The sequence below is a fragment of the Rahnella sp. BIGb0603 genome (assembly GCF_024808755.1).
Lineage (GTDB): Bacteria > Pseudomonadota > Gammaproteobacteria > Enterobacterales > Enterobacteriaceae > Rahnella > Rahnella contaminans.
On record NZ_JANUEX010000004.1, the window covers coordinates 228,113 to 625,440 of the forward strand.

Consider the following 397,328-nt stretch of genomic DNA (forward strand, 5'->3'; position numbering starts at 1 on the left):
TGGGATTGTTTGCTGACGACGGCGCGCTGATTGCCGTCTGCAACATGGCGGACACTTACAAGCCGACCCTGGCGGAAGGTTCAGGCCGCACGCAGACGCTGCGGATGGTGATTGCCGTCAGTAACACCGAGGCTATCAGCCTGCTGATCGACGACTCGGTGATTATGGCAACGGAGCAGTATGTGAATGACCTGCTGGCCGCGCATGAAAAATCCCGTAACCATCCCGACGGCACGCTGACGGCAAAAGGTTTTGTCCAGCTCAGCAGCTCGGTCAGCAGTACCAGCGAAGTTCTGGCCGCGACGCCGAAAGCGGTCAAGGCCGCCAACGACAACGCCAATACCCGCGTGCCTGCCACCCGCAAGGTAAACAATAAAGCCCTGAGCGCTGATATCACGCTGACGTCGGCTGACGTAGGCGCAATTGCCCCCGCCGAATTTGGCCTGGGGGGTAAAGCGCCGGTACTGCCTTCAACCATTACGTTGCTGGCTGACCCGTCGATTATTGGTTTTGAATCGACGTGGACAGTGACCAGCGGTTATACCGATGCCCCGGCGGGCAATACCAGCCCTACGGGTGTTTTGCATAATATCCGCCGTGCTTATGATGCCGGTTGTTCCTTAATTCAATATCTCTACATGACCGGCGGCGCAGTCTATGTCCGAACCGCAGCTGTCTCATCAGGCGTTATTACATGGCATGGCACAAGCTTATCCGGTGACGTTAACGGCTGGCGAACAGTCTATGATTCAGCCCAGAAGCCGACGGCCTCAGAAGTCGGTGCCTTGCCCGTCGCTTCTGCCGTTCTGGGCACCGTCAATATCAACACGTTTAACCTGGCAAAAATTGGCCTTTACGTGCAAAGCACAGGCGCGAATGCCACGGTAGCAAACGGCTATCCGCCAGGCTCGCAGGCGGCGGGCGTGCTGGAGATTATCCCTGCCTCCTGGACGGGTGGAGTACTCCAGCGTTACACGGTGCAAAACACCGGCATGGTGTGGACGCGTGCGCTGAATGCGTCCTGGAATGGCACCGATGGACCATGGCGCGACTGGGTACAGGCCAGCACCGCCGGTTCTGTTGCAGCAAACACCGCCCTCGGTTCAACTGACCTGAACACCGTGGGCTTTGGCCTGACGGCGGTGCAGGCCGCTGTCTATCACCAGACGGCTAACGCTTCAGCCACCGCTGACAGACATTATCCCGAAGCCAAAGCGGGAACTCTGTATGTCACGGGCAGCGCCTACGGCGGGCAACAGATGTATGTGACGTTTGAGGGGCGGATTTATATCCGTGGTCTTTCCAGCGTATGGAACGGGACAGATGGTCCGTGGAAAGACTGGATTTCGATTTACGGCACCAACAATAAGCCCACCGCCGCAGACGTGGGCGCATGGACGGCAGCGCAAAGCGCAGCCAGTGAAAAGGCGCTGTCTGATGAAATTGCGACAGCCTTTAAAATCCGCACGAACCTAACCGCAGCCGATACCCCGAACACCCTGCGCGGCAGCGGCATGTTTGGGCATTACGGCGTGCCAGGTGTCGCTGCGGCGACGACGGACAAAGGCTATCCGATGAACGGTTTCGTCGGGGCGATTTTTGTTACCTGGGGTCCGAATGCGACGCAGCAGATTGCATTCAATAGCAACGGTCGGCAATTTACCCGCGCCATGACGGGGGCGTGGAACGGCGTTGATGGTCCATGGTCTGCCTGGAATGAAATTTACTGCCAGGCCAACAAGCCCAGTCCCGCAGAAATTGGCGCGTTAGCCACCGGTGACGTGCTTGTCGGTATGCCGGTTCCCTGGCCTTCTGACACCGTGCCCGCCGGTTTTGCGCTGATGGTCGGGCAGACATTTAACAAGACAACGTACCCGTCTCTGGCTATCGCTTACCCTTCCGGCGTTATTCCTGATATGCGCGGGCAGACCCTCAAAGGCAAACCGGCCAGCGGGCGCGCCGTGCTTTCCCTGGAGCAGGACGGGGTCAAAAGTCACAACCATACCGCCACAGCCAGCAATACCGACCTCGGACGGAAAACGACGAGTGCGTTTGATTACGGACGAAAAGGAACATCCGGCTTTGACTACGGCACCAAAGGGTCAGACGGCCAGGGCGCACACCAGCATCAGATGGGGGTCGCCGGTGCCAATAACCGCTTTGGTGCGATTGGGGTAGCGAAAGATTACGGCTTTAGCGGTTCCAATAATGCCAATCAGACAGAAATGCCGGTGACCAGCGTGGACGGCAACCACGGACATAACACCTACATCGGCGCGCACGATCACTATGTCGATATTGGGGCACACGATCATTACATCGACATGGGCGCCCACGGGCACACCATCACCGTAAACGCCGCCGGTAACACGGAAAACACCGTGAAAAACGTGGCCTTTAATTACCTTGTGAGACTCGCATAATGTTCAGATATTCAGATAAGACACAGACAATTAAGGTGTATGACTTTTCCGCTATCACCGGCGAACTGATTGGCAAAAGCGACGCCATGATCCCGCCGGATACCGGCCTGCCTGCGCGTTGCACGGACATTGTGCCCCCGCAGACAGAAAAAGGTTTTGTGGCGGTTTTCACCGGCGAAGCCTGGGCAGTGGTGGCAGATTTTCGGGGTAAGGTGGTCTACAGCACACTGACGGGTCAGCAGACAACCATCACGGAGCTGGGCGCGTTGCCTGAGAATACGACGGATATCGCCCCTGCCACCCGCTTTGACCGCTGGGACGGCGCGGCCTGGGTGAAGGATGATGCGGCGGAGCGCATTCAGCAGATTCAGGAAGCGGAAGTGCAGAAGAAAACGCTGATGCAGCAGGCCGTTTTGCAAATTGATACGCTTCAGGACGCCATCGATCTGGATATGGCTTCAGAGGACGAAAAGGCGCAAATTGTCGGCTGGAAAAAATACCGCGTGCTGCTTAACCGGCTGGATGCGAACGCCGCGCCGGATATCACCTGGCCTGAAATCCCTGCCTGACCCTCGCCCCGAAAGGGGCTTTTTTGTTTCTGCTCCGCCACGTTGTGCCATTGTTCAAACATCCCTCCCGCCGTGCCTGCGCGTACACAACACGCGATGATTGACTGGCTTATTAATCACAGGAAAAACACCATGGCTGATTATCATCACGGTGTGCGCGTTGTTGAAATCAATGACGGCACCCGCGTTATCTCCACCGTTTCCACCGCCATCATCGGGATGGTCTGCACCGGCGAGGATGCCGACGCGGCGACCTTCCCGCTGGATACGCCCGTACTCATTACCAACGTGCTGACCGCCGCAGGCAAGGCCGGTAAAACCGGCACGCTCCGCGCCTCCCTGATGGCCATCGCCAACCAGGCTAAACCGGTTGTCGTCGTCGTGCGCGTTGCCGAAGGCAAAGACGACGCAGAAACCACTTCTAACATCATCGGCGGGTCGGATGAAACCGGCATGTATACCGGCATGAAAGCCCTGCTGTCTGCGCAAACGGAACTCGGCGTAAAGCCGCGCATTCTCGGCGTGCCAGGGCTGGACAATCAGGACGTCGCCACTGCGCTGGCCGCCGTCTGTCAGCAGCTCCGCGCCTTTGGCTACATCAGCGCTTACGGATGCAAAACCGTGTCTGATGCCATCAGGTACCGCGACAATTTCAGCCAGCGTGAGCTGATGGTGGTCTGGCCTGATTTCGTGTCCTGGAACACCACCACCAACGCCAGCGACATCGCCCCCGCGACGGCTTACGCGCTCGGCCTGCGTGCCAAAATCGACGCCGAAACCGGCTGGCATAAAACGCTATCTAACGTCGGCATCAACGGCGTGACCGGCCTGTCTGCCAGCGTGTACTGGGATTTGCAAACCACCGGCACCGATGCCGACCTGCTGAACCAGGCGTGCGTCACCACCCTTATCCGCAAGGATGGCTTTAAATTCTGGGGGCAGCGCACCTGCTCTGACGATCCATTGTTCCTGTTTGAAAACTACACCCGCACCGCGCAGGTGCTGGCGGACACCATCGCCGAAGGGCATATGTGGGCATCAGATAAGCCCGTTACCCCGACGCTTATCAAAGACATGATTGCGGGCATTAACGCCAAACTGCGCGAAATGAAAACCGCCGGTCTGTTGGTTGATGGCAACTGCTGGTATGACCCAGAAGCCAACACCGTCGAAACCCTGAAAGCGGGCAAATTATTCATTGATTACGACTATACGCCGGTGCCGCCGCTGGAAGATTTAACCCTGCGTCAGCGCATCACCGATCAGTACCTGGCGGATTTCGCCACGTCCGTTAACAGCTAAGAGGCGCTAAAACATGGCACTGCCTAAGAAACTGAAATACCTGAACCTGTTTAACGACGGGAACAGCTACCTGGGCATGGTCAGCGCGCTGACGCTGCCAAAACTGACCCGCAAGCTGGAGAACTATCGCGGCGGCGGCATGACCGGTTCGGCCTCGATTGATTTTGGCCTGGACGACGACGCGCTGAGCTTTGAGTGGACGGTGGGCGGGCTGGATGAGCTGGTATTGCAGCAGTGGGGCGCAGTCGATGCCGTGCCGCTGCGCTTTGCCGGTTCCTTCCAGCGCGACGACACCGGCGAAACCTCCGCCGTGGAAGTCACGATGCGCGGACGCCACAAGGAAATGGATTTCGGCGAGTACAAACAGGGCGAAGATACCGAAACCAAAATCACCACCCAGTGCACCTATTTCAAGCTCACGATTGACGGCAAAGACATGATTGAAGTCGATACCGTGAACATGGTGGAAATCGTCGGCGGCGTTGACCGCGTGGCGGAACACCGCAAAAACATCGGCCTGTAATCCGAACCCCGCGCCGGACTCCGGCGCGAAACCTCACTTTAAAATAAGAGACACCGCTATGTCAGAACACAATGAAAACATCGTAATCCTGGAAGAACCGATCAAACGCGGCGACACGCTGATTAACCAGGTTGAAGTCATCAAACCCAATGCCGGACACCTGCGAGGAATTGGCCTGGCGGCGCTGGCGAATGCTGACGTTGACGCGCTGACCGTGATCCTGCCGCGCATTACCGCCCCGAACCTGACCGCCCAGGACTGCAAAAGCCTGAACCTGCCCGACCTGATTGCCCTGGCGGGTAAGGTGATTGGTTTTTTATCGCCGAAATCGGAACAGTAAAACTTCCCCCGACCCTGACGGTCGATGACCTGATGGCGGACATTGCGGTGATCTTTCACTGGCCGCCGTCAGAAATGAACCTGATGACGCTGACCGAGCTTTGCGGCTGGCGTCATAAGGCCATGCAGCGCAGCGGAGCCGACAGTGAGTAATTTAAAAGTAGAGGTGCTGTTAAAGGCGGTTGACCAGGCGACCCGCCCGTTTAAATCGGTTGAGAACGCCAGTAAGGCGCTGTCCGGAGACATTAAAAACTCTCAGACCGTGCTCAAAGACCTGAACGCTCAGGCCGGAAAGATTGACGGATTCCGCAAGTCCAGCGCGCAGCTTGCCGTCACCAGCCAAAAGCTGAAAAATGCCAAAGCGGAAGCGGCGGCGCTGGCTATCCAGTTCAAAAACACCGCCAGCCCGACCCGCGCACAGGCGCAGGCGATGGAGTCCGCGAAGCGCACCGCCGCGCAGTTGCAGACCCAGTTCAACGGGCTGCGGCAGTCGGTGCAGCGTCAGCGCACGGAACTCAGCCAGGCGGGCATCAGCACGCGCACGCTGTCTGACTCTGAGCGCCGCCTGAAAACCTCCATTAGCGAAACCACCGCGCAGCTCAACCGCCAGCGTGAATCCCTGGCACGCGTCAGCGCGCAGCAGGCCAAACTCAACGCGGTCAAAGGCCGGTATCAGGCCGGTAAACAACTGGCCGGCAGCGTGACCGGCGCGGGTGCGGCGGGCGTCGCGATTGCGACAGCGGGCACGGTAGCCGGTGCCGGGATGCTCAAGCCCGGCTATGACTTTGGGCTGAAAAACTCAGAGTTACAGGCAACGTTAGGATTAGAAAAAGACTCTGCCGATATGACCGCGCTGCGCACCCAGGCGCGGCAGCTCGGCGATAACACCGCCGCATCTGCCGACGATGCCGCCGCCGCGCAAATCATCGTCGCCAAATCGGGCGCGGACAAGGACGGCATTCTGGCGGCGACGCCGACCATCCTGAATCTGTCCCTGGCAAACAAACGCACCATGGAAGAAAACGCCACGCTGCTGATGGGCGTGAAATCCGCGTTTGGCATGACGAACGACACCGTGTCACATATCGGCGACGTGCTTTCCACGGCCATGAATAAGTCCGCCGCCACCTTTGAAGGCCTGTCAGACACCATGACCTACGCCGCACCGGTAGCGAAACAGGCCGGTATCAGCGTCGAAGAAACCGCAGCGATGGCCGCTGCGCTGGCGGATGCCAAAATCACCGGCTCGATGGCGGGCACCGGTGCCCGTGCGGTCATTACCCGTTTGCAGGCACCGACGGGCACCGCAGCGGCGGCGCTGGGTGAGCTGAAGGTGAAAACGGCGGACGGCAAAGGCAACATGCGCCCGCTGTTTACCATCCTGAAAGAAATGCAAAAGAGCTTTGAGAAAAACAAGCTCGGCACGTCGCAGCGTGCGCAGTACATGAAGGCCATCTTTGGCGAGGAGGCCAGCTCGGCGGCGGCGGTGCTGATGGGGGATGCGTCATCCGGCAAACTCGACAAACTCAGCCAGGCGCTGAAAACCTCGGACGGCAAAACCGAGGCGCTGGTGGCGGTGATGCAGGACAACCTCGGCGGCGACTTTAAGGAATTTCAGTCCGCTTATGAGGCCGTCGGTACTGACCTGTTTGATCAGCAGGATTCGTCCCTGCGCAAACTGGTGCAGACCGCCACCGGCTACGTGCTGAAACTGGATAAGTGGATTGTGAACAATAAAGCCCTGGCGGCGACGCTCGGCAAGGTGGCAGGCGGTGCGTTGCTGATTACCGGCGCGCTCGGCGTGTTTGGCCTGGTGGCGGGTCCGGTAATCAGCGGCATCAATCTGATCGTCGCCGCCGCCGGTGTGCTCTGGAGCATCCTCGGCACGGTGGGCGGTGCGATTGCGACGGTGATCGGCGGGCTTACGCTGCCAATAGTGGCGATTGGCGTGGCGATTGTCGCCGGTGCCCTGCTTATCCGTAAGTACTGGGAGCCGATCAGCGCGTTCTTTGCGGGCGTCATTGAAGGGTTAGGGATTGCGTTCGAACCGGTAAAAGAGATGTTTTCGCCGCTTAAGCCGGTGTTTGACTGGCTGGGGGATAAGCTCAAAGTCCTGTGGCAGTGGTTCAAAGACCTGATTGAGCCTGTGAAATCCACGCGGGAAACGCTGAACAGTTGTAAAGATGCGGGCGTGTCGTTTGGTCACCTGGTCGCGAACGCACTGACCGCGCCGTTGCAGGTGGCAAATAAGCTGCGCAGCAGCGTGGTCTGGCTGCTGGAGAAGCTCGGCATCATCAAGGATGAATCCGCAGACATTGATAAGGCAGCCGACAAAGCTGACCGGCGCACGAAACAAAACGGCGATGCGGATCCGGCAGAACACCCGCTGGATAACCCCGCGCCGGTCACGCCACCGCCTGGCGGCCTGCCGGGCGGCGGTTATGCGCCGGTGTCCGTCGGCGGCGGGCGCAGCTATATCGACCGCAGCACGCACAATTACACCATTGCCGCCGGTGCCGGTTTGGGCGTTCAGGACACTAGTCGCCAGATCCGCGCCGAGCTGGAAGCCCGTGACCGCGCCCGCGCCGCACAGCAGCGTTCCCGCATGGATAACGATTAAGGAGAACCCCGCATGATGTTAACGCTTGGGCTGTTTGTCTTTCAGTTGCAGACCGTCCCTTACCAAAGTTTGCAGCGCGATGTCGATTACCGCTGGCCGGTAAACAACCGCGTCGGCCTGCGCCCGCTGCCGCAGTTCCTCGGGGTGAATGAGGAGAAAATTACCCTGTCCGGCGTGCTGATGCCGGAAATCACCGGCGGGAAGTTGTCACTGCTGGCACTGAACCTGATGGCTGACGAAGGCAAGGCGTGGCCGCTGCTGGAGGGCAGTGGCACCATTTACGGGATGTTCGTGGTGAACAGCGTCAGCGAAACCCACACGGAGCATTTTTCCAACGGTGCCGCCCGCCGGATTGAATTTACGCTGACGCTGACCCGCGTGGATGAATCCCTGGCGGCGATGTTTGGCGACATGAAAGCCCAGGCCGACGGGCTGCTGGATCAGGCCGGTGGTTTAACGGGACAGCTGGGAGGCCTGCTGTGATTACGGATATGACCATCGGTGCCGGTGCGCAGTTTGCGCCGGACTTCACGGTGACTGTCGGCGGCAAAGACATCACGCAGGACGTCGGCAACCGGCTGATATCGCTGACGCTCACGGATAACCGCGGCTTTGAGGCTGACCAGCTCGACATCGCGCTGAGCGACACCGACGGCCTGCTGGACATGCCGCCACGCGGTGCGTTGATTAATATTGCGCTCGGCTGGAAAGGCCAGGCACTGACGAACAAAGGTGACTTTACCGTGGATGAGGTGGAGCACCGCGGAACGCCGGACACGCTGACCATCCGCGCCCGCAGTGCGGACTATCGCGGCAGCCTGAATTCCCGCCGCGACAACTCCTATCACGACACGACGCTGGAAGCGGTGGTGTCGGCAGTGGCGGCGCGCAATAACCTCAAGTCCGCCGTTGCGGAGCCGTTCAAAGGCGTGAAGGTATCGCATATCGATCAGACCCAGGAAACCGACGCGAAATTTATCACCCGCCTGGCGGAGCTGAACGGCGCGGTTGTTGCCATCAAGGCCGGTAATTTGCTGTTTATCAAACCAGGGGCAGCAAAGACGGCAAGCGGGAAGCCGATCCCACAGATGACGATCATCCGCAGCGACGGCGACGGGCACACGTTCAATATTGCTGACCGTGGGGCTTATACCGGCGTGTCGGCAAGCTGGCTGCATACCAAAGACCCGAAGCCTAAAAAAGTGAAGGTACAAAGGAAACCGAAAGTGCAGTACCTGCGAGCCCTGCAACACCCGAAGGCAAAAAAGGTCAGCACGAAGGCACAGAAAACGCCGGAGGCGAAGGAAGGGGAATACCTGGCGGGGAGCGATGAAAACGTGTTTGCCCTGACCACCATCTACGCCACGCAGAAAGCGGCCATGCGGGCAGCGCAGGCAAAGTGGGACAAACTCCAGCGCGGTGTCGCAGAGTTCTCGATCTCCCTGGCTCGCGGGCGGGCTGATTTATTCCCTGAGACGCCGGTGGCGGTGTCCGGATTTAAATCCGTGATTGACGCGCAGCCCTGGATAATCAGTAAGGTGACGCACAGCCTGGGCGGCAGCGGGTTTGTGACAACGTTAAATCTCGAGGTGCTGCTGTCTGATGTGAGTTATGAGGCGACGGGAAGTGACGAGATAAGCCAGTGAAAAGGGAAATCATACTTTCTAATGCACTATGCTCATAAATGCGAAAAGTATAAGTAAGCCACCACCCGCGACATTCACATATTTCTTCAAAGTCATGGTGTTCATCTTATTGGCAGAGAAAATGAGAACTTTGCTAATCGCGATTAGCCAAAGAGTCATAACAGCAATATGCACCGTGGCAAGGATCATGTAATGCCCGATCTCCCCTTTGCTGCCAGCAAATTGTGAAACTACCGTGAGGTAAAACATGATGGCTTTGGGATTCAAAACATTAGCCAGCCATGCATCTTTCATTGTGACAGGAGCACCACCAGAGTCGAATACCATTTCACGTGCTTTGAGGCCACTGCGAATGAACTGTATCCCCAACCAAAGCAGATAGGCTGTTCCGGCAATTTTCAACATATGAAAAAGTGCAGGCGATGCCACAAGCAAAGAAGTGATCCCAAGTCCGATAAGGATTGCATGTGTATAAATACCGAGAGCTGTACCGGTAAGTGTTTTTAGTAACCCCCTTTGCCCGCCTGACAGCGCACTGTTCATCGCAAGCGTAAAGCTGGCTCCTGGGGAAAGTGCGATGGGAAGTAATGCAGGGAAGAAACCTGATAAATTTATGTCCATATTTCAGATAATAATGCACATGAATGGTTGTTACTAGCGCATCGACAGCGTGGGAGAGAAGGCTCTGTAAATCAATGTAATACAGCGTGTATGATTTTCGAAATAACATACAATGACTGCATCTGATTAAAAATGATTACATGGTGATTATTATGATGCACTGCCCCAAATGCCAGCACGCCGCACACGCACGTTCCAGTCGTTATCTGAGCATCAATACCAAAGAGCGTTATCACCAGTGTCAGAACATCAATTGCAGTTGCACGTTTAAAACTCATGAGTCGATTGCTGACATCATTGTTGAGCCAGGAACAGTTCACGCTGTGCAGTTGCATCCTGACAAAAATCAGCAGCAATCCTTCCAGATGCACTAAAGAAAAAGCCCCGAATAAACGGGGCTTCTCTTGTCGATGTGGTCAATGCGTGGACACTGAAATGAAAAAATCCATTTAATTCATGTATTTAACATCGTTTTCAAAGGCACAAAAATGTGCCTTTTTTAGTGAGATTTTTCGGGAAAGACTGTCAAGGGCGTAGCCGATGACGTCAGTTCTGACGGGGCAAGCGCGGGGCAACTGCAATAGACATAAAGTCCATGAGGAATGCGAGCACTTCCCGCGCCGGAAATGGCTAAACCGGGTAGCCAGGCACTATTCGTCCAGCATAACCACTTTGCCGACATACGGCAGATGGCGATAGCGCTGGGCGTAGTCGATGCCGAAACCAACGACGAATTCGTCCGGGATCGCAAAACCGACGTATTCCACTTTGACTTCAACTTCACGGCGTTCGGGTTTGTCGAGCAGGGTACAAATTGCCAGAGATTTCGGGCCGCGCAGTTGCAGGATTTCGCGCACTTTGCTCAGCGTGTTGCCGGAGTCAATGATGTCTTCGACGATCAGCACATCTTTGCCCCGAATGTCTTCGTCGAGATCTTTCAGGATTTTGACATCGCGAGTCGTAGACATGCCGTTGCCGTAGCTTGATGCGGTCATGAAATCGACTTCATGCGGCACATCAATGGCGCGGCACAAATCGGCCATGAACATAAAGGAACCGCGCAGCAGCCCGACCAGTACCATTTCGCTGCCGCTGTCACGGTAGTGGTCGGTAATTTTACGGCCCAGCTCTTCAATTCGGGTTTTGATTTCCTGTTCGGAAATCATGACATCAACGCGATGTTTCATATAAAGACTAACCACCTGATTTAAGAATATTTATCGCCGTTATTGGAAGAAACGGCGACCATATAGTGGATGGGATTATATCAAAGAACCCGCCGATGAGTAACGCCGGTGTCAGCCAATACCGGCCTGGTGCAGGTCATGCAGGTTGATGGCTCCCACCAAAATACCCTCGCTGTCGACCACCGGTGCGGCACTGATGTGCTGTTCGTGCAAGGCTTCCAACGCTTCACCCGCCCGCCATTGGGCAGGAAGCTGATATCCCGGACGGCTCATCGCGCTCACCAGCGGATCATCCAGGCTAAGTCCTTTCACCAGCCAGCGGCGCAAATCGCCGTCGGTAAAAACGCCCACGACATGCAGGCTGGCGTCACACACCGCAACCAGCCCCAGGCCGGTGCGACTCAGTTCCAGCATGGCATCCATGACATTTTTCTGGCTGTCGACAACAGGCAGACGATCGCCGGTGCGCATCAGATGATGGACGCGGTTGAGCAATCTGGCGCCCAGACTCCCCCCCGGATGTGACCGCGCGAAATCCTCGGCGCCGAAACCACGGTGGCGCATCAGTGCCATCGCCAGCGCGTCGCCCATCATCAACGTATTTACTGCGCTGGACGTCGGCGCGAGCCCCATCGGGCAGGCCTCGCGCTCAACGCTGATGTCGAGCACGCAATCGGCCGCCTGCGCCAGCGAGGAATTTTTGCCGCCGGTGATGGCGATCAGGCGCGTCTGGTTTTCTTTCAGTAACGGCAAAATCGTATCCAGCTCTTTTGCTCGGCCGGAATAAGAAATGAAAATCAGCACGTCATTGCTGCCAATCATCCCCAGATCGCCGTGCAGGGCTTCGGCGGGATGAACAAAGAACGCAGGCGTCCCGGTGCTGGCCAGCGATGCCGCGATTTTCTTGCCGATATGGCCGGATTTCCCCATACCGGAAACCACTGCTTTACCGGTGCAATTTAGTAATAAGCTGCACGCACAAAGGAAATTATCATCAAGCCGCGTCAGTAAACGTTTCGCTTCTTCAATCTCAATTTCCAGCGTTTCGCGTGCGTAGTTCAGTAATGAATCATTCATCGTCTTCCCCGACTAAAATAATGCGGATCCCCAGTTTTTCGATGGCCTCACGATAAGGAGCAGTTAACCCGCTGTCAGTGATCAACGTATCGACTTTGCCCAAATTACAGACCACGTTCGGGCTTTTGCGCCCGAATTTTGAGGAATCTACCAGCAGGAAAATACGTTCGGCGGCATTGCACATCGCCTGGCTGACGCCGTGAACTTCGTTAAACGTGGTGACCCCCCCGTTCAGATCAACACCATCGGCACCGATAAACAGTTTGTCGAAGTTGAATTGATCAAAAGCGCTTTCCGCCAGGCTGCCATGGAAAGAAGAGGATTTTTTACGGTAGGTGCCGCCCGGCATCAGAATGGTTTGATCATTATCCAGCTCGACCAGTGCATTGACGATATGCAGGCTGTTGGTCATAACCGTGATGTTATTGAACTGACTGAGGAAAGGCACCATCTGCATGACCGTACTGCCTGCGTCGAAAATGAGGGAATCGCCGTCCTGAATTTCGCTAATCGCGGCGCGGGCAATACGCAGCTTTTTACCGGTATTAATGTGTGTTTTACGGTCGATGGGCTGGTCGCCTTCTTCGCGGCTCAGAACCACGCCGCCGTAGGTACGAATCACAGCACCCTCTTCTTCCAGCAGAGTGAGATCTTTCCGGATGGTGGTGCCTGTAGTGGCGAAATGCGCTGCCAGATCTTCCACCGCCGTCTTACCAAATTGCTGCAAATGCTCCAGTATCGCCGCCTGCCGTTGCTTAGGTTTCATCACGATTTCCGCTCAAATTTTCAGATAAATTCACTCGCCATCATTCCTTTTGAAAGATAATAGCTTTTAAAGTGAAAATATCATGATTTCGGTTCAATCGCTAATGATAGTGCGGTTTGAATATCCGGATCTTTCGGGAAGATCACACCTGTCATTAATTGTTCGCGTTTCATTCCATTAAGAGCAGTAAAGGGCTGAGGACGGGCAAAGATGGTCAGTCCGCGCAGCAGAAAACCCGCGCAGACCTTTTCTTCTTTATCGAAAGCCAGCGCCAGCACAACGCGCGGTTTGAAGCGACCGCCCGAACGCCCGACGCCCACTGAACCGCATAAACACAGCTGGTCAAACGCGTGATTGAAACGCTGTAACTGCCACCAGCCCAACACAATCTGCGCTACCCATGCCAGCATCGCGCACGCAATCAGTGCTGAAGTCGAGGTCATCGGTTTCTCCTTAAAAAATCCGCCCCGGTCTCAGACAAGGGCGGATGGCATCAGAACATCACCTGGCCGCCGGTAATATTGATTGACTGGCCGGTACAGTAAGACGCTTTATCACTGGCGTAAAACAACAACATATCCAGCACATCCTGATAGTCACAACCGCGTTTGAGCGGCACTTTATCAATGTAATACTGTTCTACTTCGTCGGCCTGAATGCCGAGTTTCTTAGCGTATTGCGGTAATAATGACTGGAACATCGGCGATTTCAGCAGGTTCCCTAACATCAGCGAATGGACAGTAATACCGTATTCCGCCAGATCCAGCGCCAGAGATTGCGTCAGCCCCACGCCGCCGAATTTCGCCGCACTGTAACCCGCGTTGTGTTTGCTGCCCACTTTGCCGGATTTGGAGTTGATCTGGATGATGCGACCCGGAATTCGGTCGCGGATCATCAGACGGGAAAACTCCCGGGCGCAAAGGAAATACCCGACCAGGTTCACCTGAAGTGAGAGATCAAAATCATTGAGAGCAAAGTCGGTAATCGGCGAGGCCTTCGCCATTCCCGCGCTGTAGACCAGCAAACTGACGCCGCCAAAGGTCTGATCCACCGCCTTCGCCAGCTTTTCAACGCTACTTTCATTCGTGGCATCGACCACAAATCCAAATGCCCTTTCGTCTCCAAACTGCTGATTAATCTGTGCCGCAACTTCTGCGGCATTCTTTTCATTCAGATCTGCCACCGCAACCCGATATCCGGATTCAGCCAGCCCCTGACAGAGAAATGCGCCCAGCGTCTGCCCACCGCCGATCACGACTGCAACCTGTTCCATAACTGACTCCTGACTTTAGTGTTAATCGATAAATTTCAATATGCTGCCCAGCGGAATGTCTTCGGGCGTTACGCCTTTTACATGTACGCAGCCGGGATATTCCGCCTCCGCGCTGCCGTCAAAACGCAGTGTGATATGTCCGAGTTCGCGCAGGTTTTGCATCGCCACCTCGCCCACGGCGGTCACCGGATAAAGCACATCAGCCAGTTCCATGCAGGCTCCGCGATGCAGTTCGCCTTCGGTCTGGCCGTGCTGATGAATAAAGCAATAATCCTGAATATCAGCCGGTGCGCCTTCGCGGAATGTAATCAGCATCTGATCGGATAACGCCTCGCGGGCAAAGTCTCCGATATGCGTAATCCTGGTTTGATAAATAGTTTGCATGGTGACTCCTTACTGATAGATGAAGGCGGACGCGGCCCAGGCGATAAGCACCGTCGGGGCACCGGTGAGGAAACGGCTGACCAGCACGGACGGCACACCGACGCGAACGGTGTCCTGCTTGGCTTCTGCCAGTGAAAGCCCGACCGGAATGAAGTCGCAAGCCGCCTGCGCGTTAATCGCAAAGAGAGCCGGTAAAGCCAGATGCGGCGGAATATTGCCCAGCCCGATCTGAACGCCGACCAGCACGCCGATGACCTGCGCGATCACCGCACCGGGGCCGAGGAAAGGAGACAGCAGCGGGAAGGAGCAAATCAGCGCCAGCAACACCAGTCCGACAGGACTTTTGGCCAGAGGCGTCAGGCCGTGCGCCACCAGGTCGCCAAGACCAGACGCCATAATGATGCCAATCAGTGCCGCCACAAACGCCATAAACGGCAGGATAGTTTTGAGCACCGTATCAATGGTATCGCGCCCCGCCTGGAACAGCACCGCGACGCCCGATCCCATGCCCATTCCGACTTTTGCCAGCAGTCCGTCACTTTGCTCGGTGATTTTTTTGGTGGTGTCGTAGTCTCTCACAGCCGCTGTAGGTGCGGGTTTACTGTCCACAGGTGCCGGTTTTTCGCGTTCACTGGTATCGAAAACGATGTCGTGTTCACGCACACCGGAGACATAAATGTCTTCTGTAATAAACTGTGCCAGCGGGCCAGATTTGCCGGTCGAATGGATGTTCACGGTCGGGATCCGACGTTTTGGATAAATACCGCAGCGCAGCGTTCCGCCGCAGTCGATCACCGCCACACCGATTTCTTCTGCCGGGGGCTCACCTTCTTTAAAACCATCAACGGTTTCCCAACCCGTCAGTTCCGCCAGTTTGTCGACGATCGCCGGACGCGTGCCCGCCGTGATATACACAATTTTTTTGCCTGGTACGGCCTCAATCAGTAACGGACCGCCCCAGCCACCTTCACCCCGGTTAATTCGAATGGTAACGCTCATTTTCTGCTCCGCGTTTAAAGTTGAACCTGACGATCAAGCTGAATGCCCATCTTCCTTTCGAAGATGCGCGTCGTGAGATCGGTCACCCAACCCCGGAAGAAGTTGGTCACCATGCCGACGAGGAAATAGCTGACCGCCAGTGGCCCGAGCGGTAATCCCAACGTGGTCAGCCCGCTGGCCACACCGAGATAAACGAACAGTTCGCCAGGATTAATGTGCGGGAATAATCCGTTCATGGAATGGCAGCTGTAGGAACCCGCCGCATAGTAACTCGGCTTGTAAATCTCAGGCATGAAGCGCCCGAGACTCAGCGTCATCGGGTTACAAAAAACAAATGTGCCGATGACCGGCAACAACAGATAACGTGAAACCGGATTTCCGGCACAGCGCTGCGCCAGACGTTCGATCCTGCGCTGACCCACAAAAACGATCAGCGCATTCATGACCACCAGCAAACTGATTAAGAGCGGTAAAATGCCGGTTACCATACCGACAAAAACCTCTCCCCCTTTTTGAAACAGGCCGATAAACCATTCGGCACTGTGTGTAATCACTTCAATCATCTTGTTCTCCTGTAGGGATACGTGAGCTTTAAGCTTTCATGTTTCGTCACTCCACGCTGAAAATATAATCATATTGAACTTATAATAATTCCATATTGATCACATTTCGAAAGATTTACCTTTCGAAATGAAATTTTTATAATCAGGTACTGGCAGAGAATTAAAACGGGCGGGAATGGCGGGTAAAAAAAATGGCCCGGAGAATAGTCTCGGGCCATTTTTTCAGGGAATTACAGAAAGGAAATTAGAAAGAAGCTTATGCCGACACCGTAAACGCGAGCATCATGCCGGTATCTTCGTGTTCCAGCAGATGGCAATGCGCCATATAGGCATGCTGTTTATCCGCCAGGTGACTGAAGCGCACCAGCACTTCGCTGCGGGCGCCTTCGACGCGGACGATATCTTTCCAGCCCTGACGGTGCGGCGCGACCGGCTGGCCGTTTTCAGAAAGAATACGAAACTGTGTGCCGTGGATATGGAACGGATGCAGCATCATGTCGCCTTCGCCGGAAATCGTCCATTTCTCGTATTGCCCTTGTTTCACATCGAACGCAGGCACGTTCATGTCGTAGGCTTTGCCGTTGATTTTATTGCCCTGCATGAAATCGTAACTTCCGGCCACTTTGCCCATGTCCATTCCGGCCATACCGCCGTGGCCGTCAGGGCCCGAACCGGACATCCCCGGCATCGCCGCCATATCCATATCACCGCCGCCGTGATCCATGCTCATGCCGGCCATCGCGCTGTGACCGTAACGTTTCATCAGCGCCGCCATGCCCTGCTGATCCAGTTGCGGATCCATCATCAGTTGCAACCAGCGGGTCGGCAGATTATCAGTAGAAACCAGCGCCGGAACCGGCACCAGCGTGTCCGGCAGTGAACCGCCGCTTTGGGTCAATGTCGGCTGAATGCGTAGTACCGGCAACGGCTTGTCGAACGGTGCCAGCGTCATACCCATTTGTTTCACCGGCAATGTGACCAGATCAAACGCTTTACCGTCGCTGCAATCAATCAGCACTTCAAAACGTTCCCCCATCAGCAACGGCAAATCACTGACTTTTACCGGCTCGGAAAGAAAACCGCCGTCGCTGGCGATCACGTACATCGGCCGCTGGTCGCTGGTGGCGATGTGCAGCGAGCGCGCATTGCAGCCGTTAAGCAGACGAAAGCGCACCCAGCCGCGCGAAATGCCGTGCTGCGGATAAATCGCGCCGTTAGTCAGCATGTGCTCGCCGAACCAGCCGATGGCGGCAGTCATCACGTCCATCTGGTAATCAATCTGTCCGGCGTCACTGAGGCGTTTGTCCTGCAAAATGACCGGGATATCATCCACGCCCCAGCGTTTCGGGATCTGTAATGCGTCGCTGCCTTCATCTTCAATCAGGACTAATCCGGCCAGCCCCATTGCCACCTGATAGCCGCTGGTCTGATGCGGATGCGGGTGAAACCAGCAGGTCGCGGCGGGTTGTTCGAGCTGCAAACTCACGCTGCGGCTCTGGCCCGGCGCGATCAGCCCCTGAGGACCGCCGTCAATGTCACCAGGAATTTCCAGCCCGTGCCAGTGAACGGTGCTCGCGACGTCCAGATTGTTTTTGACCGTGACATTGAGCGGTTTGCCCCGCCGCACGCGCAGCGCAGGCCCTAGCAGATTGCCGTTCACGCCCCAGGTTTGTGTATTCACCCCGGGCAGAAACTGGCTCTGACCACGTTGCAGGGAAAGCGAAATCGCGCTGCGGGCATCCGGTTCAAGCAGTGTGGGAATGGGCAACGCCGGGCGGTCAGCGGCCAGCGCAAACCGGCTCCAGCCGGGTAACGTACTGGCGGCGCCCAGGAGCGTTGTCCACTTCACGAAATCGCGACGGTTCATGTTCAGTCCTTATGATGGAAAATTGCCAGACGAACGGCATAAAACTGCCATAATAGTACGACAGCCTAAACCCTCCACTAAGGGGAAGGTCAAGTGGCGGGCACGCAGAAAAGAAATTTGGTGCCACTCATCGCAAATATGGTAACGTCATTTCGATTCGCTTTGAGCCAGGTTTTTCTAATCTTTCAATCTAAAAGAACAAGAACACTTCCATGAAAAGAACAACATTGTGTTTGCTGTTACTGTCGCTGCTCGGCTTCTCCTCCGCCAGTCAGGCGTTGAGTGAGTCAGAAGCAGAAGATCTGGCGGATCTGACCGCAGTCTTCGTTTATTTGAAAAATAACTGCGGCTACGAACAGTTGCCTAATACCCAAATCAAACGGGCGATCGTCTTTTTCGCACAGCAGAATCGCTGGGATCTGAGCAACTACAACAGCTTCAATATGCAGGCAATGGGCGAAGACAGCTATCGCGACCTGAGCGGCATCGCAGTTCCGAAACCGGCCAAATGCAAATCTCTGGCACGCGATTCACTGAGTCTGCTGGCTTATACCAACTAAATTTCCCCCGCAGTGCTCCGTCAGTCTGATGCCGGAGCGTTTCATTTCCCCTCTCCGGATCCGCGTCACACCTCACTCAGCTACAATTAAGCTAAATTTATCTGTTTGAAATTCAACCGTGCATGCGCAGGCAGAGTTAGCTATCATGTGCGCCCATTTTTATGGCTGCGAATGCTCAGGAGAAACAAAGACATGTCCCGGAACTCGTCACCCAAAGAAATATGGTATGAGACGCTGCACGCCCATTTTGGCCAGTACTTCAGCGTCGAAAAAGAGTTGTACCGTGAGAAAACTGAACACCAGGATCTGGTGATTTTTGAGAATGCGGCGCTGGGCCGCGTGATGGCGCTCGACGGCGTGGTGCAAACCACCGAACGTGATGAATTTATCTATCACGAGATGCTGACACACGTTCCGTTACTGGCGCACGGCGATGCCAAAAAAGTGCTGATCATCGGCGGTGGCGACGGCGGAATGCTGCGTGAAGTCTGCCGTCATAAAGGCGTGGAATCGGTCACGATGGTGGAAATTGATGCCGGCGTGGTGGAGTTTTGCCGCCAGTATCTGCCCAATCATAATGCCGGTGCTTACGATGATGCCCGTTTCAATCTGGTGATTGAAGATGGCGTGAATTTCGTGAATCAGACCGCTGAAACGTTTGATGTGATTATCTCCGACTGCACCGATCCGATCGGTCCGGGAGAAAGCCTGTTCACCTCGGCCTTCTACGAAGGTTGCGCGCGTTGCCTGAAACCGGGCGGCATTTTCGTGGCGCAAAACGGTGTCTGCTTCCTTCAGCAGGATGAAGCGGTCAACAGCCACACCAAACTGAGCCACTATTTCAGTGATGTCAGTTTCTATCAGGCCGCGATCCCGACCTATTACGGCGGCATCATGACCTTCGCCTGGGCGACCAATAACCCGGCTTACCGCCAGATCGACAGCCAGACATTGCAGGCGCGCTTCGACGCCGCAGGCATTACCTGTCGCTATTACAATCCGGCGATTCATCACGGCAGCTTTGCGTTGCCGCAGTATTTACTGAATGCCCTGTCAGCTGCGCGCTGATACCGCATCCGTAAGGGGGTGAACTAAATTGCAAAAACTAAAACTGCATGGCTTCAATAACCTGACCAAAAGCCTGAGTTTTTGTATCTACGATATCTGCTACGCCAAAAGCGCAGCCGATCGTGACGGCTATATTGCCTACATTGACAAAGAATATAACGCCAACCGCTTAACCGAGATCCTCACCGAAACCTGTTCGATTATCGGTGCTAACATTCTTAACGTTGCGCGGCAGGATTACGAACCACAGGGCGCCAGCGTCACGATTCTGGTGAGCGAAGAGCCGATTGACCCCTGTGATGTCGATACCACCGAACATCCTGGCCCGCTGCCGAATTCCGTGGTTGCGCATCTCGATAAAAGCCACATCTGTGTGCATACCTATCCGGAAAGCCATCCTGAAGGCGGACTGTGTACGTTCCGCGCCGACATAGAAGTGTCCACCTGTGGCGTGATTTCACCGCTGAAAGCGCTGAACTATTTAATCCACCAGCTGGAATCTGACATCGTCACCATCGATTACCGCGTCCGCGGTTTTACCCGTGACGTGAACGGCGTGAAGCACTACATCGACCATTCCATCAATTCGATTCAGAACTTTATGTCGCAGGACATGAAAGGGTTGTACAAGATGATGGACGTCAACGTGTATCAGGAAAATATCTTCCATACCAAGATGTTACTGAAAGAATTCGATCTCAAGCATTATCTGTTTAATGCAAATCCGGAAGAACTGACTGGGCAGGAACGCAAGGAAATCACCGATTTGCTGTACAAAGAAATGCAGGAAATCTACTACGGCCGGAATCTCCCTGCCGTCTGATCGGCACATAAAAGAAAAGGCCGGGCATCGCGGGATGTCCGGCCTTTTTTTATCGTGAATTCTCAGCTGGTTTCAGGCCAGAGTCAGCGTAAATGGCTGTTCTACCAGCAATTGTCTGATTTCTGAGTTCAGACCTTTATCGGTGATAATGTCAGTCATCCCGGCCAGCGGCGTGACACAAAAAAGCGAGTACGCACCATATTTACTGCTGTCAGCCAGCAACACCCTGCGGCGCGCATTAATGGCAAGATCCTGCTTGAGCCCGGCTTTTTCTTCTGTCGGCGTGGTGATGCCTTTATCCAAACTCCACGAGTTACAACTGATAAACGCGATATCCGGATAGACGCTGCGCAGCAACCGGCGGCCATGCTCGCCGACGCATGACTGACTGCTGTCGTCGATACGTCCGCCAATAATGGTCACTTCGATTTGTTTAAATTCCGATAAAAACAGCGCGATACGCAAATCGGCTGTAATGACCCGCAGAGGCAAATGGGTCAGATTGCGCGCCAGTTCAAGCATCGTGGTGCCTGCATCGAGAACGACGGCATCGCCCGGTTTTACCATAGCAGCAGCGACTTCGGCGATGGCCTGTTTTTCCTGCAGGCTGCGTTGAAGCTTTTCATTGGTCGTCGGCTGGCTGGGAATGAAGCGGTTGAGCGTCACACCGCCGTGGCTGCGGCTGATGACACCCTGCTCGTCCAGTTTGATCAGATCCCGGCGAATGGTCGCCGGGGAGGCCGCAATAGCGGCAACCAGTTGTTCAACGGTGACCAGATTATGGCTTTTCAGATAATCCATAATCTGATCGAGGCGGCTTTGTCCGGTCAACGTGATTCCTTTTTTCCCTGCGCCGCTGGCGCAGAATTACGCCAGTTGTACGGCTAACTGAATGGAGATCGCCATGCTCTCAGACTTGGCTTTTCCTGTCCACGCAATATCAAATGCGGTGCCGTGGTCTGCCGACGTACGAATGAAAGGCAGGCCCGCCGTAATGTTCACGCCGTCATAGAATCCCATCAGTTTCAGCGGAATATGTCCCTGATCGTGATACATCGCCACCACCATGTCATACATCCCTTCGTAGGTTTGCAGGAACACGGTATCCGGCGGACAAGGCCCGGCAACATTAATGCCTTTAGCTTTCATTTTTTCCACAGACGGCCCGACAATCCTGATTTCTTCATCGCCGAACAATCCGTTCTCACCGGCATGCGGATTCACACCCGCCACCGCGATACGCGGGTTTTCGTAACCGACGCGACGCAGGAAGGTATCTGCCATCTGAATAACAGTTTCCACGCGCCCGGCGTTAAGCGTATCGAGGAACTTGCGCAGGGCAATGTGCGTGGTGACATGAATGACTTTCAGCTTGTCGGTGTAAAGCACCATCGCGTAATCGCGGCTGCCCGTTAGTTTCGCCAGCAATTCCGTATGACCCGGATAAATATGCCCGGCAGAATGCATCGCTTCTTTATTAAGAGGAGCGGTAGCGATGGCCTGAACGTGTCCGGCCATCGCCAGTTCGGTGGCGCGTTTCACACAGCGATAGGCCAGATCACCCGCTTCTTTCTGCACTTTTCCCGGTACCAGCGTCTGCGGATCCGCCAGTGGTTCGTCAATCACGTTGATGACGCCCGGCGCGAAATGTGCCTGCGAAACGTCATCGATAATGCGTAATTCAGCGGCTGGCGTGATCCCGAGAGCGAGGATCCGGCGGAAAGTCGCCGCGCATCCGACAACTACCGCAGGCGTACCGGACAACTCACCTTCAGCTAACGCTTTAATGATAATTTCAGGGCCAATACCGGCAGGATCACCCATGGTTACTGCAATAATTTTAGTCACTCAATTTCTCCTCAATAAAGCGTAAAACTTCAAATAGCGTATTTTCAGTGCCGAACCCACCCGCTTTGGTCATAACCGGCAAACGGTTTAGCGGGCTGTCGAGTAAAAATCCCCACGGAACACAGCCTGCAATCTGTCCTTTGATTTCAAATCCTTTCGCACCCAGCGCCCGGGCAACGGCCAGCGCAATATCTCCGCCGGACAGATATAGTCCGCCCGGTTTCGTCTCCGGTTGCTGTAAAACGTTCTGAATCAGTTGCCCGAGAAAGACGGCAATGAGCCCGCCCATTTGCGGGCGGCTGATGTGATTTTGCTGGCAAAACTGGGCAACGGAATGCCGCTGCTCTTCACTCTGGCGGGTACGGATAAAACAATGTTTGCCCTCTGCGATGGCGTGGCGAATTTCAGCAGAAAGCGTCGTCAGCAGCCGGTCTGAATCCGCAGAGAAGAGCCGGAGAACATCAATATCAATCAGTGAAACGGGGCGGTGTTGTTGTACAAAAGTAATCTGCTGCGCCGCGATTTCACTCATTGAGCCGACAACCGCCAGCAGCGGTGCGGCTGTGCGTTCAGTGATATTCTCAGGCGAGGTTTGCGGCGTCAGGCAATGTTGCGCCAGCGCATGGCTCAGGCCGGAAGCACCGACCAGCAGCGGTCTGAATGGCAAACTTTCTGCGGCATGAATAATCAGTTTCAGATCTTCTGCGGACTGGCTGTCGGCCACGACAATGCGAACACCCGAGGCCGTCAGCGCGAAAAGCTGTGCCTGAAAATCCCCCGAACGCAGCACCTCAAGGCTGATGTGATGCTGGCGCAGCGACGTCTGTTCAGCCAGACGTGCGCCGACGCTGGCCGTGCTGACCGGCGTTTTCGGGTCTGTGGCGAATTCAGTTTCCGTCAGTAAGCGGCCATTCACGTAGCAAAGCCCGTCTTTTATCACTCGCCCGAGTTCGGGTACGGCGGGCGCGATAATCGCCAGCGGGCAATCGAGTGCCATCAGCACAGCTTCGGTTTCTGCCCCCAGATTCCCGCGCAGCGTAGAGTCGATTTTCTTGAAGACCCATCCTTTCTCAGTGGAAAGCGGTGACCCGGCCAGCACAGCCTGCGTGACTTTTTCCGCGGCATCCTCTGCACTCATAGCCCGGCTGTCGGTGCTGTAAATCAGTGCATGACCGGTGCCCACTTTTACCACGCTGCCAGTGACATCAAACTGCACACATACCGACATTCCCTGCGCCACCAGCGCCACGCCAGTATCATTCGCGCCGGTAAAGTCGTCGGCAATCACCAGCAGCCCGGCGGATTTCTGAAGTGCTGTATGAGTTACGGTTTTGGCCATCGTGGCTCCGTGATGAATGAGGTCGGGTTAATCTTGCTGGTTATGATTATATTCAATCATGATTGATTATATGTGAGCAAGTTCAAATTATTCAACTTCAATTTCGCCTATAAATTGCCCTGACGATGTGAGGAGTATCGACCTTTGATGATTAAACTCACTCTTACTAAAGACTCAGACGGCAGGAAAAAGGCATGAAAATAGACAGCACGATCATCAGCGGTTATCAGTCATTACAGGACATCGGCTACTTGCTGGCCGGAAAACGTCAGGTTTTACTGGTCAGCGACAAAAACATTATTGGCCTGCCGCCGGTGCAATCGCTGATAGGCCAGCTGGATAACGCAGGCTGCGAGGTGAGCATTATTGATAGTGTGCCGCCCGAACCGAACCAGCATGACGTCGCCGCTATCCTGAAAACACTGCATCAGCCGCAGGTCGATCTGGTGATTGGCGTCGGCGGCGGAAGCGTACTGGACGTCGCAAAGCTGCTTTCGATTCTGTGCGCCGGAGATGAAACCGTCACGCTCGACAGTCTGCTGGCGGGCGAAAAACCGCAACACCGTACGACGTCGTTACTGATCCCAACCACTGCAGGCACCGGCTCAGAATCCACACCAAACGCGATTCTGGCGATCCCCGAAAAGGAAACCAAAATAGGCATTATCACGCCGGTCATGCTGCCCGATTATGTTGCGCTGGTGCCTGAACTGGCCACCAGCATGCCCGCGCGCATCGCGGCGTCTACCGGCATCGATGCGCTGTGCCATCTGTTCGAATGCTTCACGTCGGTCATTGCTAACCCGGTCAGTGATAACTTCGCGCTGGTCGGCATGAAGAAGCTGTTTGCCAGCCTCGAAACGGCCGTTGCCGAACCGGAAAATCTGCAGGCGCGGCTGAATATGCTGTGGGCGTCATATTACGGCGGCGCATCGATTGCCCATGCGGGCACCCATCTGGTTCACGCTATGTCCTATCCGCTCGGCGGCAAATATCACATTCCTCACGGGGTAGCGAATGCCATTCTGCTCGCACCTTGTATGGCTTTTGTCAGGCCTTCAGCCGTGAATAAATTTGCGCAGGCCTATGACTTAATTCCAGATGCCGACCGGACATTACGTGAAGAAGAAAAATCCCATGCGCTGGTGGAATATTTTGACGCGCTGGTTCATCGCCTGGATTTGCCGGTCAAATTAAGCCAGCTGAATATCACACCTGACGACATTCCTTATTTGTCGCAGGGGGCAATAGAGGTACAACGTTTAATTAAAAATGTACCGATGCCGGTCAGCAAAAATCAAATAGCGGAAATTTACCGCAGCATTCGTTAACCCCTTATTTCATATCCGATTACAACGACGTAAAGAGAATAAAATGAATAATATTACCGGAGTCTATACCGCCATTGTGACGCCGTTCTCCGCCAGGGGAGAACTCGACGGTGACGCATTGCGCCAGCAGGTAAAACGCCAAAAACAGGCAGGAAATAATATTTTCTGTAACGGCACTAACGGCGAATTCTTTATGCTCAGCGAGCAGGAAAAAATTCAAGTCACAGAGATTTGTCTCGAAGCCGCGGGCGATGACACGGGCGTGATGTCGCATGTCGGCGAGATTTCTACCCGCGACACCATTCGTCTGGGAAAACAGATTGAGAAACTCGGCGTGCGTGCCGTGTCGGTGATTACGCCGTGGTTTGCGGCGTTACGCCCACAGGAGTTGATTGCGCATTTCCGCGCCGTCGCCGATGCGCTGACGGTGCCGGTGTATCTCTACAACATTCCGGCAAGAACCGGTAATACGCTGACGCCAGATGTAGTCCGCGTACTAGCCGATCATCCTAATATCAAAGGGATTAAAGACAGTGCCGGTTCGTACGAGAGCCTGCACGGTTTCCACGAAGTCAGCCAGCAGTTTGCTGATTTTGACGTGCTGACCGGGCCGGATTCACTGATTTATCGCGGTTTCACCGAAGGCAGCGCCGGCTGCATTTCCGGTATCGCCAATATCATCCCCGCACAGGTAAACGCTGTTTACCACCATCTGCAGGAAAACCAGCCTGCCGCCGCCGAAGCGGTTCAGGCAGACATCAATAAGATCCGCACCGATTTATACAGCATTGCGTTTTCACCGGCCGTGGTTAAAAAAGCCGTGAATATGCTCGGGTTTAACGTGGGTGAAAGCCGGTATCCGGTGGAATTCACGCAGGACGATACACAGAAGATCCTGACCGTCATAAAAGAATTTAATTTGCGCGGCTAAACGCGCCTTACCTAACGAATCTACCGATCTCCTGCGCATGAAAGTGCGCAGGCAGGGTCCCCTACGCGCTGTGTGAGGAAAAAATGAAAGAATTTAGCTCATCAGATACGTTAATTATTATTGGCATTGTGCTCGCCTACATCCTGTTCACCACCTGGCTGACCTACCGGTTGCGCAGTAAAACCAGCGGCGATTTCATGGAAGGTTCGCGCGCAATGCCTGCGTTTATTGTCGGCGTGCTGCTGATGTCGGAATACATCGGTGCCAAATCCACCATCGGGACGGCGCAGGCGGCTTTCGAAGGCGGTTTTGCGGCGTCCTGGTCGATTTTGGGTGCCGCCATCGGCTTCCCGATTTTTGGTCTGTTGCTGGTCAAACGCATTTATAACACCGGAAAAATCACGATTTCGGGCGCAATTGCTGAGAAGTACGGCAACACGACCAAGAACATCATTTCAATCATCATGATTTACGCCCTGCTGCTGGTTAACGTCGGGAACTACGTGAGCGGTGCAGCGGCCATTTCTACCGTACTGAAAGTGAATCTGCCGGTGGCAGCCTTTATCACCGCCGTCGTAAGTACGTTCTACTTTGCGTTCGGCGGCATGAAAGGTATGGCGTGGGTGACGATGCTGCACAGCGCTATCAAGTACATCGGCGTGCTGGTGATTTCAGGCATCGCCTTGCACATGACCGGTGGCGTGATGCCGATGGTCAAAGAGATGCCAGATTTCTACTGGACGTGGGACGGCAGCATTGGCGCCAGCACCATCTTCGCCTGGCTGATTGGCACCATCGGTTCTATTTTCTGCACACAGTTCGTCATTCAGGCCATCTCTTCCACCAAAAGCGCGGAGTCAGCCAAGCGTGCTACCTGGGTCGCGTTCTTCTTCTGCGTACCGATTGCGCTGGCGATTGGCATGATAGGCGTGGCGGCTAAATTCCTGCACCCCGACATGAACAGCCTGTATGCACTGCCGGTCTTTATTCAGGACATGAATCCGTGGCTGGCAGGTCTGGTGACCACGTCGCTGGTGGCTTCGATATTCGTCAGCGTCAGTACCGTTGCGCTGGCCATCGCCTCGCTGATTGTGAAGGATTTCTACGTGCCTTACCGTAATCCAACGCCTGAGCGTGAATTCAAAATGACGCGCTGGTTGTCGCTGCTGATTGGTTTCCTGCCACTGATTTTCGTACTGCTGGTACCGGAAGTGCTGAAACTTTCCTTCTTCACCCGCGCAATCCGCCTCTCGATTTCCGTGGTTGCGGTCATGGCTTTCTACCTGCCGTTCTTCAAAAGCGCGCGCGGTGCGAATGCCGGCCTGATCGGTGCCTGCGTCGTGACGTCCGTATGGTATGTACTCGGCGATCCGTTTGGTATCAACAATATGTACATTGCGCTGGTCACGCCGGCCATCATTATGGTGATTGACCGTTTGATCCCGCAGCGAGCCGTTAAAAGTAAAAATGCACAAATTATTCAAAAGTCTGGAGCTTAAAGATGACCACTGAAACGTTAACCGTCGAACGCAGCGGAAAAGTCCACATCCCGGAAAACGACGCCGCACGTCGGGACGCCATGTTGCCGTCTGATTGCCCGCAAAATCATGCCGCCAATCTGCTGCCTTTGCCCGACGGCAGCCTGCTGTGTACGTGGTTTGCCGGAACTCAGGAAGGGATCGCGGACATCTCGATTTATCTTTCACGCCTGGAAAAAGGTGCGCAAGTCTGGAGCCAGCCAGTAAAACTCTCTGAAGATGCCAGCCGTTCCGAACAGAATCCGGTGCTGTTTCTCGCTCCTGATAATGTGCTTTGGCTGATGTACACCGCGCAGAAATCGGGGAATCAGGACACCGCCATTGTGCGTTTCCGTCAGTCGCAGGATCTGGGCAAAAGCTGGGGCGAAATTGGCACGCTGCTCGGTCAGCCCGGCACGTTTATTCGCCAGCCGGTAACGGTACTCGCGAACGGCGACTGGCTGCTGCCGGTGTTTTATTGCCGGACGCAACCCGGTGAAAAATGGGTCGGCAACAATGATGACAGCGCGGTCAAAATTTCCAGCGATAAAGGCAAAACCTGGCGCGATGTCGCTGTGCCGGAAAGCACCGGCTGCGTACACATGAATATTACGCCGCTGCACGACGGCAGCCTGCTGGCGTTGTACCGCAGCCGCTGGGCAGACTTCATCTATCAGAGCCGGTCTGTCGATGGCGGCAATACGTGGACTGCGCCGCAGCCGACGGGGCTGCCTAACAATAATTCGTCCATTCAGGTCACCACGCTCACCAACGGCCATCTGGCACTGGTGTTTAACAAGATGAGTGCGGCAGATGCCAGTGAACGTCGCGCGTCTTTGTATGATGAAATTGAAGATGAAGAAGACGATGCCCGCTCTGAAGCGCCGGTGGAAACCGGCGGTCGCAGCGCGTTCTGGGGCGCGCCGCGTGCGCCGATGACGCTGGCGATTTCTGAAGACGACGGCCGCACATGGCCTTACCAGCGCAATCTGGAAACCGGCGACGGCTACTGCATGACCAACAATTCGCAGCAAAAACTGAACCGTGAGTTCTCTTATCCGAGCATCAAACAGGGGCTGAACGGTGAACTTCACATCGCGTTTACCTGCTACCGTCAGGCGATCAAATACGTCTGCGTCGATGAATCCTGGGTAAAAGGCTGATCCCTCAGGCCCGCTGTCGCGGGCTTTTTTTATCAGGAGCTAAACATGATTACAGGTCATTTACAGGCGCTGGAACTGGCCACATTACCCGATGCACTTCGCCAGATCCTGACACTACCGGCGTGTTCACTGGACGCACTGCGCGCGCGGGAAGACGGGCGTTTTCAGCCGGAAGGCGCTGAGTGGTTTTGCACGATTGGCAACGCAAATACGTCACCGGCGGCGGAACGGCATACGGAATTTCATCGTGACTGGCTGGATATTCAGGTCGTGCTGGAAGGCGAGGAAATCATTGGTTTTGATACGCGAAACGTCACCGGGCAGCCCGCCACCGAACGGAAACCCGATCTGTTTATTCTTGAAACCCCTCAATTGTCGAAAGAGATTTTACTGCGCAGCGGGGATTTTGTGACGTTCGCCCCGGGCGAACCGCATCGCGCATTGTGTTGTACAGACCGCCCGGCCGTTGTGCGCAAAGCCGTTTTCAAAGTTCCGGCTTCGGCATTCAGGAGATAAGTCATGACCTCTGTTCCTGTCAGACATGCACTGGTGACCGGTTGCAGTTCAGGCATTGGCGAAACGGTGTGCCAGACACTGCTGGCACAGGGCTGGAAGGTGACCGGGCTGGCGCGCCGCGAGGTGAGTTTCCCGCACGCTAATTTCACCGGAATTGCACTCGATATCACCGATACGGCAAAACTGACCGCCCTGCTGGAAACGCTTTCCGGCGTTGACGCGCTGATCCACGCGGCGGGCATGATGAAAGCGGCGCCGCTGGGGCAACTGGATACGCAGGCCAGCACAGCACTGTGGCAGCTGCATGTTGGTGTTGCAGAAGTTCTGGCCAACCGGCTGGTGGACAAAATGCCGGACGGTGGCCGCATCGTATTGCTGGGCAGCCGCACTTCTTCCGGCGTTGCCGGTCGCAGTCAGTATGTCGCGACTAAATCGGCCATGTTCGGAATGGTGAGAAGCTGGGCGGCGGAGCTGGCACCGCGCGGGATTACCGTCAATATTGTTGCGCCCGGCGCGACGCAGACGCCTATGCTGGAAAATCCGCAACGCCAAAGTTCACCGCCGAAGCTGCCGCCAATTGGACGTTTTATCCAGCCGCAAGAAGTCGCCGACCTGGTTTGCTATTTACTCTCCCCTTCAGCATCGGCAATCACCGGCCAGCAATTAATTATTTGTGGCGGCGCATCGCTGTAACTCAATAAGCATTACTTAAGTAAAATAATGTAGCCGTCTTAAATACCGGCTACACTTCTTAAGGCAAATTAATATTTAAAACCCAATAAAATCCTTACTTAAACCAAATTATTCGATCAACGATCTGCGAATTAAGCTAAATTATAAAACTAATATACAGACTATAAATCAAATCAAACTTATATATCGCCATTAATTTAACTTACCGCAGATCAAAAGATCACTATTTTCTTAAAATTCGATAAATTCCTTTATCTATACCCCTCCGTTTATTAGCATCCCCCTATTGCTTACTAAGCAACCAGCTCCATCCACCAGAAAGCAGAAATAAAAAATGACAATGAGTAAATTAAAGACCGTATCCAGCCTGCTGGTCACGAGTTCTTTATTGGTTTCCGGGGTTTCCCGGGCCGGGGAAAGTTTGTTAAGCAATAATACTGAAGGGATGCGGCACTACGTCAGTTATGGTGCTGAATATTATAAGTGGGACGAATCCGTCGATAATATGGACGGTAAATATGTTGCTGAACACGGCCCGCGCCTGCGTGTTAATTTCGGATCCAATAATTATCTCGATACCCAAAGCGGCTTATTAAAAGCCTGGGATATGAGCGTGATGTTCGGGATCGTCCGCTATAAAGGCAGCACGCTGGACGATCAGGCCAATGTGCCGAACGGATCGCTGAAAGGCAAAACCTATTACACCGGCTACAGTGCGGATATGACGCGTGGCTATCGTTACCGGGCATCAGAGAGTGTGTCTTTTGATGTGAAAGGCGCACTCGGCGGCCAGGCATGGTTGCGAAATATCCGCTCTGACGATGTCTATATCGCCAGCGAAGATCGAACGCGACGCTATACCGCGGTTGAAGTGTCTTTGCAGCCTTATGCCAAAGCATCACTGGGCGCGAACTGGCAGATGACCGCCGATTCCCGTCTGAGTCTGGAAGGCGGGGCATTGTATCCGATTAAAACCTGGACACACAGTAATCAGGGTTCAGTCTGGCTGGAACCGAAATCTAAGCTCTCGCCATTCACCAGTCTGACCTGGAATATCAACGACGACGTCTTTGTGAAAGCCAGCTACGTGCATCAGAAATACGGTAAATCGGACGAAAAACAGGGTGACCTGAACGGAAGTACCGTGGGTTATTACCAGCCTGCGACCACCACGTCCACACTCGGCCTCGAAGTCGGTTTCTACTTTTAATGCATTCTCCTAAAGAGCCTGTTAAGTCGATTGTTGCGGTTTCCACCAACGCAACAATCGCTTATCTTTAAAGCCTTCTTCTTCTGAGGCTTACCTTTCCGATGGATCGTTTCGCAACGCTGTTTGGCGTTCTTGCCATTTTGCTGTGGAGCATGAGCGTGGCGCTCACCCGCAGTCTGTCTGAATCGCTGGGGCCTTTTGGCGCCGCCGCATCAATTTATACCGTCAGCGGGATTATGGTCTGGATGGCGGGCGGAAGACCGTCGCTGCGCGGAGAATCTGCGTCATATCTGATTGTCTGCGGCCTGCTGTTTATCTTTTATATGGTGGCGTTTTCACTGGCGATTGGTCTGGCACATACCCGCCAGCAGACGCTTGAACTCGGGCTGATTAATTATCTCTGGCCGAGCCTGACGCTGCTTTTTGCCGTTCCGTTATTAAAACTGCGGGTGCGCTGGTGGATCTGGCCGGGTGTCGTACTGGCTTTTACCGGCGTGCTGTGGGCGATCAGCGGCGGCCACGGGCTGGATATTCATCAGCTGATGCGTAACGTGCGCGGTAATCCGGTGGCCTACAGTCTGGCGCTGGGTGCCGCCGTTTCCTGGGCGCTGTATTCCAATCTGGTCCGCGTATTATGCAAGGGCAAAGGCGTGCTACCGCTGTTTCTGCTGGCGACCGGTGCGGTGCTGTGGGCGCTGTACTTCACGTATTCTTCGAATCGCATTAGCCTGACGCTACCGGCCATTCTGGAGTTGCTGGCGATGGGCGCGGTGACGGCAATATCTTATCAGTGCTGGGATCTGGCGATGAAAAAAGGCAATGCGACACTGGTCGCGGCGCTGTCGTACTTCACACCGCTCTCTTCGATTCTGATTGCCGGATTGTGGCTGCACACGTTGCCGGGCGCGAGTTTCTGGCCGGGCGTGCTGATGGTGGTCGGAGGTTCGCTGCTTTGCTGGACCGCCTCACGGGGAAAGTAAGTTTTACCGATAAGTCGTGACGAAAGCACGGTATTTGGCGAGGACTTGCAGAAAGTCCTCGACGCCGCAAAACGCCAGACTCTCTTCGTCGTAGTAGCTCATGCCCTCTTCAATCTCATCGCCGTCGAAATCCAGCTGGTTGGCGCGGATCATCACTTCGTCATCGGCCAGCAGCAACGTATATTCGTGGCCGACGCGCTGGGTCTGCCGTTCGCTGCCTTTGAGCGCGGCCAGCTCAGCTTCGACAGCATCCAGCACCGTCAGATCGCCCTTCACTTCTTCATTCAGCCAGTGACCAAGCACTTCGTGGCCCATAGAAAAGCGCACTTTGACCTCACCGGTAATATCGCGCAGAAAATCGTAATCCATCATGCCGTCCTTAAATATCATCAAAAGCCACTCATACCTGCTGCATGATACCAATAAAAAAGGCGGAATTTCTTCCGCCTTTCCAGTTTCTGAACCCCGGAGAAGATTAATCCACGGTCAGGCTGACGCTGACTTCATAGGAGAAGGATGGCTTCGTGCTTAACCAGTTTACCCCCGCAAAGCGGATGACACCCCGATAAACACCGGCAGGCAGGCCCGGATTGTCCGCTGATGAATAGTTCAATATAGCGTGAGTACCCGGCCCAGCGTCACAAGAGACAGCTGAGTTGAACGTACGAGTCGTACAATAAGACTGCCGCATGCCACCAAAGGTGACGACCACCTCGTTTCCGTGTTGGTCAGTCAGCGGCGTTGTCAGCGGCGAATTTGTATTTGCCGCGCCAGACCACACCAGAGACGATGGGCCGGTAGTCGGCGACACCGCGATAAAACCTAACTCATTGTAAGCCGTAAATAACGGGGTCGTATATTTAGCGGAGGCACCGCTGACTGCCCAGTCCACATTAAATGAACCGATGAATGTCGTCATGGCCGATTTAGAACTTGTGCCGTAAGTGGCTGTTACCGTCGCATCCCCTTCTTCGGTACCCGAAATCGTCATAGTGGCTACGCCGGACGCGTTGGCCACGCTGGTGCTTTGTCCCAGTGTATTGCGCGTAGTTGCCCAGTTAACTGTCACATTGGGGATCGGATTACCCGTTGCATCCTTCACCGTGGCAGTAAATGTCGTCACGTCGTTGCCGTTATTGGAAACAACCGGCCGGTCCAGCGTCAGTGTGGCAATTTCCGCCGTCCTGAGGTCGGCAATATAGCTCACCTCACCTGCACTTGCGGTTTGCTGCTGCTGGCTGAGCGTTGCTGTCATAATCGCCGTACCGGCTTTGAGCGAAGTGCCTGTCACTGTCGTCGTGCCCGCCTGCGTAGTTTGCGTATTACTGCCCGCCAGAATCACGTTCGGATTATTGCCACTCCAGTCTACGCTGACTGCATTCACCGGGTTGTTGTTGGCATCTTTAACCGTTGCCGTCCAGGAGATAACATCCGTGCCATTTGCCAGCGCCTGAGTTTTATCAGAGACAAGGGTCAGCTGCGCGGTATTGGCATCAGCCACTATATCTACCGGCAATGTTTTCTGACTGCTGCCGGTGCTGGCGGTCACAACGGTATTTTGCGCCAGTGTTGAGATCAGCGTAGCCGTCGCTACGCCGTTGACATCCGTCACTCCGGATACCGGCGTTAAAATACCTGCCGCATTGTCACTGCTCCAGGTGACCTGCGCCCCCTGAACCGGATGATTATTAGCATCCAGCACCGTTGCGGTCAGACTGACCGTGTCTTTACCCGCCACTACGGACGCAGTTTTGTCCGCGACCAGCGAACTTATCGTCGCGCTGGCTACGTCTGCCGTAAATGACAAGGTTGAGGACGTTATACTGGCGGCGTTAAACGACGCTTTCACGGTGTAATCCGTGACCTCTGAAGAGGTTAACCGGATAGTGCTTACACCTTGCGCATTGGTTTTAGTACTGCTGGCTGACGTCGTACCGCCGGTCGGGCTCGCCAGCCAGTCAATATCAGCATCCGCCAGCGGATTACCGTTAGCGTCCGTTAACGTTGAACTCAGGGTGATAACATCGGTGCCATTTGCCACTGCCTGAGTTTTATCAGCAGACATCGCGCTAAACTGCGCCGTACTCACATCCGCATTAAATGACGCTGCGGGCGCGATGCTGGCGGTGCCGCCCGGCAGTTGCGCCGAAATAACCACGTCGCCGGCATGAACAGTCGAGACACTCACCTGCGCCTGCCCCTGTGCATCGGTGTTGACGGTGCTGGCGGAAAGCTGCGCAGTGGGCTGATCGCTGCTCCAGCTGACCGGTGCATTCTGTACTTTGTTGCCGTTAGCATCAGTCACCGTCAGGGTGTAGGTGACGGCGTCGGTGCCGTTAGCCAGCGCCTGCGTTTTGTCCTGCTCAAGCCCGGTAATATTCATGCTGGCACTGTCGGCAGTAAATGAGATGAGGTCGGTCATTTTGGCTTCTGTTGTTCCGGCGCGGGCAGAGACTTTCACGTCACCCGCCACCTGTGAAGCCAGCGTGATTTGCGCGTTCCCCAGTTCGTCCGTCGAACCTTGCAGCGCACTCAGCGTTGCACTCCCCTGCTCCACTTTCCAGTCAACGGTTGCGCCTTGCAGCGGCTGATTTTGGGCATTCACCACACTCGCGATCAGCGTGACTTTATCGGCATTATTTGCCGTTGCCTGCATTTTGTCCGCGTTCAGGCTCATCACCTGCGCAGTGGAAGCATCGGCGCCAAAGCTGAGCGGTTCACTTTGCAGTACACTCCCTCCCTCGATCGTCGCGCTGACCCGTGTATCCACAACGTTCAGACTGCTGACCGTCACTGTGGCTATACCCTTTTCATCGGTCGTACTTTGTGGCGCTGACAGCCCGATGGCGGCATTATCCGCCTTCCAGGAGACAGTGACGCCCGGATCTGGCAAGCCTTCTGCCGTCAGCACTTCAGCCGTCAGGGTGACCGTATCGGTGCCATTTGCCAGCGCCAGGGTTTTCGATGCGTTCAGCGAACTTAACGAAGGCCAGACCTGCGCATTTTGCAGCACTATTTGCGCGGTTTGCAGGGCATTTTTACCGCTGACCATCGGGGTTATATCAGCAGTCCCCGCGACATTGCCGCTGGTAAAGGTCGCGAGATAAACGCCGGGCGCTGATTCGCTGAAGTTAGAAATAAGGGGATTTTTCACTGCAGTTTGGGACGCTGTGCCGGCACTGGTGGCCGGTGTTAACTTCACAGTAGCCGCCAGTTGCGGAGCAATGGCGGTCACCGGTAACTGATCGGCGCCGGTAATACGCAGTGTCACGGTGGATGTGCTGATGCCATCGGCCAGTAATGTATCGGGGCTGACCGTGGTGGAAGACAGCCATGTCGCCGCATCATAGCCTGTCACGTAGACTTCCATTTCGCTATTGTTCGAGCCGTTGCCTTTGGCGTCAAAGGCTTTACCTCTGACGATGTAATGATTGTTCACCCCGCCGTACTGATAATTTGGCAACGTGATGCTGTACTGGCCAGAGTGTTTATCTTCGGTAATTTTACCGCCGTGTTGCAGGAGTTCATCCGCCTGCCAGTCAATACGATCCAGTCCGTACTTGCTGTTAACCACAACAGAAATCGGGAAGCTGGCGCTTTCTGCGCCTTCGATTCTGGCCGGTAAACCCAGCGAAATCAGATCCTGTTTGCGATAATCCAGCACAATCGTGTTGTTACGGTTGACCAGATCCATACGACTACCGAGCAGCGAGCGCTTCACCGCCACCTGTGACGCATCCAGCTGCTTGTCGAGACTGACGCCCGGTGCATAACTGAAACTCAGGTTAAACTGAGTATCCTGCGTATCGCCTTTGCCCATTTTCTGGCTAACGCCTGCCGTCATGAGCGTAAACGGCGTGTAGTTCAGACCGACAGTGACCGCATAAGGGTCTTTCTGACGGTTATCTTCATCGTTAAACAGATCAACGTTATCGCCGTAGTACTTCTCAAATATCACGCTTGCGCCAAGCTGTGGCCACGCAGGTAAATAACCTTCAGTGCGGATATCAAATCCATTGGCCGCGCGCTCGTCATAATCCTGAAAGCGCTCTGATGCCATCCATTCAGTGAGACGCAGGTAACCATTGGCGGATATTTTTAAATAATCCCAACCTAATTCGCCGCCAACGCCCATACGCTGATGATGATTTTGCGATAACTGACGGTCATAGAATGTATTTGCGCCCCACATCCAGCGCTCATTGAAATGACGATACCCCACACCCGCATTGATAATATCTCGATCGTCCGCGCGGCGGCCGCCCAGCTGAGTAAATAACAGGTTAGTTTTGTCGTCGTATATCGGTAACAGAATATCTAATTCCACCTCTTCCAGAGAGAAATTATTATCTGCTGAAACTTTTACGCGTGCTGTGCCAAATTGATTCAGCCAGGACTCAACGCTTTGCGCCGCCTTGCCAGCAGCCCCCGAAGCCACCATACCTTTCAAGGCATCGCCTGACGACTCACCGGAAAGCAACGCACCAGACTGAGCGGCAAGCCCTGCCAGCGAGGCATCCTGTTCGCTGTCGGGAGTCACACCGGAGGCAGAAGGCGTGCCGGTATTATTGCCAGAGGGTAATTTTTCACCCGGCATTTGCCCGGCGACGACAGGGGGATTAGTTTCAGCAACGGCTTCAAAAGAAAAGGCATACACGCATAGAGAAGAATAAAAAAACTGAACACCGATTTGTAAAAAGCAAATTATTTTTGAGGCACGCATTGTTTATTTCACTTTATAGTTTTCGATGAAAGCGAAATAAATTGCAGACTGCAGCTATAGTTCGCGGGGAACTAAATTTAAACGATAAAATATTTTGTAACTACTTAATGAATACTTTAGGAAAACAGAACTATTATTAAAATCAATGGGTAAGTGGAATTATTAATATAATAACCCATTTAATATAACAAAATGGATTCATAAAAAAAGGGAGGCATAAGCCTCCCTTAAATTAGTGTAGTGAATGTTTACTAGTCAGACTGCGGTCTGGAAAATCACACCATCAGCTTTATCGGTATATTCACTCAGTTTGTCGAAGTTCAGATAACGGTAAGTATCCACCGCCGTCTTATCGACTTCAGCCATATAGCCGAGATATTCTTCCGGCGTTGGCAGGCGCCCCAGCAAAGACGCGATAGCCGCCAGTTCAGCGGAGGCGAGATAAACATTGGCGCCGTTGCCCAGACGGTTCGGGAAGTTACGCGTTGAAGTGGAAACCACGGTCGAACCGTCGGCTACTCGCGCCTGGTTACCCATACACAGTGAACAGCCCGGGATTTCAACACGCGCACCGCTCTTACCAAAGACGCTGTAATAGCCTTCTTCTGTCAGCTGCGCGGCGTCCATCTTGGTCGGAGGAGCAACCCACAGACGGGTTGGCAACGCGCCTTTATGGCTGTCGAGCAGTTTACCGGCGGCGCGGAAGTGACCGATGTTGGTCATGCACGAACCGATGAATACTTCATCGATTTTGCTGTTTTGTACGGAAGACAGCAGACGTGCGTCATCCGGATCGTTCGGCGCACAAAGAATTGGCTCTTTGATGTCCGCCAGATCGATTTCGATGATCGCTGCGTATTCCGCATCCGCATCGGCTTCGAGCAGGCTTGGATTCGCCAGCCACTCTTCCATGCCTTTAATGCGGCGCTCAATGGTACGACGATCGCCGTAACCTTCAGAGATCATCCACTTCAGCAGCACGATGTTAGAGCTCAGGTATTCTTTGATTGGCGCCTGATCCAGTTTGATCGTACAACCGGCCGCTGAACGTTCTGCGGACGCATCCGCCAGTTCAAATGCCTGTTCAACTTTCAGTTCCGGCAAGCCTTCGATTTCCAGAATACGGCCAGAGAAGAGGTTTTTCTTACCCTTCTTCTCAACGGTCAGATGACCTTCTTTGATGGCGTAGTAAGGGATGGCATGAACCAGATCACGCAGGGTGATACCCGGCTGCATTTCACCTTTGAAACGCACCAGAACGGATTCTGGCATATCCAGCGGCATTACGCCGGTCGCTGCGGCAAACGCCACCAGACCGGAGCCCGCAGGGAACGAAATCCCGATTGGGAAGCGGGTATGGGAGTCACCGCCGGTACCGACAGTGTCCGGCAGCAGCATTCGGTTCAGCCATGAGTGGATGATACCGTCACCTGGACGCAGGGAAACACCGCCGCGGTTCATAATGAAGTCCGGCAGCGTGTGGTGCGTGGTCACGTCAACCGGCTTAGGATACGCGGCGGTATGACAGAATGACTGCATCACTAAATCAGCCGAGAAACCCAGGCACGCCAGGTCTTTCAGCTCGTCACGGGTCATCGGGCCGGTGGTGTCCTGAGAACCCACAGACGTCATTTTTGGTTCACAATATTCGTTTGGACGAATACCGGCAACGCCACAGGCGCGCCCCACCATTTTCTGCGCCAGCGAGAAGCCTCTGTTGCTCTTAGCAACCGGCTTCGCGATGCGGAATACTTCGCTCTGAGGCAGTTTCAGCGATTCACGGGCTTTGGTGGTTAAACCACGTCCGATGATCAGCGGAATACGGCCCCCGGCGCGAACTTCGTCCAGCAGAACGTCAGTTTTCAGTTCGAAAGTGGCAATCACCTGACCGGTTTCGTGGTTACGGACTTCACCTTTGTACGGATAGATGTCGATCACATCGCCCATATTGAGGTTAGAAACGTCCACTTCAATCGGCAACGCACCGGCATCTTCCATGGTGTTAAAGAAGATTGGCGCAATTTTGCCGCCCAGCACTACGCCGCCGCCGCGTTTGTTCGGCACATGAGGGATATCGTCGCCCATGAACCACAGCACAGAGTTTGTCGCAGATTTACGGGAAGAACCGGTACCGACCACGTCACCGACATAGGCCAGCGGGAAGCCTTTTTTGTTCAGTTCTTCGATCTGTTTGATCGGGCCGACGCTGCCAGGTTGATCCGGGTGAATACCTTCGCGTTCGTTTTTCAGCATTGCCAGCGCGTGCAATGGAATATCTGGACGGGACCAGGCATCCGGAGCCGGTGACAAATCATCGGTGTTGGTTTCGCCGGTCACCTTGAAGACGGTGACGGTGATTTTTTCAGCCAGCTGCGGGCGTGAAAGATACCATTCGGCATCAGCCCATGACTGCAAAATCTTCTTAGCGTGTTCGTTGCCTGCATGCGCTTTTTCTTCCACATCGTAGAAGTTATCGAACATCAGCAGCGTATGGGACAACGCTTTGGCGGCAATTGGCGCCAGCGTTTCGTTTTCAAGTGCGTCGATCAGCGGATGAATGTTGTAGCCACCTTGCATGGTGCCTAACAGTTCAATGGCTTTTTCAGGAGTGACCAACGGGGAGGTAGTTTCGCCTTTGGCGACGGCAGCCAGGAATCCGGCTTTTACATAGGCGGCTTCGTCAACGCCCGGCGGAACACGATTAATCAGCAGGTCTAACAGAGTTTCTTCTTCGCCTTTTGGCGGATTTTTCAGGGACTCAACCAACGCTGCCATCTGTGAAGCATCAAGTGGCTTAGGGACGATGCCCTCTGCAGCACGCTCGGCTACGTGCTTACGGTATTCTTCTAGCACGACTTTCTCCTCGCTCTCATTGTCATTTATTATGCCTGGCTTCCATCATCAGCATCACGTCATGCCTGTAGGGACAGGGAGATTAAAGCTGTCTGATGAATCGGGGACACTGCGGGTAAGAGGGTTTCTTGATCGGAAACTTTACGTCCTGAACCTGAGCACAGTGCCCTTTAGCGCCGAAGCAGCATAGCAGGATTTTGCCCGCTTGTTAATTCGTTCACATAAAAGCAACATTAAATCTTTGCTGAATCGTTGAGCACAGACGGATCGGCTGTTCATCCCAATTCGCCTTCTAGATCATCACAACAACCTTATTGGCACAAGGGAATAAATGGTCGAAAAGGGAGAAAAAAGGCACAAAAAAACCGTCTCAAAAAACGGTCAATTCGTATTCCCAAAGTGTTAGCAGGCACCGGGGAATCGGGACAATTAAGCGCTACAAAGCGATTGCATAGTGCCCCAAAAAACGCGCAAAAAACACCCCCGGAAATAGTCTTTGCGAGATGCTTTCCAAAATATCGGGCGCCGTTTTTCAGACATAAAAAAACGGCACCTTTCGGTGCCGTTCTCAAACCGTTAAAGCTGAATTATTTCTTTTTCGCTTTAGGGTTTGGAAGGTCGGTAATGCTGCCTTCGTAGATTTCTGCTGCCAGACCCACGGACTCATGCAGAGTCGGGTGAGCATGGATGGTCAGCGCGATATCTTCTGCATCACAACCCATTTCGATTGCCAGACCAATTTCGCCCAGCAGCTCGCCGCCGTTAGTCCCGACAATCGCACCACCGATAACACGGTGAGATTCTTTGTCGAAGATCAGTTTGGTCATACCGTCTGCACAATCGGAAGCGATAGCACGGCCTGAAGCTGCCCACGGGAAGGTGGCGGTTTCGTAGCTGATGCCTTTTTCTTTCGCTTCTTTCTCAGTCAGGCCAACCCAGGCAACTTCTGGCTCAGTGTAGGCAATTGACGGAATGACTTTCGGATCGAAGTAGTGTTTTTTACCGGAGATAACTTCGGCTGCCACGTGACCTTCGTGAACACCTTTGTGTGCCAGCATTGGCTGACCGACGATGTCGCCGATAGCAAAGATGTGTGGCACGTTGGTACGCATTTGTTTGTCGACGTGGATGAAGCCACGGTCGTCAACTTCGATACCCGCAGCGCCGGCTTCCAGCAGCTTACCGTTAGGTACGCGACCGATTGCCACCAGCACAGCGTCATAACGCTGTGGTTCGGCTGGCGCTTTTTTGCCTTCCATGGTGACGTAAATGCCATCTTCTTTGGCTTCTACGGCAGTCACTTTGGTTTCCAGCATCAGATTGAATTGCTTGCTGATTTTCTTGGTGAAGACTTTCACCACATCTTTATCAGCCGCAGGGATAACCTGATCGAACATTTCTACCACGTCAATCTGAGAACCCAGCGCGTGGTAAACGGTGCCCATTTCCAGACCGATGATGCCGCCACCCATAACGAGCAGACGCTCAGGGACGGTTTTCAGTTCCAGTGCGTCGGTGGAATCCCATACGCGCGGGTCATCATGAGGAATGAATGGCAGTTTGATTGGACGGGAACCCGCCGCAATGATGGCATTGTCGAAAGTGATAGTCGTTGGACCATTTTCGCCTTCAACAACCAGAGTATTTGCACCAGTAAATTTGCCCAAGCCGTTAACGACTTTGACTTTACGGCCTTTCGCCATACCTGCCAGACCACCGGTCAGCTGGTTGATGACTTTCTCTTTCCAGAGACGCACTTTATCGATATCGGTTTTCGGCTCACCGAAAACAATACCGTGTTCTGCCAGAGCTTTTGCTTCAGAAATAACTTTAGCAACGTGCAGCAGAGCTTTAGAAGGGATACAGCCAACGTTCAGGCACACGCCACCCAGGGTGGAATAACGTTCAACCAGAACGGTCTCAAGACCTAAATCAGCGCAACGGAAAGCAGCAGAATAGCCTGCAGGGCCCGCCCCAAGTACCACGACCTGAGTTTTAATTTCAGTACTCATCATGACCTCTTAATTTATTTCCGGCGGGTCAGACGTCATTTTTATGCTGCAACGCCCATCATCCACCGGGTCGTTCTATCCGCCCGCAGTTTACAAAATTGTTAACAAATTTGAAACAACAAACGGCATACGATTTGTGCTTAGCCCCGGAAAATCTCAAACAGCATGAAGAGATTATCAGAAAAAAGCCGGCCGTTTGGCCGGCTTTTCGCTTACATCACCAGGCGGCGAATGTCAGACAACACGTTATTGATGATGGTGATGAAACGCGCACCATCGGCACCGTCAATCACACGGTGGTCGAAGGAGAGCGACATTGGCATCATCAGACGCGGTACGAACTCTTTACCGTTCCAGACCGGTTCCATCGCAGACTTGGAGACACCGAGGATGGCCACTTCAGGCGCGTTGACGATTGGCGCGAAGTGGGTCGTCCCGATACCACCGAGGCTGGAGATAGTGAAGCAACCGCCCTGCATTTCGCCAGCAGTCAGCTTACCGTCACGGGCTTTCTTGGAGATAGCCATCAGTTCACGGGACAACTCAGCGATGCCTTTCTTGTTCACGTCTTTGAAGACAGGAACAACCAGGCCGTTAGGCGTATCTACCGCCACACCGATGTTGATGTATTTTTTCAGCGTCAGTTTCTGACCATCTTCAGACAGTGAACTGTTGAAACGTGGCATCTGCTCAAGTGCTGCGGCAACGGCTTTCATGATGAAGACCACTGGCGTGAATTTCACGTCCAGTTTGCGTTTCGCGGCTTCATCGTTCTGCTGTTTACGGAACGCTTCCAGCTCAGTGATATCGGTTTTGTCAAAGTGTGTAACGTGCGGGATCATCACCCAGTTACGGCTCAGGTTTGCACCGGAGATTTTCTGGATACGGCCCAGTTCCACTTCTTCGATTTCGCCGAACTTGCTGAAGTCCACTTTCGGCCAAGGCAGCATGCCCGGAATACCGCCGCCAGTGGCAGCAGCCGGCGCGGCTTCAGCGCGTTTGACCGCGTCTTTCACGTAAGTCTGAACGTCTTCGCGCAGGATGCGACCTTTACGGCCTGTCCCTTTCACTTTCGCCAGATTAACGCCGAATTCACGGGCCAGGCGGCGGATAACCGGCGTGGCGTGAACGTAAGCGTCGTTCTCAGCAAATTCGCCTTTGCTTTCAGCTTTAGCTGCTGCCGGAGCCGCCGCTTTCTGTTCCTGTTTTGCAGGAGCAGCCGCTTCTTCTTTCTTAGCCGCCGGAGCAGCAGGCGCAGCGCCTTCAACTTCGAAGACCATGATCAGAGAGCCGGTGCTGACTTTGTCGCCCGCAGCGATTTTGATTTCTTTCACGGTACCCGCGAACGGAGCCGGGACTTCCATTGAAGCTTTGTCGCCTTCAACGGTGATCAGTGATTGTTCTGCACTGATTTTGTCGCCGACTTTTACCATGATTTCAGTGACTTCAACTTCGTCGCCACCGATATCAGGCACGTTCACTTCTTTGCTGCCGGACTGAGCCGGTGCAGCAGGTGCCGCGTCTGATTTGGCTTCTGCCGCTGCCGGTGCTGCTGCACCGGAGCCTGCAACTTCGAAGACCATGATCAGAGAACCGGTGCTGACTTTGTCGCCCGCAGCGATTTTGATTTCTTTGACTTTGCCCGCGAACGGAGCAGGGACTTCCATAGAAGCTTTGTCGCCTTCTACGGTGATCAGCGATTGTTCAGCTGACACGGTGTCGCCCACTTTGACCATGATCTCGGTGACTTCTACTTCGTCGCCACCGATATCTGGCACGTTCACTTCTTTGCTTTCGCTGGAAGCAGGTGCGGCGGCAGCAGGTTTGTCTTCTGCTTTCGCTTCCTGTTTCGCAGGTGCTGCATCAGCAGCACCGTCAGCGGCTTCGAAGATCATGATCAGTTTGCCGGTTTCGACGGTATCGCCGACCGCAACTTTAATTTCTTTGACCACGCCTGCTTGTGGAGAAGGCACTTCCATAGAAGCTTTATCGCCTTCAACGGTGATCAGCGATTGTTCAACTTCGACTTTATCGCCCACCTTCACCATGATTTCGGTGACTTCCACTGCATCTGCACCGATGTCCGGTACGTTAATTTCAATAGCCATCTGTCTTTACCTCTTATGCCAGACGCGGGTTAACTTTTTCTGGATTGATATCGAATTTCTTAATGGCTTCAGCCACTACAGAAGTTTCGATTTCGCCGCGTTTAGCCAATTCACCCAGCGCAGCAACCACAACGTAGGAAGCATCCACTTCGAAGTGGTGACGCAGGTTTTCGCGGCTGTCTGAACGACCGAAGCCATCCGTACCCAGAACGCGATAATCGCTGGCCGGAACGTAAGTACGAACCTGTTCAGCAAACAGTTTCATGTAGTCGGTAGACGCAACCGCTGGCGCGTCGGTCATCACCTGAGCGATGTACGGAACGCGTGGCGTTTCGGTCGGGTGCAGCATGTTCCAGCGCTCACAGTCCTGACCGTCACGGGCCAGTTCGGTGAAGGAAGTTACGCTGTAAACGTCAGAACCTACACCGTAGTCTTTGGACAAGATTTCAGCCGCTTCACGAACGTGACGCAGGATAGAACCGGAGCCCAGAAGCTGTACTTTACCTTTGCTGCCTTCCAGAGTGTCTAACTTGTAGATACCCTTACGGATGCCTTCTTCCGCGCCTTCCGGCATAGCTGGCATGTGGTAGTTTTCGTTCAGCGTGGTGATGTAGTAGTAGACGTTTTCCTGCGCGTCGCCGTACATACGAACCAGACCGTCATGCATGATGACAGCGACTTCGTAAGCGTAAGACGGGTCGTAAGAAATACAGTTAGGGATAGTCAGAGACTGAATGTGGCTGTGACCATCTTCGTGCTGCAGACCTTCGCCGTTCAGGGTAGTACGACCTGAAGTACCGCCGATCAGGAAGCCACGCGCCTGCTGGTCACCCGCTGCCCAGCACAGGTCGCCGATACGCTGGAAACCGAACATGGAGTAGTAGATGTAGAACGGGATCATTGGCAGATCGTTGGTGCTGTAAGAAGTCGCTGCGGCAAGCCATGAAGAAGCGGCGCCCAGTTCGTTGATACCTTCCTGCAGGATCTGACCTTTCTCGTCTTCTTTATAGTATGCAACCTGCTCACGGTCCTGCGGGGTGTATTGCTGGCCGTTCGGGCTGTAAATACCAATCTGACGGAACAGACCTTCCATACCGAATGTACGCGCTTCGTCGGCGATGATCGGAACCAGACGGTCTTTAATGGAGTCGTTTTTCAGCATCACGTTCAGGGCACGGACGAAAGCGATAGTGGTAGAGATTTCTTTCTTCTGCTCTTCCAGCAGCTGTGAGAAGTCTTCCAGTTTCGGCATTTCCAGCTTCTGAGTGAATTTTGGCAGACGAGTCGGCAGGTAGCCTTTCAGCGCAGCACGACGCTCATGCAGATATTTGTATTCTGCAGAGTCTTTTTCCAGAGTGATGTACGGCAGTTTTTCCAGATTTTCATCTGTTACTGGCACGCTGAAACGATCACGGATATAGCGAACGCCATCCATGTTCATTTTCTTCACCTGGTGAGCAATGTTTTTACCTTCGGCCGCATCACCCATGCCATAACCTTTGATGGTATGCGCAAGGATTACGGTAGGCTGGCCTTTGGTGTTCTGTGCTTTATTCAGTGCAGCGAAGACTTTCTTCGGATCATGACCACCACGGTTCAGCGCCCAGATTTCGTCGTCGGTCATGTCTTTGACCAGCGCAGCGGTTTCAGGGTATTTGCCGAAGAAGTGCTCGCGAACGTATTTGCCGTCACGGGACTTGAAGGTCTGGTAGTCGCCATCCACGGTTTCGTTCATCAGTTGGATCAGTTTGCCGCTGGTGTCTTTACGCAGCAGTTCATCCCAGCGGTTGCCCCAGATGACTTTGATCACGTTCCAGCCAGCGCCTGTAAAGATGCCGTCCAGTTCGTTGATGATTTTGCCGTTACCGGTGACAGGGCCGTCAAGGCGCTGCAGGTTACAGTTGATGATGAAGCACAGATTGTCCAGTTTCTCACGGGTCGCGATGGTGATCGCACCTTTGGATTCTGGCTCGTCCATTTCACCGTCGCCCAGGAACGCGTAAACGCGCTGTGCGGAGGTGTCTTTCAGACCGCGGTGTTCCAGGTACTTCAGGAATTTAGCCTGATAGATTGCACCGATCGGACCCAGACCCATGGATACGGTCGGGAACTGCCAGAATTCAGGCATCAGTTTAGGGTGCGGATAAGAAGACAGACCTTTTCCGTGAACTTCCTGACGGAAATTATTCATCTGGTCTTCGGTCAGGCGGCCTTCAAGGAAAGCACGCGCGTAAACGCCCGGAGAGATGTGGCCCTGGAAGTACACCAGATCGCCGCCGTCGTTCTCGTTGCGTGCGCGGAAGAAGTGGTTGAAACACACTTCGTACACGGTCGCAGAAGACTGGAAGGAAGCCATGTGGCCGCCCAGTTCCAGGTCTTTCTTGGAAGCGCGCAGAACGGTCATGATGGCGTTCCAGCGGATTGCGGTACGAATATTACGTTCCAGCTCCAGGTTACCCGGGTATTGCGGTTCGTCTTCAACAGCGATGGTATTGACGTAGTTACGGCTGGCTGCACCAGCAGCGACGCTAACGCCGCCCTTGCGCGCTTCACTCAGAACCTGATCGATCAGGAACTGCGCACGTTCAACACCTTCTTCACGGATGACCGATTCGATCGCTTGTAGCCAGTCGCGAGTTTCGATCGGATCCACGTCATTATTTACACGTTCTGACATGGTGCTTTTCCTTATCTGTATCTTATACGTTGGTTTATCTGGAGCCTGTCTTCCTGCGCTCTTGCTTAAAAAGCTCTTCATACGGAACAAAACGCACGAAGACAGGCCCGTCATGTAGTTGCCGTGAGCCCTCAAATGAAGGCTCTCAAAATTAACCCCGAAGGTTAACTTTCATCTTTTCGTTGCTGGAGTCGTCGTAAAGACCGATCCCGCCGGGTGTGTTCCCTGCTGAGATCCAGCAAAACTTCTTCAATGAACGCCAGGTGACGGTGAGATGCGGCACGTGCTATTTCTGGTTCCCGTGCAACAATCGCCTCGAAAATACTGGCGCGGTGGTTGCTTACCGTCGCCAGCATTTCCCGGCGTGAGTAAAGCAATTCAAAGTTCTGTCGAACGTTCTTCTCAAGCATCGGCCCCATACAACGAACCAGATGCAACAGCACAACATTATGCGCTGCTTCTGTTACAGCAACCTGATACTGCATCACCGCGTCGGCTTCTGCGTCCAGGTCTCCGCTGTCTTGTGCGGTCTGAATGACCACATGACAATCGCGAATGCGCTGCAAATCTTCTTCTGTGCCACGAAGCGCTGCGTAATACGCAGCAATCCCTTCAAGGGCATGGCGTGTTTCAAGGAGATCGAATTGTGATTCAGGATGGTCGGCCAGTAACTCAGCCAGCGGGTCACTCACGCTTTGCCACAGATTACTTTGGACGAAAGTACCACCACCCTGGCGGCGCAGGAGCAGTCCCTTCCCTTCCAGGCTTTGGATAGCCTCTCGCAGAGAAGGTCGCGAAACATCAAACTGTTTGGCCAGTTCGCGCTCTGGCGGAAGCTTTTCCCCGGGTCTCAAGGTGCCTTCGAGGATCAGGAACTCAAGTTGCTGCTCGATCACATCGGATAACTTAGGCTGTCTGATTTTGCTGTAAGCCATAATATGTGTTGTTCTCTGCGAGTAGCGACTCTGTAAGTTGCCGGAGTCAATTGGTAATACCAATTTAAAAAACGTGGCCGTAAAGTAACAAAGTATTCACCTTGTGTCCATATGGTGACCCAGTAAATGCGTCGCCCTCGCACAATTTAACAAATTCTTATCATTTCTCGATTTTTCTCTGCGTCAGATCACATTTTTTAGATCCTGAACAAATTTCCAGTCAATTTGGCTATTTGTTATGCAGACGGAGCATAAACCCCGTGCAAACTTTTGCGCATACCACTATTCTTGCCCGAACGGTAGATGATGCTGCTTTTTAGGCACAATCCAGCCGTAAATAATTAAATACAAAAAGTGTAATTATCGCCTTACATTCTTTCTAACACGCAGAATGTTATGGGTTTTGCCCCAATGACAGAGGACAGGTAAATGGTTGATCAACAACAAGGCGATGAGCTGAAGCGCGGCCTGAAAAACCGGCATATTCAGTTGATCGCGCTGGGTGGGGCTGTCGGGACAGGTCTGTTTCTGGGCAGCGCCTCCGTCATCCAGTCTGCGGGCCCTGGGATTATTCTCGGCTACGCAATCGCTGGTTTTATTGCGTTTTTAATTATGCGCCAGTTAGGCGAGATGGTCGTTGAAGAGCCGGTTGCCGGGTCATTCAGCCATTTTGCCTATAAATACTGGGGCGGATTTGCCGGGTTTGCATCCGGCTGGAACTACTGGGTGCTGTACGTGCTGGTGGCGATGGCAGAGCTGACAGCGGTCGGTAAATACATCCAATTCTGGTGGCCGGAAATCCCTACCTGGGTTTCTGCTGCGGCCTTCTTCGTACTGATCAACGCCATCAACCTCACCAATGTTAAAGTCTTCGGTGAGATGGAATTCTGGTTTGCAATCATCAAAGTGGTTGCGGTTGTGGCGATGATCCTGTTCGGCGGCTGGTTGCTGTTCAGCGACACTGCCGGTCCGCAGGCGACCGTACGTAACCTGTGGGAACAAGGCGGATTCCTGCCGCATGGTATGACCGGGCTGGTAATGATGATGGCGATCATCATGTTCTCCTTCGGCGGCCTTGAGCTGGTGGGGATTACTGCGGCAGAAGCCGATAATCCTGAAGTCAGCATTCCTAAAGCGACCAATCAGGTTATCTACCGCATCCTGATTTTCTATGTGGGCTCACTGGCAGTACTGCTTTCCCTGATGCCGTGGACCCGCGTCGGGCCGGACACCAGCCCGTTTGTCCTTATTTTCCATGAACTGGGTGATGCGCTGGTTGCGAATGCCCTGAACGTGGTGATCCTGACAGCCGCACTTTCGGTCTACAACAGCTGCGTTTACTGTAACAGCCGCATGTTGTTTGGTCTGGCACAGCAAGGCAATGCCCCTAAAGCCCTGATGAAAGTCGACAAACGTGGTGTGCCTGTGGCTTCCATCCTCGTTTCTGCGGTCACTACGGCACTGTGCGTTCTGATCAACTATCTGATGCCAGCCGAAGCCTTTGGTTTGCTGATGGCGCTGGTGGTTTCTGCACTCGTCATCAACTGGGCGATGATCAGCTTGGCGCACATCAAATTCCGTCAGGCGAAGCGTCGTGAAGGCGTGGAACCTAAGTTCAAAGCGCTGCTGTACCCGGCCGGTAACTACATCTGTCTGCTGTTCATGGCCGCGATTCTGGTCATTATGGCGATCACCCCTGGCATGGCTATCTCCGTATGGCTGATCCCTGTCTGGCTGGTGGTTCTGGGCGTGGGTTACTGGATCAAGAATCAGCAAAGCGGGAAATCCGTAAACGCTTAAGCAATCGTAATAATTTAAAATCCTCAGACGCCCCGGCTAAGTCACTTACCGGGGCGTCTTGTTATACAGGTCACACTTTTTCCCAGATGACCAAATCGTCCATCTTCACGACTCTTACCTCCTGACTCCTCTTCGCTTCTCCAGCCAATACTCAACGCTATCAAACAGTTTTTTAACAACTGACCTTTTTAACCAATAGCCGGAGAACATCCATGAAGGAAGGCGCGCTGTCGTTCAAAGAAAAAGTAGCGTACGGAATGGGAGATGCGGGCTGTAATATGATTGGCGGCGCCATCATGCTGTTTCTCAATTATTTTTATACCGATGTTTTCGGCCTTGCCCCGGCGCTGGTCGGCATATTGCTGTTGTCGGTGCGTATTATCGACGCCGTCACTGACCCGATAATGGGAGCGATTGCTGACCGCACCACCACCCGCTGGGGCCGGTTTCGTCCGTATTTATTATGGATATCGGTGCCCTACGTTCTGTTCAGTGTGCTGATGTTTACCACACCGGAATGGAGCTACAACAGCAAAGTTATCTATGCTTTCATCACCTATTTCCTGATGTCGCTGACTTATACCGCCATCAATATTCCGTACTGTTCATTGGGCGGCGTGATTACCGCCGACCCGCACGAACGCGTCGCCTGCCAGTCTTACCGCTTCTTTATGGTCGGTATCGCGACGCTAATTTTGTCTTCAACCCTTTTGCCCATGGCCGATTTCTTCGGGGGCGCGGACAAAGCTAAGGGCTACCAGATGTCGATGGGCGTGATGGCGATCATCGCGCTGTTTATGTTCCTGTTCTGCTTCAGTTCTGTGAAAGAACGCATCCAGCCTGCCGTACCGTCCAAACACGCCTTAAAATCTGACCTGAAAGACGTGTGGAAAAACGACCAGTGGGTTCGCATTCTGCTGCTGACTTTCTGTAACGTGTGTCCGGGCTTTATCCGCATGGCGGCCACCATGTATTACGTCACCTGGGTGATGGAAAAATCGACTTCATTCGCCAGTATGTTTATCAGTCTCGGCGTAGTCGGCATGATGATTGGCAGCGCGCTGGCGAAACCGCTGACGGACAAATACTGCAAACTGAAAGTCTTCTTCTGGGCCAACATCATCCTGACCATTTTCTCCTGCGGCTTCTATTTCCTTGACCCGCATGCAACAACACTGATTCTGGTGGCGTACTTCATCCTGAACATCATGCATCAGCTCCCTTCCCCGCTACACTGGTCACTGATGGCCGATGTGGATGATTACGGCGAATGGAAAACTGGTAAACGCGTCACCGGCATAAGCTTCTCCGGTAATCTGTTCTTCCTCAAATGCGGACTGGCAGTCGCCGGTGCGATGGTCGGCTTCCTCCTCTCCGCTTATGGCTACAATGCCGGAGCCACGCAGCAAAGTGATCACGCAATCAACGGGATTGTTCTGCTGTTTACCGTCATTCCCGGCGTCGGTTATCTCATTACGGCAGGGGTTGTACGCCTGCTGAAAGTGGATCGCGAAACAATGCGGACAATTCAGGCTGACCTGGAAATTCGCCGTCGCAACTATCGCGAACTCAATGAATATCATGATGAAAAGCAGGCGCAAGAACTTGCCTCTGTCCCCCTTCACAGCAAGGAGCTGAAACATGAGTAATTACCCGAATCCGCTGATTGAACAACGCGCGGATCCTCATATCTGGCAGCACCGCGATGGCCAGTATTACTTTATTGCCTCGGTTCCGGAATATGACCGGCTGGAGATCCGCCGCTCGTCAACACTGACCGGACTTGCCGATGCGCCAGCCACAGTTGTCTGGCATAAGCCTGAAACCGGCCCGATGAGCGCGCTTATATGGGCGCCGGAACTGCATTTCATCGACGGTAAATGGGTTATTTATTTCGCCGCTGCGCCATCACAGGAGATTGTGGACGGATTGTTCCAGCACAGGATGTATGCGCTGGTGTGTGAGGAGGCAGATCCTCTCACAGGAAAATGGCAGGAGAAAGGCCGCATTCAGACCCCGATCGACAGCTTCTCACTTGATGCCACGCACGTTGAGCATCTGGGAAAAAGCTATTATCTGTGGGCACAGAAAGACCCGGAAATTCGCGGAAATTCCAACTTATATCTGGCTGAAATGGAAAATCCGTGGACACTGAAATCACCTCCCGTCATGCTCAGCAAACCGGAGCTGGACTGGGAAATTATCGGTTTCTGGGTCAACGAAGGTCCCGCCGTAGTTACGCATGGCGATAAAATTTTCATTACTTATTCCGCCAGCGCCACAGATGAAAATTACTGCATTGGCCTGCTTTGGGCAGATCTCAACAGCAATCTGATGGACACGGCTAACTGGCATAAATCTCAGCATCCGGTATTCAGCACTCAGGCGCAGAACAAACAGTTCGGCCCCGGCCACAACAGCTTTACCCGCAACGAACAGGGCGAAGATGTGCTGGTGTATCACGCACGAAACTACACGGAAATTGAAGGCGATCCGCTGTATGACCCGAACCGGCATACGCGCATCAAAACCTTCCGCTGGGATGAAAACGGGATGCCAGATTTCGGCGAACCCGCCGCCGATAACCGCCCGCTGACCTTACAAAAGCAGCGCGGATAAAAAGCCAAAAGCCCGGACATGAAAATGTACCGGGCTTTTTAATTCGACCTGTAGAATAGAATTTTCGTTAAATCAGCGTGCCGTAAATCGTCAGCAGTGCAACGACCACCAGAATAATCATCGTCACTTTACGTGCCAGACTTACCGCAGCACGGGGAGTTTGTACAGGATCGGTATGCGGATCACGCGCCAGTGAGAACTGCGCCAGCCGTGTCAGCACCTGATACTGCGAGGAATGAATATCGCCGAGCGAGGCAAACCATGCCGGTAACGCTTTCTCACCATGCCCGAGCAGCGCATACGCCGCACCGGCAAGACGAACAGGGATCCAGTCAAGAACATGCAACAGGCTGTCGACGCCCGACTGCGAACGTTTAAGCGGCGTCATGTGCCGCGCCAGCCAGGTCTGATAACCCCGGAGAACGGCATATCCGCCTAATGCAACAGGCCCGAAAGGCCCGCAGACCACAAACCAGAACAACGGTCCGAGATAATAACGGTAGTTTATCCACAAGAGTGCGTTTTGCAGTTCTCGCAAACGGGCTTCTTCCGTGCAATCACTCGGCAAACCGTGGATCAGCGCCAGCTCCTCCGCCATCTCTTTACAGGCGTCCGCATCTCCCTGACGGGCAGATTTCAAATAGGCGCGGTAATGTTTGCGTTTGATGCCTGCGCCGATACACAGCAGACATAAAATCACCCAGATAACGAGGGAAGGCACGCCAAAGAATAACCCGTGCAGGGCACGCAAAATGGCCCAGATAATCGCCATCCAGACAATCGTAATCGCCAGCGTTTTGACTAAGGAAGTCTGCCGCCCGCGACGGAAAATGAACTCAAACCGATGATCCAGCTGCCAGTGTTCACCCAGTTTGAACAACCGCTCCCAAGCCAGCACCAGCAGCAAAGTAAATAACGTCATCGACTATCACTCTCTCTACATATTCTTAAAACAAAAAAAACCGGCGGCCTTTTCACTCACTGGTCAGAAGACTCATTTTGCCCTACCGGCGATGCCAACAGCTTGCGATATAATGCCCAGTCGAACTCAGGGCCGGGATCTGTTTTACGCCCCGGCGCAATATCGCTGTGCCCGGTAATGGCGTCCAGACTAATCGGATAGTGCTTAATTAACAAGCCGGTAACGTCAGCAAGGCTGCGATACTGCGCCTGCGTAAAGGGCACAAAATCGGTGCCTTCCAGCTCAATACCAATCGAAAAATCATTGCAGCGCTCACGCCCGCGCCAGCTGGAAACACCGGCATGCCACGCGCGTTTATCAAACGGAACATATTGAACAATCTCGCCATTTCGTCGGATCAGACAATGTGCCGCTACGCGCAGCTGGTGGATCCCTTCAAAGTAAGGATCATCCTGCGGATCCAGCGTACCGGTAAATAATTGATCAATGTAAGGGCCACCAAACTTTCCGGGTGGCAGGCTGATGTTATGGACGACCAGCAAAGAAGGGATCTCGTCGTCAGGACGGAGATCAAAATGAGGGGAAACGACCTGCCGGGCTCCGGCAATCCAGCCATGTTCTAAGTGCATCAAAGGCCTCAATGATGTGCTTGTGTGGTACTTATCACAGCAACAGGGTAGCATGTTTTTTTGTCCTTCTTATCCGCCATTTCGGAGTATTTGTATGTCTACACGCAGCTACAGCCCTGAAAGTCGCCGCGCACAGTTACTCGAACGTATTCAGCATGATATCCCCGCCATTGTGACTCAGGCGCTTGGCGAAGACCTCGGGGGCGAGGCCAACGCTAACAACGACTTAACCGCACAGCTTCTGCCGCAGGATAAAGATGCGAGCGCGACGATCATCACCCGCGAAGTCGGTATTTTTTGCGGACAACGATGGCTGGATGAAGTCTTCCACCAACTGGCCGGTGAAAAAGTTTCTGTAAAATGGCACGTCAAAGACGGCGATGTTGTTTCTGAAAATCAGAGATTATGTGAGCTGACCGGCTCTGCGCGTATGCTGCTAACCGGCGAACGCACCGCACTGAATTTCGTCCAGACACTCTCGGGCGTGGCTACCGAAGTAAATCACTACGTGAAAATCCTCGAAGGCACCAAAACCCGGTTGCTGGACACGCGCAAAACCTTGCCGGGGCTGCGTACAGCGCTGAAATATGCCGTCCTGTGCGGTGGCGGAAGCAACCATCGTCTCGGCCTGGCCGATGCATTTCTTATTAAAGAAAACCACATTATTGCCTGTGGCTCGATTAAAGCTGCCGTTGAACGCGCATTGTGGATCCACGCGGATGTTCCTGTCGAAGTGGAAGTGGAATCACTCGACGAACTTCAGCAGGCGCTGGATGCCGGCGCTGACATTATCATGCTCGATAACTTCACCGTTCCGATGATGCGTGAAGGTGTTGCCCTGACCGCTGGCCGTGCGCTGCTAGAAGTCTCCGGCAACGTCACAGAGAAAACGCTGCGTGAATTTGCCGAAACGGGTGTGGATTACATCTCCGTGGGTGCCCTGACCAAGCATGTCCGCGCAATGGATCTCTCAATGCGTTTTAGCTGAGCATTCTGCGCTGTTGCCCCTGAATTCCATTTCAGGGGCAACACGACTTCCCTTCGGTCTATTTCATCTTGCCGCACTACCCTCCCACTCAACACTTCTGACCGCCAGCCTCTTTTTCATTTGTCTTTCATTGCTGCGAGACGTGCCGCAAAAGTTTTGACGCGTTTGTCGTCTCCGGTAAAGACCGTGGAAGGCATCCTGGAAAACTCACCAAAGGCACTGGCAGAAATTTTCTCCCCCATTTAGTTTGCTGCCGAGCAACAACCCAGCAGCCTCACAAATGGAGAACGCCATGCAACGGCAACAAGGATTTACCCTCATTGAACTGATGGTCGTGATCGCAATAATTGCGATTCTGAGCGCCATTGGTATTCCCGCTTACCAAAGTTACATCCAGAAAGCCGCAATGACCGACATGCTGCAAACCATGGTGCCGTATAAAACCGGTGTCGAGCTGTGCGTCATTGATACCGGCTCATTAAGCAGCTGCAATGCAGGCAACGAAGGTATTCCGGCAGTCGCCACCAGCCGTTATGTCAGTAAAACGCAGGTCACTGCAGGCGTGATTTCACTGACCGGCCAGCAGGCACTCAATGGGCTAAGCGTCGTCATGACCCCCTCTGTAGATGCTCAGGCCGGCGGCATTATCTGGAACCGCACCTGCACCAGCGCCGGCAATGCCGCAATGGTAGAAGCCTGCGAAAGCGTTTTCCGTTTTGATACCACGGGAGCCGTAAAATGACCGATATCCCGCTCAATCCTGTTTCACCAACAGATAGCCAAAGGCAGCACAGCGATGCCTCGCTGGACGCCCTTTGTCAGCGTTACAAAGCCATCATTGTGCATCGCGATAAACAGACGATCCGCGTTGCCTGTCATGAAGCGGAAGCTGAGACAGAAACGCTGAGTAACGTGCTGCGCTTTGCCAGCGGATTGAAAGTTCAGGTGGAACGCTGGCCGCAGGCCAGAATGGAACAACACAAGGAAAAGAGCCCGGCGAATGTGAAGCAGGAATCCGCCACCGGGGAGCAATCCCCGTCATCAGGAACCCCTGAAGATAATGCGCTGAATGACCAAAGCGATGCACCGGTGGTGAACGTCCTCAACCAGATTCTGCGGCAGGCAATCAGCCGCAGGGCGTCGGATATCCATTTTGAACCCTACGAAAACAGTTTCCGCGTACGGGTGAGAATTGACGGCGTGTTGCAGGAAATCCCCGGTCCTGAATTTTCGATGGCAGCGGGTGTTTGCGCGCGGCTGAAAATCATGGGGCAACTTAACGTCGCCGAGCGTCGCTTGCCGCAGGACGGCCAGCTTTCCGTCATGCTGCAAAATCAGCGTTATTCCATGCGCGTCTCTTCCCTGCCTACCCTGCATGGTGAAAAAATCGTTCTGAGGATCCTGCACATGACCCAGCAGGATCTGGCGATGTCTCAGTTAGGCTTCACGCTGCGCGATTTGGAATACTTTAAAGCCGCGCTCAAGCATCCGCAGGGGCTGATCCTCGTGACAGGGCCGACAGGCAGCGGCAAAACGGTGACACTTTACAGCGGATTGCGCCATCTCAACGCCATCTCACGCAATATCAGCAGCGTTGAAGATCCGGTTGAAATCCCAGTCAGTGGCATCAATCAAACGCAGATCAACAGCAAGACGGATCTGAGTTTTGCCAGCGTTCTGCGTGCATTGTTGCGACAGGATCCGGATGTGATCATGGTCGGCGAAATTCGTGATAGAGAAACGGCTGAGATCGCCGTTAAAGCCGCACAGACTGGCCATCTGGTGCTTTCCACGCTGCATACCAACTCAACGTGTGAAACACTGACCCGTCTGCGGCAGATGGGCATTGAAGGTTTCCATATCGCAGCCAGTTTGCGTCTGGTCATTGCCCAAAGGTTGGTGCGAAAACTGTGCCCGCACTGCCGGAAGCCACATCTGTCCCTGGTCGTAAACGGGCCGGACGGCAACAGCGGGCCCGCGCCAATGTGGCGGGCAGCGGGCTGCAATCAATGCTTTTCCGGCTATTACGGCAGGATGGGGATTTACGAAATACTGAACATCACTCCCCGGCTCCAGCAGGCACTGGTGGCCGATGCCAGTGTCAGCGAGCTGAGTAAAATCGCCCGTGAACAGGGGCAAAAGACATTACAGGAAGCGGGAATGTTGCTGGTTGAACAAGGTATCACCTCACTTGAAGAGCTTTATCGGGTGACCGGAGAAGGTCATTGCGCATGAGTGAAACGCCAGTGATCGCTCCAAAATGGCGGCTTTTTCACTGGCAGGCTATTGATACTCAGGGAAACATCCAGCAAGGCGATGCCATTGAGATAACCAAAGACAGCATTTATCAGCAACTTTTTGTTGCGGGTTTACAACCACTGAAGATCACAATGATCCGGCGCCTGACATCCGGTTATTGGAAAAATCAGGAGCGTATTTCCGTTGTCAGGCAACTCGCTACACTGCTACAGGCCGGATTGCCGCTGGTCAGCAGCCTGACGCTGCTGGCAAACGAACATCCGAAACCCGCCTGGCACTGCGTTTTGCATAACGTGGCGAAAGGCGTCAGGGAAGGCAAACCGTTATCGGCTATGCTGAGTGCTTACCCTGACGTTTTCCCGCCGATTTACCGGCAACTCGTTTCTATCGGCGAGCTGACCGGTCAGTTAGACCAATGCTGTTTGCAACTGGCGGCGCAACAGGAACAACAGGCGGAACTGAAAGCGAAAGTGAAAAAGGCGCTGCGCTATCCGCTGATTGTCAGCGTCATCGCTACCTTCGTCACACTGTTAATGCTGACGCTGGTTCTGCCGGAGTTTGCGAAAATCTATGCCACCTTTGATGCGCAGTTACCCTGGTTTACCCGTATGCTGATCGGTGTTTCCGACGTGCTGGTCAGCTCAGGGCCATGGCTGACCGGTATTGTCTCGTGTTGTTGTTTTGGCTATCAGCAAAAGTTGCATCCGCACATTCGCTGGAAGTTGCGCGAACAAAAGCTGCTTTTGCGATTGCCACTGACTTCACGGCTGGTCACTGATAGTTGCCTCAGTCAGGTTTTTCAAACGCTGGCGATGACACAACGCGCCGGAATGACACTGATTTCCGGGCTGACTGCCGCGTCGGCATCTGTGTCAAACTTACATTTCCAGACAGCTCTCGACGTGATTCGCGAAAAAATTATGCAGGGGACGCCATTACATAAAGCGTTTCAGGGCTCACCGCTGTTTCCTGCGTTATGTCAGCAGTTGATAAAAATCGGTGAGGAATCAGGAACGCTCGATGAGCTGTTACTTAAGCTGGCGCAGTTGCATAACAACAAGGCAAATTCGCTGGCGGATACGTTATCTCAAACGATTGAGCCAGTACTGATGGCAGTGATGGGCGTGATTGTTGGAGGATTAGTGATTGCGATGTACTTGCCCATTTTTCAGCTGGGTTCGGTGATGGGATGACGATGGCACGGGGAAAATAATTGCGGCGAAAGCGTATTTCGCCGCGGATAATTTTACCAATTTATTTGCTGCCGAACAGGCGGTTTTCCTGCTCTGCGACACGAATAAAGGTAGTACGTTTGGTCAGTTCTTTGAGACGTTCTGCGCCGACATAGGTACAGGCAGAACGCAGGCCGCCAAGAACGTCACGAACGGTATTTTCGACCGGTCCGCGCAAAGGCAGTTTTACAGTTTTGCCTTCCGCAGCGCGATATTCGGCGACACCGCCAACGTGGCGTTTCATTGCCGATTCTGAGCTCATACCGTAGAAGAGCATGAATTTTTCACCATTTTCTTCAACGACAGTACCTTCACATTCTTCGTGTGCTGCCAGCATACCGCCAAGCATCACGAAGTCTGCGCCGCCGCCGAAAGCTTTCGCCACATCCCCGGGAACGGCACAACCGCCATCACTGACGATTTGTCCGCCCAGCCCGTGAGCAGCATCCGCACATTCGATAACGGCAGAAAGTTGCGGATAGCCAACACCGGTTTTCACACGCGTGGTACACACAGAACCCGGGCCGATACCGACTTTAACGATATCTGCGCCAGAAAGAATTAACTCTTCAACCATTTCGCCTGTGACCACGTTACCGGCGCAAATGACTTTGTCCGGGCAGGCCTGACGAACGCGTTGCAGAAAACCGACGAAGTGTTCGGAATAGCCGTTAGCCACGTCAAGGCAGACAAATTTCAGCAGCGGAGAAAGCGCGAGGATTTGCAGTGTTTTAACAAAATCAGCTTCCGACGTGCCAGTCGACACCATCACATTTTTTAATACTGACTCTTCAGCGGAGGTGATGAAAGCCTGCCATTGCTCAACGCTGTAATGCTTATGCACCGCCGTCAGCAAACCAAAAGACGCCAGTACCGTCGCCATGCGGAAAGTACCCACAGTGTCCATATTGGCAGCAATAATCGGCGTGCCTGACCAACTGATACCGGAGTGTTTGAATGTGAACGTGCGCTCAAGTTCAACTTCGGAGCGGCTTTTGAGGGTAGAACGTTTAGGGCGGATGAGTACGTCTTTAAAACCTAACTTCAAATCTTCTTCAATACGCATGACGGCTTTGTCCTGGTTTGGCGACGGATCGCTAGGGCGTACAACAAATTTTAGACACCCTTTCCAGTGGTTTTATCATACACAGGAAAATGACAACGGCAAGGATGCTTTTACAACAGACATCACAGACTTTTGATTGCGTTGGCGAATAATTTTTCGCATCAAAAACCAAGACGACCTTGGCTTGCACTTACTCATAATCTCTTTATCATTTACCTAACTAATTTTATCAGAGCGCCAGTATGAGCTATATCGTTGCATTGACCGGAGGTATCGGAAGCGGCAAAAGTACCGTTGCCGAAAGCTTCAGCCGTCATGGCGTAAGCATTGTCGATGCAGATATTATTGCCCGTCAGGTTGTAGTTCCGGGTGAACAGGCTCTGGAAGAGCTGGGCAAACGATTTGGCAAAAGTATCATTCTTGACGATGGCTCACTGAATCGCCCGGCGTTACGGGAACGTATTTTTAGTAATCCGCTTGAAAAAGAATGGGTTAATAAATTATTACACCCTATTATTCACGCCCGGACACAGCACCTTATTGCGCAAGCCGATACGCCTTACGTGCTTTGGGTAGTGCCGTTACTGATTGAAAACGGATTGCAAACGCAGGCTGATCGCGTTTTGGTGGTGGACGTCGAGCCACAAATTCAGCTTTCCCGCACCATGTTGCGCGACGGCATTGACCGCCATCAGGCTGAAAGTATTATTGCCGCGCAGGTGAGCCGTGAAAAACGCCTGGCCTGCGCGGATGACATTATTGATAACAGCGGAGATCCTCAAACGATCGAACCGCGTGTTGCCCAATTACATCGCTGCTATCTGAAACTGGCAGCGGGCGAAAACAGACAGGATATTGCCAAGCATGACTGATGTAGCTGCAACCGTTCTTTTTGAACATCCTCTGAATGAAAAAATGCGTACCTGGTTGCGTATCGAATTCCTGCTACAGCAGATGCACGCGAATGCACAAATTACTGCTGCGGCTTCAGCCCTTCTGTTCTTCCGCACCGCGTCTGATTTACTCGACGTGCTGGAGCGCGGAGAAGTCCGCACCGATTTGCTGAAAGAACTGGAACGCCAGCAACAGAAATTATCCCAATGGCAGGATGTTCCTGGGGTAGATGCGTCGCGAATTGACGGATTGCGTGCCGAACTGAAACAGTGCGCTTCCGTATTGATGAAAGCACCGCGAATCGGTCAGGCGCTGAAAGAAGATCGTCTGATTGCTTTGGTTCGTCAGCGTCAGAGTATTCCCGGTGGTTGCTGTAGTTTTGATTTGCCGACGCTTCATATCTGGCTTCATCTGGCTCAATCTCAGCGCGACAGCGAAGTCCAGAACTGGCTTGAAACACTGGCGCCACTCAACAACTCACTCACGATGGTGCTGGGTTTAATTCGCCAGTCCGGCGCTTTTCGTAATCAAATCAGCCTGAATGGTTTTTTCCAAGATAACGCAGAAGGTGCAGATCTGTTACGCTTGCGCCTCTCGTTGGAAAACCTGCTTTATCCGCAAGTTTCCGGGCACAAAACCCGTTATGCCATCCGCTTCTTACCGTTAGACAGCGAGCATGGCGTGGTTCCGGCACGACTGAATTTTGAACTTGCCTGCTGCTAGGAGTTGCAAATGGATCCTGAAATTATTGAAGTAAATTGCCCGACGTGTAACAAGACGGTGGTCTGGGGCGAAGAAAGTCCTTACCGTCCTTTTTGTTCCAAGCGCTGCCAGCTTATCGATCTCGGTGAGTGGGCCGACGAAGAGAAACGCATTCCGAGCAAAGGGGATGTGAATGATCTGGATGACTGGAGCGAAGAAGAGATTTCACACTGACATCTGTAAGATGTCGCATTTAGCAAATGTTAAAAAGGGGCGTGGCCCCTTTTTTGTGGGCGCCCTGATGCTCAGAAAATCAGAATTCGTTGTTTTTTAAGGCGCTTACGACAGCTTCGTTGGCGGGAGGAAATTCTTCCGCTTTCAGATCTGACTGCTTAACCCAGCGCTTCGGTTGCCCTTCTTTTCCATATGGCTCGCCCTGCCACTCTTCAACCAGAAAGAAGTAAAGCATGATAATGCGATCCGGAAATCTGTGTTCAAGCGTTTTCAGCAAAACAGGTGCTTTCGCCTCAATGCCCACTTCTTCCTGCAACTCGCGAATAACAGCCTGCTCAGGCGTTTCACCCGCTTCTATTTTACCGCCCGGAAATTCCCAGAACCCCGCCATGTGTGAAGACGCATCACGTTGAGTAATAAAGATTTCTTTACCAGAATTCCGGATAATACCGGCTGCGATATTCAGCTGTTTAAGCGTCACTTTTCCACCTATTGACTGACTATAATGACTGTCTTATATAAGGATTTTTACACAAAAATAAAGGCGGTGATTAGCCGCCTTTAAGATTAACACGATGACTTAGCCTGAGATCTTACTTTTGCAGGCGGCCATGGCATTGTTTGTATTTCTTACCGGAACCACATGGGCAGAGATCGTTACGGCCGACTTTACGCTCGCCAGATGCGGCAAGACGTGCAGCTTCAGCCACTTCAATTTCTTGCTGATCCTGATGGCTCAGCTGCTGCTGACGGGCCAGATGTTCGGCTTCTTCGCGGCGCTGAATTTCCATTGCTTCGATTTCTTCAGGCATACGAACCTGAACTTTGCTCAGCACGCTGACCACTTCGTATTTCAGTGATTCCAGCATGGCGGCAAACATAGCAAAGGATTCGCGTTTGTATTCCTGCTTAGGATCTTTCTGCGCATAACCCCGTAAATGGATGCCCTGACGCAAGTAGTCCATCGCGGCCAGATGCTCTTTCCATAGGGAATCAAGCGTTTGCAGCATCACGCCTTTCTCGAAGTTACGCATCATTTCTGCGCCAACCACTTCTTCTTTACGGGCGTAAGATTCTTTCGCGATTTCCATAATACGTTCGCGCAGGGTTTCTTCATGCAATTCAGGCTCTTTATCCAGCCATTCTGCAATCGGCATTTCCAGCTCGAAATCTTGTTTCAGGCGATCCTGAAGACCCTGAACATCCCACATTTCTTCCAGAGACTGCGGCGGAATGTAGCTGTCGATAGTTGCTTTGAACACGTCCTCACGGATGCTGGCGATAGTTTCACTGACATCAGACACGTCCAGTAATTCGTTACGCTGGCTGTAGATCGCACGACGCTGATCGCTGGCGACATCATCGTATTCCAGCAATTGCTTACGAATATCAAAGTTACGGCTTTCAACTTTACGCTGAGCATTGGCAATCGCTTTGGTCACCCAAGGATGCTCAATCGCTTCGCCCGGTTTCATACCCAATTTACGCATCATGCTCGACACACGGTCAGACGCAAAGATACGCATCAGGGCATCTTCCATAGACAGATAGAAGCGTGATGAACCGGCGTCACCCTGACGGCCTGCACGGCCGCGAAGCTGGTTATCAATACGGCGTGATTCATGACGCTCAGTACCGATAATGTGCAAACCGCCGGAAGCCAGAACCGCATCGTGGCGAATCTGCCAGGCTGCTTTGATTTCTGCGATTTTCTCGTCGGTTGCTTCTTCACCGAGGTTTTCAACTTCAACCTGCCAGCTGCCGCCCAGCACGATATCGGTACCACGACCGGCCATGTTGGTTGCGATGGTTACTGCGCCTGGCTGACCAGCCTGGGCGACGATATCTGCTTCTTTGGCGTGGAACTTGGCGTTCAGTACGCTGTGCGCAATACCCGCTTTAGTCAGTTCATTGGAAACGACTTCGGATTTCTCAATCGAAATGGTACCCACCAGAACCGGCTGGCCTTTGGCAGTACACTGACGGATATCTTCGATAATCGCGCCAATTTTTTCCATTTCGGTCATGTACACCAGGTCGGCCATGTCTTTACGCACCATAGGGCGGTTCGTTGGCACAACGATGGTATCCAGTTTGTAAATGGAGCTGAATTCGAACGCTTCAGTATCCGCAGTACCGGTCATACCGGCCAGTTTTTCATACAGACGGAAGTAGTTCTGGAAAGTGATAGAAGCCAGCGTCTGGTTTTCGTTTTGAATATCAACGCCTTCTTTCGCTTCCACTGCCTGGTGCAAACCATCAGACCAGCGACGACCCTGCATGGTACGACCTGTGTGTTCGTCAACGATGATAACTTCACCGTCTTTCACGATGTAATCGACATCTCGGGTGAACAGCACGTGCGCGCGCAGTGCAGCGGTGACGTGGTGCATCAGCATAATGTTGGTCGGGGAATACAGAGATTCCCCCTCTTCCATAATGCCTGCCTCAACCAGCATCTCTTCGATCAGAACCAGACCGCGTTCGGTCAGATGAACCTGACGTGCTTTCTCATCCACGGAGAAGTGGCCTTCACCCTGGAAGGTGTCGGAATCTTCTTTTTCCTGACGGATCAGTTTAGGGATCAGTTTGTCCACGCGGGTGTACATCTCTGAGCTGTCTTCTGCCGGACCGGAAATGATCAGCGGAGTACGTGCTTCATCGATCAGGATCGAGTCAACCTCATCCACCAGCGCGTAGTGCAGTTTGCGCTGAACGCGTTCTTCAGGGCTGAAAGCCATGTTGTCGCGCAGGTAGTCAAAGCCGTATTCGTTATTTGTACCGTAAGTGATGTCGGCAGCGTAAGCAGCGCGTTTAGCCGGAGAAGGCATGCCTGGCAGGTTAATACCGATGCTCAGACCGAGGAACTCAAACAATGGACGGTTATTTTCGGCGTCACGCTGGGCTAAGTAGTCGTTGACGGTCACAACGTGAACGCCTTTACCGCTCAGTGCGTTCAGGTAAGCCGGCAGCGTTGCGGTCAGCGTTTTACCTTCACCGGTACGCATTTCCGCGATGCAGCGCTCATTCAGCACCATACCGCCGAGTAACTGGACGTCAAAGTGACGCATACCGAAGACACGCTTACTGGATTCGCGAACCACCGCAAAGGCTTCCGGGATCAGAGTCTCCAGGACTTCGCCTTTCGCCAGACGCTCACGGAACTCATCGGTTTTAGCTCGCAGTTGTTCGTCGGTCAGCTTTTGAATTTCAGGTTCCATGCGGCCGATAAGGTCCACAACTTTACGCATACGGCGCAGTGTACGATCGTTACGGCTACCAAAAACTTTGGTCAATAATTTGATTAACATGATGCTTAATATCTCTTGGAGGCCATTAAATGCAGCCACTAATTTATTGATTTATAGATAGAGTTTAAATTTACAGTCTGTTAAATCAGGAAGGCCGGGCCGGCACGAATGCCTTGCACCTGTGCTAACCACAGTCCGGTTTGATGCGATGAAGAGAAATTCAGGAAAGGTTGTTGCGTGTGACGGATGATAACAGGCGGTTTGGACTCATGCGTCAGTAATGCATTCAGGGTCACCAGCAGCGCAAGTTGCTGTACGTGAAGAGGTTCTGCTTGCTGTGCGACAATTTCAGGTTGAGCCGCGGTGTAAACCACCTGCGGTGCCAGCGCAAAAGAAAGATGACGGATGACCGTGCGCAGTGCATGCTGCTGCCAGTAATCCACACCGAAAGACGGGCGGCGATTTGCCTGGAGCAACGCGAGGTTACTCAGCCCTGTACTGCCGATGTTAAGTCGGTTTAGACTTGAGGACGTATTGGGAACCGCAGGCAGTTCCGTTTGCGAGAGGTTCGTTGACACGCCAAGGCTCGCCGCTACCATCCCCAACAGGAGATGCGGCCAAAAATACCTTCTGCCAAATTGTCGCCAACGATTTAGAATACCAATCACAAGTTTACAATCCGCCGGAGCCCATCATGCGCGATAGCCGCCCACAATTATTAGATATCCTGTTCGATGATGCCTCTTCCACAGAGCAAAGCCCGCTGCGTATTGTTCAACAGCGTGCTGCGGCGTTATTAAAACTTAACCGCGCAGTGAAAGGTCTGTTACCGGCGCCCATGCAACCATGGTGTCGTGTCGGTAATTATCGACAGGGAGTTTTAGTACTTGAGATAGCTAATGCCAGCTGGATGATGCGCTTACGCTATGAACAACCCGCATTACTCTCTGCACTTCGAGCGCAAATTCTACCATCATTGTCGTCAATCGACATCAGGATTAATCCTTCGCTTATGGCGAAAATGGAAAATGCGTCGCAGATTGCGGTTAAAAATAAAGCGATCGCATCTGAATCGATGCCGGTCAGACATTTGAGTGCGCAGAGTGCGGAAGAATTACGGGGACTGGCGAGCCGTAGCCCGGAAAAACTCAGAAAGGCATTAGAACGACTGGCTGAATTGGCCGGAGAGGGTGCCAAAACAACCAGTCGTAATAAGTAATGATATCAGTACCGATTACGCCAATACTGTGGAAGGTGCTTTAAAAGCCAGAGGCATTTCAGCTTCATCCTGGAAGGTTACTAATTCCCAGGCTTCCTGCTTAGCCAATACCGCTTGCAATAACTTGTTGTTCAACGCATGGCCAGACTTGAATGCGGTAAACGCACCAATGATGTTATGCCCACACATGAACAGGTCACCGATAGCATCGAGCATTTTGTGACGAACGAACTCATCTTCAAAACGCAGGCCATCTTCGTTAAGCACACGGTAATCATCCACAACAATCGCGCAATCAAAGCTGCCACCCAGGCACAAACCACGTGACTGCAGGTACTCGATATCACGCATAAAACCAAAAGTACGTGCGCGGCTGATTTGGCGAACAAATGCTTCTGCGGAGAAGTTCATTTTGTAACGCTGTGAACTGGAATCAATCGCCGGGTGATTAAAGTCGATAGTGAAGTCCAGAGAGAAACCATTGAATGGTTTGAACTCCGCCCACTTATCACCGTCTTCAACACGCACAGTTTCTTTGATGCGCAGAAATTTCTTCGCGCTGTTCAGTTCTTCGATCCCAGCGTCCATCAACAGATAGACGAAAGGCGCGGCGCTACCGTCCATAATCGGCACTTCAGGCGCATCGACTTCGATAACAATGTTATCAATGCCCAGACCCGCTAATGCCGCATTAAGGTGTTCAACCGTAGAAATGCGTACGTCATGCTCATTGACCAGGCAAGTACAGAGCATGGTATCACGCACGGATTTTGCATCTGCCGGGAAATCAACCGGTGGATTCAAGTCAGTGCGACGATAGATGACCCCGGTATTTGCCGGTGCAGGACGCAGAGTCAGGGTGACTTTCTTGCCGGTATGCAAACCGACGCCCGTCGCCTGAACGATACGTTTTAATGTACGTTGTTTGATCATCGTATTTATCTCGCAATGTTATCCATCCAACCGACCTAAGCTTACCTTAAGATCGGTGAGACAGTTTAGCACAAAGAGCGGAGATCCTACAATTCGGACTAGTCTGCCTGCTTACGCAGGAAGGCCGGGATGTCCAAATAGTCGGGCTCTTTATTAGATTGCGCGCTTTGATCATTCACCACTTTAGCCGCTGGCTTGGTTTCCTGCGGCAACGGAGACATCCCGTGCTGCTGGTAACGGTGATCCATCACTGGCTGGCTGGCTGGCTTGTTGGTCACCAAAGTGATCTCAGGACGTTTGTCCATGCCGATGCCGGTCGCAACCACGGTAACACGCAGTTCGTCATTCATTTCCGGGTCAAGGGAAGTACCGATAACTACGGTGGCGTTGTCAGAAGCGAAAGCACGGATAGTGTTACCCACAGTTTCGAATTCATCCAGACGCAGGTCGAAGCCCGCTGTAATGTTGACCAGTACGCCGCGCGCGCCGGACAAGTCGATGTCTTCCAGCAACGGGCTGGAGATCGCCATTTCAGCCGCTTCTTCAGCACGGTCTTCACCACATGCCACGCCGGAACCCATCATGGCATAACCCATTTCGGACATTACGGTGCGCACATCAGCAAAGTCGACGTTCATCAGACCCGGACGGGTGATCAGCTCTGCGATACCCTGTACCGCACCTTTCAGCACGTCATTGGCCGCACCGAAAGCGTCCAGCAGAGAGATACCGCGACCCAGAACTTTCAACAGTTTGTCGTTCGGGATAGTGATCAGGGAGTCCACATGCTTGGACAGCTCAGCGATACCCTGCTCCGCGAATGCCATACGCTTCTTGCCTTCAAAGTTGAAAGGCTTAGTCACGACAGCAACGGTCAGAATACCCAAATCTTTTGCAACTTCAGCTACCACTGGCGCAGCACCGGTACCGGTACCGCCGCCCATGCCCGCTGCGATAAAGACCATGTCAGCACCTTCAAGCGCAGCGCGCAGGGCTTCACGGTCTTCTTCTGCAGAATTGCGACCCACTTCAGGGTTCGCGCCAGCACCCAGACCTTTGGTAATACCGCTACCGATCTGAATTGTCTGGCCTACAGCCGTTTTACGCAACGCCTGGGCGTCTGTGTTAACGGCAAAGAATTCAACACCTTCGATGCGCTCACGCACCATGTGTTCGACAGCGTTACCGCCGCCACCGCCGACGCCGATGACTTTAATCACCGCGTCGTTGGTCAGTTCCATAGGTTCAAACATAGTTTCTCTCCGTTTTGTGCCTGTCGCGTCGGGATCAAAAACCATAACAGCATGATCCCGTTGTTAAAACATTAAAACTCTTTTCTCAGCCAGCTGTTGATTCTTTTGAACCAGTTGCCCACTGAGGCGCGTTTTTCCACTTCGGCCTCACCGCTCAGGTGAGACTCTTTTCCATAGTGCAGCAGCCCTACAGCCGTTGAGTAGTAAGGTTCCTGCGCATAATCTGTCAGCCCTGTGATGTTCAGAGGTTGCCCGATACGCACCTGGGTATGAAATACCCGCTGCGCACAAGCTGCCAGACCATCAATTTGTGCTGCGCCGCCTGTCAAAACAATACCTGCGGCCAGATGATGTTTTACGCCTTGCTGACGTAACTGCTCCTGCAATTGCAAAATTTCGTCGTTCACTAGATTCAGCAATTCTGTATAACGAGGCTCGATGACTTCAGCCAATGTCTGACGTTGCAGACTGCGCGGAGGGCGTCCGCCTACGCTCGGCACTTCGACGTTTTCGTCTTTGCCGACAATCGAACCTAATGCACAACCGTGGCGAACCTTGATAGCTTCGGCATCGGTCGGTGGCGTTCCAAACGCATAAGCGATGTCGCTGGTGACCACGTTCCCTGCATAAGGGATAACCTTAGTATGACGTAGTGCGCCGCCGGTATAAACCGCGATATCCATGGTTCCACCACCAATATCAACGACACAGACTCCTAATTCGCGCTCATCTTCGGTCAGAACCGCATAACTGGCAGCCAGACCGGCAAAAATCAGCTGGTCAACTTTCAGGCCACAGCGTTCAACCGCTTTCACAATGTTCTTCGCCATATCGTTATGGCAGGTAATCAGGTGAACTTTTGCCTGCATACGCACGCCGGAAAGTCCGACAGGGTTTTTGATCCCTTCCTGATAATCAATGGCGTATTCCTGAGGGATCACATGCAGAACACGATGTTCGTCACGTACGCGTACCGACTTCGCGGTATGCACAACGTTCTCTACATCTTCCTGCGTGACTTCCTCTTCTGAAATAGGAACCATCCCTATTTCATTCTGGCAACTGATATGTTTACCAGACAAAGCAAGGTAAACAGAGGAAATCTGGCAATCCGCCATCAGTTCAGCCTGATCGATGGCGCGCTGTACGCACTTCACCACCGATTCCAGATCATTCACGCCACCCTTGTCCATGCCCCGGGACGGGCAACTGCCCACACCGATAATATTGACCATGCCATCGGGCAGAACTTCCCCCACCAATGCGGCGACTTTTGCCGTACCGATTTCCAGCCCAACTACCAGTTTTCTGTCCGTCGACTTGATCATTGTTGTTTAGCCTGTGCCTGATTCTGTTGCTGATTACTGTTTTGCTGGTCAATAAACTCCGGAGCCCAACCTACCGACGCACCGCTGTCATAACGTAAATCGACATACGTAATGCGTTTTTTATCGGCTTCAGCCTGTTGCTGGAATCGCGGGTAAAGCTCGATAAAACGTTGTAAACGCCCCATCCGGTCATCTCTCCCCAATTCCAGCCGGACGTCGCTATCCAGAGTTAACTGCCACGAGTGACGCGCACTCATTGCTACTGCCTTCAGCGTGAATTTCCCGGCGGCCAGCGCCTGGCTCATCGTTTGAAAGCCCTGCAAAACATCCTGTTCGCTGCCTTCCGGACCGTAAAGCAACGGCATTTTCTGTTTGACCACACGTTCAGCGGGTATGCTGAATGATTTACCATCGGCATCAACCATATGCAGATCATTCCAGTGTGCGACCGGCACATACTCCACCAGGTGAATCTTCAATTCATTCGGCCATTGCTTGCGGACGCTGACCTGTTTTATCCAGGGTAAACGTTCAATCTGCTGCTGAATGACGTTTACATCCTGCGTCATGAACGTTCCCGGTGCCCCTAAGGACAGAATCGCCTGACGAATATCATCGTTGGTCGTGTAATGACGTTCTCCCGTAACCACAAGCTGAGACAACGGCAACCGGTTCGCATCCTGCATCCAGCCAATAACGGCCCACGCACTCCATAAAATAGTTCCTACCACCAATAGCAAGAACACAATCCCTGCCAGCTGGCCACCGTTACTGCGACGGCCGCTGTTGCTCTCGGCCGTCTCACGCTCTCGGGTATTCAGGGCGGCTTGAGACATATCAGTCAGCCAAAGCCAGAATACGGAAAACGAGTTGCGGGAAGCTCAGCCCGGAATGTTTAGCCGCCATCGGCACTAAGCTGTGGCTGGTCATTCCTGGCGAAGTATTCACTTCCAGCAAATTAAAGCTGCCGTCACCATCCTGCATCACGTCAACACGCCCCCAGCCACTGCAATCGAGTGCCTGATAAGCCTGCAAGGCCAGCGCAGATAACTGTTTTTCCTGCTCCTCGCTTAAACCGCTCGGGCAAAAATACTGTGTTTCGTCAGAAAGATACTTCGCCTGATAGTCATAAAACGTTCCGGCTGGCTGGATGCGGATTGATGGCATAACCTGATCGCCCACGATAGCTACCGTGTATTCCGGGCCACTTAACCACTTTTCAATCAGTACGTTATCGTCATGACGGAAGCCTTCCTGCAGGGCTGGCAACAACTCTTTTTCCGTTGTCACTTTGCTCATGCCGACGCTCGAACCTTCGCGGCTCGGTTTGACGATAACCGGCAGGCCTAATTCGGCGATTCTTGCCGCCAGAGCGCCCTGCCCTGCTTCTTCAATTTGTGAACGATGCAACGTCACAAACGGGGCAACCGGCAAACCCAGCGCCTGCCACACCAGTTTGGTGCGGAATTTATCCATGGTCAGCGCGGAAGCCATCACGCCGCTGCCGGTATACGGCAGGCCGATTTGCTCGAGCAATCCTTGCAACGTACCGTCTTCACCGCCGCGGCCATGCAGCGCGATAAAGACTTTGCTGAACCCTTCTTCTTTAAGAAGCGCCACGTTGAATGTTTTGGTGTCGATGCCATGCACATCCACACCTGATTCGCGTAAACCTGCCAGCACGGCAGCGCCGGACTGCAATGACACATCGCGTTCTGCGGAAGTACCACCCAACAATACTGCTACTTTCTCAGACATGATGTTCTTCACCTTTTTTCACTGGCTGCAACTTTTGATCAGCCAATTTTCGGGCCACTTTGCCAACGTTACCGGCACCCTGCACCAGCACTAAATCGTCACCTTCGAGGATCTGCGCCAGACTTTCAGGTACTGCGTCAATATCAGAAACCAGGATAGGATCCAGCTTGCCTCGCGCACGAATGGTACGGCATAACGAGCGGCTGTCGGCACCCGGAATTGGCGCTTCACCGGCCGGGTAAACGTCGAGCATGATCAGCACATCGACCTGAGACAGCACATTCGCGAAGTCGTCGTACAAATCGCGGGTACGCGTGTAACGGTGAGGCTGGAAAATCATCACCAGACGCTTGTTCGCCCAGCCCGCGCGCGCAGCTTTGATTGTCGCATCCACTTCTGTCGGATGGTGACCGTAGTCATCAACCAGCATTGCGCTTCCGGTTTTTCCGTTTACATTTTCCAGCGCGTAATCGCCCAGGAAATCAAAACGACGTCCCGTTCCCTGGAAGCCTTCCAGCGCACGCAAAATTGCGTCATCGCTGATACCTTCATCTGTCGCAACAGCAACGGCCGCAGCGGCATTCAGGGCGTTATGTCGGCCCGGTGCGTTCAGGGTTACGCTGATCAGCGGCAGATCCTGACGACGTATCGTAAAGTGCCCCTGCGCGCCAACCTGACGGTAATTTTCGATAATGACATCCGCATCTTCGCTGAAACCGTAGGTCGTCATATGGCGGCCTACACGCGGGATCAGCTCACGGATCACCGGATCATCAATACACATCACCGCACGTCCGTAGAACGGCAGGTTGTGCAGGAAATTTACAAACGTCTGTTTCAGGTTTTCAAAATCGCCCTGATACGTATCCATGTGATCCGCTTCGATGTTGGTCACAATCGCCACCATCGGTTGCAGATGCAGGAACGACGCATCGCTTTCATCCGCTTCTGCAATCAGAAAACGGCTGGAACCCAGACGCGCATGTGTTCCGGCTGCTTTAACCAGTCCGCCGTTTACGAAAGTCGGGTCCAGCCCGGCTTCTGCGTAAATGCTGGTGACCATCGCCGTGGTCGTGGTTTTACCGTGTGTCCCTGCCACGGCGATACCGTGACGAAAACGCATCAGCTCGGCAAGCATTTCCGCGCGACGGATAACCGGGATGCGCGCTTCACGGGCAGCAACAATTTCCGGGTTATCGGAAGAGATTGCCGTCGAAACCACCACCACGCTGGCATCCAGCACATTCTCCGGGCGGTGATTGAAATAAATTGTCGCGCCCAGTGCAGTCAGTTGCTGAGTGACCGCGTTCGGCGCTAAGTCAGAACCGCTAATCTGATAGCCTTCATTGGCCAACACTTCGGCGATACCACCCATGCCGGCACCACCGATGCCAACAAAGTGAATGTGCCGGACACGATGCATCTCGGGCACGAAGGTACGCAGTTTCGCCAATTGTTGTGTATTCACGTTTTTATTCACTATTTCAGGTTACTGATTAATCCGTTTCTTACGGCTGGGACCACGCTTCGCATGGCCCGTTCAATTTCATTTTTTACTGGCGGCAACCACTTCTGCGGCTACACGTTCTGTCGCATCAGGAATGGCGGCGGCACGCGCAGCTCTTGCCATTTCTATCAGATGGGTTCTGTCCCATCCGGCCATCAGGTCAGCGACGGCGGCGGCACTAAAATCTTTCTGCTCAATAATCTTTGCAGCACCGGCTTTTTCAAGCGGCAATGCGTTCCAGTACTGCTGGCGGTCTTTATGCTGGAATGGCACAAAAATGGCTGGCAAACCTGCGGCAGCAATTTCACTGACCGTTAACGCGCCGGAGCGGCATACCACCACATCCGCCCAGGCATAAGCCGCTGCCATGTCATCAATGAATTCGGTCACTTTATGCTGAGTCTGACCGGCTTTTTCGTAAGCCTGATTCACGGACTCCAGCGCGCCTTTACCGACCTGATGCCACAACGTAATTTTTTCGCCCATCAGCGCTGCCACTTCCGGCATGGTCTGATTCAGTACACGCGCGCCCTGACTTCCGCCAATGACCAGCACACGGATTGGTCCCTCGCGCCCGGCCAGACGGGTTTGCGGTAATTCCAGCGCCAGCACATCGGTGCGCACCGGATTACCGACCACGGCCGCATTCGGGAATGCGCCGGGAAACGCCTGTAATACTTTTTTGGCAATGTGCGACAAACCGCGATTGGTCATGCCCGCAATACCATTTTGTTCATGCAGCACCACCGGAATACCCAGTGACCATGCCGCCAGACCGCCGGGGCCGGAAACGTAACCGCCCATACCTAAAACCACATCAGGCTGGAAGCGCTTCATGATGGCTTTCGCCTGGCGCCAGGCATGATATATGCGAACAGGGGCAGTGAGTTGCGCTTTCAGACCTTTCCCACGTAATCCTGAGATTTTAATGAAATCAATCTCGATGCCATTCTTTGGCACCAAATCCGCTTCCATTCGGTCTGCGGTGCCCAGCCAGCGAACTTCCCAGCCTTGCGCCATAAGATGATGTGCGACGGCCAGACCGGGGAAAACGTGCCCGCCGGTACCGCCTGCCATCACCATCAAACGCCGGGTATTGCCACTCATCGGGCGCTCCTTACAAACGCCTGGGCTTTTGCCAGACGCGTTTCAAAATCCACTCGCAGCAATAACACGATTGCCGTCGACATAATTAACAGACTCGAACCACCGTAACTGATGAGCGGTAAGGTCAGACCTTTCGTTGGTAGCATCCCCGCAGCGGCCCCGACGTTAACCAGCGCCTGGAAGCTGAACCACACGCCAATTGAGCAGGCCAAAAATCCGGAAAAACGCTGGTCAATCTCCAGTGCGCGACGCCCGATGGACATGGCGCGAAAAGCGACGAAGAATACCATCAACAAAGCCAAAACCACACCGAAATACCCCAATTCTTCACCCAAAATGGAGAAGATAAAGTCGGTATGCGCTTCCGGTAAATACTCCAGTTTCTGCACCGAATTCCCGAGCCCCTGGCCCCAGAATTCACCGCGACCAAACGCCATCAGTGACTGGGTTAACTGGTAGCCACTGCCAAACGGATCGGCCCACGGATTCCAGAACGACGTTACGCGGCGCATACGGTACGGTTCGGCCAGAACCAGCAACACAACGGCGAAAGCACCGGACCCGATGATGGCCAGGAACTGCCACATTTTTGCCCCCGCCAGGAACAACATCGCCAGCGTGGTAATAAACAGTACTACGACGGTACCGAGGTCAGGCTGGGCCAGCAGGAGAACCGCCAGAACCACCATTACACCCATCGGTTTACAAAAACCCCAGAAGTTGCTCCGGACTTCATCAACCTTTCGCACCAGATAGCTGGCGAGATAGCAAAACAGTGACAGCTTGGAAAACTCTGCGGGCTGAATACGCAATGGCCCCAGTGAAATCCAGCGTGATGCCCCGTTAACCGAGCTCCCCACCACCAGCACAACCAGCAACATCACCACGGAAAGCAGCAGCAGAACGTTACTGTATTTCTGCCAGATCGCCATTGGTACACGCAGCGTGACCAGCGAAAGCCCGAAGGCCAGGGCAAGGTAAATCGCATCACGTTTGGCAAACAAAAACGGGTCATCAGCCAGGCGCTGGCCGATCGGCATCGAAGCCGATGTCACCATCACGAAGCCGATAATTGCCAGACCAAATGTCAGCCACAGCAGCGTCCGGTCATACAGCACCAGCGTCAGCGAGTCGTTTTCTTTCGACCCCATCACCCAGTCGTTAAATTTTCCGACGAGGCTCAGCCCCGGGATACGGATCCGCATTAACCCAGCTCCTTCGCCAGCGCAGTGAAAACATCACCGCGTTGTTCAAAACTGCGGAACTGATCAAGACTTGCGCAGGCCGGAGACAGTAAAACCATATCGCCTGACGCCACACGCGTGCTGATATCACACATCGCCTGTTCCATCGTTTCAAACAGAGAAGAAACTTCAGGACGTAAATCTGCCAGCTCCGCGCCGTCACGGCCAAAGCAGTAGATGCGCAGATTATCGCCCTGCAAATATTTCGTCAGAGGCGAGAAATCCGCAGATTTCCCGTCACCGCCCAGCAGTAGATGCAATGTACCCTCAACGTGCAGGCCGTTGAGGGCTGCTTCGGTGCTACCGACGTTGGTCGCTTTGGAATCGTTGATCCAACGGACGCCATTGTGTTGCCACGCTACCTGAAAACGGTGCGCCAGTCCGGTAAAGGTCGTCAGGGCTTTCAGGCCTGAAGCATGAGGAATGCCCACGGCATCCGCGAGTGCCAGTGCAGCCAGCGCGTTGGTATAATTGTGGCGGCCTGTCAGCGGCATTTCTTTGGTATTCAGTACTTTCTCGCCACGCACACGCAGCCAGATATCATCCTGCTGGCGTGTCAGATGGTAATCACCGACATCCACACCAAAACTCACGCAACGTTTATCAGCGCCACGCACCGGCATTGTCAGCGCATCATCAGCATTGACGACGCACAGCGCAGCGTTTTCATAAACTTTCAGTTTTGCCGCGCGATACTGCTGCAAACCAAACGGATAGCGATCCATATGATCTTCGGTCACGTTGAGGATCGTCGCGGCCGCCGCGTGCAGACTGTGCGTAGTTTCAAGCTGGAAACTGGACAGTTCGAGCACAAACAAATCGTATTCATGATCAAGCATGGTCAGTACTGGCAGACCAATGTTACCGCCCACACCGACGCGCCATCCGGCAGCTTTCGCCATTTCGCCGACCAGCGTTGTTACAGTGCTTTTACCATTAGAACCAGTGATCGCCACAATCGGCGTTTGCGTTTCGCGGCAGAACAGCTCGATATCACCGATTATTTCCACACCCTCATCGGCGGCAGCGCTCAGTGCAGGAGTCGCCAGCGCCATACCGGGGCTGGCGATAATCAGGTCCGCATCGAGCAACCAGTCTTCATTGAGCGAACCCAGATGACGTTCAATGTTATCCGCGAGTTTATCCAGTCCGGGCGGGCTGACGCGGGTATCAATAACACGCGGCGTCACGCCCCGTGCCACAAAGAAATCAACACAGGACAGGCCGGTAAGGCCCAGCCCGATGATGACCACTTTTTTACCCTGATAGTCAGCCATAATTACCGCACCTTCAGCGTCGCCAGGCCAATCAGGACCAGCATCAGCGAAATAATCCAGAAGCGCACGATGACGCGCGGTTCCGGCCAGCCTTTAAGTTCGTAGTGATGATGGATCGGCGCCATACGGAAAATGCGCTGACCACGTAACTTAAAGGACCCGACTTGCAAGATGACCGACAGTGTTTCAACCACGAACACACCGCCCATAATCACCAGTAAGAATTCCTGACGCAGCAACACGGCGATAGTCCCCAGCGCACCGCCCAGAGCCAGTGAACCGACATCACCCATGAAAACTTGAGCCGGATAGGTGTTGAACCACAGGAAGCCAAGACCGGCGCCGACAATGGCGGTACACACGATCACCAGTTCACCCGCGTGGCGAAGGTAAGGAATGTGCAGGTAGCTGGCAAAATTCATGTTACCGGTCGCCCAGGCCACCAGCGCAAAACCAGCTGCGACGAACACGGTTGGCATAATCGCCAGGCCGTCTAAACCATCGGTCAGGTTAACGGCGTTACTGGTTCCGACAATCACGAAGTAGCTCAGCAAGATATACAGCAGCCCCAGCTGCGGCATGACGTCTTTAAAGAACGGCACTACCAGCTCAGTGGCTGGCGTGTCTTTCCCGATGGCATACATCGTGAAGGCGGCGGCAAGTGCGATAACTGACTGCCAGAAGTATTTCCAGCGGGCGATCAGACCCTTGGTGTCTTTACGGACGACTTTGCGGTAGTCATCGATAAAACCGACAACACCGTAGCCCAGCAGAACAAACAGCACGCACCAGACATACGGGTTAGACGGGTAAGCCCACATCAGGACGGAAATTGTGATGGATGCCAGGATCATCAGGCCGCCCATCGTTGGCGTCCCGCGTTTACTGAAATGCGATTCCGGGCCGTCGTTACGGACAACCTGACCAAAAGACATTTTTTGCAGACGGGCAATCATCCGTGGTCCGATCCACAAAGACAGGAACAAAGCAGTCAGCAGGCTGACAATGGCGCGAAACGTCAGGTAGGAAAAGACGTTGAAGCCGGAATAATATTTGACCAAGTGTTCGGCCAGCCAAACTAGCATGTTGCATTCTCCTGTAACGCGCGTACTACCTGCTCCATTGCGGCACTACGTGAACCTTTAATCAAAACGGTAATTACCGCGTGTTCAGACAGTAAGCTCGTTAAACGGGCCGTCAGGGCTGCCTTATCCTCTAAATGCTCACCACATCCGCTGGCATCACTGATGATGCGGCTGTCGTGACCAATACTGAATACTTTATCGATACCTGCTGCACGGATCGCTTCGCCGACCTGACGGTGACAGCTTTCGCTTTCAGCGCCTAGTTCAGCCATATCGCCGACGGCCATCACGCGGTAGCCCGGCATTTCTGACAACACTTGTGCCGCTGCGGTCATTGAACCGACGTTCGCGTTATAGCTGTCGTCGAGCAGGGTTTTGCCTTCGCTAAGCGCAATCGGGAACAAACGTCCTTTGACGGATTGCAGGGTTTTCAGGCCAGCACGCACGTTTTCAAGCGAAGCGCCGACAGACAGCGCCAGCGCAGCCGCAGCCAAAGCGTTGGCAATGTTGTGGCGTCCCGGCACCGGCAACGAAACATCAATGCTGCCTTTTGGTGAATGCAGAGTGAAAGCGGTGTTCAGCGGGCTGAGTCTGACGTCGGTCGCGTTGAAATCGATGCCCTCATTTTTTGCAGAAGAGAACTGCCAGACGGTTTTACCGGTCAGTTTGTGCTGCCAGTTTGCCCAGTCATTACTCTCAGCGTTGATCACCGCGATACCGTTTTCCGGCAAACCTTCAAAAATCTCGCCTTTTGCGCGGGCAACGCCGGCCAGCGAACCAAAACCTTCAAGATGAGCCGCAGAGAGATTGTTGATCAGCGTAGTCTCAGGACGTGCCAGCGCGGTGGTATAGGCGATTTCGCCCGGATGATTTGCGCCCATCTCAATAACGGCAAAATCATGCTCTGCGGTCAGGCGCAGTAACGTCAGTGGTACACCGATGTCGTTATTGAAATTGCCTGCGGTGTACAGGACGTTACCGCACTCACGCAAAATCGCCGCGGTCATTTCTTTCACAGAAGTCTTGCCGGAGGAGCCGGTCAGGCCGACCACGCGGGCAGGAACCTGCTGGCGAACCCAGCCGCCGAGTTGACCCAGCGCAATGCGGGTGTCAGCGACAACTAACTGAGGGCCTTCCACCGGTAAGCGCTTACTTACCAGCAAAGCACCTGCTCCGGCTTTTACGGCATCAGCCGCAAAATCGTGGGCATCGAATTTTTCGCCTTTCAGCGCGACAAATAAACAGCCTTCGGTGATCTGACGGGTATCCGTCGTCACGCTGTCAATTTGTGTATCCGCGCCGACAAGTTCAGCGTTAAGCGCGTCGGCCAGAGTTTGCAGAGAAACGCGGATCATGCGATCACCCCCAGCAAACGTGCGACAGTCACCCTGTCGGAGTAATCAAGACGCTGATTTCCCACCAGCTGATAATCTTCATGGCCTTTGCCGGCAATCAGAACGACGTCGTCTTCCTGCGCCTGCATGATGGCGCTGGTCACCGCTTCCGCACGACCATGGATTTCCTGCGCACGGCCAGCATCAAGCAATCCGGCAAGAATATCCGCCACGATGGCGCGAGGCTCTTCGCTGCGCGGGTTGTCATCGGTCACAATAACGCGATCGGCGAATTGTTCGGCAATCCCACCCATCAGAGGACGTTTGCCCTTATCGCGATCGCCACCGCAACCGAACACGCACCACAGTTGCCCTTTGCAGTGCAGACGGGCAGCCGCCAGCGCTTTTTCCAGCGCATCCGGCGTATGTGCGTAATCGACAACGGCGGTCGGTTTACCCGGCGCGTTGAAGACTTCCATACGCCCGCAAACAGGTTGTAACTGGGAACCCGTCGCCAGCAATTGTGCCAGCGGATAATCAAGGGAAAGCAGAGTCGCCAGTGCAACCAGCAGATTGCTGACATTGAACGCGCCCATCAGGCGGCTCTCCAGCTTGCCTTCGCCCCAGCTTGAATCGATATTTACCGTCGCGCCGTTGTCGTGATAGTTCACGCTACGGGCAACCAGCCAGCGGCCTTTCCAGCCCGCCGGGATTTTGTCTTCCATGCTGACCGCAACAGAATCCGGGGTTTTCGCCAGCCAGCGCGCCCCGACTTCATCGTCAGCATTGATAATTTTCTGACCGACCGGATGCGAGGAGAAGAGCAGCCATTTGGCTTCTTCGTAGCTCTGCATGTCACCGTGGTAATCCAGATGATCGCGGCTCAGGTTGGTAAACGCAGCGGCAGCAAACGGCAGCGCGGCCACACGATGCTGTACCAGCCCGTGGGAAGAGACTTCCATCGCGGCGAAGGTGGCACCCTGTTTCACTAAATCAGCCAGAATATGCTGGACCTGAACGGCAGAACCGGTGGTGTTTTCCGCCGGAACCACGTTATCGAGCAGGCCATTCCCCACGGTACCCATCACCGCACTGGTTTCGCCCAGCAGCTGGCTCCACTGCGCCAGCAGTTGTGTGGTGGTGGTTTTACCGTTGGTGCCTGTCACGCCAACCAGACGCAATGATTTGCCTGGCTGCTGATAAAAACGTCCTGCCAGTTCGGAAAGCAGGACGTTGAGATCCTCAAGATATATCACCGGTACACCATGCATCTGGCAGACCGTTCCGTGCTCTTGTTCATCTTTTGCTTCGGCCACGACGGCAGCGACGCCCTGAGCAATTGCCTGGGGAATAAAACGACGCCCATCACTGGTATGGCCTGAGACCGCGACAAACAGATCGCCAGCAGCCGCAATGCGGCTGTCTAAGATCATGTCTTTTAGCGCTACTGCCGGGGCTTCACTCACCCAGGGCGCTAAGATGTCGCGCAAATTACGATCTGCCACCTGTTGCCTCTTTTTGATTATTTACTATGTCTGCATTTTCATCGGCAGTCAGCGCGTCAGGTTCAACGTTCATGGTGCGTAATACTCCGCCCATGATGGCGCCAAACACCGGTGCGGAAACGGCCCCACCGTAATACTTCCCTGCCTGCGGATCGTTAATGACGACCACCAGAGCAAATTTTGGATTGCTGGCCGGCGCAACGCCTGCGGTGTAGGCAATGTATTTATTGACGTATTTGCCATCCGGACCGACTTTCTTCGCAGTACCGGTTTTAATCGCAATACGGTAACCCTTGATAGCGGCTTTCACGCCGCCGCCGCCTGGCAACGCAACGCTTTCCATCATATGAACGACGGTGCGCACCAGAGGTTCAGGGAACACGCGTTCGCCGGAAACCGGCGGATCAACACGTGTGATCGACAACGGACGATAAATGCCCATACTGCCGATCGTGGCATAGACTCGCGCTAGCTGGAGAGGTGTCACCATTAGCCCGTAGCCGAAAGAGAAGGTGGCCCTCTCTATGTCAGACCACCGTTGTTTTTTAGGGTATAAGCCACTGCTTTCTCCAACCAGCCCCAAATTGGTTGGTTTTCCCAATCCGAATCGCGAGTAAGTGTCTACCAGCTCTGCGGACGGCATCGATAACGCCAGTCGTGAAACACCGACGTTACTCGACTTCTGCAAGATACCCGTCACGGAAAGCTCCGCGTAACGGGCCACATCTTTAATCTCATGACCGTTGATCCGGTACGGCAGCGTATTGAGCACGCTGTTCTCACGAACCACGCCATTTTTCAACGCGGTCATGACGACCATCGGTTTAACGGTAGAACCCGGTTCGAAAATGTCAGTAATCGCGCGGTTACGCATCACGTCTTTCGGCGTATCCGGCATGTTGTTCGGGTTATAGGACGGACTATTAGCCATCGCCAGCACTTCACCCGTTTGCACATCGACCAATACCGCAGTGCCGGATTCCGCTTTGTTGAAAGCCACGGCGTTATTCAGCTCGCGATACACCAGCGCTTGCAGACGTTCATCAATGCTCAGCGCCAGATTATGTGCAGCCTGGCTGTCGACGGTGGAGATGTCTTCAATAACGCGGCCAAAACGGTCTTTACGGATGGTACGTTCACCTGGTTTACCCGTCAGCCAGCGGTCAAAACTCTTCTCAACGCCTTCAATGCCTTCGCCGTCAATGTTGGTGACGCCAATAACGTGCGACGTAACCTGCCCGGCCGGATAATAGCGACGGGATTCCTGACGCAGGGAAATACCCGGCAGCTTGAGTTTATGGACATATTCGCCAACGGCCGGATTAACCTGACGCGCCAGATACACAAAGCGGCCTTTAGGATTTGCATTGATACGTGCTGAAAGCTGATCGAGCGGCATGTTCAGCGCGTCGGCCAGTGCTTTCCATTTCGTATCAACCGTGATACCACCGCGATCGTTAATTTCTTTCGGGTCGGCCCAGATCGCATTGACCGGAACGCTCACTGCCAGGGGACGGCCTGAACGGTCGGTGATCATGCCGCGAGATGTTGGGATGGTCTGGACGCGCAGGGAACGCAAATCCCCTTCTTTGACCAGCCTGTCAGGGTTAATGACTTGCAGATAAGCCACACGCAACATCAGGCCAACCAGAGCCAGAAGGATACAGGCGCACAACAACGCAAAACGCCAGCTGATAAAGCTGGCTTGATCTTCGGGACGCTTTAACTTCGCGGTGCGTGTTGCTTTCATTAGCTGCCTGTATTCTCCGTGCGCATTTTAAGGCTGAACCACAATAATTTCTTGAGATGGATCAACGTGCTGCATCTGCAATTTCTCCGTTGCGATGCGTTCTACCCGGCTGTGATCGCCGAGAGCGTTCTCTTCGAGGATCAGGTTGCGCCATTCAATGTCCAGCGCATCCCTTTCCAGTACCAGTTGTTCACGTTGCGCCGTCAGTAAACGCGTACGGTGCGCCGTGGTCACAACGAATATTGCGCTGACCAGAACGGCGATCAGCAGAATCATTGGGATCTTGCCGTTGCGAAGAATATCGCTGGCAATGACTCCCACCAGTCCGTGGCGTTCGTTGCCAATCACGCGCTCGTTCTCTCAGCAAAACGCAGAACAGAACTGCGGGCCCGCGGGTTCTCCGAAACTTCCGCTTCGGACGGCATCATTTTTCCAACAGATTTCAGCGAACGCCCACCGAGTTCAGCGATCTGCGCTTCGGTCATCGGGATACCCGCCGGAACCTGAGCGCCACGGCTGTGCTGGCGGATAAAGCGCTTCACGATACGGTCTTCCAGCGAGTGGAAGCTGATCACGGACAAACGCCCTTTTGGTGCCAGAATTTCCAGCGCGCCGTCCAGCGCACGTTCAATTTCTTCCAGCTCGCTGTTGATGTAGATACGGATCGCCTGGAAACTGCGCGTAGCCGGATGCTTATGCTTTTCACGAAACGGTGAGGCATTCGCAATCAAATCCGCCAGTTCTTTGGTACGGGTCATTGGCAATTCACGGTTACGCTCAACAATTGCGCGCGCGATACGCTTCGCGAAACGCTCTTCGCCAAACGTTTTCAATACCCAGGTGATGTCCTCTTCTTCCGCTTTCATCAGCCATTCTGCGGCTGAATAACCCCGGGTTGGATCCATACGCATATCCAGAGGTCCGTCGCGCATGAAAGAGAAGCCGCGTTCGGCATCGTCCAGTTGCGGTGAAGAAACACCCAGATCCAGCAGCACGCCATCAATTTTGCCTTCAAGGCCACGATCCCGTACATACTCTGCAAGATCGGAAAACGGTCCGTGAACAATCGAGAACCGTGAGTCTTCAATAGTTTCTGCGGCTTTGATCGCCTGTGGATCGCGGTCAATCGCCAGCAAGCGTCCGTCCGGCCCAAGCTGGGACAGAATCAAACGTGAATGGCCACCACGGCCAAAAGTTCCGTCTATGTAAATGCCGTCCTGTCGAATGTTGAGGCCGTTGACGGCTTCATCCAGCAAAACGGAAGTGTGTTTGTAGTTTTCAACCATGCTTATAATGACAAGTCCTGTAATCTCTCAGAAAGCGGTTCCTGAGACGATTGTTCAGTGTCGATGTCTTCCTTAACTTGTTGATACCAGGTCTGTTCATCCCACAGCTCAAACTTGTTGAACTGTCCAACCAGCATCACTTCTTTTGCGAGCCCGGCGTGCTGACGCAGTGTGGTTGCAATCAGTAAACGCCCGGCATTATCCATCTGACATTCACTGGCATGCCCGAGTAAAAGGCGCTGAATACGGCGCTCGACGGGGTTCATGCTCGACAGACGGGACAATTTTTGTTCGATTACTTCCCATTCAGGGAGGGTGTAAAGGAGGAGACATGGGTGATGGAGGTCTATGGTGCACACCATTTGACCTTGCGATTCTTCGCTCAGCAAATCCCGATAACGGGTGGGTACGGCAAGTCGCCCTTTGCTGTCGAGGTTAACCATCGTCGCGCCACGAAACATGACCGATCTACCCCTCTGTGACCCTTTTCACCACTTTCCCCCACAAATTCCCACAGAAAAGAGTTTACGGATGGTTTTAAAACCTTGTCAAGCCAGAGCAGAGGCGGTTTGGCAATATTTACGCAGCTAAACGAAAGCACTGCGCAGTGTCGTGAGGTGTTTTAGAGGAGGGATAGAAAATAACGTCATGATTAGTTGAAGAAATTTCGCAGGGTTAATAATTTCGTTTAAAAAAAAACCAAACTGAACATTATTTAACTATTTATATTCTTCTGCTATCTAACTCTCATTTCTTGACCGGTTTGCCATAAAAAAAATCATTCTCAATTTTTTTTTGGCTATCACTGCTAAATCATCATCATTTTGTCTGCCAGCCCGCATGGCATAAGCCTTTGAGGCGTTTTAAAAACCATCAGCGTTCTTCAAAACCCATGCTGAGGGAAATTAAGCGGGGAATTCTACAGGACTTTTGCTGGCAGCATTAACGTATTTTAGAAATTGATTAGGAGGTTTATATCGGCAACGGAAGCGCGAAAACATTTCTTAATAATTCAGTTGTCTGGGAATGCTCCTAAATTACCCATTCATCTCCTATGGGAATTTTCATAATTGTATTATCCACAGAATAAGCCGAATTACTGAAAAAGAGATTGGAGCGTGCGGGGAGGATAGTGACGGGCACTCAGGAAGAATGCCCGTTGCGGTGTTTACTTGCGACTCAGACGGCCACGGCGGAACAGATTACGGCGGATTCGCGTCAGTCCGGCTTTCGGTTTCTTCGGCTCATCAAGACAAGCCAGCACCAGCTCCAGCACGCGTTCAGCCACGTCACGATGACGCTGAGCGACCGCCAGAACAGGACATTCGAGGAAATCTAGCAGCTCGTTATCGCCGAAAGTCGCAATCGCCAGATCCACCGGCAGACGCCCTTCGGTTTTCAGCGTCACGTCCATCACGCCCTGCAACAGCTGGAACGACGTGGTGAACAACGCCTGCGGCATCGGGTTGGTTTTCAGCCAGTCGGCGAAAACAACCGCCGCTGATTCGCGATCGTACGCATTGGCGTACAGATATTTTGGCTGGCGTGAATCTTCTGCCCACGCCTGGCGAAAGCCCTGCTCGCGCAGGAAACTCACGGAAAGCTCCGGCAGTGCGCCGAGATAGAGTACTGACTCAGCCGGGAATGTGCGCAGTTCCTGCGCCAGCATCAGGGCGTCGTCTTGATCAGCACCCACGACGCTGATGAAATGCTCAGGATCCAGCGCACGGTCGAGCGCAATGATCGGGAAATCATCGTTGGCCCAGCGTTGATAGAAAGGATGCTCCGGTGGTAATGACGTGGAGATAATTATCGCATCAACCTGCCGCTGAAGCAGATGTTCGATGCACCGCATCTCGTTATCCGGCTGATCTTCAGAACAGGCGATCAGCAGCTGATAGCCGCGCTGACGGGCCTGACGCTCGAGGAAATTGGCGATTTTGGTGTAGCTGGTATTTTCCAGATCGGGGATCACCAGACCAATTGAACGTGTACGGCCGGCACGCAAACCTGCTGCCACCGCATTTGGGTGATAGTTATGTTCCTTCACGACAGCCATGACTTTTTCGACTGTCTTATCGCTGACACGATACTGTTTCGCCTTGCCGTTAATGACATAACTGGCCGTCGTACGCGAAACGCCCGCTAACCTCGCGATCTCATCCAGCTTCACTGAGAAAACCCCTTAATAAAGATAATGCTTTATCTAACCGCAGAAGCCCCTGCCGGGCAAGGTGTTTTACCGAATCGCTTCACCTGACTCGCAAAAAAGAAAGCCCAACGTAAGGGTTGGGCTTTCAGTGAGCAGACAAATGTTACATCTTGCTGATTATTTACACTTTAACGCATGATCTTGTCGCCGCGTGAAACACCGACCACACCGGAGCGCGCCACTTCCACAATTTCTGCCACATCACGGATGCTGGCTAAAAACGCATCAAGTTTGTCACTGGTTCCTGCAAGCTGAACGGTGTAAAGCGTGGCGGTGACATCGACGATCTGGCCGCGAAAAATCTCGGTAGAACGCTTCACTTCTTCGCGGCCATAACCGGAAGCCTGTACCTTCACCAGCATGATTTCACGTTCAACGTGCGCGCCCTGGATCAGTTCAGTTACACGCAGTACGTCAACCAGCTTATGCAGCTGCTTTTCGATTTGCTCCAGCACCTTGGCATCACCGACGGTCTGAATCGTCATGCGGGACAACGTCGGATCATCGGTCGGGGCCACGGTCAGGCTTTCAATGTTATACCCACGCTGAGAGAACAGGCCGACTACGCGGGACAACGCGCCCGATTCGTTTTCCAGTAATACTGATAAAATCCGGCGCATGATCAGGTCCTCTCCGTTTTGCTTAACCACATTTCGTCCATCGCACCGCCACGGATGTGCATCGGGTAAACGTGTTCTGTTTCATCAATGCTGATATCGACAAATACCAGACGATTTTTCTGTTCGAGTGCCAGCGCCAGTTTGCTTTCCAGCTCTTCAGGCTTACGGATAGCAATACCCACATGTCCGTAAGCTTCCGCCAGTTTGACGAAATCAGGCAGTGACTGCATGTAAGACTGGGAATGGCGGCCGGAATAAATCATGTCCTGCCACTGTTTCACCATGCCGAGATAACCGTTGTTCAGGTTGACGACAATCACCGGCAAATCGTATTGCAGTGCGGTAGAAAGCTCCTGGATATTCATCTGGATACTGCCGTCACCAGTCACACAAATCACGGTTTCATCCGGCAGTCCAAGTTTGACACCCAGCGCAGCGGGCAGGCCAAAGCCCATCGTGCCAAGGCCACCGGAGTTGATCCAATGGCGCGGTTTGTCGAACTTGTAATACAGCGCAGCAAACATCTGGTGCTGGCCGACGTCAGACGTCACATACGCCTCGCCTTTGGTCAGACGATGCAGCGTTTCGATAACCGCCTGCGGTTTGATGGTGCCGGTATTTTTGTCATAGCTCAGACATTCGCGCCCGCGCCAGTTCTCAATATTCTGCCACCAGTCACGCAGCGCATCGAACTCCTGCTTCTCATCGCTTAGCGCCAGCAGTTCCAGCATCTGAATCAGCGTCTGCTTCGCATCGCCGACAATCGGGATGTCCGCATTAACTGTTTTGGAGATAGAGGTCGGGTCGATATCAATGTGCATGACCGTCGCATTCGGGCAGTACTTCGCAAGATTGTTGGTGGTCCGGTCATCGAAACGCACGCCCACACCGAAGATCAAATCCGCATTGTGCATCGCCATATTAGCTTCGTACGTACCGTGCATACCCAGCATGCCGAGGCTCTGACGATGCGTGCCCGGGAACGCCCCCAGCCCCATCAGGGAACTGGTCACCGGCAGATTCAGTTTCTCAGCCAGTTGCAGTAATTCAGCATCACATTCAGAGTTGATCGCGCCGCCGCCGACATACAGCACCGGTTTTTTCGCGTTCAGCAGAGTCTGAACCGCACGTTTGATTTGGCCGCGATGGCCCTGCACGGTCGGGTTATAGGAACGCATCGTGACCTGCTCAGGATAGGCGTAAGGCAGCTTGATTTGCGGGTTCACCACGTCTTTCGGTAAATCGACCACCACCGGACCAGGGCGGCCGGTTGATGCCAGATAAAACGCTTTTTTCAATACAGTCGGAATATCTTCCGCGCGTTTTACCAGAAAACTGTGTTTCACCACCGGACGGGAAATCCCCACCATGTCGCATTCCTGGAACGCGTCATACCCAATGAGTGAACTGTGTACCTGGCCGGATAGCACCACAAGTGGAATGGAATCCATATAAGCCGTGGCAATACCGGTGATAGCATTGGTTGCGCCAGGACCGGAAGTCACCAGCACCACGCCCACATCGCCCGTGGCGCGCGCATAACCGTCTGCCATATGAACAGCACCTTGTTCATGTCTCACCAGCACATGATCAATCCCACCGACCGTATGCAGGGCATCATAGATATCCAACACCGCTCCGCCGGGATAACCGAATACGTGCTTAACGCCCTGGTCGATTAACGACCGGACGACCATCTCGGCTCCTGACAACATCTCCATGGTTTTGCCTCCAGGCTTTTTGCTTCTTTTATAGGATGACTTTTCTTTCAGCTAGCTGTTCTATCAGGCAACGATTTAATGATAATTCGCTGAATTTTAGGACTTTCTTTCGGGCTTAAAAAACCCTGCTGTTCTTATTGGCGTTCACGAATCTAACTCAGTACCTTAGCGTCAGAACCTGAGTCAGGCAAACGCCAAAAATTGTCCGGAACTGTTGTTTTTTTGCCTCACGCTGCCTTCACTCGCCCGTTCGGGACAAAACACTGCCTGTGTGCGGGAACCAGTCAGAAATATCAGGAAGGTCGGAAAAATTACAGTATTAAATTATGTCCGGGGCTGACATAGAAATCAGGAGGAAACCGGCAAACGGGCGTCTGCCGGTCTTTTTAGCAGAAAAGCGGTAAACGGCAGGTTCGCAGTTACTCGTGATAAAGCTGATCAATTTCCTGCTGATAGCGGCTGAAAATGATCTTCCGTCGCAGTTTGAGCGTCGGCGTCAGCTCACCGGCTTCCATCGTGAAAGGTTTGGTCAGTAGCACAAACTTTTTCACCTGCTCAAAACCGGCCAGATCGTGCTGGATTTCACGCAACTGATGCGCAAAGAGCGACAGGATCTGTTCGTTTTTCACCAGCCCGTCGCGGTTGAAATAATCAATGTGATGCGCCTGTGCATACATGTTCAGCACATCAAAATCCGGCACGATCAGCGCGGAAACAAAATGCCGTTCATCGGCAATTACCGCCGCCTGTTCAATGTAACGATCCTGCACCAGCGTGCCTTCGATCCGTTGCGGCGCGATGTATTTCCCGCCCGACGTTTTCATCAGATCTTTGAGACGTTCAGTGATGAATACGTTGCCCTGCTCGTCCATTTTCCCCGCATCGCCGGTTTTGAACCAGCCATCAGCGGTAAAACTGGCGGCAGTTTCAGCTGGCTTATTGAAATAACCCCGCAGCAACGTCGGGCCGCGCACCTGGATTTCATTTTCATCCCCAATGCGCACTTCGATCTCAGGCAACGCCGTTCCTACAGATCCAAAACGAAAATCTTTTTCTTCCCAGCAGGTCACCGTTGCGCAGGTTTCCGTCAGGCCATAACCGTATTTAATGTGCAGCCCGAGAGATTCGAAAAACAGAATGACATTGTCATCAAGGCTCGCACCGGCAGCAGGCAGAAAACGCAAATTCCCGCCGAGTAATCCACGCAGCTTTTTCAGCACCAGCTTGTCCGCCAGAAAATGAGCCGGAGAAAGCCAGAACGAATAACGTTCGCCGCGACGTTCCGTCAGATACTTTTCTTTGCCCTGCGCCACCGCCCAGTGGAAAAGTCGTTTTTTCAGCGAGCCCGAACGCGCAACTTTATCGTGGATCGCGCTGAAGACTTTTTCATAGAAGCGCGGAACGGCGCACATGACCGTTGGTTTAACTGCCTGCAACGCATCGCGAACCAGATCGGTTTCCCGCAGGAAAACATTCTGCGCGCCGGAGTGGAGCACAAAAAAACTCCAGGCCCGTTCAAAGACGTGCGCCAGCGGCAGAAAACACAGCGAAACATCGCTGTCCGAAATGCTCAGGCGTTCTTCATGTTGCCGGAGTTGCGTCGCCATGCTGGTGTAATCGAGCATGACGCCTTTCGCCTCGCCGGTGGTGCCCGAGGTGTAAATCAGCGTGAATAAATCATCCAGATCGCTGGCATTGACGCGGACTTCACGTTCGGCAGAAATCAGCCGGTCTTGAGGAACAAGTTGGGAAACGTGCCGGGCCATCGCGATACCGCGCAGGTCAACGCTGCTGTCCAACACAAAAATATGTTTCAGCTGTGGACACAAATCGCGCAAGGCAACCGCCGCGTCATACTGTTTCTGGCCCACAACAAACAGAATGCGGATATCGGCATCATTGAGCACATAAGCCGACTGGGAAGGCGTATTCGTTGCATAAATGGGCACGGTCACGGCACGTAACTGGAGGATCGCCAGATCGGCGATGGCCCACGCCATGGAGTTATTTCCGCAAATCGCGATGCGTTCCTGAACACTCACCTGTTCCTGCAATAACACGTCGGACAGGGCATCCACTTTTTCGCCAAGCTCGCGCCAGGTCAGGGAGGTTTCTGTCGCAGGGGACCATTCACGGAAAGCAATCTGCTCAGCACGGGCACTGATTTGCTGGCGAAAACGGGTAATCAGATGATAGTTATTTAAGGTTGGATTCATTGAGTGTTTGTACCGGCATCCAGCGTAATCAGGAAAGGAGGAGGATCTGACTGCATAACGTCATTACAAAAATTTAACGCAGTCTACCGGCAAACCGTGCACGGTGAAATTAAATTGTGGGTGCGCAACGCGCTTTTGGAAAGGGAAACGGACGTTTTTTATTGCAAAAAAAACCTGCCTGTTTTTAACGAGGTTAAAAAAACAGGCAGGATAAAAAACTCCAAAGAACTTCATAACCAGCCACTTTTACTTCAGCCTAAGCCTCAGTAAAAGTGTGATTCGTTGGCTTACTACAAGGACAGAACGCATTGGCTTAATAAAGATTTCATCCACATATTCCCTTTATCTTTGCTGGAAGATTCATGCCAGGAAAGGTAGCAGGTCAGATGATTCTTCATCCACGGCAGAGGGATCACGGATAAATTGAGCATTCCGGCATTTGATTGTGCCAGCCAGCGCGGAACCAGGGCGACCATATCAGTCTTAGACACAATTTCCATTACGCTGAAAAGATCGGTTCCCTGATAAGTAATTAGAGATTGCAACTCAGGATCGTCGTAATAAGCCGAACTGAAGGAATAGAAACGATCCAGAACCATCACGGCGTGTTTTTCTTTCAGATATTTTTCATCTGACATATGCGGGCTAATACGCGGATGATTTTTCGCGGCGACCAGAACGAGTTCGTCATTAAATAATGCCTGATTACAAAAATCGGCACGCTCAAATTTACGATAACTGATCATAAACTCAATATTCTGGTAACGCAGCTGATGCTCGATATTATCATTGACGATGGTCTGCAATTTGATGCTGACGCCGGTTGATAATGTATCAATGGCATTTAAAACCTGAGACGTCAGGCGTTTATCCAGCGGGCTGCAAATCGCCACATTAAACTGGCGCATACTGATATTGGGGTCAAAACCGGCACCGGGCAACTCATTCATGACCAGTTGCAAAGCCTGGCGGACAGGTCCGAAAAGTTGGCGGGCGCGCATGGTGGGCTGAATGCCACGGCCATAACGCACAAATAAATCATCATTGAACATCACTTTCAGCCGGGCTACTGCATTACTGACTGCGGGCTGGGACATTCCCAGCATATTGGCAGCACGGGTAATATTCTGTAATTGCATTACAGCATCGAATACCGTGAGTAAATTCAAATCCACATTACGAAGATGTGTTTCGGCTTCCGGCTGCTTAGTTTTAATTTCTGTAGTGATATCTGACATGAAGTTCTCCATCAAAATGACTCCAATAAAAGGAGTCATGACGTTAATAACTTGCTTTATAAAAACAGGACTTGGAGGAATATCAGACCTGCAGAAACAATGACCGGTAATTCCGTGAAATTTCATCATGTTAATTAGGAAAAGATATAGAAACGTCTTTCCTAATAATCATAAAGGGAAATATGAATCTCACTTCCCCCTTAAAAACTGATGATATAAGACAATAAAATAGTTGGGTAAACAACATGCGAAAAATGAATAATAAGTTAAGCAAAACTACATCATCCCTAATCTCCTGTATTAGAAAGGTAATTTAGCTCGCTGTTTAAAACTGGTGTCTCTTTTTGGCCTTTTTATATACGCAGAGCGAGGGAAAAAACCGCAAAAAGCTTTGCGCCGGACAGGCTCCGGCAACCAGTCTTTTATGCTAAATGAGACAAAATATCATTTGCAAGGTTTTTCGCGATTTCCACACAGTGAAGGTTGACATACAAAGGACATTCCCGTATCACTTTAGGCACTGTTTGGACGATATCCGTTCTTACCACCCGATTATGAGAAGCTGAAAACATGTTCATGATTACCCGTCTCCTAGGCCTACTACTCAACGCAGAAAATTTGCGCGGTAAGCCAGTGGGCGAAAATCACAACTGATTTTAACTTCCACAGACAATAAACCCGCGCCGATGCGCGGGTTTTTTTTTATCTCCCCGCAGGGCGCGAAAATAAAACAGACAAGGAATAACCCATGAGCGAGCAAGTCATTATTTTCGATACCACACTGCGTGATGGTGAACAGGCGTTACAGGCCAGCCTGAGTGTGAAAGAGAAGATTCAAATTGCAATGGCGCTGGAAAGAATGGGCGTGGATGTCATGGAAGTCGGCTTCCCGGTCTCTTCTCCTGGCGATTTCGAGTCTGTACAAACCATCGCGCGCCAGATTAAAAACAGCCGTGTTTGCGGTCTGGCCCGTTGCGTAGACGGTGACATTGATGCCGCAGCCGAAGCGTTGCGTGTGGCCGAAGCGTTCCGTATCCACGTCTTTTTGGCAACCTCTACCCTGCACATTGAATCCAAACTGAAGCGCTCGTTTGATCAGGTACTGGATATGGCGATTCACTCCGTGAAACGCGCCCGTAACTACACCGATGACGTTGAATTCTCATGCGAAGATGCAGGCCGTACGCCGCTGGATAATCTGTGCCGCGTCGTAGAAGCTGCGATTAAAGCCGGTGCGACCACCATTAACATTCCTGATACGGTCGGTTACACCACGCCGGTTCAGTTCGGCGGCATCATTACTAACCTGTACGAGCGCGTGCCTAACATCGATAAAGCGATTATCTCCGTTCACTGCCATGATGATTTGGGCATGGCGGTCGGTAACTCCATCGCCGCCATTCAGGCCGGTGCGCGTCAGGTTGAAGGCACGCTGAACGGTATCGGCGAACGCGCCGGGAATACCGCGCTGGAAGAAGTGATCATGGCAATCCGCACACGCAGCGACTACATGAACGTTCATACCAACATCAATCACAAAGAAATCTACCGCACCAGCCAGATTGTCAGCCAGATTACCAATATGCCTATCCCTGGCAACAAAGCGATTGTCGGGTCTAATGCGTTCGCACATTCCTCCGGTATTCATCAGGACGGTGTGCTGAAAAACCGCGAAAACTACGAAATCATGACGCCGGAATCTATCGGTCTGAACCAGATTCAGCTGAACCTGACTTCCCGCTCCGGCCGCGCGGCCGTGAAGCATCGTATGGAAGAAATGGGCTATAAAGAATCCGATTACAACATGGATCATCTGTATACCGCATTCCTGAAGCTGGCCGACAAAAAAGGTCAGGTTTTCGACTACGATTTAGAAGCACTGGTCTTCATTAATAAGCAGCAGGAAGAGCCGGAATTCTATCGTCTGGATAACTTCAGCGTGCAGTCAGGTTCCAAAATTACCGCAACGGCTTCTGTGAATCTGGCCTGTGGCGAAGAAATCATGACCGAAGCCGCCACTGGCAACGGCCCGGTCGATGCTGTCTATCAGGCCATCAACCGCATCACCGGCTATCAGATTGAGCTGGTCAAATACCAGCTGAGTGCAAAAGGTCAGGGTCGCGACGCACTGGGCCAGGTCGACGTTGTCGTCTCCTTTAATGGCCGCCGCTTCCACGGCGTGGGTCTGGCGACAGACATCGTCGAATCCTCCGCACAAGCGATGGTGCACGTACTGAACAACATCTGGCGCAGCAAACAAGTTGAGATCGAAAAACAACGTTTGCAGCAGCAAAGTCAGCAACACAACAACATTCAAAATAATCAGGAAACGGTGTGAACATGAGCAAGACCCATCATATTGCCGTCTTACCCGGAGACGGAATTGGCCCTGAAGTTATGGCCCAGGCCTATAAAGTTCTGGACGCAGTGCGTCAGCGCTTTGGCCTGAAAATTACCACCAGCGAATATGACGTCGGTGGCGCAGCCATCGATAAACACGGCAGCCCGTTGCCGGAAGCCACCGTTGCGGGTTGCGAACAAGCTGATGCCATTCTGTTTGGCTCCGTCGGCGGCCCAAAATGGGAACATTTGCCACCAAACGATCAGCCTGAGCGTGGCGCATTATTGCCACTGCGTAAGCACTTCAAATTGTTCAGCAACCTGCGCCCTGCCCGTCTGTATCAGGGACTGGAAGAGTTTTGCCCGCTGCGTGCCGACATTGCCGCAAAAGGCTTCGACATTCTGTGTGTCCGCGAACTGACCGGCGGTATTTACTTCGGTCAGCCGAAAGGCCGCGAAGGTCAGGGTCAGCACGAAAAAGCGTTTGATACCGAAGTCTATTACCGCTTCGAAATTGAACGTATTGCACGTATCGCGTTTGAATCTGCGCGCAAACGCCGCAGCAAAGTGACCTCCATTGATAAAGCCAACGTGTTGCAGACCTCTATTATGTGGCGCGAAGTGGTCAACGAAATTGCGAAGGATTATCCGGACGTCAGCCTGAGCCACATGTATATCGACAACGCGACCATGCAGCTGATTAAAGATCCGTCCCAGTTTGACGTGCTGCTGTGTTCCAACCTGTTCGGCGACATCCTGTCCGACGAATGCGCGATGATCACCGGTTCTATGGGTATGTTGCCTTCTGCCAGCATGAACGAGCAGGCGTTTGGTCTGTTTGAACCGGCAGGCGGTTCTGCACCGGATATCGCCGGTAAAAACATCGCTAACCCGATTGCACAAATCCTGTCTGCAGCGCTGTTACTGCGTTACAGCCTGGGCGCGGATGACGCGGCAAATGCAGTCGAACAGGCCGTCAATAAAGCACTGGAAGCAGGCCACCGTACCGGTGATCTGGCGAACGGCCAGCAGGCGTTGGGCACCAGTGAAATGGGCGACATTATTGCCCGCTTTGTGAAAGAAGGGGCGTAACATGGCCAAGACTTTGTACCAAAAATTGTTTGATGCTCACGTCGTTTACGAAGCGCAAAACGAAACGCCATTGTTATACATCGACCGCCATCTGGTTCACGAAGTGACCTCTCCGCAGGCATTCGACGGCTTGCGCGCGATGGGGCGTCCTGTGCGTCAGCCGGGCAAAACCTTTGCGACGATGGATCACAACGTATCCACCCAAACCAAAGACATCAATGCGAGTGGCGAAATGGCGCGCATTCAGATGCAGGAATTAATCAAAAACTGTGCGGAATTTGGCGTGCAGTTGTATGACCTGAATCACCCGTTCCAGGGCATCGTTCACGTCATCGGCCCTGAGCAGGGTATGACGTTGCCAGGCATGACCATCGTGTGCGGCGACTCCCATACCGCTACGCACGGTGCATTTGGTTCACTGGCCTTCGGTATCGGGACGTCTGAAGTTGAACACGTTCTGGCGACGCAAACCCTGAAACAAGGTCGCGCGAAAACCATGAAGATTGAAGTCACCGGCGAAGCGCCTGCGGGCATCACGGCGAAAGACATCGTACTGGCAATTATCGGTAAAACCGGCAGTGCGGGTGGTACCGGCCACGTGGTGGAATTTTGCGGTAAAGCCATTGAAGCGCTGAGCATGGAAGGTCGTATGACCCTGTGCAATATGGCGATTGAAATGGGTGCGAAAGCCGGTCTGGTTGCGCCGGATGAAACCACGTTTGCTTATCTGAAAGGCCGCCAGTTTGCGCCGAAAGAGCAGAACTGGGACGCCGCTGTAGAATACTGGAAAACCCTGAAAACCGAAGACGGCGCGAAGTTTGACACCATCGTGACGCTGGACGCCTCTGAAATCGCGCCACAGGTTACCTGGGGCACCAACCCGGGTCAGGTGATGGCCGTTAATCAGGTGATCCCAAATCCTGCTTCCTTTGCCGATCCGGTAGAACGCGCTTCCGCTGAGAAAGCGCTGGCGTACATGGATTTACAGCCGGGTATTAAACTGACCGACGTCGCAATCGACAAAGTCTTCATCGGTTCCTGCACCAACTCCCGTATCGAAGATTTACGTGCTGCGGCAGCGATTGCCAAAGGCCGTAAAGTCGCGACGGGTGTGCAGGCGATTGTGGTTCCGGGTTCCGGTCCGGTAAAAGCGCAGGCGGAAGAAGAAGGTCTGGATAAGATCTTCATCGAAGCCGGTTTTGAATGGCGTCTGCCGGGATGCTCCATGTGTCTGGCGATGAACAACGACCGCCTGGAACCGGGCGAGCGTTGCGCGTCTACCAGCAACCGTAACTTCGAAGGCCGTCAGGGCCGTGGCGGACGCACGCATCTGGTCAGCCCGGCAATGGCTGCCGCAGCAGCGGTCACCGGCCACTTTGCTGATATCCGTGAACTGAACTGAGGAAAACACCATGGCTAAATTTACCCAACACATCGGTCTGGTGGTTCCGCTGGATGCAGCTAACGTCGATACCGATGCGATTATCCCGAAACAGTTTTTGCAGAAAGTGACCCGCACCGGTTTCGGCCAGCATCTGTTCAATGACTGGCGTTTTCTGGATGACGCCGGTCAGGTGCCTAACCCGGATTTCGTGTTGAACAAACCGCGCTACAAAGGCGCGAGCATTTTGCTGGCGCGCGAAAACTTTGGTTGCGGCTCATCCCGTGAGCATGCGCCATGGGCACTGACTGATTACGGTTTCCATGCGGTGATCGCCCCGAGTTTTGCTGATATCTTCTACGGCAACTCGTTCAACAACCAGTTGCTGCCCATCACGCTGAGCGAAACGGAAGTCGACGAGCTTTTCCAACTGGTGAAAGACAACGAAGGCATTCAGTTCGAAGTGGATCTGGAAGCGCAAACCGTGAAAGCCGGTAACAAAAGCTATCCGTTTGTCATCGACAGCTTCCGCCGTCACTGCATGATTAACGGTCTGGACAGCATCGGCCTGACCTTGCAGCACGAAGAGAACATCTCCGGCTACGAGAAAAATCAGCCTGCATTTATGCACTGATTACCGTACGTCAGACATATAAAAACCCGCGAACTTCGCGGGTTTCTTCTTTTAGTGCGGTCAGACGTCTTTGACTTTAAACATCAGGCCAAGCGCCAGAACCGCCAGAACGGTCGCAGCCCAATACACCGGATAATGGCCAAAGTTCTCCACGATCACGCCCTGCAGCAAACCTGCGCAAATCACGCCGGTCGAGATGCTATTGGTGAATAACGTGGTCGCCGAACCGGCGCGTCCCGGCATCAGATCCTGAAAATACAGCATGCCAATACCGGCCACGATGCCAATGAAAATCGCGTTAAACAGTTGCAGGATCATCAGTGCGGCTTTGAACGGGAATGCCACCAGACCGGCATAGAAAATAACCCCGCTTGCCACCGCGTACAACATCAGTTTTCGCTTACCAAAATGCTTAACCAGATAGCCTGCTACCAGCATAGCCGGAATTTCCAGCCCTGCCGCCGTTCCCATCAATAAGCCCGCCAGCCCTTCCGGCAAACCTAACTCGCTGGTGATATATAGCGGCATATCAATGATGTACATGATATTGCACGTCCACATCAACAATGACGCGAAAAACAGCAGACGTACATCTTTGTTCCGCCACGCGCTGACCGGCACGACTTTTTCATCCACCGGTTGTTCAAGGCGTGGCACGGACGGCAGAAAAAACGCAATCATCAGTATGCTGCCGACAAACACCGCGGCCGCACTCAGATACATCGGCGTGAAACCGTAATTCAGCGCCAGCATGAACGACAACGGCGGGCCCAGTACCCACGCCAGTGAGAGCATCGCACGCATCATAGAGCTGAACATGACGACTTCGCTGGATGAACGGTCGGCGTGTTCACGCGCCAGCGCAAACAGCTGCGGCATCGCCGCATTCCCGATGGCCGCCAGCAAAACACCAACGGTGATCAGCACCAGATAATCACGGCTGAAAGCAAATACCAGGCTGTTGCCGATGGCCATCAGGCAGCAAAACATCAGCAATTTGCGGCGGTCGCCTTTATTATCCGAGCGGTTAGCCAGCAGAAAGCTGATCGCAATCCCGGCAATCGCGTTGACGGTATAAAAGAAACCGACCCACATTGGCCGGACTTTCACTTCATTGGTCAGAAACAGGCTAAGCGTCGGCGCCTGCAACGCGCCCGCGACACCACACAGCAAGGACACCACCAGAAAGGTGACATAAATTGCATTAATACGAGGTTTAGACATAACGCCATCCCTGAGAAATGAAAGTCTTACAACGAAACATACAGTGTATACCCAAAACAATTCGAGTTGCAGGAAGGCGGCAATCGCGCGAATCCCGATGAGCTGAAATGAGTCAGTGATTCGGGTGAGCAAGAGCGGCCAACGCATTTGCAGCTCGAAGGGTGAAGGGGACAATCAATAGAAAAAAACCAGTGAGTTACCCCACTGGCTGGTGACATTACACCATTACTCAGAAAATCGAATCCGGCCGCGCCTGCGGGTTATAAATGACGGCGGTATTGCTCATCGTCCTGCGAGGCGATGTCCCACTGCGTCAGGCGGGAGAGAATGTCTAAACGGTATTCCACCGGAACCCATGACAGCCAGTCAGCATGATTTCTGCCCGCATTTCTGCTGACGGCAGCGAAGTAACGCTGATAGAAACGGACGGTTAGCGTGTTTTTCATGATGACCTCCTGACCTTGATGACTGGCTTTCGTTGGAGATCAGTATCGGGGTAATATGAGGAAAGATAAATTGATGAGATTTCCTCCGGAGTTCCTCTTTTATGACCTCGTCCCGTTTGCAACAGCAGTTCATCAGATTGTGGCAAAGCTGCCACGGCGAAGAAACCGAAACCACTTTGCTGGCGTTATCGGAAATCCTGAACTGCTCGCGGCGGCATATGCGATCATTGCTCAGCACCATGCAGGAACAGGGCTGGCTCAACTGGGATGCAGAAGCCGGGCGCGGTAAGCGGTCAAAGCTGACCTTTTTGTACACCGGTCTGGCGCTTCAGCAGCAACGCGCCGAAGAACTGCTTGAACAGGATCGTATTGATCAGCTGGTACAACTGGTTGGCGATAAAAACATGGTGCGCCAGATGCTGTTATCCCAGCTTGGACGCAGCTTCCGTCAGGGCAAACATATTCTTCGCGTGCTGTACTATCGCCCGCTGTTTAATCTGCTGCCCGGCACCATGTTGCGCCGCTCAGAAACACACATCGCGCGACAGATTTTCAGCGGGCTGACGCGCATAAATGAGGAAAACGGGGAAGTAGAAGGCGATCTGGCCCATCACTGGCAGGAAATCTCTGCGCTGCACTGGCGGTTCTATCTGCGTCCGGCTATTCATTTTCATCATGGTCGTGAGCTGGAAATGGCCGATATTATTACCACCTTCGCTCGTCTCAAATCACACCGCTTATTCGGCAATATCGTCTCGGTGATCTCATTAACGCCAAACGTCATCGACATTCATCTGAACGCGCCCGACCACTGGCTGCCGTGGCTGTTCGGGAATATCCACGCGACAATCCTGCCACAGGAGTGGGAGTCGTTGCCCGATTTTGCCCGCCATCCGGTGGGAACCGGCCCGTATGCCGTGGTACGAAATCAGAAAACGCAGCTGCGGATCCGCGCGTTTGACGAATATTTTGGATTCCGGGCGCTGATCGATGAGGTCAATATCTGGGTTCTACCTGAACTCAGTGAGGAACTGGTGCATTCCGGCGTCCAGCTTCAGGCCGATGAATCCGGCAAAAGCGAGCTTGAAAGCCGCCTTGAGGAAGGTTGTTATTTCCTGCTTTTCGACCAGCGTTCGCCGGTCGGCCAAAACGCACAAACGCGCCAGTGGCTGTGCGATTTGTTCAATCCGATTGCGCTGCTCAACGCTGCCGAGCCGGTTTATCAGCGTTACTGGTCGCCGGCGTACGGTCTGTTGCCGCGCTGGCATCATAAAGCGCTGCTTCCCCGCCCGCCAAAACCTGACGGTCTGACGCAGGTCACGCTGACGTTTTATAACGAGCACTCAGAACATCACGCTATCTGCAACGCACTGCGTCCGCTGCTGGCGGCAGAAGGCATTGAGCTGGTGATCCAGATTGTCGATTATGCGGTGTGGTACCGCGGCGGCGTGAAAACCGATCTATGGCTGGGTAGCGCCAACTTCACGTTGCCGCTGGAGTTTTCGCTGTTTGCCTCATTCTACGAACTGCCGCTGCTGGCGTATTGTTTCCCGCAAACGATGAATGAGGACGCCGCGTTATGGCACGCCGGAAAGCTTTCAATTGCCGACTGGAGCCAGAAGCAGATCGCCAGCCATCACATTCATCCGCTGTTTCATCACTGGCTGGTTTTACAAGGCCAGCGCAGCATGCGCGGCGTGCGGATGAACACCCTCGGCTGGTTCGACTTCAAATCTGCCTGGTTCGCGCCACCCGACAGCTAATCGGACTATCGCATTGCGCCGTTAATCTCTAGAATGACATCCGTTCTCAACGGGGTGCCCGAGTGACTTCTTTTGTATTGAAGAATGACCTCGATTTTTAAACGCCGCGAGCGCGTGTTCAGCGGGTGAAGTACAGCGCACAGAAAGCGGAGCGTACACAAAGTACGTGAGCTTTTCGAGCACTGCACGACGCCCGATCAACACACGCGCAGCACGTTTAAATATGGCTGAGACCTGATACCCGTCGAACCTGATCCGGTTAACCCCGGCGGAGGGATTTGAGACTGTGCGATGCTCACTCAAAATCCTTTGCCCCTTTTCTTTTTTGGAGCGCAAAGTTGAAAAAGATATTGTCCTGTCTGCTGTTACTTTCTGCACCTGCCTTTGCTGCAAAACCCGTTCTTACGGTATATACCTACGATTCCTTCTCTGCCGACTGGGGCCCCGGCCCGGCGATCAAAAAAGCCTTTGAGGCACAGTGCGGCTGCGAACTGAAATATGTCGCGCTGGAAGATGGCGTATCTCTGCTGAACCGTCTGCGGATGGAAGGCAAAAACACTAAAGCGGACGTAGTGCTCGGTCTGGATAACAACCTGTTGCAGGCCGCTGAGCAAACCGGCCTGTTTGCCAAAGCACCGAAAACTGATGCTCAACTGACGGTGCCGGGTGGCTGGAATAACACGACGTTTGTGCCTTACGACTACGGCTATTTCGCGTTCGTGTATGACAAAAACAAACTGAAAAACCCGCCAAAAAGCCTCGATGAGCTGATCAACAGCGACCAGAAATGGAAAGTGATTTACGAAGATCCGCGCACCAGCACGCCGGGTCTTGGCCTGATGCTGTGGATGCAAAAAGTCTATGGCGACAAAGCGCCTGAAGCGTGGCAAAAACTGGCGGCGAAAACCGTGACCGTCACCAAAGGCTGGAGCGAGGCTTACGGCCTGTTCCTCAAAGGCGAAAGCGATCTGGTGCTGAGCTACACCACTTCTCCGGCCTATCATATTGTTGAAGAGAAGAAAGATAATTATGCCGCCGCTGACTTCGCTGAAGGTCATTACATGCAGGTAGAAGTCGCGGGTCAGCTGGCCAACAGCAAACAGCCGAAACTGGCTGAACAGTTCATGAAATTCGTCACTACTGAAGATTTCCAGAAAGTCATTCCGACCGGCAACTGGATGTATCCGGTGATCAGCACGCCACTGCCTGATGCCTTCAAACAGCTGACCGTACCGGCAAAATCCCTGCAATACAGCGCACAGGATGTAGCTTCTCACCGCGGCGAATGGATTCAGGCATGGCAGAACGCCGTCAGCCGTTGATCCCCCGCTGGCTGTGGCCGGGCGCGGTGGCGTCACTGGCGATGCTGCTGGTCGCCGCGCTGGCATTAGGCTCGTTGTGGCGTCATGCGCCACAAATAAGCGGCGTGTCTGCGTGGCAGGATCAGTATCTCTGGCACGTCATCCGTTTCACCTTCTGGCAGGCGCTGCTTTCGGCGCTCTGCTCGGTGCTGCCCGCTATTTTGCTGGCGCGCACCCTCTTCCGCCGCCGTTTCCCAGGTCGTCAGCTGTTATTACGATTGTGCGCGATGACGCTGGTATTGCCGGTTTTAGTCGCGGTGTTCGGCATTCTCAGCGTATACGGAAGACAGGGCTGGCTGGCGCAGATTTGCAACTGGCTGGGCGTGGATTACCGTTTTTCGCCGTACGGTTTACAGGGCATTTTGCTGGCGCACGTATTTTTTAATCTGCCGCTGGCAACCCGTCTTTTATTACAGGCGCTGGAAAATATCGCCGTCGAACAGCGGCAGCTGGCTGCGCAGCTCGGGATGAATGCCTGGCAGCAATTCCGCTTTGTGGAATGGCCTGCGATCCGACGTCAGATTTTCCCCGCCGCTGCCCTGATATTCATGCTGTGTTTCGCGAGTTTCGCCACCGTGCTTTCACTGGGCGGCGGTCCGCAGGCGACCACCATTGAACTCGCCATTTATCAGGCACTGAGTTACGACTACGATTTAAGTCGCGCGGCCACGCTGGCGCTCATCCAGCTGTTTTGTTGTCTGACGCTGGTTCTGCTCAGCCAGAAACTCAGCCAGGCGCTGCCGGTCGGTCAGACCCATGCTCAGCGCTGGCGCAATCCGGACGATTCCCCGCTGCGCCGCATTACCGACGGCCTGCTGATTGGTCTGGCTTTACTGCTGATCCTGCCGCCGCTGCTGGCCGTGGTTTTCGATGGTATAAATCGCGCCGCCGTCAGCGTGCTGCAACAGCCCGCGCTGTGGCAGGCTTTATGGACGTCAGTCCGTATCGCGCTGGGCAGCGGATTATTGTGTGTGCTGCTGACGATGATGTTGCTGTGGAGCAGCCGCGAGCTGCGTTTACGCCAGAAAAACGGCTGGGCGCAGGCGATGGATCTCAGCGGAATGCTGATCCTCGCGATGCCGGGCATCGTGCTGGCGACCGGTTTTTTCCTGCTGCTCGGTGATACCACCGGATTGCCGCAATCCCCGTGGCCTTTGGTTATCATGACCAATGCGCTGATGGCGGTACCTTACGCATTAAAAGTACTGGATAACCCGATGCGTGATGTGGCGGAGCGCTATAACCCGCTGTGTATTTCGCTCGATATGCGCGGCTGGCAGCGTCTGCGTTGGGTGGAAATGAGCGCGCTGAAACGCCCGATCGCACAGGCACTGGCATTTGCCTGTGTGCTGTCGCTGGGGGATTTCGGCGTGATTGCCTTATTCGGCAACGAGAATTTCCGCACCCTGCCGTTTTATCTGTATCAGCAGATGGGTTCCTATCGCAGCCAGGACGGTGCGGTCACGGCGCTTTTACTCCTGCTGCTATGCTTCCTGTTATTTACCCTGATTGAGAAATTGCCGGGCCGCCATGCTGACGCTGAATAAACTGACCTACCTGTACGAACATTTACCGATGCGCTTTGATCTGCACATCGCGGCCGGTGAACGTGTGGCGATCCTTGGCCCGAGCGGTGCGGGGAAAAGTACCCTGCTCAGCCTGGTGGCGGGTTTTCTGACGCCGGTCAGCGGACAGATTTTGCTGAACTGTGCCGATCACAGCGCAACGCCCCCGGCCAAACGTCCGGTTTCAATGCTGTTTCAGGAAAACAATCTGTTCTCGCATCTGACCGTACGCCAGAACATGGGACTGGGGCTGCACCCGGGGCTGAAACTCAGCGCGCAGCAAAAGCAGGCATTAGAGGAAATCGCCCGGCAGGTCGGGCTGGAAGATTGTCTGGAACGCCTGCCGTCGCAGCTTTCCGGCGGGCAGCGTCAGCGCGTGGCCCTGGCGCGTTGTCTGCTACGCAGTCAGCCGGTTTTGCTGCTCGACGAGCCGTTTTCGGCACTCGACCCTGCGCTGCGCAGCGAAATGCTGAGTTTGCTGGATAAAGTGTGTGAGCAGCGTAATCTCACACTGCTGATGGTGTCGCACAATCTGGACGATGCGGCGCGGATTGCGCCGCGCACCTTGCTGATTGTGGATGGCAGGATTTTCTACGATGGCCCGACGCAGGCGCTGGCTGACGGTACCGCGCCGGAAGCTAAAGTGCTGGGCATCCGGCGGCCGGATATTAGTGGCTGAGAACCGGTTTGGTGAATTCTCTCGGGTTATGTTTGTACTTAAACGTGAAGGCAAAAACGATCACCAGAACCACGGTATAAGCGGCAAAGGAAAGCCAGATACTTTGCCAGTCTTTCACGCCATCTACCGTAAAGTGATCGACTACATGCCCGCTGGCTATGGCACCGACATACGCCCCGACGCCGTTCACCATCGTCATAAATAAGCCCTGAGCACTGGCGCGGATATTATGCGCCACTTCTTTTTCAACGAAAATCGCCCCTGAAATGTTGAAGAAATCGAACGCGCACCCGTACACCAGCATCGACAACAACAGGAAAATCATCCCACCAAACGACGGATCGCCGAAAGCGAACAGTGCGAAGCGCAGCGTCCAGGCCGCCATGCTGATCATCATGACCCGCTTGATCCCAAACCGGGACAGGAAGAACGGGATGGTCAGAATAAAGAAGACTTCGGCAATCTGGGACATCGACAACAGAATGGACGGATACTTCACCACCAGGCTGTCGTGGAAGAGCGGATCGCGGTAGAAATCATGCATAAACGGGCTGGCAAACGTGTTGCTGATCTGCAGGGAAACGCCGAGCAGCATGGCGAACAGGAAGAAAATGGCCATCTTCTTCTGGCGGAACAACACAAACGCATCAAGCCCCAGCAAGGTCACCCATGAGCTGCCTTTTTTCACGCAGGACGTCGGGCAAGACGGCAGCGTTAAGGCGTACAGAGCCAGCGCCACCGAGATACCCGATGCGATATACAGCTGAATATTGCTGAGCTCAAAACCGGAAAGGCTGATAACCCACATTGCAAAAATAAACCCGACCGTGCCAAACACCCGGACCAGAGGGAAATTTTTCACCGTATCCAGCCCGGCTTTCTCAAGGCAAATATAGGAAATGGTATTGGATAACGCGATGGTCGGCATATACACCATGGCATTAAATAACATCGCAAAGAACATCAGATGAGGCTCTGCAATACCGGCCGCGGTAAATAAGGCAACCGCACCGAAGAAATGACATAGCGCATACAGTTTATTGGCCTTTACCCAGCGGTCCGCAATAATACCGACGATGCCGGGCATAATAATACAGGCAATACCTTTTGCGCCATAAACTAATCCAACCTGAGCCCCGGTAAAATGCAATGTGTTGATCATATAAGAACCCAGCGTAACCAGCCAGGAACCCCAGATAAAGAATTGAAGAAAGAACATAATTTTCAACCGGATTTGTATTGTCATTTTATTTCCTTTCAGGAGAGCATGAACAATGCGATGCGAGCAGATCAGAAGTTATATTTTATGGAGTAGATAATTCCGTCCTGGAGGAAACTTTCACCCAATTTATTATCCGCATAGCGATACTGTAATCCGACCGTAAGGCTGGGATTGGGCTTCCACCAGAAACCCGCGCCGCCGTTGACGCCTTCTTTTCCGCCGTTACCGGCAGCATATTGGTCGGCGCGGTCAAACTCATATTCCGTCCAGTTGGTCAGGCTGAAATTCTCGCCCCACGCGGTAAAGTCATATCCGGCGGCCCAGCCAAATACATAGCCATTATCGCCGGTGTAATACGTCTGATCGGTATAACGTTTGGCGATAAAAGGCTTATACCAGAAGTTACCCGCTTTAATGTTGTAACCTATTCCGTATAACGCCATGACATCATGGAAATGTACGCCGAGCGGCGCGCTGTAGGTGCCATATAAATGGCCGTAAAGATTAAAACCTGAATGACCCAGATAGAACCGGTTGGTGCTTTTGAAGGTATAACGCTGTTCATCTCCCGGCTGGTCATGCTCTTTATTCAGCGGATTTTCCAGATCGAAGAAGCCGTAAGTTTCGCCCCAGGTAAATCCCGCACCGCCTTCCAGTTCAAGATAGAAAAAGTCATCTTTATGCGATTTCATTCCGGTCCGGTGCGTGGTGTTTTGTGTCCAGTCCAGATAATGCAAACCGGTATCGAAGAAGCCCCATAAATATTCAGCCTGAGCGCCAGGCGCTAAAAATGTTAATGCCAGAGGTAATGTATATTTAATTAATTTCTTCATCGCGCTAAATTCCCTTAGCCAGAAATGCACATTCCAGAAAGATGTGCATATAAGATTCAAATGTCAGAGCGCTGGGAGTATTCACGATGAGTAAAGGGCTAAACCAATATTGATTTGGCGGGGCATTTATAGCTTTTACCTATAAATAGCCAAAAGAGGATTTTTATCTATACAAAACAAATAATTATAAAATATCGCAAAGCAGCAAAACCGAAAGGGGAAATAAACTATCGGTCAGATATGAGAGTGAGTTCAAATTCAGAAAATAAAGTCAATATTAAACAGTAAGGCGAGGCGTTTACGGGGACACGTTATCACGAACAATTAGCAGACGATATTATTTTCACGCAAACCGAAATAATGCGGCAATATCCTGCACAAGGCTTTTTGCAAGATATTGCCGTTCCTGTCAGCGGGTAATCACTTTCCACAATAAATGACCATAAACCGGCATCATCGGCTGTTTACTGAGCATCACGATGCTCACCGCCGTCGCGACCAGACTCAGCACACAAACCACGCGCAGGCGCGGCAGCGGTAACCATTTTGTCATCGCGTCCGGCGCGGCTTTTCCAGCACGGAACCAGCGCCAGAGAAGCCAGGCGCTCAGCCAGAGAAGCACGAAGGCCGCAAACAGCATCCATTTAAAGACCGCGCTGTTATGGCCGGTCGGAATGTCGATCGCGACGCCGGCCAGAATTCCCGGCAAAAAATAGACTGGCGGCCAGGTGATGCAGCCGATGATATTCGGCGGCGCAAATTTATACGGCGGCAGGTTCAGCATACCGGCAGCCAGCGGCACCAGCGGACGCGTCGGCCCAATGAAGCGGCCAATAATCACCGTCGCAAAGCTGTGGCGATCAAGCGCGTGCCCGGTTTTATCAAGCAATGACTGATAGCGTTGCAGGAATTTCCACTGATGCAGCGGTTCTTTAAAACGCCGCCCGATGAAGTAAGACGCCCAGTCGCCAAAAAAGCAACCAAGCCCGGCGGCCAGCCACGCTTCGTACAAGCCGACCTGACCGCTGCCGATCAGCGTCCCGAGTGTCGCCATCATCACCGTGCCGGGCAGAATCAGCCCGACCAGCGCCAGCGATTCGAAAAAAGCCACCACGGCGACAATAATTAAAGCAAAGCCCACCGACTGAGCGACCAGATGTTGTAAATAGGCTTCCATAAATTCCCAGTAATTGTGACGCAAAAGGCATAGAGCATCAGTACGGATAAATAATGAGACTAGTGTCAGTTTTCTGAACTTTGATTGTAGTAAATACATCAAGCGGCTGAATTGTCAGCGCCTGAAGTATTGCCGTCAACCCAGTAATTGTATGCGTATTTGGCAGAATCCAGAGTCGTGGACAAAGACTGTATAAATAACCATACTCTGTCATTGATTTTTCATTCCGCTTGCGAGGCGCTTATTAACGCACAATCCACTCCTTCCGCCACACGTACCACTGACACGTCACCGCGTCAGGGATTCGTGCTGACCCGCCACTGGCGCGACACGCCGCGTGGCACGGAAGTGGAACTGTGGCTGGCGACTGACAGCGGACCGCAGAAAGTTCGTCTGCCGTTGCAGGAGTCGGTGGCCTTTATTCCGGCGGAACAGCGCGTGCAGGCTGAACGTCTGCTGGCCGATGAAAAAAATGTCAGTTTGCGCGAATTACCGTTGCAGGATTTCCATTCCCGACCGGTTCTCGGCCTGTATTGCCCGCAACACCGGCAGTTAATGCGCATTGAAAAGCTGTTAAAAGAGAACGGCGTCAGGGTCTATGAAGCGGATATCCGCCCGCCGGAACGTTTTCTGATGGAGCGTTACATCACCGCGCCGGTGTGGTTCAGCGGCAAACCGGGGGCGGGCAATCTGCTGCTCGACACGAAGATGAAACCGGCGCAGGAATACCGCCCGCCGCTGAAACTCTGTTCTCTGGATATCGAAACCAGCGGTAACGGCGAGTTGTATTGCATCGGGCTGGAAGGCTGCGGGCAGCGCCACGTTTATATGCTCGGGCCGCCGAACGGTGACCCGGACAGTCAGTTCGATTTCAATCTCGAATACGTCGACAGCCGTCCGCAACTGCTGCAAAAGCTCAACGAGTGGCTGGAAACTTACGATCCGGATGCGATTATCGGCTGGAGTGTCATACAGTTCGATCTGCGCGTTTTACAAAAGCATGCCGACCGCTACAAAATCCCGCTCAAATTCGGGCGCGGCGGCGGTGAGCTGGAATGGCGCGAGCACGGCTTCAAACAGGGGCATTTTTTTGCCGCCGCCGCAGGCCGCCTGATTATCGACGGTATTGAAGCCCTGAAATCCGCCTTCTGGAACTTCAATTCCTTCAGTCTTGAATTCGTCTCGCAAAGTTTATTAGGCGAAGGAAAATCCAGCGATAACCCGTATCAGCGTCTGGCCGAAATCGAACAACGTTTTCGTGAAAACAAACCCGCGCTGGCACGTTACAACCTGAAAGACTGCGAGCTGGTCACGCGCATTTTTGCCAAAACCGAGCTGATGCCGTTTCTTCTTGAACGCGCGTCGGTAACCGGGCTGGCCGCCGACCGCAGCGGCGGTTCAGTCGCCGCCTTTACCCACCTCTATTTACCGCGCATGCACCGCGCAGGATACGTCGCGCCAAATCTGGGCGAGCTGGAAGGTGAAATGAGCCCAGGCGGATTCGTGATGGATTCCCGCCCCGGCTTATACGATTCTGTGCTGGTGCTCGATTATAAAAGTCTGTACCCGTCGATTATCCGTACATTCCTGATCGACCCGGTCGGGCTGGTGGCAGGTCTGCAGCAGCCGGACGATGAACATTCTGTTCCCGGCTACCGCAACGCCCGTTTTTCACGGGAAAAACATTGCCTGCCGGAAATCGTCAGCCAGATCTGGCAGGGGCGCGAAGCCGCGAAAAAACACAATAACAAACCCCTGTCGCAGGCGCTGAAAATCATCATGAACGCCTTTTATGGCGTGCTCGGCTCGAGCGGCTGCCGGTTCTTCGATCCGCGTCTGGCTTCTTCTATTACGCTGCGCGGGCACGACATCATGCGCCAGACCCGCGAGCTGATTGAGGCAGAAGGCTATCAGGTGATTTATGGCGATACGGATTCCACCTTTGTCTGGCTCAATCAGGCGCATTCACAGGAAGACGCCAATGTGATTGGCCGCCGTCTGGTGGAGCAGGTGAACACCTGGTGGAAAAAGCATTTGCAGCAGGAATACGGGCTGGAAAGCGCGCTGGAGCTGGAATTCGAAACGCATTATCAACGCTTTCTGATGCCGACGATCCGCGGTTCTGAAACCGGCAGTAAAAAGCGTTATGCCGGGCTGGTGAAAGACGCCGACGGCGAACATATCGTTTATAAGGGGCTGGAAACGGTGCGTACCGACTGGACGCCGCTGGCGCAGGAGTTTCAGCAGGAGCTGTATCAGCGGATTTTCCATCAGCAACCCTATCAGGATTATGTCCGCGATTATGTGGCACGCACGCTCAACGGCGAGCTGGACGACAAGCTGGTGTACCGTAAACGCCTGCGCCGGAAGCTCAGTGATTATGAGAAAAATGTGCCGCCGCATGTGCGCGCCGCCCGGCTGGCGGATGAGTATAATGTGCAGCATGGTCGCGCAAAGCAGTACCAGAACGGCGGGTGGATAAGCTACGTGATGACCACCTCCGGGCCGGAGCCGTTGGAGAACCGCCAGTCACCGGTCGATTACGACCACTACATCGAACGCCAGCTGGAACCGGTGGCCGATGGCATTTTGCCTTTCCTTCATGACGATTTTGCTACACTCATTACAGGTCAGATGGGGTTATTTTAAGCAAAAGAAGGCGCTGCGGATGTGATTCTAAGGTGACGAATCGCTTACCTTCCATTACCATAGCGCCCTTTCCCATTTCTGAATCATCCTCACACAGTGAATCACTTCCCGCCTGCTGACGGGAAAAGAAAACTATTGCCCAAGCATTATCAGAGGCATGGCGAGCAATGCGCAGTCGCTGCCGCAGTTGTCGTACACAGAGCAAATAACACAGAGAGAGATTATGCCGTTTACATTGGGTCAACGCTGGATAAGCGATACGGAAAGCGAATTAGGATTAGGAACCGTGGTCGCGCTGGATGTGCGCATGGTTACCCTGCTTTTCCCCGCCACCGGTGAAAACCGTTTGTATGCCCGAAATGATTCCCCGATCACCCGCGTGATGTTTAATCCCGGTGATACCATCAGTTGCCACGAAGGCTGGCAGCTGCAAGTCGAAGAAGTCATTGAAGACAAAGGCCTGCTGACCTATATCGGTACCCGTCTGGATACGGAAGAAACCGGCGTTGCCATGCGTGAAGTGCTGCTCGACAGCAAACTGACATTCAGCAAACCTCAGGATCGCCTGTTCGCCGGTCAGATTGACCGTATGGATCGTTTTGCCCTGCGTTTTCGCGCACGTAAATATCAGCGCGAGCAGTTCCGTCTGGAGTTCGGCGGCCTGCGCGGTATGCGCGCTAGTCTGATCCCGCACCAGCTGCACATCGCTTACGAAGTCGGCCAGCGTCATGCGCCGCGCGTTTTACTGGCCGATGAAGTCGGTCTGGGTAAAACCATCGAAGCCGGCATGATTATTCATCAGCAATTGCTGTCCGGCCGTGCCGAACGCGTGCTGATCGTGGTGCCTGAAACCCTGCAACATCAGTGGCTGGTGGAAATGCTGCGCCGCTTTAACCTGCGTTTCTCTCTGTTTGATGATGACCGCTATGCCGAATCCGTGCATGAAGCAACGAACCCGTTTGAAACCGAACAGCTGGTTATCTGTTCTCTTGATTTCGTGCGCCGCAATAAGTCCCGCCTCGAGCAGTTGTCAGATGCCTCCTGGGACATGCTGGTGGTCGACGAAGCGCACCATCTGGTGTGGAGCGAAGACGCGCCGAGCCGTGAATATCAGGTAATCGAGCAGCTTTCCCAGCAAATCCCGAGCGTCCTGTTACTGACAGCCACGCCGGAGCAACTGGGCCAGGAAAGCCACTTTGCGCGTCTGCGCCTGCTGGATCCGGATCGTTTCCACGATTACGAAGAATTCATTGAAGAACAGCAGCAATATCAGCCGGTCGCGGATGCCGTGACGCTGCTGCTCAATAAAGAGCCGCTGACGCCGGAAGCGCTGGCCTTGCTGGGCGAAAGCGTTGGCAATACTGACACCGACGCGCTGCTGACCGCCGCCAATAAAGGTGACGAAGCTGCCGCTAAACAGCTGGTTTCCATGCTGATGGATCGCCACGGCACCAGCCGCGTGCTGTTCCGTAACACCCGTAACGGCGTAAAAGGTTTCCCGGAGCGCCATCTGCATTCGGTGAAACTGCCGCTGCCGACGCAGTATCAGACCGCGATTAAAGTCTCGGGCATTATGGGCGCGAAGAAAACCGCCGAAGCCCGTGCGCACGACATGCTGTATCCGGAGCAGATTTATCAGGAGTTCGAAGGCGAAAACGCCACCTGGTGGAACTTCGATCCGCGGGTGGAATGGCTGCTCGGTTATCTGACCGCCAACCGTGACGAAAAAGTGCTGGTGATTTGCGCCAAAGCCGCCACCGCGCTGCAACTGGAACAGGTTCTGCGTGAACGCGAAGCGATCCGCGCCGCCGTATTCCACGAAGGTTTGTCGATCATCGAACGTGACCGTGCCGCCGCGTACTTCGCTTCGCAGGAAGAAGGCGCCCAGGTTCTGCTGTGTTCAGAAATCGGCTCCGAAGGCCGTAACTTCCAGTTCGCCAGCAAAATGGTGATGTTCGATCTGCCGTTCAACCCGGATCTGCTGGAGCAGCGTATTGGCCGTCTGGACCGTATCGGCCAGCAAAACAATATCGATATCATGGTGCCTTACCTTGAGCAAACCGCGCAGTCGGTGCTGGTTCGCTGGTTCCATGAAGGTCTGGATGCGTTCGAACATACCTGCCCGACCGGCCGGACGATTTATGACAGCGCTTACGATCAGCTGATTACGTTCCTCGCCACACCGGCTGAGCAGGAAGGTCTGGACGATTTTATTCTCAAATGCCGCGCGGAACATGACGCGCTGAAAGAGAAGCTGGAAAATGGCCGCGACCGTCTGCTGGAGATGCATTCCAACGGCGGCGAACGTGCGCAGCAACTGGCGAAAGAAATTGGCGAGCAGGATAACGACGTCAATCTGGTGAATTTCGCACTGAATCTGTTCGATATCGTTGGTATTAATCAGGAAGATCGCAGCGACAATTTGATCGTGCTGACACCGTCCGATCACATGCTGGTGCCGGATTTCCCCGGCCTGCCGGAAGACGGTTGTACCGTGACTTTCGATCGTGAACAGGCGCTGTCGCGTGAAGATGCGCAGTTTATCAGCTGGGAACATCCGATCGTGCGTAACGGTCTGGATCTGATCCTGTCCGGCGATACCGGCAGCTGTGCGGTGTCGATTCTGAAAAACAAAGCGCTGCCGGTCGGTACGTTGCTGGCAGAGCTGGTTTACGTGGTGGAATGTCAGGCGCCGAAACATCTGCAACTGACCCGTTTCCTGCCACCGACGCCGGTACGTATGCTGATGGACAGAAAAGGCACCAATCTGGCGGCTCAGGTGGAATTCGAAAGCTTTAACCGTCAGCTGAACGCGATTAACCGTCACAACTCCAGCAAGCTGGTGAATGCGGTGCAGCAGGACGTTCACGCCATGCTGCAACAGGCTGAAGCGGAAATTGCTGAGCAGGCGCGTGCGCTGATTGAAGCGGCGAAAGTTGAAGCGGACGAGCAACTGACGAAAGAACTGGATCGTCTGAAAGCGCTGAAAGAAGTGAACCCGAACATTCGCGATGACGAACTGGAATCGGTAGACTCAAACCGCAAGCAGGTACTGGCCAATCTGAACGATGCCAGCTGGCGTCTGGATGCGATCCGTCTGGTGGTCGTCAGCCACCAGTAAGCCCGACGGGATGCAGCCGGTCTGCATCCCTTCTTTTATTTCACCCTGAATGCAGACTGAAACCGCTATGAGCGAACATCAACCGACAATCCCTGAGCCTTCCAAAACCCGGCCGCTGGAGAATTACAATCCGCCGACCGATCCCTGGTTACGGGTGATTTTTCAGGATGAACACATCATGGTGGTGAATAAGCCAAGCGGGTTGCTTTCGGTGCCGGGGAAATTAGCCGAGCATCAGGACAGCCTGATGACGCGCATTCAGCAGCAATATCCCCAAGCGGAATCGGTGCATCGTCTGGATATGTCGACCAGCGGCGTGATTGTGGTGGCGCTGACCAAAGAAGCCGAACGCGAGCTGAAACGTCAGTTCCGCGAGCGTGAAACCAAGAAAGTGTATATCGCGCGGGTCTGGGGACGGGTCGAAGAAGATTACGGCATTATTGATTTACCGCTGATTTGCGATTATCCCAACCGGCCAAAACAGAAAGTTTGCCATGAGACCGGGAAGAAAGCGCTGACGCAATACGAAGTGATGTCCTGGGATGAAGACGGCACGACGCGCGTCAAACTCCGGCCGATTACCGGACGTTCACATCAGCTGCGCGTGCATTTACTGGCGCTCGGGCATCCGATTCTGGGCGATAAGTTTTACGCACATCCGCAGGCGCTGGCCGCCGCTGACCGCCTGCAACTGCATGCGCAGGAGCTGTCGTTTTACCATCCGATCACTGACGCGCCGCTGGTATTCAACTGCGAGCCGGATTTTTAAGTTTCCGGAAGACACAAAAAAGGCGCTGAATTCAGCGCCTTTTACTTTTGCGTCGGAGAAGATTACTTAAAACCTTTCTCTCTTTTGATCAGGTCATACGCGGCCTGAATCGACTGCGCTTTCTCTTTCGCCATTTCCATCATTTCCGGCGGCAAACCTTTTGCGACCAGCTTGTCCGGATGATGTTCGCCCATCAGCTTGCGGTACGCACGTTTGATTGTGGTTGCATCGTCCGTGGCATTCACGCCCAGCACTTTACAGGCATCGGCCAGCGTCGGGCCTTGCTGTGTCTGGTGATAACCGCCGCGATAAGAGTGACCGCCCTGCTGATTTGCGCCGAACTGTTGCCCACCTTCCATCATGCGCAGGAACTGATCGAACTGCATGCGGGAGATCCCGAGCTCTTCCGCAATCACATACAGCACTTCGCGCTCGTTCGGATGCAAAGAACCGTCGGCATACGCCGCCTGGATCTGGATTTCCAGAAAAGTCCGGATCAGATCAAAGCGGCCGAAACATGCAGTGCGCAATGCCCGCATTTTTTCCCGCAACGGGTAATTCGCATCTTTCCCGTCGCGGAAGGCACGCTGGGCGGCTTCACGCTGCTCACCGTGCAACTGCATACGTTCCATGTAAAGACTGGCAATTTGTATATCCGCCTCGGTCACTCTGCCTTTTGATTTAGTCAGATTCCCCATCACTTCAAATGTGGTGCGGAAAAAGAGAGTTTGACGTGTCTGTTGATCGGCGAAATATCCCCGGCGTTTCGCAGAACGCGCAGTATCAAACATATGCCCTATCAACACCCCTGAAACAATTCCCCAGAAGCCTAAACCTGACCATAAGCCCAGGATAAGTCCGAGCAGTTTTCCCCAATACTGCATATACTCCTCAATTCGCCATGCCGTCGCTTAAAAATTGCTTTATCATAACCGGCATTTATCGTTGTGCCTAACGGCGGCAACGTAACAGGTTGGATTTAACACTAGCGCAACCATGATGAGTGAGATAGTCTCTGACCGTTTGCCGGCATGATGCCTCTGATGACGGAACACCATTTTACGTATGAAAAACAGACGTCTGAAAACACGCTTACCCACAGTGCTGGCTGCCACAATCTGGTCAGTATTGTACAGTCACGGCGCAATGGCCGACCTCGCGCAACAATGTATGCTCGGCGTTCCGACCTATGACAAACCTTTGGTGCAGGGTGATCCTAATTCACTGCCTGTGACCATCAATGCCGACAAGGCCACCGGAAATTATCCTGACAGCGCGCTTTTCAGCGGCAACGTTAATATCGTTCAGGGTAACAGTACGCTCGATGCCGATCATGTTCAGCTCAACCAAATTGCCAATCCCAATCAGCCCACTCCGACCCGTACCGCCACGGCGACCGGGAACGTGCGTTATAACGATAACCAGATCAAGCTGAACGGGCCGAAAGGCTTTGCAAACCTGACCACCAAAGATACCGATGTCCAGAATGGCGATTACCAGATGGTAGGCCGTCAGGGCCGCGGTAATGCTGACAAGATGAAGCAGCGTGACAACAACCGCTACACCATCATGGATAACGGCACATTCACGACCTGTCTGCCTGGCGATAACAGCTGGAGCGTGGTGGGTTCAGAAGTGATTCAGGACCGCCAGGAAGAAGTGGCTGAAATCTGGAATGCCCGTTTCCATATCGGCCCGGTTCCGGTGTTCTACAGCCCGTACATGCAGTTGCCGATCGGTGACAAACGCCGTTCGGGCTTCCTTATTCCGAACGCCAAATACAGCAGCAGTAACGGCTTTGGCCTGACGGTTCCCTGGTACTGGAACATCGCGCCAAATTACGATGCCACGATCACGCCGAACTACATGAGCAACCGTGGTCTGCAATTGCAGAACGAATTCCGCTATCTGACCGTGGCCGGTGCAGGTCTGATGGAGTTCGATTATCTGGGCGACGATAAGAAAATCGATCAGCAGTACGTGGATGATGAGAACCGGACCAGCGATAAGACTAAGCGCTGGATGTACTACTGGCGTCATGCCGGCGTATACGATCAGGTTTGGCGCTTCAATGTCGACTACACCAAGGTCAGTGACCCGTACTACTTCACCGATTTCGATTCGAAATACGGTTCAAGCACTGACGGCTATTCCACGCAAAAATTCAGCGTAGGTTATGCCAACCAAAACTGGGATGTGACGCTGGCCAGCAAGCAGTTCCAGGTGTTTTCGGATTACGGTAACAGCAATGCTTACCGCGCCCAGCCACAGCTGGACATCAACTATTACAAAAACGATGTGGGCCCTTTCGACCTGCATCTTTATGGTCAGGCGGCGAAATTCACCAGCGTTAACCCTGACAACCCGGAAGCGGTGCGTACTCACTTCGAACCGACCCTGAGCCTGCCGCTGAGTAACGCCTGGGGAAGTCTGGATAACGAAGTTAAGCTGATGGCGACCCACTATCAGCAGGATATTCCGGATGCGTATTACGATGCGAACCCGGACACCAAACTTCGTTCTTCAGTAAACCGCGTTATGCCTGAGTTCAAAACCGACGGCAAAATGGTCTTCGACCGGACGATGGACTGGGACAGTGATTACACCCAGACTCTTGAACCGCGCGCACAGTATTTGTACATTCCGTATCGTAACCAGAGCGGGATTAATACCTATGACTCGACGCTGTTACAGTCCGACTATACCGGCCTGTTCCGCGATAAGAGCTACAGCGGCCTGGACCGTATTGCTTCGGCAAACCAGGTGGCAACTGGTTTAACAACCCGTATTTACGACGAAAATCTGGAAGAGCGCTTCAATGCGTCTGCCGGTCAGATTTACTACTTCCAGCCACCGCGCACAGGCGACGTGAACAGTGCTCTGGATAAAAGTGATGACAGAGGCAGCCTGGTTTGGGCTGGTGACAGCTATTACAAAATCAATGACTTCTGGGGCGTTCGTGGTGGCGTGCAGTACGACACCCGTTTAGATGCACTGGCGTTGGGCGATGCCGTTCTGGAATACCGCGCTGACTCAGAAAGAATGGTTCAGTTGAGCTACCGTTATGCCAGCCCGGAATATATTCAGGCGACACTGCCAAGCGTGACCAACCCGGGATATCAGGATGGTATTTCTCAGGTGGGCGGGATCGCCAGCTGGCCGATTGCTGACCGCTGGGCGGTTGTTGCGGCCTATTATTACGACACCAAAGCACAGCAATCTGCCGATCAGCTGATTGGTTTGCAGTACAACACTTGCTGCTGGGCCATCAACGTGGGCTACGAACGTAAGATCACCAACTACGATACTGTTAAGTCCGAAAGCAAGTATGACAATAAGATTGGATTCAACATTGAACTTAGAGGCCTGGGGAACAATCAAACCCTCGGAACGAAAGAAATGTTGGCCAGCGGCATACTGCCTTATCAACGCGCTTTCTAAGCCGATACCACGATTGATGAGTTAAGACTCTACGAACTCAGTGAACTTGAAACCCGCGCTTGCGGATTAGACAAATGGAAAAAGTATGAAGAACTGGAGAACACTTCTCCTCGGCGTGACGCTTTGTGCCAGCACTGCGTTTGCAGCCCCTCAGGAAGTTGATAAAGTTGCCGCCGTCGTCAACAACGGCGTCGTATTGCAAAGTGACGTAGACAGCCTGTATCAGTCAGTAACGCAGCAGGCCAAGCAAGCAAACCAACAGCTGCCCGATGAAGCGACGTTGCGCCACCAGATCCTTGATCGTCTGATCATGGATCAGATCCAGTTGCAGATGGCGACCCGCATGGGTATCACGCTGACGGATCAGGATGTGGATAAAGCGATTGCCGGTATTGCACAGCAGAACAATATTTCCGTTGACCAGCTGCGTAGCCGTCTGGCTTATGACGGTCTGAACTACAGCACTTATCGCGCCCAGATCCGTAAAGAAATGCTGATCAGCGAAGTCCGTAACAGCGAAGTTCGCCGTCGCGTGACGATCCTGCCTCAGGAAGTGGATCAGCTGTCCAAACAGGTTGCGGCTCAGAACGGCAGCAGCGCTGAATTTAACCTCAGCCATATCCTGTTGCCATTGCCGGAAAACCCAACGCAGGATCAGGTTGATACGGCTGAACAGATGGCGAAGAAAATCGTTGCCGATCTGAACAACGGCGCGGACTTCGGCAAACTGGCTATCACCTACTCTGCTGATTCCCAGGCGCTGAAAGGCGGCAACATGGGTTGGGGCAAATTGCAGGAATTACCTTCCCTGTTCGCTCAGGCGCTGAGCACTGCGCAGAAAGGCCAGGTTATCGGTCCGATCCGTTCAGGCGTGGGCTTCCACATCCTGAAAGTGAACGATATCCGTGGTGATAACAAAAGCGTTTCCGTCACTGAAGTCCATGCACGCCATATCCTGATCAAGCCATCCGTTGTGATGACCGATGCTCAGGCGCGCGCGAAACTGGAACAGGCTGCGGCGGATATCAAGAGCGGCAAAGCAACGTTTGCTGATGAAGCGAAACAGCTTTCTCAGGATCCGGGTTCTGCAAATCAGGGCGGCGATTTAGGTTGGGCGTCTCCGGATATGTACGATCCTGCGTTCCGCGATGCGCTGATGAACCTGAAAAAAGGTGAAATCAGTGCGCCAGTTCATTCTTCCTTCGGCTGGCACCTGATCCAGTTACTGGATACCCGCCAGGTTGATAAAACAGATGCGGCACAGAAAGAACGTGCTTACCGCATGCTGTTCAACCGTAAATTTGCGGAAGAAGCCCAGACCTGGATGCAGGAACAACGTGCTGAAGCGTACGTGAAAATTATGGACGGTAATGGACAATAAAACACTGACAACGAAATCTGTCGTCATCACCCCCGGCGAACCTGCCGGGGTTGGGCCGGATCTGGTACTGGCGCTGGCTCAGCAGGCATGGCCTGTTGAGCTGGTGGTGTGTGCCGATCCGGCCCTGCTGCTTGAGCGCGCTGAAAAACTGGGTCTGAAGATCCAGTTGCGCGAATACCTGAAAGACAGCCCGGCAGAACCTCAGGCCGCGGGGACATTAACGGTTTTACCGGTCAGCACGGCTGTGCCTGTCACGCCCGGTAAACTGGATGTCGCCAACAGCCAATACGTGGTAGAAACGCTGGCCCGCGCCTGCGATGGCGCAATCAGCGGTGAGTTTGCCGCGCTGATTACCGGCCCGGTGCAAAAGAGCATCATTAACGATGCCGGTATCCCGTTTATCGGTCATACCGAATTCTTTGCTGACCGCAGCCATTGCAACCGCGTAGTGATGATGCTGGCAACGGAAGAACTGCGCGTCGCGCTGGCGACCACGCATTTACCGCTGTTAGCCGTACCGGGTGCGATCACGCGCGAATGTCTCCACGAAGTCATCACCATTTTGAATCATGATCTGAGAACCAAATTTGGCATCGCCGAGCCGCAAATCTACGTGTGTGGTCTGAACCCGCACGCCGGAGAAGGCGGTCATATGGGTCATGAGGAAATAGACATCATCATCCCTGCGCTGGAAGAACTGCGCCAGCAGGGAATGCATCTTATCGGTCCGCTGCCCGCTGATACGTTATTCCAGCCTAAATATCTGCAACACGCCGATGCTGTTTTATCGATGTATCACGATCAGGGCCTTCCGGTGCTAAAATATCAGGGATTCGGTCGCGCCGTGAATATCACGCTGGGCCTTCCCTTTATCCGGACTTCCGTTGATCACGGCACCGCCCTTGAACTCGCTGCAACCGGCACCGCCGATGCAGGCAGTTTCAAGACAGCAATAAATCTCGCCATTCGTATGGCAAATAACAGCAACGATAAATAACAACAATGAATAGTAGAGTCCACCAAGGTCACTTTGCCCGTAAACGTTTTGGGCAAAACTTCTTAACCGATCAGTTTGTTATCGATAGCATCGTGTCGGCCATTCATCCTATGCCGGGCGAATCTGTCGTCGAAATCGGTCCTGGCCTGGCTGCATTAACTGAGCCCGTCGCTTCACGTCTGGATAGCATGACGGTCATCGAACTCGACCGCGATCTGGCTACGCGTCTGGAAAACAATCCTAAGTTTCAGGGCAAGCTGCGCGTCATTCAGTCTGATGCAATGAAAATCAATTTTGGCGAGCTCTCCGAAGAGCTTGGTCAGCCGCTGCGCGTATTCGGCAACCTGCCGTATAACATTTCCACGCCGCTGATGTTCCACCTGTTCACCTACACCAACGCCATCAAAGACATGCATTTCATGTTGCAGAAGGAAGTGGTAAACCGCCTGGTTGCAGGCCCGAACAGCAAAGCGTATGGTCGTTTAACGGTGATGGCGCAGTATTACTGCAACGTTATCCCGGTGCTGGAAGTACCGCCGGAATCCTTTACACCGGCGCCAAAAGTGGAATCCGCCGTGGTGCGTTTAGTACCGCATGACGTGATCCCTTATCCGGTATCTGATATCCGCATTCTGAGCCGCCTGACCACCGACGCGTTTAATCAGCGTCGTAAGACTGTGCGTAACAGCCTCGGCCATCTGTTCACTCCTGAGCAAATGACGGAGCTGGGCTTAGATCTCAGCATGCGTGCTGAAAATATTTCGGTTGAGCAATACTGTAAACTGGCTAACTGGTTGTCCACGCGGCCTAAAACCCCGGAACCTCAGGAGTAGCGTTATGCTTAATTCGCCCCGTGTTTGTGTTCAGGTGCAAAGTATCTACGTAGAGTCACAGTCGATACCGGAAGAAGAACGTTTTGTTTTCGCCTACACCATCACGATCCGCAATCTGGGGCGTTTTAATGTGCAACTGCTTCGCCGTTACTGGCTGATCACCAACAGTAACGGCCGCCAGACCGAAGTTCAGGGCGAAGGGGTTATCGGTGAACAACCGCTGATCCTGCCTGGCAACGAATTCCACTACACCAGCGGCGCTGTTTTAGAAACGCCACTGGGCACGATGGAAGGCCATTACGAAATGGTCGCGCACGACGGTGAAAGCTTCCGCGTGCCGATCCCGGTCTTCCGCCTCGCCATCCCTACGCTGATAAATTAATCCACATGTCGACATATCTTATTGGTGATGTTCACGGCTGCATCGATGAACTCAAGGCGCTATTGGCGCAGGTGGATTTTGATCCGCAAAATGATGCTCTCTGGCTGACGGGCGATCTCGTCGCGCGCGGGCCGTCTTCTGTTGAAGTCCTGCGTTTTGTCAGTGGTTTGGGCGACTGCGTACGGATGGTGCTCGGTAATCACGATTTACATCTGCTGGCGGTTTACGCAGGCATCAGCTTTAACAAGCCGAAAGATCGTATTACGCCTTTACTCGAAGCAGAAGATGCCGATGAGCTGATCAACTGGCTGCGCCGTCAGCCGGTGTTGCAGGTAGATGAAGATCTGAAACTGGTGATGGCTCACGCCGGGATCACGCCGCAGTGGGATCTAGACACCGCAAAAATGTGCGCCCGCGAAGTCGAAGCCGTGCTGAGCAGCGACACTTACCCGCTGTTTCTCGATGCCATGTACGGCGATATGCCGAACAACTGGCATCCGGAGCTGAGCGGTCTGGCTCGTTTACGTTTCAGTACCAATGCGTTCACCCGCATGCGCTACTGTTTCCCGAACGGGCAGCTGGATATGATTTGCAAAGATGTACCCGAGAACGCGCCAAAACCCCTCAAACCCTGGTTTGATATTCCGGGTCCGGTGCAGGAAGCGGGTTACAGCATTGCGTTTGGTCACTGGGCATCGCTGGAAGGAAAAGGCGCACCGGAAGGCATTTACGCGCTGGACACCGGTTGTTGCTGGGGCGGGGATTTAACGATGCTGCGCTGGGAAGATAAAACCTATTTCACCCAGCCGTCGAACCGTCATAAAGAAAAAGAGCAATCAGAACTCCCGAAAGCACTGTAGTTTTTGGGCGGAATAAACGTCAAAAGGCACCCCTGAAAGGTGCCTTTTTGCTTTGCGCGTCAGCCTGAAAAATCAGGCGCGACGGTCAAGGATTTCGAAGCAGTAGCCATGAGAGTTTTGCTCATCAGCGTCATGGAATTCGCTGAAAGTGCTTTCCCAGTCATCCGGCTCGTAGTCAGGGAAATGCGTATCCCCTTCCACTTCCGCATCAATGTGGGTCAGGTATAAACGGTTCGCCTTCGGCAATAATTGCTCGTATACGCGGCCACCGCCCATCACCATCACTTCTTCCACATCACCGGCAGCAGTCAGTGCGGCCTCCACAGACGTCACCCAGGTCACGCCATCGTGCGCACCAGGCTTTGAGCTGATGACGATATTCAGCCGGCCAGGTAACGGTCGCCCAATCGACTCGAACGTCTTGCGCCCCATGATGACAGGTTTGTTGAGCGTATTACGCTTAAACCAGGCCAGATCACCGGGTAAATGCCAAGGCATTGCGTTTTCCATGCCAATAACGCGATCGGTCGCCAGTGCGGCGATCAGGCTGATAATCATTAAGAAGCCCTGTGTTGATTAAAGAGACTCAAAAAAAGAGCCCACACTATACGGAAAGCCCAATCAACCGTCGATAGGGAGACTCACGCTTTACAAAGATATAAGAGCGCTCTTACCCTGACGGGATTTTACCCGCCTGATGTGCCAGTTTCGGGTCTGAAAGGGGGTTAAAAACCGGAAGAATTTTCATTTACCCAGCCGAAAATGCTGGAAACACGATCTGTAGTTTGCCCCTCCGATCACGCTTGTACAACTGAGCTTACACACCGGGGCGATTACGGTACAGTCATCGTCCTTTCCACCCTTAACCGAAATGTCAGTCGGGCAAAAAAAGCCATAAGAGTGATTTATCTTGCTAAGGATTGGCGTATCATGCGGCCTTCATTTTGTTCTGAACATTAACGACGGTTATTTCCATGCTTGAAACCACCCTTTTTGTTGCCAGTATTGCGTTCCTCGGCATGCTTTCTCCCGGCCCTGATTTCTTTCTGGTCATCAAAAATGCGGCCCGATACCCGCGAATTGCAGCACTCATGACGTCACTGGGTGTGATTTGCGGTGTCATCACGCATATGTCTTACTGCGTGGCCGGTCTGGCGGTGGTGATCACCACCACACCCTGGTTGTTTGATTTGCTGAAATACGTCGGTGCGGCTTATCTGATCTGGGTGGGTATTCAGGCGCTGTTCTCACGCAGCAACAGTAAGATGAATCTCGACGGGCTGGAACCGCAGCAGGTCAAATTGCGTACCGCGTTTGTGCAGGGTTACTTGTGTAATCTGCTGAACCCGAAAGCCACGCTGTTCTTCCTGGCGATGTTTACGCAGGTCTTGCAGATCAACTCCACCCTGGGCGAAAAGTTGTGGTACGCGTCGATTATTGTCAGCTTATCTGTGGTCTGGTGGCCTTCGCTGGCACTGTTAATCCAGAGCGCACCGGTTCGCCGCGGTCTGGCAAAAGCGCAGAAAATTATCGATAAGCTGCTGGGTGGCGTGCTGATTGGTTTGGGCATTAAAGTGGCGTTGAGCTGATCAAAAAAGCCGGCATTTCAATTCTGTGCCGGCTTTCTGTTCTCCCTCTGAATCCTCAGAGTTTATCCTTTCGCTTCAATCACATCCTTTTCCGGCGCTTTTCCATCAATACTCCCGCGCCAGCCAGACTGAACCGATGACAAACGCTCCTGATCCTGCTCGATAGCCGCGGTCAGCATGTCCTTTGCACGTTGCATACTGGCGATACGGAATTCAGTATCTTCGTAATTCTCGATAGTGGCTTCGAGCATTTTCAGGTTATAGCGACGGAACAAATCAGCCTTTTCCCGCGCTTCATACGCATCCAGACCGAGTTCTTCCAGCACATCACGCCCTACGCGCAGTGAGCCTTCGAACAATTCACGCTCCGGTGCTTCCACGCCCAACTGACGCAGCTGATACCAATGGTCAACATCGCGGGCACGCGCAATCACCTTCAGGTTCGGGAAATGCTCTTTCGCCAGCGCCGTCAGTTGCAGGTTGGCTTCAACGTCATCGATGGCATTAATCAGCACCTTAGCCTGCGCCGCGCCTGCGGATTCGAGTAAATCCACGCGGGTCGCATCACCGTAAAACACTTTGGTGCCGAATTTCCGCAACGTTTCGATATGATCCGGATCGTGGTCCAGAACGACTGTATGAACATTGTTGGCCAGCAGCAAACGACCGGCAATCTGACCAAAACGACCGAATCCGGCGATAATGACCTGCGCATTTTCGTCATCAATGGTGTCCTGCGGACGGTCATCTTTCGGCGCATTGCGCTCCATGCGGTTTGCAATTACCAGCAGCAGCGGCGTTACGGCCATTGAAAGCGCAACGGCGAGCGTCAGCGCTTTCGACCATTCGTCAGGCATCACGCCGGCCATTTTTGCAGCACTGAAAATCACGAAAGCGAATTCACTACCCTGCCCGATTAAGATCGCAAAAAGGCCACGTTGTTTTTTCGGTACACTCAGCCACGGCGCAATCAGCCACAACAGCGCCGCCTTGAGCGCCATAAAGCCTACCAGCAAGGTGGCGATCAGCAATGGCTGATGCACCAGCGTGCCGAAGTCGATAGACATTCCGACGCCGATAAAGAACAGGCCGAGGAGCAAACCTTTGAACGGCTGGATATCGCTTTCCAGCGCATGACGGTATTCCGAACTCGCCAGCAAAACGCCCGCCAGAAACGCGCCCATCGCCATCGACATGCCAGCCATCTCCAGCAGAATGCCGAAACCGAACACCAGGAAAAGTGCCACGGCGCTGAACACTTCGCGCATGCCGGAACGGGCAACAAAATGCAGCAAAGGCCGCGTAACGTAACGCCCAAGCAGCACCACCAACACCAGCGCACCGGCCACTTTTGCCGCCGACAGACCAAAGCTCAGAAGCGTTGTGGCTTCGCCGGTGCTGGCAAGAAGCGGGATCATCGCCACCAGCGGGATTGCCGCAATATCCTGGAATAACAGCACAGCAAACGCACTGCGGCCTAGCGGTGACGGCGTCAGACTGCGTTCGCTCATCGCCTGCATGGCAATCGCGGTGGAAGACAGCGCCAGCGTCATGCCAATTAACAAGGCAATTTTCCAGTCAAGGCCGAGGAAATAACAGAACGCGCTGAGTACCACGCCACAGCCGACCATCTGAATACTGCCGCCGCCAAAAACTGAGGCGCGCATGGTCCACAACCGTTTAGGATCCAGTTCCAGCCCGATGACAAACAGCATCAGCACCACGCCGATTTCCGCAAAGGTCAGAATCGACTCGGCATCAGAAACCAGTTTCAATCCCCACGGCCCGATAATGCAGCCTGCGATCAGATAGCCGAGCACAGAGCCGAGCCCGAGGCGGACAGCAATAGGTACAAACAGTGCCGCGGAGCCAAGATAAATCAGCCCCTCAATCATCAGGTTATGATTATCCATGATTCACCTCCGGCGGGCAGCCTTCTTTCAGGCTCAGGCAGGCCGTCAGGCGACGACGATATTCTTCGCCCGCCGCTTTCAGCGCCACTTCGTCGCAAATGAAGGTGTTATGGACCGCAAAATACGGCAGCCAGTGCATACCGCAATAAATGGCCGTCGCCTGTAAAGGCTGGGCCAGCACATCGAAATCAGGATGATCACCCAGTTCAAAATGATGTTCGTTACCGCCGGTCGTCACTGCCCACAGACAATGTTTGCCGTTCAGCGCATTGCCTTCGTGACCGTATGCCCAGCCGTGCTCAAGCACTTTGTCGATCCACAATTTCATCAGCGGCGGCAGGCTGTACCACTGGATCGGATGCTGGAATACCACCAGATCAGCGCGTTCAACGGCTTGCTGTTCTGCGGCGATATCGATATTAAAATCGGGGTATAGATCATACAGCGAACGCACTTCAACGTTGGGTAAATCACTGACCGCCGAGAGCAGTCCCTGGTTGGCCCGCGAATGGCGCGGATAAGGGTGGGCGTAAATTATTAGAATCATGCAGGTCTCTTGTCTTATTTTATTTACTTCAGCATACGCAACTTTCGGCATTCGGGGGAAAACCGGATGCATAAAATGAAAAAGGCGCAGCTTTCGCCGCGCCTTTCATCTGGCAATTATGCCATCAGCCTTTGATTTTCGCGTGCATTTCCTGCACTGAAATCACCTGCTCAGTCGGGTCAGAAGACAGCGCCATCGCCGTGGCGAAACCGCCGTTCAGCGTGGTGTCGTAATGCACTTTGTATTGCAGTGCACTGCGGCGGATAAGCTTGGAGTCTTCAATCGCCTGACGGCCCGCCGTGGTGTTGACGATGTACACATATTCACCGTTCTTGATACGGTCCTGAATATGCGGACGGCCTTCATGCACCTTGTTGACCAGGCGCGGGTTAATCCCGGCTTCACCCAACACCACCGCCGTACCGTGTGTCGCATCCAGCTCGAAACCGCGTTTAAGCAGTTTCGCGGCCAAATCCACCACGCGGCCTTTGTCGCCTTCACGCACAGACAACAATGCGCGACCGGCTTTCTTCATGCCGGAGTTGCTGCCCAGCTGCGCTTTCGCGAACGCTTCTGCGAAGGTGCGGCCAACGCCCATGACTTCACCGGTAGAACGCATTTCCGGCCCGAGAATCGGGTCAACGCCAGGGAATTTGTTGAACGGCAACACCACTTCCTTGACGGAGTAGTAAGGCGGGATGACTTCTTCGGTCACGCCTTGCTGCGCCAGCGTCTGGCCTGCCATGACGCGGGCGGCCACTTTCGCCAGCGCCACACCGGTCGCTTTAGACACGAACGGGACAGTACGTGCGGCGCGCGGGTTAACTTCAATCAGGTAGACTTCGTTGTTTTTCACCGCGAACTGGACGTTCATCAGGCCGCGAACGCTCAGCTCGAAGGCCAGTTTCTCGACCTGCTGACGCATCACGTCCTGAATTTCCTGGCTCAGCGTGTAACACGGCAGAGAACATGCGGAGTCACCGGAGTGAACGCCAGCCTGCTCAATGTGCTCCATGATGCCGCCAATCAGCACGCGCTCGCCGTCGCAGATTGCATCGACGTCCACTTCAACAGCATCATCCAGGAAGCGGTCGAGCAATACCGGCGCATCGTTGGACACGCTGACCGCATTCTGGAAGTAACGGCGCAGGTCGATTTCGTCGTACACGATTTCCATTGCGCGGCCGCCCAGAACATACGAAGGACGAACCACCAGCGGATAACCGATGCCTGCTGCTTTTTCGACAGCCTGTTCGATGGTCGCTACCGTGGCGTTAGCCGGTTGTTTCAGGCCCAGACGGTTAACCGCCTGCTGGAAACGTTCGCGGTCTTCGGCGCGGTCAATGGCGTCCGGGCTGGTGCCGATAATCGGTACGCCAGCGGCTTCAAGTTCCCGCGCCAGTTTCAGCGGAGTCTGGCCACCGTACTGCACGATGACACCTTTCGGCTGCTCGATGCGCACGATTTCCAGCACGTCTTCCAGCGTGACAGATTCGAAGTACAGACGGTCAGAAGTGTCGTAGTCGGTAGAAACTGTTTCAGGGTTACAGTTGACCATGATGGTTTCGTAACCGTCTTCACGCAGCGCCAGTGAGGCGTGTACGCAGCAGTAGTCGAACTCAATGCCCTGACCGATACGGTTCGGACCGCCGCCCAGCACCATGATTTTTGGTTTGTCGTTAGTCGGGTTGGATTCGCACTCTTCTTCGTACGTGGAGTACATGTACGCCGTGTCAGTTGAGAATTCAGCCGCACAGGTATCCACACGTTTGTAAACGGGGTGCAGATTGTATTTGTGGCGCAGTTTGCGCACTTCGCTTTCGGATACACCCACCAGTTTAGCCAGGCGCAGGTCAGCAAAGCCTTTGCGTTTAAGCATGCGCAGGTATTCCGGCGTCAGTATGTTAAAACCGCCTTCGGCGACTTCATTTTCCAGTTTCACCAGCTCTTCAATTTGCACCAGGAACCAGCGGTCGACATTGGTCAGGTTGAAGATACCGGCAACGGACATCCCGGCGCGGAAGGCGTCAGCGATGTACCAGATACGCTCCGCGCCCGCTTCTTTCAGCTCGCGGCGGATTTTCGTCAGCGCTTCCGGGTCGTCCAGGCTCACTTTCGGGTCGAAGCCGCTTGCGCCCACTTCCAGACCGCGAAGGGCTTTTTGCAGCGATTCCTGCTGGGTGCGGCCAATCGCCATCACTTCGCCAACGGATTTCATCTGCGTGGTCAGACGGTCGTTTGCACCGGCAAATTTCTCAAAGTTGAAGCGTGGGATTTTCGTCACAACGTAGTCAATGGACGGTTCAAACGACGCAGGCGTTTTGCCGCCGGTGATGTCGTTCATCAGTTCATCGAGGGTGTAACCCACCGCCAGTTTCGCCGCCACTTTGGCGATCGGGAAACCGGTCGCTTTAGAGGCCAGCGCGGAAGAACGGGATACGCGCGGGTTCATCTCGATAACAATCAGACGGCCATTTTTCGGGTTCACCGAGAACTGGACGTTGGAACCGCCGGTTTCTACGCCGATTTCACGCAGTACCGCCATCGAGGCGTTACGCATGATTTGGTATTCTTTGTCGGTCAGGGTCTGCGCGGGTGCCACGGTGATGGAGTCACCGGTGTGGATGCCCATCGCATCGAAGTTTTCGATTGAGCAAACGATGATGCAGTTGTCGTTTTTATCACGCACCACTTCCATCTCGTACTCTTTCCAGCCAATCAGCGACTCATCAATCAGCAGCTCTTTGGTTGGGGAAAGATCCAGACCGCGTTCGCAAATCTCTTCAAATTCTTCACGGTTGTAAGCGATACCGCCACCGGTGCCGCCCATGGTGAATGAAGGACGAATGATGCACGGGAAACCGACGTCAGCCGCGATCACCAGCGCTTCTTCCATGGTATGCGCAATGCCTGAACGAGCGGTATCAAGGCCGATTTTCTTCATCGCAATATCGAAACGGCGACGGTCTTCGGCTTTATCAATGGCGTCTGCGGTCGCGCCAATCATGGTCACGCCGAATTCTGCCAGCACGCCCTGACGTTCCAGTTCCAGAGCACAGTTCAGTGCAGTCTGGCCGCCCATGGTTGGCAGCACGGCGTCCGGACGTTCTTTCTCAATAATCTTGCGCACAACTTCCCAGTGAATCGGCTCGATGTACGTCGCATCAGCCATTTCCGGGTCAGTCATAATCGTTGCCGGGTTGGAGTTCACCAGAATGACGCGGTAACCCTCTTCACGCAGCGCTTTACACGCCTGTGCGCCGGAATAGTCAAACTCACACGCCTGGCCGATAACAATCGGGCCTGCGCCCAGAATCAGGATGCTTTTTATGTCTGTACGTTTTGGCATTTTTTATTCGCTCCTGATTTATTTGCTTATAAGAGTGGCGTTGTTGTTATGAGAAGCGCGGTAAGCGTTAATCAGTTCGATGAAATGATCGAACAATGGCGCTGCATCGTGCGGGCCCGGGCTGGCTTCCGGGTGTCCCTGGAAACTGAACGCCGCTTTATCGGTGCGGTGAATGCCCTGAACGGTGTGGTCAAACAGCGATTTGTGCGTCACGCGCAGGTTCGCAGGCAGATTATTTTCATCTACCGCAAAGCCGTGGTTCTGCGCCGTAATCATCACTACGTTGTTATCGATATCTTTAACCGGGTGGTTACCGCCGTGGTGGCCAAGTTTCATCTTCAGCGTTTTCGCGCCGCTGGCCAGCGCCAGTAACTGATGACCGAGGCAGATGCCGAACACCGGAATGTCGGTTTCGAGGAAAGCTTTAATCGCGGCGATGGCGTAATCGCAAGGCTCCGGGTCACCCGGGCCGTTGGACAGGAAGATGCCGTCCGGATTGAGTTTCAGCACGTCGGCCGCCGGAGTTTGCGCCGGAACCACCGTCAGGCGGCAACCGCGATCTACCAGCATACGCAGGATATTGCGTTTCGCGCCGTAGTCATAGGCCACAACGTGGAACGGTAATTCTTCATTTTTCCTGGCTTCAGGCAACTCACCTTCGAGCGTCCAGCTGCCTTGCTGCCAGCTGTAGGATTCCGCGGTGGTGACTTCTTTTGCCAGATCCATGCCTTTCAGCCCCGGGAATGCTTTGGCTTTTTGCAGCGCCAGCTGAGCATCCGGTGAATCGCCCGCGATGATGCAGCCATTTTGCGCACCTTTTTCACGAAGCAGGCGGGTCAGTTTACGGGTATCAATATCGGCGATGGCCACGATGTTATGGCGCTTAAGGTAATCAGAGAGGTTTTCTTCACTGCGGTAGTTGCTGGCAATCAGAGGTAAATCGCGAATGACCAGACCTTGAGCGTGTACTGCGGAGGATTCTTCATCAGCGGCATTGGTGCCGACATTACCGATATGGGGATAAGTGAGAGTGACAATTTGGCGGGAATAGGAAGGATCAGTGAGGATTTCTTGATAACCGGTCATCGACGTATTGAAGACCACTTCCCCCACTGCCGACCCTTCTGCCCCGATGGCCCGACCGTGGAATTGGGTTCCGTCTTCCAGAACCAATAGCGCTGACTTTATCAAAGCATCCTCCAAGAATAATAAATCACAATATTTGCATATTAATTCAGATAACGAGATCTAAATCAATGCAAAAATCGCTCCCAAAGCCAATTTTTGGCAAACGGCGGCATTTTAGAGAGGGCGATGGGGTTTGTCTACTAAAAGCACCAATATTTCTTTGTTTTTTGCACAACTCAGCGAAAAGCCTCTGTCACTGCCATAAAAACATAGCTCAAGTCAGTATAGTAACCGTTTGCGGAAGGGGATGTCTGGAAAAGGGTGATGTAAACGAGATTATTACAAACCGGAGGAGTTGCATTGTTTAAAAAGCATACACCAGGAGGGGCATTAAGCATGAATATTTATAGAAATGGCAATCAGGAAGGAAATCACAGTCAAAATCGATATTTTAGAATAAAAAAGAGAAGGGCAATCAAGGAACTGCCCTTTTATCAAAACATTATGACCAAAACAACCACATCACATCTAAATCAAATTCTATAAATCATCTAACCCAAGCACATCCCGCATGTCGTAAATGCCATTTTTATGCGAGGAAAGCCACTTTCCTGCACGAACTGCGCCATTTGCGAATGTCATGCGGCTGGAAGCCTTGTGCGTAATCTCTACGCGCTCACCGATATCTGCAAACATCGCGGTGTGTTCACCGACAATATCCCCGGCGCGGATGGTCGCAAAACCAATGCTTTTCGGAACACGTTCGCCGGTATGTCCTTCGCGGGCATACACTGCGCAGTCTTTCAGATCACGGCCCAGCGCATCAGCAATCGCCTCGCCCATCGCCAGCGCGGTGCCGGAAGGCGCATCCACTTTGTGGCGGTGATGCGCTTCCACAATTTCGATATCCGTATAATCGCCCATTACCTTTGCGGCTTTTTCCAGTAACTTGAGCACGACGTTGACGCCCACGCTAAAGTTAGCGGCAAAAACCACAGGAATGCTCTCTGAAGCCTGTTTAATTGCGGCCTTACCGGCGTCATCGAAGCCCGTAGTGCCAATAATCATACCTTTATGGTGTTTCTGGCAAAAAGCCAGGTGCGCCAGCGTGCCTTCCGGGCGGGTGAAGTCGATCAGAATATCGAAGTCATTCGCCACCGCATCGAGGTCATCATTCACCCGGATACCGGATGTACCGGTTCCCGCCAGTTCGCCCGCATCGGCTCCGACCAGGGAAGAACCCGGACGTTCCAGCGCCGCGCCCAATACCACGCCGTCAGTATCAGTGACGGCCTGAATCAGTTGCCGGCCCATACGACCGCCTGCGCCAACGATAGCCATGCGAATATCAGCGTTACTCATAATTACTACTCTCTTCTTATAGTCGTTCTGCCGTGAAACAGAATCAGGTTATCGACCCTGCGATCCAGGAGCCAGAGAAATTGCCTCATAATTAGAAAATTATGATATAGGTCCGTTAACATCAGTAAAAGCCATCTGTTTTCAGGTTACGCAATCTAAGATTTTGTGTTAAACGGTTCGTAAAAGCGGAACTGATTGAGAAATGCGCCTTAAAATTCTTCATCCGGGTACTTCGCATAATCATTCACTTTAGTGCATAAACGTCTGACATCAGTTCTGCACCTAATGTCGCACCTTATCCGGCTTTCATGAGAACTCAATGAACTTCCCTCTTTATTACAGCATTCTTGCGCCGCAGGAATAGTCCACGTTAGCAATAATCACCACTGTATCTCCCCGCCACGTAAGACAAATAAAAGAACAAACACGCTATTTCTTAGATCTGAAACATTAAATTTTTATTATATGTGGTGAAATAATATTGATAAAATCAATGATTGTGATAATAAATAGCCACCTAATTTTAACCTCCTAAATTTGATTTTAGGATCGCTAAAATAAGTAGCCTGGATCCATGAGGCGCGTCTTCACCCTGACCAGACAGTTACCGGTAAGGGGAAATAATAAAAATACATCGCCAGTTCACATACCGGTTCTTCCGGGTAAGTATATTGGCGCAGGGACATAACATGAAATTCAAACTAAACAAAGTCACGCAAGTGGCGACCGCTGGCCTGTTGTTCGGTCTGGCTTCCTTTGCTTCACACGCAGAAATCACCCTGATTAAACAAGACCCACAGCCTAACGATCCGCTGAGCCGTCTGCAATTCCAGGTTGGCGGCAGTATTCGTCCACAGTTCCAGTTCCAGAACGGCGTCAAAAACTATAAAACCAACGGTTTTGACGGCGGTACTCGTTTCCGTTTCTCCACTGACTACTATCTGTTTGATGACATCAGCTGGATTAACTATTACGAGCTGGGTGTGAATATTCCTGCGCTGACTGGCTGGGATAATCACTACGCTGCCGGCGCGCATAACACCACCCGTCGTATGCTGTACACCGGTCTGAAAAGCAAAACCTACGGTCAGCTGACTTTCGGCCAGCAAAACAGCGTTTATTATGATGTTGTTGGTGCGAAAACCGATATCTGGGACTACGACATGCTCGCTCAGGCACCAGGCAACGGTGTTAACGGCGACTACGACGGTTCTTACCGTTCACGTAAGATGCTTAAATACAAAAATACCTTCGGCGATGCTGATGTGTATGCCTCTTACCTGTTCTCAGATAACGATCTGCTGACCGGTAAAAACAGCCTGCGTTATAAACGTAATGGCGGCGGTTCTGTGGGTGTGGATTACCACATCACCAAAGAACTGACATGGGGTACTGCGTACAACTACACCGACGCAGAAATGAAAAATCCAAATAACAACACCTCCAAAGACTACAATCAGAGCATCGTTGGTACCGCTCTGAGCTGGAAACCAGGCAACTGGACAGCGTCCTTCGGTGGCGGTTATTACCATGACTTCCTGACCACCGGCCTGAAAACCGAAGATCACTTCTTCGCAGGCGATGCATACGGTCTGGAATACTTCCTGGGTTACGCTTTCCCAATCAACCAGTTCGCTGTGAAAACCATTCAGCCATACTTCATGGGTGACCGTCTGACCTATGTGACTGGCCGCAATTATCAGCGTATCGATAACGGTCTGGGTGTGTCCTTCCAGCTCGATTACGGCTTCCGTGTTGATTACGAACATGTGTTCACGTCTTCTACCGATAACCTCGGCGACATGAACCTGATCCGTCTGAGATACGACTTCTAAGCCTTAACGATTGAACTTCAGGGGCCAGCTTTACGTCTTATTGACGGGTTGGCCCTTTCTTTTTACACCATTCTTAATCCCTGCGGGCAAAGCCAGACTAGACTGAATACAGACAGTTTTTCGCTATATCCACTTTGCAGCCAGCAGGAGAGCTTTGCGATGTCAGCATTTTTCCGGTCCGACATAACTGCCGTAGGCGACTATCGAGCCGAATTGGGTGAAACTCCCGTCTGGTGCCAGCGCACCCAGTCATTATTGTGGGTCGATATCCTGGCTCAGCGCGTATTACGTTACTGGCCAGCTTCCGGACAGACTGAAATTCACGAACTCCCCTCCCTGACCAGCGGCGTATTGTTAACGCAAAAGCGTAACGTCTTTTTGCTGATTTCTCAGGACGGCGTTCACCTCTACGATTACGAATCTCAAACCCGGCAGAAACTCTGCGATTATCCCGGCGCGGAAGGAACGCGCCCCAACGAAGCCGCTGTCGCACCTGATGGCTCACTTTGGTTTGGCACGATGGATATTGAAGAAGAAAAGATGACCGGCGCGTGGTACCGCTTTGAGGCCGGGGATGAAAAGCCTGAAACCATGCTCGATAACGTGGGGACGACCAATACGCTGGTCTGGTATGAAGGCAAAGTCTGGTTTGCAGACAGCCGGAAAAACCGCTTTTATTCCGCTAACGCCCGCCGCATCAATCCTCTGAAAATTTCCTGTTTCTCCTCCGGCGATAAAATCCCCGACGGCTCGGCGCTGACGCAAAACGGTTGGCTCATCACTGCCTGCTGGGGCTCAAAATGCCTGCTGCGCCAGCAGATCAATCAGGGCGAACTGCTGACGCTGGACACCCTGCCCGTGCCCGTCACGCAGCCTAGTTGCTGCACTTTTGGTGGCCCGGATATGACCGAGATATTTATCACGTCGGCGCGTAAAAACCTTAATGCCCCGCACGCGCTGGAAGGAGCGCTGCTGCACGCTAAAACAGCGACCGTTGGCGCGCCGCAGAACCTTTTCAGACTCGAAAACCCGTAACGGGTGTCAAAAAAGACGTAAAAAAACCGGCCACGTGAGCCGGTTTTTTAATTTTATGCGTTTCATCAGTCGATCTGACGCACATCAACACGCAACTCTTTCGGCACTTCGAAGACAATATTTTCTTCACGCCCTTCGATATTAATCACATCGAGGCCACCAAATGCTTTCAGCTTGCTGATCACGTCCTGTACCAAAATATCCGGTGCCGAAGCGCCAGCTGTCACGCCAATGCTTTTCGCATTTTTGAGCCAGCTTTCCTGAATATCTGCCGCAGAGTCGATCAGATAGGAAGGCACACCGACGCGCTGTGCCAGTTCCGCCAGACGGTTGGAGTTGGAAGAGTTCTTCGACCCGACCACCAGCACGACATCCGCGCCATCAGCCAGCGTACGCACGGCTTCCTGACGGTTAGTTGTCGCATAGCAAATATCGTCTTTACGCGGCCCGATAATCTTTGGGAAACGCTCGCGCAGCGCATCAATCACCGCAGACGTATCATCAACAGAAAGCGTAGTTTGTGTCATAAAACACAGGTTATTTTCGTCTTTCACCTGCAATTTATAGACATCTTCCGGCGCCTCGACCAGATACATTCCCCCGTTCGGGTTGCTGTACTGGCCCATTGTGCCTTCCACTTCCGGGTGACCGGCATGACCAATCAGAATCGCTTCCGTACCCTTACGGCTGGCACGCGCGACTTCCATATGGACTTTAGTCACGAGGGGACAAGTGGCGTCAAACAGCATGGTCAGGTCACGCGCTTTCGCTTCAGCACGGACGGCCTGAGACACACCGTGCGCGGAGAAAATCAGAATCGAGCCATCGGGCACTTCGCTGATTTGCTCGATAAAAATCGCCCCACGCTGACGCAGACTGTCAACCACATAGCGGTTGTGTACGACTTCATGACGAACGTAAATCGGCGCGCCGTAAATTTCCAGCGCGCGTTCTACGATGCTGATTGCACGGTCAACGCCCGCACAAAATCCTCGCGGATTAGCCAGCAATATCTGCATGCTTCTCCTCCAGTTGCGGATCGACTTCCAGCACTTCAATATCGAAATCGATATGCTGGCCCGCCAGCGGATGGTTGAAATCTACAGTGATAGAATCTTCCGTCACCTCACGCACCACGCCAGGCATTTCGCTGCCGTCACGCCCGGAAAACAGCATAATCGTGCCGACATCCGGCACGCCTGTTTCCTGGAAATCACGGCGCGAAAAGAACTGAACCAGGTCGGGGCTTTTGCCGCCAAACGCCGATTCAGGTGCAAGGGTAAAGGCGCGTTTATCGCCCACCGTCAGGCCTAACAGCTGATTCTCCAGCGCGTCAGACAAGCTGCCATCGCCAAGGCGAAACAGCGCGGGTTTCCCATTAGCGCGGGTTGATTCTGCCGTCGAACCGTCTTCCAGTTTCAACGTAAAATGCACCAGCACGGCGCTGTCATGTTTCACCTGTTGAGACATCATACTTATCCTTTGCTCTTTTCCGCTTCTTTAGGTTTTGCCAGAAAACCTTCCAGCACGACCAGCGCTGCACCGACGCAAATAAAGCTGTCAGCCAGATTGAACGTCGCGAAATGCCAGTTGCCGACATAGAAGTCGATAAAGTCGACCACGAAACCGTGATACAGGCGGTCGAACAAATTACCTAACGCCCCGCCGATAATCATCGCAAACGCGATGTTATTGAGTTTTTGCTTCGCGGTACCGCGGTACATCAGTACCACCAGCGCCACGACGATTGCCAGTGCAATCACAGCAAAGAACCAGCGCTGCCAGCCGCCTTTATCTGCCAGGAAGCTAAACGCTGCCCCGTGGTTTTGCGCATAGAACAGGTTTAAATACGGGATCAGCGGCATGGATTCGCCAAGCTGGAAGTTCCCCATGATGAGGAACTTACTGCCCAGATCCACGATGATGACCACGACCGCCAGCCAGAGCCAGCGGAGTCCGGTGGAACAGATCGATTTACTCATTATGCAAACTTACGCTCTTCGCCGTCGCCGGCAATGTTGGTCACACAGCGGCCACAGAGTTCGCTGTGTTCCGCGTTCTGGCCGACGTCAGTGGTGTAATGCCAGCAGCGCGGGCACTTGTCGCCTTCTGCTTTTGCCAGACCAATTTTCAGGCCTTTGAGCAATTCACTTGGCTGAGCGGATTCGTCAGCTTCTGACAGCGCAGCCACTTTAGCGCCGGAGGTCAGCAGCACGAAGCGCAGTTCATTGCCCAGTGAGCGCAGATCGGCCGCCAGAGCGTCATCGGCATACAGCGTGACCGCCGCTTCCAGAGAACCGCCCAGACGTTTATCGGCACGCGCCTGTTCAATCACTTTGTTCACTTCGCCACGAACTTTCAGCAGCTCATCCCAGAACGCATCGTTCATGGATTCGTTACCGGTCAGGCCAAACAGACCGTCATACCATTCTTCGGTAAAGACGAATTTCTCACGCTGGCCCGGCAATTCAGCCCAGATTTCATCCGCTGTGAAGGACATGATCGGCGCCATCCAGCGAACCAGTGCTTCGCTGATGTAATACAGCGCGGTCTGGCAGCTGCGACGTGCAACGCTGTCGCTTTTGGCGGTGTACTGGCGATCTTTGATGATATCCAGATAGAAAGAACCCATCTCGATGGAACAGAACTGCATCAGACGCTGAACCACACCGTGGAAATCATAGGCTTCATATGCGGCAATGATCTCTTCTTGTGCAGCTTTTGCGCGGCCAACGGCCCAGCGATCCAGAACGACCATGTCTTCCGGAGCTACGCTGTGCAGCGCCGGATCGAAACCGTTAAGGTTCGCCAGCAGGAAGCGCGCGGTGTTACGGATACGGCGGTAAGAATCCGCGGCACGTTTGAGGATTTCGTCGGACACGGCGATTTCACCGGTGTAATCCGTTGACGCGACCCACAGACGCAGGATGTCGCCACCCAGTTTGTTCATCACGTCCTGAGGCGCGATGGTGTTACCGATGGATTTGGACATTTTGCGACCCTGACCATCCACGGTGAAACCGTGCGTCAGAACTTGTTTGTAAGGCGCTTTGCCTTTCATGGCTGTCGAAATCATCAGTGAAGACATGAACCAGCCGCGATGCTGGTCGGAGCCTTCCAGATACAGATCCGGGGAATGGCCGTTGAACTCAGGACGCACATCCACAACAGAAGAATGCGTAGAACCGGAGTCGAACCACACGTCCAGCGTATCCGGCACTTTGACGTAATCGGCGGCGTCTGCACCCAAAATATCTTCAGGGTTCAGATCCCACCACGCCTGAATACCGTCAACTTCAACGCGTTTTGCGACTTCTTCCATCAGCTCAAGGCTGCGCGGATGCAGTTGCTCAGTGTCTTTGTGAACAAACAGAGACATCGGTACGCCCCAGGTACGCTGACGGGAGATACACCAGTCAGGACGGTTAGCGACCATGTTTTCGATACGCGCCTGACCCCAGTCCGGGATCCACTGAACGCCTTTGATCTCTTCCAGTGACTGCTGACGCAGGCCTTTCTGATCCATGCTGATGAACCATTGCGGCGTGGCGCGGAAGATGATTGGCGTTTTGTGACGCCAGCAGCATGGGTAGCTGTGCGTGATTTTCTCAACGTGCAGCAATGCGCCTTTTTCACGCAGCAGTTCGACGATCAAATCATTGGCTTTAAAGACAAACTTGCCGTCCAGCGTCGGGTAAGTTCCCGGCAGGTAACAACCATTCGGGCCAACCGGGTTAGCCACTTCCAGACCGTATTTCTGGCCGATAACAAAGTCATCAGGACCGTGGCCCGGTGCGGTATGAACAGCACCCGTACCTGCGTCGAGCGTAACGTGATCGCCCAAAATAGCCGGAACATCGAAGCCCAGGAACGGGTGTTTGAAGCGCAGCAATTCAAGATCTGCACCTTTGCATTCCCCCAGCACAGACCATTCTGCGATACCGGCGCGTTTCATCACGCTTTCAACCAGATCGGTTGCCAGAATCAGACACTGGCCTTCCACCTGAACCAGCTGATAAGAGAATTCAGGATTCAGGGAAATTGCGCGGTTTGCAGGCATGGTCCACGGCGTGGTGGTCCAGATAACCAGAGAGATCGGGCCATTAAAGGAAGCCGCACCGAATTTCGCTGCCACAGCCGCTGCGTCAGTGGCGTTAAACATCACATCGATAGACGGGGACGTTTTGTCGTAATACTCAACTTCCGCTTCAGCCAGTGAAGAGCCGCAATCGGTACACCAGTGAACAGGTTTCGCACCTTTATGCAGGTGACCGTTACCGATGATTTTGCCCAGCGCACGGATGATGTTGGCTTCAGTTTTGAAGTCCATGGTCAGGTATGGGTGATCCCAGTCGCCCAACACGCCCAGACGGATGAAGTCTTTCTTCTGGCCTTCAACCTGTTCTGCGGCATATTTACGGCACGCTTCGCGGAACTCAGCCGCCGTCACTTTCTCACCCGGCTTGCCGATCAGTTGCTCAACTTTCAGCTCAATCGGCAGACCATGACAATCCCAACCCGGAACATACGGCGCATCGAAGCCCGCGAGCCCTTTGGACTTGATAATCATGTCCTTAAGAATTTTGTTTACTGAGTGACCAATATGAATGCTGCCGTTCGCATACGGAGGACCGTCATGCAAAATAAAGGTTTTTTTGCCTTTCTTGGCAGCACGAATAATCCCGTACAGATCCTGGTCATACCAATTTTTCAGCATGTCAGGTTCACGCTTGGCCAGATCGCCACGCATCGGGAACCCTGTTTCCGGCAAATTCAGGGTGTTCTTGTAGTCACTCATAGATTCTCGGTTCCGTTTTTCGGCTGGATTCCAGGCTTTGTTACACGCCTGTCAGTACATGTTTAGCGTGGTGTCTTTAACCCAAAGAATTCCCGGGCCGTCACCTCATCGTTCGCAATTTGTTGCTTCAAAGCATCAAGCGAGGAAAAACGCTGTTCGTTGCGCAATTTCGCGCGAAGCACCACGTCAATGTGGCGCCCGTATAGATCTAATGTGGTGTCGAGAAGGTGCACTTCCAACTGCTTGCGCACACCGCCGACCGTCGGGCGTATACCAATATTGGCTACGCCCGGCAAAGGCTCAGGCCCGAGGCCTAATACGTCCACAGCATAAACACCGCGCACGGGTGAAACCACGCGTTTGAGCGGCACGTTGGCCGTTGGGAAGCCGATGGTACGCCCCAGTTTGTCGCCGTGAACAACGCGGCCGGAGATACTGAACGGATGGCCCAGTAAATTTTCGGCCAGCGCCAGATCGTCATCGCGCAGCGCATCGCGAATTGCAGTGCTGCTGATACGATTGCCGCCTTCGCGGAAGGTTTGTGTGCTGATCACTTCAAAGCCATATTCTTCACCGGCTTTCTGTAACAGCTCAAAATCTCCCAGACGGCGCGCGCCAAAGCGGAAATCATCCCCGACAGTCAGGAATCTGACGCCCAGTTTCTCCACCAGCAATTTAGAGATAAATTCCTGAGCAATATGCGCTGCGAACCGGGGTTCGAAGCGTACGCATAACAGATAATCTACTCCGCACTCGGCCAGATACTTGGCTTTGTCACGCAAACTGGTCAGGCGCGCAGGTGCTTTATCACCGGCGAACAGTTCCAGCGGCTGTGGCTCAAAAATCATTACCATCACCGGCAGCCCCAGACGTTGACCTTCCAGCTTTAGCTGTTTGATCAGGGCCTGATGACCACGGTGTACACCATCAAAATTGCCAATAGTCAGCACACATCCATGATGACGTGCTCGAATATTGTGTATTCCGCGAATTAGCTCCATAGCTGGCTCAAATCCAATGCTGACTCATAAAGATGGAAATCGGCGGATTATACCTTGTACAGCCTCCAAGGTTAACCAGCGATTCACAGGATCACACCATTCTCCCTTGCATACGGCAGATATTGCGGTTCAAATGGACGAGTGGCGATGAAAATCTTTCGTTGCATACAGGGAATGCGTGACTTTTCGCATAAACAAGGCGTTAATGGCCGCAGTGGGCAGTTTGTACACTCTCCTGTCGATTTTTCTCGCGAAAGACTGTATTCCGATGCCGGAAGCTGTTAAAATCCTGCGCCATCACAACGTAACAAGCGACGATTAAAGTTTACGCTTAAAAGCGCCGCTTATTTGCACAAATCCGTTGACAAAAGAAGACCGAAAAGGCATATTCCTCGGCCTTTGAATTGTTCATCAATAGAAAAATATTTGGGAGTTGGCCTTGGCTAATATCAAATCAGCTAAGAAACGCGCCGTACAGTCAGAAAAACGCCGTAAGCACAACGCGAGCCGTCGTTCAATGATGCGTACCTTTATCAAAAAGGTACACGCGGCTATCGCAGCAGGCGACAAAACTGCTGCACAAAATGCATTTAACGAAATGCAACCAATTGTGGACCGTCAGTCTTGCAAAGGCCTGATCCACAAAAACAAAGCAGCGCGTCATAAGTCAAACCTGACTGCGCAAATCAACGCAATGCAATAATCGCATTACGCTGAAATGCTTTGATAAAAAAACCGGCCCAGGCCGGTTTTTTTATATCTGAAATTTGAGTCGTTTCCGTTTTCAGGTAAATAGCGCCGAAAAGTCAGTGTGACAAATCCGCTGTACCGAAGGATGCTGGATCATCCTTTCCGCAAAAATCACGTAATACTCTTCCATGATCCCTTCTACACGCCCGACCTCTTCAATTTTCTCATCCTGAAACTCCGTCGAGGAGTAGATAGCCGGTGCGACAAAAATGGCATCGTTGTTCATTCCGAATGCTTTCATCAGCGCCGCGTCATCGAATTCCCCGAGGATATTGACGTTCAGCCCCTGTGTCGTAAACCAGTTCAGCAATTTACGCCCTAACATCGAACGGCGGCCGGGAATAAGCAGTGGGCGTTGCTCAAGGCAGGCCGGAAAATCTACGCCATCCAGCGGCTTGCAACAAAAGAAGCTGATCGGGCTTTCGCCCAGTTTGACTGAAAATAGCCCTTCCTGCTGGGTAGAATCCACCGGACAATCGGACAAAATCATATCCAGCTTATGCAAACTTAGCTGTTCGAGCAGCATTTCGTGTGTCGATTCAAAACAGCGTAAATGAATTTGCGCATTTTCTGGTACGGCGGCTTCCAGCACACGGCTGACCAGACGTTTAGACAACGCATCCGCAACGCCTACATCAAACAGCAGGCTCGACTCTTTGCGGTAATTCACGATATCCAGCATTTCCTGACTCAGGGTGAACATTTTGTCCGCATAGCGATAGACCAGCTGACCCAGCTCGGAAGGTATCAGCCCGCGCCCTTGCCGCTTAAAAAGTTTACCGCCGAGCCTTTCTTCCAGTGATTTGATCTGGCCGGTGATTGTTTGCGGGGTGAGATACAACGCCTCGGCGGCTCCCACAACAGAACCTGATTTACACACGTGCCAAAAATAATACAAATGGTTGTAGTTAATATGAGGCATGGTTTCATCCTTTTCTGAAGCACGAGATTGCTATCAGGTTGCGCGACTCAGCGCGCAACCTGTCGGTCAATGTTTAACAACTTTCTTTGGCAAAGCACGGCTCAACAGCACATATCCAAGCAGTGCCGAAGCCACTGATCCCATCAGTATGCCCATTTTCGCGTAAGTCAGCAGTGCCGGATCCCGCAGGGCGAAAGCCAGTGAACCAATGAAAATCGACATGGTGAAACCAATGCCGCACAGCACGGAAACGGCTGAAATCTGGCCGAATGAAATCCCTGACGGTAAACGGGTGATGCCCAATTTAAGCGCCACGCTGCTGAACAACATGATGCCCAGCGGTTTACCCAGCAATAAGCCGGCCGCAATCCCCATTGGCAGCAGGGAAAATGCGCCGGAAGCCGTCACGCCCTGCAAAGAAATCCCCGCATTCGCAAAAGCAAAAATGGGCAAAATAAACCAGGCAACGTACGGATGAATTCCGTGCTCCAGGCGGCGTGCCGGTGAAGCCTTATTTTTTTTAGTATTCAGCGGGATCAGAAACCCGAGAACCACGCCCGCCAATGTCGCATGGATGCCTGATTTCAGAACGCATACCCAGAAAATTGCACCAATCAGCAGGTAAGGCGTCAGTTTAGTGACCCCGCGCCAGTTAAGGCAGGCCAGCGCGGCGATGCAGACTGCCGACAATCCCAGCGCCATCATCGAAATATCGTGGCTGTAGAACAGCGCGATGATCACGATGGCACCCAGATCATCAATGATGGCCAGCGCCAGCAGGAAAACTTTCAACCCGGTAGGTACGCGTGATCCCAACAGCGCCATAACCCCCAGCGCAAAAGCGATATCCGTTGCAGCCGGGATTGCCCAGCCCTGACGTGCAATTTCGTCATTGCCGTTGAACAGCAGATAAATCAGCGCCGGAACGATCATACCGCCCAGCGCGGCGATAGCCGGGAACAGTGCCTGCTCGCGATTGGCCAGTGCGCCTTCACACATCTCCCGCTTAACTTCCAGACCAATCATCAGGAAAAACACCGCCATCAGGCCGTCGTTAATCCACAGCAAAAGCGGTTTGTCGATCAGCAATTCAGAGAAGCGCAGCGTGACCGGAATATCTAAAAACGCCTGATAAGCGCCCTGCAACGGGCTGTTTGCCATAACCAGTGCCACAACGGCGGCAATGATGAGCACAATTCCGCCCGCAGCTTCCATACGCAAAAAACGACGAATTAAATTCGACATTCTGACTCTCCTGTTAATTAAGCGTGGCTAAAAACGGGAAGCCACAATGGGATGCGCGAATTGTACGCAGTGATTCACTTCGTAAAAACTCGTTTATTTCTGGAGTATACATCGGTTTTTACGAATTATTTATTGGCCGCTTTCACCGTTTTTTTAAAAAAATCCCATAAAAAAATCCCCGGCGCGAATTGCTGCCGGGGATTTGTCTGGACTATACCGTTCCTGTTTGCAGGAACCGGTTAACGTGTCAGATCATCGAAAAACTTTTTCACGCCGTCCAGAAAGCTTTTAGAGCGCGGGCTATTTTTTTCGCCCGATACGCCACCAAAGCTTTCTTCCAGATCACGCAGCAATTGTTTTTGCTTTTCGCTCAGGCTGACCGGTGTTTCGACTACAACACGGCACATTAAGTCGCCCTGCGCGCCGCCACGTACGGATTTCACACCGCGTCCGCGCATACGGAACATCTTGCCGGTTTGCGTTTCGGCTGGGATCTTCAGGCTCACGCGACCATCAAGCGTAGGAACCTCAATTTCGCCACCCAGTGCAGCCATCGCAAAGTTGATTGGCACTTCGCAGTACAGGTTGTTGCCTTCGCGCTCAAAAATTTTGTGCGCTTTGACCTGAACCTGAACGTACAGATCGCCTGACGGTGCGCCATGCTCACCCGCTTCGCCTTCACCTTCCAGACGAATACGGTCACCGGTATCTACACCTGCAGGAATTTTAACGGACAGCGTTTTCGAACGTTCTACGCGGCCATGACCGTGACATTTGTTGCACGGATCTTTGATAACTTTACCGCGCCCCTGACAGGTCGGACACGCCTGTTGCACAGTAAAGAAGCCCTGACGCATCTGCACCTGGCCCGCACCGTGACAGGTTGGACAGGTCGTTGGTGAACTACCCGCTTTCGCGCCGCTGCCGTGGCAAACGTCACATTCATCCAGTGTCGGGATGCGGATTTCTTTGGTGACACCACGAACGGCCTCTTCCAGAGTCAGATCCATGTTGTAACGCAGATCTGAACCCCGGCTGGCACGCTGACGGCGACCGCCGCCAAAGATGTCGCCAAAGACGTCACCAAAGATGTCGCTGAAATCTGCACCGCCGCCGCCGTAACCACCGCCACCGCCCATGCCGCCCTGTTCAAAGGCTGCATGACCATACTGGTCATAGGCCGCACGCTTTTGCGCATCGGTCAGAATTTCATAAGCTTCTTTAATTTCTTTAAATTTGCTTTCAGACTCTTTATCGCCCTGATTACGGTCAGGGTGATGCTTCATTGCCAGGCGCTTGTAGGCCTTTTTGATTTCGCGCTCATCGGCCGTTTTAGAAACGCCCAACAGCTCGTAATAATCTTGCTTCGCCATGCTTTTTCCTGCCCTCAACATGCGTGCACGGGCGTAGAGTTTCCTCGACGCCCGTGCTGGTTTTCAGTAATGAACTCTTACTGTGCCCGCTAAAGGGCGATTATTTCTTGTCTTTAACTTCTTCGAATTCAGCATCAACAACGTCGTCATCTTTCTTCGCGCTGTCATCGCTGCCTTCGGTCTGGCCTTGCTGCTGAGCCATTTCCATCAGTTTGCCGGAAACCTGAACCAGCGCCTGGATTTTCGCTTCGATATCAGCCTTGTCTTCACCTTTAGCAGAAACTTCCAGTGCTTTCAGGGCTTCTTCAACCGCAGTTTTGTCTTCAGCTGGCAGTTTGTCGCCGGCTTCTTCCAGTTGCTTACGGGTTCCGTGGATCAGGTGGTCCGCCTGGTTGCGGGTCTGAACCAGTTCTTCAAACTTACGGTCGGCTTCAGCATTCGCTTCAGCATCGTTGACCATTTGCTGGATCTCTTCTTCCGTCAGACCAGAAGATGCCTTGATGGTGATCTTCTGCTCACGGCCGGTATTTTTGTCTTTCGCAGACACATGCAGGATACCGTCGGCGTCAAGGTCGAAGGTCACTTCGATCTGTGCCTGACCGCGTGGCGCTGCCTGAATACCGTCCAGGTTGAACTGACCCAGAGATTTGTTATCACTTGAACGTTTACGCTCACCCTGCAACACATGGATGGTTACTGCAGACTGGTTGTCTTCCGCAGTAGAGAACACCTGGCTGTGTTTTGTCGGGATAGTGGTGTTTTTGGTGATGAGCGGAGTCATCACGCTGCCCATGGTTTCGATACCCAGAGACAACGGAGTCACGTCCAGTAACAGAACGTCTTTAACATCACCTGCCAGCACACCACCCTGAACTGCTGCACCGATTGCCACAGCTTCGTCCGGGTTCACGTCTTTACGTGGTTCTTTACCAAAGAATTCAGCAACTTTCTTCTGAACCATTGGCATACGCGTCTGACCACCGACCAGGATCACGTCCTGAACGTCAGATACAGACAGACCTGCGTCTTTCAGAGCCACTTTCAGTGGTTCAATACAACGGTTAACCAGGTCTTCCACCAAAGATTCCAGTTTTGCACGGGTCACTTTGATGTTCATGTGTTTTGGACCGGTTGCATCCGCAGTGATATACGGCAGGTTAACGTCGGTCTGCTGAGCAGAAGACAGTTCAATCTTCGCTTTTTCAGCCGCTTCTTTCAGACGTTGCATTGCCAGCGGATCATTACGCAGATCCATACCTTGTTCTTTCTTGAACTCTTCAACCAGATAGTTGATCAGACGGCTGTCGAAGTCTTCACCACCGAGGTGAGTATCACCGTTGGTTGCCAGAACTTCGAAGGTTTTTTCACCGTCAACTTCGTCGATTTCGATAATTGAGATATCGAAAGTACCACCACCGAGGTCGTATACCGCGATAGTGCGGTTACCGACTTCACGATCCAGGCCGTAAGCCAGTGCCGCTGCGGTCGGTTCGTTGATGATACGTTTGACTTCCAGACCTGCGATACGGCCGGCGTCTTTCGTTGCCTGACGCTGTGCATCGTTGAAGTATGCAGGTACGGTGATAACAGCTTCAGTTACCGGTTCGCCCAGATAATCTTCAGCAGTTTTCTTCATTTTCTTCAACACTTCAGCAGAGATCTGCGGAGGTGCAATTTTCTGACCTTTAATGTCGATCCAGGCGTCGCCGTTGTCGGAGCCTACGATCTGGTAAGGCATGATGCCTTTGTCGCGTTGTACTTCTTCATCCTGGAAGCGACGGCCAATCAGGCGTTTGATCGCAAACAAGGTGTTCTGCGGGTTGGTCACTGCCTGACGTTTAGCCGGAGAACCTACCAGAGTCTCGCCATCTGCCGCATAAGCGATGATGGAAGGAGTGGTGCGGTCGCCTTCAGCATTCTCCAGTACACGAGCAGTCGTGCCATCCATGATAGCTACACAAGAGTTGGTGGTGCCCAGGTCGATCCCAATAATTTTACCCATCTAAAACGTCTCCACTTAAATTCATATTCGTTCAGGTTGCTACTGTATATGAGGACGATCTTTTCGATTTCAACAGCCCCATATTACGGTTTTACCGACGGTAACAACTGCGGTTGAGGATAAGATGGGGCCATGACGCTCAGCATCAAGGGGCAAAGTGAAAAAAAATCTTCAATTGCTGTTACGCCAGATCAATGTTTACTGACGCAACCCTCCTTATGATGCCGCGCGCTTCTAAAGATATGCGGCTTTTTTACCCATTTCCCAAGCGTTTCTTCCCCCGATTATCAATTAATAATAATTCTGATACAGAGGATCTATGCAGACCAAAACGTTGGCAAATCCAGGCCCGCTCGGGTTAATGGGATTTGGTATGACTACTATCTTGTTGAATTTACACAACGCAGGATTTTTCCCGCTGACCGCTGTTATTGTCAGCATGGGAATTTTTTATGGTGGTTTGATTCAAATTCTTGCAGGGATGATGGAATTTAAAAAAGGGAATACCTTCGGCACCACGGCGTTTACCTCCTACGGTGCGTTCTGGCTGAGCCTGGTCGGTATTCTGATGCTGCCACGCATGGGCATGGCCGATGCCAGCAGCGAAAGTTTCCTGGGCGCTTATCTGGGCATCTGGGGCGTTTTCACTCTCTTTATGTTTTTTGGCACGTTGAAAGCAAACCGTGGTTTACAGGTCGTTTTCGGCAGCCTGACTATTTTGTTTGCCCTGCTGTGTTTCGGCAACATGACCGGCAATACAGCAGTTCTGCATTTTGCAGGTTTTGAAGGTATCTTCTGTGGCGCCAGCGCGATTTATCTGGCGATGGCCGAAGTGCTCAACGAGCAGTATGGCCGCACCGTTTTGCCGATTGGCGAACCGAAAAGCCACGCTCGCGATGTGAATGCGGTTACGGCATAACGCACGACGTATCAGATGAAAAAGCCCCGATGAACGGGGCTTTTTTTTGCGCCAAAAATGAGTTTAAGAAACTTACTGGCCGGAAGCGGCGCGCTCTGCAAATTTAGCTTCGCGGGCGGTTTCACTGTTCAGATCACGGCTGAGATAAATGCCGGTCAGTAAACCAATCACGGACAATGCCAGCACGTAATAAGCCGGTGCCATAGGTGTCAGACGCATGATAAGCGTCACGAACACCGGCGTCAGGCCACCAAAAATGGCATAAGCCACATTGTAAGAGAAAGAAATCCCGGTAAACCGCACTTCCGCCGGGAAAGCCCGCACCATCACATACGGCACCGCGCCAACCACGCCCACGCTTAAACCGGCCAGCGCGTACATTCCCATCAGCACAGACGGGTCAGCCGCAACCATATGATAGAAAGACCAACTGCAAATACCGAGGAAGAGGCTGCCGATAATAAACGTCTTACTGGCGCCCAGACGATCCACAACACTGCCCGAAATAATGCAGCCGAACATCAGCGCAACAGTGGCGAGGCAGTTTGCCTGCAACGCCGCTGCCGCCGGAATACCAAACTGTTTTTGCAGCCACGTTGGCGTCATCAGAATAACGACTACGATCCCCGCGGACAGCAGCCATGTCATCAGCATCGACACCACGATTTCTTTTTTATGATTCGCGACAACGGCCTTCAGCGGCAATTCTTCGGCCAGCGCTTTGTGGGCTTTCATCTCGATAAAGACCGGCGTTTCCTGCAACCAGCGGCGCAGATACAGGGCGATTAACCCGAAGATCCCACCGATAAAGAAGGGAATGCGCCAGCCATACTGGCTGATCGCGGCAGGCGCCATACTGGTGTTCAGTAAAGTTGCCACAAGAGAACCCAGCAGGATACCCATTGTCAGGCCAGCTGTCAGCGTTCCGCAGGCAAAACCAATACGGTTACGCGGGACATGTTCCGCCACAAAAACCCAGGCTCCCGGCACTTCGCCGCCGATCGCTGCGCCCTGCAAAATACGCATCAGTAACAGCAATAACGGTGCGGCAATGCCGATCGAAGCGTACGTCGGCAGGAGCCCCATCGCCAGCGTCGGTAACGCCATCAGCAGAATACTCAGGCTGAACATCCGTTTGCGGCCAACCAGATCCCCAAAGTGCGCCATGATAATGCCGCCCAGCGGCCGCGCCAGATAACCGGCGGCAAAAATGCCAAACGTCTGAACCTGACGCAGCCAGTCGGGCATATCAGCCGGGAAGAAAAGGTCGCCAATAACCGCAGCGAAGAAGACGAAAATGATGAAATCGTAGAATTCGAGGGCGCCGCCCAGCGCAGCCAGGGAAAGCGTTTTGAAGTCCTGCCGGTTCAGCCGGCGCGATTGTGCGTGTTGCATAAGAGTCCGTGTAACGCCAGAGTGAAAATGGAAACGGTTTTTGCCGCTTTCTGTAAAGTAATTATTACTATAGCGGCAAATATTTTTCACACCAGAGCGCCTGAATCTTATTTCAAAAACAAAGCGTATTCAGTTTTTTGTGTCGCGACGGGCACTTTTTGGACGAAATGCTGCTACCACATGGTCGTGCGTTTCAATATACGGCCCGTCGAGCAACTGGATGCAGTAAGGCACGCTGGCGAAAATACCGGAAACGATCACTTTGCCTTCCGCGTCTTTCAGCCCTTCCAGCGTTTCCTGAATAGATTTGGGCTGTCCCGGTAAGTTGAGGATCAGCGCCTGTTTGCGGATCACGCCGACCTGACGCGATAAAATTGCCGTCGGGACAAAGTGCAGGCTGATCTGACGCATCTGTTCACCAAAGCCCGGCATCTCACGATCGGCGATGGCCAGCGTGGCGTCCGGTGTCACATCACGGCGCGCCGGGCCGGTTCCGCCGGTAGTCAGCACCAGATTACAGCCGCTTTCATCGACCAGCTCGCTGATCGCCTGTTCAATCAGAGGTTGTTCATCCGGAATAAGCCGGGTTTCGAGCTTAAAGGGCGTGATGAGCGCTTTCTCCAGCCATTCTTCCAGCGCCGGAATACCTTTGTCCTGATACACCCCACCCGACGCACGGTCTGACACCGATACCAGACCAATTCGCAATTTATCCATGCCATTTCTCCGTGACAAAATCTGCTTTCAATAAGCCTCATTATATCGATAACGGCACGGGGTTTTATCGCAGACACAAAAAAAGCGGCTGATTAGCCGCTTTTTGTCGAAACTGAGTGCTAATTACAGCAGATCAGAGATCATTTTTTCCAGTTTACCCTGGTCAACAGCAAACTTACGGATACCGTCCGCCAGTTTGTCGACAGCCATTGGATCCTGGTTGTGTTCCCAGTAGAACTGAGGTTCAGTCAGTGGTGCAGGACGCGGTTTGGTTTCACCGGAGAAGGACAGTTTGCGCTCCAGCGGACCTTCGCTTTCAGCCAGCTCTTTAAGCAGCGCAGGGGCGATAGTCAGTCGGTCACAGCCGGCCAGTTCAATGATTTCGCCGATGTTACGGAAGCTTGCGCCCATCACGACAGTTTCGTAGCCGTGTTGTTTGTAGTATTCGTAAATTTCGGTCACAGACACAACGCCCGGATCTTCATTCGGTGCGAACTCTTTTTTGTCGCCATTGGCTTTGTACCAGTCGAGGATACGGCCAACGAATGGAGAAATCAGGAACACACCGGCTTCTGCACATGCACGTGCCTGAGCGAAGGAGAACAGCAGCGTCAGGTTACAGTTGATGCCTTCTTTTTCCAGTTTTTCCGCTGCTCGGATACCCTGCCAGGTAGAAGCCAATTTGATCAGGATACGGTCATTACTGATGCCCGCATCGTTGTACAGTTTGATCAGGCGTTTCGCTTTTGCCACGCTCGCGTCTGTGTCGTAAGACAGACGGGCATCTACTTCTGTTGAAATACGGCCCGGGACAAGTTTCAGGATTTCCAGACCGATGTTCACTGCCAGTTTGTCAGCTGCATCAGTAATCTGCTGATCGTGATCACTGCTCTGGTCACGTGCCCAGGCGATTGCTTCGTCGATCAGTTTACGGTATTCAGGAATTTGCGCAGCGCTGAGGATCAGTGACGGGTTAGTGGTCGCATCCTGCGGCTGGTACAACTTCATTGCCGCGATATCTCCGGTGTCAGCAACAACCTGAGTCATTTGGCGTAGGGAAGTCAGTTTATCGGTCATTTTGGCATATCTCATCGTTTGGACGTTTTCGTATAGGCATTTTCATGCCTTGCCTTTGGCTGATGATAACATGCAAAAAGCCACGCGCAAGGCGCTTATCACGGCATGCTCGGCTACGAACATCTATGGATTTCTCACCTTCCAAAACACACAAAATCAGCCAATTTGCATATGTCCCCGTTTCAATAAAAAAGGTATGTTAGCCAACCAAAGTGGTCATAGCCCTCAGAGCGAACAACTAAAAAAATGAAGGGTTTATCAACCAAGGATAATTCATGAATGATCTGCTGGATTTTTTTGACACCATTCTCTGGAGTTCCATCCTGATTTACCTGCTGTTTGGCACCGGCATTTACCTCACCATGCGCCTGAGTTTCATCCAGTTCCGTCGTTTCAGACATCTGTTTTCCCCTGCCCTTTTTACGACTGGCCGCGATCCACGAGGAATGTCACCCTGGGGCTCGCTGTGCCTGAGTTTATCCTCACGTATTGGTACCGGTAACCTGACCGGCGTGGCGATAGCCATTACCCTCGGAGGACCCGGCGCGATTTTCTGGATGTGGGTCATCGCCGTTTTCAGCATGGCAACGGCCCTGATTGAAAACACGCTGGCACAGATATACAAAGGCGCGGGCGAACGCGGTAAATTTCGCGGCGGACCGGCAGATTACATGGAGAAAGGGCTGGGCATGCGGTGGATGGGCATTCTGTTTTCCTTCCTGATGGTTGTCTCCTGCGGCTTTGTTTTCAGTGCGTTACAGGCTAATTCCATTGCTCAGGCCTCCTTTCATTTGCTACATGTTCCCCATCTGACCACCGCCGCTATTCTGGCTACGATGACCGCTCTGCTGATTTTTGGCGGTATACGTTCTGTTATCTGGCTGTCCAAATGGATGGTTCCGCTGACGGCCATTGCGTACCTGCTGCTGGCGATCTGGGTCATCGGTCATAACATCGAAAAATTGCCGCAGGTGATTGCGCTGGTCTTCAAAAGCGCTTTCGGCTTACAGGAAGCGGCCTCCGGCGCTCTGGCTTATGGCGTCACGCAGGCCATCACTCAGGGAATGCAGCGCGGCGTTTTTGCGAGCGAAGCGGGCGTCGGTTCGTCACCAAACGCGGCGGCGATGGCGTCGGTCACCCACCCCGCCACCATGGGCTTCAACCAGATGTTTGCCGTCTTTATCGATACCGTGGTGATTTGCACCGCCACGGCGCTGATTGTGCTGACGTCAGGCGTGCTTGATCATCCGGACGCGCCTTTTGGTATCCGCTTATTACAGCAGGCCATCACGCCCGCAACGGGCGGGTGGAGCCACATCGCACTGGCCGTGCTGGTGTTTTCCTTCGCCTTTACTTCTATCTCAGGCAACTACGCGTATGCGGAAAACAATCTGAGTTTCGTTCACCGCGCCGCGCCGTATAAATTGCTGATTTTCCGCCTGATGGTCATCGGGATGGTGTTCTGCGGCTGTCTGATGGAACTGCATATCGTCTGGAAACTGGCGGATATCTTCATGGCGCTGATGGCAATACTGAACCTGACCGCACTGCTGCTGCTTTCGGGCGTGGCGGTCAAAGTGGTGAAAGACTACGAACGCCAGCAACGTATGGGGAAAACACCGGTTTTTAATCCCGACCATTTCCCGGAATTACGCGACCAGCTGGAGCCGGGAATTTGGGATAAAAAAACGTCCCGGCGCTGACAGTTAAGCTTTTACCTATCGATATCATGGCTCCCCCGCGGCGGCTTTTTTGCTACAGTAGTGCAACGAAAAAATCCCAAATTTAAAGCGTCACTGACCAACGGACGAGACCATGCTGACCATTATTTCACCTGCCAAAACGCTCGATTACGAAAGCCCGCTTGCGACAACGCGCTATACCCAACCTGAGTTGCTGGATAAATCGGCTCAGTTGATCACCGTGGCGCGTAAAATGTCGCCTGCGCAGATCTCTTCACTGATGGGGATCAGCGATAAACTGGCCCACCTGAACGCCGAACGCTTCAATGACTGGCAGCCGGATTTCACGCCGAAAAATGCCCGTCAGGCGCTTCTGGCCTTTAAAGGTGATGTGTATACCGGCCTGCAGGCGGAAGATTTCAGCGAGAAAGATTTCGATTTTGCCCAAAAACATCTGCGCATGTTGTCCGGTTTATACGGCCTGCTGCGTCCGCTGGATTTGATGATGCCGTATCGTCTTGAAATGGGTATCCGTCTGGAAAACCCGCAGGGCATGAATCTGTATGCTTTTTGGGGCGATTTACTGACTGAGAAACTCAACCTGTTGCTCAGCGAACAAAAAAGCAAAGTGCTGGTAAATCTGGCATCCGATGAATACTTCAAAGCGGTAAAACCTAAACTGCTGAATGGCGAAATCATAAAGCCGGTATTCCTCGATGAGAAAAACGGCAAATACAAAGTCATCAGCTTCTATGCCAAAAAAGCACGTGGCCTGATGAGCCGCTTCATTATCAAAGAGCGTCTGGATAAGCCGAAACAACTTCAGGATTTCAATCTGGAAGGTTACGAATTTGATGAATCACGTTCACAGGGCAATGAACTGGTATTTACCCGCCCTGAACGCTGAGTTTACTGAGTCGTAAACATAAAAAAGCCCTCACGAAGAGGGCTTTTGCATTTGTGAATCAGCGTATTTATTCAGGCAGCGCCATCAGGAATGCACGCATTTCGCTGAAGTCAGCCGGGAGATTGTGCGACAACAATGGCAGGTCTGCACGATCTGCCAGTTCTTTCGGCAAACCGATGTCCTGATCCAAAATCGCTTCCACGCTCTCTTTGAATTTTGCCGGATGCGCGGTGCCGATGAACAGGCCGAATTCGCCCGGTTGCAACTGGTCACGCAGTACCCGGTAAGCAATCGCCGCGTGAGGTTCAGAGATATATCCGATATTCGCCAGCTCGCGCATCGCGTCTTCGGTGGTGTCGTCACTGACCGCGCCGAAGCCCAGATCTTTCAGCTGCCAGGTTTTACGGCGATACAGTTCTTCCACGCGCGGCCAGTTGTTTGGCTGGCTGACGTCCATGGCGTTCGACAATGTCGCAACGGTTTTCTTCGGTTCCCATTCGCCATTGCTCAGGAAACGCGGCACGGTGTCATTGGCGTTGGTGGCAGCTATAAAACGCTTCACCGGCAGACCGAGAGATTTCGCCAGCAAACCGGCAGTCAGATCACCAAAGTTGCCGCTTGGTACAGAAACTACCAGCTGATTACGGGCTTCCTGAGGCAGTTGTGCCACGGCTTCGAAGTAATAGCAAATCTGCGCCAGCAGACGGCTGATGTTGATGGAGTTCGCGGAATTGAGCTTCAGGGCATGTTTCAGTTCTTCATCATCAAACGCCTGTTTGACCAGCGCCTGACAGGCATCGAAATCGCCATCGATAGCCACGGTGTGAATATTGCCACCGAGAGTACAGAACAATTTTTCCTGAAGCGGGCTGATTTTGCCACGCGGATACAGGATCACTACACGAACGTTTTTCAGACCGTGGAAAGCGTGCGCCACAGCAGCACCGGTATCACCGGATGTTGCGGTCACGATCGTGACCGGCTGATCGCCAGAAACCTGCGTCAGGATCTGCGCCATGAATCGGCCACCGAAATCTTTAAATGCCAGGGTCGGGCCGTGGAACAGCTCCAGACAGGCAATATCGTCTTCCACTTTTGCGACAGGCGCCGGGAAGGCAAACGCGTTTTTCACGCGCTGATGCAATTCATCTTCAGGAATTTCATCGCCGATGAAAGCAGAAAGAATGCGCGTGCTGCGGGTGACGAAATCCAGATCCAGCAGGCGGTCAATTTCAGTCAGCTCAAACTCCGGCAGGTCGAGCGGGAAGAATAATCCCTGTTGTTTGCCCAGACCTTGTTTGACGGCCTGCGCAAAACTCACTTGCTCGTTGTGATCCTTCAGGTTGTACAGTTTCATTAGTTATCCCAGTCGATTATCGAGTTATCCCAATACCCGCGCGCCAGCGGTATCCAGACGACAAATATGAACAAAGCCTTCGTCATTTTGCAGATAGTGTGTCTGCAACCAGTCGGCCATACGTTTCGCCGTTGCGCTGTCATTGCAGACGGCAAACAGCGTCGGGCCGGAACCGGAAATCCCGCAAGCCAGCGCACCGATTTCTTCGGCCGCGCTGCGTGCTTCGGCAAAACCCGGCAGAAGACGTGTGCGGTAAGGTTCGGCGATCACATCTCTCATCAGCTTCGCGGCCAGCGCCGGCTGCTGTGTGTGGCACGCATGAATAAAGCCCGCCAGATAACGCCCGTGGCTGATGCAATCCTGGCGGCGATACTGCGCCGGTAAAATCGCGCGTGCTTCCGCCGTCGATACTTTGATGCCCGGATACGCCATCACCCACAGCCAGTCGTCAAAACTTGGCACGTTCTGGCTGATGATATCCAGCTCTTCGAGCATCAGCTGGATGCCACCCAGATAGCATGGTGCGACGTTATCAAAGTGCACACTGCCAGAAATTCGCCCTTCCAGCTCGCCCATCAGCTCCAGCATTTTGTTGTCGCTGAGCGGCTTGCCGCAGAATTCGTTCATTGCCATCAGACCGGCAACCACCGAACAGGCGCTGGAACCTAATCCGGAGCCGATCGGCATATTTTTTTCAAGCGTCATAGCCACCGGCACATCTTTGCCGATTTCCTGACAGAAACGCTGCCAGCACTGATAAACGATGTTGTCTTCCATCCGGTCAGGCAGTTTGGAAACAAACTTGCCTTCGTTTTTCAGGCTGAATTTTGTGGCGGCTTCTACCGATACACAATCACCCAGAAGCGTGCCATCCACCGGAGACACTGCGGCGCCCAGAACGTCAAAACCTACGCTGACGTTCCCAATTGAAGCCGGGGCATACACCTTAACCATATTAAACTCCTAACTTCCATGACAGCGTTCTCAAAAGATCGGCAAACACACCCGCCGCCGTCACATCATTACCGGCACCATAACCGCGCAACACCAGCGGTAACGGCTGATAATAGCGGCTGTAAAACGCCAGCGCATTCTCACCATTTTTTACTTTATAAAGCGGGTCATTACCATCGACAGCGTCAATTTTTACCTTGCAGCGCCCTTCTTCGATAGCACCGACGTAGCGCAATACTTTACCCGCTGCCGTCGCATCCGCAACGCGCTGAGCAAATTCGGCGTCCAGTCCCGGCAGTCGTGCCACAAATTCATTTACATTGCCCGAGGAATCAAACGATGCAGGCAAAACAGATTCCACATCGATATCCGATAATTCCAGCTTATAACCGGCTTCACGCGCCAGAATAAGTAACTTACGGGCGACGTCCATACCCGACAGATCATCACGCGGATCCGGCTCGGTGTAGCCCATCTCGCGCGCCTGCAAGGTGGCGGCAGACAGTGACATGCCTTCGTCCAGCTTACCGAAAATGAAGGACAGCGATCCGGAGAGGATCCCGGAGAAACGCAGCAGTTCATCGCCCGCATTCAGCAGGTTTTGCAGGTTCTCGATAACCGGCAAACCGGCGCCGACGTTGGTGTCGTACAGGAATTTGCGACGCGAACCATCTGCCGCTTTACGCAGCTGATGGTAATAATTCATCGATGAGGTATTGGCCTTTTTGTTCGGCGTGACGACGTGGAAACCATCGGCCAGGAAGTCGGCATATTGATCCGCCACTTCCTGGCTGGAAGTACAGTCAACAATCACCGGGTTCAGCAGATGGTATTCCTTCACCAGGCGGATCAGACGGCCCAGATTCAGAGGCTCTTTCGCCGCGCCCAGTTCGTCCTGCCAGGTATCCAGCGGAATGCCGTGAACGTTGGTGAGCAACGCGCGGGAATTGGCAATACCGCAAACGCGCAGATCGATATGTTTGGTTTTCAGCCAGGCCTGCTGACGGCGGATCTGTTCAATCAACGCCCCGCCCACACCGCCGACACCAATCAGAAAGACTTCGATAACCTGATCGGTGTTGAACAACATCTGGTGGCTGACGCGGACACCGGTAGTGGCATCTTCGTTATTCACCACAACGGAAATGGAACGCTCAGAAGAACCCTGCGCGATGGCGACGATATTGATATTGGCGCGCGCCAGTGCGGAGAAGAATTTCGCCGAGATTCCGCGCAGTGTACGCATGCCGTCGCCGACCACAGAAATCACGGCCAGTTTTTCCATAACGTCCAGCGGCTCAAGCAGACCATCTTTCAGCTCAAGATAGAACTCATCTTCCAGCGCCTTACGTGCGCGAACCAGCTCACTTTGCGGCACGCAGAAGCTGATGCTGTATTCAGACGAAGACTGGGTGATCAGCACAACGGAAATCCCGGAGCGCGACATCACTGCAAAAACGCGCGCCGCCATGCCGATCATCCCTTTCATCCCGGGGCCGGAAACGTTGATCATCGCCATGTTATTCAGATTGGTGATGCCTTTTACCGGCGTGCTGTCATCAAGACTTTCACTGCCGATCAGGGTTCCCGGCGCCTGCGGGTTAGTGGTGTTTTTAATCAGGCAAGGGATCTGGAACTGGGCAATCGGCAGGATGGTACGCGGGTGAAGGACTTTCGCGCCAAAATACGAAAGCTCCATGGCTTCCTGATAGGACATCGATTTCAGCAAGCGGGCATCGGGCACAGTGCGCGGGTCGCAGGTATAAACGCCGTCGACGTCAGTCCAGATTTCACAGCAGTCAGCGCGCAAACAGGCGGCCAGTACGGCGGCTGAATAGTCGGAACCGTTGCGGCCCAGCACCACCAGTTCGCCTTTTTCGTTACCGGCAGTGAAACCGGCCATCAGCACAATGTGATCGGCAGGAATGGCGCTGGCGGCAATACGGCGGGTGGATTCGTTGATATCGACAGTGGATTCAAGATAGTGGCCCTGAGCCAGCAGCTTTTCGACAGGATTAATGACGGTGACGCCAAACCCTTTCGCGATGAAAACGGCCTCCATAATGGCGATAGAGAGCTTTTCGCCACGACAGATAATTGAGGCGTTCACGCTGTCCGGGCATTGCCCCAGCAGCGCGATGCCGTGCAGTAACTGTTTAAGCTGAGCGAATTCCTGATCAATAAACGCTTTCACTTTCGGCAAATCAAAGCCCGGTTGCTGTGCTGCCAGACCGGTAATCAACTGACCAAAAATGTTTTCTGCGTCGCTCATGATGGTCTTGATGTCTTGTCCGGCGACAGTCCGTTCAATCATGGCAACCAGATAGTTGGTAATTTTGGCAGGCGCGGATAATACCGTCGCGACCTGTCCCTGACGCGCATTGCTTTCCATAATGTCCGCAACCCGCAAGAAGCGTTCTGCGTTTGCTACCGAGGTCCCGCCAAATTTCAACACTCGCATTTCTGGTTCTCTCCTGAAGCTCTCGTTTAAATGTAAAAAAAAAGCCCGCACTGTTTAGGTGCGGGCTTTTTTTCTTTTTCCTGTACGCGTCAGCCCGCCCCGTTACCTGTGGTATCGGTGGTGGTAATAATTGTTGTGTTCAGGCTGATGATTCGCATTTTATTTTTCTGTCTGTCTTTAGGTTTGTACTCTGTCTGCCTCTATTAGCTAAAGCATAAGGCGCAATAAGTCAATTTTTTTCTGTTTTTGCCCGGTTAATCACGGACAGAATCAAATGGATAATGAGCTGCCATTAAAATCATTTTCAGTGTTATCCGCAGGTCTGTTTCCTTCACACCGAAGATCACACCAGTGAAGCGGGTATTCCCGTCAGATCATTGGGTCAGCTTTTTTTCGATGTCATGCAGCAATGTGTGCAGCATTGCTGCGTCACGCTGCTGCAAAAGACCGAGCCTCTGATGCAGCCAGTCGGACAGTTTCTGGTCGTCTCCGGCACCGACATTTTCCAGTAAACGATCCACTCTTCCACGCAGCGCAGACAACTGTCCTTCCTGCGCATTTTCCGCTTTCGCCGACGTCACCTGATTCAGCGCTGACAGCTGATAGCAGAAAACCATCACCGCCTGGCCCAGATTCAGCGAGGGGTAATCTGCCACCATCGGGACGCCGGTCAGAACATCGGCAAGTTCCAGCTCTTCATTCGTCAGCCCGGAATCTTCGCGCCCGAACACCAGCGCCGCGTGGTTTATCCAGTCGCTCTTCTCTTCGAGCTGAACCTGCAATTCCTGCGGCGTGCAGTAATAGTGAAAACGCGCGCGGCTGCGTGCGGTGGTGGCAACGGTAAAATCAATGTCGGCCAGCGCTTCGGCGAGCGTATTGAAATGCAGCGCATTTTGCAGGATTTCCTGCGAACCGTGCGCAACCCAGCCGGCTTCCGGTTTGAGATGCGCCTCGCTGTCTACAATGCGCAATGACGCGAAGCCCATCGTTTTCATTGCCCGGGCAGCCGCACCGACATTTTCCGGGCGGGCCGGAGAAACTAAAATAATATGAAGTTGCATGTCGCGCCCCTGCAAAGAGTGAATGAAATTGCCGCCTGTTTTACAGCGATGAAATTTTATCCGATTCCAAAACTATTCATCGCTTATATTCTTCACAAGAACTTAACAGTCGGCTCAATATATTCTTTTATTTTATCGGAAAAGCTTACCCGATACGAAAAAAAGGTGCTGGTGCGGTTAAGCCGACTTTAAAGAAAAATTTATCATTATTTTTCATAAAGATATATAATAAGAATACATACAGATTTTGCATTTATCTTTCGTTGCTTGATGAATTGCTGAATCGTGTACAATAAAGGCCGAAATGTGACTCAAGCGTGCATTCTTGTAAGTGTTTTTCACTGTTCTGTTACCGTGCTACAATTGAACTTGATATATGTCAACAAACCGTAATTTTGTTGGGTGGTAATTTCGGCACTCGCTGTTATATTGCTGTTAATAGGGTTAGGATGTTCGCCGCTTTAGAACCCCGTGGAACTGCAGAAAGTGGAATCCCTGACCGAGCTTGCGATGTTGTTGCCGTTGATGGAAATTGCATCGAGAACGCGTTTACGTACTTTAGTCATGTAACGAGTGAGATGGCCAATAAGGCATCAAAATTCATCGGGATAACAAGGACTTCTGTACTCCTATTTTCTATTTGTTGGCAATCTTAGGTAGCAATCATGCAGACCCCTCACATTCTGATCGTCGAAGACGAGTTAGTGACACGTAATACGTTAAAGAGCATTTTTGAAGCGGAAGGCTACATGGTGCATGAAGCCAATGATGGCGCTGAAATGCACCACATTCTGTCCGAAAATGACATCAATCTGGTTATCATGGATATCAACCTGCCAGGCAAAAATGGCCTGCTGCTGGCACGCGAATTACGCGAACAAGCCAGCGTTGCACTGATGTTCCTGACGGGCCGCGACAACGAAGTCGACAAAATTCTGGGGCTGGAAATCGGCGCTGATGATTACATCACTAAGCCATTCAACCCGCGCGAACTGACTATCCGCGCACGCAATCTGTTATCCCGTACGATGAACCTGGGCACGACCGGTGAAGAACGTCGTCTGGTCGAAAGCTACAAATTCAATGGTTGGGAACTGGACATCAACAGCCGTTCACTGATCAGCCCGCAGGGCGAACAATACAAGTTACCGCGCAGCGAATTCCGCGCGATGCTGCACTTCTGCGAAAACCCGGGCAAAATCCAAACCCGTGGCGACCTGCTAAAGAAAATGACCGGTCGCGAGCTGAAGCCGCATGACCGTACTGTTGACGTCACCATTCGCCGCATCCGTAAACATTTCGAAGCGACGCCAGATACTCCGGAAATCATCGCGACCATTCATGGCGAAGGCTACCGTTTTTGTGGTGATCTGGAAGACTAATACAGAAGGTTGCCAACCGCTCTGTAGATGATGCAGCAAAACGTTAAAGGCCAGCGAAAGCTGGCCTTTTGTTTGAGTTCTGCTTTGAACATCCTCAAAAACTTACGGCGTCGTATGCGCCCACGGAATGATCGGAACAGCGCTCAGCGCATTTTTAGGTGAGCCATCGACGACTTTGTCTGAGTAACTCAGATAGATAAGCGCGTTACGTTTTTCATCGTAAAAGCGAACAACCTGAAGCTTTTTAAACACCAGTGACGTCCTTTTCTGAAAGACTACAGTTCCCTTGTCTTTGCCTTGTTTAATCTTATCGCTCAGCTCGATGGGGCCGACCTGCTGGCAGGAAATCGCCGCATCAGACGTGTCTTCTGCCAGCCCTAATCCGCCTTTAATCCCGCCGGTTTTCGCGCGACTGATATAACACGTTACATTTTTAATATCAGGATCATCAAAGGCCTCGACGACGATTTTATGGTCCGGTCCGAACAATTTGAAGACCGTATCGACCGACCCGACTTCCTCGGCATGCACTGCCCCCGAACAAATAACAAACATCCCAAATACAAAAATCCAACACTTTTTCATTAAGTTACTCCACGTCATGAGCATGACGTTGTTTTCTAAAGAAACCCCATTCGGAAAGCGTGCATTCACAGTTTCTGAATGAAATACTCTGTAACACCTGCAAATAGCACAGATAGCCAAAAAATTCTTAGGAAGTCTTATCAGTAAAAAGTTGCTATTATGCGCGCAACATTCTGTGAATTATCTTAGCTCAACGAGGACGATCTATGGATCAAGCAGGAATCATTCGTGACCTTCTTAGCTGGTTAGAAACCCATTTAGACCAGCCCTTGTCACTCGACAATGTCGCAGCCAAGGCCGGCTATTCCAAGTGGCACCTGCAGCGGATGTTTAAAGATGTCACAAACAATGCAATCGGTGCTTATATTCGCGCGCGTCGTCTTTCTAAAGCCGCCGTCGCTTTACGCCTCACCAGTCGCCCCATTTTAGATATCGCCCTTCAGTACCGTTTTGACTCTCAACAAACGTTTACACGGGCATTCAAAAAGCAATTTGCTCAAACTCCGGCGCTGTACCGCCGTGCTGAAGACTGGCATTCTTTCGGGATCTGCCCGCCAATTCGCCTGGGTGCGTTTATTCTGCCTCAGCCGGAATATATCGCGCTGCCTGAACAGCATCTGATCGGTATGACGCAAAGTTACGCCTGTACGCTGGAACAAATCACCACGTACCGTAACGAAATGCGCCGCCATTTCTGGCGTCAATATATTGGTGAAGCGAAAACGCTGCCACCGATACTTTATGGCCTGCACCATTCGCGTCCAAGCCAGGAAAAAGATGACGAACAGGAAGTCCTTTACACGACCGCGCTTGAGCCTGGGCATCTGCCGGAAAATGTTGAAGGTCAGCCGATTGTGTTGCAGGAAGGTGAATATGCCATGTTCCACTACAATGGCACGCCTGAGCATTTGCAGGAGTTTATTCTGACGTTGTACAGCACCTGTCTGCCAACGCTGAAACTGACCCGCAGAAAGGGACAGGATATCGAACGCTTCTACACTAATGGCCGTGCTCCCGGCACTGCACCATTAGAAATACAGTGTGATTACCTGATCCCAATCCGCCGCTAACGCCTCCAGGCGTTAGCGTTGTAACTCGTCTAACGCGGGCAGATCCAGATGTGATACATCGCCCGCCGTTTCCACAATCCAGCCATTCGCCAGCCACGCACTTTGCTGATGATCCACGCGCGACAATGAACAGTTACGCAGACGAAGACGACGTTCCGCATATGCAGGCAATCCCAGAATCGTACTGATCAGACATCCCAGCGCAATGCCGTGACTGACCAGCAGAGGTTTGCTGCCCGGCGGCAGTTGCAGACAGCTATCGAGCGCAGCACGCATACGCGCCGCCAGCTCCGTCATGGTTTCGCCTTCCGGAATACGCCCTTGCGGTGAGCCATCAACCATCTGCTTACGCCAGATTTCTTCCTGCCCGGTCAGGCCATCCAGAACGCGCTCTTCCAGCACGCCCATATGCAACTCCCGCAGACGCGGCTCATTGATCACTTCACAGCCGCAAGCATCAGCGATAATCTGCGCGGTGTGACGGGTACGCCCTAAATCACTGGTGATAACGTGAGTGATCCCTTCGTTGCGCACGCGCTCAGCAACCTGACGGGCCTGATAAAGACCTTTAGCCGTCAGAGGGCTGTCTGACTGCCCCTGAATACGACGCGCTGCGTTCCATTCTGTTTCGCCGTGACGGACGAGATATACCTGTAACATGTGTGTTTTCCGTTATACTGCGTGAAATTTGCTAAAGGATGCCAGAACTCTATGTACCATGTTGTCGCTGCAACCACTAACCCGGCAAAGATCAAAGCTATCGCCATGGCTTTTGAAGACATTTTCGGCGCTGAGGCGTTTCGCATTGAAGGCGTTGACGTCGATAGTGGTGTTCCAAATCAGCCCATCGGCAGTAATGAAACCCGTACCGGTGCGCGTCATCGCGTCATTGGTGCGCGTCAGGTTCGCCCGGAAGCGGACTTCTGGGTCGGCGTGGAAGCCGGTATCGAAGACAATATGACGTTCGCCTGGATGGTGATTGAGAATATGCACCAGCGCGGCGAATCCCGTTCTGCGAGCCTGATGTTACCTGAAATTATTTTACAGGGAATCAATCAGGGCAGCGAATTGGGAGATGAGATGGAGAAGCTGACCGGTATTGCGGAAGTTAAACGTAAAGGCGGCGCGATTGGCATTTTTACGGCGGGTAAACTGACGCGCACCAGCGTTTATCATCAGGCGCTGGTTCTGGCTTTAGCGCCGTTCCATAATCCGGTGTATCAGACTCGCGCGCAGACGCACTGAGTTTTGAAACCTGAAATTAAAACGAAAACGGACGCATCAGCCGTCCGTTTTTTCTGACAGTAACTGCTCTCCTAACCATTCCTTCAGTTCCGCCGGTGCCGTTTTCAGGCCGTTGGAACCCCGGGTTATCGTCGCGATACCGGCACCCAGCTGGCTTTTCAACTCCCGCTGGCTCATTTCTCCCCGCATCAGTTCCTGAATAATGCGCACCCGCGTCCCCAGCGCCGCTCGTTCGTCGGGCGTCAGAAGCAGTTGCAACAAATCCTGATGCAGATTTTCAGCAAAAGATTGCTGTAGCAGTGCCAGAAAGCACTGCCAGTCCTCATTGCCTTGTTGGGAAAGAGCAGGGTCAGTGAGTGTTCGTTGCGTCATGTGAGGGCTGCCATACTATTGAACTAGTACAGCAGCTTAACATAAACGCCCGAAAATCAGTAACGCCTCTGCCATTCGGCATCCGTCAAAATTTTGGCCGGTTGATGTAAAAAATAGCGATAAAACGCATCATATGCCAACACATTTTTAACATATCGGCGCGTTTCAGAGAAAGGGATACTTTCGATAAATGCGACGGAGTCCACCCTGCCCGCGCTGGTTCCCAGCCAGGTGTTCACACGCGACGGACCGGCGTTATAGGCGGCGCTGGATAAAATACGGTTGCGGCCAAACATCTGGTAGACGTATTCAAGATAGCTGGTGCCGATGGTGATATTCATCTGCGGATCCAGCAACTGCGCCGGATTGCTGTAACCCTGCAAACCGAACATATCCACCGTGTGCTGCGCCGTGGCAGGCATAACCTGCATCAGGCCCGCCGCGCCCACCGGAGAACGCGCTTTCGGATTCCATGCACTTTCCTGACGGGCAATCGCCATCGCGTAGCTTTGGGTAATGCCTTTATCATTGGTCGCACGGCGGAATTCATCCGGCCATGCCAGCGGGAAACGTTCTTCGAGATAATCCCACAGCTTGCCGGTTATCGTGGCCTGTACGCTCAGGTCCGGCCATTTTTGCTCGAAGGCATAACGCGCCAGCGCGGATTGCTGCACTGTACTGCGGCTGCTCACCAGATAGCTCCATTCGGTGCGCGCCAGATTGTCCATCTGCCAGTACATCAGTTCACGTACACGGGCCACTTCCGGCAATGCCGCTATGCTGGCATCCGGTTTTGTCGCCACAGAAATCTGCATCGGATACGCGACATTCAGCTTTTGCGCCGCCGCCATCGGATAGAAACCGCGCCCCTGCATTAATGTGCGCAGCATCGCTTCACCCTGCGAGCGTTGCCCTTTGTCGATCATGACCGACGCACGCCAGTATTGCCATTCGTCCTGCTGCAAAGCGTCCGAAGGCAAACGCTCCAGCCACTGACTCAACCCCTGACGGTCACCGGCAGCCAGCGCCATGCGGATCCGACGTTCAACCAGCGGGGTGGAATGACTGCGCAGAATCACGTTATCGCGCCATGCGGCCTGTTCCGGCGTGGCATCGCTGCCCATATAACGCCAGGCAACGGCTTCTTCCAGTTCCAGACGATCGCTGTCACTCATCTTCTGCAAACGCGCCAGAACCGGGATCATCGAACGCGCGTTTTCCGAATCATCGCGGGCAATGCGGGCGAACGTAATGCTGGTGGCGTTACGGGTGAAATCGGTCGGCCCTACGTTACGCGCAAAGCTTTCAATCGTATTCGGGTTGTTTTGCAGATCGACCAGTGCGTCGCGCATCGTCTGATAATCCGGTGGCAACTGTTTCGCCAGATAACTCACCAGACTGGTATTCCCGGCTTTCATCGCCAGACCAATACGTTGCAGCGTCGTCAGGGCAGTCTGATTGCCTGCGCCCTGCCAGACTGAGAATAATTTGTCGCAGGTATTCGGCAGCGACGTGCCGGTTAACCAGATATCTTTCGCGCCATCAAACGCAGTTTTCTGATCGCCGGTGGCCCATTTTGCATAGTAATAGTTACAGCGGGCGGCGACCGGCTTCGGCGGCTGCGGGCTGAAAGACAACAAACTGTTCCAGTCCTGACGGCGCGCCAGTTCATTCACAAAGCGTGCTGGCAGGGAACGCGCCGGCGGCAAGGTCGGGTTCGCTTTCACAAAGGCATTCACCTGAGCCGGTGTCGCCTCGCCCAGATCCTGCGTCAGCTGGCGGTATTCGAGATAAGGATAAAGAGGATAATCTTCGAGCGTCGGCATCAGCTGGCCAACGACGTCCATCTGATTATTATCCCACGCCTGTTTAATCTGCATGTAGTGCTGACGTTGCGAATCCAGCGAATCCGCTTTCGCCACGCCCGATGCTGTCACCAGCAATACGCTCATTGTCAGAGCGTGCCATTTGTCCACCTTGACCATACTTGCCTTTATCCTCACGGGTTGTCTTTCCTTCTGTGCCAGCTGCACAGATATTGCCCTACAGACCTGCTGTTTTTGATGTAAGAACTGTTCTTCGTTCTGTAGACAGTCACTACGCTAATCGATTCATTTTGAAAATTGAAGTCATGCGGGAAGCGCATCACAAACTTTACACAGTGTGAGGCATGCGCAAAGCCGTTACCAGAGAACCGCGCGCTTATTTTACGTAACACAACGTAGCAGATGAATAAGCACAAATGGCTATATTATTACCGCGATAATGGTCGGATATTTGAGAGATCCCAAATAGATAGTACCCTTACAATGAGAATCTGAACAAACACACTGACAAAATTTATCTTTATTTACGCTAATTTACCGTGATATTAAAACCCTAAACAAAACCTAAATGAGTAGCAAATAATACCGATATTCCTAATTCGATTAACACAATGTTTTCATTGGAAAATTTTATTATTGATATCGTTATAAAAGTCTTTATTGGTTCAGATCAATTTTATTTTCGCGTAATTAATTATTATCACGCCATATTCTCAAACCGATTTGAATACCCGTAGTAATTACACGCTTAATTTAATCACGTGCAAGCATTCTTATTCATCGCTTATGGAAAAGTATATGACTCACTCATCATCTGTCAAAACCAATGCCAGCCCTTCTTCTTCAGCGGCGGCAGAAAACAAAAACTGGTATCAGATTAGTAGTAACGACGCCATGTCGCGTCTGGAAACCAGCGAAGCCGGCCTGAACCCGCAGGTTGCCGCTGAGCGCCTGAAAGAATTTGGTCCAAATGCCTTACCGGAAAAACCAACCAAAAGCGCCCTGATGCGTTTCCTGGCGCATTTCAATGACGTCCTGATTTACATCCTGCTCGCGGCAGCGGTTGTGACCGGTGCAATGGGCCACTGGGTGGACACGCTGGTAATCCTCGGCGTTGCTGTCATTAACGCCATGATCGGTTTTCTGCAAGAAAACAGCGCCGAGAAATCGCTGAAAAGCATTCAGAATATGCTGTCCAGTCAGGCGGTTGTGATCCGCGACGGACAGATTCAGACCATCAATGCCGATCAACTGGTACCCGGCGATATCGTTCAGCTGCGTCCGGGCGATAAAATCCCGGCAGACCTGCGTATCGTCAGCGCACACAATCTGCAGGTTGAGGAAGCCATCCTGACCGGCGAATCTACCGTCGTCACCAAAACAGCCCGTACTATCGACGATGAAGTCATGATTGGCGACCGTCACAATCTGCTGTTCTCGGGCACGATGATCAGCGGCGGAACGGCTACCGGCGTGGTGTATGCCACCGGTAAAGACACCGAACTGGGCCATATCAACCAGATGATGTCGTCGATTGAACCGCAGCGCACCCCGTTGTTGCAGCAAATCGACAAGCTGGGTAAAGGCATTTTTGCCCTGATTTTGCTGATGATGGCGTTCCTGTTTGTCTTCGCCTTTATCCTGCGCGACATGCCGCTCGGCGAACTGTTGCTGTCGCTGATAAGCCTCGCCGTGGCTTCCGTGCCGGAAGGCTTACCGGCCATCATCTCGATTATTCTGTCCCTCGGCGTTCAATCGATGGCGCGTAATCACGCGATTATCCGTAAGCTGCCGACCGTCGAAACGCTGGGTTCAATGACCGTCATCTGCTCGGATAAAACCGGCACGCTGACCATGAATGAAATGACCGTTAAGGCGGTGATTCTGGCAGACCGCGCTTATAACGTGGAAGGTGAAAGCTACCAGCCGAGAGGCCGGATTGTGGACGCCACGACGCAGCAGCAAATTGATGTCATCAATACGCCGGTACTGAACACCTTCATCACGGCGGTCGATTTATGTAACGACAGCCAGCTGATTCAGGACGACAAAGGCCACTGGGGCATTACCGGCGGGCCGACCTCCGGCGCGCTGAAAGTGCTGGCGGCGAAATGCACACTGAACACCGGTAAAATCGAATCTCTGGATAAAATCCCGTTCGATTCCAAACACAAATACATGTCGACGTTGCAGCGCATTGACGGCAAAACGCAGCTCTTTGTGACCGGTGCGCCAGACGTCCTGTTCTCGCTGGCGACATTTGAGCTGACCGAAAACGGTGTACAGCCTTTCCGCCGCGAATACTGGGAAGAAGAGATGGCGCGCTACGCCCGTCAGGGCCTGCGTATGGTTGCCGCCGCGTTCAGGGATGAGCCGGAAATCAACGGTGATCTGAGCCACGACGATTTGCAGCAAGGCCTGGTCTTCGCCGGTATCGCCGGAATGATGGATCCGCCACGCCCGGAAGCCATTGATGCTATTGCGCAATGTCAGCAGGCCGGGATCCGCGTGAAGATGATCACCGGTGACCATCAGGAAACGGCGATGGCCATCGGCAAAATGTTAGGTATTGGCAACAGCGGGGATTCCATCACCGGCAACGAGCTTGAGCACATGGACGACGCCGAACTGGCGGTCGCTGCCAGCCAGTACGATATTTTCGCCCGTACCAGCCCTGAGCATAAGCTGCGTCTGGTGAAAGCGTTGCAGGAAAACGGTGAAGTGGTCGGCATGACCGGCGACGGCGTGAACGATGCGCCTGCGCTGAAACAGGCTGATGTCGGCATCGCGATGGGCATCAAAGGCACCGAAGTTACCAAAGAAGCCGCCGATATGGTGCTGACGGATGACAACTTCGCGACCATCGCCAGTGCGGTGAAAGAAGGCCGCCGTGTTTACGACAACCTGAAGAAAACCATTCTGTTTATTCTGCCGACTAACCTCGCGCAGGGGCTGCTGATTATCCTGGCGATTCTGGCCGGTGCGGTGATCCCGCTGACGCCGGTGCAAATCTTGTGGATGAACATGGCAACGTCAACCACGCTGTCATTCGGTCTGGCCTTTGAACCTGCCGAGAAAGGCATGATGCGCCGCCGTCCGCGTGAGCCGGGTCAGCACGTGTTAGACCTGCACGCCGTCTGGCGTATCGCTTTCGTCGGTATTCTGATTGCCTGTAGCGCCTTCATTCTTGAAGCCTGGATGCAACCGCTCGGCTACAGCAGCGATTTGATTCGTACTGTCTTGCTGCAAACGCTGGTCACCGCGCAGTGGGTTTACATGTTTAACTGCCGCGTGATGGACCGCTTCCCGCTGAGCCGCGAAGTGTTCGTCAACAAAGGTCTGTGGATTGTCTCCGGCGTGCTGCTGGTGCTGCAACTGGCGCTGATTTATCTGCCAGTGATGAACCACCTGTTTGGCACCGTACCGCTGCCGCTGAAATTCTGGGGCATTACCCTGCTGGTCGGTGCGATGATCTTCGTGATTGTCGAAATCGAGAAATGGCTGGTTAACCGCTTCATTCGTAAAAAAGCGTAGCGAGTTTCCCGCTTACCGGGCTACTTTCTGTAGCCCGGTTTTTTTCAATAAAAACATCATAATTCTAAAACTTTAACGCGCATCGCCCTCATTTCGTCTCAAAGATCTCACAAAACGTCCCAAAGCCGGTTCTGCTGATTTACATCAATCCTTCCCCGCTTTATTACTCTGCCTAAGGGTTCTCCCGTCACACAGCAAAGTCATATTTTGCCGCCAAACGGCAATTTCCAGGGATACGCCCCCATCGCAGTACGGCTGCGTTGATCAAACCGGTCGATTTATAAAAACGAGCTCTCTGCGCCTGCAGAAAAACATAGAGCCAAAAAATAGGTAACTTACGATGTCATCGCTCATTGTAGATAAGTGCTTTTACACGCAGCTGGCATTGCATTCACTCTTGCAACTTAACGGACAACACCAGAAAGATATTCTTTCGCTTAAGGACATCAACGCACTGCAAGCCGCATGCAATTCCCTGAGGCCTGAAATCATCTTTGTAAACGAAGACTGCTTCGTCACCGATGCACAGTCCGGTCACGCGTTAAGGGAAGTGATCAACGCGCATCCCGGTACGCTGTTCTTTGTTTTTATTTCCAAAGAAAACCTGAATTATCAGAACTATGTACCGATCCGGAAAAACATCATCATCATTTCGAAATCGATTCGCACCACCACGATTTACCAGCTGATCGCGCATAATCTGCAACTGTCACGCTTCACAGAAGCAGAGCCTGAAGTTGAAACGGAGCAACCGCTGGATCTCACTCCGGTCAGCCTGAGCCGTACCGAGTCAAGCATTCTGAAAATGTGGATGTCTGGGCTGAACACGCAAAATATTTCCCAGCACCTGAACATCAAGCAAAAAACGGTGGCGTCTCACAAAGGCAACATTAAGCGCAAAGTCAAAACCCAAAATAAACAGGCTATTTATCATGTCGTTAAGCTCACAGATATTTTGACCACAGGAATGTTTGTCGGCAGAACCCAGCCTATCCGCCTCACCGGCGAACCGGACGAATTCAGCGTTCCTTTCGGCTAACCGTTAACGCCCCTGCATCCGGCCAGCAACATTCTTCCCTTACTGTGAAGCTGATGGTTGGGAACACGACTGAAACACGCTAAACTTCCCGGTCGGAACCCTTATCAGTCATGCCGCAGTCAGGCGGGGCTGGCTTTAATTCGCCGCTGCGCCCGCCGGATCAGTCTCAATGATTCGGCTCATGCGCGCGGCCCGCAGAGAAAGAGGCTCAAAACAACGTGGCTCAATACGTATATTCCATGCACCGCCTCGGCAAAGTTGTTCCGCCGAAGCGTCATATTCTTAAGAACATCTCCCTGAGTTTCTTCCCCGGCGCCAAAATCGGCGTTCTGGGTCTGAACGGTTCAGGTAAATCTACCCTTCTGCGCATCATGGCCGGTATCGATACCGATATCGAAGGCGAAGCGCGCCCGCAGCCTGATCTGAAAATTGGTTATCTGCCGCAGGAACCGCAACTGAACATGGAACACACTGTGCGTGAGTCCGTGGAAGAAGCCGTTTCTGAAGTTGTGGGCGCACTCAAACGCCTTGATGAAGTTTATGCGCTGTACGCTGAGCCGGAAGCCGATTTCGACAAACTGGCCGCCGAACAGGGCAAGCTGGAAGAAATCATTCAGGCACACGACGGCCATAACCTGAACAGCCAGCTGGAACGTGCTGCCGATGCGCTGCGCCTGCCAGACTGGGATGCGAAAGTCGCGACCCTGTCCGGAGGTGAACGCCGCCGCGTGGCGCTATGCCGTCTGCTGCTCGAAAAACCTGACATGCTGCTGCTCGACGAACCGACCAACCACCTGGATGCGGAATCCGTAGCATGGCTGGAACGCTTCCTGCACGACTTCGAAGGGACCGTTGTGGCGATTACCCATGACCGTTACTTCCTCGATAACGTTGCCGGTTGGATCCTTGAGCTTGACCGCGGCGAAGGTATTCCGTGGGAAGGTAACTATTCCACCTGGCTGGAACAAAAAGATGAACGTCTGGCGCAGGAAGCTTCTTCCGAAGCGGCCCGTCGTAAATCTATTGAGAAAGAGCTGGAATGGGTTCGTCAGGGCGCGAAAGGCCGTCAGTCTAAAGGCAAGGCCCGTCTGGCTCGCTTCGAAGAACTGAACAACACCGAATACCAGAAACGTAACGAAACCAACGAATTGTTCATTCCACCGGGTCCACGTCTGGGCGACAAAGTCGTTGAAGTGAAGAACCTGAGCAAATCTTATGGTGATCGCGTTCTGATTGACGACCTGTCCTTCTCCGTACCGAAAGGCGCTATCGTCGGCATTATCGGCCCGAACGGTGCCGGTAAATCCACACTGTTCCGCATGATGTCCGGTCAGGAAGAAGCAAACAGCGGCACGATTGAGCTGGGCGACACTGTGAAACTGGCGTCCGTTGATCAGTTCCGTGACTCAATGGATAACAGCAAAACCGTGTGGGAAGAAGTGTCCGGTGGTCAGGACATCATGCGTATCGGCACGACCGAAATGCCAAGCCGCGCGTACGTGGGCCGTTTCAACTTCAAAGGGGTTGATCAGGGCAAACGCGTCGGTGAGTTGTCCGGTGGTGAGCGCGGTCGTCTGCATCTGGCAAAACTGCTGCAGGTGGGCGGTAACATGCTGCTGCTCGATGAACCGACCAACGACCTCGACATCGAAACCCTGCGCGCACTGGAAAACGCCTTGCTGGAATTCCCGGGCTGCGCCATGGTCATTTCCCATGACCGCTGGTTCCTCGACCGCATCGCGACCCACATCCTTGATTATCAGGATGAAGGTAAAGTCGAATTCTTCGAGGGTAACTTCACCGAATACGAAGAATACAAAAAACGTACTTTAGGTGCCGAAGCGTTAGAGCCGAAGCGCATCAAGTACAAAAAGATGATCAAGTAATCGTCTTTATGAACGAACGAAGGCCCGGCGACGGGCCTTTTTTTATGCGCCGGATACCCTTTATTCCCCCGCCAGCGCTTCGCTGTAACTCTTCGCAAAGCCGTATTCTTCCAGCATAAAATCAATAAAACACGCCAGCGCCGGAGAATTCAGTTTCCGCCCCGGATACACCAGAAACAGATCGTTGCCTTCCGCTTCCCACTCCGGCAACACTCGCACCAGCGTACCGGCGGCCACTTCGTCATGGCACAAAAATGCTGGTAACAACGTGATGCCCGCGCCCGCCAGCGCGCATTCCCGCGCATACAGCAGATTGTCAGTGGTATGCGCCGAAGGCAGCAGCCAGCGATGATAAGTTTCGCCGCGATGCAGCACCCATTCCGACCATGCACGGTGCGCAATACAGTGATGCGAGGCTAACTGCTGAGGTGATTCAATCAGCGGATGCTGCGCCAGATAATCAGGCGAAGCCAGAAGATAGCGCGGGCTGTGGCCCAGTTCACGGCCGATCAGCGAGGAGTCCTGCGGCTTGCCGGTGCGCAGCGCGATATCAAATCCTTCCTGCACCAGATCCACCAGCGCGTCAGACACCGACACTTCCAGCGAAACGTCCGGGTAACGCTTTTGGAATTCGACGTTCATGCGCGCCAGCAGCGTGGCACCCAGCCCCGCCGGGCTGGTGATGCGCAAGCGCCCGCTGGGATTATCACGCAACCGGCGGATCGCCAGTTCCGCCCGCTCGCTGGCCTGCATCATTTCCTGACAGTGGATCAGATAGCGTTCACCGGCAAACGTCAGATTGAGCTGGCGCGTGGTGCGGTTCAGTAGCCGCAGGCCAACGGATTTTTCCAGCTGGCTTATCCGCTGGCTGACGCTGGATTTCGGCAAACCGGCACGGCTGGCCGCCTGTGTAAAACTGCCGCATTCCGCGACCAGAGCAAACAGCGCCATATCCTGCAATTGTTTAAACACGATTGTTCACCTCAGCCGAACACTTTGTTAGTTATTGTCCATCTTATCAGGCTGCCGTCAGAGGACTAGACTGTCTGAATACCCAATGGAGGAATTTTTATGTCTGTTAAAGCGATTGCCGTAAATCCAAAAGAACCATCCCGTTTTATCGCCATCGAACTGCCACAACCTGTGCCGGGCGAAAATGACCTGCTGGTGGAAGTGAAAGCCGTTTCGATTAACCCGGTCGATACCAAAGTGCATAAAGGCGTGCAGAAAAGCGGCCTTGATGCGCCTAAAATTTTGGGCTGGGATGCCAGCGGGATTGTGAAAGCCGTGGGCAGCGCGGTGAAAAACTTCAAAGCGGGCGACGAAGTCTGGTTCGCCGGTGACATCACCCGCTCCGGCAGCAACGCTTCCGAGCAGCTTATCGACTCACGCATCGTTTCCGTGAAACCGAAATCCCTGAACTGGGCGCAGGCCGCCGCAATGCCGCTGACCACGCTGACGGCCTGGGAAGCGCTGTTCGAACACCTGAAAATTCAGGAGGCTTCGGACGACAAAACGCTGCTGATTATCGGCGGTGCCGGTGGCGTCGGTTCTCTGGCGATCCCGTTTGCTTCGCTGCAAAGCAAAGTAAAAGTCATTGCGACCGCTTCGCGTCCGGAATCGGCGCAGTGGTGTCTGGATCGCGGTGCCGATCTGACCGTGAGCTACAAAGATCTGAAAGGTGAGCTGGCGAAACACGATATCAAACAGGTGGACTTCATTCTTTGCCTGAATGACACCGACGGTCACTGGGACGCGATTACCGATCTGATTGCGCCAATGGGCCACATCTGTACGATCGTTGAGAACGAACATCCACTGGATATGAACAAGCTGAAACTGAAAAGCGCCGCGCTGCACTGGGAACTGATGTATACCCGCAGCATGTTCAATACGCCGGATATCGCGCAGCAGGGCGAGATCCTCAGGCAAGTCGCCGCGCTGGTGGATGAGGGCAAAGTCACCACCACGCTGAGCGAAACCCTGCACGGTCTGACCGTGGAAAGCATCGAAGCAGCTCACGCGAAAGTGCTGGATGGCCATATGCAGGGCAAAGTCGTCGTCGCTTTCTGACCTTTTCTGCAAAAGCAAAACCCCGCGATTTTCATGGCGGGGTTCTTTTTATCCTGCATTGCGGCTATTCGCCGTCATCAACCTTCTGCCATCTGGCGTCCGGATCAAACGTCGTCAATGCCCGCGCCACAGCATCACTGTTTGCACCTAAATCCTGCTGATACACATCGCCTTGCTGATTAATCATAAAACTGGTGATACCGGTATGACCGTAAACCACCGGCCACGCGATGAGCGCAAAACCCCGGGTCATTTTTCCGTTTTCGATGTAACTGTGTGCCCCGCCGCTGGCGTTCCCGCCCTGCGCGGTGAGAATGCGGTAATAGTAGCCGTGATAATCGGTGCCTGGCTGATCCTGACCGAAAGCAGGCCCAAGCGGGCTTGGCGCGTCGCCTTCTTTGACCGGCCAGTACAACCCGTCGTGCTGCCCGTCAGTGCTGATAATCTTCTGAGCAAACTGCCCGGCGCCCAGCTGATATTCATGTTGTGCGTCGGCGTAAGCCGAAACCGCCTGCATGGCCGACAGCTCGTTACGACCAATGGTGCGGGTTTCAATTTCTGCCGCGCCCGCCACCATATCGAACTCCCAGCCCTGCGCCGTGCGTTTCATCGGGATCGGCAGTTGCCAGTTTTCTTCCCCGACGTTCAGATGCGCAATATCACCTTGCTCAAAAATTTTGTGGCTGACATTCCAGTCACGCAGAAAGCGCGCCACTTCATCAGGGTCGACCTCTTTTTTCGGCAGATAAACCTGCCAGTCGCTGCCGAGAATTTTCCCCAGCGCCATATCGTCATGTGCCTGCGTCGCTTTCACCAGCGCCTGAGCCGCCTGTTCCGGGCGGGAAAATGCCTGCTGCGCAAACCCCGTCTGAGGCAGGGCAAACAGGCTGGTGCAAATCACAATGTTACGTAATGTCTTCATGACTTTTCCTCGTAAGCCTAGCGGCGGTGAATATGAACCGGTTCCGCATTCGCCGGGCGTGCGTGCTGGAAGTTTTGCATCTGCTGGCGGCTCTGATTACCGCGCGCCTGCTGCTGTTGCCATGACGGCGCGCGGCTCGAATTTCCGCTGAATGCCGTGCTGCGCGGCATATTACTGGCCTGATGGAAGTTCTGCCTTTGTTGCTGATTTCCGCCTCGCAGGGCGTTCTGGTTGCCGTTTTGCTGACGGTTTAACGCCTGATGCTGCTGCGGTAACGGATGACCGGACGCCTGATGATTATTCAGATTCGCAGCGCCGCGGCTGGCCGAAGCGGCACCCGTCGCGGAATGCGTCGCACCCGACAAATTGCCCTCATGGCGATTCATCACCGAAGCGGCCTGCTGACGTCGCTGATCCCTCGTCTGCCCGCTCAGGTTATTTTGTACGCCCGGGTTGCCGTCAAAACCCCGATAATTATTACGCTGCGCTACATTATTCAGTGCCTGATTTTGCGTCGCTCCGTTCAGGTTCGCCCGGTTATTCGGGACACCTGCGTTGAAAGCTGGATTATGCTGCCAGCCCTGTGTCGCTGCTGAACCTGAATGGTTAACCGTGTTGTTATTACCTGATATGCGGTTGTAATTATTGACGTTTACGTTGACGTAATTGTTGGACGAACCGCCGTGATGGCCGTCATCGTGATGATCGTCATGGTGGTCGTAATCGTCGTGATGATGATCATCATCCCAGTCGATATTGCCGAAAATCGCGTAGGTTGCCGCGACGCCAACGCCAAAACCGATGCCTGACGCCACGCCGTTCACAAACTGCTGACCCGGCGGCGGTGGCAGATAAACCGGCGGGTAAGCCGGTGTCGGCCATGCGCCATAAACGACATTCGGGTTATAACTCGGCACGTAAACCACCTGCGGATCGGCGGATTCAATAATAATGGTCTGCTGCGCGGGCTGAGCATTGACCACGGTTGTGCTGCTTTGCGCCGCCGGTTTTACCGTGACTTTCTGCTGCGGCGTACTTTTCAGGGCTCCGCTCTTTTGCGCGACCTGACGGAATTTCTGTACGGTGTCCATCACGTCACCGGGTTGCGCCAGAAACGCGTCTCCCAGATTTTGTACCCATGCCGGATCTTCGCCCATCAGCGCCAGTAATTGCGGAAACGCTACCAGAGATTTCACGCTCGGATCCCAGGGTTCATTCGCCACAGCTTTGACGGCGGGATCACCCTGACTTTGCGGATGGTCACGCGACCATTGCACAGCCTGAATGACGTTGGTCGGATACGTGGATGCCATCAGAACCTGAGAAAGCAGACTGTCAGGATAAAGCGCTACGGGCGCAACCCACTGATCAAGCTGAGCTTGTGTAAAAGCTGGAGGTGTAACGGGAGTGGCAGGCGGAGGAACGGCAACAACAGGTGCCGCAACGGGCGCGGGTGGTGCAGTCTGAACGGTGGTTTCGGCCTGACTGCGCACCGGAAACCAGCCTTGCATGAACATCACGCTGGCAAGAGCAAAAGCCCCTGCGCTGCATACGACTGCGATACCCCAGGGCTTGAATGACAAATTCATTCGGATCACCTTAAAAAGCCTCAGCCGGAATGAGAGGCACAATGAATGAGTATAATCGGACAAATAAAACTCAACGGACGCCACTCTATTTTTATTTCGCAAATGAGATTTACGCATAAAATGCGCAATAAAAATCCGGCTAACACGGAAGGCATCAACGCATTGATACCTCGATGCTTTTTAATTCAGGCTGTTACAAGCTGAATTAATTAAAAATCAAAACAGATGCAATCAGATGAATTCATTAATAATTATACAGAATACAAAACTAACAACCATTCACTCAGCGAATACTTAATAAGGGTCTGGCCATTGAAGGGTAAAAATAGCAGGCATAAAAAAGCGCCTGTTGCGTAAAACAGGCGCCTGAGTTTTTCGGGAAAACTGGTCAGTTCACGTTGGGATCGTTCAACCGGCTGGTATCGGCAGCCAGCATGTTTTTCACCAAATCCACGCACTCGAGAAAACGCTGATCGTAATCTGAAGATTCAACATGAACGTAATCCACATTGTTCTGTTTCAGCATATCGATAAGCAGATTCTGGAATGACATGCGGTCGGTTGTACTTCCCAGACTGCGCAGGCCATCCGCCACCCACGGCGTGTTATTTTCAAGCAAGATCACCAGATCGAATTTGTATTCGTCCATCAGAGCCTGAACAAACGGATGCTCTCGGCCTTCGTACTTTTTACAAAACGCCTGCGTCGTCAGAAAATCGGTATCAATAAACGCCACTTTATTGGCATATTTAACCGCAAAATCAATGTACTGCGCCTGACCGAGTGCGATTTTATCGTAGTCGGAATATTGCAGCGCCATTTCATCGCCACCGAGGTGCGAGAAGACGTAATCACGCCCATATTCCCAGGCGCTGGTGGTGTTGAAAATGTTGGCTAATTTATTGACCAGCGTCGATTTCCCGCTGGATTCGCCGCCCAGAATCGCCACGGTGCGCACGAAGAACGGCTTCACTTCCGTCGGAATATAATCCCAGTAGCGGAAAGGATCCTGACGTATCTGGCGGCCACTGATATTCATAAAGGAGCGTTTCGGGTCAATCAGCACCGTTTCAATCCCGAGATGTTCGCGGTACTGCGGCGCGTCGCCTTCTTCGCTGGAATAAATGGTATTCGGCTCAATGCCTTTCTGGCTCATGAACTCTTTAATGCCGCGTCCCCAGACATCCCAGCCGTGCGGATACGGCTCCATCCCTTCTTCATTGAAGGCATGGATACGGATGTTTTTCTGGTATTTGAACGTCTGCAATAACCAGCGCAGACGGTCGCTGACCGTCGGTTGCTGAGACATCGAGCTGTTTTCGAATAACTCGCGGTCACGGGGCTCGTCATAGCCCATAATGATATGGAGTTCATCGACCTGACTACAGGCGCGCTGAATCAGATAAATATGACCGGTGTGCAGCGGATAAAACTTACCAAACACCACGCCGATATTCTTTTCGCGGCGGGGAAACTCAAGATCAAGGAAGCGATGCAGCGCCTCCAGCTTTTGGGCGCTGGGGCTTTTTATCTTTGCATTCAACAACTGGCTGAGATAACCCTTGGTCATCCCGCTGGCCTCGGCCACCTGTTGCAGCGTGCGTCCCTGTTGTTTTATCGCGGTTTTTAGATAGTCGAACTGTGACATGCCTTGTCCCCAGGTTTGCTGTACTAAACAAAATAGCTAAACCCAAAATAGCATAAAGGCAGGCTTAATTGACACCAGACAACCGTTACAAATCGTCGAGGATCGCCAGCGCATCTGCCAGTTTTTTGACACCAAACACCTGCATTCCGGCAGGGACTTTTTTCGGCACATTGGCGTGCGGCACGATGGCGCGTTTAAATCCGTGCTTCGCCGCTTCGGTGATACGCTCCTGACCGCTGGGCACCGGGCGGATTTCCCCCGCCAGCCCCACTTCACCAAACACCACTAAATCCTGCGGCAGAGGACGGTCGCGCAGGCTGGAAACCAGCGACAGCAGCAGCGCGAGATCCGCACTGGTTTCCGTCACTTTCACGCCACCCACGACGTTAACGAACACGTCCTGATCCGCCATCTGCAAACCGCCATGACGGTGCAGAACCGCCAGCAGGATCGCCAGCCGGTTTTGCTCAAGCCCGACAGCCACGCGACGCGGATTTCCCATCATCGAGTGATCAACCAGCGCCTGTACTTCAACCAGCAGTGGCCGCGTCCCTTCCCACAGCACCATCACCGAACTACCCGACGTAATTTCATCGCCACGGCTCAGGAAAATGGCCGAGGGATTACTGACTTCGCGCAGCCCCTGCTCGGTCATGGCGAATACGCCCAGTTCATTCACTGCACCGAAGCGGTTTTTATGGCTGCGTAAGGTACGGAAACGGGAGTCGGCATCGCCGTCGAGCAGAACGGAACAGTCGATACAGTGTTCGAGCACTTTCGGCCCGGCGAGCGATCCGTCTTTGGTGACGTGGCCGACCATCACAATCGCCACACCGCGCGTTTTCGCAAAACGGGTGAGATAGGCGGCGGTTTCGCGCACCTGTGCGACCGTACCCGGCGATGACTGAATGTCCGCCATGTGCATCACCTGAATGGAGTCGATCACCATCAGTTTCGGCTGTTCTTTGTCGGCAATTTCACAGATCTGTTCAATGCTGGTTTCCGACAACATGTTCATGTTCGACGTCGGTAAACCCAAACGATGCGCGCGCATCGCCACCTGTTGCAGTGATTCTTCGCCGGTGACGTACAGGGTTTTCATGTTTTCGCTGAGGTGACACAAAATTTGCAGCAACAGCGTACTTTTGCCCGCGCCCGGATTACCGCCGATAAGAATCGCACTGCCGGGCACCACGCCACCGCCCAGCACGCGGTCAAATTCCTTGAAACCGGTGCTGAAACGCGGAAGTTCATCGAGGCTGATATCAGAGAGTTTTTGTACACGGCTTACGCCAGCATCACCCGCGTAACCGGTCAGGCGCTCGTTACGCGCCACAGTCGGGGAAGCCGCTAAACGGATTTCAGTAATGCTGTTCCAGGCCTGACACGCACTGCACTGCCCCTGCCAGCGCGGATAATCTGCGCCACATTCATTACACACAAATGCACGTTTTGCTGCTTTCGCCACAACTTACCTCTTTATTTTTATTAAGACTGACTGCCGCTCAGGATGCATAAAACACCGAGTAAATCGGCATGACGGATGCAAACGGCAGCCTGTTCATACACTTTCGGTTTCGCGTGATAAGCGATGCCCATCCCCGCAACGGCCATCATTTTGAGATCGTTGGCGCCATCGCCGATTGCGATAGTTTGCTCCTGAGAAATGCCCAGTTTTTCCGCCAGTTTTAGCAGCGTATCGGCTTTGTATTGGGCATCAACAATTGGCCCGATCACGCGTCCGGTCAGCTTACCGTCGCGGACTTCCAGCTCATTCGCCGCCACGTCGACCAGATTCAGCCGATCACGCAGATATTCGGCGTAATACGTGAAACCCCCGGACGCAATCGCCACGTGCCAGCCCGCTTCCTGCAAGCGCTGAACCATCACGGTCAGGCCCGGCATCAGCGGTAATGTCTGACGCACCTGCTCAAGGATCCCGGCATCGGCATCTTTGAGCGTCGCAACGCGCTGACGCAGGCTGGCGGAGAAATCCAGCTCGCCGCGCATCGCACGTTCGGTGACTTCGGCCACCTGCACACCGACGCCCGCCAGTTTGGCAATTTCGTCGATGCATTCAATCTCAATCGCGGTAGAATCCATGTCCATAACCAGCAGGCCAGGCGTTCGCAGGTAAGGCACTTTCCCCAACTGGGCGACATCGAATTCAAAAGATTCGGCCAGAACTTGTGCGTCGGAGGTCAGTGAACCCGCCAGACGAACAACCTGATAACCTTCCACTGCCCATGCACTGACAATCACCAGAGCACGGCCTAAGCGGCGCTGGAAAAGCGTAATGCTCGTTTTATCCAGTTTTCTACCATAGAGCAGCCATCCGGTGTGTCCCGCCCGGTAATCGAGTGGCATGACTTCATCACCGCTCAGTGAAAGGGGAAGTCCCGGCCATTGGTGGATCTCCGCAGGAAGATCGCAATAGGTCAGACTGTTTGGCATGATGGCTCCGGTAGATTGTTTTGTTATAAACGACGGTTCGTAAAACGAGTCAAAAGGCAGAGGTAACGCCGGGTAAAACGAGGCATCAAGCTACCCTATCGTCACCTCTTCTGGCAACATTAAAGTCATCGAAAATCGCAAGGAAACAGAATGGCCAAGGCCAAACTTAAATTTCGCCTGCACCGCGCTGCTATCGTACTGATAAGCCTGGCGTTATTAGTCATTCTGATGCAAGGCGCATCCTATTTCAGCCTGGGACATCAACTGGCACGTTCCACTCAGGTAGAGCAACTCGCCCAGACACTCGCGAAGCAGGTGGCATTTTCACTCGCGCCACTGATGGACAGCGACAATGATGGCGCTGATATCGCGCAAATTTCCACTATTTTGAGTCAGCTTACCGATGGCAGTCGCATTCTTGATGCCAGCGTTTATGAATCCGACGGCTCCCTGGTGGCCCATGCGGGCGAGCAGGTGCCGGTTCGCGACCGGTTATCGCTGGACGGCAAACGCGCGGGCAGCTACTTCAATCATCAGATTGTGGTGCCGATAGAAGATAAAAATGGTCCGAGCGGATTTTTGCGCATCACGCTCGATACGCATGTTCTGGCAACGGAATCGAAGCAGGTCGATAACACCACCAATCTGTTGCGTCTGATGATGCTCGCCGCACTGGGTGTGGGCATTATTCTGGCTCGGACACTGTTGCAAGGACGCCGTTCGCGCTGGCAGCAATCGCCATTCCTGCTGACCGCCAGTAAACCAGTGAAAGAAGATGACGAGCAGGAAGAGGAAACGGACGAATTCGGCCCGCCGCCGGTGCTGAATATTCCTGAACCGGAAGCCGAAGTTGCCGAGGCAAAACCCGCAACCGAAGCACAAACTAAAGAAGCGGCTCAGGCCGCTTACCGCAGTCTGAAACGCAGCCGGCCTAAGTGATTCAGACCAGCCGCTGAACAGGCAATTTTAATTCTTCCACCTGGATAGCGTGGGCTGGGTGATGTGCAGGCGTTCAGTAATCTCTTTTGCCGTCAGGCTGCATGACGCAGTAAATCCACAAGTTCAGACATGAGCAGCTCAGTGATGAATAGAAAATTGCATAGCAAAACGGGCGCCCATCGGCGCCCGTTTCAGTTTCTGCAATGTATGCAGAATTTATTCTTTGTCGCCCAGCAGAACGGATTCCAGCGCGATTTCGATCATGTCGTTGAAGGTCGTCTGACGTTCAGCGGCAGTGGTTTGTTCGTGCGTACGGATATGGTCGGAAACGGTACAGATGGTCAGCGCTTTTGCGCCGAATTCAGCTGCCACGCCGTAGATACCGGCGGCTTCCATTTCCACACCCAGAATGCCGTATTTTTCCATCACGTCGAACATTTGCGGGTCTGGCGTGTAGAACAGATCAGCGGAGAAGATGTTACCAACGCGGGCATTAATGCCTTTAGCTTTTGCCGCATCAGCAGCGTTACGCACCATGTCGTAATCGGCGATAGCCGCGTAATCGTGATCTTTAAAACGCATGCGGTTCACTTTGGAATCGGTGCAGGCACCCATGCCAATCACGATATCACGCAGTTTGATGTCTTCACGTACCGCGCCGCAGGAACCCACACGGATGATTTTTTTGACGCCGAATTCGGTGATCAGCTCTTTGGCATAAATTGAGCAGGAAGGAATGCCCATGCCGTGGCCCATAACAGAGATTTTGCGGCCTTTGTAGGTGCCGGTGAAGCCCAGCATCCCACGCACGTCATTCACCTGCTTAACGTCCTGAAGGAAAGTTTCCGCGATGTGCTTGGCGCGCAGCGGATCGCCCGGCATCAGCACTACGTCAGCGAAGTCGCCCATTTCAGCATTAATGTGTGGAGTTGCCATCTTCTTATTCCTTAATTCTGCGAGGTGTCATGTTCATAATAAAAACGCGGCCAGTAAGCTTTACTGGCCGCGCATTCTAATCGTTACAGCATGGATTTACCGTAATCCATCGGCGTCAGATCGAAGTATTTCGCGACCGTCTGCCCGATGTCCGCGAAGGTTTCACGGTGGCCCAGCGAGCCCGGTTTTACTTTAGGACCATAGATTAACACCGGAATGTGCTCACGGGTATGGTCTGTGCCGCGCCAGGTCGGGTCGCAACCGTGGTCAGCGGTGAAGATAATAATGTCATCTTCTTTCACCAGCTCCAGCAGTTCCGGCATACGGCGGTCGAACAGCTCAAGCGCAGCGGCATAGCCCGGAACATCACGACGGTGGCCGTAAGAAGAGTCGAAATCAACAAAGTTGGTGAAGACGATTGTCTTATCACCCGCTTCTTTCATCTCTTTAATGGTCGCGTCAAACAGCGCGTCCAGCCCGGTGGCTTTCACTTTTTTTGTAATACCGACCTGCGCATAGATATCCGCGATTTTACCAACGGAAACTACGTGGCCGTTTTTCTCATCAACCAGTTTTTTCAGGATGGTCGGTGCCGGTGGCTCCACCGCCAAATCATGACGGTTACCGGTACGCTCGAAATGACCGGCTTTGTCGCCGATAAACGGACGCGCGATAACACGGCCAATGTTGTAACCGCCTTCAGTCAGTTCTTCACGGGCGATTTCGCACAGTTCATACAGGCGATCCAGCCCGAAAGTTTCTTCGTGGCAGGCAATCTGGAAAACGGAGTCCGCAGAGGTGTAGAAAATCGGCTTGCCGGTTTTCATGTGTTCTTCGCCTAAATCGTCCAGCACGACGGTGCCGGATGAGTGGCAGTTGCCGAGGTAGCCCGGCAGATTGGCGCGTTTCACCAGCTTATCCAGCAGTTCCTGCGGGAAACTGTTGGTGGTATCGCTGAAATAACCCCAGTCGAAAAGAACAGGCACACCGGCGATTTCCCAGTGGCCTGACGGGGTATCTTTACCGGAGGAAAGTTCGCTCGCATAAGCATAAGCGCCGGTAATTTCAGAATTACCGTCCATGCCTTCCGGGATTTTTCCGGTGGATTCTTCAGCGGCTTTCGCCAGCCCAAGACGGGTCAGGTTCGGCAGATTCAGCGGCCCTTTGCGACCTTTGTCGGCTTCGCCACGCGCGCAGGCAGCCGCGATATGGCCCAATGTGTCAGAACCGGCATCGCCAAAGCGCTCGGCATCTTCACTGGCACCGATACCGAATGAGTCTAACACCATGATAAATGTACGTTTCATTTTGCTCTCCTGCGAATGGTTACGCATTGGGTCACGCGGAACTGCCGCGCACCTGATCACTCTTAAATGGGGGCGATTCAGCCTGAAATCAAGCTTTGCCGCTGATCCGGCGATAAACCACCGGCGTGCTTTCCGGCGCTTTGTCACTCAGGACAATGGCCGCGCGCACTTCCTGCGCTGCCTGCTGCCAGGCCGCTTCACTGTTCGCGTGGATCATCGCCAGTGGCTGACGGGTATCCACCTGCTGACCAAGTTGCGCCATGTGGGTCAGACCGACGCTGTAATCGATAGCATCGCTGGCACGACGACGACCACCACCCAGTGACACCACCGCCATGCCCAGCGCGCGGGTATCCATCGCACTGACAATGCCGTTTGTTTCGGCGTAAACCGGTTTGCTCAGCGTCGCCTGTTGCAGATAGTTGTCGTAATTTTCGATGAAATCGGTCGGGCCTTTTTGCGCCGCAATCATGCGACCAAAAACTTCAGCCGCTTTGCCGTTATCCAGCACCGCCTGCAATTTGCTGCGGGCATCAGCGTCATCTTTTGCCAGTCCACCGGACAGCAGCATTTCAACGCACAGCGCCATGGTGACTTCCAGCAGACGCGGATTGCGGTATTCGCCGGTCAGGAAGCGCACGGCTTCGCGCACTTCCACCGCATTTCCGGCACTTGATGCCAGCACCTGATTCATGTCGGTCAGCAGCGCCGTGGTTTTGCAACCCGCGCCATTTGCCACATCCACAATCGCCTGTGCCAGATCTTCTGAAAGCTGGTAGGTCGGCATAAACGCGCCGGAGCCCACTTTGACGTCCATGACCAGCGCGTCCAGCCCTTCGGCCAGTTTTTTGGCGAGGATCGATGCGGTAATCAGCGGGATAGAATCCACGGTCGCGGTGATATCACGCGTTGCGTAGAAGCGTTTGTCCGCCGGTGCCAGCGAGCTGGTCTGGCCGATAATCGCCACACCAACGTCCTGGATGATGCTGCGAAAACGGCTGTCATCCGGGAAAATATCAAAGCCCGGGATCGCTTCGAGTTTATCGAGCGTACCGCCGGTATGACCGAGGCCACGGCCTGAAATCATCGGGACATAACCGCCACAGGCTGCCACCATCGGGCCCAGCATCAGGGAGGTCACGTCACCCACGCCGCCGGTGGAATGTTTATCCACAACCGGGCCGTTCAGGTTGAGGCTTTTCCAGTCCAGCACGGTGCCGGAATCGCGCATCGCCATGGTCAGCGAAACACGTTCTTTCATGGTCATATCATTGAAATAGATGGTCATTGCCAGTGCGGCAATCTGACCTTCTGAAACCTGACTGTCGCGAATGCCGTTCACAAAGAAACGAATTTCTTCGTCGCTTAAAGGCTGGCCGTCACGTTTTTTTCGAATAATTTCTTGTGCGAGAAACAAGGTATCCCCCTGCCTGAGCTGAACGCTAAATGTGAACGCCAATACCGGACGCTGCAAAACAGCGCCACGGCATCGGCATAACAACAGTGATTAATAGCTGCTGGTGGCTTTCTGACCAGCGTGACCAAGAGTGGTCAGCAGGCTTGCCAGCAGGCTGGAAGCGCCGAAACGGAAGTGACGTGCATCAGCCCATTCGCGACCCAGCAGGCGGTCAGCCAGTGCCAGATATTGCGCAGCATCTTCAGCGGTTTTCACGCCACCGGCCGGTTTGAAACCGACGGTTTTGCCCACGCCCATTTCAGCAATCACGCTCATCATCAGTTCAGCGCTGTGCAATGTTGCGTTTTCAGGCACTTTACCGGTTGAGGTTTTGATGAAATCAGCGCCTGCTTTGATAGCAATTTCGGAGGCTTTGCGGATCAGCGCGTCCTGTTTCAGCTCACCGGTTTCGATGATCACTTTCAGCAGAACATTTGCGGCTGCACAGGCTTCTTTGCACTGTTTAACCATCTCAAAACCGATTTGCTCGTTACCGGCGATCAGCGCGCGGTACGGGAATACCACGTCAACTTCGTCGGCACCGTAAGCAATCGCTGCGCGGGTTTCTGCCAGCGCAATGTCGAGATCGTCATTACCGTGTGGGAAGTTCGTCACGGTCGCAATGCGGATGTCCGGCGTTCCTTGCTCGCGCAGGGTTTTACGGGCAACAGGAATAAAACGAGGATAAATACAGACAGCAGCGGTGTTACCTGCCGGGCTTTTTGCCTGGTGACAAAGGGCGATCACTTTTGCATCGGTGTCGTCTTCGTTCAGCGTGGTTAAATCCATCAGGTTCAGCGCACGTTGCGCTGCGGCGGTTAAATCGGTCATATAACTCTCCAACAATTTTCAATTCCAGCGACCGGCCAGAACTGAGCATACAGTCATGAATTCATTCCGGTGGTTAACATCGGGGGAAAGAATTCTGCACGTTGGCGAGCGGACTTGGTTCCATGAAGATAGCGTGCGTAAACCCTGTGGCTTACGTGGCAACTGAGATCCTTCTCACCGCGCTTTGATTGGCTGATGCCAATTCGTTGTGACTATTTGAACACGTCACATCAGGTTCCTGTGTGCAGTATTTCACACAAAATGAAAACCGTTTGCAACGTTGCTTATTAAAATGAGACTCAAGTCACACTTTAACGGCGCTATGCTCAGCGTCTAAACCAGATAAGAGTGTATACCCGATTCATGACAAGCGAAGTTCAGGCGGATATACAGAGAACGCCGACCGGCGATCTTGTGGCGAATGTTATAATAATAACATTTTAAAGAGAACATAAATCGCACCACAGCGAACAATCCAAAGACAGCAAGAAATGCCGGGCAATAAAAATGTTATTTAAATCACAAAAAGTATAACGAATTACTGCCGTGCAGATAACTGAAAGACCCGGCGGGTGTTGGCGAGCAACGTATCGGCGATTTCCTGCGCAGATTCTGTACGCAACTGGCATAACACATCAAACACCACAGCGGCGCGTTCCGGCCGGTTAGGTTGTCCCTGAAAACCCTGCAACGGCATATCCGGCGCATCGGTTTCGAGCAGTAAAGAAGAGAGTGGCAACTGCGCCATCACCTGACGGGTTTTCTGCGCACGTTCGTAACTAATCGTTCCGCCGACGCCTATCGCATAACCGAGTTTAATAAACGCCTGCGCCTGAGAAAGGCTTCCGGCAAAACCGTGTACCACGCCGGTCGCGGGCAGTTTCGCCTGCCGTAACATCGCGGCGAGCTGATCGTGGCTGCGGCGTGAATGCAAAATCACCGGCAGATTCTCTTTTTTTGCCAGGGAAAACTGAGTTTTAAGCAACCGCTGTTGTTGCTCAAACATCGGGTCTTCCATGTATAAATCCAGCCCGATTTCGCCTACTGCGACCAGCCGCACATCACGGTGGCTGAGCAACGCTTCCAGCAATTCGACATCCTGATCCTTGTGCTGCGCGATATATAAAGGATGCAGCCCGAGCGCGGCGTGGATCTGCGGGTGATTTTTGGCGAGCGCAAGAATGCCGCGAAAGCGATCTGCCGTCACGGCAGGCACGATAATCTCGCGGACACCCGATTCACCGGCGAGACGCAGGCTGTCCGCTTCTGCGCCGGTAAAAGGCGGAAAATCGAAATGGCAATGCGTATCGATGAACGTGAAACTCACAACTTATCACCTTCGCTGGCCGGAAAATGACTCTCAGCCGGCGCATTGTCGCTCATCGCCGCCGGACGGACTACGCCGCCATCGGCGACCATATCCGTCAGCACGGCGGGATCGAGAATAATCTGCTCGATTGTGCTGCTGGCGGCGGCCAGCGGGATCACATTCTCCGGCTCGTCCTGCGGCACCACGATGCGTTTTGGACGGCTAACGCGCGGAGTAATCTGTGGATAAGGCCGTTCGTTTTCGCGCGGCATCAGCCAGTGCGCAGCAGCAGAAAGGAAATAACGTCCGCAACGGCGGCCGAGATGATAATCCTGGTTCAGCGCAGGAAGACGGCTTCCCAGCGCGTGGCTGGCCAGCGGTTTTGGCGGGAAGATTTCGAAAATGCGCACATCATCCGGCGGATTTTCAATGAACTGCTGAATGCGGTGATAGCTTTCTTCGTGATGCTGCATCATGCGCACCAGCTGTTGCAGACTGCTTTCACTCAGCCACTGCTCCATCCGTTTCATCCACTGCGGCGTGTAGAACATCGCCGACGGCACGGTGCGGATCACCACAATGGTATCTGCGCCGCGGCGGTAAGCTTCCTCAACCGGGATCGCATCGCTGATCCCGCCATCCTGATAGCTGATACCATCCAGATCCACGCCCATGCGGTAAAAACCGGGGATCGCGCTGGACGCTTTGATCACCGGCAACCAGTTTTCACGCGTCGGCGCAAAATAGTTGGCCGTGTAATCATCGCTACGGCAGGCGCACATCAGAAACTCACGGCCGTCGATCAGCAGTTTTTCTGCACTTTCCATCGCCAGCGGCATGTTTTTGGACGTTTCATCGACCAGCCAGTCGAGATCGATAAGGTGTCCGCCACGCACAAAGCGCAGAGGGTTGAAAAAGTCAGGGCTGGTGGTGTAGCGGGTGATGACTCTGCGGGCGTAACCGGGCTGGCCGCAAACAAACGCGGAAAGGTTTTGCGCGCCTGCTGATGTGCCCAGATAGAGATCAAAAGGATTAAAACGAGCCCGCTGGAATTCATCCAAAACGCCTGCGGTAAAAATGCCTCTCTGTCCTCCTCCTTCACAAACCAGGGCAATTTTCCCCGGCATATAAGGTTTATACGCCAGCGGTTCTATATTCCCCAGCGTGACAGGTATTCTGTATCCCAACGCGCTATCCTCGCAAAATCGGCATTACACTATTGGCCTTTTACCGGCCTCCTTTCTGAGCATACCCCGACTTCTCGTTTTGCGTGAATTACTTGCCTAAATTGGCCGATAAAATCGTTACGTCCTGTTAACGGGCAAACTGTACCCATAAAAGAATCGCCCCCTTCACTGAAGGGGGCGATGTCATTCATTAACGCTTATTGGCATCAAATCAATGATGCGGTCAGAGTCGTTTACGACCGGTAAACAGGCTGACCAGGAACAGAATGATACCGACTACGAAGACGATTTTTGCAGCCCAGGCAGCTGTACCCGCCAAACCACCAAAACCGAGAGCCGCCGCGATTAACGCGATGATTAGAAAAATAATGCCCCAACGAAACATAAGCTTCTCCTTTACCCTATTTTCACTTTGCCAGTTTAAAAGGTGGTGCCCCGCTTCGGGCCGGACTCACTGTTGCCTTTCTGACGCTTTATTAACCGGTTGTATACCGGATACAAAAAACAGCTTACTTAATAAAGGTAGTCGAAAAATTAAAGTGTTAGAGATTCAGTCACGATCTTTTTTCTGACATCAGGCAAAACATGTCCATCCCGAATATTGCACGGGCAACACAAATATTGTTATGCGTTATTCAAAGATGAGGCGCCCGCCCTTCGGAGGGCACCTTGTACAACAGGTATAACAGAGGATCGTTACGGTGCGACTTTCAGGTCATTTTTGACGCTTTTCACGCCATCAACAGTTTTCGCAACGCTTTCTGCACGGTCAGACTGTGCCTGATCTTTCACTGCACCGGAGAGCTGTACCACACCGTCAGTGGTTTCAACTTTCACGTTACGTGAAGGGACGATGTCATCGGCCAGCAGTTTAGCTTTGACAGACGCTGTTGTGGCGCTGTCGCCGGCATACCCTTTCACGCTCTGATCTTTGCTGTCTTTGGTGTGCAGTTTGTCGCTGACAGATTTCACACCTTCCACTTTGGTCGCTGCTGCAACAGCCTGTTCCGCTTCAGCCTGTGAGCCGACAAAGCCGCTCAGCGTGACAACGCCTGAAGTTGTAGTGACAGAAATGTCGCTGCTTTTGATGGCTTTATCATCCACCAGAGCACTTTTTACTTTCGCTGTGATGGCGCTGTCGCCCATGTAGTTATCAACTTTCTTCATGGAGCTATCGATTTTTGCACCTGCGCTATCTGTAGTCGTTGCAGCCAAAGCGCTACCGCTCATCAGTGCGGTACCCAGTACTACGGCCATCATTGAATAGGCAAATTTAGAGTTTTTCATCGATTTCTTCCTTTCGGTTTATAAGCCTTGCTTTCGGCTCTGCACGTCACATTCTTGGTGACGCCTTATAACAAATTGTATTGCTGCTGTTTTTACTTTCCTTGTAGCAGAGTACATTGTTTTGTTCTGGCTTTTTATCGCCTCACGATACAACTCTCTGTTGCGTGACTTTAAAGCAGTGCTTTAAGCCACCGTTTCCTGAACACACATTTAATATAGTCAAGAATGATCAGATGTGTAGGAAGATCGTCGAATAAGGCCCTTAATGCAGACAAGTCTTAGGGTTTGAGGCAGTTTGCGCCCATTTTTCAGGCAAAGAGGCGATAAAACGAGCAGGGAAAAATGCGAGGCAAATCACTTTTAACAGAAAATGGCGAAAAAAAAGACGGCAACCTTGCCGTCTTTCTGTTTCAAAACCGGATCATACGAAGATTAATGTTCGCGGGTTTTGCGGAATTTCACTTCCGGATAACGCTCAGAAGCCAGATTCAGGTTCACCATCGTCGGGGCGATATACGCTAAGTTATCGCCACCATCGAGCGCCAGATTGGTTTCGTTCTTGCGTTTAAATTCTTCGAATTTCTTAACATCGTTGCATTCTACCCAGCGGGCGGTAGAAACGTTCACCGACTCATAGATTGCTTCGACGTTGTATTCACTTTTCAGACGCGCCACAACCACTTCAAACTGCAGAACACCGACCGCACCGACGATCAGATCGTTGTTAGAAATCGGGCGGAAGACCTGCACCGCGCCTTCTTCAGAAAGCTGCACCAGCCCTTTCAGCAGCTGTTTCTGTTTCAGTGGATCGCGCAGACGGATACGACGGAACAGTTCAGGGGCAAAGTTAGGAATGCCGGTGAACTTCATGTTCTCACCCTGAGTAAAGGTGTCGCCAATCTGAATGGTGCCATGGTTATGCAGACCGATAATGTCGCCCGGATAAGCTTCTTCAACGTGCGAACGGTCGCCAGCCATAAAGGTCAGTGCATCAGAAATCACCACGTCCTTGCCGGTACGCACCTGACGCAGCTTCATGCCTTTTTCATATTTACCAGATACCACACGCATGAACGCCACGCGGTCACGGTGTTTGGGATCCATGTTGGCCTGAATTTTAAACACGAAACCGGTGAATTTCTCGTCATCGGCTTTGACTTCGCGCAGATCGGTTTTACGCGGCATCGGCGCAGGCGCCCAGTCCACCAGACCGTCGAGCATATGGTCAACACCAAAGTTGCCAAGTGCGGTACCGAAGAATACCGGCGTCAGTTCGCCCTGCAGGAACGCTTCGTGGTCGAATTCATGCGATGCGCCCTGCACCAGTTCCAGTTCATCACGCAGTTGCGCAGCCAGATCTTCGCCGACGGCGGCATCGAGTTCAGGATTATCCAAACCTTTGACCACGCGAACTTCCTGAATGGTGTGCCCTTTACCGGTCTGATACAGATAAACTTCATCTTTATAGAGGTGATAAACCCCTTTGAACAATTTACCGCAGCCGATCGGCCAGGTAATCGGAGAGCAGGCAATTTTCAGCTCGCGCTCCACTTCGTCCATCACTTCCATCGGGTCGCGGATGTCACGGTCGAGTTTGTTCATGAAAGTCAGGATCGGTGTATCACGCAGACGCGTTACTTCCATCAGCTTACGGGTACGGTCTTCGACACCTTTTGCGGCGTCGATCACCATCAGACAGCAGTCAACGGCGGTCAGGGTACGGTAAGTATCTTCGGAGAAGTCTTCGTGCCCCGGGGTGTCGAGCAGATTAACCAGACACTGTTTGTACGGAAACTGCATCACGGACGTGGTGATGGAGATACCACGTTGCTTTTCCATTTCCATCCAGTCGGATTTGGCGTGGTGGCTGGAGCCACGGCCTTTTACCGTACCGGCGGTCTGGATTGCCTGTCCGAATAACAGAACTTTTTCGGTGATCGTGGTTTTACCGGCATCGGGGTGAGAGATGATGGCAAATGTGCGGCGCTTAGCCACTTCAAGGGCGTATTCACTTGGAGACATGTTTTTCACGTTTCTGCGGTTGGTCCGCCCTGCATCGGGATTCACTTCACGTCAGAAGGTGACGTCAGGCAAAGCGGTAATAAAAGTTATAGCCGGCTATTTTCACTGATTTAGACGGGATGGGCAATCAATGGTTTTTTTGTGTGCTAACCCAGCGGCAGCGCCATCATAATCGCGTCTTCGCGGCCTTGTGCGGCGGGATAATAGTTACGGCGGATGGAGACTTCGTTAAAGCCCAAGCTTTCGTATAACGCGATGGCTTTTGCGTTGGAGGCGCGGACTTCCAGCCAGAGTGTGAAAACGTCTTTTTTCTCAATCTGTTGGATGACGTCTTCCAGCAAGGCCCGGCCTAAGCCCTGACGCTGAAATGCCGGATCGATGGCAATATTGAACAGCGTGGCTTCATCAAGAACGATTTGCGTAATAGCAAAACCGGCCATCACGTCGTTGCGCATGATTTTGAGATTCAGATAGCGTTCGCCCTGATTGCTGGCGAGCGTTTTTTCCGTCCACGGAAAAGCATGGCTGGCCTGTTCAATTTCAAGTGCGCGGGGAAGATCAGCGGGCGTCAGGATAGAAATGTTGTTCATTTTCACAGATCTGCTGCCAGAGTGCGCGTTTTGCGCTGGCGTCTTGATAAAGCCCGGCGAGAGCCGGGCTGGATAACTGCGTACCGGCGAGCGTAAGCGGTTCGCTCAAACCCAGTCGCCAGATATTGCAGCGGGTGTCTTCCGGCAACATGGTTACCTGTTCCGGCGTCAGGCGGTAAACCTGCGGTTCAGCCAGTGCCAGACTGCGGAGCACATCGCGCACCAGCGGATCATCTTCAGCGGGCGGCACATCGGCGACAATCAATAATTTTGTCTCCGCAGGCAGGCTCACGGCGACTTCACCCTGCAAAACCGCAGGCCGGCGCAGCGTCCACTGGGTAATGCCCAGTTGTTGTAACAGTGTATCTCGTCTGGATGCCATGCCTGATCCCTGCCCGTTGAATAGCGAAAAGCCCGGCTATGCTAGCAAACACATCGAACATGCGCCAATAAACCTCTATAATCGCGCGTTACATTCCTGAGGAGCCACACCCTGATGTCTGCATTAACTCCGGCCAGCGAAGTCATACTGCGCCATAGCGAAGAATTTGAAGGCCGCCGCGTCCTGTTCGCCGGCGACTTACAAGATAACCTGCCTGCTGAACTCGACGCCGAAGAAGTCCGCGTTCACACCAATATGTATCACCACTGGCAGATGCTCAGCAAAACGCTGGGCGACAACGTGCAGTTCGGCTTACTGGCCGACGCAGACCTGATCGCGCCTTGCGATGTGCTGGTGTATTACTGGCCGAAGAGCAAGCTGGAAGCCAAATTCCAGCTTTTCAACCTGCTGTCACAGCTGCCGGTCGGTATCGACGTGTTTGTCATCGGTGAAAACCGCAGTGGCGTTCGCAGCGCGGAAACCACGCTGGAAGGCTTGTGCGAACTGAGTAAAGTCGACAGCGCGCGCCGTTGCGGCCTGTACCACGGGCGTCTGGAAAAACAGCCTGAATTTGATGCAAATGGCTGGTGGGATGAGTACATGGTCGAAGAAGTGACCATCAAAACCCTGCCGGGCGTATTCAGCCGTGAAGGTCTGGACAGCGGAAGCCTGTTGCTGATCAACAGCTTCGAAGAACCTGTTAAAGGCAAAGTGCTGGATGTGGCCTGTGGTTCCGGCGTTCTGGCATCAGTGCTGGCGACATACTCGCCGAAGATGAAAATCACGCTGAGCGATGTGAGCGCAGCCGCTATCGAAGCCAGCCGCGCCACACTGGCCGCCAATGATTTACCGGGCGAAGTGATCGCCAGCAACGTCTATTCCGACATTGCCGGTCGTTTTGACATGATCATCTCCAACCCGCCATTCCACGAAGGTCTGCAAACCAGCCTGACGGCGGCTGAACAGCTGATCCGTGGCGCGGTCAGCCATCTGAATATCGGCGGCGAACTGCGCATTGTGGCTAACGCCTTCCTGCCTTACGCCGCGCTGCTGGATGACACGTTTGGCAGCCATGAAGTGCTGGCACAAAATGGCCGTTTCAAAGTGTACAAAGCTGTACGTGGCCGTCCGCCGCGTGATCCAAAGAAAAAACGTTAATCCGTCGTTTTACTGCTCGCTGAGGATGCGCATCATTTCTGCGTTGTAACGGTCACCCGCCGCAACGTGGAAAGGAAACACTGCTTCGATCGCCGCGATTTCGGCTTCACTCAGGGAGACATCAAGCGCGGCGATGTTTTCCTCAAGATAATGACGACGTTTGGTGCCAGGGATTGGCACCAGATTATCGCTACGCGATAACGCCCACGCCAGCGCCAGCTGCGACGGTTTCACCCCTTTTTCCTGTGCCAGTTCACCGATTTTTTCCGCCAGCTGCAGATTCTTCGCAAAGTTTTCACCTTCGAAGCGCGGGCTGAAGCGACGGTAATCGTCGGGCTCAAGATCGTCCATTGAACGGATTTGTCCGGTCAGAAAACCGCGTCCCAGCGGGCTGTAGGGCACAAAACCAATGCCAAGGCGTTCGCACGCCGGCAAAATCTCCGCTTCTACATCCCGCGACCACAGCGAATATTCCGTTTGCAGCGCGGTAACCGGATGCACTTTGTGCGCACGCTCCAGCAGGCTGACAGACACTTCACTCAGCCCGATGTAACGGATTTTCCCTTCCTGAACCAGATCCGCCAGCGCGCCCATGGTTTCCTCAACGGGTACGGAAGGATCAGGGCGATGCTGATAATAGAGATCGATAACATCCGTCCCCAGACGCTTCAGGCTGCCTTCAACGGATTGACGGACATAATCCGGATGTCCGTTGGTGGCGCGTGCATGCGGGTTCGCGAGGTCACGCACGATGCCGAATTTGGTGGCCAGGAAAACTTTATCGCGACGCCCTTTCAGAAAACGTCCCAGCAGTTCTTCATTGGTATGCGGGCCGTACACGTCGGCGGTATCAAACATCGTGACGCCCAGTTCCAGCGCACGTTCCAGCGTCGCTATCGACTCTTTTTCATCCTGACCGGTGGTGTAGAAATCGCTCATGCCCATGCAACCCAAACCGAGCGCGGACACCATCGGACCCATTTTTCCAAGCTGACGTTGTTTCATTGAGATTCCCTCGTGACATGAAGAGTAAGTAACAGGAAGAAGTGTGGTTGTTATTGCGGATAAGATAAATCATCCAAAACGTGCAACACTGTTCATCAATCGCAAACAATCCTGAGCGCCTGCGGAGAAGAAAAATGGATCAGATACAGGCAATGAAAATTTTCATCCGTATCGCCGAGCTGGAGAGTTTTAGCCGCGCGGCGGAAGACCTTGATTTACCGCGCGCAACGGTCAGCACGACGCTGAAACGGCTTGAACAGCGGCTGGGCGTCCGGCTGTTTTTGCGCACAACGCGTCAGGTTAAAATCACCGATGAAGGCAAGATTTATTACCAGCGCTGCCTGCAATTACTGTCAGCGCTTGAAGAAGCCGATACCCTGTTTGCGCATCATAGAAACCAGCCCGCCGGAACAGTCAGAATCGACATGCCGCATTCGCTGGCGCGCGTGATGGTGATTCCGGCGTTGCAGGCATTTTATGAACATTATCCACATATCACCCTGAGCGTCAGCGCCAATGACAACTCCGTCAATCTGCTCGATCAGGGCGTGGATTGCGTGATTCGTGCGTGGCCGTCTGAAGATGAAAATCTGCAATCGCGGCATCTGGCCAATCTCGAACAAATCACCTGCGCGTCTCCGGCGTATTTCGCGAAATTTGGCACCCCGCAAACGCGTGCAGATCTCGCCACGCATCAGGCCATTGGCTACTTTTTCGCACATCAGCAGCCGGAATCGCATCTGGAATTTGTCACTGATGGCACGGTCGAAAAAATTCAGTTACCCCGTACGCTGACCGTCAGCGGCGCAGATGCGTACATTGCAGCGGCAAAAGCCGGTTTTGGTCTGGTTCAGGTTTCAAGACTGGCGATTGCGCAGGAACTGGAACGGGGAGAACTGGTGGAAGTCCTGTCAGCCTTAACGCCGCCGCCGATGCCACTTTACATCATGTATCCGCCGGGACGCTTTCTCGCGCCACGTATTCGCGTGTTTCTCGACTGGCTGATTACGCTCTTTTCACAGCCGGTTGCGTGAGTGGCGTCGTCGGTCATTAATAGAAAAATTGCTGATTAAACCATCAATTAACCTGGCTTCGTTCTGACAGATTGACCCATTCACCTTGAATATGTTGTTTTTTACATCAACCATCCGAAATGGGGGAAATAACAGTTGACGCCTGTGGGAAAATCTCTAGAATTCGCCCCCGTGGTTGTGTTACTTGCTGATGACATTCCGATGAATGCGTCAACACAGTAATCAATTGGTTCGCGATGGTGGCGGAATTGGTAGACGCGCTAGCTTCAGGTGTTAGTGTCCTTTGGATGTGAGGGTTCGAGTCCCTCCCTTCGCACCAAAACAATCACAAGATTTATATTGCACGGCACGGTACGCGATGGTGGCGGAATTGGTAGACGCGCTAGCTTCAGGTGTTAGTGTCCTTCGGATGTGAGGGTTCGAGTCCCTCCCTTCGCACCACTCCGGTGATATAAATCAGCAGTCAGCAGAATTCATCTGTGCGAAGGTGGCGGAATTGGTAGACGCGCTAGCTTCAGGTGTTAGTGTTCTTACGGACGTGAGGGTTCAAGTCCCTCTCTTCGCACCACATGATTCTGTTCTTCGGTTTTGCTTCCTGTATTAACTCCTTCGATTTCAGAAAGTAAAAAATCCCCTTCGCTTTACTGTTTTTCCTGTTTCTCATCTTCGTATTCCTGTTTTCATCACAAACTAAAATTCAACGTCACTGCCGCCAGTCCGCCTGCCAGCGCCATAAATGAGGGCAGCAGCAGATAATGGCGCAGCGTCCGGTGGAACAGCATGCCCAGCGTTACCAGCATCGCGACCACGACCAGGACGCGCAGCTGGTCCAACGTCATATGTGCCAGCGCCAGCAACGGCATCAGCGCGCAAGGCAGCAATACCCCCCAGCCACTGGTCAGACGTTTACCCAGCATCCACACAACCGCCCAGATCCCACATGCCATGACAATTGCCGGTATCATAACCCTGCTCCAAATACTGATAATGAGAACCAATATCATATAGGATTTTTTCTCATTTACCATACACCCCCCGCAATAAATCAGACGACACAACGCCCGTCTGCCAGCACGCCCGCCTTTAAGGTAAAGTCTGCGCAGTTATTTGCGGTCTTATACTCCGTTTGGGTGACACCTGCGTACAAAAGTGCTAATTTTAAAGGTGTTAAACCAAATTAGTGAAACCCGGCTAATTAAATTTTTTATAATAGTCACTGAAAAAACTATATTTATAGAATTCTAATAATTACCTATTAAAACCATTAGCCTGCCTGCATGGAACTTGTCTTAATGGAATAAGCACGCGGTATAGGGCGATAAGAATCTTTATCTATTCAGAACAACAGACGCTAAATAGAGTAAATTTGATGATATCTCATTCCTATGATGAACTGCTGAGAAGCAAACATCGGCTGGCGATGCTCCTATTCTTTTTTTTAAATAGTGCCACGGCGCTATTTTCGATGGTTTATCCCCCCGACAATGCAGCGGCGACACCCTTCCCGCTGATACTGATTTTTGCACTTTGTTGTGGCGGGTTAATATTTTCTTTTTTCAGTAAGAAAAATTACTCTTCACATCTGAATATGTGTTCTGTGATTGTCGGTCTGTTATGGGCCTGGCAAATAGCATTACGTTTTGAGGAAGTCGGGCAAACAGATAAAAATTATCTGGTGATCAGCTTACTCAGTATATTCTTTATCAGCGCCATCGCTTTGTCAGATAATTTTCTGGCTTTTTGCCTGCATGCAGTACCTTCCACTCTTTGCGTCATCTTCCTGGATGACTTTCAGCACATCGGGCATATCCTGTTCACCGTTATGTTGCCACTGATTGGTTTGTGGCTGCATCACCTGATGCTCAAACGTAGCGACGAATTCACCCGCCGCATGGTGTCGAATCTCTACAGCGAAAGGGAAAAGTTCAGCGATCTCAGTATGCTGGATCCGCTCACCGGCCTGTACAACCGCCGTGGTTTGCAGAACAAGCTGGAAACCCTCTTTAATCAGGCTTCCGGCCATTACGTGATGCTGCTCGATATCGATCACTTCAAAGCCTACAACGACAATTACGGCCATAGCATGGGCGATCAGGCGCTGGTGCGCGTTTCTGCCGCCATTCGTGACGCCGTACGTTCGCGGGATGTGGTCGTTCGTTATGGCGGAGAAGAGTTTCTGGTGCTGATGTCGAACGTGAAGCAGGAACACGCAATCCGGATGGCAGAACGCATTCAGAATAAGGTTCTGGGCCTGAATATCCCGCATTTGTTTAACGCACAGGTCTCGACTCACGTTACCGTCAGCGCCGGGTTAGCTGCGCTGGAAGAGGGCGATTTTATTAGTGCCTTGGGCAACGCTGACGCCTCACTGTATAAAGCCAAAAATAGCGGGCGTAATAAAATATTTTATGCATGGGAAGAGAATAATGAGCGCCACGAAATCGCTGAAGAAAAATTAGCCTGATAATTGCCGGAAAGTAGCATTGATAACAGCGCGCTCATTGTTATTATTTTTGCCAGCGATAATGATGCTGCCGCCCTGTTCGATAATAAAGCGCGCTCATTCATTATCACTGCATAATCATTCAACTTTCGGCCTGATTAATGGTTCAGGCTGAAAGTTAAACAGCTTGTTTACCTTATTGAATGTTACAAAACCCTGTTACCCGCCTGACTGAACGCCCTGCTTAAATACCCCTTCCATTTTGTAAATCCCCACAAAAATAAGATGTATAAAAATAATCCTAATCCCGACGTTGTTTTCTCATCGCCCCCACAGAATATTGCTTTTTCCCGCCAGGTTTTATGTTACAAAACCCGTCTACTTTATTGTTTTAACGCCATTATTTAGTCTGTTTCAAAATTTGTGAACTCTCTCACGCCCACCTTCCGGCGAGTGCCAGAGGCTATTTTCCCGTGGCACTGACCGGAAGGCTCCCTGATCGAACACTTCTTACACTGTTGCCCACCCGCCGTACTGACTTCTGACGGATCAGCGTATTACGGCAGACTTATTCACCTCATTACCACTCTGTTTCTCTACATAACAAAAGGTCCGGTGTATGAACAGTTCGATAGTTTTAGGGATTATCTGGCATCTGATAGGAGCGGCCAGCGCAGCCTGCTTCTATGCACCTTTCAAGCAAGTGAAAAGCTGGTCCTGGGAGACCATGTGGTCGCTGGGCGGTTTCTTTTCCTGGATTATTTTACCGTGGGCGGTGAGCTACGCACTTCTGCCCGATTTCTGGGCGTATTACGGCTCGTTCAGCTTTGCTACCCTGCTGCCGGTTTTCCTGTTCGGCGCGATGTGGGGCATCGGGAACATCAACTACGGCCTCACGATGCGCTATCTCGGGATGTCGCTGGGGATAGGCATCGCCATCGGGATCACCCTGATTATCGGCACGCTGATGACCCCGGTCCTGCAAGGCAAAATCGGTATGCTGTTCGGTACCGCCGGTGGCCGGTTAACGTTGCTCGGCGTGCTTGTGGCGGTGATTGGCGTGGCGATTGTCAGTTACGCGGGTTATCTGAAAGAGAAAGCGCTGGGGATTCAGGCGGAAGAATTTAACCTGAAAAAAGGGCTGATTCTGGCGGTGATGTGCGGGATCTTCTCCGCCGGGATGTCGTTTGCGATGAGTGCAGCGGTGCCGATGCACGACGCAGCACGCGCACTGGGCATCGACCCGCTCTACGTTGCCCTCCCAAGTTATGTAGTGATCATGGGCGGCGGCGCTCTCGTCAACCTCGGTTTTTGCATCATCCGTCTTGCGACACGAAGAAGCCTTTCATTCAGGGCAGACATGTCCGTGGCGAAATCCCTGCTGGTGGCCAATATCCTGTTCTCCATCCTGGGCGGCACCATGTGGTATCTGCAATTCTTCTTTTACGCCTGGGGACACGCGAGCATTCCCATCGAATACGACTACATGAGCTGGATGTTGCACATGAGTTTCTACGTGCTGTGTGGCGGGATCATCGGTCTTGTTCTGAAAGAATGGGCGGGCGTCGGCAGAAAACCGGTTCGCATTCTCTGCCTCGGTGCGCTGGTGATTATTCTGGCTGCCAATATCGTCGGGCTGGGAATGGCACTCTGACTTTTCCCCCGTAAACCCTGGCGGCAGAGCGTGCTTTGCCGTTATCAATCCGCCGCAATCAGCGAAAAAGGCTGCGGCGGCGTCTTTTTGGCCTGAGCAATAAACCGCTGCCGGTAATCCCTCGGCGAAACACCGTACGCACGGTTGAACACCACGGAAAAATAATTACTGTCGTCAAAGCCGCATTCGGCGGCCACGTCACCAATCGCCTTGTTGCCATAACGCAGCAAACTCATTGCCCGGCACAACCTGAGCTGGCGTAAATAGTTCATCACGCTTAGCCCGGTGTGTTGCTTGAATAACGCGCGCAGGCTGCGGGGATTCAACTGATGTTGCTGACAAAACGTCTCCAGATGGAACGGTTCGGCAATGCCTGCCCGCAGCGCCATAAGCAATAAATCCAGCTGATGTGCGTCGGGCAACACACCGCTGTCTGGCCGGTGCCGGAAGCGCAGCAAGAGCAGCGCCAGCTGCATCAGCAACGCTTCGCTCAGCTGAACAGACAGCGGCTCGGATTTCATACACTCCTTCGCCAGCTCATCCACTTTATCGCGCAAAACGGACATCCCGAGCGTGCTCAGCCGCCAGTAACGCTGTTCCTGGCTGGCATTTTCTCCCGGCAATAATTGCGCCCAGTCGGCTTCCAGCCGGAAACGTTCGCGGCAAAACAGCACATTATCGAGCGCCAGTTCATTGGCCGATTCATAGCTGTGCCGGTCTCTGGCGTTGATGTAAAACAGGTCGCCGCAGGTAATGGGATAGGGAATATCGTTCCAGATATGCATGCCGTTGCCACGCCAGACGATCACCAGTTCATCGAAATCGTGGTCATGGGTGGGGAAATCCGCCTGCGGATGGCGCTCTTCTACCACCACCGAGTTCATCCCGGTCAGAAAGAGGTCATTTTTATTGAGTCTTAAAGACATAGCAGCAATCCCATACCCGTTTGACGGCAAGATAAACGAGGCGGCTCAGGCAAAAACCTGAGCGCACGAGAGGCACCGCTTAACGTAGCTGATCACGCATGAGTTTTGGCGACACCGAAAATTCCCGACGGAACTGCGTCGAGAAATGGTTACTGTCACTGAACCCGCAGGCATAAGCGATATCCGTAATGCTCTGATCGCTGTGATGTAAACGACGGCGGGCTTCCAGCAGGCGCAGGCGGTTGAGATACCGCTGCGGCGTCATGCCGGTGTAATGCTTCATCTGCCGGTGCAGCGTGCGCAGCGCCAGCGAAAAACGTTCTGCGGCCTCGGTCCAGTTAACGTCCTCACTGTAATGTGACTGGAGCCATTGCAAAAGTTGGTTAACCTTGTTTTCCGAGGTATCTCGCAATTGTGGCTGAAAACAGTCCTGATAAAGCAGGATCAGCAACTGTAAAAACAGGCTTTCGCGCGTGGCGATGTGTTCCATTTCTACACTGGCGGGCAGCGCTTCCAGCTGCGCGATACAGTTCAGAACCTGATGCAACACGCACGGGCTGAGCTGCCAGTGGATCTGCGACTGATAGTGATGCTCCTGTGGCAGAAAATGGCCGACATCCTGAATAAAGCGAAACGCTTTTGGCGAACGGAAAAGCACATTGGTCAGCCGCAGGTTATCCACATTTTCAAACAAATGATGATCGCTGGCGCGGACAAAACACACCGTTCCGGCAGTCAGGGTATACGGATTGTCATTAAAGATGTGCACGCCCGATCCGCTTTCCACCAGCATAATCTCGTGGAAATCGTGGTAATGCTCCGGGAAAACGTCTTGCGGCAGACGCCGCTCAACCGTCACAGTCAGCTCAGGTGCCGCAAAATAATCATCACCCTTCAGTAACGTCATTTATCGCCTCCGGTTCAGGAAATCATGATGCTTCGGAAAACAACCCTACCCTGCGCGTGCCGTTCTTGCCTTCAAACGGCGGCGTGAAAAACGTCATAAACGGTCAGATTTTTAAGATTCACCCCACCATGCAACAGATCTGCGGCGAAGATCACAGTCGCCCGCCCCGCCCGCATCCCCGTTTGCAAAACCTCGCCAGCGCCAGCTTTCGGCTGATCTGTGATCTGCCTCGCATCTACCTTTTTAATGCTGCCATCCCGTCAAAACCGATGGCAATCACCGGAAGGTGACCCCGCAACGCCTCCCCTACACTGGCCGCATATTCAATAAGGAATGGCCGCTATGAGAACTCACCATCTTGCCGCTATTGACCTCGGCGCTTCCAGCGGCCGGGTAATGCTGGCGACGTTTACCCGCTACGATGCAGACCCGGCAGCAACGCTGACGCTGAAAGAAATTCACCGTTTTCCCAATAACCTGATGCACGTAGACGGTCACGAAACCTGGGATCTTGATGCGCTTGAAAAGCACATTCTCGAGGGGCTGAACCGCCTGGATGCGTCGGGCATTCAGCTCGACGGTATCGGCATTGATACCTGGGGCGTGGATTATGTCCTGATCGACGAATACGGCCAGCGTGTAGGGTTGCCCGTTTCCTACCGCGACAACCGCACCGAAGGCGTCATGGCGCGGATGGAGCAACAGCTGAGCCGCGAAGCGATTTACCAGAAAACTGGCATCCAGTTTATGCCGTTTAATACGCTCTATCAGTTGCGTGCACTGAGCGAACAGCATCCAGAGGTCGTAGAAAAAGCCGCGCATCTGCTGATGATCCCGGATTATTTCCTTTACCGTCTTACCGGCAAGCTGAATCAGGAATACACCAACGCCAGCACCACGCAGATGCTGAATATTTCCACCGGCGACTGGGATGAAGATCTGCTGAAACTGGCAGGCGTACCGCGTCAATGGCTGACAAAACCGAGCCAGCCCGGCCATTCTCCCGGCCTGTGGCACAGCCCGCGCGGCCGCAGCGTACCCGTTTTCAGTGTCGCCACGCATGACACCGCCAGCGCAGTCGTGGCCGCGCCGCTCACCGGCACGCACAGCGCCTATATCAGTTCCGGCACCTGGTCGCTGATGGGCATCGAAAGCCCGAAAGCGTTCAATCACGCCGGCGCGATGCACGACAATGTCACCAATGAAGGCGGCATCAACGGCAGCTACCGCGTACTGAGCAATATTATGGGGTTATGGCTGTTCCAGCGCGTCTGCCGCGAACTGAATATTCAGGACCTGCCTTCATTAATTACGCTGGCCAAAAACGTCCCGCCGTTCACCTATCTGATTAATCCGAATGAAGACCGCTTTATCAATCCGCCGTCAATGGTCGATGCCATCCGCGAAGCCTGCGGGCAGGCGGGAGAACCGGTTCCGGTCTCACCGGCTGAACTGGCGCGCTGTATTTTCGACAGTCTTGCCATGTTGTACCGGCAGGTGGCCGTTCAGCTGGCGAAGCTGCAAGGCGAGCCGCTTCGCGACATTCACATTGTCGGTGGTGGCAGCCAGAACCAGTTCCTGAACCAGCTTTGCGCAGACACCTGTCAGGTAAACGTCAGCGCCGGGCCGGTTGAAGCCTCCACGCTTGGCAATATCGGCTGCCAGCTGATGGCCCTTGATGCCGTAAAAGATGCCGCTGAATTTCGTCGCATAGTCGCCACGAATTTCGAACAACGCCATTACCTCCCCCGTATTCACGAGGATTTCCCAATTCACTGGCGCCGTTTTCAGGCGCTCTGTCACGCCAATGAGGAGCTCGCAGTATGACTTCATCTATCGATCACGCATGGACGCTAGCCAAAGAACGTTTTGCCCAGCTGGGCATTGATGCCGAAGCCGCAATCAAACAACTCGATTCCCTGCCGGTTTCCATTCATTGCTGGCAGGGGGATGACGTCGCGGGTTTTGAAAATCCGGAAGGCGGGCTGACCGGCGGTATTCAGGCGACCGGCAATTACCCCGGCAAAGCGCGGAATGCACAACAGCTGCGGGCGGATTTAGAACTGGCGATCTCAATGATCCCCGGCCCTAATCGCCTGAATCTGCATGCTATTTATCTGGAATCCGATAATCCGGTTCCGCGCAATGAAATCGAACCGAAGCATTTCACCGGCTGGGTCGACTGGGCGAAGAAAAACAAACTGGGTCTGGACTTTAACCCGTCCTGTTTCTCGCATCCGATGAGCGCGGACGGCTTCACGCTCTCCAGCGCCAATCCGGAAATCCGCCAGTTCTGGATTGAACATTGTCAGGCCAGCCGTCGCGTTTCCGCCTTCTTTGGCCGCGCGCTGGGCACGCCTTCCGTCATGAATATCTGGGTTCCGGACGGCATGAAAGATGTCACCGTGGATCGTCTGGCACCGCGCCAGCGCCTGATGAGTGCGCTCGACGAAGTGATTGCCGAGAAGTTTGATATCACCGAACACATCGACGCCGTCGAAAGCAAACTTTTCGGCATCGGCTCTGAAAGCTACACCGTCGGCTCCAACGAATTCTATCTGGGCTACGCCGCCAGCCGCGGCACCGCGCTGTGCCTCGATGCCGGGCATTTCCATCCGACCGAAGTGATCTCCGACAAAATCTCGGCCGCCATGTTGTATGTGCCGCGCCTGCTGCTGCACGTCAGCCGTCCGGTGCGCTGGGACAGCGACCACGTCGTGCTGCTGGATGACGAAACGCAGGCCATCGCCAGCGAAATCGTGCGCCATAACCTGTTCAACCGCGTGCATATCGGGCTGGATTTCTTCGACGCTTCCATCAACCGCATCGCCGCCTGGGTTATTGGCACCCGCAACATGAAAAAAGCCTTGCTGAAAGCGCTGCTGGAACCGACCGACCTGCTGAAAAAACTGGAAGTCGAAGGCGATTACACCGGCCGCCTGGCCCTGCTGGAAGAACAAAAATCGCTGCCGTGGCAGGCCGTCTGGGACATGTATTGCCAGCGTCACGACGTGCCGGTCGGCGCTCAGTGGCTGGATACCGTTCGTCATTACGAAACCAGCGTGCTGGCGAAACGCTGATTATCGAAGATTTTATGGCTGAAAAGCATTCACCTTATTCGCAGGAAAGAACTGATGAAAACATTATTTAGCGCGTGGTTTGTACAGGGCATGGTCAAAGCGACCACCGATATGTGGCTGAAAGGCTGGGACGAGCGCAACGGCGGCAACGTCAGTATGCGTCTGCTACCGGAAGATGTGGCACCGTACAAAAATGATTTTTACGCCCAGCCGCGTCAGGTTGAACTGACCCAGCACGCGCCGGATCTGGCTAACGAATATTTCATTGTGACCGGCTCCGGCAAATTCTTCCGCAATGTGCAGCTCGCCCCTGCCGAAGCGCTGACCGTTATTCAGCTCGATGACAAAGGCGCCAGCTACAAAATCCTCTGGGGCCTGACCGCGGGCGGCCTGCCGACGTCAGAACTGGCATCCCATCTGCAATCACACGCTGTGCGTAAACGCGTCACAAACGGGCAGGATCGCGTGATCATGCACTGCCACGCCACCAACCTGATTGCACTGACCTATGTGCTCGAACCCGACAGCGCGAAAATCACCCGCAAGCTGTGGGAATGCAGCACCGAATGTCTGGTGGTCTTCCCCGACGGCGTGGGCATTGTGCCGTGGATGGTCCCGGGCACCGACGGCATCGGCGCAGCCACTTCCGACCGGATGCAACATCACAGCCTGGTGCTGTGGGCCTTCCACGGGATCTTCGGCTGCGGCCCGACGCTTGATGACGCCTTTGGTCTGATCGACACCGCGGAAAAATCGGCGGAAATACTGGTGAAAGTGATTTCAATGGGTGGGATGAAACAGACGATCCAAACCGACGAGCTGATTGCGCTGGCTAAACGTTTTGACGTCACACCTTTTGAGGCCGCTTTAAAAGCCTGAACCGGCCATTAAGGCTCCCACTTATTAAAAACCCGGCACAGGAACGACGGAAAGTTTCCTGTCGCCGGGACCGGCGCAGATCAGGAGCCGCGCAGTCAGGATATTGATTTTAAATAAAATATGAGAGGGAATTTTATGAGTTTCATGCTTGCTCTTCCAAAAATCAGCCTCCACGGCCAGGGCGCGATCAGCGATATGGTTGCGATGCTGGCGACAAAACAACCGGGCAAAGCGCTGATCGTCACTGACGGTAAGCTGGTCGAGTTAGGTCTGCTCGATGGCCTGTTCTCCGCACTGAAAGCCGCCGGACTGCCGTATGCGTTATACGGCGGCGTGGTGCCTAATCCGACTTCCGCACACGTAGACGAAGGTTTCCGTCAGTATCAGGAAAATCATTGCGATTACCTGATTGGTTTCGGCGGCGGCAGCCCGATTGATACCGCAAAAGGCATCAAAATTCTGACAGCCAATCCGGGACCGGTGACGATTTATTCCGGCGTCGGCAAAGTGACGAAACCGGGCGTATTTCTGGTGGCGGTCAACACCACGGCCGGTACCGCTGCGGAACTGACCAGTAATGCGGTGATCATCGACAGCCAGCGTCAGGTAAAAGAAGTCATTATCGATGCGAATCTCATCCCGGATATCGCGGTGGACGATCCGTCGATTATGCTGAAGATCCCCGCAGATGTTACCGCAGCCACCGGTATGGACGCCCTGACGCACGCCATCGAAGCCTATGTTTCTGTCGGCGCGCATCCGCTGACCGATCCGACGGCGCTGGCGGCGATCTCGACCATTACCCGTTGGCTGCCAGAAGCGGTGGATCATGGCGATAATATTGAAGCGCGCGAGAAAATGGCGCAGGGACAATATCTGGCAGGGATGGCGTTTAACAGCGCCGGGCTGGGATTAGTGCATGCGCTGGCGCATCAGCCAGGCGCGACGCACAACCTGCCGCACGGCGTCTGTAATGCCATTCTGCTGCCGGTCGTGGAAGAATTTAACCGTGCTTCCGCCCCGCATCGTTTTGCCGATATCGCACGCGCCATGGGCGTGAATACGCAGGGCATCAGCGAAACGCAGGCCAGCATTGCGGCGATTAAAGCGATCCGTGATTTGTCGGCGAGAGTGGGAATTCCATCAGGATTCAGAGCATTAGGCATAGTCGAAGCCGACATCGAAGGCTGGCTCGACAAAGCGCTGGCTGACCCTTGCGCGCCGTGCAACCCGGGAACCGCTACGCGCGAAGAAGTGCGCGAGCTTTACATGAAAGCGATGTGACTTCTTTTCTCCTCCCCCTTCGCAGGGGAGGGAGAAAACCAAACCAGGAGAATTCGAATGATCCGTAAATCCTTCGTTATGCAGGTCAACCCGAATGCGCATGCGGAATATCAGCGGCGGCATACACCGATCTGGCCGGAACTGGCGGAGACCCTGAAAGCACACGGCGCGCACCACTACAGCATTTTTCTCGATGAAAAACGTAACCTGCTGTTCGGGTATGTGGAGATTGAATCAGAAGAAAGATGGAACGCCGTGGCGAAGACGGAAATCTGCCAGCAATGGTGGAAGCATATGGCAGACGTGATGCCTGCCAATGCCGATAACAGCCCGATCAGCAGCGATCTTAAGCCGGTCTTTTACCTCGATTAACCCGCTGTTCCCCGCTTTTTCCCTGCGCGGCAGACTGACCGTTTTTCCCCTGAGCCGGTCTGGCCGCCGCCGGTTTTTTCCCTGCACGGAATTCGGTGGATTTACCTTTTCCGGTCGCCGGATTTTGCGCTTTGGATCCGGTGAAACGCGTCGCGGCCGGTTTGTCTTTCCCGGAACGTGATGGCGTAAATTTCGGATCAAAGCCGTCAGGAGGCACCAGGCAATCCGGGCGGATGCCGATCAGGCGGCGCATACCCATCGCCGTCAGCGCTTCGCGGATCACCGGCCAGTTCACCGGATCGTGATAACGCAGCAACGCTTTATGCAAGCGACGCTGACGATCGCCTTTCGGCACCACCACGTCCTCACTTTTGTAATCCACTTTCCCGAGCGGATTTTTGCCGCTGTAATACATGGTGGTCGCGCTGGCGAGCGGTGACGGATAGAAGTTCTGCACCTGATCCAGCCGGAAGCGGTTCTTCTTAAGCCACAGCGCCAGATTGATCATATCTTCCGTTCGCGTCCCCGGATGGGCAGAGATGAAATACGGGATCAGATACTGCTCTTTTCCGGCCTGTTTGGAATAGCTGTCGAACAGCTCTTTGAACCGGTAATAACTGCCCATTCCCGGTTTCATCATTTTCGACAACGGCCCGGTTTCGGTGTGCTCCGGCGCAATTTTCAGATAACCGCCGACGTGATGTTCGGCCAGCTCTTTGATATAACGCGGATCTTCCACCGCCAGGTCATAACGCACGCCGGACGCAATCAGGATTTTCTTGATGCCTTTCAGGCTGCGCGTGCGGCGGTATAGATTGATGGTCGGCTCATGGTTGGTGTCCATGTGCGTACAGATTTCAGGATAAACGCAGGATGCGCGTCGGCAGCTTTGTTCCGCTTTTGGCGACTGGCAGCGCAGCATATACATGTTTGCCGTCGGGCCACCAAGATCGGAAATCACGCCGGTAAAGCCGGGCACGCTGTCGCGGATCTCTTCGATTTCTCGCACGATCGACTCTTCCGAACGGCTCTGAATGATCCGCCCTTCATGTTCAGTGATCGAACAAAACGCGCAACCGCCGTAGCAACCACGCATGATGTTGATCGAAAAACGGATCATGTCATACGCCGGGATCGTGGATTTGCCGTAAGAAGGATGCGGCACGCGCTGGAAAGGCAGGCCAAACACTTCGTCCATTTCTTCCGTGGACAGCGGGATCGCCGGAGGATTAATCCACACATAGCGATCGCCGTGTTTTTGCATCAGCGCCCGCGCACAACCCGGGTTAGTTTCGTGGTGCAAAATACGCGAGGTATGGGCGTACAGCACTTTGTCGCCCTTCACTTTTTCGAACGACGGCAGCAGAACGTAGGTTTTCTCCCACGGCTTCGGCTTTGGCGCACGAACGGTAATCGGCTGCGGCGCATCCGGCGCAGGAAGTTCCCCTTCGGAGCAGGGTAAATCCTCGCCGTACGGGTTCATGATCGGCTCAATTTTACCGGGCTTATCGAGCCGCGTGGAATCCACCCCGCTCCAGCCAATCAGCGCAGTTTTGCGCATCACGGCGGTATTTCGCACGTCGTGAATATCTGCAATCGATTCGCCCGCCGCCAGCCGGTGCGCCACTTCCACCAGAGGTCGCTCGCCGTTGCCATAAATCAGCATGTCAGCTTTGGAATCCACCAGCACTGAACGGCGCACGGTATCGGACCAGTAATCGTAATGCGCGATACGCCGCAAACTGGCTTCAATACCGCCGAGTAAAACCGGCACATCGCTGTAGGCTTCTTTGCAGCGCTGCGTGTACACCAGCGTTGCGCGATCGGGGCGTTTGCCGCCGACATTGCCCGGCGTGTAAGCATCGTCATGGCGCAATTTCCGGTCAGCCGTGTAACGGTTGATCATCGAATCCATATTTCCGGCGGTCACGCCGTAAAACAGGTTCGGCTTACCGAGCCGCATAAAATCGTCTTTATTGGTCCAGTCCGGCTGCGCGATGATCCCCACGCGGAACCCCTGCGCTTCCAGCATGCGGCCGATGATCGCCATCCCGAAACTCGGGTGATCGACATACGCATCGCCGGTCACCACGATCACATCGCAACTGTCCCAGCCAAGTTCATCCATTTCTGCCCGTGTCATCGGGAAAAACGGCGCTGTACCGTAGCATTCGGCCCAGTAGCGCGGGTAAGAAAACAATGTGCGATCGGGTTGGATCAGGCTGATTGGCATTAGGAGGTTCTTCGTTCGACGGCAAATAATTGGCCGCAAATTATACGGGGGCTTAAATTTCGACGGGCGGGCAAATCACTCAGATTTGATTTAGATCAGTTTTTGTTTTTGTGTACGAAATAAGGCCTGCGGGGATCAGGAGATCCTGACGGGTAAAATGATCACGCTTGCCATTCAGCGATAACTGATGGGAATTCACCCCTGGCGAACCCGGTTTGTAGCTGTAAGCCCTGTCAAAAGCCGGAGCAAGTTTCCATTGAAAATCTTCATTCAAAATAAAACCGAAGTTCTTTGTGTGGTCATCATGATTTCGGGCGACGATGTTAAATACCCTCCGGCGATACAACTCTAAAGCATCAATTTTGCTTTGACGCAGCACCTGCATGAGTGAGAACAATTGCTCGTAGCTCTCTGCTTATAATCCGCATGATCCATTGCGCAAAGCGACTGATAATGAATTTTACGGTTGCCGTCCCTGTCGAAGCGTTTCGTCATAAAATTAGTCGACTTTATTTTGATAAGGGATGCCTAAAAGGTCCTATAAAAAAGGCCTGCTGGTTTCCCCGCAGGCCTTTTGTTTTTATGACTTCTCAACGCAATGACAACGTTATTTCTTCGCCAGTGCCTCGAACACTTTTTCGACGGCGACCGCGCCCGGATCTTTCACGCCTTTCAGGCTGTTGCTGTTGAGATATGAAGAACGACCGGCATTGGCTTTTTTCATGCTGGCAGTGTCTTTTGCACCTTTGGCCGCGGCTTTGGCAGCGCCCTTCAGCGCCTCTTTTTTGCCTAATGCTTCCAGCGCAGGTTGCAGCGCGTCGATCATCGTGCGATCGCCGAGATCGGCGCCGCCATAATGTTTCATCCGCTCCAGGCCAAACAGCAGCGCTTTCGGCAGCTTCTCGCCTTCCGCCACCTTTTTGCCCGCCGCCGTGAAGAAGATCGACATCAGTACACCGCTGGATCCGCCCATCACGACGGCCAGACGATCGCCGACGATGCCGAGGAGATCGGCCACATTGTTCAGCGGCAGTTTTTTTCCTTTGTTCTGTTTCTGAATATCCCGCGCACCGCTGGCAAACGTTGAACCGGTATCGCCGTCGCCCACTTTGGCATCCAGCTTGTTCAGTTCATCTTCGAGGTCAGAAAGCGTCTGCGTGATGGTTTCGACAATTTTGCCGACCGCCGCATTAGACGAGGCTTTCGCGACTTTCTTCTCGCTGATCTTCTTACCTTTTTTGGTCGCCAGTTTTTCCAGTTTCACCAGCGGCTGCCAGCCGGACGCTTCAACTTCTGCCAGCAATGCTTCTTCGATGCCGCCTTTGAGCGCAATCACCGAGAGTGAGAAACCTTTCATATCCAGCGCGCTGACCAGCGACGCCGGGCCAATCAGATAACGGATTGAACCGCCGAGCGCGGAATGCACCAGTTCTTTAGTCAGCTGATTCATCTCCAGCGGCGAAACGCCACCGAGGTTGTTGACCAGCACTGCCAGTTTGTCGCTTTTCTTCACATGTTCCTGAAGTTTTCCGACCAGCGTATCAATCACTTTTTTGCTGTTCTGGGTTTTCATGGTCGATACGCCCGGTTCGCCGTGAATGCCCAAACCCAGCTCAACGTGGCCGGACTCAATGCGCTGTTCTTCTTCATCTTCACCGCCGCCGGGCAGGTTACAACCGGCGGCCGCCACGCCGATACTGGCCGTCGCATCAATAGCCTGTTGGGCAATTTTGGTCACTTCTTTCAGGGATTTGCCCTGTTCGGCCGCATAACCGGCAATCTTGTGAACCACCGCCGTGCCCGCAATGCCACGCGGCTGTTTGTTATCCGGCAGGGAAATGTCATCAGACACCATCACCAGTTCGACGTTGTATCCCATGCCTTTGGCTTTTTCTGCCGCAAGGCCAAAGTTGAGACGGTCGCCAGTGTAGTTTTTGACAATCAGCAGGCAGCCCGGTTTCCCGGTCACCGCAACAATGGCGTTGAGCACCGCGTCAACGCTCGGCGATGCAAACACTTCGCCACACACTGCTGCCGTCAGCATCCCTTTACCGACAAAACCGACGTGCGCCGGTTCATGTCCGGAACCGCCACCGGAAATCAGCGCGACTTTTTTCTTATCCCAGTCGCGCCGCACGACCACGCGGATTGCGGGATCAATGTCCAGCTTCGCCAGATTTTTGTAGGGAGAGGTCAGGATCACCCCTTCGATCACATCGTTAATCAGAGTCTTGCGGTCATTCATAAAAAATTTAGACATGCAGAGCTTTTCCTTTTAACTGTTTTCCAGGTGTGGAGAGGTAATGAAAAAGTATAGATAACCAAAAACATAACACAGGGAAAATGCGCGAAGGGAGCGGGAAAGGCGGTTTCCCGCCTTTTCAGAAATGAGGTAAAAAGAGGATTAATTACAGGCTAAAACTTTAATCGCCAGACCACCTGTGGACGTTTCACGATACTTCGAGTTCATGTCTTTGCCGGTTTCGTACATGGTTTCGATGACTTTATCGAGGCAAACGCGCGGCTCACTGGTACGGCGAAGCGCCATGCGCGAGGCGTTAACGGCTTTCACCGCTGAAATCGCATTTCGTTCAATGCACGGCACCTGAACCTGTCCGGCCAGCGGATCGCAGGTCAGCCCGAGATGGTGCTCCATCGCGATTTCTGCCGCCATAAAGACCTGCGCGGTGCTGCCACCCAGAAGCTCGGTCAGACCCGCCGCCGCCATGGAACAGGCCACGCCGACTTCGCCCTGACAACCGACTTCAGCACCGGAAATCGACGCATTCATTTTGAACAGAATGCCGACGGCACCCGACGCGAGGAAGAAACGGCTGTAGGAATCGGGACTGATCGGGCGGATAAACTGATCGTAATACGTCAGAACGGCCGGAATAATCCCGCACGCGCCGTTGGTCGGCGCAGTCACTACACGGCCACCTGCAGCATTTTCTTCATTCACCGCCATGGCGTACATGTTGATCCAGTCAACGACGCCCATCGGATCGACGTTATTTTTATCCTGCGTGACCAGAATGCGACGCAGAGCCGCTGCACGACGGTTGATTTTCATCGGACCGGGCAATAACCCTTCCGTATGAATTCCGCGGGTGATCCCTTCACTCATCACATTCCAGATGGCAGCAAAGTGATCGCTGATTTCGTTACGGGTATGCCCCGCCAGTTCGTTTTTCAGCATCAGCGCCGACAACGACAGGCCGGTTTCCGTGCAATGTTTTTGCAGATCGCTGGCCGAACGGAACGGGTACGGACGCACGACAGGGTTTTCGTCCTGTACGCCAAATTTGCTGGCTTCGACAATAAAACCGCCGCCAATAGAATAGTAGGTCCGGGTATACAGCAGCTCATCGCCATTAAAAGCGCTGATGGACATGCCATTTTCATGCAAGGGCAAATTGCTGGTGTGGAAATTCATGCCGGAACCGGCCGGGAAATCCACTTCTTTCGCTCCTTTACCCAGCATCAGACGACCGGAAGTTTCCACCTGGTGTATAAAACCGGGGATCGCATCAATATCAACGTCATCCGGCATGTTGCCGGCCAGCCCCATAATGATAGCCAGATCAGTATGATGACCTTTACCGGTCAAAGATAAAGATCCGTAAACATCCACAGCAACGCGGGTTGTCTGGTCAATATGGCCTGAAGAGATAAGTTCATCAGTGAATATTTTCCCGGCTTTCATCGGGCCGACAGTATGCGAACTGGAAGGACCAATACCAATTTTGAAAATATCGAAGACGCTGATCACGATAGACTCCATGTCTGAATAGGATTAAGGAATAAATAAAGATGACGGTGGATAAAACCGAAGCAGTGAGCGGAATAACACCCGCTCACCGGATATTACGATTGAATGAATTAATCCATCAGACTAAATACAATGGCAGACATGGCAATCAACCCCATAATAACCACGAACGCATTACTGATATGACCGCTGTATTTTTTCATCGCGGGTACTTTGCGAATGGCATACATCGGCATCAGGAATAACAGCATCGCAATAATCGGGCCACCCAGCGTTTCAATCATTCCTAAAATACTTGGGTTCAGCGTTGCGACTAACCAGGTGGTTAATAACATGAAGATACCGGTATAACGGTTCAGCGCTGGCAGAGGAATTGTTTTTCCTTTGCTGCGCAGAGATTTAATCACCATACCGTTAAAACCTTCACGCGCGCCCAGATAATGACCGAGGAAAGATTTAGTAATCGCAATAAAGGCAATAAATGGCGCGATATAAGCAATCACCGGGTTAGAGAAATGGTTAGCTAAATAAGACAGAATTGAAACGTTCTGTGCTTTTGCTTCCATCAGGTTTTCCGGAGACAGACTCAGGACGCAGCTGAAGACGAAGAACATCACCGTCAGCACCATCATGATGTGGCTAAATGCCAGAATACGGGAGCATTTTTTCTCAGCATCTTCGCCGTACTCTTTACGTTTTGCGACAGCAAAAGAAGAGATGATCGGGGAATGGTTGAAGGAGAACACCATCACCGGAATGACCAGCCAGAGCGTCATCAACATGCCATGACCCACGCCGTTACCGGACAGAGACACGTTTTCAAATACCGACGTATTCCAGTTAGGAATAAGGTACAGCGCCAGCGCCATCAGCACGGCAACAAACGGGAAGACCAGAATGCTCATCGCTTTCACGATCATTTCCTGCCCGAAATGTACCAGCGTCATTAAGCCGAGGATCAGAACCAATGACAGTAACGCACGCGGTGGCGCATTCATGTGCATCTGGTGAGTAATAAAACTCTCAACCGTATTGGTAATGGCCACGCTGTAAACTAAAAGGATGGGATAAATCGCGAAGAAATAAAGCAGGGTAATTAACTTACCGGCTGAAATACCGAAATGCTCTTCAACAACTTCCGTAATATCTTCGCCCGCATTCTTACCGGATAATACAAAGCGTGTTAATCCACGGTGAGCAAAGAAAGTCATTGGGAAGGCAAGAATTGCCATGATGATTAACGGAATTAAACCGCCAATCCCTGCATTAATAGGAAGAAATAGAACACCTGCACCAATTGCCGTTCCGTAGAGGCCTAACATCCACATGGTGTCAGTTTTACGCCAGGAACTTACCGATTTTTTAGACAGCGTCCCGATTGTTGTATTATCCATGATTCCTCAGTACCTAATTATAAAAATAATTCCGTTTTCCCCAGGAATGGTTGATGTTTTTTTACTGCACCCGTCATCAAAAAAACCACCCTGACGGATAAAACATACCATTAATGCGGGCATGATACCTATCAGCAGCATAAAAATCTGGGGAACAACCTGGCTTTGAGATCATGATCACGAATAACTAAATATTTCCGCCTGATATTCCTTTAAATTCAAAATCATTAACATTTCCTGCAATTTAAATTCATCAATTAGTGATTCCGATAACATTTATTTTTTGTCATATTTTGTTATCCACGTGACTATTATTTAAATAACGGTTGAATTGCCAGCAAAGTGTATTATTTATCGCCGTTTCTGGCCGCCCTGAACTGACTAAAAAACAAACAACTTTCGCATCCAAATCATTACCCCTGCTTCAGGAAGCGCCATTTGCCTGCCTTGTGTAAAAATTTCGAAACAAAGCAGGCGGCGTAACAAGTTGAAAAATTTCTTACTGACGCTTTCAGAACTCATGCCGATAAAGTTATTCTTATTCCGGAGAAATAATTTCAACCGGAAGAAAACGCTGAGCGACTCAATGGGAAAAGCCCGAACTCTTTTTTGCCTGTCAGTGAAGACTCATTCCCGCCGTTTTTTGAAGGCTGTGTATGGCTTTGCGCTGCTGACATTGCTTCTGGCCGTTCCGCTGGCGCCCGGTGTGGCAGAAACCGGTGATGCGGCCACGAACGCCACCGTCGCGCAGACGGTCAACGGCATTCTCAGCTATTCGCGCTGGCCTGACGGCACCACCTCCTCGGCGCTGACGCTGTGCATCATTCCGCCGGTAAAATATGCCGCGCAATTAACGCCGGACGGCAGCGCATTTTCCGGCAGATCCCTTAAGGTTTTAACCCTTCCGATAGACAGCCCGCTGCTAACGTCAGAGTGCAACGCCATTTATTCCGGCAGTACAACCGCCGCACAACAGACAGATTTACACCAGCGCCTGGAAGGGCATTCGATTTTGACCATTGGCGAGCAGGATGATGCCTGCGCATTACTGAACGCATTCTGTCTGGTGATTACAGCTCAGCACACCGGTTTTAAATTGAATCTGGATACGCTGTCCCGCAGCGGCGTACGGGTTAATCCCGCCGTATTACAACTTGCCAGGGAAAAGGAGTGACCATGGAAAATAAAATTCCTGTTCCTGACACAGAACAGCAGAGCCCGCGCACGACGTTAAGCGCAGCCCTGAACAGAATCCATGTGATTGTTATTGTGACGGCGATTGGTCTGGCAGGCTTTTTACTCACCCTGCTGGCCCTGATCGCTTTGCGTTCGCATGCCCAAAGCAACCTCGAGCTGACGGCGCGCGCGATTGGCTACACCACGGAAGCGGCGCTGGTCTTTAACGATCCGGCGGCCGCACACGACTCGCTGGAGTTCATCGCCAAACGCGGTGATTTTACGCAGGCAAAAATCCTGACGCCTGCCGGTGCGACATTCACGGAGTGGCAGCGCCCGATTAACACCAACTGGGACAAGCTCGGCCAGTTCGTCGGGCACCTCGCGTTCCCGGAGCCGATTACCACGCAGGTGATCCACTCCGGTTCCGTCATTGGCACCATCTGGCTCGCCGGTAACGGCACCAGCCTGATTGGTTTCCTGCTGGAAACCGTGCTTAGCCTGCTGGGTTGTCTGGTGCTGACGGCGCTGGTCGCGCTGTATTTTTCGCGCCGGATGCAGAAAGGGATTGTCAATGCGCTGGGCCATATTACGCACGTTACGCACGAAGTGAGCGCTAACCGCTCTTTCAATCTGCGCGTACCCTCCGCCCCGATTGTCGAGCTCCATACGCTGAGCCAGGACTTCAACAGCCTGCTGACCGAGCTGGAAGCCTGGGAAAACCACATGCGCAACGAAAACAGTTCGCTGACGCAAAAAGCGTTGCACGATGGATTGACGGGTCTGCATAATCGCGCGTTCTTTATTGATACCCTAAATCAGTGCTTCAACCCGATGCGTCCGCCTCTGTCGCTGGCTCTGCTGTTTATTGATGTCGATAACTTTAAAGAGATCAATGACACGCTGGGGCATGCCGCCGGGGACCGTGTGCTGATGGTGATCGGCGAACGGCTGGCAAAAACGCTGCGTCAGGGCGATGTGCTGGCGCGTCTGGGGGGCGATGAGTTTGCTATCCTGCTCGATCCGATGATTTCCACGGCGGAAGCCGTGGCCTTCGCCGAGCGGATTGTCGACATCATGAAAACACCGGTGATCCTGCTCAATAACAAGACACTGGATGTTTCCCTGAGTATCGGTATTGCGTTGTCGCCTTCGCAGGCGAACAGCGCGAAAGAACTGCTCGAAAAAGCCGACGAAGCGATGTATCGCTCGAAAAAGATATCCGGCAGTTGCTGGCATGTTTCTTCAGGAATGCCGCTTCCTGTCGTGATGAAAGACTAAAAGGAGTTAACACACATGCATAATAACAATCGTTTCAAAACCTGGTGCCGGTATGCCGGAATGGCACTTTGCATTATTTTCCTGGCGGCCTGCCAGGCCAAACCGGTGACCGGATTAACCCCGGAACAAATCGCTGTTCTGCAAAAAAATGGCTTCACCCAAACGGATGCCGGCTGGGAACTGGGTCTGGATGCCAAAGTTCTGTTTGGCAATAATCAGGACAAACTTTCCGCTGAAAGTAAGCAGTCGGTGGAAAAGCTGGCGGGCGAACTTTTGCACGTAGGCCTGAACAAAGTGAACCTCGACGGCCATACCGATAACTACGGCGACGCCAGCTACAACAACGACCTGTCGCTGCGCCGCGCCAATACCGTTGCCGCCGCCTTTGCCGACGCCGGAATGCCGCGCGCCAATATCCATACCCGTGGATTAGGACAGAGCCAGCCCGTTGCCAGTAATAAAACACAGGCCGGGCGCGCACAGAACCGCCGGGTTTCTGTGATTATCGTGGTGTAATTTAGAGTAATCCCACCAGATGCAGCGCGGCCTTGCAGTTATCCGTACGTCGCCAGGCCAGCGCTATCTGCGTGGTTAATGTCTGCCCTGCCAGGGGCAGACAGCGTACGTGAGTCTCATCAATTTTACTGAGCGACGCCGGAACCAGCGCATAACCAAATCCTGTTGCCACCATACTCAGCGACGACGTAATTTGCGGACATTGCTGCCCGTAGCGCGGCGTAAAACCGGCCTCTTCACACGCCTGCGTCACCGCGTCGTACAACCCCGGCGATAAATCCCGCGGAAAAGTGATCAGCGTATCGTGGCGCAGCGCCGCCAGACGCACCTCTTTCTCCTGGCTGAACGGATGCTTTTTCGGCAGCGCCACCATCATTTCTTCGATATCCAGCACCTTAAAACTGAAGTCTTTACTGCGTTCGCAAGGCAGGCGGATAAACGCCGCGTCCAGCGCGCCCTCGCCCATTGCAGTCATCAGCCCCGCCATATCCTTTTCCTGCGGCTCAAGCACGATGCCCGGATATTTATCCCGGAACCGATGCAGAAGCGCAAAAACCTGCGGATTAAAAGCCGTGGATGTGGCGAAGCCGATACGTAATGTCCCGTTCATTCCGCGCGCCACAGCACGGGTACGTTCAAGGGCGGCATCGGTGAGCTTGATGATCGTCTGAGCGTCGTCGTAGAGCACTTTTCCGGCTTCGGTCAGCTCGACGCCACGGGTCAGGCGCTTGAGTAAAGGGGTTCCGATTTCATGTTCGAGCCGCTGGATTTGCTGGCTCAATGGAGGCTGGGAAATCCCCAGTTGTTCGGCAGCACGGGTGAAGTGGCCCGTCTCTGCTACCGCGACAAAATAGCGCAGATGACGAAGTTCCATATCAAAAACGTCTCAAAGTGAACACCTCGTCATATTGGAACTTCTGGCTGAATCGCGTCAACCTTTAATCAGATAAGTTAATCATTCGACCGGAGCTTCCTGCATGAAAACCCATTCTGATTCCTGTTCCTGCGTTGCCGAACTCGCCCGCACCGCCTCGGCGTTTACCCAGAGACATCCCGACCGCGTGTTGTACCAGTCATCCCTGATGAGTGCCCTGCTCAGCGGCGTCTACGAGGGCGAAACCACCATGGCCGACCTGCTGGAACACGGCGATTTTGGCCTCGGCACCTTTAACCATCTCGACGGAGAACTGATTGCTTTTAACAGCAATATCTTCCAGTTGCGTGGCGACGGCAGCGCACGACGCGCCCTGCCCGAACAAAAAACCCCGTTTGCGGTGATGACATTCTTTAATCCTACGAATGAATACCTGATTGAAAAACCGCATACCCGCGAGCAGATCCATCAGGTGATTGACCGCGCCGTGGCCAGCCAGAACACCTTCTGTGCGCTGCGCATTGACGGTGAATTCAGCCGGGTGGAGACGCGCACCGTGCCGGAACAAAAGCGCCCGTATAAACCGATGCTGGAAGCCATCGAGGCCCAGCCAACCTTCCATATCGAGCACAGCCAGGGCGTGCTGATTGGTTTTCTGACCCCGGCGTATATGCAGGGCATCAATGTGGCGGGCTATCACGAACACTTTATTAATCAGGAACGCAGCAGCGGCGGCCACGTTCTGGATTATCAGGTTGAGAGCGGCGTGCTCACGTTCGGCACCGTTGAAAAGCTGCTGATCGACTTCCCGCAGGACAGCGATTTCCTGCATGCCGATTTAAATCCCGATGATTTAAACGATGCGATTCAGTCCGTTGAGAGTTAACAGCCCGCAGGTAAAAGGAAAACACCATGAAAAACTCAGACCCTAAAATCGAATGGAAATGCGGCGCAGATCTGGTGGTCGCACAGCTTGAAGCGCAGGGCGTAAAACACGTCTTCGGCATTCCCGGCGCAAAAATCGACCGCGTATTTGATTCCCTGATCGACTCCACCATTACCACTATTCCGGTGCGCCACGAAGCCAACGCCGCCTTTATGGCCGGTGCCGTCGGCCGCCTGACCGGCAAAGCGGGCGTCGCACTGGTGACGTCCGGCCCCGGTTGTTCGAACCTCATCACCGGCGTCGCCACAGCGACATCAGAAGGCGATCCGCTGGTCGCACTCGGCGGCGCGGTAAAACGTGCCGACCACGTAAAACAGGTTCACCAGACGATGGATACCGTCGCGATGTTCCGCCCGGTAACCAAATATTCTGCGGAAGTGACCTCGTCTTCCGCGCTGGCCGAAGTGATGGCAAACGGCTTTCGCGCCGCCGAATTCGGGCGTCCGGGCGCAGCGTTCATCAGCCTGCCGATGGACATCGTCAACGAACCCGCCAGCGGCAAACTGCTGACATCACAACCGCCCGTTCTGGGCAGCGCGCCGCACGACGCCATTTTGCAGGTCGCGCGTCTGTTAAAACAGGCCAAAAACCCGGTTCTGCTGCTCGGCCTGATGGCCAGCCAGCCGCGTAATGCGGCGGCCATCCGACGTCTGCTGCATAAAAGCGATTTGCCGGTCACCAGCACCTATCAGGCCGCCGGTGTTATCGACCAGGCGTCCTTCCACCGGTTCGCCGGGCGCGTGGGTTTATTCAATAATCAGGCCGGTGACCGCCTGCTGCGCAATGCCGATTTAGTGATCACCATCGGCTACAGCCCGGTCGAGTACGAACCGGCGCAGTGGAATAACGAGAATGCCGAACTGGTGCATATCGACGTGATGCCCGCCGAAACGGACAGCGAATACCTGCCGGATGTCGAACTGGTGGGCGACATCGCCGATACGCTCGATCTGCTGACCGAACAAATCCAGCAGCATTTCGTGCTAAGCACCTCGTCCATCGCGATTCTGGAAGACCGCCGCCAGCAACGCGAGCTGCTGGATCAGAAAGGCCGGAGCCTGAACCAGTTCGCCATCCACCCGCTGCGGCTGGTGCGCGCAATGCAGGACATCGTCAACAGCGACGTCACGTTATGCGTCGATATGGGCAGTTTCCACATCTGGATCGCCCGTTACCTTTACAGCTTCCGCGCGCGTCAGGTGCTGATTTCCAACGGCCAGCAAACCATGGGCGTCGCGCTGCCGTGGGCGATTGGCGCAGCGCTGGTCGATCCCGGCCGCAAAGTGGTGTCCGTTTCCGGCGACGGCGGCTTTATGCAATCGAGCATGGAACTGGAAACCGCCGTCCGGCTGGGCGTGAATTTGCTGCACATCATCTGGGTGGATGAGGCGTACAACATGGTCGCCATCCAGGAGGAGAAAAAATACCAGCGCACCTCCGGCATCCAGTTCGGCCCGATCGATTTCAAAGCCTACGCCGACGCGTTCGGCGCCAAAGGTTTCGCCGTCACCTCCGCAGAAACCCTGGAAAGCACCCTCCGCGCTGCGATGGACGTACAAGGCCCCGCCGTCGTCGCCGTCCCGGTGGACTACAGTGACAATGCGTTGCTGATGGGACAACTGGAGATGGGGGCGATGTTTTAGGGGGGGTAAAGCGCTGAGGAGAAACGCCCTTGTTAGGGCGTTTTTTTGCTCGCGGCGATCATAGCTTTTAATTCATCAATAGACAGCGTTCGGTCTTTTTTTCGATGAATGATCCCATGACAGTTAGCGCAAACCGGCACAAGATCTTTTTTAGGATCGACATTCTTTGAGCCGCCAAATTCGGATACCGGTACTACGTGATGAATATGGATAAAGTCCTTAGCATATTCACCGTAGAACTCACCGAAGTTGAAACCGCAGGCAAAGCAGGTTGTACCGTGAAGTGCTTTAGCCCGTTTTTTTAGCTTCAGGTCTCTTTCATAAGTCGTGACAAACTTGGAAGACTTTTTCCCTTCCTGATAAGAAATCAGAGACTCTTCGTCAGTTTCATCTTCAATATGAATATCTTCGTTTTTGATATCACCGATGATGTGGCGTGGTTCTGTTAATGCAGCAGCGACAGCAATATCTGCGAATATTTCTGCTGATATAGGGCGGACACTTGAACGCCAATAGTTAGATTTCTTACTGTCAGGAATTTCCTCATAATAACCATCATCCTTTTTTGCCAGAACCGCGTGCTCAAATTTTTGGAAGTCTGTCAGGATAGCGTTCAGGTTACCTGCATCATCAGGCTCTATTTTGCTGATCCGTCCAATACCAAAGTAATGCGGGGAATCGGATAAACGCAGGGAGGAATACTGCTTGTTCTCTGATTTCAATTTCCCTTTGTAATAAACAAACCGCATCCCAGGGCTTATAGATTTTTGATATTGCTTTGGAAAATGATAAACCCTGCCCGTTTCATCGTCCCATTGAGAAACATCATTCTCCGTAAGCACAACACATATGTCCTCGTCTGCCATCTACTGATACCTGTTAGTTGAATCAATAGGTTGAAAGTATAAGACGATCTTGATTGCTTACAACTAATGCATTTGGATTTTGGATGGTTTGAACACAAAAAAGGATAAATTAATTCGAGAAATGATGGATTTAGGCATGAAAGAGCCACTTGTTCTGGTCGCTGGATTTTGCGAGCATGTGCGCAATGGATGAAATTGTTAGAGAGGACAGTTACATGCTCAACAGTAAAACGCTGCAAACTGCGATCTCTAATTTGACTGTTTGGCGCAAAGGCGATCAGCGAGCACCGCATAAGCCTTTGTTACTTCTCTATGTTTTATCAGAATATAAAAAAGGGCATGGCAGATTATTTCACTACGGGAATGAAATTCATCGGCCACTGTTAGATCTGCTTCAGAGTTTTGGCCCACAACGTCGAGAACATTATCCGACTATGCCCTTTTGGCGTTTACAAGGAGACGGTTTCTGGGAGGTAAAAAATGCCGATCTGTGTTCTCCCCAAAAAGGCAGCAAAGAACCTCCACAGCGTGAAATTATTGAACGTGATGTTATAGGAGGTTTTGATGAAGGTGCTTTTGAATTGTTGCATCGAGAGCCATTATTGGTTAACAAATTGGCCTTGCAAATATTACGTGAGCAATTTCCCGAGAGCGTTCAAGAATTAGTCGCCAATCGTTTAGACTTATTTATTGAGGATATCAGCAAAACACGCGACCCTCATTTTAGACAAACTATTTTGCGCGCCTACAATTATCAATGTGCCATTTGTGGATATAATTTACGACACGACAGCACACCCGTCGGATTAGAGGCTGCACATATCAAATGGAAACAATATGGAGGCCCTTGTATTACGGTTAACGGACTCGCTCTATGTTCATTACATCACTCAGCCTTCGACATGGGAGTAATAGGAATTGATGAAAATATGAAAGTGCTTATTTCTACAGGGGTGAATGGTAGCCCGATAATTGATAAACTTTTTTGGGATTTTGAAGGGTGCTCAATTTTACTTCCAAGGAATAAAGAAGATTATCCACTTGAGCAGTTCCTACATTGGCATCGCGGAGAAGTATTTCGTATTTGATAATTTCAAATATCAGTTACAACACCTAGTCCTAATTCCTTTCTAGCACAAAATAAATCTTTATAATCGAGGATATTTTTTTCTCGAACCAATTTAAACCCTGACGTTCAATACGCACTAAGTCACAATGAATGACCCAGTCATTGATTATATCCAATAACAGATCATCCGTATCCATAATATCTGTAACTATTTGACTATCATGAAATGGGGTATCATTAATAGTCAAACCAAAGTGATACCTGAAAAGGTAAGTCAGTAGTAAGTTACAATTTTCGAAAGACGAATTTTCTTTACAATTTAGATCCATTATTTATTTTCCATTATTGCTCTGATACAGCAAAGTTATGAAATTATCTATACCTTTTTCCCATGAGCGATACGTTAACGCCAAGGACTACAGATTTCATCTCATTTACATCCCTTTTCCAAGACATCTCGCAAGAATGAAAACTGCCTAAAAATTCTTCTTACTGTATAAATTCCCATGATGTAGTCTCTCCTCACTGCGGCAAAACCCGCAGTCAGAATTAGCGTTCTGTCCCAGTTTGGTGCCATCAACTCTATGAAAATAGAGCAAATGTGGTACGGTCTGCACTCACCCAAATTATGGTGGCTCAGGCAGTGGCTTCTCAGGAGGCACCGGATTCCAGACTGGCCGGAACGCTAACGCTGTTTGAGCTACCACCATCGGGATTAGCGTCTCTGGAGGTAGTTAATCAACTATCAGCTGGAGAATTAAAATGGAATTTTATACTACTGCTCTGCTCAACACCTCCGCACAGGAGGCAGCCCATGTCTGACCTTTATGACAATACACAGCTGGAACTCGAAGAGATCGTCGATCAATGCCGGGCGCTGGCTTATGCCATCGTGACGCTGGATAACGCGCAGGCCAAAGACTTGCTGGGGTTTATTCTTTGTGAGCGATTAGAGGTGCTGAATCTGGCACTAGAACTGCCGTTTACCGATGATGACATCGTTGTAGAGGAAGAGCCGCTGGCGGCATAACGCTGGGATTCAGGGCATAAAAAAGCCAGCGCATTTCGGCGCTGGCAATTGAAAACACGAGGCAATCGGTAATTAGAAATCGTAGAACACGGTCACCCAGGTCTGATCCGGTTCGCCGTCGGTGGAATGCGCCAGTGTGCGTTCTACATAAACTGACAGGCCGTAACCGATCGTGGTGCCCGCACCAAAATAGGTGTGGTTTGCATGGAAATCTTCGCCGCCTTTCAGTTGCAGGGAATCGGCTGCGACGTAAGGTTGAATTGATTTCAGGAACGGTTTGTCGATGTTAAAGGTATAACCGACGAAACCTTCAACGCCGTAGCCGCTGCCCGCAAAGTAATGATCCACCGGATTGGCGCGCGTGCTTGGTACAAAGTCTTTGTAATAACTGCCGGTTCCGACGATATACCAGTTACCCGGCTGCCAGGTTAGCGCAGTACCGGAAAGCTGCTGGTGATAATCTTTTTCATTATATTGATTATCTTTAACCGTCGCGTCGGTCACACTATAGGCTGCGCTCCAGACTAAATCTTTGGTCAGCTTATAATCGAAACCTAAACCACCGCCATTATTACGACGGTAATATTGATTTTCACCGGCAGCGATTTGATCTTCCGGCAGCAAATAGTTTGCATATAACGTCAGAGGACCAAAGTCGTTGGTATATTTAATACTGTTCTTTGGTTTATTGGCACCGTCGTAGTTGCCGTTAATACCAATACCTGTACCGCCCGCGTGACCATCGTTATCCCAGACGTCGCTTTTAATCCCGACGACGGAATAATAAATCCCGTACTGGTGGCCGTAGGTTAATGTGCCGTAACGGTCGTCTTTAAACCCGGCATATAACTGACGCTGAGTATCGCGCCGTGCGCCTTCTTCATAGTGCCCGTCCATGCCCAGCAGGTGCGCCATGTCCACACCCAGCTCGTAGTAAGCGATGATGGAAGTGTCTTGCGTCAGTTTATAATCACCACGGAAACGGAAACGTGTACCGCCGTCATGACCATTTTTATAATAGCCCGGCTCTTCGCCGTTATTGAAAATCCACTCAGGACGAATACTCCCGCCCACCTGTAAACTTAACGGTGCCAGCAAAGAATTACTCTGAGGATTTTTATCTAAAACAGTAATCTCGGCCTGCGCACTTGCCGATAAAGCCGACAGCACGACACCGCCAATTAACATTGACGCTTTTAAATTGTTCATTATTACCCTGTCATTATTATTTATGTGATGTGTGAGCGGTCTTGCGCCGCGTATAAATAATTAACATAGGTAAGACGGGCGACAAAGTGAAAATTCAGAAAGTTCCCTATAAGAAAAAGATATATGCGGCTTAATAATTCGACATTATTATTTTTAAATGTAACGCCAAAAAACAAAATGTATAGTTTAGTGCAAATAACATCCGAATTGTTTGTAATACAACCAAATGTAAATTCAACGGTATTGAGATTCGAAATATTTAATAACAATTATCGGATAAAAATAGCACCTATAATTAAATCATGCCTGCGTGACAATTACATTACGTTATAACCACTTTATATGATTATTGTGATCACCGTTATAATCCCTGCTGACAGAATAATATTTTGCAAAGCCTGTTATTTATTAATCGATTTCATTTTTTATTTCTTTAATGCCTTTTTGATGAGGGGAAATGCACGGTTTGGTGGATTTCAGGCAGGTCTGATAAATGAGGTTCAAAGCCCAAAAAAGGGTTCCTCCGTACCGGCAGAAACCCTTTTCTCGCTTTCGGTGTTATCAGCTCACCGACACTTTCCGGCGGCGTTTATCGAGGTCTTTGATGAGTTTATTCACCTGATCGTCAGCAAACATTTCTTCAAGAGTGCAGGAAAGTTTGCGGCGCCAGTTCGGGTACTCATCGCTGGTGCCGGGGACGTTGACCGGCGCGTCCATGTCGAGCCAGTCTTCCGGTTGCAGGCCGAGTAGCGCACAGGCACTGTCGGCGACGTAGCGTTGCAGGCCGCGGTTGAGCACCGGCGTCATTTCCATTAATGCGGCTTTGTGTCCGGTTTTCTTCGGGATGCAGTCGTAATGATGCAACCCGTCGAGCAGCCCCTGACGCGCCCGCGCACGGTCGGCGTACAGTTCCTGTAAAACGTCTCCGTCACGGTAAAGCCCGAGCGTTTTACCGAGCGCCAGATCGTCGCTTTGCCAGTAACCGCGCAGCGTCGGCAGGTCGTGCGTGGTGATGGTTGCCATCGCCTGAACCGGGTACGACTGCGGCGCACGGAAGTTGTTTTCCTCATCGCGCTCGAAATACAGAACTTTGTAGGAATACACACCGCCCTCGCGCAACTTGCTGACGATCTCCACCGGCACGGTGCCCAGATCTTCGCCGATAACCATGCAGCGGTGGCGCTGACTTTCCAGCGCCAGAATCGCCAGCAGATCGTCTACCGGATATTGCACATATGCGCCTTTATCCGCCGTTTCTCCGGCCGGGATCCACCACAATCGCAGCAGCGTCATCACATGATCGATACGCAACGCGCCACAACTGGTCATGTTCGAACGCAGCAAATCGATAAACGGCTGATAGCCGCGCTTCACCATTACATGCGGATCCATCGGGCGCAGATCCCAGTTCTGTCCGAGCGGCCCGAGAATGTCCGGCGGCGCGCCGACCGAGGCTTTCAGGCAATACAGCTCGCCGTCGCCCCAGGTTTCAGAACCTCCTTCGACGACGCCCACCGCTAAATCGCGGTATAACCCCATCGGCATGTCCTGCTGCTGGCTGGTGCGATAACAGTTTTCGAACTGGATTTCAGCCAGCCATTGCAGCCACAGATAAAACTCCACATCTTCAGCGTGTTGCTCGCAGAATGCGCGAACAGCCGGGCCACGGGCATCGTGGTATTTTTCCGGCCAGCGGTTCCAGCCGAGCGCGACATCCGTTTCTTTCGCCAGATGCTCATACAGCGCATCAAACGCCGCCTGCAAATACAGGCTTTCGCCGCCCTGTTTCACGAAGCTGGCCAGCGATTTCACCTGCGGATCCTGCGTTTTGCGGCCACGAAAATGCGTATACGCCAGCCGTAAACCTTCGAGTTTCAGCGGCATCACGTCGGCGTAATCCACCCATTCACTGGCGCGGACGGCCTGCAAACGCTGCTGCGTCAGCGGCTGGTTCCACCAGATTTGGGCTTCCTGACTCTGCTTAAAATCGTCTACCGCGCTGACGTCGATATAAATGACGTTCAGCCAGCGGCGCGAAGACGGGCTGTACGGGCTGGCCGCCACCGGATTTGCCGGATACAGCGCGTGAATCGGATTGAGCCCGACAAAAGCGCCGCCGCGCCGGGCGACATTTTCGAGCATCAGGTTGAGATCGCCGAAATCGCCGATGCCCCAGTTATTTTCTGAGCGCAGCGTATAAAGCTGCACGCAGGCGCCCCACAGTTTTTTACCGGCCAGCAAGGCGTCCGGTTCATAGCAACGTTTCGGGGCGACAATCACCCGGCAATCCCACTGCTGCGCGTCCTGCGTCAGCGTCAGCTGGTGATAACCGGCGGGAATTTTCCCCGGCAGCGCCAGCGTCATTTTGCCGCTGATACGCCCCTGCTGGGTTGCGCCGTTTTCCAGCTGCAACGTCCAGCCGAATTCACCTTCTCCGCTGACCGGCAGCGCCAGACGGCTGCCGGAGACAAAGACTTTGACCGGCGGAACCGGTGTTGCAGCCGGACGATGCCCGGCCTTCCAGCCCATAGCTGACAAGAGTTCGCGCTTGGTTTCCGGCGCGATGGCCTGCTGCTTGCCATGTGCATTAATGAAACCAGAGGAAATACCCGCCTCCCTGGCGGCCTGCTCCAGTACTTTGTTCTCCATGCGGGCTCCTTAACGTTTCGCCTGCCAGATCCGCTGCTGATAATCGCGAATCGATCGGTCGGAACTGAACATCCCGACGCGGGCAGTATTGAGAATAGTTTTGCGCGTCCACTCGTCCTGATCACGGTACAGTACATCGACTTTTTGCTGTGCCGCGCAGTAATCCGCGAAGTCCGCCAGCACCAGATACGGGTCACCGCCGCCGAGCAGGCTGTCGAGCATCAGGCTGAACGCCTGTTTGTCGCCGTTGCTGAAGAAGCCGTTTTCCAGGTCTTTCAGGATCTTATCCAGATGCTTGTCTTTCTTACGGATTTTGAGCGGATCGTAGCCTTTGGCCTGCAACGCTTTCACCTGATCGACGGTATTGCCGAAGATGAAGATATTCTCTTCGCCGACCTGTTCCGCAATCTCGACGTTTGCGCCGTCGAGCGTGCCGACGGTCATCGCGCCGTTCAGCGCCAGCTTCATGTTGCCGGTGCCGGAAGCTTCTTTCCCGGCAGTAGAAATCTGCTCAGAAACGTCTGCCGCCGGGATCATCAGCTCCGCCACCGACACGCGGTAATCCGGAATAAACACCACTTTGATGCGGTCGCGCACCAGCGGGTCGTTATTCACTTTTTCGGCCACCTGATTGATGGCGTAGATAATATTTTTCGCCAGGTAATAACCCGGTGCGGCTTTCGCACCGAACAGGAACACACGAGGCACCATGTCCATTTCCGGGTTATCACGCAGCTGGCGGTACAGCGAAAGAATGTGCAGCAGGTTCAGGTGCTGACGTTTGTACTCGTGCAGGCGCTTGATCTGCACGTCGAAAATCGCGTCCGGGTTCAGCGTCAGGCCCATCGTGTGTTTGACGTACTCCGCCAGACGCACCTTGTTTGCGCGCTTAATCTGCTGATAACGCTGGCAGAACGCCGTATCTTCAGCGGAACTTTCCAGCCCTTTCAGCGCGTCCAGATTGTTCACCCATTCAGTTTTCAGAGTGTCATCGATCAGCGCGGACAGCGCCGGATTACACTGTTTTACCCAGCGGCGCGGCGTGATGCCGTTGGTGACGTTGTGGAATTTGTTCGGCCACAGCTGGTGATATTCCGGGAACAGATCTTTGACCACCAGCTCGGAATGCAGTGCTGCAACGCCGTTCACCGCAAAACCGCTGACCACGCACAGATTAGCCATGCGCACCTGTTTGTTCTGATGAACTGAAAGTTTTTCCCACACCGCTTTGTCGCCCGGCCACTGTTTTTCGACCACTTTTTTGAAGCGCGCGTTAATGGCTTTGATCAGCGAGAAGTGGCGGGGCAACAGGCTGCGGACCAGTTTTTCATCCCAGCATTCGAGCGCTTCCGGCATCAGAGTATGGTTGGTGTAAGCGAACGTCTGGCTGGTGATGGCCCATGCGGCGTCCCAGTCCAGCTGATGTTCATCCAGCAAAATGCGCAGCAGTTCAGGGATAGCGATCGTCGGATGCGTATCGTTTAGCTGAATCACTTCGAACTTCGGCAGATCCTGAATTTTGCGGCCCAGGAAATGGTGACGGCGCAGAACATCGGCCACCGAGCACGCGCACTGGAAATACTGCTGCATCAGGCGCAGGCGCTTACCCGCTTCGTGGTTGTCATTCGGATACAGCACTTTGGTCAGTTTAGCGGCATCGATGCCTTTCTGTTCCGCTTTAAGGAATTCGCCGTCGTTAAATAAGGTCAGGTCAAAAGGATGCACGTCGGTGGCCTGCCACAAACGCAGTGGCTGCGTAACACCATTTTTATAGCCGACTACCGGCAAATCCCAGGCTTCGCCGCGCAGGGAAAACGCCGGATGCCATTGCTCGGTGCCCAGCTCATTTTTGACCAACTTGCCGCCAAACTGAACGTCCACGGACAACGCGCTGTTGTGGGTAAACCACGGGTAGCTTTCGCGGTGCCAGTTATCAGGTGCTTCCTGCTGCTGGCCTTCGCTGAATGACTGACGGAATAAGCCATACTGATAGTTCAGGCCGTAGCCGGTCGCCGGTTGCCCGACGGTCGCCATCGAATCGAGGAAACAGGCCGCCAGACGCCCTAATCCGCCATTACCCAGCGCCGGATCGGTTTCCTGTTCCAGCACATCGGCCAGTTCAACGCCCTGCTCTTTCAGTGCCTGGTTGACGGTTTCATACCAGCCGAGATTAATCAGGTTATTCGCGGTCAGACGCCCGATCAGGAATTCCATCGAAATGTAGTTAACGTGCCGTTGCGGCTGTTTCGTCGCTTTCGGCGCGGGTTGCGCGCTGAGTTGTTCTGACAGTGCGGCGCTGGTGGCCTGCCACCACTGATGTGGCGTCATGTCCTGCGCCTGCTGTAAACCGAATCCCTGCCACTGGCGTTTTAGCGCGGCTAAAAACTGCGTCTTATCCAAAGTCACCTGCATCACATGCCTCTTTATCCGGGAATTTGTGGGAAAAGTTTTAGGTTGATAATCACTATGCTGAAGCTTCTCCGGAAGAGCAGCATCATCCCGCCAAAGATTAGGCAGGGAGGAGAAACGGGGCGTAGCCGGATGAGACGGGCGCTCAGAGGGAAGGGCTGAAAATTTGTATTAAGAAGTGTGATGCAGAGCAACTTAACGACATGTAAAAACGTAACATTCTTGCAATCAATGTTTCAAAGGAGGACTTTAGAAAAAGTGATTAATTACACGCTGTGAAATAAAGATCGCCCCTCTGTTCACCGTCAAAAGAATCGTAAAAAATGCTGATCCCTTCGAAATTGAGCCGCCCGGTGCGGCAGCAAAATACTGTGGTTCGCGATCGTCTGCTGACGAAGCTGGCTACTGCGCCAAATTACCGTCTGACCCTGGTCGCCAGCCCGGCAGGCTATGGGAAAACGACGCTGGTGGCGCACTGGGCAGCGGGAAAAAGCGATCTCGGCTGGTACTCTCTTGATGAAAGCGATAATCAGCCAGAGCGTTTTGCCAGCTATCTGATTGCGGCCGTGCAGCACGCCTGCGGCGGCCATTGCGTGAAAAGTGAGGCACTGAGCCAGAAGCATCAGTACGCGAGTTTGTCCGCACTGTTCGCTCAGCTGTTCGTGGAACTTTCCGACTGGCACCGCCCGCTTTTGCTGGTGATCGACGATTATCACCTCATTTGCAACGATGCAATCCATGAAGGGATGCGTTTCTTCCTGCGTCATCAGCCGGAAAATATGTCTCTGGTGGTGCTTTCACGCACCCTGCCGCCGCTGGGCATCGCCAATATGCGTGTGCGCGAGCAACTGCTCGAACTCAATGCCTCGCATCTGGCGTTTACACACCCGGAAACGCAGCAGTTTTTCGATAACCGCCTTAAAGATCCGATTGATCAGGCTGACAGCAGCCGCCTGTGCGATGACGTCGCAGGCTGGGCCACGGCGTTGCAGCTGATTGCGCTCTCGGCGCGCCAGTCGGCCACCTCTTCGCAACAATCGACGCAGCAATCGGCGCGCAAACTGGCCGGCCTGAACGCCAGCCATTTATCCGAATATCTGGCGGACGAAGTGCTGGATCGCGTTGATGCGCCGACCCGTGATTTCCTGCTGCGCTGTTCGTTGCTGCGTTCGATGAACGACGCCCTGATTGTGCGGCTGACCGGAGGCGACAACGGTCAGCAACGGTTGGAAGAGCTGGAGCGTCAGGGGTTGTTTATTCACCGTATGGATGACACCGGCGAATGGTTTAACTTCCACCCGCTGTTTGCCACTTTTTTGCGTCAGCGCTGCCAGTGGGAACTGGCAACCGAGCTGCCGCAGATTCACCGCGCGGCCGCCGAAGGCTGGCTGGCTCAGGGTTTCCCGGCCGAAGCCATCCATCATGCGCTGGGCGCGGAAGACACCGATATGTTGCGCGATATTCTGCTGCAACATGCCTGGGCGTTGTTTAATCAGAGCGAACTGGCGCTGCTGGAAGAGTGCCTCGCCGCACTGCCTTACGACCGTCTGATTCAGAATCCAAAACTGGTTCTGTTGCAGGCCTGGCTGGCACAAAGTCAGCACCGTTACGCCGAAGTGGAAGCGCTTCTGGCGCGTGCTGAAAGCGAAATGCAGCAGCGCAATATCGTGATGGAACAGGATCTGACGGCAGAATTTGATGCCTTGCGTGCGCAGGTGGCGATCAACGACGGCCGTCAGGATGAGGCCGAAAAACTGGCCGCCGACGCCCTGCGTTTCCTGCCGTATGAAAGCTACTACAGCCGCATTGTTGCCACGTCGGTGACGGGCGAAATCCAGCACTGCAAAGGTGATTTAACCCGTGCGCTGCCGCTGATGCAACAAACCGAACAAATCGCGCGGCGCTACGAGGCCTATCACTACGCCTTATGGGCGCTGCTGCAACAGAGCGAAATTCTGATTGCTCAGGGCTTTTTGCAGGCCGCATTTGAAATGCAGGATCGTGCTTTTGAACTGGTGCGCGAACAGCACCTTGAACAGCTGCCGATGCATGAATTTTTACTGCGTCTGCGTTCGCAATTGTTGTGGTCGTGGTCCCGTCTCGATGATGCCGAAGACGCGGCGCGTCAGGGGCTGGACGTGCTGACCAACTTCCAGCCACAGCAGCAATTGCAGTGTCTGGCGATGCTGGCGAAATGCTCTCTGGCACGCGGTCAGCTCGACAATGCGCATCATCATTTGCAGCGTTGTGAAAGCCTGCTCAAAACCGGCCAGTATCACATCGACTGGATGACCAATACCGATAAGCCGCGGGTAATTTACTGGCAGATGATCGGAGATAAAACCGCCGCGCGGCAGTGGCTGCAACAGGCGCGTAAACCGGACATGGCGGACAACCATTTCCAGCAGGGTCAGTGGCGTAATATTGCCCGCGTGCAGATTTTGCTGGAACAGTTTGATGAAGCCGAAGTGGTGCTCGACGAGCTGAATCAGAACGCCCGTCAGCTGCGCCTGACCAGCGATCTGAACCGTAACCTGTTGCTGAGTAACCTGCTTTACTGGCACACCGGGCGCAAAAGTGACGCGCAGCGCGTATTGATTGAAGCGCTCGGGCTGGCAAACCGCACCGGATTTGTCAGCCATTTCGTGATTGAAGGGGAAATGATGGCGCAACAGCTGCGTCAGCTGATTCAGCTCAATCTGTTGCCGGAGCTGGAACAGCGCCGTGCGCAGCAAATCTTGCGGGAAATTAATCAGCACCATCGCCATAAATTTGCGCACTTCGACGAAGGTTTCGTGAATAAATTGCTGACCCATCCGCAGGTGCCGGAGCTCATCCGCACCAGCCCGCTGACCCAACGTGAATGGCAGGTGCTCGGGTTAATTTATTCCGGCTACAGCAATGATCAGATTGCCGGCGAGCTGGACGTTGCCTCCACCACCATCAAAACGCATATCCGCAATTTGTACCAAAAACTGGGCGTCGCCCACCGTCAGGAAGCCGTTCAGCAGGCTCAGCATCTGCTGCAAGTCATGGGCTACGGCGCCTGAAATCCCTTCATTCCCACTTTTCATAACACACCGACTATTAATGGCGGTGTGTTATGCCTATTTTGCATGAGTACAGGCGAACATTTTTTGCTCACGACGAAAAACCGGTGATATAATGTGACCGTCGTCACACTATTTAACTTCACCATTTTCTTCAGTAAAGCCCATTGCCAACCAGCGGTAGCAGCCTTCAGGCTGATTTGGCTTCGTGCAAACGGCTGTAGTGAGTAAGGATTTATATTGATGGGTACTTTAACTGCCGGATTCATCATGATGCGCTGGGAACTGCTGAGCGCCTTTTTAATGTTCTGCACCAGCCAGCTTAATATTGTTTGCCGCCAGTCCAGCCGGAATACCATGGCGTTTGTTTGCAGTGGTATCGGCCTCACCGTCACCTGTTTCTTCGTGATGAGCCTGATGGGAATGAGCTATAACGCCGTGGCGATTGCTCAGTTCTGGTCCACGACGAAAGAGGTGTTCTTTGACGTCATGAGCAAAACCCCTACCGATATGTCTTACTACTATTAATCTTATTCTCTGATCGGTATTTACGATTTAAAGAGGGCAGAACGTCATGTTCTGCCCTCTTTATTTCGCCTTTTCTTTCACCCTGCCGCGATTTTGTCGCTTATTTGCGCACCGTTCCCTCATCTAATCCTAAATTTTAAAATTTGCGGGATGCATCGACTGTCTTTTTGTACCTATCTGCATGATTACCTGTAAATTGCGCACTGTCCCGAAGGATAAAAAGATAATGTGCGAACGCCCTAAACTATTCATTGCTAATAGTTGAACGGTCGTATTAGATTCTCACACTATACTTTTCCCAGAATGATCATTGTTTTGTTTGCTTCAGGCTGCTGAATTTCCACTATTTTGGCACCCCTGCTTATGGCTGAAGGAATTCCGATGAATACGCATCACGTGCTTGGCGCGTTAGTGTTACTGGTAAGCTCTGCCTCGTCACTCGCCGTTGAAACAACGGGTATCCCGCAGGATCAGGTAAAAGAACGCAACGCGTTCATTGCCGATCTGATGAAGAAAATGACCCTTGATGAAAAAATTGGTCAGCTGAATCTGGTCACCGTTGGTCCGGATTATAAAAAAGAAGCCATCATGGCGGATATTCAGGCCGGTAAAGTCGGCGGGGTATTTAATACGGTCACGAAGCCAGACATCCGCCGTATGCAGGATGAAGTCAAAAACAGCCGTCTGAAAATTCCTCCTTTTTATGCCTATGACGTTGTCCACGGACAGCGCACGATTTTCCCGATAAGCCTTGGCCTCGCCGCCAGCTGGGATATGCAGGCCGTCTTCACCAGCGCACATATCGCTGCCGTGGAAACCGCCGCCGATGGCCTGAACATGACCTTCGCGCCGATGGTGGATATCACCCGTGATCCGCGCTGGGGCCGTGTGTCCGAAGGCTTTGGCGAGGACACTTATCTGACCTCACGCCTCGCGCACGAAATGGTCACCGGCTTCCAGGGCAAAGATCCCTCTGCACCCGATGCCGTCATGGCTAACGTGAAACACTACGCGCTCTACGGCGCGGTCGAAGGTGGCCGCGAGTACAACACCGTCGATATGAGCCTGACCCGCATGTTCAACGATTACATGCCGCCGTACAAAGCCGCAATTGATGCCGGTGCCGGTGGTGTGATGGTTGCGCTCAACAGCGTTAACGGGATCCCGGCGACGTCCAATACCTGGCTGCTGAAAGACATTCTGCGCGATGACTGGCAGTTTAAAGGCCTGACCGTCAGCGATCATGGCGCGATTGGCGGGCTGGTGAAACATGGCGTGGCCGAAGACGATCGCCAGGCCGCCGCGATGGCGCTGAAAGCGGGCGTGGATATGGACATGGCCGACAACATGTACGGTAAGTATCTGAAAGGATTACTCGCCGACGGTCTGGTCAGCCAGCAGGATATCGATCGCGCCGTGCGTGACGTGCTGGCCGCCAAATGGGACATGGGCCTGTTTGTCGATGAGTACCGCCATTTAGGGCCACAGTCGAGCGACCCGGCCGACACCAATGCCGAAAGCCGCCTGCACCGCAGCGAAGCGCGCGAAGTCGCACGCACTTCTCTGGTTCTGCTGAAAAATAACAACCAGACATTGCCGCTGGCGAAGAAAGGCACCATCGCCGTGGTCGGTGCGCTGGCTGACAGCAAACGTGACGTGATGGGCAGCTGGTCTGCCGCCGGTAAAGCCGATCAGGCCGTGACCGTATTGCAGGGCATGAAAGATGTGCTCGGCGATAAAGGCACCGTTCTCTACGCGCGCGGGGCAAATGTCACCGACGATCAGGCAATGGTCGATTTCCTCAATTCCTACGAAAAACAGGTGATCAACGACCCGAGAAAACCACAGGACATGATCGACGAAGCGGTGAAAACTGCTGAGAAAGCCGATGTCGTGGTGGCCGTGGTCGGTGAAGCACAGGGCATGGCGCACGAGGCTTCCAGCCGTTCTGAGCTGAACATTCCGCAAAGCCAGCGCGACCTGCTGAAAGCCCTGAAAGCCACCGGAAAACCGCTGGTTATCGTGCTGATGAACGGTCGCCCACTGACGCTGACGTGGGAAAACGAAATCTCTGATGCGATGCTGGAAACCTGGTTCAGCGGTACCGAAGGCGGCCATGCGATCGCCGACGTTCTGTTTGGCGATTACAATCCATCCGGCAAACTGCCGATGACTTTCCCGCGCGCTGTCGGCCAGATTCCTTTGTATTACAGCTTCCTGAATACCGGGCGTCCGTTTAATCCGCAGCATCCGGACAAATACACCACCCGCTATTTTGATATCACCAATGGTCCGCTGTTCCCGTTTGGCTATGGCCTGAGCTACACCCGTTTCAGCGTGTCTGACGTGAGTTTGTCTTCTACCACCATGGATGCCAAACACCCGCTGACCGCCAGCGTGACGGTGAAAAACACCGGTAAAGTCAGCGGCGCAACGGTGGTTCAGCTGTATCTTCAGGACGTCGCAGCTTCAATCAGCCGCCCGGTTAAAGAGCTGAGGAATTTTGAAAAGATCACCCTGCAACCGGGTGAAGAGAAAATCGTTACATTTGCGATCAATGAAAAGGATTTACGTTTCTTCAACGACAAGTTGAAATGGGCTTCTGAACCCGGAAAGTTCAACGTATTCGTAGGTTTAGATTCTCAGGACGTGAAACAAACCAGCTTCCTGCTGAAATGATTTTCCGGGCTCTGTTTGGAGCCCGGCGTGAAGTCTGAAATTGAGTCTCGCACAGGCGGGTTACCGGTAACGGCACCCGCCTCTTCTGAGCAGTAATTTCTGCCTGGCGACTGGATATCTAACCGACAGTTGCTAACCTTAAATTCAATGTGTTACGCGCCCTCGCCCTTTATCCGTTCGTTACGGAGCGTTGCGAATGTGCTGAACAGAGTAAGCTCCGTCTGTGCTGACTGTTGCCCTGTCGCCACACTGGCGGCGTATAGCGTTCTTTGCGGAGAAACATTTCATGGTCGATTCTCAAGATGCCTCCATTTTGTACCTACATTTCGGCACACCCCGCCCCTACTGGCGGCTGGGTTCCGACAGCAATGCACTGGAGCTGTCCGCTGAGAAAGGCATCGTCAACGTCGCGATTTCCCTGACCCAATGGCAGGCAGGAAAAATCAGGCAACTGACCGGGATCACCTCAAGTTTCACACTCGATATCACGCTGTTCGGATCTCCCGTTCGCCTGTATCTGGTGGGCCGCAAAATTGACAGCAAAGCCTGGGCAGGCACCGCGTCGGCTTATCAGGATACTGAATCCGTCGCGCACGATCTGGAAGTCGGCCTGACGTTCGCCGAGCAGGTGGTGTCTGAGGCCAACTCGGTCATCGTGATTATCGATCAGGAAGGAAAAATCCATCGTTTCAACCGCTTAAGCGAAGAATATACTGGCCTGCGCGAAGAAGATGTCATCGGGCGCAGCGCCTATGACCTGTTTATGTCGATGGAAGAAGGTCTGGCGTCGCGCCAGAACATCAACGGTTTTTTTCAGCATCAGCAATCCTATGAAGTCGAACGCTGGATCAATACGGTTAAAGGTCAGCGGCTGTTCCTGTTTCGCAATAAATTTGTCCACAGCGGCAGCGGCAAACAGCAAAAATATCTCATTTGCTCCGGTTCCGACATTACCGATGAACGCAAGGCGCAGGAGCGTTTACGCGTTCTGGCCAACACCGATTTAGTCACCGGTTTCGCTAACCGCAACGCCTTGCAGGAATCGCTGGCAAAGGCGCTGAAAGAGCGCGGTGAGGACAAAGTCGGCCTGATTTATCTGGATCTGGATAACTTCAAAAAGGTCAACGACGCCTACGGGCATATGTTTGGCGATCATCTGCTGCGCGCGGTTTCAGATGCGATTCAGGATTGCCTGTCGCCCAACGATAAGCTCGCGCGTTTAGGCGGCGATGAATTCATTATTCTCAGCACGCATGCCGAAATCGACACGCTCGAAGCACTGAGCCAGCGCGTGTTGCGCCGTCTGGGCTTACCCTTCCGCATCGGGCTGATTGAAGTCTACACCGGCTGTTCCGGCGGGATTGCGATTTGCCCGGAACACGGCACTGACGGCGATACGCTGTTGCAAAACGCCGATACCGCCATGTATGTGGCAAAGGAAAAAGGCAAAAACGCGCACTGCGTTTTCTCGCCGGACATGAATGAAAAAGCCTCAGAATACATGTGGCTGGATACCCATCTGCGTAAAGCGCTGGCCGTAAAGGATCAGCTGGTTTTGCACTATCAGCCGAAAGTCTCGCTTTATGGCACCGTGCAAAGCGTGGAAGCGCTGCTGCGCTGGAATTCGCCGGAACGCGGGCTGATCCAGCCGCAAAGCTTTATCCCTTACGCCGAAGAATCCGGCCTGATTACTCCCATCGGAAAATGGGTCATTGAAACGGCGACGCGTCAGGCGACAGAATGGCAAAAAAAAGGTCTGAACCTGCGCGTTGCGGTGAATCTTTCCGGTCGCCAGCTTAACAACGGTTCCTTCATCACCACGCTGTCTGATGCGATGAAAAAAGCCGGAATGAAAGGCTGCATGCTTGATTTCGAGCTGACAGAAAGCTGCCTGGTGGAAGATGAAAGCGCTGCCGTTACCATGATTAATCAGCTGCATAAATTGGGTGCGCAAGTGCATCTGGATGATTTCGGTACAGGTTATTCCTCGCTGTCGCAACTGGCGCGTATTCCGCTCGACTGCATCAAGCTGGATCAGAGTTTTATTCGTGGAATCAATGACAATCCGGTTTCACAGGCGCTGGTCCGGGCTATTGTCGCGGTGGCAAAAACCCTGCAACTGACGGTGGTCGCGGAAGGTGTGGAAACGGCTGAAGAAGAAAAGCTGGTGGATGAAATCGGTGTGGACAGCAAACAGGGCTTTCTTTACGCCAAGCCAATGCCCGCGATTGAGCTGGAGCACTGGCTTGAGGAAAAAAGAGTTGCTTCACCCAATGTTTTTAAACATAAAGCAAAACAGAAATAGCGCCAGTGACGGGCTGCTTCTGTCTGTTATTAACCGGTTTTACGCAATGATGCGGTGTGCCGGTTTTGCAGCATGACCAGACGCTCCATATAACTCAGATCCTTCTCCTCCAGCGTAAATGCGGCATCCACCCAATCTTCCGTAATATCCATCAGCTCTGAACGGGACAGCTGCAACACGCGCTGACGCGCCCGGATCATCGCCCTGATCCCGTTGAGTTTTGGCCTCAGGACATCCATGAAAGTACGCGTGGCGTTGAAGCCTTCGCCGGGCTGGAACAAAACATCCACCAGACCGCGGCTTTCAAACCACTCCGCCGTATGCGATTCGCCGGTGGAAATCAGCTCCTCCGCCAGTTTCATTCCGGCTTTGCGCGATACCAGCGAGTAACCGCCCATTCCCGGAAACAGGTTGAACGCAATTTCCGGGAACCCCATGCGCGCGGTGTTCTGTGCAAGAACGTAATGATGCGCCAGCGCCGCCTCGAATCCGCCGCCCAGCGCGGTGCCTTCGATCATCGACAAGCTGATTGCGCCAACATCAAAGCCCCGCGCCGCCGCATGGACACAGTCAACACAAGCGCGGGCATACGAACGTAAGGCCTCACGTTTGTTATTGATGATGGCTTCAACAAAGAAACTCAGATCACCCCCCACGTTGTACATATTGGGCACAAGCGATCCGGTCACCCAAAAATCAAAACGCAGCCCCGATGCCTTCGCGGCGTAAGTCAGCGTCATGATGTCTTCAATAAGCTCCTGATTAAAACAAGGACGTGGATAAGACCTGAGCATCATCCACATGACATTACGGCCCTCCTCATAATAGGCTGCAATCTGGGACAAATGCCCGGCTTCGGTAAACGGGCGGCAGGCTGTATGGTCATTAAGATTCATAGTATATATCCAGGTTAGAAATGAATTTTTAGGGTGAAGCAGCTCCAGCCTAGTCCAGCTCTAACCCGAACTGAATCGATTCGAGATCCTTTTATAAAAATAATCCTAGTCGTAACGACTCAGGAAAAAAATGTTAAAAATAAACAACCTGCGCATAATCAATATTGTGTAAAAACAAAGAAATATTTATTTTATCTGCTACAACCTGGTGTTTACCGGTCGCCTTAATAACCCGGCTAATTAAAGAGCCCACCTTAATAATATACGCAATAGTTAATTAACTCTCAGCGAGAGCCTCAGAGTGACGCCTATCACAATCATTGCGCGCTAACTTTCCAATTGCCCTGCCAGACGCTAAATTGAAATTATCTCATCCGACCACTTAAGAGAATTCCATGACTGAACGCGCGTTGCCGTTTTATCCGCACCTGCTGGCGCCCCTGGATTTAGGTTTTACGCAGCTGAAAAACCGCGTGCTGATGGGATCCATGCACACCGGCCTTGAAGAGCTGGAAGACGGGCCGGAGCGTCTGGCGGCCTTTTATGCCGAACGCGCGGCGGCGGGCGTCGGGCTGATTGTCACCGGCGGGATTTCACCGAATGCCCGGGGCGTCGTTTATCAAGGCGGTTCGGTTCTGGCGGAGCAGGAACACATCACGCATCACCGCGTGGTGACGCAGGCCGTTCACGACGCGGGCGGTAAAATTGCGCTGCAAATCCTGCACGCCGGCCGTTACAGCTATCAGCCTCACCCCGTCGCGCCGTCTGCCCTTCAGGCGCCGATTAACCGCTTTACGCCGCATGCCCTGAGCGAAGAAGAAATTGAATCGACGCTGGAGGATTTCGCCCGCTGCGCCAGTCTGGCGAAAGAATCTGGCTACGACGGCGTGGAAATCATGGGCTCAGAAGGCTATCTGATTAATCAGTTTCTCACCGTCCGCACCAATCAGCGCACCGACCGCTGGGGCGGCAGCGTGGAAAACAGAATGCGTTTCGCCACGGAAGCCGTCCGGCGTGTGCGTCAGATTTGCGGTGAGGAATTCATCATTATTTACCGCTTATCGATGCTGGATCTGGTGGAGGAAGGCTCGGACTGGCAGGAAGTCGAAATGCTGGCGCAGCGCATCGAACAGGCCGGGGCCAGCATTATCAATACCGGCATCGGCTGGCACGAGGCACGCATTCCGACCATCGCCACAATGGTGCCGCGCGGCGCATTCAGTTGGGTGACGCAAAAACTCATGGGCAGAGTCAGCATCCCGCTCATCACTACTAACCGCATCAACGACCCTGACGTCGCGGAGAAAATTCTCGCCGAAGGCTGCGCCGATATGGTCTCAATGGCGCGCCCGTTCCTCGCCGATCCGGCATTTGTTGAGAAAGCCGCGCAAGGCCGTGCGGACGAAATCAACACCTGCATCGGTTGCAATCAGGCCTGTCTGGATCAGATTTTTGCGGGCGAAGTGACATCCTGCCTGGTGAATCCGCGTGCCTGCCACGAAACACAAATGCCGGTCGTACGTGCGCAGCATTTCAAACGCCTGGCCGTGGTCGGCTCTGGCCCGGCCGGTCTGGCCTTTGCGACAACTGCCGCCAGCCGCGGGCATCACGTCACGCTGTTTGACGCCAATACTGAAATCGGCGGCCAGTTTAACGTCGCCAAACAAATCCCCGGCAAAGAAGAGTTTTATCAGACGCTGCGCTACTACTCGCGCCAGCTGACACTGCTGGGCGTCACACTACGCCTCGGTGAAACCGTGAATGCCAGCCAGCTAAACGGTTATGACGAAGTGATCCTCGCCTGCGGAATTTCGCCGCGCCTGCCGGACATACCGGGGATCAATCATCCGCGCGTACTGACTTATCTCGACGTCCTGCGCGATAAAAAACCGGTCGGCCAGCGGGTGGCGATTATCGGCGCGGGCGGGATTGGTTTTGATACCGCCGAGTACCTCATCCACAACGACCCTTCACCGAGCCTGAGCAGCAGCACGTTCAGCCAAGAATGGGGCATTGATCAGACACTGACGCATCGCGGCGGCCTTGCGCCACAAGGCCCGCAGCCGGAACCTGCCGCGCGCGATATTGTTTTGCTGCAACGTAAATCCACCAAAGTCGGCGCAGGACTGGGCAAAACCACCGGCTGGATCCACCGCGCCAGCCTGTTACAGCGCGGCGTAAAAATGCAAAGCGGCGTCAGTTACGAACGCATTGATGACGCGGGTTTGCACCTCATCATGAATGGCGAACCGGTGTGTCTGGAAGTGGATAACATCGTTATCTGCGCCGGACAGGAGCCGCAGCGCGCGCTGTATCAGCCGTTGGTGGACGCCGGAAAAACCGTGCATCTGATTGGCGGCGCGGACGTCGCGGTAGAGCTGGATGCGCGGCGCGCTATCGGTCAGGGAACGAAACTGGCACTCGAGATCTGAACGAATATTCAGGCGAAAAAAAAGCCGCGAGAGCGGCTTTTTCATAGGGGCTGACTTAAATCAGTGCTGAGCTGCCGTTTTCACCGCGCGCAGGATCACGAATTTCTGGTTGGTGGCGATAGTGGTGCAGTTGCCAAACAGACGACGCAGCTTCTGGTAGTAATCCAGATGACGGTTGCCCACGATACGCAGTTCACCGCCGGTTTGCAGACAACGTTTTGCGTCGCAGAACATGCGCCACGCGGTGTCATCGCTGATAACTGTGCCCTGATGGAACGGCGGGTTACACAATACGGCGTGAAGGGTTTCGCGTTCAACTCCCGCCAGCATGTTGTTCACTTCGAAATGACAACGGCTGACATCCTGCGGCAAATTGTTTTCGACGTTAATCCGGCTCGATTCCACCGCCATATAAGACTCATCGACGAACAGCATTTCAGCATCCGGGTTCAGCGCCAGCGCGGTCATGCCGATTACGCCGTTGCCGCAGCCCAGATCTGCCATGCGGCCTTCGATGCCTTCCGGCAAATGCTGCATGAAGAAGCGCGCGCCGATATCCAGCCCGCCGCGTGAGAACACGTTCGCATGGTTGGAGATACGGAATTCACTGTCATCCAGCGCCCATTCGGAAATCACCGGTTCAGCGGTTTGCGCAGGCAACGTTGCTTCGCAATGGATCAGACGGGCTTTTTTCCACGCCAGACTGGTTTTGGTCGGGCCGAGGATTTTCTCGAACAGCTGCAAGGTCGAGGTGTGAATATCACGGGCTTTGGCACCGGCGATAATCTGGGTGTCCGGCGTGACGACTTCACGCAGCGCCAGCAGTTGTTGTTCCAGCAGCGCCAGCGTTTTTGGCACTTTGATGATGACCAGACCCGGATTGATCGGCAACGGCACCAGACTGCTTTGCGCCGCCACGCTGTCTTCGTCAAAACCGTTAATGCGCAGGTTATGGCGCATCGCCAGCTGGCTCATGAAAGAATCATTGATGCTGGTCGGATTGTATGGCTGCAAGGCGCAGGCCAGCGTGCCAAACGCATCGTTAAAAATCAGCAGCGGACGGCCGTTGAGCGCGCCGGTGTTCAGGTTTTGCAGCAGATACTCATCAGCCGCTTCCCATGCCTGCAACTGCGTTGCCGCTTCTTCCAGCGGATAACGTTCCAGACGCAGTTGCAATAACTGACCACCTGTTTCGGTTTCAAATTGGCTCATTGGCCCTCCTCAATATTCAATTTGCGCTGTTTATCCCTTAATTTGGTCTATCAGTAAAACGTTTTTTCAGTTAAAAAGGGGTTTATCTGCCGGACTGGCGCGATCGTAACGAAAACCCCGCTTACCGGTATGGCATCTTTTCCCCGTCAATAAGAGACAAAGCAAACAGTTATGCCTGAATTGACCTATCTGCAAGGCTATCCCGAGAATCTTCAGGCTCAGGTGCGCCAGTTAATCGAACAGGAACGTTTAGGTAAAGTGTTGCTGACGCGATACCCCGAGCCGCACGAGCTGACCACTGACAAATCGCTCTATCAGTATACGCTGGACCTGAAAAACCAGTTTTTGCGCAGTTCGTCGCCGTTAAGCAAAGTGGCTTATGACAATAAAATCCACGTGATGAAGCATGCGCTGGGCCTGCATACGGCGATTTCCCGCATTCAGGGCGGCAAACTGAAAGCCAAAGCGGAAATTCGCGTCGCCACCGTTTTTAAAAGCGCGCCGGAAGCTTTCCTCAAAATGATCGTGGTTCACGAACTCGCGCACCTGAAAGAAAAAGAACATAACAAAGCGTTCTACAGCCTTTGCTGCCACATGACGCCGGACTATCATCAGTTAGAATTTGATACGCGCATGTATCTGACGCATCTCGAAATATTCGGCAAGTTATATCAATAATGAATTATCCACTTATCTATAGGGAATACATATGATTCGCTTTGCAGTCGTCGGCACCAACTGGATCACCCAGCGTTTCATTGATGCCGCACACGAAAGCGGTAAGATGAAACTGACCGCGATTTACTCCCGCACGCTGGAAGGCGCTAAAAAGCTCGGCGAGGATTATCCGGTTGAGCATTATTTTGATTCCCTTGAAGAAATGGCCGCGTCTGACTTAATTGATGCCGTCTACATCGCCAGCCCGAATTCCCTGCACTGTCCGCAATCCCTGCTGTTTCTCAGCCATAAAAAACACGTGATTTGCGAGAAACCGCTGGCCTCAAATCTGGCAGAAGCCGAAAGCCTGATTGCCTGCGCGAAAGAAAATAACGTGGTGCTGTTCGAAGCGTTTAAAACCGCCTATCTGCCGAATTTCCTGCACATGAAAGGCGCGCTCAGCCGTATCGGTACGCTGCGCAAAGCCATTCTGAATTACTGTCAGTATTCATCACGTTATCCGCGCTATCTGGCCGGTGAAAACCCGAATACTTTCAACCCGGCGTTTTCTAACGGGTCGATTATGGATATCGGTTATTACTGCCTGGCGAGCGCCATTTCGCTGTTTGGCGAGCCGGGATCCGTGACCGCCACCGCCGTCCTGCTGGAAAGCGGCGTCGACGGTCAGGGCACGGTGATTTTGTCTTATGCGGATGATTTCGAAGTGGTGATTAACCATTCTAAAATCAGTGATTCCCTTCTGCCGAGTGAAATTCAGGGCGAAGAAGGAACGTTGCAGATGGAGAAACTGTCAGAATGCCAGACGCTCACCCTGACGCCACGCGGCGGCCAGAAGCTGGATCTGACGCAGCCACAACACATCAATACCATGCTGTATGAAGCAGAAACTTTTGCGATTCTGGTCGATAACCAGTTCGTCGCGCACCCGGGGCTGGAAGTCTCGCGCATCACCGCCAAAGTGCTGACGGAAATCCGTCGTCAGACCGGTGTGGTGTTTCCGGCCGATAATCAGCCTTAATGTTCCGCAGGTCACGGGAGTAACAGATGATAGCACCCGGTCAGAAACCGCTGTTGATTTTACAAACCGGCCACGCGCCGGAGCCCATCCGCCGCGCGCACGATAACTTCCCGCAGATGTTTATCCGTCAGGGGGATATCGATCCGCAGCAGGTAGTGATTGTGGATTTGCAGGCGGGCGAACGTCCGCTGCCGCCGGAAAACTATTGCGGAGCCATCATTACCGGTTCGCGCAGCATGGTGACGGAACATCTGGCGTGGAGCGAAGAAGCCGCCGACTGGGTACGTCTGGGCATGTTGCAGGAATTACCGATGTTCGGTGCCTGCTACGGCCATCAGCTGATGGCGTATGCGCTGGGCGGCGAGGTGGATTACCATCCGCAGGGCATTGAAGTTGGCACGCATGAAGTCACGCTGACGCCTGCGGGACATCTCGATCCGCTGGTGTCGCAGCTTCCGGCGCAGTTCGCGGCCAATCTGATCCATCTGCAAACCGTTATTACGCCGCCCGCCACGGCGACGGTGCTGGCGAAAACGCAGCATGATCCGCATCAGATCCTGCGTTACGGCCCGAATGCAGTCAGCACCCAGTTCCATCCGGAGTTCAGTCTGGCGGTGATGAAAACGTATCTGTCATGGCTGGGTTCCATTGCAGAAGATGATCGCGTGGACTTTGCTCATCAGGCTCAGCAACTTAGCGAAACGCCGCTCAGTCAGGGGCTGCTGCTCTCCTTCGTGGGGGCGCTCGGTAAGCGTCAGGCACTGGCGGGATAATGACCCATAATGTTTCTGAATGTTTGACATTCGACACATTTTGCATTAATTTGCGAGCTGCAAAGGGGAGTAACTTCTTCGTCGGATAATCGTCATTACGGTGTCTGGACCCGCGCTTAGCGCCGTCTCAGCCACCCGGTTACCGGGCAACCAGATCTGTATTCTTCATGAATACATCTCGTTGTAAGTGAGACCTTGCCGGAAGGCGAGGTTTGCTTACAGCTCAGAGAGAGCGGCTAACGTCTTCCGACGCTGGCCGTTTTTTTTTGATGTTTTTTCGAGGATACCGCAATGATGAACTCCGTTGGCAACCCGATGTTATGGGGCTCTTTTGCCGTGGTCGTGATAATTATGCTCGCGTTCGACCTGCTGTTACAAGGTCGCAAAGGCGCGCAAACCATGAGCATGAAAAGTGCTGCGATGTGGTCGCTGGTGTGGATTGGCCTGTCATTACTGTTTAACTTCGGCTTCTGGTGGTATCTGAACGGCGAGTTTGGCCGTGAAGTGGCAGATGCCAAGGCGACGATGTTCCTGACCGGTTACCTGCTGGAAAAAGCGCTGGCAGTGGATAACGTCTTCGTCTGGCTGATCCTGTTCAGCTACTTCTCCATCCCGGCTAACCTGCAACGCCGTGTGCTGGTTTACGGCGTGCTCGGCGCCATCGTTCTGCGTACCGGTATGATATTCGCCGGCAGCTGGCTGGTGGGGCAATTCAGCTGGATTTTGTACGTGTTTGGCGCGTTCCTGTTGTTCACCGGTATCAAGATGGCGCTGGCGAAAGACGATGACGGCGAAGTGGGCGAGAAACCGATGATCCGCTGGCTGCGCAGTAAGATGCGTATGACCGACGATCTGCAGGGCGAGAAATTCTTCGTACGCCGCAACGGTATCTTGTTCGCCACACCGCTGTTGCTGGTGCTGATTATGGTTGAACTCAGCGACGTGATTTTCGCGGTCGACAGTATTCCGGCCATCTTCGCCGTGACCACTGACCCGTTCATCGTGCTGACGTCTAACCTGTTCGCGATCCTCGGCCTGCGTGCAATGTACTTCCTGCTGGCGGGCGTGGCGGAACGTTTCTCCATGCTGAAATACGGTCTGGCGGTGATCCTGATCTTCATCGGTATCAAAATGCTGCTGCTGGATGTGTTCCACATTCCGGTAGGGATTTCGCTCGGTGTGATCGCGTCGATTCTGATTATCACCCTGCTCATCAACACCTGGGTGAACCGTCGTAACGACCGTAAAAACAAAGCGCAGTCGTAAGATTCAGGCGGAATAAAACAAAAGCGCGGCCGCTTCACCGGTCGCGCATTTTTTATGGGATTACTTCTGAACCGGTACCGCGCCCAGTAATTTCTCCAGCGGATAGACTACCGCCAGCACCAGTTCATCCTGCACTTTGGCGGCATCGTCCAGCGCGGCCTGCGCCTGCTGGCGTTCCTGCACACTCAGCGTTTCCCCTTTTTGCAGTTTCTCCAGCCAGACCAGCCCTTGCGAAGACAGCGCACCCAGCTGTTCCGCCACCGGCTGCAATGGTCTGAGCACAGAGTTTTGCACCAGCACCGGTTTTACCTGTTCCGCGCTGCGTTGCCAGTTCTCTAACTGCCCGCGTGCCGCGTGAGCTGCCTGCGGATTTTTCGGATCCGCCACCAGCGTTTCGATCTGCGCGGCGAACTCGCGTACCGCATTGCTTTCCGCCGGTAATGCATCCGCCAGACGGTTCAGCGGTTCGGCCTGCGTATAATGTCCGGCCTGGAATTTGATGTGCTGGCGGGTGTAATACTGCGCCGGTTCGAGCGCGGTCGAGAAACTCAGCAACGGTGCAATGTCCGTGCTGTTGGAAAGCCGCGTCATCAGCCGCGCCGCCTCGGCGTGCTGTTGCAGCCCGACCGACACCACCGACCAGGCGTCGATTTTCGCCAGACGCTGATACATGTTGCGGGTATCTTTGACGTCCTGCGCCGACCACAGGCGCTCTGCGACCACAAATCCGCGCGGCCAGAGTTTCAGATCGAGAATTTGCGACGTAATGTTTTCCTGCCACAGCGCCGCTTCGCCACCGAGAATATTTTTCATATTTTCAGCGTCTGGCACCACCGGCGGCTGGCCGTCCGGCACCGTGCTGAGCGGGCCACCGGTCACCGGATAACGCGCGTTACCAATAATTAAATAGCCGCTGAATTTACCGTCTTTCAGGGTCAGCACCGGGCGCGTGTCGCCCATCCAGGTATCGACGGCGAAACTGACTTTGCCGTCGTCCTGCCAGACAATATCGCGCACCGCACGGCGGGTTTTTCCGGTGAAATCGATGAATCCGCGCCAGCTGTTTTTGCCTTCAATCAGCGTAAAGCTGCCGTCCACCGGTTTGCCTTTCAGGCGCGGCATGTTGAATTTCCAGCTTTGCGCTTTTTCACCGTCAGCAACGTTCTGATCAACGCCAAGCGGCTGCGGCAGAATTTCATTGCGATAGTGATACGCGGCGCTGTGCGGCTGATCAAGATAGAAGCCGGTCGACAGAATGCCCTGATAACCTTTCTGCGCGCTGGCTCCGAGGGAATCCGGGCCCTGCCATGACTGGATCACAATGTCGTGCGGCAGATCAGGGTGGAAGATTTCGTCCCAGCCGACCATTTTGCGCTGATGCTGGTGCAGGATCGTCTGGAGCCGGGTGTTGAAATACGCCTGCAACGCGTGCGTATCAGCGATGCCTTTTTCTTTCATAAATGCCTGGATCGGTTTGGACGTTTTCCACTGCGTGGCGTCCACTTCATCACCGCCGATGTGCAGATACGGATCGGGGAAGATCTGCGTCAGTTCGCCGACGATGGCATCCGCAAAGGCATAGACTTTTTCATTGGACGGATCGAGTGTCGGTTCATGCACGCCCCAGGATCGTTCCATTTTGTACGGCCCCGGCGCGCTGAGCAGTTCCGGATACGCCACCGCAATTGCCGACGCGTGACCCGGCATGTCGATTTCCGGCACCACGCGGATCCCAAGCTGCGTGGCGTAAGCCACCACGTCTTTCATCTGCGCGACGGTATAAAACTGCCCGTCACTGGCCAGTTCCTGCAATTTTGGATACTTCTGCGATTCGAAGCGCCAGCCCTGATCGTCACTCAGATGCCAGTGCAGGACGTTAAATTTTGCCGCCGCCATGCCGTCGAGCTGGCGTTTGATATCCGCGACCGGCAGGAAATGACGGGCGGAATCGAGCAGAACGCCACGCCAGGCAAAGCGCGGCTGATCGTGAACGGTAACCAGCGGAATAAAGGTATTTTCACCGTCGTTCTGCACCAGCTGTAGCAGCGTTTCCATGCCACGCATCGCACCGAAACGGGTATTGGCGGTGAGCGTAGCGCCCTGCGGCGTCACGGTTAACTGGTAACTTTCGTCGCTGTCCGGCATAGGCTGCGCGACAACTTTCTGTTTGATCTCAATGCTGATTGCGGGATGTTCGCCCGCGCTGCCGGTATTTTGCGGCAACAGATACCAGCCGGTTTGCTGCGCCAGACGCTCGCGCCAGTGGTTCACTTCCGGCATCAGTGCGTCGCCTTTAACCTGAATTTGCAGCGCATCGTTAAGCACAAATTTGCCCGCAGGCGAGGTTATTTCTACCTGCTGCGGCCACGGCATCAGCGGCAGATCCCCTGCCGGAGCAGCGAAAGCGGAGGCGGTCAGAAATAATGAAGTCACGAGAAGGGTACGGCGAAAAGGCAATAACATCGGTGAAATTCCTCAAAGATAAAAGCTGGCCTTCATAGCCCGCTGAAACGTAAAGGAATAACTATAGACGACGGATAAAAAAAGACGGTGACTGTGTTAACAATCACCGTCTTCCGGTTACCGCTCAGGTTTTACTGCCAGCCGTAGCGGCGCACAAACCAGCCTTTCACGCACTGTGTCAGCACCATGTAACCCGCCAGAATCGCGATAAGCCACGGGAAGTAGCTCAGCGGCAGAGCCTGCAATTGCAGGAATCCGGCGACCGGCGAGTAGATCAGCGCGATACCGGTAATCACCACCATCAGCGTCATGATGCACAGCGGCCAGGATGCGCGGCTCTGAATAAACGGCACTTTGCGCGTGCGGATCATATGCACAATCAGCGTCTGTGAAAGCAGCCCTTCAATGAACCAGCCGGACTGGAACAGCGTCTGCGCTTCAACGGTATTGGCTTTAAACACCCACCACATCAGGCTGAAGGTCAGAATGTCGAACACGGAGCTGATCGGCCCGAAGAACACCATAAAGCGGCCGATATCCCCGGCGTTCCAGCGCTGCGGTTTCGCCAGCTGTTCTTCATCGACGTTATCAAACGGGATCGCGACCTGAGACACATCGTAAATCAGGTTCTGAATTAACAGGTGCAGCGGCAACATCGGCAGGAACGGCAGGAAGGCGCTGGCAACCAGCACGCTGAAGACGTTACCGAAGTTAGAACTGGCGGTCATTTTTATGTATTTCAGCATGTTGGCGAACGTTCTGCGCCCTTCCGTCACGCCCTGTTCCAGCACCATCAGGCTTTTTTCCAGCAGGATAATGTCGGCGGCCTCTTTGGCGATATCCACCGCGGAATCCACAGAAATACCGATATCCGCCGCACGCAGCGCCGGTGCATCATTAATGCCATCGCCCATAAATCCGACCACATGCCCTTCACCGCGCAGCACGCGCACAATGCGCTCTTTGTGCATTGGTGTCAGTTTGGCAAACACCGTGGTCTGACGTGCCACGTGCAGCAGCTGTACGTCGTCGAGTTCGTCGATATCGCTGCCCGTCAGTACGTTATCCGCCTTTAAGCCGACATCTTTACAGACTTTACGTGCCACCAGCGGATTGTCGCCGGTAAGAATTTTGACGGTCACGCCTTTGCGTTGCAGGGCTTCCAGCGCCGGTGCAGTGCTCTCTTTTGGCGGATCGAGGAACGCGATATATCCGGCCAGAATCAGGCTGGATTCGTCCGTCACGCCGTAACCCTGCGTGCGGGAAGGCATGACTTTATGAGCAACCGCGACCACACGCAGCCCCTGCTGATTGAGGTCGTCAGTAATACGGCGGATGCGCGCGAGCAGCACGTCGGTCAATGGCACAATCTCACCATTGAGCTGCACCAGGGTACAAATCGACAGCATTTCTTCCAGCGCGCCTTTACAAATCAGACGGTGATTCTGGTCGTTTTCTGCCACCACCACGGACATACGGCGGCGGTCAAAATCAAACGGAATTTCATCAACTTTCAGGGAATTGTGTGCCTGGCTGGCATCACCGGCTTCCAGCACTGCCACGTCGAGCAGATTTTTCAGGCCGGTCTGGTAATGGCTGTTCAGCCACGCCAGGTGCAGCACGTCATCGCTGGTCACGCCAAGCACGTCGGTGTGGCGTTCGAGGACGATTTTATCCTGTGTCAGCGTGCCGGTTTTGTCGGTGCAGAGAATGTCCATCGCGCCGAAGTTCTGGATCGCGTCCAGACGTTTGACGATGACTTTCTGGCGCGACAGTTTCACCGCCCCTTTCGCCAGCGTGGACGTCACAATCATCGGCAGCATTTCAGGCGTCAGCCCGACCGCGACGGACAGCGCAAACAGCGCCGCTTCCCACCAGTCGCCTTTGGTGTAGCCGTTGATCACCAGAACGACGGGCGTCATCACCATCATAAAGCGGATCAGCAGCCAGCTGACTTTGCTGATACCCGCCTGAAAAGCGTTCGGCTGGGTATCTTCCTGCACAACGCGTTCGGCAAGCTGGCCGAACCAGGTTTTGTTGCCGGTCGCAATCACCATCGCGATTGCCGTGCCGCTCACCACGTTGGTGCCCATGAAGCACAGGGTATTCAGTTCAAGCGGATCGTTAGCAATGGGTTTCTTTTCGCAGGCGTGTTTTTCCACCGGCAGGGATTCACCGGTCAGCGCGGCCTGGCTGATAAACAAATCTTTGGCGGAGAGAATACGCAAATCCGCCGGGATCATATCGCCCGCCGACAGCTTAATCAGATCGCCCGGCACCAGGTGGCTGATGGCAATTTCGACCGTTTCACTGCGGCCGGTTTGCGCATCACTGCGCAGCACGGTCGCGGTGTTGCTGACCATCGCTTTCAGCGCATCGGCCGCTTTATTGGAACGCGCTTCCTGGATGAAGTGCATGAACGTCGAGATAAACACCATCGCGCCGATGACCAGCGCGGCGGTCAGATCGTCGGTGGCGTAAGACACCATGCCGAGGACGGTCAGCAGCAAATTGAAAGGGTTGCGGTAGCAGTGCCACAGGTGCAGCCACCACGGCGCAGGTTGCTGATCGCCGGTCTGATTCAGGCCGGAGACTTCGCGGATCGCCTCAGCTTCCTGCTCGGTCAGCCCTTCAGGATGGCTGTCAAACTGCAGGTAAAGCTGGTCTTCTGTCGCACGGGCACAGGCCTGACAATGCGCGGCCATCGCCGCAGGTACCGCCTGTGCGGCGCGGCCTGGAACGGTTTCAAGCATCGGGTCGCGACGAACTAAACGACGCGGAAGGTTGCGGCTGAGCGCATCGAGCAACCGGGAAGTTATATTTTTGAACATCATTCGCACCTTTGTTGCGCCCACGGCTAAGCCGCCATAAGCATGGCAAAAGGATTTCTAAAAACAGGGCGAACGAAAAAACGTGCACCACTGCTCACCAGATAACGTCACGGCAAGCAGCAGCAAAAGGCGGGTGCTTACCGGATCACAACGGACTTACTGAGTTGGGGTCGGGTTCCATCAGGTTTTCACCTCCGGTAAGGAACAATTTGGAAATTCATAGCCGTTGGGCAGGAAAATCCGTTAGGGTAATCAGGAATAAGTGGATATACCTTCGATAATTCGCGCAGTATACGCTGGTGAACTGCAACCAAAATTAAACCTGATCAAGTTATTAATCATTCATCAAACAACCATACTAAATAACTATGCAAAATCGCCTGACCATCAATGACATTGCCCGCCTGAGCGGCGTCGGAAAATCCACGGTATCGCGCGTGCTGAATAATGAAGGCAATGTCAGCCCGCAAACCCGTGAGCGCGTTTTGCAGGTGATTGAGCAGGAGCATTTCAGCCCGTCAAAATCGGCACGCGCTATGCGCGGTTTCAGCGACAAAATTGTGGCAATTATCGTTTCGCGTCTGGATTCCCCTTCCGAGAATCAGGCGGTGCGCGCCATGCTGCCGTTGTTTTATCAGCAGGGCTACGACCCAATTGTGCTGGAAAGCCAGTTCAGCGCCGAACGCGTGAAAGAGCATTTGCAGGTGCTGAAGCAGCGTAATATCGACGGCGTGGTGTTGTTTGGTTTTACCGGATTGTCCGCGCAAATGCTGTCGCCGTGGAAAGATAAGCTGGTGATGCTGGCGCGCGATATGCCGGGGTTGTCTTCGGTCTGCTACGACGATGCGGGCGCGGTTCAGCTGCTGATGCAAAAATTGCTGGCGCAGGATATCCGGTCGGTTGGCTTTATCGGCGTTTCGCCGCACGACACCACCACCGGGCAACGGCGCAGCGAGGCGTACCGGGCTTTTTGTCAGGAACATCATCTCACGCCGCACATTGCGCTGGGTGAACTCACCTATCAGAGCGGTTTTGAGCTGATCTCGCAACTGCTCGGCCGCAATATTCAGGCGGTAATTTGCGCCTCCGACACCATTGCAATTGGTGCGCAGAAATACCTGCAACAACAGCAAATCCGCGACGTACAGGTTTGCGGTATCGGGAATAACCCGTTGCTGCATTTTCTATTTCCGCAATCCCTGTCGGTTGAACTCGGCTATGGCGCGGGTGGAGAAGCCGCCGCGAAGCAGCTTCTGGCGCAGCTCGACGGTTCCGCGACGCTGCAACAGCTGATTATTCCCTGCCAGCTCGCCGTCTGATTTTCCCCTCTTTGATTTTCTGAATAACAGAAACTTTGTGATCGTCCCGGCAAAACCGGGAACGTTCCCGGACAAGTTCCCACCGGCTTCGCTATGCTTGAACCGTTCCCTACCTCAACAACAAATTTACGCATATCGATAAAAGGCCACCTCCTATGAGTAAGGTAAAACAACAGGATGTTGATCAGCTGATCGCCCTCGTGGGCGGCAGTGACAATATCGCCATGGTGACTCACTGCATCACGCGTCTTCGCTTTGTCCTCAATGATCCGTCCAAAGCTGATCCGAAGGGCCTAGAAACCCTGCCGATGGTGAAAGGTTGCTTCACCAACGCCGGTCAGTTTCAGGTCGTCATCGGCCCGGAAGTGGACGATTACTACAAAGTGCTGATCGCCAGCACCGGCAAAAGCGAAGCCGGCAAAGAACAGGCGAAAGTGGCCGCACGCCAGAATATGAGCTGGTTCGAACGCAGCATTTCGCATTTCGCAGAAATCTTCTTCCCGCTGTTACCGGCGCTGATCAGCGGCGGTCTGATCCTCGGTTTCCGTAACGTTATCGGCGATATTCCGATGAGCGGCGGGCAGACGCTGGCGCAGATGCACCCGCTCTGGCAATCCATTTACGACTTCCTGTGGTTGCTGGGCGAGGCGGTGTTTATGTTCCTGCCGGTGGCCGTATGCTGGTCAACCGTGAAGAAAATGGGCGGAACGGAAATTCTCGGCATCGTACTGGGGATCACGCTGGTTTCGCCGCAGCTGATGAACTCCTACAACCTCGGTCAGCAAATTCCTGAAGTGTGGAATTTCGGCTGGTTCACCATCGAAAAAGTCGGTTATCAGGCGCAGGTTATTCCTTCCGTTCTCGCCGGTATGGCGCTGGCGATGATTGAAAATGGCCTGAAACGCATCGTGCCAAATTACCTGTATCTGGTGATTGTGCCTGTTACATCGCTGATTATTGCCGTCTTCCTGGCGCACACGCTGATCGGACCGTTTGGCCGTATGATCGGCGACGGCGTGGCCTTTGCGGTGAAATTCGTGATGACCGGCAGCCTCGCGCCAGTCGGTGCCGCGCTGTTTGGTTTCCTGTATGCGCCGCTGGTGATCACCGGTGTACATCAGACCACGCTCGCCATCGACATGCAGATGGTACAAAGCACGGGCGGAACCCCGGTCTGGCCGCTGATCGCGCTGTCCAACATTGCGCAGGCCGCGGCCGTTGTCGGCGTGATTATTGTCAGCCGTAAACACAACGAGCGTGAGATTTCCGTGCCTGCCGCCATCTCCGCGTTCCTGGGCGTGACTGAACCGGCGATGTACGGGATCAACCTGAAATACCGCTTCCCGATGCTGTGCGCGATGATTGGCTCGGCGTTTGCCGGTCTGATTTGCGGCCTGTTCCACGTGACCGCTAATGGCATTGGTGTCGGCGGATTGCCGGGCATTTTGTCCATCAAGCCGCAGTTCTGGAGTATCTACGCGCTGGCGATGCTGGTGGCGATTGTGGTGCCGATTATCCTGACTGTGCTGGTTTATCAGCGTAAAGCCCGCCGTGGCGAACTGGCAGTGGTGTAAGACATTTAAGAAGGAAAATGGAATGAACAGCGAATTGCCGTGGTGGAAAAACGGCGTGATTTACCAGATTTATCCAAAGAGTTTTCAGGACACCACGGGCAGCGGCACTGGTGATATTAACGGCATCACGCAGCGTCTGGATTACCTGAAAACGCTGGGCGTCGATGCGATTTGGCTGACGCCGATGTACCTTTCACCGCAGATTGATAACGGTTACGACGTAGCAGATTATTGCGCGATTGACCCGGCTTACGGCACGCTGGACGATTTCGAGCGGCTGACCGCCGGGGCGCATCAGCGCGGGATCCGCATCGTGATGGATATGGTGTTTAACCATACGTCGACTCACCACGAGTGGTTCCGCCAGTCACAGGATCCGGGCAGCGCATTCCGCCCGTTTTATATCTGGCGCGACAGCGCAGCCGAAGGCGGCCCGCCAAATAACTGGCGTTCTAAATTTGGTGGCGGCGCCTGGCAGTGGCATGAAACCAGCGGACAATATTATCTGCACCTTTTCGCCACCGAACAGGCCGATCTTAACTGGGAATACCCGCCGGTACGCGAGGCGCTGAAAAAAGTCTGCCAGTTCTGGGCAGATAAAGGCGTCGACGGTTTGCGTCTGGATGTGATCAATCTGGTTTCCAAACAGCAGGATTTTCCGGCTGACGACACCGGCGATGGCCGCCGTTTTTACACCGACGGCCCGCGCATTCATGAGTTTTTGCAGGAATTCAGCCGCGATGTGTTTACACCCCTCGGGCTGATGACAGTCGGTGAAATGTCATCGACAAAACTGGAACATTGCCGCCAGTACGCCGCCAATGACGGCAGCGAACTGTCGATGACGTTTAACTTCCATCACCTGAAAGTTGATTACCCTGACGGGCAAAAATGGACCGACGCGCCGCCGGATTTCGTGCAGCTCAAGCAGATTTTCCGCGAGTGGCAGCAGGGAATGCACGGCCACGCCTGGAACGCGTTGTTCTGGTGTAATCACGATCAGCCACGCATTGTCTCGCGCTTTGGCGATGAAGGCGCACTGCGCACGACGTCCGCAAAAATGCTGGCGATGGTGCTGCACGGTTTGCAGGGCACGCCGTACATCTATCAGGGTGAAGAAATCGGCATGACCAATCCGGGCTTTAAACACCTCGAGCAATACCGCGATGTGGAAAGCCTGAATATGTTTGCCGAACTGAAATCCGACGGGCGCAGCAACGAAGAGCTGCTGCGAATTCTGGCAAAGAAATCTCGCGATAACAGCCGCACACCGATGCAGTGGAACGCCGGGGAACAAGCCGGATTTACCACCGGCACGCCGTGGATTTCTGTCAGCCATAATGCGCAGGATATTAATACCGAACAGGCGCTGGCGGATAAAGATTCGGTGTTCTATCTCTATCAGCAACTGATCGCGCTGCGCAAAACCGTGCCGGTGCTGACGGAGGGCGATTATCAGGATTTGCTGCCTGAGCATCCGCAGTTGTGGTGCTATAAGCGTGAGGCTGACGGCCAAACGTTGCAGGTGATGGCGAATCTGAGCGGTGAAAATCAGGCCGCCGGTCTGCCCGATTTCGGGGGCAAAACGCTGCTGAGCAACTATGGTGATGAACCGGTTTCCGGCAGCCTTCGTCCTTATGAATGCCGCTGGCAACTCCTCGAATAATCTGAATTTTCATCTTTGTCGGGTCAGTCACATCAGTGGCTGACCCGTTTGTTTTTTATGCATCTCCTTTAAAAACAACACGCAAAAAACAGGCCAGAATTAACATTTGTTCACCTATTCTTCCGACGAAAAAATTCTTTGTTTCAGGTCAATAAAATGACAATTAACGCTCGCGCAGATCCTACATCTAGTGTGTATAGTACACACCCAACCCAATATGTAGCGATTTCTCGCCTATCACCCACAACCGGCCTGTAAGCCTTGCGGGGCGCGGGAATGAGCGTAAAAGGAGTGTCATTGTGAAGGCAGACAGACTGGAATCCGTACCCGCAAAATCCAATAACAAAATGCAACCCATCGTGATCAAGCGGGATGGTTGTCAGGTCCCTTTCGATGAAGTTCTGATTAAACAAGCCGTGCAACGCGCAGCCGCTGCCGCCGGTATCGACAGCGAGGATTATTGTGCGCAGGTCGCCCGCGTCGTGGCTGAAAGTCTGCAAGATCAGACGCGCGTCGATATTCATGACATACAGGATGCGGTCGAAAATCAGCTGATGGCGGGCCCGCATAAAAAACTGGCACGCGCCTATATCGAGTACCGCCACGACCGTGATGTGAAACGCGAAATGCGGGGACGCCTGAATCAGGAAATCCGCGGCCTGGTTGAACAAAGCAACATGGCGCTGCTCAACGAGAATGCCAACAAAGACAGTAAGGTGATCCCGACCCAGCGTGATCTGCTGGCGGGGATTGTCGCCAAGCATTATGCCAAACAACATATTTTGCCACGTGACGTGGTGCTGGCGCATGAGCGCGGTGAAATCCATTACCACGATCTGGATTACTCGCCGTTCTTCCCGATGTTCAACTGTATGCTGATCGACCTCAAAGGCATGCTGAATCACGGTTTCAAAATGGGGAATGCGGAGATTGACACCCCGAAGTCAATTTCGACCGCAACCGCCGTTACCGCGCAGATTATCGCGCAGGTCGCCAGCCATATTTACGGCGGCACCACCATTAACCGTATCGATGAAGTGCTGGCTCCGTTCGTCACCGCCAGTTTTAACAAACATCGCCAGACTGCCGGAGAATGGCAAATTGCCGATGCGGATGCTTTTGCCCGTAACCGCACAGAAAAAGAATGTTATGACGCTTTTCAGTCGCTGGAATATGAAGTCAACACGCTGCACACCGCCAACGGTCAGACCCCGTTTGTTACTTTCGGTTTTGGTCTCGGCACGTCGTGGGAATCGCGCCTGATCCAGCAATCCATTTTGCGCAACCGCATTGCCGGTTTGGGTAAAAACCGCAAAACGGCGGTGTTTCCAAAACTGGTGTTTGCCATCCGCGACGGCCTGAATCATAAAGCCGGTGATGCCAACTACGACATCAAGCAACTGGCTCTGGAATGCGCCAGCAAGCGTATGTACCCGGACATCCTCAATTATGATCAGGTGGTGAAAGTCACGGGTTCGTTCAAAACGCCGATGGGCTGCCGCAGCTTCCTGGGCGTGTATGAAGAAAACGGGGAAATGATCCACGAAGGCCGCAATAACATCGGCGTGATCAGCCTGAACCTGCCACGTATTGCGCTGGAAGCGAACCGCGATGAAGCCGCATTCTGGACGCTGCTCGACGAACGTCTGCTGCTGGCCAAGAAAGCGCTGATGACCCGTATTGCGCGTCTCGAAGGCATCAAAGCCCGCGTCGCACCCATCCTGTATATGGAAGGCGCGTGCGGTGTGCGCCTGAAAGCCGACGATGATATTTCCGGCATCTTCAGGAATGGCCGCGCCTCGATTTCGCTCGGCTACATTGGCGTGCATGAAACCATTAACGCGCTGTTCGGCGACGAGACGCACGTGTTCGATGCCAGCCAGTTACGCGAAAAAGCCGAGGCGATTGTTGCCCGTCTGAAAGCCGCCACAGAAAGCTGGAAAGACGAAACCGGCTACGGCTTCAGCCTGTACAGTACGCCAAGCGAAAACCTGTGCGACCGTTTCTGCCGTCTGGATAAAGCCGAATTCGGGCTGGTGGCAGGTGTGACCGATAAAGGTTATTACACCAACAGCTTCCATCTGGACGTCGAGAAGAAGGTGAATCCTTATGAAAAACTCGACTTCGAAGCACCGTATCCGCCACTGAGCAACGGCGGTTTTATTTGCTACGGCGAGTATCCGAACCTGCAACACAACCTGAAAGCGCTGGAAGATGTGTGGGATTACAGTTACACCCGCGTGCCGTATTACGGCACCAATACGCCGATTGATGAGTGCTACGATTGCGGCTATACCGGCGAATTCGAGTGCACCAGCAAAGGTTTCACCTGCCCGAAATGCGGCAATCACGAACCTTCACGCGTGTCAGTCACCCGCCGCGTCTGTGGCTATCTCGGCAGCCCGGATGCGCGTCCGTTTAACGCTGGCAAGCAGGAAGAAGTGAAGCGCCGGATTAAACATCTGGGTAACGGACAGCTGGGATAATGCAGTGAATTTTCATCAGTATTACCCGATAGATGTGGTCAACGGGCCGGGAACACGCTGCGTGCTGTTCGTTTCCGGCTGCGTCCATGAATGCCGCGGGTGCTATAACAAAAGCACCTGGCGGCTGGATTCCGGCAAGCCTTTTACGCAGGAAGACGAAGACCGCATCATCGCCGATCTGCAAAACACGGTGATCCCGCGTCAGGGTTTGACGCTTTCCGGCGGCGACCCGCTGCATCCGCAGAATCTGTCTGCGGTGCGTCAGCTTTTGTTACGCGTACAGGCGGAATGTCCGGGTAAAGACGTGTGGATGTGGACCGGTTATACGCTCGGCGAACTGAGTGCTGAACAGCAGGAAATGACGGCATTGATCAACGTGCTGGTCGACGGGAAATTCGTGCAGGAACTGAAAGACCCGTCTCTCATCTGGCGCGGCAGCGGCAATCAGGTGATTCATTATTTACGATAGACGCTTTTAAGAGGGGAAATCATCCCCCTCTTTTCTCTAAATTCCATTCAGCAAAAAATCAAACGCGTTTTTCACTTCATAGATTTCACCGTCGAGCTGTTTTATCCACTCACCGATTTCTTTCGGGGAAACACCTCCCAACATGTGCGTCATGGCAACATAATGCTGATGTTGGATTTTGAGCAACGGACAAAGCTTTTTAGGCGGAAAATCGATAAGCCGTGTCAACGGAATCAGCGGTACCATGACAGTATGGTGATAGCCCACGGCTGACGGATGATGAATATTCAGCAGAAAGGGATAGGCTGCTTTTCCTCCCCCCTTGTTGGTATAGATGGCGTACTGATCCATCAAAATGCGCGCTGATAGTCAGAAAAAGCCCCATATTCCTCTGCATATTTCTTTATGGCCTCAATCCCTTTCCTGTTCTCCCGCGCCCATATTTCAGTCGGTGTTTCAGGCATTACCTGAACGGGTAACTCATTGAATTCCATTATTCTTGCTTCTGACATACATAATCCTTATGTGATTAACGGTTAAAACTTGCACGACTTAAAAAGTGTATTCCTTCGCTTTCACGCCGTAAACCGCCGATATGTATTCCTGCGAGACATCTTCCAACTCTTCACTTTCCTGCAACCAGACCTTCACCCAATTGTCACTTAGCACGCCCAAGATGATGCCAACGCCACACCGAGGTTTGCATCATGACCCTTTCTGACCGCTATCAATTTTCCCCTGCCACTGCCCGTTTATCCCGTGCGAGGTATTCATTGTGATGAACTTATCTAGACATCCGACCAGTCACACCACGGTTTATCAACAAATCGCTGCTGAACTGGAACAGGAACTGCGCAACGGTTACCGCTGCGGCGATTATCTGCCGCCGGAACAGCAGCTTGCCGAGCGCTTTAAGGTCAACCGCCACACGCTGCGCCGTGCGGTGGATGAACTGGTTGATCGCGGATGGCTGCAACGCCGTCAGGGCATTGGCACGCTGGTGCTGATGCGCCCTTACGATTACCCGCTGCATTCACAGGCACGTTTCAGCCAGAACCTGCTGGATCAGGGCAGTCACCCGACCAGCGAACGTCTGCTGGCGGTGCTGCGTCCGGCGACCGATCACGTGGCGGCGGCGTTGTCCCGTCAGGAAGGCGACACCGTTATTCACCTGCGCACGCTGCGCCGCGTTAACGGTGTACCGGTCTGTGTGATTGACCACTATTTACCTGATCTCGACTGGTGGCCTGCGTTGCAAAACTTCCATAACGGCTCGCTGCACGATTTTATCCGAGAAGAGATAAAGCAAAAGCTCAGCCGCCGCACCACCCGCATCAATGCCCGCCGCGCGCTGGCAAAAGAGAGCAAATTGCTCGAAATCGTCCCGCAGGCACCGCTGCTGTGTGTCCGCACCCTGAACATTTGTGAAGGCAGCGAGTCGGTGGCGGAATATTCCGTTAGCCTGACGCGCGCCGACATGATCGAACTGACCATGGAGCACTGAATGGATCACCTGCAAACCCGCCAGCGCTGGATGTCGGTGCTGGCTCACAGCCGCCCGGATGAACTGCTCGCGCACTGGCAACCGCTGAATCTGTTTCCGCAATTTGAACGCATCCGCGCCGCCGAAACCGGCCTGACGCAACTTCAGGGTCGCATGGGCGGTACCGGCAAACGTTTTGTGATGGGCGATATGACCGTCACCCGTGCCGTCATTCAGCTGGAAGGCGGTATCTATGGCTACAGCTACGTCAGCGGACGCAATAAAGCCCACGCTGAGCTGTGCGCCGTTATCGATGGTTTATTGCAAATGCAGGGCATGGACGAACTGCTGCATAAACGCGTGATAGCCCCGCTGGCTGCACTGCAACAGGAACGTCGTCAGCAGCGCGCACGTGAAGTCGCTGCCAGTCGCGTCGATTTCTTTACTCTGGTTCGCGGAGAATAATTCATGTCACTTGTTGCCAGTTTTCAAAATCCGGTCGCCGATGCACAGTTCAGCTTCCGTCGAATTCTCAAAGCACTCAGCGAACCCGGTGTCAGCGTGCAGTTGCCCGCCATGCCCGGCTTCGGGGCGTTAGGTTCCGCAAGCGCCTGCGTGCTGCTGACGCTTATCGACAGCGACACCCCTCTTTGGCTTAGCGCTTCACTCAACGATGAAATCCTGCGGAAAAATCTGCGCTTTCATACCGGCGCGGTGCTGACCGATGCCCCTTCCGTTGTCAGTTTTGCCCTGGCGGATCCGGCGCTCGACAGCGCGACGTTACTGGCTTTCCCGTGCGGTGATGAAATGTCGCCGGAACTGGCGACCAGCGTGATTGTTCAGCTTGAAGCTCTGACCGGCGGCACGCCGCTGCGTCTGCGCGGGCCGGGCATTGAAAGCAGCCGCATGATCTCCCCGCAGCTGCCTGATTGTGTCCGGGATTATCTGCTCAACCGCCCTCACCGTTTCCCGCTCGGCCTGGACTTTATGTTCACCTGCGGCGAAGAACTGATTGCCGTACCGCGCACCACGCGCGTGGAGGTGTTCTGATGTACGTCGCCGTTAAAGGGGGTGAGAAGGCCATTGCCGCCGCCCATCAGCTGCTGGCGCACGAACGCCGTGGCAATACGCAAGTGAATGAACTGGGCTGCGAACAGATTGAGCAACAGCTGGGTCTGGCAGTCGATCGCGTGATGAGCGAAGGCGGAATTTACGACCGCGAACTGGCTGCGCTGGCGATTAAGCAGTCCGGCGGCGATCTGGTGGAAGCCATTTTCCTGCTGCGCGCTTACCGCACAACCTTGCCGCGTCTGGCAACCAGCGAGCCGCTGAACACTCAGGCGATGCGCCTTGAGCGCCGTATTTCCGCCATCTATAAGGATTTGCCGGGCGGACAGGTACTCGGCCCGACTTACGATTACACCCACCGTCTGCTGGATTTTGCACTGCTGGCCGAAGGCGAAGCGCCGTTCACGCCGATTGCCGATGAACCGCAGCCGGAGAATTGTGGCCATGTGTTTGATTTACTGGCAAATCAAAAGCTGGCAGTGCGTGAAGAAGATGATGGCGCTGAGCCGGAAGATATCACCCGCACACCGCCGGTGTTTCCGGCTTCCCGCGCGGCACGCCTGCAACAACTGGTGCGCGGTGACGAAGGTTTTCTGCTGTCGCTGAGTTATTCCACCCAGCGCGGCTACGGGCGTAATCATCCGTTCGCCGGGGAAATTCGTACCGGCTGGCTGACCGTCGAAATCGTGCCTGAAGAGCTGGGCTTTGCGATTGATATCGGCGAAATCCTGCTGACCGAATGCGAAATGGTGAACGGTTTTGTCGATCCGCAGGACAGGCCGCCGCACTTTACCCGGGGTTACGGACTGGTGTTTGGCCGCGCCGAACGCAAGGCGATGTCGATGTCGCTGGTCGATCGTGCACTGCAAACCCGCGAATACAACGAGCAGATCAGCAGTCCGGCGCAGGATGAAGAATTTGTCCTGTCCCACGCCGATAACGTCGAAGCTGCCGGTTTTGTCTCGCATCTCAAACTGCCACACTACGTCGATTTCCAGGCCGAACTGGAATTGCTCAAACGCCTGCGCGCCGCGAAAGAACAGGACTCCGACAATGAACAATAATGCCGCCAGAACCCTGACGGGTTACAACCACGGTTATCTTGACGAGCAAACCAAACGCATGATCCGCCGCGGGATCCTCAAAGCCGTCGCGATCCCCGGTTATCAGGTTCCGTTCGCAGGCCGTGAAATGCCGATGCCGTACGGCTGGGGCACCGGTGGGATCCAGCTGACCGCCAGCGTAATCGGCGAAAAAGATGTGCTGAAAGTGATCGACCAGGGAGCGGATGACACCACCAATGCCGTGTCGATCCGTAAATTCTTCCAGAGCGTTGCGGGGGTGAAAACCACCGAGAAAACGGCAGATGCCAGCCTGATCCAGACCCGTCACCGCATTCCGGAAACGCCGCTGCAGGAAGATCAGATCCTGATTTTCCAGGTGCCGATCCCTGAACCGCTGCGCTTTATCGAACCACGCGAAACCGAGACCCGAAAAATGCACGCGCTGGAGGAGTATGGCGTGATGCAGGTGAAGCTTTACGAGGACATCGCGCGCTTCGGGCATATCGCCACGACTTATGCCTACCCGGTAAAAGTGAATGATCGCTACGTAATGGATCCGTCGCCGATCCCGAAATTTGATAACCCGAAAATGAACATGATGCCCGCTTTACAACTGTTTGGTGCCGGACGCGAAAAACGCATTTACGCCCTGCCGCCCTTCACCAAAGTCGAAAGTCTGGATTTTGACGATCATCCGTTCACCGTCCAGCAATGGGATGAACCCTGCGCGATATGCGGCTCGCACCAAAGCTATCTTGATGAAGTGGTGCTCGACGATCAGGGCAACCGCATGTTCGTGTGCTCCGACACCGATTTTTGTGCTCAGCAGGTTGAGCAACAGGCTTCCAACGAGGTTAACCGCTGATGAACACTCCCTTAAATCTCGCCGCCGAACCGCTGCTGTCGGTGAATAACCTGACTCATCTTTATGCGCCGGGCAAAGGTTTCAGCGATGTGTCTTTCAACCTGTATCCGGGTGAAGTGCTGGGCATTGTCGGGGAATCCGGTTCGGGTAAAACCACGCTGTTGCAGTCGATTTCTGCCCGCCTCGCGCCTCAGCAAGGGCAGGTGATTTACAACAACGGGCAGGTCGGCGCGCAGTCGCTGTATGACATGGCCGAAAGCGACCGCCGTCGTCTGTTGCGCACCGACTGGGGCGTGGTGCATCAGCATCCGATGGACGGATTGCGCCGTCAGGTTTCTGCCGGTGGCAATATCGGCGAACGTCTGATGGCGGTCGGCGAGCGGCATTACGGCGATATCCGCAAGAAAGCCGGTCAGTGGCTGGAAGATGTCGAAATTCCGGTTTCGCGCATCGATGACCTGCCGACCACGTTTTCCGGCGGTATGCAGCAGCGTCTGCAAATCGCCCGCAATCTGGTGACACATCCGCGGCTGGTGTTTATGGATGAGCCGACCGGCGGCCTCGACGTTTCGGTTCAGGCGCGGTTGCTGGACTTGCTACGCACGCTGGTGGTGGAAATGCAGCTGGCAGTGGTGATCGTCACCCATGATCTGGGTGTCGCCCGCCTGCTGGCGCACCGTCTGCTGGTGATGAAGCAAGGTCAGGTAGTGGAAAGTGGTTTAACAGACCGCGTGCTCGACGATCCGCATCATCCGTATACGCAGTTGCTCGTTTCTTCCGTGCTGTCCTAACCTAATTTCAGAGAAAGAGTGACCAAAATGACGACGAAGCTCAGGGTCGAAAATCTCAGTAAAACTTTCGTTCTGCATAACCAGAACAGCGCCAGATTACCGGTTTTCAGCAACGCCAGCCTGACAGTGAATGCCGGAGAATGCGTAGTGCTGCACGGGCATTCCGGCAGCGGAAAATCCACCCTTCTGCGCTCGTTGTACGGCAACTATCTGCCGGACAGCGGCAAAATCTGGGTGGAACATCAGGGCCAGCAGATTGATATGGTCAGCGCCGAGGCGCGTGAAATTTTGTCCGTACGCCGTCATACCGTCGGCTGGGTGAGCCAGTTTCTGCGCGTTATTCCGCGTATCAGTGCGCTGAATCTGGTGATGCAGCCGCTGCTGGAGCTGGGCGTGGATAAAGCACAAAGCGAAGCCCGTGCCAGTGCCCTGCTGCGCCATCTGAATGTGCCGGAACGTCTGTGGCATCTCGCGCCTTCCACGTTTTCCGGCGGTGAACAGCAGCGTGTGAATATCGCCCGCGGTTTCGTGGTCGATTATCCGGTGCTGCTGCTCGATGAACCGACCGCCTCGCTGGACGCCACTAATCGCGCCGCCGTCGTCACGCTGATTGAGCAGGCGAAAGCCCGCGGAGCCGCTGTGGTCGGGATTTTCCATGACGAAGATGTCCGCGAACGCGTTGCCGACAGGCTGTATGAAATGAGTCCAGAAACTGCTCCGGAGATGTCCGCATGATCATAAATAACGTCAGACTGGTCCTCGACGATCAGGTTGTTGAAGGATCGCTTGAAATGCAAGACGGCGTGATCAGCGCCTTTGCCGACAGCCGCAGTCAGTTGCCGCAGGCGCTGGATGCTCGGGGCGGCTGGCTGCTGCCGGGGTTCATCGAGCTGCATACGGATAATCTGGATAAGTTTTTCACGCCGCGCCCGAAAGTGGACTGGCCGGCGCATTCCGCCATGAGCAGCCACGACGCGCTGATGGTCGCCAGCGGGATCACCACGGTGCTTGACGCCGTGGCCGTGGGCGATGTGCGCGACGGCGGCCATCGTCTGGAGAATTTGCAAAAGATGATCGACGCCATCGTCAACAGTCAGAACGCCGGGCTGAACCGCGCTGAACACCGTCTGCATCTGCGCTGCGAACTGCCGCACGACACCACGTTGCCGCTGTTTGAAAAGCTGATGGATACGTCAGTTCTCTCGCTGGTTTCCCTGATGGATCACTCGCCGGGCCAGCGCCAGTTCGCCACTCCACAGAAATACCGCGAGTATTATCAGGGCAAATATCACATGAACGATGAGCAGATGGACGCGTATCAGGAAGAGCAAATCGCCCTGTCGCGCCGCTGGGCACAGCCAAACCGCGAAGCGATTGCCGCCCATTGCCGCGCCAGGAATATTTCGCTGGCCAGCCACGATGACGCCACGGCGGCACACGTTGAGGAATCTCTGGCGCTCGGCAGCGTGATTGCAGAATTCCCGACTACCGAAGAAGCGGCACGCGCCTCACACGCCAGCGGGCTGGCGGTACTGATGGGTGCACCGAATATCGTGCGCGGCGGTTCGCATTCGGGCAACGTCGCTGCGCATAAACTGGCATCACTGGGCCTGCTGGATATCTTGTCCTCCGACTATTATCCCGCCAGCCTGATGGACGCCGTTTTCCGCATCGCCAATGATGAAACAAATGCCTTCAGTTTGCCGCAGGCGGTGAAACTGGTAACGCGCAATCCGGCGAACGCGCTGGGCTTGCAGGATCGCGGTGAAATTGCTGAAGGCAAACGCGCCGATCTGGTTCTGGCACGTGCGCATGGCGATCATCACTATGTGCAAAACGTCTGGCGTCAGGGCATTCAGGTATTTTAAACGGAGAGAAAATGAGTCGTTTACTTTATCTGATGGGCGCTTCAGGTTCGGGAAAGGACAGTCTTCTGGACGCGCTGCGCCAGCATTTACCGGCGGATGTCGCCGTGGCGCATCGCTACATTACGCGCCCCGCTGACGCAGGATCTGAGAATCATATTGCACTGAGCGATGCCGAATTTATTCAGCGCCGCCAGCACGGATTATTTGCGCTGGAATGGCACGCGCATCAGTGCCGGTACGGCGTGGGAATCGAAATCGACACCTGGATGCAGCTCGGTTGCCACGTGGTGGTCAACGGTTCGCGGGCGCATCTGGAGAAAGCGCAACAGCGTTACGGCCAGCGGCTGGTGCCGGTGTGTTTGCAGGTTTCAGACGAAGTGCTGGCTGCGCGTTTATTGCGGCGCGGACGCGAAGACGCCGGGCAAATTGCCTGCCGTCTGGCGCGTGCCCGTGAGTATGACAGCGCCTTGCCCGCGAGCTGCCACCGGCTGAATAACGACGGTGCGTTACAGGACACGTTACGGCATTTGCTGGCCATTCTTTCTCTGCCGGTCAGCGCCTCTTTTTATTCCGTCACTTCAACATGAGCGAGATTATGACAGACATTATTTCCCCGTTTTCTTTAGCTGAAGAACAGGATTATTCACGTCCGAAAATCGGCCAGCAGGTCGAATTGAACCGTTCGCAGCTCGGGCAATACGTGCATATTGCCGATAACGCGATCATCGAAGAAACGCAGATCGGCGATTATTCGTATACGGCGGGCAACAATCAGATCTTCTACGCGACCATCGGCAAGTTTGTGTCGATCGCCACCTATGTCCGGATCAATCCGGGTAATCACCCGACGTATCAGCGCGTTGCGCAGCATCATTTCACCTACCGCAGCTCGGTTTACGGGCTGGGTGAAGACGATCAGGACTTTTTCGACTGGCGTCGTGAACATCACGTCACCGTCGGCAACGACGTGTGGATCGGCCATAACGCCGTGATTATGCCGGGCGTCAGCGTCGGGAACGGCGCGGTGATCGGGACATCGGCCGTGGTAACTAAAGACGTTGAGCCGTATTCCATCGTGGCGGGCGTGGCCGCGAAAAAGATCGGCATGCGTTTTGATGATTCAATGATCGAAAAGATCGAGAACAGCCAGTGGTGGAACTGGGATCACGAGACGCTGAAAGAGAGAATGCCGGATTTTCGAAATCTGGATGTGTTTGCGGAGAAATATCTGTAAGGATCGGGACGATCCTTACGGGGCAAAATTCGCGTTTTTTGCTGATACCTTATCATAAGGATCCCTGTCAGCAGAGAACGCGGATTAAAGTTCTTCAATGCTGGCGGCGATTTGATCGGATTCCAGCACGGTGACGCCGCCCAGTCCTGCGTTAAACGCCTGTTCCTGCAACGCTTTGGCGACAACGTCCGAATCGATGGCTTTCCATTTTCCCGGCAACAGTTTAAACAGCGGCGCACTGAGTTGTTCAAGCAGGCGCGGCGGATGGCGTTTCCCGACCAGCAGCGACGGCCTGACCAGCGTGAGCAAAGTCCAGCCCTGGTGCATCAGCGCCTGTTCCATGTCCCCTTTCGTCCGGTTATAGAGAAATCTTGAGTGCGCATCCGCACCGTTGGCGCTGACCGCCAGACAATGACGCGCACCGAGTTCCTTCGCGGCTTTGGCGCAATCCACCACCAGATCGTAATCTACAGCGCGAAACGCTTCCGCGCTGCCCGCCTCTTTACGCGTGGTGCCAAGGCAGCAGAACAGCAGGTCGATCGGCTCATCCAGCGCGACCACCAGCGACGTGAGATTCGCCCCGAGCGGGTTGATCAGTTTATTACCCGGCGGCAGCGGGCGGCGGCTCGGCGCAACAATCCGGCTAACGCGCGGATCCAGCTGCAACAGACGCAAAAGCTCACGCCCAATCAGACCACTTCCGCCCAGAAGAAGAACTTTTGCCATATCACTTCCTTTTAAAAAACGGCCTTTACATGGAATTTCAGAAACAGATAAGTTCAAGTGTTACCCGATTGTAAATTCCCCGCTATAAGACAGTTCCTGTTACTCAGGCTTATCAGAAAGCGCGCGATCCCACAGCAGCTTTTTGCCAAATCCCAGGGCGTTATCCGTCATCTTGATGCTGTTAAGTTTCAGCGCCCAGACCGGCGCTTTCATGGCGATCGCCACCGGGAAGTGTTTGCAGTACAGACGGCGCGCGTGGCTCTCTTCTTCACCGGAAAGGATCGTCGCCTCACCGCGATACTGAATGCCTTTGATCAGCGCAATGGTTTTCGGATGCGGCGCGATCGTGCCCACCACCTGCGGCGATTTTGCCATCAGCGTGCCGTGCAACGTTTTCAGTTCGGTCATGAAGTATAAAGACAGGGTTTCAGCATCGGTGACGTAAAAGCAATTAGCGCTCCACATCTCGCCGTCGGCGGCGGCACACAGCGCCAGCACATGATTTTTGGTCAGGAATTTAAGAATGTGTTTCAGGTCGTCGGGGTTATTCATCGGAGGATCCTTGTCGTCTTTCCCGCAGTGTACCGTGACACACCGATGTTTTACGTCATTCTGCCGTGCGGTTCAGGTAAACTTACGCAAACTTTTCCAAATACGATGCGTCTATGTCCACTTCTCCCGTCTGGTTTTTATACATGTTGAGAACGCCCACCGGCATGCTTTATACCGGCATCACGACCGACGTGACGCGGCGTCTTGCCCGGCATCAGACCGGTAAAGGGGCGAAAGCATTACGCGGAAAAGGTGCACTGGAGCTGGTGTTCCACTGCGTGGCGGGGGATCGTTCTCTGGCCTCAAAGCTGGAAATCCGGGTGAAAAAGCTGAGTAAGCCTCAGAAGGAATTGCTGGTGAAATCCGCACCGGTATCCCTGCAACATTATTTTGGATTGCCGGATAGCGGGAGTCAGGAACACAAGGCGCGGGAAGAAAACTAACGGGCCTGAAATCAGACCCGTTAGAAGTCAGACCCGCTGAAAATCAGAACCGGTCAAACGGCGGGGAGAATTCCACCTGCCCGCTGGCGTCGATGAGGGCATCGTCGGACAAGGTGAAGAGCTGGAATGCCGCTTCGGTGTCCGGCCAGCGGCACTGCAAATTATGAACTGCCGCTGGTTTAAAACCAAAACGCCCGTAATACGCCGGGTCGCCAAGCACCACGACGGCGGCGTAGCCAAATTCGTTCAGGGAATCGAGCCCTTCGTACACCAGCTTTTCGCCCAATCCCTGACGACGCAAAGACTCGTCAACCGCCAGCGGTGCCAGCGCGACCCAGTTGCGATCTTCGCCCTGAATATCAACCGGGCTGAAGGCGACATAACCGACCACGCCACCTTCGTCATCGGTGGCAACAACGCCCAGCGTCAGCAGGCCGTCTTCGCGCAATTGCTGCACCAGGTCGGCTTCGGCACCACCGGGAAACGCGCGGCGCAACAGACGGTCAATGCCCGCGGCATCTACCGGAATTTCAGTGCGAATTAGCATGGCTCAGCTACCGGAGCTTTCGGCTCACGGTCCTCTTGCAGTCCCGCTTCGACAAAATCGGCCAGGCGCAGCAGCCCATTTTTCAGCAGCAGCGGCATAGTATCGAGATCGATAGAATCCATCAGATTCTTCACGTACAGACCGAGTTCCGTGTCACCCTCAATACGCAGACGACGTTGGAAGAACAGCGTATCCGGATCTTCTTTGCGCGCAGCAATCAAAATCAGATCGTTGGCGTTACCACTAAAGCTGACATCCGCGTCGCCTTTTTCTGCAACGATCAACTTGCCTTCGTCCACTGACATCAGCCAGCTCAGGCTGAGATCGCTGACGTCAATTTTCAGCCAGCGGCCTTCGAGGAAATCCAGTTCGCCATCGGCCAGCGCCTGACGAAGCTGCCCGCTCAGTACCTGTTGCAAGACCTGACGCTGTAGCGCAAAAGGCGTGAATTTCAAAGGCACACTCAACAGGGATGGTCCCTGACGAACCAAACGTGCACGTAGTTTTTGCAACACTGGCACTACTCCTTTCGGTAACATTTTCGGCAATTTATTGGCAACTATTTGTACTATTTTGCCACATCGCCCGTAACGTTCAGCGGTCTACATCAATAAATACTGCAACAGAAAAACCTCCCGTACAACCTCCCCGACGGTTGCTGCGCCTTCAACACCCCAGAAACTGCCTCAAATCAAAATATTGCATCTATAGCTTCTCTAAAATAGTTCGCCAATCAAAGCCCTGACTGATGAATGAATAACGTCGGCAACTGGCTTTTCATCACCCACAACCCTTTCGCCACAGCGTGCGGTTGCAGTAAGGAACGAGAATGGAGCTACTTTGCCCGGCAGGGAATTTACCTGCGCTAAAAGCGGCCATCGATAACGGTGCTGATGCGGTATATATCGGCCTGAAAGATGACACCAATGCACGCCACTTTGCAGGCCTGAACTTCACGGAGAAGAAATTGCAGGAGGCGGCAAATTACGTTCACCGCCACCGCCGTAAGTTGCATATCGCCATCAATACATTTGCGCACCCTGACGGCTATCAGCGCTGGGAACGCGCCGTGGATATGGCCGCGCAGCTCGGTGCCGATGCGCTGATCCTCGCCGATATTGCCATGCTGGATTACGCCGCAACGAAATATCCGCACGTCGAGCGCCACGTCTCCGTTCAGGCTTCCGCCACCAACGACGAAGCAATCCGTTTCTACAAAAACAATTTTGACGTCGCCCGCGTGGTGCTGCCGCGCGTGCTTTCGATGCACCAGGTACGCCAGTTGTCTCGCACCACCGTCGTGCCGCTGGAAGTATTCGCGTTCGGCAGCCTGTGCATTATGGCCGAGGGCCGCTGTTACCTTTCTTCCTATCTCACCGGCGAATCGCCCAATACCGTGGGTGCCTGTTCTCCGGCGCGTTTTGTGCGCTGGCAACAAACCGCACAGGGCATGGAATCACGGCTGAATGACGTGCTGATTGACCGCTATGACGAAGGCGAAAACGCCGGTTATCCGACACTGTGCAAAGGCCGGTATCTGGTGGATGGCGCGAAATACCACGCGCTGGAAGAACCGACCAGCCTGAATACGCTGGAATTACTGCCGGAGCTGTTCGCCGCTAATATTGCTTCGGTGAAAATCGAAGGGCGCCAGCGCAGCCCGGCGTATGTCAGCCAGGTGGCACGCGTGTGGCGCATGGCTATAGACCGCTGCATGGCCGATCCGCAAAACTACAAAACCGACGAAGCCTGGATGAAAGCGCTGGGCGCGATGTCTGAGGGTACGCAAACGACGCTCGGTGCCTATCACCGTAAATGGCAGTAATTAAAGAGATCATCATGAAATATTCATTAGGAGCCATCCTTTATTACTGGCCGAAAGCGCAGGTTGAAGACTTTTATCAGGCAGCGGCAAACAGCAGCGCCGACATCATTTACCTCGGCGAGAATGTGTGTACCAAACGGCGCGAAATGAAGGTCAGTGACTGGATGGATGTCGCCCGTGAACTGGCGTCAGCCGGAAAGCAGGTGGTGATTTCCACACTGGCGTTGTTGCAGGCGCCGTCCGAACTTAATGAGCTGAAACGCTACGTCGAGAACGGTGAGTTCCTGCTGGAAGCCAACGATTTTGGCGCGGTCAATATGGCGTCTGAGCGCAGGCTCCCGTTTGTCGTCGGCCACGCGCTGAACTGCTACAACGCCGTCACGCTGAAACTGCTGCAAAAACAGGGGATGGTGCGCTGGTGTATGCCGGTTGAGCTTTCCCGCGACTGGCTGGTGAATCTGCTGAATCAGTGCCAGGAGCTGGGCATCCGGGATAAGTTCGAAGTGGAAGTGCTGTCTTACGGGCATCTGCCACTGGCCTATTCCGCGCGCTGTTTCACGGCTCGTTCTGAAAACCGTGGGAAAGATGAATGCGAAACCTGCTGCATCAATTATCCGCAGGGCCGGAAAATGCTGTCGCAGGAAAATCAGCAGGTGTTTATCCTCAACGGCATCCAGACACAAAGTGGCTATTGCTACAATCTGGGCAATGAACTGACGTCGATGCAGGGGCTGGTTGATATCGTGCGGCTGTCGCCGGAAACTCACGAGACGCTTTCCACTCTCGAGGAATTCCGCGCCAATGAACGGGGTTTGCATCCGTTAATGCTGACAGACAAAGCCGACTGCAACGGTTACTGGCAGCGCATTGCCGGGCTGGAACTGCGTCGCTGAGCGCTAAAATGACACTATGAAAAAGGGATATTACTTTTCGGTAATATCCCTTTTTTGATCAGACGCCTTTTCGCCGCGGCCTGAAAATCGCCCGCAGACGCACGCCGTCGCGCAGCATCCCCACGGCGATACCAATGAACGTATAAAACGCGCATAAAAGCAGAAGCATCAGGATGTCGCCGCCAACATCTTTAAACGGCAGCCCCATCTGATTCACCCCCGCAATCGCTTTGGTCGCCCAGGTCGAGGGCAGCATCGAAGATACCGCCCTGACCCACGCGGGCATCGCCTGCAACGGCCAGATGGTGCCGGAAATGTAAAAGACCGGCGTCGTCACAAAGGCCAGCGTCAGGTAAATCAGTTCCACGCTGCGCAGGCATTCCGTGACCAGTTTGCCTAATCCGAGCACGGCCAGTAAAAACGGGAACGTCAGCAGCAGAATTTCAGGAATGCTGGCCGTCTGCCGGTATCCCAACACCCAAGGCCACAGCACGAACAGGACAATCGACAGGAATAACCAGACCGGGATCAGCGCTGAAATCCCGCCAAGAAAGGCCGGTATCGCCGGTTTTCCGGAAGGCCCGCTGTTGAGCACAATGCTGACACGTACGCTGGCGATCAGCAGTGAGTGCTGCAATAACATAACCAGAAGACCGGGAAAGATAATCGCCGCGAAGCTGATGCCGGGGTTAAAGACATCCAGCGACTGCCCGATTATCGGCGACAACACCACGCTGGCCTGCCGCTCGCTGAAGCCGTTGCTGAGCAGTAAATCTGTGTTGTATTGCGTGAGGATCGCCTGATACGCCGCCAGCACATCCTGCTGGATCTGCCCGTTCGCCAGCCGGTTGGTCGCATCGCCGTACACCGGGATCACAATGTTTTGCCCGGCGAGGATCTTCTTCTCAAGATCCACCGGCATGATGATCACCGCGAACAATTTACGCAACGCCAGATCGCGTTCGGCATCGGCGAGATTATCGTAGTGGTTAGTTTCAACTTTCGACGTGGCATCCAGCTGACGGGTCAGCATGCGGCTGGCGGTGCTGTGATCCTGATCGATAACAGCGACTGGCAGATCCCAGACTGTGCGGTTAGCGTAAACCAGGCTCATCACACATAGCGAAAGCAGCAACATCATCCACATCGGTTTATCAAGCAAACCGGTAAGCACTTTGCTGAAGGTTCCCCACCAGGTTTTGAACCACTCACGACGGGTCATTGTCCTGGCTCCTGTTGTTTCATGCGCATATACAGACGCTTGCGCACCAGCACACCGGTTAGCAACGGATAAATCAGCAGAATGCAGCACACCATCAGAATGCCGCGCAGCGATACCTGACGCAGGAAAACATCAAACATTGCCGCCAGCGCGTAACTCAGGGGTTCGATGCCGGAAATAATACGCGCCGGCAGCGGCATTGATAACACCGGAACGGCCATCCCGGAGAAGGTGAGCGCAATACTGACGAAAATCCCCATCATGGTATAAGCGGTGATGGTCGTTTTCGTGAAGGTAAATAACAGCAGCCCCAGGCTTTGCGCGGCAATCACATAAAAGAAGCCGATCACCAGCATATACAACGGATTACCGCTCACCCGTGCGTCGAAAAAGCCCACGAGCATGGCGATTTCCACCATCAGCAAGGTGGTGAAACACAGCGTGTACGGCGCGAGTTTCCCGAGCAGCGCGAGTGTAAATGACGGCGCACTGAGCAGCGCCTGACTGCGCGCCATCACGTAAATCATGCAGGTGACGGTGAAAAGTTGCAGAAGGTGGATGGTGGCGGCAAATTGCTGATAATAAATGTAGCTGCCGCTGGCGTTGAAAAGGCTACCGTACGAGAGGTCGACGCTGGCCAGTGACGGTAACGTTTTGCCGATTTCTGTCGCAATAATCGACCGGTAGCTGGTGTTCAGCTCAGTGATAAGCCCGCTGAAATCTTGCGTGGAATACAACCCGGCACCGTAAAACAGAGCGTTGTAATACAGGACCGCGCTCGGCTGTTTACCGGCCAGTACGTCCGCTTCGAAGTTCACCGGAATATACAATAATGCGTAATCCTGCGCGGTTCGCAGACGGTATTCCGCTTCCGGCAATCCGCCTTCAAAGGCCTGAACGTGCGCATGAGAACCCGCGTCGAGTTTACGGGTCAGCGTTTTGGATAGCGTGCTGTGATCGTTATCCACCACCGAAACGGGCAAATCCAGCAAGGTGCCTTCGGAGAAGTTGCTGCTGATCAGGCCAAACAGAAGTAAAGGGAAAATCCAGCACAGCCAGTGGATCACCGGCTTACGAAAGGCGTAATTTGCCTCGCGGGTAAAAGCACGACTGAAACAGCGCCATGCGGCTTTTATCCTTTCACTGCGCGGCGCTTTGACCGGCTTCACTTCGCCTTCCACTGCCAAAGTGCGCTCATGCCCTGACGTAATCCGGGAACCGGTTTGGCAGGATAAAGGCGCACTTCAAAGGTTTTTAAATCGAAGTCCCCGGTCGCGCGCGTTGCACGTTTGGTGGCGTAATCACCGAGCGGCGCGATATAACGCACTTCGGCTTCAATCATTTCATTATTCAGCGCAGGCACGCGCATCTGCACTTTGTCGCCTTTGCGCACGCCCGCCAGAATGTCTTCACGCAGGTTAAAAACGAAATAGGCATCAGGCAGACGGACTAACGTCAGCAACGGGCTGGACGCACTTTGCAGCTCGCCAACTTCCACCGGGATCGGCCCGACTTCGCCGTCTACCGGCGCTTTCACCTGTAAATCATCGGTCTGAGCTTTCACTTCCAGTAAATCTTCTTCCGCCTGACGCAGCTGCGCGGCGTAACTCTCGCGTTGTTCCACGCGGTCGCCGTTGATGCCTTCATCAAGATTGGCTTTAGCAACGAGAACTTGTGCATAAGCGCTGTCACGCGCACGGCGGGAATCTTCTAAGTCGGAGGCGGAGATAAAGCCTTTCCCGGCGATTTTCGCATTGCGGTTGTATTCATCGCGGGCGTTGACGTATTCGGCCTGAGATTGCGCCAGTGTCGCTTTCAGGTTGCGGATGCTTTCTTCACGCGTCCCGTTAACAGAAAGTTCGAGCTGGGCTTTGGCCTGATCGCGTGCGGCTTCCAGCGCGCGGAGCTGCGCCATCATTTCCGGGCTGTCGAGGGTAATCAGCAACTGGCCCGCTTTTACGTCATCGCCACGTTCGACATGACGTTCAATCACGCGGCCTTTGGCTTTCGACGCGACAATGACTTCAGGCGCATCGACTTCGCCCTGAAGCAGGAGATCTTCGTTATGCGCACGAAATAAAACAGCCAAAGAAACCGCAACCGCCACCAGCAGCAGGGTTAATAACATTCGTTTACTCATTGATACCACGTCCTTTTTGTTCGCCTGAATTATTTACCGGCATTGGTTTTCCCTTCCATCATTTTCCCTGCCTGCTTTCGCAGCCTTTTCAGGCGCATTTTTTACTTCAATGAAATCATAGCGGGATGAGCAGAGACTTTTTAACACAAAACAACATATTGGCTAAAATTATAGTTTAGGCGATTCCAATCTATTTTAAGCATGTTCAAACGGAAATTAAGGGCACAAATGCCGTATTCAATGAACGCGTAATGGGTAATACTCGGTTTAATTATGAGCGGAATGCACCCTTTCCCCTCCTCTTCATCAACGAGTGAGCCGTGATTATGTCTGATAAAAACACCGTTCCCCTTTCCGTGCTCGATCTGGCACCCGTCCCGCAAGGTGCTGATCCGGCGAAGGCTTTTCAATGTTCTCTGAGTCTGGCGCAAAACGCCGAGAAATGGGGCTATCAGCGCTACTGGATGGCAGAACACCACAACATGACCGGCATCGCGAGTGCCGCGACGTCCGTTTTACTGGGTTATATTGCGGGCGGGACGAAAACAATACGCGTGGGTTCCGGTGGCGTGATGCTGCCAAACCATTCGCCGTTGGTGATTGCTGAACAATTCGGAACGCTGGCGACGCTGTATCCGAACCGTGTCGATCTCGGCCTGGGCCGCGCACCGGGAACCGATCAGCGCACGATGATTGCGCTGCGCCGTCATCTTTCCGGGGAGATTGATAATTTCCCGCAGGATGTTCAGGAATTGCAGATGTATTTCGGCGACGTTCAGCCGCAGCAGGCCGTTCAGGCCGTGCCGGGACAAGGTTTGCATGTGCCAATCTGGCTGCTGGGTTCCAGCCTGTACAGCGCGCAACTGGCGGCGGCGCTAGGTCTGCCATTTGCCTTCGCCTCCCATTTTGCCCCAGATATGCTCTATCAGGCACTGGCGATTTATCGCAGCAAATTCCAGCCTTCTGCGCAGCTCGAAAAGCCGCACGCGATGGTGTGCATCAACGCGATTGCGGCCGATACCGATGAAGAGGCGCGCCGGATGTTTACCTCCAATCAGCAGCAGTTCATTAATCTGCGCCGCGGGATGCCGGGTAAACTCCCTGCGCCGGTCGATAACATTGAAAGCCTGTGGTCAGCACAGGAACGCTTTGGCGTCGACAACGCACTGCGCATGTCAGTGGTCGGTAATAAAGAGACGGTGCGTCAGGGGCTGCAAAATATTCTGCGTGAAACTGAGGCCGATGAGCTGATGATCAACGGTCAGATTTTTGATCACCAGGCGCGTCTGCATTCGTTCGAGATTGTCTCTCAGCTTCAGGGGGATTTGGTGAAAGAACAGCGCATCGGATAAACGTTGCGGTAAATGGCAGACGAAAAAAACCAGCCTGTTAAAAGGCTGGTTTTTTATTATCTGAAATTCAGCGAACTGAAATCAGAATATTATGCGTCGGTAGTACGACGTGGTGCGCGGCTTGGCGGACGACGGTCGCCAGCGGCTGAAGAACCTTCACGACGGTCGCCGTTGAAAGAACGTGGAGCACCGTTACCACGGCCACCTTCACGACGTTCGCCATTGAACGGACGCGGAGCACCGTTACCACGACGCTCACCACCAGCACCTGCCGGACGGTCGCGACGCGGAGCTTGTGGCTGCGCATCACCGATCAACTGCATGTTCATCGGTTTGTTCAGGATACGGGTACGGGTGAAGTGAGACAGAATCTCGCCCGGCATACCCTTCGGCAACTCGATAGTGGAGTGCGTACCGAACAGTTTGATGTTACCGATGTAACGGCTGCTGATATCGCCTTCGTTAGCGATAGCGCCAACGATGTGACGAACTTCAACACCATCATCGCGGCCCACTTCGATACGATACAGTTCCATATCGCCAGCATCACGACGCTCACGACGTGGGCTGTCGCCATCACGTGCAGGGCGGTCGCTGTTACGCGCCGGGCGGTCACGACGATCGCCACGGTCACCGCGGTCGCCACGATCTTCGAATTCGCGACGTGGTGGACGGCTTTTGAACGGCTGATCAGCAGGCACGATCAGAGGGCGTTCGCCCTGTGCCATTTTCAGCAGTGCAGCGGCCAGCGTTTCGATGTCCAGCTCTTCTGCAGGTTGCAGTTTTGCCAGCAAGCCACGGTATTGATCCAGATCGCTGCTTTCCAGTTGCTGTTGAACTTTGGCTGCGAATTTAGCCAGGCGACGTTCGCCCAGAACTTCCGCAGTTGGGATTTCAACTTCTGGAATGGTCAGCTTCATGGTGCGTTCAATGTTACGCAGCAGGCGACGCTCACGGTTCTCAACGAACAGCAATGCGCGACCTGCACGGCCAGCACGACCGGTACGACCGATACGGTGAACGTAAGATTCTGAATCCATCGGGATGTCGTAGTTAACAACCAGGCTGATACGTTCTACGTCGAGACCACGTGCTGCCACGTCGGTTGCGATCAGAATATCCAGACGGCCATCCTTCAGACGTTCCAGAGTCTGCTCACGCAGGGCCTGGTTCATGTCACCGTTCAGTGCAGCGCTGCTGTAGCCGCTACGTTCCAGTGCTTCTGCCACTTCCAGCGTTGCGTTTTTGGTACGAACGAAGATGATCGCCGCATCAAAATCTTCTGCTTCCAGGAAACGAACCAACGCTTCGTTTTTACGCAGGCCGTATACAGACCAGTAGCTCTGGCTGATGTCCGGACGCGTTGTCACGCTTGACTGGATGCGCACTTCCTGAGGCTCTTTCATGAAGCGACGGGTAATGCGACGGATAGCTTCTGGCATGGTTGCAGAGAACAACGCGGTCTGATGTTCAGCCGGGATCTGCGCCATGATAGTTTCGACGTCTTCGATGAAGCCCATACGCAGCATTTCATCAGCTTCGTCCAGCACCAGGCCGCTCAGGTTAGAGAGGTTCAGGGTGCCGCGTTTCAGGTGATCCAGCAGACGGCCCGGGGTACCGACAACAACTTGTGGTCCCTGACGCAGTGCGCGCAGCTGAACGTCATAGCGCTGGCCGCCATAAAGGGCAACCACATTCACGCCATGCATATGTTTAGAGAAATCAGTCATTGCTTCAGCAACCTGAACCGCCAGTTCGCGGGTTGGTGCCAGAACAAGAATTTGTGGTGCTTTCAGTGAAGCATCGATGTTATGCAGCAGCGGTAAAGAGAACGCTGCAGTTTTGCCGGAACCTGTCTGAGCCATGCCCAGAACGTCGCGGCCATTTAACAGGTGAGGAATACACTCAGCCTGAATTGGTGAAGGTTTTTCGTAGCCCAAATCAGTCAGGGCAGAAATGATCGGAGCAGACAGCCCCAGGTCAGCAAAAGAGGTTTCAAGCTCAGTAGTCATGTACACGTGCCTCATTAATAATGGCAGCCAGTCTACATAACTCGTCGAGAAAATTTTCAGTCATTTTCATTGAAAAGTGTGAACCGGCTCAAATTAGATTATAAAACGAACAAAGCAACCCTCGCCCGTTAAGGCGCTTAAAAATGGCAGATACCATGATTAAAAAGGCTGATTGGTGTCGTCAGCTATTGCTGGTCCGATTCTGATAGGTCGTCTTGCTCATGGCCCAAAAGCGCCAATTCCAACAATGCATAGCGGTGCTCAACGAAGTTATGGACGTTGTTAGCTACCGTCAGTTTGAACAGTGCCGCGGCGCTGTTCTTGTCCCCCAGACTTAGGTAATGCTTACCTAAATAGAAGTCAGTTTCACTGAGATGCTCAGCGAGCGAAGTGTTATCCGTTGCTTCTGCCTTGAGGCGTTCCATCAGCGTAGATTCGCTGATTTTGCCCAGGTAGAATTCGACGATATTCCATCCCCATTGCCCTCTGTCCGCTTTGTCATAACGCTCCTGGAGCGCTACTTCGGCATTCTTCGGATTGATTTCTCGCTCCGCAAGATAAAGCCATAACGAACGGAAGGGATCATTTGGATCGTCTCGATAAAACGCCTGCAGATCATCCTGCGCTAACGAGAATCGGCCACCGTAATACAGTGCGATACCTCGGTTCAAACGCGCGTAGTTGTAAGTTGGATCAAGCTCTAGTACAGAATCAAACGCTTCATAGGCAGCATCGAAATTGCCTGCCTGCGTTAGGTAAATCCCCAGGTAGTTAAAAACTTCTGGCATATCAGGACGAATAGACAGCGCTTGTGAAAAATCATTTCGCGCCAGTGCTCTTAGCCCGAGACTATCATACAGCACACCGCGCTCATATAATAGCTGTGCTCTCTCATCGTCAGTCAATGACCGGCTGGCAAGTATTTGTTCCATGCGTGCCAGAATGACTTCCTGCTGCAACGTCGGCTGCAACGGAATCGCCAGAACTTCATTTTTACGCCAATCATGGTTGCTGCATCCTGCCAACATAAGTGCTGTCGCAACATAACACCAGCGCAAGAAAGGCTTCATTTCTACTCCCGGAGACAAACATTGGATGAACATCCTGTCATCCGCTTGCTTAACACAAACGCATCCTACGTTCGTGAGACGAACAGCCCCCTTCCAGCTGGAAAGGAGCTGTAAAACTTCTGTTACAGATTATTCTGCTGCAGGTTGCTCAGTTGTATCGTCCTGAGTTGGTGCGGTAGCTTCTTTGATGCTCAGACGCACACGACCCTGACGGTCAACTTCCAGAACTTTAACCGGAACTTCCTGGCCCATCTGCAGGTAATCAGTCACTTTCTCAACGCGCTTATCAGCGATTTGAGAGATGTGAACCAGACCTTCTTTACCGCCGCCAATGGCAACAAACGCACCAAAGTCAACGATACGGGTCACTTTACCCTGATAGATACGACCCACTTCGATTTCTGCAGTGATCTCTTCGATACGACGGATAGCGTATTTCGCTTTCTCGCCGTCGGTTGCTGCGATTTTAACAGTACCGTCATCTTCGATTTCGATAGTGGTGCCAGTTTCTTCAGTCAGAGCACGGATCACAGAACCACCTTTACCGATCACGTCTTTAATTTTGTCTGGACTGATCTTGATGGTGTGGATGCGTGGAGCAAACTGAGAGATATCGCCACGTGGTGTGCTGATAGCCTGTTCCATTACGCCCAGAATGTGCAGACGCGCACCCTTAGCCTGGTTCAGAGCCACCTGCATGATTTCGCGGGTGATACCTTCGATTTTAATGTCCATCTGCAGCGCGGTGATACCGTCGCGGCTACCGGCCACTTTGAAGTCCATGTCGCCCAGGTGATCTTCGTCACCCAGAATGTCGGACAGAACGACAAAGCTGTCGTCTTCTTTAACCAGACCCATTGCGATACCCGCAACAGCGGCTTTAATCGGAACACCTGCATCCATCAGGGCCAGAGAAGCACCACAAACAGAAGCCATTGAAGATGAACCGTTAGATTCGGTGATTTCAGAAACTACACGTACGGTGTACGGGAAGTCTTCTGGTTTTGGCATCATTGCCAGCACGCCACGTTTAGCAAGACGGCCATGGCCAATCTCACGACGTTTTGGCGAGCCAACCATACCTGTTTCACCAACAGAGTACGGAGGGAAGTTGTAGTGGAACAGGAAGCTATCAGTCTTCTCGCCCATCAGCTCATCCAGATTCTGCGCATCACGTGCAGTACCCAGAGTTGCGGTAACCAAAGCCTGAGTTTCACCACGGGTGAACAGCGCAGAACCGTGGGTACGTGGCAGAACGCCAGTACGCACGTCCAGACCGCGGATCATGTCTTTTTCACGGCCATCGATACGCGGTTCGCCACGGAGAACACGGCTACGAACCACGTTCTTCTCGATGCTGCCCAGGATGTCGGAGATTTCGCCCGCATCCAGAGAGTCGTCTTCAGCTTGCAGAGCCTGAACAACGTCAGATTTGATGACGTTGATCTGAGCGTAACGATCTTGTTTATCAGTGATCAGGTACGCATCACCCAGACGGGATTCAGACAGTGCAGCCACGCGAGCGTGCAGCTCGGAGTTAACCGCTTCTGGCTGCCAGTCCCATTTTGGCTTACCGGCTTCAGCAACCAGTGAGTTGATGTTGTCGATAACGATTTGTTGTTGTTCGTGGCCGAATACGACCGCGCCCAGCATCTGATCTTCGCTCAGCACTTCAGCTTCAGACTCAACCATCAGCACCGCGCCCTGAGTACCGGCAACAACCAGGTCCAGACGGCTTGTTTTCAGCTCATCTGCGGTTGGGTTCAGAACGTACTGGTCGTTGATGTAACCAACGCGTGCAGCACCGATTGGGCCGTTGAATGGAATACCAGACAGGCTCAGGGCAGCAGACGCACCGATCATCGCAACGATGTCAGGGTTAACTTGTGGGTTCAGGGAAACCACAGTCGCGATAACCTGAACTTCATTCAGGAAAGAGTCCGGGAACAGAGGACGGATCGGACGGTCAATCAGACGCGAAGTCAGCGTTTCGCCTTCACTTGGACGGCCTTCACGACGGAAGAAGCTACCCGGGATACGACCAGCAGCGTAAGTACGCTCCTGATAGTTAACTGTCAGCGGGAAGAAGCTCTGACCTGGTTTCGCTTTTTTCTGGCCAACAACGGTAACGAATACCGCGGTGTCGTCCATGCTAACCATAACAGCTGCAGTAGCCTGACGAGCCATCATGCCGGTTTCCAGCGTAACGGTGTGCTGGCCGTATTGGAACTTACGAATAGTCGGATTAAGCAATGTAATATCCTTGTTTGTGGCGCGCAGCTGTTATGACAGCAGTTCACACCGATAAATATCCGAGCTTCTCACTACATTCTCGCGACTAATGACAATCCTTATTGGCCTGACGTTGTGGCAATAAAGTCTCTCATTAGCCGCGCGAAAACATCTGTAACGGAAGTTCATGTTCTTAGAATAACAATAGAAACAGCAGCCATACAGTAACCTGATTTGCTGATGCTTCCTAGAATAAAGGGGCCTATTGGCCCCTTTACACTGAAACTCGCTTGATTAGCGACGCAGACCCAGACGTTCGATCAGGCTGGTGTAACGTGCTACATCTTTACGCTTCAGGTAGTCCAGCAGTTTACGACGCTGAGAAACCATACGCAGCAGACCACGACGGCTGTGGTGATCTTTTTTGTGCTCTGCAAAGTGACCTTGCAGATGGTTAATTTGAGCAGTCAGCAGAGCAACCTGAACTTCGGTAGAACCACTGTCGTTAGTGCCACGACCGAAGTCGGAAACGATTTGAGCTTTAGCTTCAACGCTTAGAGACATAATCTTACTCCAAAATATTATAGATAATTAAACGGGAGCCGATCTCTAATTCAGCTACCCAATGCATAAGCTGCGCTATTCTACCCTTTGCTATATGTGATCGCAAGGTGAGCAGAAAGCGCTTAATCCGTGTATTCGACGACTAAACGACGCGGCGCAATGCGCCCATCATCATCTATTTCGCCCACACCGATAAACTTACGTTCTTCGCCTTCGGTTATGCGAACCATGCCACTCGCCGGCGCGCCAGATGCCTGAACAGGTTGGCCCTGCTTAACATATCCGGCCACCACAGGCAGCAGATTCACTTCCGGGAAGTCTTCACATGCGCTGTCCATCGGCAACAACAAAGGATCCAGCAAAAGACGAGGCTCTATGCCCTGCTCTTCAGCCTGAGCAATCAATTCATGGAGTTTTTCCATGGTGACCATACGCTCAGAAGGATAGGTTGCGACCTGCAAACGACGCAGATAAGTCACGTGCGCACCACACCCCAACTTCTCGCCGAGATCATCGACAATCGTACGGATGTAAGTACCTTTTGAGCAGTGGATTTCCAGCTCAACTTCAAAACCTTCCCAGCGGATGAACTTGAGTTCATACACTGTAATACTGCGCGATTCTCGCGGAACTTCGATGCCCTGGCGCGCGTACTCATACAGCTTTTTCCCTTCGTATTTCAGTGCAGAATACATGGAAGGAATTTGCTGGGTTTCCCCGCGGAAGCTGTTGAGTGCGTCATCCAGTTGCTGCTGACTGAAGGTCACTTCACGTTCAGAAATGATCGCGCCTTCAGCATCAGATGTGTCCGTGCGCTGTCCCATACGGGCGATAACACGATAACGCTTATCGGAATCGAGCAGGAATCGGGAAAACTTGGTGGCTTCACCTAAGCACAACGGCAACATGCCGGTAGCCAGAGGATCCAGCGCACCGGTATGCCCTGCGCGGTTAGCGTTATAAAGACGTTTAACCTTTTGCAGAGCATCGTTGGACGACAAGCCAATCGATTTGTCCAGTAGCAGAACGCCGTGAATGTCACGGCCGCGGCGACGTGGGCGGCTCATTTATACTTCCTCGTCATCGCCTGCAGCTGAACGACGTTCGGCATCGTTCTTCACAACGTTGGTCACCAGGTTAGACATGCGCATACCTTCAACCAAAGAGTTGTCGTAAGCGAAAGTCAGTTCCGGCACGACGCGCAAACGCATTGCTTTACCGATCAGCGTGCGGATGAAACCGGATGCGTCCTGCAAAGCTTTGATGCCATTTTTGACACGATCAGGATCGTGATTGTCAGTCGTCAGAACGTCCAGGAAGGTCACGAATACTTTGGCATAAGCCAGATCGCGTGAAACTTCAACGCCTGAAACTGTCGCCATTCCTACGCGCGGGTCTTTGACTTCGCGCTGTAAGATAATAGCGATTTCTTTTTGCATCTCCTGAGAGACGCGCTGAGTACGGCTAAATTCTTTTGCCATGATGCTTTTCTCCTCACTTGATCCAGACAAATAAGGGGGCGCAAGGCCCCCATCTGGATATCAGCTACTTCGCAAACGTTAAGCGATAGTACGTTTGATCTCGATGATTTCGAAGACTTCGATCACATCGCCAGCACGCACATCGTTGTAGTTCTTAACGCCGATACCACATTCCATGCCGTTACGAACTTCAGCAACGTCATCTTTGAAGCGACGCAGGGATTCCAGCTCGCCTTCGTAGATCACCACGTTATCACGCAGTACACGGATTGGGTTGTTACGCTTGATCATACCCTCAGTAACCATACAACCTGCAATTGCGCCGAATTTAGGTGACTTGAACACGTCACGAACTTCAGCCAGGCCGATGATTTGCTGTTTGTACTCTGGCGCCAACATACCGCTCATCGCCTGCTTAACTTCGTCAATCAGGTTATAGATAACGGAATAGTAACGCAGATCCAGGCTTTCGCTTTCTACGACACGGCGGGCAGAAGCATCTGCACGGACGTTGAAGCCGAGGATGATCGCGTTGGAAGCAGCAGCCAGCGTTGCATCAGTTTCGGTGATACCACCTACACCCATGCCTACGATTTTGACTTTCACTTCGTCGGTAGACAAGCTCTGCAATGCATCGGAAATCGCTTCGCAAGAACCCTGTACGTCAGATTTCAGAACGATGTTCAGTTCAGAAACTTCACCTTCGGTCATGTTCGCGAACATGTTCTCCAGTTTAGATTTCTGCTGACGAGCCAGTTTAACTTCGCGGAATTTACCCTGACGATACAGAGCAACTTCACGAGCTTTCTTCTCGTCACGAACAACGGTCACTTCATCACCTGCAGCAGGAACGCTGGACAGACCCAGCACTTCGACAGGGATTGAAGGACCTGCTGACAGAATGTCACGACCCATTTCGTCACGCATCGCACGGACACGGCCGTATTCGAAGCCACACAGAATGATGTCGCCTTTATTCAGCGTACCTTCCTGAACCAGAACGGTAGCAACCGGGCCGCGACCTTTATCCAGGAAGGACTCGATCACAACACCACTCGCCATACCGGTACGAACAGCTTTCAGTTCCAGAACTTCAGCTTGCAGCAAGATGGCTTGCAGCAGATCGTCGATACCAGTACCGACTTTAGCAGAAACGTGGATGAACTGAGACTCACCGCCCCACTCTTCTGGCATAACGCCGTACTGAGACAGTTCGGTACGAACGCGATCCGGATCAGAGTCTGGCTTATCAATTTTGTTGACTGCAACGACGATTGGCACACCAGCAGCTTTCGCATGCTGAACTGCTTCGATCGTTTGTGGCATCACGCCATCATCAGCAGAAACAACCAGAACCACGATGTCCGTAGCCTGAGCACCACGAGCGCGCATTGAAGTAAACGCGGCGTGTCCCGGTGTATCCAGGAAGGTGATCATGCCATTTTCGGTTTCAACGTGATAAGCACCGATGTGCTGGGTAATACCACCGGCCTCGCCTGCTGCCACTTTCGTAGAACGAATGTAGTCAAGCAAAGAGGTTTTACCGTGGTCAACGTGGCCCATGATGGTCACAACCGGAGCACGTGGCTCAGCGGCAGCAGAAGAAGCTGTATCACGATCGCTCATCAGCGCTTCTTCCAGCTCGTTCTCACGACGCAGAATAACTTTGTGGCCCATTTCTTCCGCAACCAGTTGAGCAGTTTCCTGATCAATAACCTGGTTAATGGTGGCCATGGCGCCCAGTTTCATCATGGTTTTGATGACCTGAGAACCTTTCACTGCCATTTTGTTTGCCAGTTCGGCAACAGTAATGGTTTCGCCAATCACGACATCACGGTTAACCGCGATAACAGGCTTGTTGAAGCTCTGTTGCAGGGTGCTTGGTTTGCGTTTGCCTTTACCATTACGGCCAACAGCACGGGCTTCTTCGCGATCCGCTTTAGATTCGGACAGCTTGTTGCCTTTCTTCTGTTTGGTCGCTTTGCCACCGCGGGTACGGCTACGACGTTCGCCTTCAACTTTGGCGTCATTCTCGTCTTCAGCAGCACGGGCGTGGGTAGAAGTGGTGACATGGTAGTCAGCAGATTCTGATTCGCTTGGCGCGGCAGTTTCAGTCCAGACACCAGAGTCAGCCATTTTACGGGCTTCTTCTGCAATGCGCTTGGCGTTTTCTTCAAGCTTACGCTGGGCTTCTTCTTCCGTTTTGCGTTTCAGCTCTGCGGCTTCAGCTTCACGGCGTGCTTTCTCTGCCTGAGCTGGTTTGGTTACTTCATCGGTATGTTGATTCGTCACTTTATCTTTTTCCGCTGCGTCACGCTTAGCTTTATCAGCGGCCTCACGTTTAGCTTGCTCTTCGGCGGCGCGCTTGGCTTTTTCCTGAGCTTCGCGCTGGGCTTGCTCTGCTGCTACACGCTGTGCCTGTTCTTCCGCGTCACGCTTCGCCTGCTCTTCCGCTTCGGCCTGGGCAATCTCTGCCTCGGTCATATCACGTTTAACATAAGTGCGTTTCTTGCGGACCTCGATTTGCACCGATTTACTCTTCCCGCCGGTGCTCGGAATATTCAGTGTACTACGCGTTTTGCGTTGTAACGTCAGTTTGTTTGTCGCACCTGAGTTTCCACCATTCAGATGCGCCAACAATGTTTCTTTTTCTTGCTGGGTCACAGAGTCAGCTTCGGACTTCGAGATCCCTGCATCAGCAAATTGCTGTACCAGGCGATCTACCGGTGTCTGAATCTCTGCCGCCAGCGATTTTACAGTTACATCTGTCATGCTGTTCCTTCCTGCTACAGTTTATTACGCGTTGTCGCCAAACCAGCAGATATTGCGCGCAGCCATGATAAGTTCACCAGCCCGCTCGTCAGTAAGACCTTCAATATCAGCCAGATCGTCGACACCCTGCTCGGCAAGATCTTCCAGCGTACAAACCCCTTGGGCAGCCAGTTTAAATGCCATGCTACGTTCCAGACCCGCCAGGTTCAGCAGATCATCAGCAGGCTTTTTATCACCGAGACTTTCTTCCTGGGCTAAAGCAATAGTGGTCAGCGCTTCTTTTGCACGTTCGCGCAGCGCGTCCACGGTGTCTTCATCCAGGCCGTCGATTTCAAGCAGTTCGTTGACTGGCACGTAAGCCAGTTCTTCAAGCGTAGAGAAACCTTCTTCTACCAGAACCGTGGCAAAATCTTCATCAATGGCCAGGTATTTCGTGAAGGTATCAATCGCAGCGTGTGCCTCAGCCTGATGCTTGGCTTGCAGGTCGTCTGCTGTCATCACGTTCAGTTCCCACTTGTCATCACCACGATGCTGTTTCAACAATTGGGAGGCCAAACGCACGTTCTGACCATTACGGCCAATCGCCTGTGCCAGGTTGCTGGCTTCGACGGCGATATCCATGGTGCATTTATCTTCATCAACAACGATGGAAGCGACATCTGCCGGCGCCATAGCGTTGATCACGAATTGCGCAGGATTATCATCCCAAAGGATGATATCGATACGTTCACCGCCCAGTTCACTGGATACGGCCTGAACGCGTGCGCCACGCATACCGACACAGGCACCTACCGGGTCGATACGTTTATCGTTGGTTTTCACTGCGATTTTTGCACGGGAACCGGGATCACGGGCTGCCGCTTTAATCTCAATCAGCTCTTCACCAATTTCTGGTACTTCGATGCGGAACAGTTCGATCAGCATCTCATTACGTGAACGGCTGACAAACAACTGGGCGCCACGTGCTTCCGGACGAACATCATACAGCACGCCACGGATACGGTCGCCAGAGCGGAAGTTTTCACGCGGAAGCATGTCTTCACGCAGGATAACGGCTTCAGCGTTGCTGCCTAAATCCAGTGCGATGCTGTCGCGGTTTACTTTTTTAACGACACCAGTGACGATTTCGCCCTGTTGTTCGCGGAATTGCTCAACCACCATTGCACGTTCCGCTTCACGTACTTTTTGTACGATAACTTGTTTAGCAGTCTGCGTGGTGATGCGGTCGAAAGTGACCGACTCAATTTGGTCTTCGATGTATCCGCCAAGCTCGATGGACGGATCTTCGTATTGTGCGGCCTCGAGGGTGATCTCGCGGGTAGGCTGAGTCACTTCGTCGACTGCAACCCAACGACGGAAGGTATCAAAGTCACCGGTTTTGCGGTCAATGCTGACGCGGACTTCGATTTCCTGCTCGTATTTTTTCTTGGTCGCTGTTGATAATGCAATTTCCAGCGCTTCAAAAATCTTCTCGCGCGGGAGGGATTTTTCATTAGAAACTGCTTCTACAACAGCCAGAATCTCTTTGTTCATCCTAGTTGCCTCTTCCAAACTCTTTAAAAGTGGGGTACCAGGTTCGCTTTCTGGATGTTGCTCAGTGCGAACACTTCATCTTTCCCTTCCACTGTCACCGTGATCATTTCGCCTTCGACAGCCTTAATAATGCCCTGCCATTTGCGACGGTTCTGCACAGCCATTCGCAGGACAATGCTAACTTCGTCACCGAGGAAACGTTGATAATGTTCAGCGGTGAACATAGGACGATCAAGGCCTGGAGAGGAAACTTCCAGGTTATAGGCGACGGTGACTGGATCTTCTACGTCCAGCACAGCGCTCACCTGGTGGCTGACATCAGCACAATCATCAACATTGATCCCGGCGTCACTATCAATATAGATGCGCAACGTCGATTGGCGAGCCCGAACGAACTCGATGCCCACCAGCTCAAAGCCAAGTGCCTCGACTGGTGCTGTAATCAGCTCTGTTAATTTTTGTTCTAATGTGGACAAGCCCACCCCCAAGACATAAAAAAAGGGCTAAATAGCCCAGTGATTCTGTTGCCAAATAACAAAAAACCCCGATAAATCGGGGCTTTATGCAACTGGACCCTATTTGCCGCACAGGCGGCTTCGGTGCAACTTTCGCAAAGTATTATTTTCAAATTGAAGCTTTCAAATTGGAGCTGCAGAACATCACAGGAAGATACTGAAAGTCTATTTGAAATAAACACTTAGGGAAAGTGGTTGCGGGGGCCGGATTTGAACCGACGACCTTCGGGTTATGAGCCCGACGAGCTACCAGGCTGCTCCACCCCGCGTCCGAAAACGTGGCAAATACTACGCCGATAACCGCTTAAAAGCAAGTTATCATAAAGATTGGTACCGAGGACGGGACTTGAACCCGTAAGCCCATTCGGGCACTACCACCTCAAGGTAGCGTGTCTACCAATTCCACCACCTCGGCACTCTTTTTTTCACAATCGCTCATACTGTCCAAGCACAAGCCACTGTTTAAAACTCTGCTTCTTTTGATAAGAAGTTTACTGCTTAGTGAGGAACGTCACTGTTAGGCGCTGCTGGAGCGGCCGGTGCAGTTGTCTGCTCAGTTTGTGCTGGCTGACTTAAGTTTTCCCACTCACTACCTTTTTGGCCTTTATTGGTGCTCATGTTCCCAAGAATCAAACTAATGATAAAGAACAGTGCGGCCAAAATGCCTGTCATGCGGGTCATGAAGTTACCGGAACCACTCGAACCGAACAATGTGCCAGAAGCACCTGCTCCGAAAGAGGCTCCCATATCAGCGCCTTTACCCTGTTGCAGCATAACCAGAGCCACAAGGCCGATTGCTACGATAAGGAAAATCACCAGAAGAGCGTCGTACATAGTAGTACCTGTATCCTCGCGGGTTCACCGCATGCCAATTGCTTCTCACCAATTTAGCAGGTCGTTCAAGGACCCACTGAAGCGGGTGTGAATACTAACCAAAGCCGTATTACCGCGCAAGGGCAATTTTCATCAGATTGTTCGTTTGCGGAAAAAATCGTCAAATATCCGTCAAAACAACCAAAGTGATTAATTTTACGCCGCTCCCCGGAAATAAAGCGGCGGCGTAAAAAAATGAAAATTCACCGTTTTTTATCGGCTTACGGCTTCACGGCTTTTACGGCATCGGCGATACGGTTCGCCAGTTTTTCGACCAGTGCCGCGTCTTCGCCTTCAACCATCACGCGCAGCAACGGTTCGGTGCCTGATTTGCGTAACAGCACACGGCCGCGACCACCCAGCTCTTTTTCCACTTCAGCAGTCACTTTTTTGACGTCGTCGGATTCCAGCGGATCGTGTTCCCCGGCAAAGCGAACATTCACCAAAATCTGCGGCAACAATTTCATGCCGCTGCAAAGATCGTGAAGGCTCATATGGTTGCGAACCATCGCAGTGAGCACTTGCAAACCTGCCACGATGCCATCTCCTGTGGTGGTTTTGTCCAGCAGGATAATGTGACCTGAGTTTTCTGCACCGATACGCCAGCCTTTCTCCTGCATTTTCTCCAGCACGTAGCGGTCGCCGACTTTAGCGCGGGTGAAAGGAATGCCCAGCTGTTTGAGCGCCAGTTCCAGCCCCATATTACTCATCAGCGTGCCCACGGCGCCGCCTTTCAGCTGCCCCTGGCGCAAACCTTCGCGCGCAATGATATAAAGGATCTGGTCGCCATCGACCTTGTTGCCTTCGTGGTCAACCATGATCAAACGGTCACCGTCGCCATCAAATGCCAGACCGAGGTCAGCTTTTTCTGCCAGAACGCGTTTTTGCAACTGACGTACATCAGTCGCACCGCATTCTTCATTGATGTTCATGCCGTCAGGCTCGCAGCCGATCGCAATCACTTTAGCACCCAGTTCGCGCAGCACGCTTGGGGCAATGTGATAGGTTGCGCCATTGGCACAGTCGACCACAATTTTGAGGCTATTCAGGCTCAGTTCGCTCGGGAATGTACCTTTGCAAAATTCGATATAACGGCCTGCTGCGTCAACGATCCGGCTGGCTTTGCCCAGTTCGGCAGACTCTACGCAGGTCAGCGGTTTTTCCAGCTCAGCTTCAATAGCCTCTTCAACTTCATCAGGCAGTTTCGTCCCGTCGATGGTGAAAAACTTGATGCCGTTGTCGTAGTAAGGGTTATGCGATGCAGAGATAACAATCCCCGCTTCTGCGCGGAATGTTCTTGTAAGGTAAGCAACCGCTGGCGTTGGCATAGGCCCGGTGAAAGAAGCCGACAGACCGGCCGCAGCCAGCCCGGCTTCCAGTGCAGATTCCAGCATATAACCGGAAATGCGGGTGTCTTTGCCGATAATAACTTTGCGCGAACCGTGTCGTGCCAGCACTTTGCCGGCAGCCCAGCCGAGTTTCAGAACAAAATCAGGTGTAATCGGGCTATCGCCTACTTTTCCGCGGATGCCATCTGTCCCAAAGTATTTACGGTTGCTCATAGTTATTTTTTATTCCTTGCAGAAAGTGTGGCTTCGACGATACGCATCGCTTCAACGGTTTCTTTGACATCATGTACCCGGATTATCTGAGCGCCTTGCATAGCCGCGATGACTGCACAGGCGACACTCCCGGTAACCCGCTTTTCAGGTGACACATGCAGCAGTTGTCCCACCATAGATTTTCGCGACATACCCACCAGAAGCGGCAATCCCAGATGATGGAATTCTGCCAGTCGGGCGAGCATCTGGTAATTGTGTTCCAGATTTTTACCGAAACCGAAGCCGGGGTCGAGTAACAATTTATTTTTAGGAATACCGGCGTTCACACAACGCGAAATTTGCCCGGCAAGATACTGCTCAACTTCGGCAACTACATCCCCGTAATGCGGAGAATACTGCATTGTTTTCGGGTCTCCTTGCATGTGCATCAGACAAACGGGTAACCCGGTTTCTGCCGCAGCCTGCAATGCTCCCGGCTCCTGAAGCGAACGAATGTCGTTAATCAAATGCATGCCCGCATTCGCGGATTCGCGGATCACTGAAGCCTTCGAGGTATCGACAGAAATCCAGACATCAAAACGCCGGGCTATCGCCTCAACGATCGGTACCACGCGGGCCAGTTCTTCATCTTCGCTCACTTCAGCTGCGCCCGGACGCGTTGATTCGCCCCCGATATCAAGGATTGTCGCGCCAGCATCAACCATCGCCTGAGCGTGTCGAAGCGCAAGATCCAGCGTGTTGTGTCGCCCGCCATCGGAAAAAGAATCCGGGGTAACATTCAGGATCCCCATCACCTGGGGAAAAGTGAGATCCAGTATCGACTCTCTGGCTGTGAGGTGCATAAATCATGTCCCTTCTGGTCGTTCGTGAGGCAGTTTCAAATTCCGAGACAAAGAATGCACGCATAAAAAACCCCGGGCAAGCCCGGGGTTGAGTGTTATCTGCGTTATTTTCCAACCAGCTGCTTATTTGCCGCTGAATTGCTCAAACATCGTGTTGCCAGGATTTGGTGTACGAGGTTCGTCAACTGGCGTTGGGGCTTTAGGCGCACCACCGTCGTTAGAATTGCCGTTACCGTTTTTACCGTTTGCATCGTCCCAGCCTGCTGGCGGGCGAACTTCTGTACGGTTCATCAGGTCGTCAATTTGTGGTGCATCGATAGTTTCATATTTCATCAGGGCATCTTTCATTGAATGAAGGATATCCATGTTTTCCATCAGCAAAGTGCGTGCACGCACATAGTTACGCTCAACCAGTGATTTTACTTCCTGGTCGATGATGCGGGCTGTTTCATCAGACATATGCTTAGCTTTCGCCACTGAACGACCGAGGAAGACTTCGCCTTCTTCTTCTGCATACAGCAACGGACCTAATTTCTCTGAGAAGCCCCATTGCGTCACCATGTTACGGGCAATCGACGTTGCAACTTTAATGTCGTTAGACGCGCCGGTAGACACTTTTTCCACGCCGTAGATGATTTCTTCAGCAAGACGGCCACCGTACAAGGTAGAAATCTGGCTTTCGAGTTTCTGACGGCTGGCGCTAATGGCATCGCCTTCAGGCAGGAAGAAGGTCACACCTAATGCACGACCGCGAGGAATAATCGTCACTTTATGCACAGGGTCGTGTTCAGGAACCAGACGGCCAATGATGGCGTGGCCTGCTTCATGATACGCGGTCGATTCTTTCTGCGATTCTGTCATCACCATGGAACGACGTTCTGCACCCATCATGATTTTGTCTTTGGCTTTTTCGAACTCAACCATAGACACCACGCGTTTGTTACCACGTGCGGAGAATAGCGCAGCTTCGTTGACCAGGTTTGCCAGGTCAGCACCGGAGAAACCAGGTGTACCACGGGCAATCACAGAAGCATCAACGTCAGTGGCCAAAGGAACACGACGCATGTGAACTTTCAGAATCTGTTCACGGCCACGAACGTCCGGCAAGCCAACCACAACCTGACGGTCGAAACGGCCTGGACGCAGCAATGCCGGGTCAAGAACGTCTGGACGGTTAGTCGCGGCAATAACGATGATCCCTTCGTTACCTTCGAAGCCATCCATCTCAACCAACATCTGGTTCAGCGTTTGTTCACGTTCATCGTGACCACCGCCTAAACCTGCACCACGCTGACGGCCAACGGCGTCAATTTCATCGATGAAAATGATACATGGAGCGGCTTTCTTCGCCTGTTCGAACATGTCACGCACACGAGATGCACCCACACCCACGAACATTTCAACGAAGTCAGAACCGGAAATAGTAAAGAATGGAACTTTAGCTTCACCTGCAATGGCTTTAGCCAGCAAGGTTTTACCGGTACCCGGAGGACCGACCATCAGAACGCCTTTAGGAATTTTACCGCCCAATTTCTGGAAACGGCTCGGCTCGCGCAGGTAATCTACCAGTTCGCTCACTTCTTCCTTCGCTTCGTCGCAACCTGCAACATCAGCGAATGTGGTTTTGATTTGGTCTTCCGTCAGCATGCGGGCTTTGCTTTTGCCAAAGGACATTGCGCCTTTGCCACCGCCACCCTGCATTTGTCGCATAAAGAATATCCAGACGCCAATCAGGAGCAGCATCGGGAACCATGAAATAAAGATAGTTGCGAGGAAGCTCTGCTGTTCAGGCGGTTCGCCAACAACTTTCACGTTTTTGCTCAGCAGCGTATCCAGTAATTTAGGGTCATTTACCGGGATATAGGTTGTGTATTTGCTGCTGTCTTTTTTGGTTACGTCAATCGCACGTCCATTGATACGTACTTCACGAACCTGGTCTTGGGCCACTTCGGTAGTAAAGGTAGTGTAATCCACCTTACTGCCATTCGACTCGCTGGGCCCAAAACTCTGAAATACAGACATCAATACAACCGCGATGACTAACCAGAGGATCAGGTTCTTCGCCATGTCACTCAAGGGATTAACCTCATATTACAACTGTGTTAACAAACAGCGTTAGGGTACTACTCTTTCCGCCCTGTCGCTACGATGTACACTTCTCGCGAACGTGCTCGGGAAGCGTCTGGCTTACGAATCTTCACCTTCGTAAACAGGGAGCGAATTTCCCGCAGGTATTCATCAAAGCCATCTCCCTGAAACACCTTCACCAGGAAACTTCCGCCTGGTGCTAATACATCCCGACACATATCCAGCGCTAACTCAACCAGATACATCGATTTTGGAATATCGACTGCCGGAGTACCGCTCATATTCGGGGCCATATCGGACATGACCACCTGAACTTTGTTTTCTCCCACGCGTTCGAGCAGCGCTTTGAGAACTAATTCATCACGAAAATCCCCCTGAAGGAAATCGACTCCTACAATAGGATCCATAGGTAAAAGGTCCAGAGCAATAATTCGCCCTTTGTTGCCGATTTGGGTCGCCGCAAACTGCGACCAACCGCCCGGTGCGGCACCTAAATCGACGACTGTCATACCCGGTTTAAACAGCTTATCGCCTTGCTGGATTTCATCAAGTTTAAACCAGGCACGGGAACGTAGGCCTTTTTTCTGTGCTTGTAGCACATATTTATCGCTAAAGTGTTCCTGCAACCAGCGACTGGAACTTGCAGAACGCTTCTTATTAGACATTATTTAATAACCATATAGTTTTCCAACCACCCTGAGTTAGAGCTTTTGGAACAAGCTGTTAGCATCATGACGTCTATGGCTAAGTCAGTATAATTCCCTTCCCGGAGCAGTCCGGGTTGGTGATATACATGAGATGGCGGTAGAATGACCCGTTTTCAATCCCAACTTAAGCAAAAAAGACGATGAATCTTAACAATAAACAAAAACAGTACCTGAAAGGTCTGGCACATCCACTAAAACCGGTTGTCATGCTGGGTAACAACGGCCTGACTGAAGGCGTGCTGGCCGAAATTGAACAGGCGCTGCAGCATCACGAGCTGATCAAGGTAAAAGTCGCGGCAGAAGAACGCGAAACGAAGACCTTGATCGTAGACGCAATCGTGCGTGAAACCAAGGCGTGTAATGTGCAAGTCATCGGCAATATGCTGGTACTTTATCGCCCTTCTACCGAAGACCGCAAAATTATCTTACCGCGTTAATCTGTTAAGGTTTAACGAAAAGCGCTTTAGATTTTCGGAAAGGTGCCACGAAATCACGTTCAGGGAAAGGCCTCAGGTGGCCTTTTTACTTTAGTTTTCAATTTACTGTGAAGCAATTCACTGCATGAATGTGAGAATTACAGGGCGAAACAACGTGTTTCGCCCTTTTTAATGCAGATTTTTAGAGATATTCGACCTTCAGTACTTCGAACTCAACATCACCGCCAGGCGTTTTGATAACGACCACATCATCCTGTTCTTTACCGATTAAACCCCGTGCAATCGGTGAGTTCACAGAAATCAGATTCTGCTTAAAATCAGCTTCGTCATCACCCACAATGCGGTAAGACTGTTCTTCTTCTGTGTCCAGATTCAGCACTTTCACTGTTGCGCCAAAAATGACACGACCAGTTGCCGGCATTTTAGTGACATCAATAACCTGAGCATTTGAAAGCTTGGCTTCAATTTCCTGGATGCGACCTTCACAAAAACCCTGCTGCTCGCGGGCGGCGTGGTATTCAGCATTTTCTTTCAGGTCGCCATGCTCACGTGCAGTGGCAATATCTGCGATGATTTTCGGACGACGGACACCTTTCAGATGGTCCAGTTCTTCACGTAATCTTTCTGCGCCACGCAACGTCATCGGAATCGGTTTCATATATTATTACCTCTAACTTTGTCCTTTCGGTAAACACCGTCCTGATTGAATCAGGTAAGAAATTAAGCCAGCTCTTCTGACCGACTCTCTCTGGCGAAAAACAAAAAAAACCTCACCCGGGGTTGCCACCAGGCCAGGATTCATTTTGCATTATGATTCGTATTTTAACGTAGAGTTCCTTGAGGATCATTGTTTACTTTCAGCCACGTTGCGCCTTGGTTCGTAGCATCGTAGTATGGCACCACTTTATCCTGCCGTTACCCAGAGCCTTTACTCAAAATAATGCGTTTTTTACGAATTGTCAGTGGATTAGCATGCGCGTTTGTACTGAATACAAATGCGGCCCAGATCGAGAATTACACAGAATATCTGCCGGACGGCACGAATCTGGCTGTGCTGGTACAGAAAATCGGTGCCCCTGCACCCGTGCTTGATTATCACGGTTCGCAGATGGCTCTGCCTGCCAGTACAATGAAAATTCTCACCGCGTTGGCGGCTCTTTTGCAGCTCGGCCCCGATTTCCGCTTCACTACCACACTCGAAACTCCGGGTTCCGTTTCTGATGGCGTGCTGAAAGGTGATTTGGTTGCTCGTTTTTCCGGCGATCCGACACTGAAACGTCAGAATATTCGGAATATGGTCGCGGTGCTAAAAAAACAGGGCATCAAAGAGATCAGTGGCGATGTGGTTATTAACACATCTGTATTTGCCAGCCACGATAAAGCGCCCGGCTGGCCCTGGAACGACATCACCCAGTGCTTCAGCGCACCACCGGCGGCGGCAATAGTCGACAGGAACTGTTTCTCCGTGTCCCTCTACAGCGCCCCGAAACCGGACGAAAATGCCTTTATCCGCGTGGCATCTTATTACCCTGTTCATATGTTTAGCGAAGTACGCACTCTGGCAAAAGGCTCGCCAGATGCCCAGTACTGTGAGCTGGACGTAGTGCCGGGTGAGTTTAACCGTTATACCCTGACAGGCTGTCTGACCCAGCGCAGCGAGCCTTTGCCTTTGGCATTCGCCATTCAGGATGGGGCCAGTTATGCGGGCGCAATTCTGAAAGACGAATTGCTGCAAGCGGATATCCAGATTGATGGCACGTTAAAACGCCAGACTCAGCAAACCCCTGCCGGAACTGTGCTCGCTCAAACGCAGTCCGTTCCGTTGCATGATTTACTGCATCAGATGTTGAAAAAATCTGACAACATGATCGCCGATACTGTTTTCCGTACAATCGGTCATCAGCGTTTTGGCGTTCCGGGAACCTGGCGTGCGGGTTCGGATGCAGTTCGTCAGATTCTGCGTCAGAAAGCAGGCGTGGATTTGGGCAACTCAATTCAGGTTGATGGCTCCGGTCTCTCCCGTCATGACTTATTGTCTCCGGCTACCATGATGCAGGTGCTGCAATACATCGCGCAGCACGATAAAGAGTTAGACTTTATTTCTATGCTGCCTTTAGCGGGCCATGACGGAACCTTGCAATATCGCGGCGGTCTTCATGAAGCGGGCGTAGATGGCAAAGTGTCAGCGAAAACCGGTTCACTTGCTGGCGTTTATAATCTGGCGGGCTTTATCACCACGGCCAGCGGACAACGCATGGCATTTGTCCAGTTCCTCTCCGGTTACGCGGTTCCGCCTGAAGACCAGCGCACACGGCGTGCTCCGCTGGTGCGCTTTGAGAGCCGTCTCTACAGGGACATCTACCAAAATAATTAACCACGGAGCCGTGCCAGACGATGAAACTGCTGATAGTTGAAGATGATGAACTTTTACGGCAGGGATTATCTCTGGCACTTACCAGTGATAATTATGTTTGCGACTGCGCTTCTACAGCCGCTGAAGCGCAAAGTCTGATTCAAACCAGCCAGTACAGCCTGGTGATCCTGGACTTAGGATTGCCGGATAAAGATGGCGCAACGCTGTTGCGTCAGTGGCGACGTCAAAATATTTCCCTCCCCGTGTTGATTCTCACTGCCCGCGATGCGCTGGAAGACCGCGTTGATGGCCTCGATGCCGGTGCGGATGATTATCTGATCAAACCTTTTGCTCTGGTGGAATTGCAGGCCCGCGTCCGGGCACTCATTCGTCGTTATCAGGGGCAAAGCGACAATCAGATATCTGTCGGAAACCTGACCATTAACCTTTCGTCTCAGCAGGCCTATCTGGGCGATTCTCCGGTAGAAGTCACACCTAAAGAATTCGCCATTTTATCCCGTCTGATGATGCGAGCCGGGCAGACCGTCAATCGCGAATTGCTTCAGCAAGATCTCTACACCTGGCAGGACGATTTGGGATCCAATACGCTGGAAGTTCATGTGCATAATCTGCGGCGGAAGTTGGGTAAAGAGCTGATTCGCACAGTTCGCGGTATTGGCTATCGGTTGGAAGTTTTACCATGACCAGTATGCGCCGCCGCCTGCTTGTTATGCTGGCCCTGATCCTCTTCGTCACCCAGCTCACCAGCGTTTTCTGGCTCTGGCATGAAAGTCAGGAGCAGATAAACCTGCTGGTGAATGACACGCTTTCCGCAAAAGTCCGCAATGCTCACGTTGAGAAAGAGATTGCGGAAGCTATCGCGTCCCTCATTGCGCCCTCTTTGCTGATGATGACGATTACCCTGGTTTTATCTTTCTGGGCCATCAGTTGGATCATCCGGCCACTTAATCAGTTGCAAAAGCGCCTGGAAACCCGTTCTGCGGATAACCTGACGCCCCTGCCACTCAATACAGAAATCCGTGAAGTGGTGGCGGTGACCAACACACTCAACCAACTATTTTCCCGTCTTTCCAATACCATCCAGCAGGAAAGGCTGTTCACCGCCGATGCTGCACATGAGCTGAGAACTCCGCTGGCCGGCGTCAGACTGCACCTTGAAATCATGCAAAAAAATGGTGTGGATGGCAGCGATACGCTTATAAGCCGCATCGATTTGTTAATGCACACCATCGAACAATTGCTGATGCTTTCGCGCGCTGGGCAAAATTTTGCAAAAGGTGAATACCAGCAGGTTGATCTGGTGAGTAACGTCGTCGAACCTCTCCGGGAAGAGCTGAGTGAGATGCTTGCCGATCGTCAGCAGCAGCTGATCATACAGATGCCTGCCCGTGCTGAGATTCAGGGTGACGCGGTACTGCTCCGGCTTATGGTGCGAAATCTGGTGGAAAATGCTTACCGGTACGGGCCGGAGAACAGCGAAATTGCCATCGTGATTGAGCCTCAGAACAACGGCTTTCTGGTACAGATTAATGATGAAGGTCCGGGGATCGATGAAGCCAAAGCCAGTGAACTGACGCAAGCCTTCAAACGAGGCGATCAGCGGTATGGCGGCAGTGGATTAGGACTAAATATCGTTATACGCATTGCGAATTTACATGGCGGAACCCTGGCGCTCCGCAATCGCTTGGGGGCAAAAGGGCTCAGCGCCCAATGCTGGTTGCCACATGTGGCAATACAGAATTCGCTTACTCTCCCTTCTCTTTGAAAAAAAACCATTAAAAAAGCTGCCATAACAGGCAGCCTTTTCGCTATACGCACAACGCCAGTGCAGGGGATTAACGTTCGTAAATGATTTCGACGCCTTCGTCGTCATCTTCATCCCAGTCATCATCCCAGTCGTCGTCGGCTTCAGATTCCACTTCAGCCAGCTGTTCACGATGATAATCATCCCACATGAACTCAACTTTCTCTGGCACAGCAGCTTCAACGGCCATGTGCTTAGGATTTTCATTGATGAATTTCATCACATCCCAGCACAGTGCGTTAACGCCTTCGCGGTTCGCGGCGGAAATCAGGTAGTAATTACCTTCCCAGCCTAAAGCCTCAGCGATCGTTTTAGCACGTGCTTCTGCTTCTTCTTTTTCGATCAGATCAACTTTGTTGAATACTAACCAACGCGGCTTTTCAGCCAGTTTAGCGTTGTATTGCTTCAGTTCGTTGATAATAACTTTAGCATTTTCGATCGGATCAGATTCGTCGATTGGCGCAATGTCAATCAGGTGCAACAAAACGCGGCAACGCTCAAGGTGCTTCAGGAAGCGGATACCGAGGCCGGCACCTTCAGAAGCGCCTTCGATCAAACCCGGAATGTCGGCAACCACGAAGCTTTGTTCGTGATCCATACGCACAACGCCCAGGCTTGGAACCAAAGTCGTAAACGGATAGTCAGCAACTTTCGGTTTTGCGGCAGACACTGAACGGATAAATGTAGATTTACCCGCGTTCGGAAGACCCAGCATCCCCACGTCGGCTAACAACATCAGCTCGAGCGCGATATCACGCTCCTCACCTTTGGTGCCCATTGTTTTCTGGCGCGGAGAACGGTTCACGGAAGACTTGAAGCGGGTGTTACCCAAACCGTGGAAACCGCCTTTGGCGACCATGTTGATCTGACCATTCTGAGTCATATCGGCCAGCACTTCACCGGTGCTCTGGTCCAGAACGCGTGTTCCGACAGGCACTTTAATGGTGATATCTTTACCGCGTTTCCCCGTACAGTCGCTGCTTTGACCGTTGGTGCCGCGCTCAGCACGATAAGATTTCACAAAGCGGAAATCGATCAGCGTATTAAGGTTTTCATCAGCAAGCAGGTAAACGTCACCGCCGTCGCCGCCGTCGCCGCCATCAGGGCCGCCACGAGGGATATATTTTTCGCGGCGGAAGCTGACGCATCCGTTACCGCCATCACCGGCCACAACCAGAATCGTGGCTTCATCAACAAACTTCATTTGTACCGTCTCCGTAAATCATTCACCGGGCAGCTAGTGTTTAGCTACCAGGTTTTGCCCTGTCCGACGCGGCCACCAGCGATGGCCAACTGCGGAAAACATTGCCCCCGCCACCACCACAATTGCCCCGATATAACCAATAAAATTGAGCACGGGTGCAGCAAAAAAGTCGGGCCAGGCAAGTGCCAGTAAATCTGAAAATAGCAGGGTAAACAGCGGAGTCAGCGTCACAATTGCACTGACCTGGGCCGCCTGCCATCTCGCCATCGCTTCCGCTAAGGCGCCATATCCTACTAAGGTATTCGCGCCGCAAAACAACAGACAGGCAAACTGCCAGCCGCTGAGCTGTGAAAGCACCGCCGGGCTGGCCAGCGGGAGCAATGCGATAGAACATAAAGTGTACAGCAAAAACAGGATCTGCGGTGAGGCGAGCTGGCGCAACAATACTTTCTGTGCCACACCATAAATCACCCAAACCGAGGCTGCCCCGACACCAAAAATCACACCCAAAGTGTAATCTGTCAGCCGGGTAAAAATCTCAATCAGGCTGGTATTAAAGAATAATACCAGCCCGAAAATCAGCATAATGGCGCCAATAACCTGCGTGATCCGCATCTTTTCTTTCAGGATAATCACACTCGCAAACATCATACCGACCGGCGAGAGCTGGCCGATAACCTGCGAGGCTGTCGGGCTTAGGAATTGCAAGGAGGAACTAAAAAGTACGAAGTTCCCCAGCAACCCGCACGTTGCGATCAACACTAAAATCAGCCAGCGTGGGCGGCTAAAAATCGCTCTGGGCGGCAATCTGCGTTTAACTGCCAGAATGCACCCCAGCACAATAGCAGCCAGAGAAAACCGATACCAAACCACAGTAAAAGGATCCATTACCACCAGGACCTGCTTCATGGCGATGGGTAAAGAACCCCAGCTCATAGCAGTAATTAGTGCTAACAGAATACCAACAGATGCCTGTGATTTTGTGTCCATATCCCGCCAGAATGGGCTAACCAGAATGTAAAAAGCCCCGCAACGAATTGCGGGGCTTACATCTATTTACTAAGACGCGAAAAACTTATTCAGCTTCGATGCTGATGTACTTACGGTTTTTCGGGCCTTTAACTTCGAACTTGACTTTACCGTCAGCCAAAGCAAACAGAGTGTGGTCCTTGCCGCAACCCACGTTGATACCAGCGTGGAATTTGGTGCCGCGCTGACGAACGATGATGCTGCCTGCCAGTACTGCTTCGCCGCCAAAGCGTTTTACGCCCAGACGTTTAGCTTCTGAATCGCGACCGTTACGTGTGGAGCCGCCAGCCTTTTTGTGTGCCATTGTTCCGCTCTCCTAATCTTAAGCGCTGATGCCGGTGATTTTAACGTCAGTGAACCACTGACGGTGGCCCTGCTGCTTACGATAGTGTTTACGACGACGAAACTTAACGATTTTGACCTTTTCGCCACGACCGTGAGCAACGACTTCAGCTTTGATTACACCGCCAGCAACTAATGGCAGGCCGATGTTAATTTCTTCACCGTTTGCAATCATCAGAACCTGATCGAATTCGATAGCTTCGCCAGTTGCAACGTCCAGCTTCTCGAGACGAATAGTCTGCCCTTCGCTGACACGGTGTTGTTTACCACCACTTTGGAAAACCGCGTACATATAAAACTCCGCTTTCCGCGCACTCAACTTTGTATAGTCCAGAGGGCGCTATAAATATTCACAATAGGGCGCGAATTCTACGCAAAAAATCAGCATAAGACAAGAGCACAATGACGACAAAAGAAGAAAAAAAGCGCAGTTCTTTCGATATCATTTATCTACACTGTTTTTTAAGTACAATCCCCATTACAGTTAGCGCCATGTGCCAATGTGAGCCAGACCTCATTGCGGCGAAGAGAAAAACAGCCGAAAAAACACAATGAACCTAGAACAGATTATCGATCTTACCCAGGATGACATGGCTGCGGTCAACGCATCCATCCTTGAGCAGTTGAATTCAGAGGTTTCTCTCATCAATCAGCTGGGATACTACATCATCAGTGGCGGCGGCAAACGTATCCGTCCGATGATAGCAGTACTGGCAGCCAAAGCACTATCCTACGACGGTGATAAACACATTAAAGTCGCCGCTCTGATTGAGTTCATTCACACCGCGACATTACTGCACGATGACGTAGTTGATGAGTCCGATATGCGCCGTGGAAAAGCCACGGCCAACGCCGCTTTCGGAAACGCCGCCAGCGTGCTGGTCGGTGATTTTATCTACACCCGCGCTTTCCAGATGATGACAGATTTGGAATCACTGCCGGTTCTGGCTCTGATGGCCAAAGCGGTGAATGTGATTGCAGAAGGTGAAGTGCAGCAGCTCATTAACTGCAATGACCCCGACATCACCGAAGAAAGCTACATGCAGGTCATTTATAGCAAAACCGCCCGCCTGTTCGAAGCGGCATCACAATCTTCTGCCATGCTGGCTGGCGGGAACACCGAACAAATCACGGCGTTGCAGGATTATGGTCGCTATTTGGGCACGGCATTCCAGCTGATAGATGATCTGCTCGATTATGACGCCGATGGCGAAACGCTGGGCAAAAATACCGGTGACGACCTCGATGAAGGCAAACCGACCCTGCCTCTGCTGCATGCAATGCAACACGGCGACGCTGAGCAGTCAGCAATGATCCGCAAAGCTATCGAAGAAGGCAACGGACGCCATTTGCTGGAGCCCGTTTTGGCCGCCATGCATCAGTGGGGTTCTCTGGCTTATACTCGTCAGCGTGCTGAAGAGGAAGCTGACAAAGCGATTCAGGCTCTTCAAGTACTGCCTGAATCTGAATACCGCTCCGCGCTTGAAGGTTTGGCGCATCTGGCTGTTAAACGCGATTTCTGATGTTTCATGTTTCCTGACGTGCCTGTCTGCACAGGCGCGTCAGTTCTGGCAAATCTATGAATCGTCAGACTTACGCAGCCTGTTTAGTATTTCCGATACCCCTTCCCTCACGATAAAAGAGATCATCGTTTCGCGCTCAGGCTCCTTGAGTTGCTTATAACTTTCGATCCAGATCGCCAGCGGATCCTGATGTGACGTGTAAACATATTCAGCAGAATGTTCATTCATCGCGAGACTGGCGACGGTATTACCCGGCAGGCTGTCAATGTGATATTCCACTGCACGTCCCTGGACACCACGTCTGCGCCGTTTGATCCAACATAATCTGCGCGCCATGCCGTGCACGCCCTGTGTTGAGGTAGGAAGGCCATCTTTTCCGGTCAGTTCCTTTGCTGCAAACCACTCTTTTTTCATAACGATCCTTGTCTTTCTCATATAATCCAATAAGAAAGGTTGCTGTTATAAATCCATGAGAATTCTGCGGATGCTTTCCCTTTTCGCTGCAAGCCCATTTTAGAGAAGATATTAAAACAGACTATTTAGGAAAACGCCTATTTAACGGAAAGAAGATATTCAATTTTTCGGAATGAGTCTACTGTTGCCGCACAATGTTTCCATGAAATATGTTTATCAACAACAGAATATCTCCCTTGAAAGTCTTTTTTAGAAAGTTATGTAATCAAATTGACAGGCCGCATGCGCAATAAAATAAAAACCCTATAATAAACAATCAATAGTGTCACTTTAACCTTATGTGAAGTGCATATCCTCTTCATCATTCATTAACACAAATCGTTATTTTCTTCTCTTAAATCATTCAGATCTATAATTGCGTTCAAATTATCAACACTTCAATAACGCGTTCGTATTAAATGAACTCGAAATATAGGATAAAAAAAGAGTATCAGGCAAAAAAGCAAACTGAATTTACTTGTTTGTTTTAATTCTAATAAGAATGTATTTTCTTAATCCGAGCAAAAAATATTTTTTAGGAAACATTGATAGGATTGAACTGGACACAACTAAGCAATCATTGAATATATGTTTTCAAAGAAAGTCTTATAAAAGCGATTTAAAAATAAGGAAAATACCATGATGACAAGGAATGATGACTGGCATCAGGCTGATATTATCGCAGCCCTGAGAAAGAAAGGGACGACACTCGCAGCGGTGTCACGATCCGCCGGATTGAGCTCTTCAACGCTTTCTAATGCACTCTCCCGGCCCTGGCCAAAAGGAGAATTGCTCATCGCCGGGGCGCTGGGCGTTCACCCGTCAATTATCTGGCCAAGCCGTTACTTTGATGCCACCACGTTTCAGATCATCGAACGCCGGTGCCGCATTCCCAATGAGCATAAATGATGCCAATAGAGAATGCCGCCGGAGATACCGGCGGCTTCACTTGAGGCTTATCAGTGATTGATAAACTGTTCTCCCAATTCGATATCTTTACGCAGGATATCCAGCATCGAATCCAGTGATTGCTGTTCGAAAGCGCTGAGCTTGCCAATATCAATGAGCTCAGTGATGCCCTTTTTACCCAACAGAACAGGCTGTGCGAAGAAACGGGCATAATCGCCCTTTCCTTCTACATAGGCGCATTCAACAACGTTACTTTCACCTTGCAGGGCACGAACCAGTGAAAGCCCGAAGCGTGCTGCCGCCTGCCCCATAGACAAAGTAGCAGAACCGCCACCCGCTTTGGCTTCGACCACTTCGGTTCCTGCATTCTGAATACGCTTGGTCAGCGCAGCGATTTCACTATCGCTAAATACCACACCAGGCACCTGAGACAATAAAGGAAGAATTGTCACCCCAGAGTGTCCGCCAATCACGGGCACGTCAATTTCCTCAGGCTGCTTACCTTTAAGTTCAGCCACAAATGTGTTCGAGCGGATTGCATCGAGCGTGGTGACGCCGAACAGTTTGTTTTTGTCGTACACACCTGCATTTTTCAAAACTTCGGCAGCAATAGCAACCGTAGTATTGACCGGGTTGGTGATAATACCGATTAATGCGTGCGGACAGGTTTTCGCAACCTGCTGAATCAGATTACGTACAATACCGGCGTTAACATTAAAGAGGTCGGAACGATCCATACCCGGTTTGCGCGCCACACCGGCAGAGATCAAAACGATATCCGCGCCTTCAAGCGCTGGCGTTGCGTCTTCGCCACAGAAGCCTTTAATTTTTACTGCAGTAGGGATATGGCTCAGATCGACGGCGACACCCGGAGTAACAGGTGCGATATCGTATAATGACAGTTCGGAACCGGAAGGTAGCTGGGTCTTGAGCAGAAGCGCGAGGGCCTGACCGATACCGCCCGCAGCACCTAGAACTGCAACTTTCATCCTATACTCCTTTTTTATCACTAACTTATAAGTGTCGTGGAATTATTTTGGGTGTGACCTTAATCACTTATACAGCTAAAAACAATCGCTCAACTGCTGGGAAACTGAGCTTGGTCGTTAAGAAAGTAAAAAAACACCGCTTAGCGCCATTTTTCCGGTCTTTTATGACTTTTTATCGGAAAGCTACACCTTAAAAGTAGCACCACAAAACCCGCCAGGTTAAAAAATGGTTAAATTCAATTCAATGTGAGAGCTGAATCGAGATCATCTGATTAACAGCAATCCGGCGAATCATTCCCCGCGATGCACTATTTCGGCATATTCATGACGTCCAGATGTATACTTCGCCGCTGTCATACCCGTCTGAGTGCACAATTCTTATGTTACGTGCCGACCCCGTGTTGCATAAAAATTCAAATATCTGCATAATCAACAAAACGATGATACAGAGACCAGGGTGCAAAATGCGTAATCCTGCTAAACAGGAAGATTTGATCAAAGCCTTCAAAGCACTGTTGAAGGAAGAGAAATTCAGCTCTCAGGGCGAAATTGTCGTCGCACTTCAGGAAGACGGTTTCGATAATATCAATCAGTCAAAAGTCTCACGGATGCTGACAAAATTCGGCGCGGTGCGGACCCGCAACGCAAAAATGGAGATGGTTTATTGCCTGCCTGCCGAAATCGGCGTGCCGACAACGACCAGCCCACTGAAGAATTTGGTCTTAGATATTGACCATAACGACGCCGTCGTCGTTATCCGCACCAGTCCGGGCGCGGCACAGCTGATCGCGCGCCTGCTTGATTCTCTGGGCAAATCCGAAGGGATACTGGGCACCATTGCCGGCGATGACACAATTTTTACCACGCCCGCACGGGGTTTCAGCGTCAGACAACTTCACGACGCAATCCTCAGTTTGTTTGAACAGGAACTCTGATACGGCGATATATTGCGCTGTTTCCTGCTTCAGTTCTGTGCCTGAGGTCAGAAGAAAATAATTTCTGGCCTCAGCCTTCCTTGCCTTATCCAACTATCAGTTACCCTTCTCTAACGTTATACCGTCGTTTTAAATACACGCCTCACGTCGTTATCCCTGTTAATTCTGTTCACACGAAGCACTTTCCCGTCACATAAACATTTCCATGGTGTGATTGACTGCAAAATTAAGCACAAATAGTCAAATTCACTCAATCCGTTGATTTTACGAAAAATTAACACCAAAAGATCGATTTTCGAGCAATTTTTATTCCTTTTTGTTATTAAAAATTCAAATAGCCCCCACATAACCACCAAAATAACTATTAGCAAACTATTAATATTCCGAGTGACTAGATGTATACTCATTTCCGTGGTGTGAAACACCAGTTGTTGAAAACATAATAAAATCGACGAGGTCAAAATCATGAACGTTAAAACTAAAATTGCAACATTAAGCATTCTATCTGCTCTGTCATTCGGTGCTTTTGCAGCACAACCTGTTTCTCAGGATCAGGCCGCTCATCTTCAGTCACACGGGATGATCAGCGTAAGCGGCGTTGCCGGTGCACCTTCTGATATCCGTCAGGCATTGTCTGATAAAGCGGATGCCAAAGGGGCTAAAGCATTTCGTGTTATCGAAGTGCGTGAAGAAGGTAACTACCACGCTACCGCAGAAATTTACCAATAAACCTGGGTAAATGAAGCGAAGGGGCCTGAATGATTCAGGCCCGCGCAAAGCGCATCAAGACGGATTTGTCTCTGCCATCATCAACGTTCCTCCACGCTTTTCGCGTTGCCGGACTCAGATATTCCAGAACTGATGAATCCAAATCTCAACCGGCGTTGCTCTCTCATTTTTTAACATCAACGTCTATGAAATTAGGAAATTATCATGAAAATCATGACCACTATTGCCGCTCTTAGCCTGCTGTCTGCTGTTTCTTTCGGCGCGTCTGCCGCACAACTGGTTTCTAATCAGCAGGCAGAGAATCTTCAGCCTATGGGCACTATCAGCGTCAGCGGCGTCAATGGCGTCCCGACAGACATTCGCCAGGAGCTGTCCGATAAAGCCGACAGCAAGGGCGCAAAATCTTATCGTGTGATCGAAGCACATAACGACGGTGCTTATCACGCAACCGCAGAAATCTATCAATAAGATTTCTGAGTCAGTCCCTGATACAAAACCACTGCCTGAGTATTTGAATTGGCGTTACCGGGTTTCAACAGCCACATACCAGCGAAAATTAATGCGCTGTTGAGGCTGGGAAGAGAGAAGACACTGCCACTGCCGCTCTCTTGCTAACGTAACCCTCGTCGTCCTGTCCGACGACACCCTTTGGCCCTCAAACTTTTTGAGGGCCTTTTTTTGTCTGCAAATCGCCGCATAGCCAAATCCCAGGCAAAAAAAAGCACAGCCATCGCTGTGCTTTCAGTTTATACGCTGCGGGTATAACTGTTACTGAGCGGCTTCCGCTTTGGCAGCCAGCGCCGTCAATAACTTCCCGTGAATGCCACCAAAACCGCCATTACTCATCACCAGAATATGATCGCCCGGCTGTGAAGCCTTGATCACCATATCGACCAGTGAATCGACGTCCGCACTCCAGTGCGCAGGCTGGATGCAGCGCTCTGCCACTTCAGCAACCTGCCATGGAATATGCTGCGGCTGAAGCAGGAACACTTCATCGGCGCGACCGAGAGAAGGCGCCAGCTCATTTTTGCTCATGCCCATTTTCATGGTATTTGAACGCGGTTCGAGAACAGCCAGAATACGTGCCGTCCCGCCCACTTTGCTGCGCAATGCAGAAAGAGTTGCCAGAATAGCCGTCGGGTGATGCGCAAAATCGTCATACACGCTGACGCCATTTTCAACGCCACGCAGTTCAAGACGGCGACGGGCATTGATAAAATCACCCAGTGCCTTGCAGGCATCTTCAGGTTTCACACCAACATGACGCGCAGCCGCAATCGCCATCAGCGCATTATGCATATTGTGTTCGCCCACCAGATTCCAGTTCACCTGACCGACCACTTCGCCATGAAGATAAACCTCGAAAGCGCTGGCATCTGGTGTCAGTTTTTTTGCATCCCAGGCGCAATTTTCTGCTTCACCGGCAAATTCCTGTTCGCTCCAGCAGCCCATCGCCATCACTTGTTTCAGCGGCGTGTCATGCTCAGGAAGGATAATTTTACCTTTACCTGGCACCAGACGAACAAGGTGGTGGAACTGTTTCTGGATCGCTTTCAGATCATCGAAAATATCCGCGTGATCGAATTCGAGATTGTTCAGGATCAACGTCCGCGGGCTGTAGTGAACGAATTTGGAGCGCTTATCAAAGAACGCGCAGTCATATTCGTCCGCTTCCAGAACCATAAACGGGCTGTTTCCAAGACGAGCAGAAACCTCGAAGTTGCCCGGCACGCCGCCAATGACGTAGCCCGGCTCGTAGCCGCAGGCTTCAAGGATCCACGTAACCATTCCCGCCGTTGTGGTTTTGCCGTGCGTACCCGCGACAGCAATAACCCAGCGCTCCGGCAGAACATGATCGTGCAGCCACTGCGGGCCGGAGACATACGGGATCCCCAGTTCGAGCACGGCTTCGACACACGGGTTTCCGCGCGTCATCGCGTTGCCGATAATTACCAGATCCGGTTGAGGATCTAACTGAGCCGGATCGTAACCCTGGATCAGCGCGATCCCTTGTTTTTCCAACAGCGTACTCATCGGTGGATAAACGTTGTCGTCCGAACCGGTTACCTGATGCCCTTGTGCACGTGCCAGCATCGCCAGCCCGCCCATAAACGTGCCGCAAATCCCAAGAATATGAATGCGCATATATTTTCCATTAATGCCTTTAAGTCAGCCGCTATTCTACCGCTCAGAATCGCCCAGAAGAAATGGATTTGCCTATGATTCGTCCATATATTTGGGCTAAACTGCCCATGCTCTTGTGAAGGTTTTATTAACGAACCGTTATCCATCCTAGATTCAGGGAACGTGTTATGAAAACGTTAGGCGAATTTATTGTTGAAAAACAGCAAGACTTTCCTCATGCAACCGGTGAGCTCACCGCCTTGCTGTCAGCAATAAAACTCGGCGCTAAAATCATTCACCGCGATATCAACAAAGCGGGTCTGGTTGACATTCTCGGCACCAGCGGTGCAGAAAATGTGCAGGGTGAAGTACAGATGAAACTCGATCTGTACGCAAATGAAAAATTGAAAGCGGCGATGAAAGCACGTGGAGAAATTGCCGGTATCGCGTCTGAAGAAGAAGATGAAATTGTCATTTTCGATGGCGAACGTGCTGAAAATGCGAAATACGTTATTTTGATGGATCCGTTAGACGGCTCTTCAAACATTGACGTGAACGTTTCAGTCGGAACCATCTTCTCGATCTACCGCCGGACTTCTCCGCTCGGCCAGCCCGTAACGGAAGCTGACTTCCTGCAACCGGGGAACCGTCAGGTTGCCGCAGGTTACGTGGTTTACGGCTCTTCCACCATGCTGGTTTACACCACCGGCGCAGGCGTTCATGCCTTTACTTATGATCCTTCACTCGGTGTATTCTGCCTCTCTCACGAAAAAGTCCGTTTCCCTGCAAAGGGCAACATGTACTCCATTAATGAAGGCAACTACATCAAATTCCCTCTCGGCGTTAAAAAATACATCAAGTATTGCCAGGAGCAGGATGAAGCGACGCAACGCCCTTACACCTCACGTTATATCGGTTCACTGGTTGCAGATTTCCACCGCAACCTGCTGAAAGGTGGCATCTATATTTATCCGAGCACAGCCAGCCATCCGAACGGAAAACTGCGTTTGTTGTATGAATGCAACCCGATGGCATTCCTGGCCGAACAAGCTGGTGGTAAAGCCAGTGACGGTAAAAACCGCATTCTGGATATCATTCCGCAAAAGCTGCACGAACGCGCGCCGTTCTTCGTCGGTAACAGCTCAATGGTTGAAGATGCAGAACGCTTTATCGCTGAATTCCCCGATGAATAAACCAGTACCCGACTCAAAAATCATCTAAGAATGAACGTGATACCTCTGTAACTTAGCGTTTCTCAAACGCAAAAAGGTGGCTTTTAAAGCCACCTTTTTATTGTCTTCAACGTCACATTCAACGTATTAGTAATGCTCAGCGCGGTTTAGCTTAAACACCGCCATGCTTTCCGCCAGCAGTTGCGCCTGCTCTTCCAGAGAACGCGTGGCCGCCGTGGCCTGCTCGACCAGTGCCGCATTCTGCTGCGCAACCTGATCCATCTGCGTAATCGCCACATTCACCTGTTCGATGCCGTGCGTCTGTTCAGTAGTTGCGATGGAAATTTCACGCATCAGGCTGGTCACCCGCGTTACTTCGCTGGAAATCTCAACCATCGTATCCGCCGCAGATTTCACCATCGCCGAACCTTCGGACACGCGGCTTTCTGAATCTCCGATCAGCTCTTTGATTTCACGGGCGGATTGCGCACTGCGCTGCGCCAGACTGCGAACTTCACCGGCCACCACCGCGAAACCGCGCCCCTGCTCACCGGCGCGGGCGGCTTCCACTGCGGCGTTCAGCGCCAGAATGTTGGTCTGGAATGCAATGCCGTCAATGACGCTGATAATGTCACCGATACGTTTCGAACTGTCGGTAATCCCCTGCATTTTATCCATCACCTGATGGACAACTTCGCTGCCCTTATCGGCAATGACGGAGACGCTTTGCGCCAGCTGATTAGCCTGCTCGGAATTCGCCGCGTTCATGCGCACCGTTGATGTCAGCTGTTCCATACTGGCGGCGGTTTCTTCCAGAGAAGCGGCGGATTCTTCCGTACGTTGCGCCAGATGAACGTTACCGGCGGCCAGTTCGCGGGAGCCTACATCAATCTGATTCCCGGCATCGCGGACGCGCCCGACTGAGAGCACCAGCGAATCCTGCATTTGTTTCATGGCCTTGAGCAGGCGTCCCATTTCATTATTACGTGAATCATCGATTTCATGCGTCAGATCGCCTTTGGCAATGAATTCGAGCTGCGCTATAGAGAAATTCAGCGGATGCATAATAATTTTTTGCAGAGCAAACCAGGCGATCAGCGCAATCGCCAGTGCGATAAGAAAACCGATCACAATCACGGTCACCTGAATGCGGGCATTAGTACGTGCCTGTTCGATTCTCCGGGCCGTATTATCGGTGGCGTACGCCCGGAAATCTGCCAGCGCTTTGTCGTAAGCATTGCTGTACGGCGTGATTTTATTTTCCAGTACGTCGTAATAACCGTCGGCGCTTTGCGCCTGAAGTGCGGCCAGAAGTGGCACCAGGCCGTTAGCCTTATAAGCTTCGTAGCTTTTACTGACCGCCGCCGATAATTCACGGCCCCGCTCGGTGTCATCCTGAATGCTGTTGAATTTCGCCAGATCTGCATCAGCCTGTTTGATGTAACCGGCAATCCGGTCGGTGGTGGATTTGGCGTCGTCCATCATGCCAATTTCAAGCTGACGCACCGCAACACCACTGGCAACACGCGTGCGCAGCGAGAAACTGTAGCTGTCTGCCAGCGATCCCAGTTCATCTCCCTGAAGCTGGTTAATTTTCTGTAGTGAAGTGGCACTTTGCCGGATGGCATTGGCGCCAAGGACACTAACCAGCAACAAAATCAACGTCATCACGACCAGTAAGCCAATCAGACCGGCTTTTACGCTCAACTTATTCAACATACGGTGTTATCCAGCTATTCAGGTGAAAAGGAGAAACTGCGAATGAGGTAGGGATCAGGTTTGCCTGATTTTTTGTATGAATATTGTTATCGGCAATCCACTGAATCTCTTGATAAGAAAAGCAAAAACAGCCAGTTACACGGTAAAGAGGTACATGCGTAATGTTTACTGCCGATTCTGAAGATTTTGCTAATCCTCAGCAGCAGGTCATGCCGGAAAATTGGCAAAGGCGATACGACGAAAAGGGCGGGAAATCACGGGAGAGTTGGCTATAATGTGCGGCACTCTATTCCTGGTTCAATGAAGGAAACCAACAATGAGCTTACTGAACGTGCCGGCAGGCAAAGAACTGCCAGAAGATATCTACGTTGTTATCGAAATCCCGGCAAACGCGGATCCTATCAAATACGAAGTTGATAAAGACACGGGTGCACTGTTCGTAGACCGTTTCATGTCTACCGCAATGTTCTACCCTGCGAACTACGGTTACATCAACCATACCCTGTCTCTGGACGGCGACCCGGTTGACGTACTGGTTCCAACGCCATACCCGCTGCAACCAGGTTCTGTGATCCGCTGCCGTCCTGTTGGCGTTCTGAAAATGACTGACGAATCTGGTGAAGATGCGAAAGTTGTTGCGGTTCCGCACACCAAACTGAGCAAAGAATACGATCACATCAAAGATGTGAACGACCTGCCAGAGCTGCTGCGCGGCCAGATCACTCACTTCTTCGAGCAATACAAAGCGCTGGAAAAAGGCAAATGGGTGAAAGTTGAAGGTTGGGCTGATGCCGCTGCTGCAAAAGCTGAAATCGTGAGCTCCTTCGAGCGCGCTAAAAACAAGTAATTGTTTTCTGCGACACGAAAAAAAACACCGTCCACTGGGCGGTGTTTTTTTATGTATAACGCGTTGGCTAGCAACGACTATTTCTGACGACCTTGCTCAGATTACTCGCTGACCGGTTCGTTACGCTTCACCCAGTCGCCACCCTCAATTCTCGGCACACCATCCAGTGAGCGAATGTAGAGGTAAATCCAGGCACTGCCGTAAGGCGTCGAGATCAGCTCGCGACGGTAATCTTTCGTATTGCTTTTCAGCTCATCCAACTCAGCCATGATTGACGAGTTAATGCGGTAAACTTCGCAATAGACCTTCCCGTCCCCTGGAATGACTGCCGGATAGTGCCCCAGATTATAAAGCGCATACCCTTCCAGCTCATGGTCACCCAACCATTGAGCATTCGTCATCCAATGACTGTTGCCTTGCTTGCGTCGCAGACTACCGTAAACAATTATTCGCATGTTTATATTCGTATAGTAAAAGTCACATGAATTAAAACTCAAACTGATAGAGCAAATCCAATGCCTGATCGATGCCCGATACCGCCTGCAGGTAAAGCTTCGGCATCAACCGATAGCGCAATGTCAGGGTTGCCAGCGAGTCAAATATCCCGACACCATATTTCACCTGTAAACCCGGTAAAACATAGCCACTGACCACGACCTGAGAACTGTCTCCCACGCCCTGAGTATCCAGCGCCAGATTGCTGACGCCAAATGCCTCGCCGATTTTACCCACAAGTTTACCACTTTGCGCAACCCCTAACCCGATAAGAGCTGAGGTCATAGCACCGCTGTCACCTCCAGAATTGTCTAATCCTTGCCCGCGAAGCAGGTAGGACAAGGCTTCCTGCTGCGACATCGCCGGATCTGAGAATATTTCAAGTTTAGGTGCATCTGCCTCGCCGGTAACGCGTAAACCGGCTACAACGTCATTTTCTGTCGCTTCAGGGTTACGGATGGCTTCCAGATTCAGCAGTGGCTGGTCCGCCGGACCGGAGAATAACAGCTGACCTTTGCGCACAATTAAGTCCTGACCGTACGCATGGAAACGCCCGGACGGAATATTAATTTGTCCGTTCAGACCCAACCCGCGGCTGTCCTGAGCCACTTTCAACGCACCTTCTAGACGGGCTTTTAGACCAAACGCGTCCAGACGCACATCCGGGCCGATATTGACCATCAGGTTGCTATTGATCGGAATCGAAGCCGAAACGGGTGCGATCGGCTGACGCTGATCGTTAAGCATCACTTCATCCGACGAAATGCCCACAGCGCTTTCCGGCAGTTCCTGCACGGTAATGCGCGCCCAAGGAATATCGACGGTGCCGTTGAGGGAGAACAATTGCGGCGTGGCATCAAACACCAGGTCCGGCGAAACATCCAGCCGCACCATCGGCGGCACCGAAACGCGGACTTTATTCCCGCGCGCGGCAATACGGGCGCGCCAGGCGTTGATTTCGCTCCAGTCGGCGTTGCCGTTCAGCTCCAGCTGACCCTGAGCGGTTTTGATGACGCCTTCCATAATCGACGACATGCCGTTGAAGTTGATGTTGATATTGGCATCCGTGATATCAAACGGCATAAATTGCCCGTCGAAATCGACGCCTGTCAGCGCCAGTTTGCCGAAGACCTGCGGTTTTTGCGCATCACCGCCCAACCGCAGATTCGCATTCAGGATGCCGGAGGCTTTCTCACCATCCATCAGTGCGGGTTGCAGCAATGCCATAGAAACACGGGCGATATTCACGTTCCCGCTGAGATTACGTTTCCCTTGCGGATCGGCGATCTGGATATTGCCGTCGAGCTGGCCGTTGTGGGTAATTTTGATCAGCCAGTCGAGATTTGCCCGACCATTGTTCAGCCCGGCGTTCAGGTTCAGCGTATCGAACGCGACCGGCAGCGGATTCCCCTGCACCAGTTGCTGTACTTTCACGCCTTTACCCACCAGCGAAACGCTGGCCTGCGGCAGACCGCCTTCGGCTTTCCAGCTCACGTCGGCTTTGCCGCTGAATGTCCCGCTCAGCTGCGTATCGTCAGTGAGGAAAGGTTTGATCATCGCCAGATCAAAGCGGTTCAGCACCACGCTGGCCTGCCCGCTGGCACCGGCATCAATGGTTTTCGGTACGCACAGATCTGCATTCGGATTTTGCCAGCAGTGTGGCCCGACGGTGATGCGCTGCTCTTTATTGAAATAATCCAGCGCGATAGAACGGTTGAGACGCCACTGCCCGACCGGCGTATCAAACGACGTATTGTTGATAGTGCCTTTCCATTCTTCGGTTGCGCGGTCAAAACTGCCGGTCAGCGCCATGCGCCCCGAGACCGGTTTGCCCTCCACTTTCAGCGTCAGCTGATGCTGCTTTTCATTGCCTTTGGCTTCCAGATTGATATCTGAAATATCCAACGCATCCTGCTTAAGTTGCTGGACGCGCACAGCAAGATTGCCCTGAATCTGATCGGTGGAACTGACGTCGCCCTTCACATCCACGCGACGCACCGTCAGCGCCTGCCATTTCAGGCCGGTGGCAGTCAGATCGGCCAGCAACTTCGGCGCTTTCAAATCACCGCGCAGTTGCAGCATCCCTTTCATCACGCCGCCCAGCCCCGGCAATGCGCCATCAAGATGCGGCGCATCCACTTTAGCGTCCAGATTCCAGGTGTCGCTGAGCTTGCCTTTCACGTCCAGATTATTGCGCCCCAGCTCAAGGTGCAGCTGTGGAATATCCCACTGCCCGTAGCTGTTTCCGCGTACGTTGCCCTGCGCTTTGACCGCGTTTTGTTTGACGTTACCGGTCAGATCCAGCACCGGAACCTGCATCTGCCACGTGCCGCCATACAGGCTGCCGCGCGTGGTAATTTTACCCTGCAACTTCGCAGGCCAGTCCGGCCACTGTCTGGCGGTGTTAATCCCCGTCAGTTTCAGTTCACTGTTCCAGCTTATTGCTTTGCTCCAGTCGACCACGCCGGTCAGGTCTGTATTGCCTTCCAGCGCCGCCAGGCGCAGCAACGTCAGTTTGAATTGCTCCACGTTCCCTTTACCGTCAACGGTCAGCGTGGCGGGCGGGATCTGATCGCCTTTGAAATCAGAACGCAGCGAAAGCGCATAATCCGTCGCTTTACCGCTGAAATTCAGTTTGAAGCCTTTCACCTGATACTGCGGCGTGCCGGTCAGCGGCCACTGCAATGCATCGCTGCTGAGTTTCAGATCCAGCGGCAGTCCGGCTTCCGCCAGCTGAGTCTGCAACGCCAGTTGGGCACGCACCGGGCCGGAAAGGTTCAGCCCCACATCAAGCTTGTCGCGCAGCCCCCCGGCAATTTTAAGTTTGATCTTCTCGCCTTTGAGCGGATCGAGATTCACGGCGGTATTAACCGTCATATCCACCGGCCAGTTTTGATTCAGCGTTGCCTGCCCGATGCCGTCCAGCGAACCCTGTGGCGAACGCACCTGCAATTTATCGAGCTTAACGATCTGATTTTGCGTACTGGCTTTCAGTTCGAAACGGGTGATGAGCACATCGGTGTCACCGGTCAGACGCAGGTTTTCACCGAGAATTTGCTGAATATCGAGATCGACCGGCAGACGGAAATCCGGTAATTCAGGCAGCAGCGGTTTGGCAAACAGCTCCTGTAAAGTCTCACCCAGTGGTTTTTCAGGCACCATAACGGCCGGTTCTGCCGGTTTTCCGGTAGCCTTTTCGACCGCTTTGTCCTGCGCCGCCTGAACAACTTCCGGTAACGGATTGACCGGCGTTTTCGGCAAGGCAATCAGCAACCCGCCGATATGCGTTGGCATCAGCTGAATCGCCCGCCCTTCCCAGTGCGCGCCGGTGCGGAATGACGCCAGAGAAATCGCCCGGTCATCGAGCGTCACGTTGATATTATCCAGCGTCAGCACGCGCAGCGTAATCGGATAGGGCGTGCTGAGATTGGTCAGCGGCTCGCTGTTTTCTGGCTGAGGTTGCTCCGCCGCCGGCGTCATTTCTTTGGTGTTCACCACCACATTGACGTCCTTCACGCGGAGCGCGTTAACGCACAGCGCGCTGTTTTTCAGGCACGAAAAATCGAGCGAAAGATGGAATTCTCCCGCTTTCACGTCAACGCCCGGCATTTCGTAATGCACACCTTTAAGGGTCAGATCGCGCCATCCGCCTTCGGTGCTGGCGATATTCAGCCCCGGCACGAAGCGGTTCGCGCCATTGATCATCAGATGCAGACCGGTTTGCGTACCGACTAAAAACGCCACCAGACTGATGATCAGCAGCAGGAAGATCAGGAAACCCAGGCAGATTTTCTTAAATACACTCATAATTCCGGACCTAAACCGATGTAGAACTGCAATCCATGCTCATCTTTGTCGCCAACGGGGGCGGCAACGTCTAATTTCACCGGGCCGATCGGTGAAGCCCAGCGCACGCCTACGCCCGCACCGGTTTTAAAATCATTTTGCGTGATGTCGTTCACCGCTTCGCCGGAATCTACAAACACCGCACCCCACCATTTTCCGGTCACGTTGTACTGATATTCCACCGAACCGGTGCCCAGATACGAGGCGCCGGTCAGTTTGCCGTCATCATCGCGCGGGGAAATGGATTTGTATTTGTAACCACGAATGCTGCGGTCACCACCGGCAAAGAATCGCAGGGACGGCGGCACGCGCTCGAAGTCATTGGTTTCAATCCAGCCCAGATTGCCGCGGAATACGAAACGATGTTTTTCAGCCAGCGTCCGGATCCAGACGTTCTGCGCCTGAATCACGGCGAAATCGACGTCCGAGCCCCAGGTCGTATCCGAGACATCCAGAGAATAACGTTGGGAATCGCCCCAGGTCGGCATCAGTCCGCCGCGCTGACGCGTACGGTTCAGGCTCACACCCGGATAAATCAGCATCGTCGTGTTAGTGACGCTGCCTTGGGTAAAGTGGTCGAGGCTCCAGCGCAGGTTAACAGCGTGCTGCCAGCCGCTGGACAAATCCCAGTAACGGGCCAGATTCACCGTGGTGGAATCGGAGTTGGTGTCGTTCAGGTCTTCACGTTTGAAGCCGCCCTGAACCAGGTAATACTGTTCGAGCGGCGATTTCAGCAGCGGAATTTTATAGCTGAGATCCAGCGATTGTTCAGGGCCGGAGAGCGTCGTGGAAGTTTCAAAGCTCTGACCGCGATCGTTAACCCACGGTTTTTTCCAGTTAGCCGTCAGACGCGGACCGATATCCGTGGAAAAACCGACACCGGTTTCGATCGTATTTTCGGTACGCGGTGACACCAGCGCATTCAGCGGCAGCGTTTTTGTGGCTTTGGCATCAGTAAAATCTGGTGACACAACGACCGAGTTAAACCATCCCGTGGCGGACAGGCGGCGGTTAAGCTCAGCCAGTTGCGCAGACGTGTAATAATCACCCGGCTTAAATGGCACCAGATTTTGCAAATATTCATCGCGGATTTGCGAGCCCTGATAATGAACGCCGCCAAAGCGATAGCGGTCACCGCTGTCGAACTGGATATCCCAGAACGCTTTGTGTTCATCTTCAATCACGCCCAGCTGGCTTTTGCGCATATTGGCATCGAAGTACCCTTTGCGCACGGCCTCGCCGGTCAGAGAACTTTTAAAACTGTCGTAGGTGCCGTGGTTCAGAATGGTGCCTACCGCAGGAACCTGCTCTTTCTTCAGTTTCTCAAACTCATCATCTTTGGCCGCCTGACCTTCAATAACGACATTCGTGCCAGCGATTTTTACCGGCGTACCCGGCGTCACTTTGGCAATCAATACCGGGCGGCCCGGCGGAGGGGTTTCGCGGTAATCGAAATCGATTGTTGGCGAATAATAGCCTAATGGCCGCAACCCCTGCTCAATGGCGGCGCTGACACGCGCGCGAAACCGCCCGTTAGCCCCGACTTCATCACTTTGAATTGAAGATAAGCGAACGCGAACGTTCCTTTCCAAATCGCCATCCAGGCCTTCCAGCTGCAAACGCACTTTCGCTGCCATGGAGAGTGAGGGGGCCAGCAGTACACATAACAAACCCAGTTCACGATATCGTGGCACACGCACTCCTGCTAATTTTGCTGTCCTGTTAAAAAATTCGTTACCCGCCGGGGCGTATCTGTTCGTTTCTGGCAGATTCATCTTTCCAAAGTCAGATGACAGCATTTTAGTGCTAATACCCTGAAAATGTTCAACGACGAAGCAACGTTCCCCGTATTGTGTGCAAAGACGCAATCAGATACAACTAAGAGTGGCCTGTTGGTCACTGATATTCACTAAGACCTTTAGTTACAAACCTTGTTCATTAAAGCAACAACTGGAGTTTTCCGTGGTGCAACTTTCCGATAAAGCGCAACCCGTCAGTCATGAGGATGCGTTACCTGGCCGTACAACCCCGATGCCGGTTGCAACGATTCACGCAGTAAACGGCCATTCAATGACGCATGTGCCTGATAATATGGAAGTCGCCATCTTTGCGATGGGCTGCTTCTGGGGCGTTGAGCGTTTATTCTGGCAGCAGAATGGGGTTTACAGCACAGCCTCCGGTTACAGCGGCGGTTTCACACCGAACCCGACTTACCGCGAAGTATGTACCGGCCAGACTGGCCACGCCGAAGTCGTCCGCGTGGTGTTTGATCCGGCAGTTATCAGCTACGCGAAGTTGCTGCAAATCTTCTGGGAGAATCACGATCCGGCTCAGGGGATGCGTCAGGGCGGCGATATCGGGACACAATATCGCTCTGCATTGTATGTGCTGAGCGCAGACCAGCAGGATCAGGCGCTGGCCAGCCTGGCGAGTTTCCAGCAGGCGATGGATGAAGCGAACGATAAGCGCACCATCACCACAGAAATTGCTGAAGCCCTGCCGTTCTATTATGCAGAAGACGATCATCAGCAATATCTGTATAAAAACCCGGAAGGCTATTGCGGATTAGGCGGCATCGGCGTCTGTTTACCGCCGCAATAATGCGGGATTTTTAAGCGCTGGCGGCAGTCTCAGTGCTGCTGCTATACTATGCGGGTCACAAATGTGGCCCTTTAAAACTATTTCTGGCAATTATCTTTGTTTTTCATCCTTACGCTTTTTTCTTATGAACTGCTTTTTACGGCTTCATTTAAAAAGATGTTCTTTTAAGCAACAAAAATAATGAGAGCCTTTCCCTGCCGGTTTACCCCGGTGTTAAACGGATAGATTATGTTAAACAGTATTTTACTGATTCTTTTACTCATCGCGATCAGTGCATTTTTCTCGCTGTCAGAGATATCGCTGGCAGCTTCCCGCAAAATCAAACTTAAACAGTTGGCAGACGAAGGAGACGTCAATGCCGCACGCGTAATGAAATTACAGGAAACCCCTGGCCTGTTCTTTACGGTGGTTCAGATTGGCCTGAATGCCGTCGCCATCCTCGGTGGTATCGTCGGTGATGCCGCGTTCTCCCCCGCTTTCCAAACTTTCTTTGTTCGCTTTATGTCGCCTGAACTGGCGGATCAAATCAGTTTCATCTGCTCATTCGCACTGGTCACCAGCCTGTTTATTCTGTTTGCTGACCTTACGCCGAAGCGCATCGGTATGATTTCACCTGAGTCGGTTGCCGTCCGTATAGTCAACCCGATGCGTTTCTGTCTGATGATTTGCCGCCCGATGGTCTGGTTCTTTAACGGCATGGCAAACATGATTTTCCGTTTGTTCAAACTGCCGATGGTTCGTAATGACGATATTACGACAGACGACATTTATGCCGTGTTTGAAGCCGGTGCGCTGGCTGGCGTGCTGCGTAAACAGGAACATGAGTTGATTGAAAACGTGTTTGAACTCGAATCGCGTACCGTTCCGTCGTCCATGACCTCGCGTGAAAGCGTGATCTATTTTGACCTTCGCGAAAGCGAAGAAAGTATTAAAGAGAAAATCGCCACGCATCCACATTCCAAATTCCTGGTTTGCGATGGTCATATCGATCAGGTCGTCGGCTATGTCGATTCCAAAGATTTACTGAACCGCGTGCTGGGCAATCAGAGCCTGATGCTGAGCAGCGGCGTGCAAATCCGTAATGCGCTGATTGTGCCGGATACCCTGACGCTTTCCGAAGCGCTGGAAAGCTTCAAAGCGGCAGGCGAAGATTTCGCGGTGATCCTCAACGAATACGCGCTGGTCGTGGGTATTATCACGCTCAATGACGTGATGACGACGCTGATGGGCGACCTTGTCGGTCAGGGCATGGAAGAGCAGATTGTGGCCCGTGACGAGCATTCATGGCTGATTGAAGGCGGTACGCCAATTGAAGATGTCATGCGCGTGCTGCATATCGAAGAATTCCCGCAGTCCGGCAACTATGAAACCATTGGCGGCTTCATGATGTTCATGCTGCGTAAAATTCCAAAGCGTACGGATTTCGTGAAATTCGCTGGTTATAAATTTGAAGTCGTGGATATCGACAGCTACAAAATTGATCAGCTGCTGGTGACACGGATTATCGATCAGCCTGCTGCTCCTTTGCTGCCAAAAACACCGCAGGAAATTAAAGACGAGAAGAAGGCACAGGCGTAACGCCATCCGTTCTTTGTTCTCCGGAAAGACAAACGGCCCCAAAAGGGGCCGTTATTGTTTGCGCAAGCTGCTCGCAAAAGGCGGCAGCGACAACGCGCAGGGCTGTCAGCCCATTTCCGCCTGCAGGTGCGTCACCTGGCGGTTAACTTCAGACATCACGCTGAAATGGCGCTTATCCCGGACCTTTGGCAACAGGATTTTGCCTTGGTCAAACTCGAACGCGCCGACGTCTTTAATATACAAACGCCCACGAAACAGTGTCTTGACGTACTTTGCGACTTTCATCGGATTGTAACGCTGGAAGATTCTCATTTTTCTACTTTTCTCCGTTAAATCACTGCATGCACCAGCCACGTCGCAAGGCGACAGATACTGGGGCAGAAAAAGGTCGATTGCAGTGAAGAGACCTATAACATAGCAGGGCAGTCAGGTATTGCCAGTGTATTTAACTGCTTTTACATTGCTTTTCAGTATTGTCCTAAGTCTTGACGCTAAATGGCAGTATAACCCTGCTTTATGTGGCAATTTTGTAACCTGCAACACAAATTTAACAACCCAACAGGACAGACCACTTGGGCGATCCTATGATGGAGTGGACTGTTCATTTGCGCCCCGGAGAATCTATGCTTTTAAGAAGTCTTTTTGTGATCACTTTTATGACATTTTCGCTTTTTGCTTCCGCTCATAATTTTACCGTCGGCCAGCGCGTGGCTCCTGTTGGCGTAGACGATAAAGGCGAGCTTAGTGACGTCAATGACCAGTTCAGCTACAGCAAATGGAACAGCGCGAAATTGCCGGGCAAAGTCCGCATCGTGCAGCACATGGCGGGCAGAAGCAGCGCCAAAGCGCTCAATGAACCGCTGATCACCGCCATCCGCGCCGCAAATTTGCCGCACGATCGTTACCAGACCACCACTATCGTTAACACTGACGACGCAATCATCGGCACAGGCCTGTTCGTGCGTAAAAGCATTGAAAGCGGCAAGCGTGAATTCCCGTGGTCACAGGTGATTGTCGACAGCAACGGAGCAGTGAAAAAAGCATGGGAACTGCAACCGGAAAGTTCGGCGGTCGTCGTGCTGGATAAAAATGGCGTGATCAAATTTGCCAAAGACGGGCAACTGACGCCGCAGGAAGTGCAGCAGGTGATTACGCTGGTAGATCAGCTGGTGAAAGAGTAATGAAGAAAACCCCGGCGTGAAACCGGGGTTTTTGTATCAGAAGAGAGAAACCCGGAAGCCCGGATTCAGGAAAGACTCACGCGGCGTATACGTCAGCGTCTGCCCTTTCCAGTCATGCACCTGCGCACCGGCGGCCAGCGCCACGGCGTGTCCTGCGCCAGTATCCCAGATATTGGTCGGCCCGAAGCGTGGATAAAGCTGCGCAGAACCTTCGGCCACCAGACAGAATTTCAGCGATGAGCCGATAGCCACGGTCTGATGTTCGCCCAGCTGCGCCAGATAATCCTGCAATTCCGGGTCATTACTGAAATGTGAGCGACTCACAACCACCAGCGGCGGATGCGCTTCGAGCACCTGAATCTGCCGGCGCTCGCCCTGGTCTTCCTTCCACGCCTTGCCTTCGGCTGCGCTGTACATCACTCGGGTTACCGGCACATACACCACGCCCAGCACCGGAACACCGTCTTCGATCAGCGCGATATTCACAGTGAATTCACCGTTACGCTTCAGGAATTCTTTGGTGCCATCCAGCGGATCGACCAGCCAGTAGCGCGTCCATGTCTGACGCTCGCTCCAGCTTTGCGGATCCTCTTCCGACAACATCGGCGTTTGCGGATCCAGCTTTTGCAAACCGGCCTTAATCACGTTATGCGCCGCAATATCGGCCGCCGTGACCGGGGAATCGTCTTTTTTATGACGCGCATCGAGCGGCTGCTCGCCGTCATAGACCGCCATAATGGCGTCGCCCGCCTCGCGCGCTAACTGACAAATTTGTTCTAACATCGTTTACCTCAATGCTTTGATTCTCATTTCTCAAGCCTAGTTTTTTTTACCGTGAATAGCCATCCCGTAATGTTACCGGGCCAGCGTAATGACGGTTTAAAGACGTCATAAAGTTGTTACAACTCACATTTATTTATGGCAACTGGTTACAGTCTCAGCAAATTTTGAGATACATATCCGGTTTTTCTTTTCCGGGCGTCGCCCGTTCTCTGGAGGCAAGGCAATGAATAAGCGTCATCTGACGTTATCCCTGTTGGCTACGCTGGTCGCAACATCTGCGGGCGCGGCACAGGTGGATCTGCGCATCATGGAAACCACGGATCTGCACAGCAACATGATGGACTTCGATTACTACAAAGATAAACCGACGGACAAATTCGGGCTGGTGCGCACCGCCAGCCTGATCCACGCGGCGCGTAACGAAGTGACCAACTCTGTGTTAGTCGATAATGGCGACATCATTCAGGGCAGCCCGCTGGGCGACTACATGGCATCAAAAGGGCTGAAACAGGGCGATGTTCATCCCGTTTATCTGGCCATGAACACGCTGGATTACGCGGTCGGTAACCTGGGGAATCACGAATTCAACTATGGTCTGGATTACCTGAAAAAAGCGCTGGCCGGGGCGAAATTCCCGTACGTGAATGCCAACGTCATTGACGACAAAACCGGTAAGCCGTTGTTCACACCTTTCCTGATAACCGATAACGCAGTCAAAGACCGCGACGGCAAAACGCATAATCTGCGCATCGGTTATATCGGGTTCGTACCTCCGCAAATCATGGTCTGGGACAAGGCTAATTTGCAAGGCAAAGTGACGGTCGCCGATATCACCGAAACCGCGAAAAAGTGGATCCCGGAGATGCGTAAACAGGGCGCCGACATCATTGTCGCCATTCCGCACTCCGGCCTGTCGGGCGATCCGTATAAAACGATGGCCGAGAACTCGGTGTATTACCTGAGCCAGGTGAAAGGCATAGACGCCATTATGTTCGGTCACGCGCATGCTGTTTTCCCCAGCGAAGAGTTTGCCAATATCAAAGGCGCTGACATCAAACAGGGGACGCTGAATGGCATTCCTGCGGTGATGCCGGGCATGTGGGGCGACCATCTGGGCGTGGTGGATATGGTTTTAAATAACGACGGCAACGGCTGGAAAGTTGAAACCGCGAAGGCCGAAGCGCGCCCGATTTATGATAAGGTGCAGAAGAAATCGCTGGCCGCTGAAGATCAGGAGCTGGTGAAAGTCCTCGCGCATTCTCACGATGCCACACGCGAATTTGTCAGCAAGCCGATCGGCAAATCTAATGACAACATGTACAGCTATCTGGCCCTGGTTCAGGATGACCCGACCGTGCAAATCGTCAATAATGCGCAGAAGGCCTATACCGAGCATTTCATTCAGGGTGATCCGGATTTAGCGAATCTGCCGGTATTATCCGCTGCAGCACCGTTCAAAGTGGGCGGGCGTAAAAACGATCCGACCAGCTATGTTGAAGTGGAAAAAGGTGAGCTGACCTTCCGTAATGCGGCAGATTTATACCTGTATCCGAATACGCTGGTGGTGATGAAAGTCACCGGTCAGGAAGTGAAAGACTGGCTGGAATGCTCTGCGGGTCAGTTTAATCAGATTGACGTGAACAGCACTAAACCGCAGTCGCTGATCAACTGGGACGGATTCCGTACCTATAACTTCGACGTGATCGATGGCGTGAATTATCAGATTGATGTCAGCCAGCCGGCGAAATATGACGGCGAATGTACGCTCATCAACAAAGATGCTGAGCGCATTAAAAACCTGACGTTTAACGGTAAGCCTATCAATCTGAAAGCGACATTCCTGGTTGCCACAAACAACTACCGTGCCTACGGCGGAAAATTTGCGGGCACCGGCGATAAACATATTGCCTTCGCTTCGCCGGATGAGAACCGTTCTGTAGTGGCTGCATACATCGGCGCAGAAACCAAAAAGCACGGTGCCGTTACGCCAACGGGGGACAACAACTGGAAGCTGGCAACAATTAAAGCGCCGCAGCCGCTGGATATCCGCTTCGAGACATCGCCGGGCGACAAAGCCGCAGCCTTCATCAAATCTCACGCGCAATATCCGGTCACCGCCAAAGGCACGGACGATATTGGCTTCGAGGTTTATCAGGTCGATTTGCAAAAATAGCCCTTCACTCAACGCTCCTCCGGGGGCGTTTTTTCTTTCTGTACTTCTTTTGAGCTATAGCCTTGCCTTAAAGATGCATTTATAATGCATGTTATAAATTAATTCATTTAACGAGGCTTCATCATGGACTATCGCGACCAACCTCTTGGCGCTCTGGCTGTTGCCATTCCGCGCGCAACCCGTCTTTTTCGTCAGTATGATTTAGATTTCTGCTGTGGTGGCAAACAAACGCTTCTGCGCGCCGTAACCAAAAAAGAGCTGGATATTGATGCGATCGAACAGCAACTTGCTGAAATTGCACAGCAACCGGACACTTCGACGGACTGGAAAACCGCGCCGCTGGCAGAGATCATCGATTTCATTATTCCGCGTTATCACGATCGTCACCGTCAGGAGTTGCCGGAACTGGTACTGATGGCGGAAAAAGTCGAACGCGTTCACGGTGACAAACTGCCCTGCCCGCACGGTCTGGCGATCCAGCTGCAACGAATCCTCGACGAACTGACCCAACATATGATGAAAGAAGAACAGATCCTGTTCCCGATGATCCGCAGCGGAATGGGACGTCAGGCCGCCGGTCCGATTTCAGTGATGGAACGTGAACATGATGATGCGGGAGATATTCTGGAAGAGATCAAACGACTGACCAATAACGTGACGCCGCCGGAAGGCGCCTGTGTCACCTGGCGTGCGCTGTATGCCGGGATTAACGAGTTTATTACCGACCTGATGGAACATATCCATCTGGAAAATAATCTGCTGTTCCCGCGGGCATTACGCGGCGAGTAATTTCGCTATCCGTAAGTGACACGCCCTAAAAGACAAAGATGAAAAAAGGGCGCAAATGCGCCCTTTTGGGTTCTGGTTTCCGCGCGGAATTACAGAATTTCTAACAGCTCAACTTCGAAGACCAGCGCGCTGTATGGAGGAATGGAAGCACCCGCACCACGTTCGCCGTAAGCCAGGTTATGAGGGATGTACAGTTCCCATTTAGAACCCACTGGCATCAGAGTCAGTGCCTCAATCCAGCCAGCAATCACGCCGTTAACCGGGAATTCAGCCGGCTCACCACGTTGTACGGAGCTGTCGAACACAGTGCCGTCGATCAGTTTACCGGTGTAATGAACACGTACGCGGTCCTGACGGCCCGGGATAGTGCCTTCACCCTGAGTGATAACAGAGAATTGCAGACCAGATTCGGTGCTGCTCACGCCTGCGCGCTGTGCATTTGCAGCCAGGAATTCCTGGCCCTGAACAGCCAGGGCTTCCTGACGTTCACGACGAACAGCATCAGCACGTTCGTGGACTTCACGCAGTGCGCGGTGAACCACATCAACAGGAACGGCTGGCGTATTCCCTTCCAGCGCGTCACGTAAGCCTGCCAGCAGTGCGTCAGGCTCTAAGCCTTGCAAACCTGATTCCTGCAACTGTTGACCGACCTGCAGGCCGATGCCGTAACTTGCCTGCGCTTCTACGCTGTCAAATGAAGGGGTAGTCATGAATTTTCCTTAGCTCTTAAAAATGTCGAACGCGCAGCATAGCAGCGCAACGCTTTTGGGTAAAATTCTCTGTGAGGCAACTTGACGCCTGACGCAGTTCCTTCCACTTTTCGATAAATTTTTCGTATTTGCCGCTATTTAACACATCGTTTGAGTGATATTTATGCTTTGCCCCTTTCCGCATCAAGCAGTTAAACGGCTATACTAGGCAGCAACAGGCAGTCGAAATTGTGACAGTGAAAAAGAGAGGTTGTCATGGGCAGAATCCCGCCCAGGAGAAGGAAAGCCGTCCGTATTTATCAACCCATGTTGAGATCCTGGATTGCCATTATGAAAAGGCCGATGCAAGACACGACAGCGCAAACTGAAAACGAAGAGGAAGAAAACGTCGGGCAAACCGGTCGCGCTTCTTCTGCGGTGACGAAAAGCAAAACGCTGCTCAGCAAAATCTGGCATATGAGCGACGATTTCCACTGGATGTCGCCCCTGCCTTATGCGCACCGCCGTGGCATGATTATCAGTGTACTGGTGATCCTTCTGGCACTGCTCTGGCCTTATACGCCGGAAAATACCTACGCGCCTTCACAACCGCAGCAGCCGACCAGCATTCCGATGCAGGCCGATTTGCGTAACGATCAGGGCCGGACCACGCAAATGGCTGAACCGGACCCGGTACAGCCGCAGGTGAACGACAGCACCGGCACCTGGCGCAATTATCAGGTTCAGTCAGGGCAGACGCTGGCTCAGCTGTTCCGCGATAATAATATGGCCGTGAATGATGTGTTCGCGATGGCGCGGGTTGAAGGTGCTGACAAGCCGCTGAGCACGCTCAAAACGGGTCAGCAGGTGAAGATTCAGCGTGATGCGCAGGGCGTGGTAACCGCATTACAGGTGACGACGGATCAGAATGTGACGGTGACGTTTACGCGCCAGCCGGACGGCAGTTTCCAGCGTGGCGGTTAAGCATTGAGCTTTTTATGCAGTTTTTCCAGTAGAAACTCGCGCAGCACGACGGCCTGATTATGGTGTACGTCTTTGCTGCCAAACAGCAGGGTCAGCGAATGGCCTTGCTGCACTATCTCCAGTAATCCCTTCCAGTGCTCACTGACTTCTAGCTGCTGACGATAACGTGCGGTGAACGCATCCCACTGATCGGTGTGATGATGAAACCACTGACGTAGCTCAGTTTTCGGTGCTACCTCTTTGAGCCAGACGACGCCCTGCAATCTTTCTTTGCTGATACCACGCGGCCATAATCGATCCGTCAGATAGCAATGTTGTTGTGCCGGACCGTGGAAATCGTAAACGCGCTGAAGAGTAATGTCTGCCATCGAATTGCTCCATGAATGCCTTTTCAGACTAGCGTATTTTGCCGGACGCAGAAAAGCAAAACGCCGGCACAAGGCCGGCGTTTTACAGGTTAACTGCAGCGTATTACGCTTCAGCAACCACAACTACGTTCAGTTTAGCGAATACGTCGCTGTGTACCTGGAACTCAACTTCGTGTTCACCAGTGGTACGCAGAACGCCATTCGGCAAACGAACTTCGCTTTTAGCAACTTCAACACCAGCAGCAGTTACTGCATCAGCGATATCGCGAGTACCGATAGAGCCGAACAGTTTGCCTTCGTCGCCTGATTTAGACGCGATGGTTACTGAACCCAGTTCGTTGATTTTAGTTGCGCGAGCTTCAGCAGCGTTCAGAACGTCAGCCAGTTTGGCTTCCAGTTCTGCACGACGTGCTTCGAAGAACTCAACGTTTTTCTTGGTAGCAGGAACAGCTTTGCCCTGTGGTACCAGGAAGTTACGAGCGTAGCCCGCTTTAACGTTAACTTGATCACCCAGGCTGCCCAGGTTTGCTACTTTATCAAGCAGAATAACTTGCATTACCTTATCCTCTCAGAGTCGTTAATTGACAGTTGCCGATTACTGATGACGATCAGTGTATGGCAACAGAGAAAGGTAGCGTGCGCGCTTGATGCAACGAGCGAGCTGACGCTGGTATTTTGCACGAGTACCGGTAATACGGCTCGGGACAATTTTACCGCTTTCGGTAATGTAGTTTTTCAGCGTAGCGATGTCTTTGTAATCAATCTCTACAACGCCTTCCGCGGTGAAACGGCAGAACTTGCGACGACGGAAATAACGTGCCATTAGGCTAGTCTCCAGAATCTATCAAATCAATCTGCTCGGCATGTAACACCACTTTATTCAGTCCATTGCGCCCTTGATGGCAACTAATGAATCCGGAAACAGTGAGTTGCGTGCCGACCGTTATGCTGTGAGTTAATGCTTGTGACGCTTGTCCGCTGACAACGATGGGCATTCTGCACCATGCTTGTCGGCTAAATCCGGCTTCCTGCTGCTGCGAGCGGTGCTCAAGCACAAACTGGCAGTGAGGAATGCCCGAAGGACTGACTTTACGAATGGGGGTCTTGCACACAGTGCCTGACAACACCAGACGATTCGCCGTCACGGCAATTACTCTTCAGAATCCCCAGCTTCAGCATCATCGTTAGCTTCAGCAAAGTCTTCACGGCGATCACGACGCTCGTCTTTTGCTTTAACCATTGGAGATGCTTCAGTTACCGCGTGTTTAGTACGCATAACCATGCTACGGATAACGGCGTCGTTGAAGCGGAAGTTAGTTTCCAGCTCATCGATCGCTTCCTGCGGAGCTTCAACGTTCAGCAGAACGTAGTGAGCTTTGTGCAGTTTGTTGATCGGGTAAGCCAGTTGACGGCGGCCCCAGTCTTCCAGACGGTGAATCTGACCAGCAGCGTTAGTGATTACTGCACTGTAACGCTCGATCATGCCCGGAACCTGTTCGCTTTGGTCAGGGTGAACCATAAAAACGATTTCGTAATGACGCATCGAATTGCTCCTTACGGATTATTCAGCCTCCTGTCAGGGTCAACCGCGGCCCATGGAAGCAAGGAACGTGTTTGTGTGCGGTCGAAAAAATGACGCGCAATTATATGTACAGCCTGTGGGAAACTCAAGGATAAAGGCAGATTAATTTCTCTACAGCTTTGCGGCGAAGAATGCCGTACTTTTCGCCAGCGCATTCACCGACACTTTATGCTTCGCATCCGCTTCTGAAATAAACGTCAGGTTTGCATCCGCGCTATTCTCTGCGAGTTCCTGCCGCAGGCGCTGACTTTCGCCGAACGGGACGACATCATCCTGTTCACCATGCCAGACAAACAACGGCTTACCGGCAATTAAAGCCGCTTTCCCGCTGAAATCAAGGCTGAGTAACGGTGCAAATTCACGTTCAAACGCGTCGCGTTGCGCGGTGTCTTGCGTGTCGTAAGCCGGAAAAAGATGGTGCGATAATTTTGAAAAATAACCGGAACCCATCAAATTAGCCGCCACTTTTACCCACGGGAATTTTACCAGCGCGGCCATCGTCGTCATTCCGCCCATCGACACGCCGCCGACGCCCAATCTTTCAGAATCAGCCAGACCTTTGCCGACGAAGTGATCTTTCAGGACCGGTAACTCTTCGACGTTGCCCTGTAAAATGCCCCAAAAATTCGCCAGCAGCCGGGCTTCATCCCCGTCCGCGCGTGCTCCATGCAGGCGGGCGTCGGGTAAAATAACGCGAAAACCGGCCTTCGCCAGCGTGTAACCAAAATAGGAGTAAATTTCTTTCGAAGAGGTAAAACCGTGATAGAAAAATATCGTCGGGAGCTGCTGCTGATATTGCCCGGCAGGAACGGCGTGAACAACCTGGATCCCGTCAATATTTTCTTCATACATCTCAACCATCGGATACTCCCTTTACGCTTTCTGGCAAATGAATTTGGCTTCGGTCTGGTTTTCATTTTACCGGCCTGCGGCCAGCCGACCACAACCTTTTTCGTATGATTTATAACCATTTACTGAAGTGAAAGTAAAATCAGCTCTTTTCATAAAATGAAAATTCACACATCGAGAATGATTTCATTGATTCAGATCAATTTTTTATGAAATAACCGGTTACATTTGAACGTTAATCCTTTCCCGTTTGCCGCCGTTAGTGCGCTATCAGAAGCAAACGGAAAAACACCATGAAAACGGCATCAAAACGCTCATTTCGCCGCTGGAGCATAGGCGCAAAACTGGCCAGTATCGCTTCGCTGCTGGTCGGCACCCTGTTTATTATTTTCACTTTGTCACTGACACACTCTGCGGGCAGACAGGTTAATGCACTGGCCGTTAACGCCATTTCAGAACAGGTGACCGGCGTCGTTGACATGATTGACATGTATAACGCCAGCCTGAATGCCGAAGTGGACAGCTACACGCGCCTGTTCAGCCATTTTCTGCCAGAGAATTTCGAGCTGGATACCGCCAGCCCGGTGATGATCGGCAGTGAGTCTGCCCCTGTCATTAAAGCAGGCGGCAATCCCCTGAATCTTGATACGCGTATCCCCGATGATTTTCTGGCACGCACCGGCGCGATCTCTACGGTTTTCGCCCGCCGTGGCGATGATTTTATCCGCGTGACCACTTCGCTGAAAAAGCAGGACGGCAACCGCGCCATCGGCACTTTGCTCGACAATACCAGCCCCGCTTACGCACAAATTATGGCAGGACAACCTTTTAGCGGTCTGGCGACGCTATTCGGCAAAAAATACATCACCAAATATCAGCCGGTTCGCGACGCGCAAGGCAGCGTGATTGGCATCCTGTTTGTCGGGGTAGATATCACCAAAGAATATGCAAACATGCGGGAAAAAATTCTTTCCAAACGCATTGGTGACCATGGGTATTTCTTTGTGCTCAATAGCGCGCCCGGTAAAGATCTCGGTAAATATCTGGTGCATTCCACTGATGAAGGCAAAACACCGGCCTGGCCTGAAGGCGAACTGCAACAGGTGATGGCGCAGCCAAAAGGCCAGCGCGAGTACACAGACACTGCCAGCCAGCACCAGCAATTCATGGTGTATGCCAGTGTTCCGGCATGGCACTGGGTCGTGGTCGGCAGCACGGATAAAGACAGCCTGATGGAGCAGGTGAACAGCACCCGTAATCACTTCCTGCTGATAAGCCTGCTGGCGCTGGCGTGCTTTGCCGCATTTTTCATCTGGCTGACGCGCAAACTGGTCAGCCGCCCGCTCAGTGACGTGGTCCATATCGCCCAGCAATATGCCAGCGGCGATCTGCGCGCCCGGGCACAAACGCAGCGTGTGGACGAAATCGGCGCGCTGATGCACGCCATCGACGGCATCGGTCATGGTCTGGAGAAGATTGTCGGCGAGGTACGGCAGGTTTCGTCTGAAATCATGCTCAACACGCAGGGGCTGGCGCACGACAGCCAGCAGATTAATCAGCAGATCGGCACGCAGGCCAGCAGTCTGGAAGAAACGTCCGCCAGCATGGAGCAAATTACCGCCACCGTGCAGAACACCGCAGACAACGCCTCACAGGCAACACAACTGGTGCAACAAACCGATAAAGCCGCCACGGTCGGCGCGGATGCGGTGAATCAGTCCGTCGAAAGCATGGAAGCCATCAGACATGCCTCAACGCGCATTGCGGATATCACCACGGTGATTGAAGGCATCGCCTTCCAGACCAATATTCTGGCGCTGAACGCCGCTGTAGAAGCCGCCAGAGCGGGTGAGCATGGTCGTGGTTTCGCCGTTGTCGCCTCGGAAGTGCGGGCACTGGCACAGCGCAGTTCGAATGCGGTGAAAGAAATCGAAATGCTGGTGGCCGATTCCCTGAGTAAAGTGGAAGATGGCCATCAGAGCGCGGCAAAAACACAGGCGAATATGAGCAATATCTTGCAAGGGATCCGCCAGGTGAAAGTGCTGATGAGCGATATCGATGTGGCTTCGCACGAGCAGTCTTCCGGCATTTCGCAGGTGAACATTGCCATCATGCAGATTGGTAAAGCGACGCAGGAAAATGCCACGCTGGTGGAAAATTCACAGCAAACCGCGGCGGCGCTCAGCGAACAAGGGCGTCATCTCTCACAACTGGTGAGCGTCTTTAAAATTTCCGAACGGTAAGACGTGAAATGCGCGGCAATAAACGCCGCGCAGACTCGCCAGCAGACCGGTGAAAGGGCTACACTTCAGGCATCGCCCTTTTACCGGATATCACAATGAAATCCCTCCGAATCTCCGCTGCGCTGCTGTTACTGGTTGCGCTGAGCGGTTGCAGTAATCTGATGCAAACCACGCCGGTTGCGCCGCCTGCCATAACAGCTAAAGCGCAGGAAATTACCCGTGCGCAGACCTCCACTCTCACCAAAATTGGCAGCATCACCGTCGATGTGATTGGCAGCCCGATGGATGCAGAAGCAGAAGTTCAGCGCCGCGCCGATGCGGCGGGGGCGCATTATTACGTCATCATGTTTAACAGCGAAACCATTATTCCCGGCCGCTGGTATTCGCAGGCCACACTCTACCGCTGATTATTCAGCGCCGATCGCGCGGTTGAGCAATAGCTGGCACAAACGTTCCGGCAACAGCGTTTCACCGCGCGGATCGAGCACCATTCTGCACCAGGCGTCTGCCACCGGTGGCGAAGCAAATTCCAGCATCTGAGTTGCTGTCATCAGGTTAAACAACTGACTTGTCAGCCAGCGGCCATGCGCTTCTTCCGATGAGCGCAGGCGCTGTAAAAACTGGCGGGATGCCCGGTCAAATATGCGGTTTTGGCCGCGCACCTGATACAAGACCTGTTGCAGCATTTCTCCGCTGGCGGGTAGTTTTTTGAGCGTGCGCAGAACATCCAGGCACATCACATTCCCCGACCCTTCCCAGATGCTGTTGACCGGCATTTCACGGTACAAACGCGGTAACTCGCTGTCTTCGCAATAACCCAGACCGCCCAGCGCTTCCATCGCCTCAGCAACAAAAGGCATCCCCTGACGGCATACTTCAAACTTAGCGGCGGGTGTCAGCAACCGGCACAGTAAGATTTCCGCAGGAGTATCCTGTGCGCCGGACGCCGCCGCCAGTCGCATCAGCACCATCGTCTGACCTTCCAGCATCAGCGCCATGCGGCTCAGCGTCTGGCGCATCAGCGGTTGTTCGATGAGAGGCTTTCCAAAAACCTGCCGCTGGAAGGCGTGATACAGCGCAACCGACAACGCCCGGCGCATCATGGCGTGGCTGCCCAGCGCGCAGTCAAAGCGCGTATGGCCGCCCATTTTCAGGATATGTCGGATGCCTTCGCCCTCTTCGCCCAGCAGCCAGCCGGTGGCATTCTGAAACTCCACTTCGCTGCTGGCGTTCGACCGGTTGCCCAGTTTGTCTTTCAGGCGCTCAATGCGGACCGCATTGCGGGTTCCATCGGGCAGAATTCGGGGCAGGAAGAAGCAGGACAGCCCGCCGTCAGTCTGCGCCAGTACCAGATGCGCATCACTTTGCGGTACGGAGAAAAACCATTTATGACCGACCAGATGATAAGGCTTTCCGCTGCCACGCCCTTCCAGCGCTGTCGCCCGTGTGGTGTTACTGAGCACATCGGATCCGCCCTGCTTTTCCGTCATGCCCATGCCGATCAGCACGCCTTTCTTCTGGTCGCCGGATTGCAGATGCGGATCATAGCGATCGGATAACAGGGGTTTAAGCCAGCCGCTGAATTCCGCTGGCAGCGTTTTTTGCAGTAAAGGGATCGCCCCAAAGGTCATGGTCACCGGGCATAACGTTCCCGCTTCAACCTGGCCGTGAAGAATAAAGCGCGCTGCACGGGCGACCGCCGAGCCGATGCGTGCATCCTCCTGCCACGGCAAATTATGCACGCGGTTGGCAATCAGCCCCTGCATCAGCAAGTGCCAGGCCGGATGAAAACGCACATCGTCGAGGCGTTCACCGCAAGGATCATAACGTAAAAGTTCTGGCGGATGAGTATTCGCCAGCCTTCCGAGCTCCAGCGATTCGGCAGAACCTAACTGTTGCCCGAGCGACGCCAGTACATCAGCATCCCAGCCAGCCTGCTGACGGGAAACCGCCTCGCGAAGCGGAGTGTCGGAAAGGAATAAATTGCTGTTACTCAGTGGTTTGGGCTGATTAAAAACCCGGTGTGTTTCCCAGTTCATCGCCTGCTCCCTGTTCAAAGGACATGGCGTAAGTATGGTAAAAATCGGGGAATTAACAGGCGGGCAGATCACAAAGGCAGAAATGCAAACGGGAGCCCTGAGGCTCCCGTTTCATCAGCAACAAAGAAAGCAGTAATCAGCTTTTCTTCAGGCCACGCTGACGTACCGCTTCGAACAGACAAACACCGGTTGCAACTGAAACGTTCAGCGAAGACACGCTGCCCGCCATCGGGATGCTGATCAGTTCGTCGCAATGTTCGCGGGTCAGACGGCGCATACCCTCGCCCTCTGCGCCCATCACCAGCGCCATCGGGCCGGTCATTTTGCTCTGGAACAGGTCATGATCGGCTTCACCGGCAGTGCCGACGATCCAGACATTGTGTTCCTGCAATACACGCAACGTGCGCGCCAGATTGGTCACGTTGATCAGCGGCACGTTTTCAGCCGCGCCGCTGGCAACTTTTTTGGCGGTCGCATTCAGTTTGGCAGAACGGTCACGAGGCACGATCACCGCGTGAACACCGGCCGCATCCGCGGTACGCAGGCAAGCACCGAGGTTATGCGGGTCAGTGACGCCGTCCAGCACCAACAGGAACGGGCAATCGAGGCTTTCCAGCAATGCCGGCAAGTCATTTTCCTGATACTGACGGCCTTCGCGCACGCGCGCGATAATGCCCTGATGCACTGCGCCTTCGGATTTTTCATCCAGCCACTGGCGGCTCGCCACCTGGATCACGATCCCGCTGGCTTCCAGTTCGTCGATCAGCGGTTTCAGGCGTTTATCGTCGCGGCCTTTCAGAATAAAAACTTCCAGAAAGCGTTGCGGATCGTTGTCGAGTAAGGCTTTAACGGAATGGATACCGTAGATAATTTCGCTCATGATGCTCTTTAAAATAGACTTGCGGACAGCAAGCTGTCCGCAATTTAATAAGGTTACAGGCGATTCTACCATAGAAGAATCGCCGGAAAGGATTAGCTGTCAGTCGACTTTTTCTTCGCGCGCTTGGCTTTGGTGGCCGCCGCAATTTTTGCCGTTTTATCAGAAGGCTTTTTGGCTTTCTTCGGCTTGCCGTCTTTACCGACTGCGCCGACCGTTTTCTCTTTCTTCGGTTTGGCCGGTTTCGCGTCATCTTTACGGAAGGCGCTGTCCGGCTCAAAGTTCACGTTTTTCTTACCGGTACGACGACGCCCCGCATTGGCAGGCGCAGTGGAACGCATGGAACGCTCACCGCCTTTTTTGGCGCGGTCACGTGCGGTTTTGCCTTCACCACGCGCTTTACGGGTGCTGGAAACCAGTGCGAAATCGATTTTACGCTCGTCCATATGTACGGCTTCAACACGGATTTCAACAGTATCGCCCAGGCGGTAAACTGCGCCGGAAGATTCGCCGACCAGACGCTGACCGATGTTGTCGTAACGGTAATAATCGTTGTCGAGCGAGGACACATGCACCAGACCGTCGATGAACAAATCGTTAAGGCGCACGAAGAAACCGAAACCGGTCACGCTGGCGATAATGCCGGTGAAGACTTCGCCGACGTGATCCTGCATGAAGTCACATTTCAGCCAGTCAGCCACGTTACGCGTCGCTTCATCCGCACGGCGTTCTGCCATCGAACAATGCTCGCCGAGCTGCAACATATCTTCGTAATCGCTGTGCCATCCGCCGGTTGGCGTCCAGCGCTCTTTCAGCGTGCCGTGCTCTTTCGCCAGCAGGTATTTGATTGCACGGTGCAGGGCCAGATCCGGATAACGACGGATTGGTGACGTGAAGTGCCCGTAGGACTGCAACGCCAGACCAAAGTGACCACGGTTTTCCGGGTCATAAATCGCCTGTTTCATCGAACGCAGCAGCATAGTCTGCAACATTTCGCGGTCAGGACGATCCGCCAGTTCATCCATGATCTGCGCATAATCTTTCGGCTCAGGCTTCAGACCGCCGCCCATGACCAGACCCAGTTCACCCAGCACGCTTCGCAGCGCGGAAATATGATCATCGCTTGGACGGTCATGTACGCGGAACAGCGCAGGTTCGTTATGTTTTTCAACAAAACGTGCGGCAGCGATATTCGCCAGGATCATGCACTCTTCAATCAGCTTGTGTGCGTCGTTACGCACGGTCGGTTCGACACGTTCGATGCGGCGCTCGGCGTTAAAAATGAATTTGGCTTCTTCAGTTTCGAATGCGATACCACCACGTTCCGCACGTGCCTGATCCAGCACTTTGTACATGGTATGCAGTTCAAGCAGATGCTTAACCAGCGGGCTGTACTGCTCACGCAGCTCAGGATCGCCTTCAATGATGCGCCAGACTTTGTTGTACGTCAGACGTGCATGGGAGCTCATCACCGCTTCGTAGAATTTAGAGCTGGTCAGCTTGCCCTGCGAGGAGATCGTCATCTCACAGACCATACACAGTCGGTCTACCTGAGGGTTCAGGGAACACAGGCCGTTGGACAGCACTTCCGGCAGCATCGGGACAACCTGCGACGGGAAGTAGACTGAAGTGGCGCGGCTGCGTGCTTCGTCGTCCAGCGCCGTGCCGTGACGGACGTAATAACTCACGTCAGCGATAGCCACCCACAGGCGCCAGCCGCCACCGCGTTTTTTCTCGCAATACACGGCATCATCGAAGTCGCGCGCATCTTCACCATCAATGGTGACCAGCGGCAGGCTCCGTAAATCCACCCGCCCTTTTTTGGCCTCTTCCGGCACCTGCTCACTCAGGTCTTCGACCTGTTTCAGAACCTGTGGTGGCCAGACGTGCGGGATCTCGTGAGTACGCAGCGCGATATCCACCGCCATGCTGGTGCCCATTTTATCGCCGAGGACTTCAACGATTTTACCGACCGCTTTAGTGCGGCGCGTCGGACGTTGTGTCAGCTCGACCACCACCATATAACCCATGCGCGCGCCGTTAATGGCGTCGGCCGGGATCAGGATGTCAAAACTCAGACGACTGTCGTCAGGCACCACAAAACCGGCACCGGCGTCAGTAAAGTAACGGCCCACGATCTGGCTGGTTTTTGGCACCAGAACACGCACGATGCGAGCTTCACGGCGGCCTTTACGGTCAGTACCGACCGGTTGTGCCAGTACCACGTCGCCGTGGATACACATTTTCATTTGTTCAGCAGAAAGATAGACATCGTCTTTCTTCACACCTTCGAGACGCAGGAAACCGTAACCATCGCGATGGCCGATAACCGTCCCTTTCAGCAGGTCCAGACGCTCCGGCAGCGCATAGCACTGGCGGCGGGTGAAGACCAGCTGTCCGTCACGCTCCATCGCGCGCAGACGACGACGCAGCGCTTCGAGCGCTTCTTCTCCGGACAGATTCAGTTCATTACCGATCTCTTCCCGGCTGGCCGGGGTTTCACGTTTCGCGAGATGTTCCAGAATAAATTCACGGCTGGGAATAGGTGATTCGTATTTTTCTGCTTCTCGTTCCAGGAATGGATCTTGTGACATAGCGGTTCCTCCGTTGTCATCAGCAGTTTGTTGAAAGTCTTTCATTCAACAAGCAATAATTTGTAGAGCGTTGAGTTATCTTTGACCATATCGGCCAGAGTGTACTGATTCAGCTCATCAAGAAAATGTTCTACAGCAGTGTGCAGGACTTGTTTTAGCCGGCAAGCGGGCGTGATATGGCAAAAATCACTGTCACAGTTAACCAGTGAAAGCGGCTCGAGTTCGCGAACCACATCGCCAATGCGGATTGTTTCCGCGGGTTTCCCCAGTTTAATGCCCCCGTTTTTTCCACGGACAGCGGTGACCAGGCCCGCACGGCTCAACTGATTAATGATTTTCACCATGTGGTTGCGCGATACACCATAAACTTCGGTGACCTGCGAAATGTTGGTCATCTGATCGCCTGGCAGGGATGCCATATAAATCAACGCTCTCAGACCATAATCAGTAAAACTCGTTAACTGCACACATACCTCTGGGTAGTTGTTTACCCGGTCTTTCCACGTCAGCAATGACAACAGGGTGAAGATGATTGTTTATTATGACACTTTGATGATAAACCAGCCGCGAACTTTGCAGCTAATCATTTAGATAGTGGATGCTTCGCGGGAAGTAAACAAGCGTGGAAGGTCAGAAAAAAATAAACCGGGCAAATTTGCCCGGTTATGACGTTTTTACACAATCAGCTCAGGCTGTTATGCGTCAAACGGGTCGCGCAGGATCATGGTTTCGCTACGATCCGGACCAGTCGAAATGATATCAACCGGAACTTCAGTCAGCTCTTCGATACGCTTGATGTAGTTCAGCGCTGCCTGCGGCAGATTTTCGACTTCTTTCACGCCGAAGGTGGTTTCGGTCCAGCCTGGCATGATTTCGTAGATTGGCTCGATGCCTTCCCAGCCTTCTGCAGCCAGCGGGGTGGTGGTCATTTCGCGGCCATCAGGCATGCGGTAACCGACACACAGCTTCACTTCTTTCAGTCCATCCAGCACGTCCAGTTTGGTCAGACAGAAACCAGACAGGGAGTTGATCTGCACAGAACGACGTACGGCAACGATATCCAGCCAGCCGCAACGACGGCTACGACCGGTGGTCGCACCAAATTCGTTACCTTGCTTACGCAGGAATTCGCCGGTTTCGTCGAACAATTCAGTCGGGAACGGGCCTGCCCCCACGCGGGTGGAGTAGGCTTTGACGATACCCAGAACATAATCAACATAACGCGGACCAATGCCTGAACCGGTAGCAACGCCTCCAGCGGTGGTGTTGGAAGAAGTTACGTACGGATAAGTCCCGTGGTCGATGTCCAGAAGCGTACCTTGTGCGCCTTCGAACATGATCAGATCGCCACGCTTACGCGCGCCATCCAGCAGCTCAGACACGTCAACAACCATAGCCGTCAGGATGTCGGCGATAGCCATGACATCATCCAACGTTTTCTGGAAATCAACGGCTTCTACTTTGTAGTAGTTAACCAGCTGGAAGTTATGATAATCGATGATTTCTTTCAGCTTGATAGCGAAAGTTTCTTTGTTGAAGAGATCGCCAACGCGCAGACCGCGACGGGCAACTTTATCTTCATAAGCCGGGCCGATGCCGCGACCGGTCGTGCCGATAGCTTTATCGCCACGCGCTTTTTCGCGCGCCATGTCCAGTGCGACATGGTAAGGCAGGATCAGCGGGCAAGCTTCAGACAGTAACAGACGTTCGCGTACAGGGATGCCACGAGCTTCAAGTTCGCCCATTTCTTTCATTAAAGCGTCAGGTGCCAGAACAACACCGTTGCCGATGATGCTGATCACGTTCTCACGCAGAATGCCAGACGGAATTAAATGAAGAACGGTTTTTTCACCGTTGATAACCAGAGTGTGACCGGCGTTGTGACCGCCCTGATAGCGCACAACATATTTAGCCCGTTCAGTAAGCAGGTCTACGACCTTGCCTTTCCCTTCATCACCCCATTGTGTGCCGAGTACGACGACGTTCTTACCCATCTCAAGAATCACCAGGTTGCTTAAAAAAGGATTCTAACATCTCATTCTGTGCTTTCCAGTACTTTTAGCACACGTTTGCGGGAAAAATTTTAATTGCGTGCTACCGGTCTCAACAGGACGTGACACGCTGAACGTAACAAAACCTCAACCACCCAGACGACCACGCAACATGTAGTAAATTACGAAGCCTGCGACCACAAGACCCCCGCCAAAACGACGTAAAACGGAGTCCGGAAGATTCGCCAGAGTGAGGATCATTTTTCTCCACGATTTTGGATAAAGCATCGGTCCCAGGCCTTCCAGAACCAAAACTAAGGCCAGCGCCAGCCAGATTGTCGAATTCATGGTGAATGTGTCTCAGTGATTCCCTTCAACAGGAAAAGGAGTTTCAGAAATGACAAAAGGCCCGCGAAGGGCCTTTTGGAAATTGCATCAGCAATTATTTGTTTCTTAGCTGGTCAGGTGACTTCATGAAGCGGAAGAAGTCGCTGTCAGGGCTTAACACCATGACATCGTTCCCGCTCTTGAAGCTGGCCTCATAAGCACGCAGGCTACGGATGAATGCGTAGAAGTCCGGATCCTGGCTGAATGCATCAGCAAACAGTTTCGCCGCTTCAGCATCGCCTTCACCGCGGGTGATACGGGCAGTACGTTCTGCTTCAGCCACTGTACGGGTTCTTTCGTAATCCGCCGCTGCCTGAATCTTAGTCGCCTCTTCTTTACCCTGAGAAATATGGCGCAATGCCACCGCATTACGCTCTGCGCGCATACGGTCGAAAATCGCGCTGGACACTTCTTCCGGCAAGTTGATTTGTTTCAGACGAACGTCAACCACTTCAATACCCAGCGCCGCCATGCTGTTCGGGTTCACCGCAGGCTGTTTGCCTTTGGTTTCCTGCTCAACACGTTTCGCCGCAGACGCGATCGCATCATCAGCTTCGGTTGTCGCTTCCGGCTCATCACCTGCACTACCGGTGTTCAGCGCGTCACGCACATCCAGCGTCAGACGACCGCGGGAATCGGTCACGATGTCTTTCACATCCAGACGACCAATTTCAGAGCGCAAACGGTCACTAAATTTACGTTTCAGCAGAACTTCGGCCTGAGAGACGTCGCCGCCGCCCGTTGCCAGATAGTAACGGCTGAAATCGCTGATACGCCATTTCAGATAGGAATCGACGATCAGGTCTTTCTTCTCGCTGGTCACGAAACGGTCAGCCTGGTTGTCCATGGTCTGGATACGCGCGTCGAGCATTTTGATAGATTCCACAAACGGAACCTTGAAATGCAGACCCGGCGCATACACCAGAGGCTTGTTATCGCTGTCGCGCAGGACTTTGCCGAAACGCAGCACGATACCGCGCTGACCTTCCTGAACCACAAACAGTGAAGCATAAAGCGCCACCAGCACCACAACGACGATAAGTAAAAATGACTTACGCATTGTTATTCTCTCCCTACGCGAAGTGTATCGTCACGCTGTGCATTAGCACGGCGCTGGTCCATGACACTGCCAGACGAACGGGAACTGCTGTTATCGGCACTGCTTTTGCCATTACTGCTGGTCAAGCCCGGCACAGAAGGTAACAAACCTGCGTCATCATTTTTGCTGGTGTCGTTCGCTGCCGCGTTATTTCCGCGCAGCATCTGATCCAGTGGCAATACCATCAGGTTATTTCCTTTGTCACTCACCAGAACTTTACGGGTGTGACTGAGGACTTTTTCCATGGTTTCGATATAAAGACGCTCACGGGTAATTTCCGGTGCGGCTTTATATTCTGGTAACAGTTTGGAGAAACGGGCGACTTCACCCTGTGCTTCCAAAACGGTACGGTCTTTATACGCTTTCGCGTCTTCCAGCAAGCGCTGTGCTTCACCGTTTGCCAGAGGCTGGATCTGGTTCGCGTAAGCTTCTGCTTCACGAATAGACTGCTGCTCTCTTTCACGGGCGGCAATCGCGTTATCGAAGGAAGCTTTCACTTCTTCCGGCGGACGCGCGGTCTGGAAGTTGACGTCCTGAATAGTAATACCCATTTTGTACGGACGAATGGTTTCTTCCAGTACACGCTGAGTGTCGCTACGCACCGTGGTACGGCCTTCAGTCAGGATTTTATCCATCGTGTATTTGCCGATAACGCCACGCAATGCGCTGTCCGTTGCCTGGCTCAGGCTGTCGTCAGGGTTGGCAACGCTGAAAAGGTAAGCTTCAGGGTTTGTCACGCGATACTGCACGTTCATTTCGACGCGAACCACGTTCTCGTCAGAAGTCAGCATCACACCAGACGCGGCCAGTTCACGTACCGACTCGACGTTCACTGCGCGAACCTGATCGATGAAGGTCGGTTTCCAGTTCAGGCCCGGCTCAACCAGATGGCTGAACTTACCAAAACGGGTGACCACACCACGCTCAGCTTCTTTAATGGTATAGAAGCCCGTCGCCGCCCAAATCACAACCACCGCGGCAACCGCGATGCCCGCAATCCGGGTACCACTCATCCCGTGACCAGAACCGGTTGGCGCGCCATTGTTGTTATTGTTGTTGCCTGAACCTTTTCCACCGAATCCACCCAGCTTCTTGCTGAGTTTACGAAAGATATCGTCCAGGTCAGGAGGCCCCTGATTGCGGCCGCCTTTGTTGTCATTATTTCCACCAGAATTTCCACCAGAGTTGCCGCTATTATTGCTGCTGCCCCAGGGGTCGCGGTCCTGTCCGTTATTACCGGGCTGATTCCACGCCATGTTATAGCTCCATTATTCTATGATTGGTGTTCTTCAGGCTAAATCAGACAGGCTCTGGTTGCGGACATAGCTTTCCAGTTCCTGCTCTTGTTTGCAGAGGCGACGCCAGTCAACAATGGGCATTCGCACCATCAGACCGATACTGCCATCCTCTTCAATCCATTCTTTTTCAATGGCCTGAAGCTGGTAAAAACGGCTACGAAGGCGGCCAGCTTCCGGCGGCAGGCACAATTCATGCTGCGCAATTTCGCCAGATAACCGCTCCGTTAACGCCTGAAAGAGCAACGGAATACCTTCACCTGTCACGGCTGAGAGCCAGACCCTGACCGGCAAATTCTCCTCGTTGCGGTCGATACGCGGGGCAAAATCATCCAACATATCTATTTTGTTCATCACTAACAGCGCAGGAATTTCATCTGCTTCAATCTCTGCCAGCACCGTATTAACCGCGTCAATATTTTCCTGAACACGGATGTCCGCTGCATCAATCACATGTAATAACAGAGATGCCTGTCGGGTTTCCTGCAACGTTGCCTTAAAGGCGGCAACTAAATCATGGGGCAGGTGACGAATAAACCCTACGGTATCTGCCAACACTGTTTCCCCGACATCTGCCACCATAATGCGGCGCAGCGTAGGATCCAGCGTAGCAAACAACTGATTGGCCACGTAAACATCGGCCTGAGTGATACGGTTAAAGAGTGTAGATTTTCCGGCGTTGGTATACCCCACCAAAGACACCGTCGGAATATCCGCACGAACGCGCGAACGGCGACCCTGTTCACGCTGCTTAGCCACTTTTTCAAGACGGCTGAGAATTAAAGTAATCCGGTCCCGCAGTAAACGGCGGTCCGTTTCGAGCTGGGTTTCACCCGGGCCACGTGCACCAATGCCGCCGCCCTGACGCTCAAGGTGTGTCCAGCCGCGAACCAGTCGGGTAGCAATGTGGCGTAATTGCGCCAGTTCTACTTGTAACTTACCTTCGTGAGTTCGTGCCCGCTGGGCAAAAATATCTAAAATCAAACCGGTGCGGTCGACAACGCGACATTCGCATAAGGCTTCCAGGTTTCGTTCCTGGCCGGGGGACAAAGCGTGATCGAACAGGATGACAGAAGCGCCCGTTGCTTTGACGGCATCTGCGATTTCTTGGGCCTTTCCTTCACCGACAAAGTATTTAGGGTGCGGTGCCTTGCGGCTCCCGGTGACGACTTGCAACGCCTCTACACCTGCAGAAGAAACCAGCGATTCAAATTCGCTCAGGTCTTCCGTGTCTTTGTCTTGCGAGAAATAGATATGAACCAGTACGGCCTGCTCACCGGCTTCATAACGGTCAAACAAGCTTGCGACCTCTCATTTGGGAAAAATTCGCCAGCCGGGGGTGCATAAGCATAATCGGAATACTTATGAACCCCTTCGTGGTTGACCAACGTTGCGCTTTATTCAGCGTCATCGTTTTCCTGCTGCGGCTGTTGCGCAGACGGAGTACTACCTTGGTGATAATTGTTGGTGCTGCCCGAACCTGGATTATTGCTATGGTGTGACACCGGGCGGGAAGGCACTACGGTGGAGATAGCGTGTTTATACACCATCTGGCTTACCGTATTTTTTAACAGAATGACAAACTGGTCAAAAGACTCAATCTGGCCTTGCAGCTTAATACCATTCACCAAGTAAATAGAAACCGGAACACGTTCACGACGCAATGCGTTCAGGAACGGATCTTGCAAAGATTGCCCCTTAGCCATTCTATCTTTTCCTTATTAGTTTGTTGTTTGTAACTTTGAGCCTATCGGCTCGAAAATAAATCACATAAAAAATTTGCGCGCTGAGTACTCATCAATTGTACACAATCACCCAACCTATGCACTAACAACCTGAATTACACGGTTTAAGGCCTCTTCTGGCTTCTCAGAATCGAGCCATTCGACACCCTCCCAACCCCGCAACCAGGTCATCTGACGTTTGGCCAGTTGTCGTGTCGCGCAAACACCACGATAAACCATTTCATCGTAATCGAATTCACCAGACAAATATGACCACATCTGGCGATAGCCTACACAGCGAATAGAAGGCAAATCGGTATGCAAATCGCCCCGAGCTATCAGCGTTCTGACTTCGTCTTCAAAACCATTGGACAACATCTGACTAAAACGTTCCTCGATCCGCGCATGTAATGTTTCACGGCGGGTCGGGGCAATCGCAAACTGATGAACGCGATAGGGTAACGTTTCACCCGAAATTTTAGTCAGTTCCGTTAAAGTTTTACCCGAAATATAAAAAACTTCCAGTGCTCTGGACAGTCTCTGCGGATCATTCGGATGAATTCGCATAGCCGCGACGGAATCAATTTCGCTCAGCTGGCTATGAAGTGCTTCCCAACCCAGCTCTGCGGCCTGTTTTTCAATGCGTTCGCGCACAGCCGGATCGGCGGGCGGCAACGGTGAAAGTCCTTCGAGCAATGCCTTGAAATAAAGCATAGTCCCACCCACCAATAACGGGATCTTATTGCGCGAGGTTATTTCTGCCATTTCGCGTAAAGCATCCGCACGAAAGTCAGCCGCAGAATATGCGCGGGTCGGGTCGAGAATATCAATCAGACGATGTGGTGCTTGCGCCAGTTCTTCCGCCGTCGGTTTCGCGGTGCCGATATCCATGCCACGGTAGATCAGTGCGGAATCCACACTGATTAACTCAACGGGCAGATGTTTCATCAGCGACATCGCCAGTGCGGTTTTACCGGATGCGGTCGGCCCCATAATAAAGATCGCCGGGGGAGCGGTGTGTTTTTCAGAATCAGTCATGCTTAAAAGCCGCCAGCGCGGACTGTAAATCAAGAGGTTGCAGAAGTCCGGAGGGAGGCGCTTTAACCAAATGTGGGCAAAGCCGCTCAACGTCCGTGAGTAATTGTATGGCTTGTGAAACTGACCAGACCTCGTGTTCGCAGCCACAGTGGCGGGCAAACCACATAGCTACCGCATCAGAAGTCACCTCCTGCTGAACAGCAAGGTAACCTAACAGATCAGGTATCAACTTTTGTAAATTTTGTTGGCGTAATGGTAAAGGTACCGCGCGAACCGTCACACGCTGTGACTCGCTGAGCATTTCTAAACCAAAATGCTGTAATAGCGTCTGATATCTCGCCAGCGCGGCGATTTCTTCTTTACTCAACGTCAGCTTTAGCGGGATCAGCAAAGGCTGCGGGCGAAGCCCTTCTTCCGGCGGTGTCAGTTGTGCCCACTTCAGCCAACGATCGGCCACCGGCAACGATAAAAGCACCAGCTGCTTTCCGCGTTCCAGCAACGCATATTCCGCCGAACAGACCGTCAGTACGCGCCCGAAACTCTGGCTGTGCGCTTCAAGTGCCGGTTCAGCCAGTGTACGAGCGGCGGATGGCGCAGGCTTAGCGGGTTGTGCCACGACCGGAACCGGTTCCTGCAAAGAGAAATCCCCGGCGGCAGGCTGCAAAAGCTGCTGATAGGGCTTTGCTTCATTGCGGTTGTATGCCGGTTCAGAACTCCGGAATGTCGGTTCGCGCGGCGCGCTGCTTCGGGCAGTTTCAGGAAAAACATTTTCCCGTTGGGTCTGAGCCGGCTTTTTATCTGCGGGCTGTGAGAAATGATTTCCCCCTGCCGCCTGCCGGTTTTCCGGCTGCCAGCGCGGTGCTTCTGCCTGCAACTGCGGTTCTTCAAGCAACGGATTGCCTGCCTGTTGTAAAACAGACATGACAGCCTGATAGATGAAATCATGCACCAGCCGCGACTGATGGAAACGCACTTCATGCTTGGCCGGATGCACATTCACATCCACCTGATGCGGATCGACATCCAGGTACAACACATACGCAGGCTGCTGATCGTCTTTTAACTGATCCTGATACGCCTGGCGGATCGCATGATTAATCAGACGATCTTTCATCATACGGTTATTCACGTAGCAATATTGCATGTCAGTCAGGCTGCGCGAACCCGCGGGGTCAGCAACCCAGCCGCGGATCGCCAGATCGCCGTGGCTCCATTCAACTTCCAGCGCATGTTCAACGAACGTCGGGCTGCAAATACTGGCCAGGCGGCGGGAAGACTGCGACGGATCTTTCACGGCGCGGTACTGCCGGATCAGTTTGCCGTTGTGGCTGAGATTGACGGAAACGTCAAAGCGCGCCAGCGCAATGCGACGGACGACTTCATCGATATGGGTAAATTCGGTCTTTTCGGTGCGCATAAATTTGCGCCGGGCTGGCGTGTTGTAAAACAGATCCAGCACTTCAACGGTAGAACCCTGCGGATGCGCGGCCGGTTTGACGGTTACCGCCATGTCGCGGCCTTCGGCGTACGCCTGCCAGGCTTCCTGTTGTTCTGCGGTGCGTGAAGTCAGGATCAGGCGTGATACCGAGCTGATACTGGCCAGCGCTTCGCCGCGAAAACCGAGGCTGAGAATGGCCTCCAGATCGTCGAGGCAGGTGATTTTGCTGGTGGCGTGACGCGCCAGCGCAAGAGCCAGATCGTCTTTACCAATCCCGCAGCCGTTATCACGAATACGGATGAGTTTGGCGCCGCCACGATCGATATCAATATCAATGCGCGTCGCACCAGCATCCAGACTGTTTTCCACCAGTTCTTTCACCACGGAAGCCGGTCTTTCGACAACTTCACCGGCCGCTATCTGATTAGCAAGCTGCGGCGGCAATACCTTGATCGGCATATCGGCTCCTGTGGCTGGCGGCTATAAACCGCCGTTATGACTGTGGAATCGTTAAGGTTTGGCCGAGCTGCACCTCACCAGACTTCATGTGATTCGCCGTTTTGATGTCATTCATGCTGACACCGTATTTGCTCGCTATCGCAGAAAGCGTGTCGCCGCGTTTCACCGTATGTTTTGCCGGTTTCTTCGTTGCTTTGGTCGTCGTAGCAGAAGCGCGCGATGACGATGCTGTAGAAGTGCGGGTGCCAGCTGGCACTTTCAATCTCTGGCCGACCCAGACGCCATCTTTTTTCAATTTATTCAGGTCACGCAGCGCCGCGTTGGTCGTTCCGTAGCTACTGGCAATGCCGGTCAGCGTCTCACCACGGGTGACTTTGTGGATTTGCGTTGCCCCGCCGGAAGCCGCAGTGGCTTCAATCGGGCCGGGCTGACTGACGGAAGAACTGGCTGATGTATCGCTTCCCGCTGCGCTATCACTTGCCGCCGATGCTGATGCCAGCAGCGGACGGTTTTCGACCTTTGGGCCGTTTTGTATCGGATGCGACTGGAAATAATTACGCAGGCCAATGTGAATGGCTCGTGCAATTTTATCCTGGTACGCGCTGCTGCCCAGCAGCCGCTCCTCGGTTGAGTTACTGATAAAGCCGGTTTCTACCAGCAGAGACGGGATATCCGGAGAACGGAGTACGCCTAAACTGGCGTGTTCCGGTTTGGCTTTGTGTAGCGAGCCGACCGAGCGAAGTTCCCGTAAAACGCGGGTCGCCACGTCATAACCCACGCGCTGGGAATGGCCGAACTGTAAATCCAGAACCGCCTGGCTCAGATAAGGGTCAGACGCGGTATTCGCCAGTACATCGCCTGCACCGCCGAGTAATTCTGATTGTTTCTCGTGTTGTTCCAGCCAGTTACCCATTTCGCTGTTCGCGCGACGGTTAGACAGAACCCACACCGACGCCCCGCGCGCACTGCGGCTTGGCGCCGCATCGGCGTGAATGGAGACCAGGACGTTGGCGTTTTTCTTACGCGCCACGTCAGAACGCCCCATAACGGAAATGAAATAGTCGCCGTCGCGGGTCAGCACCGGTTTGAACATCGGGTCGGCGCTGAGCAATGTCTGAAGCTTGCGGGCAATAGCGATAGTGACATTTTTTTCTTTCAGGCCGCCGCCGCCAATAGCGCCCGGATCCTGCCCGCCGTGACCGGCGTCGATCGCGACAATAATTTTACTGTCGCTGGTGGAAACAGTGGAAGAACGTGAGTTGTCCGGCGCGACGGTGGTAGCGATAACTTTCGTCTGATCATTGGTAAATGGATTCGATTTTTGCGAGGCGTCTGGCGTGACGGTAGCATTCGGCGACGGCGTATTGGTGACCGTGGAAACCGGCGCATTGCGGCGCGGTGCGGCCGATGCATTCATGGTCAGCACAACGGTGTACTGGCTGCCGTCTTTTTGTTTCGTCGCGTTGGTTCTGACTTTCTGATTCAGTTCAAAAACCAGACGCTGACTTTGCGCATTCGGCGGCGTACTCGCACGCACGCGGGTCACCAGATTCTGGCCGTTAAATGTCAGCGGCAACCCTTTCATCACGCCATCCTGACGGATATCCATGACAACGCGTTCGGGGTTATGCAGCGGAAAAAAAGAATAATCCGGCGAGCCGTCAAAGGTAATCGTCACCGTCGACTGCATTGCGCCATTGGAAACATTGATGTTTTTCATACCAGCCGCCAGTGCGGCGGACGGAATCAAAACAACAAAAAGCAGCAGCGTCGACAAAAGTATTGCCGCTGAATGGAAAAGAGAGGTGAAGCGTAAGTTCATCGCGCGGTCATCCTTGCTGTTGAACACGATGCAATAACGTAACACCGGCTTGCGACACTGCGACCAGTTTCGCCGTGCGCGCCAGAGGCTGCTCCTGCGATGAATAGTCCAGCGTCAGTTCAATATCCGGCTCGGGTAAAATACCTGCGCCTTTCTGCGGCCATTCCACCAGACAAATGGAATCCTGCGCGAAATAATCACGGATCCCCATAAATTCCAGTTCCTCCGGATCGGCAAGGCGATATAAATCAAAATGATAAACAGCGATATTGCTCAGCTGATAAGGCTCAACCAGCGTATAGGTCGGGCTTTTCACGTTGCCCTGATGCCCTAATGCCTGAAGAAAACCCCGGCTAAAGGTCGTTTTACCGGCGCCCAGATCACCATAAAGATGGATAACCGCAGAGCCTTCGCAGGCTTTCGCCAGTGAAGCACCTAATTGCAGCGTCGCTGCTTCGTCGGGTAAAGAGATATTAAGTTGATTCATTCAGATATCTGTTTCTTCAGGTCTGGATTAACTAACGGGGGAATCACCGCTAAAAGATCAGTCGCCAGCATACCGCGCGTTCCCTGCCGGTGGGCGATTTCGTCCGCAGCTGCGCCATGAACTACTGTGCCCGCGCAGGCCGCATCATATACATCGAGTTTTTGAGCCAGTAATCCGCCGATAATACCAGAAAGTACGTCGCCCATGCCGCCCGATGCCATTCCGGCATTACCGACGTCGGCAACGGCGAGCCCGCCGCGTTCACTGGCGATCAGCGTGCCTGCGCCTTTCAGGACGACCACGCCGCCGTAGCGTTCAGTAAGTTTTCTGGCAGAAAGTAAGCGATCACTCTCAATCTCCTCCACACTGCACCCGAGTAAACGAGCTGCTTCGCCGGGATGCGGTGTCAGTACGCGATTTTGCCGTTTCCCGGGATTGATTGCCAGCAGGTTAAGCGCATCGGCGTCCCATAACGCCGGTTTATCCGATTTTTCAGCCTGCTCTACCGCCTGCCTGCCCCAGTCGCGTTGTCCAAGCCCCGGACCGATGACCAGAACGTCTGCCCATTTCAGGCCTTCTTCCAGTGATTTCGCCGTGAGTTCCTGCACCATCAGTTCAGGTCTTGCCGTCAGCAATGGCCCGGCGTTTTCAATGTGAGTAAGTACTCGCACCAGACCTGCACCGCTACGCAGCGCGGCTTCAGACGCCATGCGGATGGCACCGGCAAAACCTGTGTCGCCGCCAACCACCAGCAAACGTCCATGATCGCCTTTGTGCGAACAGGGGCGACGCGGATGCAACCATTGCGCCAGCTGCGTTGCGTCCAGCCGTTGCAGGTGCGGAAGATGTCCGCCCAGCCAGCTTTGCAGCCCGAGCGGATCGCAATGCAATTTCCCGACGTAATCTCGCGCCTGACCGGTCAATAAGCCGGGTTTCAGGGCAATAAAGCTGAGCGTGTGCGTGGCGTGAACCGCCTGTCCGGCGGCCTGCCCGGTTTGGGCATCCAGACCCGAGGGAATATCTAAAGAAAGAACCGGAACCGGCGTCGCGTTAATGTTTTCGATGAGCCCGTCGTAAGGCGCGCGCGGTGCAGACGTCAGGCCGGTGCCCAGCAAACCATCGATTATGAGATCAATATCCTGCGGCCATTGCGTATCAGCAGCGCCGCTTTCTCCGCCCGCTTTCTCCCAGCCCAGACGCGCTGATTCTGCTTCATCAGGCAGCGGCTTGTGGCTGTCGACCGCCAGCAGCGTCACCCGAATTCCAGCCTGCTTAGCCAGACGGGCAACTTCATATCCATCACCGCCGTTATTGCCATGCCCGCAAAATATCAGCCAGTGCCGCGCGTCAGGAAATTGGCGCTGAGCCATCAAAAAAGCCGCTTTGGCCGCGCGCTGCATCAGGGTAAACAGAGAAATCCCTGTTTCCTGCGCCGCCTGGCGCTCAGCTTTTCGCAGCCAGTCAGCAGAAAACACGGAATGTGGTAAACTCGCCTCGTTTCGTTTTTCACGTTGGTTCGTCATGACACTCCCTCTCGATCTCGTTCAACTGGCTCAACATATCAAGCAATGGGGCCAATCGCTAGGCTTCCAGCAGGTCGGCATCTGCGATACAGACTTATCCGCAGAAGAGCCCAAACTCCAGGACTGGCTTGATAAACAATATCATGGCGAGATGGAATGGATGGCACGCCATGGCCTGTTGCGCGCACGCCCTCACGAGCTTTTGCCCGGCACATTGCGGGTAATCAGCGTGCGCATGAACTATTTGCCCGCCAAAGCCGCCTTCGCCAAAACCCTGAATAATCCGCTGCTCGGCTATGTCAGCCGGTATGCGCTCGGCCGTGATTATCACAAAGTGCTGCGCCAGCGGCTGAAAAAGCTCGGCGATATGATTCAGGCGTATTGCACTGAACATGCTGACCAGACCGTGACTTTCCGTCCTTTTGTCGATTCCGCCCCGGTGATGGAGCGCCCGCTGGCGGCCAAAGCCGGTCTTGGCTGGGTTGGTAAACACTCACTTATCCTCAACCGTGAATCCGGCTCCTGGTTCTTTCTCGGCGAACTGCTGATTGATCTGCCGTTGCCGGTTGATCAACCACAGGAAGAGAAGTGCGGCAAATGCGTGGCCTGCATCACTACCTGCCCGACTGGCGCCATTATCGCGCCTTATACCGTGGATGCGCGTCGCTGCATTTCTTACCTGACGATTGAACTGGAAGGCGCGATACCGGAAGAATTCCGGCCCATGATGGGTAACCGCATCTATGGTTGTGACGATTGCCAGCTGATTTGTCCGTGGAACCGTTATTCACAACTGACGGATGAAGAGGATTTCAGCCCGCGTGCGGCGTTGCATTCGCCGGAGCTGATCGCATTATTTGGCTGGACGGAAGAGAAGTTTCTGCGCATCACCGAAGGCTCGCCTATCCGCCGTATCGGTCATTTGCGCTGGCTGCGGAATATTTCGGTGGCGCTGGGCAATGCGCCCTGGTCGGAACAGGTGCTGGACGCGCTGAATTCACGCGCAGGTGAAAATCCGCTGCTGGATGAACATATTGAATGGGCAATCCGGCAACAAACCGAAAGAAGAAATGAACATCGTATTGAAGTGCAAACTTCGCAGCAGAAACGGCTGATTCGTGCTGTTGAAAAAGGCTTGCCAAGGGATGCATAACAAATCCCAAATCACATTACCAGATAAGCTATATTTTCTGTGCATAAAAATAAAAATGCTTTGCCAATCAATTGCAAAAAAAAGAGCAAGTGATCGTCATAACGTTTTGTTATAAATTTATTCTTAACAAAATCAAGTGATTATGAATTGGCAATATGTGCAGCACAAAAAACGGACAGTGTAAAAAAACAGCTAAACCTGTGGATAAGTCTGTTTAAAAAATTACTACAAACCGTGTAATGATCGTCTGAATCACGCACGAAATATGCACGAAAACGCTGCTGAGAAATGAAAGTAAACCGAAGAAGAAAATTGGAGCGGGAAACGAGACTCGAACTCGCGACCCCGACCTTGGCAAGGTCGTGCTCTACCAACTGAGCTATTCCCGCATTGAGATGCTGATTGCATCCGCTGTAAATTTACAGCTTTTGAAATTTTTGGAGCGGGAAACGAGACTCGAACTCGCGACCCCGACCTTGGCAAGGTCGTGCTCTACCAACTGAGCTATTCCCGCGTCGCATGGCACTGCATGTTTTACATCTACATGATAAATCTAAAACACTTAAAACAAACACTTAAAAATTTGGAGCGGGAAACGAGACTCGAACTCGCGACCCCGACCTTGGCAAGGTCGTGCTCTACCAACTGAGCTATTCCCGCTCTGCGCACTCAACGAAATTCTTCATCGGTACGGGGTGCGCATTATACGAGAAATCCTTTTAGCCGCAAGCCCCTGAAAGCAAAAAAACGTTTTTTTTGTTCAAGTGCCGATTAAAACAGCAAACCGGCGATTTAAGAAGCGAAACACGGTGATTTCGTGCTTCGCACCGCAGTAAAAAAGATTTCAGGTATTTTAGAGATTAATAAAATGATCGCGGTAATACGCCAGTTCAGCCACGGATTCACGAATATCGTCCAATGCCTGATGCGTGTTTTGCTTCTTAAAGCCACTCAGCACTTCCGGTTTCCAGCGGCGCGCCAATTCTTTCAGGGTGCTGACATCCAGATAACGGTAGTGGAAGTAGGTTTCAAGCTCCGGCATGTACTTAAACAGGAAACGACGATCCTGCCCGACGCTGTTGCCACAAATTGGCGATTTACCTTCCGGCACCCACTCGCGCAGGAACTCAATCGTCTTTTGCTGCGCGGCATTATCGTCAAACGGACTGGCTTTCACACGATCGACCAGACCACTACCGGTGTGCGTACGGACATTCCAGTCGTCCATTAGCGCCAGTTGTGCGTCAGACTGATGCACTGCCATCACCGGGCCTTCAGCCAGAATGTTCAGATGCGCGTCGGTGACCAGCGTCGCAATTTCAATAATACGGTCTCGCTCAGGATCCAGACCGGTCATCTCAAGGTCGATCCAAATCAAATTCGAGTCATTTGCAGCCATGATGCGTCCTATTACAATGAAAGAGATATAGCTGGTATCATAGACGTTTTGGTCGCACCGAGCGATTAAAGCCAGTCAAGTGAGGCGCAGTGACTAAGTCAAAACTGTCTAAAGGGCAACAACGTCGCGTTCAGACTAACCACCAGCGTCGTCTGACACAGACCGACAAACGGAAAGAGCTGGACGATTCTCTGCACGGCGAACCGCAGGACGGCATCGTCATCAGCCGTTTCGGGATGCATGCGGACGTTGAAGCGGCCGACGGCAGCCAGCACCGTTGCAACATCCGCCGTACCATCCGATCACTGGTCACCGGTGACCGCGTCGTCTGGCGCAAAGGCGAAAACGACAGCGTTAAAGGTATCGTTGAGGCGGTACATGAGCGCACGTCCGTCCTGACGCGTCCTGATTTCTACGACGGCGTGAAACCGATCGCCGCCAACATCGACCAGATCGTCATTGTTTCCGCCATCCTGCCAGAGCTGTCTCTGAACATTATCGACCGCTATCTGGTGGCCTGCGAAACCGTAGAAGTTGAGCCGCTGATTGTACTCAACAAAATTGACCTGCTTGATGACGAAGGCCGTAAATTCGTCGAAGGCATGATGGACATCTACCGCAAGATTAATTACCGCGTGCTTGAAGTTTCAAGCCAGACCGGTGAAGGCATGCCGGCGTTTGAAACCGCGCTGACGGACCGCATCAGTATCTTTGCCGGCCAGTCCGGCGTGGGGAAATCCAGCCTGCTGAATGCTCTGCTTCCGCCGGAAGAAAAACAGATCGTGGTGAACGAAGTCTCCGATAACTCCGGTCTGGGCCAGCACACGACGACCGCAGCCCGCCTTTACCACTTCCAGCGCGGCGGCGATGTTATCGATTCCCCTGGCGTGCGTGAATTTGGTCTTTGGCATCTCGCACCAGAGCAAATCACACAAGGCTTTGTCGAATTCCGCCCTTTCCTCGGCTATTGCAAATTCCGCGACTGCAAACACGGCAGCGATCCGGGCTGTGCAATCCGTGATGCAGTCGATCGCGGCGAAATCGCGGAAGAGCGTTTCGACAACTACCATCGCATTCTGGAAAGTATGGAAGACGTAAAAACGCGTAAAAACTTCGACGCGCTTTAATGTTAAGCCATTGAGCTAAAAGGTTAAGGGCAAGCGGGTGAAGTTAACGGAAGTTGAACCGATGATTTCACCCCGTTACAATCCTCCACCTTAAAACACTGTGCGGCCGTCAAAAAGACGGCCTCCTGCAAAATGGCCGGATAAAACCGGTCATTCATACCATCCAAGAGGTTTTCCCGTGCTGGACAGTATCAAAATCAAACTCCAATATTTACTTCCTAAACAAGGATTAACCCGTCTGGCAGGCTGGGGCGCAGATAAACGCGCGGCCACGCTCACGCATTGGGTCATCAAAGCTTTCGCCCGTTTCTACAGCGTAGACATGAAAGAAGCGCAGAACCCGGATCTCAAATCGTACGCCACCTTCAATGAATTCTTTGTCCGTCCGCTGCGTGATGGCGCGCGTCCGGTGGTCAGCGGTCTGGATATGCTTTGCCTGCCCGCCGATGGCGCAGTCAGCCAGTTAGGCGCGATTACCGATGGCAAACTGTTCCAGGCAAAAGGCCACTTCTACAGCCTCGAAGCGTTGCTGGCCGGAAATTATCTGCTGGCAGAAAAATTCAAAGAAGGCCAGTTCGCCACGATTTATCTGGCGCCGCGCGACTACCACCGCGTGCATATGCCGTGCGGCGGCGTGCTGCGCGAAATGATTTACGTGCCCGGCGATTTGTTCTCCGTGAACCCGCTGACGGCGGCCAACGTCCCGAACCTGTTTGCCCGTAACGAACGCGTCATCTGCGTATTTGATACTGAATTTGGCCCGATGGTGCAGATTCTGGTCGGCGCGACCATCGTGGGCAGCATTGAAACCGTGTGGGCAGGCTGCGTCACGCCGCCACGCGAAGGCATTATCAAACGCTGGACATACCCGGCCGCTGGCGAAGAAGGCGCGATTGCGCTGGAAAAAGGCCAGGAAATGGGACGTTTCAAACTGGGCTCAACCGTGATCAATCTGTTTGCTGCAAACCAGATCCGCTTTATGCCGCAACTGAGCAACGGCACCGTCACACGCATGGGCGAACCGTTTGCTGAAGCGCTGCGTACACAGGCATCAGCAACGGCTGAACCTGTGGTACCAGAAGTAATTGTCACTCCGGAAGCACCTGTCATCGCAGAAACGCCGGCAGGTGTGGCCACAGCTGAACCACAAGCGCCTAAAGACTACTGAGTACGCGTTAAACCACCGAAAAGGAATTGACCAAGTGCGCCTGATCCCCGCCCTGCTGATGAGTTTATTGCTGGCTCTGCCTCTGGTGGCGACAGCAACCCCGACCGAAGATCAGCTCAAACAAGAGCTGAAACAGGCGGAAGCCAATAAAGAAATGGCCAATCAGACGCAGGTGGTTGAGGCGCTGCAAAGTGCGCTCAACTGGCTGAATGAGATGAATGTTTCGGTCGGGCGCACTACGCAGTATCAGACGGTCATCGATGATTTTCCGAAACTGACTCAGGCGCTGCGCCTCGAGCTGCAAAATCAGCCCGAAAAGCCGCCTGCCGTTGATGACAGCATTCCTGCCGCGCAGCTTGAGCAGCAAATTTTGCAGGTCAGCAGCCAGCAGCTGGAAGAAACCCGCCAGCTGCGTCAGGAGCAGGATCGTTTCCGCGATATCAGCGATTCGGTCAGCCAGATCCCCCAACAACAAACTGAAGCCCGGAATGCGCTCAGCGATATTGAGCAGCGCATGCAGGCGGCCACGGCGGCGGCGCCATCTTCACCCCTGGCGCAGGCTCAGCTCAGCGCGCTTCAGGCTGAATCGGCGGCACGCAAAGCCAAGGTTGATGAACTGGAGCTGGCGCAGCTTTCTGCCAATAACCGGCAGGAACTGTCACGACTTCGCGCCGATCTCTACAAAAAACGCGCCGATTTTCTCGATCAGCAATTGCAGGCTTTACGCAACATGCTCAACAACCAGCGCCAGCGCGAAGCTGAACAGGCACTGGAAAAAACCGAGCAGTTAGCTGAACAAAGCGGTGAGCTTCCGCATTCCATCAGCCAGCAGTTGCAGTCAAACCGCGAGCTGTCGCTGGCGCTGAACCAGCAGGCGCAGCGCATGGATCTGATTTCCTCTCAGCAGCGTCAGGCTGCCGCGCAGACGCAACAGGTTCGCCAGGCGATTAACACTATCCGCGAACAGGCGCAGTGGCTGGGCGCGTCGAATCTGCTGGGCGAAACGCTCCGGGCGCAGGTTTCCCGTCTGCCGGATATGCCTAAACCGCAACAGCTTGACCGCGATATGGCGCAGCTGCGCGTTCAGCGTCTGCACTATGAAGATTTACTGGATAAGCAGGCAATTTACCGTCAGGGACGTCAGGACGACGGCAAACCGCTGACGGCGGCGCAGCAAAAAATTCTTGATGCCCAGCTGCGGACTCAGCGTGATTTACTCAATTCGCTGCTCTCCGGATGCGATACGCAAATTCTTGAACTGACCAAACTGAAAGTCGCCAACAGCCAGCTGGTGGAAGCGCTGAATGACGTACATGACGCCGCGCACCGTTATCTGTTCTGGGTCGCCGACGTCAGCCCGATTGGTTTTTCCTATCCGGTGCAGGTCGCACATGACCTGAAACGTCTGGTGTCGCTCGATTCCCTGAGCCAGCTGGGCGGCGCGTCGATGATGATGATCACCAGCAAAGAAACGCTGCTGCCACTGTTTGGCGCGCTGATCCTGGTGATTGTCAGTATCAGCTCACGCAAACACTATTACGCGTTTCTGGCGCGTGCCAGCAGCAAGGTCGGAAAAGTCACCCAAGACCATTTCTCACTGACGATGCGCACGGTGTTCTGGTCAATTCTGGTCGCAATGCCGTTGCCCGTACTGTGGGCGGCGCTGGGCTTCGGGCTGCAAAGTGCGTGGCCTTATCCGATTGCGGTCGCCATTGGTGATGGCGTGACGGCAACGCTGCCGATCCTCTGGGCGTTTATGGTCAGCGCCGCGCTTGCTCATCCTCAGGGGCTGTTTGTCGCGCACTTTGGCTGGCCTCAGCGCGCCGTTTCGCGGGCATTACGCTATTACGCCCTGTCAATCTGGGTACTGGTGCCGCTGATTATGGCGCTGATTACCTTCGATAATCTCAATGACCGCGAGTTCTCCAATACGCTGGGTCGCCTGTGTTTCGTTATTCTTTGTCTGGTGGTTGCGCTGGTGACGCACAGCCTGAAACGCGCGGGCATTCCGCTGTACCACGATAAACACGGCAACAGCGAAAACGTCCTCAATAATACGCTGTGGTGGATGTTACTGGGCGCACCCGTTGTGGCCGCGCTGGCCTCGCTGATGGGCTTCCTGGCCACATCACAGGCTCTGCTGGCGCGTCTGGAAACCTCGGTTGCCATCTGGTTTGTTCTGCTGGTGATTTATCACATTATCCGCCGCTGGATGCTCATTCAGCGCCGCCGTATTGCTTTTGAGCGTGCAAAACAGCGCCGTGCAGAAATGCTGAACCAGCGCGCTCGCGGTGAAGAAGAGGGACATCAGACCAGCAGCAGTAACGAAGGCACGGTGGAAATCGAAGAACCGGTGGTCGATCTGGATGCGATCTCCGCGCAGTCATTGCGGCTGGTGCGATCCCTGCTGACGTTGATCGCGCTGATCTCGGTGATCTTCCTGTGGTCGGAAATCCATTCCGCGTTTTCTTTCCTGGAAAATATTCATCTGTGGCAGGTTTCCTCGACCGTTCAGGGCGTGGAAAGCATGCAGCCGATCACGCTCGGATCCGTGTTGATCGCCATTCTGGTGCTGATTATTACCACACAGCTGGTGCGTAATTTACCCGCCCTGCTGGAACTGGCGCTGCTGCAACATCTTGAGCTGACGCCGGGCACCGGTTACGCCGTGCTGACTATCACCAAATACGTTCTGCTGCTGATTGGCGGGCTGGTGGGCTTTTCACTTATCGGGATCGAATGGGCAAAACTGCAATGGCTGGTTGCCGCGCTGGGTGTCGGGCTGGGCTTTGGTTTGCAGGAAATTTTTGCCAACTTCATTTCCGGCCTGATCATTCTGTTCGAAAAACCGATCCGTATCGGCGATACCGTCACCATCCGCAACCTGACCGGCAGCATCACGAAAATCAATACGCGCGCCACGACGATTGCCGACTGGGACCGCAAAGAAATTATCGTGCCGAACAAGGCCTTTATCACCGAGCAGTTCATCAACTGGTCGCTTTCCGATTCCGTCACGCGTGTCGTACTGACCGTCCCGGCGCCTTCAGAGGCCAACAGTGAAGAAGTGACTCAAATCCTGCTTAACGCCGCACACCGTTGTTCACTGGTGCTGGATATGCCTGCGCCGGAAGCGTACCTGGTGGATTTACAACAGGGTATTCAGATCTTCGAGCTGCGTATGCATGCCGCCGAAATGGCGCACCGTATGCCGCTTCGCCACGAAATCCATCAGCTGATTCTGGCCGGATTCCGCGAGCACGGCATCACGCTGCCGTTCCCTCCATTCCAGGTCCGTATGGAGACGCTGCACCGTGCGCAGAATGGCAATAATGCGACGTTTACCAGCAGCAGCGGCAGTGGTCGCAGCGGTAACAGCTCGCGTTCGCCGGGCGATTTGTAATACCGGTTTTAAAAAATAAGCGGGGCAGATTTTCTCTGCCCCTGAATCCATTGTTTTACAGATCAGCGATCAGCGCCGCCGCTGCTTTACGGTGCTGAGAAATCAGCGATTTGATGTCCATCCCGACAATCTGTCCGTCAATCACCCGCCATTTTCCGCCAACCATCACGCGATCAGCCCGTTCTGCCCCGCACAACAGCAGCGCGGAAACCGGATCATGGCTGCCGCTGAAACGTAATTCATCCAGCCGGAAAAGCGCCAGATCCGCCTGCTTCCCGACCGCGATTTGCCCGATATCATCACGCCCGATAAGCTTCGCCGAACCGCGCGTTGCCCAGCCTAAAACTCTTTCCGGCGTGACGTATTCCGCGCCATATTTAAGACGTTGCAGGTAAAGCGCCTGACGCGCTTCATACATCAGATTCGATGCATCGTTAGACGCCGAACCGTCCACGCCCAAACCGATGGGGACGCCTGCCGCTTCAAGGTCGCGCGTCGGACACATGCCGGACGCCAGGCGCATATTCGACACCGGGCAATGGCAGATCCCGGTTCCGGCAGCGCCAAGCCGCTGAATTTCGTCCGCATTGAAATGAATGCCGTGCGCCAGCCACGTCCGGTCATTCAGCCAGCCGACGCTTTCCAGATAATCCACCGTGCGCAGCCCGAACATTTTCAGGCAGAACGCTTCTTCATCCAGCGTTTCCGCCAGATGAGTGTGCAGCCGGACGTCTTCGCGCTGCGCCATAGCGGCGCTTTCGCGCATGATGTCCGTGGTCACGGAAAACGGCGAGCACGGCGCCAGCGCAATCTGCATCCACGCCCCGTCGCCGCGCTGATGATAACGGTCAATCAGCCGCTGACTGTCGTGCAAAATTGTATCTCCCGATTGCACCGTCTGCTCCGGCGGTAAACCTCCCTGCTCTTCTCCGAGGCTCATCGAGCCGCGCGTCAGAAGAGCACGCATCCCCAGTTCGCGGACGACCTCAACCTGCACATCAATCGCCTCTTCCATTCCCTGCGGGAACAGATAATGGTGGTCAGTCGTGGTGGTACAGCCCGAAAGCAACAGTTCGGCCATCGCCACCCGGCTGGCGAGCCCCAGCGCTTCAGGCTGCAAACGCGCCCAGACCGGATACAGTTTTTGCAACCACGGAAACAGCGGCACGTTAACCACGGGCGCCCAGGCCCGGGTCAGCGTCTGATAAAAATGATGATGGGTATTGATGAGGCCGGGCATAAGTACACAGCCGGTGGCATCGGCAATCTGATCAACCGGCTGTGAGGGTAACTGGCCGCATGCCAGAACTTCAGCGATCGTGGAGCCTTCGACGACGATACCGCCGCGGGCATCGAGTTCATTGGCGGTAAATACCGCCAGCGGATTTTTAATCCAGGTGCGTTGCAAAGACATAACTGACTTCCTCTTCATGAATTCAAAAGTGAGTCAGCTCAGTTATGCCCTGTCTGCTGATCCAGGGGCTCACGCGCGCGCGGGGAACGTTAGTGAACTTTCACCTCTTCTGCCACGGCAATAGCGCGCTCTGCAGGCATCAGCAGATTCAGCAGGATGGCGATCACGCCACCGCTGGTGACTGCGTGGCCGAAGATATTCCCCACAATCGGCGGGAACTGCGCCAGAACATCGGGCACCGCTTCAATGCCCAGACCGATGCCAAAGGAAATCGCGATAATTAACATTTCGCGGCGGCCAACAGGCGACTGCGTCATGATACGAATGCCCGCGGCGACCACGCTGCCAAACATCACCAGCGTCGCGCCACCCAGCACCGGCGCAGGGATTTGCTGCAAGACTTCGCCGATAAACGGGAACAGCCCGAGCAACACCAGAACGCCTCCGATGTACATCCCGACATAACGGCTGGCGACGCCGGTCATCTGGATCACGCCGTTGTTCTGCGCAAAAGTGGTATTCGGGAAGGAAGAAAACGCCGCAGCAATAATGCAGCTGACGCCATCGGCCAGGATCCCGCCCTTCAGGCGCTTGCGGAAACTTTCCCCTTCAATTGGCTGCTGCGACAACATACAGTTCGCCGTCAAATCGCCGACCGCTTCCAGAATACTGATAAACGACACCAGCGCGATTGGCACGAAGATGATCCAGTCAAACTTGAAACCAAAACGGAACAACTGCGGCAGCGCAAACCCGTCGCCCTGCAACGGTTTAAGCGGCAAATGTCCGGTCAGGGCAGCCGCGATGCACCCGACAATAATCCCTAATACTATCGATGAAAGGCGCAGCCAGCGTACATTAATGCGGTTACATACGACGATCACCAGCAGCGTCAGCGCGCCCAGCGCCAGATTGACCGGCGCACCGAAATTCGCCGCACCGTGCCCGCCCGCCCAGTCTGTAATACTGACTTTAATCAGGCTGATGCCAATCAGGGCAATGACCGTTCCGCTGACCAGCGGGGTAAACACGCGGCGCATCTGCCCGATAAACCGGCTGACCAGAAGCGGAATAAACGCCGCGACAAAGTTCACGCCAAAAATCATCGCCATGATGTCTTCAGGCGAGCCCCCGCGGCTTTTCACCAGCATTCCTCCGGACAGAATCACACCCAGAAATGCAAAACTGGTGCCTTGCAGGCAAATCATCCCCGCGCCCACCGACATAAACCGACGCGCCTGAATGAACGTCCCGATGCCGGAAGCCAGCAGCGACATACTGATGAGATAAGGGAGATACGCATTCAGCCCGAGCACCGAACCGATAATCAGCGGCGGAGTAATAATCCCCACCACGCTCGCGAGGACATGCTGGATGGCCGTGAAAAATGCCGGTGCCGGTGCAATACGCGCCTCCAGACCATAAAGAAGTTCTTTGTCGCCAGATTCAGACATAACGGGATCCCAGAGCTGATTGAGTAGTTATCCTGTAATGCATAAATCAGGCCAGCGGAGAGAAAATTTGCGTTAAATCGTTGATGAGACAGCAGGATTGCGGGTTCGCGCCGGGGTGTCATCCCTGAAACTTTAAAATCAGTGTTACGCGATTTAGGTACTTTTGTTTCACTAAAGGAGCAATTTTAATGTTATTGCACAATCACAGGGCAGGGAAAGGAGGCATGGCGAGAAAGAAAGATAATCCTGACCCGAGGGCCAGGATTGGGGAAAACCGACTCAGGCGCGTGTGACCGGGAAAGCCAGCACTTCGTTCAGGCTGCCCGCGCCCAGCGCAATCATAATCAGACGATCAACGCCCAGCGCCACACCGGAGCATTCCGGCATGCCATGTTCCAGAGCATCCAGCAGATTGTTATCGATAGGATGCTGAGGTAAACCGCGCGCGGCGCGTTTACGGTTATCCTGCTCGAAACGCTGGCGCTGTTCGCGACCATCGGTCAGTTCGCGGAAACCGTTCGCCAGTTCGATGCCTTTGTAATACACCTCAAAACGCTCAGCAACGCGGTGATCTTCGGTGCTGATTTCCGCCAGAGATGCCTGCGTCGCCGGGAAGTGATACACAAAAGTCGGCTTGTCGCGGCCAATATGCGGTTCGACACCCATCGTAAACAGTAACTGCAATAAGGTGTCGCGGTCTTCTTCGGTATCCGCGATATTTGATAAATCCAGCTTCGCGGCAACTTCACGCAGTTCGGTTTTATCCGCAGACAACGGATCCACGCCCAGATGGCGCGTAAACGCCTGCTGATAGGACAGGGTTTCTGCCGTATCGCAATCGAGCACCTGTTGCAGCAGATCGTCCACTTCATTCATCAGGCGGTACATGTCATAACGCGGACGATACCATTCCAGCATGGTGAATTCAGGGTTGTGATGGATACCGGCTTCTTCGTTACGGAAGCTGCGCCCCATCTGGTAAATCGGCCCGCTGCCCGCAGCCAGCAGACGTTTCATGTGATATTCCGGGCTGGTCATCAGATACAACGTCATGCCATCAGCCGCACCCGGCCCGACAAAACGCGTGTCAAAAGGCACCAGATGGATGTCGGTCACCGTGGCCTGGCTCATGGCCGGCGTTTCCACTTCCAGCACGCCGCGATCGGAAAAGAAACGTCGAATCTCAGCGAGAATGGCCGCACGCTTCAACAAATTGGCGACAGGAGCACTGGGTTGCCAGCTTGCCGTTTCGCTCATGGTGATTTACTCCGAATTCAGAAAAGTCATGCAGTCTACCTGCAACCCTCAGGGCAAACAAATACCTCATTTTGCGAAGCAATATACAGATAAAGCCTAAACCTGCATTCACATCAAATTACCACTACTCCTCATTAGGTATAATAATTTCCTTACAAATAATAAGAATATTAGCCTCTGGGACAGCGCCTGTATGTCATCAGCGGTGGTTAAGCCTCAGATTCAAAACCTTTTTCGCGGGTGTTTCAAACCCGATCTCATTGATGATAGTGGAGGAATGCAGTGCAAACCTTTAACGCCGACATTGCAATTATAGGTGCAGGTGGGGCGGGTTTACGCGCAGCAATAGCCGCAGCGGAAGCCAATCCCAACCTGAATATCGCGTTGATTTCGAAAGTGTACCCTATGCGCAGCCACACGGTGGCCGCCGAAGGTGGTTCTGCCGCAGTGACGCAAGATCACGACAGCTTTGATTTTCACTTCCAGGATACCGTTTCCGGAGGCGACTGGCTGTGTGAGCAGGACGTAGTGGACCATTTCGTTCATCAATGTCCGACTGAAATGGCGCAGCTTGAACTCTGGGGCTGCCCGTGGAGCCGTAAGGAAGATGGTTCAGTCAACGTCCGGCGTTTTGGCGGGATGAAGATCGAACGCACCTGGTTTGCCGCGGATAAAACCGGCTTCCACATGCTGCATACCCTGTTCCAGACCTCGCTGAAATACCCGCAAATCAAACGATTCGACGAGCATTTCGTTCTCGATATTCTGGTCGATGACGGCCAGGTTCGCGGCGTCGTCGCCATCAATATGATGGAAGGCACCCGCGTACAAATCCGCGCTAACGCAGTCGTGATGGCAACCGGCGGCGCAGGCCGCGTTTACCGTTACAACACCAACGGCGGGATTGTCACCGGCGACGGTATGGGTATGGCGTTCCGTCATGGCATTCCGCTGCGTGATATGGAGTTCGTGCAATATCACCCGACCGGCCTGCCCGGATCCGGCATTCTGATGACAGAAGGCTGTCGTGGTGAAGGCGGTATTCTGGTCAATAAAGACGGTTACCGTTATTTGCAGGATTACGGCATGGGGCCGGAAACCCCGCTCGGCGAACCGAAAAACAAATACATGGAACTTGGCCCGCGCGACAAAGTCTCGCAGGCGTTCTGGCACGAATGGCGCGCCGGACGCACCATTTCCACTCCGCGTGGCGATGTGGTGTATCTGGATTTACGTCATCTCGGCGAGAAAAAGCTGCGCGAGCGTTTGCCGTTTATCTGTGAACTGTCCAAAGCTTACGTCGGCGTGGATCCGATTACCGATCCAATCCCTGTACGCCCTACCGCGCACTACACGATGGGTGGAATCGAAACGGATGCGCAGTGCGAAACCCGCATCAAAGGTCTGTTTGCCGTCGGTGAATGTTCATCGGTTGGCCTGCACGGCGCAAACCGTCTGGGCTCCAACTCACTGGCAGAGCTGGTGGTATTTGGCCGCATGGCCGGCGAAAAAGCAGCAGAACGCGCCGCCGAAGCCAAAGACTACGGCAATACCGAAGCTCTCGACGCGCAAGTTCGTGATATCGAAAATCGCGTTGACGCGCTGATGAAACAGGAAGGCGATGAAAGCTGGGCGGCCATCCGCGACGAAATGGGTCTGGCGATGGAAGAAGGTTGCGGGATTTACCGCACCACCGAACTGATGCAGAAAACCATCGACAAGCTGACCGAGCTGAAAGAGCGCTTCAAACGCGTCAAAATCAAAGATACTTCCAGCGTTTTCAACACCGATTTGCTGTACACCATCGAGCTGGGACACGGACTGGAAGTGGCCGAATGTATGGCGCATTCGGCCCTGCATCGTCGGGAATCCCGCGGCGCACATCAGCGTCTGGATGAAGGCTGTACCGAACGCGATGACGTCAATTTCCTTAAGCATACGCTGGCCTTTTATCAGCCAGATTCCGCGCCACGTCTTGAATATGGCGATGTGAAGATCACCACATTGCCACCGGCAAAACGTATGTATGGCGGGGAAGCTGAGAATCACGATAAAAAAGATAAGGAGCAATCACGTGGCTAAAATGCGAAGCCTGAAGGTTGAAATCATGCGCTATAACCCGGAGACGGACCACGCGCCGCATCCGGTTGTGTATGACGTGCCTTTCGACGAAACAACGTCGCTGCTCGACGCACTGGGCTATATCAAAGACCATATCGCCGCCGATCTTTCCTACCGCTGGTCGTGCCGTATGGCCATTTGCGGCTCCTGCGGCATGATGGTCAACCGTGTGCCAAAACTGGCCTGCAAAACGTTCCTGCGCGAATATCCGGACGGAATGCAGGTGGAGGCGCTGGCAAACTTCCCGATCGAGCGCGATTTAGTGGTCGATATGACCCACTTTATAGAAAGCCTCGAATCCATTAAGCCGTACATCATTGGCAATACCCGTACCGTAGCGGAAGGCCCGGGCAAACAAACGCCTGCACAGATGGAGAAATATCATCAGTTCTCCGGCTGCATCAACTGCGGTTTATGTTACGCCGCCTGCCCGCAATTCGGTCTGAATCCGGAATTCATCGGCCCGGCCGCCATTACGCTGGCGCACCGCTACAACCTGGACAACCGGGATCACGGCAAAGCCCAGCGTATGCCGCAGCTTAACGGCCAGAACGGCGTCTGGAGCTGTACGTTTGTCGGTTACTGCTCTGAAGTCTGTCCGAAACACGTCGACCCGGCCGCCGCTATTCAGCAGGGCAAAGTTGAAAGTTCGAAAGACTTCATGATAGCGAGGCTGAGACCGCAATGAGGGAGGAAAATATGACGACTCGAACTCAGACCCCGGGCAGCAAACGTAAACCTTACGTGCGCGAAATGCCCGCCAGCTGGTGGCAACGTTCACCTTTCTATCGTTTCTATATGCTGCGTGAAGGCACGTCCGTTCCGGCAGTCTGGTTCAGTATCTTGCTGCTGGCCGGTATTTTCGCCTTACGTAACGGGCCGGAAAGCTGGGCAGGATTTGTACATTTCCTGCAAAACCCGGTGGTCATGCTGATCAACCTGATTGCTTTACTGGCTGCGCTGCTTCACACCAAAACCTGGTTTGAACTGGCACCGAAAGCCTCCATCGTCATTGTGAAAGGCAAGAAAATGGGGCCGGAGCCGGTGATTACCGGTTTCTGGTGCGTAACTGCCGTTGTGACGCTGGTGATCCTCGCCATCGCGCTGTTTCTTTGAGGAGGCGACATGAAAAATACTCTTCCTAAACGTTCAGATGAGCCGGTGTTCTGGGGGCTGTTTGGCGCAGGCGGCATGTGGAGTGCGATTTTTGCGCCGGTGATGATTCTGCTGGTGTGCTTCCTGCTGCCGCTGGGGTTTTTCCCCGGTGACGCGCTGAGCTATCCGCGCGTACTGGCATTTGCACAAAGCTGGATTGGTCGCCTGTTTCTGCTGCTGATGATCGTCCTGCCGTTGTGGTGCGGTCTGCACAGGATCCATCATGCCATGCACGACCTGAAAATCCACGTTCCTGCCGGTAAATGGGTGTTCTACGGTCTGGCAATGATCTTAAGCGTTGTCACACTTATCGTGTTGATCCGCCTCTGATCTGACAAGATCCCCTTTTTCAGCGGTCATTTCCGTGACCGCTGATTTTTTCCTGCCTTCCCTTTTCTCTTTTCCTCAATTGTTACCTACACTTAGGTGATTACCTCAGGAAGGAACATTTATGCGTATCTGGTCAAAACTCGGTGTGATTGTTACGGCACTTTTATCGGTCGCTTGCAGCGTGACGCCACCCAAAGACGTCAAAGTCGTCAGTAATTTCGAGCTTAACCGCTATCTGGGAACCTGGTATGAAGTGGCAAGGCTGGATCATAGCTTTGAAAGCGGGCTTGAACGCGTGACGGCCAATTACAGCTTGCGGGATGATGGCGGTGTGAAAGTTATTAACCGTGGCTTTAATACTGAGAAAAACAAATGGCAGGAAAGTGAAGGCAAAGGGTATTTCACCGGTTCAACGTCACGTGCGGCGCTTAAAGTTTCGTTCTTTGGCCCGTTCTATGGTGGCTATAACGTCATCGAGCTGGATAAAGATTACCGCTATGCGCTGGTTTGCGGGCCGGATAAAAGCTATCTGTGGATCCTCTCACGAACCCCGACGCTGGATGACAGCGTAAAACAGCAACTGCTGAAAACCGCGCAAGGCTACGGCTTTGATACCAGCAAGCTGGTGTGGGTCAAACAGCCGTAAGTTTTCCCCCTTCAGAAACAACACTGCCTGCATCAATGTGCAGGCAGACTTCAGCTTACTTCAACTCACACGCCCGTTACTGAGCGCTTTTCTGAATTGCCTGGCCGCCGGCAGAGACATCTTCACCCACGCCACGCGTGGTATTGCAGGCAGTTAACGCAGAAGACAGAACAAGAACAGACAGGATTGCGAGGATACTTTTCTTCAACATATAAAATTCCTTCCTATAAGAGAATGTAAAGTAAGACTCACTAAGTGTAGTTAATTTTCTGAATACGGAAGGGAAAAGACAGGATTTTAGGACAGTTGGTAAAACGAGGCTGAAGGAATCAGCCTGCTTTGGAAATCGCGCCACCCAGATGCTGGATGTCTTCACCAAAACCGTGAACCGTGTTGCAGCCGGATAACGAAGCCAGCAACATCACTGAAACCACGATAAACATCATCTTCTTCAACATGGAAAACACAATCCCATTCAACAGGTTGAGCCGGAAAGCTGCGACAGGCATTACCCTGTGGCAGCTTTCATCCAGCGTAATAAGAAACTTATTTAACGCGGGAAACGTATTCGCCAGAGCGGGTGTCACAACGGACGATTTCGCCAATCTGCACGAATAAAGGCACTTTAACCACTGCGCCGGTGCTCAGCGTTGCTGGCTTGCCGCCGGTACCTGCGGTATCACCTTTCAGGCCTGGATCGGTATCAACAACTTCTGCTTCGATGAAGTTCGGTGGCTGGACAGCGATAGGACGACCGTCCCACAGAGTCACGATACATTCAGCGTTGTCTTGCAGCCATTTAGAGGCTTCAGAAACGGTTTTAGCTTCAACACCGTGCTGCTCGAAAGTCTCAGGGTGCATGAAGTGGTAGAACTCACCGTCGTTGTACAGGTAAGTCATGTTGGTATCTACAACGTCTGCACCTTCGCAAGAGTCAGTAGATTTGAAGGTTTTTTCTACACGGGAACCGGTCAGAAGACGGCGCATTTTCACACGTGCAAAAGCCTGGCCTTTGCCTGGTTTTACGAACACGCTGTCTTCGATTGCGAAAGGCTCGCCTTCGAACATGATTTTAAGACCCGGACGGAAATCGTTGCTAGAATAAGTCGCCATGATGGCCCTCTAATTTTAAACTGGTATTAGCCAAAAAATGGCAAACATTGTAACCCTAAACACGCCATTTAGAGAAGATTGGTTGTATCAACTCGGCGATGTTATCACTGACCCGAATGAACTGCTTACTCTTCTGGCACTTAACGACAATGCAGATCTGCAAAGTGGCCATGAAGCCCGTCGTTTGTTCCCGCTTCGCGTGCCCCGCGCCTTTGTGGCACGTATGCAGCACGGCGATCCGCGGGATCCTTTGTTGCTTCAGGTATTGACCGCACGCGAAGAGTTTATCGCCGCACCGGGCTTTACCACCGACCCGCTTGATGAACAACGCAGCGTTGTTCCGGGTCTGTTGCACAAGTATAACAATCGCGCCCTGTTGCTGGTGAAAGGCGGCTGTGCGGTGAATTGCCGCTACTGCTTCCGCCGCCATTTCCCGTATCAGGACAACCAGGGGAATAAAGCCAACTGGGTTCAGGCGCTGGATTATATCCGTACACAGCCCGAACTCGATGAAATTATTTTCTCCGGCGGCGATCCGCTGATGGCGAAAGATCACGAACTCGACTGGTTGATCGGTGAGCTGGAAGGGATCGCGCACATCAAACGCCTGCGTATCCATACCCGTTTACCGGTGGTGATCCCTGCGCGCATCACGGACACGCTCTGCCAGCGCCTTGAACAGTCGCGTTTGCAGGTGCTGATGGTGACGCACATCAATCACGCCAATGAAATCGATGACGCGTTGCGCGCCAGCATGGCGAAACTGAAACGTCATGGGGTCACGCTGCTCAATCAGAGCGTGCTGTTGCGTGATGTAAATGACTCTGCCGATGTGCTTGCTGCGCTCAGTAATGCGCTGTTTGATGCGGGAATTTTGCCTTACTACATCCACGTGCTGGATAAAGTTCAGGGCGCGGCGCATTTCATGGTGAGCGACGATGAAGCGCGCATCATTATGAAAGGGCTGATGAGCAAAGTTTCCGGTTATATGGTGCCGAAACTGACCCGCGAGATTGGCGGCGAACCGAGTAAAACCATTTTGGATTTACGCCTTAAACAGTCGTAAACGCGAATGCCGAAATGCAAAAAGGGATGCCACCGGGCATCCCTTTCGTATTTCTGTGCAGGTTCACGCAGCTAAAGCGTAAACGGCCCGACTATGGGCACTTATAAACCTGGCCGACCATTTTGCTGTCAACCGGTGCAAAGCTGGACAGGAAATTTTGAGACGGGCTGTTAGCACCATAAATGGTATTGCCGCCCATCGCTGCTGCCTTGTTGCGCAGGTCGTTGGCCGCACCACGCATTGAGCTGCCATCGCCGCCGGTACCGGAGAACCAGTTGCTTTGGGCACCAGTGACTTCACCGAGGAGCTGACAATTTGCGCCTGGTTTGTCGTCCGTGAATTTCACCTGCTGTCCCGCTGCATCCAGTTGATGAGTGGTACTGCACCCGGCAAGCAGCGCGATAGCTGACAGGCCCAGTAACATTTTAATCCGCATCACTTTCCCCATTTGTTTTTGTAATCACATAAAGCCTATCAGAAAACACCTGGCTCTCTTAGGCATCCGTTGCCACGCATACCCAAGGTTCTGCGCTATCGGTATAAATCCGAAAACCACGCAGAAATGAGTCTACACGTTAAACCCGGAAGACATTGAGACTTATCTTACTGAACACGATAAAAAATGGTCAAATAAAAAAACCCGGCCTTTTCAGACCGGGTTTCTTCAGTACGTTAACTCAGACAACAAAATTGCCGCTGATTTGCCGTACCTGCGGATGAACGCAGGGGGATGATGATTACATCATGCCGCCCATACCGCCCATGCCACCCATACCGCCAGCGCCGCCCATATCAACTTTATCGTCTTTAGGCAGGTCAGTGATCATGCACTCAGTGGTGATCATCAGGCCAGCTACAGAAGACGCGTACTGCAGAGCAGAACGGGTCACTTTAGTTGGATCCAGGATACCCATTGCGATCATGTCGCCGTATTGTTCGGTGTAAGCGTTGTAACCGAAGCTACCTTCACCTGCTTTAACAGTGTTTGCGATAACAGAAGCTTCTTCACCTGCGTTCACAACGATCTGACGAAGTGGAGCTTCCATTGCGCGCAGAGCAACGCGGATACCCACGTTCTGGTCATCGTTGTCGCCGGTCAGGTTAGCCAGAGTGTGAGCAACGCGAACCAGCGCAACACCACCACCAGCAACCACGCCTTCTTCTACAGCAGCACGGGTTGCGTGCAGCGCATCTTCAACGCGGGCTTTTTTCTCTTTCATTTCAACTTCAGTCGCTGCGCCAACTTTCAGAACAGCTACGCCGCCTGCCAGTTTAGCCACACGCTCTTGCAGTTTTTCACGGTCGTAATCAGAAGTTGCTTCTTCGATCTGCTGACGGATCTGAGATACACGGCCCTGAATGGTTGCTTCTTCGCCAACGCCATCGATGATGATGGTGGTGTCTTTGTTGATCACAACGCGTTTAGCCTGACCCATGTCTTCCAGAGTCGCTTTTTCCAGCTCCAGGCCAATCTCTTCAGAGATTACGGTACCGCCGGTCAGGGTTGCGATGTCCTGCAACATAGCTTTACGACGGTCGCCGAAGCCAGGTGCTTTAACCGCAGCCACTTTCACGATGCCACGCATGGTGTTCACCACCAGAGTCGCCAGGGCTTCGCCTTCAACGTCTTCAGCAATGATCAGCAGTGGTTTACCGGCTTTAGCAACGGCTTCCAGTACTGGCAGCATTTCGCGAATGTTAGAAATCTTTTTGTCAGCCAGCAGGATGAACGGGCTTTCCAGTTCGATTGAACCGGTTTCTGGCTTGTTGATGAAGTACGGAGACAGGTAACCGCGATCGAACTGCATACCTTCAACAACGTCCAGCTCGTCCTGCAAGCCAGTGCCTTCTTCAACAGTGATGACGCCTTCTTTGCCGACTTTTTCCATCGCTTCAGCGATCAGTTTACCGACGGTTTCATCGGAGTTAGCAGAGATAGTACCAACTTGTGCGATCGCTTTAGAGTCAGAGCAAGGTACAGACAGTTTTTTCAGTTCTTCAACAGCGTGGATGACCGCTTTGTCGATCCCGCGTTTCAGATCCATCGGGTTCATACCAGCGGCAACAGCTTTCAGGCCTTCAGTGATGATGGCTTGTGCCAATACGGTTGCGGTAGTCGTACCATCACCCGCTGCATCGTTCGCTTTGGACGCCACTTCTTTCACCATCTGTGCGCCCATGTTTTCGAACTTGTCTTCCAGTTCGATTTCACGTGCAACGGACACGCCGTCTTTAGTGATGGTTGGAGCACCGAAAGATTTGTCCAAAACCACGTTGCGGCCTTTAGGGCCCAGGGTCACTTTTACTGCATCAGCAAGGATGTTTACGCCACGCAGCATTTTCACACGGGCGTCGTTACCGAATTTTACTTCTTTAGCTGCCATTGTTAATTTCCCTTCAATTCGTTCAGTTCAGAAAAAAGTGGGTCGGAGGAAGATCAGGCTTCTACGATTGCCAGGATGTCGCTCTCAGACATAATCAACACTTCTTCATTGTCGATTTTTTCAGCTTTCACGCCGTAGCCGTCGTTGAAGATGACGATGTCGCCAACTTTAACGTCCAGCGCTTTAACTTCACCGTTTTCCAGAATGCGACCATGGCCGACAGCCAGGATTTCGCCACGGGTAGATTTACCAGCAGCTGAGCCAGTCAGAACGATGCCGCCAGCGGATTTAGATTCTACTTCTTTACGCTTGACGATAACGCGGTCATGCAATGGACGAATTTTCATTGATAACTCTCCTGTGAGCGGGTCCATATCTATTTTTAGGGTTGAATGCCTGACAAATGCCTGCCTGGCCTCGTGGTTTGTTTAATGGGGGCGATACACCCCCATTCAAGGGGAAGAAGAGAAAAAATTTCGCTTTTTCTTTTGGCTTTCAGGCCATCTAAACCCAGCCTGAAAACTACTTCCCAACAATGTATTAACAATCAAGGCCACAGAGATTAGCGATCGCGGTGCTCTGTGTCGTCATCTTTTTTCGGTGAAACCAGGCGTTCCGGTGTTTCATCAGTCCGCTGGAACTCGCCTTCAAAGGTATTTCCGGTGGGCGCACTGCTCCCCCAGTTACCGCCAGAGCGAACAATATTCAGGTGCGGCATCAGCTTGAGCGTCAGTCGTTTCTGAATCGGCGGCAGCAGGAGCAGCAAGCCGAGGAAATCGGTAAAGAATCCCGGAACCAATAACAGGAAACCGGCAATCACCAGTGAAACACTTTTCACCATTTCAGCCGCCGGGCTTTCACCGACAGCGAGCTTCTGCTGAAGCTGCATGAACGTTTTCATTCCCTGATTTTTGACCAGAGAAACACCCACGCAGGAGGTGAATACCACCAGCAATAATGTCGTGGCGACGCCAACAACCGCAGCCACCTTGATAAATAAGGTGATTTCAATATAAGCCAGCAGGAATAACAGTAGTAACGGTAACCAGCGCACCGCATTCTCCTTGTGATTTGGCCCCGAAGTTCTTTTTCAGAACCGTTCGAAACCCTGAATAAGTGCCTGTTTCCGATGTTTACCATCAAAGAAATGCAGGCTGACTACAATGAGATGGTGCTGTGTCCCGGTGATTTCAAGCACCAGACCTGATTTAATTGAGCAGGTAAATGAATTGTGAGAATTCTCACAGATACTAAAAACTTGCACAATCATAGGGCAGGATAGTGATCTTAGTACGTGCAATTCGCCTGAAGCAGCATATGATCGCCTTCGTTGTGGAAACAACGGTTGATCGTTTTAAATTTACCACGGCTAGTAACATAATTTTAAACATCGCATAACGCATTCAGTACCGAAGAGAAGGTTCTCATGTCAAACACCATTCGTATCGAGGAAGACCTGCTGGGCACGCGCGAAGTACCGGCAGAAGCTTATTACGGCATTCATACCCTGCGGGCGATTGAAAACTTCTATATCAGCAACACCAAGATCAGCGATGTGCCTGAGTTTGTTCGTGGCATGGTGATGGTGAAGAAAGCGGCGGCTCTGGCAAACAAAGAGCTGCGCACCATTCCACGCCATATCGCGGACATCATCATTCAGGCGTGCGACGAAGTGCTTGATAAAGGTAAATGCATGGACCAGTTCCCTATCGACGTCTATCAGGGCGGCGCGGGAACCTCGGTAAATATGAACACGAATGAAGTGCTGGCGAACATCGGTCTGGAACTGATGGGTCACCAGAAAGGCGATTACCAGTTCCTTAATCCCAACGATCACCTTAATAAATGCCAGTCCACCAATGATGCCTACCCGACCGGTTTCCGTATCGCGGTTTACGCCTCTTTGCTGAAACTGGTTGATGCGATTTCTCAGTTGGGTGATGGCTTTGAGCGCAAAGCGGTCGAATTTGAAAACGTCATCAAAATGGGCCGCACGCAGTTGCAGGACGCGGTACCGATGACGCTCGGCCAGGAATTCCATGCATTCAACGTATTGCTTAAAGAAGAAACCCGTAACCTGATCCGCACCGGTGAATTACTGCTGGAAGTAAACCTCGGGGCAACGGCGATTGGTACGCGCCTGAATACGCCGGAAGGATATCAGCAGCTGGCCGTGCAGAAACTGGCGGAAGTCAGCAATCTGGCGTGCGTTCCGGCTGAAGACCTGATTGAAGCAACATCAGACTGCGGCGCTTACGTAATGGTTCACAGCTCCCTGAAGCGTCTGGCGGTTAAGCTTTCCAAAATCTGTAACGACCTGCGCCTGCTCTCTTCCGGGCCTCGCGCCGGGCTCAATGAGATCAACCTGCCAGAATTGCAGGCCGGTTCTTCCATCATGCCTGCCAAAGTTAACCCGGTGATCCCGGAAGTAGTGAATCAGGTTTGCTTCAAAGTCATCGGCAACGACATGTGCGTCACGATGGCCGCCGAAGCGGGTCAGTTGCAGCTGAACGTCATGGAGCCTGTGATCGGCCAGGCCATGTTTGAATCCGTGCACATCCTGACTAACGCCTGCTACAACCTGCTGGAAAAATGCATCAACGGCATTACGGCAAACAAAGAAGTGTGCGAATTCTACGTCTTCAACTCCATTGGTATCGTGACGTATCTGAACCCGTTCATCGGCCACCACAATGGCGATATCGTCGGTAAGATTTGTGCGGAAACCGGCAAGAGCGTTCGTGAAGTCGTGCTTGAACGCGGTTTGCTGACGGAAGCCGAGCTGGACGACATTTTCTCTATCGAAAACCTGAAGCACCCGGCTTACAAAGCGAAGCGCTATACCGATGAAAATGAACAGTAACAGACTCCATTTCTGACCTTTTAAAGGCTCGTTGTTCTGCGGAACAGCGGGCCTTTTTACTGAGTTGCAAACAACAATTACATAACAATTATTTTTCAATTCCTTAAGGATTACTGGATATATGGACGGACAGCCATGTTAATCATCGAACTTATTATTGTACTCGCCGCAATTTTTCTCGGTGCCCGTCTGGGCGGCATCGGAATTGGTTTCGCGGGCGGATTGGGTGTTCTGGTGCTTGCTTTAATCGGCGTGAAACCGGGATCGATTCCTTTTGACGTTATCTCAATCATCATGGCCGTGATTGCCGCCATTTCGACCATGCAGGTCGCGGGCGGGATGGATTATCTGGTGCAGCAAACCGAGAAACTGCTGCGCCGAAACCCGAAACACATCACCCTTCTGGCCCCGATCGTCACGTATTTCCTCACGATCATGGCCGGTACCGGCAACATTTCACTTTCTGCGCTCCCGGTAATTTCTGAAGTGGCAAAAGAGCAGGGGATCAAACCTTGCCGTCCGCTTTCTACGGCCGTAGTGGCCGCGCAGATCGCTATCACCGCCTCGCCCATTTCCGCCGCGGTGGTGTATATGGCGTCGACGATGGAAAGCCACGGCGTCAGTTATTTGCATCTGCTGATGGTGATGATTCCTTCGACGCTGGCGGCAGTGATTGTGATGTCGCTGATTATCAGCTGGTGTTTTGACTCGAAACTCTCCAACGATCCGGTTTATCTCAAGCGCTATGAAGAAGGCCTGATTGAGCTGCGTGGCGATAAAAAAGTGGAAATAAAACGTGGCGCGAAGCTTTCCGTTTTACTGTTCCTGCTGGGCGTTTTTTCTGTGGTTGGCTACGCCGTGATTAACAGCCCGAGCCTTGGCTGGGTTGCTCAACCGGTGATGACCACCAACAGCGCGATTCTGATTATTATGCTCAGCGTGGCGACATTAATCACCCTGCTGTGCCGCATCGAAACCGACTCAATTCTGACCTCCAGCACGTTCAAATCCGGCATGAGCGCCTGCATTTGTATCCTCGGCGTTGCCTGGCTCGGAGACACGTTTGTACAGGCGAATCTGGGTTGGATTAAGGAAACCGCAGGCACCATTATTCAGGCACATCCTTGGCTGCTGGCGGTGATTTTCTTCTTCAGTTCGGCCCTGCTGTATTCGCAGGCCGCGACGACCAAAGCACTGTTACCAATGGCGCTGGCGCTGAGCGTTTCCCCGCTGACGGCGGTGGGTTCTTTCGCGGCAGTCTCAGGGCTGTTCATTTTGCCGACGTATCCGACGCTGGTTGCCGCTGTGCAGATGGATGACACCGGTACCACCCGAATTGGCCGGTTCGTCTTTAACCATCCGTTCTTTATACCGGGCACGATCGGCGTATTTTTGTCGGTTCTTTTCGGCTTCGCCGCCGGCAGTATTATTCTCTGACAGTTTTTCCGGGGGCTACGGCCCCCACCTTTCCTGCGTTCTTCCGCTTCACTCTTTTGTAAAGTACCTGCAAGGCTTTCTGCGTCGCGTTCGCACGGGGTATACTCACATTTCATTAACGCGCTGCGGCATGAAGCCGTCCGCATCTTCTGTCGAATCACCCAGTGGCCGTTTAACTGCCGCGACAAAGAGAACTTTACTCCGCATGGATCACCGCATTCTTCGAATTTTCTTTCTGCTGTGCAGCCTGTTTATCTTGCCTTTGCAGGCGCACGCCTCGTTGTTTGATAAACCGGCAGCCACGCAATTTGTTCCTGTTGATCAGGCTTTCAGCTTTGATTTTCAGCAACAAGGCCATGACCTCAAGCTGAACTGGCAGATCCGCGACGGTTACTACTTATATCGCAGCAAAATTGAGATTGAACCGAAGAATGCCCGGCTGGCAGCGTTTATCCTGCCGAAGGGCCGTGAACATCACGATGAATTTTTAGGCGACAGTGAAGTATTCGAAAACGCGCTGCGCCTCACGGTGCCGTTACAGCAAGCCAGCGCCGATGCAACCGTCCGCGTAACTTATCAGGGATGTGCCGCCGCTGGTTTCTGCTATCCGCCGGAAACCCGTGAAGTGCCGCTCAGTGAAGTTTCAGAGCCGGTTAAAGCCAGCTCAGGCGTCGCAGGATCCGCCCTTCCGCCGGTCGAGGCCACACCAGCGAAAGTCTCCACGCCGCTGCCGTTTTCGCCGCTTTGGGCGTTACTGATTGGTATTGGCATCGCGTTCACGCCGTGCGTGCTGCCGATGTATCCGCTGATTTCCGGCATTATTCTCGGGCGCCAGCGCCCGCACAGCATGAAGCGAATTTTTCTGCTGTCGCTGGTGTACGTACAGGGCATGGCGCTGACGTACACTCTCCTTGGGATGGTGGTCGCCGCCGCGGGCTTGCAGTTCCAGGCCGCATTGCAAAGCCCTTGGGTGCTGATCGTTTTATCCGTGATGTTTATCGCGCTGGCGTTATCGATGTTTGGGGCTTTCAGCCTGCAACTTCCGTCCTCCGTTCAGACCCGGCTTGCGTTGTGGAGTAATGAACAAAAAGGCGGTTCGCTGCCGGGCGTCTTTATTATGGGTGCGCTGGCAGGCCTGATTTGTTCCCCCTGCACCACCGCGCCACTGAGCGCCATTTTGTTGTATATTGCCCAGAGCGGAAACTTGCTGGCCGGTGCCGGCACGCTCTATCTGTACGCGCTGGGGATGGGCATCCCACTGATTATCGTCACCCTGTTTGGGAATAAACTGCTGCCACGCAGCGGCCCGTGGATGCATTACGTCAAAGAAGGCTTCGGTTTTGTCATTCTCGCGCTGCCGGTGTTTTTACTTGAGCGTGTGATTGGCGATACCTGGGGATTACGCCTGTGGAGCCTGCTGGGCATCGCATTCTTCGGCTGGGCGTTACTGCTGAGCCTGAAAAGCCAGCGCGGTATCGTGCGTGTTCTGCAACTGATTTTCCTCGCCGCTGCGCTTATCGTCAGCCGTCCGTTGCAGGACTGGGCCTTTGCGCCCGCCAGCAGTCAGTCCGCGCCACAGCACGCGCTGAACTTCCAGAAAATACATAACGTTGACGAACTGAATGCCGCCTTGCAGGACGCGCAGGGCAAACGCGTCATGCTGGATTTGTACGCGGACTGGTGCGTGGCGTGTAAAGAGTTCGAAAAATATACATTTTCCGCGCCAGAGGTGCAGAATGAGCTGGCCGACACTATGTTGCTTCAGGCCGATGTGACGCAAAACTCGGCGGAGCAGAAGGCGTTGTTAGAGCGTCTTGAAGTGCTGGGCTTGCCCACGATTTTATTCTTTGGCCCCGACGGCCATGAATTGCCGCAGTCGCGGGTCACCGGTTTTATGGATGCCACTGAGTTCAGTACGCATTTGCAGAAAGCCCGCCCTTAAACGACACTACATTTTGAAGTACGCGAATTGTGAGGAGGCAAACGTGCTACGTGAACAGGTTCTCGATCAAACCCTAAATCTCTTGGAACAACGTGGCCTTGCAACATTGTCACTGGAAAACGTCGCTGAACTCGTCGACGTTCCGCTCAATGAACTTCGCCGCTTCTGGCCCGACGCCGAAGCGCTGCTCTATGACAGCCTGCGCTATCACGGAGAACAAATTGAGATCTGGCGGCGTCAGCTGATGCTGGATGAAACGCTCACTCCGCCGCAAAAATTGCTGGCACGGTATAAAGTGCTCGATCAGCAGGTGCGCCAGCAGCGTTACCCGGGATGCCTCTTTATCGCGGCCTGTACATTTTTCCCTGAGAGCGACGCGCCTATTCATCAACTGGCCGAAAATCAGAAACGGGCGTCCTACGACTACACGCTGTCTTTGCTCCAGGAAATGGGTTCCGATGACGCCGAAATGGTGGCGCAGCAGATGGAACTGATCCTTGAAGGTTGTCTGAGCAAGTTGCTGGTGAAACGTCAGCTCATCGATGTGGAAGTGGCGCGACGTCTGGCAGAAGATGTTTTGAATGTCGCCCGCTGCCGTGAACATGGCGCACTTTCCTGACTTTCTATGACCGCAGACAGGCCATTTCGCCATTTTTGAATGAAAAGTCAGCAAACGAACGTCTTTTATGTGTTTTACATGACAAAGCCGTTGACGGCACATGCCCAATACGGTTTAATGCGCCCCGTTGCCCGGATAGCTCAGTCGGTAGAGCAAGGGATTGAAAATCCCTGTGTCCTTGGTTCGATTCCGAGTCCGGGCACCATATTTAAAGAAACCAGCCTAACGGCTGGTTTTTTGCTTTCTGGCCTCGGCCAAAAAAATCCTGCCCTCTCCCTTTCGTGACTCACTTCTCACCCCTTCATTCATTTGCACAAAACTCCCGTTCAATCCTGTTTAAAAGTTAGGCCAACGTCCGTTAACGGGCATATTTCCTCGTTTTAGACTGTTTCCTTAGGCTAAAAAATTTACTCAAAGCCCTACAAACAGGATTGTCTGATGCAAATAACCCACATTGAGGTATTGCGCGTTGCTATTCCTTTCAGCAGCGGCAGGGAAAAATCACAAGAGAAAAACACTGACGCTTACAACGCGGCGTCACCGACATTAACCCGTATGGAAACGCTGCTGGTCAAAATCACCACGGATACCGGTTTACACGGCTGGGGCGAAGGTTTTGGGCATCTTTCAAACCCGATGACGGAAACGGCGCTGAACGGTCTGGTGGGCAGATTTTTCCTCGGGCAAACCTGTCCGCAAAGCCCTGACGAAATTGCCTCGCTGATGCAACAGGCAGAAATCAATTTCCACGCCTTTGGCCGCACGGGGCCGGTGATGTTTGCGCTGTCGGCAGTGGATATCGCGCTGTGGGATTTGCTGGCAAAAGCCAGAAACCAGCCGCTTTGGCAATTGCTTGGGGCGAAGCGCCATAAAATCGGGGTTTATGCCAGTCTGGTGAGTTACGGGAATGACCCGCAACGCGTGGCAGAAAAAGTGCTGAGCACTTATGACGCCGGATTCCGCGCCATCAAACTGCATGAAACAGAATACGCTGCCATTGCCACCGCGCGGGAAGTGTTGCCGCAAGATGCTGAACTGATGGTCGATGTAAATTGCCCGTGGAGTGTTAAAGATGCCATCGCGCAGGCGCAGAAGTTACGCCCGCTGAATCTGGGATGGCTGGAAGAACCCGTCTGGCCGCCGGATGATCTGGCTGGTCTGGCGCAGGTCAGAACACAAGGCACACGAATTGCCGCTGGCGAAAATGCGGCGGGCGTACAGGGTTTTGTCGAGCATTTCGAACGCGGCGCGATTGACATCGCACAGCCGAGCGTCAGCAAAGTTGGCGGTATCACCGCCATGTTGAAAGTCTTCGCGTTAGCAAAACAATATTCTGTCCGGGTTGTTCCGCACTGCTTCTATTATGGCGCCGGCCTGATAGCGACCGCGCAACTGGTGGCCTTGCTTGATGAAAGTGTCAGTCTGGAGGTGCCTTTCATTCAGTGGCAGGAACAACTTTATCCGCAGCTGGACTTCACGCCACATATGGTTTTACCTGATGCGCCGGGTCTGGGTTTTGAGCCTTCTCCCGCCGTCATTCAGAAATATCTTGTCAGCTCACAAACTCTTTCCCTGATGACGGAGGCGGCTCATGCATAAATCCAATTACCGCGTCATTATCGCCCTGCTGCTGTTCTTTGCGGGCATGCTGAATTATCTCGATCGCGCCGCGCTTTCGGTCATGGCACCGCTGATCAAAGGCGATTTGCACATTGACGATGCGCAGATGGGGATTCTGTTCAGCGCCTTCTTCATCGGTTACTGCCTGTTTTGTTTCATCGGGGGCTGGAGCGCTGACAGATTCGGGCCACGCAAAGTGTTCGGGCTGGCGGCAGCTTTCTGGTCGGTATTCTGCGGCGCTACGGCGCTGGTGACAGGTTTCGGGCATTTGCTGGTCGTGCGGGTAATGTTTGGTATCGGTGAAGGGCCGATGGGCACCACCACTAACAAATCCATCTCCAACTGGTTCCCGCGTAAAGAAGTCGGGCGTGCGGTCGGGTTCACCAACGCCGGGCAACCGCTGGGCGCAGCAATTGCTGCACCGATTGTCGGGCTGGTCGGATTGCACTTCGGCTGGCGTATTGCCTTTGTGGTGATTGCCGCGCTGGGCTTCGTGTGGCTGGCAGCCTGGATGATTCTTTTCCGCGATAAACCGGAACAGCATCCGCGCGTTTCAGAGGCCGAGAGAACGCTGATTGCCAGCGACCGTCCCGCGACACCGGTCACTTCAGGGATGAAAGAAAAAGATGTGCATACCCTGTGGTATTACGTTTTTTCCAAACCGGTATTAGGCGTGGCCGCCGCGTTTTTCTGCTTCAACTATATTCAGTATTTTTTCCTGTCATGGCTGCCGAGCTACCTCACGGATTTCCAGCATCTGGACATCAGGAGCATGAGCATTATCGGCATTCTCCCGTGGCTTGGCGCAACCGCAGGTTTCATTGGCGGCGGCATTGTGGCGGACATGCTATACCGCCGGACCGGCAACTTCCTTTTTTCACGCAAAGCCGTCATTTTCACCGGCCTGATCATCGCCGCAGGTTGCGTGCTGATGACCGCTTACACCCGCAATACGGCCGGTGCCGTCGCCCTGATCACTGTCGCCAGTATCTTCGCGTATATGACCCCGCAGGCATGCTGGTCGCTATTGCAGGATATCGTGCCGGCGCATCGCATCGGAACCGCGGGGGGATTTGTGCATCTGCTGGCTAATCTGGCCGGGATTTTATCTCCCAGCATCACCGGCTTTTTAATCCAGTACGGCGGCGGTTATCAGTCTGCTTTTATCCTGTCGAGCGGTCTGGCGATCGTCGGCGTGGTCGCAATGGCGATACTGGTACGCCAGAATAAAGTGAATGAACTTTTTGGTAAAAAAAGCCCGTCAGAAGACGTCATTACGCAGCATTAATCCTTTGATTTGTCATGTTCAACCTGCAACTGAGCTGATACATTGCAGGTTGAACATTGAGCAAATTTATAGGATATAGAAATGCCTTCGTCCGGAACTCCGCTTTTCCCGCCAGCATTGAAAACCGGTGACACTATTGGTTTCTTCTCCGCCTCTTCACCGGTTACCACCACGGCACCAAACCGCTTTGCGCGCGGGAAAGACTACTTGCGGGAAAAAGGTTTTGTGCTCAAACCGGGGTTGCTGACCGGCGAGTCAGACCATTACCGTTCAGGATCCGTTGCCCGGCGGGCTGAAGAATTAAACCAGCTGTTTCGTGATCCGCAGGTGCGCTGTGTGATGTCCACCATCGGGGGCAATAACACTAACTCCCTGCTGCCTTACCTCGATTACGACGCACTGGTCGCTGACCCGAAAATCATTATTGGTTATTCAGATACCACCGCGCTGCTGGCAGGCATTTACGCACAGACCGGACTGATTACTTTTTACGGCCCTGCGCTCGTTGCCTCTTTCGGCGAATTTCCCCCGCTGGTTGATGAGACTTATGCGTCTTTTGCTGACGTTTTGATGAACCGTCATGACGCGCCATATCGTTATTCTTTTCCCTCACACTGGACGGATGAAAAGCTTAACTGGGATGATATTGCTCCGGTTCGGGCTAAGCATTTGTATGCCAATACCTGCCGTTTTCTGGGCAAAGGGCGTATTGAAGGGCGCGTCATCGGCGGCAATCTGAATACCCTTTCGGGGATCTGGGGAAGTCCTTATATGCCCGAAATCCGTCAGGGCGACATTTTATTTATCGAAGACAGCCTGAAAGATATCGCCACCGTCGAACGTTCATTCTCCATGCTTAAGCTCAATGGCGTTTTCGACCGCATCAGTGCGATAGTGCTCGGGAAGCACGAATTATTCGATGACGCCGGAGCCGGCAGACAGCCCGCAGATGTATTGCTGGAAATCCTTAACGGCCAGGATATCCCGTTAGTCGACGGCTTTGACTGTTGCCATACTCACCCGATGCTCACCCTGCCGCTGGGTGTAGATATCGCTGTCGACTTTGACCGGCAGCAGATTCACATTGCCGGCCAGTACCTGTCCTGATGACCTTATAAATCACGTACTACTAAAATTCCGTACGTGATTTATATCTTTCCGGCTCAAGCCTTCCTTTTTCTTCTCCCTCCGTTAAGGCCATACATTGCCAGCATGTAAATATTTCTGACAACAATCTGACTTTTAAATAGTACGGTTTATACTGACTGCCCCTTAACGACGGTATATCAGGGTAAAATTCTGATAGGGTAGCACTGTACTAATTATCTGAATGCAAATGTAAGACAGGATATGTTTAACAGGGAGACTGAGGATGCAAATGATTTATCTGATTGAAAATGAAATAGTATTCAATCCAGAGGATAACTCACTTTCTTTGCTGAGCGACGCTGAGAGTAAGGTCGCTGTATCCAATCCTGCGCGGAGAATTTTATTATTGCTGATTGAGCAACATGGCATTGTTGTTCCTCGTGAAACATTTTTTAAAAAAGTATGGGATGACTATGGACTGACTGCCAGTAATAATAACCTCAATCACTGCATCAGCAAATTACGTAAAGTGATTTCTATGCTGGGTTATTCCGATGAATTCATTGTCACCGTTCCCAAAGTTGGTTTTTACATCAGGAAAGAGATCGCCATTGCGGTGAATTTTGAGCAAATCGCATCTCCCAAAGAAAATACGGAAGAGTCCAGAAGTGTTATCGAAATACCGGAAATCATTCTTCCCATCGCTGAAGAACAGCCTTCCACAGAGGTGGTGACTGAGCCAGTTCAGCCCGAAACCGTGACACCGGAGCACCACCGATGGGAAACAAAACACTCTGTTTTTATGAGTATTTTAGTCACAACAGTGATTACGGCCTGGGGGATTTTCATCCTTCACCGTAATCTGAGTGACCCGATGGCGCATTTGCAGATTGCGAGAATAGGTGTCTGCGAACTGTATTCAACCGCGCCCGTCACTCCGTCACGAAAGGAGGAATTCGCGCGTCTGGCCGAAATTTTCCTGCGAAAAAACAATATTTCCTGCAAGCCCGGTCAAATATTCATATTTCAAAGTGAGCGATTTTCCCTCCCGATAAATACGGGTTCTGTGCGCGATTTCATGACGCAATGTAATACCGATGATAATCATAAGATGAACATTTGCATAAGTTATTATACAAATGACAGGACCACGAATGACAAATTATAATAAAAGCTTACCTTCAGTAAAGAAGATCCTTCTTTTATTCTTATTGCCCACTATTGTTTTACTGATCATTGTTTTTTGCGAGATTTTTTTAAGAAAAGACAAAGAGGCATTTCCGGTTAACATCCCTTGCCGGGGAAACATGATCATAGAAGCACAATATGATAATCAAAAAGCCAGGATGGTGGCATCACTGTACTTTAGTTTTCTGAGCAAGAATAAAATTTTGATTTCTCTGAGCGGGACAGGATATTTGTATAACAATGAAAATGTCGTCGTTGAGAAAAAAACGCTGCTGCGTAATATCTATTATGATTATATCCATGAAAGTAAGGCCACGGATACCTACTCGATGACCAGCAGTCAGATCAATATCGATAGCGTGGATGATTTTGACTGGCGTATTTCCTCACTTTTACTGATGAACAGTTTTTTTCTGACGGGCCACACAGATACGCTGGTCTTAAAGAAGTTCGACGATAACGCCCTGCTCATCGAAAACAATCAGTCACCGTTTACGCTGTGCATCTTCAGTAAGAGTCTGTGAGACCCGGTCGTCACTGCTTTTGTCTATTTATAATACAGATAGAGTTGAAATCCGCAGGCTTGAGCGTAACGGGCCAGCGTACTGAAACTGGCCTGTGCCGGACGCTTTTCCAGGCGAGTGATGGCCGGAGGTGTGATCCCGAGGCGTCGGGCCAGCTCAGTTTTATTTAATCCGGCATCTTCGCGTAAGGTTTGCAACAACGCATGAATTTCTGTCTCAGCAATGAGTTCCGGAGCCTGGGTAGAATATACCGGTTCTTCAAGCGCCTGAGCCCGTAGTTTAGCCGTTCTTAGCATGTCGTTCTCCCTCTCTTTCAGACGCGGTCAGTAGTAGTTAATCTTGACGATCACTGACGCATCAAATTGCCCGAGAGAAAGTGCTCTCCCTGGGATCGCACTCACTTTCGCCGTGAAGTTTTTTGTCACTTCATTCACGTTAGTGAGTTCTGCAAAATCATCATAACGATTGAACGTAATTGCCTGTTCTTTATCGTTGTAGAGCATTAATTTGGCACCATTCGACAAATCTATGGCCGTATTATCGAGCAACGGACTGGCCGTGGAAAACTCGGCCTGCAGGGAGAAATTATCCAGGCATCCCTGCTTAACGGCTTTAATGGCAAACGGCAGAGAAATACCGGAAGAACGGGACAAAATGGTGCTCTGGATCGGGCCGAAATCTACAATCTGAGATTCCGGATAGACCTTCAAATCGGAGCCACAGGCCAGGAAACGAATCCCCTGTAAGCCGGAGAGGTTATATTTCAGGTTTTTAGCGCCCGGCGATTTGTTGATGCCCCGGCTGCCATCAAGCTGGAATACCGTAAACTGATCAGCCCCCTGATAATGACCGCTGGAAGGCGCGTTCCCGCTGACCTTGATATACAGGCGGAAAGTGACGTTTACCGTAACGTTCTGGCCTTTTTTGATGGGCGTACTGTTAGTGCTGAGACGCTGTTCATTCTGCTCGAGATCCTGCCCGTTATAGCTCACGCCCAGCAGTAAGCCCTCACCAATCGACTGGGATTTCGGGTTGAAGTAGAAATGAACCACATCAATGATTGAACCCAGAACATTATCGCAATATGCGGTGACGTTAATGTCATTGGATTCCCAGATTTTGGTGCCAACCGGCACATTCGACGGTATCGCCAGCTGCCCGACCGGGATCGCAGGTTTATCGACGATCCCCGTTCCTTTTTCCACGCAATCTAGCGCCAGCGCGCTGCGGGAAAAACAGAGCAATAAAATAATCAATATCATCCTGCCAGCGAATAACCGGTAAATATCAGGCATAACAATCCCTTATCGAGGAGATGAACAGGTTCAAATACTGGCGTACACACAGCTTAGCGTTTGCCTTCTTTGCTGATGAGCTGACACTGAGGCGTCTGACACTGGTACTCGTTCACCTGTAAACCCCCGTAGTCGTCCATATATCCCAGGCTGTACCGGTTGCTGACATACTGACCGCCGGTCAGGGATTCTGTCGCAAACGGGGCCAGCATCACGCTGTCAAACCCCGGCACGTTGCCTTTATTATCCTTACCCAGATAGCCGACGGTGATATAGAAAGGTGTCGGGTTGGTCAGTTTCAACCCGTCCGAAAGGCGGCTGACCTGAAGCTGTTCCTGCCAGTTCCCTTTCAGCAATTTGCGCAGTTCGGTGGGCCGGAAGAAAAGCTTCACGCGGCTCTGAATCGCAACCTGCATCACGTTGGCCATTTCGCTTTTTGGCGGGACTTCACGCACATTGAAATAAAATAACGATTCGCGATCTTTCGGCAGTGCGGCGGTTTCCGGTAACTGAAGTACGCGGATCTGGCTTTTCTGGCCCGCATCAATCCGCTGCATTGGCGGCAGCGCCACCAGCGGAGATGTGATTTTTTCGCCCTGCGCATTCTCCAGCCAGACCTGCGCCAGATAAGGCAAGTCCTTGCTCTGGTTCTCCAGCATGACGCTGACCGATTTGTCATTGGCATTAAAAATGATACGCGTCCGGTCAAGGTTAATGGCTGCAATGGCCGGACAAGCCACGCTGGCCATCATCAGTAACGCCATGCCTGTGTGTAAAATCTGCTTCTTCATCGGACTCTTCCTTTCCTGATTCACTTTGTTAATTTTCAACTACACGGTAATAGCACCTGGCCGGAACGGGTCACGGGCTGCGAAGGTACCTGTATCCGGCATTTCTGATCCTCGCCCCAGCGTACCGTCAGCGATTTCTCGCCGGAGACGCCCGCCAGATACGCCAGACCGCCATCACCAATCAGACCGGCTTCAAATCCGGAACTGTTATCCGTCACCGACGACCCCAATGGCGGATAGCTGCCGTCAGCGAGACGAATGACGGCCATCAGGCGCTCGCCTTTAATCGCGCGGATTTTGCGGAAACCTATTGCTCCTTCTGTCAGGGTTTTGCTGACAACCGAGCTGTAAACTTCTACATCATCAGGCAGATGATTGACGTCAACGCGGATATCAGAAGTCTGATAGCTGGAGACGCCGTTCACGACGGCGATGCCGTAATCATTCGTTACCGACGCGCCTTCGCTGATCGGAATACCCTTCACTCCGGCCGACACCATCATGCGCGGCTCGCTGCCAGAGCTGCTCTGGTGCAATGCGGCTCCGGCTGCGGTGGCCGTAAATGAGCCGTACCAATTGGCGTTTACCGAGCGGTAATCGTTATTTTTTACGCTGCCGTTCACGCCTAACTGACCGTAGGGAGACATGTGCTGGTAGTTAGCACGGAAAACGCCGTCGCCTTTTTGCAGGTCAGGGCTGCTTCCGCCGGCTCCTACGCGCCAGCTGTTGTTCGGATCCTGGCTGTTGTAATAAGAGGCGGTTTGCGAAAATCCGCCCTGGGAATCCTGTTGAGCGTCATAGCTGATCTGCTGCCCGGAAGACAACGGCAAACTGAATGACAGGAACATCTGGTTTTCATCGGTATCGCGGTATCTCAGCTTGCTGGCCGACAACGTCCCGGAAATCCCGGTGAACCGCCCGATATCAAATATCTTGCTGACGGAAACGCTGTAGTTATTGCTGGGATTTTCGTTCCAGTACACCTTATGTGTCGCCGAGAGATACAACGTGATCGCCGGCCACGGCAGAAACTGGTTGGCGGTTACCGTATAAGTTTGTTTATCGTCGCGGGAATACCCGTCGCCGTTCACCTTGTCGAGATACTGGTTGAACGACATGAAGGTTTTTTCCGAGAAACGATAACCGGCAAAAGTGATCTGGCTTCCGGTGGAATCGAAACGTTTGGAATAGTTGGCGCGATAGCTGAAACCCGTTTGCTTACCCGCCACAGGAACCGTAGCGGAAGAACGCGTGACATCGAAAGACACCGCGCCCAGCTTTTGCAAATTCTGCCCGACGCCGAGTGCCTGCGCCTGATAGTTCCCGGTGGTGGCAATCAGCCCGCCATAGACTGAGAAATCATTAAGCGCGCCCCACGATATTTCTCCGCTGTAAAAACCCGGCTGCAAAACGTGATTGCTGCTGCCGGTGGTCGGTTTCCCCATCGCCGTCTTGAACCGCACCTGACCTTTGCGGGTCAGAAACGGGATCGTCGCCGTGGTAACCTGATATGTCGTTACGCTGCCGTTTTCTTCTTCAATTTTAACGTCCAGCGCACCCTGCACGGCTTCCGTCAGGTCCTGCACGACAAACGGCCCGGGAGAAACGTTGGTCTGATAAATTACCCGGCCGTTCTGGCTGATACTGACTTTGGCGTTGGTTTTGGCGATACCCGTTACCTGAGGCGCATAACCACGCAGCGAAGGCGGCAACATCCTCTGATCACTGTTGACGGAAACGCCGATAAAGCGGAAGGAATCGAAAATATCTGAGCTGAAATAGGTCTGCCCGCCGGTCAGACGCGCGCCGATGGAAGGCAATGCACGGAACAGATAGGTTTGCGTCCAGGTGAATTTATCGCTGGCAGGCGATCCTGACGTCCTGGCGGCGGAATACTGATAATCAGCGCGGGCACGCCACGCACCCAGGTTAAATCCGGTCGTACCGTAGCTGCTAAAACTGGTCGAGCTGTTGCCCTGCTGGGGCATGTATTTGCTGCCCAGCAGGTTGTAATCAAGTAATACGCCATTCACGCCGTTGTCCCACTGGGAAGGCGGAACCCAGTTTTCATCGTGAAACGTCAACCACGCCTGCGGGATACTGATATTCAGCGTCTGTTTTTCCTGATCGTAACGTGCGGTGATTTCTTTTTGACGATCCAGAGAAGTGCATTCGCCGTGATGCCAGAGTGTCAGCTGCTCCTGGGCGGCTTTGGTCAGATCGAATTTATCCACCAGTGAAGGCGGCACACACAGACGGCTGTTTTTATTATCTTCAGTAGGAATATATTTAATCAAGCTTTGATCGCCCAGCGTGCGGCCATTGAGCACGACATCCAGCAGATATTCACCGGGTGCGATATAATTCGCCACCTGAAAACGTGAAAGGTCTACATTATTGCGATCGGCAGAATCAATAAAGTTAACGTTAAATTCTACCGCCAGACTTTTGAATGAAATAAAGCATCCTGACAAGAAAATAATAACCCCTGTTGTTATTCTCATTCCTGTCGATGTTCTGTCCATCGCAAACAACATAATAAAATCACTTTTTATTTTTTATAAATCCAGCACGGAACCCCGATGCACCCGGAAAATAAAGGGGAGATAACTCCCCTTAATAACAGCAATCTTTACTTGTAGTTCAGGGCGTAAGTCGCCTGAGAAACGATAGTACCGGTGGACACTGGCTGGGTGTTGGCTTCAACGCGCGCAGCAAATACCAGCTCGTTATTACCTGTTACCAGATTAATGTCTTTTGAGGTATCGCCAACTTTCAGCAAATCCCCGTTAGCGTCGATGAGACGGATGCCTGCACCTTTCGCGCTGCCGGTGTTCGCCAGCAGTTCAGTGGCGCTGCTGTCCGGAGTACCCGCGAAAGATACGGCAACTTTAGACATCGCCGGATATTCAACGGTGCCGGCAGTTTGCGCGGTCAAATCGCAGTCTTGCAGATGGATGGTGTAGTTAACGTTTTGAGAATATTTATTGCCGCTTGCCAGCACCTTATTTGCCACCTGACCCATATCGACATTAATGTCTTCATCGCCTGCGGCAATAGAGCAAGGCGCGTTAATAACGGTACCGGTGAAATGAATACGGCCGGAACCCTGGTCAGCGCCGGTCGGAGGTGTTGTAACGTCATCAGCAAAAGCTGAAGCGGAAATTAAAGTAGATAAAGCAATAATCAGTGTCTTGTTCTTAGCGTTAAACATAGTAAGTCCTTGAGATTTAACGGTAGCTATTAAGTGATAAATACGCACACAGGCGATATTTTTCGCTGTACCGAAGAGAGCACCCCTCTCTTGCCAGATCAATATACTGATATTTTAAATTTAACGTTATAATAATTTGCCAATTGCAAATATTAAGAGTTTTAATCTCAGATTAATCTTTAAACATCACCTTTATGAATGGAAATTAACTTAAAAGTTAAAATAATTAACATTAAATGTTCCGGCTTGAATAAAAATCATTCTTGTTAATTTGAAAAGTTAAGCTTTAGTTAACCAATAATTTACTTTTCGTTTAATTAAAATTTACGTTTTCAGGGTTATTGATACATTTTCGCCGACATCAGTGAGAAAACTCTGCATTCAGATCAAAAGAACGCCCTCAACTAAGTCCGTCCGGATCTCTCTTCAGATCATTTTCAGTCGTTCATTCTTCTCAAACCGCCCTGTGTTCATTGAGAAAGAACAGTTTCTGTTTCCATTTTGGCTCATATCTCAGTTCTTTCTGACATCACGCTGCCTTTTGTGGCCTGTCCCGCACTGCTGTTGCAGATATCTTGCTGTTTTTTCTCCGCTTGCGTGATCTGCCCCCCAGAAAGCAAACAAAGCCCTAACGCAAACTACACTTAACTTTTGATTGACATATATTTAACAAAATAAAGGAGAAAAACCATGAGCCAAGTTCATAAGCATTCTATTCCTGCCTCTGTGGCAGAACGCGCCCTGATCACACCTGAAAAATATCAACAGTATTATCAGCAGTCTGTTGAAGACCCCGAAGCCTTTTGGGGAGAACAGGCAAAAGTCCTCGACTGGATCAAACCGTTTACTCAGGCGAAAAATACCTCGTTTGCACCGGGAAATATCGATATTCGTTGGTTTGAGGATGGCACCCTCAATCTGGCGGCTAACTGTCTCGACCGGCATTTAGCAGAGAAAGGCGATCAGACCGCGCTTATTTGGGAAGGCGATGACCCCAATGCTGAAAATAAGCACGTCACGTATAAACAGCTTCACCAGGATGTCTGCCAGTTTGCTAATGTATTAAAAGGATTTGGCGTCAGGAAAGGCGATGTTGTCGCCATCTATATGCCTATGGTGCCTGAAGCCGCCGTGGCAATGCTGGCCTGTGCCCGTATCGGCGCAGTGCATTCCGTCATTTTTGCCGGTTTTTCACCGGAAGCCGTTTCCGGCCGCATCATTGATTCCAATGCCAAAATCGTGATCACCGCCGATGAAGGGTTGCGTGCAGGTCGAACCATCCCGCTTAAACAGAATGTGGACGATGCCCTGAAAAATCCGGCAGTCACCAGCGTGACACACTCCATTATTTTCAAACGCACCGGGAAACAGGGTGAATGGAAAGAAGGCCGCGATATCTGGTGGCATGACGCAATAAAAGATGTTCCGGCTGATTGTCCGGCGGAAGAAATGAAAGCGGAAGATCCTCTGTTTATCCTCTATACCTCCGGCTCCACCGGTAAACCTAAAGGCGTTTTGCATACCACTGGCGGATATCTGGTTTATGCAGCGCTGACTTTCAAATACACCTTTGATTACCACGACGGCGACATCTACTGGTGTACTGCCGACGTAGGCTGGGTAACTGGCCACAGCTATCTGCTTTACGGCCCGCTGGCTTGTGGTGCGGTCAGCCTGATGTTTGAAGGCGTGCCAAATTACCCGACGCCAGCGCGTATGGCCCAGGTCATTGATAAGCACAAAGTAAACATTCTTTATACGGCGCCAACCGCCATCCGTGCATTGATGGCTGAAGGGGACAAAGCGGTCGAAGGAACCAGCCGCGCCTCGCTGCGGATCATGGGTTCAGTGGGTGAACCGATTAACCCGGAAGCCTGGGAGTGGTACTACAAAACGATTGGTAACAGCCAATGCCCGATCGTCGATACCTGGTGGCAGACTGAAACCGGCGGTTTCATGATCACACCGTTGCCGGGCGCGACGGAGCTAAAAGCGGGTTCTGCAACCCGTCCTTTCTTCGGTGTGCAACCCGCGCTGGTCGATAATGAAGGTATCCCGCAGGAGGGCGCTTGCGAAGGCAATCTGGTCATTACCGATTCCTGGCCGGGCCAGGCACGTACCCTGTTTGGCGATCATGATCGCTTTGAGCAAACCTATTTCTCCACCTTCAAAAATATGTATTTCAGCGGTGATGGCGCGCGTCGTGACGAAGATGGCTATTACTGGATCACAGGCCGTGTGGATGACGTCCTGAATATCTCCGGCCATCGTCTGGGAACGGCTGAAATTGAATCCGCACTGGTATCACATCCAAAAATTGCAGAAGCCGCTGTTGTCGGAATTCCGCATAACATCAAAGGTCAGGCTATTTATGCCTACATCACTTTGAATCATGGCGAGGAGCCTTCACCGGAACTCTATACGGAAGTACGCAACTGGGTGCGTAAAGAAATAGGGTCCATCGCCACACCGGACGTTCTTCACTGGACTGATTCATTACCCAAAACCCGTTCCGGCAAAATTATGCGTCGCATTCTGCGCAAAATTGCAGCCGGCGACACCAGTAATCTGGGAGATACCTCAACGCTTGCGGATCCGGGCGTAGTCGAAAAATTGTTGGAAGAAAAACAATCAATGAAAGTGCCGTCATAATTTTCACCGCCCTGGCGCGGTGAACTCTATCAATGCCTCACAGGAGTCACTGAGATGAATGATCTCATTTATCAGAGAGTTGTAAGTAACCCGCGCTTCAGGGAACTGGTGCAAAAGCGCAGCCGTTTTGCCTGGCTTCTGTCCGGCATCACGCTGGTGCTGTATGTCGCTTTTATCTTGCTGATTGCGTTCGATCCGCAATGGCTGGGGACGCCCTTGTATGAAGGTGCCACAATCACGCGGGGTATTCCGGTTGGCGTCGGGCTGATCGTGATTTCTTTCATCCTCACTGGCATCTATGTCATTCGCGCCAACAGCGAGTTTGACCAACTGACGGCTGATATTATCCGTGAGGTTAAGCCATGATCGCACGCCGTAGCTCCCTCTTTTTCCTGATGTTATCTCTGGTTTTGCCTTTCAGCGCTTTTGCAGCAGAAGGTATTGCAGGCGAGGTAAAACGTCAGCCTCTTAATATTGAAGCGATCGTGATGTTCGTCTTGTTTGTCGGGGCGACACTTTATATCACCTACTGGGCTGCTAAACGGACGCGTTCCCGTCAGGATTATTATACGGCTGGCGGCCGAATTACCGGGCTGCAAAACGGGATGGCGATTGCCGGTGATTTCATGTCTGCCGCATCTTTCCTTGGGATCTCTGCGCTGGTTTATACCTCCGGTTACGATGGCCTGATCTATTCCATCGGTTTCCTTATCGGCTGGCCAATCATCCTTTTTCTGATTGCTGAACGTCTGCGTAATTTGGGTAAATACACCTTCGCCGACGTCGCGTCATACCGGTTGAAGCAAAAGCCAATTCGCCTGCTCTCGGCCTGTGGTTCGCTGGTTGTGGTTGCACTGTATCTGATTGCACAGATGGTGGGTGCCGGTAAGCTTATCCAGTTACTGTTCGGCCTGAACTACCATGTCGCAGTCATCCTGGTTGGGATCCTGATGGTGCTTTACGTGTTGTTCGGCGGCATGCTGGCAACAACCTGGGTACAAATCATCAAGGCAATCCTGTTACTGGCAGGCGCCACATTCATGGCTGTTATGGTCATGAAATCCGTTGGTTTTAACTTCAATACCCTCTTTACACAGGCCGTCGCGGTACATTCAAAAGGTATCGCAATCATGAGCCCGGGAGGACTGGTTTCCGACCCGATATCGGCGTTATCACTGGGGCTTGCACTGATGTTTGGGACCGCAGGCTTGCCGCACATTCTCATGCGGTTCTTTACCGTTAATGATGCCAAGGAAGCCCGTAAAAGCGTATTTTACGCAACTGGCTTCATTGGTTACTTCTATATCCTGACGTTCATTATTGGTTTTGGCGCTATCGTGCTGGTCAGTTCAAACCCTGCATTCAAAGATGCCAGCGGCGTATTGCTTGGCGGTAATAATATGGCAGCGGTACATCTGGCTGATGCGGTCGGCGGGAGCTTCTTCCTCGGTTTCATCTCGGCAGTGGCTTTCGCGACAATACTGGCCGTCGTGGCCGGATTAACACTGGCTGGCGCATCCGCGGTTTCTCATGACCTGTATGCCAGCGTCATTAAAGATGGTAAGGCAACGGAGCGCGATGAGCTGAGGGTCTCAAAGATTACCGTTATCGTTCTCGGTATAGTGGCCATCGCTTTGGGGATTTTGTTTGAAAAACAGAATATTGCGTTCATGGTGGGTCTGGCATTCTCCATCGCAGCAAGCTGTAATTTCCCGATTATTCTTCTGTCGATGTATTGGGCTAAATTGACGACTCGCGGCGCGATGATAGGTGGGTGGCTGGGGTTACTGACGGCCGTGATACTGATGATCCTGGGCCCAACGATTTGGGTGCAGATTTTAGGACACGCGAAGCCAATCTACCCTTACGAATATCCGGCTCTCTTCTCAATGATTGTTGCCTTTGCAGGAACCTGGTTCTTCTCAATTACCGACAATTCTGTTGAGGGGCAAAAAGAGAGAGAGCGTTTCTATCCTCAGTTTGTTCGTTCACAAACTGGGATTGGTATCTCGCAAAGTTCTAATCACTGATTTTGATGCAAACAAAAGCAAGAAAAGGCCATCCGGGAGGATGGCCTTTTCTTTAATAGCTGCAAAATCAGAGTTATTGGCCAGTTTTTGGCCATTTCGCGTCTCAAATTCTAAATAGCAAAAAGCCCTGTACATCAGTACAGGGCTTTCCACTTATTTGATGCCTGGCAGTTCCCTACTCTCGCATGGGGAGACCCCACACTACCATCGGCGCTACGGCGTTTCACTTCTGAGTTCGGCATGGGG

Annotated in this window: 341 protein-coding genes, 9 tRNA genes, 1 riboswitch and 1 other annotated feature (1 of these 352 cut by a window edge); of the genes, 153 read left to right on the forward strand and 197 right to left on the reverse strand. The window is 53.0% G+C overall.

Annotated features, from left to right (window positions below):
• The 9 genes from M2403_RS12455 to M2403_RS12495 form a co-directional block, all read left to right on the forward strand.
• Positions 1-2,423 carry the 3' portion of a phage tail protein gene (locus M2403_RS12455; RefSeq protein ID WP_259229389.1) on the forward strand. It extends 268 nt beyond the left edge of the window, so 2,423 of the gene's 2,691 nt are visible here — the last part of the coding sequence; the start codon falls outside the window, past its left edge; the stop codon is at positions 2,421-2,423.
• Positions 2,423-2,992, forward strand: coding sequence for a tail fiber assembly protein (locus tag M2403_RS12460; protein WP_405047822.1), 570 nt, complete (start codon positions 2,423-2,425; stop codon positions 2,990-2,992). The genes M2403_RS12455 and M2403_RS12460 overlap by 1 nt, the downstream gene beginning before the upstream one ends.
• 132 nt (positions 2,993-3,124) lie before the next feature.
• Complete coding sequence (locus M2403_RS12465; protein WP_259229390.1) at positions 3,125-4,294, forward strand: phage tail sheath protein; 1,170 nt, start codon at positions 3,125-3,127, stop codon at positions 4,292-4,294.
• Between the two features lie 13 nt (positions 4,295-4,307).
• Entirely contained in the window at positions 4,308-4,817 is a 510-nt protein-coding gene (locus M2403_RS12470; protein ID WP_259229391.1) for a phage major tail tube protein, read from the forward strand.
• Between the two features lie 58 nt (positions 4,818-4,875).
• Positions 4,876-5,157 (forward strand): phage tail assembly protein, encoded by a 282-nt coding sequence (locus tag M2403_RS12475; RefSeq protein WP_112286887.1) that lies wholly within the window; start codon positions 4,876-4,878, stop codon positions 5,155-5,157.
• A gap of 32 nt (positions 5,158-5,189) precedes the next feature.
• Positions 5,190-5,309, forward strand: a complete 120-nt coding sequence (locus M2403_RS12480; RefSeq protein WP_112286888.1) for a GpE family phage tail protein — start codon at positions 5,190-5,192, stop codon at positions 5,307-5,309.
• On the forward strand, positions 5,302-7,776 hold the full coding sequence (locus M2403_RS12485) for a phage tail tape measure protein (protein WP_259229392.1): 2,475 nt from the start codon (positions 5,302-5,304) through the stop codon (positions 7,774-7,776). Before M2403_RS12480 ends, M2403_RS12485 begins: the two co-directional genes overlap by 8 nt.
• Before the next feature lie 12 nt (positions 7,777-7,788).
• Entirely contained in the window at positions 7,789-8,259 is a 471-nt protein-coding gene (locus tag M2403_RS12490) for a phage tail protein (protein WP_112286890.1), read from the forward strand.
• A gap of 8 nt (positions 8,260-8,267) precedes the next feature.
• On the forward strand, positions 8,268-9,422 hold the full coding sequence (locus M2403_RS12495) for a phage late control D family protein (protein WP_405047826.1): 1,155 nt from the start codon (positions 8,268-8,270) through the stop codon (positions 9,420-9,422).
• Positions 9,423-9,440: 18 nt separating this feature from the next.
• Here M2403_RS12495 and M2403_RS12500 read toward each other — a convergent pair whose 3' ends face one another.
• Complete coding sequence (locus M2403_RS12500; protein ID WP_259229394.1) at positions 9,441-10,043, reverse strand: LysE family translocator; 603 nt, start codon at positions 10,041-10,043, stop codon at positions 9,441-9,443.
• A 152-nt stretch (positions 10,044-10,195) separates the two neighbouring features.
• On the opposite strand from M2403_RS12500, the gene M2403_RS12505 reads away from it, so the two are divergent.
• Complete coding sequence (locus tag M2403_RS12505; protein ID WP_034787259.1) at positions 10,196-10,417, forward strand: DNA-binding transcriptional regulator; 222 nt, start codon at positions 10,196-10,198, stop codon at positions 10,415-10,417.
• A 276-nt stretch (positions 10,418-10,693) separates the two neighbouring features.
• Here M2403_RS12505 and hpt read toward each other — a convergent pair whose 3' ends face one another.
• From hpt to cueO, 9 genes are all read right to left on the reverse strand, one after another.
• A complete protein-coding gene (hpt, locus tag M2403_RS12510; RefSeq protein ID WP_152325080.1) occupies positions 10,694-11,230 on the reverse strand; it encodes a hypoxanthine phosphoribosyltransferase in 537 nt (178 codons plus the stop codon).
• Positions 11,231-11,341: 111 nt separating this feature from the next.
• A complete protein-coding gene (gutQ, locus tag M2403_RS12515; protein ID WP_259229395.1) occupies positions 11,342-12,307 on the reverse strand; it encodes an arabinose-5-phosphate isomerase GutQ in 966 nt (321 codons plus the stop codon).
• Positions 12,300-13,073, reverse strand: a complete 774-nt coding sequence (locus M2403_RS12520; protein WP_152325082.1) for a DNA-binding transcriptional repressor — start codon at positions 13,071-13,073, stop codon at positions 12,300-12,302. The genes gutQ and M2403_RS12520 overlap by 8 nt, the downstream gene beginning before the upstream one ends.
• Before the next feature lie 80 nt (positions 13,074-13,153).
• Complete coding sequence (gene gutM, locus M2403_RS12525; protein WP_259229396.1) at positions 13,154-13,516, reverse strand: transcriptional regulator GutM; 363 nt, start codon at positions 13,514-13,516, stop codon at positions 13,154-13,156.
• Positions 13,517-13,566: 50 nt separating this feature from the next.
• Complete coding sequence (srlD, locus tag M2403_RS12530; protein ID WP_152325084.1) at positions 13,567-14,346, reverse strand: sorbitol-6-phosphate dehydrogenase; 780 nt, start codon at positions 14,344-14,346, stop codon at positions 13,567-13,569.
• A 21-nt stretch (positions 14,347-14,367) separates the two neighbouring features.
• Entirely contained in the window at positions 14,368-14,730 is a 363-nt protein-coding gene (srlB, locus tag M2403_RS12535) for a PTS glucitol/sorbitol transporter subunit IIA (protein WP_152325085.1), read from the reverse strand.
• A gap of 9 nt (positions 14,731-14,739) precedes the next feature.
• Positions 14,740-15,729 (reverse strand): PTS glucitol/sorbitol transporter subunit IIB, encoded by a 990-nt coding sequence (locus M2403_RS12540; RefSeq protein WP_165059039.1) that lies wholly within the window; start codon positions 15,727-15,729, stop codon positions 14,740-14,742.
• Positions 15,730-15,743: 14 nt separating this feature from the next.
• Positions 15,744-16,292: a PTS glucitol/sorbitol transporter subunit IIC gene (locus M2403_RS12545; protein ID WP_165059037.1), complete on the reverse strand. Its 549-nt coding sequence runs from the start codon at positions 16,290-16,292 to the stop codon at positions 15,744-15,746.
• 256 nt (positions 16,293-16,548) lie between these two features.
• Positions 16,549-18,159, reverse strand: a complete 1,611-nt coding sequence (gene cueO, locus M2403_RS12550) for a multicopper oxidase CueO (RefSeq protein WP_259229398.1) — start codon at positions 18,157-18,159, stop codon at positions 16,549-16,551.
• 212 nt (positions 18,160-18,371) lie between these two features.
• Between cueO and M2403_RS12555 the strand changes: the two genes are divergently transcribed.
• From M2403_RS12555 to speD, 3 genes are all read left to right on the forward strand, one after another.
• Positions 18,372-18,719: a YacC family pilotin-like protein gene (locus M2403_RS12555; protein WP_152325089.1), complete on the forward strand. Its 348-nt coding sequence runs from the start codon at positions 18,372-18,374 to the stop codon at positions 18,717-18,719.
• Between the two features lie 192 nt (positions 18,720-18,911).
• Entirely contained in the window at positions 18,912-19,787 is an 876-nt protein-coding gene (speE, locus tag M2403_RS12560) for a polyamine aminopropyltransferase (RefSeq protein WP_152325090.1), read from the forward strand.
• Positions 19,788-19,815: 28 nt separating this feature from the next.
• Positions 19,816-20,610, forward strand: a complete 795-nt coding sequence (gene speD / locus M2403_RS12565) for an adenosylmethionine decarboxylase (protein ID WP_208949989.1) — start codon at positions 19,816-19,818, stop codon at positions 20,608-20,610.
• Between the two features lie 72 nt (positions 20,611-20,682).
• Here the strand turns inward: speD and M2403_RS12570 are convergent, their stop codons facing one another.
• The 3 genes from M2403_RS12570 to M2403_RS12580 are packed head-to-tail and all read right to left on the reverse strand — an operon-like array spanning position 20,683 to position 23,797.
• The gene (locus M2403_RS12570; RefSeq protein ID WP_208949990.1) at positions 20,683-21,441 is read right to left on the reverse strand and encodes a DeoR/GlpR family DNA-binding transcription regulator; all 759 of its coding nucleotides are present in this window, start codon (positions 21,439-21,441) and stop codon (positions 20,683-20,685) included.
• Positions 21,442-21,477: 36 nt separating this feature from the next.
• Positions 21,478-22,458: a D-threonate 4-phosphate dehydrogenase gene (locus M2403_RS12575; protein WP_152325093.1), complete on the reverse strand. Its 981-nt coding sequence runs from the start codon at positions 22,456-22,458 to the stop codon at positions 21,478-21,480.
• Positions 22,451-23,797 carry a D-threonate kinase gene (locus M2403_RS12580; RefSeq protein ID WP_259229400.1) on the reverse strand — a complete coding sequence of 449 codons (1,347 nt, stop codon included), beginning with the start codon at positions 23,795-23,797 and terminating at the stop codon, positions 22,451-22,453. Before M2403_RS12580 ends, M2403_RS12575 begins: the two co-directional genes overlap by 8 nt.
• Before the next feature lie 194 nt (positions 23,798-23,991).
• Here M2403_RS12580 and M2403_RS12585 point away from each other — a divergent pair, with 194 nt between their 5' ends.
• The 8 genes from M2403_RS12585 (at position 23,992) to yddG (ending at position 32,138) form a co-directional block, all read left to right on the forward strand.
• Positions 23,992-25,128, forward strand: coding sequence for an iron-containing alcohol dehydrogenase (locus M2403_RS12585; RefSeq protein WP_152325095.1), 1,137 nt, complete (start codon positions 23,992-23,994; stop codon positions 25,126-25,128).
• A gap of 43 nt (positions 25,129-25,171) precedes the next feature.
• Entirely contained in the window at positions 25,172-26,059 is an 888-nt protein-coding gene (locus tag M2403_RS12590; protein ID WP_152325096.1) for a dihydrodipicolinate synthase family protein, read from the forward strand.
• Between the two features lie 83 nt (positions 26,060-26,142).
• Entirely contained in the window at positions 26,143-27,558 is a 1,416-nt protein-coding gene (locus M2403_RS12595; protein WP_152325097.1) for a sodium:solute symporter family protein, read from the forward strand.
• A gap of 2 nt (positions 27,559-27,560) precedes the next feature.
• The gene (locus tag M2403_RS12600) at positions 27,561-28,739 is read left to right on the forward strand and encodes an exo-alpha-sialidase (RefSeq protein ID WP_152325098.1); all 1,179 of its coding nucleotides are present in this window, start codon (positions 27,561-27,563) and stop codon (positions 28,737-28,739) included.
• Between the two features lie 45 nt (positions 28,740-28,784).
• A complete protein-coding gene (locus M2403_RS12605; RefSeq protein ID WP_152325099.1) occupies positions 28,785-29,255 on the forward strand; it encodes a YhcH/YjgK/YiaL family protein in 471 nt (156 codons plus the stop codon).
• A 3-nt stretch (positions 29,256-29,258) separates the two neighbouring features.
• Positions 29,259-29,948, forward strand: coding sequence for an SDR family NAD(P)-dependent oxidoreductase (locus tag M2403_RS12610; RefSeq protein WP_152325100.1), 690 nt, complete (start codon positions 29,259-29,261; stop codon positions 29,946-29,948).
• A gap of 340 nt (positions 29,949-30,288) precedes the next feature.
• Positions 30,289-31,158 (forward strand): hypothetical protein, encoded by an 870-nt coding sequence (locus M2403_RS12615; protein ID WP_235937363.1) that lies wholly within the window; start codon positions 30,289-30,291, stop codon positions 31,156-31,158.
• Positions 31,159-31,259: 101 nt separating this feature from the next.
• A complete protein-coding gene (gene yddG / locus M2403_RS12620; RefSeq protein ID WP_152325102.1) occupies positions 31,260-32,138 on the forward strand; it encodes an aromatic amino acid DMT transporter YddG in 879 nt (292 codons plus the stop codon).
• A 3-nt stretch (positions 32,139-32,141) separates the two neighbouring features.
• Here yddG and yacL read toward each other — a convergent pair whose 3' ends face one another.
• The 7 genes from yacL to pdhR all read right to left on the reverse strand — a co-directional run bounded on the left by yacL (position 32,142) and on the right by pdhR (position 47,446).
• On the reverse strand, positions 32,142-32,507 hold the full coding sequence (gene yacL / locus M2403_RS12625) for a protein YacL (RefSeq protein ID WP_152325361.1): 366 nt from the start codon (positions 32,505-32,507) through the stop codon (positions 32,142-32,144).
• A gap of 106 nt (positions 32,508-32,613) precedes the next feature.
• Positions 32,614-36,735, reverse strand: coding sequence for an Ig-like domain-containing protein (locus M2403_RS12630; RefSeq protein WP_259229410.1), 4,122 nt, complete (start codon positions 36,733-36,735; stop codon positions 32,614-32,616).
• 381 nt (positions 36,736-37,116) lie between these two features.
• A complete protein-coding gene (acnB, locus tag M2403_RS12635; protein WP_152325104.1) occupies positions 37,117-39,714 on the reverse strand; it encodes a bifunctional aconitate hydratase 2/2-methylisocitrate dehydratase in 2,598 nt (865 codons plus the stop codon).
• 587 nt (positions 39,715-40,301) lie between these two features.
• A complete protein-coding gene (gene lpdA, locus M2403_RS12640; protein ID WP_165059027.1) occupies positions 40,302-41,726 on the reverse strand; it encodes a dihydrolipoyl dehydrogenase in 1,425 nt (474 codons plus the stop codon).
• A 212-nt stretch (positions 41,727-41,938) separates the two neighbouring features.
• Positions 41,939-43,834 carry a pyruvate dehydrogenase complex dihydrolipoyllysine-residue acetyltransferase gene (gene aceF, locus M2403_RS12645; protein ID WP_259229411.1) on the reverse strand — a complete coding sequence of 632 codons (1,896 nt, stop codon included), beginning with the start codon at positions 43,832-43,834 and terminating at the stop codon, positions 41,939-41,941.
• A gap of 13 nt (positions 43,835-43,847) precedes the next feature.
• Positions 43,848-46,511 carry a pyruvate dehydrogenase (acetyl-transferring), homodimeric type gene (gene aceE / locus M2403_RS12650; protein WP_152325107.1) on the reverse strand — a complete coding sequence of 888 codons (2,664 nt, stop codon included), beginning with the start codon at positions 46,509-46,511 and terminating at the stop codon, positions 43,848-43,850.
• Positions 46,512-46,675: 164 nt separating this feature from the next.
• Positions 46,676-47,446 carry a pyruvate dehydrogenase complex transcriptional repressor PdhR gene (pdhR, locus tag M2403_RS12655; RefSeq protein ID WP_013576986.1) on the reverse strand — a complete coding sequence of 257 codons (771 nt, stop codon included), beginning with the start codon at positions 47,444-47,446 and terminating at the stop codon, positions 46,676-46,678.
• Positions 47,447-47,875: 429 nt separating this feature from the next.
• Between pdhR and aroP the strand changes: the two genes are divergently transcribed.
• The 3 genes from aroP to M2403_RS12670 all read left to right on the forward strand — a co-directional run bounded on the left by aroP (position 47,876) and on the right by M2403_RS12670 (position 51,865).
• A complete protein-coding gene (gene aroP / locus M2403_RS12660; protein WP_165059021.1) occupies positions 47,876-49,246 on the forward strand; it encodes an aromatic amino acid transporter AroP in 1,371 nt (456 codons plus the stop codon).
• A 212-nt stretch (positions 49,247-49,458) separates the two neighbouring features.
• Entirely contained in the window at positions 49,459-50,895 is a 1,437-nt protein-coding gene (locus M2403_RS12665) for an MFS transporter (protein ID WP_259229413.1), read from the forward strand.
• Positions 50,888-51,865: a family 43 glycosylhydrolase gene (locus M2403_RS12670; RefSeq protein ID WP_152325110.1), complete on the forward strand. Its 978-nt coding sequence runs from the start codon at positions 50,888-50,890 to the stop codon at positions 51,863-51,865. The genes M2403_RS12665 and M2403_RS12670 overlap by 8 nt, the downstream gene beginning before the upstream one ends.
• Positions 51,866-51,932: 67 nt before the next feature.
• Here M2403_RS12670 and ampE read toward each other — a convergent pair whose 3' ends face one another.
• Together ampE and ampD are read right to left on the reverse strand one after the other, a co-directional pair.
• Positions 51,933-52,787 (reverse strand): beta-lactamase regulator AmpE, encoded by an 855-nt coding sequence (gene ampE / locus M2403_RS12675; RefSeq protein ID WP_152325111.1) that lies wholly within the window; start codon positions 52,785-52,787, stop codon positions 51,933-51,935.
• A 56-nt stretch (positions 52,788-52,843) separates the two neighbouring features.
• Positions 52,844-53,416: a 1,6-anhydro-N-acetylmuramyl-L-alanine amidase AmpD gene (gene ampD, locus M2403_RS12680; protein ID WP_152325112.1), complete on the reverse strand. Its 573-nt coding sequence runs from the start codon at positions 53,414-53,416 to the stop codon at positions 52,844-52,846.
• Positions 53,417-53,510: 94 nt separating this feature from the next.
• Here ampD and nadC point away from each other — a divergent pair, with 94 nt between their 5' ends.
• From nadC to hofC, 4 genes are all read left to right on the forward strand, one after another.
• Positions 53,511-54,404: a carboxylating nicotinate-nucleotide diphosphorylase gene (nadC, locus tag M2403_RS12685; RefSeq protein WP_217153844.1), complete on the forward strand. Its 894-nt coding sequence runs from the start codon at positions 53,511-53,513 to the stop codon at positions 54,402-54,404.
• Between the two features lie 292 nt (positions 54,405-54,696).
• Positions 54,697-55,146, forward strand: coding sequence for a prepilin peptidase-dependent pilin (gene ppdD, locus M2403_RS12690; RefSeq protein WP_152325114.1), 450 nt, complete (start codon positions 54,697-54,699; stop codon positions 55,144-55,146).
• Positions 55,143-56,639 carry a type II secretion system protein GspE gene (gene gspE, locus M2403_RS12695; protein ID WP_152325115.1) on the forward strand — a complete coding sequence of 499 codons (1,497 nt, stop codon included), beginning with the start codon at positions 55,143-55,145 and terminating at the stop codon, positions 56,637-56,639. Before ppdD ends, gspE begins: the two co-directional genes overlap by 4 nt.
• Positions 56,636-57,856, forward strand: coding sequence for a protein transport protein HofC (gene hofC, locus M2403_RS12700; RefSeq protein ID WP_152325116.1), 1,221 nt, complete (start codon positions 56,636-56,638; stop codon positions 57,854-57,856). Before gspE ends, hofC begins: the two co-directional genes overlap by 4 nt.
• Positions 57,857-57,917: 61 nt before the next feature.
• On the opposite strand, the gene M2403_RS12705 is transcribed toward hofC, so the two are convergent.
• Positions 57,918-58,961: a GMP reductase gene (locus tag M2403_RS12705; protein ID WP_165059016.1), complete on the reverse strand. Its 1,044-nt coding sequence runs from the start codon at positions 58,959-58,961 to the stop codon at positions 57,918-57,920.
• Positions 58,962-59,203: 242 nt separating this feature from the next.
• Between M2403_RS12705 and coaE the strand changes: the two genes are divergently transcribed.
• Genes coaE through yacG form a run of 3 tightly spaced genes read left to right on the forward strand, consistent with a single transcriptional unit; the run spans position 59,204 to position 60,791 of the window.
• The gene (gene coaE / locus M2403_RS12710; protein WP_208950006.1) at positions 59,204-59,833 is read left to right on the forward strand and encodes a dephospho-CoA kinase; all 630 of its coding nucleotides are present in this window, start codon (positions 59,204-59,206) and stop codon (positions 59,831-59,833) included.
• On the forward strand, positions 59,826-60,578 hold the full coding sequence (zapD, locus tag M2403_RS12715) for a cell division protein ZapD (protein WP_152325119.1): 753 nt from the start codon (positions 59,826-59,828) through the stop codon (positions 60,576-60,578). Before coaE ends, zapD begins: the two co-directional genes overlap by 8 nt.
• Positions 60,579-60,587: 9 nt before the next feature.
• The gene (yacG, locus tag M2403_RS12720; RefSeq protein ID WP_152325120.1) at positions 60,588-60,791 is read left to right on the forward strand and encodes a DNA gyrase inhibitor YacG; all 204 of its coding nucleotides are present in this window, start codon (positions 60,588-60,590) and stop codon (positions 60,789-60,791) included.
• A gap of 79 nt (positions 60,792-60,870) precedes the next feature.
• Here yacG and mutT read toward each other — a convergent pair whose 3' ends face one another.
• The 3 genes from mutT to secM form a co-directional block, all read right to left on the reverse strand.
• On the reverse strand, positions 60,871-61,272 hold the full coding sequence (gene mutT / locus M2403_RS12725) for an 8-oxo-dGTP diphosphatase MutT (RefSeq protein WP_208950007.1): 402 nt from the start codon (positions 61,270-61,272) through the stop codon (positions 60,871-60,873).
• 112 nt (positions 61,273-61,384) lie between these two features.
• Entirely contained in the window at positions 61,385-64,102 is a 2,718-nt protein-coding gene (gene secA / locus M2403_RS12730) for a preprotein translocase subunit SecA (RefSeq protein WP_152325122.1), read from the reverse strand.
• 80 nt (positions 64,103-64,182) lie between these two features.
• Positions 64,183-64,710, reverse strand: a complete 528-nt coding sequence (gene secM, locus M2403_RS12735; protein WP_152325123.1) for a secA translation cis-regulator SecM — start codon at positions 64,708-64,710, stop codon at positions 64,183-64,185.
• A 26-nt stretch (positions 64,711-64,736) separates the two neighbouring features.
• On the opposite strand from secM, the gene M2403_RS12740 reads away from it, so the two are divergent.
• The gene (locus tag M2403_RS12740) at positions 64,737-65,261 is read left to right on the forward strand and encodes a DUF721 domain-containing protein (RefSeq protein WP_152325124.1); all 525 of its coding nucleotides are present in this window, start codon (positions 64,737-64,739) and stop codon (positions 65,259-65,261) included.
• Positions 65,262-65,276: 15 nt separating this feature from the next.
• Here M2403_RS12740 and lpxC read toward each other — a convergent pair whose 3' ends face one another.
• The 21 genes from lpxC to leuO form a co-directional block, all read right to left on the reverse strand.
• Positions 65,277-66,194 (reverse strand): UDP-3-O-acyl-N-acetylglucosamine deacetylase, encoded by a 918-nt coding sequence (gene lpxC, locus M2403_RS12745; protein WP_152325125.1) that lies wholly within the window; start codon positions 66,192-66,194, stop codon positions 65,277-65,279.
• Positions 66,195-66,292: 98 nt separating this feature from the next.
• Positions 66,293-67,447 carry a cell division protein FtsZ gene (gene ftsZ, locus M2403_RS12750; protein WP_013577005.1) on the reverse strand — a complete coding sequence of 385 codons (1,155 nt, stop codon included), beginning with the start codon at positions 67,445-67,447 and terminating at the stop codon, positions 66,293-66,295.
• A 71-nt stretch (positions 67,448-67,518) separates the two neighbouring features.
• Complete coding sequence (gene ftsA / locus M2403_RS12755; protein WP_009634688.1) at positions 67,519-68,775, reverse strand: cell division protein FtsA; 1,257 nt, start codon at positions 68,773-68,775, stop codon at positions 67,519-67,521.
• Positions 68,772-69,611 (reverse strand): cell division protein FtsQ, encoded by an 840-nt coding sequence (gene ftsQ, locus M2403_RS12760; RefSeq protein WP_152325126.1) that lies wholly within the window; start codon positions 69,609-69,611, stop codon positions 68,772-68,774. Before ftsQ ends, ftsA begins: the two co-directional genes overlap by 4 nt.
• 1 nt (position 69,612) lies before the next feature.
• Positions 69,613-70,533: a D-alanine--D-alanine ligase gene (locus M2403_RS12765; protein WP_259229426.1), complete on the reverse strand. Its 921-nt coding sequence runs from the start codon at positions 70,531-70,533 to the stop codon at positions 69,613-69,615.
• Positions 70,526-72,001, reverse strand: a complete 1,476-nt coding sequence (gene murC / locus M2403_RS12770) for a UDP-N-acetylmuramate--L-alanine ligase (protein WP_152325128.1) — start codon at positions 71,999-72,001, stop codon at positions 70,526-70,528. The genes M2403_RS12765 and murC overlap by 8 nt, the downstream gene beginning before the upstream one ends.
• Positions 72,002-72,079: 78 nt before the next feature.
• Entirely contained in the window at positions 72,080-73,147 is a 1,068-nt protein-coding gene (gene murG / locus M2403_RS12775; protein ID WP_208950008.1) for an undecaprenyldiphospho-muramoylpentapeptide beta-N-acetylglucosaminyltransferase, read from the reverse strand.
• Entirely contained in the window at positions 73,144-74,346 is a 1,203-nt protein-coding gene (gene ftsW / locus M2403_RS12780) for a cell division protein FtsW (RefSeq protein WP_370530255.1), read from the reverse strand. Before ftsW ends, murG begins: the two co-directional genes overlap by 4 nt.
• Positions 74,347-74,351: 5 nt before the next feature.
• Entirely contained in the window at positions 74,352-75,668 is a 1,317-nt protein-coding gene (gene murD, locus M2403_RS12785) for a UDP-N-acetylmuramoyl-L-alanine--D-glutamate ligase (RefSeq protein ID WP_259229427.1), read from the reverse strand.
• Positions 75,669-75,670: 2 nt separating this feature from the next.
• On the reverse strand, positions 75,671-76,753 hold the full coding sequence (gene mraY, locus M2403_RS12790; RefSeq protein ID WP_152325132.1) for a phospho-N-acetylmuramoyl-pentapeptide-transferase: 1,083 nt from the start codon (positions 76,751-76,753) through the stop codon (positions 75,671-75,673).
• Positions 76,747-78,108, reverse strand: a complete 1,362-nt coding sequence (gene murF, locus M2403_RS12795; RefSeq protein ID WP_259229428.1) for a UDP-N-acetylmuramoyl-tripeptide--D-alanyl-D-alanine ligase — start codon at positions 78,106-78,108, stop codon at positions 76,747-76,749. Before murF ends, mraY begins: the two co-directional genes overlap by 7 nt.
• Positions 78,105-79,592: a UDP-N-acetylmuramoyl-L-alanyl-D-glutamate--2,6-diaminopimelate ligase gene (gene murE / locus M2403_RS12800; RefSeq protein WP_165058999.1), complete on the reverse strand. Its 1,488-nt coding sequence runs from the start codon at positions 79,590-79,592 to the stop codon at positions 78,105-78,107. The genes murF and murE overlap by 4 nt, the downstream gene beginning before the upstream one ends.
• Positions 79,579-81,342: a peptidoglycan glycosyltransferase FtsI gene (locus M2403_RS12805; protein ID WP_152325135.1), complete on the reverse strand. Its 1,764-nt coding sequence runs from the start codon at positions 81,340-81,342 to the stop codon at positions 79,579-79,581. Before M2403_RS12805 ends, murE begins: the two co-directional genes overlap by 14 nt.
• 27 nt (positions 81,343-81,369) lie before the next feature.
• A complete protein-coding gene (ftsL, locus tag M2403_RS12810) occupies positions 81,370-81,690 on the reverse strand; it encodes a cell division protein FtsL (protein WP_152325136.1) in 321 nt (106 codons plus the stop codon).
• Positions 81,687-82,628 (reverse strand): 16S rRNA (cytosine(1402)-N(4))-methyltransferase RsmH, encoded by a 942-nt coding sequence (gene rsmH / locus M2403_RS12815; RefSeq protein WP_152325137.1) that lies wholly within the window; start codon positions 82,626-82,628, stop codon positions 81,687-81,689. Before rsmH ends, ftsL begins: the two co-directional genes overlap by 4 nt.
• Before the next feature lie 2 nt (positions 82,629-82,630).
• Positions 82,631-83,089 carry a division/cell wall cluster transcriptional repressor MraZ gene (gene mraZ, locus M2403_RS12820; RefSeq protein ID WP_104923345.1) on the reverse strand — a complete coding sequence of 153 codons (459 nt, stop codon included), beginning with the start codon at positions 83,087-83,089 and terminating at the stop codon, positions 82,631-82,633.
• A gap of 707 nt (positions 83,090-83,796) precedes the next feature.
• Entirely contained in the window at positions 83,797-84,801 is a 1,005-nt protein-coding gene (gene cra, locus M2403_RS12825; RefSeq protein WP_152325138.1) for a catabolite repressor/activator, read from the reverse strand.
• 167 nt (positions 84,802-84,968) lie between these two features.
• Positions 84,969-85,460, reverse strand: coding sequence for an acetolactate synthase small subunit (gene ilvN / locus M2403_RS12830; protein ID WP_152325139.1), 492 nt, complete (start codon positions 85,458-85,460; stop codon positions 84,969-84,971).
• A 2-nt stretch (positions 85,461-85,462) separates the two neighbouring features.
• Positions 85,463-87,181, reverse strand: a complete 1,719-nt coding sequence (gene ilvI, locus M2403_RS12835) for an acetolactate synthase 3 large subunit (RefSeq protein WP_165058993.1) — start codon at positions 87,179-87,181, stop codon at positions 85,463-85,465.
• Between the two features lie 419 nt (positions 87,182-87,600).
• Positions 87,601-89,397 carry a long-chain fatty acid--CoA ligase gene (locus tag M2403_RS12840; protein WP_259229431.1) on the reverse strand — a complete coding sequence of 599 codons (1,797 nt, stop codon included), beginning with the start codon at positions 89,395-89,397 and terminating at the stop codon, positions 87,601-87,603.
• Between the two features lie 290 nt (positions 89,398-89,687).
• A complete protein-coding gene (leuO, locus tag M2403_RS12845) occupies positions 89,688-90,635 on the reverse strand; it encodes a transcriptional regulator LeuO (protein WP_152325142.1) in 948 nt (315 codons plus the stop codon).
• A gap of 748 nt (positions 90,636-91,383) precedes the next feature.
• On the opposite strand from leuO, the gene leuA reads away from it, so the two are divergent.
• Genes leuA through leuD form a run of 4 tightly spaced genes read left to right on the forward strand, consistent with a single transcriptional unit; the run spans position 91,384 to position 96,082 of the window.
• Positions 91,384-92,973 carry a 2-isopropylmalate synthase gene (leuA, locus tag M2403_RS12850; RefSeq protein WP_152325143.1) on the forward strand — a complete coding sequence of 530 codons (1,590 nt, stop codon included), beginning with the start codon at positions 91,384-91,386 and terminating at the stop codon, positions 92,971-92,973.
• A 2-nt stretch (positions 92,974-92,975) separates the two neighbouring features.
• On the forward strand, positions 92,976-94,067 hold the full coding sequence (gene leuB / locus M2403_RS12855; protein WP_152325144.1) for a 3-isopropylmalate dehydrogenase: 1,092 nt from the start codon (positions 92,976-92,978) through the stop codon (positions 94,065-94,067).
• A 1-nt stretch (position 94,068) separates the two neighbouring features.
• Positions 94,069-95,469 carry a 3-isopropylmalate dehydratase large subunit gene (gene leuC / locus M2403_RS12860; RefSeq protein WP_101075152.1) on the forward strand — a complete coding sequence of 467 codons (1,401 nt, stop codon included), beginning with the start codon at positions 94,069-94,071 and terminating at the stop codon, positions 95,467-95,469.
• A gap of 10 nt (positions 95,470-95,479) precedes the next feature.
• The gene (gene leuD, locus M2403_RS12865) at positions 95,480-96,082 is read left to right on the forward strand and encodes a 3-isopropylmalate dehydratase small subunit (RefSeq protein ID WP_152325146.1); all 603 of its coding nucleotides are present in this window, start codon (positions 95,480-95,482) and stop codon (positions 96,080-96,082) included.
• A 60-nt stretch (positions 96,083-96,142) separates the two neighbouring features.
• On the opposite strand, the gene M2403_RS12870 is transcribed toward leuD, so the two are convergent.
• Entirely contained in the window at positions 96,143-97,306 is a 1,164-nt protein-coding gene (locus M2403_RS12870) for an MFS transporter (protein ID WP_152325147.1), read from the reverse strand.
• Positions 97,307-97,566: 260 nt separating this feature from the next.
• Positions 97,567-97,752 carry a glucose uptake inhibitor SgrT gene (sgrT, locus tag M2403_RS12875; RefSeq protein WP_165058988.1) on the reverse strand — a complete coding sequence of 62 codons (186 nt, stop codon included), beginning with the start codon at positions 97,750-97,752 and terminating at the stop codon, positions 97,567-97,569.
• A gap of 101 nt (positions 97,753-97,853) precedes the next feature.
• Between sgrT and sgrR the strand changes: the two genes are divergently transcribed.
• From sgrR to thiQ, 4 genes are all read left to right on the forward strand, one after another.
• A complete protein-coding gene (gene sgrR / locus M2403_RS12880; protein WP_152325149.1) occupies positions 97,854-99,515 on the forward strand; it encodes an HTH-type transcriptional regulator SgrR in 1,662 nt (553 codons plus the stop codon).
• A gap of 40 nt (positions 99,516-99,555) precedes the next feature.
• Positions 99,556-99,810: riboswitch (TPP riboswitch) on the forward strand.
• 43 nt (positions 99,811-99,853) lie between these two features.
• Entirely contained in the window at positions 99,854-100,837 is a 984-nt protein-coding gene (gene thiB / locus M2403_RS12885; RefSeq protein ID WP_152325150.1) for a thiamine ABC transporter substrate binding subunit, read from the forward strand.
• The gene (thiP, locus tag M2403_RS12890) at positions 100,813-102,423 is read left to right on the forward strand and encodes a thiamine/thiamine pyrophosphate ABC transporter permease ThiP (RefSeq protein WP_152325151.1); all 1,611 of its coding nucleotides are present in this window, start codon (positions 100,813-100,815) and stop codon (positions 102,421-102,423) included. The genes thiB and thiP overlap by 25 nt, the downstream gene beginning before the upstream one ends.
• On the forward strand, positions 102,407-103,120 hold the full coding sequence (thiQ, locus tag M2403_RS12895) for a thiamine ABC transporter ATP-binding protein ThiQ (protein ID WP_217153859.1): 714 nt from the start codon (positions 102,407-102,409) through the stop codon (positions 103,118-103,120). The genes thiP and thiQ overlap by 17 nt, the downstream gene beginning before the upstream one ends.
• Here thiQ and M2403_RS12900 read toward each other — a convergent pair.
• From M2403_RS12900 to M2403_RS12910, 3 genes are all read right to left on the reverse strand, one after another.
• Complete coding sequence (locus M2403_RS12900) at positions 103,110-104,366, reverse strand: nucleoside permease (protein ID WP_259229435.1); 1,257 nt, start codon at positions 104,364-104,366, stop codon at positions 103,110-103,112. The genes thiQ and M2403_RS12900 overlap by 11 nt on opposite strands.
• A 44-nt stretch (positions 104,367-104,410) precedes the next feature.
• Positions 104,411-105,175, reverse strand: coding sequence for an outer membrane protein OmpK (locus M2403_RS12905; protein WP_152325154.1), 765 nt, complete (start codon positions 105,173-105,175; stop codon positions 104,411-104,413).
• Between the two features lie 409 nt (positions 105,176-105,584).
• Entirely contained in the window at positions 105,585-106,352 is a 768-nt protein-coding gene (locus M2403_RS12910) for a DedA family protein (protein WP_152325155.1), read from the reverse strand.
• A 243-nt stretch (positions 106,353-106,595) separates the two neighbouring features.
• Between M2403_RS12910 and M2403_RS12915 the strand changes: the two genes are divergently transcribed.
• The 3 genes from M2403_RS12915 to rluA all read left to right on the forward strand — a co-directional run bounded on the left by M2403_RS12915 (position 106,596) and on the right by rluA (position 112,891).
• Complete coding sequence (locus tag M2403_RS12915) at positions 106,596-109,001, forward strand: DNA polymerase II (protein ID WP_152325363.1); 2,406 nt, start codon at positions 106,596-106,598, stop codon at positions 108,999-109,001.
• Between the two features lie 223 nt (positions 109,002-109,224).
• Positions 109,225-112,122 (forward strand): RNA polymerase-associated protein RapA, encoded by a 2,898-nt coding sequence (gene rapA, locus M2403_RS12920; protein ID WP_152325156.1) that lies wholly within the window; start codon positions 109,225-109,227, stop codon positions 112,120-112,122.
• 67 nt (positions 112,123-112,189) lie between these two features.
• A complete protein-coding gene (rluA, locus tag M2403_RS12925; protein ID WP_217153863.1) occupies positions 112,190-112,891 on the forward strand; it encodes a bifunctional tRNA pseudouridine(32) synthase/23S rRNA pseudouridine(746) synthase RluA in 702 nt (233 codons plus the stop codon).
• Between the two features lie 62 nt (positions 112,892-112,953).
• Here rluA and djlA read toward each other — a convergent pair whose 3' ends face one another.
• Positions 112,954-113,775, reverse strand: a complete 822-nt coding sequence (gene djlA, locus M2403_RS12930; RefSeq protein ID WP_152325158.1) for a co-chaperone DjlA — start codon at positions 113,773-113,775, stop codon at positions 112,954-112,956.
• Between the two features lie 181 nt (positions 113,776-113,956).
• Between djlA and lptD the strand changes: the two genes are divergently transcribed.
• The 6 genes from lptD (at position 113,957) to apaH (ending at position 120,785) form a co-directional block, all read left to right on the forward strand.
• A complete protein-coding gene (gene lptD / locus M2403_RS12935; protein ID WP_208950020.1) occupies positions 113,957-116,332 on the forward strand; it encodes an LPS assembly protein LptD in 2,376 nt (791 codons plus the stop codon).
• Positions 116,333-116,417: 85 nt separating this feature from the next.
• Entirely contained in the window at positions 116,418-117,713 is a 1,296-nt protein-coding gene (surA, locus tag M2403_RS12940; protein ID WP_259229439.1) for a peptidylprolyl isomerase SurA, read from the forward strand.
• Positions 117,703-118,710, forward strand: coding sequence for a 4-hydroxythreonine-4-phosphate dehydrogenase PdxA (gene pdxA, locus M2403_RS12945; protein WP_208950022.1), 1,008 nt, complete (start codon positions 117,703-117,705; stop codon positions 118,708-118,710). The genes surA and pdxA overlap by 11 nt, the downstream gene beginning before the upstream one ends.
• Before the next feature lie 5 nt (positions 118,711-118,715).
• On the forward strand, positions 118,716-119,543 hold the full coding sequence (gene rsmA, locus M2403_RS12950; protein WP_152325162.1) for a 16S rRNA (adenine(1518)-N(6)/adenine(1519)-N(6))-dimethyltransferase RsmA: 828 nt from the start codon (positions 118,716-118,718) through the stop codon (positions 119,541-119,543).
• Between the two features lie 4 nt (positions 119,544-119,547).
• The gene (gene apaG, locus M2403_RS12955; RefSeq protein WP_152325163.1) at positions 119,548-119,925 is read left to right on the forward strand and encodes a Co2+/Mg2+ efflux protein ApaG; all 378 of its coding nucleotides are present in this window, start codon (positions 119,548-119,550) and stop codon (positions 119,923-119,925) included.
• 5 nt (positions 119,926-119,930) lie between these two features.
• On the forward strand, positions 119,931-120,785 hold the full coding sequence (gene apaH, locus M2403_RS12960) for a bis(5'-nucleosyl)-tetraphosphatase (symmetrical) ApaH (RefSeq protein ID WP_152325164.1): 855 nt from the start codon (positions 119,931-119,933) through the stop codon (positions 120,783-120,785).
• A 72-nt stretch (positions 120,786-120,857) separates the two neighbouring features.
• Here apaH and folA read toward each other — a convergent pair whose 3' ends face one another.
• Entirely contained in the window at positions 120,858-121,343 is a 486-nt protein-coding gene (gene folA / locus M2403_RS12965; RefSeq protein ID WP_152325165.1) for a type 3 dihydrofolate reductase, read from the reverse strand.
• Positions 121,344-121,759: 416 nt separating this feature from the next.
• Here folA and M2403_RS12970 point away from each other — a divergent pair, with 416 nt between their 5' ends.
• Entirely contained in the window at positions 121,760-122,374 is a 615-nt protein-coding gene (locus tag M2403_RS12970; protein WP_152325166.1) for a LysE family translocator, read from the forward strand.
• Positions 122,375-122,436: 62 nt separating this feature from the next.
• Here M2403_RS12970 and kefC read toward each other — a convergent pair whose 3' ends face one another.
• From kefC to dapB, 5 genes are all read right to left on the reverse strand, one after another.
• Positions 122,437-124,287: a glutathione-regulated potassium-efflux system protein KefC gene (kefC, locus tag M2403_RS12975; RefSeq protein ID WP_165058970.1), complete on the reverse strand. Its 1,851-nt coding sequence runs from the start codon at positions 124,285-124,287 to the stop codon at positions 122,437-122,439.
• Positions 124,280-124,834, reverse strand: a complete 555-nt coding sequence (gene kefF, locus M2403_RS12980) for a glutathione-regulated potassium-efflux system oxidoreductase KefF (protein WP_152325168.1) — start codon at positions 124,832-124,834, stop codon at positions 124,280-124,282. Before kefF ends, kefC begins: the two co-directional genes overlap by 8 nt.
• Positions 124,835-124,958: 124 nt before the next feature.
• The gene (gene carB, locus M2403_RS12985) at positions 124,959-128,183 is read right to left on the reverse strand and encodes a carbamoyl-phosphate synthase large subunit (RefSeq protein ID WP_259229440.1); all 3,225 of its coding nucleotides are present in this window, start codon (positions 128,181-128,183) and stop codon (positions 124,959-124,961) included.
• 18 nt (positions 128,184-128,201) lie between these two features.
• Positions 128,202-129,374, reverse strand: coding sequence for a glutamine-hydrolyzing carbamoyl-phosphate synthase small subunit (gene carA / locus M2403_RS12990; RefSeq protein WP_165058968.1), 1,173 nt, complete (start codon positions 129,372-129,374; stop codon positions 128,202-128,204).
• Between the two features lie 477 nt (positions 129,375-129,851).
• Positions 129,852-130,673: a 4-hydroxy-tetrahydrodipicolinate reductase gene (gene dapB, locus M2403_RS12995; protein WP_259229443.1), complete on the reverse strand. Its 822-nt coding sequence runs from the start codon at positions 130,671-130,673 to the stop codon at positions 129,852-129,854.
• Positions 130,674-131,362: 689 nt separating this feature from the next.
• Between dapB and M2403_RS13000 the strand changes: the two genes are divergently transcribed.
• Together M2403_RS13000 and M2403_RS13005 are read left to right on the forward strand one after the other, a co-directional pair.
• A complete protein-coding gene (locus tag M2403_RS13000; RefSeq protein ID WP_152325172.1) occupies positions 131,363-132,508 on the forward strand; it encodes a porin in 1,146 nt (381 codons plus the stop codon).
• 159 nt (positions 132,509-132,667) lie between these two features.
• The gene (locus tag M2403_RS13005) at positions 132,668-133,543 is read left to right on the forward strand and encodes an SMP-30/gluconolactonase/LRE family protein (protein ID WP_208950026.1); all 876 of its coding nucleotides are present in this window, start codon (positions 132,668-132,670) and stop codon (positions 133,541-133,543) included.
• Positions 133,544-133,608: 65 nt separating this feature from the next.
• On the opposite strand, the gene ispH is transcribed toward M2403_RS13005, so the two are convergent.
• From ispH to ribF, 5 genes are all read right to left on the reverse strand, one after another.
• Positions 133,609-134,562 (reverse strand): 4-hydroxy-3-methylbut-2-enyl diphosphate reductase, encoded by a 954-nt coding sequence (gene ispH, locus M2403_RS13010; protein WP_152325174.1) that lies wholly within the window; start codon positions 134,560-134,562, stop codon positions 133,609-133,611.
• The gene (gene fkpB / locus M2403_RS13015; protein ID WP_152325364.1) at positions 134,543-135,013 is read right to left on the reverse strand and encodes an FKBP-type peptidyl-prolyl cis-trans isomerase; all 471 of its coding nucleotides are present in this window, start codon (positions 135,011-135,013) and stop codon (positions 134,543-134,545) included. Before fkpB ends, ispH begins: the two co-directional genes overlap by 20 nt.
• Before the next feature lie 5 nt (positions 135,014-135,018).
• Positions 135,019-135,525 carry a signal peptidase II gene (lspA, locus tag M2403_RS13020; protein ID WP_101075118.1) on the reverse strand — a complete coding sequence of 169 codons (507 nt, stop codon included), beginning with the start codon at positions 135,523-135,525 and terminating at the stop codon, positions 135,019-135,021.
• Entirely contained in the window at positions 135,525-138,341 is a 2,817-nt protein-coding gene (ileS, locus tag M2403_RS13025; protein WP_152325175.1) for an isoleucine--tRNA ligase, read from the reverse strand. The genes lspA and ileS overlap by 1 nt, the downstream gene beginning before the upstream one ends.
• 62 nt (positions 138,342-138,403) lie before the next feature.
• Positions 138,404-139,342 carry a bifunctional riboflavin kinase/FAD synthetase gene (gene ribF, locus M2403_RS13030; protein WP_165058962.1) on the reverse strand — a complete coding sequence of 313 codons (939 nt, stop codon included), beginning with the start codon at positions 139,340-139,342 and terminating at the stop codon, positions 138,404-138,406.
• 439 nt (positions 139,343-139,781) lie between these two features.
• Here ribF and rpsT point away from each other — a divergent pair, with 439 nt between their 5' ends.
• The gene (gene rpsT / locus M2403_RS13035; protein ID WP_104923385.1) at positions 139,782-140,045 is read left to right on the forward strand and encodes a 30S ribosomal protein S20; all 264 of its coding nucleotides are present in this window, start codon (positions 139,782-139,784) and stop codon (positions 140,043-140,045) included.
• Between the two features lie 81 nt (positions 140,046-140,126).
• Here rpsT and nhaR read toward each other — a convergent pair whose 3' ends face one another.
• From nhaR to dnaK, 4 genes are all read right to left on the reverse strand, one after another.
• Complete coding sequence (gene nhaR / locus M2403_RS13040) at positions 140,127-141,014, reverse strand: transcriptional activator NhaR (RefSeq protein ID WP_152325177.1); 888 nt, start codon at positions 141,012-141,014, stop codon at positions 140,127-140,129.
• A 66-nt stretch (positions 141,015-141,080) separates the two neighbouring features.
• The gene (nhaA, locus tag M2403_RS13045; protein ID WP_259229445.1) at positions 141,081-142,259 is read right to left on the reverse strand and encodes a Na+/H+ antiporter NhaA; all 1,179 of its coding nucleotides are present in this window, start codon (positions 142,257-142,259) and stop codon (positions 141,081-141,083) included.
• A 239-nt stretch (positions 142,260-142,498) separates the two neighbouring features.
• Complete coding sequence (gene dnaJ / locus M2403_RS13050) at positions 142,499-143,632, reverse strand: molecular chaperone DnaJ (RefSeq protein ID WP_165058956.1); 1,134 nt, start codon at positions 143,630-143,632, stop codon at positions 142,499-142,501.
• Between the two features lie 100 nt (positions 143,633-143,732).
• Positions 143,733-145,634: a molecular chaperone DnaK gene (dnaK, locus tag M2403_RS13055; RefSeq protein WP_152325180.1), complete on the reverse strand. Its 1,902-nt coding sequence runs from the start codon at positions 145,632-145,634 to the stop codon at positions 143,733-143,735.
• 319 nt (positions 145,635-145,953) lie between these two features.
• Between dnaK and satP the strand changes: the two genes are divergently transcribed.
• Positions 145,954-146,553, forward strand: coding sequence for an acetate uptake transporter (satP, locus tag M2403_RS13060; RefSeq protein ID WP_104923390.1), 600 nt, complete (start codon positions 145,954-145,956; stop codon positions 146,551-146,553).
• 72 nt (positions 146,554-146,625) lie between these two features.
• Here satP and M2403_RS13065 read toward each other — a convergent pair whose 3' ends face one another.
• The 3 genes from M2403_RS13065 to tal form a co-directional block, all read right to left on the reverse strand.
• Positions 146,626-147,948, reverse strand: a complete 1,323-nt coding sequence (locus M2403_RS13065; protein WP_259229447.1) for an MFS transporter — start codon at positions 147,946-147,948, stop codon at positions 146,626-146,628.
• 129 nt (positions 147,949-148,077) lie between these two features.
• Positions 148,078-148,665, reverse strand: coding sequence for a molybdopterin adenylyltransferase (gene mog / locus M2403_RS13070; RefSeq protein ID WP_259229448.1), 588 nt, complete (start codon positions 148,663-148,665; stop codon positions 148,078-148,080).
• A gap of 123 nt (positions 148,666-148,788) precedes the next feature.
• Positions 148,789-149,742, reverse strand: coding sequence for a transaldolase (gene tal / locus M2403_RS13075; protein WP_259229450.1), 954 nt, complete (start codon positions 149,740-149,742; stop codon positions 148,789-148,791).
• Positions 149,743-150,017: 275 nt separating this feature from the next.
• Here tal and M2403_RS13080 point away from each other — a divergent pair, with 275 nt between their 5' ends.
• Together M2403_RS13080 and yaaA are read left to right on the forward strand one after the other, a co-directional pair.
• A complete protein-coding gene (locus tag M2403_RS13080; RefSeq protein ID WP_259229452.1) occupies positions 150,018-151,445 on the forward strand; it encodes a sodium:alanine symporter family protein in 1,428 nt (475 codons plus the stop codon).
• Positions 151,446-151,557: 112 nt separating this feature from the next.
• Complete coding sequence (gene yaaA / locus M2403_RS13085; RefSeq protein ID WP_152325185.1) at positions 151,558-152,331, forward strand: peroxide stress protein YaaA; 774 nt, start codon at positions 151,558-151,560, stop codon at positions 152,329-152,331.
• A gap of 67 nt (positions 152,332-152,398) precedes the next feature.
• Here the strand turns inward: yaaA and thrC are convergent, their stop codons facing one another.
• From thrC to M2403_RS13110, 5 genes are all read right to left on the reverse strand, one after another.
• Positions 152,399-153,688 (reverse strand): threonine synthase, encoded by a 1,290-nt coding sequence (gene thrC / locus M2403_RS13090; RefSeq protein WP_259229453.1) that lies wholly within the window; start codon positions 153,686-153,688, stop codon positions 152,399-152,401.
• Positions 153,689-153,712: 24 nt separating this feature from the next.
• The gene (gene thrB, locus M2403_RS13095) at positions 153,713-154,642 is read right to left on the reverse strand and encodes a homoserine kinase (protein WP_259229454.1); all 930 of its coding nucleotides are present in this window, start codon (positions 154,640-154,642) and stop codon (positions 153,713-153,715) included.
• A gap of 1 nt (position 154,643) precedes the next feature.
• On the reverse strand, positions 154,644-157,103 hold the full coding sequence (gene thrA / locus M2403_RS13100) for a bifunctional aspartate kinase/homoserine dehydrogenase I (protein ID WP_259229455.1): 2,460 nt from the start codon (positions 157,101-157,103) through the stop codon (positions 154,644-154,646).
• 34 nt (positions 157,104-157,137) lie between these two features.
• Positions 157,138-157,254: a sequence feature (Thr leader region), on the reverse strand.
• Complete coding sequence (gene thrL, locus M2403_RS13105; RefSeq protein WP_071823645.1) at positions 157,193-157,261, reverse strand: thr operon leader peptide; 69 nt, start codon at positions 157,259-157,261, stop codon at positions 157,193-157,195. It overlaps the preceding feature by 62 nt.
• Positions 157,262-157,477: 216 nt before the next feature.
• Complete coding sequence (locus tag M2403_RS13110; protein ID WP_152325189.1) at positions 157,478-158,164, reverse strand: tRNA/rRNA methyltransferase; 687 nt, start codon at positions 158,162-158,164, stop codon at positions 157,478-157,480.
• Between the two features lie 665 nt (positions 158,165-158,829).
• On the opposite strand from M2403_RS13110, the gene arcA reads away from it, so the two are divergent.
• Entirely contained in the window at positions 158,830-159,546 is a 717-nt protein-coding gene (gene arcA, locus M2403_RS13115) for a two-component system response regulator ArcA (RefSeq protein ID WP_013577079.1), read from the forward strand.
• 102 nt (positions 159,547-159,648) lie between these two features.
• Here the strand turns inward: arcA and creA are convergent, their stop codons facing one another.
• Complete coding sequence (gene creA / locus M2403_RS13120; protein WP_165059690.1) at positions 159,649-160,131, reverse strand: protein CreA; 483 nt, start codon at positions 160,129-160,131, stop codon at positions 159,649-159,651.
• 206 nt (positions 160,132-160,337) lie between these two features.
• On the opposite strand from creA, the gene robA reads away from it, so the two are divergent.
• On the forward strand, positions 160,338-161,201 hold the full coding sequence (robA, locus tag M2403_RS13125; RefSeq protein WP_152325190.1) for an MDR efflux pump AcrAB transcriptional activator RobA: 864 nt from the start codon (positions 160,338-160,340) through the stop codon (positions 161,199-161,201).
• 12 nt (positions 161,202-161,213) lie between these two features.
• On the opposite strand, the gene gpmB is transcribed toward robA, so the two are convergent.
• On the reverse strand, positions 161,214-161,861 hold the full coding sequence (gpmB, locus tag M2403_RS13130) for a 2,3-diphosphoglycerate-dependent phosphoglycerate mutase GpmB (RefSeq protein ID WP_152325191.1): 648 nt from the start codon (positions 161,859-161,861) through the stop codon (positions 161,214-161,216).
• A 51-nt stretch (positions 161,862-161,912) separates the two neighbouring features.
• Here gpmB and yjjX point away from each other — a divergent pair, with 51 nt between their 5' ends.
• The gene (yjjX, locus tag M2403_RS13135; protein WP_047609789.1) at positions 161,913-162,446 is read left to right on the forward strand and encodes an inosine/xanthosine triphosphatase; all 534 of its coding nucleotides are present in this window, start codon (positions 161,913-161,915) and stop codon (positions 162,444-162,446) included.
• Between the two features lie 36 nt (positions 162,447-162,482).
• Here the strand turns inward: yjjX and trpR are convergent, their stop codons facing one another.
• Together trpR and sltY are read right to left on the reverse strand one after the other, a co-directional pair.
• The gene (trpR, locus tag M2403_RS13140) at positions 162,483-162,818 is read right to left on the reverse strand and encodes a trp operon repressor (RefSeq protein ID WP_259229466.1); all 336 of its coding nucleotides are present in this window, start codon (positions 162,816-162,818) and stop codon (positions 162,483-162,485) included.
• 56 nt (positions 162,819-162,874) lie between these two features.
• Positions 162,875-164,803 (reverse strand): murein transglycosylase, encoded by a 1,929-nt coding sequence (gene sltY / locus M2403_RS13145; RefSeq protein WP_405047823.1) that lies wholly within the window; start codon positions 164,801-164,803, stop codon positions 162,875-162,877.
• A gap of 639 nt (positions 164,804-165,442) precedes the next feature.
• Between sltY and M2403_RS13150 the strand changes: the two genes are divergently transcribed.
• The 3 genes from M2403_RS13150 (at position 165,443) to ettA (ending at position 171,103) form a co-directional block, all read left to right on the forward strand.
• Positions 165,443-168,178: a cation-transporting P-type ATPase gene (locus M2403_RS13150; RefSeq protein WP_165058946.1), complete on the forward strand. Its 2,736-nt coding sequence runs from the start codon at positions 165,443-165,445 to the stop codon at positions 168,176-168,178.
• A 340-nt stretch (positions 168,179-168,518) separates the two neighbouring features.
• Entirely contained in the window at positions 168,519-169,217 is a 699-nt protein-coding gene (gene rcsA / locus M2403_RS13155) for a transcriptional regulator RcsA (RefSeq protein ID WP_152325194.1), read from the forward strand.
• A 218-nt stretch (positions 169,218-169,435) separates the two neighbouring features.
• Positions 169,436-171,103, forward strand: coding sequence for an energy-dependent translational throttle protein EttA (gene ettA / locus M2403_RS13160; protein WP_152325195.1), 1,668 nt, complete (start codon positions 169,436-169,438; stop codon positions 171,101-171,103).
• A 60-nt stretch (positions 171,104-171,163) separates the two neighbouring features.
• Here ettA and M2403_RS13165 read toward each other — a convergent pair whose 3' ends face one another.
• Positions 171,164-172,075, reverse strand: coding sequence for a LysR family transcriptional regulator (locus tag M2403_RS13165; protein WP_152325196.1), 912 nt, complete (start codon positions 172,073-172,075; stop codon positions 171,164-171,166).
• A 99-nt stretch (positions 172,076-172,174) separates the two neighbouring features.
• Between M2403_RS13165 and M2403_RS13170 the strand changes: the two genes are divergently transcribed.
• The gene (locus M2403_RS13170; protein WP_259229468.1) at positions 172,175-173,176 is read left to right on the forward strand and encodes a zinc-binding alcohol dehydrogenase family protein; all 1,002 of its coding nucleotides are present in this window, start codon (positions 172,175-172,177) and stop codon (positions 173,174-173,176) included.
• A gap of 64 nt (positions 173,177-173,240) precedes the next feature.
• Here the strand turns inward: M2403_RS13170 and M2403_RS13175 are convergent, their stop codons facing one another.
• The 5 genes from M2403_RS13175 to serB all read right to left on the reverse strand — a co-directional run bounded on the left by M2403_RS13175 (position 173,241) and on the right by serB (position 179,789).
• Positions 173,241-174,098 (reverse strand): DUF2950 domain-containing protein, encoded by an 858-nt coding sequence (locus M2403_RS13175; RefSeq protein WP_259229469.1) that lies wholly within the window; start codon positions 174,096-174,098, stop codon positions 173,241-173,243.
• 17 nt (positions 174,099-174,115) lie between these two features.
• Positions 174,116-175,687 carry a DUF3300 domain-containing protein gene (locus tag M2403_RS13180; protein WP_259229470.1) on the reverse strand — a complete coding sequence of 524 codons (1,572 nt, stop codon included), beginning with the start codon at positions 175,685-175,687 and terminating at the stop codon, positions 174,116-174,118.
• 388 nt (positions 175,688-176,075) lie between these two features.
• Positions 176,076-177,335 (reverse strand): multifunctional transcriptional regulator/nicotinamide-nucleotide adenylyltransferase/ribosylnicotinamide kinase NadR, encoded by a 1,260-nt coding sequence (nadR, locus tag M2403_RS13185; protein ID WP_152325200.1) that lies wholly within the window; start codon positions 177,333-177,335, stop codon positions 176,076-176,078.
• An 85-nt stretch (positions 177,336-177,420) separates the two neighbouring features.
• Positions 177,421-178,803: a DNA repair protein RadA gene (gene radA / locus M2403_RS13190; protein ID WP_152325201.1), complete on the reverse strand. Its 1,383-nt coding sequence runs from the start codon at positions 178,801-178,803 to the stop codon at positions 177,421-177,423.
• 20 nt (positions 178,804-178,823) lie between these two features.
• A complete protein-coding gene (serB, locus tag M2403_RS13195) occupies positions 178,824-179,789 on the reverse strand; it encodes a phosphoserine phosphatase (RefSeq protein WP_208950036.1) in 966 nt (321 codons plus the stop codon).
• Positions 179,790-179,939: 150 nt separating this feature from the next.
• On the opposite strand from serB, the gene M2403_RS13200 reads away from it, so the two are divergent.
• Entirely contained in the window at positions 179,940-180,728 is a 789-nt protein-coding gene (locus M2403_RS13200; protein ID WP_152325203.1) for a YtjB family periplasmic protein, read from the forward strand.
• 216 nt (positions 180,729-180,944) lie between these two features.
• Here M2403_RS13200 and deoD read toward each other — a convergent pair whose 3' ends face one another.
• The 11 genes from deoD to M2403_RS13255 all read right to left on the reverse strand — a co-directional run bounded on the left by deoD (position 180,945) and on the right by M2403_RS13255 (position 192,035).
• Positions 180,945-181,664 (reverse strand): purine-nucleoside phosphorylase, encoded by a 720-nt coding sequence (deoD, locus tag M2403_RS13205; RefSeq protein WP_101075083.1) that lies wholly within the window; start codon positions 181,662-181,664, stop codon positions 180,945-180,947.
• A gap of 83 nt (positions 181,665-181,747) precedes the next feature.
• The gene (deoB, locus tag M2403_RS13210) at positions 181,748-182,971 is read right to left on the reverse strand and encodes a phosphopentomutase (protein WP_152325204.1); all 1,224 of its coding nucleotides are present in this window, start codon (positions 182,969-182,971) and stop codon (positions 181,748-181,750) included.
• Positions 182,972-183,059: 88 nt separating this feature from the next.
• Positions 183,060-184,388, reverse strand: coding sequence for a thymidine phosphorylase (gene deoA, locus M2403_RS13215; protein WP_152325205.1), 1,329 nt, complete (start codon positions 184,386-184,388; stop codon positions 183,060-183,062).
• A gap of 90 nt (positions 184,389-184,478) precedes the next feature.
• On the reverse strand, positions 184,479-185,258 hold the full coding sequence (gene deoC, locus M2403_RS13220) for a deoxyribose-phosphate aldolase (RefSeq protein ID WP_152325206.1): 780 nt from the start codon (positions 185,256-185,258) through the stop codon (positions 184,479-184,481).
• A gap of 538 nt (positions 185,259-185,796) precedes the next feature.
• Entirely contained in the window at positions 185,797-186,585 is a 789-nt protein-coding gene (locus M2403_RS13225) for a TatD family hydrolase (protein WP_208950037.1), read from the reverse strand.
• Positions 186,582-187,694, reverse strand: coding sequence for a patatin family protein (locus tag M2403_RS13230; protein WP_235937376.1), 1,113 nt, complete (start codon positions 187,692-187,694; stop codon positions 186,582-186,584). The genes M2403_RS13225 and M2403_RS13230 overlap by 4 nt, the downstream gene beginning before the upstream one ends.
• Positions 187,695-187,977: 283 nt before the next feature.
• Positions 187,978-188,139, reverse strand: coding sequence for a DUF1328 domain-containing protein (locus M2403_RS13235; RefSeq protein ID WP_013577105.1), 162 nt, complete (start codon positions 188,137-188,139; stop codon positions 187,978-187,980).
• 311 nt (positions 188,140-188,450) lie between these two features.
• On the reverse strand, positions 188,451-189,041 hold the full coding sequence (gene osmY, locus M2403_RS13240) for a molecular chaperone OsmY (protein ID WP_152325209.1): 591 nt from the start codon (positions 189,039-189,041) through the stop codon (positions 188,451-188,453).
• 432 nt (positions 189,042-189,473) lie between these two features.
• Positions 189,474-191,063 carry a peptide chain release factor 3 gene (prfC, locus tag M2403_RS13245; RefSeq protein WP_152325210.1) on the reverse strand — a complete coding sequence of 530 codons (1,590 nt, stop codon included), beginning with the start codon at positions 191,061-191,063 and terminating at the stop codon, positions 189,474-189,476.
• Positions 191,064-191,209: 146 nt separating this feature from the next.
• The gene (gene rimI / locus M2403_RS13250) at positions 191,210-191,653 is read right to left on the reverse strand and encodes a ribosomal protein S18-alanine N-acetyltransferase (RefSeq protein WP_152325211.1); all 444 of its coding nucleotides are present in this window, start codon (positions 191,651-191,653) and stop codon (positions 191,210-191,212) included.
• A complete protein-coding gene (locus tag M2403_RS13255) occupies positions 191,622-192,035 on the reverse strand; it encodes a DNA polymerase III subunit psi (protein ID WP_152325212.1) in 414 nt (137 codons plus the stop codon). Before M2403_RS13255 ends, rimI begins: the two co-directional genes overlap by 32 nt.
• A 114-nt stretch (positions 192,036-192,149) precedes the next feature.
• On the opposite strand from M2403_RS13255, the gene rsmC reads away from it, so the two are divergent.
• Positions 192,150-193,193 (forward strand): 16S rRNA (guanine(1207)-N(2))-methyltransferase RsmC, encoded by a 1,044-nt coding sequence (gene rsmC / locus M2403_RS13260; RefSeq protein ID WP_152325213.1) that lies wholly within the window; start codon positions 192,150-192,152, stop codon positions 193,191-193,193.
• Positions 193,194-193,202: 9 nt separating this feature from the next.
• Here the strand turns inward: rsmC and M2403_RS13265 are convergent, their stop codons facing one another.
• Complete coding sequence (locus M2403_RS13265; RefSeq protein ID WP_259229478.1) at positions 193,203-194,198, reverse strand: aldo/keto reductase; 996 nt, start codon at positions 194,196-194,198, stop codon at positions 193,203-193,205.
• A gap of 134 nt (positions 194,199-194,332) precedes the next feature.
• Here M2403_RS13265 and M2403_RS13270 point away from each other — a divergent pair, with 134 nt between their 5' ends.
• The 4 genes from M2403_RS13270 (at position 194,333) to M2403_RS13285 (ending at position 195,800) form a co-directional block, all read left to right on the forward strand.
• Positions 194,333-195,232 (forward strand): LysR family transcriptional regulator, encoded by a 900-nt coding sequence (locus M2403_RS13270; RefSeq protein WP_259229479.1) that lies wholly within the window; start codon positions 194,333-194,335, stop codon positions 195,230-195,232.
• A 233-nt stretch (positions 195,233-195,465) separates the two neighbouring features.
• Positions 195,466-195,551 (forward strand) — tRNA-Leu (locus tag M2403_RS13275).
• Positions 195,552-195,587: 36 nt separating this feature from the next.
• A tRNA-Leu gene (locus M2403_RS13280) sits at positions 195,588-195,673 on the forward strand.
• Between the two features lie 40 nt (positions 195,674-195,713).
• Positions 195,714-195,800: transfer RNA gene (locus M2403_RS13285), tRNA-Leu, on the forward strand.
• A gap of 115 nt (positions 195,801-195,915) precedes the next feature.
• Here the strand turns inward: M2403_RS13285 and M2403_RS13290 are convergent.
• Positions 195,916-196,197 (reverse strand): DUF1435 domain-containing protein, encoded by a 282-nt coding sequence (locus M2403_RS13290; protein ID WP_165058933.1) that lies wholly within the window; start codon positions 196,195-196,197, stop codon positions 195,916-195,918.
• 404 nt (positions 196,198-196,601) lie between these two features.
• Between M2403_RS13290 and M2403_RS13295 the strand changes: the two genes are divergently transcribed.
• Positions 196,602-197,696 (forward strand): GGDEF domain-containing protein, encoded by a 1,095-nt coding sequence (locus M2403_RS13295; protein WP_165058931.1) that lies wholly within the window; start codon positions 196,602-196,604, stop codon positions 197,694-197,696.
• A 598-nt stretch (positions 197,697-198,294) separates the two neighbouring features.
• Positions 198,295-199,329, forward strand: a complete 1,035-nt coding sequence (gene rhaT / locus M2403_RS13300) for an L-rhamnose/proton symporter RhaT (RefSeq protein WP_259229480.1) — start codon at positions 198,295-198,297, stop codon at positions 199,327-199,329.
• 44 nt (positions 199,330-199,373) lie between these two features.
• Here rhaT and rhaR read toward each other — a convergent pair whose 3' ends face one another.
• Positions 199,374-200,255 (reverse strand): HTH-type transcriptional activator RhaR, encoded by an 882-nt coding sequence (gene rhaR, locus M2403_RS13305; RefSeq protein ID WP_152325219.1) that lies wholly within the window; start codon positions 200,253-200,255, stop codon positions 199,374-199,376.
• Positions 200,256-200,334: 79 nt separating this feature from the next.
• Complete coding sequence (gene rhaS, locus M2403_RS13310; protein ID WP_152325220.1) at positions 200,335-201,162, reverse strand: HTH-type transcriptional activator RhaS; 828 nt, start codon at positions 201,160-201,162, stop codon at positions 200,335-200,337.
• Between the two features lie 342 nt (positions 201,163-201,504).
• On the opposite strand from rhaS, the gene rhaB reads away from it, so the two are divergent.
• The 5 genes from rhaB to rhaM all read left to right on the forward strand — a co-directional run bounded on the left by rhaB (position 201,505) and on the right by rhaM (position 206,777).
• Positions 201,505-202,989 (forward strand): rhamnulokinase, encoded by a 1,485-nt coding sequence (rhaB, locus tag M2403_RS13315; RefSeq protein WP_259229483.1) that lies wholly within the window; start codon positions 201,505-201,507, stop codon positions 202,987-202,989.
• Positions 202,986-204,242, forward strand: coding sequence for an L-rhamnose isomerase (locus M2403_RS13320; protein WP_259229484.1), 1,257 nt, complete (start codon positions 202,986-202,988; stop codon positions 204,240-204,242). Before rhaB ends, M2403_RS13320 begins: the two co-directional genes overlap by 4 nt.
• Before the next feature lie 54 nt (positions 204,243-204,296).
• Complete coding sequence (rhaD, locus tag M2403_RS13325; RefSeq protein ID WP_165058925.1) at positions 204,297-205,121, forward strand: rhamnulose-1-phosphate aldolase; 825 nt, start codon at positions 204,297-204,299, stop codon at positions 205,119-205,121.
• A gap of 135 nt (positions 205,122-205,256) precedes the next feature.
• Positions 205,257-206,405, forward strand: a complete 1,149-nt coding sequence (gene fucO / locus M2403_RS13330) for a lactaldehyde reductase (RefSeq protein WP_259229488.1) — start codon at positions 205,257-205,259, stop codon at positions 206,403-206,405.
• Between the two features lie 57 nt (positions 206,406-206,462).
• Positions 206,463-206,777 (forward strand): L-rhamnose mutarotase, encoded by a 315-nt coding sequence (rhaM, locus tag M2403_RS13335; protein WP_152325225.1) that lies wholly within the window; start codon positions 206,463-206,465, stop codon positions 206,775-206,777.
• On the opposite strand, the gene M2403_RS13340 is transcribed toward rhaM, so the two are convergent.
• From M2403_RS13340 to M2403_RS13360, 5 genes are all read right to left on the reverse strand, one after another.
• Positions 206,752-209,010, reverse strand: a complete 2,259-nt coding sequence (locus M2403_RS13340) for a YgiQ family radical SAM protein (RefSeq protein WP_165058919.1) — start codon at positions 209,008-209,010, stop codon at positions 206,752-206,754. The genes rhaM and M2403_RS13340 overlap by 26 nt on opposite strands.
• A 79-nt stretch (positions 209,011-209,089) precedes the next feature.
• Positions 209,090-209,395, reverse strand: coding sequence for a HipA domain-containing protein (locus M2403_RS13345; RefSeq protein ID WP_259229490.1), 306 nt, complete (start codon positions 209,393-209,395; stop codon positions 209,090-209,092).
• Positions 209,396-209,617: 222 nt separating this feature from the next.
• Positions 209,618-211,270, reverse strand: coding sequence for a dihydroxyacetone kinase subunit DhaK (locus M2403_RS13350; RefSeq protein WP_259229491.1), 1,653 nt, complete (start codon positions 211,268-211,270; stop codon positions 209,618-209,620).
• Positions 211,271-211,414: 144 nt separating this feature from the next.
• On the reverse strand, positions 211,415-212,782 hold the full coding sequence (locus M2403_RS13355; RefSeq protein ID WP_165058915.1) for an L-serine ammonia-lyase: 1,368 nt from the start codon (positions 212,780-212,782) through the stop codon (positions 211,415-211,417).
• A gap of 110 nt (positions 212,783-212,892) precedes the next feature.
• Positions 212,893-214,176, reverse strand: coding sequence for an HAAAP family serine/threonine permease (locus tag M2403_RS13360; RefSeq protein WP_152325229.1), 1,284 nt, complete (start codon positions 214,174-214,176; stop codon positions 212,893-212,895).
• A 652-nt stretch (positions 214,177-214,828) separates the two neighbouring features.
• Between M2403_RS13360 and M2403_RS13365 the strand changes: the two genes are divergently transcribed.
• From M2403_RS13365 to M2403_RS13375, 3 genes are read left to right on the forward strand one after another with little or no spacing between them, the layout of a single operon-like run.
• Positions 214,829-215,350, forward strand: coding sequence for a YfiR family protein (locus M2403_RS13365; protein WP_259229635.1), 522 nt, complete (start codon positions 214,829-214,831; stop codon positions 215,348-215,350).
• Positions 215,351-215,352: 2 nt separating this feature from the next.
• Positions 215,353-216,633, forward strand: coding sequence for a diguanylate cyclase domain-containing protein (locus M2403_RS13370; protein WP_152325230.1), 1,281 nt, complete (start codon positions 215,353-215,355; stop codon positions 216,631-216,633).
• Between the two features lie 15 nt (positions 216,634-216,648).
• Positions 216,649-217,149, forward strand: a complete 501-nt coding sequence (locus M2403_RS13375; protein ID WP_208951925.1) for an OmpA family protein — start codon at positions 216,649-216,651, stop codon at positions 217,147-217,149.
• A 1-nt stretch (position 217,150) separates the two neighbouring features.
• On the opposite strand, the gene M2403_RS13380 is transcribed toward M2403_RS13375, so the two are convergent.
• Complete coding sequence (locus tag M2403_RS13380; RefSeq protein WP_259229493.1) at positions 217,151-218,023, reverse strand: LysR family transcriptional regulator; 873 nt, start codon at positions 218,021-218,023, stop codon at positions 217,151-217,153.
• A gap of 103 nt (positions 218,024-218,126) precedes the next feature.
• Between M2403_RS13380 and budA the strand changes: the two genes are divergently transcribed.
• On the forward strand, positions 218,127-218,909 hold the full coding sequence (gene budA / locus M2403_RS13385; protein WP_152325233.1) for an acetolactate decarboxylase: 783 nt from the start codon (positions 218,127-218,129) through the stop codon (positions 218,907-218,909).
• 26 nt (positions 218,910-218,935) lie between these two features.
• A complete protein-coding gene (gene alsS, locus M2403_RS13390; protein ID WP_208951923.1) occupies positions 218,936-220,612 on the forward strand; it encodes an acetolactate synthase AlsS in 1,677 nt (558 codons plus the stop codon).
• Positions 220,613-220,644: 32 nt separating this feature from the next.
• Here alsS and M2403_RS13395 read toward each other — a convergent pair whose 3' ends face one another.
• The gene (locus tag M2403_RS13395; RefSeq protein ID WP_259229497.1) at positions 220,645-221,478 is read right to left on the reverse strand and encodes an HNH endonuclease; all 834 of its coding nucleotides are present in this window, start codon (positions 221,476-221,478) and stop codon (positions 220,645-220,647) included.
• A gap of 215 nt (positions 221,479-221,693) precedes the next feature.
• Between M2403_RS13395 and M2403_RS13400 the strand changes: the two genes are divergently transcribed.
• Positions 221,694-222,566 carry a phosphorothioated DNA-binding restriction endonuclease gene (locus tag M2403_RS13400; protein WP_259229637.1) on the forward strand — a complete coding sequence of 291 codons (873 nt, stop codon included), beginning with the start codon at positions 221,694-221,696 and terminating at the stop codon, positions 222,564-222,566.
• A gap of 31 nt (positions 222,567-222,597) precedes the next feature.
• On the opposite strand, the gene M2403_RS24935 is transcribed toward M2403_RS13400, so the two are convergent.
• The gene (locus M2403_RS24935; protein ID WP_405047824.1) at positions 222,598-222,876 is read right to left on the reverse strand and encodes a TA system toxin CbtA family protein; all 279 of its coding nucleotides are present in this window, start codon (positions 222,874-222,876) and stop codon (positions 222,598-222,600) included.
• A gap of 485 nt (positions 222,877-223,361) precedes the next feature.
• Between M2403_RS24935 and M2403_RS13405 the strand changes: the two genes are divergently transcribed.
• The gene (locus tag M2403_RS13405; RefSeq protein WP_104923446.1) at positions 223,362-223,577 is read left to right on the forward strand and encodes a hypothetical protein; all 216 of its coding nucleotides are present in this window, start codon (positions 223,362-223,364) and stop codon (positions 223,575-223,577) included.
• 72 nt (positions 223,578-223,649) lie between these two features.
• Here M2403_RS13405 and M2403_RS13410 read toward each other — a convergent pair whose 3' ends face one another.
• From M2403_RS13410 to malP, 3 genes are all read right to left on the reverse strand, one after another.
• The gene (locus M2403_RS13410; RefSeq protein WP_152325238.1) at positions 223,650-224,786 is read right to left on the reverse strand and encodes a porin; all 1,137 of its coding nucleotides are present in this window, start codon (positions 224,784-224,786) and stop codon (positions 223,650-223,652) included.
• Between the two features lie 561 nt (positions 224,787-225,347).
• A complete protein-coding gene (gene malQ, locus M2403_RS13415; RefSeq protein WP_259229502.1) occupies positions 225,348-227,435 on the reverse strand; it encodes a 4-alpha-glucanotransferase in 2,088 nt (695 codons plus the stop codon).
• Positions 227,436-227,444: 9 nt separating this feature from the next.
• Positions 227,445-229,847: a maltodextrin phosphorylase gene (gene malP / locus M2403_RS13420; RefSeq protein WP_259229503.1), complete on the reverse strand. Its 2,403-nt coding sequence runs from the start codon at positions 229,845-229,847 to the stop codon at positions 227,445-227,447.
• 320 nt (positions 229,848-230,167) lie between these two features.
• Between malP and malT the strand changes: the two genes are divergently transcribed.
• The 4 genes from malT (at position 230,168) to pdeR (ending at position 238,406) form a co-directional block, all read left to right on the forward strand.
• Positions 230,168-232,894, forward strand: a complete 2,727-nt coding sequence (gene malT / locus M2403_RS13425) for an HTH-type transcriptional regulator MalT (RefSeq protein ID WP_152325241.1) — start codon at positions 230,168-230,170, stop codon at positions 232,892-232,894.
• Positions 232,895-233,137: 243 nt separating this feature from the next.
• Positions 233,138-233,422 (forward strand): YjcB family protein, encoded by a 285-nt coding sequence (locus tag M2403_RS13430; RefSeq protein ID WP_152325242.1) that lies wholly within the window; start codon positions 233,138-233,140, stop codon positions 233,420-233,422.
• A gap of 381 nt (positions 233,423-233,803) precedes the next feature.
• Positions 233,804-236,101: a beta-glucosidase BglX gene (gene bglX / locus M2403_RS13435; RefSeq protein ID WP_152325243.1), complete on the forward strand. Its 2,298-nt coding sequence runs from the start codon at positions 233,804-233,806 to the stop codon at positions 236,099-236,101.
• 286 nt (positions 236,102-236,387) lie between these two features.
• Complete coding sequence (gene pdeR, locus M2403_RS13440) at positions 236,388-238,406, forward strand: cyclic di-GMP phosphodiesterase (RefSeq protein WP_152325244.1); 2,019 nt, start codon at positions 236,388-236,390, stop codon at positions 238,404-238,406.
• A 29-nt stretch (positions 238,407-238,435) separates the two neighbouring features.
• Here pdeR and M2403_RS13445 read toward each other — a convergent pair whose 3' ends face one another.
• Positions 238,436-239,302 carry a crotonase/enoyl-CoA hydratase family protein gene (locus M2403_RS13445; protein WP_152325245.1) on the reverse strand — a complete coding sequence of 289 codons (867 nt, stop codon included), beginning with the start codon at positions 239,300-239,302 and terminating at the stop codon, positions 238,436-238,438.
• Between the two features lie 395 nt (positions 239,303-239,697).
• On the opposite strand from M2403_RS13445, the gene M2403_RS13450 reads away from it, so the two are divergent.
• Positions 239,698-241,734, forward strand: a complete 2,037-nt coding sequence (locus tag M2403_RS13450) for an NADPH-dependent 2,4-dienoyl-CoA reductase (protein ID WP_259229507.1) — start codon at positions 239,698-239,700, stop codon at positions 241,732-241,734.
• A gap of 60 nt (positions 241,735-241,794) precedes the next feature.
• Here M2403_RS13450 and rlmG read toward each other — a convergent pair whose 3' ends face one another.
• The gene (gene rlmG, locus M2403_RS13455) at positions 241,795-242,946 is read right to left on the reverse strand and encodes a 23S rRNA (guanine(1835)-N(2))-methyltransferase RlmG (RefSeq protein ID WP_152325247.1); all 1,152 of its coding nucleotides are present in this window, start codon (positions 242,944-242,946) and stop codon (positions 241,795-241,797) included.
• A gap of 171 nt (positions 242,947-243,117) precedes the next feature.
• On the opposite strand from rlmG, the gene M2403_RS13460 reads away from it, so the two are divergent.
• The 4 genes from M2403_RS13460 (at position 243,118) to M2403_RS13475 (ending at position 246,681) form a co-directional block, all read left to right on the forward strand.
• Positions 243,118-243,624: a M48 family metallopeptidase gene (locus M2403_RS13460; RefSeq protein ID WP_112286754.1), complete on the forward strand. Its 507-nt coding sequence runs from the start codon at positions 243,118-243,120 to the stop codon at positions 243,622-243,624.
• 31 nt (positions 243,625-243,655) lie between these two features.
• Complete coding sequence (locus M2403_RS13465) at positions 243,656-244,642, forward strand: Gfo/Idh/MocA family protein (RefSeq protein WP_217153792.1); 987 nt, start codon at positions 243,656-243,658, stop codon at positions 244,640-244,642.
• Positions 244,643-244,668: 26 nt separating this feature from the next.
• Positions 244,669-245,415, forward strand: coding sequence for a glutamine amidotransferase (locus M2403_RS13470; protein WP_152325249.1), 747 nt, complete (start codon positions 244,669-244,671; stop codon positions 245,413-245,415).
• 294 nt (positions 245,416-245,709) lie between these two features.
• Entirely contained in the window at positions 245,710-246,681 is a 972-nt protein-coding gene (locus tag M2403_RS13475) for a TerC family protein (RefSeq protein WP_152325366.1), read from the forward strand.
• A gap of 60 nt (positions 246,682-246,741) precedes the next feature.
• Here M2403_RS13475 and M2403_RS13480 read toward each other — a convergent pair whose 3' ends face one another.
• Both M2403_RS13480 and mgtA read right to left on the reverse strand, forming a co-directional pair.
• The gene (locus M2403_RS13480) at positions 246,742-249,144 is read right to left on the reverse strand and encodes a beta-N-acetylhexosaminidase (RefSeq protein WP_259229508.1); all 2,403 of its coding nucleotides are present in this window, start codon (positions 249,142-249,144) and stop codon (positions 246,742-246,744) included.
• A gap of 131 nt (positions 249,145-249,275) precedes the next feature.
• Positions 249,276-251,978 carry a magnesium-translocating P-type ATPase gene (gene mgtA / locus M2403_RS13485; protein ID WP_259229509.1) on the reverse strand — a complete coding sequence of 901 codons (2,703 nt, stop codon included), beginning with the start codon at positions 251,976-251,978 and terminating at the stop codon, positions 249,276-249,278.
• A 365-nt stretch (positions 251,979-252,343) separates the two neighbouring features.
• Between mgtA and treR the strand changes: the two genes are divergently transcribed.
• The 5 genes from treR (at position 252,344) to nrdG (ending at position 259,489) form a co-directional block, all read left to right on the forward strand.
• Positions 252,344-253,294: a trehalose operon repressor TreR gene (gene treR / locus M2403_RS13490; RefSeq protein ID WP_259229510.1), complete on the forward strand. Its 951-nt coding sequence runs from the start codon at positions 252,344-252,346 to the stop codon at positions 253,292-253,294.
• Between the two features lie 155 nt (positions 253,295-253,449).
• Positions 253,450-254,868 (forward strand): PTS trehalose transporter subunit IIBC, encoded by a 1,419-nt coding sequence (gene treB, locus M2403_RS13495; protein ID WP_165058885.1) that lies wholly within the window; start codon positions 253,450-253,452, stop codon positions 254,866-254,868.
• A gap of 22 nt (positions 254,869-254,890) precedes the next feature.
• Positions 254,891-256,534 (forward strand): alpha,alpha-phosphotrehalase, encoded by a 1,644-nt coding sequence (gene treC / locus M2403_RS13500; RefSeq protein ID WP_259229512.1) that lies wholly within the window; start codon positions 254,891-254,893, stop codon positions 256,532-256,534.
• 347 nt (positions 256,535-256,881) lie between these two features.
• A complete protein-coding gene (nrdD, locus tag M2403_RS13505) occupies positions 256,882-259,020 on the forward strand; it encodes an anaerobic ribonucleoside-triphosphate reductase (protein ID WP_152325367.1) in 2,139 nt (712 codons plus the stop codon).
• 4 nt (positions 259,021-259,024) lie between these two features.
• Positions 259,025-259,489 carry an anaerobic ribonucleoside-triphosphate reductase-activating protein gene (gene nrdG, locus M2403_RS13510; RefSeq protein WP_259229513.1) on the forward strand — a complete coding sequence of 155 codons (465 nt, stop codon included), beginning with the start codon at positions 259,025-259,027 and terminating at the stop codon, positions 259,487-259,489.
• Between the two features lie 36 nt (positions 259,490-259,525).
• Here the strand turns inward: nrdG and M2403_RS13515 are convergent, their stop codons facing one another.
• A complete protein-coding gene (locus tag M2403_RS13515) occupies positions 259,526-259,840 on the reverse strand; it encodes a CcdB family protein (protein WP_104923467.1) in 315 nt (104 codons plus the stop codon).
• Positions 259,840-260,001 (reverse strand): type II toxin-antitoxin system CcdA family antitoxin, encoded by a 162-nt coding sequence (locus M2403_RS13520; RefSeq protein WP_259229515.1) that lies wholly within the window; start codon positions 259,999-260,001, stop codon positions 259,840-259,842. The genes M2403_RS13515 and M2403_RS13520 overlap by 1 nt, the downstream gene beginning before the upstream one ends.
• A 266-nt stretch (positions 260,002-260,267) precedes the next feature.
• On the opposite strand from M2403_RS13520, the gene phnF reads away from it, so the two are divergent.
• Genes phnF through M2403_RS13570 form a run of 10 tightly spaced genes read left to right on the forward strand, consistent with a single transcriptional unit; the run spans position 260,268 to position 267,862 of the window.
• A complete protein-coding gene (gene phnF, locus M2403_RS13525) occupies positions 260,268-260,993 on the forward strand; it encodes a phosphonate metabolism transcriptional regulator PhnF (protein WP_152325259.1) in 726 nt (241 codons plus the stop codon).
• Complete coding sequence (phnG, locus tag M2403_RS13530; protein ID WP_259229517.1) at positions 260,994-261,437, forward strand: phosphonate C-P lyase system protein PhnG; 444 nt, start codon at positions 260,994-260,996, stop codon at positions 261,435-261,437.
• Between the two features lie 3 nt (positions 261,438-261,440).
• The gene (phnH, locus tag M2403_RS13535; RefSeq protein WP_259229519.1) at positions 261,441-262,022 is read left to right on the forward strand and encodes a phosphonate C-P lyase system protein PhnH; all 582 of its coding nucleotides are present in this window, start codon (positions 261,441-261,443) and stop codon (positions 262,020-262,022) included.
• Positions 262,022-263,104 (forward strand): carbon-phosphorus lyase complex subunit PhnI, encoded by a 1,083-nt coding sequence (locus M2403_RS13540; protein ID WP_259229521.1) that lies wholly within the window; start codon positions 262,022-262,024, stop codon positions 263,102-263,104. Before phnH ends, M2403_RS13540 begins: the two co-directional genes overlap by 1 nt.
• On the forward strand, positions 263,094-263,969 hold the full coding sequence (locus tag M2403_RS13545) for an alpha-D-ribose 1-methylphosphonate 5-phosphate C-P-lyase PhnJ (protein WP_152325263.1): 876 nt from the start codon (positions 263,094-263,096) through the stop codon (positions 263,967-263,969). Before M2403_RS13540 ends, M2403_RS13545 begins: the two co-directional genes overlap by 11 nt.
• A complete protein-coding gene (gene phnK, locus M2403_RS13550; protein WP_152325264.1) occupies positions 263,969-264,760 on the forward strand; it encodes a phosphonate C-P lyase system protein PhnK in 792 nt (263 codons plus the stop codon). The genes M2403_RS13545 and phnK overlap by 1 nt, the downstream gene beginning before the upstream one ends.
• A gap of 27 nt (positions 264,761-264,787) precedes the next feature.
• A complete protein-coding gene (gene phnL / locus M2403_RS13555; RefSeq protein WP_259229525.1) occupies positions 264,788-265,495 on the forward strand; it encodes a phosphonate C-P lyase system protein PhnL in 708 nt (235 codons plus the stop codon).
• On the forward strand, positions 265,492-266,628 hold the full coding sequence (gene phnM, locus M2403_RS13560; protein ID WP_165058873.1) for an alpha-D-ribose 1-methylphosphonate 5-triphosphate diphosphatase: 1,137 nt from the start codon (positions 265,492-265,494) through the stop codon (positions 266,626-266,628). The genes phnL and phnM overlap by 4 nt, the downstream gene beginning before the upstream one ends.
• A gap of 11 nt (positions 266,629-266,639) precedes the next feature.
• Entirely contained in the window at positions 266,640-267,215 is a 576-nt protein-coding gene (phnN, locus tag M2403_RS13565; protein WP_152325268.1) for a ribose 1,5-bisphosphokinase, read from the forward strand.
• 8 nt (positions 267,216-267,223) lie between these two features.
• Positions 267,224-267,862, forward strand: coding sequence for a DapH/DapD/GlmU-related protein (locus M2403_RS13570; protein WP_259229527.1), 639 nt, complete (start codon positions 267,224-267,226; stop codon positions 267,860-267,862).
• An 84-nt stretch (positions 267,863-267,946) separates the two neighbouring features.
• On the opposite strand, the gene M2403_RS13575 is transcribed toward M2403_RS13570, so the two are convergent.
• Positions 267,947-268,588 (reverse strand): hypothetical protein, encoded by a 642-nt coding sequence (locus M2403_RS13575; protein ID WP_152325271.1) that lies wholly within the window; start codon positions 268,586-268,588, stop codon positions 267,947-267,949.
• 99 nt (positions 268,589-268,687) lie between these two features.
• Complete coding sequence (locus M2403_RS13580) at positions 268,688-269,140, reverse strand: YhbP family protein (protein ID WP_208951566.1); 453 nt, start codon at positions 269,138-269,140, stop codon at positions 268,688-268,690.
• Between the two features lie 113 nt (positions 269,141-269,253).
• Between M2403_RS13580 and M2403_RS13585 the strand changes: the two genes are divergently transcribed.
• Positions 269,254-269,583: a GIY-YIG nuclease family protein gene (locus tag M2403_RS13585; protein WP_259229529.1), complete on the forward strand. Its 330-nt coding sequence runs from the start codon at positions 269,254-269,256 to the stop codon at positions 269,581-269,583.
• A gap of 43 nt (positions 269,584-269,626) precedes the next feature.
• Here the strand turns inward: M2403_RS13585 and M2403_RS13590 are convergent, their stop codons facing one another.
• Together M2403_RS13590 and M2403_RS13595 are read right to left on the reverse strand one after the other, a co-directional pair.
• Positions 269,627-270,130 carry a GNAT family N-acetyltransferase gene (locus M2403_RS13590; protein ID WP_152325275.1) on the reverse strand — a complete coding sequence of 168 codons (504 nt, stop codon included), beginning with the start codon at positions 270,128-270,130 and terminating at the stop codon, positions 269,627-269,629.
• Positions 270,124-270,645, reverse strand: a complete 522-nt coding sequence (locus M2403_RS13595; protein WP_152325276.1) for an SCP2 domain-containing protein — start codon at positions 270,643-270,645, stop codon at positions 270,124-270,126. Before M2403_RS13595 ends, M2403_RS13590 begins: the two co-directional genes overlap by 7 nt.
• 314 nt (positions 270,646-270,959) lie before the next feature.
• On the opposite strand from M2403_RS13595, the gene M2403_RS13600 reads away from it, so the two are divergent.
• Together M2403_RS13600 and M2403_RS13605 are read left to right on the forward strand one after the other, a co-directional pair.
• The gene (locus M2403_RS13600) at positions 270,960-271,955 is read left to right on the forward strand and encodes a peptidase U32 family protein (RefSeq protein ID WP_152325277.1); all 996 of its coding nucleotides are present in this window, start codon (positions 270,960-270,962) and stop codon (positions 271,953-271,955) included.
• Positions 271,956-271,969: 14 nt separating this feature from the next.
• Positions 271,970-272,848, forward strand: a complete 879-nt coding sequence (locus M2403_RS13605; protein WP_152325278.1) for a U32 family peptidase — start codon at positions 271,970-271,972, stop codon at positions 272,846-272,848.
• Between the two features lie 58 nt (positions 272,849-272,906).
• Here M2403_RS13605 and M2403_RS13610 read toward each other — a convergent pair whose 3' ends face one another.
• Genes M2403_RS13610 through M2403_RS13620 form a run of 3 tightly spaced genes read right to left on the reverse strand, consistent with a single transcriptional unit; the run spans position 272,907 to position 276,210 of the window.
• Positions 272,907-274,070 (reverse strand): ABC transporter permease, encoded by a 1,164-nt coding sequence (locus tag M2403_RS13610; protein ID WP_152325279.1) that lies wholly within the window; start codon positions 274,068-274,070, stop codon positions 272,907-272,909.
• Positions 274,067-275,239, reverse strand: a complete 1,173-nt coding sequence (locus M2403_RS13615; RefSeq protein WP_101078331.1) for an ABC transporter permease — start codon at positions 275,237-275,239, stop codon at positions 274,067-274,069. The genes M2403_RS13610 and M2403_RS13615 overlap by 4 nt, the downstream gene beginning before the upstream one ends.
• Positions 275,236-276,210, reverse strand: coding sequence for an HlyD family secretion protein (locus tag M2403_RS13620; protein WP_152325280.1), 975 nt, complete (start codon positions 276,208-276,210; stop codon positions 275,236-275,238). Before M2403_RS13620 ends, M2403_RS13615 begins: the two co-directional genes overlap by 4 nt.
• A 326-nt stretch (positions 276,211-276,536) precedes the next feature.
• Between M2403_RS13620 and M2403_RS13625 the strand changes: the two genes are divergently transcribed.
• The gene (locus M2403_RS13625; RefSeq protein ID WP_152325281.1) at positions 276,537-277,562 is read left to right on the forward strand and encodes a luciferase-like monooxygenase; all 1,026 of its coding nucleotides are present in this window, start codon (positions 276,537-276,539) and stop codon (positions 277,560-277,562) included.
• Positions 277,563-277,651: 89 nt separating this feature from the next.
• Here M2403_RS13625 and M2403_RS13630 read toward each other — a convergent pair whose 3' ends face one another.
• The 17 genes from M2403_RS13630 to rlmE form a co-directional block, all read right to left on the reverse strand.
• On the reverse strand, positions 277,652-279,574 hold the full coding sequence (locus tag M2403_RS13630) for a DEAD/DEAH family ATP-dependent RNA helicase (RefSeq protein WP_152325282.1): 1,923 nt from the start codon (positions 279,572-279,574) through the stop codon (positions 277,652-277,654).
• The gene (gene yrbN / locus M2403_RS24940) at positions 279,564-279,644 is read right to left on the reverse strand and encodes a protein YrbN (protein ID WP_096335046.1); all 81 of its coding nucleotides are present in this window, start codon (positions 279,642-279,644) and stop codon (positions 279,564-279,566) included. Before yrbN ends, M2403_RS13630 begins: the two co-directional genes overlap by 11 nt.
• Before the next feature lie 115 nt (positions 279,645-279,759).
• Positions 279,760-280,644 carry a lipoprotein NlpI gene (gene nlpI, locus M2403_RS13635; RefSeq protein ID WP_112286786.1) on the reverse strand — a complete coding sequence of 295 codons (885 nt, stop codon included), beginning with the start codon at positions 280,642-280,644 and terminating at the stop codon, positions 279,760-279,762.
• Positions 280,645-280,773: 129 nt separating this feature from the next.
• A complete protein-coding gene (gene pnp / locus M2403_RS13640) occupies positions 280,774-282,897 on the reverse strand; it encodes a polyribonucleotide nucleotidyltransferase (protein WP_152325283.1) in 2,124 nt (707 codons plus the stop codon).
• A 273-nt stretch (positions 282,898-283,170) separates the two neighbouring features.
• Entirely contained in the window at positions 283,171-283,440 is a 270-nt protein-coding gene (gene rpsO / locus M2403_RS13645) for a 30S ribosomal protein S15 (RefSeq protein ID WP_014333706.1), read from the reverse strand.
• Between the two features lie 122 nt (positions 283,441-283,562).
• A complete protein-coding gene (truB, locus tag M2403_RS13650; protein ID WP_195813599.1) occupies positions 283,563-284,507 on the reverse strand; it encodes a tRNA pseudouridine(55) synthase TruB in 945 nt (314 codons plus the stop codon).
• Entirely contained in the window at positions 284,508-284,921 is a 414-nt protein-coding gene (gene rbfA / locus M2403_RS13655) for a 30S ribosome-binding factor RbfA (RefSeq protein ID WP_101078324.1), read from the reverse strand. It abuts the gene before it with no gap.
• 78 nt (positions 284,922-284,999) lie between these two features.
• Positions 285,000-287,693, reverse strand: coding sequence for a translation initiation factor IF-2 (gene infB / locus M2403_RS13660; RefSeq protein WP_152325285.1), 2,694 nt, complete (start codon positions 287,691-287,693; stop codon positions 285,000-285,002).
• A 24-nt stretch (positions 287,694-287,717) separates the two neighbouring features.
• A complete protein-coding gene (nusA, locus tag M2403_RS13665; protein ID WP_152325286.1) occupies positions 287,718-289,226 on the reverse strand; it encodes a transcription termination factor NusA in 1,509 nt (502 codons plus the stop codon).
• Positions 289,227-289,249: 23 nt separating this feature from the next.
• Entirely contained in the window at positions 289,250-289,702 is a 453-nt protein-coding gene (gene rimP / locus M2403_RS13670; RefSeq protein WP_147243271.1) for a ribosome maturation factor RimP, read from the reverse strand.
• Between the two features lie 231 nt (positions 289,703-289,933).
• Positions 289,934-290,010: transfer RNA gene (locus tag M2403_RS13675), tRNA-Met, on the reverse strand.
• 59 nt (positions 290,011-290,069) lie between these two features.
• Positions 290,070-290,156, reverse strand: a tRNA-Leu gene (locus M2403_RS13680).
• Positions 290,157-290,239: 83 nt separating this feature from the next.
• The gene (secG, locus tag M2403_RS13685) at positions 290,240-290,575 is read right to left on the reverse strand and encodes a preprotein translocase subunit SecG (protein WP_101078321.1); all 336 of its coding nucleotides are present in this window, start codon (positions 290,573-290,575) and stop codon (positions 290,240-290,242) included.
• 260 nt (positions 290,576-290,835) lie between these two features.
• The gene (glmM, locus tag M2403_RS13690) at positions 290,836-292,176 is read right to left on the reverse strand and encodes a phosphoglucosamine mutase (RefSeq protein ID WP_152325287.1); all 1,341 of its coding nucleotides are present in this window, start codon (positions 292,174-292,176) and stop codon (positions 290,836-290,838) included.
• A gap of 2 nt (positions 292,177-292,178) precedes the next feature.
• Complete coding sequence (gene folP / locus M2403_RS13695) at positions 292,179-293,018, reverse strand: dihydropteroate synthase (RefSeq protein ID WP_259229539.1); 840 nt, start codon at positions 293,016-293,018, stop codon at positions 292,179-292,181.
• Between the two features lie 123 nt (positions 293,019-293,141).
• Positions 293,142-295,085 (reverse strand): ATP-dependent zinc metalloprotease FtsH, encoded by a 1,944-nt coding sequence (gene ftsH, locus M2403_RS13700; RefSeq protein WP_165059684.1) that lies wholly within the window; start codon positions 295,083-295,085, stop codon positions 293,142-293,144.
• Between the two features lie 56 nt (positions 295,086-295,141).
• Entirely contained in the window at positions 295,142-295,771 is a 630-nt protein-coding gene (rlmE, locus tag M2403_RS13705; RefSeq protein ID WP_152325290.1) for a 23S rRNA (uridine(2552)-2'-O)-methyltransferase RlmE, read from the reverse strand.
• Between the two features lie 182 nt (positions 295,772-295,953).
• Here rlmE and yhbY point away from each other — a divergent pair, with 182 nt between their 5' ends.
• Positions 295,954-296,250: a ribosome assembly RNA-binding protein YhbY gene (gene yhbY / locus M2403_RS13710; protein ID WP_095923662.1), complete on the forward strand. Its 297-nt coding sequence runs from the start codon at positions 295,954-295,956 to the stop codon at positions 296,248-296,250.
• A gap of 181 nt (positions 296,251-296,431) precedes the next feature.
• Here the strand turns inward: yhbY and greA are convergent, their stop codons facing one another.
• Positions 296,432-296,908, reverse strand: a complete 477-nt coding sequence (greA, locus tag M2403_RS13715) for a transcription elongation factor GreA (RefSeq protein WP_152325291.1) — start codon at positions 296,906-296,908, stop codon at positions 296,432-296,434.
• Positions 296,909-297,190: 282 nt separating this feature from the next.
• On the opposite strand from greA, the gene dacB reads away from it, so the two are divergent.
• The 3 genes from dacB to pmrB are packed head-to-tail and all read left to right on the forward strand — an operon-like array spanning position 297,191 to position 300,389.
• Entirely contained in the window at positions 297,191-298,624 is a 1,434-nt protein-coding gene (gene dacB, locus M2403_RS13720) for a serine-type D-Ala-D-Ala carboxypeptidase (protein WP_152325292.1), read from the forward strand.
• A gap of 20 nt (positions 298,625-298,644) precedes the next feature.
• Positions 298,645-299,307 carry a two-component system response regulator PmrA gene (pmrA, locus tag M2403_RS13725; RefSeq protein ID WP_152325293.1) on the forward strand — a complete coding sequence of 221 codons (663 nt, stop codon included), beginning with the start codon at positions 298,645-298,647 and terminating at the stop codon, positions 299,305-299,307.
• Entirely contained in the window at positions 299,304-300,389 is a 1,086-nt protein-coding gene (pmrB, locus tag M2403_RS13730; RefSeq protein WP_165058860.1) for a two-component system sensor histidine kinase PmrB, read from the forward strand. Before pmrA ends, pmrB begins: the two co-directional genes overlap by 4 nt.
• Before the next feature lie 70 nt (positions 300,390-300,459).
• Here pmrB and cgtA read toward each other — a convergent pair whose 3' ends face one another.
• From cgtA to rplU, 4 genes are all read right to left on the reverse strand, one after another.
• Positions 300,460-301,632: an Obg family GTPase CgtA gene (gene cgtA / locus M2403_RS13735; protein WP_152325295.1), complete on the reverse strand. Its 1,173-nt coding sequence runs from the start codon at positions 301,630-301,632 to the stop codon at positions 300,460-300,462.
• Between the two features lie 33 nt (positions 301,633-301,665).
• Positions 301,666-302,622, reverse strand: coding sequence for a DMT family transporter (locus tag M2403_RS13740; RefSeq protein WP_165058858.1), 957 nt, complete (start codon positions 302,620-302,622; stop codon positions 301,666-301,668).
• Between the two features lie 85 nt (positions 302,623-302,707).
• Positions 302,708-302,965 (reverse strand): 50S ribosomal protein L27, encoded by a 258-nt coding sequence (gene rpmA, locus M2403_RS13745; protein WP_013573805.1) that lies wholly within the window; start codon positions 302,963-302,965, stop codon positions 302,708-302,710.
• Between the two features lie 18 nt (positions 302,966-302,983).
• On the reverse strand, positions 302,984-303,295 hold the full coding sequence (gene rplU / locus M2403_RS13750) for a 50S ribosomal protein L21 (protein ID WP_013573804.1): 312 nt from the start codon (positions 303,293-303,295) through the stop codon (positions 302,984-302,986).
• Positions 303,296-303,554: 259 nt separating this feature from the next.
• Here rplU and ispB point away from each other — a divergent pair, with 259 nt between their 5' ends.
• A complete protein-coding gene (ispB, locus tag M2403_RS13755; protein WP_152325297.1) occupies positions 303,555-304,526 on the forward strand; it encodes an octaprenyl diphosphate synthase in 972 nt (323 codons plus the stop codon).
• 54 nt (positions 304,527-304,580) lie between these two features.
• Here the strand turns inward: ispB and M2403_RS13760 are convergent, their stop codons facing one another.
• Complete coding sequence (locus M2403_RS13760; protein WP_152325298.1) at positions 304,581-304,940, reverse strand: DNA-binding protein; 360 nt, start codon at positions 304,938-304,940, stop codon at positions 304,581-304,583.
• A gap of 678 nt (positions 304,941-305,618) precedes the next feature.
• Between M2403_RS13760 and M2403_RS13765 the strand changes: the two genes are divergently transcribed.
• Entirely contained in the window at positions 305,619-305,888 is a 270-nt protein-coding gene (locus tag M2403_RS13765) for a helix-turn-helix transcriptional regulator (RefSeq protein ID WP_152325299.1), read from the forward strand.
• Between the two features lie 50 nt (positions 305,889-305,938).
• Here the strand turns inward: M2403_RS13765 and mdh are convergent, their stop codons facing one another.
• Positions 305,939-306,877, reverse strand: coding sequence for a malate dehydrogenase (gene mdh / locus M2403_RS13770; protein WP_152325300.1), 939 nt, complete (start codon positions 306,875-306,877; stop codon positions 305,939-305,941).
• A 464-nt stretch (positions 306,878-307,341) separates the two neighbouring features.
• Here mdh and argR point away from each other — a divergent pair, with 464 nt between their 5' ends.
• From argR to yhcN (M2403_RS13785), 3 genes are all read left to right on the forward strand, one after another.
• A complete protein-coding gene (gene argR, locus M2403_RS13775; RefSeq protein ID WP_152325301.1) occupies positions 307,342-307,812 on the forward strand; it encodes a transcriptional regulator ArgR in 471 nt (156 codons plus the stop codon).
• Between the two features lie 465 nt (positions 307,813-308,277).
• A complete protein-coding gene (yhcN, locus tag M2403_RS13780) occupies positions 308,278-308,541 on the forward strand; it encodes a peroxide/acid stress response protein YhcN (RefSeq protein ID WP_152325302.1) in 264 nt (87 codons plus the stop codon).
• Positions 308,542-308,745: 204 nt separating this feature from the next.
• Positions 308,746-309,009 carry a peroxide/acid stress response protein YhcN gene (yhcN, locus tag M2403_RS13785; protein WP_152325303.1) on the forward strand — a complete coding sequence of 88 codons (264 nt, stop codon included), beginning with the start codon at positions 308,746-308,748 and terminating at the stop codon, positions 309,007-309,009.
• 300 nt (positions 309,010-309,309) lie between these two features.
• Here the strand turns inward: yhcN (M2403_RS13785) and mpl are convergent, their stop codons facing one another.
• Positions 309,310-310,689 (reverse strand): UDP-N-acetylmuramate:L-alanyl-gamma-D-glutamyl-meso-diaminopimelate ligase, encoded by a 1,380-nt coding sequence (gene mpl, locus M2403_RS13790; protein ID WP_152325304.1) that lies wholly within the window; start codon positions 310,687-310,689, stop codon positions 309,310-309,312.
• A gap of 167 nt (positions 310,690-310,856) precedes the next feature.
• Here mpl and fbp point away from each other — a divergent pair, with 167 nt between their 5' ends.
• Complete coding sequence (fbp, locus tag M2403_RS13795; protein ID WP_152325305.1) at positions 310,857-311,861, forward strand: class 1 fructose-bisphosphatase; 1,005 nt, start codon at positions 310,857-310,859, stop codon at positions 311,859-311,861.
• Between the two features lie 126 nt (positions 311,862-311,987).
• Here fbp and M2403_RS13800 read toward each other — a convergent pair whose 3' ends face one another.
• Positions 311,988-313,559: a methyl-accepting chemotaxis protein gene (locus tag M2403_RS13800; protein WP_152325306.1), complete on the reverse strand. Its 1,572-nt coding sequence runs from the start codon at positions 313,557-313,559 to the stop codon at positions 311,988-311,990.
• A gap of 316 nt (positions 313,560-313,875) precedes the next feature.
• Here M2403_RS13800 and ppa point away from each other — a divergent pair, with 316 nt between their 5' ends.
• Entirely contained in the window at positions 313,876-314,406 is a 531-nt protein-coding gene (gene ppa / locus M2403_RS13805; protein WP_152325307.1) for an inorganic diphosphatase, read from the forward strand.
• A gap of 101 nt (positions 314,407-314,507) precedes the next feature.
• Here the strand turns inward: ppa and M2403_RS13810 are convergent, their stop codons facing one another.
• From M2403_RS13810 to M2403_RS13820, 3 genes are read right to left on the reverse strand one after another with little or no spacing between them, the layout of a single operon-like run.
• Positions 314,508-314,861, reverse strand: a complete 354-nt coding sequence (locus M2403_RS13810) for a gamma-glutamylcyclotransferase (protein WP_104923512.1) — start codon at positions 314,859-314,861, stop codon at positions 314,508-314,510.
• A 31-nt stretch (positions 314,862-314,892) separates the two neighbouring features.
• Complete coding sequence (locus tag M2403_RS13815) at positions 314,893-318,708, reverse strand: translocation/assembly module TamB domain-containing protein (RefSeq protein ID WP_259229553.1); 3,816 nt, start codon at positions 318,706-318,708, stop codon at positions 314,893-314,895.
• On the reverse strand, positions 318,705-320,384 hold the full coding sequence (locus M2403_RS13820) for an autotransporter assembly complex family protein (protein WP_229893307.1): 1,680 nt from the start codon (positions 320,382-320,384) through the stop codon (positions 318,705-318,707). Before M2403_RS13820 ends, M2403_RS13815 begins: the two co-directional genes overlap by 4 nt.
• A 325-nt stretch (positions 320,385-320,709) precedes the next feature.
• On the opposite strand from M2403_RS13820, the gene msrA reads away from it, so the two are divergent.
• Entirely contained in the window at positions 320,710-321,348 is a 639-nt protein-coding gene (gene msrA, locus M2403_RS13825) for a peptide-methionine (S)-S-oxide reductase MsrA (protein ID WP_165058849.1), read from the forward strand.
• A 228-nt stretch (positions 321,349-321,576) separates the two neighbouring features.
• Positions 321,577-322,926: a hemolysin family protein gene (locus M2403_RS13830; protein ID WP_152325310.1), complete on the forward strand. Its 1,350-nt coding sequence runs from the start codon at positions 321,577-321,579 to the stop codon at positions 322,924-322,926.
• 105 nt (positions 322,927-323,031) lie between these two features.
• Here the strand turns inward: M2403_RS13830 and M2403_RS13835 are convergent, their stop codons facing one another.
• Positions 323,032-323,238 carry a DUF1107 domain-containing protein gene (locus M2403_RS13835; protein ID WP_013573785.1) on the reverse strand — a complete coding sequence of 69 codons (207 nt, stop codon included), beginning with the start codon at positions 323,236-323,238 and terminating at the stop codon, positions 323,032-323,034.
• Positions 323,239-323,549: 311 nt separating this feature from the next.
• Between M2403_RS13835 and M2403_RS13840 the strand changes: the two genes are divergently transcribed.
• Positions 323,550-324,107: a YtfJ family protein gene (locus M2403_RS13840; protein ID WP_217153817.1), complete on the forward strand. Its 558-nt coding sequence runs from the start codon at positions 323,550-323,552 to the stop codon at positions 324,105-324,107.
• 36 nt (positions 324,108-324,143) lie between these two features.
• On the opposite strand, the gene cysQ is transcribed toward M2403_RS13840, so the two are convergent.
• Positions 324,144-324,890: a 3'(2'),5'-bisphosphate nucleotidase CysQ gene (cysQ, locus tag M2403_RS13845; protein ID WP_152325312.1), complete on the reverse strand. Its 747-nt coding sequence runs from the start codon at positions 324,888-324,890 to the stop codon at positions 324,144-324,146.
• 223 nt (positions 324,891-325,113) lie between these two features.
• Here cysQ and M2403_RS13850 point away from each other — a divergent pair, with 223 nt between their 5' ends.
• Both M2403_RS13850 and ytfE read left to right on the forward strand, forming a co-directional pair.
• Entirely contained in the window at positions 325,114-327,063 is a 1,950-nt protein-coding gene (locus M2403_RS13850) for a bifunctional 2',3'-cyclic-nucleotide 2'-phosphodiesterase/3'-nucleotidase (protein WP_259229559.1), read from the forward strand.
• A gap of 123 nt (positions 327,064-327,186) precedes the next feature.
• Positions 327,187-327,852 carry an iron-sulfur cluster repair protein YtfE gene (gene ytfE / locus M2403_RS13855; protein ID WP_152325314.1) on the forward strand — a complete coding sequence of 222 codons (666 nt, stop codon included), beginning with the start codon at positions 327,187-327,189 and terminating at the stop codon, positions 327,850-327,852.
• Between the two features lie 89 nt (positions 327,853-327,941).
• On the opposite strand, the gene fklB is transcribed toward ytfE, so the two are convergent.
• The gene (gene fklB / locus M2403_RS13860) at positions 327,942-328,562 is read right to left on the reverse strand and encodes an FKBP-type peptidyl-prolyl cis-trans isomerase (RefSeq protein ID WP_259229561.1); all 621 of its coding nucleotides are present in this window, start codon (positions 328,560-328,562) and stop codon (positions 327,942-327,944) included.
• A gap of 255 nt (positions 328,563-328,817) precedes the next feature.
• Here fklB and M2403_RS13865 point away from each other — a divergent pair, with 255 nt between their 5' ends.
• A complete protein-coding gene (locus M2403_RS13865; RefSeq protein WP_152325315.1) occupies positions 328,818-329,525 on the forward strand; it encodes an OapA family protein in 708 nt (235 codons plus the stop codon).
• Here M2403_RS13865 and M2403_RS13870 read toward each other — a convergent pair.
• From M2403_RS13870 to yjfP, 6 genes are all read right to left on the reverse strand, one after another.
• The gene (locus M2403_RS13870) at positions 329,522-329,893 is read right to left on the reverse strand and encodes a DUF488 domain-containing protein (protein ID WP_152325316.1); all 372 of its coding nucleotides are present in this window, start codon (positions 329,891-329,893) and stop codon (positions 329,522-329,524) included. The genes M2403_RS13865 and M2403_RS13870 overlap by 4 nt on opposite strands.
• Positions 329,894-329,996: 103 nt before the next feature.
• Positions 329,997-330,449 (reverse strand): 50S ribosomal protein L9, encoded by a 453-nt coding sequence (gene rplI, locus M2403_RS13875; protein WP_013573778.1) that lies wholly within the window; start codon positions 330,447-330,449, stop codon positions 329,997-329,999.
• A 39-nt stretch (positions 330,450-330,488) separates the two neighbouring features.
• Positions 330,489-330,716 carry a 30S ribosomal protein S18 gene (gene rpsR, locus M2403_RS13880; protein WP_002210155.1) on the reverse strand — a complete coding sequence of 76 codons (228 nt, stop codon included), beginning with the start codon at positions 330,714-330,716 and terminating at the stop codon, positions 330,489-330,491.
• Positions 330,717-330,720: 4 nt separating this feature from the next.
• Positions 330,721-331,038: a primosomal replication protein N gene (gene priB / locus M2403_RS13885; RefSeq protein WP_152325318.1), complete on the reverse strand. Its 318-nt coding sequence runs from the start codon at positions 331,036-331,038 to the stop codon at positions 330,721-330,723.
• A 5-nt stretch (positions 331,039-331,043) separates the two neighbouring features.
• On the reverse strand, positions 331,044-331,436 hold the full coding sequence (rpsF, locus tag M2403_RS13890; protein ID WP_013573776.1) for a 30S ribosomal protein S6: 393 nt from the start codon (positions 331,434-331,436) through the stop codon (positions 331,044-331,046).
• 150 nt (positions 331,437-331,586) lie between these two features.
• Entirely contained in the window at positions 331,587-332,336 is a 750-nt protein-coding gene (gene yjfP, locus M2403_RS13895; protein WP_217153821.1) for an esterase, read from the reverse strand.
• A gap of 281 nt (positions 332,337-332,617) precedes the next feature.
• Here yjfP and M2403_RS13900 point away from each other — a divergent pair, with 281 nt between their 5' ends.
• Both M2403_RS13900 and bsmA read left to right on the forward strand, forming a co-directional pair.
• Entirely contained in the window at positions 332,618-334,567 is a 1,950-nt protein-coding gene (locus M2403_RS13900) for a methyl-accepting chemotaxis protein (protein WP_259229563.1), read from the forward strand.
• Between the two features lie 95 nt (positions 334,568-334,662).
• Positions 334,663-334,974, forward strand: a complete 312-nt coding sequence (gene bsmA / locus M2403_RS13905; RefSeq protein ID WP_152325321.1) for a biofilm peroxide resistance protein BsmA — start codon at positions 334,663-334,665, stop codon at positions 334,972-334,974.
• On the opposite strand, the gene M2403_RS13910 is transcribed toward bsmA, so the two are convergent.
• From M2403_RS13910 to nnr, 15 genes are all read right to left on the reverse strand, one after another.
• On the reverse strand, positions 334,975-336,606 hold the full coding sequence (locus M2403_RS13910; RefSeq protein WP_152325322.1) for an isovaleryl-CoA dehydrogenase: 1,632 nt from the start codon (positions 336,604-336,606) through the stop codon (positions 334,975-334,977).
• Between the two features lie 136 nt (positions 336,607-336,742).
• Positions 336,743-337,486, reverse strand: a complete 744-nt coding sequence (gene rlmB, locus M2403_RS13915; RefSeq protein ID WP_014411562.1) for a 23S rRNA (guanosine(2251)-2'-O)-methyltransferase RlmB — start codon at positions 337,484-337,486, stop codon at positions 336,743-336,745.
• Positions 337,487-337,578: 92 nt separating this feature from the next.
• Positions 337,579-340,077 carry a ribonuclease R gene (gene rnr, locus M2403_RS13920; RefSeq protein ID WP_259229585.1) on the reverse strand — a complete coding sequence of 833 codons (2,499 nt, stop codon included), beginning with the start codon at positions 340,075-340,077 and terminating at the stop codon, positions 337,579-337,581.
• A gap of 41 nt (positions 340,078-340,118) precedes the next feature.
• Positions 340,119-340,544: a nitric oxide-sensing transcriptional repressor NsrR gene (gene nsrR / locus M2403_RS13925; RefSeq protein WP_165058831.1), complete on the reverse strand. Its 426-nt coding sequence runs from the start codon at positions 340,542-340,544 to the stop codon at positions 340,119-340,121.
• A 228-nt stretch (positions 340,545-340,772) separates the two neighbouring features.
• A complete protein-coding gene (locus M2403_RS13930) occupies positions 340,773-342,071 on the reverse strand; it encodes an adenylosuccinate synthase (protein ID WP_152325325.1) in 1,299 nt (432 codons plus the stop codon).
• A gap of 144 nt (positions 342,072-342,215) precedes the next feature.
• Complete coding sequence (locus M2403_RS13935) at positions 342,216-342,416, reverse strand: DUF2065 domain-containing protein (RefSeq protein ID WP_101078281.1); 201 nt, start codon at positions 342,414-342,416, stop codon at positions 342,216-342,218.
• A 94-nt stretch (positions 342,417-342,510) separates the two neighbouring features.
• Positions 342,511-343,515: a protease modulator HflC gene (gene hflC / locus M2403_RS13940; protein WP_152325326.1), complete on the reverse strand. Its 1,005-nt coding sequence runs from the start codon at positions 343,513-343,515 to the stop codon at positions 342,511-342,513.
• Between the two features lie 2 nt (positions 343,516-343,517).
• Complete coding sequence (gene hflK, locus M2403_RS13945) at positions 343,518-344,810, reverse strand: FtsH protease activity modulator HflK (protein WP_152325327.1); 1,293 nt, start codon at positions 344,808-344,810, stop codon at positions 343,518-343,520.
• A 33-nt stretch (positions 344,811-344,843) separates the two neighbouring features.
• Positions 344,844-346,148 carry a ribosome rescue GTPase HflX gene (gene hflX, locus M2403_RS13950; protein ID WP_259229592.1) on the reverse strand — a complete coding sequence of 435 codons (1,305 nt, stop codon included), beginning with the start codon at positions 346,146-346,148 and terminating at the stop codon, positions 344,844-344,846.
• A gap of 98 nt (positions 346,149-346,246) precedes the next feature.
• Positions 346,247-346,555: an RNA chaperone Hfq gene (gene hfq, locus M2403_RS13955; protein WP_013573763.1), complete on the reverse strand. Its 309-nt coding sequence runs from the start codon at positions 346,553-346,555 to the stop codon at positions 346,247-346,249.
• 114 nt (positions 346,556-346,669) lie between these two features.
• The gene (miaA, locus tag M2403_RS13960; protein WP_165058827.1) at positions 346,670-347,611 is read right to left on the reverse strand and encodes a tRNA (adenosine(37)-N6)-dimethylallyltransferase MiaA; all 942 of its coding nucleotides are present in this window, start codon (positions 347,609-347,611) and stop codon (positions 346,670-346,672) included.
• Complete coding sequence (gene mutL / locus M2403_RS13965) at positions 347,604-349,508, reverse strand: DNA mismatch repair endonuclease MutL (RefSeq protein WP_259229593.1); 1,905 nt, start codon at positions 349,506-349,508, stop codon at positions 347,604-347,606. Before mutL ends, miaA begins: the two co-directional genes overlap by 8 nt.
• A gap of 34 nt (positions 349,509-349,542) precedes the next feature.
• Positions 349,543-351,330, reverse strand: coding sequence for an N-acetylmuramoyl-L-alanine amidase AmiB (gene amiB / locus M2403_RS13970; RefSeq protein ID WP_259229594.1), 1,788 nt, complete (start codon positions 351,328-351,330; stop codon positions 349,543-349,545).
• A 7-nt stretch (positions 351,331-351,337) separates the two neighbouring features.
• The gene (tsaE, locus tag M2403_RS13975; RefSeq protein WP_217153827.1) at positions 351,338-351,817 is read right to left on the reverse strand and encodes a tRNA (adenosine(37)-N6)-threonylcarbamoyltransferase complex ATPase subunit type 1 TsaE; all 480 of its coding nucleotides are present in this window, start codon (positions 351,815-351,817) and stop codon (positions 351,338-351,340) included.
• Complete coding sequence (gene nnr, locus M2403_RS13980; protein ID WP_208950948.1) at positions 351,814-353,340, reverse strand: bifunctional ADP-dependent NAD(P)H-hydrate dehydratase/NAD(P)H-hydrate epimerase; 1,527 nt, start codon at positions 353,338-353,340, stop codon at positions 351,814-351,816. The genes tsaE and nnr overlap by 4 nt, the downstream gene beginning before the upstream one ends.
• On the opposite strand from nnr, the gene queG reads away from it, so the two are divergent.
• The gene (gene queG, locus M2403_RS13985; RefSeq protein ID WP_208950949.1) at positions 353,339-354,493 is read left to right on the forward strand and encodes a tRNA epoxyqueuosine(34) reductase QueG; all 1,155 of its coding nucleotides are present in this window, start codon (positions 353,339-353,341) and stop codon (positions 354,491-354,493) included. The genes nnr and queG overlap by 2 nt on opposite strands.
• A 313-nt stretch (positions 354,494-354,806) precedes the next feature.
• On the opposite strand, the gene M2403_RS13990 is transcribed toward queG, so the two are convergent.
• From M2403_RS13990 to orn, 4 genes are all read right to left on the reverse strand, one after another.
• Positions 354,807-354,882: transfer RNA gene (locus tag M2403_RS13990), tRNA-Gly, on the reverse strand.
• Between the two features lie 49 nt (positions 354,883-354,931).
• Positions 354,932-355,007, reverse strand: a tRNA-Gly gene (locus M2403_RS13995).
• Positions 355,008-355,077: 70 nt separating this feature from the next.
• Positions 355,078-355,153 (reverse strand) — tRNA-Gly (locus M2403_RS14000).
• A 193-nt stretch (positions 355,154-355,346) separates the two neighbouring features.
• On the reverse strand, positions 355,347-355,892 hold the full coding sequence (gene orn / locus M2403_RS14005; RefSeq protein WP_152325334.1) for an oligoribonuclease: 546 nt from the start codon (positions 355,890-355,892) through the stop codon (positions 355,347-355,349).
• Positions 355,893-355,981: 89 nt separating this feature from the next.
• On the opposite strand from orn, the gene rsgA reads away from it, so the two are divergent.
• The 3 genes from rsgA to mscM all read left to right on the forward strand — a co-directional run bounded on the left by rsgA (position 355,982) and on the right by mscM (position 361,590).
• Positions 355,982-357,019, forward strand: a complete 1,038-nt coding sequence (gene rsgA, locus M2403_RS14010; RefSeq protein ID WP_152325335.1) for a small ribosomal subunit biogenesis GTPase RsgA — start codon at positions 355,982-355,984, stop codon at positions 357,017-357,019.
• Between the two features lie 178 nt (positions 357,020-357,197).
• Positions 357,198-358,187 (forward strand): archaetidylserine decarboxylase, encoded by a 990-nt coding sequence (gene asd, locus M2403_RS14015; protein WP_259229597.1) that lies wholly within the window; start codon positions 357,198-357,200, stop codon positions 358,185-358,187.
• A gap of 34 nt (positions 358,188-358,221) precedes the next feature.
• Positions 358,222-361,590, forward strand: coding sequence for a miniconductance mechanosensitive channel MscM (gene mscM, locus M2403_RS14020; RefSeq protein ID WP_165058816.1), 3,369 nt, complete (start codon positions 358,222-358,224; stop codon positions 361,588-361,590).
• 55 nt (positions 361,591-361,645) lie between these two features.
• On the opposite strand, the gene M2403_RS14025 is transcribed toward mscM, so the two are convergent.
• From M2403_RS14025 to epmA, 3 genes are all read right to left on the reverse strand, one after another.
• Positions 361,646-363,004, reverse strand: a complete 1,359-nt coding sequence (locus M2403_RS14025; protein ID WP_259229599.1) for an 8-oxoguanine deaminase — start codon at positions 363,002-363,004, stop codon at positions 361,646-361,648.
• A gap of 89 nt (positions 363,005-363,093) precedes the next feature.
• Positions 363,094-364,458, reverse strand: coding sequence for a nucleobase:cation symporter-2 family protein (locus M2403_RS14030; protein WP_165058812.1), 1,365 nt, complete (start codon positions 364,456-364,458; stop codon positions 363,094-363,096).
• Positions 364,459-364,737: 279 nt separating this feature from the next.
• The gene (gene epmA, locus M2403_RS14035; RefSeq protein WP_259229601.1) at positions 364,738-365,715 is read right to left on the reverse strand and encodes an elongation factor P--(R)-beta-lysine ligase; all 978 of its coding nucleotides are present in this window, start codon (positions 365,713-365,715) and stop codon (positions 364,738-364,740) included.
• A gap of 282 nt (positions 365,716-365,997) precedes the next feature.
• On the opposite strand from epmA, the gene frdA reads away from it, so the two are divergent.
• The 5 genes from frdA (at position 365,998) to blc (ending at position 369,967) form a co-directional block, all read left to right on the forward strand.
• Entirely contained in the window at positions 365,998-367,797 is a 1,800-nt protein-coding gene (gene frdA, locus M2403_RS14040) for a fumarate reductase (quinol) flavoprotein subunit (RefSeq protein ID WP_165058810.1), read from the forward strand.
• Positions 367,790-368,524 carry a succinate dehydrogenase/fumarate reductase iron-sulfur subunit gene (locus tag M2403_RS14045; RefSeq protein WP_152325342.1) on the forward strand — a complete coding sequence of 245 codons (735 nt, stop codon included), beginning with the start codon at positions 367,790-367,792 and terminating at the stop codon, positions 368,522-368,524. Before frdA ends, M2403_RS14045 begins: the two co-directional genes overlap by 8 nt.
• 11 nt (positions 368,525-368,535) lie before the next feature.
• Positions 368,536-368,952, forward strand: coding sequence for a fumarate reductase subunit FrdC (gene frdC / locus M2403_RS14050; RefSeq protein WP_152325343.1), 417 nt, complete (start codon positions 368,536-368,538; stop codon positions 368,950-368,952).
• A gap of 9 nt (positions 368,953-368,961) precedes the next feature.
• Positions 368,962-369,321, forward strand: coding sequence for a fumarate reductase subunit FrdD (frdD, locus tag M2403_RS14055; RefSeq protein ID WP_104923549.1), 360 nt, complete (start codon positions 368,962-368,964; stop codon positions 369,319-369,321).
• A gap of 121 nt (positions 369,322-369,442) precedes the next feature.
• Positions 369,443-369,967, forward strand: a complete 525-nt coding sequence (gene blc / locus M2403_RS14060; protein WP_152325344.1) for an outer membrane lipoprotein Blc — start codon at positions 369,443-369,445, stop codon at positions 369,965-369,967.
• Positions 369,968-370,043: 76 nt separating this feature from the next.
• Here blc and M2403_RS14065 read toward each other — a convergent pair whose 3' ends face one another.
• From M2403_RS14065 to efp, 3 genes are all read right to left on the reverse strand, one after another.
• Entirely contained in the window at positions 370,044-370,178 is a 135-nt protein-coding gene (locus M2403_RS14065; RefSeq protein WP_014333643.1) for an entericidin A/B family lipoprotein, read from the reverse strand.
• Between the two features lie 118 nt (positions 370,179-370,296).
• A complete protein-coding gene (locus M2403_RS14070) occupies positions 370,297-370,425 on the reverse strand; it encodes an entericidin A/B family lipoprotein (RefSeq protein WP_013573743.1) in 129 nt (42 codons plus the stop codon).
• Between the two features lie 88 nt (positions 370,426-370,513).
• Positions 370,514-371,080 carry an elongation factor P gene (efp, locus tag M2403_RS14075; RefSeq protein WP_101078258.1) on the reverse strand — a complete coding sequence of 189 codons (567 nt, stop codon included), beginning with the start codon at positions 371,078-371,080 and terminating at the stop codon, positions 370,514-370,516.
• Positions 371,081-371,117: 37 nt separating this feature from the next.
• Here efp and epmB point away from each other — a divergent pair, with 37 nt between their 5' ends.
• On the forward strand, positions 371,118-372,146 hold the full coding sequence (gene epmB / locus M2403_RS14080) for an EF-P beta-lysylation protein EpmB (protein WP_152325345.1): 1,029 nt from the start codon (positions 371,118-371,120) through the stop codon (positions 372,144-372,146).
• Between the two features lie 91 nt (positions 372,147-372,237).
• Here epmB and M2403_RS14085 read toward each other — a convergent pair whose 3' ends face one another.
• From M2403_RS14085 to M2403_RS14100, 4 genes are all read right to left on the reverse strand, one after another.
• Complete coding sequence (locus tag M2403_RS14085) at positions 372,238-372,582, reverse strand: DUF4156 domain-containing protein (RefSeq protein ID WP_014333641.1); 345 nt, start codon at positions 372,580-372,582, stop codon at positions 372,238-372,240.
• 301 nt (positions 372,583-372,883) lie between these two features.
• On the reverse strand, positions 372,884-374,530 hold the full coding sequence (groL, locus tag M2403_RS14090; RefSeq protein ID WP_101078256.1) for a chaperonin GroEL: 1,647 nt from the start codon (positions 374,528-374,530) through the stop codon (positions 372,884-372,886).
• A 53-nt stretch (positions 374,531-374,583) separates the two neighbouring features.
• Positions 374,584-374,877 (reverse strand): co-chaperone GroES, encoded by a 294-nt coding sequence (locus tag M2403_RS14095; RefSeq protein ID WP_009636718.1) that lies wholly within the window; start codon positions 374,875-374,877, stop codon positions 374,584-374,586.
• 215 nt (positions 374,878-375,092) lie between these two features.
• Complete coding sequence (locus tag M2403_RS14100) at positions 375,093-375,584, reverse strand: FxsA family protein (RefSeq protein WP_152325346.1); 492 nt, start codon at positions 375,582-375,584, stop codon at positions 375,093-375,095.
• A gap of 372 nt (positions 375,585-375,956) precedes the next feature.
• On the opposite strand from M2403_RS14100, the gene aspA reads away from it, so the two are divergent.
• From aspA to M2403_RS14150, 10 genes are all read left to right on the forward strand, one after another.
• Positions 375,957-377,393, forward strand: a complete 1,437-nt coding sequence (aspA, locus tag M2403_RS14105; protein WP_152325347.1) for an aspartate ammonia-lyase — start codon at positions 375,957-375,959, stop codon at positions 377,391-377,393.
• A 135-nt stretch (positions 377,394-377,528) separates the two neighbouring features.
• Positions 377,529-378,830 (forward strand): anaerobic C4-dicarboxylate transporter, encoded by a 1,302-nt coding sequence (locus M2403_RS14110; protein WP_152325348.1) that lies wholly within the window; start codon positions 377,529-377,531, stop codon positions 378,828-378,830.
• Between the two features lie 205 nt (positions 378,831-379,035).
• The gene (locus M2403_RS14115) at positions 379,036-380,772 is read left to right on the forward strand and encodes a protein-disulfide reductase DsbD (protein ID WP_259229609.1); all 1,737 of its coding nucleotides are present in this window, start codon (positions 379,036-379,038) and stop codon (positions 380,770-380,772) included.
• A gap of 43 nt (positions 380,773-380,815) precedes the next feature.
• Positions 380,816-381,391 carry a transcriptional regulator gene (locus M2403_RS14120; RefSeq protein ID WP_259229610.1) on the forward strand — a complete coding sequence of 192 codons (576 nt, stop codon included), beginning with the start codon at positions 380,816-380,818 and terminating at the stop codon, positions 381,389-381,391.
• 129 nt (positions 381,392-381,520) lie between these two features.
• A tRNA-Phe gene (locus M2403_RS14125) sits at positions 381,521-381,596 on the forward strand.
• A 233-nt stretch (positions 381,597-381,829) separates the two neighbouring features.
• Positions 381,830-382,990: a mandelate racemase/muconate lactonizing enzyme family protein gene (locus M2403_RS14130; protein WP_259229611.1), complete on the forward strand. Its 1,161-nt coding sequence runs from the start codon at positions 381,830-381,832 to the stop codon at positions 382,988-382,990.
• Positions 382,983-384,299, forward strand: coding sequence for an MFS transporter (locus M2403_RS14135; protein ID WP_208952268.1), 1,317 nt, complete (start codon positions 382,983-382,985; stop codon positions 384,297-384,299). Before M2403_RS14130 ends, M2403_RS14135 begins: the two co-directional genes overlap by 8 nt.
• A gap of 81 nt (positions 384,300-384,380) precedes the next feature.
• The gene (locus tag M2403_RS14140; protein ID WP_259229614.1) at positions 384,381-385,406 is read left to right on the forward strand and encodes a S66 peptidase family protein; all 1,026 of its coding nucleotides are present in this window, start codon (positions 384,381-384,383) and stop codon (positions 385,404-385,406) included.
• A gap of 265 nt (positions 385,407-385,671) precedes the next feature.
• Complete coding sequence (locus M2403_RS14145) at positions 385,672-386,556, forward strand: winged helix-turn-helix domain-containing protein (RefSeq protein WP_152325354.1); 885 nt, start codon at positions 385,672-385,674, stop codon at positions 386,554-386,556.
• 250 nt (positions 386,557-386,806) lie between these two features.
• The gene (locus tag M2403_RS14150) at positions 386,807-387,100 is read left to right on the forward strand and encodes a FidL-like protein (protein ID WP_259229615.1); all 294 of its coding nucleotides are present in this window, start codon (positions 386,807-386,809) and stop codon (positions 387,098-387,100) included.
• A gap of 23 nt (positions 387,101-387,123) precedes the next feature.
• On the opposite strand, the gene M2403_RS14155 is transcribed toward M2403_RS14150, so the two are convergent.
• From M2403_RS14155 to M2403_RS14175, 5 genes are all read right to left on the reverse strand, one after another.
• Entirely contained in the window at positions 387,124-387,396 is a 273-nt protein-coding gene (locus M2403_RS14155) for a helix-turn-helix domain-containing protein (RefSeq protein WP_152325356.1), read from the reverse strand.
• Positions 387,397-387,423: 27 nt separating this feature from the next.
• Positions 387,424-388,395: a fimbrial protein gene (locus M2403_RS14160; protein WP_152325357.1), complete on the reverse strand. Its 972-nt coding sequence runs from the start codon at positions 388,393-388,395 to the stop codon at positions 387,424-387,426.
• A gap of 53 nt (positions 388,396-388,448) precedes the next feature.
• A complete protein-coding gene (locus M2403_RS14165; protein ID WP_405047825.1) occupies positions 388,449-389,186 on the reverse strand; it encodes a molecular chaperone in 738 nt (245 codons plus the stop codon).
• 35 nt (positions 389,187-389,221) lie between these two features.
• Positions 389,222-391,723, reverse strand: coding sequence for a fimbria/pilus outer membrane usher protein (locus M2403_RS14170; RefSeq protein WP_152325358.1), 2,502 nt, complete (start codon positions 391,721-391,723; stop codon positions 389,222-389,224).
• A gap of 95 nt (positions 391,724-391,818) precedes the next feature.
• Positions 391,819-392,400 (reverse strand): fimbrial protein, encoded by a 582-nt coding sequence (locus tag M2403_RS14175; RefSeq protein WP_152325359.1) that lies wholly within the window; start codon positions 392,398-392,400, stop codon positions 391,819-391,821.
• Positions 392,401-393,090: 690 nt separating this feature from the next.
• Between M2403_RS14175 and acs the strand changes: the two genes are divergently transcribed.
• Genes acs through actP form a run of 3 tightly spaced genes read left to right on the forward strand, consistent with a single transcriptional unit; the run spans position 393,091 to position 397,082 of the window.
• Positions 393,091-395,052 carry an acetate--CoA ligase gene (acs, locus tag M2403_RS14180; protein ID WP_259229618.1) on the forward strand — a complete coding sequence of 654 codons (1,962 nt, stop codon included), beginning with the start codon at positions 393,091-393,093 and terminating at the stop codon, positions 395,050-395,052.
• 54 nt (positions 395,053-395,106) lie between these two features.
• Positions 395,107-395,418, forward strand: coding sequence for a DUF485 domain-containing protein (locus tag M2403_RS14185; RefSeq protein ID WP_101078242.1), 312 nt, complete (start codon positions 395,107-395,109; stop codon positions 395,416-395,418).
• A 29-nt stretch (positions 395,419-395,447) separates the two neighbouring features.
• The gene (gene actP / locus M2403_RS14190; RefSeq protein ID WP_152325370.1) at positions 395,448-397,082 is read left to right on the forward strand and encodes a cation/acetate symporter ActP; all 1,635 of its coding nucleotides are present in this window, start codon (positions 395,448-395,450) and stop codon (positions 397,080-397,082) included.
• The last annotated feature ends 246 nt before the right edge of the window (positions 397,083-397,328 follow it).

Coding starts and splice junctions, on each gene's coding strand:
- M2403_RS12460 (WP_405047822.1), top strand. CDS start 2,423: ATGTTCAGATATTCAGATAAGACACAGACAATTAAGGTGTATGACTTT.
- M2403_RS12465 (WP_259229390.1), top strand. CDS start 3,125: ATGGCTGATTATCATCACGGTGTGCGCGTTGTTGAAATCAATGACGGC.
- M2403_RS12470 (WP_259229391.1), top strand. CDS start 4,308: ATGGCACTGCCTAAGAAACTGAAATACCTGAACCTGTTTAACGACGGG.
- M2403_RS12475 (WP_112286887.1), top strand. CDS start 4,876: ATGTCAGAACACAATGAAAACATCGTAATCCTGGAAGAACCGATCAAA.
- M2403_RS12480 (WP_112286888.1), top strand. CDS start 5,190: ATGGCGGACATTGCGGTGATCTTTCACTGGCCGCCGTCAGAAATGAAC.
- M2403_RS12490 (WP_112286890.1), top strand. CDS start 7,789: ATGATGTTAACGCTTGGGCTGTTTGTCTTTCAGTTGCAGACCGTCCCT.
- M2403_RS12495 (WP_405047826.1), top strand. CDS start 8,268: ATGACCATCGGTGCCGGTGCGCAGTTTGCGCCGGACTTCACGGTGACT.
- M2403_RS12500 (WP_259229394.1), bottom strand. CDS start 10,043: ATGGACATAAATTTATCAGGTTTCTTCCCTGCATTACTTCCCATCGCA.
- M2403_RS12505 (WP_034787259.1), top strand. CDS start 10,196: ATGATGCACTGCCCCAAATGCCAGCACGCCGCACACGCACGTTCCAGT.
- hpt (WP_152325080.1), bottom strand. CDS start 11,230: ATGAAACATCGCGTTGATGTCATGATTTCCGAACAGGAAATCAAAACC.
- gutQ (WP_259229395.1), bottom strand. CDS start 12,307: ATGAATGATTCATTACTGAACTACGCACGCGAAACGCTGGAAATTGAG.
- M2403_RS12520 (WP_152325082.1), bottom strand. CDS start 13,073: ATGAAACCTAAGCAACGGCAGGCGGCGATACTGGAGCATTTGCAGCAA.
- gutM (WP_259229396.1), bottom strand. CDS start 13,516: ATGACCTCGACTTCAGCACTGATTGCGTGCGCGATGCTGGCATGGGTA.
- srlD (WP_152325084.1), bottom strand. CDS start 14,346: ATGGAACAGGTTGCAGTCGTGATCGGCGGTGGGCAGACGCTGGGCGCA.
- srlB (WP_152325085.1), bottom strand. CDS start 14,730: ATGCAAACTATTTATCAAACCAGGATTACGCATATCGGAGACTTTGCC.
- M2403_RS12540 (WP_165059039.1), bottom strand. CDS start 15,729: ATGAGCGTTACCATTCGAATTAACCGGGGTGAAGGTGGCTGGGGCGGT.
- M2403_RS12545 (WP_165059037.1), bottom strand. CDS start 16,292: ATGATTGAAGTGATTACACACAGTGCCGAATGGTTTATCGGCCTGTTT.
- cueO (WP_259229398.1), bottom strand. CDS start 18,159: ATGAACCGTCGCGATTTCGTGAAGTGGACAACGCTCCTGGGCGCCGCC.
- M2403_RS12555 (WP_152325089.1), top strand. CDS start 18,372: ATGAAAAGAACAACATTGTGTTTGCTGTTACTGTCGCTGCTCGGCTTC.
- speE (WP_152325090.1), top strand. CDS start 18,912: ATGTCCCGGAACTCGTCACCCAAAGAAATATGGTATGAGACGCTGCAC.
- M2403_RS12580 (WP_259229400.1), bottom strand. CDS start 23,797: ATGGCCAAAACCGTAACTCATACAGCACTTCAGAAATCCGCCGGGCTG.
- M2403_RS12585 (WP_152325095.1), top strand. CDS start 23,992: ATGAAAATAGACAGCACGATCATCAGCGGTTATCAGTCATTACAGGAC.
- M2403_RS12590 (WP_152325096.1), top strand. CDS start 25,172: ATGAATAATATTACCGGAGTCTATACCGCCATTGTGACGCCGTTCTCC.
- M2403_RS12595 (WP_152325097.1), top strand. CDS start 26,143: ATGAAAGAATTTAGCTCATCAGATACGTTAATTATTATTGGCATTGTG.
- M2403_RS12600 (WP_152325098.1), top strand. CDS start 27,561: ATGACCACTGAAACGTTAACCGTCGAACGCAGCGGAAAAGTCCACATC.
- M2403_RS12605 (WP_152325099.1), top strand. CDS start 28,785: ATGATTACAGGTCATTTACAGGCGCTGGAACTGGCCACATTACCCGAT.
- M2403_RS12610 (WP_152325100.1), top strand. CDS start 29,259: ATGACCTCTGTTCCTGTCAGACATGCACTGGTGACCGGTTGCAGTTCA.
- M2403_RS12615 (WP_235937363.1), top strand. CDS start 30,289: ATGAGTAAATTAAAGACCGTATCCAGCCTGCTGGTCACGAGTTCTTTA.
- yddG (WP_152325102.1), top strand. CDS start 31,260: ATGGATCGTTTCGCAACGCTGTTTGGCGTTCTTGCCATTTTGCTGTGG.
- yacL (WP_152325361.1), bottom strand. CDS start 32,507: ATGGATTACGATTTTCTGCGCGATATTACCGGTGAGGTCAAAGTGCGC.
- M2403_RS12630 (WP_259229410.1), bottom strand. CDS start 36,735: ATGCCGGGTGAAAAATTACCCTCTGGCAATAATACCGGCACGCCTTCT.
- lpdA (WP_165059027.1), bottom strand. CDS start 41,726: ATGAGTACTGAAATTAAAACTCAGGTCGTGGTACTTGGGGCGGGCCCT.
- aceF (WP_259229411.1), bottom strand. CDS start 43,834: ATGGCTATTGAAATTAACGTACCGGACATCGGTGCAGATGCAGTGGAA.
- aceE (WP_152325107.1), bottom strand. CDS start 46,511: ATGTCAGAACGTGTAAATAATGACGTGGATCCGATCGAAACTCGCGAC.
- pdhR (WP_013576986.1), bottom strand. CDS start 47,446: ATGGCTTACAGCAAAATCAGACAGCCTAAGTTATCCGATGTGATCGAG.
- aroP (WP_165059021.1), top strand. CDS start 47,876: ATGGTTGATCAACAACAAGGCGATGAGCTGAAGCGCGGCCTGAAAAAC.
- M2403_RS12665 (WP_259229413.1), top strand. CDS start 49,459: ATGAAGGAAGGCGCGCTGTCGTTCAAAGAAAAAGTAGCGTACGGAATG.
- M2403_RS12670 (WP_152325110.1), top strand. CDS start 50,888: ATGAGTAATTACCCGAATCCGCTGATTGAACAACGCGCGGATCCTCAT.
- ampE (WP_152325111.1), bottom strand. CDS start 52,787: ATGACGTTATTTACTTTGCTGCTGGTGCTGGCTTGGGAGCGGTTGTTC.
- ampD (WP_152325112.1), bottom strand. CDS start 53,416: ATGCACTTAGAACATGGCTGGATTGCCGGAGCCCGGCAGGTCGTTTCC.
- nadC (WP_217153844.1), top strand. CDS start 53,511: ATGTCTACACGCAGCTACAGCCCTGAAAGTCGCCGCGCACAGTTACTC.
- ppdD (WP_152325114.1), top strand. CDS start 54,697: ATGCAACGGCAACAAGGATTTACCCTCATTGAACTGATGGTCGTGATC.
- gspE (WP_152325115.1), top strand. CDS start 55,143: ATGACCGATATCCCGCTCAATCCTGTTTCACCAACAGATAGCCAAAGG.
- hofC (WP_152325116.1), top strand. CDS start 56,636: ATGAGTGAAACGCCAGTGATCGCTCCAAAATGGCGGCTTTTTCACTGG.
- M2403_RS12705 (WP_165059016.1), bottom strand. CDS start 58,961: ATGCGTATTGAAGAAGATTTGAAGTTAGGTTTTAAAGACGTACTCATC.
- coaE (WP_208950006.1), top strand. CDS start 59,204: ATGAGCTATATCGTTGCATTGACCGGAGGTATCGGAAGCGGCAAAAGT.
- zapD (WP_152325119.1), top strand. CDS start 59,826: ATGACTGATGTAGCTGCAACCGTTCTTTTTGAACATCCTCTGAATGAA.
- yacG (WP_152325120.1), top strand. CDS start 60,588: ATGGATCCTGAAATTATTGAAGTAAATTGCCCGACGTGTAACAAGACG.
- secA (WP_152325122.1), bottom strand. CDS start 64,102: ATGTTAATCAAATTATTGACCAAAGTTTTTGGTAGCCGTAACGATCGT.
- M2403_RS12740 (WP_152325124.1), top strand. CDS start 64,737: ATGCGCGATAGCCGCCCACAATTATTAGATATCCTGTTCGATGATGCC.
- lpxC (WP_152325125.1), bottom strand. CDS start 66,194: ATGATCAAACAACGTACATTAAAACGTATCGTTCAGGCGACGGGCGTC.
- ftsZ (WP_013577005.1), bottom strand. CDS start 67,447: ATGTTTGAACCTATGGAACTGACCAACGACGCGGTGATTAAAGTCATC.
- ftsA (WP_009634688.1), bottom strand. CDS start 68,775: ATGATCAAGTCGACGGACAGAAAACTGGTAGTTGGGCTGGAAATCGGT.
- ftsQ (WP_152325126.1), bottom strand. CDS start 69,611: ATGTCTCAAGCCGCCCTGAATACCCGAGAGCGTGAGACGGCCGAGAGC.
- M2403_RS12765 (WP_259229426.1), bottom strand. CDS start 70,533: ATGTCTGAGAAAGTAGCAGTATTGTTGGGTGGTACTTCCGCAGAACGC.
- murG (WP_208950008.1), bottom strand. CDS start 73,147: ATGAGTGGCAATACCCGGCGTTTGATGGTGATGGCAGGCGGTACCGGC.
- murD (WP_259229427.1), bottom strand. CDS start 75,668: ATGGCTGACTATCAGGGTAAAAAAGTGGTCATCATCGGGCTGGGCCTT.
- mraY (WP_152325132.1), bottom strand. CDS start 76,753: ATGCTAGTTTGGCTGGCCGAACACTTGGTCAAATATTATTCCGGCTTC.
- murF (WP_259229428.1), bottom strand. CDS start 78,108: ATGATCCGCGTTTCTCTGCAAACTCTGGCCGACGCGCTTAACGCTGAA.
- M2403_RS12805 (WP_152325135.1), bottom strand. CDS start 81,342: ATGAAAGCAACACGCACCGCGAAGTTAAAGCGTCCCGAAGATCAAGCC.
- rsmH (WP_152325137.1), bottom strand. CDS start 82,628: ATGGTTGAAAACTACAAACACACTTCCGTTTTGCTGGATGAAGCCGTC.
- mraZ (WP_104923345.1), bottom strand. CDS start 83,089: ATGTTTCGTGGCGCGACGATGGTTAACCTCGACAGCAAAGGGCGACTT.
- ilvN (WP_152325139.1), bottom strand. CDS start 85,460: ATGCGCCGGATTTTATCAGTATTACTGGAAAACGAATCGGGCGCGTTG.
- ilvI (WP_165058993.1), bottom strand. CDS start 87,181: ATGGAGATGTTGTCAGGAGCCGAGATGGTCGTCCGGTCGTTAATCGAC.
- M2403_RS12840 (WP_259229431.1), bottom strand. CDS start 89,397: ATGAATCCAACCTTAAATAACTATCATCTGATTACCCGTTTTCGCCAG.
- leuO (WP_152325142.1), bottom strand. CDS start 90,635: ATGTCAGATATCACTACAGAAATTAAAACTAAGCAGCCGGAAGCCGAA.
- leuA (WP_152325143.1), top strand. CDS start 91,384: ATGAGCGAGCAAGTCATTATTTTCGATACCACACTGCGTGATGGTGAA.
- leuB (WP_152325144.1), top strand. CDS start 92,976: ATGAGCAAGACCCATCATATTGCCGTCTTACCCGGAGACGGAATTGGC.
- leuC (WP_101075152.1), top strand. CDS start 94,069: ATGGCCAAGACTTTGTACCAAAAATTGTTTGATGCTCACGTCGTTTAC.
- leuD (WP_152325146.1), top strand. CDS start 95,480: ATGGCTAAATTTACCCAACACATCGGTCTGGTGGTTCCGCTGGATGCA.
- M2403_RS12870 (WP_152325147.1), bottom strand. CDS start 97,306: ATGTCTAAACCTCGTATTAATGCAATTTATGTCACCTTTCTGGTGGTG.
- sgrT (WP_165058988.1), bottom strand. CDS start 97,752: ATGAAAAACACGCTAACCGTCCGTTTCTATCAGCGTTACTTCGCTGCC.
- sgrR (WP_152325149.1), top strand. CDS start 97,854: ATGACCTCGTCCCGTTTGCAACAGCAGTTCATCAGATTGTGGCAAAGC.
- thiP (WP_152325151.1), top strand. CDS start 100,813: ATGGCAGAACGCCGTCAGCCGTTGATCCCCCGCTGGCTGTGGCCGGGC.
- thiQ (WP_217153859.1), top strand. CDS start 102,407: ATGCTGACGCTGAATAAACTGACCTACCTGTACGAACATTTACCGATG.
- M2403_RS12900 (WP_259229435.1), bottom strand. CDS start 104,366: ATGACAATACAAATCCGGTTGAAAATTATGTTCTTTCTTCAATTCTTT.
- M2403_RS12905 (WP_152325154.1), bottom strand. CDS start 105,175: ATGAAGAAATTAATTAAATATACATTACCTCTGGCATTAACATTTTTA.
- M2403_RS12910 (WP_152325155.1), bottom strand. CDS start 106,352: ATGGAAGCCTATTTACAACATCTGGTCGCTCAGTCGGTGGGCTTTGCT.
- rapA (WP_152325156.1), top strand. CDS start 109,225: ATGCCGTTTACATTGGGTCAACGCTGGATAAGCGATACGGAAAGCGAA.
- rluA (WP_217153863.1), top strand. CDS start 112,190: ATGAGCGAACATCAACCGACAATCCCTGAGCCTTCCAAAACCCGGCCG.
- djlA (WP_152325158.1), bottom strand. CDS start 113,775: ATGCAGTATTGGGGAAAACTGCTCGGACTTATCCTGGGCTTATGGTCA.
- lptD (WP_208950020.1), top strand. CDS start 113,957: ATGAAAAACAGACGTCTGAAAACACGCTTACCCACAGTGCTGGCTGCC.
- surA (WP_259229439.1), top strand. CDS start 116,418: ATGAAGAACTGGAGAACACTTCTCCTCGGCGTGACGCTTTGTGCCAGC.
- pdxA (WP_208950022.1), top strand. CDS start 117,703: ATGGACAATAAAACACTGACAACGAAATCTGTCGTCATCACCCCCGGC.
- rsmA (WP_152325162.1), top strand. CDS start 118,716: ATGAATAGTAGAGTCCACCAAGGTCACTTTGCCCGTAAACGTTTTGGG.
- apaG (WP_152325163.1), top strand. CDS start 119,548: ATGCTTAATTCGCCCCGTGTTTGTGTTCAGGTGCAAAGTATCTACGTA.
- apaH (WP_152325164.1), top strand. CDS start 119,931: ATGTCGACATATCTTATTGGTGATGTTCACGGCTGCATCGATGAACTC.
- folA (WP_152325165.1), bottom strand. CDS start 121,343: ATGATTATCAGCCTGATCGCCGCACTGGCGACCGATCGCGTTATTGGC.
- M2403_RS12970 (WP_152325166.1), top strand. CDS start 121,760: ATGCTTGAAACCACCCTTTTTGTTGCCAGTATTGCGTTCCTCGGCATG.
- kefC (WP_165058970.1), bottom strand. CDS start 124,287: ATGGATAATCATAACCTGATGATTGAGGGGCTGATTTATCTTGGCTCC.
- kefF (WP_152325168.1), bottom strand. CDS start 124,834: ATGATTCTAATAATTTACGCCCACCCTTATCCGCGCCATTCGCGGGCC.
- carB (WP_259229440.1), bottom strand. CDS start 128,183: ATGCCAAAACGTACAGACATAAAAAGCATCCTGATTCTGGGCGCAGGC.
- dapB (WP_259229443.1), bottom strand. CDS start 130,673: ATGAGTAACGCTGATATTCGCATGGCTATCGTTGGCGCAGGCGGTCGT.
- M2403_RS13000 (WP_152325172.1), top strand. CDS start 131,363: ATGAAATTCAAACTAAACAAAGTCACGCAAGTGGCGACCGCTGGCCTG.
- M2403_RS13005 (WP_208950026.1), top strand. CDS start 132,668: ATGTCAGCATTTTTCCGGTCCGACATAACTGCCGTAGGCGACTATCGA.
- ispH (WP_152325174.1), bottom strand. CDS start 134,562: ATGCAGATATTGCTGGCTAATCCGCGAGGATTTTGTGCGGGCGTTGAC.
- fkpB (WP_152325364.1), bottom strand. CDS start 135,013: ATGTCTCAACAGGTGAAACATGACAGCGCCGTGCTGGTGCATTTTACG.
- lspA (WP_101075118.1), bottom strand. CDS start 135,525: ATGAGTAAATCGATCTGTTCCACCGGACTCCGCTGGCTCTGGCTGGCG.
- ileS (WP_152325175.1), bottom strand. CDS start 138,341: ATGAGTGACTACAAGAACACCCTGAATTTGCCGGAAACAGGGTTCCCG.
- ribF (WP_165058962.1), bottom strand. CDS start 139,342: ATGGAGCTAATTCGCGGAATACACAATATTCGAGCACGTCATCATGGA.
- nhaR (WP_152325177.1), bottom strand. CDS start 141,014: ATGCCTCATATTAACTACAACCATTTGTATTATTTTTGGCACGTGTGT.
- nhaA (WP_259229445.1), bottom strand. CDS start 142,259: ATGTCGAATTTAATTCGTCGTTTTTTGCGTATGGAAGCTGCGGGCGGA.
- dnaJ (WP_165058956.1), bottom strand. CDS start 143,632: ATGGCGAAGCAAGATTATTACGAGCTGTTGGGCGTTTCTAAAACGGCC.
- dnaK (WP_152325180.1), bottom strand. CDS start 145,634: ATGGGTAAAATTATTGGGATCGACCTGGGCACCACCAACTCTTGTGTA.
- satP (WP_104923390.1), top strand. CDS start 145,954: ATGCAGACCAAAACGTTGGCAAATCCAGGCCCGCTCGGGTTAATGGGA.
- M2403_RS13065 (WP_259229447.1), bottom strand. CDS start 147,948: ATGCAACACGCACAATCGCGCCGGCTGAACCGGCAGGACTTCAAAACG.
- mog (WP_259229448.1), bottom strand. CDS start 148,665: ATGGATAAATTGCGAATTGGTCTGGTATCGGTGTCAGACCGTGCGTCG.
- tal (WP_259229450.1), bottom strand. CDS start 149,742: ATGACCGATAAACTGACTTCCCTACGCCAAATGACTCAGGTTGTTGCT.
- M2403_RS13080 (WP_259229452.1), top strand. CDS start 150,018: ATGAATGATCTGCTGGATTTTTTTGACACCATTCTCTGGAGTTCCATC.
- yaaA (WP_152325185.1), top strand. CDS start 151,558: ATGCTGACCATTATTTCACCTGCCAAAACGCTCGATTACGAAAGCCCG.
- thrC (WP_259229453.1), bottom strand. CDS start 153,688: ATGAAACTGTACAACCTGAAGGATCACAACGAGCAAGTGAGTTTTGCG.
- thrB (WP_259229454.1), bottom strand. CDS start 154,642: ATGGTTAAGGTGTATGCCCCGGCTTCAATTGGGAACGTCAGCGTAGGT.
- thrA (WP_259229455.1), bottom strand. CDS start 157,103: ATGCGAGTGTTGAAATTTGGCGGGACCTCGGTAGCAAACGCAGAACGC.
- M2403_RS13110 (WP_152325189.1), bottom strand. CDS start 158,164: ATGCAACTTCATATTATTTTAGTTTCTCCGGCCCGCCCGGAAAATGTC.
- arcA (WP_013577079.1), top strand. CDS start 158,830: ATGCAGACCCCTCACATTCTGATCGTCGAAGACGAGTTAGTGACACGT.
- creA (WP_165059690.1), bottom strand. CDS start 160,131: ATGAAAAAGTGTTGGATTTTTGTATTTGGGATGTTTGTTATTTGTTCG.
- robA (WP_152325190.1), top strand. CDS start 160,338: ATGGATCAAGCAGGAATCATTCGTGACCTTCTTAGCTGGTTAGAAACC.
- gpmB (WP_152325191.1), bottom strand. CDS start 161,861: ATGTTACAGGTATATCTCGTCCGTCACGGCGAAACAGAATGGAACGCA.
- yjjX (WP_047609789.1), top strand. CDS start 161,913: ATGTACCATGTTGTCGCTGCAACCACTAACCCGGCAAAGATCAAAGCT.
- trpR (WP_259229466.1), bottom strand. CDS start 162,818: ATGACGCAACGAACACTCACTGACCCTGCTCTTTCCCAACAAGGCAAT.
- sltY (WP_405047823.1), bottom strand. CDS start 164,803: ATGGTCAAGGTGGACAAATGGCACGCTCTGACAATGAGCGTATTGCTG.
- M2403_RS13150 (WP_165058946.1), top strand. CDS start 165,443: ATGACTCACTCATCATCTGTCAAAACCAATGCCAGCCCTTCTTCTTCA.
- rcsA (WP_152325194.1), top strand. CDS start 168,519: ATGTCATCGCTCATTGTAGATAAGTGCTTTTACACGCAGCTGGCATTG.
- M2403_RS13170 (WP_259229468.1), top strand. CDS start 172,175: ATGTCTGTTAAAGCGATTGCCGTAAATCCAAAAGAACCATCCCGTTTT.
- M2403_RS13175 (WP_259229469.1), bottom strand. CDS start 174,098: ATGAAGACATTACGTAACATTGTGATTTGCACCAGCCTGTTTGCCCTG.
- M2403_RS13180 (WP_259229470.1), bottom strand. CDS start 175,687: ATGAATTTGTCATTCAAGCCCTGGGGTATCGCAGTCGTATGCAGCGCA.
- nadR (WP_152325200.1), bottom strand. CDS start 177,335: ATGTCACAGTTCGACTATCTAAAAACCGCGATAAAACAACAGGGACGC.
- serB (WP_208950036.1), bottom strand. CDS start 179,789: ATGCCAAACAGTCTGACCTATTGCGATCTTCCTGCGGAGATCCACCAA.
- M2403_RS13200 (WP_152325203.1), top strand. CDS start 179,940: ATGGCCAAGGCCAAACTTAAATTTCGCCTGCACCGCGCTGCTATCGTA.
- deoD (WP_101075083.1), bottom strand. CDS start 181,664: ATGGCAACTCCACACATTAATGCTGAAATGGGCGACTTCGCTGACGTA.
- deoB (WP_152325204.1), bottom strand. CDS start 182,971: ATGAAACGTACATTTATCATGGTGTTAGACTCATTCGGTATCGGTGCC.
- deoC (WP_152325206.1), bottom strand. CDS start 185,258: ATGACCGATTTAACCGCCGCAGCGCAACGTGCGCTGAACCTGATGGAT.
- M2403_RS13230 (WP_235937376.1), bottom strand. CDS start 187,694: ATGCCGGGGAAAATTGCCCTGGTTTGTGAAGGAGGAGGACAGAGAGGC.
- M2403_RS13235 (WP_013577105.1), bottom strand. CDS start 188,139: ATGTTTCGTTGGGGCATTATTTTTCTAATCATCGCGTTAATCGCGGCG.
- osmY (WP_152325209.1), bottom strand. CDS start 189,041: ATGAAAAACTCTAAATTTGCCTATTCAATGATGGCCGTAGTACTGGGT.
- prfC (WP_152325210.1), bottom strand. CDS start 191,063: ATGTCTCCAAGTGAATACGCCCTTGAAGTGGCTAAGCGCCGCACATTT.
- rimI (WP_152325211.1), bottom strand. CDS start 191,653: ATGAACAACATTTCTATCCTGACGCCCGCTGATCTTCCCCGCGCACTT.
- M2403_RS13255 (WP_152325212.1), bottom strand. CDS start 192,035: ATGGCATCCAGACGAGATACACTGTTACAACAACTGGGCATTACCCAG.
- rsmC (WP_152325213.1), top strand. CDS start 192,150: ATGTCTGCATTAACTCCGGCCAGCGAAGTCATACTGCGCCATAGCGAA.
- M2403_RS13265 (WP_259229478.1), bottom strand. CDS start 194,198: ATGAAACAACGTCAGCTTGGAAAAATGGGTCCGATGGTGTCCGCGCTC.
- M2403_RS13270 (WP_259229479.1), top strand. CDS start 194,333: ATGGATCAGATACAGGCAATGAAAATTTTCATCCGTATCGCCGAGCTG.
- M2403_RS13290 (WP_165058933.1), bottom strand. CDS start 196,197: ATGATACCGGCAATTGTCATGGCATGTGGGATCTGGGCGGTTGTGTGG.
- M2403_RS13295 (WP_165058931.1), top strand. CDS start 196,602: ATGATATCTCATTCCTATGATGAACTGCTGAGAAGCAAACATCGGCTG.
- rhaT (WP_259229480.1), top strand. CDS start 198,295: ATGAACAGTTCGATAGTTTTAGGGATTATCTGGCATCTGATAGGAGCG.
- rhaR (WP_152325219.1), bottom strand. CDS start 200,255: ATGTCTTTAAGACTCAATAAAAATGACCTCTTTCTGACCGGGATGAAC.
- rhaS (WP_152325220.1), bottom strand. CDS start 201,162: ATGACGTTACTGAAGGGTGATGATTATTTTGCGGCACCTGAGCTGACT.
- rhaB (WP_259229483.1), top strand. CDS start 201,505: ATGAGAACTCACCATCTTGCCGCTATTGACCTCGGCGCTTCCAGCGGC.
- M2403_RS13320 (WP_259229484.1), top strand. CDS start 202,986: ATGACTTCATCTATCGATCACGCATGGACGCTAGCCAAAGAACGTTTT.
- rhaD (WP_165058925.1), top strand. CDS start 204,297: ATGAAAACATTATTTAGCGCGTGGTTTGTACAGGGCATGGTCAAAGCG.
- fucO (WP_259229488.1), top strand. CDS start 205,257: ATGAGTTTCATGCTTGCTCTTCCAAAAATCAGCCTCCACGGCCAGGGC.
- rhaM (WP_152325225.1), top strand. CDS start 206,463: ATGATCCGTAAATCCTTCGTTATGCAGGTCAACCCGAATGCGCATGCG.
- M2403_RS13340 (WP_165058919.1), bottom strand. CDS start 209,010: ATGCCAATCAGCCTGATCCAACCCGATCGCACATTGTTTTCTTACCCG.
- M2403_RS13345 (WP_259229490.1), bottom strand. CDS start 209,395: ATGCAGGTGCTGCGTCAAAGCAAAATTGATGCTTTAGAGTTGTATCGC.
- M2403_RS13350 (WP_259229491.1), bottom strand. CDS start 211,270: ATGTCTAAATTTTTTATGAATGACCGCAAGACTCTGATTAACGATGTG.
- M2403_RS13360 (WP_152325229.1), bottom strand. CDS start 214,176: ATGGATAATACAACAATCGGGACGCTGTCTAAAAAATCGGTAAGTTCC.
- M2403_RS13370 (WP_152325230.1), top strand. CDS start 215,353: ATGGAAAATAAAATTCCTGTTCCTGACACAGAACAGCAGAGCCCGCGC.
- M2403_RS13375 (WP_208951925.1), top strand. CDS start 216,649: ATGCATAATAACAATCGTTTCAAAACCTGGTGCCGGTATGCCGGAATG.
- M2403_RS13380 (WP_259229493.1), bottom strand. CDS start 218,023: ATGGAACTTCGTCATCTGCGCTATTTTGTCGCGGTAGCAGAGACGGGC.
- budA (WP_152325233.1), top strand. CDS start 218,127: ATGAAAACCCATTCTGATTCCTGTTCCTGCGTTGCCGAACTCGCCCGC.
- alsS (WP_208951923.1), top strand. CDS start 218,936: ATGAAAAACTCAGACCCTAAAATCGAATGGAAATGCGGCGCAGATCTG.
- M2403_RS13395 (WP_259229497.1), bottom strand. CDS start 221,478: ATGGCAGACGAGGACATATGTGTTGTGCTTACGGAGAATGATGTTTCT.
- M2403_RS13400 (WP_259229637.1), top strand. CDS start 221,694: ATGCTCAACAGTAAAACGCTGCAAACTGCGATCTCTAATTTGACTGTT.
- M2403_RS24935 (WP_405047824.1), bottom strand. CDS start 222,876: ATGGATCTAAATTGTAAAGAAAATTCGTCTTTCGAAAATTGTAACTTA.
- M2403_RS13405 (WP_104923446.1), top strand. CDS start 223,362: ATGTCTGACCTTTATGACAATACACAGCTGGAACTCGAAGAGATCGTC.
- M2403_RS13410 (WP_152325238.1), bottom strand. CDS start 224,786: ATGAACAATTTAAAAGCGTCAATGTTAATTGGCGGTGTCGTGCTGTCG.
- malQ (WP_259229502.1), bottom strand. CDS start 227,435: ATGGAGAACAAAGTACTGGAGCAGGCCGCCAGGGAGGCGGGTATTTCC.
- malP (WP_259229503.1), bottom strand. CDS start 229,847: ATGCAGGTGACTTTGGATAAGACGCAGTTTTTAGCCGCGCTAAAACGC.
- malT (WP_152325241.1), top strand. CDS start 230,168: ATGCTGATCCCTTCGAAATTGAGCCGCCCGGTGCGGCAGCAAAATACT.
- M2403_RS13430 (WP_152325242.1), top strand. CDS start 233,138: ATGGGTACTTTAACTGCCGGATTCATCATGATGCGCTGGGAACTGCTG.
- bglX (WP_152325243.1), top strand. CDS start 233,804: ATGAATACGCATCACGTGCTTGGCGCGTTAGTGTTACTGGTAAGCTCT.
- pdeR (WP_152325244.1), top strand. CDS start 236,388: ATGGTCGATTCTCAAGATGCCTCCATTTTGTACCTACATTTCGGCACA.
- M2403_RS13445 (WP_152325245.1), bottom strand. CDS start 239,302: ATGAATCTTAATGACCATACAGCCTGCCGCCCGTTTACCGAAGCCGGG.
- M2403_RS13450 (WP_259229507.1), top strand. CDS start 239,698: ATGACTGAACGCGCGTTGCCGTTTTATCCGCACCTGCTGGCGCCCCTG.
- rlmG (WP_152325247.1), bottom strand. CDS start 242,946: ATGAGCCAATTTGAAACCGAAACAGGTGGTCAGTTATTGCAACTGCGT.
- M2403_RS13460 (WP_112286754.1), top strand. CDS start 243,118: ATGCCTGAATTGACCTATCTGCAAGGCTATCCCGAGAATCTTCAGGCT.
- M2403_RS13465 (WP_217153792.1), top strand. CDS start 243,656: ATGATTCGCTTTGCAGTCGTCGGCACCAACTGGATCACCCAGCGTTTC.
- M2403_RS13470 (WP_152325249.1), top strand. CDS start 244,669: ATGATAGCACCCGGTCAGAAACCGCTGTTGATTTTACAAACCGGCCAC.
- M2403_RS13475 (WP_152325366.1), top strand. CDS start 245,710: ATGAACTCCGTTGGCAACCCGATGTTATGGGGCTCTTTTGCCGTGGTC.
- M2403_RS13480 (WP_259229508.1), bottom strand. CDS start 249,144: ATGTTATTGCCTTTTCGCCGTACCCTTCTCGTGACTTCATTATTTCTG.
- mgtA (WP_259229509.1), bottom strand. CDS start 251,978: ATGATGTTCAAAAATATAACTTCCCGGTTGCTCGATGCGCTCAGCCGC.
- treR (WP_259229510.1), top strand. CDS start 252,344: ATGCAAAATCGCCTGACCATCAATGACATTGCCCGCCTGAGCGGCGTC.
- treB (WP_165058885.1), top strand. CDS start 253,450: ATGAGTAAGGTAAAACAACAGGATGTTGATCAGCTGATCGCCCTCGTG.
- treC (WP_259229512.1), top strand. CDS start 254,891: ATGAACAGCGAATTGCCGTGGTGGAAAAACGGCGTGATTTACCAGATT.
- nrdD (WP_152325367.1), top strand. CDS start 256,882: ATGCAACCCATCGTGATCAAGCGGGATGGTTGTCAGGTCCCTTTCGAT.
- M2403_RS13515 (WP_104923467.1), bottom strand. CDS start 259,840: ATGGATCAGTACGCCATCTATACCAACAAGGGGGGAGGAAAAGCAGCC.
- M2403_RS13520 (WP_259229515.1), bottom strand. CDS start 260,001: ATGTCAGAAGCAAGAATAATGGAATTCAATGAGTTACCCGTTCAGGTA.
- phnF (WP_152325259.1), top strand. CDS start 260,268: ATGAACTTATCTAGACATCCGACCAGTCACACCACGGTTTATCAACAA.
- phnG (WP_259229517.1), top strand. CDS start 260,994: ATGGATCACCTGCAAACCCGCCAGCGCTGGATGTCGGTGCTGGCTCAC.
- phnH (WP_259229519.1), top strand. CDS start 261,441: ATGTCACTTGTTGCCAGTTTTCAAAATCCGGTCGCCGATGCACAGTTC.
- M2403_RS13540 (WP_259229521.1), top strand. CDS start 262,022: ATGTACGTCGCCGTTAAAGGGGGTGAGAAGGCCATTGCCGCCGCCCAT.
- M2403_RS13545 (WP_152325263.1), top strand. CDS start 263,094: ATGAACAATAATGCCGCCAGAACCCTGACGGGTTACAACCACGGTTAT.
- phnK (WP_152325264.1), top strand. CDS start 263,969: ATGAACACTCCCTTAAATCTCGCCGCCGAACCGCTGCTGTCGGTGAAT.
- phnL (WP_259229525.1), top strand. CDS start 264,788: ATGACGACGAAGCTCAGGGTCGAAAATCTCAGTAAAACTTTCGTTCTG.
- phnM (WP_165058873.1), top strand. CDS start 265,492: ATGATCATAAATAACGTCAGACTGGTCCTCGACGATCAGGTTGTTGAA.
- phnN (WP_152325268.1), top strand. CDS start 266,640: ATGAGTCGTTTACTTTATCTGATGGGCGCTTCAGGTTCGGGAAAGGAC.
- M2403_RS13570 (WP_259229527.1), top strand. CDS start 267,224: ATGACAGACATTATTTCCCCGTTTTCTTTAGCTGAAGAACAGGATTAT.
- M2403_RS13575 (WP_152325271.1), bottom strand. CDS start 268,588: ATGGCAAAAGTTCTTCTTCTGGGCGGAAGTGGTCTGATTGGGCGTGAG.
- M2403_RS13580 (WP_208951566.1), bottom strand. CDS start 269,140: ATGAATAACCCCGACGACCTGAAACACATTCTTAAATTCCTGACCAAA.
- M2403_RS13585 (WP_259229529.1), top strand. CDS start 269,254: ATGTCCACTTCTCCCGTCTGGTTTTTATACATGTTGAGAACGCCCACC.
- M2403_RS13590 (WP_152325275.1), bottom strand. CDS start 270,130: ATGCTAATTCGCACTGAAATTCCGGTAGATGCCGCGGGCATTGACCGT.
- M2403_RS13600 (WP_152325277.1), top strand. CDS start 270,960: ATGGAGCTACTTTGCCCGGCAGGGAATTTACCTGCGCTAAAAGCGGCC.
- M2403_RS13605 (WP_152325278.1), top strand. CDS start 271,970: ATGAAATATTCATTAGGAGCCATCCTTTATTACTGGCCGAAAGCGCAG.
- M2403_RS13610 (WP_152325279.1), bottom strand. CDS start 274,070: ATGACCCGTCGTGAGTGGTTCAAAACCTGGTGGGGAACCTTCAGCAAA.
- M2403_RS13620 (WP_152325280.1), bottom strand. CDS start 276,210: ATGAGTAAACGAATGTTATTAACCCTGCTGCTGGTGGCGGTTGCGGTT.
- M2403_RS13625 (WP_152325281.1), top strand. CDS start 276,537: ATGTCTGATAAAAACACCGTTCCCCTTTCCGTGCTCGATCTGGCACCC.
- M2403_RS13630 (WP_152325282.1), bottom strand. CDS start 279,574: ATGACTACTGAGCTTGAAACCTCTTTTGCTGACCTGGGGCTGTCTGCT.
- yrbN (WP_096335046.1), bottom strand. CDS start 279,644: ATGAAAATGACTGAAAATTTTCTCGACGAGTTATGTAGACTGGCTGCC.
- nlpI (WP_112286786.1), bottom strand. CDS start 280,644: ATGAAGCCTTTCTTGCGCTGGTGTTATGTTGCGACAGCACTTATGTTG.
- rpsO (WP_014333706.1), bottom strand. CDS start 283,440: ATGTCTCTAAGCGTTGAAGCTAAAGCTCAAATCGTTTCCGACTTCGGT.
- truB (WP_195813599.1), bottom strand. CDS start 284,507: ATGAGCCGCCCACGTCGCCGCGGCCGTGACATTCACGGCGTTCTGCTA.
- rbfA (WP_101078324.1), bottom strand. CDS start 284,921: ATGGCAAAAGAATTTAGCCGTACTCAGCGCGTCTCTCAGGAGATGCAA.
- infB (WP_152325285.1), bottom strand. CDS start 287,693: ATGACAGATGTAACTGTAAAATCGCTGGCGGCAGAGATTCAGACACCG.
- nusA (WP_152325286.1), bottom strand. CDS start 289,226: ATGAACAAAGAGATTCTGGCTGTTGTAGAAGCAGTTTCTAATGAAAAA.
- secG (WP_101078321.1), bottom strand. CDS start 290,575: ATGTACGACGCTCTTCTGGTGATTTTCCTTATCGTAGCAATCGGCCTT.
- glmM (WP_152325287.1), bottom strand. CDS start 292,176: ATGAGCAACCGTAAATACTTTGGGACAGATGGCATCCGCGGAAAAGTA.
- folP (WP_259229539.1), bottom strand. CDS start 293,018: ATGCACCTCACAGCCAGAGAGTCGATACTGGATCTCACTTTTCCCCAG.
- ftsH (WP_165059684.1), bottom strand. CDS start 295,085: ATGGCGAAGAACCTGATCCTCTGGTTAGTCATCGCGGTTGTATTGATG.
- rlmE (WP_152325290.1), bottom strand. CDS start 295,771: ATGTCTAATAAGAAGCGTTCTGCAAGTTCCAGTCGCTGGTTGCAGGAA.
- yhbY (WP_095923662.1), top strand. CDS start 295,954: ATGAATCTTAACAATAAACAAAAACAGTACCTGAAAGGTCTGGCACAT.
- greA (WP_152325291.1), bottom strand. CDS start 296,908: ATGAAACCGATTCCGATGACGTTGCGTGGCGCAGAAAGATTACGTGAA.
- dacB (WP_152325292.1), top strand. CDS start 297,191: ATGCGTTTTTTACGAATTGTCAGTGGATTAGCATGCGCGTTTGTACTG.
- pmrA (WP_152325293.1), top strand. CDS start 298,645: ATGAAACTGCTGATAGTTGAAGATGATGAACTTTTACGGCAGGGATTA.
- pmrB (WP_165058860.1), top strand. CDS start 299,304: ATGACCAGTATGCGCCGCCGCCTGCTTGTTATGCTGGCCCTGATCCTC.
- cgtA (WP_152325295.1), bottom strand. CDS start 301,632: ATGAAGTTTGTTGATGAAGCCACGATTCTGGTTGTGGCCGGTGATGGC.
- M2403_RS13740 (WP_165058858.1), bottom strand. CDS start 302,622: ATGGACACAAAATCACAGGCATCTGTTGGTATTCTGTTAGCACTAATT.
- rpmA (WP_013573805.1), bottom strand. CDS start 302,965: ATGGCACACAAAAAGGCTGGCGGCTCCACACGTAACGGTCGCGATTCA.
- rplU (WP_013573804.1), bottom strand. CDS start 303,295: ATGTACGCGGTTTTCCAAAGTGGTGGTAAACAACACCGTGTCAGCGAA.
- ispB (WP_152325297.1), top strand. CDS start 303,555: ATGAACCTAGAACAGATTATCGATCTTACCCAGGATGACATGGCTGCG.
- M2403_RS13760 (WP_152325298.1), bottom strand. CDS start 304,940: ATGAAAAAAGAGTGGTTTGCAGCAAAGGAACTGACCGGAAAAGATGGC.
- M2403_RS13765 (WP_152325299.1), top strand. CDS start 305,619: ATGATGACAAGGAATGATGACTGGCATCAGGCTGATATTATCGCAGCC.
- mdh (WP_152325300.1), bottom strand. CDS start 306,877: ATGAAAGTTGCAGTTCTAGGTGCTGCGGGCGGTATCGGTCAGGCCCTC.
- argR (WP_152325301.1), top strand. CDS start 307,342: ATGCGTAATCCTGCTAAACAGGAAGATTTGATCAAAGCCTTCAAAGCA.
- yhcN (WP_152325302.1), top strand. CDS start 308,278: ATGAACGTTAAAACTAAAATTGCAACATTAAGCATTCTATCTGCTCTG.
- yhcN (WP_152325303.1), top strand. CDS start 308,746: ATGAAAATCATGACCACTATTGCCGCTCTTAGCCTGCTGTCTGCTGTT.
- mpl (WP_152325304.1), bottom strand. CDS start 310,689: ATGCGCATTCATATTCTTGGGATTTGCGGCACGTTTATGGGCGGGCTG.
- fbp (WP_152325305.1), top strand. CDS start 310,857: ATGAAAACGTTAGGCGAATTTATTGTTGAAAAACAGCAAGACTTTCCT.
- M2403_RS13800 (WP_152325306.1), bottom strand. CDS start 313,559: ATGTTGAATAAGTTGAGCGTAAAAGCCGGTCTGATTGGCTTACTGGTC.
- ppa (WP_152325307.1), top strand. CDS start 313,876: ATGAGCTTACTGAACGTGCCGGCAGGCAAAGAACTGCCAGAAGATATC.
- M2403_RS13810 (WP_104923512.1), bottom strand. CDS start 314,861: ATGCGAATAATTGTTTACGGTAGTCTGCGACGCAAGCAAGGCAACAGT.
- M2403_RS13815 (WP_259229553.1), bottom strand. CDS start 318,708: ATGAGTGTATTTAAGAAAATCTGCCTGGGTTTCCTGATCTTCCTGCTG.
- M2403_RS13820 (WP_229893307.1), bottom strand. CDS start 320,384: ATGGCAGCGAAAGTGCGTTTGCAGCTGGAAGGCCTGGATGGCGATTTG.
- M2403_RS13830 (WP_152325310.1), top strand. CDS start 321,577: ATGTTAAACAGTATTTTACTGATTCTTTTACTCATCGCGATCAGTGCA.
- M2403_RS13835 (WP_013573785.1), bottom strand. CDS start 323,238: ATGAGAATCTTCCAGCGTTACAATCCGATGAAAGTCGCAAAGTACGTC.
- M2403_RS13840 (WP_217153817.1), top strand. CDS start 323,550: ATGCTTTTAAGAAGTCTTTTTGTGATCACTTTTATGACATTTTCGCTT.
- cysQ (WP_152325312.1), bottom strand. CDS start 324,890: ATGTTAGAACAAATTTGTCAGTTAGCGCGCGAGGCGGGCGACGCCATT.
- M2403_RS13850 (WP_259229559.1), top strand. CDS start 325,114: ATGAATAAGCGTCATCTGACGTTATCCCTGTTGGCTACGCTGGTCGCA.
- ytfE (WP_152325314.1), top strand. CDS start 327,187: ATGGACTATCGCGACCAACCTCTTGGCGCTCTGGCTGTTGCCATTCCG.
- fklB (WP_259229561.1), bottom strand. CDS start 328,562: ATGACTACCCCTTCATTTGACAGCGTAGAAGCGCAGGCAAGTTACGGC.
- M2403_RS13865 (WP_152325315.1), top strand. CDS start 328,818: ATGGGCAGAATCCCGCCCAGGAGAAGGAAAGCCGTCCGTATTTATCAA.
- M2403_RS13870 (WP_152325316.1), bottom strand. CDS start 329,893: ATGGCAGACATTACTCTTCAGCGCGTTTACGATTTCCACGGTCCGGCA.
- rplI (WP_013573778.1), bottom strand. CDS start 330,449: ATGCAAGTTATTCTGCTTGATAAAGTAGCAAACCTGGGCAGCCTGGGT.
- rpsR (WP_002210155.1), bottom strand. CDS start 330,716: ATGGCACGTTATTTCCGTCGTCGCAAGTTCTGCCGTTTCACCGCGGAA.
- rpsF (WP_013573776.1), bottom strand. CDS start 331,436: ATGCGTCATTACGAAATCGTTTTTATGGTTCACCCTGACCAAAGCGAA.
- yjfP (WP_217153821.1), bottom strand. CDS start 332,336: ATGGTTGAGATGTATGAAGAAAATATTGACGGGATCCAGGTTGTTCAC.
- M2403_RS13900 (WP_259229563.1), top strand. CDS start 332,618: ATGAAAACGGCATCAAAACGCTCATTTCGCCGCTGGAGCATAGGCGCA.
- bsmA (WP_152325321.1), top strand. CDS start 334,663: ATGAAATCCCTCCGAATCTCCGCTGCGCTGCTGTTACTGGTTGCGCTG.
- M2403_RS13910 (WP_152325322.1), bottom strand. CDS start 336,606: ATGAACTGGGAAACACACCGGGTTTTTAATCAGCCCAAACCACTGAGT.
- rlmB (WP_014411562.1), bottom strand. CDS start 337,486: ATGAGCGAAATTATCTACGGTATCCATTCCGTTAAAGCCTTACTCGAC.
- rnr (WP_259229585.1), bottom strand. CDS start 340,077: ATGTCACAAGATCCATTCCTGGAACGAGAAGCAGAAAAATACGAATCA.
- M2403_RS13930 (WP_152325325.1), bottom strand. CDS start 342,071: ATGGGTAAGAACGTCGTCGTACTCGGCACACAATGGGGTGATGAAGGG.
- M2403_RS13935 (WP_101078281.1), bottom strand. CDS start 342,416: ATGAATTCGACAATCTGGCTGGCGCTGGCCTTAGTTTTGGTTCTGGAA.
- hflC (WP_152325326.1), bottom strand. CDS start 343,515: ATGCGTAAGTCATTTTTACTTATCGTCGTTGTGGTGCTGGTGGCGCTT.
- hflK (WP_152325327.1), bottom strand. CDS start 344,810: ATGGCGTGGAATCAGCCCGGTAATAACGGACAGGACCGCGACCCCTGG.
- hfq (WP_013573763.1), bottom strand. CDS start 346,555: ATGGCTAAGGGGCAATCTTTGCAAGATCCGTTCCTGAACGCATTGCGT.
- miaA (WP_165058827.1), bottom strand. CDS start 347,611: ATGACTGATTCTGAAAAACACACCGCTCCCCCGGCGATCTTTATTATG.
- mutL (WP_259229593.1), bottom strand. CDS start 349,508: ATGCCGATCAAGGTATTGCCGCCGCAGCTTGCTAATCAGATAGCGGCC.
- amiB (WP_259229594.1), bottom strand. CDS start 351,330: ATGAACTTACGCTTCACCTCTCTTTTCCATTCAGCGGCAATACTTTTG.
- tsaE (WP_217153827.1), bottom strand. CDS start 351,817: ATGAATCAACTTAATATCTCTTTACCCGACGAAGCAGCGACGCTGCAA.
- queG (WP_208950949.1), top strand. CDS start 353,339: ATGACACTCCCTCTCGATCTCGTTCAACTGGCTCAACATATCAAGCAA.
- nnr (WP_208950948.1), bottom strand. CDS start 353,340: ATGACGAACCAACGTGAAAAACGAAACGAGGCGAGTTTACCACATTCC.
- orn (WP_152325334.1), bottom strand. CDS start 355,892: ATGGCTGCAAATGACTCGAATTTGATTTGGATCGACCTTGAGATGACC.
- M2403_RS14025 (WP_259229599.1), bottom strand. CDS start 363,004: ATGTCTTTGCAACGCACCTGGATTAAAAATCCGCTGGCGGTATTTACC.
- M2403_RS14030 (WP_165058812.1), bottom strand. CDS start 364,458: ATGTCTGAATCTGGCGACAAAGAACTTCTTTATGGTCTGGAGGCGCGT.
- epmA (WP_259229601.1), bottom strand. CDS start 365,715: ATGAGCGAAACGGCAAGCTGGCAACCCAGTGCTCCTGTCGCCAATTTG.
- frdC (WP_152325343.1), top strand. CDS start 368,536: ATGACGACTCGAACTCAGACCCCGGGCAGCAAACGTAAACCTTACGTG.
- frdD (WP_104923549.1), top strand. CDS start 368,962: ATGAAAAATACTCTTCCTAAACGTTCAGATGAGCCGGTGTTCTGGGGG.
- blc (WP_152325344.1), top strand. CDS start 369,443: ATGCGTATCTGGTCAAAACTCGGTGTGATTGTTACGGCACTTTTATCG.
- M2403_RS14065 (WP_014333643.1), bottom strand. CDS start 370,178: ATGTTGAAGAAAAGTATCCTCGCAATCCTGTCTGTTCTTGTTCTGTCT.
- M2403_RS14070 (WP_013573743.1), bottom strand. CDS start 370,425: ATGTTGAAGAAGATGATGTTTATCGTGGTTTCAGTGATGTTGCTGGCT.
- efp (WP_101078258.1), bottom strand. CDS start 371,080: ATGGCGACTTATTCTAGCAACGATTTCCGTCCGGGTCTTAAAATCATG.
- epmB (WP_152325345.1), top strand. CDS start 371,118: ATGGCAAACATTGTAACCCTAAACACGCCATTTAGAGAAGATTGGTTG.
- M2403_RS14085 (WP_014333641.1), bottom strand. CDS start 372,582: ATGCGGATTAAAATGTTACTGGGCCTGTCAGCTATCGCGCTGCTTGCC.
- groL (WP_101078256.1), bottom strand. CDS start 374,530: ATGGCAGCTAAAGAAGTAAAATTCGGTAACGACGCCCGTGTGAAAATG.
- M2403_RS14095 (WP_009636718.1), bottom strand. CDS start 374,877: ATGAAAATTCGTCCATTGCATGACCGCGTTATCGTCAAGCGTAAAGAA.
- aspA (WP_152325347.1), top strand. CDS start 375,957: ATGTCAAACACCATTCGTATCGAGGAAGACCTGCTGGGCACGCGCGAA.
- M2403_RS14110 (WP_152325348.1), top strand. CDS start 377,529: ATGTTAATCATCGAACTTATTATTGTACTCGCCGCAATTTTTCTCGGT.
- M2403_RS14115 (WP_259229609.1), top strand. CDS start 379,036: ATGGATCACCGCATTCTTCGAATTTTCTTTCTGCTGTGCAGCCTGTTT.
- M2403_RS14130 (WP_259229611.1), top strand. CDS start 381,830: ATGCAAATAACCCACATTGAGGTATTGCGCGTTGCTATTCCTTTCAGC.
- M2403_RS14135 (WP_208952268.1), top strand. CDS start 382,983: ATGCATAAATCCAATTACCGCGTCATTATCGCCCTGCTGCTGTTCTTT.
- M2403_RS14140 (WP_259229614.1), top strand. CDS start 384,381: ATGCCTTCGTCCGGAACTCCGCTTTTCCCGCCAGCATTGAAAACCGGT.
- M2403_RS14145 (WP_152325354.1), top strand. CDS start 385,672: ATGCAAATGATTTATCTGATTGAAAATGAAATAGTATTCAATCCAGAG.
- M2403_RS14155 (WP_152325356.1), bottom strand. CDS start 387,396: ATGCTAAGAACGGCTAAACTACGGGCTCAGGCGCTTGAAGAACCGGTA.
- M2403_RS14160 (WP_152325357.1), bottom strand. CDS start 388,395: ATGCCTGATATTTACCGGTTATTCGCTGGCAGGATGATATTGATTATT.
- M2403_RS14165 (WP_405047825.1), bottom strand. CDS start 389,186: ATGAAGAAGCAGATTTTACACACAGGCATGGCGTTACTGATGATGGCC.
- M2403_RS14170 (WP_152325358.1), bottom strand. CDS start 391,723: ATGTTGTTTGCGATGGACAGAACATCGACAGGAATGAGAATAACAACA.
- M2403_RS14175 (WP_152325359.1), bottom strand. CDS start 392,400: ATGTTTAACGCTAAGAACAAGACACTGATTATTGCTTTATCTACTTTA.
- acs (WP_259229618.1), top strand. CDS start 393,091: ATGAGCCAAGTTCATAAGCATTCTATTCCTGCCTCTGTGGCAGAACGC.
- M2403_RS14185 (WP_101078242.1), top strand. CDS start 395,107: ATGAATGATCTCATTTATCAGAGAGTTGTAAGTAACCCGCGCTTCAGG.
- actP (WP_152325370.1), top strand. CDS start 395,448: ATGTTATCTCTGGTTTTGCCTTTCAGCGCTTTTGCAGCAGAAGGTATT.